This window comes from Mycobacterium sp. smrl_JER01 (genome assembly GCF_048513595.2).
Lineage (GTDB): Bacteria > Actinomycetota > Actinomycetes > Mycobacteriales > Mycobacteriaceae > Mycobacterium.
In genome coordinates this window covers 2,225,119-2,683,533 of record NZ_JBLXXK020000001.1, presented here as the reverse complement: position 1 = coordinate 2,683,533, position 458,415 = coordinate 2,225,119, and the positions used below count along the sequence as shown (strand labels likewise).

Annotated in this window: 445 protein-coding genes, 4 tRNA genes and 3 pseudogenes (2 of these 452 cut by a window edge); 179 read left to right on the top strand and 273 right to left on the bottom strand. The window is 67.6% G+C overall.

Going from position 1 to position 458,415, the window contains the following annotated elements; all coding sequences use genetic code 11:
* A protein-coding gene (locus ACNUDN_RS12725; RefSeq protein ID WP_419122279.1) for a lysoplasmalogenase crosses the window boundary here: on the bottom strand, positions 1-550 show its 5' portion. The gene continues 179 nt to the left of window position 1, outside the view; only the first 550 of its 729 coding nucleotides appear in the window; the start codon lies at positions 548-550; the stop codon falls past the left edge of the window.
* A 25-nt stretch (positions 551-575) separates the two neighbouring features.
* On the opposite strand from ACNUDN_RS12725, the gene ACNUDN_RS12720 reads away from it, so the two are divergent.
* A complete protein-coding gene (locus ACNUDN_RS12720) occupies positions 576-1,823 on the top strand; it encodes a hypothetical protein (RefSeq protein WP_419122278.1) in 1,248 nt (415 codons plus the stop codon).
* A gap of 3 nt (positions 1,824-1,826) precedes the next feature.
* Here the strand turns inward: ACNUDN_RS12720 and ACNUDN_RS12715 are convergent, their stop codons facing one another.
* Genes ACNUDN_RS12715 through ACNUDN_RS12690 form a run of 6 tightly spaced genes read right to left on the bottom strand, consistent with a single transcriptional unit; the run spans position 1,827 to position 8,703 of the window.
* On the bottom strand, positions 1,827-4,073 hold the full coding sequence (locus ACNUDN_RS12715) for a hypothetical protein (RefSeq protein ID WP_419122277.1): 2,247 nt from the start codon (positions 4,071-4,073) through the stop codon (positions 1,827-1,829).
* Positions 4,070-5,347, bottom strand: coding sequence for a glycosyltransferase family 2 protein (locus ACNUDN_RS12710; RefSeq protein WP_419122276.1), 1,278 nt, complete (start codon positions 5,345-5,347; stop codon positions 4,070-4,072). Before ACNUDN_RS12710 ends, ACNUDN_RS12715 begins: the two co-directional genes overlap by 4 nt.
* Positions 5,344-6,144 (bottom strand): glycoside hydrolase family 16 protein, encoded by an 801-nt coding sequence (locus tag ACNUDN_RS12705; protein WP_419125136.1) that lies wholly within the window; start codon positions 6,142-6,144, stop codon positions 5,344-5,346. The genes ACNUDN_RS12710 and ACNUDN_RS12705 overlap by 4 nt, the downstream gene beginning before the upstream one ends.
* Positions 6,144-6,809 carry a hypothetical protein gene (locus tag ACNUDN_RS12700; RefSeq protein WP_431959965.1) on the bottom strand — a complete coding sequence of 222 codons (666 nt, stop codon included), beginning with the start codon at positions 6,807-6,809 and terminating at the stop codon, positions 6,144-6,146. Before ACNUDN_RS12700 ends, ACNUDN_RS12705 begins: the two co-directional genes overlap by 1 nt.
* Positions 6,806-7,876, bottom strand: coding sequence for a glycosyltransferase family 2 protein (locus ACNUDN_RS12695; protein ID WP_419122274.1), 1,071 nt, complete (start codon positions 7,874-7,876; stop codon positions 6,806-6,808). The genes ACNUDN_RS12700 and ACNUDN_RS12695 overlap by 4 nt, the downstream gene beginning before the upstream one ends.
* Positions 7,873-8,703, bottom strand: a complete 831-nt coding sequence (locus tag ACNUDN_RS12690) for a glycosyltransferase family 2 protein (protein ID WP_419122273.1) — start codon at positions 8,701-8,703, stop codon at positions 7,873-7,875. Before ACNUDN_RS12690 ends, ACNUDN_RS12695 begins: the two co-directional genes overlap by 4 nt.
* 310 nt (positions 8,704-9,013) lie before the next feature.
* On the opposite strand from ACNUDN_RS12690, the gene ACNUDN_RS12685 reads away from it, so the two are divergent.
* Positions 9,014-12,850, top strand: a complete 3,837-nt coding sequence (locus ACNUDN_RS12685; protein ID WP_419122272.1) for a lipopolysaccharide biosynthesis protein — start codon at positions 9,014-9,016, stop codon at positions 12,848-12,850.
* Here ACNUDN_RS12685 and ACNUDN_RS12680 read toward each other — a convergent pair.
* Positions 12,802-13,797, bottom strand: coding sequence for an endonuclease/exonuclease/phosphatase family protein (locus tag ACNUDN_RS12680; RefSeq protein ID WP_419122271.1), 996 nt, complete (start codon positions 13,795-13,797; stop codon positions 12,802-12,804). The two genes, ACNUDN_RS12685 and ACNUDN_RS12680, sit on opposite strands and share 49 nt — an antisense overlap.
* A complete protein-coding gene (locus ACNUDN_RS12675; RefSeq protein WP_419122270.1) occupies positions 13,794-14,660 on the bottom strand; it encodes a sugar phosphate isomerase/epimerase family protein in 867 nt (288 codons plus the stop codon). Before ACNUDN_RS12675 ends, ACNUDN_RS12680 begins: the two co-directional genes overlap by 4 nt.
* 135 nt (positions 14,661-14,795) lie before the next feature.
* Here ACNUDN_RS12675 and ACNUDN_RS12670 point away from each other — a divergent pair, with 135 nt between their 5' ends.
* A complete protein-coding gene (locus ACNUDN_RS12670) occupies positions 14,796-15,713 on the top strand; it encodes an alpha/beta hydrolase (RefSeq protein ID WP_419122269.1) in 918 nt (305 codons plus the stop codon).
* 60 nt (positions 15,714-15,773) lie between these two features.
* Positions 15,774-17,270, top strand: a complete 1,497-nt coding sequence (locus tag ACNUDN_RS12665) for a flavin-containing monooxygenase (RefSeq protein ID WP_419122268.1) — start codon at positions 15,774-15,776, stop codon at positions 17,268-17,270.
* Between the two features lie 26 nt (positions 17,271-17,296).
* Here ACNUDN_RS12665 and metK read toward each other — a convergent pair whose 3' ends face one another.
* The 12 genes from metK to pyrR all read right to left on the bottom strand — a co-directional run bounded on the left by metK (position 17,297) and on the right by pyrR (position 30,369).
* Positions 17,297-18,505: a methionine adenosyltransferase gene (gene metK / locus ACNUDN_RS12660; RefSeq protein ID WP_419122267.1), complete on the bottom strand. Its 1,209-nt coding sequence runs from the start codon at positions 18,503-18,505 to the stop codon at positions 17,297-17,299.
* A 148-nt stretch (positions 18,506-18,653) separates the two neighbouring features.
* Positions 18,654-19,904, bottom strand: a complete 1,251-nt coding sequence (gene coaBC, locus ACNUDN_RS12655) for a bifunctional phosphopantothenoylcysteine decarboxylase/phosphopantothenate--cysteine ligase CoaBC (protein ID WP_419122266.1) — start codon at positions 19,902-19,904, stop codon at positions 18,654-18,656.
* Between the two features lie 12 nt (positions 19,905-19,916).
* Positions 19,917-20,222, bottom strand: coding sequence for a DNA-directed RNA polymerase subunit omega (gene rpoZ / locus ACNUDN_RS12650; protein WP_419122265.1), 306 nt, complete (start codon positions 20,220-20,222; stop codon positions 19,917-19,919).
* Between the two features lie 55 nt (positions 20,223-20,277).
* The gene (gmk, locus tag ACNUDN_RS12645; RefSeq protein WP_419122264.1) at positions 20,278-20,889 is read right to left on the bottom strand and encodes a guanylate kinase; all 612 of its coding nucleotides are present in this window, start codon (positions 20,887-20,889) and stop codon (positions 20,278-20,280) included.
* Positions 20,890-20,899: 10 nt separating this feature from the next.
* Complete coding sequence (gene mihF, locus ACNUDN_RS12640; RefSeq protein WP_003932123.1) at positions 20,900-21,217, bottom strand: integration host factor, actinobacterial type; 318 nt, start codon at positions 21,215-21,217, stop codon at positions 20,900-20,902.
* A gap of 423 nt (positions 21,218-21,640) precedes the next feature.
* The gene (gene pyrF / locus ACNUDN_RS12635; RefSeq protein ID WP_419125135.1) at positions 21,641-22,456 is read right to left on the bottom strand and encodes an orotidine-5'-phosphate decarboxylase; all 816 of its coding nucleotides are present in this window, start codon (positions 22,454-22,456) and stop codon (positions 21,641-21,643) included.
* A gap of 2 nt (positions 22,457-22,458) precedes the next feature.
* Positions 22,459-25,809, bottom strand: a complete 3,351-nt coding sequence (carB, locus tag ACNUDN_RS12630) for a carbamoyl-phosphate synthase large subunit (protein ID WP_419122262.1) — start codon at positions 25,807-25,809, stop codon at positions 22,459-22,461.
* Positions 25,810-25,912: 103 nt separating this feature from the next.
* The gene (gene carA / locus ACNUDN_RS12625) at positions 25,913-27,043 is read right to left on the bottom strand and encodes a glutamine-hydrolyzing carbamoyl-phosphate synthase small subunit (RefSeq protein ID WP_419122261.1); all 1,131 of its coding nucleotides are present in this window, start codon (positions 27,041-27,043) and stop codon (positions 25,913-25,915) included.
* The gene (locus ACNUDN_RS12620) at positions 27,040-27,543 is read right to left on the bottom strand and encodes a PH-like domain-containing protein (protein WP_419122260.1); all 504 of its coding nucleotides are present in this window, start codon (positions 27,541-27,543) and stop codon (positions 27,040-27,042) included. The genes carA and ACNUDN_RS12620 overlap by 4 nt, the downstream gene beginning before the upstream one ends.
* Positions 27,540-28,823 carry a dihydroorotase gene (locus ACNUDN_RS12615; protein WP_419122259.1) on the bottom strand — a complete coding sequence of 428 codons (1,284 nt, stop codon included), beginning with the start codon at positions 28,821-28,823 and terminating at the stop codon, positions 27,540-27,542. Before ACNUDN_RS12615 ends, ACNUDN_RS12620 begins: the two co-directional genes overlap by 4 nt.
* Positions 28,820-29,791 carry an aspartate carbamoyltransferase catalytic subunit gene (locus ACNUDN_RS12610; RefSeq protein WP_419122258.1) on the bottom strand — a complete coding sequence of 324 codons (972 nt, stop codon included), beginning with the start codon at positions 29,789-29,791 and terminating at the stop codon, positions 28,820-28,822. The genes ACNUDN_RS12615 and ACNUDN_RS12610 overlap by 4 nt, the downstream gene beginning before the upstream one ends.
* Positions 29,788-30,369, bottom strand: a complete 582-nt coding sequence (pyrR, locus tag ACNUDN_RS12605; RefSeq protein WP_419122257.1) for a bifunctional pyr operon transcriptional regulator/uracil phosphoribosyltransferase PyrR — start codon at positions 30,367-30,369, stop codon at positions 29,788-29,790. The genes ACNUDN_RS12610 and pyrR overlap by 4 nt, the downstream gene beginning before the upstream one ends.
* Positions 30,370-30,472: 103 nt before the next feature.
* Here pyrR and ACNUDN_RS12600 point away from each other — a divergent pair, with 103 nt between their 5' ends.
* Positions 30,473-31,678 carry a serine hydrolase domain-containing protein gene (locus tag ACNUDN_RS12600; RefSeq protein WP_419122256.1) on the top strand — a complete coding sequence of 402 codons (1,206 nt, stop codon included), beginning with the start codon at positions 30,473-30,475 and terminating at the stop codon, positions 31,676-31,678.
* Positions 31,679-31,741: 63 nt separating this feature from the next.
* Here ACNUDN_RS12600 and ACNUDN_RS12595 read toward each other — a convergent pair whose 3' ends face one another.
* The 4 genes from ACNUDN_RS12595 to ACNUDN_RS12580 form a co-directional block, all read right to left on the bottom strand.
* The gene (locus ACNUDN_RS12595) at positions 31,742-32,572 is read right to left on the bottom strand and encodes an HpcH/HpaI aldolase/citrate lyase family protein (RefSeq protein WP_419122255.1); all 831 of its coding nucleotides are present in this window, start codon (positions 32,570-32,572) and stop codon (positions 31,742-31,744) included.
* Between the two features lie 130 nt (positions 32,573-32,702).
* Positions 32,703-33,188 carry a transcription antitermination factor NusB gene (gene nusB / locus ACNUDN_RS12590; RefSeq protein WP_419122254.1) on the bottom strand — a complete coding sequence of 162 codons (486 nt, stop codon included), beginning with the start codon at positions 33,186-33,188 and terminating at the stop codon, positions 32,703-32,705.
* A gap of 116 nt (positions 33,189-33,304) precedes the next feature.
* Positions 33,305-33,868: an elongation factor P gene (gene efp, locus ACNUDN_RS12585; protein WP_419122253.1), complete on the bottom strand. Its 564-nt coding sequence runs from the start codon at positions 33,866-33,868 to the stop codon at positions 33,305-33,307.
* A gap of 20 nt (positions 33,869-33,888) precedes the next feature.
* The gene (locus tag ACNUDN_RS12580) at positions 33,889-34,971 is read right to left on the bottom strand and encodes an aminopeptidase P family protein (RefSeq protein WP_419122252.1); all 1,083 of its coding nucleotides are present in this window, start codon (positions 34,969-34,971) and stop codon (positions 33,889-33,891) included.
* Between the two features lie 33 nt (positions 34,972-35,004).
* Between ACNUDN_RS12580 and ACNUDN_RS12575 the strand changes: the two genes are divergently transcribed.
* Positions 35,005-35,601: a B-4DMT family transporter gene (locus tag ACNUDN_RS12575; protein WP_419122251.1), complete on the top strand. Its 597-nt coding sequence runs from the start codon at positions 35,005-35,007 to the stop codon at positions 35,599-35,601.
* Here the strand turns inward: ACNUDN_RS12575 and aroB are convergent.
* The 9 genes and pseudogenes from aroB to ACNUDN_RS12530 form a co-directional block, all read right to left on the bottom strand.
* Complete coding sequence (gene aroB, locus ACNUDN_RS12570; protein WP_419122250.1) at positions 35,598-36,689, bottom strand: 3-dehydroquinate synthase; 1,092 nt, start codon at positions 36,687-36,689, stop codon at positions 35,598-35,600. The two genes, ACNUDN_RS12575 and aroB, sit on opposite strands and share 4 nt — an antisense overlap.
* A 149-nt stretch (positions 36,690-36,838) precedes the next feature.
* Positions 36,839-37,348: pseudogene (locus ACNUDN_RS12565) on the bottom strand (shikimate kinase); the annotation flags it as partial.
* A complete protein-coding gene (gene aroC / locus ACNUDN_RS12560; protein ID WP_419122249.1) occupies positions 37,348-38,562 on the bottom strand; it encodes a chorismate synthase in 1,215 nt (404 codons plus the stop codon). The pseudogene ACNUDN_RS12565 and the gene aroC, both read right to left, overlap by 1 nt.
* 49 nt (positions 38,563-38,611) lie before the next feature.
* Entirely contained in the window at positions 38,612-39,052 is a 441-nt protein-coding gene (locus ACNUDN_RS12555) for a prepilin peptidase (protein WP_419122248.1), read from the bottom strand.
* 9 nt (positions 39,053-39,061) lie between these two features.
* Positions 39,062-39,874 carry a shikimate dehydrogenase gene (locus tag ACNUDN_RS12550; protein ID WP_419122247.1) on the bottom strand — a complete coding sequence of 271 codons (813 nt, stop codon included), beginning with the start codon at positions 39,872-39,874 and terminating at the stop codon, positions 39,062-39,064.
* 7 nt (positions 39,875-39,881) lie between these two features.
* Complete coding sequence (locus ACNUDN_RS12545; protein ID WP_419122246.1) at positions 39,882-41,129, bottom strand: endolytic transglycosylase MltG; 1,248 nt, start codon at positions 41,127-41,129, stop codon at positions 39,882-39,884.
* Complete coding sequence (gene ruvX, locus ACNUDN_RS12540; RefSeq protein WP_419122245.1) at positions 41,122-41,649, bottom strand: Holliday junction resolvase RuvX; 528 nt, start codon at positions 41,647-41,649, stop codon at positions 41,122-41,124. Before ruvX ends, ACNUDN_RS12545 begins: the two co-directional genes overlap by 8 nt.
* 4 nt (positions 41,650-41,653) lie before the next feature.
* Positions 41,654-44,356 (bottom strand): alanine--tRNA ligase, encoded by a 2,703-nt coding sequence (gene alaS / locus ACNUDN_RS12535; RefSeq protein ID WP_419122244.1) that lies wholly within the window; start codon positions 44,354-44,356, stop codon positions 41,654-41,656.
* A gap of 74 nt (positions 44,357-44,430) precedes the next feature.
* Positions 44,431-44,820, bottom strand: coding sequence for a secondary thiamine-phosphate synthase enzyme YjbQ (locus tag ACNUDN_RS12530; RefSeq protein WP_419125134.1), 390 nt, complete (start codon positions 44,818-44,820; stop codon positions 44,431-44,433).
* A gap of 58 nt (positions 44,821-44,878) precedes the next feature.
* On the opposite strand from ACNUDN_RS12530, the gene ACNUDN_RS12525 reads away from it, so the two are divergent.
* Together ACNUDN_RS12525 and ACNUDN_RS12520 are read left to right on the top strand one after the other, a co-directional pair.
* On the top strand, positions 44,879-45,664 hold the full coding sequence (locus ACNUDN_RS12525; protein WP_419122243.1) for a potassium channel family protein: 786 nt from the start codon (positions 44,879-44,881) through the stop codon (positions 45,662-45,664).
* 67 nt (positions 45,665-45,731) lie between these two features.
* Positions 45,732-46,040, top strand: a complete 309-nt coding sequence (locus ACNUDN_RS12520; protein WP_419122242.1) for a GlsB/YeaQ/YmgE family stress response membrane protein — start codon at positions 45,732-45,734, stop codon at positions 46,038-46,040.
* Between the two features lie 77 nt (positions 46,041-46,117).
* Here ACNUDN_RS12520 and ACNUDN_RS12515 read toward each other — a convergent pair whose 3' ends face one another.
* The 4 genes from ACNUDN_RS12515 to ACNUDN_RS12500 form a co-directional block, all read right to left on the bottom strand.
* Positions 46,118-46,597, bottom strand: a complete 480-nt coding sequence (locus ACNUDN_RS12515; protein WP_419122241.1) for an SRPBCC domain-containing protein — start codon at positions 46,595-46,597, stop codon at positions 46,118-46,120.
* On the bottom strand, positions 46,594-46,914 hold the full coding sequence (locus ACNUDN_RS12510; protein ID WP_419125133.1) for an ArsR/SmtB family transcription factor: 321 nt from the start codon (positions 46,912-46,914) through the stop codon (positions 46,594-46,596). The genes ACNUDN_RS12515 and ACNUDN_RS12510 overlap by 4 nt, the downstream gene beginning before the upstream one ends.
* A 173-nt stretch (positions 46,915-47,087) precedes the next feature.
* Positions 47,088-48,428, bottom strand: a complete 1,341-nt coding sequence (locus ACNUDN_RS12505; RefSeq protein ID WP_419122240.1) for a replication-associated recombination protein A — start codon at positions 48,426-48,428, stop codon at positions 47,088-47,090.
* Positions 48,429-48,437: 9 nt separating this feature from the next.
* Positions 48,438-49,277 (bottom strand): DUF3097 domain-containing protein, encoded by an 840-nt coding sequence (locus tag ACNUDN_RS12500; RefSeq protein WP_419122239.1) that lies wholly within the window; start codon positions 49,275-49,277, stop codon positions 48,438-48,440.
* Positions 49,278-49,534: 257 nt separating this feature from the next.
* Between ACNUDN_RS12500 and ACNUDN_RS12495 the strand changes: the two genes are divergently transcribed.
* Positions 49,535-52,087, top strand: coding sequence for a PEP/pyruvate-binding domain-containing protein (locus tag ACNUDN_RS12495; RefSeq protein WP_419122238.1), 2,553 nt, complete (start codon positions 49,535-49,537; stop codon positions 52,085-52,087).
* Here the strand turns inward: ACNUDN_RS12495 and ACNUDN_RS12490 are convergent.
* Genes ACNUDN_RS12490 through ACNUDN_RS12475 form a run of 4 tightly spaced genes read right to left on the bottom strand, consistent with a single transcriptional unit; the run spans position 52,084 to position 60,179 of the window.
* Positions 52,084-53,169 (bottom strand): zinc-binding metallopeptidase family protein, encoded by a 1,086-nt coding sequence (locus ACNUDN_RS12490; protein WP_419122237.1) that lies wholly within the window; start codon positions 53,167-53,169, stop codon positions 52,084-52,086. The genes ACNUDN_RS12495 and ACNUDN_RS12490 overlap by 4 nt on opposite strands.
* Entirely contained in the window at positions 53,162-54,094 is a 933-nt protein-coding gene (locus ACNUDN_RS12485) for a transglutaminase family protein (protein WP_419122236.1), read from the bottom strand. Before ACNUDN_RS12485 ends, ACNUDN_RS12490 begins: the two co-directional genes overlap by 8 nt.
* A complete protein-coding gene (locus ACNUDN_RS12480; RefSeq protein WP_419122235.1) occupies positions 54,091-56,754 on the bottom strand; it encodes a circularly permuted type 2 ATP-grasp protein in 2,664 nt (887 codons plus the stop codon). The genes ACNUDN_RS12485 and ACNUDN_RS12480 overlap by 4 nt, the downstream gene beginning before the upstream one ends.
* Positions 56,754-60,179: a transglutaminase family protein gene (locus ACNUDN_RS12475; protein ID WP_419122234.1), complete on the bottom strand. Its 3,426-nt coding sequence runs from the start codon at positions 60,177-60,179 to the stop codon at positions 56,754-56,756. Before ACNUDN_RS12475 ends, ACNUDN_RS12480 begins: the two co-directional genes overlap by 1 nt.
* 235 nt (positions 60,180-60,414) lie before the next feature.
* Here ACNUDN_RS12475 and ACNUDN_RS12470 point away from each other — a divergent pair, with 235 nt between their 5' ends.
* From ACNUDN_RS12470 to ACNUDN_RS12435, 8 genes are all read left to right on the top strand, one after another.
* Positions 60,415-61,233, top strand: coding sequence for a DeoR/GlpR family DNA-binding transcription regulator (locus ACNUDN_RS12470; protein ID WP_419125132.1), 819 nt, complete (start codon positions 60,415-60,417; stop codon positions 61,231-61,233).
* On the top strand, positions 61,230-62,720 hold the full coding sequence (locus tag ACNUDN_RS12465; RefSeq protein WP_419122233.1) for an FGGY-family carbohydrate kinase: 1,491 nt from the start codon (positions 61,230-61,232) through the stop codon (positions 62,718-62,720). The genes ACNUDN_RS12470 and ACNUDN_RS12465 overlap by 4 nt, the downstream gene beginning before the upstream one ends.
* A gap of 25 nt (positions 62,721-62,745) precedes the next feature.
* The gene (locus ACNUDN_RS12460; protein ID WP_419122232.1) at positions 62,746-64,092 is read left to right on the top strand and encodes an ABC transporter substrate-binding protein; all 1,347 of its coding nucleotides are present in this window, start codon (positions 62,746-62,748) and stop codon (positions 64,090-64,092) included.
* 65 nt (positions 64,093-64,157) lie between these two features.
* Positions 64,158-65,021, top strand: coding sequence for a carbohydrate ABC transporter permease (locus tag ACNUDN_RS12455; protein ID WP_419125131.1), 864 nt, complete (start codon positions 64,158-64,160; stop codon positions 65,019-65,021).
* Positions 65,018-65,833 carry a carbohydrate ABC transporter permease gene (locus ACNUDN_RS12450; RefSeq protein ID WP_419122231.1) on the top strand — a complete coding sequence of 272 codons (816 nt, stop codon included), beginning with the start codon at positions 65,018-65,020 and terminating at the stop codon, positions 65,831-65,833. Before ACNUDN_RS12455 ends, ACNUDN_RS12450 begins: the two co-directional genes overlap by 4 nt.
* Before the next feature lie 22 nt (positions 65,834-65,855).
* Positions 65,856-66,941, top strand: coding sequence for an ABC transporter ATP-binding protein (locus tag ACNUDN_RS12445; RefSeq protein ID WP_419122230.1), 1,086 nt, complete (start codon positions 65,856-65,858; stop codon positions 66,939-66,941).
* A gap of 5 nt (positions 66,942-66,946) precedes the next feature.
* Positions 66,947-67,717, top strand: a complete 771-nt coding sequence (locus ACNUDN_RS12440; protein WP_419122229.1) for an SDR family NAD(P)-dependent oxidoreductase — start codon at positions 66,947-66,949, stop codon at positions 67,715-67,717.
* 45 nt (positions 67,718-67,762) lie between these two features.
* Positions 67,763-68,584, top strand: coding sequence for a BtpA/SgcQ family protein (locus ACNUDN_RS12435; protein WP_419122228.1), 822 nt, complete (start codon positions 67,763-67,765; stop codon positions 68,582-68,584).
* Here ACNUDN_RS12435 and ACNUDN_RS12430 read toward each other — a convergent pair whose 3' ends face one another.
* Positions 68,585-69,073 carry a winged helix-turn-helix transcriptional regulator gene (locus tag ACNUDN_RS12430; protein ID WP_419122227.1) on the bottom strand — a complete coding sequence of 163 codons (489 nt, stop codon included), beginning with the start codon at positions 69,071-69,073 and terminating at the stop codon, positions 68,585-68,587. It lies immediately after the preceding gene.
* A gap of 96 nt (positions 69,074-69,169) precedes the next feature.
* Between ACNUDN_RS12430 and ACNUDN_RS12425 the strand changes: the two genes are divergently transcribed.
* Positions 69,170-70,354 carry a thiolase family protein gene (locus ACNUDN_RS12425; protein WP_419122226.1) on the top strand — a complete coding sequence of 395 codons (1,185 nt, stop codon included), beginning with the start codon at positions 69,170-69,172 and terminating at the stop codon, positions 70,352-70,354.
* Between the two features lie 22 nt (positions 70,355-70,376).
* On the opposite strand, the gene ACNUDN_RS12420 is transcribed toward ACNUDN_RS12425, so the two are convergent.
* Positions 70,377-70,844 (bottom strand): nitroreductase family deazaflavin-dependent oxidoreductase, encoded by a 468-nt coding sequence (locus ACNUDN_RS12420; protein WP_419122225.1) that lies wholly within the window; start codon positions 70,842-70,844, stop codon positions 70,377-70,379.
* A complete protein-coding gene (aspS, locus tag ACNUDN_RS12415) occupies positions 70,841-72,646 on the bottom strand; it encodes an aspartate--tRNA ligase (RefSeq protein WP_419122224.1) in 1,806 nt (601 codons plus the stop codon). Before aspS ends, ACNUDN_RS12420 begins: the two co-directional genes overlap by 4 nt.
* A gap of 174 nt (positions 72,647-72,820) precedes the next feature.
* On the opposite strand from aspS, the gene ACNUDN_RS12410 reads away from it, so the two are divergent.
* Positions 72,821-73,324, top strand: coding sequence for an SRPBCC family protein (locus ACNUDN_RS12410; RefSeq protein ID WP_419125130.1), 504 nt, complete (start codon positions 72,821-72,823; stop codon positions 73,322-73,324).
* A gap of 23 nt (positions 73,325-73,347) precedes the next feature.
* On the opposite strand, the gene ACNUDN_RS12405 is transcribed toward ACNUDN_RS12410, so the two are convergent.
* Entirely contained in the window at positions 73,348-74,835 is a 1,488-nt protein-coding gene (locus ACNUDN_RS12405; RefSeq protein WP_419122223.1) for a carboxylesterase/lipase family protein, read from the bottom strand.
* Between the two features lie 75 nt (positions 74,836-74,910).
* On the opposite strand from ACNUDN_RS12405, the gene ypfJ reads away from it, so the two are divergent.
* Together ypfJ and ACNUDN_RS12395 are read left to right on the top strand one after the other, a co-directional pair.
* Entirely contained in the window at positions 74,911-75,807 is an 897-nt protein-coding gene (gene ypfJ / locus ACNUDN_RS12400) for a KPN_02809 family neutral zinc metallopeptidase (RefSeq protein ID WP_419122222.1), read from the top strand.
* Positions 75,800-77,497: a DUF885 domain-containing protein gene (locus tag ACNUDN_RS12395; RefSeq protein ID WP_419122221.1), complete on the top strand. Its 1,698-nt coding sequence runs from the start codon at positions 75,800-75,802 to the stop codon at positions 77,495-77,497. Before ypfJ ends, ACNUDN_RS12395 begins: the two co-directional genes overlap by 8 nt.
* Before the next feature lie 6 nt (positions 77,498-77,503).
* Here the strand turns inward: ACNUDN_RS12395 and ACNUDN_RS12390 are convergent, their stop codons facing one another.
* Positions 77,504-78,520 (bottom strand): Rv2578c family radical SAM protein, encoded by a 1,017-nt coding sequence (locus tag ACNUDN_RS12390; RefSeq protein WP_419122220.1) that lies wholly within the window; start codon positions 78,518-78,520, stop codon positions 77,504-77,506.
* A gap of 139 nt (positions 78,521-78,659) precedes the next feature.
* On the opposite strand from ACNUDN_RS12390, the gene helR reads away from it, so the two are divergent.
* Entirely contained in the window at positions 78,660-80,852 is a 2,193-nt protein-coding gene (gene helR / locus ACNUDN_RS12385) for an RNA polymerase recycling motor ATPase HelR (RefSeq protein WP_419122219.1), read from the top strand.
* Positions 80,853-80,901: 49 nt separating this feature from the next.
* Here the strand turns inward: helR and ACNUDN_RS12380 are convergent, their stop codons facing one another.
* Positions 80,902-81,327: an Rv2576c family protein gene (locus tag ACNUDN_RS12380; protein ID WP_419122218.1), complete on the bottom strand. Its 426-nt coding sequence runs from the start codon at positions 81,325-81,327 to the stop codon at positions 80,902-80,904.
* Between the two features lie 268 nt (positions 81,328-81,595).
* On the opposite strand from ACNUDN_RS12380, the gene urtA reads away from it, so the two are divergent.
* The 5 genes from urtA to urtE are packed head-to-tail and all read left to right on the top strand — an operon-like array spanning position 81,596 to position 86,414.
* Positions 81,596-82,861 carry an urea ABC transporter substrate-binding protein gene (urtA, locus tag ACNUDN_RS12375; protein ID WP_419122217.1) on the top strand — a complete coding sequence of 422 codons (1,266 nt, stop codon included), beginning with the start codon at positions 81,596-81,598 and terminating at the stop codon, positions 82,859-82,861.
* Positions 82,862-82,898: 37 nt separating this feature from the next.
* Positions 82,899-83,783 carry an urea ABC transporter permease subunit UrtB gene (gene urtB, locus ACNUDN_RS12370; protein ID WP_419122216.1) on the top strand — a complete coding sequence of 295 codons (885 nt, stop codon included), beginning with the start codon at positions 82,899-82,901 and terminating at the stop codon, positions 83,781-83,783.
* Positions 83,780-84,892 carry an urea ABC transporter permease subunit UrtC gene (urtC, locus tag ACNUDN_RS12365; RefSeq protein WP_419122215.1) on the top strand — a complete coding sequence of 371 codons (1,113 nt, stop codon included), beginning with the start codon at positions 83,780-83,782 and terminating at the stop codon, positions 84,890-84,892. Before urtB ends, urtC begins: the two co-directional genes overlap by 4 nt.
* Positions 84,889-85,722, top strand: coding sequence for an urea ABC transporter ATP-binding protein UrtD (urtD, locus tag ACNUDN_RS12360; RefSeq protein WP_419122214.1), 834 nt, complete (start codon positions 84,889-84,891; stop codon positions 85,720-85,722). The genes urtC and urtD overlap by 4 nt, the downstream gene beginning before the upstream one ends.
* Positions 85,722-86,414 (top strand): urea ABC transporter ATP-binding subunit UrtE, encoded by a 693-nt coding sequence (gene urtE / locus ACNUDN_RS12355; protein ID WP_419122213.1) that lies wholly within the window; start codon positions 85,722-85,724, stop codon positions 86,412-86,414. The genes urtD and urtE overlap by 1 nt, the downstream gene beginning before the upstream one ends.
* A 450-nt stretch (positions 86,415-86,864) precedes the next feature.
* On the opposite strand, the gene hisS is transcribed toward urtE, so the two are convergent.
* Positions 86,865-88,127, bottom strand: a complete 1,263-nt coding sequence (hisS, locus tag ACNUDN_RS12350; protein WP_419125129.1) for a histidine--tRNA ligase — start codon at positions 88,125-88,127, stop codon at positions 86,865-86,867.
* Between the two features lie 14 nt (positions 88,128-88,141).
* On the bottom strand, positions 88,142-88,819 hold the full coding sequence (locus tag ACNUDN_RS12345) for an MBL fold metallo-hydrolase (RefSeq protein ID WP_419122212.1): 678 nt from the start codon (positions 88,817-88,819) through the stop codon (positions 88,142-88,144).
* A gap of 118 nt (positions 88,820-88,937) precedes the next feature.
* Here ACNUDN_RS12345 and ACNUDN_RS12340 point away from each other — a divergent pair, with 118 nt between their 5' ends.
* Positions 88,938-89,828: a peptidylprolyl isomerase gene (locus tag ACNUDN_RS12340; protein WP_419122211.1), complete on the top strand. Its 891-nt coding sequence runs from the start codon at positions 88,938-88,940 to the stop codon at positions 89,826-89,828.
* An 11-nt stretch (positions 89,829-89,839) separates the two neighbouring features.
* Here ACNUDN_RS12340 and ACNUDN_RS12335 read toward each other — a convergent pair whose 3' ends face one another.
* Positions 89,840-90,196 carry a hypothetical protein gene (locus ACNUDN_RS12335; RefSeq protein ID WP_419122210.1) on the bottom strand — a complete coding sequence of 119 codons (357 nt, stop codon included), beginning with the start codon at positions 90,194-90,196 and terminating at the stop codon, positions 89,840-89,842.
* A 34-nt stretch (positions 90,197-90,230) separates the two neighbouring features.
* Here ACNUDN_RS12335 and ACNUDN_RS12330 point away from each other — a divergent pair, with 34 nt between their 5' ends.
* On the top strand, positions 90,231-90,755 hold the full coding sequence (locus ACNUDN_RS12330) for a helix-turn-helix domain-containing protein (protein WP_419122209.1): 525 nt from the start codon (positions 90,231-90,233) through the stop codon (positions 90,753-90,755).
* Between the two features lie 9 nt (positions 90,756-90,764).
* Here ACNUDN_RS12330 and ACNUDN_RS12325 read toward each other — a convergent pair whose 3' ends face one another.
* From ACNUDN_RS12325 to yajC, 6 genes are all read right to left on the bottom strand, one after another.
* Positions 90,765-93,059, bottom strand: a complete 2,295-nt coding sequence (locus ACNUDN_RS12325) for a RelA/SpoT family protein (protein WP_419125128.1) — start codon at positions 93,057-93,059, stop codon at positions 90,765-90,767.
* A 129-nt stretch (positions 93,060-93,188) separates the two neighbouring features.
* Positions 93,189-93,785, bottom strand: coding sequence for an adenine phosphoribosyltransferase (locus ACNUDN_RS12320; protein WP_419122208.1), 597 nt, complete (start codon positions 93,783-93,785; stop codon positions 93,189-93,191).
* Positions 93,740-95,419: an ABC transporter substrate-binding protein gene (locus ACNUDN_RS12315; RefSeq protein ID WP_419122207.1), complete on the bottom strand. Its 1,680-nt coding sequence runs from the start codon at positions 95,417-95,419 to the stop codon at positions 93,740-93,742. Before ACNUDN_RS12315 ends, ACNUDN_RS12320 begins: the two co-directional genes overlap by 46 nt.
* 6 nt (positions 95,420-95,425) lie before the next feature.
* Positions 95,426-96,706 (bottom strand): protein translocase subunit SecF, encoded by a 1,281-nt coding sequence (gene secF, locus ACNUDN_RS12310; RefSeq protein ID WP_419122206.1) that lies wholly within the window; start codon positions 96,704-96,706, stop codon positions 95,426-95,428.
* A 3-nt stretch (positions 96,707-96,709) separates the two neighbouring features.
* Positions 96,710-98,554: a protein translocase subunit SecD gene (secD, locus tag ACNUDN_RS12305; protein WP_419122205.1), complete on the bottom strand. Its 1,845-nt coding sequence runs from the start codon at positions 98,552-98,554 to the stop codon at positions 96,710-96,712.
* A 101-nt stretch (positions 98,555-98,655) separates the two neighbouring features.
* Positions 98,656-99,039 (bottom strand): preprotein translocase subunit YajC, encoded by a 384-nt coding sequence (gene yajC, locus ACNUDN_RS12300; protein ID WP_419122204.1) that lies wholly within the window; start codon positions 99,037-99,039, stop codon positions 98,656-98,658.
* Between the two features lie 340 nt (positions 99,040-99,379).
* Between yajC and gabT the strand changes: the two genes are divergently transcribed.
* Complete coding sequence (gene gabT, locus ACNUDN_RS12295; RefSeq protein WP_419122203.1) at positions 99,380-100,732, top strand: 4-aminobutyrate--2-oxoglutarate transaminase; 1,353 nt, start codon at positions 99,380-99,382, stop codon at positions 100,730-100,732.
* A gap of 35 nt (positions 100,733-100,767) precedes the next feature.
* Entirely contained in the window at positions 100,768-102,201 is a 1,434-nt protein-coding gene (locus tag ACNUDN_RS12290) for a gamma-aminobutyraldehyde dehydrogenase (RefSeq protein ID WP_419122202.1), read from the top strand.
* Between the two features lie 124 nt (positions 102,202-102,325).
* On the opposite strand, the gene ACNUDN_RS12285 is transcribed toward ACNUDN_RS12290, so the two are convergent.
* Positions 102,326-102,646 carry an EthD family reductase gene (locus ACNUDN_RS12285; RefSeq protein WP_419122201.1) on the bottom strand — a complete coding sequence of 107 codons (321 nt, stop codon included), beginning with the start codon at positions 102,644-102,646 and terminating at the stop codon, positions 102,326-102,328.
* A gap of 354 nt (positions 102,647-103,000) precedes the next feature.
* On the opposite strand from ACNUDN_RS12285, the gene ACNUDN_RS12280 reads away from it, so the two are divergent.
* Entirely contained in the window at positions 103,001-104,005 is a 1,005-nt protein-coding gene (locus tag ACNUDN_RS12280; RefSeq protein ID WP_419122200.1) for a 1-aminocyclopropane-1-carboxylate deaminase, read from the top strand.
* Between the two features lie 295 nt (positions 104,006-104,300).
* Positions 104,301-107,801, top strand: coding sequence for a carboxylic acid reductase (car, locus tag ACNUDN_RS12275; protein ID WP_419122199.1), 3,501 nt, complete (start codon positions 104,301-104,303; stop codon positions 107,799-107,801).
* 7 nt (positions 107,802-107,808) lie between these two features.
* On the opposite strand, the gene ACNUDN_RS12270 is transcribed toward car, so the two are convergent.
* The 9 genes from ACNUDN_RS12270 to ACNUDN_RS12230 all read right to left on the bottom strand — a co-directional run bounded on the left by ACNUDN_RS12270 (position 107,809) and on the right by ACNUDN_RS12230 (position 114,118).
* Positions 107,809-108,519 (bottom strand): hypothetical protein, encoded by a 711-nt coding sequence (locus tag ACNUDN_RS12270; protein ID WP_419122198.1) that lies wholly within the window; start codon positions 108,517-108,519, stop codon positions 107,809-107,811.
* A 111-nt stretch (positions 108,520-108,630) separates the two neighbouring features.
* Positions 108,631-109,017 carry a DUF1304 domain-containing protein gene (locus ACNUDN_RS12265; protein WP_419122197.1) on the bottom strand — a complete coding sequence of 129 codons (387 nt, stop codon included), beginning with the start codon at positions 109,015-109,017 and terminating at the stop codon, positions 108,631-108,633.
* Positions 109,018-109,031: 14 nt separating this feature from the next.
* Positions 109,032-110,099 (bottom strand): Holliday junction branch migration DNA helicase RuvB, encoded by a 1,068-nt coding sequence (gene ruvB / locus ACNUDN_RS12260; protein ID WP_419122196.1) that lies wholly within the window; start codon positions 110,097-110,099, stop codon positions 109,032-109,034.
* Between the two features lie 4 nt (positions 110,100-110,103).
* Entirely contained in the window at positions 110,104-110,691 is a 588-nt protein-coding gene (gene ruvA, locus ACNUDN_RS12255; protein ID WP_419122195.1) for a Holliday junction branch migration protein RuvA, read from the bottom strand.
* Positions 110,688-111,266 carry a crossover junction endodeoxyribonuclease RuvC gene (gene ruvC, locus ACNUDN_RS12250; RefSeq protein ID WP_419122194.1) on the bottom strand — a complete coding sequence of 193 codons (579 nt, stop codon included), beginning with the start codon at positions 111,264-111,266 and terminating at the stop codon, positions 110,688-110,690. The genes ruvA and ruvC overlap by 4 nt, the downstream gene beginning before the upstream one ends.
* Before the next feature lie 137 nt (positions 111,267-111,403).
* Positions 111,404-111,859: a flavodoxin domain-containing protein gene (locus tag ACNUDN_RS12245; RefSeq protein ID WP_419122193.1), complete on the bottom strand. Its 456-nt coding sequence runs from the start codon at positions 111,857-111,859 to the stop codon at positions 111,404-111,406.
* Positions 111,856-112,476, bottom strand: a complete 621-nt coding sequence (locus tag ACNUDN_RS12240) for a hypothetical protein (protein WP_419122192.1) — start codon at positions 112,474-112,476, stop codon at positions 111,856-111,858. Before ACNUDN_RS12240 ends, ACNUDN_RS12245 begins: the two co-directional genes overlap by 4 nt.
* Before the next feature lie 177 nt (positions 112,477-112,653).
* Complete coding sequence (locus tag ACNUDN_RS12235; RefSeq protein ID WP_419122191.1) at positions 112,654-113,409, bottom strand: YebC/PmpR family DNA-binding transcriptional regulator; 756 nt, start codon at positions 113,407-113,409, stop codon at positions 112,654-112,656.
* A gap of 94 nt (positions 113,410-113,503) precedes the next feature.
* The gene (locus tag ACNUDN_RS12230) at positions 113,504-114,118 is read right to left on the bottom strand and encodes a TetR/AcrR family transcriptional regulator (protein WP_419122190.1); all 615 of its coding nucleotides are present in this window, start codon (positions 114,116-114,118) and stop codon (positions 113,504-113,506) included.
* 53 nt (positions 114,119-114,171) lie between these two features.
* Here ACNUDN_RS12230 and ACNUDN_RS12225 point away from each other — a divergent pair, with 53 nt between their 5' ends.
* Entirely contained in the window at positions 114,172-115,914 is a 1,743-nt protein-coding gene (locus ACNUDN_RS12225) for a CocE/NonD family hydrolase (protein ID WP_419122189.1), read from the top strand.
* 38 nt (positions 115,915-115,952) lie between these two features.
* On the top strand, positions 115,953-117,164 hold the full coding sequence (locus ACNUDN_RS12220) for an acyl-CoA dehydrogenase family protein (RefSeq protein ID WP_419122188.1): 1,212 nt from the start codon (positions 115,953-115,955) through the stop codon (positions 117,162-117,164).
* A 51-nt stretch (positions 117,165-117,215) separates the two neighbouring features.
* Here ACNUDN_RS12220 and pdxT read toward each other — a convergent pair whose 3' ends face one another.
* The 11 genes from pdxT to ACNUDN_RS12165 form a co-directional block, all read right to left on the bottom strand.
* Positions 117,216-117,797, bottom strand: coding sequence for a pyridoxal 5'-phosphate synthase glutaminase subunit PdxT (pdxT, locus tag ACNUDN_RS12215; protein ID WP_419122187.1), 582 nt, complete (start codon positions 117,795-117,797; stop codon positions 117,216-117,218).
* Positions 117,794-118,642 carry an acyl-CoA thioesterase II gene (tesB, locus tag ACNUDN_RS12210; RefSeq protein ID WP_419122186.1) on the bottom strand — a complete coding sequence of 283 codons (849 nt, stop codon included), beginning with the start codon at positions 118,640-118,642 and terminating at the stop codon, positions 117,794-117,796. The genes pdxT and tesB overlap by 4 nt, the downstream gene beginning before the upstream one ends.
* Positions 118,643-119,548 carry a pyridoxal 5'-phosphate synthase lyase subunit PdxS gene (gene pdxS, locus ACNUDN_RS12205; RefSeq protein ID WP_419125127.1) on the bottom strand — a complete coding sequence of 302 codons (906 nt, stop codon included), beginning with the start codon at positions 119,546-119,548 and terminating at the stop codon, positions 118,643-118,645. It abuts the gene before it with no gap.
* A gap of 77 nt (positions 119,549-119,625) precedes the next feature.
* Entirely contained in the window at positions 119,626-120,669 is a 1,044-nt protein-coding gene (locus ACNUDN_RS12200; protein WP_419122185.1) for an NUDIX hydrolase, read from the bottom strand.
* Positions 120,666-121,808, bottom strand: coding sequence for a glycosyltransferase family 4 protein (locus ACNUDN_RS12195; RefSeq protein WP_419122184.1), 1,143 nt, complete (start codon positions 121,806-121,808; stop codon positions 120,666-120,668). Before ACNUDN_RS12195 ends, ACNUDN_RS12200 begins: the two co-directional genes overlap by 4 nt.
* On the bottom strand, positions 121,805-122,728 hold the full coding sequence (locus tag ACNUDN_RS12190) for a phosphatidylinositol mannoside acyltransferase (protein WP_419125126.1): 924 nt from the start codon (positions 122,726-122,728) through the stop codon (positions 121,805-121,807). Before ACNUDN_RS12190 ends, ACNUDN_RS12195 begins: the two co-directional genes overlap by 4 nt.
* Before the next feature lie 29 nt (positions 122,729-122,757).
* Positions 122,758-123,420, bottom strand: a complete 663-nt coding sequence (gene pgsA, locus ACNUDN_RS12185; RefSeq protein WP_419122183.1) for a phosphatidylinositol phosphate synthase — start codon at positions 123,418-123,420, stop codon at positions 122,758-122,760.
* Complete coding sequence (locus ACNUDN_RS12180) at positions 123,417-124,007, bottom strand: ATP adenylyltransferase (RefSeq protein WP_419122182.1); 591 nt, start codon at positions 124,005-124,007, stop codon at positions 123,417-123,419. Before ACNUDN_RS12180 ends, pgsA (ACNUDN_RS12185) begins: the two co-directional genes overlap by 4 nt.
* Entirely contained in the window at positions 123,967-126,039 is a 2,073-nt protein-coding gene (gene thrS, locus ACNUDN_RS12175; protein WP_419122181.1) for a threonine--tRNA ligase, read from the bottom strand. Before thrS ends, ACNUDN_RS12180 begins: the two co-directional genes overlap by 41 nt.
* 73 nt (positions 126,040-126,112) lie before the next feature.
* The gene (locus tag ACNUDN_RS12170; RefSeq protein WP_419122180.1) at positions 126,113-126,544 is read right to left on the bottom strand and encodes a TIGR02611 family protein; all 432 of its coding nucleotides are present in this window, start codon (positions 126,542-126,544) and stop codon (positions 126,113-126,115) included.
* Positions 126,541-127,170 (bottom strand): PaaI family thioesterase, encoded by a 630-nt coding sequence (locus tag ACNUDN_RS12165; protein ID WP_419122179.1) that lies wholly within the window; start codon positions 127,168-127,170, stop codon positions 126,541-126,543. The genes ACNUDN_RS12170 and ACNUDN_RS12165 overlap by 4 nt, the downstream gene beginning before the upstream one ends.
* Positions 127,171-127,360: 190 nt before the next feature.
* Between ACNUDN_RS12165 and ACNUDN_RS12160 the strand changes: the two genes are divergently transcribed.
* On the top strand, positions 127,361-127,858 hold the full coding sequence (locus ACNUDN_RS12160) for a DUF1990 domain-containing protein (RefSeq protein WP_419122178.1): 498 nt from the start codon (positions 127,361-127,363) through the stop codon (positions 127,856-127,858).
* Positions 127,859-128,004: 146 nt separating this feature from the next.
* Entirely contained in the window at positions 128,005-128,712 is a 708-nt protein-coding gene (locus tag ACNUDN_RS12155) for a GAF and ANTAR domain-containing protein (protein WP_419122177.1), read from the top strand.
* A 156-nt stretch (positions 128,713-128,868) separates the two neighbouring features.
* Here the strand turns inward: ACNUDN_RS12155 and ACNUDN_RS12150 are convergent, their stop codons facing one another.
* Entirely contained in the window at positions 128,869-131,790 is a 2,922-nt protein-coding gene (locus ACNUDN_RS12150; RefSeq protein ID WP_431959928.1) for a hypothetical protein, read from the bottom strand.
* 46 nt (positions 131,791-131,836) lie between these two features.
* Between ACNUDN_RS12150 and ACNUDN_RS12145 the strand changes: the two genes are divergently transcribed.
* Positions 131,837-132,403, top strand: coding sequence for a hypothetical protein (locus ACNUDN_RS12145; RefSeq protein ID WP_419122175.1), 567 nt, complete (start codon positions 131,837-131,839; stop codon positions 132,401-132,403).
* A gap of 184 nt (positions 132,404-132,587) precedes the next feature.
* On the opposite strand, the gene ACNUDN_RS12140 is transcribed toward ACNUDN_RS12145, so the two are convergent.
* The gene (locus ACNUDN_RS12140; RefSeq protein ID WP_419125125.1) at positions 132,588-134,255 is read right to left on the bottom strand and encodes a GAF domain-containing sensor histidine kinase; all 1,668 of its coding nucleotides are present in this window, start codon (positions 134,253-134,255) and stop codon (positions 132,588-132,590) included.
* Positions 134,256-134,410: 155 nt separating this feature from the next.
* Between ACNUDN_RS12140 and ACNUDN_RS12135 the strand changes: the two genes are divergently transcribed.
* From ACNUDN_RS12135 to dosR, 3 genes are all read left to right on the top strand, one after another.
* Complete coding sequence (locus ACNUDN_RS12135; RefSeq protein WP_419122174.1) at positions 134,411-135,406, top strand: Acg family FMN-binding oxidoreductase; 996 nt, start codon at positions 134,411-134,413, stop codon at positions 135,404-135,406.
* On the top strand, positions 135,400-136,224 hold the full coding sequence (locus tag ACNUDN_RS12130; RefSeq protein ID WP_419122173.1) for a universal stress protein: 825 nt from the start codon (positions 135,400-135,402) through the stop codon (positions 136,222-136,224). Before ACNUDN_RS12135 ends, ACNUDN_RS12130 begins: the two co-directional genes overlap by 7 nt.
* Positions 136,225-136,293: 69 nt before the next feature.
* The gene (dosR, locus tag ACNUDN_RS12125; protein WP_419122172.1) at positions 136,294-136,941 is read left to right on the top strand and encodes a hypoxia response regulator transcription factor DosR/DevR; all 648 of its coding nucleotides are present in this window, start codon (positions 136,294-136,296) and stop codon (positions 136,939-136,941) included.
* Between the two features lie 8 nt (positions 136,942-136,949).
* Here the strand turns inward: dosR and ACNUDN_RS12120 are convergent, their stop codons facing one another.
* Positions 136,950-137,942, bottom strand: coding sequence for an Acg family FMN-binding oxidoreductase (locus ACNUDN_RS12120; RefSeq protein WP_419122171.1), 993 nt, complete (start codon positions 137,940-137,942; stop codon positions 136,950-136,952).
* Positions 137,943-138,081: 139 nt separating this feature from the next.
* Entirely contained in the window at positions 138,082-139,728 is a 1,647-nt protein-coding gene (locus ACNUDN_RS12115) for a glycoside hydrolase family 13 protein (RefSeq protein ID WP_419122170.1), read from the bottom strand.
* Between the two features lie 126 nt (positions 139,729-139,854).
* Between ACNUDN_RS12115 and ACNUDN_RS12110 the strand changes: the two genes are divergently transcribed.
* The 6 genes from ACNUDN_RS12110 (at position 139,855) to ACNUDN_RS12085 (ending at position 146,580) form a co-directional block, all read left to right on the top strand.
* Positions 139,855-140,877 carry a LacI family DNA-binding transcriptional regulator gene (locus ACNUDN_RS12110; RefSeq protein ID WP_419122169.1) on the top strand — a complete coding sequence of 341 codons (1,023 nt, stop codon included), beginning with the start codon at positions 139,855-139,857 and terminating at the stop codon, positions 140,875-140,877.
* Between the two features lie 124 nt (positions 140,878-141,001).
* Entirely contained in the window at positions 141,002-142,312 is a 1,311-nt protein-coding gene (locus ACNUDN_RS12105) for an extracellular solute-binding protein (RefSeq protein WP_419122168.1), read from the top strand.
* A complete protein-coding gene (locus ACNUDN_RS12100; protein WP_419122167.1) occupies positions 142,309-143,241 on the top strand; it encodes a carbohydrate ABC transporter permease in 933 nt (310 codons plus the stop codon). Before ACNUDN_RS12105 ends, ACNUDN_RS12100 begins: the two co-directional genes overlap by 4 nt.
* Positions 143,238-144,065 (top strand): carbohydrate ABC transporter permease, encoded by an 828-nt coding sequence (locus tag ACNUDN_RS12095; protein ID WP_419122166.1) that lies wholly within the window; start codon positions 143,238-143,240, stop codon positions 144,063-144,065. The genes ACNUDN_RS12100 and ACNUDN_RS12095 overlap by 4 nt, the downstream gene beginning before the upstream one ends.
* Positions 144,066-144,069: 4 nt before the next feature.
* Positions 144,070-145,299 (top strand): ABC transporter ATP-binding protein, encoded by a 1,230-nt coding sequence (locus tag ACNUDN_RS12090; RefSeq protein ID WP_419122165.1) that lies wholly within the window; start codon positions 144,070-144,072, stop codon positions 145,297-145,299.
* Between the two features lie 21 nt (positions 145,300-145,320).
* On the top strand, positions 145,321-146,580 hold the full coding sequence (locus ACNUDN_RS12085; protein WP_419122164.1) for a DUF4032 domain-containing protein: 1,260 nt from the start codon (positions 145,321-145,323) through the stop codon (positions 146,578-146,580).
* Positions 146,581-146,623: 43 nt separating this feature from the next.
* Here ACNUDN_RS12085 and ACNUDN_RS12080 read toward each other — a convergent pair whose 3' ends face one another.
* Positions 146,624-147,004 carry an STAS domain-containing protein gene (locus tag ACNUDN_RS12080; protein WP_419122163.1) on the bottom strand — a complete coding sequence of 127 codons (381 nt, stop codon included), beginning with the start codon at positions 147,002-147,004 and terminating at the stop codon, positions 146,624-146,626.
* Between the two features lie 85 nt (positions 147,005-147,089).
* Between ACNUDN_RS12080 and ACNUDN_RS12075 the strand changes: the two genes are divergently transcribed.
* The 7 genes from ACNUDN_RS12075 to ACNUDN_RS12045 all read left to right on the top strand — a co-directional run bounded on the left by ACNUDN_RS12075 (position 147,090) and on the right by ACNUDN_RS12045 (position 154,672).
* The gene (locus tag ACNUDN_RS12075; protein ID WP_419122162.1) at positions 147,090-147,890 is read left to right on the top strand and encodes an alpha/beta fold hydrolase; all 801 of its coding nucleotides are present in this window, start codon (positions 147,090-147,092) and stop codon (positions 147,888-147,890) included.
* Positions 147,887-149,074, top strand: coding sequence for a SpoIIE family protein phosphatase (locus ACNUDN_RS12070; protein ID WP_419122161.1), 1,188 nt, complete (start codon positions 147,887-147,889; stop codon positions 149,072-149,074). The genes ACNUDN_RS12075 and ACNUDN_RS12070 overlap by 4 nt, the downstream gene beginning before the upstream one ends.
* Before the next feature lie 98 nt (positions 149,075-149,172).
* The gene (locus ACNUDN_RS12065) at positions 149,173-149,577 is read left to right on the top strand and encodes a TOBE domain-containing protein (RefSeq protein WP_419122160.1); all 405 of its coding nucleotides are present in this window, start codon (positions 149,173-149,175) and stop codon (positions 149,575-149,577) included.
* Positions 149,578-149,636: 59 nt separating this feature from the next.
* Positions 149,637-150,371, top strand: a complete 735-nt coding sequence (modA, locus tag ACNUDN_RS12060) for a molybdate ABC transporter substrate-binding protein (protein ID WP_419125124.1) — start codon at positions 149,637-149,639, stop codon at positions 150,369-150,371.
* Complete coding sequence (locus tag ACNUDN_RS12055) at positions 150,368-151,180, top strand: ABC transporter permease (protein ID WP_419122159.1); 813 nt, start codon at positions 150,368-150,370, stop codon at positions 151,178-151,180. The genes modA and ACNUDN_RS12055 overlap by 4 nt, the downstream gene beginning before the upstream one ends.
* Positions 151,177-152,265: a sulfate/molybdate ABC transporter ATP-binding protein gene (locus tag ACNUDN_RS12050; protein WP_419122158.1), complete on the top strand. Its 1,089-nt coding sequence runs from the start codon at positions 151,177-151,179 to the stop codon at positions 152,263-152,265. Before ACNUDN_RS12055 ends, ACNUDN_RS12050 begins: the two co-directional genes overlap by 4 nt.
* Before the next feature lie 325 nt (positions 152,266-152,590).
* On the top strand, positions 152,591-154,672 hold the full coding sequence (locus tag ACNUDN_RS12045) for an acyltransferase family protein (protein WP_419122157.1): 2,082 nt from the start codon (positions 152,591-152,593) through the stop codon (positions 154,670-154,672).
* 15 nt (positions 154,673-154,687) lie between these two features.
* Here ACNUDN_RS12045 and ACNUDN_RS12040 read toward each other — a convergent pair whose 3' ends face one another.
* Both ACNUDN_RS12040 and ACNUDN_RS12035 read right to left on the bottom strand, forming a co-directional pair.
* Positions 154,688-156,178, bottom strand: a complete 1,491-nt coding sequence (locus ACNUDN_RS12040) for a PE-PPE domain-containing protein (protein WP_419122156.1) — start codon at positions 156,176-156,178, stop codon at positions 154,688-154,690.
* Between the two features lie 779 nt (positions 156,179-156,957).
* Positions 156,958-158,241 carry a YihY/virulence factor BrkB family protein gene (locus ACNUDN_RS12035; RefSeq protein ID WP_419122155.1) on the bottom strand — a complete coding sequence of 428 codons (1,284 nt, stop codon included), beginning with the start codon at positions 158,239-158,241 and terminating at the stop codon, positions 156,958-156,960.
* A 290-nt stretch (positions 158,242-158,531) separates the two neighbouring features.
* Between ACNUDN_RS12035 and ACNUDN_RS12030 the strand changes: the two genes are divergently transcribed.
* The 3 genes from ACNUDN_RS12030 (at position 158,532) to ACNUDN_RS12020 (ending at position 161,045) form a co-directional block, all read left to right on the top strand.
* A complete protein-coding gene (locus ACNUDN_RS12030; protein WP_419122154.1) occupies positions 158,532-158,687 on the top strand; it encodes a hypothetical protein in 156 nt (51 codons plus the stop codon).
* A 736-nt stretch (positions 158,688-159,423) separates the two neighbouring features.
* On the top strand, positions 159,424-160,152 hold the full coding sequence (locus ACNUDN_RS12025) for a SigB/SigF/SigG family RNA polymerase sigma factor (protein ID WP_419125123.1): 729 nt from the start codon (positions 159,424-159,426) through the stop codon (positions 160,150-160,152).
* Positions 160,153-160,577: 425 nt separating this feature from the next.
* The gene (locus ACNUDN_RS12020) at positions 160,578-161,045 is read left to right on the top strand and encodes an STAS domain-containing protein (RefSeq protein WP_419122153.1); all 468 of its coding nucleotides are present in this window, start codon (positions 160,578-160,580) and stop codon (positions 161,043-161,045) included.
* A 130-nt stretch (positions 161,046-161,175) separates the two neighbouring features.
* Here ACNUDN_RS12020 and ACNUDN_RS12015 read toward each other — a convergent pair whose 3' ends face one another.
* Complete coding sequence (locus ACNUDN_RS12015) at positions 161,176-162,027, bottom strand: hypothetical protein (RefSeq protein WP_419122152.1); 852 nt, start codon at positions 162,025-162,027, stop codon at positions 161,176-161,178.
* Between the two features lie 200 nt (positions 162,028-162,227).
* Between ACNUDN_RS12015 and ACNUDN_RS12010 the strand changes: the two genes are divergently transcribed.
* Together ACNUDN_RS12010 and ACNUDN_RS12005 are read left to right on the top strand one after the other, a co-directional pair.
* Positions 162,228-163,472, top strand: a complete 1,245-nt coding sequence (locus tag ACNUDN_RS12010) for a cytochrome P450 (RefSeq protein ID WP_419122151.1) — start codon at positions 162,228-162,230, stop codon at positions 163,470-163,472.
* Positions 163,469-164,128, top strand: a complete 660-nt coding sequence (locus ACNUDN_RS12005; RefSeq protein ID WP_419122150.1) for a TetR/AcrR family transcriptional regulator — start codon at positions 163,469-163,471, stop codon at positions 164,126-164,128. The genes ACNUDN_RS12010 and ACNUDN_RS12005 overlap by 4 nt, the downstream gene beginning before the upstream one ends.
* Before the next feature lie 558 nt (positions 164,129-164,686).
* Here ACNUDN_RS12005 and ACNUDN_RS12000 read toward each other — a convergent pair.
* The 12 genes from ACNUDN_RS12000 to ACNUDN_RS11945 form a co-directional block, all read right to left on the bottom strand.
* Entirely contained in the window at positions 164,687-166,375 is a 1,689-nt protein-coding gene (locus ACNUDN_RS12000) for an FAD-dependent oxidoreductase (RefSeq protein WP_419122149.1), read from the bottom strand.
* Entirely contained in the window at positions 166,368-166,631 is a 264-nt protein-coding gene (locus ACNUDN_RS11995; RefSeq protein WP_419122148.1) for a UBP-type zinc finger domain-containing protein, read from the bottom strand. The genes ACNUDN_RS12000 and ACNUDN_RS11995 overlap by 8 nt, the downstream gene beginning before the upstream one ends.
* Positions 166,632-166,633: 2 nt before the next feature.
* Positions 166,634-167,080 carry a thioredoxin gene (gene trxA / locus ACNUDN_RS11990; RefSeq protein WP_419122147.1) on the bottom strand — a complete coding sequence of 149 codons (447 nt, stop codon included), beginning with the start codon at positions 167,078-167,080 and terminating at the stop codon, positions 166,634-166,636.
* Positions 167,081-167,668: 588 nt separating this feature from the next.
* Positions 167,669-168,745: a S1C family serine protease gene (locus ACNUDN_RS11985; RefSeq protein WP_419125122.1), complete on the bottom strand. Its 1,077-nt coding sequence runs from the start codon at positions 168,743-168,745 to the stop codon at positions 167,669-167,671.
* A gap of 69 nt (positions 168,746-168,814) precedes the next feature.
* A complete protein-coding gene (gene clpB / locus ACNUDN_RS11980; RefSeq protein WP_419122146.1) occupies positions 168,815-171,439 on the bottom strand; it encodes an ATP-dependent chaperone ClpB in 2,625 nt (874 codons plus the stop codon).
* A complete protein-coding gene (locus ACNUDN_RS11975) occupies positions 171,421-171,738 on the bottom strand; it encodes a chaperone modulator CbpM (protein ID WP_419122145.1) in 318 nt (105 codons plus the stop codon). Before ACNUDN_RS11975 ends, clpB begins: the two co-directional genes overlap by 19 nt.
* Positions 171,735-172,649, bottom strand: a complete 915-nt coding sequence (locus tag ACNUDN_RS11970) for a DnaJ C-terminal domain-containing protein (protein ID WP_419122144.1) — start codon at positions 172,647-172,649, stop codon at positions 171,735-171,737. Before ACNUDN_RS11970 ends, ACNUDN_RS11975 begins: the two co-directional genes overlap by 4 nt.
* A gap of 6 nt (positions 172,650-172,655) precedes the next feature.
* The gene (locus ACNUDN_RS11965) at positions 172,656-173,171 is read right to left on the bottom strand and encodes a nucleotide exchange factor GrpE (protein WP_419122143.1); all 516 of its coding nucleotides are present in this window, start codon (positions 173,169-173,171) and stop codon (positions 172,656-172,658) included.
* A gap of 6 nt (positions 173,172-173,177) precedes the next feature.
* A complete protein-coding gene (gene dnaK, locus ACNUDN_RS11960) occupies positions 173,178-175,073 on the bottom strand; it encodes a molecular chaperone DnaK (RefSeq protein ID WP_419122142.1) in 1,896 nt (631 codons plus the stop codon).
* Positions 175,074-175,076: 3 nt separating this feature from the next.
* The gene (locus ACNUDN_RS11955) at positions 175,077-175,580 is read right to left on the bottom strand and encodes a YflT domain-containing protein (RefSeq protein ID WP_419122141.1); all 504 of its coding nucleotides are present in this window, start codon (positions 175,578-175,580) and stop codon (positions 175,077-175,079) included.
* Positions 175,581-175,588: 8 nt separating this feature from the next.
* On the bottom strand, positions 175,589-176,035 hold the full coding sequence (locus ACNUDN_RS11950; RefSeq protein ID WP_419122140.1) for an Hsp20/alpha crystallin family protein: 447 nt from the start codon (positions 176,033-176,035) through the stop codon (positions 175,589-175,591).
* A 266-nt stretch (positions 176,036-176,301) separates the two neighbouring features.
* Complete coding sequence (locus ACNUDN_RS11945) at positions 176,302-177,042, bottom strand: ferritin family protein (protein ID WP_419122139.1); 741 nt, start codon at positions 177,040-177,042, stop codon at positions 176,302-176,304.
* Between the two features lie 38 nt (positions 177,043-177,080).
* Here ACNUDN_RS11945 and ACNUDN_RS11940 point away from each other — a divergent pair, with 38 nt between their 5' ends.
* Positions 177,081-178,973, top strand: a complete 1,893-nt coding sequence (locus ACNUDN_RS11940) for a helix-turn-helix domain-containing protein (RefSeq protein ID WP_419122138.1) — start codon at positions 177,081-177,083, stop codon at positions 178,971-178,973.
* A gap of 144 nt (positions 178,974-179,117) precedes the next feature.
* On the opposite strand, the gene ACNUDN_RS11935 is transcribed toward ACNUDN_RS11940, so the two are convergent.
* Entirely contained in the window at positions 179,118-179,957 is an 840-nt protein-coding gene (locus ACNUDN_RS11935; protein WP_431959914.1) for an aldo/keto reductase, read from the bottom strand.
* A 249-nt stretch (positions 179,958-180,206) separates the two neighbouring features.
* Positions 180,207-180,779 (bottom strand): DsbA family protein, encoded by a 573-nt coding sequence (locus tag ACNUDN_RS11930; protein ID WP_419122136.1) that lies wholly within the window; start codon positions 180,777-180,779, stop codon positions 180,207-180,209.
* Between the two features lie 272 nt (positions 180,780-181,051).
* Here ACNUDN_RS11930 and ACNUDN_RS11925 point away from each other — a divergent pair, with 272 nt between their 5' ends.
* Positions 181,052-181,951 carry a sigma-70 family RNA polymerase sigma factor gene (locus ACNUDN_RS11925; protein ID WP_419122135.1) on the top strand — a complete coding sequence of 300 codons (900 nt, stop codon included), beginning with the start codon at positions 181,052-181,054 and terminating at the stop codon, positions 181,949-181,951.
* A gap of 29 nt (positions 181,952-181,980) precedes the next feature.
* Here ACNUDN_RS11925 and ACNUDN_RS11920 read toward each other — a convergent pair whose 3' ends face one another.
* Entirely contained in the window at positions 181,981-182,274 is a 294-nt protein-coding gene (locus ACNUDN_RS11920; RefSeq protein WP_419122134.1) for a putative quinol monooxygenase, read from the bottom strand.
* 159 nt (positions 182,275-182,433) lie between these two features.
* Here ACNUDN_RS11920 and ACNUDN_RS11915 point away from each other — a divergent pair, with 159 nt between their 5' ends.
* From ACNUDN_RS11915 to ACNUDN_RS11905, 3 genes are all read left to right on the top strand, one after another.
* Positions 182,434-183,000: a copper chaperone PCu(A)C domain-containing protein gene (locus ACNUDN_RS11915; protein ID WP_419122133.1), complete on the top strand. Its 567-nt coding sequence runs from the start codon at positions 182,434-182,436 to the stop codon at positions 182,998-183,000.
* Positions 183,001-183,352: 352 nt separating this feature from the next.
* Entirely contained in the window at positions 183,353-183,793 is a 441-nt protein-coding gene (locus ACNUDN_RS11910) for a hypothetical protein (RefSeq protein ID WP_419122132.1), read from the top strand.
* The gene (locus ACNUDN_RS11905) at positions 183,790-183,978 is read left to right on the top strand and encodes a hypothetical protein (RefSeq protein ID WP_419122131.1); all 189 of its coding nucleotides are present in this window, start codon (positions 183,790-183,792) and stop codon (positions 183,976-183,978) included. Before ACNUDN_RS11910 ends, ACNUDN_RS11905 begins: the two co-directional genes overlap by 4 nt.
* A gap of 750 nt (positions 183,979-184,728) precedes the next feature.
* Here the strand turns inward: ACNUDN_RS11905 and ACNUDN_RS11900 are convergent.
* The 4 genes from ACNUDN_RS11900 to ACNUDN_RS11885 all read right to left on the bottom strand — a co-directional run bounded on the left by ACNUDN_RS11900 (position 184,729) and on the right by ACNUDN_RS11885 (position 189,047).
* Entirely contained in the window at positions 184,729-185,733 is a 1,005-nt protein-coding gene (locus tag ACNUDN_RS11900) for an AraC family transcriptional regulator (protein WP_419122130.1), read from the bottom strand.
* Between the two features lie 519 nt (positions 185,734-186,252).
* Entirely contained in the window at positions 186,253-186,720 is a 468-nt protein-coding gene (locus tag ACNUDN_RS11895) for an Hsp20/alpha crystallin family protein (RefSeq protein WP_419122129.1), read from the bottom strand.
* Positions 186,721-186,865: 145 nt separating this feature from the next.
* Positions 186,866-187,318 (bottom strand): DUF1931 family protein, encoded by a 453-nt coding sequence (locus ACNUDN_RS11890; protein ID WP_419122128.1) that lies wholly within the window; start codon positions 187,316-187,318, stop codon positions 186,866-186,868.
* A gap of 160 nt (positions 187,319-187,478) precedes the next feature.
* Positions 187,479-189,047, bottom strand: coding sequence for a helix-turn-helix domain-containing protein (locus ACNUDN_RS11885; RefSeq protein WP_498450153.1), 1,569 nt, complete (start codon positions 189,045-189,047; stop codon positions 187,479-187,481).
* A 680-nt stretch (positions 189,048-189,727) separates the two neighbouring features.
* Here ACNUDN_RS11885 and ACNUDN_RS11880 point away from each other — a divergent pair.
* Positions 189,728-190,102, top strand: coding sequence for an STAS domain-containing protein (locus tag ACNUDN_RS11880; RefSeq protein ID WP_419122126.1), 375 nt, complete (start codon positions 189,728-189,730; stop codon positions 190,100-190,102).
* A 279-nt stretch (positions 190,103-190,381) separates the two neighbouring features.
* Positions 190,382-191,104: a GAF and ANTAR domain-containing protein gene (locus tag ACNUDN_RS11875; RefSeq protein WP_419122125.1), complete on the top strand. Its 723-nt coding sequence runs from the start codon at positions 190,382-190,384 to the stop codon at positions 191,102-191,104.
* Here the strand turns inward: ACNUDN_RS11875 and ACNUDN_RS11870 are convergent.
* The 3 genes from ACNUDN_RS11870 to ACNUDN_RS11860 form a co-directional block, all read right to left on the bottom strand.
* The gene (locus tag ACNUDN_RS11870; RefSeq protein WP_419122124.1) at positions 191,098-193,290 is read right to left on the bottom strand and encodes an amylo-alpha-1,6-glucosidase; all 2,193 of its coding nucleotides are present in this window, start codon (positions 193,288-193,290) and stop codon (positions 191,098-191,100) included. The genes ACNUDN_RS11875 and ACNUDN_RS11870 overlap by 7 nt on opposite strands.
* Positions 193,287-194,318, bottom strand: a complete 1,032-nt coding sequence (locus ACNUDN_RS11865; RefSeq protein WP_419122123.1) for a glycosyltransferase family 4 protein — start codon at positions 194,316-194,318, stop codon at positions 193,287-193,289. The genes ACNUDN_RS11870 and ACNUDN_RS11865 overlap by 4 nt, the downstream gene beginning before the upstream one ends.
* Before the next feature lie 114 nt (positions 194,319-194,432).
* Positions 194,433-194,729 (bottom strand): putative quinol monooxygenase, encoded by a 297-nt coding sequence (locus ACNUDN_RS11860; RefSeq protein ID WP_419122122.1) that lies wholly within the window; start codon positions 194,727-194,729, stop codon positions 194,433-194,435.
* A 339-nt stretch (positions 194,730-195,068) separates the two neighbouring features.
* Between ACNUDN_RS11860 and ACNUDN_RS11855 the strand changes: the two genes are divergently transcribed.
* From ACNUDN_RS11855 to ACNUDN_RS11775, 17 genes are all read left to right on the top strand, one after another.
* Positions 195,069-196,232 carry an MFS transporter gene (locus tag ACNUDN_RS11855; protein ID WP_419122121.1) on the top strand — a complete coding sequence of 388 codons (1,164 nt, stop codon included), beginning with the start codon at positions 195,069-195,071 and terminating at the stop codon, positions 196,230-196,232.
* Positions 196,210-197,271 (top strand): ion channel, encoded by a 1,062-nt coding sequence (locus ACNUDN_RS11850; RefSeq protein ID WP_419122120.1) that lies wholly within the window; start codon positions 196,210-196,212, stop codon positions 197,269-197,271. The genes ACNUDN_RS11855 and ACNUDN_RS11850 overlap by 23 nt, the downstream gene beginning before the upstream one ends.
* On the top strand, positions 197,268-197,693 hold the full coding sequence (locus ACNUDN_RS11845; RefSeq protein WP_419122119.1) for a hypothetical protein: 426 nt from the start codon (positions 197,268-197,270) through the stop codon (positions 197,691-197,693). The genes ACNUDN_RS11850 and ACNUDN_RS11845 overlap by 4 nt, the downstream gene beginning before the upstream one ends.
* 346 nt (positions 197,694-198,039) lie before the next feature.
* Complete coding sequence (locus tag ACNUDN_RS11840) at positions 198,040-199,203, top strand: tyrosine-type recombinase/integrase (protein WP_419122118.1); 1,164 nt, start codon at positions 198,040-198,042, stop codon at positions 199,201-199,203.
* A gap of 640 nt (positions 199,204-199,843) precedes the next feature.
* On the top strand, positions 199,844-202,345 hold the full coding sequence (locus ACNUDN_RS11835) for an AAA family ATPase (RefSeq protein WP_419122117.1): 2,502 nt from the start codon (positions 199,844-199,846) through the stop codon (positions 202,343-202,345).
* Between the two features lie 393 nt (positions 202,346-202,738).
* Positions 202,739-203,218: a hypothetical protein gene (locus ACNUDN_RS11830; protein ID WP_419122116.1), complete on the top strand. Its 480-nt coding sequence runs from the start codon at positions 202,739-202,741 to the stop codon at positions 203,216-203,218.
* Positions 203,215-203,763 (top strand): flagellar hook-length control protein, encoded by a 549-nt coding sequence (locus ACNUDN_RS11825; protein ID WP_419122115.1) that lies wholly within the window; start codon positions 203,215-203,217, stop codon positions 203,761-203,763. The genes ACNUDN_RS11830 and ACNUDN_RS11825 overlap by 4 nt, the downstream gene beginning before the upstream one ends.
* Complete coding sequence (locus tag ACNUDN_RS11820) at positions 203,760-203,906, top strand: hypothetical protein (protein ID WP_419122114.1); 147 nt, start codon at positions 203,760-203,762, stop codon at positions 203,904-203,906. The genes ACNUDN_RS11825 and ACNUDN_RS11820 overlap by 4 nt, the downstream gene beginning before the upstream one ends.
* A 55-nt stretch (positions 203,907-203,961) precedes the next feature.
* Positions 203,962-204,684 carry a recombinase family protein gene (locus ACNUDN_RS11815; RefSeq protein WP_419122113.1) on the top strand — a complete coding sequence of 241 codons (723 nt, stop codon included), beginning with the start codon at positions 203,962-203,964 and terminating at the stop codon, positions 204,682-204,684.
* Between the two features lie 14 nt (positions 204,685-204,698).
* Positions 204,699-204,893 (top strand): hypothetical protein, encoded by a 195-nt coding sequence (locus tag ACNUDN_RS11810; protein WP_419122112.1) that lies wholly within the window; start codon positions 204,699-204,701, stop codon positions 204,891-204,893.
* A gap of 207 nt (positions 204,894-205,100) precedes the next feature.
* A complete protein-coding gene (locus ACNUDN_RS11805) occupies positions 205,101-205,337 on the top strand; it encodes a hypothetical protein (protein WP_419122111.1) in 237 nt (78 codons plus the stop codon).
* A 112-nt stretch (positions 205,338-205,449) separates the two neighbouring features.
* Complete coding sequence (locus ACNUDN_RS11800; protein ID WP_419122110.1) at positions 205,450-206,184, top strand: hypothetical protein; 735 nt, start codon at positions 205,450-205,452, stop codon at positions 206,182-206,184.
* Positions 206,185-206,205: 21 nt separating this feature from the next.
* The gene (locus ACNUDN_RS11795; RefSeq protein ID WP_419122109.1) at positions 206,206-207,021 is read left to right on the top strand and encodes a hypothetical protein; all 816 of its coding nucleotides are present in this window, start codon (positions 206,206-206,208) and stop codon (positions 207,019-207,021) included.
* 89 nt (positions 207,022-207,110) lie between these two features.
* Positions 207,111-207,749: a hypothetical protein gene (locus ACNUDN_RS11790; RefSeq protein WP_419122108.1), complete on the top strand. Its 639-nt coding sequence runs from the start codon at positions 207,111-207,113 to the stop codon at positions 207,747-207,749.
* 89 nt (positions 207,750-207,838) lie between these two features.
* Positions 207,839-208,108: a hypothetical protein gene (locus ACNUDN_RS11785; protein WP_419122107.1), complete on the top strand. Its 270-nt coding sequence runs from the start codon at positions 207,839-207,841 to the stop codon at positions 208,106-208,108.
* Entirely contained in the window at positions 208,108-209,676 is a 1,569-nt protein-coding gene (locus ACNUDN_RS11780) for a hypothetical protein (protein WP_419122106.1), read from the top strand. The genes ACNUDN_RS11785 and ACNUDN_RS11780 overlap by 1 nt, the downstream gene beginning before the upstream one ends.
* 24 nt (positions 209,677-209,700) lie before the next feature.
* Complete coding sequence (locus ACNUDN_RS11775; protein WP_419122105.1) at positions 209,701-210,039, top strand: hypothetical protein; 339 nt, start codon at positions 209,701-209,703, stop codon at positions 210,037-210,039.
* Positions 210,040-210,074: 35 nt separating this feature from the next.
* On the opposite strand, the gene ACNUDN_RS11770 is transcribed toward ACNUDN_RS11775, so the two are convergent.
* From ACNUDN_RS11770 to ACNUDN_RS11750, 5 genes are all read right to left on the bottom strand, one after another.
* The gene (locus ACNUDN_RS11770; RefSeq protein ID WP_419122104.1) at positions 210,075-210,338 is read right to left on the bottom strand and encodes a hypothetical protein; all 264 of its coding nucleotides are present in this window, start codon (positions 210,336-210,338) and stop codon (positions 210,075-210,077) included.
* The gene (locus tag ACNUDN_RS11765) at positions 210,335-211,054 is read right to left on the bottom strand and encodes a RelA/SpoT domain-containing protein (RefSeq protein ID WP_419122103.1); all 720 of its coding nucleotides are present in this window, start codon (positions 211,052-211,054) and stop codon (positions 210,335-210,337) included. The genes ACNUDN_RS11770 and ACNUDN_RS11765 overlap by 4 nt, the downstream gene beginning before the upstream one ends.
* A gap of 107 nt (positions 211,055-211,161) precedes the next feature.
* Positions 211,162-212,004 carry a hypothetical protein gene (locus tag ACNUDN_RS11760; RefSeq protein WP_419122102.1) on the bottom strand — a complete coding sequence of 281 codons (843 nt, stop codon included), beginning with the start codon at positions 212,002-212,004 and terminating at the stop codon, positions 211,162-211,164.
* A gap of 48 nt (positions 212,005-212,052) precedes the next feature.
* Positions 212,053-212,676, bottom strand: a complete 624-nt coding sequence (locus ACNUDN_RS11755) for a hypothetical protein (RefSeq protein ID WP_419122101.1) — start codon at positions 212,674-212,676, stop codon at positions 212,053-212,055.
* Positions 212,677-212,963: 287 nt separating this feature from the next.
* Positions 212,964-213,038 (bottom strand) — tRNA-Val (locus ACNUDN_RS11750).
* 164 nt (positions 213,039-213,202) lie between these two features.
* On the opposite strand from ACNUDN_RS11750, the gene ACNUDN_RS11745 reads away from it, so the two are divergent.
* The 7 genes from ACNUDN_RS11745 (at position 213,203) to ACNUDN_RS11715 (ending at position 215,697) form a co-directional block, all read left to right on the top strand.
* Positions 213,203-213,598 carry a DUF6636 domain-containing protein gene (locus ACNUDN_RS11745; RefSeq protein WP_419122100.1) on the top strand — a complete coding sequence of 132 codons (396 nt, stop codon included), beginning with the start codon at positions 213,203-213,205 and terminating at the stop codon, positions 213,596-213,598.
* 95 nt (positions 213,599-213,693) lie between these two features.
* Positions 213,694-213,766, top strand: a tRNA-Gly gene (locus ACNUDN_RS11740).
* A 24-nt stretch (positions 213,767-213,790) separates the two neighbouring features.
* Positions 213,791-213,864 (top strand) — tRNA-Cys (locus tag ACNUDN_RS11735).
* 12 nt (positions 213,865-213,876) lie between these two features.
* A tRNA-Val gene (locus ACNUDN_RS11730) sits at positions 213,877-213,951 on the top strand.
* A 105-nt stretch (positions 213,952-214,056) separates the two neighbouring features.
* Positions 214,057-214,233 carry a zinc finger domain-containing protein gene (locus ACNUDN_RS11725; RefSeq protein WP_419122099.1) on the top strand — a complete coding sequence of 59 codons (177 nt, stop codon included), beginning with the start codon at positions 214,057-214,059 and terminating at the stop codon, positions 214,231-214,233.
* On the top strand, positions 214,230-215,120 hold the full coding sequence (locus ACNUDN_RS11720) for a zinc finger domain-containing protein (RefSeq protein WP_419122098.1): 891 nt from the start codon (positions 214,230-214,232) through the stop codon (positions 215,118-215,120). The genes ACNUDN_RS11725 and ACNUDN_RS11720 overlap by 4 nt, the downstream gene beginning before the upstream one ends.
* A 4-nt stretch (positions 215,121-215,124) precedes the next feature.
* Positions 215,125-215,697 (top strand): hypothetical protein, encoded by a 573-nt coding sequence (locus ACNUDN_RS11715; RefSeq protein WP_419122097.1) that lies wholly within the window; start codon positions 215,125-215,127, stop codon positions 215,695-215,697.
* On the opposite strand, the gene ACNUDN_RS11710 is transcribed toward ACNUDN_RS11715, so the two are convergent.
* From ACNUDN_RS11710 to ACNUDN_RS11655, 12 genes are all read right to left on the bottom strand, one after another.
* A complete protein-coding gene (locus ACNUDN_RS11710; RefSeq protein WP_419122096.1) occupies positions 215,694-216,431 on the bottom strand; it encodes a hypothetical protein in 738 nt (245 codons plus the stop codon). The two genes, ACNUDN_RS11715 and ACNUDN_RS11710, sit on opposite strands and share 4 nt — an antisense overlap.
* A gap of 73 nt (positions 216,432-216,504) precedes the next feature.
* On the bottom strand, positions 216,505-216,870 hold the full coding sequence (locus tag ACNUDN_RS11705) for a hypothetical protein (protein WP_419122095.1): 366 nt from the start codon (positions 216,868-216,870) through the stop codon (positions 216,505-216,507).
* A gap of 14 nt (positions 216,871-216,884) precedes the next feature.
* Positions 216,885-221,054: a phage tail tape measure protein gene (locus ACNUDN_RS11700; protein WP_419122094.1), complete on the bottom strand. Its 4,170-nt coding sequence runs from the start codon at positions 221,052-221,054 to the stop codon at positions 216,885-216,887.
* Entirely contained in the window at positions 221,032-221,271 is a 240-nt protein-coding gene (locus tag ACNUDN_RS11695) for a hypothetical protein (protein ID WP_419122093.1), read from the bottom strand. The genes ACNUDN_RS11700 and ACNUDN_RS11695 overlap by 23 nt, the downstream gene beginning before the upstream one ends.
* Positions 221,272-221,584: 313 nt before the next feature.
* Complete coding sequence (locus ACNUDN_RS11690) at positions 221,585-222,502, bottom strand: hypothetical protein (protein ID WP_419122092.1); 918 nt, start codon at positions 222,500-222,502, stop codon at positions 221,585-221,587.
* 1 nt (position 222,503) lies between these two features.
* The gene (locus ACNUDN_RS11685) at positions 222,504-222,779 is read right to left on the bottom strand and encodes a hypothetical protein (protein WP_419122091.1); all 276 of its coding nucleotides are present in this window, start codon (positions 222,777-222,779) and stop codon (positions 222,504-222,506) included.
* A gap of 342 nt (positions 222,780-223,121) precedes the next feature.
* A complete protein-coding gene (locus tag ACNUDN_RS11680) occupies positions 223,122-223,445 on the bottom strand; it encodes a hypothetical protein (RefSeq protein WP_419122090.1) in 324 nt (107 codons plus the stop codon).
* On the bottom strand, positions 223,442-223,867 hold the full coding sequence (locus ACNUDN_RS11675) for a hypothetical protein (protein ID WP_419122089.1): 426 nt from the start codon (positions 223,865-223,867) through the stop codon (positions 223,442-223,444). The genes ACNUDN_RS11680 and ACNUDN_RS11675 overlap by 4 nt, the downstream gene beginning before the upstream one ends.
* Before the next feature lie 166 nt (positions 223,868-224,033).
* On the bottom strand, positions 224,034-225,416 hold the full coding sequence (locus tag ACNUDN_RS11670; RefSeq protein ID WP_419122088.1) for a DUF3631 domain-containing protein: 1,383 nt from the start codon (positions 225,414-225,416) through the stop codon (positions 224,034-224,036).
* The gene (locus ACNUDN_RS11665) at positions 225,413-225,748 is read right to left on the bottom strand and encodes a DUF2742 domain-containing protein (RefSeq protein ID WP_419122087.1); all 336 of its coding nucleotides are present in this window, start codon (positions 225,746-225,748) and stop codon (positions 225,413-225,415) included. The genes ACNUDN_RS11670 and ACNUDN_RS11665 overlap by 4 nt, the downstream gene beginning before the upstream one ends.
* A 280-nt stretch (positions 225,749-226,028) precedes the next feature.
* Positions 226,029-226,274: an excisionase family DNA-binding protein gene (locus tag ACNUDN_RS11660; protein ID WP_419122086.1), complete on the bottom strand. Its 246-nt coding sequence runs from the start codon at positions 226,272-226,274 to the stop codon at positions 226,029-226,031.
* 574 nt (positions 226,275-226,848) lie between these two features.
* Complete coding sequence (locus ACNUDN_RS11655) at positions 226,849-227,982, bottom strand: tyrosine-type recombinase/integrase (protein WP_419122085.1); 1,134 nt, start codon at positions 227,980-227,982, stop codon at positions 226,849-226,851.
* Between the two features lie 1,043 nt (positions 227,983-229,025).
* On the opposite strand from ACNUDN_RS11655, the gene ACNUDN_RS11650 reads away from it, so the two are divergent.
* The 5 genes from ACNUDN_RS11650 to ACNUDN_RS11630 all read left to right on the top strand — a co-directional run bounded on the left by ACNUDN_RS11650 (position 229,026) and on the right by ACNUDN_RS11630 (position 232,162).
* Positions 229,026-230,168, top strand: coding sequence for an amidohydrolase family protein (locus ACNUDN_RS11650; protein WP_419122084.1), 1,143 nt, complete (start codon positions 229,026-229,028; stop codon positions 230,166-230,168).
* A 173-nt stretch (positions 230,169-230,341) separates the two neighbouring features.
* On the top strand, positions 230,342-230,734 hold the full coding sequence (locus ACNUDN_RS11645) for a hypothetical protein (protein ID WP_419122083.1): 393 nt from the start codon (positions 230,342-230,344) through the stop codon (positions 230,732-230,734).
* A 109-nt stretch (positions 230,735-230,843) separates the two neighbouring features.
* On the top strand, positions 230,844-231,137 hold the full coding sequence (locus ACNUDN_RS11640) for a hypothetical protein (protein WP_419125121.1): 294 nt from the start codon (positions 230,844-230,846) through the stop codon (positions 231,135-231,137).
* Positions 231,138-231,231: 94 nt separating this feature from the next.
* Positions 231,232-231,432, top strand: a complete 201-nt coding sequence (locus ACNUDN_RS11635; protein ID WP_419122082.1) for a three-helix bundle dimerization domain-containing protein — start codon at positions 231,232-231,234, stop codon at positions 231,430-231,432.
* Between the two features lie 307 nt (positions 231,433-231,739).
* The gene (locus tag ACNUDN_RS11630; RefSeq protein WP_419122081.1) at positions 231,740-232,162 is read left to right on the top strand and encodes a hypothetical protein; all 423 of its coding nucleotides are present in this window, start codon (positions 231,740-231,742) and stop codon (positions 232,160-232,162) included.
* A gap of 67 nt (positions 232,163-232,229) precedes the next feature.
* Here ACNUDN_RS11630 and ACNUDN_RS11625 read toward each other — a convergent pair whose 3' ends face one another.
* Positions 232,230-232,583: a helix-turn-helix transcriptional regulator gene (locus ACNUDN_RS11625; protein ID WP_419125120.1), complete on the bottom strand. Its 354-nt coding sequence runs from the start codon at positions 232,581-232,583 to the stop codon at positions 232,230-232,232.
* Between the two features lie 77 nt (positions 232,584-232,660).
* Here ACNUDN_RS11625 and ACNUDN_RS11620 point away from each other — a divergent pair, with 77 nt between their 5' ends.
* From ACNUDN_RS11620 to ACNUDN_RS11590, 7 genes are all read left to right on the top strand, one after another.
* The gene (locus tag ACNUDN_RS11620) at positions 232,661-233,140 is read left to right on the top strand and encodes an SRPBCC family protein (RefSeq protein WP_431959891.1); all 480 of its coding nucleotides are present in this window, start codon (positions 232,661-232,663) and stop codon (positions 233,138-233,140) included.
* Positions 233,141-233,189: 49 nt separating this feature from the next.
* On the top strand, positions 233,190-233,912 hold the full coding sequence (locus ACNUDN_RS11615; RefSeq protein WP_419122079.1) for a Clp protease N-terminal domain-containing protein: 723 nt from the start codon (positions 233,190-233,192) through the stop codon (positions 233,910-233,912).
* A gap of 48 nt (positions 233,913-233,960) precedes the next feature.
* The gene (locus ACNUDN_RS11610) at positions 233,961-234,443 is read left to right on the top strand and encodes an RNA polymerase sigma factor (protein ID WP_419122078.1); all 483 of its coding nucleotides are present in this window, start codon (positions 233,961-233,963) and stop codon (positions 234,441-234,443) included.
* Between the two features lie 5 nt (positions 234,444-234,448).
* A complete protein-coding gene (locus ACNUDN_RS11605) occupies positions 234,449-235,048 on the top strand; it encodes a methylated-DNA--[protein]-cysteine S-methyltransferase (RefSeq protein WP_419122077.1) in 600 nt (199 codons plus the stop codon).
* Between the two features lie 28 nt (positions 235,049-235,076).
* Positions 235,077-235,502 carry a PPOX class F420-dependent oxidoreductase gene (locus ACNUDN_RS11600; protein WP_431959888.1) on the top strand — a complete coding sequence of 142 codons (426 nt, stop codon included), beginning with the start codon at positions 235,077-235,079 and terminating at the stop codon, positions 235,500-235,502.
* A gap of 92 nt (positions 235,503-235,594) precedes the next feature.
* Positions 235,595-236,089 (top strand): hypothetical protein, encoded by a 495-nt coding sequence (locus ACNUDN_RS11595; RefSeq protein ID WP_419122075.1) that lies wholly within the window; start codon positions 235,595-235,597, stop codon positions 236,087-236,089.
* Positions 236,074-236,610, top strand: coding sequence for a GNAT family N-acetyltransferase (locus ACNUDN_RS11590; RefSeq protein ID WP_419122074.1), 537 nt, complete (start codon positions 236,074-236,076; stop codon positions 236,608-236,610). The genes ACNUDN_RS11595 and ACNUDN_RS11590 overlap by 16 nt, the downstream gene beginning before the upstream one ends.
* Here ACNUDN_RS11590 and zapE read toward each other — a convergent pair.
* Entirely contained in the window at positions 236,586-237,623 is a 1,038-nt protein-coding gene (zapE, locus tag ACNUDN_RS11585; RefSeq protein ID WP_419122073.1) for a cell division protein ZapE, read from the bottom strand. The genes ACNUDN_RS11590 and zapE overlap by 25 nt on opposite strands.
* Positions 237,624-237,657: 34 nt before the next feature.
* Between zapE and ACNUDN_RS11580 the strand changes: the two genes are divergently transcribed.
* Genes ACNUDN_RS11580 through msrB form a run of 4 tightly spaced genes read left to right on the top strand, consistent with a single transcriptional unit; the run spans position 237,658 to position 241,790 of the window.
* The gene (locus tag ACNUDN_RS11580) at positions 237,658-238,446 is read left to right on the top strand and encodes a pyrimidine reductase family protein (protein WP_419122072.1); all 789 of its coding nucleotides are present in this window, start codon (positions 237,658-237,660) and stop codon (positions 238,444-238,446) included.
* 53 nt (positions 238,447-238,499) lie between these two features.
* The gene (locus ACNUDN_RS11575; protein ID WP_419122071.1) at positions 238,500-240,059 is read left to right on the top strand and encodes an alpha/beta fold hydrolase; all 1,560 of its coding nucleotides are present in this window, start codon (positions 238,500-238,502) and stop codon (positions 240,057-240,059) included.
* Positions 240,060-240,094: 35 nt separating this feature from the next.
* Positions 240,095-241,369 (top strand): arabinofuranan 3-O-arabinosyltransferase, encoded by a 1,275-nt coding sequence (aftC, locus tag ACNUDN_RS11570; protein ID WP_419122070.1) that lies wholly within the window; start codon positions 240,095-240,097, stop codon positions 241,367-241,369.
* A gap of 10 nt (positions 241,370-241,379) precedes the next feature.
* Positions 241,380-241,790, top strand: a complete 411-nt coding sequence (msrB, locus tag ACNUDN_RS11565; RefSeq protein ID WP_419122069.1) for a peptide-methionine (R)-S-oxide reductase MsrB — start codon at positions 241,380-241,382, stop codon at positions 241,788-241,790.
* 12 nt (positions 241,791-241,802) lie between these two features.
* Here the strand turns inward: msrB and hemQ are convergent, their stop codons facing one another.
* The 3 genes from hemQ to hemE are packed head-to-tail and all read right to left on the bottom strand — an operon-like array spanning position 241,803 to position 244,984.
* Complete coding sequence (hemQ, locus tag ACNUDN_RS11560; protein ID WP_419122068.1) at positions 241,803-242,507, bottom strand: hydrogen peroxide-dependent heme synthase; 705 nt, start codon at positions 242,505-242,507, stop codon at positions 241,803-241,805.
* Positions 242,508-242,546: 39 nt separating this feature from the next.
* On the bottom strand, positions 242,547-243,923 hold the full coding sequence (locus tag ACNUDN_RS11555) for a protoporphyrinogen oxidase (RefSeq protein WP_419122067.1): 1,377 nt from the start codon (positions 243,921-243,923) through the stop codon (positions 242,547-242,549).
* A complete protein-coding gene (hemE, locus tag ACNUDN_RS11550; RefSeq protein ID WP_419122066.1) occupies positions 243,920-244,984 on the bottom strand; it encodes a uroporphyrinogen decarboxylase in 1,065 nt (354 codons plus the stop codon). The genes ACNUDN_RS11555 and hemE overlap by 4 nt, the downstream gene beginning before the upstream one ends.
* A gap of 85 nt (positions 244,985-245,069) precedes the next feature.
* On the opposite strand from hemE, the gene ACNUDN_RS11545 reads away from it, so the two are divergent.
* Both ACNUDN_RS11545 and ACNUDN_RS11540 read left to right on the top strand, forming a co-directional pair.
* A complete protein-coding gene (locus ACNUDN_RS11545) occupies positions 245,070-245,651 on the top strand; it encodes a DUF3000 domain-containing protein (protein WP_419122065.1) in 582 nt (193 codons plus the stop codon).
* Between the two features lie 4 nt (positions 245,652-245,655).
* Positions 245,656-246,942: a ribonuclease D gene (locus tag ACNUDN_RS11540; RefSeq protein WP_419122064.1), complete on the top strand. Its 1,287-nt coding sequence runs from the start codon at positions 245,656-245,658 to the stop codon at positions 246,940-246,942.
* Here ACNUDN_RS11540 and ACNUDN_RS11535 read toward each other — a convergent pair.
* The 13 genes from ACNUDN_RS11535 to ACNUDN_RS11475 form a co-directional block, all read right to left on the bottom strand.
* Entirely contained in the window at positions 246,928-249,087 is a 2,160-nt protein-coding gene (locus ACNUDN_RS11535; protein WP_419122063.1) for a thiamine pyrophosphate-dependent enzyme, read from the bottom strand. The two genes, ACNUDN_RS11540 and ACNUDN_RS11535, sit on opposite strands and share 15 nt — an antisense overlap.
* A gap of 16 nt (positions 249,088-249,103) precedes the next feature.
* The gene (locus ACNUDN_RS11530; RefSeq protein ID WP_419122062.1) at positions 249,104-250,297 is read right to left on the bottom strand and encodes an acyl-CoA dehydrogenase family protein; all 1,194 of its coding nucleotides are present in this window, start codon (positions 250,295-250,297) and stop codon (positions 249,104-249,106) included.
* Between the two features lie 28 nt (positions 250,298-250,325).
* Complete coding sequence (locus tag ACNUDN_RS11525) at positions 250,326-251,558, bottom strand: amidohydrolase family protein (RefSeq protein ID WP_419122061.1); 1,233 nt, start codon at positions 251,556-251,558, stop codon at positions 250,326-250,328.
* Positions 251,559-252,752: an FUSC family protein gene (locus ACNUDN_RS11520; RefSeq protein WP_419122060.1), complete on the bottom strand. Its 1,194-nt coding sequence runs from the start codon at positions 252,750-252,752 to the stop codon at positions 251,559-251,561.
* Positions 252,739-253,263 carry a (2Fe-2S)-binding protein gene (locus tag ACNUDN_RS11515; protein WP_419122059.1) on the bottom strand — a complete coding sequence of 175 codons (525 nt, stop codon included), beginning with the start codon at positions 253,261-253,263 and terminating at the stop codon, positions 252,739-252,741. Before ACNUDN_RS11515 ends, ACNUDN_RS11520 begins: the two co-directional genes overlap by 14 nt.
* Positions 253,253-254,131 carry an FAD binding domain-containing protein gene (locus tag ACNUDN_RS11510; protein ID WP_419122058.1) on the bottom strand — a complete coding sequence of 293 codons (879 nt, stop codon included), beginning with the start codon at positions 254,129-254,131 and terminating at the stop codon, positions 253,253-253,255. The genes ACNUDN_RS11515 and ACNUDN_RS11510 overlap by 11 nt, the downstream gene beginning before the upstream one ends.
* Positions 254,128-256,461: a xanthine dehydrogenase family protein molybdopterin-binding subunit gene (locus tag ACNUDN_RS11505; protein WP_431959880.1), complete on the bottom strand. Its 2,334-nt coding sequence runs from the start codon at positions 256,459-256,461 to the stop codon at positions 254,128-254,130. Before ACNUDN_RS11505 ends, ACNUDN_RS11510 begins: the two co-directional genes overlap by 4 nt.
* Positions 256,458-257,261, bottom strand: coding sequence for an ABC transporter permease (locus tag ACNUDN_RS11500; RefSeq protein WP_419122056.1), 804 nt, complete (start codon positions 257,259-257,261; stop codon positions 256,458-256,460). Before ACNUDN_RS11500 ends, ACNUDN_RS11505 begins: the two co-directional genes overlap by 4 nt.
* Complete coding sequence (locus ACNUDN_RS11495; protein ID WP_419122055.1) at positions 257,258-258,109, bottom strand: ABC transporter permease; 852 nt, start codon at positions 258,107-258,109, stop codon at positions 257,258-257,260. Before ACNUDN_RS11495 ends, ACNUDN_RS11500 begins: the two co-directional genes overlap by 4 nt.
* A complete protein-coding gene (locus ACNUDN_RS11490; protein ID WP_419122054.1) occupies positions 258,106-258,876 on the bottom strand; it encodes an ABC transporter ATP-binding protein in 771 nt (256 codons plus the stop codon). Before ACNUDN_RS11490 ends, ACNUDN_RS11495 begins: the two co-directional genes overlap by 4 nt.
* Positions 258,877-258,945: 69 nt before the next feature.
* A complete protein-coding gene (locus ACNUDN_RS11485; RefSeq protein WP_419122053.1) occupies positions 258,946-259,947 on the bottom strand; it encodes an ABC transporter substrate-binding protein in 1,002 nt (333 codons plus the stop codon).
* A 57-nt stretch (positions 259,948-260,004) separates the two neighbouring features.
* Complete coding sequence (locus ACNUDN_RS11480) at positions 260,005-260,295, bottom strand: hypothetical protein (protein ID WP_419122052.1); 291 nt, start codon at positions 260,293-260,295, stop codon at positions 260,005-260,007.
* Complete coding sequence (locus ACNUDN_RS11475) at positions 260,292-261,281, bottom strand: LLM class flavin-dependent oxidoreductase (RefSeq protein ID WP_419122051.1); 990 nt, start codon at positions 261,279-261,281, stop codon at positions 260,292-260,294. The genes ACNUDN_RS11480 and ACNUDN_RS11475 overlap by 4 nt, the downstream gene beginning before the upstream one ends.
* 100 nt (positions 261,282-261,381) lie before the next feature.
* On the opposite strand from ACNUDN_RS11475, the gene ACNUDN_RS11470 reads away from it, so the two are divergent.
* Complete coding sequence (locus ACNUDN_RS11470) at positions 261,382-261,990, top strand: SRPBCC family protein (protein WP_419122050.1); 609 nt, start codon at positions 261,382-261,384, stop codon at positions 261,988-261,990.
* Here the strand turns inward: ACNUDN_RS11470 and ACNUDN_RS11465 are convergent.
* The 4 genes from ACNUDN_RS11465 to dxs form a co-directional block, all read right to left on the bottom strand.
* Positions 261,968-262,435 (bottom strand): RidA family protein, encoded by a 468-nt coding sequence (locus tag ACNUDN_RS11465; RefSeq protein WP_419122049.1) that lies wholly within the window; start codon positions 262,433-262,435, stop codon positions 261,968-261,970. The two genes, ACNUDN_RS11470 and ACNUDN_RS11465, sit on opposite strands and share 23 nt — an antisense overlap.
* On the bottom strand, positions 262,432-263,193 hold the full coding sequence (locus tag ACNUDN_RS11460; RefSeq protein WP_419122048.1) for a GntR family transcriptional regulator: 762 nt from the start codon (positions 263,191-263,193) through the stop codon (positions 262,432-262,434). The genes ACNUDN_RS11465 and ACNUDN_RS11460 overlap by 4 nt, the downstream gene beginning before the upstream one ends.
* A 265-nt stretch (positions 263,194-263,458) precedes the next feature.
* The gene (locus ACNUDN_RS11455; RefSeq protein WP_419125119.1) at positions 263,459-264,607 is read right to left on the bottom strand and encodes an alpha/beta hydrolase family protein; all 1,149 of its coding nucleotides are present in this window, start codon (positions 264,605-264,607) and stop codon (positions 263,459-263,461) included.
* A 47-nt stretch (positions 264,608-264,654) separates the two neighbouring features.
* Positions 264,655-266,568, bottom strand: coding sequence for a 1-deoxy-D-xylulose-5-phosphate synthase (gene dxs, locus ACNUDN_RS11450; protein ID WP_419122047.1), 1,914 nt, complete (start codon positions 266,566-266,568; stop codon positions 264,655-264,657).
* Positions 266,569-266,589: 21 nt separating this feature from the next.
* Between dxs and ACNUDN_RS11445 the strand changes: the two genes are divergently transcribed.
* Entirely contained in the window at positions 266,590-266,850 is a 261-nt protein-coding gene (locus tag ACNUDN_RS11445) for a hypothetical protein (protein WP_419122046.1), read from the top strand.
* A gap of 138 nt (positions 266,851-266,988) precedes the next feature.
* On the top strand, positions 266,989-269,931 hold the full coding sequence (locus ACNUDN_RS11440) for a UPF0182 family protein (RefSeq protein WP_419122045.1): 2,943 nt from the start codon (positions 266,989-266,991) through the stop codon (positions 269,929-269,931).
* A gap of 33 nt (positions 269,932-269,964) precedes the next feature.
* On the opposite strand, the gene ACNUDN_RS11435 is transcribed toward ACNUDN_RS11440, so the two are convergent.
* Positions 269,965-271,152 (bottom strand): class I SAM-dependent RNA methyltransferase, encoded by a 1,188-nt coding sequence (locus tag ACNUDN_RS11435; protein ID WP_419122044.1) that lies wholly within the window; start codon positions 271,150-271,152, stop codon positions 269,965-269,967.
* On the bottom strand, positions 271,149-273,143 hold the full coding sequence (locus ACNUDN_RS11430; RefSeq protein WP_419122043.1) for an APC family permease: 1,995 nt from the start codon (positions 273,141-273,143) through the stop codon (positions 271,149-271,151). The genes ACNUDN_RS11435 and ACNUDN_RS11430 overlap by 4 nt, the downstream gene beginning before the upstream one ends.
* Positions 273,144-273,243: 100 nt before the next feature.
* Here ACNUDN_RS11430 and ACNUDN_RS11425 point away from each other — a divergent pair, with 100 nt between their 5' ends.
* Together ACNUDN_RS11425 and ACNUDN_RS11420 are read left to right on the top strand one after the other, a co-directional pair.
* Positions 273,244-273,918, top strand: coding sequence for a potassium channel family protein (locus ACNUDN_RS11425; protein WP_419122042.1), 675 nt, complete (start codon positions 273,244-273,246; stop codon positions 273,916-273,918).
* A 16-nt stretch (positions 273,919-273,934) separates the two neighbouring features.
* Positions 273,935-274,600 (top strand): potassium channel family protein, encoded by a 666-nt coding sequence (locus ACNUDN_RS11420; protein WP_419122041.1) that lies wholly within the window; start codon positions 273,935-273,937, stop codon positions 274,598-274,600.
* A 7-nt stretch (positions 274,601-274,607) separates the two neighbouring features.
* Here the strand turns inward: ACNUDN_RS11420 and ACNUDN_RS11415 are convergent, their stop codons facing one another.
* Positions 274,608-275,309, bottom strand: coding sequence for a DUF3159 domain-containing protein (locus ACNUDN_RS11415; RefSeq protein WP_419122040.1), 702 nt, complete (start codon positions 275,307-275,309; stop codon positions 274,608-274,610).
* On the bottom strand, positions 275,306-275,677 hold the full coding sequence (locus tag ACNUDN_RS11410) for an OB-fold nucleic acid binding domain-containing protein (RefSeq protein WP_419122039.1): 372 nt from the start codon (positions 275,675-275,677) through the stop codon (positions 275,306-275,308). The genes ACNUDN_RS11415 and ACNUDN_RS11410 overlap by 4 nt, the downstream gene beginning before the upstream one ends.
* Positions 275,678-275,820: 143 nt before the next feature.
* On the opposite strand from ACNUDN_RS11410, the gene ACNUDN_RS11405 reads away from it, so the two are divergent.
* Entirely contained in the window at positions 275,821-276,546 is a 726-nt protein-coding gene (locus tag ACNUDN_RS11405) for an alpha/beta fold hydrolase (protein WP_419122038.1), read from the top strand.
* A gap of 36 nt (positions 276,547-276,582) precedes the next feature.
* Here the strand turns inward: ACNUDN_RS11405 and ACNUDN_RS11400 are convergent, their stop codons facing one another.
* The gene (locus ACNUDN_RS11400) at positions 276,583-277,317 is read right to left on the bottom strand and encodes a DUF3710 domain-containing protein (protein ID WP_419122037.1); all 735 of its coding nucleotides are present in this window, start codon (positions 277,315-277,317) and stop codon (positions 276,583-276,585) included.
* Between the two features lie 90 nt (positions 277,318-277,407).
* Positions 277,408-277,872 (bottom strand): dUTP diphosphatase, encoded by a 465-nt coding sequence (gene dut / locus ACNUDN_RS11395; protein WP_419122036.1) that lies wholly within the window; start codon positions 277,870-277,872, stop codon positions 277,408-277,410.
* 25 nt (positions 277,873-277,897) lie between these two features.
* Here dut and ACNUDN_RS11390 point away from each other — a divergent pair, with 25 nt between their 5' ends.
* Positions 277,898-278,374: a DUF3093 domain-containing protein gene (locus ACNUDN_RS11390; RefSeq protein WP_419122035.1), complete on the top strand. Its 477-nt coding sequence runs from the start codon at positions 277,898-277,900 to the stop codon at positions 278,372-278,374.
* A gap of 43 nt (positions 278,375-278,417) precedes the next feature.
* On the opposite strand, the gene ACNUDN_RS11385 is transcribed toward ACNUDN_RS11390, so the two are convergent.
* Positions 278,418-278,720, bottom strand: coding sequence for a DUF4193 domain-containing protein (locus ACNUDN_RS11385; RefSeq protein ID WP_011894786.1), 303 nt, complete (start codon positions 278,718-278,720; stop codon positions 278,418-278,420).
* 179 nt (positions 278,721-278,899) lie between these two features.
* Between ACNUDN_RS11385 and cei the strand changes: the two genes are divergently transcribed.
* Positions 278,900-279,556 (top strand): envelope integrity protein Cei, encoded by a 657-nt coding sequence (gene cei, locus ACNUDN_RS11380; RefSeq protein WP_419122034.1) that lies wholly within the window; start codon positions 278,900-278,902, stop codon positions 279,554-279,556.
* A 1-nt stretch (position 279,557) separates the two neighbouring features.
* Here the strand turns inward: cei and ACNUDN_RS11375 are convergent, their stop codons facing one another.
* Complete coding sequence (locus tag ACNUDN_RS11375) at positions 279,558-280,424, bottom strand: inositol monophosphatase family protein (RefSeq protein WP_419122033.1); 867 nt, start codon at positions 280,422-280,424, stop codon at positions 279,558-279,560.
* Positions 280,425-280,566: 142 nt separating this feature from the next.
* On the opposite strand from ACNUDN_RS11375, the gene ppgK reads away from it, so the two are divergent.
* From ppgK to ACNUDN_RS11360, 3 genes are all read left to right on the top strand, one after another.
* On the top strand, positions 280,567-281,376 hold the full coding sequence (ppgK, locus tag ACNUDN_RS11370) for a polyphosphate--glucose phosphotransferase (RefSeq protein WP_419122032.1): 810 nt from the start codon (positions 280,567-280,569) through the stop codon (positions 281,374-281,376).
* Positions 281,377-281,593: 217 nt separating this feature from the next.
* Positions 281,594-283,045, top strand: coding sequence for an RNA polymerase sigma factor (locus ACNUDN_RS11365; RefSeq protein WP_419122031.1), 1,452 nt, complete (start codon positions 281,594-281,596; stop codon positions 283,043-283,045).
* 101 nt (positions 283,046-283,146) lie between these two features.
* Entirely contained in the window at positions 283,147-284,289 is a 1,143-nt protein-coding gene (locus ACNUDN_RS11360) for a methyltransferase (protein ID WP_419122030.1), read from the top strand.
* 83 nt (positions 284,290-284,372) lie between these two features.
* Here the strand turns inward: ACNUDN_RS11360 and ACNUDN_RS11355 are convergent, their stop codons facing one another.
* Positions 284,373-285,875 carry a hypothetical protein gene (locus ACNUDN_RS11355; protein ID WP_419122029.1) on the bottom strand — a complete coding sequence of 501 codons (1,503 nt, stop codon included), beginning with the start codon at positions 285,873-285,875 and terminating at the stop codon, positions 284,373-284,375.
* A gap of 467 nt (positions 285,876-286,342) precedes the next feature.
* Between ACNUDN_RS11355 and ACNUDN_RS11350 the strand changes: the two genes are divergently transcribed.
* Positions 286,343-286,711 carry a Rid family hydrolase gene (locus tag ACNUDN_RS11350; RefSeq protein WP_419122028.1) on the top strand — a complete coding sequence of 123 codons (369 nt, stop codon included), beginning with the start codon at positions 286,343-286,345 and terminating at the stop codon, positions 286,709-286,711.
* A 19-nt stretch (positions 286,712-286,730) separates the two neighbouring features.
* Here ACNUDN_RS11350 and ACNUDN_RS11345 read toward each other — a convergent pair whose 3' ends face one another.
* Entirely contained in the window at positions 286,731-287,096 is a 366-nt protein-coding gene (locus ACNUDN_RS11345; RefSeq protein WP_419122027.1) for a DUF952 domain-containing protein, read from the bottom strand.
* Between the two features lie 133 nt (positions 287,097-287,229).
* Here ACNUDN_RS11345 and ACNUDN_RS11340 point away from each other — a divergent pair, with 133 nt between their 5' ends.
* Together ACNUDN_RS11340 and ACNUDN_RS11335 are read left to right on the top strand one after the other, a co-directional pair.
* Positions 287,230-287,421 (top strand): DUF7455 domain-containing protein, encoded by a 192-nt coding sequence (locus ACNUDN_RS11340; protein WP_003933669.1) that lies wholly within the window; start codon positions 287,230-287,232, stop codon positions 287,419-287,421.
* Positions 287,422-287,448: 27 nt separating this feature from the next.
* Positions 287,449-288,594 carry a YihY/virulence factor BrkB family protein gene (locus ACNUDN_RS11335; protein ID WP_419122026.1) on the top strand — a complete coding sequence of 382 codons (1,146 nt, stop codon included), beginning with the start codon at positions 287,449-287,451 and terminating at the stop codon, positions 288,592-288,594.
* On the opposite strand, the gene ACNUDN_RS11330 is transcribed toward ACNUDN_RS11335, so the two are convergent.
* Positions 288,584-288,820: a DUF3039 domain-containing protein gene (locus ACNUDN_RS11330; RefSeq protein WP_419122025.1), complete on the bottom strand. Its 237-nt coding sequence runs from the start codon at positions 288,818-288,820 to the stop codon at positions 288,584-288,586. The two genes, ACNUDN_RS11335 and ACNUDN_RS11330, sit on opposite strands and share 11 nt — an antisense overlap.
* 60 nt (positions 288,821-288,880) lie before the next feature.
* Between ACNUDN_RS11330 and ACNUDN_RS11325 the strand changes: the two genes are divergently transcribed.
* From ACNUDN_RS11325 to ACNUDN_RS11315, 3 genes are all read left to right on the top strand, one after another.
* Positions 288,881-289,300, top strand: a complete 420-nt coding sequence (locus ACNUDN_RS11325; protein ID WP_419122024.1) for a DUF3099 domain-containing protein — start codon at positions 288,881-288,883, stop codon at positions 289,298-289,300.
* 147 nt (positions 289,301-289,447) lie between these two features.
* Entirely contained in the window at positions 289,448-290,410 is a 963-nt protein-coding gene (locus ACNUDN_RS11320) for a sigma-70 family RNA polymerase sigma factor (protein ID WP_419122023.1), read from the top strand.
* A gap of 250 nt (positions 290,411-290,660) precedes the next feature.
* The gene (locus tag ACNUDN_RS11315) at positions 290,661-291,350 is read left to right on the top strand and encodes an iron-dependent transcriptional repressor DtxR (RefSeq protein ID WP_419122022.1); all 690 of its coding nucleotides are present in this window, start codon (positions 290,661-290,663) and stop codon (positions 291,348-291,350) included.
* On the opposite strand, the gene ACNUDN_RS11310 is transcribed toward ACNUDN_RS11315, so the two are convergent.
* Positions 291,351-292,400: a DUF4192 domain-containing protein gene (locus ACNUDN_RS11310; RefSeq protein ID WP_419122021.1), complete on the bottom strand. Its 1,050-nt coding sequence runs from the start codon at positions 292,398-292,400 to the stop codon at positions 291,351-291,353. It lies immediately after the preceding gene.
* A gap of 183 nt (positions 292,401-292,583) precedes the next feature.
* Between ACNUDN_RS11310 and sthA the strand changes: the two genes are divergently transcribed.
* Complete coding sequence (gene sthA, locus ACNUDN_RS11305; protein ID WP_419125118.1) at positions 292,584-293,990, top strand: Si-specific NAD(P)(+) transhydrogenase; 1,407 nt, start codon at positions 292,584-292,586, stop codon at positions 293,988-293,990.
* 1 nt (position 293,991) lies between these two features.
* Here sthA and ACNUDN_RS11300 read toward each other — a convergent pair whose 3' ends face one another.
* Positions 293,992-294,765, bottom strand: coding sequence for a trypsin-like serine peptidase (locus ACNUDN_RS11300; RefSeq protein WP_419125117.1), 774 nt, complete (start codon positions 294,763-294,765; stop codon positions 293,992-293,994).
* Between the two features lie 232 nt (positions 294,766-294,997).
* Between ACNUDN_RS11300 and ACNUDN_RS11295 the strand changes: the two genes are divergently transcribed.
* Genes ACNUDN_RS11295 through ACNUDN_RS11285 form a run of 3 tightly spaced genes read left to right on the top strand, consistent with a single transcriptional unit; the run spans position 294,998 to position 297,767 of the window.
* Entirely contained in the window at positions 294,998-295,981 is a 984-nt protein-coding gene (locus tag ACNUDN_RS11295) for a proteasome assembly chaperone family protein (protein WP_419122020.1), read from the top strand.
* Between the two features lie 41 nt (positions 295,982-296,022).
* Entirely contained in the window at positions 296,023-297,045 is a 1,023-nt protein-coding gene (locus ACNUDN_RS11290; protein WP_419122019.1) for an alpha/beta fold hydrolase, read from the top strand.
* A 35-nt stretch (positions 297,046-297,080) separates the two neighbouring features.
* Positions 297,081-297,767 carry a PhzF family phenazine biosynthesis protein gene (locus tag ACNUDN_RS11285; protein WP_419122018.1) on the top strand — a complete coding sequence of 229 codons (687 nt, stop codon included), beginning with the start codon at positions 297,081-297,083 and terminating at the stop codon, positions 297,765-297,767.
* A 46-nt stretch (positions 297,768-297,813) separates the two neighbouring features.
* On the opposite strand, the gene nrdR is transcribed toward ACNUDN_RS11285, so the two are convergent.
* Together nrdR and ACNUDN_RS11275 are read right to left on the bottom strand one after the other, a co-directional pair.
* A complete protein-coding gene (gene nrdR / locus ACNUDN_RS11280; protein WP_419122017.1) occupies positions 297,814-298,278 on the bottom strand; it encodes a transcriptional regulator NrdR in 465 nt (154 codons plus the stop codon).
* A 161-nt stretch (positions 298,279-298,439) separates the two neighbouring features.
* Positions 298,440-298,913, bottom strand: a complete 474-nt coding sequence (locus tag ACNUDN_RS11275) for a LysM peptidoglycan-binding domain-containing protein (protein WP_419122016.1) — start codon at positions 298,911-298,913, stop codon at positions 298,440-298,442.
* A gap of 232 nt (positions 298,914-299,145) precedes the next feature.
* Here ACNUDN_RS11275 and lexA point away from each other — a divergent pair, with 232 nt between their 5' ends.
* Positions 299,146-299,856 carry a transcriptional repressor LexA gene (gene lexA, locus ACNUDN_RS11270; RefSeq protein ID WP_419122015.1) on the top strand — a complete coding sequence of 237 codons (711 nt, stop codon included), beginning with the start codon at positions 299,146-299,148 and terminating at the stop codon, positions 299,854-299,856.
* 39 nt (positions 299,857-299,895) lie between these two features.
* Here the strand turns inward: lexA and ACNUDN_RS11265 are convergent, their stop codons facing one another.
* Together ACNUDN_RS11265 and ACNUDN_RS11260 are read right to left on the bottom strand one after the other, a co-directional pair.
* Positions 299,896-302,133, bottom strand: a complete 2,238-nt coding sequence (locus ACNUDN_RS11265; RefSeq protein WP_431959864.1) for an LGFP repeat-containing protein — start codon at positions 302,131-302,133, stop codon at positions 299,896-299,898.
* Positions 302,134-302,303: 170 nt separating this feature from the next.
* On the bottom strand, positions 302,304-303,488 hold the full coding sequence (locus ACNUDN_RS11260; RefSeq protein WP_431961119.1) for an acyl-CoA dehydrogenase family protein: 1,185 nt from the start codon (positions 303,486-303,488) through the stop codon (positions 302,304-302,306).
* A gap of 145 nt (positions 303,489-303,633) precedes the next feature.
* Here ACNUDN_RS11260 and ACNUDN_RS11255 point away from each other — a divergent pair, with 145 nt between their 5' ends.
* Positions 303,634-305,922, top strand: coding sequence for a molybdopterin-dependent oxidoreductase (locus tag ACNUDN_RS11255; protein WP_419122014.1), 2,289 nt, complete (start codon positions 303,634-303,636; stop codon positions 305,920-305,922).
* Here the strand turns inward: ACNUDN_RS11255 and ACNUDN_RS11250 are convergent.
* The 6 genes from ACNUDN_RS11250 to ACNUDN_RS11225 form a co-directional block, all read right to left on the bottom strand.
* Complete coding sequence (locus tag ACNUDN_RS11250) at positions 305,895-307,223, bottom strand: DEAD/DEAH box helicase (protein WP_419122013.1); 1,329 nt, start codon at positions 307,221-307,223, stop codon at positions 305,895-305,897. The two genes, ACNUDN_RS11255 and ACNUDN_RS11250, sit on opposite strands and share 28 nt — an antisense overlap.
* Positions 307,224-307,532: 309 nt before the next feature.
* Positions 307,533-308,945 (bottom strand): GTPase HflX, encoded by a 1,413-nt coding sequence (hflX, locus tag ACNUDN_RS11245; RefSeq protein ID WP_419122012.1) that lies wholly within the window; start codon positions 308,943-308,945, stop codon positions 307,533-307,535.
* Between the two features lie 228 nt (positions 308,946-309,173).
* Positions 309,174-310,046 carry a diaminopimelate epimerase gene (dapF, locus tag ACNUDN_RS11240; RefSeq protein WP_419122011.1) on the bottom strand — a complete coding sequence of 291 codons (873 nt, stop codon included), beginning with the start codon at positions 310,044-310,046 and terminating at the stop codon, positions 309,174-309,176.
* 4 nt (positions 310,047-310,050) lie between these two features.
* The gene (gene miaA, locus ACNUDN_RS11235) at positions 310,051-310,977 is read right to left on the bottom strand and encodes a tRNA (adenosine(37)-N6)-dimethylallyltransferase MiaA (protein WP_419122010.1); all 927 of its coding nucleotides are present in this window, start codon (positions 310,975-310,977) and stop codon (positions 310,051-310,053) included.
* The gene (locus ACNUDN_RS11230) at positions 310,974-311,663 is read right to left on the bottom strand and encodes a class III extradiol ring-cleavage dioxygenase family protein (protein WP_419122009.1); all 690 of its coding nucleotides are present in this window, start codon (positions 311,661-311,663) and stop codon (positions 310,974-310,976) included. Before ACNUDN_RS11230 ends, miaA begins: the two co-directional genes overlap by 4 nt.
* Positions 311,664-311,678: 15 nt before the next feature.
* Positions 311,679-312,560: a DMT family transporter gene (locus ACNUDN_RS11225; RefSeq protein ID WP_419122008.1), complete on the bottom strand. Its 882-nt coding sequence runs from the start codon at positions 312,558-312,560 to the stop codon at positions 311,679-311,681.
* A gap of 193 nt (positions 312,561-312,753) precedes the next feature.
* Here ACNUDN_RS11225 and ACNUDN_RS11220 point away from each other — a divergent pair, with 193 nt between their 5' ends.
* A complete protein-coding gene (locus tag ACNUDN_RS11220) occupies positions 312,754-314,145 on the top strand; it encodes a DUF349 domain-containing protein (protein ID WP_419122007.1) in 1,392 nt (463 codons plus the stop codon).
* Positions 314,146-314,157: 12 nt separating this feature from the next.
* Here ACNUDN_RS11220 and ACNUDN_RS11215 read toward each other — a convergent pair whose 3' ends face one another.
* Positions 314,158-314,769 carry an Rv2732c family membrane protein gene (locus tag ACNUDN_RS11215; RefSeq protein WP_419122006.1) on the bottom strand — a complete coding sequence of 204 codons (612 nt, stop codon included), beginning with the start codon at positions 314,767-314,769 and terminating at the stop codon, positions 314,158-314,160.
* The gene (gene miaB / locus ACNUDN_RS11210; protein WP_419125115.1) at positions 314,757-316,325 is read right to left on the bottom strand and encodes a tRNA (N6-isopentenyl adenosine(37)-C2)-methylthiotransferase MiaB; all 1,569 of its coding nucleotides are present in this window, start codon (positions 316,323-316,325) and stop codon (positions 314,757-314,759) included. The genes ACNUDN_RS11215 and miaB overlap by 13 nt, the downstream gene beginning before the upstream one ends.
* A 137-nt stretch (positions 316,326-316,462) precedes the next feature.
* Here miaB and ACNUDN_RS11205 point away from each other — a divergent pair, with 137 nt between their 5' ends.
* The 6 genes from ACNUDN_RS11205 to ACNUDN_RS11180 are packed head-to-tail and all read left to right on the top strand — an operon-like array spanning position 316,463 to position 320,386.
* Positions 316,463-317,191, top strand: coding sequence for an amino acid ABC transporter ATP-binding protein (locus ACNUDN_RS11205; protein WP_419125114.1), 729 nt, complete (start codon positions 316,463-316,465; stop codon positions 317,189-317,191).
* A 30-nt stretch (positions 317,192-317,221) separates the two neighbouring features.
* Positions 317,222-318,055: a glutamate ABC transporter substrate-binding protein gene (locus tag ACNUDN_RS11200; RefSeq protein WP_419122005.1), complete on the top strand. Its 834-nt coding sequence runs from the start codon at positions 317,222-317,224 to the stop codon at positions 318,053-318,055.
* Between the two features lie 27 nt (positions 318,056-318,082).
* Positions 318,083-318,763, top strand: a complete 681-nt coding sequence (locus ACNUDN_RS11195; RefSeq protein WP_419122004.1) for an amino acid ABC transporter permease — start codon at positions 318,083-318,085, stop codon at positions 318,761-318,763.
* Between the two features lie 49 nt (positions 318,764-318,812).
* Entirely contained in the window at positions 318,813-319,694 is an 882-nt protein-coding gene (locus ACNUDN_RS11190) for an amino acid ABC transporter permease (RefSeq protein WP_419122003.1), read from the top strand.
* 12 nt (positions 319,695-319,706) lie between these two features.
* Entirely contained in the window at positions 319,707-320,120 is a 414-nt protein-coding gene (locus ACNUDN_RS11185) for a DUF1622 domain-containing protein (RefSeq protein WP_419122002.1), read from the top strand.
* Positions 320,117-320,386: a hypothetical protein gene (locus tag ACNUDN_RS11180; RefSeq protein ID WP_419122001.1), complete on the top strand. Its 270-nt coding sequence runs from the start codon at positions 320,117-320,119 to the stop codon at positions 320,384-320,386. The genes ACNUDN_RS11185 and ACNUDN_RS11180 overlap by 4 nt, the downstream gene beginning before the upstream one ends.
* Positions 320,387-320,417: 31 nt before the next feature.
* Here the strand turns inward: ACNUDN_RS11180 and recX are convergent, their stop codons facing one another.
* Positions 320,418-321,005: a recombination regulator RecX gene (gene recX, locus ACNUDN_RS11175; RefSeq protein ID WP_419122000.1), complete on the bottom strand. Its 588-nt coding sequence runs from the start codon at positions 321,003-321,005 to the stop codon at positions 320,418-320,420.
* Complete coding sequence (recA, locus tag ACNUDN_RS11170) at positions 320,974-322,026, bottom strand: recombinase RecA (protein WP_419121999.1); 1,053 nt, start codon at positions 322,024-322,026, stop codon at positions 320,974-320,976. The genes recX and recA overlap by 32 nt, the downstream gene beginning before the upstream one ends.
* Positions 322,027-322,194: 168 nt before the next feature.
* Here recA and ACNUDN_RS11165 point away from each other — a divergent pair, with 168 nt between their 5' ends.
* Positions 322,195-323,073, top strand: a complete 879-nt coding sequence (locus tag ACNUDN_RS11165) for an alpha/beta hydrolase (protein WP_419121998.1) — start codon at positions 322,195-322,197, stop codon at positions 323,071-323,073.
* Here ACNUDN_RS11165 and ACNUDN_RS11160 read toward each other — a convergent pair whose 3' ends face one another.
* Positions 323,074-323,268 (bottom strand): DUF3046 domain-containing protein, encoded by a 195-nt coding sequence (locus ACNUDN_RS11160; RefSeq protein ID WP_431959858.1) that lies wholly within the window; start codon positions 323,266-323,268, stop codon positions 323,074-323,076.
* Positions 323,269-323,278: 10 nt separating this feature from the next.
* Entirely contained in the window at positions 323,279-324,451 is a 1,173-nt protein-coding gene (locus tag ACNUDN_RS11155; protein WP_431959856.1) for a glycosyltransferase, read from the bottom strand.
* A gap of 43 nt (positions 324,452-324,494) precedes the next feature.
* On the opposite strand from ACNUDN_RS11155, the gene ACNUDN_RS11150 reads away from it, so the two are divergent.
* A complete protein-coding gene (locus tag ACNUDN_RS11150; RefSeq protein WP_419121997.1) occupies positions 324,495-324,962 on the top strand; it encodes a limonene-1,2-epoxide hydrolase family protein in 468 nt (155 codons plus the stop codon).
* Positions 324,963-324,988: 26 nt separating this feature from the next.
* Here the strand turns inward: ACNUDN_RS11150 and pspM are convergent, their stop codons facing one another.
* The 5 genes from pspM to pgsA (ACNUDN_RS11125) all read right to left on the bottom strand — a co-directional run bounded on the left by pspM (position 324,989) and on the right by pgsA (ACNUDN_RS11125) (position 328,342).
* Complete coding sequence (pspM, locus tag ACNUDN_RS11145; RefSeq protein ID WP_419121996.1) at positions 324,989-325,831, bottom strand: phage shock envelope stress response protein PspM; 843 nt, start codon at positions 325,829-325,831, stop codon at positions 324,989-324,991.
* Between the two features lie 18 nt (positions 325,832-325,849).
* On the bottom strand, positions 325,850-326,668 hold the full coding sequence (gene pspA, locus ACNUDN_RS11140; RefSeq protein WP_419121995.1) for a phage shock protein PspA: 819 nt from the start codon (positions 326,666-326,668) through the stop codon (positions 325,850-325,852).
* 110 nt (positions 326,669-326,778) lie between these two features.
* Positions 326,779-327,105: a transcriptional regulator ClgR gene (gene clgR, locus ACNUDN_RS11135; protein WP_419121994.1), complete on the bottom strand. Its 327-nt coding sequence runs from the start codon at positions 327,103-327,105 to the stop codon at positions 326,779-326,781.
* 150 nt (positions 327,106-327,255) lie between these two features.
* Complete coding sequence (locus tag ACNUDN_RS11130) at positions 327,256-327,744, bottom strand: CinA family protein (RefSeq protein WP_419121993.1); 489 nt, start codon at positions 327,742-327,744, stop codon at positions 327,256-327,258.
* Positions 327,722-328,342, bottom strand: coding sequence for a CDP-diacylglycerol--glycerol-3-phosphate 3-phosphatidyltransferase (gene pgsA, locus ACNUDN_RS11125; protein WP_419121992.1), 621 nt, complete (start codon positions 328,340-328,342; stop codon positions 327,722-327,724). The genes ACNUDN_RS11130 and pgsA (ACNUDN_RS11125) overlap by 23 nt, the downstream gene beginning before the upstream one ends.
* 18 nt (positions 328,343-328,360) lie before the next feature.
* Between pgsA (ACNUDN_RS11125) and ACNUDN_RS11120 the strand changes: the two genes are divergently transcribed.
* Entirely contained in the window at positions 328,361-328,882 is a 522-nt protein-coding gene (locus ACNUDN_RS11120; RefSeq protein ID WP_419121991.1) for an amino-acid N-acetyltransferase, read from the top strand.
* 11 nt (positions 328,883-328,893) lie between these two features.
* Here the strand turns inward: ACNUDN_RS11120 and ACNUDN_RS11115 are convergent, their stop codons facing one another.
* A complete protein-coding gene (locus ACNUDN_RS11115) occupies positions 328,894-331,539 on the bottom strand; it encodes an FtsK/SpoIIIE family DNA translocase (protein WP_419121990.1) in 2,646 nt (881 codons plus the stop codon).
* On the opposite strand from ACNUDN_RS11115, the gene ACNUDN_RS11110 reads away from it, so the two are divergent.
* The 4 genes from ACNUDN_RS11110 (at position 331,538) to ACNUDN_RS11095 (ending at position 334,432) form a co-directional block, all read left to right on the top strand.
* Positions 331,538-331,921 (top strand): putative quinol monooxygenase, encoded by a 384-nt coding sequence (locus ACNUDN_RS11110; protein WP_505336168.1) that lies wholly within the window; start codon positions 331,538-331,540, stop codon positions 331,919-331,921. The two genes, ACNUDN_RS11115 and ACNUDN_RS11110, sit on opposite strands and share 2 nt — an antisense overlap.
* Before the next feature lie 9 nt (positions 331,922-331,930).
* Positions 331,931-332,749, top strand: a complete 819-nt coding sequence (locus ACNUDN_RS11105; RefSeq protein WP_419121988.1) for a mycofactocin-coupled SDR family oxidoreductase — start codon at positions 331,931-331,933, stop codon at positions 332,747-332,749.
* Complete coding sequence (locus ACNUDN_RS11100; protein WP_419121987.1) at positions 332,746-333,618, top strand: SAM-dependent methyltransferase; 873 nt, start codon at positions 332,746-332,748, stop codon at positions 333,616-333,618. Before ACNUDN_RS11105 ends, ACNUDN_RS11100 begins: the two co-directional genes overlap by 4 nt.
* A gap of 151 nt (positions 333,619-333,769) precedes the next feature.
* A complete protein-coding gene (locus ACNUDN_RS11095; protein ID WP_419121986.1) occupies positions 333,770-334,432 on the top strand; it encodes a response regulator transcription factor in 663 nt (220 codons plus the stop codon).
* 395 nt (positions 334,433-334,827) lie between these two features.
* Here the strand turns inward: ACNUDN_RS11095 and ACNUDN_RS11090 are convergent, their stop codons facing one another.
* From ACNUDN_RS11090 to ACNUDN_RS11055, 8 genes are all read right to left on the bottom strand, one after another.
* On the bottom strand, positions 334,828-336,504 hold the full coding sequence (locus tag ACNUDN_RS11090; protein WP_419121985.1) for a ribonuclease J: 1,677 nt from the start codon (positions 336,502-336,504) through the stop codon (positions 334,828-334,830).
* A complete protein-coding gene (gene dapA / locus ACNUDN_RS11085) occupies positions 336,504-337,406 on the bottom strand; it encodes a 4-hydroxy-tetrahydrodipicolinate synthase (RefSeq protein ID WP_419121984.1) in 903 nt (300 codons plus the stop codon). Before dapA ends, ACNUDN_RS11090 begins: the two co-directional genes overlap by 1 nt.
* A 50-nt stretch (positions 337,407-337,456) precedes the next feature.
* Positions 337,457-338,209: an FAD-dependent thymidylate synthase gene (gene thyX / locus ACNUDN_RS11080; protein WP_419121983.1), complete on the bottom strand. Its 753-nt coding sequence runs from the start codon at positions 338,207-338,209 to the stop codon at positions 337,457-337,459.
* 99 nt (positions 338,210-338,308) lie between these two features.
* Positions 338,309-339,403, bottom strand: coding sequence for a GGDEF domain-containing protein (locus ACNUDN_RS11075; RefSeq protein WP_419121982.1), 1,095 nt, complete (start codon positions 339,401-339,403; stop codon positions 338,309-338,311).
* Between the two features lie 87 nt (positions 339,404-339,490).
* Entirely contained in the window at positions 339,491-340,387 is an 897-nt protein-coding gene (locus ACNUDN_RS11070) for a haloalkane dehalogenase (RefSeq protein WP_419121981.1), read from the bottom strand.
* Positions 340,388-340,391: 4 nt separating this feature from the next.
* Complete coding sequence (locus tag ACNUDN_RS11065; RefSeq protein WP_419121980.1) at positions 340,392-341,627, bottom strand: winged helix-turn-helix domain-containing protein; 1,236 nt, start codon at positions 341,625-341,627, stop codon at positions 340,392-340,394.
* 75 nt (positions 341,628-341,702) lie between these two features.
* Positions 341,703-342,170, bottom strand: coding sequence for a dihydrofolate reductase (locus ACNUDN_RS11060; protein WP_419125113.1), 468 nt, complete (start codon positions 342,168-342,170; stop codon positions 341,703-341,705).
* A 208-nt stretch (positions 342,171-342,378) separates the two neighbouring features.
* Positions 342,379-343,179: a thymidylate synthase gene (locus ACNUDN_RS11055; RefSeq protein WP_419121979.1), complete on the bottom strand. Its 801-nt coding sequence runs from the start codon at positions 343,177-343,179 to the stop codon at positions 342,379-342,381.
* Between the two features lie 41 nt (positions 343,180-343,220).
* On the opposite strand from ACNUDN_RS11055, the gene ACNUDN_RS11050 reads away from it, so the two are divergent.
* Both ACNUDN_RS11050 and ACNUDN_RS11045 read left to right on the top strand, forming a co-directional pair.
* Entirely contained in the window at positions 343,221-343,958 is a 738-nt protein-coding gene (locus ACNUDN_RS11050; RefSeq protein ID WP_419121978.1) for a dienelactone hydrolase family protein, read from the top strand.
* A 5-nt stretch (positions 343,959-343,963) separates the two neighbouring features.
* A complete protein-coding gene (locus tag ACNUDN_RS11045; RefSeq protein ID WP_498450152.1) occupies positions 343,964-344,884 on the top strand; it encodes an HpcH/HpaI aldolase/citrate lyase family protein in 921 nt (306 codons plus the stop codon).
* A gap of 116 nt (positions 344,885-345,000) precedes the next feature.
* On the opposite strand, the gene ACNUDN_RS11040 is transcribed toward ACNUDN_RS11045, so the two are convergent.
* The 5 genes from ACNUDN_RS11040 to ACNUDN_RS11020 form a co-directional block, all read right to left on the bottom strand.
* A complete protein-coding gene (locus tag ACNUDN_RS11040) occupies positions 345,001-345,471 on the bottom strand; it encodes a hypothetical protein (protein WP_419121976.1) in 471 nt (156 codons plus the stop codon).
* Positions 345,472-345,483: 12 nt separating this feature from the next.
* A complete protein-coding gene (locus ACNUDN_RS11035) occupies positions 345,484-345,939 on the bottom strand; it encodes a flavodoxin family protein (RefSeq protein WP_419121975.1) in 456 nt (151 codons plus the stop codon).
* A complete protein-coding gene (locus ACNUDN_RS11030) occupies positions 345,936-346,403 on the bottom strand; it encodes a hypothetical protein (RefSeq protein ID WP_419121974.1) in 468 nt (155 codons plus the stop codon). The genes ACNUDN_RS11035 and ACNUDN_RS11030 overlap by 4 nt, the downstream gene beginning before the upstream one ends.
* Entirely contained in the window at positions 346,400-347,137 is a 738-nt protein-coding gene (gene dapB, locus ACNUDN_RS11025; RefSeq protein ID WP_419121973.1) for a 4-hydroxy-tetrahydrodipicolinate reductase, read from the bottom strand. Before dapB ends, ACNUDN_RS11030 begins: the two co-directional genes overlap by 4 nt.
* A gap of 97 nt (positions 347,138-347,234) precedes the next feature.
* Entirely contained in the window at positions 347,235-348,569 is a 1,335-nt protein-coding gene (locus ACNUDN_RS11020) for an HNH endonuclease signature motif containing protein (protein ID WP_419121972.1), read from the bottom strand.
* Positions 348,570-348,671: 102 nt separating this feature from the next.
* Here ACNUDN_RS11020 and ACNUDN_RS11015 point away from each other — a divergent pair, with 102 nt between their 5' ends.
* Positions 348,672-349,055, top strand: a complete 384-nt coding sequence (locus ACNUDN_RS11015; protein WP_419121971.1) for a hypothetical protein — start codon at positions 348,672-348,674, stop codon at positions 349,053-349,055.
* Between the two features lie 40 nt (positions 349,056-349,095).
* On the opposite strand, the gene ACNUDN_RS11010 is transcribed toward ACNUDN_RS11015, so the two are convergent.
* From ACNUDN_RS11010 to ACNUDN_RS10970, 9 genes are all read right to left on the bottom strand, one after another.
* Positions 349,096-349,920: a hypothetical protein gene (locus ACNUDN_RS11010; RefSeq protein ID WP_419121970.1), complete on the bottom strand. Its 825-nt coding sequence runs from the start codon at positions 349,918-349,920 to the stop codon at positions 349,096-349,098.
* Positions 349,917-351,107, bottom strand: coding sequence for an NHL repeat-containing protein (locus ACNUDN_RS11005; RefSeq protein WP_419121969.1), 1,191 nt, complete (start codon positions 351,105-351,107; stop codon positions 349,917-349,919). Before ACNUDN_RS11005 ends, ACNUDN_RS11010 begins: the two co-directional genes overlap by 4 nt.
* The gene (locus tag ACNUDN_RS11000) at positions 351,104-351,961 is read right to left on the bottom strand and encodes a NifU family protein (RefSeq protein ID WP_419121968.1); all 858 of its coding nucleotides are present in this window, start codon (positions 351,959-351,961) and stop codon (positions 351,104-351,106) included. The genes ACNUDN_RS11005 and ACNUDN_RS11000 overlap by 4 nt, the downstream gene beginning before the upstream one ends.
* Entirely contained in the window at positions 351,958-353,208 is a 1,251-nt protein-coding gene (locus ACNUDN_RS10995; RefSeq protein ID WP_419121967.1) for a hypothetical protein, read from the bottom strand. Before ACNUDN_RS10995 ends, ACNUDN_RS11000 begins: the two co-directional genes overlap by 4 nt.
* Positions 353,209-353,224: 16 nt before the next feature.
* Positions 353,225-353,488: a hypothetical protein gene (locus ACNUDN_RS10990; RefSeq protein WP_419121966.1), complete on the bottom strand. Its 264-nt coding sequence runs from the start codon at positions 353,486-353,488 to the stop codon at positions 353,225-353,227.
* A 5-nt stretch (positions 353,489-353,493) separates the two neighbouring features.
* Positions 353,494-354,267, bottom strand: a complete 774-nt coding sequence (locus ACNUDN_RS10985; RefSeq protein ID WP_419125112.1) for a hydrogenase maturation protease — start codon at positions 354,265-354,267, stop codon at positions 353,494-353,496.
* Positions 354,268-354,343: 76 nt separating this feature from the next.
* Positions 354,344-355,954 (bottom strand): nickel-dependent hydrogenase large subunit, encoded by a 1,611-nt coding sequence (locus ACNUDN_RS10980; RefSeq protein ID WP_419121965.1) that lies wholly within the window; start codon positions 355,952-355,954, stop codon positions 354,344-354,346.
* A 20-nt stretch (positions 355,955-355,974) separates the two neighbouring features.
* Complete coding sequence (locus tag ACNUDN_RS10975) at positions 355,975-356,940, bottom strand: NADH-quinone oxidoreductase subunit B family protein (protein WP_419121964.1); 966 nt, start codon at positions 356,938-356,940, stop codon at positions 355,975-355,977.
* Between the two features lie 85 nt (positions 356,941-357,025).
* Positions 357,026-357,544, bottom strand: a complete 519-nt coding sequence (locus tag ACNUDN_RS10970) for a DUF1641 domain-containing protein (protein WP_419121963.1) — start codon at positions 357,542-357,544, stop codon at positions 357,026-357,028.
* Between the two features lie 231 nt (positions 357,545-357,775).
* Between ACNUDN_RS10970 and ACNUDN_RS10965 the strand changes: the two genes are divergently transcribed.
* Entirely contained in the window at positions 357,776-358,837 is a 1,062-nt protein-coding gene (locus ACNUDN_RS10965; protein ID WP_419121962.1) for an AraC family transcriptional regulator, read from the top strand.
* Positions 358,838-358,877: 40 nt separating this feature from the next.
* Here ACNUDN_RS10965 and hypE read toward each other — a convergent pair whose 3' ends face one another.
* The 4 genes from hypE to hypF are packed head-to-tail and all read right to left on the bottom strand — an operon-like array spanning position 358,878 to position 363,712.
* On the bottom strand, positions 358,878-359,948 hold the full coding sequence (gene hypE, locus ACNUDN_RS10960) for a hydrogenase expression/formation protein HypE (RefSeq protein WP_419121961.1): 1,071 nt from the start codon (positions 359,946-359,948) through the stop codon (positions 358,878-358,880).
* Complete coding sequence (hypD, locus tag ACNUDN_RS10955) at positions 359,941-361,134, bottom strand: hydrogenase formation protein HypD (RefSeq protein WP_419121960.1); 1,194 nt, start codon at positions 361,132-361,134, stop codon at positions 359,941-359,943. Before hypD ends, hypE begins: the two co-directional genes overlap by 8 nt.
* Complete coding sequence (locus ACNUDN_RS10950; protein WP_419121959.1) at positions 361,131-361,406, bottom strand: HypC/HybG/HupF family hydrogenase formation chaperone; 276 nt, start codon at positions 361,404-361,406, stop codon at positions 361,131-361,133. Before ACNUDN_RS10950 ends, hypD begins: the two co-directional genes overlap by 4 nt.
* Positions 361,379-363,712 carry a carbamoyltransferase HypF gene (gene hypF / locus ACNUDN_RS10945; protein ID WP_419121958.1) on the bottom strand — a complete coding sequence of 778 codons (2,334 nt, stop codon included), beginning with the start codon at positions 363,710-363,712 and terminating at the stop codon, positions 361,379-361,381. The genes ACNUDN_RS10950 and hypF overlap by 28 nt, the downstream gene beginning before the upstream one ends.
* A gap of 189 nt (positions 363,713-363,901) precedes the next feature.
* Here hypF and ACNUDN_RS10940 point away from each other — a divergent pair, with 189 nt between their 5' ends.
* Together ACNUDN_RS10940 and hypB are read left to right on the top strand one after the other, a co-directional pair.
* Entirely contained in the window at positions 363,902-364,255 is a 354-nt protein-coding gene (locus ACNUDN_RS10940; RefSeq protein ID WP_419121957.1) for a hydrogenase maturation nickel metallochaperone HypA, read from the top strand.
* A complete protein-coding gene (gene hypB / locus ACNUDN_RS10935; protein ID WP_419121956.1) occupies positions 364,248-365,057 on the top strand; it encodes a hydrogenase nickel incorporation protein HypB in 810 nt (269 codons plus the stop codon). The genes ACNUDN_RS10940 and hypB overlap by 8 nt, the downstream gene beginning before the upstream one ends.
* 3 nt (positions 365,058-365,060) lie before the next feature.
* On the opposite strand, the gene aldR is transcribed toward hypB, so the two are convergent.
* Positions 365,061-365,573 (bottom strand): HTH-type transcriptional regulator AldR, encoded by a 513-nt coding sequence (aldR, locus tag ACNUDN_RS10930; protein WP_419121955.1) that lies wholly within the window; start codon positions 365,571-365,573, stop codon positions 365,061-365,063.
* 94 nt (positions 365,574-365,667) lie between these two features.
* Between aldR and ald the strand changes: the two genes are divergently transcribed.
* Entirely contained in the window at positions 365,668-366,783 is a 1,116-nt protein-coding gene (gene ald / locus ACNUDN_RS10925; RefSeq protein WP_419121954.1) for an alanine dehydrogenase, read from the top strand.
* An 8-nt stretch (positions 366,784-366,791) separates the two neighbouring features.
* Here ald and ACNUDN_RS10920 read toward each other — a convergent pair whose 3' ends face one another.
* The gene (locus tag ACNUDN_RS10920) at positions 366,792-367,169 is read right to left on the bottom strand and encodes a YchJ family protein (RefSeq protein ID WP_419121953.1); all 378 of its coding nucleotides are present in this window, start codon (positions 367,167-367,169) and stop codon (positions 366,792-366,794) included.
* Positions 367,170-367,214: 45 nt separating this feature from the next.
* Here ACNUDN_RS10920 and ACNUDN_RS10915 point away from each other — a divergent pair, with 45 nt between their 5' ends.
* On the top strand, positions 367,215-367,772 hold the full coding sequence (locus ACNUDN_RS10915; protein WP_419121952.1) for a DUF4334 domain-containing protein: 558 nt from the start codon (positions 367,215-367,217) through the stop codon (positions 367,770-367,772).
* Here the strand turns inward: ACNUDN_RS10915 and bla are convergent.
* The 5 genes from bla to ACNUDN_RS10890 all read right to left on the bottom strand — a co-directional run bounded on the left by bla (position 367,764) and on the right by ACNUDN_RS10890 (position 374,214).
* A complete protein-coding gene (gene bla, locus ACNUDN_RS10910; protein WP_419121951.1) occupies positions 367,764-368,657 on the bottom strand; it encodes a class A beta-lactamase in 894 nt (297 codons plus the stop codon). The two genes, ACNUDN_RS10915 and bla, sit on opposite strands and share 9 nt — an antisense overlap.
* Positions 368,658-368,675: 18 nt before the next feature.
* Positions 368,676-370,031, bottom strand: coding sequence for a M16 family metallopeptidase (locus ACNUDN_RS10905; protein WP_419121950.1), 1,356 nt, complete (start codon positions 370,029-370,031; stop codon positions 368,676-368,678).
* Positions 370,009-372,279 (bottom strand): polyribonucleotide nucleotidyltransferase, encoded by a 2,271-nt coding sequence (locus ACNUDN_RS10900; protein WP_419121949.1) that lies wholly within the window; start codon positions 372,277-372,279, stop codon positions 370,009-370,011. Before ACNUDN_RS10900 ends, ACNUDN_RS10905 begins: the two co-directional genes overlap by 23 nt.
* Before the next feature lie 361 nt (positions 372,280-372,640).
* Positions 372,641-372,910, bottom strand: a complete 270-nt coding sequence (gene rpsO, locus ACNUDN_RS10895; RefSeq protein WP_419121948.1) for a 30S ribosomal protein S15 — start codon at positions 372,908-372,910, stop codon at positions 372,641-372,643.
* Between the two features lie 245 nt (positions 372,911-373,155).
* Positions 373,156-374,214: a bifunctional riboflavin kinase/FAD synthetase gene (locus tag ACNUDN_RS10890; protein ID WP_419121947.1), complete on the bottom strand. Its 1,059-nt coding sequence runs from the start codon at positions 374,212-374,214 to the stop codon at positions 373,156-373,158.
* A 91-nt stretch (positions 374,215-374,305) separates the two neighbouring features.
* Between ACNUDN_RS10890 and mntR the strand changes: the two genes are divergently transcribed.
* Together mntR and ACNUDN_RS10880 are read left to right on the top strand one after the other, a co-directional pair.
* Positions 374,306-375,025: a manganese-binding transcriptional regulator MntR gene (gene mntR, locus ACNUDN_RS10885; RefSeq protein WP_419121946.1), complete on the top strand. Its 720-nt coding sequence runs from the start codon at positions 374,306-374,308 to the stop codon at positions 375,023-375,025.
* A 12-nt stretch (positions 375,026-375,037) separates the two neighbouring features.
* On the top strand, positions 375,038-375,469 hold the full coding sequence (locus ACNUDN_RS10880; protein WP_419121945.1) for a type II toxin-antitoxin system Rv0910 family toxin: 432 nt from the start codon (positions 375,038-375,040) through the stop codon (positions 375,467-375,469).
* Positions 375,470-375,552: 83 nt separating this feature from the next.
* Here the strand turns inward: ACNUDN_RS10880 and ACNUDN_RS10875 are convergent, their stop codons facing one another.
* From ACNUDN_RS10875 to pptH, 4 genes are all read right to left on the bottom strand, one after another.
* Positions 375,553-375,972 carry a CBS domain-containing protein gene (locus ACNUDN_RS10875; RefSeq protein ID WP_419121944.1) on the bottom strand — a complete coding sequence of 140 codons (420 nt, stop codon included), beginning with the start codon at positions 375,970-375,972 and terminating at the stop codon, positions 375,553-375,555.
* Positions 375,973-376,036: 64 nt separating this feature from the next.
* The gene (truB, locus tag ACNUDN_RS10870; RefSeq protein WP_419121943.1) at positions 376,037-376,918 is read right to left on the bottom strand and encodes a tRNA pseudouridine(55) synthase TruB; all 882 of its coding nucleotides are present in this window, start codon (positions 376,916-376,918) and stop codon (positions 376,037-376,039) included.
* 13 nt (positions 376,919-376,931) lie between these two features.
* Complete coding sequence (gene pptT / locus ACNUDN_RS10865; RefSeq protein WP_419121942.1) at positions 376,932-377,609, bottom strand: 4'-phosphopantetheinyl transferase PptT; 678 nt, start codon at positions 377,607-377,609, stop codon at positions 376,932-376,934.
* Positions 377,606-378,553 (bottom strand): ACP phosphodiesterase PptH, encoded by a 948-nt coding sequence (gene pptH, locus ACNUDN_RS10860; protein WP_419121941.1) that lies wholly within the window; start codon positions 378,551-378,553, stop codon positions 377,606-377,608. Before pptH ends, pptT begins: the two co-directional genes overlap by 4 nt.
* 198 nt (positions 378,554-378,751) lie before the next feature.
* Here pptH and ACNUDN_RS10855 point away from each other — a divergent pair, with 198 nt between their 5' ends.
* Together ACNUDN_RS10855 and ACNUDN_RS10850 are read left to right on the top strand one after the other, a co-directional pair.
* Positions 378,752-379,336 carry a DUF3558 domain-containing protein gene (locus ACNUDN_RS10855; protein ID WP_419121940.1) on the top strand — a complete coding sequence of 195 codons (585 nt, stop codon included), beginning with the start codon at positions 378,752-378,754 and terminating at the stop codon, positions 379,334-379,336.
* Between the two features lie 131 nt (positions 379,337-379,467).
* Positions 379,468-381,108: a CocE/NonD family hydrolase gene (locus ACNUDN_RS10850; RefSeq protein ID WP_419121939.1), complete on the top strand. Its 1,641-nt coding sequence runs from the start codon at positions 379,468-379,470 to the stop codon at positions 381,106-381,108.
* Here ACNUDN_RS10850 and ACNUDN_RS10845 read toward each other — a convergent pair.
* Entirely contained in the window at positions 381,097-381,669 is a 573-nt protein-coding gene (locus ACNUDN_RS10845) for a DUF1802 family protein (protein ID WP_419121938.1), read from the bottom strand. The genes ACNUDN_RS10850 and ACNUDN_RS10845 overlap by 12 nt on opposite strands.
* On the bottom strand, positions 381,666-381,932 hold the full coding sequence (locus ACNUDN_RS10840; RefSeq protein WP_419121937.1) for a DUF2277 domain-containing protein: 267 nt from the start codon (positions 381,930-381,932) through the stop codon (positions 381,666-381,668). The genes ACNUDN_RS10845 and ACNUDN_RS10840 overlap by 4 nt, the downstream gene beginning before the upstream one ends.
* A gap of 45 nt (positions 381,933-381,977) precedes the next feature.
* On the opposite strand from ACNUDN_RS10840, the gene ACNUDN_RS10835 reads away from it, so the two are divergent.
* Positions 381,978-382,754, top strand: coding sequence for an enoyl-CoA hydratase (locus ACNUDN_RS10835; protein WP_419121936.1), 777 nt, complete (start codon positions 381,978-381,980; stop codon positions 382,752-382,754).
* Here ACNUDN_RS10835 and ACNUDN_RS10830 read toward each other — a convergent pair.
* The 3 genes from ACNUDN_RS10830 to ACNUDN_RS10820 are packed head-to-tail and all read right to left on the bottom strand — an operon-like array spanning position 382,751 to position 385,937.
* On the bottom strand, positions 382,751-383,581 hold the full coding sequence (locus tag ACNUDN_RS10830) for a sugar phosphate isomerase/epimerase family protein (protein WP_419121935.1): 831 nt from the start codon (positions 383,579-383,581) through the stop codon (positions 382,751-382,753). The two genes, ACNUDN_RS10835 and ACNUDN_RS10830, sit on opposite strands and share 4 nt — an antisense overlap.
* The gene (locus ACNUDN_RS10825; protein ID WP_419121934.1) at positions 383,581-384,777 is read right to left on the bottom strand and encodes a dihydrodipicolinate synthase family protein; all 1,197 of its coding nucleotides are present in this window, start codon (positions 384,775-384,777) and stop codon (positions 383,581-383,583) included. The genes ACNUDN_RS10830 and ACNUDN_RS10825 overlap by 1 nt, the downstream gene beginning before the upstream one ends.
* Complete coding sequence (locus tag ACNUDN_RS10820; RefSeq protein ID WP_419121933.1) at positions 384,774-385,937, bottom strand: Gfo/Idh/MocA family protein; 1,164 nt, start codon at positions 385,935-385,937, stop codon at positions 384,774-384,776. Before ACNUDN_RS10820 ends, ACNUDN_RS10825 begins: the two co-directional genes overlap by 4 nt.
* Positions 385,938-386,161: 224 nt before the next feature.
* Here ACNUDN_RS10820 and ACNUDN_RS10815 point away from each other — a divergent pair, with 224 nt between their 5' ends.
* The 5 genes from ACNUDN_RS10815 (at position 386,162) to ACNUDN_RS10795 (ending at position 390,782) form a co-directional block, all read left to right on the top strand.
* Positions 386,162-387,187, top strand: coding sequence for a LacI family DNA-binding transcriptional regulator (locus ACNUDN_RS10815; RefSeq protein WP_419121932.1), 1,026 nt, complete (start codon positions 386,162-386,164; stop codon positions 387,185-387,187).
* A 136-nt stretch (positions 387,188-387,323) separates the two neighbouring features.
* Positions 387,324-388,205, top strand: a complete 882-nt coding sequence (locus ACNUDN_RS10810) for an ABC transporter permease (protein WP_419121931.1) — start codon at positions 387,324-387,326, stop codon at positions 388,203-388,205.
* 27 nt (positions 388,206-388,232) lie between these two features.
* Positions 388,233-389,267: an ABC transporter substrate-binding protein gene (locus ACNUDN_RS10805; protein WP_419121930.1), complete on the top strand. Its 1,035-nt coding sequence runs from the start codon at positions 388,233-388,235 to the stop codon at positions 389,265-389,267.
* Between the two features lie 12 nt (positions 389,268-389,279).
* Complete coding sequence (locus tag ACNUDN_RS10800) at positions 389,280-390,101, top strand: ABC transporter ATP-binding protein (RefSeq protein WP_419121929.1); 822 nt, start codon at positions 389,280-389,282, stop codon at positions 390,099-390,101.
* Between the two features lie 57 nt (positions 390,102-390,158).
* A complete protein-coding gene (locus ACNUDN_RS10795) occupies positions 390,159-390,782 on the top strand; it encodes a class I SAM-dependent methyltransferase (RefSeq protein ID WP_419121928.1) in 624 nt (207 codons plus the stop codon).
* A gap of 15 nt (positions 390,783-390,797) precedes the next feature.
* Here the strand turns inward: ACNUDN_RS10795 and ACNUDN_RS10790 are convergent, their stop codons facing one another.
* From ACNUDN_RS10790 to rimP, 7 genes and pseudogenes are all read right to left on the bottom strand, one after another.
* Positions 390,798-392,117 (bottom strand): MATE family efflux transporter, encoded by a 1,320-nt coding sequence (locus ACNUDN_RS10790; protein WP_419121927.1) that lies wholly within the window; start codon positions 392,115-392,117, stop codon positions 390,798-390,800.
* Positions 392,110-393,102 (bottom strand): DHH family phosphoesterase, encoded by a 993-nt coding sequence (locus ACNUDN_RS10785; RefSeq protein ID WP_419121926.1) that lies wholly within the window; start codon positions 393,100-393,102, stop codon positions 392,110-392,112. The genes ACNUDN_RS10790 and ACNUDN_RS10785 overlap by 8 nt, the downstream gene beginning before the upstream one ends.
* Positions 393,095-393,589, bottom strand: a complete 495-nt coding sequence (gene rbfA, locus ACNUDN_RS10780) for a 30S ribosome-binding factor RbfA (RefSeq protein ID WP_419121925.1) — start codon at positions 393,587-393,589, stop codon at positions 393,095-393,097. The genes ACNUDN_RS10785 and rbfA overlap by 8 nt, the downstream gene beginning before the upstream one ends.
* Positions 393,590-393,655: 66 nt before the next feature.
* Positions 393,656-396,433, bottom strand: a complete 2,778-nt coding sequence (gene infB, locus ACNUDN_RS10775) for a translation initiation factor IF-2 (protein ID WP_419121924.1) — start codon at positions 396,431-396,433, stop codon at positions 393,656-393,658.
* A gap of 102 nt (positions 396,434-396,535) precedes the next feature.
* Positions 396,536-396,778 (bottom strand): DUF448 domain-containing protein, encoded by a 243-nt coding sequence (locus ACNUDN_RS10770; RefSeq protein ID WP_419125111.1) that lies wholly within the window; start codon positions 396,776-396,778, stop codon positions 396,536-396,538.
* Between the two features lie 219 nt (positions 396,779-396,997).
* Positions 396,998-398,015 (bottom strand): annotated as a pseudogene (gene nusA, locus ACNUDN_RS10765) (transcription termination factor NusA); the annotation flags it as partial.
* 2 nt (positions 398,016-398,017) lie between these two features.
* Entirely contained in the window at positions 398,018-398,542 is a 525-nt protein-coding gene (gene rimP, locus ACNUDN_RS10760) for a ribosome maturation factor RimP (RefSeq protein WP_419121923.1), read from the bottom strand.
* A gap of 164 nt (positions 398,543-398,706) precedes the next feature.
* Here rimP and ACNUDN_RS10755 point away from each other — a divergent pair, with 164 nt between their 5' ends.
* Both ACNUDN_RS10755 and ACNUDN_RS10750 read left to right on the top strand, forming a co-directional pair.
* Positions 398,707-399,243, top strand: coding sequence for a hypothetical protein (locus ACNUDN_RS10755; RefSeq protein ID WP_419121922.1), 537 nt, complete (start codon positions 398,707-398,709; stop codon positions 399,241-399,243).
* Positions 399,240-399,710 (top strand): ferritin-like domain-containing protein, encoded by a 471-nt coding sequence (locus ACNUDN_RS10750; protein WP_419121921.1) that lies wholly within the window; start codon positions 399,240-399,242, stop codon positions 399,708-399,710. The genes ACNUDN_RS10755 and ACNUDN_RS10750 overlap by 4 nt, the downstream gene beginning before the upstream one ends.
* Positions 399,711-399,717: 7 nt before the next feature.
* Here ACNUDN_RS10750 and ACNUDN_RS10745 read toward each other — a convergent pair whose 3' ends face one another.
* The 8 genes from ACNUDN_RS10745 to mqo all read right to left on the bottom strand — a co-directional run bounded on the left by ACNUDN_RS10745 (position 399,718) and on the right by mqo (position 410,531).
* The gene (locus ACNUDN_RS10745; RefSeq protein ID WP_419121920.1) at positions 399,718-401,493 is read right to left on the bottom strand and encodes a proline--tRNA ligase; all 1,776 of its coding nucleotides are present in this window, start codon (positions 401,491-401,493) and stop codon (positions 399,718-399,720) included.
* A 102-nt stretch (positions 401,494-401,595) separates the two neighbouring features.
* Complete coding sequence (locus ACNUDN_RS10740) at positions 401,596-403,227, bottom strand: MFS transporter (RefSeq protein WP_419121919.1); 1,632 nt, start codon at positions 403,225-403,227, stop codon at positions 401,596-401,598.
* A 33-nt stretch (positions 403,228-403,260) separates the two neighbouring features.
* Positions 403,261-404,469 carry a uroporphyrinogen-III C-methyltransferase gene (cobA, locus tag ACNUDN_RS10735; RefSeq protein WP_419121918.1) on the bottom strand — a complete coding sequence of 403 codons (1,209 nt, stop codon included), beginning with the start codon at positions 404,467-404,469 and terminating at the stop codon, positions 403,261-403,263.
* Positions 404,470-404,488: 19 nt separating this feature from the next.
* Entirely contained in the window at positions 404,489-405,862 is a 1,374-nt protein-coding gene (locus ACNUDN_RS10730) for a cobyrinic acid a,c-diamide synthase CobB (protein WP_419121917.1), read from the bottom strand.
* A gap of 91 nt (positions 405,863-405,953) precedes the next feature.
* Positions 405,954-406,568: a cob(I)yrinic acid a,c-diamide adenosyltransferase gene (cobO, locus tag ACNUDN_RS10725; RefSeq protein WP_419121916.1), complete on the bottom strand. Its 615-nt coding sequence runs from the start codon at positions 406,566-406,568 to the stop codon at positions 405,954-405,956.
* Positions 406,569-406,580: 12 nt separating this feature from the next.
* Positions 406,581-408,446, bottom strand: coding sequence for a magnesium chelatase subunit D family protein (locus ACNUDN_RS10720; protein WP_419125110.1), 1,866 nt, complete (start codon positions 408,444-408,446; stop codon positions 406,581-406,583).
* 68 nt (positions 408,447-408,514) lie between these two features.
* Positions 408,515-408,961, bottom strand: coding sequence for a GNAT family N-acetyltransferase (locus tag ACNUDN_RS10715; RefSeq protein ID WP_419121915.1), 447 nt, complete (start codon positions 408,959-408,961; stop codon positions 408,515-408,517).
* A 13-nt stretch (positions 408,962-408,974) separates the two neighbouring features.
* Positions 408,975-410,531 carry a malate dehydrogenase (quinone) gene (mqo, locus tag ACNUDN_RS10710; protein ID WP_419121914.1) on the bottom strand — a complete coding sequence of 519 codons (1,557 nt, stop codon included), beginning with the start codon at positions 410,529-410,531 and terminating at the stop codon, positions 408,975-408,977.
* 139 nt (positions 410,532-410,670) lie between these two features.
* Between mqo and ACNUDN_RS10705 the strand changes: the two genes are divergently transcribed.
* Both ACNUDN_RS10705 and mtr read left to right on the top strand, forming a co-directional pair.
* Complete coding sequence (locus tag ACNUDN_RS10705) at positions 410,671-411,693, top strand: alpha/beta hydrolase (RefSeq protein WP_419121913.1); 1,023 nt, start codon at positions 410,671-410,673, stop codon at positions 411,691-411,693.
* A complete protein-coding gene (gene mtr / locus ACNUDN_RS10700) occupies positions 411,686-413,098 on the top strand; it encodes a mycothione reductase (RefSeq protein ID WP_419121912.1) in 1,413 nt (470 codons plus the stop codon). Before ACNUDN_RS10705 ends, mtr begins: the two co-directional genes overlap by 8 nt.
* A gap of 41 nt (positions 413,099-413,139) precedes the next feature.
* Here the strand turns inward: mtr and ACNUDN_RS10695 are convergent, their stop codons facing one another.
* Complete coding sequence (locus tag ACNUDN_RS10695; RefSeq protein WP_419121911.1) at positions 413,140-413,727, bottom strand: sigma-70 family RNA polymerase sigma factor; 588 nt, start codon at positions 413,725-413,727, stop codon at positions 413,140-413,142.
* Between the two features lie 245 nt (positions 413,728-413,972).
* Here ACNUDN_RS10695 and ACNUDN_RS10690 point away from each other — a divergent pair, with 245 nt between their 5' ends.
* Positions 413,973-414,677, top strand: coding sequence for a response regulator transcription factor (locus tag ACNUDN_RS10690; RefSeq protein WP_419125109.1), 705 nt, complete (start codon positions 413,973-413,975; stop codon positions 414,675-414,677).
* Positions 414,677-416,287: a sensor histidine kinase gene (locus ACNUDN_RS10685; RefSeq protein ID WP_419121910.1), complete on the top strand. Its 1,611-nt coding sequence runs from the start codon at positions 414,677-414,679 to the stop codon at positions 416,285-416,287. The genes ACNUDN_RS10690 and ACNUDN_RS10685 overlap by 1 nt, the downstream gene beginning before the upstream one ends.
* Here the strand turns inward: ACNUDN_RS10685 and ACNUDN_RS10680 are convergent.
* The 10 genes from ACNUDN_RS10680 to ACNUDN_RS10635 form a co-directional block, all read right to left on the bottom strand.
* Positions 416,176-416,928 (bottom strand): energy-coupling factor ABC transporter ATP-binding protein, encoded by a 753-nt coding sequence (locus ACNUDN_RS10680; protein WP_419121909.1) that lies wholly within the window; start codon positions 416,926-416,928, stop codon positions 416,176-416,178. The genes ACNUDN_RS10685 and ACNUDN_RS10680 overlap by 112 nt on opposite strands.
* The gene (cbiQ, locus tag ACNUDN_RS10675; RefSeq protein ID WP_419121908.1) at positions 416,913-417,692 is read right to left on the bottom strand and encodes a cobalt ECF transporter T component CbiQ; all 780 of its coding nucleotides are present in this window, start codon (positions 417,690-417,692) and stop codon (positions 416,913-416,915) included. Before cbiQ ends, ACNUDN_RS10680 begins: the two co-directional genes overlap by 16 nt.
* Before the next feature lies 1 nt (position 417,693).
* Positions 417,694-418,062: a PDGLE domain-containing protein gene (locus ACNUDN_RS10670; RefSeq protein WP_419121907.1), complete on the bottom strand. Its 369-nt coding sequence runs from the start codon at positions 418,060-418,062 to the stop codon at positions 417,694-417,696.
* A complete protein-coding gene (locus ACNUDN_RS10665; protein ID WP_419121906.1) occupies positions 418,059-418,766 on the bottom strand; it encodes an energy-coupling factor ABC transporter permease in 708 nt (235 codons plus the stop codon). Before ACNUDN_RS10665 ends, ACNUDN_RS10670 begins: the two co-directional genes overlap by 4 nt.
* 83 nt (positions 418,767-418,849) lie before the next feature.
* Positions 418,850-419,170 (bottom strand): ArsR/SmtB family transcription factor, encoded by a 321-nt coding sequence (locus tag ACNUDN_RS10660; RefSeq protein WP_419121905.1) that lies wholly within the window; start codon positions 419,168-419,170, stop codon positions 418,850-418,852.
* Positions 419,171-419,275: 105 nt separating this feature from the next.
* Positions 419,276-419,974 (bottom strand): FadR/GntR family transcriptional regulator, encoded by a 699-nt coding sequence (locus ACNUDN_RS10655; RefSeq protein ID WP_419125108.1) that lies wholly within the window; start codon positions 419,972-419,974, stop codon positions 419,276-419,278.
* A 133-nt stretch (positions 419,975-420,107) separates the two neighbouring features.
* A complete protein-coding gene (locus ACNUDN_RS10650) occupies positions 420,108-420,884 on the bottom strand; it encodes a 3-oxoacyl-ACP reductase (RefSeq protein ID WP_419125107.1) in 777 nt (258 codons plus the stop codon).
* A complete protein-coding gene (locus tag ACNUDN_RS10645; protein ID WP_419121904.1) occupies positions 420,881-422,266 on the bottom strand; it encodes an aldehyde dehydrogenase family protein in 1,386 nt (461 codons plus the stop codon). Before ACNUDN_RS10645 ends, ACNUDN_RS10650 begins: the two co-directional genes overlap by 4 nt.
* The gene (locus ACNUDN_RS10640; RefSeq protein WP_419121903.1) at positions 422,266-423,093 is read right to left on the bottom strand and encodes a gamma-glutamyl-gamma-aminobutyrate hydrolase family protein; all 828 of its coding nucleotides are present in this window, start codon (positions 423,091-423,093) and stop codon (positions 422,266-422,268) included. Before ACNUDN_RS10640 ends, ACNUDN_RS10645 begins: the two co-directional genes overlap by 1 nt.
* The gene (locus tag ACNUDN_RS10635; protein ID WP_419121902.1) at positions 423,080-424,444 is read right to left on the bottom strand and encodes a glutamine synthetase family protein; all 1,365 of its coding nucleotides are present in this window, start codon (positions 424,442-424,444) and stop codon (positions 423,080-423,082) included. The genes ACNUDN_RS10640 and ACNUDN_RS10635 overlap by 14 nt, the downstream gene beginning before the upstream one ends.
* A 372-nt stretch (positions 424,445-424,816) precedes the next feature.
* On the opposite strand from ACNUDN_RS10635, the gene ACNUDN_RS10630 reads away from it, so the two are divergent.
* Both ACNUDN_RS10630 and ngg read left to right on the top strand, forming a co-directional pair.
* The gene (locus ACNUDN_RS10630; RefSeq protein WP_419121901.1) at positions 424,817-426,622 is read left to right on the top strand and encodes an N-acetylglutaminylglutamine amidotransferase; all 1,806 of its coding nucleotides are present in this window, start codon (positions 424,817-424,819) and stop codon (positions 426,620-426,622) included.
* Positions 426,619-428,395: pseudogene (ngg, locus tag ACNUDN_RS10625) on the top strand (N-acetylglutaminylglutamine synthetase). The gene ACNUDN_RS10630 and the pseudogene ngg overlap by 4 nt, the downstream one beginning before the upstream one ends.
* A 6-nt stretch (positions 428,396-428,401) precedes the next feature.
* Here the strand turns inward: ngg and ACNUDN_RS10620 are convergent.
* The 10 genes from ACNUDN_RS10620 to dxr form a co-directional block, all read right to left on the bottom strand.
* Positions 428,402-428,965 carry an alpha/beta fold hydrolase gene (locus ACNUDN_RS10620; protein ID WP_419121899.1) on the bottom strand — a complete coding sequence of 188 codons (564 nt, stop codon included), beginning with the start codon at positions 428,963-428,965 and terminating at the stop codon, positions 428,402-428,404.
* A gap of 74 nt (positions 428,966-429,039) precedes the next feature.
* The gene (locus ACNUDN_RS10615; RefSeq protein WP_419121898.1) at positions 429,040-429,696 is read right to left on the bottom strand and encodes a hypothetical protein; all 657 of its coding nucleotides are present in this window, start codon (positions 429,694-429,696) and stop codon (positions 429,040-429,042) included.
* Between the two features lie 21 nt (positions 429,697-429,717).
* Positions 429,718-430,575 (bottom strand): type I methionyl aminopeptidase, encoded by an 858-nt coding sequence (gene map / locus ACNUDN_RS10610; protein ID WP_419121897.1) that lies wholly within the window; start codon positions 430,573-430,575, stop codon positions 429,718-429,720.
* Between the two features lie 30 nt (positions 430,576-430,605).
* Complete coding sequence (locus ACNUDN_RS10605) at positions 430,606-431,238, bottom strand: DUF1707 SHOCT-like domain-containing protein (RefSeq protein WP_419121896.1); 633 nt, start codon at positions 431,236-431,238, stop codon at positions 430,606-430,608.
* Between the two features lie 27 nt (positions 431,239-431,265).
* Positions 431,266-433,080 carry a penicillin-binding transpeptidase domain-containing protein gene (locus tag ACNUDN_RS10600; protein ID WP_419121895.1) on the bottom strand — a complete coding sequence of 605 codons (1,815 nt, stop codon included), beginning with the start codon at positions 433,078-433,080 and terminating at the stop codon, positions 431,266-431,268.
* A 67-nt stretch (positions 433,081-433,147) separates the two neighbouring features.
* Positions 433,148-433,813: a GNAT family N-acetyltransferase gene (locus ACNUDN_RS10595; protein ID WP_419121894.1), complete on the bottom strand. Its 666-nt coding sequence runs from the start codon at positions 433,811-433,813 to the stop codon at positions 433,148-433,150.
* A 26-nt stretch (positions 433,814-433,839) separates the two neighbouring features.
* Complete coding sequence (locus ACNUDN_RS10590; RefSeq protein WP_419121893.1) at positions 433,840-434,703, bottom strand: GNAT family N-acetyltransferase; 864 nt, start codon at positions 434,701-434,703, stop codon at positions 433,840-433,842.
* A 51-nt stretch (positions 434,704-434,754) separates the two neighbouring features.
* Positions 434,755-435,942: a flavodoxin-dependent (E)-4-hydroxy-3-methylbut-2-enyl-diphosphate synthase gene (gene ispG, locus ACNUDN_RS10585; RefSeq protein WP_419121892.1), complete on the bottom strand. Its 1,188-nt coding sequence runs from the start codon at positions 435,940-435,942 to the stop codon at positions 434,755-434,757.
* A 12-nt stretch (positions 435,943-435,954) separates the two neighbouring features.
* Complete coding sequence (locus ACNUDN_RS10580) at positions 435,955-437,193, bottom strand: M50 family metallopeptidase (RefSeq protein ID WP_419121891.1); 1,239 nt, start codon at positions 437,191-437,193, stop codon at positions 435,955-435,957.
* Between the two features lie 39 nt (positions 437,194-437,232).
* Positions 437,233-438,405, bottom strand: a complete 1,173-nt coding sequence (dxr, locus tag ACNUDN_RS10575) for a 1-deoxy-D-xylulose-5-phosphate reductoisomerase (protein WP_419121890.1) — start codon at positions 438,403-438,405, stop codon at positions 437,233-437,235.
* 162 nt (positions 438,406-438,567) lie between these two features.
* On the opposite strand from dxr, the gene ACNUDN_RS10570 reads away from it, so the two are divergent.
* On the top strand, positions 438,568-439,251 hold the full coding sequence (locus tag ACNUDN_RS10570; protein ID WP_419121889.1) for a fasciclin domain-containing protein: 684 nt from the start codon (positions 438,568-438,570) through the stop codon (positions 439,249-439,251).
* Positions 439,252-439,279: 28 nt separating this feature from the next.
* The gene (locus tag ACNUDN_RS10565; protein ID WP_419121888.1) at positions 439,280-439,864 is read left to right on the top strand and encodes a fasciclin domain-containing protein; all 585 of its coding nucleotides are present in this window, start codon (positions 439,280-439,282) and stop codon (positions 439,862-439,864) included.
* Between the two features lie 70 nt (positions 439,865-439,934).
* Here ACNUDN_RS10565 and puuE read toward each other — a convergent pair whose 3' ends face one another.
* Positions 439,935-440,855 (bottom strand): allantoinase PuuE, encoded by a 921-nt coding sequence (gene puuE / locus ACNUDN_RS10560; RefSeq protein ID WP_419121887.1) that lies wholly within the window; start codon positions 440,853-440,855, stop codon positions 439,935-439,937.
* Positions 440,856-441,009: 154 nt separating this feature from the next.
* Here puuE and ACNUDN_RS10555 point away from each other — a divergent pair, with 154 nt between their 5' ends.
* Positions 441,010-442,353, top strand: coding sequence for a cryptochrome/photolyase family protein (locus ACNUDN_RS10555; RefSeq protein ID WP_419121886.1), 1,344 nt, complete (start codon positions 441,010-441,012; stop codon positions 442,351-442,353).
* A 66-nt stretch (positions 442,354-442,419) separates the two neighbouring features.
* Here ACNUDN_RS10555 and ACNUDN_RS10550 read toward each other — a convergent pair whose 3' ends face one another.
* Entirely contained in the window at positions 442,420-443,256 is an 837-nt protein-coding gene (locus tag ACNUDN_RS10550) for a mycofactocin-coupled SDR family oxidoreductase (protein WP_419121885.1), read from the bottom strand.
* Between the two features lie 129 nt (positions 443,257-443,385).
* On the opposite strand from ACNUDN_RS10550, the gene ACNUDN_RS10545 reads away from it, so the two are divergent.
* Positions 443,386-443,640 (top strand): DUF2631 domain-containing protein, encoded by a 255-nt coding sequence (locus tag ACNUDN_RS10545; RefSeq protein WP_419121884.1) that lies wholly within the window; start codon positions 443,386-443,388, stop codon positions 443,638-443,640.
* A 59-nt stretch (positions 443,641-443,699) separates the two neighbouring features.
* On the opposite strand, the gene ACNUDN_RS10540 is transcribed toward ACNUDN_RS10545, so the two are convergent.
* A complete protein-coding gene (locus ACNUDN_RS10540) occupies positions 443,700-445,130 on the bottom strand; it encodes a WS/DGAT/MGAT family O-acyltransferase (protein WP_419121883.1) in 1,431 nt (476 codons plus the stop codon).
* Between the two features lie 243 nt (positions 445,131-445,373).
* Here ACNUDN_RS10540 and ACNUDN_RS10535 point away from each other — a divergent pair, with 243 nt between their 5' ends.
* The 3 genes from ACNUDN_RS10535 (at position 445,374) to ACNUDN_RS10525 (ending at position 447,517) form a co-directional block, all read left to right on the top strand.
* Positions 445,374-446,402, top strand: a complete 1,029-nt coding sequence (locus ACNUDN_RS10535) for an NADP-dependent oxidoreductase (RefSeq protein WP_419121882.1) — start codon at positions 445,374-445,376, stop codon at positions 446,400-446,402.
* A gap of 46 nt (positions 446,403-446,448) precedes the next feature.
* Positions 446,449-446,886: a VOC family protein gene (locus ACNUDN_RS10530; RefSeq protein ID WP_419121881.1), complete on the top strand. Its 438-nt coding sequence runs from the start codon at positions 446,449-446,451 to the stop codon at positions 446,884-446,886.
* Between the two features lie 85 nt (positions 446,887-446,971).
* On the top strand, positions 446,972-447,517 hold the full coding sequence (locus ACNUDN_RS10525) for a TetR/AcrR family transcriptional regulator (RefSeq protein WP_419121880.1): 546 nt from the start codon (positions 446,972-446,974) through the stop codon (positions 447,515-447,517).
* A gap of 46 nt (positions 447,518-447,563) precedes the next feature.
* On the opposite strand, the gene rlmN is transcribed toward ACNUDN_RS10525, so the two are convergent.
* Genes rlmN through pyrH form a run of 4 tightly spaced genes read right to left on the bottom strand, consistent with a single transcriptional unit; the run spans position 447,564 to position 450,945 of the window.
* The gene (gene rlmN, locus ACNUDN_RS10520) at positions 447,564-448,661 is read right to left on the bottom strand and encodes a dual-specificity RNA methyltransferase RlmN (RefSeq protein ID WP_419121879.1); all 1,098 of its coding nucleotides are present in this window, start codon (positions 448,659-448,661) and stop codon (positions 447,564-447,566) included.
* Between the two features lie 50 nt (positions 448,662-448,711).
* Positions 448,712-449,590, bottom strand: a complete 879-nt coding sequence (locus ACNUDN_RS10515) for a phosphatidate cytidylyltransferase (protein ID WP_419121878.1) — start codon at positions 449,588-449,590, stop codon at positions 448,712-448,714.
* 2 nt (positions 449,591-449,592) lie between these two features.
* Positions 449,593-450,150, bottom strand: coding sequence for a ribosome recycling factor (frr, locus tag ACNUDN_RS10510; RefSeq protein WP_419121877.1), 558 nt, complete (start codon positions 450,148-450,150; stop codon positions 449,593-449,595).
* Between the two features lie 39 nt (positions 450,151-450,189).
* Complete coding sequence (pyrH, locus tag ACNUDN_RS10505) at positions 450,190-450,945, bottom strand: UMP kinase (RefSeq protein WP_419121876.1); 756 nt, start codon at positions 450,943-450,945, stop codon at positions 450,190-450,192.
* 435 nt (positions 450,946-451,380) lie between these two features.
* Between pyrH and ACNUDN_RS10500 the strand changes: the two genes are divergently transcribed.
* Complete coding sequence (locus tag ACNUDN_RS10500; protein ID WP_419121875.1) at positions 451,381-451,839, top strand: carboxymuconolactone decarboxylase family protein; 459 nt, start codon at positions 451,381-451,383, stop codon at positions 451,837-451,839.
* Positions 451,840-451,921: 82 nt separating this feature from the next.
* Here ACNUDN_RS10500 and ACNUDN_RS10495 read toward each other — a convergent pair whose 3' ends face one another.
* From ACNUDN_RS10495 to ACNUDN_RS10470, 6 genes are all read right to left on the bottom strand, one after another.
* Entirely contained in the window at positions 451,922-453,922 is a 2,001-nt protein-coding gene (locus ACNUDN_RS10495; RefSeq protein WP_419121874.1) for a primary-amine oxidase, read from the bottom strand.
* The gene (locus tag ACNUDN_RS10490; RefSeq protein ID WP_419121873.1) at positions 453,919-455,430 is read right to left on the bottom strand and encodes an APC family permease; all 1,512 of its coding nucleotides are present in this window, start codon (positions 455,428-455,430) and stop codon (positions 453,919-453,921) included. Before ACNUDN_RS10490 ends, ACNUDN_RS10495 begins: the two co-directional genes overlap by 4 nt.
* Positions 455,431-455,455: 25 nt before the next feature.
* Entirely contained in the window at positions 455,456-456,148 is a 693-nt protein-coding gene (locus ACNUDN_RS10485) for an ABC transporter ATP-binding protein (protein ID WP_419121872.1), read from the bottom strand.
* Position 456,149: 1 nt separating this feature from the next.
* On the bottom strand, positions 456,150-456,719 hold the full coding sequence (locus ACNUDN_RS10480) for an ABC transporter permease (RefSeq protein ID WP_419121871.1): 570 nt from the start codon (positions 456,717-456,719) through the stop codon (positions 456,150-456,152).
* Positions 456,719-457,894 carry an FtsX-like permease family protein gene (locus ACNUDN_RS10475; protein ID WP_419121870.1) on the bottom strand — a complete coding sequence of 392 codons (1,176 nt, stop codon included), beginning with the start codon at positions 457,892-457,894 and terminating at the stop codon, positions 456,719-456,721. The genes ACNUDN_RS10480 and ACNUDN_RS10475 overlap by 1 nt, the downstream gene beginning before the upstream one ends.
* Positions 457,895-458,010: 116 nt before the next feature.
* A protein-coding gene (locus tag ACNUDN_RS10470) for an amidase (RefSeq protein WP_419121869.1) crosses the window boundary here: on the bottom strand, positions 458,011-458,415 show its end. 1,014 nt of this gene lie beyond the right edge of the window; only the last 405 of its 1,419 coding nucleotides appear in the window; its start codon lies off the right edge, out of view; it ends in the stop codon at positions 458,011-458,013.

Genomic DNA, 458,415 nt, shown 5'->3' with positions numbered 1-458,415 from the left:
CGGTCCACGGGGTCGGCAGGTCGGCCAGCAGCGCGGCGCACACCATCGCACCGAGGACTGCGATGTAAAGCGTGACCGGCACCGCCATGCCCTGTTCGAGCAGCCGCGGCCAGAACCAGATCAGCAGCCCGACACAGGCCACCAGCACGGCCGCCGCCGCGGCCGACCGGCCCGGGGTTCTGACCGCCAGCGGCAACAACGCGGCCAGAAAACACAGGTGGGCGAGCAGAAACGCGGCCAGCCCGAGTACGAACGACGGTTCCCACCACGGCATCGCCAGCAGGAAGTCCCCGGTGGCCGAGAACAGCAGAGCCGCCACCAGCCAGCGCCGCTCCCGGTCGATGCGGTGGGTCAGCGCCGCGCCGGCGAGCAGCACCGCGGCCAGCGCCTTCACCGCCGGCTGAAGCCCGAACTGACCGGTGAGCTCGGCGCCCGCGGGTAAGCGAACGGCGGTGCCGATCAGGAACAGGCCGTAGCCGGCCGCCACGACGGCGGCGGCCGTCCACCACGCCTGTCCTGGGGACCACGCCGGTCCTCGCGTCCACGCCATGTCCGAGAACCTACTATTGCGGGCGATGGGCAGAACCCGCCGCCGCGAGCGGACCGACAGCGTCCGCGTCGCGGCACTCGATGTGCAGCACAGCCATCGACGGTCGGCAGTGGTCCTCGGTCCGGTGGCTCTCCCGACGCCCGACGCACTCGTCGCGCGCCTGCTCGCCATGGCCGAAGCGGGCCCTCAGGCCCGGATCGGCCTGGTCCCGTCCACCGCCGCCACCCGATGGCGCTACTCGCCCGCGTCGCTGCGACACGCGGTGTCCACGACCACCCGCAGCCCGGTCTCAGATCCTGTCGACCTGCTCGCCACGCTGCGGGAATGCCCGGGAGAGGGCATCCGCATCCTGGCCGCCGGCGACTACCTCGCCATCGATTTCAGCCACGGACTCGGCGAGGTGCCGCTGCTCGACATGGTGGTCGCCGTGCTGTGCGGTGGCGTGGATCCCAGCGACGACGCGGTGTGGGTCCCGTACCGACAGAGGGTGTCGCCGCTGGCCACCGCGGCGCTCCACGCGATCGGTCTGCGCCCGCAACGCCTCATCCCGCTGTGGCGGCAGCACCGGCGCAACGCGGCCGCACCCGACTCACCCCGACCTGCAGGCCGCCCCGCATTCGTCCCGGCGCCGGCAACCAGGGTCGCCCACATCTCCGCGGCGACGGCAGAAACGCTGCGGCGACAGCGGGATTGCGCACTGCCGGGGGTCAACATGTTCGCGATCTACACCTGCGCCCTGGCTGCCGCCTTCTCCGCGGCCGGGTTCGACGTCGACCCGAAAGTCACCGCACCTTTCGACGTCCGCCGCTTTCTGCCGACCGGGAGCGGAACCCTCGCGTCGTTCTCCGCCGGCCTGGATTTCACCCTCGATCCCGACACCGGCCCGCGCGGGCTGCAGGCCGAGATGACCGCCGCCGCCCGGATGGCACGACCGGTCGCCAATCTGGTGGTCGGTTCGGCCAAGACCCGCGCCGGTCTGCGTTCGGGTCGGCACGCGGAATCGAGGATGCCCGGTGAGCCGCGGTTGCGCCTGCTGCATTCGCACATCGGCTCGGTGCCACGTCAGCCGTGGTCGTTCAGCGACCCCACCGAGGCCCGGATCCTGGTCGCCAGTGATCCGGCCGGTCCGTGCGGAGTCACGGTCACCTCGGCCACGGTCGAAGGCGGGTTGTGGCTGACCGCCGAGTTCCACAGCACCGTGTTCGACGCGGGGAAGATCGCCGCCGCCCTGACCTCGGTACCGGACCAGGTGCACCGACTGCTCAGCGCCTGACCGCTACCCCACGTTGTCGTTACCCGGGGCGTAGTACGGGTTGACACTGCGGAACACCACCGTCTCGCCCTGTTCGTAGACGGCCGTCCACTTCGGCGAGGCCCGCAACGCGTCCTGCACGATGCCGACCGCCTCTGGACGGAAGTCGCCGTAGTAGCGGATCGCCTTGTTGGACTGCTCGCTGAAGATCACATAGGCCATGTACACGCCGTTGGTCACGTCGTCGCTGAGCGTCTTGAGGTCATCCTCGGTGGGGAACGACGCCTTCAGTTCGGCCAACCTGGGATCTCGACCGTCCCACAGGTCATAGCTCACCGGTTCGTCGAAATACGGGTTGAAAAGCGTCAACTCGGCGTAGTCGGCGTTCAGGCGAGACGGCATCCCACCCAACCTCATCATCACGAACCGGGTGCGGACGTCGGCATCGGAGGTCAGCGACTGCATCACCTCGACCTGATCTCGGGTCTCGAAGATGAACGGCCACAACGCGACATAGCCGTGCAGCCCCGCCACCGCCGCCGAGGTCATCGCCCCGACCGCCACCAACGTGGACAGCCGGCGCCGCACCTGCCCACCGACACCGTCGAGCGCACCCACCACTGCGGGAGCGATCAGGATCGCGCAGCCGAGCACCGAGTACAGATACACCCGGAAGATGGCCTCGCCGCCGTAGCTCTGCCCCAGGAGCAGACCGAACGAGCTGAAGGCCACGACACTGAGCGCGAGAACCGGACGCCGCCGCCTGCGCAACCAGATCGCGGCGGCGACGGCGCTCAGCACCACCACGATCGACAAACCGCGGACCACCGCCGAGGTGAAGTCCTTGGCGGGCAATCCAGAACTCACGATGTTGCTGTTGGCGTTGTCCAGCGGGCTTCCGCCCGACAGCAGCCCGTACGGAAGTACCGCTTCCAGATTGAGCAGCAGGTAGGCGACGGCGATCGAGACCATCGCCACCGCGACCCACCATGGACGGGCTCTGCGGAAAACGCAGAGCAGGCAGGCCGCACCGACCGCCCAGAACGGTGTGAGCTGATGGGTGGGCACCGAGGCGGCGAACACCACGATCGCGAGGACACCGCAGGGCCGGCTGCGTGCCGATGCCAGCAGCAGAACCAACATGCCGAACGCCAGCACCACCGACCATGCCTGCGGTGAGAAGTAGTCCTGGCCCACCCAGTTCACGATCTCGGCGATGAACACGGCGGTCAGCGCGGTGCGCCGGGACCGGCCCAGGACGCGGGCCGCGCAGTAGACGGTCAGCGCCACCAGGATGTGCATCGCCGGGGCGAACACGTGCGCGACGGTCATCGGGGCGATCCCGGTGACCTCACAGAACCACGCCCAGGTGGTGAAGAATGCGGTCCACTGCGCGTAGATGTCGGTACCGTCCGGGGCGATCCGCCCGTTGACGATGATGTAGTCGACAACGGCGAGATGCTTGTAGGTCCAGTCATAGAGCGGAACTTCAGTCGCCACCACAGTGGTGACCCTGGACACCACGATCGCCGCGGCCACTGCCACCACGGCCGGCACCAACTGCCGGTCTGAGACGGCGATCAGCATCGCCCAGGTGCACAACACGATGCAGACCGCCAGCAGGGGCCCGGTGCCCGAGAACAACAATCCGTAGTAGCCGGCATCGACACCGGGTAGGCCCGGTACCGCGGAAATCCAGACGGCCAGCGCCAGCCCGCTCAACATCAGCGAGAGATGTCGCCGCACAAAGTTTCTGGCTGCGCTGCGGTTTGTGGCTACGCTGCGGTTTCTGGCTGCGCTGCGGTTTCTGGCTATGCTGCGGTCGGGCGCTACCGCGCGCAGACGCCATCGGCGGACCGCGTCCAGCACACAGGTACGGTGCCGGTGGTACCAATAGGCGCTGCTACCCGCGACCAACAGCACCTGCACCCACAGAATGCCCGGCGGATCCCAGCGATAGGACCACATCGCCGAGATCGCCACCAGCGTGGTGATCGCCATCCCGAGCACTGGAACTGTGGAAAGCTTTGCGCGCCCCGGAATCTGCACCCAGGTCAGCACCGCTGCGCCCGGTCCGAGGGCGATGAACACCACCAGCGCGACCGCACGCAGGGCACTGGGCACGCCCGTCAACGCGAGTGCGCCCGCCGCGGCACCGACAGCCGCCAGATCCGCCATCCGCACCGGCATCACCGGAATGCGCCTCGGCGCAAACCGTACGTCGGGCGGTTGCGGTCTCGGATCGATGCGGGGCTCGAGAGTGGCCGTCATCGGCGGCCGACCGTCGCGGAATCGCGTACCTGTCGGCGCCGTCCCTGCCAGAGCGCCCGCGGCCCGCCCAGCACGGCCAGGACTTCGGTGCGCCCCACCGAAGATGGCACCTGATCACCGATTCCTGCGGGCATCCGGCCGGGTGAGGTCATGATGGCGCCGTAGTCGGCGCCCGCCCGCAGGGACGATCTGAAGCGGCGCCGGATCACCTGTGCGGCCAGTCGGCGGTGACCCGCGTCGAGGCCCACCTTCGTCAGCCACGCTCCCAGTCCTAGTCCGTAGCCGCGCGCCTGCTTGAGCAACGCCTCGTTGTCGCTGCGGTGCCGGTGCCACACGATCGCCGCCGGCTCGGTGGCGAGCGCATCACCGGCGGTGAGCACCCGGAAGAACAGGTCGAGGTCCTCTCCCCCCTGCGCCGCTGTGCCCGCCCCGAGCGCTTCGTCGAAACCGCCCAGTTCCAGCAGACGGTCCCGGCGCACCGCGAAGTTCGCGCCGGTGCCGAACCGTCCGACCTGGAATGGAAACAACGGCTGGTCCGCGGGAGGCCGATCCATGCTGAAAAGCCGGGGCTGCACAGACGCAGCCCATGCGACCCGCTGGTCGAAGTACGCCTGCGCGGCGGTGCGCAGTTCGCCGCTGGGCACCAGACCGGATACGCAGGAGACCCGCGGTGCGCGCTCGAATCCCCGCGCCAAACCCCGTAACCACCGAGCATCGACGACGACGTCGTCGTCGGTGTAGGCGACCAGCTGATGGCGGGCCGCGCGCAGACCGGTGTTCCGGGCGGCCGACAGCCCGGGCACCGGTTCGCGCACGTATCGCAACCGCTGCTCGCCCGCGCCCCGCACCAACTCGGCGGTCTCCTCGGTGCGCGGCGCATTGTCGACCACCACGACCTCGAAGTCCGGATAGTCGAGGGCCAGAACCGATTGCAGGGCATCGGCGAGTTGCTCCGGTCGGTCCCTGGTGCAGAGCACCACCGACACCACCGGCAGTGCGGTGCCGGTCGCTGGCTGATCGTCACCCGAGCCCGGCGGGACTTTCAGGCGCACCCGGTCACCGTGGATCGGCACCTCGACGAAACCGACCGGCTCATACCGATTCCGCACAAGGACGCGGGCCGTGCGGTAACCGGCGGCGCCGCCGGCGACGAACTCGATCATGCCGTCACCGTCGGGACGCCAGTCCTCGACGTCGATCATGCCGACCCAGCGCGCACGCGGCCAGGTGGGCGGACCCAGCGTCGGCATCGCCGGATCGACCACCGGGGTCATGGCGCGATCACCCGTACCCAGTCGACCAGCATTGTCGAGGGGTTCGGTGTCGAGGCGTCCGGGGGGCCCGGCCAATCTCCACCTACCGCGAGATTGAGCAACAGGAAGAACGGGGCGTCGAACACCCAACGACTTTCCGGTGCCAGGTCCGCGGGAGTGACGACGAACAGTGTGGTCTGCTCCACACCGGTGACGATGCGTCCCGGGCTGCGCTCCACCCAGTACGTGCGGAACTGGCCGGCCAGTGGGAACGGGACCGGTCCCGACGCCGAGATCTGCTGGCCGCGCGGACTGCCGGCGCGCGGGAGGTGCACGCCGGTGTGGAATTCAGCTGCCGTATTGAGGGTTTCGATGACGTCGATCTCACCGGCAGCCGGCCATCCCACGGTGTCGATGTCGGCGCCGAGCAACCAGAAGGCCGGATGCAGCCCCGCGCCCGCGGGCAGCATGATCCGCGCCTCCGCGCGACCCGTGGTGAACTCCACGCTTGCCTGGGTGGTGATGCGGGCCGAGGTGATCCGGTCCAGCGAGTCTCCGCGGGCGGTGATCGCGAGATGGCCCGCACCGTCCAGGCCGACGTTGGCCGGGCTGTCGGTGTACGTTTGCATCTCGTTGTTTCCCCAGCCACCGCCGCCGGTCTGCAGCCGCCACTGCGACGACGGCCGGGCGCCGGCCGGCCCGTCGAACTCGTCGGCGAACACGATGCGGGGGCCGCTCGGATCGGCGTGCCCGAGGGTCGCCGGCATCGAACATCCCGCCAGCGCGATCACGCAGGCCAGTGCGACGACACGCAGCATCACCGCATCTCCCCGACCGGAACGGGTATTCCGGTGTCCGGATCGGTGCGCGAACGGAATCCGTCGGTGCCGAGGGCGATGACGCCGATGAGAATTCCGTAGATCGCCATCCGCTGGGAACCGCCGGAACCGAACACGGTATGCCCGCCCATGTAGGTGACGTAGCCGACCAGGCTGACGGCACCTGAGAGGCCTGCGAGACCGCGCCGCTCGAGCGTCATCTTCGCCGGCGTCTCCAACGCGATGAACACGACGCTGACCGATCCGAGGGTCATGAAGATGACGATGGCGGTGAGGTTCCACGAGTAGTCGACCCGGTGGGTGACCACCCCGGAAGTTGCCAGCCCCAGCCCCGCGACCAGCAGCAGGGTCGCCGGGCCTCGGCCCGCCACCCGTTGCGCGAGCAGGCTCGCCGCGACGAACGCAACCGCGAGTCCGGCTGCGACCAGACCGACGTTGACGGCGCGGTAGAGCTCACTGCACGGCCAGTCCCCCGCCGGACCGCAGAACGCGATGCCCAGGGGTCCCAGTTGATCGTCGCGATACCCGTAGTGACCTCGCCATGTGGCGGCCACCACCCACTCGGTGGCGAAAAACACCAACGGGAGCAACGACATCCACGCCGTGACCCGCGCATCGGTCAACCATCCGGAGATCCTGGTCATGGTGTGCCCGACCTCGACCGGAAATGTTCCATCGCACCAGCGAAATACGTTAACGCACCAGCGAGATGCGGCGTCGCACCAGCGAAATACGTAAACGCACCCGCGAGATATCCGGCCGCGGTGACCATCAGGCCGACGATCAGGGCCAGCACGCGGGTCGGGTGCCTGCGGGCTCGCCACGCCCCGGTTGGCAGTGTCCGGGTGGCGTAGGTGCGCTCACTTTCCAGCGCGGCTGCCCGACCACAGAGCCGGCTCAGCACCGCCTTGCTGCGGCCCTCGTGAAAGCAGCGCCGCACAAAGTAGGACACCGTGATCCGGTCTACGGACACTGTGTGCGCCACTGCGAATCGAGTGCGGCGGACGATGCGCGCCCGCGGATCTCGGCGGGCGAGCTGGATCCCCATCATCGTCTCCTCACACCCCGCGGGCAGCGAGCCGACCCGACCGAGCCGATCGCTGAACCCGTCGACGGCGGCAAGTTCGGCCCGCCGTACCGCCATGGCCGCACCGATCGGGTTGCGGATAGTTGCACCGTCAGGGGGCAGTCCCCGGTAGTCACAGCCGACGACCCAACCGAATTCCGGGGGAAACCACACCGGCGGACGGCCCGACGGCCACGACGGATGAACCGCACCGCCGAGCGCGGTCAGCGTCGGGTCGGTGAATGCTGCGCGCACATCATCGAGGGCGCCAAGTGCCAGCTCGGCATCGTCGTCGAGGAAGACCATGATCTCCCGCGTGGCCAGCTGCAGACCGGTGTTCCTGGCACCGGAGAGGCCAGGGCGGAAGCGGTTTCTCACCAACTGCATCCGGTCGGTGTATGCCGCGGCCAGAGCACGGTACATGGCGTCCCCCTCGGCGCGCCCCTCGACACAGCCCTCGGCATCACTGTCGACATGCCCGTCGACGACCACGATGAGCTCATCTGCGGACCCGAGTTGGGCCAGCACGGCGGCCACGGCGCTGTCCAGTAGCGCACGGCGGGCGGCGGAATAGCAACAGATCACCACGCTGAGCGAAATCGCCGACGAACTGCGAAGTTCCGACGCCAGGGGCTGGGCACTCACCGCGACCAGCCGGCGACCGCCGTGCCCCGCGCCGCGCGAAGTTCGCGGCGCTCCCGGTTGATGGTGCGCAGGACCCGAAGTCCGTCGGTCACCGCGTTGAGATTGCTGCGTCCGTAGAGGCGCCTGCCCTCGAAGCTGCCCACTTCGTGGATCAGCCAGCCACTGCGTGCCGCCCGGACGTTGATCACGGTTTCGATCTCGAAGCCGTCACCCCACTGCGGCTCGGGCATGTCGGTGGGCGGAAGTTCCAGGCAGTTGAGGTTGCGACGCCAGAACGCGTTGTAGCCGTAGCACAGGTCGCTGAACTCGGTGCCGAACACTCGGTTGACCAACCAGTTGAGGGCTTTGTTGCCGACCCTGCGGATATGGGTGATGTCGTCACTTCCCCCTCCACGGGAGAACCGGCTCCCCTTGGCGAGGTCGGCTCCACCGACGAGCGCCTCGACGAACAGCGGGATCTCGGCAGGGTCGGTCGAACCGTCTCCGTCGATCATGACGATGATGTCTCCGGTAGCAGCCAGGAACCCGCATGCCAGGGCGTTTCCCTTGCCGGCGCGGGTCTGCTCGATGATCGTGGCGTCCGGCCACAACCGGCGAGCCACGTCGGTTGTCCCGTCCGACGATCCGCCGTCGACGACCACGATCTCGTCGACCGCAGGCATGCGTCTCGCGACGTAGGGGAGGTTGCGCGCCTCGTTGCGAGTCGGCAGGACGACGGTGACGGTGGGTTGGACCGCCCCAGACGAGGGTGGAGTCTCGATCGGGCACAAGAATTTGCTGACAGGTGCCGAGATGCGCACGCCGGACTCAGGAACGATCTCGGTCAATTCTTGAAACTCCTTGTGTTGCTTTCGCAAATCAATTCTCGCGGCTGAACTACGGGTCCGGTAGCCGACAGCGGGCGAGGTGAATGTCCGTAACTGAGAATTACCTTAGTGAATGAAAACGAGCGTTGGGGCGCTCCCCCGCCCACTATGACCAGCATCACAACTTTGGGTAGCCTAAGCAAACTTACCGGTCTTTAGTATCGTCATCCGGGCGCGCCGTCAACGCGGCGCGCACCACCGCCACCGGATCTTCCTCGGCCTCTGTCTCCCGGCGGGCCGGACACGTCGAACCTCTCGCGCTAGGAACATTGTGAAGCCGACCACTGGCCGTACCGAATCCCCTGGTCTCGGCATCGACATCGCTGCGGTGATGACGTCGAGTGCGGCCACCGGCGTACTTGGTTTCGTGTTCTGGACAGTGGCCGCCCGCGGCTACGACGCCGCCGAGGTCGGGCGGGCCTCGGCGATCATCTCCTCGGCGACGCTGATCGCCATCCTTGCCAACTTCAGCCTGGGCAGCCTCTACGAACGCTTTCTCCCGCTGGCCGGTGGACACACCCAGCGGGTGGTAAGGCGGGGAATCACCTTTGTCGCCTGCACGGCACTGCTCTTCGGAACGGTGTTCGTCGTGGTGGGTCCGCGAGCGGTGCTCTTCCCGAATTGGCCTGAGGCCGTGCTGTTCCCGGCGTTCGTGGCGGTGCTGGCCATCTACGCGCTGCAGGACCAGATACTGATCGGCCTGAGCCGCGCCCGGATGATCGCGACCAAGAACATCGGGCAGTCGACGGCGAAACTGATCGTGGTCGCGGCGCTGATCCCGGTGGCCACCGGTGCGGCGATCGTGTGGTCGTGGGTGCTGCCCGCGGCGGTGATCACGGCGATCATCGCGTTCGTGGTGATCCGCCGCGAAACCGCCCGGCGCGGCGGTGCCGCGGAGTTGCCACCCCGCCGGGAGCTGTTCGGGTTCTTCGCCAGTTCGTACGCCATCAACGCCGTCGGGGTGACCGTGCCACTACTGGTTCCCCTGATCGTCGTCGCGCAGCTCGGCACCGAGATGAACGCCTACTTCTCGATGTGCTGGCTGGTGGTCAACACGCTGGGTGTGCTCGTCGGCGCGACCGCGGCCCCGTTCATCGCCACCGCATCCACTCCGGGCGCTGACCTTCGTTCCTGCACAATACGTTTCGTGCTGCTGTGCGGTGCGGCGGCCGCGACGGGGTGCGTGGCGTTACTGGTCAGCGCGCCGTGGATACTCGGTATCCTGGGCCCCCACTACGCCGAGCACGGCACCGGCCTGATCCGGATCATGGCGCTGACCCTGCCCTCGGTGGCGCTGATGACCGTGTACACCGCGCTGGCCCGTCTGCAACGCCGGCTGCGTCTGGCCGTCGCCGCGCAGATGCTGCTGGGTGTCCTGGTGGTCGTCGGGGTCACGCTGACCACCGGCCGCTGGGGCATCGAGGCGGTCGGGTACACCTATCTGGCCGCCGAATTGATCAACTCCCTCATCGTGGTGGTACCCACCGTCCTGCTGCTACGCAAGGTCGCCGCCACCCCGCGGGGCCACGCCCTTGATTCGGGCCGACCGAAGATCCCGCGGCCCGATCTCTCGGTGTCGGCCCCTGTCGAATACCGTTCGGTCAGCCAACGATTCGCCGAAGTTGCCGCCGCCAGGCCGAGTCGGGTCGCGCTGCGCACCGAACGCGGATCGATCAGCTACGGCGAGTTGCAGAATGCGTCCGCGCGCTGGACCGCGCGATTGCGCGTTCGCCCCGACCCGCAGGCCGCGGTGGCGCTGGTGGGAGATCTCTGTCCCCGCACCGCGCCGGTGATCCTGGGCAGCTTCGCCTCCGGAGCTCCCCTGGTGCCGCTGGACACCGGCCTGCCCATGGACCGGATGGCACACATCTGCACTGCGCTCGAACAGCGGGGCCGCCGTCTGGACGCGGTCATCACAGACGCCGGACCGGTGCTGAGCGGGCAAGCGCGCCTGCGGGTTCCGGTCTGGGACGTCGATGATGTCCCGGCACCGCCGGCGCCGGCCGGTGCACTGCCGCAGCTGGATCTGCAGACGGTGACCAGCATCCAGTTCACCTCGGGCTCCTCGGGTGAACCCAAGGCCGTGCTGCACGTCAACGGGACCTGGTTGAGCGACTGGATCCTGCATCGGGACCGGTTCGGAATCGTGGAGGACACCCGGGTCGCGCTGTGCATGCCGGTCAGTTTCGCCGCCGGACTCAATGTCCTCATCGGAGCGCTGCTTTCGGGCGCCGAAGTACTTGTGATCGACCCGCGCACCTGTTCGCCCGAGCAGGCAATCGACCGGCTCGGCGATGCGGACATCGTGATGTGCACACCGTCGTTCCTGCAGTCGCTCACCGACGCCGCGGGTGGACGCACCCTGGACCGGGTGGAGCGCATCGTCACCACCGGTGAACCGTTGTACAGCAATGTGATCCGGCGTGCACGCGCACTGGCGCCGCAGGCCGTGCTGACCAACTGGGCCGGCTCCTCGGAGACCCTTGGCATCGCTCACTTCGACATCTGGCCGACCGACCCCATTCCCGTGGGCGTGATTCCCGCGGGGGTGGCCGTGCCGCATAAGGACCTCACCGTCGACTCCGACGGACGGCTGAGCGTGACCTCGCACTATCTGGCCGCCGGGTACCTCGATCCCGACGGAGCCTCCACCACGTTCACCGAGAATCCGGACGGCAGCGCAACGTTTCACACCAACGACCGCGCTCGGGTCGACGACTCCGAGATACTGGTCATCCTCGGACGCATGGACGCTGCGGTCAAGATCCGTGGATACCTCGTCGAACCCGCGGAGGTCGAGGCCGCACTCCTGGAGTGCTCGGGGATCCGGGAAGCCCTGGTCCTGGCCGACACCTCGGCCGAGGCACCGGTCCTGACCGCCTACGTCGCGCCGGCTCCCGGCGTCCGCAGCCCCGCAGTGGCCGACGTCCGTGCGCAGCTGCACACCCGACTGCCCGCCTGGATGGTCCCCACCCACGTGGTGATGCTGGAGACACTGCCCCGCAACGAACGAGGGAAAGTCGACCGGCGGGCCCTGCCGACCCCCGTGCGCGGACCCATCCACGCACCCGCACCCGGTCTGGAGACCGACATCGCCTCAGCCTGGGCCGGTGCGCTCCGGGTCGAAGAGGTGGGCCGGGACGAGAATTTCTATGCCCTCGGCGGCGACTCACTCAACGTCCAGCAGGTGATCGCCGCTGTCGGGCAACGATTCGGGGTGGCGCTGGCCCCGTCTGACTTTGCCGGCGCTCCGACCGTCGCCCAGCTCGCGGCGCTGGTCGCCACCCGCCGAGCCGGTCTGACGGTCAGCGGCGAGGCACGATTGGCGCCGACGACGGTGCTGCTGCGTCCGCCCGCCGGTGACACCCGCGAGATCCTGTTCTGCTTCGCCGGCGCCGGGGCCTCGGCTCTGACCTTCGCGCCGCTGGCCGACCGGGTGGACCGAGGCACAGCGGTGGTGGCTTTCCAGGCGCAGGGGCTGGAAAACCGCGCCTTCCCGGACTGGACGGTGGGACGCGCCGCCCGCCGCCACCTCGACGACCTGCTCACGCTTGCGCCATCGGGTCCGTACACGCTCGTCGGCCACTCTCTGGGTGCCTTCATCGCCGTCGACGTCGCCGCACGGTTGCAGGCCCTGGGCCACCACGTCGAACTGGTCACCATGCTCGACCCGTTCCTGCCGCCGCGGACGGTACGCGCGGCCCGGCGCCGGCTGCCCGGCGTGCGCTCCACCCTGCTCGACCAATCCCCGGCGAACCGGTCCGTGCTCTGGCGGCACCGGCTCTGGCTGCCGCTGGCCGGAATCGTCGACGGCACCATCGAGCAGAAGGTGAACGCGCTGCGGGAGGTGGGCGTCCGGGTGGGTCGCCTGCACCGGCCGCAGCCCTATTCGGGCCGAACCCTGTTGGTGCTGAGCACCTTCAATCTCGATGACGATCGGGTATGGGTCCGGCTGCTCACCGGTGAGCTCACAGTGCAGCGGGTGCACTGCGACCATGATTCGGTGGTGCGTGAGCCGCACATCACCCGGATCGCGGCCATGATCGCCGCGGCCCGCGGTCAGCGCCGACCGGCCGAGCTCAACTCCAGCTCGGCGAGCACGCCATAGTGGTCGGAGCCGGGCAGGTCCACCCGGCTCAGCGACAACGGAACCGGGCCGCGACTGAGAATCTTGTCGATGGCCAGAACTGCCGGGAACCATCGATCGGCGGGATACGTTGCGACGATGCCCTTTCCCAGCTGAACCGCCGCATCGATGAGAGCCGCGCCGTCCCTGCCGCCTTCGCGCAGCAGGTTCCGGTACCGCTCGTGGTCGTAGGTCGAATTGAAGTCGGCGCCGACCAGCAGCGGTCGCTGCTCGGCCGCCAGGTATGCCCCGATGCGATCGAGCTCCAACGCCCACCGCCACGCAGGTTCGGGGTAGGGCGGTAGCGGGTGCAGCGCATAGACCGCGATCGGCCCGGCGCCGGGTACCGCGACCACGGCACGCAGGTTGGCGTGCCGCAGTCCGGGCAGTTCCGCGGTGTCGCCGAGGGGGTATCGAGAATAGATGCCTTCGCCCCCACCGCCCTCGCGCGGGCGCAGGTAGGCAAAAGGCAGCGATTGCGTCATCCCCGCTGCGGCAAGCCGATCGACGGCGTCCGGGGTGAGTTCGGCCACGGTGAGCAGGTCCACCTTGTCGGCGCGCACCGTATCCACCAGGGACTGCGGATCGGCCTGTCCGAGACGGATGTTGGCCTGTAGCAGCCTGATCGTCAGGGCTCCCGCCGATGCCGCCGTGGGCGCCCCGACAAAGATCGGCATCTGAGCGGCAGCACCGACCGCCACGATCAGCAGCGCGACTGCGGCGGCGAGCCGAAACCGCACCGCCACCAGGACGATCGCCGAGACCGCGGCCAACAGTACGAAAAGCGGTGTGAACGACGCGAACAGTGTGACCGTGGTGCTCACCGGACCGAGGAAGTGCGCCGTCACACCGGCCGCTGCGCACAGCGCAGACCCGATCGCCGCGAGCGCGATGAACCTGCGCAGTACGGGAATCGGAGCGCCCGTCACGCCGACAGAGCCGGGCCACCCGCATCGGCGAGTGCCACGACCGAGCGTGCTGTCCGCAACGCGGCACGGGCCCGGACCCCCGCAGGCGCGTTCCACTGAACCGGCGCCTCGACGCTGACCGGGACGGCAGGCAGCGTCTGCAGCAGCGACACCACGTCGATGCACCCCTCGCCGGGGAACAGTCGAGCGTGCCGACCCTGATACCGCAGTTCGTCGATCGAATGCGGCCGCGGCAGCGCCGCGCCGCAGATCTGCACATAACGGATCCAGTCACCGGGTATCGCCCGCAGGTCCTCCGGGGTGGCCTGCCCGCGGTCGTAGTGGATCGCATCGACGAGCAGGCCCGCACCGCCGCCGTCACACCGCTTAATGATCCGCACCGCCTCAGCGAGGTCGCGGACATCCGTCCACGGCATCGGCTCCAGATTCGGCGTCATTCCGAATTCGTCTGCCAAGATGCATAATTCGGCCAGATTGTCGGCAGCTCGGCCGTGGTCGGGATCGTTTCCGGTGACCAGGATCTGCGTGGCCCCGAGATAGGCTCCGGTCTCCAGAAACGCGCCGAAGTGTTCGCGCACCCGGGTGTCGGGACGCAACCGGAGCACCTCGATGTCGAGGACGAACAGCCCGGCATCGTCGAGGCGCTGTCGGGTTTCGCGGATCAGCGGAGTCACCCCAATGGTCGCTCGTAGCGGTTCCTGCTCGGTAGCCCGGATCAGCCGCAGTCCGACTCCGTCGAAACCCGCCTCGGCGGCGCATGTCACGAGCTCGGCGGGGCCCAGCTCCAGCACGGTCAGCGGGGCCAGACAGATGGGCCGTGAAAGCCCGGCCTGCCGCCTCCGGCGGCCCGGCGTCCACCTCACGAGCAGCTCACCGACGTCACGAACCTCACGTGTATTGCCTTTCTTCCCCGGGGGTCTGCTTCATTCTCGGCGAAAACCCGGTCCCACGGTTGGCTACCTCCGTCCACACCCGTACGGGTGCGTACGGTGTGAGCCATGGCCGACGTGGATCCCGTGCTGCGCAAGGTGCTCGAAGCCGTTCCCTTTCAACTCTCGACCGACGGTGGTCCACAGCCGGCCCGCCGCAGATTCGCGGCGCTTCCACGCAGCCCGCTACATCCTGAGGTGTCCGCGCAGGACCGCACCATCGACGGTCCGGGCGGCTCGATCCCGGTGCGCATCTACCATCCCCCGTCCGATGCGACCACCCTGCCGGTGGTCGTCTTCATCCACGGCGGCGGCTGGACGGTGGGCGACCTGGACAGCTACGACGGCCAGGCACGTCTGCACGCCGCCGGTGCGGGCGCCGTCGTCGTGTCGGTCGACTACCGGCTCGCCCCCGAACACCCCTACCCGGCAGCGGTCGACGACGTCTGGGCCGCCACCCGATGGGTCGCCGAGAACGCCGCCGGATTCGGCGCTGATGCGGACCGGATCGCGGTGGCCGGCGACTCTGCGGGCGGGAACCTCGCCGCGGTGGTGGCCCAGTGCGCCCGCGACGCAGGCATCGGGTTGCGGTTCCAGCTGCTGTGGTACCCGTCGACGACCTTCGACACCTCACTGCCGTCCTTCACCGAGAACGCCGACGCCCCGATCCTCGACCTCGCGGCATGTAAGGGGTTCACCCGGTGGTATGTCGGCGACACCGACCTGTCGGTGCCGCCGGTCACGCTGGTCCCCGCGCGCGGCGAGCTCACCGGCCTCCCTGCGACCTACATCGCCGTCGCCGGCCACGACCCGCTGCGCGACGACGGCGTCCGGTACGCCGCGCTGCTCGACGCAGCCGGGGTGGCAGTCCAGCTGCACCACGCGGAGACGCTGGTCCACGGGTATCTCGGGTACGCCGGCATCGTGCCCGCGGCGACCGACGCCGCCGCCCGCGGGTTGGCCGCGCTGCGGTCGGCGCTGTCCTGAACCGCCCGAAGCGGGTCTGCGGCCGCCGCTGCGGCGTTATCGTCGTCCGGGGAGGTACTCATGCCTGACTTCGAAACCGTGATCGTCGGAGCGGGATTCTCCGGGATCGGCGCGGCGGTTGCGCTGGACCGCCACGCCATGCCGGACTACCTCATCGTCGAGGCAGGCGAGGAACCGGGCGGAACGTGGTACTGGAACACCTATCCGGGTATCGCGGTGGACATCCCGTCTTTCTCCTACCAGTTCTCGTTCGAACAGAGCACCGCGTGGTCGCGGTCCTACGCACCGGGACACGAACTGAAGGCCTATGCCGCACACTGCGTCGACAAGTACGGTCTGCGCTCCCGGATACGGTTCGCCACCACCGTCCTGGGCGCTGATTTCGATGAAACACAAGATGTTTGGCGGGTGACCCTGCACACCGCGGACGGGCCGGCGTCGGTGACCGCCCGGTTTCTCGTCAACGCCAGCGGAGTGCTGACGGTCCCGAACCGGCCCGACATCCCGGGGGTCGACTCGTTCGCCGGGGTCACCATCCACACCGCGCGATGGGACCACGGCCAGGATCTGCGCGGTAAGCGCGTGGCGGTCATCGGCACCGGCGCGTCGGCGGTCCAGGTCATCCCCGAGATCGCGCCGATGGTGCAGCGGCTGAGCGTCTTTCAGCGCACGCCGATCTGGTGCTTCCCGAAGTTCGACGTACCGCTGTCACGCACGGCGAGGACGCTGATGCGCCTGCCGTTCGGTAAGACGCTGCAGCGGGCGATCAGTCAGGCGTACGTGGAGCTGACGTTCCCGCTGGCCGCCCAGTACTTCACCGTGAATCCGATGGCCAAACGGATGGACGCCATCGGCCGGTCGTATCTTCGCAAACAGGTCGCCGACCCGGTGACCCGCGACAAACTCACCCCGCGCTACGCGGTCGGCTGTAAACGTCCCGGCTTTCACAACACCTATCTGTCGACCTTCAACCGCGACAACGTCGACCTGGTGACCGAACCCATCGCCACGATCACCGGATCGGGGGTGGCGACTGCCGACGGCGTCCTGCACGAGGTTGACGTGCTGATCCTGGCGACCGGTTTCAAGGTGTTCGCGACCGATGCCGACAGCGATTCGGCGCCGACGTTCCCGGTCACCGGCCCGGGCGGCCGCTCGCTGGCCCGATTCTGGGACGAGCATCGGCTGCAGGCCTACGAGGGTGTCAGCGTGCCCGGCTTCCCCAACTTCTTCACCGTGTTCGGCCCGTACGGTTACGTCGGGTCGTCCTATTTCGCTCTCATCGAGGCACAGACCCGGCACATCGTGCGCTGCCTGGATGCGGCCCGGCGACGCGGCGCCCGCCGGATCGAAGTGCGCCAAGAGGCCAACGACCGCTACTTCGCCGAGATGATGCGCAAGCGGCATCGCCAGATCTTCTGGCAGCACAGCTGCCGGCTGGCCAACAGCTACTACTTCGATCAGCACGGCGATGTGCCGCTGCGGCCGGCCAGCACGCTGGAGGCGTACTGGCGCAGCCGCCGGTTCCCGATCGAGGACTACCAGTTCGTCGCCTAGCGGTCCTCACCCGACCAGCCGCTGCTTCAGACCGCCGACTTGAGATCGTCGACCTTGTTCAACTGCTCCCACGGCAGATCGACGTCGGTACGGCCGAAGTGGCCGTATGCCGCCGTCGGCGCGTAGATCGGACGCAGCAGATCGAGGTCACGGATGATGGCGCCGGGGCGCAGGTCGAACACCTCGCCGATCGCCTTCTCGATCTTCACCGGGTCGACGGTCTCGGACCCGAACGTCTCGACAAACAGGCCCACCGGCGCGGCTTTGCCGATCGCGTACGCCACCTGGACCTCGACCCGCTCGGCCAGGCCCGCGGCGACCACGTTCTTGGCCACCCAGCGCATCGCGTACGCGGCCGAGCGGTCGACCTTGGACGGATCCTTGCCGGAGAATGCACCGCCGCCGTGCCGGGCCCATCCGCCGTAGGTGTCGACGATGATCTTGCGGCCGGTCAGCCCGGCGTCGCCCATCGGTCCGCCGAGCACGAACTTGCCGGTCGGGTTGACCAGGATGCGCGGCGCGGAGGTGTCGAGGGTCTCGTGGCCGAGTTCGGCGAGCACGGTCTCGATGACGTGCGTGGTGATGTCGGGGGTCAGCCGGTCGTCGAGGTCGATCCCGTCGGCGTGCTGGGTGGACAGCACCACGGTGTCCAGGCGCACCGGAGTGGTCCCGTCGTACTGCACGGTGACCTGGGTCTTGCCGTCGGGACGCAGGTAATCGAGGGTGCCGTTCTTGCGCACTTCGGTGAGCTTGCGGGAGAGCCGGTGGGCCAGTGCGATCGGGAGCGGCATCAGCTCAGGGGTGTCGGCGATGGCGTAGCCGAACATCAGGCCCTGATCGCCGGCGCCCTGGGCGTCCAGTGGGTCGCCGGCACCCTCGACGCGCGTCTCGTGCGCGGTGTCGACGCCCTGGGCGATATCGGGCGACTGAGCGCCGATGCCGATGTTGACGCCACAGGTCAACCCGTCGAAGCCCTTGTCGGAGTGGTCGTAGCCGATCTCCAGGATGCGCTCCCGGACGGTGTTGGTGATATCGGCGAAGGCGGACTTGGCGGTCGTGGTGACCTCACCGACGACATGCACCTGGCCGGTCGTCACCAGTGTCTCGACTGCGACGCGGGACTTGGGATCGTCGGCGAGCAACGCGTCGAGCACCGAGTCGCTGATGGCGTCGCAGATCTTGTCGGGGTGCCCTTCGGTCACCGACTCACTGGTAAACAGCCGAGCTTCACTCACGTCCGATTCCTTCCACTCAAGCGAACCTGAGGTAGTTAGTCAGTCAACTTATCCTGCGCGGTCACACCGCTGCGGGCGCCCCTAGCACCCAAGCGTGTCCCCCCGCTGTGCGCAACCCTTATGCGCACAAGGCGGTCGTCAGTCGGGCCTACCCGCCGCCGGAGCGCAGGAAGGACGCGATCGCGTCCACAATACGGCTCGCGATCACCGTCTTCGACCCGTGCTCCAGTGCCGACTCGGCTCCGTCGGCCGACAACAGCCATCCGTCGTTGTGGTCGACCTCGAACGCCCGGTTCTCGCCCACCGCGTTCACGACCAGCAAATCGCAGCCCTTGCGCTTGAGCTTGGCCCGCGCGTGAAACAGCACATCACCGTTCGCGTCGCCGGTCTCGGCGGCGAAACCGACGATGGCCTGCATGTTCGGCAGCTGGCCCTCGCGGCGGGCGCGGACCGCCCCGGCGAGGACGTCGTCATTGCGGATCAACTCGATGGTCGGCTCACCCTCGCCGGCGGGCCCCTTCTTGATCTTGTTGACCGCCGGGTGCGCCGGTCGGAAATCGGCCACCGCCGCGGCCATCACCAATACGTTCGCCTCGGGCGCGTGTTTGGACACCGCGTCCCGCAACTGGGCGGCCGACCCCACATGGGCCATGTGCACGCCGGCCGGATCGATGAGCCCGGCGGTGTTACCCGCAATCAGGGTCACCTCCGCGCCGCGCTGGGCCAGCACCCGAGCCATCGCATAACCCTGCTTGCCGGAACTGCGGTTGCCGATGAAGCGCACCGGGTCGATCGGTTCGCGGGTGCCACCGGCGGTGACGACGACCTTGACGCCGGCCAAGTCATAGGGCAGCGCATCACCGCGCACCAACAGCAGCTGAGCCAGCGTGCTGATCTCTTCGGCCTCGGGCAGCCGGCCGGGGCCGGTGTCGGCCCCGGTGAGCCGTCCGGACGCGGGTTCCATCACCACCGCGCCGCGGCGGCGCAGGGTGGCCACGTTCTCGACGGTGGCGGGGTGCAACCACATCTCGGTGTGCATTGCCGGGGCGTACAGCACGGGACATCGCGCGGTCAGCAGGGTCGCGGTCAGCAGATCGTCGGCACGTCCGACGGTGGCCCGGGCGAGCAGATCGGCGGTCGCGGGGGCGACGACGACCAGGTCGGCGGCTTGGCCGATGCGGACGTGCGGCACTTCGTGGACATCGTCGAACACCCCGGTGTGTACCGGGTTACCCGACAGCGCCTCGAATGTCGCGGCTCCGACGAACCGCAGCGCCGACTCGGTGGGGACGACACGGACGGAGTGCCCGGCTTCGGTCAGCTGACGGACCACCGTGGCCGCCTTGTAGGCGGCGATGCCGCCCGCGACACCGACGATGATCCGCTTGCGGCCCGTCACCGCGGCGCCTGGCTACTCGCCCTCGGTGTGTTCGAGAAGATCGCCGTGGATCTCGCGCATCGCGATCGACAGCGGCTTCTCCTGGAGGCCGGGTTCCACGAGCGGCCCGACGTATTCGAGGATGCCGTCGCCGAGCTGGTTGTAGTAGTCGTTGATCTGGCGCGCACGCTTGGCGGCGTAGATCACCAGCGCGTACTTGCTCGACGCCCGGTCCAGCAACTCGTCGATGGGGGGATTGGTGATGCCCAGCGGCGTGTCATAGGCACTGGCGGCGGACGGATCGGTGTCCAGCCGCGTGTCGGCGTGCGGGGTGCTCACGTAGAGATTCTCCTGCGGTTTCGAAGATGAAGCGTCTGATGGACCCAGGCGGCGATCAGGCCTGGTCGTGCCGTACCGGCGGGTGGGCCACCAGCAAGGATACCAATTCCGAGCAGGCGGATTCCAATTGACCGTTGACGACGACCTCGTCGAAGTCGCCCTGCGCCGCCAGCTCGGTTCTGGCGGTCTGCAACCGGCGGGCCCGCACGTCCGGTGTCTCGGTGCCGCGGCCGACCAGACGGCTCTCCAAAGCCTCCCAGCTGGGCGGCGCCAGGAACACGGTGGTGGCTTCGGGCATCGCCTGCTTGACCGCCCGCGCACCGGCCAGATCGACCTCGATGAGGACCGGGTGGCCGGCCGCCGCGGCCGCCCGCACCGGTGCCGCCGGGGTCCCCGACCGGTGTAGGCCGCCGTGGATCTCCGCCCACTCCAGCAGTGCACCGGCATCGATGAGCTGCTGAAACCGCTCCGCCGTCACGAACGTGTAGTCCACTCCGTCAACCTCGCCCGGACGCGGGGCCCGGGTGGTCACCGAGACGCTGAAGTACAGGTCCGGGATGCGCTCGCGCAGGCACCGCACGACGGTGGACTTCCCGACGGCAGACGGGCCGGACAACACCAGGATCGCTCCCCTGGACGTGTTGTCCGGCCCTCCGCCTTCGCTCACTGACCTCCCTTTACGAGAAGTCGAACTTTTCCAGCAGGGCCTTGCGCTGACGATCCCCCAGGCCGCGCAACCGGCGCGTCGGGGCGATCTCGAGTTCGGTCATGATTTCCTGCGCCTTGACCTTGCCCACCTTCGGCAACGCTTCCAGCAGCGCAGAGACCTTCATCTTGCCCAAGACCTCGTCGGTCTCGGCGTCCTTGAGCACCTGCTTGAGGTTGGTGCCGCCGCGCTTGAGCCGATCTTTGAGCTCGGCTCGCGCTCGACGAGCGGCAGCAGCCTTCTCCAACGCTGCCGCGCGCTGTTCGTCGGTCAACTGGGGAAGGGCCACGGGATCCTCCGTCTCTCACCATCAACTGATTTGTCTCGGCCGGTCGTGGCGGAACCACAACCAACCAGCGTGGACGACCGTACCCACGCAGGCTGACGAAAGCTAACCCCACCCCCCGGGGTGTCGCGTCAAAAGCCCAGCGTGTAGCGGGCTGGGGGGCGCCGGTGTGCGGGTCCGCGCCGGTCGCTCCATCACTCCGGGCGCGCGCGCTGAGCGGCAAACCGCCTGCATATCGGGGGTATCGACGATGGATGTGCGTTTGCCAGCGGAATGTCGGTCCCGCGGACGCAGAGCGCGGTGCACGTCACGGTGCGACGACCTGAGAATTTTCCCTGGTCATCGCGTGCCGGGCGTGTCGCGACGCGGTCCGATCCGGGAAACGAACGATCGGGTGACCCACTCCGCGAGCCGGCGCCGGCCGCGCTATCGACCGAGGTGGGCGACCGCATCGCGCAGTCGCGCGGCCGCCGCCCGCAGCGCCGGCACCTCCGGCCCGGCGCGCAGCACTTCCCGCGACACCGCGGGCAGCAGCTGCCCCGGAACGGCGCCCCCCAGGCCCGCCAGCGCCTCCGGACGACCACCCTGGGCGCCCACCCCCGGCACCAGCACCGGACCGTCGAGGGCGCTGACATCGGGTGGTTGGGTCAGCGTCGCACCCACCACGACACCGACCGAGCCGGATCCCCCGGCGCGGTTGGCCTCGGCGGCCGCGTCGACGATCGACTGGGCGACGGTGCGCCCACCCGCGTCGGCACGCTGCACCCCCGCGCCCTCGGGATTGGACGTGGCCGCCAGCACGAAGACACCGCGATCGTGCCGGCGTGCGACCTCCAGTAGCGGCTGCAGCGAGCCGAACCCCAGGTATGGAGACGCCGTCACCGCATCAGCCGCCAACGGCGACTCGCCGGCCCATGCGGCCGCGTAGGCCGCCATGGTCGAACCGATGTCGCCCCGTTTGGCGTCGGCAAGCACGAGCACCCCCTCGGCGCGCAGCGCGGCGATGGTGTTCTCCAGCACCGCGAAGCCCGCCGATCCGTACGCCTCGAAGAACGCCACCTGCGGCTTGACCACCGCGAAACCCTCGAACGCCGTGACGCAGATGTCGCTGAAGCCGGCGAGGCCGGCCGCGTCGTTGCTCAGACCCCACGCGCGCAGCAGCTCCGGATGTGGATCGATGCCCAGGCACAGCGGGCCGCGCCGCGCCATGGCGTCAGCCAGGCGGTCCCCGAACCCGCCCACGCTCACGACCCCAGCATGCTGTGCAGTTCCTGCAGCGACATCACACCGATGTCCCCACGAAGACCGGCCTCGATGCCCTGCACGGCCGCCGAGGCCCCTTGCACCGTCGTCACACACGGAATGTTCATCGACACCGCCGCCGAACGGATCTCATAGCCGTCGATGCGCGGCCCGGAGTTGCCGTAGGGGGTGTTGATCACCATGTCGACCTGCCCGGCTCTGATCGCGTCGACCGCGGACATCGGCGGCAGCCCTTCGCTGGCCTCCTGAAAGTGCTTGCGGACCTCATCGCACGGGATACCGTTGCGGCGCAACATCTCCGCAGTACCCTCGGTGGCCAGAATATGGAAACCGAGATCGGCGAGGCGCTTGACCGGGAACACCAGCGAACGCTTGTCACGGTTGGCGACCGACACGAACACGGTGCCCTGGGCGGGCAGCGAGCCGTAGGCGGCGGTCTGGCTCTTGGCGAATGCGCTGCCGAAATCGTGGGCGATGCCCATCACCTCGCCGGTGGACTTCATCTCCGGGCCCAGCAGCGAATCGATCTGGGAGCCGTCGGCTTTGCGGAATCGGTGGAACGGCAGCACGGCCTCCTTGACCGCGACCGGGGCGTTGCGCGGGGTGGTGGCGCCGTCACCGGTGCGCGCGAGCACACCTTCATCCCGGAGTGCGGCGATGGTGGCGCCCAGCATGATCCGGGCGCACGCCTTGGCCAGCGGTACCGCAGTCGCCTTGGACACGAACGGGACGGTGCGGCTGGCACGCGGGTTGGCCTCCAGCACGTAGAGGACGTCGTCCTTGAGCGCGTACTGCACATTGAGCAGGCCCACCACGCCGATCCCGAAGGCGATCGCCTCGGTGGCCCGGCGGACCGCTTCGATGTCGCTGCGTCCCAGCGTCACCGGGGGCAGTGCACACGCCGAGTCGCCGGAGTGGATGCCGGCTTCTTCGATGTGCTCCATGACCCCGCCGATGTACACCTCGGTTCCGTCGCAGAGCGCGTCCACGTCGATCTCGATCGCGTCTTCGAGGAAGCGGTCGACGAGCACGGGATGTTCCGGGGAGAGCTGGGTGGCTCGGGTGATGTAACCCTCCAGGGTCTCCTCGTCGTAGACGATCTCCATGCCGCGGCCGCCCAGGACGTAGGACGGCCGCACCAACACCGGGTATCCGATGTCGGCGGCGATGCGGCGGGCCTGGTCGAAGCTGGTGGCCATCCCGAAGCGCGGCGCGGGCAGACCGGCCCGGCGCAGCACCTCGCCGAATTCGCCGCGGTCCTCGGCGAGATCGATGGCCTCCGGCGGCGTGCCCACGATCGGGACGCCGGCCTGTTCCAGGCGCTCGGCGAGTCCGAGCGGGGTCTGGCCGCCGAGTTGCACGATCACTCCGACCACGCCCGGACCCTGCCCATCGGCACCCACACCGGATCTCTGCTCGGCGTAGTAGATCTCCAGCACGTCCTCGAACGTCAGCGGTTCGAAATACAGTCGGTCGGCGGTGTCGTAGTCGGTGGACACCGTCTCGGGGTTGCAGTTGATCATCACCGTCTCGAACCCGGCCTGGCTCAACGTGGTCGCGGCATGCACACAGCTGTAGTCGAACTCGATGCCCTGCCCGATCCGGTTGGGGCCCGACCCGAGGATGAGCACCTTGGCCCGTTCGGTCTGGGGCGCGACCTCGGTTTCGGCGGCCGGGTCCAGCTCGTAGCTGCTGTAGTGGTAGGGCGTCCTGGCCTCGAATTCGGCCGCGCAGGTGTCGACGGTCTTGAAGACGGGATGGATTCCGAGGCGTTGCCGCAGCGCTCGCACTCCCATCTCACCGGCCAGTTCCGGACGCAGCGCGGCGATCTGGCGGTCGGAGAGTCCGTGGTGCTTGCTGCGGCGCAGCAGCTCGGCTTCCAGGACGGGGGCATCGATGAGTTCGGCGCGCAGCTGCACCAGCCCGCCGATCTGGTCGACGAACCAGGGATCGACACCGGAGGCCTCGGCGACCTGCTCGACGGTGGCTCCGAGCCGCAGCGCGTACTCGATGTCGTAGAGCCGGCCGTCGGTCGGGGTGCGCAGCCGCGACAGCACGGCGTCGACATCGCCGTCGGGGTCGGCGGCGGTCCAGAACCCGGTGCGGGTGGTCTCCAGTGACCGCATCACCTTGCCGAGCGCCTCGATGAAGTTGCGGCCCAACGACATCGCCTCGCCCACCGACTTCATGGTGGTGGTCAACGTGCCGTCGGCGCCCGGGAACTTCTCGAACGCGAACCGCGGCGCCTTGACCACCACGTAGTCCAACGTCGGCTCGAAGCAGGCGGGCGTCTCCTTGGTGATGTCGTTGACGATCTCGTCGAGGGTGTAGCCGATCGCGAGCTTGGCCGCGATCTTGGCGATCGGGAATCCGGTGGCCTTCGACGCCAGCGCCGACGACCGCGACACCCGGGGATTCATCTCGATGACGATCAGACGTCCGTCTTTCGGGTTCACCGCGAACTGGATGTTGCAGCCACCGGTGTCGACGCCGACCTCGCGCAGGATCTCGATACCCAGGGTGCGCATCGTCTGGTACTCACGATCGGTGAGCGTCATCGCCGGCGCGACGGTGACCGAATCGCCAGTGTGCACACCCATCGGGTCGAAGTTCTCGATCGAGCACACCACGACCACGTTGTCGTGTCCGTCGCGCATCAGCTCGAGTTCGTATTCCTTCCATCCGTAGATGGACTCCTCGATCAGCACGTTCGCAGAAGGAGACGCGGCCAGGCCCTCCCCTGCCATCCGGTCCACATCCTCGGCCGAGTACGCCATCCCCGAGCCCAGTCCGCCCATGGTGAAGCTGGGCCGCACCACCACCGGCAGACCCAGCTCGGCGACCGTGTCGCGCACCTCGTCCATCGTGAAACACACCCGGCTGCGGGCGGATTCACCGCCGACCTTGGTGACGATGTCCTTGAACTTCTGCCGGTCCTCGCCCCGCTGGATCGCCTCGAAGTTGGCGCCGATGAGCTCGACGTCGTAGCGCTCCAGCGCTCCGTTCTCGTAGAGCTTGACCGCGGTGTTGAGTGCGGTCTGGCCACCGAGGGTGGGGAGCAGCGCGTCGATCTTGTTGCCGCGCTCGGCCTGCTGGGCGATGACCTTCTCGACGAAGTCGGCGGTGATCGGCTCCACGTAGGTGTGGTCGGCGTACTCCGGGTCGGTCATGATCGTCGCCGGGTTGGAGTTGATCAGGGTGACCTGCAGACCTTCGGCGCGCAGCACGCGGCAGGCCTGGGTGCCGGAGTAGTCGAACTCGGCAGCCTGGCCGATCAGGATCGGGCCGGACCCGATCACCAGGACGTGGTTGAGGTCTGGACGACGTGGCATCGCTACTTCTCTCCCTCTGCGCGAGCGTGCGTGTCTGCACACGACACGCCGCGAGAATTCCTACAAACGCGCACGCTCGCGCGCGACGACAGAGCGTTCCCTGTCATTTGTCCTGCCCTGCCATCGACTCGATGAACTGGTCGAACAGATAACCCGCATCACGCGGACCGGCCGCCGCCTCTGGGTGGTACTGCACCGAGAACGCGCGCCCGTTTCTCAGCCGAACCCCTTCGACGGTGCCGTCGTTGGCGCAGGTATGACTGATCACGGCGGCGCCGAAAGGTGTGTCGAACGTCTGCCCGGCCTCGCCTTCGAGCGCAAACCCGTGGTTCTGGGCGGTGATCGCGACGCGGCCCGTGGCGTGATCGATGACCGGGATGTTGATACCCCGGTGACCGAACACCATCTTGTAGGTGGACAGGCCCAGGGCCCGCCCCAGGATCTGGTTGCCGAAGCAGATCCCGAAAAGCGGGATCCCGGCGTCGAGAACCTCACGGGTGACAGCCACGATGTGGTCGGCGGTCGCCGGGTCACCCGGCCCGTTGGACAGGAAGACTCCGTCCGGTTTGAGGTCGGCGATCTGCTCGAAGGTGGCCGAGGACGGCAGCACCACGCTGCGCACGCCTCGTGCGGCAAAGTTGCGCGGGGTGTTGGTCTTGATCCCCAGGTCCATCGCGGCAACGGTGAAGCGTTGTGGGCCTTCGGATTCCACGATGTAAGCACCGTCGGTGCTCACCTCGCCGGCCAGGTCCGCGCCGAGCATGGCGTCCTGTCCACCTACCCGCGACACCAACTCTTCGGCGGAGGCGTCGGCTGCCGAACCACTGAACACACCGGCCTTCATCGACCCGCGGCTGCGCAGGTGGCGCACCACGGCGCGGGTGTCGATACCGGCGATGCCGACGACTCCCTGACGCCGCAGCTCGTCGTCGAGGGTTCCGGTGGCGCGCCAGTTCGAGGCGCGCGGCGACGGATCGCGGACCGCGTATCCGGCGACCCAGATCTTGTCACCGCGGCTCTCACTGTCCTCGTGATTCCAGCCCGTGTTCCCGATCTGGGGCGCGGTCGCGACGACGATCTGGCGGTGGTAGCTCGGATCGGTGAGGGTCTCCTGATAGCCCGACATTCCGGTGGAGAAGACCGCCTCGCCGAGTGTCTCACCGACGGCTCCGAAGGCGGTACCGGTGAAGATGCGGCCGTCCTCGAGGACCAGTAGGGCCTTGGTGGTGGTCATGCGGCCTCCTCGGGGAACCATTGTGCGTAGTCATGCCGGTTGTCGGCGCGGAACCCGGTGTCAATCTCGGTTCCGGACGGCAGTCGCCAGCGGATCGCCAGGATGCCCTCGTGGGTGAGGGCCTTGCCGGCCAGGTTCTTCTCTGCCCGGATCTCGGTGATGGTGTCGTCGGGAATCCAGATCGGCCCGGCGCCGGTGCGCTGCAACATGATTCCTTCGGGGTAGCGGGTGAGGACGGCTTTGGCCCGGAACCCGAGGTCGCCGGCGGCGACCCGGTCGTTCCAATGCGGCGCCAGTGTGCTGCCGACATAGAGCCCTTTGGTTGCCGGGACCAGCGCGGGGCCCACGGTGTCCGGAAGCGGGGGCAGGGTGCCGATGATCTGCGCCTGGCGTTCCACTCGGCGGCGCCAGCCCCGCATCATGGCCCCGATCAGCACCGCGATCAGCAGGGCCAGCACCGCCGCCATCACCAGGGAGGCCACCAGTGTCGGGGTGTTCACGCTCGGGCCTTCCCGTCGCGGGCGGTGATCGTTCCGCGCAGCAGGGTCGTGGTGACCACCGCGGGCAACTCCATGTCCTGGAAGGGTGTGTTGTCCGACCTGCTGGCCAGTTCCGGACCTTTGACCGTCCAGCGCGACGCCGGATCGACGACGGTGAGGTTGGCCGGTTCGCCGACCTCCAGCGGCCTGCCCTGATCGGGCAACCCCACGATGCGGGCGGGGGCCTCACTCATCACCCGCGCCACGTCACGCCAGGTGAGCAGGCCCGGATCGACCATCGTCTCCACCACCACCGACAGCGCGGTCTGCAGGCCGAGCATGCCGGGACGCGCGTTGGCGAACTCACAGCACTTCTCATGAGCCCCGTGCGGTGCATGATCGGTGGCGACGCAGTCGATCACACCGTCGGCCAGGGCACGGCGCAGCGCCAGCGCGTCGTCGGCCTCACGCAGCGGCGGGTTGACCCGGTTGACACCGTCGTAGCTGTCCAGCCGTGAGTCATCCAACAGCAGGTGGTGCGGGGTGACTTCGGCGGTGATCGAGATGCCCTGCTGCTTGGCCCATTTGAGCAGCTCGACGGTTCCGGCTGTTGATGCGTGGCAGATGTGCACCCGGGCGCCGGCGTCGCGGGCCAGCAGCGCGTCACGGGCGACGATCGACTCCTCGGCCGCCCTCGGCCACCCGGCCAGTCCCAACCGCGCGGCGTTGGGGCCCTCGTGGGCAACCGCACCTACGGTCAGTCGGGGCTCCTCGGCGTGCTGGGCGATGAGCACCCCCAGTCCGGAGGCGTACTCCAGTGCCCGCCGCATCACCAGCGGATCGTCCACACAGACGCCGTCGTCGGAGAACATCCGCACCTGCCCGGCGCCGGCGGCCATCAAACCCATCTCGGTGAGCTGCTTGCCCTCAAGTCCGACGGTGACCGCGCCGACCGGATGCACGTCGACCAGGCCGACCTGTTGACCGCGGTGCCACACGTGGTCGGTGACCACCACCGAATCGGCGACCGGGTCGGTGTTGGCCATCGCGAACACCGCGGTGTATCCGCCCAGAGCTGCTGCAGCCGAGCCGGTTTCGATGTCCTCGGCGTATTCCCGGCCGGGCTCGCGAAGGTGGGTGTGCAGGTCCACGAAACCGGGCAGCAGGATCCGGTCGGTGCAGTCGAGGACCTCGTCGGCCTGCAGTCCGGTGCTGATCTCGGCGATCTGCCCGTCGCGAATCAGCACGTCCACCGGGTCACCCTCGCCGTAGAGACGGACCCCTTTGAGCACCAGTGTCATGCGCTGACCGCCTCTCCCCCGTGAACGGGCGGCGCCCCCAGCTCGGACCCGACGAGCAGGTGGAACAGCACCGCCATCCGGACGTGAACACCGTTGGAAACCTGTTGCAGTACTGCCGATTGCGGCGAGTCGGCGACCGAGTACGCGATTTCCATACCGCGCAGCATCGGACCGGGGTGCAACACCACGGCGTGTTCGGCGAGGCGTGACTGCCTCGTCTCGGACAGTCCGTACCGCACCGAGTACTCCCGTGAAGACGGGAAGAAACCACCGTTCATCCGTTCGGCCTGCACCCGCAGCATGAGCACCGCGTCGGCCAGCGGCAGCTCGGCGTCGAGATCATGGGAGATGGTGACCGGCCATTGCGAGACGCCTACCGGCAACAGAGTGGGCGGGGCCACCAGCACGACTTCCGCACCGAGGGTATGCAGCAGGGCCACATTGGACCGCGCGACGCGGCTGTGCAGCACGTCGCCGACGATGACGACTCGCCGGCCCTCGACCGCACCCAACCGTTGCCGGATGGTCAGCGCGTCCAGCAGCGCCTGGGTCGGGTGCTCGTGGGTGCCGTCGCCGGCATTGATGACCGACGGGCCCCCATGTTCGTCGCGCGTCCACGCGGCGAGCTGCTGGGCGGCACCGGAAGCGGGGTGGCGGATGATCAGCGCGTCGGCTCCGGCGGCGCGCAGCGTCAGCGCGGTGTCGCGGAGCGACTCCCCTTTGACCACCGAGGATCCCGACGAGCTGACGTTGATCACATCGGCGCTCATCCACTTCCCGGCGACTTCGAACGACACCCGGGTCCGGGTCGAGTTCTCGTAGAACATCGTGATGATCGTGCGGCCCCGCAGCGTCGGGAGTTTCTTGACCTCGCGACCCACCAGCGCCTCGGCGAACCGGTCGGCGTTGTCGAGGATCGCGGTGGCGTCGTCACGGCTGAGGTCGGCGGCGGTCAATAGATGCTTCACCTGGGGGGCCCTCCGTACGGTGCGATGGAGATCACGTCCGCCCCGTCGTTCTCGGTCAATCTGACCTTGACGTTCTCGCTGCGCGACGTCGGTACGTTCTTGCCGACGTAATCGGCTCGGATCGGCAGTTCCCGGTGGCCACGGTCGACGAGCACGGCGAGCTGAACGACCTTCGGACGACCGATGTCCCGCAGCGCATCGAGTGCCGACCGCACGGAGCGTCCGGTGTAGAGGACGTCGTCGACGAGGACGACGAGCGCACCGTCGATGCCGCCCTCGGGGATCGAGGTTTCCGCCAGGGCCCGGGGCGGTTTGCTCATCAGATCGTCGCGGTAGAGCGTGGTGTCGAGCGCGCCGGTGGCGACCTCGGTACCGCTGAACTCGGCGATGTTGCGGGCCAGGCGGGCGGCGAGAGTCACGCCCCGGGTCGGGATGCCCAGGAGGATGACGCGCGGCGCGTCCGGACCGTCGAGTGCGGTCTTCTCGATGATCTGATGCGCGATACGGGCGATGGTGCGGCTGACGTCCGCTGAGGACATCAGCTCCCGGTCGGGACCGGTCTGGTCGGGCGCGCCCACGAGTGAGCCGGACCTCCTTCTCCGCCTCACGGGACGGGTCGTTAAAGGATGTCGGAAACTTCCGCGGAGCTTAGCAGGTCGGCCGCCGGGTAGCCTCAGCCCGGTGAACCTGGACCGCAACAAGACTTCCATCGTCGATGCGATCGAGGCCGGGCTGCTGGCCGGTGCCGTCACGCTGGTCTGGCACGCCGGCGAGGTGCGGCAGGTCAACGAACTGGGGTACCGCGACGTCGAGGCTCGGCTACCCATGCAGCGCGACACCATCTTCCGCATCGCGTCGATGACCAAGCCGGTGACGGTGGCGGCGGCGATGTCGCTGATCGAAGAGGGCAAGCTGCGACTCACCGACCGGGTGGCGACCTGGTTGCCCGAGCTCGCCGACATGAAGGTGCTCGTCGAACCCCGCGGACGGCTCGACCGCACCGTGCCGGCCCAACGCCACATCACGGTGGAAGATCTGATGACCCACCGCAGCGGGCTGGCGTACATGTTCTCGGTGCTGGGCCCACTTTCGGACGCGTACCGCAAGTTGCCGACCCGGCAGGACCAGGACAGGTGGCTCGCCGAACTGTCGGCGCTACCGCTGGCGCATCAGCCCGGCGAGCGCCTGACCTACAGCCACGCCACCGACGTGCTGGGCATCGCGTTGTCCCGCATCGAGGGTAAACCGCTGAGCGAGGTGCTCAGCGAGCGGATCTTCGAGCCGTTGGGCATGTCGGACACCGGCTTTCACGTCGGTCCGACCGGCAGGCGCCGTGCGGCGACGATGTACCAGCTCGACAAGGACAGCACCCTGCGGCACGACGTGATGGGGCCCGCACCCATTGCCGATCCGCCGTTCTGCACCGGCGGCGCCGGATTGTTCTCCACCGTCGACGACTACTTGCGCTTCGCCCGGATGCTGTTGGCCGGCGGCGAGCTCGACGGGGTTCGAGTATTGGCGCCGAAGTCGGTGGACCTGATGCGCACCGACAGGCTGACCGACGACCAGAAGCGGCACGACTTCCTCGGTGCGCCGTTCTGGATCGGCCGCGGATTCGGGCTCAATCTCTCGGTGGTCACCGACACGAGTAGGTCGCGCCAGTTGTTCGGCCCCGGCGGGCTCGGCACGTTCTCCTGGCCAGGCGCTTACGGCACGTGGTGGCAGGCCGACCCATCCGCCGAGGTGATCCTCATCTATCTCATCCAGAACATGCCGAACCTGACCGCCGATGCGGCAGCGGCGGTGGCCGGAAACACCTCGTTGGCCAAACTGCAGAGTGCACAGCCGAAATTCGTGCGCAGCACGTATCAGGCATTGGATATCTGACGGGTTCTCAGAAGCGAGGCGTTGTCGCCGCCGCGGCACACCTGCCGAGGCACGTGAACAGCACTAAGCCACACCGAGCTTGACCGCGAGATCAAGGACAGCCTGTGCGCGGGCCCGCTTGGGTCCGACGCTGCCGTCGTACGCGCCGGTCGGCGCGTCCAGGCTTGCCAGCGTGCGTCGCGCCGCGTCGATCTCCAGAGCAGACGGGCTCAGCAGCGTGTTGATCTCTTCCGCGTGGCCGGCGTCCAGACACAGCCGAGCAGTCATGCCGGCCGCCTTGGCGACCTCGGTGTCGCGAGCGAGGTGGTGCACGTCGTCGCGCAGGGTCGGGCCGTCGATCGGGGCGGGCAGCCCGGCAGCCCGACTGGCGATCACCAGGCGTGCTCGCGGATACGCCAGCACCATCGGATCACCCGACATCCCGGTGTCGCGACGGAAGTCCCCGAGCCCGAACGCGATTCGCGAGCACGCGCGTGCGATCTCGAGCGCGGCCTCGACTCCGAGCGCCGATTCCACCAACGCCACGATCGGTGTTCCGGCGGGAAGTCGCGAGGAGGTCGCGGCGATGTCGGTCCCGGACTCGGTCTTGGCCAGCATCACCCCGGCCAACCCGGGAGCCGGACCCACCACCTCCAGATCGGCATCCCAGTCCGACGTGCCCGCAGCGTTGATCCGCGCCCAGGCGTTCCCGCCGTCACGCAGCCACTGCCCCACGGCCCGCCGTCCCGCCGGCTTCTCCGCGTCGGGCAGACCGTCCTCGACATCGAGGACCACGACATCTGCGGCGTCGGACAGCGTCGTGTCAAAGCCGGGCCGGCCCGGCTGCAGCAGCCACGTCCTGGCCAGGGACCAGTGCGGGCGGCACGTGCGCTGCGTTTGAGGGAAGACCGTCACCCGTCCATCGTGGCTGCCGTGGACGACGGCCAACAGGTTGCGCACATTTTGTTCACCCCGGTTTCTGACGTCGGCCAGGTGGTTCGCACTGCCCGGGCACGGTCGCATCCGGTCACCGTCGCGGCCACGGCTACGTGCCGCCGTCGCCACCGCTCTGCACCGCGGCTGCCGCGGCCCGGATCTGTGGCGTCACCAGCATCACCTGACCCAGCACGCCGTTGACGAATCCCGGCGAGTCGTCGGTCGAGAGCTGTTTGGCCAGCTCCACCGCCTCGTCGACGGCCACCGGCTCCGGCACGTCCTCGGCGTGCAGCAGCTCCCACACCGCGACCCGCAGAATGGCCCGGTCGACCGCGGGGAGGCGGTCCAGCGTCCAGCCCTGCAGATGCGCCGAGATCAGATCGTCGATGTGCGCCGCATGCGCCGTTACCCCCTGCGCCACTGTCACCGTGTAGGGATTGAGCGGAGTCATGTCGTCGGCCTTCTTGTCCGCCAACGCGTTTCGACCTTCCGCGACTTCCGCAGCGGATATGCCGCGCGCCTCGGCCTCGAAGAGCAGGTCTACGGCACGCTTACGCGCCTGGTGTCGACCCCGGTCGCCCTTGCGGTCACTCACCCCGTCGCTCCGCTCGCCGGACTTCAATCCCCCGTCGCTCCGCTCGCCGGACTTCAATCCCCGGTCGCTCCGCTCGCCGAGAACGCCAATCCCCCGTCACTCCGCTCGCCGGGGTGTCAGGCATTGACCCTTCCCAGGTAGCTGCCGTCGCGAGAGTCCACCTTGAGCTTGTCGCCGGTGTTGATGAACAGCGGAACCTGGATCTCGGCGCCGGTCTCCATCGTGGCGGGCTTGGTTCCCGCGCTGGACCGATCGCCCTGCAGACCGGGCTCGGTGTGGGCGACCTCAAGCTCGACGGTGACCGGCAACTCCAGATACAGCGGTGTGCCGTCGTGGAAGGCGATCTGCACGGGCATGCTCTCCAGGAGGAACCCGGCGGCCCGCCCGACCAGCGCTTCGGGCAGGGGGTGCTGCTCGTAATCCTCGGAATCCATGAACACGAAGTCCGAGCCGTCGCGGTAGAGATAGGTGGCATCGCGACGGTCCACCGTCGCGGTCTCCACCTTCACCCCGGCGTTGTAGGTCTTGTCGACGACCTTTCCGGACACCACATTCTTCAGCTTGGTGCGCACAAAAGCCGGACCCTTGCCGGGCTTGACGTGCTGGAACTCGACGATCTGCCACAGCTGGCCGTCGATCTGAAGGACGAGCCCGTTCTTGAAGTCGGCGGTCGATGCCACGCGGTTGTACTCCTAGCTTTCTAGATGATCACCAGCTCTTTGGAAAACCTGGTGAGTAGTTCGGGGCGCTTGTCGACCACGAGCGTGTCCTCGATGCGGACACCGCCGCGGTCGGGCAGGTAGACACCGGGCTCCACGGTCACGGCCGAGCCAGCAAGCAGTGTACCGGCGGCGGTGGCGTTGATTCCCGGCGCTTCGTGGATCTGCAATCCCACCCCGTGGCCGAGGCCGTGCCCGAAGTTCTCAGCGTACCCGGCGTCGGCGATGACCTGCCGCGCGGCTGCGTCCACCTCCTTAAGCGCCACACCTGGCGCCAGCGCCTCCCGGCCGGCCCGCTGTGCATCGGCGACCAGCGCGTAGATGTCGCGCTGCCACTGCGCGACCGGCGCCAGGGCGAAGGTACGGGTCATGTCGGAGTGGTAGCCGGCGACCAGCGCACCGAAGTCGATCTTGACGAAATCACCGGCAGCAAGCACCGCGTCGGTGGGCCGGTGATGCGGGATGGCCGAGTTGGGCCCGGCCGCGACGATCGTCTCGAACGACGCGGCATCGGCGCCGTGGGCCAGCATCAACGCCTCCAGTTCGTTACGGACATCCTTCTCGGTGCGGCCCGCGCGCACGCCGCCACGGTCGAGCAGGTCCTGCAGCGCCGCATCGGCGGCTTCACAGGCCAGACGGAGCAGCGCGATCTCTCCGGCGTCCTTGACCTCCCGCAGACCCTCCACGGTTCCCGGCGCGCGCACGAACTCGCACCGGTCGCCGACCGCCCCGCTCAGCGCCGCGAAGGCGTCGACGGTGACGATGTGGCTTTCGAATCCCAGCGTGCGCACGCCCGCTTCAGCCGCCCGCGCGGCCAGCCGGGCGCCACACGCCCGTTCGATGATCACCTCGGCGTCGGCCGCCTGCCGGGCCGCCTGGGTGCGGTAGCGGCCGTCGGTGGCCAGCACCGGCGTTTCGTGGTCGGCGAGCACCAGCAGGGCGGCGTTGGAACCGGTGAATCCGGACAGGTAACGGACGTTGACCAGGTCGGACACCAGCATGGCGTCCAGTTCGGCTGCTGCCAGGCGTCGGCGCAGCCGGTCGCGGCGCTGAGAAATCGTCACAGCCGGTGACGCTACTCGCTAAGGTGTGGCCTCATGAGTAAGTGGTTGCTGCGCGGACTGGTGTTCGCGGCCCTGATGGTCATCGTCCGACTTCTGCAGGGCGCGATGATCAACGCCTGGGAGACCAGGGCGGGTCTGATCAGCGCCATCCTGGTCTCGGCCTTCGCGGTCGTGGTGTTGGCGTGGGGCTACGTCGACGGCCGTAACGACGCCCGCAACAACCCCGATCCCGACCGGCGCCAGGACCTGGCGATGACCTGGCTGCTGGCGGGTCTGTTCGCCGGCGTGGTCAGCGGCGCGGTGGCCTGGTTCATCGGGGTGTTCTACCGGAACCTCTACGTCGAGGGACTGATCAACGAACTCACCACCTTCGCCGCATTCACCGCGCTGCTGGTGTTCATCGCCGCGATCATCGGCGTCGCGGCCGGGCACTGGCTCGTCGACCGCAAGACCCCCGACCAGCCCAGGCGGCGGGAAGGCGACGACGACCGCGCCGACACCGACGTGTTCGCCGCGGTGCGCGAGGATCGGGATTCCGAGACCTATCCCACCGGCGCCGAGGTCGAGCAGCAGACCTCTCCGGTGGCGCTCGCCGAGGAGGACCGCCCCGCCGAGCGGCGCGACAACTAGCTGCGCGCCACCTCGGCGTACGCCGCGGCCAGCAGTGACGGGTCCGGGCCTTCCAGCCGGCCCGGTTTGCCGAGACCGTCGAGGACCACGAACCGCAGCACACCGGCGCGGGTCTTCTTGTCGCCGAGCATCGCCTCCATCAGCTGGGGCAGCGCGTCGGCGTCGTAGGTGACCGGAAGCCCCAGTGCGGTCAGGATGGCTCGGTGCCGATCGGCGGTGGCGTCGTCGAGGCGGCCGGCCAGCCGACCCAACTCCGCGGCAAAGACCAGCCCCACCGAAACCGCGGCGCCGTGGCGCCACTGGTAGCGCTCGCGACGCTCGATCGCATGCGCCAGGGTGTGACCGTAGTTCAGGATCTCGCGCAGCTGCGATTCCTTCTCATCCGCGGCGACCACCTCGGCCTTGACCGCCACCGCGCGCCGGATCAATTCCGGCAGCACCGGACCGGTCGGGTCGAGCGCGGCCTGGGGATCTGCCTCGATCATGTCGAGGATGACGGGGTCGGCAATGAAGCCGGCCTTCACGACCTCGGCCATCCCGGCCACGATCTCGTTGCGTGGCAACGATTCCAGCGTCGCGAGGTCGATCAGCACCGCAGCGGGCTGATGAAACGCTCCGACCAGGTTCTTGCCGGCGTCGGTGTTGATTCCGGTTTTTCCGCCCACCGCCGCGTCGACCATGCCCAGCAGCGTGGTCGGCACATGCACGATGTCGACCCCGCGCAGCCAGGTCGCCGCCGCGAAGCCCGCGACGTCGGTGGCCGCCCCGCCGCCGAGACTCACGATGGCGTCCTTGCGCCCGACCCCGATTCGGCCGAGCACCTCCCAGATGAATCCGACGACCGGAAGCTCCTTGCCACCCTCGGCGTCCGGCAGCTCGATACGGTGCGCGTCGATTCCCTGCTCTGCCAAGTGGTTTCGGATCGCCTCCGCAGTCTGCGTGAGCGTGGGCTGGTGCAGGATCGCAACCTTGTGCCTGCCGTCGAGCACGCGCGTCAGATCGCCGAGCAGTCCTGTGCCGATGATCACCGGGTAGGGCGGATCGGTGTGCACTTCGACGGTCACCGGATCTGTCGCCGGCTGTGTCACTGCGTGTCCTTTCTCCGGCACGGCGTTCCCGTGCTCTTTTTGGCCGCGACTGCAGCGGGACTCGGCGGCGCCTCGGTCGACGGCGATGCGGTCAGCGACAACGGTGCGCGGCGCCACACCGGTCGCCTGCGACGGCGCTCCGGCTTGGCCGAGGGGTTCTCCAGCCGGGTGACGATGTGCCGCACCACCGCACCCGGGTTGCGGTGATTGGTGTTGACGCGCATCGTGGCAACCTGGCGGTACAGCGGAACCCGTTGCGCCATCAGCTTTTTGTACTTTTCGTTGCGGTCAGGGCCGGCCAGTAACGGCCGCACGGTCGAGCCGCCGGTGCGCCGCACGCCTTCTGCGGCGCTGATCTCCAGATAGATCACGGTGTGACCGCACAACGCCTCCCGCACGCCTGCGGTCGTGACCGCCCCGCCCCCGAGCGAGAGCACGCCGTCGTGACCGGCCAGCGCGTCACGGATGACCTTCTCCTCGATGCGACGGAACTCGGTCTCGCCATCGGTGGCGAAGATATCAGCGATGGTGCGGCCGGTGGCCTGCTCGATGGCGACATCGGTGTCCAGCAGCGGCACCTGCAGGCTCTTGGCCAGCCGACGCCCGATGGTGGACTTCCCCGAACCGGGTAGGCCGACCAGAACCGCCTTGGGCGCCATCAACCCGATGCCCTTGCCCCGCTGGTGGACGGTTCGCGCGCCGCCACAGCCCGCAGATAGTTGTCGATGTTGGCCTGCGTCTCCTCAAGCGAGTCGCCCCCGAACTTCTCCAGCGCCGCACGGGCCAGCACCAGCGCCACCATCGTCTCGACGACCACACCGGCTGCGGGTACCGCGCACACGTCGGAGCGCTGGTGGATCGCGACGGCCTCCTCACCGGTGGACATGTCCACCGTGGCCAGTGCCCGCGGCACGGTGGAGATCGGTTTCATCGCCGCGCGCACGCGAACCGGCAGCCCGTTGGTCATGCCGCCTTCCAGACCGCCGGCCCGGTTGGTGGAGCGCATCAGCCCGTCCGGGCCGGGATAGATCTCGTCGTGTGCGACGCTGCCCCGCCGACGCGCCGTCTCGAACCCGTCGCCGATCTCGACGCCCTTGATCGCCTGGATGCCCATCACCGCGCCGGCCAGTTGACTGTCGAGCCGGTTGTCGCCGCTGGTGAACGATCCCAGTCCGACAGGCAGACCATGTGCGACCACCTCGACCACCCCGCCAAGGGTGTCACCGTCTCGTTTGGCGGCCTCGATCTCGGCGATCATCAGCGCCTCGCTGTCGGCGTCGAACGCCCGAACCGGGCTGGCGTCGACTGCCGCCAGATCCTGAGCCTGCGGTGGCGGACCGGCATAGGGCGTCGACGCGCCGATCGAGATGACGTGCGACACGATCTCAACCCCGAGCGCCTGCTTGAGGAACGCGCGGGCCAGGGTTCCGGCGGCGACCCGGGCGGCGGTCTCGCGCGCGCTGGCGCGCTCCAGCACCGGGCGGGCGTCGTCGAACCCGTACTTGAGCATGCCCGCGTAGTCGGCGTGTCCCGGACGCGGCCGCGTCAACGGCGCGTTACGGGCGGCGCTGTCGGCCAGCGTCGCGGGATCGACCGGATCGGGAGCCATCACCGCCTCCCATTTCGGCCACTCCGTGTTGCCGATCTCGATGGCGATCGGGCCGCCGAGAGTGACCCCGTGCCGCACCCCGGTCAGCATGGTGACCTGGTCCTGCTCGAACTTCATCCGGGCGCCGCGCCCGTAACCCAGGCGACGGCGGGCCAGCTGGGCAGCGATGTCCTGGGTGGTCACCTGGACGCCGGCGACCATCCCCTCGACCATGGCCACCAACGCCCGACCGTGGGATTCACCTGCAGTAGTCCATCGCAACACGCGACCCATTTTCGCACGGCGAACCCGCAGTCCGGAAAACCCGCCGGTGCTAGAGCAGAACCAGCGCGATCACCGCACCGGACGACAAGCACATCGACGGCCCGTGCGGCACGCTCGGCGCCGCACCCGTCGAACGCATACACAGGGCCAGCCCCGCGGTCAACAGCGCCGCCCCGAGAGCGGCCACCACCCAGACATCGGCACCGAACGACCCGGTCAGCGCGCCGAGGCCGACCGCGAGTTTGACATCTCCGGCACCCATGGCCGACGGCGCGATCAGGTGCACCGTGGCGTAGATCGTGAACAGCGCGGCCGCGCCGAGTGCGGCGGCGCGACCGTGCCCGGCCAGCACCGCGTAGGTCAAGATCGCCGCCGCTCCGGGCACTGTGAGCAGGTTGGGCAACCGCCGCAGCCGGATGTCGAACGCACTCAACACGATCAACCACACCGACACACCGATCACGGCCACCGCCTGCCCCGCCTGCCCCATCCGATCAGGCTATGACCGCGCGAGCGCCTGTCTCATCGCCTCTTTCGGTGCGGGCCGCCCGGTGAACTGCTCGACCTGCGTGACGGCCTGATTCAGCAGCATCTCGAGCCCGCCGATCACCCGACCACCGGCCGCGTCCACCGCAGCCGCCAGCGGGGTGGGCCACGGATCGTAGATGGCGTCGAGCAGCACCGGGGTGGCTGCCAACGCGGGCGCGTGCGGGGCGACGGCGTCGGCGGGCACCGTGTTGACCACCACGTCGACACCGGACACCGCGGCGGCCAGCCGGTCGTCCTCGAGGCCGATCCAGTCGGCCGCGGCGCCGCACCGCCGGGCAAGGTCGATCAGGGCGGCGGCTTTGGTGGCGTTGCGGGCGGCCACCGTCACCGCGCGGGCGCCCAATGTCACCAGCCCGACGACCACCGCCGGCGCGGTGCCACCCGAGCCGATCACCATCGCGCGGTCGGACACCGCCGTTGTGGACAGGGCTCCGACGACGCCGTCCACATCGGTGTTGTCGGCGCGCCAACCCTTCGCAGTGCGCACCAACGTGTTGGCCGAGCCGAGCAGCCGAGCGCGATCGGTGGCCTCGTCGGCGACCCGCAGCGCGGCGAACTTACCCGGCATCGTCACCGAAACCCCGACCCACTCGGGCCCGAACCCGGCCACCACGCCGGGCAGTTGCTCGCCGGTGCACTCGATGCGGTCGTAGGTCCACTCCGTCAACCCCAGAGCCCGGTAGGCCGCCAGATGCAGCTGCGGTGAGCGCGAGTGGCGAATCGGCGAGCCCAGGACGGCTGCCCGTCGAGGTCCACCGGTCATCGCGGCATTACCGGGCCGAGTCCAGCACGCCGTTGCGCCGTGCGATCTCGATGTTCGCAAGGTGCTGCTCGTATTCCCGGGTGAACAAGGTGGTGCCCTGCATGTCCACGGTCACGAAGTACAGCCAGTCTCCTGGCTCGGGTTGTTCGGCAGCCAGCAGTGCCGGCAGGCTCGGCGAACAGATCGGGGTGGCAGGAAGCCCGGGACGGACGTAGGTGTTCCACTCCGTCGCTTGGGCGCGATCGGCGTCGGTGGTGGCGACCTCGATCAGGTCCAGCGGATAGTTCACTGTCGAGTCGAACTCCAAGGTGCGGTTCTCGGCGAGCCGGTTGTAGATCACCCGCGCGACCTTGGAGAAATCCTCCGGGGTGGCTTCCCGCTGCACCAGGGAGCCAACCGTGAGGATCTGATAGGGCGTCATGTTCAGCGTGGCGGCGGTGTCGAGCAGTCCGCCCGCCTCGTACTGGGCCGCGCTGGTGCTGATCAGCTCGGCCAGGATCTGCTGCGGTTGCGCCGACGGGTCGATGTTCCAGGTGCCGGGCGCGATGAGACCTTCGAGCCGGCGATGGTCTGACCCCATCGCCTCGACCGCGGCGGTCGCCCATCCCGGCACCTCCAACTGGGCCGGGTCGGCGTTGCCGGCGATGCTCTTGAGATCGTCGGCCGACACGCAGCGGCGGTCCCCGTCGAGCTCTACGCACGATGCGTTGGAGATCAGCGTGAGGATCCCTTCGGTGACGGCGTTGGTCTTGACGTCGCGCACATCGTCGAGCTGTCGTCCTTCGGGGATGACCAGCCTGCCCACCCGGCTGTCCGGATCGGCGAGCCGCTGTACCGCGTCGGCGGCCGGAATCTCGGTGCGGACCTTGTAGAACCCGGGCTGGATCGCCGAGATCGCCGCGTTGCCGTCGGCGGCGTCGACGAACACCTTCACGTTGGCGACGACATTGTTGTCCTGCAGCGTCTGACCGATCGCGGTGGTGGAGTCCCCGTCGTGAACCTCGATGACGACATCGTTGACACCGGCGCCGGCGAAATCGCCGCTAGAGCCGCCGAACAGTGAGTTCCACATCTTCGAGCCGAGGAACACCGCAACGACCACGATCACGGTGAGCAGCGACAACGCCACTACGGCGGCGACGCGCCGCCTCCGGCGCAGGCGCGCCTCGCGGGCCCGCTCACGCCGCGTCATCCGCCGCCGCGGTGGCCCCACCGCGAGCGGTTCGGCACGGTCACTGCGCCAATCCTCAGTCATCCAAGACCTCTCCGTGTGCGGGCAGCGCTGCCCGCCGCTGGTCCAACCAGCTCTGAAGGATCCCCACCGCCGCGGCCTGATCGATCACCGATCGTTGACCGCGGGCACGAACACCTGCCTCCCGCAGGGCACGCTGCGCCGTCACCGTGGTGAAGCGCTCGTCACTCAAACGTACTGGTACCGGCGCGATCCGTTCGGCCAGCGCCTGCGCGACCGCCACGGCGTCCCGGGCCGACGCCCCGGCACGGTCGGCCAGTGTCCGCGGCAGACCGATCACCACTTCGACCGCTCGGTACTCCTCTACCAGCGCGGCCAGCCGGCGCACGTGTTTGGTTCCGCGACTGTCGCGGATCACCGTCTCGACCGGGGTGGCCAGGATCGCATCCGGATCGCTGACGGCGACGCCGATCCGTACCGTGCCGACGTCGACACCGAGGCGACGTCCGCGTCCCGGGTCCGGAGCCGTGTTCGGATCTCCAGGCCGATCGGGTACGCGGCTGGTCCAGTCGGTGTCGGGCACGGGGTCAACTCCGGCCTATCTCCGCGCGTATCGCTGCCAGCGCGGCGTCGGTACCCGCCGCGCCCTTGCCGGAACCCTGCGCCAGATCTGCCTTGCCTCCGCCGCGGCCGTCGACCGCGGCCGCTACCAGCTTGACCAATTCGTCGGCGCGCAGTCCGTGGTCCTGAGCGGCCTGGTTGACCGACACCACGAACGGGACCGAGTCGTTGTCGCCTGCCGGACCGGCGATCAGCGCGATCACCGCGGGATCGCTGCCCAGCTTGCCCCGAATGTCGCCGACCAGCGACCGCAGGTCGCCCGCGGACACCCCGCCGGCCATCCGCTGCGCCACCAGTCGGACGGCGCCGATCTGCTCGGCGCCGGCAGCGGCGTTCACCGCGGCCGAGCGCGCGCCGGCCAGACGCATCCGGTCGAGTTCCTTCTCGGCGGCGCGCAGTCGCTCCACCAGCGTCGCGACCCGCGCAGGCACCTCCTCCGACGGCACCTTCAGCGATGAGGCCAGGCCCGCCATCAGCGCGCGCTCCTTGGCCAGGTGACGGAACGAGTCCAGTCCTACGTAGGCTTCCACCCGGCGCACGCCGGAACCCACCGAGGACTCCCCGAGGATCGTCACCGGCCCGATCTGAGCCGAGCTGCGCACATGGGTTCCGCCGCAGAGCTCAAGGGAGAACGGACCACCGATCTCTACCACCCGCACCTCGTCGGGGTAGTTCTCGCCGAAGAGCGCCATCGCGCCCATGGCCTTGGCCTGCTCCAGGCCGGTGGTGAAGCTGTGCACCTCGAAGTCGGCTTCGACGGCCTGGTTGGTGACTTCCTCGATCTGAGCGCGCTGGTCGTCGCTGAGCCCGCCCTGCCAGTTGAAGTCGAAGCGCAGATAACCCGGCCGGTTCAACGATCCGGCCTGAACAGCATTGGGGCCCAACACCTGTCGCAGGGCCGCGTGCACCATGTGGGTACCCGAGTGCCCCTGGGTGGCGCCGTGGCGCCACCGCGGGTCGACAGCGGCGACGACGGTGTCACCTTCGACGAACTCTCCGGACTCCACGTTGACCCGGTGTGCCCACAGCGTTTTGGCGATCTTCTGGACATCGGTGACAGCGGCTCTGGTCGTCTCCGAAGATCCGGTGCCGGAGATGGAGCCCTCGTCGGCGATCTGGCCGCCCGATTCGGCGTAGAACGGGCTGCGGTCCAGGATCAGCTCCACACGCTCGTGGGCACCGTCGCGGCCGGTGTGCGCCACCACCGGAACTCGCTTGCCGTCCACAAATATGCCGAGAACCCTTGCCTCGGTGGTCAACTCGTCGAAGCCGGTGAATTCGGTAGGTCCGGCGTCGACGAGTTCACGGTAGGCCGACAGATCGGTGTGGGCCTGCTTGCGCGCTGCCGCATCGGCTTTGGCGCGGGCCCGCTGTTCGGCCATCAGGCCACGGAAGCCCTCCTCGTCGACGCTCAGGTCGGCCTCGGCGGCCATTTCCAGGGTCAGCTCGATCGGAAAGCCGTAGGTGTCGTGCAGTGTGAACGCGTCACGGCCGGAGAGCTTCCCCGCACCTGAGGCCTTGGTGGCGCGGGCGGCCTCGTCGAACAGCCGGGAGCCGGAGGCCAGCGTGCGGTTGAACGCGGTCTCCTCGGCGACGGCGATGCGCTGGATGCGATCGAAGTCCTTCGCCAGTTCGGGATAGGACGGGCTCATGGCGTCGCGGACCGTGACCATCAGCTCCGACATGACCGGCCGGTCCACCCCGAGCAGTTTGGCGGCCCGGATGATGCGCCGCAGCAGACGCCGCAACACATACCCGCGACCCTCGTTGCCGGGACTGACCCCGTCACCGATGATGATCGCGGCGGTTCGGGTGTGGTCGGCGATGATCCGGTAACGGACGTCATCGGCGTGTGAGCCCTGGGCATACCCGCGCGGCGCCAGACCGGCGACGAGGTCGATCACCGGACGCAGCAGATCGGTCTCGTAGACGTTGTCCACGCCCTGCAACAGACAGGCCACCCGCTCGATGCCCATGCCGGTGTCGATGTTCTTGCGCGGCAACGGGCCCAGGATCTCGAAGTCCTCTTTGGAGGTTCCTTCGCCGCGCTCATTCTGCATGAACACGAGATTCCAGATCTCGATGTAGCGGTCTTCGTTGGCTTCGGGTCCGCCTTCGACACCGTAGTCGGGCCCTCGGTCGTAGTAGATCTCCGAAGAGGGTCCGCACGGTCCGGGGATGCCCATCGACCAGTAGTTGTCGGCCATACCGCGGCGCTGGATGCGCTCCAGCGGCAGGCCGGCCACCTCCTGCCAGTAACCGATGGCCTCGTCGTCGTCGAGATAGACGGTGGCCCAGAGCCGTTCGGGATCAAAGCCGTACCCGCCCTGTTCGACCGGGTTGGTCAGCAGGGTCCAGGCGAACTCGATCGCGCCCTTCTTGAAGTAGTCGCCGAAGCTGAAGTTGCCGGCCATCTGGAAGAACGTGTTGTGCCGGGTGGTGATCCCCACCTCGTCGATGTCCGGGGTGCGGATGCACTTCTGGACGCTGACGGCACGATCCCACGGGGGGGTGCGCTGGCCGAGGAAGTACGGCACGAACTGCACCATGCCGGCGTTGACGAAGAGCAAGTTGGGGTCGTCGAGGATCACCGAGGCGCTGGGCACCTCGGTATGACCCGCCTTCACGAAGTGATCAAGGAAGCGCTTCCTGATCTCGTGTGTCTCCACGTCCTGGTGTCCTTCGGTCCAACCTGCGAATACTCGACCGCACCACAGTACCGGTCGCCGACTCGCCGAGACCGTCAGCCCGACACGAAGCTCAGGCGCACCGAACGCCGAGGATTGTCCCTGTTCAAGTCCACCAGGACGATGCTCTGCCACGTCCCCAACAGCGGCTCCCCGCCCGCCACCGGTACCGTCACCGACGGCGACACCAACCCGGGGAGGACGTGGTCGGCGCCGTGACCGGGTGATCCGTGGGCGTGTCGGTAGCGGTCGTCTCGGGGCAGAAGTCGCTCCAGCGTCTCGATAAGGTCGTCATCGGAGCCTGCGCCGGTCTCGATGACGGCCAACCCGGCGGTCGCGTGGGGCACGAATACGTTGCACAGACCGTCCCGGTGCGCCGCGCAGAAGTCCCGCACCGCCGAGGTCAGATCGACGATGCGGCGGTCGGAGGTGTCCAGATCGAGCACTTCGGTGTTCATCTGTCCGAGCGTAGAAGGCCTGCCACGGCCCGAAAGGAAGTGACCGGTGCGCCAACGCCCCAAGCTCACGTTGCAGCAGTGGGAGAAACGGTCGGAGTGGCCGCTCGCCGGCGTCGCCCTGGTCTTCTTGGTGACGTACTCGATACAGGTGCTCGCCCAGCCCCCGGCTCCGGTGGGCGGCGCGCTGCAACTGCTCAACACCGTGCTCTATATCGCGTTCGTCGCCGATTACCTCATCCGCCTGGCGCTGGCCGACCGGCGGTGGCGGTGGTTCGTGCGCCATCTGCTGGATCTGGCGATCGTCGCGCTGCCGTTCCTGCGCCCGCTGCGGTTGTTGCGTCTGGTGGTGCTCATCTCTGCCATGCATCGCGCGGCCGGTGACGCCATCCGCGGCAGGGTGGCGATGTACACCGTCGGCGGATCGATTCTGCTCATCTACGTCGCGTCGCTGGCGGTCCTCGACGCCGAGCGGCATGCGCCCGGGGCCGAGATCACCTCGTTCGGTGACGCGCTGTGGTGGGCGATGACCACTGTCACCACCGTCGGCTACGGCGACCTCGCGCCGGTGACGACCACCGGTCGGGTGGTGGCGGCGTTGCTGATGGTCGGCGGCATCAGCCTGTTGGGTGTGGTCACCGCCACGCTGGCGTCCTGGATCGTGCAGCGGGTCGCCGAGGAAGACACCGCGAATCAGGCAGCGACCGCCGCGCAGATCGATGCGTTGCGTGCCGAAGTGCGCCGACTCTACGAGGCGCAGCAGCGCCGCGACCAACACCTCGGACACCCGATGCGGCACACCGAGCCGGTTTCCCGGTCCACCGGAACCGATTGACGCCGGCGTTTATTCGATTGGGCGCCAGGGTACTTCTGCGGCAGCCGCCCATCCCTGGAGGAGAGAAATGACCATCACCGGCATCATCACCGCAATCCTCGTCGGCACCGTCATCGGCGTACTCGGCCGGCTGGTGCTGCCCGGCAAGCAACCGATCGGGATGCTACTGACCATCTTGGTCGGCATCGTGTCGGCGTTCGTGGGCACCGCGCTCGCCCGTGCGATCGGAATCCCCACGGCCACAGCAGGAGTGGACTGGCTCGAGCTGGTCGTGCAGGTCGTCGTCGCCGCCGCGGGCGTGGCGCTGGTGGCCGCACTGATGGGCCGACGCCGGACGGGTGTCCTGGGTCGTCGACGCTCGGGTCTGCTGCGCTGATTGTGCAGCGACGGCACCCTTGGTGATCCCGGCCGGGCCCCCGACCGGCCGGGATCACCTTTTGCGGTTTGGCGTCCTCACGGGCGTACGTCCTTGAGCAGCGTGTCGAGCTTCTGGTAACCCTCGCTCATCCCTGTCTCCATTCCCGAGGACAGCAGCGCGTCGCGGGCGTCGGTGGTGGGACAGATCGAGCGTCCGCGCAGCCGCGAACGGCCCCCACCGAGATCCTCGAACCACAGGAATTCGAGGTTCACCATTCCCGGGGCGCCCTCGAATTCGAAGGTCTGGATGATCAGTTCATCGGTTCGCACAGTGTGGAAGGTGCCGTTGAACCCGAAGCTGCCGTGCTCGTTTCGGTGCGTATAGCGGTAGCCGCCGTGGTCGGCACAGTTCCACTCGGTGATGTCCATCTCCAATCCGTGCGGTCCGAGCCACTGCTTGACGAGTTCGGGATCAGTGTGGGCCCGGAACAGCGCGCCCACGGGCGCGTCGAATTCGCGGGTGAACTCCATGGCGAGGGTGTCGACGGGAGCGGTCAACGTCAGTCCGGTGGTCATGTCGGTTTTCCTTCCTGGGTTTGGTCGACCGGATGCGCCCCCAGCAGGGCGTCCAGCCGACGGTAGTTTCGTTCGGCGTCCAACCGGTATCGGTCGATCCAGCCGGTCAGCGCTTCCAGTGCGGCGGCATCCAGATGCACGGGTCGACGCTGCGCGTCGCGGGTCCTGGTGACCAAGCCCGCCTGCTCAAGCACCTGAATGTGTTTGGACACCGCCTGTTTCGTGATGGCGAACGGCGCGGCCAACTCATTGACCGTCGCCGGCCCCCGGGACAGCCGTGCCACCAGGGCGCGGCGCACCGGGTCCGCCAGCGCCATGAAGGCCCGGTCCAGTTCAGCAGCCTCGTCGAGTTCAGCACCCTCGTCGAATTCAGCACCGTCGTTCGCATCACCGGCCAATAATCAACCTTTTCTTTGATCAATCATATGGTTGATTAATAAGGTAAGCATGGCGCGATGGCCTGTCAAGACGCGGGCCGGCAGTGTGCGCGTCAGCGTCGGCGGCGGATGATCGCTCGTAACTTCTCCACCCGGGTCGAGATCTCCCGCTCTGCTCCGTGACTCGTCGGCTGGTAGTAGCCGACACCGACGAGTTCATCGGGCGGATACTGTTGCGAGGCAACACCGCCCGGATGATCGTGGGCGTACTGATAACCGACCGCGTGGCCCAGCTGCTGGGCCCCGGAGTAGTGCCCGTCGCGTAGATGCGCAGGAACCAGACCTGCCTTACCGGCGCGGATGTCGGCCATCGCCGCGCCCAGCGCGGTGGTGACGGCGTTCGATTTGGGCGCAGTCGCCAGGTGCACCGTGGCGTGCGCCAAAGTCAGCTGCGCCTCCGGCATCCCGATCAGCGCCACGGTCTGCGCCGCGGCCACCGCGGTCGGCAGCGCGGTCGGATCCGCCATCCCGATGTCCTCACTGGCCAGGATCATCAGCCGGCGGGCCACAAAGCGTGGGTCCTCCCCCGCCACCAGCATCCGGGCCAGGTAGTGCAGCGCGGCATCGACGTCGGAACCGCGGATGGACTTGATGAACGCGCTGACGACGTCATAGTGCTGGTCGCCGTCACGGTCATAACGCACCGCCGCTTTGTCCAGCGACTGCTCGACGACCTCGACGGTCACCTCGTTGCCGCTTTCGCTGGCCACTTCGAGCGCGGTCAGCGCCCGGCGCGCATCGCCGGCCGAGAGTGCGACGAGCTGTTCCACGGCTTCGTCGGTGACCGGCACCTTCCCGCCCAGTCCTCGCGGGTCCTCGATGGCACGCTTGATGACCGTGGCGATGTCGTCGGGGGCCAGGGGTTGCAGTTGCAGGATCAGCGAGCGGCTCAGCAGTGGTGCCACCACCGAGAACGACGGATTCTCGGTGGTCGCCGCGACGAGCAGCACCACGCGGTTCTCCACCGCAGCCAGAAGCGCATCCTGTTGCGTTTTGGAAAACCGGTGCACCTCGTCGATGAACAGCACGGTCTGCTCGCCACGCATGGCCGCGACCCGGGCGCTCTCTATGACGGCCCGCACCTCCTTGACTCCCGCGGCCAACGCGGACAACGCCTCGAAGCGCCTGCCGGTGGCTTGCGAGATCATCGATGCCAGCGTGGTCTTACCGGTTCCAGGCGGTCCGTAGAGGATCACCGATGCAGCACCGGACCCCTCGACGAGGCGGCGAAGCGGCGAGTTCGGCTTGAGCAGGTGTCCCTGGCCGACGACCTCGTCGAGGGACACCGGCCGCATCCGCACCGCCAGCGGCGACGCCGTCCCCGCGGGGGCGCCGGGCGGCCCTGTGGCGCGCGCCGAGGACTCCCCGGGCACATCGAACAGACTGTCGGACACGTTCCCTGCTTACACGGGTGCGGTGACGAAGTCGATGAGCTCCTCCACCCGCCCGATCAATTCCGGTTCCAGATCGGTCCAGTCCCGTACCCGGCCGCGGATCTTCTGCCAGACCGCGGCGATGTCAGCCTGATTGCGATGGCGCCAACCCAGCGCCGCGCACACGCCGTGCTTCCAGTCCTGACCCTTCGGGACGACGGGCCACTCGCGGATCCCGAGTCGTGCCGGTTTCACGGCCTCCCAGATATCGATGTACGGGTGCCCGACTACCAAGGTGTGCTCCCCCCCGGGCCCGCGACGCACCGCTTCGGCGATCCGCGCCTCCTTGGAGCCGGCGACCAGGTGGTCCACCAGCACACCCAACCGGCGGCCCGGACCGGGTCGGAAGTCGGCGACGATCGCAGCGAGGTCGTCGACGCCACCCAGGTACTCCACCACGACACCTTCGATGCGCAGATCCTCACCCCACACCTGCTCGACGAGTTCGGCGTCGTGGCGGCCCTCCACGTATATGCGGCTGGCGAGCGCGACCCGGGCGCGCGCATTCCCGACCGCGACGGACCCGGACGCCGTGCGCGACGGCGCCTTGGGCGCCGCCTTCTTCGGTGGCGTCAGGATGACGGGCTTGCCGTCGATCAGATAGCCGGGACCGACCGGGAACGGTTTGGTACGGCCGTTGCGGTCTTCGAGTTCCATCCGGCCGTACTCGACCCGCACGACCGCACCGACGAATCCGGTCTGGGCGTCCTCGACGACCATCCCGATCTCGATCTGCTGCTCGGTGGAGCGCGGTTTGCGCGCCCGGTGGGGGTTGTCGGCCAGTATGTCGGCGCCATAGCGATCAGCCACCGGGTGATCGTAGGGAGCGGGGAGCCGCTCCGGGGCGACCCCAGCCCGTGTGTTGCCTATCCGGCGTCGACGATCACATCCGGCCGATCTCCGACGACGGAAAACGGCCGGTTGAGCTCAGCTACCGGCGGCGGGATCGGGGCATGACCGGTCTTTGGGCGGGTGCGCACCGCTTCAGGTCGAAGTGTGGTGGGCGAACCGACGAAGAGCCTTATGGCCCTGCCGCGCTCGCCTGCGCGTCGGTACCGTCGCATGCCATGGCAGGGCCCGTCATCTACTGGCTGACCGAGGCCGCGGCGAGGGAGCGCAACCGAACCGGAGGCAAGGGAGCGAACCTCGCGGCGTTGGTGCAGGCCGGCATTCCGGTACCGGCGGGCTTCGTGGTGGCGACTCAGGCGTACCGCGACTTCGTCACCGCGCACGGCCTCGACACGGTGATCCGGCGCGAGTTGGACAACCTGGGCGAGGACCCCGACGCTGTCCATGCCGCGTCTGCCCGCATCCGCGCGGCATGCGAATCGGCACCGCTGTCCGCTGCGTTGCACGCACAGGTGACAGCTGCACACCACGAGCTGGGCGCCTCAGCGATGGCTGTCAGGTCTTCGGCAACCGCCGAGGATCTACCGGACGCCAGCTTCGCCGGACAGCAGGACACTGTGCTGAATGTGGTTGGCGTAGAGGCCCTCTGCGAGGCAATCCGACGATGCTGGTCCTCGCTGTGGTCTGCCCGCGCGATTGCGTATCGGCGGGACACCACGACCGGTGTGGCGCCGCAGGACATCGCCATCGCCGTCGTCGTGCAGTCGATGGTTCCGGCCGCCACGGCTGGGGTGCTGTTCACCGCCGACCCGCTCTCTGGCCGGCGCGATCGCTGGGTCATCGAGGCCGCGGCCGAGCTCGGCGAGGCGGTGGTCGGCGGCCAGGTCACGCCCGAGCGCTGGGTTCTCGATGCTGCCACCGGCCGCGCGGTCTGCACTCCCGCGCGCGCCTTGCTGTCCTCCGAGCAGCTCGAGCAGCTGGTCTCGCTCGGCGCAAAGGCCAGTGCCGTGTTCGGATGCCCGCAGGACGTCGAATGGGCGGTGGCCGACGACGGACGTTGTTGGTTGCTGCAGTCCCGGCCGATCACCTCGTTGTTCCCGGTGCCACCCGCCGACGGACCCGGGCTGCGGGTGTACATACCCGTGATGCTGGTCGCCCAGGGGCTGGCCGAGCCGATGACCCCGAGCGGCAACGCCTTCTTCCGCACCATGACCGTCGGATGGTTCCGGTACTGGCTTTCGGGGCAGCGGCCCGACCCAAACGACGACCTCTCCGGGTCGATGCCGATCGTGGCGGACCGCCTCTTCCTGGACGTGACCGCGGTGCTTGCGCGGCCACGGTTGGCCGCGCGGGTGATTTCGAGCTTCGGCATGAAGGACCCCACGGGTAGCGCGGCATTGCGAATGTGGTTGTCTCAGAACGGCGATCGCCTCCAGCCCGCACGTCGTGGGATAACGCTTCCGCGGCGTCTTATCCGCCTGGTGCCGTCCCTGCTGACGGGGACGGCCGCGGCGGTTGCGGCGCCCAACCGGGCACGCCGCCGACTCGTCGAGCGCACAGAAGCCGACCTGGAACGCCTGAACCGGCACGCCGCGTCCCTCACCTCGCCCGTGGGCCAACTGGACTTCGTGGAACACCTGCTGCCCGCGGCGACGTGTGACATGGTGCTGCACCAGCTGTCCGCTGCGTACGGCGAATGGCTGCTGAGGGTTGTCATCGAACGCCTGGTGCACCGTTGGCTCGGTTCGTCGGCTGGATTCGCGCCGGTGCTCAGGTGGTTACCGCACGACCCGACCATCGCGATGGGGGCCGAGCTTGCCCGGCTGGCCCGCGAGCACGCCGCCGCGGGTCGTGAACCGACGGCCGACAGCCCCGGTGTGGCGGAGTTCCTCACCGCGTTCGGACATCGCGCGCCGGATCGCGAGGTCGACCTAGGGCTGCCCCGGCTGGCCGAGGATCCGACCTACGTGGTGGAGGTCATCAACGGATATCTGCGCTCGGGCGCGTGGGACTCCTTCGCCGCCGGCGCCGCGGAGGCGCGGGCGGCCTCCGACGAACTGATCGCCGACGTGCGTCGCCGACGCGGACCGCTGCGGGCCGCCGTGCTGCGAAACCTGTTGGCGCGCCACCTCGCCCTCGGCGGCCTGCGCGAGCGGCCCAAATTCGACATGGTGCGGGCAATGGCTCTGGGACGACGCACGCTGAGACGCTGCGGTGACACCTTGGTCTCGCGGGGTCTGCTCGGCGAGGCCGACGACATCTTCTTCCTCGCGGGGGCCGATGTGCGCGCGGCGCTGGCCGACCGGTCCCGCAACCTGCGGGCATGTGCCGCGGACAACCGGCGTTCGTTTCGGCGCGAGTTGCGCCGCCGGCAGATCCCGCGCGTGCTGACCAGTGAGGGCGAGGTGGTCTACGGATCGGCCACCACGTCCGCCATCGAGCCGGCCGGCGCCTTGCACGGCACCCCGTTGTCCCCCGGGGTCTGCGAGGGGACGGTACGGGTGTTGCACTCCCCGGTGGGCGCCCGACTGCAGCCCGGCGAGGTGCTCGTCGCCGCCAGCACCGACCCCGGCTGGACGCCCTTGTTCCTGCTTGCCGGGGCGCTGGTGATGGAGGTCGGCGGCGTGATGTCACATGGTGCGCTGGTGGCACGCGAATACGGGATACCGGCAGTGGCCGGGATCGAGAACGCCATCACCCATCTGCGCACCGGCCGGCGGGTACGCGTCGACGGCACCACCGGGTCGGTCACACTGCTCGGCCCGGGCTAAGCGAGTTGTTTGCCCTGATCCTCGACCGGCGCCCCGGCTTCGGCGAGCTTGGCCGGGTTGGACGTGACCTCGTCGATCACGGTGTGGATGAAGCGCATCTTCTCCAGCACCGGCGGCGGGAGCACGAACGGGTAGAGGTCGTCCTTGCCCATCGACCGGTTGACCATGTTGAGCGCCCACGCCAACGGCAGCCACAGGTCGATGAGGGTGTCGAAGCCACTGGGCCCCAACATTCTTCGATCGTAGGTGGCAGTAGCCGGAGCGAACCCGAACGCCGCCGCGGTATCCAGGGTGTCGCGGATGTGCAGATAGTGCGCGAAGGTCTCGGCCCAGTCCTCGGCAGGGTGCATGGTGGCGTAGGAGGACACGTAGTCGTCTTCCCAATTCACCGGTGCGCCCTCGCTGTAGTGGCGGTCCAGCGCGGCCTGATAGTCGGCCTCCGGATCGCCGAACAACTCGTGGTATCGCTGGAGGTAGGCCTGCGACGTCCCGATCAGCCGGTACTGGTAGTAATGGCCGATCTCGTGCCGGAAGTGTCCGAGCAGGGTCCGGTAGGGTTCGTCCATCGAGATCCGCAGTTGCTCGCGGTGGACATCGTCACCCTCGGCGAGATCCAGGGTGATCACCCCGTTTTCGTGGCCGGTGAACACCTTCTCGAACTGACTGGACAACAGATCGAAGGCCAGGCCGAACTGCGGGTCGACGTCGCGTCCGACGATCGGGAGATTCAGCTCGTGCAGTTCGGCGATCAGGCGGCGCTTTGCCCTCTCGGCGGAGGCGAACGCGGCGAGCGCCACCGTGTCGGCGTCATTGGGTCGGGTGCGGGTCAGCGCACACGACACGCACAACTTGGCGATCGGCCCCTTCTCGACCAGCCAGTTGCATTCGGCCAGGTGCAGATTGGCACAGAGCTGGAACTGGCTTTCGTCGACTGCACCGGCGTGTTCGCTCTCCTCGGGGGGAGCGATCACCAGCAACGCCATATCGGCGAGCGAGAATCCCAGGGCGCTATGGCAGTTGAGACAGACGGAGTTCTCGAACGCCAACCGCTGTCCGCAGTTCGGGCAGGTGAAGTCACGCATGCAGCAGCCCCCCTTCGTACGGCGCGACGTCGACGGAGACGTCGATCACGCTGCTTTCCGAATCGGTGTAGATGATGCCCCGCAGCGGAGGGACGTCGGCGTAGTCACGGCCGAAACCCACGGTCACGTATCGCTCGTCGACCATCTGATTGTTGGTCGGATCGAGCCCGAGCCACAGATTCTGCGGTGTCCACACCGATGCCCACGCGTGTGTCGCATCGACTCCCACCATGCGTTCCTTCCCCGGCGGAGGGTCGGTGGCCAGATATCCAGAGACATAGCTGGCGGCCAGACCGTTGGCGCGCAGGCAGGCGATCGCGAGCCGCGCGAAGTCCTGACATACCCCTTCCCGGGCTGCCAAAACCTCACCGACCTGGGTGGATACCGTCGTCGAGCCGGACCGGTAGGTGAAGTCGCGGTAGATGCGCTCGGTCAGCTCCCGCAACACGTCGATCAGCGGACGCCCCGCGGCGAAACTCGGCGCCGCATATGCCCGGATCTCGTCGGTGATCTCCGGCGGCCGCAGATCCAGGGTGAACTCGCAGGCCAATGCCCCGTCGGCGCCTACCGGCCGGGCGATCTCCCACGGCGCCCGAGCCGAGGGTCCGTCATACAGATCCGGCGGGGGCGGATCCACTTCGACGACCGATCGGCTGGTGATGGTCAGCGTGCGATGGGGGCGGGTGACGTGGAAGTAGGAGCTGATGTTGCCCCAGCCGTCCCGGCTGGTCGAACTGTCGGCGGCCTCCGGGTCCAGGACGAGCTCGTGGGACAGGCAGCGTTGACGGGCCGAGTCGCGCGGGGTGAGAAACCCGCGGCCATAGGAGCTGGTGACCACGTCGGAGTACCGATACTCGGTGCGGTGGGTGATCTGATAACACCGCCCGGCACCGGTGGGGGTCGGCCCGTCGCCGAAGGCCGTCACGGGAGCACCCGGCGCTCGTCGGGCCCCCACAGCGGCTGGATGTCGCCGGGCAGCGCCAGGTGGATCGCGGTGATCACACTGGACAGTTCACGTAGGTCATGGTGGATTCCGGACAGCAGGGCGGCGAAGTCGGCACGCCTGCCCTCGGCGCTGACCTGCTCCAACTCGTCGGGCTCGATCCGGCGCAGCCGAGCCGCGATCTCGTCGACCATCCGCTCAGGTCGCGACGAACCCGAGGCCCCGGGCAGCGATCGCAGATGGCCGCGCAAGCGCTCGAGCTGATAGACCAGCGAGCGGGGGTTGCCCATGTCGAAGAGCACCAGCTCCGCGACACCGGCCACACTGATCGCGCCCGGGTTGCGGCGGCGGTAGATGACCAGGGACTCACAGACGACCAAAGTCGACTCGGTGATCGTCTGCTCGGCTCCCGGCGTCCGGACCGTGGTCATGGTGGCGCGCAGCAGCGCGGTCAGCGCGAGCGCCCGCTCGATGCGTTTGCCGATGTCCATCATCGTCCAGCCGACGTCGTGCACCATGGACTCGGCGACGACGCCGGACAGCGCCAGCATCCCTGCCAACGTCAGGGTGCTGGTCGAGGACAGGAACGCGTCCCCCTCGGCCTTGGAATCCGGCGGTGTGTCGGGAGCGTTGAGGAGCGCACGTTCGAGGGCGGACAGCACCATCCAGGTGTCGTTGGACATCTGATCACGAACTGCCCGCGCCGCAAGGCCCAGCCGCTCCACCGATTGCGCCAGCGATCCGGGACGGTGCCGATCGGCGGTCAACGCCCACAAGGTGGTGGGCGCGGTGGCCACCATCTCGGCGTAGTCACCGCCGGCGCCGGTGTCGGTGCCGGTGATGGCACCCAGTGCGGTGAGCAGCACCGGGACGCACTCGCTGCCGTCCATCGTCCGGCGGTACCGGTACTCGTGATAGCGCTCGCGGGTGACGGTGAGCAGCCGGGCCATGTGTTCGGAACGCTCGGCGTAGCGGCCGATCCAGAACAGATCGGACAGCACGCGTGGGGAGCTGACTTCCTGCGTCGGACTCGAAGTGGCCAGTGCGGGTAGGCTCGGAACCGCCTCAACCGTGACCCGGCTGGGTGTGCGCACCCAGATATCTTTTGCTGCAACTGATTTGAGTCGGTAGGCGTTGGCATCGGGGGGGACCAGATAACCCAGGCCACCGATCATCGGCGCGTAGCCACCGCTTTGGGCGACGGTGAACAACCGCATGCCGACGCTCGACGAGGACAGCCCGGCGGGAAGGAAATCCGCGGGCGCCGAGGAGAACTGGGGAAGCTCCTGACCGATCCATTGCCACGGAGTGGCGCTGATCCTGGCCGCCAACGAATCACGCTGCGCGGCTGATAATTCCGGTCCGACGATGGTTTCCCCGCCATCGACAGGCTTAAGCAGCAGCGAGGACAGGTTGGCGAGCACATGCGACCGTTCGACGTCGATACCGGCCCAGTACAACGGAGCGGTCGCCAGCAGCGGTGTCTCGCCGAGCAACTTCTCTGCCAGCTCGGGCAGGAACCGCAGCAGGCCGGGACTTTCCAGCACCCCGCTGCCCAGGGTGTTGACCACGGTTACCGCACCACGGCGCAGCACCTCCACCAACCCGACCACACCGAGCCGGGAATCCGGCCGCAGATCGAGCGGGTCGGCGTAATCGGCGTCGACTCGGCGCAGCACCACGTCGACGCGCTGCAGCGTGCCCATCGAACGCATCCACAGCTTCCCGTCGCGCACCACCAAATCGACGCTCTCGACCAGCGGAAGGCCGAGCACGCTCGCCAGATAAGCCTGGTCGAAGGCCGTCTCGGAGTGAATACCCGGGCTCAGCACCACCACGACCGGCTCCTCGGCGGATTCCGGTGCGGCGTCGACCAGCGCCAGCCGAAGCGCCTGCGCCCAGGGCGAGGCGGGTCGCGGGGCGATCTGCTCGTAGAGCTCCGGGACGGCGTGGGTGATGACTCGCCGGTCGGCCAACGCGTATCCGGCACCGGACGGTGCCTGAGTCCAGTCGGCGTTGACGACGAATTCGCCGGACGGGTTCCGGCTGACATCGCAGCCGTGCAGGAACAACTGGTGGCGGCCGGGCACGTCGATTCCGCGGGCGGCGCGCACATATCCGGGGTGGGCGAACAGCAGCTCGGGCGGCAGCACACCGCTGGTGATCGAGCGCCGCTCCCCGTAGACGTCGGTCAGTATGGCGTCGAGCAGCCGCGATCGCTGCACCAGACCCGCCTCCAGCCGGTCCCAGTCGGATGCGGAGATCACCAGGGGCAGCGCGTCCAGACGCCACGGCCCGGGCACTGCGCCCCCGTCGCCTGCGGTGACCCCGTCGGCGGGGTGTTCGAGGTGGACGTAGGTGATGCCGTCGTTGTCGACCAGATCGCGGACTACATCTCTCAGCCGATCGAGACCCGCGCGGCCACGGTCCTGGACGCAGTCGGCGAGCTCGCGCCACGCCGGCCGCACTTCGCCCGCCTCGTCGACGAACTCGTCGTAGCCTGGCGCCGGTCCGCTGAACCGCGGGCGCACGTCGAACAACGCCTGCTGCGCCCGCATGGTGGCGTAGGGAGCCAGCGGGTTGTCGACGTCGATCGGTCCGGCACCCGGGTGGGGTGTCGGTGACGGTGCGGGATAGGCCATTACTGCAGAACGGTACGCACTCGCCGCAGATCGAGGATGCCCGGCGCGCCCACATCGGTCGACTGGCGCGCCTGCTTCTCCCTCAGCGCGGCGAGGTCGACCTTGCCGGGGGTGAACCCGCTGGCCTCGAAGCGCCGGCCGCGACGCGACTCGGCCTCCACCGCGTTGACCGGAGGACTGTCGTAGGCGCGCCCCCCGGGGTGCGACACGTGGTAGGTGCACCCACCGCGGGAAACCCCACTGGCTGCGTCGATGAGCTCGAAGCGCAGCGGTCCGTCCACGGTGATGGTCGGATGTAGCGCGCTGGGTGGTTGCCATGCTCGGTACCGCACGCCGCCGACCTGGACGTCGGGGTTGTCGGTGGCCAGCAGCGGTATCGGGTGCCCGTTGACCGTGACGATATGACGCTGCCGGTCCGCCCCGATCAATCGCACCTGCAGACGTTCGACGGAGGAGTCGACGTACCGCGCGGTTCCGGTTGCGGTCGCCTCCTCCCCCAGCACGTTCCATGGTTCGATGGCTTCGCGCAGCTCGATCTCCACACCACCGAGCACAGCGGTGCCGATGCGGGGAAACCGAAACTCGGTGAACGGGTCCAGCCAACTGGTGTCGAACTCGATCCCGTGGGCTCGCAGGTCGGCGGCCACCTCGGCGATGTCGTGAATGATGAAGTGCGGCAACAGGTAACGGCCGTGCAGATTGGCGCCGTGGCGGATCAGCGGCGCCCGCAGCGGCTCGTCCCAGAACCAGGCCACCAGCGAGCGCACCAGCAGTGACTGCACCATCGCCATCTGGGGGTGCGGGGGCATTTCGAAACCGCGCAGTTCGAGCAGACCGAGCCGACCCCGCGCGCTGTCCGGGCTGTAGAGCTTGTCGATGCAGAACTCCGCGCGGTGGGTGTTGCCGGTGATGTCGGTGAGCAGATGCCGCAGAGCTCGGTCCGGGAGCCACGGAGCGGAGCTTGCGGAGCGACCATGATCGGCAGCGGAGCTTGCGGAGCGACCATGATCGGCAGCGGAGCTTGCGGAGCGACCATCATCGGCAGCGGAGCTTGCTTCTGCCGTGAGCCGCGCGATCTCGGCGAACGCGATCTCAAGTTCGTAGAGCGCTTCGGGGCGTCCTTCGTCGACTCGCGGGGCCTGTGAGGTGGTGCCGATGAACCGGCCGGCGAACAAATAGGACAGCGACGGGTGCCGCTGCCAGTACGTGAGCAGGGAGACCAGCAGGTCGGGACGCCGCAGCAGCGGTGAATCGGCAGGCGTGATGCCCCCGAGGGTGATGTGGTTGCCACCACCGGTGCCACCGTGTGAGCCGTCCACGTCGAACTGTTCGGTAGCCAGCCGGGCCAGCCGCGCTTCGGCGTAGAGCGTCTCCAGTTGGCGGCGCTGCTCGGCGAAGCTGGCGGTCGGGGCCACGTTGACCTCGATGACGCCGGGGTCGGGGGTGATCGTCGTCGATGTGAGCCGTGGGTCCGCCGGTGGGCCGTAGCCCTCGATCACCACCGGGGTGTCGATCGCGGCGGCCGCGGTCTCGATCCGTTGGATCAGGTCGACGAAATGCTCCAATTCTTCGATGGGCGGCAGGAACACATAGAGCAGGCCGTCTCGGATCTCGCCCACGAGCGCGGTGGTGGGCACCCCGTCGGCGTGTTCGACGGTCGCGGTCCCCACCGGCGGTGCGTCCGCGACCCCGCCCAGTCTCCCCCTGGGTCGGGTCGGGTCGGATTCCATGACCGGTGGTGGCGGGTTCCAGCTGATGGAGTCCAGGGGCAGCCGTAATCCGGCCGGTGAGTCACCGTCGAGCAGCACGATCCGGCCGCGCCGCAGCTTCCAGTCCGCGCTCGCCCACCCCGTCTCGTCGGCGTGGCGATGCAGCGGCAGCACGTACGCCGCCGGTTCGGCGACGGACGCGTCGAGCCGGGTCAGCAGCTGCGCCCGGGCCTGCGGTGTGTCGTGGGCCAGGTCTTCCTCGGCCGCGACCGGGAGCCCGTCGGGTTGCCGCACCGCACCGGCCAGCCGCGCCAGTGCGTCCTCGTAGGCCGGACGGACCTGTCCGGCGGGCAGTCCGAGACTTTGGGCGATCGCCGCGAGCAGTCGACGCGCTGCGTCGGGCGTCGGTGTGCGATCGCGGGGTTCCTGTTGCCAGGGGTCGGCCAGCAGCGTGGCGTCCGTCCACAGCGGTTCCCCGTCGGTGCGCCAGAACAGCCCGATCTGCCAGCGGGGCAACGGCTCTCCCGGGTACCACTTACCTTGGCTGCGCTGCACCAGACCCTGTGGTGCCCACACCTTCTTCAATCGCGCCGCCAGCACCGAGGCCCGCTCGCGTTTGTGGGGGCCGTCGGCGTCAGTGGTCCACTCAGGGTCGACCTGGTTGTCGATCGACACGAAGGTCGGTTCACCGCCCATCGTCAGCCGCACATCCCCGGCCGCCAAGCGGTCATCCACCCGGCCGCCCAGCGCGTTGATCGCCGCCCACGACTGTTCGGTGTAGGGCAGCGTCACCCGCGGATCTTCGTGCACGCGGGTGACGACGTTGCTGAATTCCAGTGTGGTCTCGCAGGGTTCGGTGGCGCCGGTGATCGGCGCCGCCGACTCGGGGTGCGGAGTGGCCGAGAGCGGAATGTGGCCTTCCCCGGCGAACAGCCCCGACGTCGGGTCCATCCCGATCCAGCCGGCACCGGGAATGTAGACCTCGGTCCAGGCGTGCAGGTCGGTGAAGTCGGCGGCGGGCCCGGACGGCCCGTCGAGCGCTTCGACGTCGGAGGTCAGCTGCACCAGGTAGCCCGACACGAACCGCGCGGCCAGACCGAGCTGACGCAATATCGACACCAGCAACCAGGCCGAGTCCCGGCAGGAGCCGATCCCGGTGCGCAGTGTGACATCCGGGGTCTGCACGCCCGGTTCCATCCGCACCGAATAACCCACGTCGGCGTTGACCGCGCGGTTCAGCGCGACGAGGAAGTCGATGGTGCGGGTACCGGCGGCGACGGCGAAGTTCTTCACCCAGGCCTCGGCGAGGTCGCCGGGGCCGGATCCCTGTCCGGACTCGTCGACGGGGCGCAGGTAGGGCTTGAGGTCCTCGGCCAGCGAGCGCGGGTAGACGAACCCCGCCGGACCGGGCCAACGCTCGGCGTAGTCCTCGATGAAGAAGTCGAACGGGTTGACGACCTTGAGGTCGGCGATCAGTCCCACGGTGATGGTCAAGCTGCGGGTCCGAGAGGGGAACACCAACCGCGCCAGGAAGTTGCCGAAGGCGTCCTGCTGCCAGTTCACAAAGTGGTCCGCGGGTTCGACCCGGAGCGAATAGGCATCGATCGGGGTACGGGAGTGCGGCGCGGGGCGCAGCCGAACCACGTGCGGATGCACCTCGACAAGCCGGTCGAACGTGTAGCTGGTGCGATGCTCCAGCGCCACCTTGATCCCCATAGCGCTAGATCCCACCACACCGGAGTGCGCGACGCAGGCTGCGTCGGCGCCGCACGCCGCTGGGGCCGGCAGGGACCGCTGGGATTGACCGCGGATGGACCCGGATTGAATAAATGGCGGCTAAATGTGGTCACTCCACACCTCGGTGTTATAGATTCACAGAACGCCGGGGTGATGCCCCGTCGAATCAGGCAATAGTTGCGATACCTCTGTGAAATTTCAACAGACGGAAGCGTTGGTGACCGTGGATGTGAAGGCCCGCCGGGAGCGGATCGAGCAACGCGTGCGCTCGGCCCGGGAGATCAACTACGCCGAGCTGGCGGCGGAGTTCGACGTCTCCGAGATGACAATCCGGCGCGACGTCGAGGCGCTGGAGATCCTCGGGGTGGTGCGTCGGGTGGTCGGCGGTGCCATCGCGGTCCAGGGCAAGGACACCGAGCCCTCGTTCGCCACCCGAATGGCCGACGCGGCGCAGGAGAAGATCCACATCGCCGATGTGGTGGCCGACCTGATCGGGGTCAACGAGACCTTGATCCTGGACTCCGGCAGCACCGCGCTGGCGGTGGCCAACTCGCTCAAAGGCCGCGGGTTGGGCCTGACCGTCGTGACGCCGAGTGTGCTCGCCGCGCTGGCGCTGGTCGACGAACCGGATACCACCGTCGTGCTCACCGGTGGACAGCTGCGGGCCGGGGAATTGAGCCTGATCGGCCCCAATGCCGAGGACACGTTGGCCAACTACAACTGCGACACCTACGTGATGGGTGTCGCGGGTATCGACAGCGACCGCGGCATCTCCGATTATCACCAGGCCGAAAGCCGGGTGAAGCGGGCCGCGAGCCGGCGCGCCGACCGGGTGATCGTTGCCGCCGACCGAAGCAAGCTCGGCCGGGTGACCTTCGTCAGCATCGCCGCGCTGTCCCAGATCCAGATCCTGGTCAGCGACGGTCCACCCGAGCACCCGGCGCTGGTCGCGGCGCGCGGCGCCGGGGTCGAGGTCATCTGCGTTGCCGGACAGGCTGATCCGTCCACCGAAGCTGCTGCGGGTGCGCGATGAGCCGGTACACCGTGGGGGTGGACATCGGGACCACCGGCACCAAGACGGTCCTGCTCGACACCGCGGGCGGGCTGGTTGCGACGGCAACACGGGAGACCGCACTGCACTCACCGGCGCCGGGTTACGCCGAGGCCGAAACGGGACAGTGGTACCGCAACGTGGTCGAGTCCGTCCGTGAGGTGCTGACCACCTCCGGCGTGGCTCCCGAACTCGTCGGCGCGCTTGCGACGTCGGGCATGGTGCCTGCCGTCATCCCCGTCGACGCATCGGGAAAACCGTTGCGGCGCGCGATACTCCAGAACGACGCCCGGGCCCATCGCGAGGTCGCCGACCTGGCAGGCGCGTTGTCGGCGATCGACCTGGTGGCGCTGACCGGATCGGCACTGACCCAGCAGTCGGTGGCACCCACCATCGCATGGCTGCGCGAGCACGAACCCGACGTCTACCGCCGCACCGCACACTGGATCGGCTCCTACGACTGGATGCTGACGGCGCTGGGCGCCCCGATCCACGTCGAACAGAACTGGGCACTGGAATCGGGGTTGTTCACCATCGACGGCGACGTCGCCGATGTGGTGGTGCGCGGCGCGGGACTCGACCCCGCCACCCTCGCCCCGGTGGTGCGTCCCGGCAGCAGGGTCGGCGAACTCAGTCCCCGCGCCGCCGAGGAGACCGGGCTGCGGCCCGGCACCGCGCTGGTGGCCGGCGGCGCCGACCATGTCCTGTCGGCGTATGCCGCCGGTGTCAACAATGCCGGCGACGCACTGGTCAAACTCGGTGGCGCAGGGGACATCCTGGTCGCCAGCGACACACAGATCGTCGACGAGCGACTGTATCTGGACGCCCACCCGGTTCCCGGCCGCTGGTTGCCCAACGGCTGCATGGCCACCAGCGGCAGCCTGATCCGGTGGTTCCAGACCCTGGTCGGCGGTGGGCAGCGGGTCGAACTCACCGCGCTCGACGACGAGGCCGCCCCCCGATCCCCTGCCGAGGTGCTGTGCTTGCCGTACTTCCTCGGTGAGAAGAGCCCGATCCACGACCCGGACCTGCGCGGGGTCTTCGCCGGAATGCACCTCGGGCACACCAGGGCGGACCTGTACCGGTCGGTGCTGGAGGCGATCGCGTTCGGGTTCCGACACCATGTCGACGTGTTCGCCGATATCGGCATCCCGTTGCGTCGGGTCATGATCACCAACGGGGGCTCCAAATCCACGCTGTGGAAACAGATTCACGCCGACGTACTGGGTCATGAGATGCATCCCGTCAGTGGCCACCCCGGTGCCTCGCTCGGCGCGGCGGTGATCGCCGCGATCGGAATCGGCGCCCTGGACGACTGGTCCGATGCGCAGCGCTACATCACCCTGGACGCACCCTTCGTTCCCGACCAGGACCGTCGCGCCGTCTACGACGCCGCCTACGCCACCTGGCGCGAACTCGGCACCTCGATGACACCGATCTCCCACCAGATAGCCCGAGCCACCCGTTGAACGACACGAAAGGATCACTCTGCCGATGAGAATCACGCAATGGCCCCATCCGGGGCGGAGGCGCAGCCTGCTCACCCGGGCCGCTCACTCCGCCGTACTCGCCCTGCTGGCCGTCTGCGCGCTGGTGCTGTCGGCCTGCGCGGGCAGCGGCGGACCCGAGCAGAGTGCCCCCGACCAGGGCACCGCCACCGGAGAGGTGCCGACCGACATCTCCGGCACCGTGCGGATCCTGATGGAGAACGTGCCCGACACCGACATCGTGCAGTCGATGGTGTCCGAGTTCAACGCCGAATATCCCGGCGTCGACATCAACATCGAGTCGCTGACCTACGACCAGATGCGCGACAAGTTGGTGTCTTCGTTCCAGTCCTCGTCACCGGCCTACGACCTCATCGTGGTCGACAACCCGTGGATGGTCGACTTCGCCAACGCGAACTTCCTGCAGCCGCTCGACAGCCGCATCGACAGCACACCCGATTACGACGCCGCGGACTTCTTCACACCGCTGACCGATATCACCACCGTCGACGGGGTCCGTTACGCCGTCCCGTTCTACAACTACGCGCTCGGATACCTTTACAACGCAGACGATCTCGCCGCTGCCAACCAGCAGGTGCCGACCACCCTGGAGGATCTGGTCAACACCAGCAAGGCGCTCAGGACCGACGACCGGGCCGGTATCGCGATGCAGCCCCAGCGCGGCTACAAGATCTTCGAGGAGTGGGGCAACTGGCTCTTTGCCGCTGGGGGCTCGATATACGACGCCGACGGCAACGTCACACTGAACACCCCGGAGGCCAAACGCGCGCTGGAGGCCTATATCGACACCTACCGCAATGCCGCGCCAGCCAACAGCCTGAACTGGAGCATGGACGAGGCCCAGCGTTCGGTGTCGGCCAATCAGTCGGCATCGATGATCAACTACAACTGGCAATTGCCCGCGCTCAACGAGCCGGGCTCGGGCCCCGCGGCGGGCAAGATCAAGCTGGCGACCATCCCGGGCGGCAAGCAGGTACTCGGGTCGTGGAGTTGGGCCATCCCGACCAATTCCGCCACCCCCGACGCAGCCTGGGCGTTCGTGTCGTGGCTGACCTCCAAGCCGCACGATGTGACCCGCACCGAGAAGGGCGGCGCCGCAATCCGGCAGAGCACCCTGCAGGACCCCGCCGTGTTGCAGGGCCAGTTCGGTGAGGAGTACTACCGGACAGTCGAGCAATTGCTGGCCGACTCCGCACCGCTGAGTCAGGGCCCCAGCGGCGAGGAGATGATCCAAGCCGTCGGCACCGAACTCAACGAGGCGGTGGCCGGGACCAAGAGCGTCGACGATGCGCTCGCAGCCGCGCAGGCCGCCGCCGAGAGGATCCAGGGCTGACGCCCCTCCCCAATCCGGAAACCGACCACCCCACGAAAGGAGCGAGACCAGCCGTGAAGTCCCGTATGAGATTTCAGCACGGTATGGTCGCCCCCCTCGCCGCCCTCTTCGTCGGGGTGGTCGGTTTCCCTCTCGGCTACGCCGCATATCTGAGCATCACCGACTACAAGCTCACCGACCGCGGCGCACCTGCGCTCGTCGGCGCGGACAACTACGTCGCGACGTTCTCCGACGGCGCGTTCTGGGGTGCTTTCGGTACCACCGCGCTCTATGTGGTGGTGGCCGTCGGACTGGAACTGGTGATCGGCCTGGCGATCGCGCTCGCTCTGCAGAAACAACGCTGGGCCCGCGATCTCACTCGCTCGATGCTGCTCGCACCGATGTTCATCACCCCGATCGCGGTCGGCCTCACCTTCCGGTTCCTGCTCAACGACCAACTCGGTGCGATCCCGGCGATGCTGCAGACGGTGGGAATCGACTACGACTTCTTCGGGCCGGGCCGGGCCCTGTTCACCCTGGCGTTCATCGACGTATGGCAGTGGACGCCCTTCATGGTGTTGCTGTTGCTGGCCGGGCTGGAGTCGATCCCGAAGGAACCCCTCGACGCCGCGCGGGTCGACGGCGCGGGCGGCTGGTACGTATTGCGCCGGGTCACCCTTCCGCTGCTGGCTCCGGTGCTGGTGGTGGCCATCCTGTTACGCAGCCTGGACGCCATGAAGGTGTTCGAGTACGTGTTCGCCACCACTCGGGGTGGGCCCGGCACCGAGACCGAAACACTGCAGTACTTCATCTATCAGACCGGAATACAGTTCTTCCGGCTCGGCTCGGCGTCGTCGATGGCTTTCGTCGTCCTGGTCGTCGTGCTCACCGTGATCGTCGTCGCATTCCGCCGGATGGAAGCCGCCCGCACCAGAGGACAGGTCCGATGACCCGTTCGAGCGTGGTCACCGTATTGCGGGTGACGCTGCTGTGGGCGGCGGGTATCACGGTGCTCTTCCCGATCGTCTGGATCGCGCTGGCCAGCGTGAAAACCCCTGAGCAACTCAATGATCCGTTCCTGATCGCGTTCACGCCGAGCTTTGGAAGCTGGCAGAACGTGCTGACTTCGGGAATCCTCGGCGCCGCGGGGCGCAGCGCGCTGGTCGCGCTGGTCACCGTCTGCATCAGCGTCGTGGTCGGCAGCATGGGCGCCTATGCCATCGCGCGCTACCGCGCCGGCGGCACGCTGACACGCTTCGGCATGCTGGCCGCCCAGGTGCTGCCACCGGCGGTGCTGGTGTTCCCTTTCCTGACGATGGCCTACGCCTTGCGGCTCACCGACACCCTGATCCCGGTGATCTTCGCGCACCTGAGTTTCGTTCTGCCCGTGGTGACCTGGTTTCTCATCGGCTTCTTCGAGGCGGTCCCCCGGTCGCTGGAAGAGCAGGCGCAGGTCGACGGTTTCAGCCGGTTCGCGGCGTTCCGGCTGGTCGTCCTTCCACAGGTCTACCCGGGAATCGGGGCGGCGGCGATCTTCGGGTTCACTTTGTCCTGGAACGACCTGTTCTACGGGCTGATCCTGGCCCCGGGCCAGGCGGCGATCCTGCCGGTCGCCATCGCAGGTTTCAACACATTCCGTGGTGTGCAGATCGGCTCGATGAGCGCGGCGATCCTCATCGCGGTGGTCCCGGTCGTCATCGCGAGCTTCTTCATCCAGCGCAAGCTGGTGCAAGGCATCAGCGGTGGCGCGGTGAAGTTCTAGGCACAGATAGGTATCTCGCACAATGGCAACGGTCCGCTTCTCCGGCGTCCACAAGGCGTACGGAACCACCTCTGTCGTCACCGACCTCGACCTGGAGTTGCCCGACGGCAGCTTCACGGTCCTGGTCGGTCCGTCGGGCTGCGGCAAGTCGACCTCGCTACGAATGCTCGCCGGGCTGGAAACAGTCACCTCGGGCACCATCACCATCGGCGACCGGGACGTCACCCACCTGCAACCGCGAGACCGCGATATCGCGATGGTGTTCCAGAACTACGCGCTCTATCCACATCTGTCCGTCGCGGAGAACATCGCTTTTCCATTGCGCGCCAACAAAACTCCCCGGCGTCAGGCGCTGGCCCGGACCGCCGAGATCGCCGAATCCCTCGGCCTGGGCCAACTGTTGGAGCGCAAACCCAAGGATCTCAGCGGCGGGCAGCAGCAGCGGGTGGCGATCGGCCGGGCGATAATCCGGGAGCCGGCGGTGTTCCTGTTCGATGAACCGTTGAGCAACCTGGACGCCAAACTGCGGGTCGAGACGAGAACCGAGCTGCTGCAGATCCAGCGCAGGCTGGGGATCACCTCGGTGTACGTCACACACGACCAGGAAGAGGCCATGACCCTGTCGGATCGCATGATCGTCATGCGCGATGGCCGGATCGCCCAGCAAGGCACACCCCAGCAGGTGTATGCCTGCCCCGCAGACACCTTCGTCGCCGCATTCGTCGGCAGCCCCAAGATGAACCTTGTCGACGGACACATCGCCGGCTCGGTGTTCACCGGCCCGGACGGGTTCAGCCTGTCGGTCGGTGCAGCCGATGTCGGCGGGCCGGTCACTCTCGGCGTGCGTCCCGACGATCTGCTCCCCACCGTCGGTGGCGACGCCGCCGACGCCCGGGTGGTCCTGATCGAACATCTCGGCCCCCGCGCCATCGTCACCATCGATTCGCACGGTACGGAACTGACCAGCGTGGTGGAGACCTCGCGCCTTTCCGGCATCCGCGAGGGCACGCCGGTGGACCTGGCCGTGCGACCGGACGCCGTACACCTCTTCGACACCGCCACCGGCCGACGCCTCGTCGGTCGAGCAGAACAGATAGGAAACGAGTAGCACAGATGACGAGAACTGTCGTGGTGACCGGCGCAGGTTCGGGCATTGGACGCGCCATCGCCAACACTTTGGCACAACGGAACTGGCAGGTGGTGGTCACCGACGTCGACGCCTCTGCCGCGGCCGAAGTCGCTGCCGGCCTGCCGAATCCGTCCGCAGGCCATGAGTCCGCCCAGCTCGACGTCACCGCACCGGAGTCTGCGGCGGGTGTCGCCGCCGACATCGCCGGCCGGTTCGGGCTCGATGCCTGGGTGAGCAACGCCGGGATCTCGTTCATGCACCGCTTCCTCGACGCACCCATCGAACGCTACGAGAAGACCCTCGACGTCAATCTCAAGGGGGTGTTCATCTGCGGCCAGGCCGCGGCGCGGGAGATGGTCCGCTCGGGCGTGCCCGGGATGATCGTCAACACCGCCTCGATGGCGGGCAAGCAGGGCCGGGTGCCCTTCCTGTCGGACTATGTGGCGTCGAAGTTCGGCGTCGTCGGCCTGACCCAGGCGATGGCCTACGAACTCGGCGAGCACGGCATCACCGTCAACTGCGTATGCCCCGGTTTCGTCGAAACACCCATGCAGTCCCGCGAACTGGAATGGGAAGCCGAACTGCGCGGCACCACCACCGACGGCGTGCGGGCCATGATGATCGCCGACACCCCGTTGGGTCGGCTGGAGCAGGCTGACGACGTCGCCCGGGCGGTGGCGTTCCTGCTCTCCGACGACGCCCGTTTCATCACCGGTGAGGCGCTGGCCGTCAACGGTGGCGCCTACATGGACTGAGCCGCCGGCCGGCTCCCCGAACATCCCGAGAGAAAGGCATTTTCAGTGACCAACACCTGGCTCGACGAGGTCTTCCACGTTGCGAAACCCGTCATCGCCATGCTGCACCTGTCCGCGCTGCCCGGCGATCCGGGCTACGACTCGGCCGGCGGTATCGCGGCCGTCGTCGAGCGGGCCCGGACCGAATTGGAGGCGTTGCAGAGCGGCGGGGTGGACGGTGTCATGATCAGCAACGAGTTCAGCCTGCCGTACCTGACCAAGACCGAACCCATCACCGCGATCGCGATGGCGCGGATCATCGGCGAACTACTGCCCGACATCGCGGTGCCCTACGGGGTGAACGTGCTGTGGGACGGTCGCGCGTCGATCGACCTCGCGGTGGCCACCGGCGCCAAGTTCGTCCGTGAGATCTTCACCGGGGTGTACGCGAGCGATTTCGGGCTGTGGGACACCAACGTCGGCGAAGTCGCCCGCCACCGCACGCGGGTCGGCGGCTCGCAGGTGAAGTTGTTGTTCAACATCGTCCCGGAATCAGCCCGCTATCTGGCCGACCGCGACCTGGAGTCCATCACCCGCACCACCGTCTTTGCGACGCTGCCGGACGCGATCTGCGTGTCCGGCGCCACCGCCGGTTCCCCCACCGACCTGGACGCGTTGAAGGTGGTCAAGAACGCGGCGGGCGAGGTGCCGGTGTTCGTCAACACCGGGGTGCGGGCAGAGAACGTGGCCCTGCAGCTCGGAATCGCCGACGGCGCCGTCGTCGGCACGTACTTCAAGAAGGACGGGCTGTTCACCAACGCCGTCGAGAAGTCCAGGGTCGAGGAGCTCATGGGTGCGGCCAAACAGTTCCGCGCCACCCTGGGCTGATCACCCGTCGCCGGCGGGACCGGCGCCCCGGACGAGCTGCACCCCCAGCTCGTCCGGGGGAACGGGATGCCCTTGGCCGCAGGTGATCTCAACTCTGGCGGGAGCACCGCACCCCAGGTGGGTCAGCTCCAGCGGAGTGCCGTCGAAGTGCTTTCGCCCCCATTCGAACATCGCCAACACCACGGGCATGAACTCCGTGCCCGCCTCGGTCAGCACGTATTCGTCTCGGGCGCGCTGACCGGGTTCCCGGTATCTGCGCTTGGTCAGCAGGCCGGCGTCGACGAGTTCGGAGAGCCGTGTCGATGTGGCCGCCTTGGTGATGCCGACGCGGCGGGCGAAGTCGTCGAACCGGGTGGTTCCGTAGTACGCCTCCCGCATGATGAGCATCGCGGACTTGGTGCCGACCACGGCCATCGTCTTCTCGATCGGGCACCGGCCCACCGCCGACCATGCGGTGCGGTCGGCCAGCACGCCCTGCAGGACTGTCATGTACATCACTCCACAGGCTGGGTAGCTATCTCTGAACCTAGGTGTTACACCTAAGTACATCGAACCATACTCAGTAACGAGACTCTGGAGGATCACATGGCCGACTACTCCGATCGCGACGCCGTCATCGTCGGTGCCGTCCGCACCCCCATCGGCAAGGGCAAGGCCCGCGGCGCCCTGCATGAGATCCTCCCGGCAGATCTGCTGGCGCACAGCTTGCGCGAGCTGATCGAGCGCACCAACATCGATCCGACCCAGGTCGATGACGTCATTGCCGGTGCGGTGACCCAGGTCGGCGACCAAGCGGTCAACATCGCGCGCAACGCGTTGCTGGGCGCGGATTTTCCCGAAAGCGTTCCGGGAACGACGGTAGACCGGCAGTGCGGGAGCAGCCAGCAGGCGATCAGCTTTGCCGCGCACGGGGTACTGGCCGGCGCGTACGACGTCGTCATCGCCGCCGGGGTGGAATCGATGAGCCGGGTGCCGATGGGCTCCTCGGTTCTTGCCGGAAGCAACCCGTTCGGCGCGGCGATGACTGCGCGCTACCCGGAAGGTCTGGTGGCCCAGGGGATCAGCGCGGAGTTGATCGCCGCCCGATGGAACCTGTCGAGGGCCGCGCTCGACGAATTCTCCGCCGGCAGCCACCACAAGGCGGCCCGCGCGGCCAAAGAGGGACTGTTCGATCATGAACTGGCGCCGATCGCCGGCCTGACGGCCGACGAGACCATTCGCCCCGACACCACGGTCGAGACGCTTGCCGGCCTACCGCCGGCGTTCTACAACGCAGAGCTCGGCACCCGTTTTCCGCAGATCGACTGGAGCATCACCGCGGGGAACTCCTCGCCGCTGTCGGATGGCAGCGCCGCGGTGCTGATCACCAGCGGCGCGGCGGCACGGCGCCTGGGACTGCGACCGCTGGCCCGCATCCACACCACCGTGGCCGTCGGATCCGATCCGCTCTACATGCTCACCGGGGTCATCCCGGCCACCGAGAAGGTGCTGGCCCGTTCCGGGCTGTCCCTGGCAGACATCGACCTGTTCGAGGTCAACGAAGCCTTCGCGCCGGTGGTGCTGGCCTGGGCACGCGACACCGGGGCGGACCTGTCCCGCACCAACGTCAACGGCGGCGCGATCGCCATCGGCCATCCTCTCGGCGCCAGCGGCGCCCGCATCATGACCACACTCGTCAATGCGCTCGAACAGCGGGGCGGGCGCTACGGGCTGCAGACCATGTGCGAAGCCGGTGGAATGGCCAACGCCACCATCATCGAACGACTCTGAACACCTGCTTGCGCAGGTGTTATCAGGCGCGGGTCAGTTCGAAGAGCGGGATGGCGCGGTCGGTGTTGGCTTGGTACTCACCGAATACCGGCGCCATCTGCACGATGCGCCGATAGACCATCTCCCGCTCGTCCCCAGGCAGCTCGCGGACGACGACTTCGTAGGCGTCGGTGCCGATCTCGATGTAGGCCCTCGGGTGTGCCCGCAGATTGTGCACCCACGCGGGGTGTTTGGGGGCTCCCGCATACGACCCGACGATCACCATCTTGTCGTCGATCATCAGATAGGCCAGCGGGGACAGCCGCGAGGTTCCCGACTTCGCGCCCGTAGTGTGCAGCAGCAGCAGGGTGGAGCCTTCGAAGGGTCCGCCGACCTTGCCGCCATTGGCACGGAACTCCTCGACAACGTTGCGGTTGAAGGCGTCGAGCGCCGCGGCGTCGGCGATCAGCGTGTCCTTGTCCGGCGTGCTGCTGCCGTCGGGCGCGCTCACGGCTTGTCCAGTTTCTCGGGCCTGACGTCAATCCCGGACTCCTTGCGCTGCGCGGCGGTGATCGGGGCCGGCGCGTCGGTCAGCGGGTCGACACCACCCCCGGATTTCGGGAAGGCGATCACTTCCCGGATCGAATCCAGTCCGGCCAGCAGCGCCACGATCCGGTCCCAGCCGAACGCGATACCGCCATGCGGCGGAGCGCCGAAAGTGAAGGCATCCAACAGGAATCCGAACTTGTCGCGTGCTTCGTCGTGGTCGATGCCCATCATCGCGAAGACCCGTTCCTGGACGTCACTGCGATGGATACGGATCGAGCCGCCACCGATCTCGTTGCCGTTGCAGACGATGTCGTAGGCGTCGGCCATCGCCGATCCCGGGTCGGTGTCGAACGTCGTCACGGACTCCGGCTTCGGTGCGGTGAACGCATGGTGTGCCGCCGTCCAGGCCCCGGAGCCGACTGCGACGTCCCCGGACGCGGTGGCCTCGTCGGCGGGCTCGAAGAGCGGCCAGTCCACCACCCAGGTGAACGCCCATGCCGTCGGGTCGATCATGTCGAGACGCTTGGCGACCTCGATGCGGGTGGCGCCCAGCAACGCTCGCGCCGCCTTGGTCGGCCCGGCGGAGAAGAACACACAGTCGCCCGGGCTCGCGCCGACGTGTGCGGCCAACCCCGCACGCTCGGCGTCGGACAGGTTTTTGGCGACCGGCCCGGCGAGCTCCCCGTCCTCGCCGACCAGCACGTAGGCCAGCCCCTTGTGTCCGCGCTGTTTGGCGAACTCCTGCCAACCGTCGAGCGTGCGGCGCGGCTGTGACGCGCCGCCCGGCATGACGACCGCGCCCACATAGGGGGCCTGGAACACCCGGAACGGCGTATCGGAGAAGTACTCGGTGCACTCCACCAGCTCCAGACCGAACCGCATATCGGGCTTGTCGGAGCCGAACCGGCGCATCGCGTCGGCGTAGCTGATCCGCGGCAACGGCAACGGCAGGTCGTAACCGATCAGCGCCCAGATGGCCTGGAGTATCTGCTCGGAGACCGCGATGACATCGTCGGCCTCGACGAAGCTCATCTCCATGTCGAGCTGGGTGAACTCGGGCTGGCGGTCGGCGCGGAAGTCCTCGTCGCGGTAACACCGCGCGATCTGGTAATAGCGTTCCATCCCGGCGACCATCAGCAGCTGTTTGAACAGCTGAGGGCTCTGCGGCAGCGCATAGAACGAGCCGGGCTGCAGCCGTGCGGGCACCAGGAAATCACGGGCGCCCTCAGGTGTGGAGCGCGTCAGCGTGGGCGTCTCGATCTCGACGAAGTCGTGTTCGGCCAGCACAGCGCGCGCTGCCGCGTTCACCTTCGACCGGAGCCGGATCGCGTTGCCGGGGACTTCCCGGCGCAGGTCGAGGTAGCGGTACTTCAGCCGGGCCTCCTCGCCCGCGGTCTCGTCGAGCTGGAACGGCAATGCTGCGCTCTCCCCGAGCACAGTCAGCTCGGTGGCGTTCACCTCCACCTCACCGGTGGCGATCTCCGGGTTGGCGTTGCCCTCCGGGCGGATCTCGACGACCCCGGTGACGGAGACGCAGAACTCCGAGCGCAACCGATGCGCCTGGGCGAGCACCTCCCCCTCCCGGAACACCACCTGCGCCACACCAGGACCGGTTCCCCGATCGTCGGCTGCGGAGAAACCGTCACGCAGATCGATGAAGATGACGCCACCGTGGTCGCGACGGCGCGCCACCCAACCGGCCAGCGTCACCGTCTGACCGGCGTCGGCAGGCCGCAATGAACCGGCGGTGCGGGTGCGCAGCACGAAGTACTCCTAGTCTCGCGGTGGGTTGCGAAGTAGACAGACGACAGCTCAGTCTAGAGGTCGAGGTCGCGGCACCGGACAGACCTGCGGGGCGGGGTCGAGGGTGTCGAGATCGACCTTGGCCACCAGCACACCGACGTGGCCAGGCTGACCAGTCACCATGGCCTAATGTGTATGGTCATGCATTCTTGTCAGCGGGTGGGCCTGGATTTCCTCGACACCGCCCCGTACCGCTTCGTCAGCACCGTGGACCTGGCCATCACCGCACAGCAGCTGTTCGACGTCCTCGCCGATGAGACCTCCTGGCCGCGCTGGGCCAGCGTGATCACCCGCGTCACGTGGACGACTCCGGAACCCCGCGGCGTCGGAACGACCCGCACCGTCGACATGCGCGGCGGCATCACCGGAGCCGAGGAGTTCCTGGCCTGGGAGCCGTTCACGCGCATGGCGTTCCGCTTCAACGAAGTGAACACGTCGAGCATCTCGGCGTTCGCCGAGGATTACCGGATCGTGCCCACCGCCGACGGGTGCCACCTCACCTGGATCATGGCGCTCCAACCTCACGGTCCGGCCGGGCGCGCGGGGCTGACCCTCGGGAAACCCGTGATGGCATGGCTGTTCCAGCGCTTCCTGCGCAACCTGAGGCGCTACACCGACGAGCGGTTCGGGCTGCGATGACCGCTCGGCCTACCGGTCTGCGGTCAGTACACCGCCGCCCACGCTGACCGTCGCTCCCGATCCGGGTCCGGCGCCAGTACGTCACGAGTCGAGGTGATCAGACGGGTCAGTCGTTCCTCGATCTCGTAGAGCGGCCAGTGTTCGTCGTCGACATCGACGGACTCGCGGGCGAAATCCAGCCACGCCCGCTGCATCCGGCGCCCGACACCCGGTTGCACACGCCGCCCCAGCGGATGCAGTTTGCGCCCGATGAAGGACTCGTAGCTGTGGTGGATGTGCACGATCTCGCTGCCGTGCGTGGCGCCCAGCCCCAGCAGGCGCAGACTGAGTCCGAAGTGATCGAAACGGTACATCCGGGTCGGCGCGATACGGCTGTAGGCATCGGCGAACGCCCAGGTCGGCCCGCCGAACATGGCGTCGGAGCCCAACGCGACCAACGCGCTTCGCCGTGGGTATGCCGGGTAGGCGCGCAGCACATCCTGACGAGCGTGCGGCGCCACCCGATCGAAGTACGCGTCGATCGAGGTCTTGGTGGTGGGCAACATCGGCGGTTTCGTCCAGGCGAACATCGACGCCTCATGGCTGTTGGTGCCGATGATCAGCGGCACCCCGGATGTCCGACCGGCACGCGCGGCGTCGACGGGGTGCCGCGGCAACAGGTCGGTGCCATAGGTGAGCCCGTAGGCCAATGTCGGGGTGTTCGATGCGCTCTTGAGCTGAAGGATGCCCGCCGCCCGGCGCAGCTGACGCTGCGGCAGCGTTTTCACCTCGGTGGCGTCGACGTCGAGCCGACGCAGGAACTCGTGGGCGTTGGCGGCGCGGAACTCGCGGTCGGCGATCAGCGGTAGCGCCGGGCTTTGCGCGATGGCCCGGTGGAACAACGTCGCCGCCGGCGGTGCCGCCATCAAGGCCAGCACCGAGGTCGCGCCTGCGGACTCCCCGAACACCGTGACCCGGTCGGGATCTCCACCGAACGCGGCGATGTTCTCCCGCACCCACTGCAACGCCGCGATCTGGTCGCGCAATGCCAGATTGTCGTCGAAGCCGGTCCCGAGATCGCTCAACTCGAATCCGCCGAACACCCCGATCCGGTAAGTGAGGTTGACGACCACGACGTTGCCGTTGGCCGCCAGCCGGGAACCGTTGTACAGCTGGAACTGCCCGGCGCCATAGACGAAGGCGCCGCCAGGAATCCACACCATCACCGGCAGCGACGCGGTGGTGTCCGGGGACCACACCGTCAGCGTCAAGCAGGCCTCGTCGCGCACCTTCGGATCGTCGCGCCCACCACCGACGAACGACTTGCTCTGCGGCGGCAAAGGGCCGTGGCTACGCGCATCGCGCACCCCGGTCCACGGCTTGAGCGGCTCGGGGGCCTGAAAGCGCCGCTCCCCGACGGGCTGCTCGGCGTAGGGCACACCACGCCACACACCGATGCCCGCCTCGATTTCGCCGCGCAGGGCGCCCGACGGGGTGGTCAGGACAGTGGGATCTCCGGCGACGACGGCCACGAGACAAATCGTAGTGTGCGAAGCTGGACCGGCACCGGCGTCAGGTGACCGGCCGAAGCACACGGAGGTGGCGCGATGACCTTCAACGAAGGCATGCGAATCGACACCAGCACCACATCGACCAGCAGCGGTGGGGGCCGCGGTCCCGGTCGGGGCATCGCCGTCGGAGGTGGCCTCGGTGGCCTGCTGATCGTGGTGGTGGCCCTGTTCCTGGGCGTCGATCCGGGCACTGTCCTCCAGCAGCAGCCACCGATGGACACCCAGGCGGTGGAGGCGCCGGGCTTCGATCTGAGCCAGTGCAGAACCGGTGCCGACGCCAACAACATCGTGCAGTGCCGCGTGGTGGCCACCGGGAACTCCCTCGACGGTGTGTGGACGCAGCTGATGCCCGGCTACACCCGCCCCAAGATGGAGTTGTTCACCAACGGCGTCCAGACCTCCGGATGCGGCTTCGCCAGCAGCGAGGTCGGTCCGTTCTACTGCCCCGTCGACCAGACCGCCTACTTCGACACCGGCTTCTTCGACGTCCTGCGCGACCAGTTCGGTTCCAGCGGTGGACCGTTCGCCGAAGAGTACGTCGTCGCCCACGAGTTCGGCCACCATGTGCAGAACCTGCAGGGAGTACTGGGCCGCGCCCAGCAGGATCCGACGGGCCCCACCGGCGGTGGGGTGCGCACCGAACTCCAGGCCGACTGCTACGCCGGAGTGTGGGCGCACTACGCGGCCGTCACCAAGCAGGAGGGTACCGATGTGCCGTTCCTGGAACCCCTGAGCGACAAGGACATCGCTGACGCGCTGTCGGCGGCGTCCGCGGTCGGCGACGACCGCATCCAGGAAGCGGCGACGGGACGGGTCAGCCCGGAGTCGTGGACCCACGGTTCCTCGGCGCAACGGCAGAAGTGGTTCACCACCGGCTACCAGAGCGGTGACCCGAACCAATGCGACACCTTCACGACGAATAACCTTGGCTAGGGCCACCACCGCCGTCGACGCGGTCGCCGAGCGCTACCTGGAGAACTCCGCTGCGCTGGACCCGTGCGCAGCCACCGAATCCGGTATCTCCGGATACGACGACGAGATCACCGACTACTCCCCCGATGGAGTGCGGGCACGGGCCGACGCCGCCCGCGCCGCAATGCGCGAACTCGAGAGCGCCGAGCCCGCCGACAGTGTCGACGAGGTCACCGTCGCCGCGATGCGCGAACGTCTGGGCGTACTCGTCGAATTGCACGACAGCGGACTCGATCTCGGTGAACTCAACGTCATCGCCTCGCCGCTGCAGACCATGCGCGACGTGTTCGATCTGATGCCGAGCGCCACCGCGGACGACTGGGCGATCATCGACCGCAGGTTGAGCCGGATTCCCGAGCGGGTCGCCGGATACGCCGATGCGTTGCGCGCCTCGGCGGCACACGGTCGGGCGCCGGCCGCACGTCAGGTGCGCCGGGGCGTCCAGCAAGCGGCTCAGAACGCCGAGTTGTTCATCGGCATGGTCGCCGAGGCCCCCGACCATCCGGCCCTACGGGACCAACTGCGCACCCACGCCGAAGACGCCGCGAATGCCTACGCGTCTCTGGGCACCGTGCTCAGGGACGAGATCGGCCCGCACGCCAAGGCCTCCGACGGGTGTGGACGTGACGACTATCACCTGCTGTCACGGTCCTTCCTCGGTGCTGCAGTCGATTTCGACGAAGCCTATGCCTGGGGACTGGACCAGCTCGAGGGCATCGTCGCCGAACAGGACGCGATCGCCGACCGGCTCTACCCGGGTACGTCGGCGGCCGAGGCGTTACGCCGACTCGACGGCGAGGAACGCTACCTCGTCCACGGCACCGATGCGCTGCAGCGCTGGATGCAGGAGCTCTCCGACCGCGCCGTCGACGCGCTGGCCGACCGGCACTTCGACATCGCCGCACCACTGCGGCGGCTGGAGTGCCGGATCGCGCCGACCCACACCGGCGGGATCTACTACACCGGCCCGTCGGAGGATCTGTCCCGCCCTGGCCGGATGTGGTGGTCGGTGCCGCGGGGGGTCACCACCTTTCACACCTGGCAGGAGACCACCACGGTGTTCCACGAAGGGGTACCGGGCCATCACCTGCAGATCGGTCGGGCGGTGGTGCTGGCCGATCAACTCAACCGTTGGCGCCGGCTGGGATGCTGGGTGTCCGGCCACGGTGAGGGCTGGGCGTTGTATGCCGAGCGGCTGATGGCCGAGCTGGGCTGGTTGGAGGACGCCGGCAACCGGATGGGAATGCTCGACGCCCAGCGGTTCCGGGCCGCACGCGTGGTCATCGACATCGGCGTGCACTGCGGGATGACCTCCCCCGACGGCGGTATCTGGGACGCCCACCGGGCCTGGACCTTCCTGCAGGCCCACAGCGCGATGGCCGAGGAGAACCTGCGGTTCGAATTGGACCGCTACCTCGGCTGGCCCGGCCAGGCGCCGTCGTATGCGATCGGACAGCGGATCTGGCAACAACTGCGCGACGAGATGATCACCCGCGGTGTGCCGCTCAAGGAGTTCCACAGTCGCGCACTGGATCTGGGCGGCCTACCGCTGGACGTGCTCAGATCGGCGCTACTGGGCGACCAGCCCCCGCCGGCCTATGCCGTCGACACGGCCGCGCCGTCGCGGTCGGCCGGACGCGGTCAGACCTGATCGGGATCAGAACAGCGTCGGCTGCAACGGCGCGGGGATCGCGGCGCGGACCGGCCGGGCAGGGCTCATCCGCGACCCGCCCGTCAAACCGTGCCGGGCCAACAAGGGCGCCGCCCGGCGGGCCAACTCGGCGCGGTACTCGGCGGGCAGATAAGCCCCCTGCCGATACAGCCGCCGGTAGTCCCCGACCAGGTGCGGATAGGTGCGCGCCAACCAGTCCATGAACCAACCGCGGGTGCTCCCCCGCAGATGCAGACCGAACACCGTCGCGCTGGTCGCGCCGGCCGCGGCTATCCGCCCGAACAGGTCGTCGAGGTGATCCTGGGAGTCGGTCAGCCCTGGCAGCACCGGGGCCACCATCACGTGGCAGTCCAGTCCGGCCGAACGGATCGCCGAGATCAGGGTGAGCCGCGCCTCGGGGGTCGGCGTTCCGGGCTCCACCAGACTGTGCACCTCGGGATCGCCGACGGCCAGCGACACCGCAACACTGACCTCGACCACCCGGGCCGCCTCCACCAGCAGCGGTAGATCGCGGCGCAGCAACGTGCCCTTGGTGAGGATCGAGAAACCCGTCCCGAAGTCGGTGAGTGCACCGATGATGCCCGGCATCAGCGCATACCGCCCCTCAGCACGCTGATACGGATCCGTATTCGTGCCCAGCGCAACGGTTTCCCGCGTCCACGAGGGCCGACGGAGTTCACGGCGCAGCACGTCGGCGACGTTGGTCTTCACCACCACCTGGGTGTCGAAATCCCGCCCGCAGTCGAATTCCAGATACTCGTGGGTGGGCCTGGCAAAACAGTAACGGCAGGCGTGTGAGCACCCGCGGTAACCGTTGACGGTGTAGCGGAAGGGAAGAACGGAGGACCGCTCCGGGATCTTGTTCAACGCCGACTTACAGAGCACCTCGTGGAACGTGATTCCGTCGAATTGCGGGGTACGTACGCTGCGGATCAAACCGATACGCTGCAGGCCGGGCAGCGCACCGTCGTCGACGTCGACACCTTGACCCGCCCAGCGCATACCCTATGCGAACATACGTTCGATGGCGAGTCAAGCACCGCTGACCGCTGCATCCACCATACCCTCGGGGTGGGGGCTTGCGGCAAGGCCGGGGTGAGGGCGCAGAATCGCACCCTCGGCGCAGAACATGAAGGGGCACATGTCAACTCAGTACGAGGATGAACTTCGGTCCGAACGTGGATACGTCGACGGGCTGTACCGCCGGCTGGACGCCGAGCGCGCCCGGGTGAAAGCCAGGTACGCCGCAGCGCTGCGCAGCCCGGTCGACAAACAGAGCGGAGCGACGCTGGTCGCCCGCGACGCCGAGGTGCGGGCGACGGCGGCGCAGATGGACCGACTCAACGTGGCCGACCACGGGCTGTGCTTCGGCAGGCTCGACAGCCTCTCCGGCGACCACCACTACATCGGTCGCATCGGACTCCTCGACGACCAGCACGAACCGTTGCTGCTGGACTGGCGCGCACCCGCGGCCCGACCGTTCTACACCGCGACCGGCGCCAACCCGGAGAGCATGCGTCGGCGCCGGCAGTTCCACAGTCTCGGACGCCGCCTTCTCGACTTCACCGATGAGGTGTTCGGCCGGCCGGCCGCCGAGGACGCCGGAGAACAGCCCGGCGCCTCCAGCGACGTGGCCCTGCTGGCCGCGGTCAACGCACCGCGGGGCGACGGCATGCGCGACATCGTCGCCACCATTCAGGCCGAGCAGGACGCGATCATCCGGCTGGACCATCCCGGGGTACTGGTCATCGAGGGCGGCCCGGGTACCGGCAAGACGGTGGTTGCGTTGCACCGCGTTGCGTATCTGCTCTACACCCAGCGCAAACGCATGGAGAGCCACGGTGTTCTGGTCGTCGGCCCGAACGCGGCGTTTCTCCGGCACATCGGCCGGGTGCTGCCGTCGCTCGGGGAGACCAATGTGGTGTTCACGACCACCGGGGATCTGGTGCCGGGACTGCACGTCACCGCCGAAGACACCCCGGCCGCGGCCCGGGTCAAGGGCTCGCTGGGGATGCTCGACATCCTGCGGGCGGCGGTCGCCGACCGGCAGCGCGCTCCGGAGGATCCGGTGCCGATCGACCTGTCCGATGTATCCGTGAGCATTGGAGCCGACATCGCGCAGTGGGCGATCCAGGAGGCACGCGCAAGCGAGCAGCCGCACAACGATGCTCGCGCGGTCTTCGTCGATGTCGTCACCTGGGCACTCACCGAACGGGCGATCGCCAAGATCGGCCGGGGTTGGCTGACCCGCGACGACCGGGCCGCCTGGGAACATCTGCGTGCCGATCTGCTCGACGAACTCGAAGACCATGCCGGCTTCAAGGCCGCGCTCGATCGACTCTGGCCGGTGCTGACCCCCGAACAGCTTCTGGCCGAGCTCTATTCATCGCGCGAACGGCTGCGCGCCGCAGGCGCCGATCCGGTGCTGCACCGTGCCGACGGCCCGGCGTGGACGGTGTCGGATGTCCCACTGCTCGACGAACTGGTCGATCTGCTGGGCCGTGACAGATCCGGTGAGGAGGCCGCCGAACGGGAACGCCGCGAGGAGGCCGCCTACGCCGCCGGCGTGCTCGACCTCATGGTCGACCGTGAAGACCTCATGGAGGACGAGGATCTGCTGCTGGCGCGCGACGTGATCGGTGCGGACGAACTCGCCGAACGATTCCTCGAACGAGACACCCGCGACCTCGCCGAACGCGCGGCCGCCGACCGTGACTGGACCTACGGGCACGTCGTCGTCGACGAGGCCCAGGAACTCTCCCCGATGGACTGGCGGGTGTTGATGCGCCGGTGCCCGAGCCGATCGTTCACCATGGTCGGAGATCTCGCCCAGCGCCGGTCTGCGGCCGGCGCAACGTCCTGGGACGCGGTTCTCCAGCCGTACGTGCCGGACCGCTGGGCGTACCGGACACTGACGGTGAACTACCGCACGCCGGCAGAGATCATGGCCGTGGCCGCGGCGGTGTTGGCCGAGTTCAATCCCGGCGTCCGGCCGCCGGAGTCGGTGCGGTCCACCGGGGTGGCGCCCTGGTCCCGGTCGGTTGCCGACGACGAATTGGCCACCGCCGTCCAGGAATTCCTCCGCGAGGAGGCCGATCGGGACGGCACCAGCGTCGTCATCGGGCCCGCCGATGTCCCCGGTGCGTTGGCACCGACGCAGACCAAAGGCCTGGAGTTCGACGCCGTACTGGTCGTGCACCCGGACCGCATCCTCGCCGAGGGGCCGCACGGGGCGGCCGACCTGTACGTTGCGCTGACCCGCGCGACGCAACGCCTCGGGGTACTGCACCGCGAGTCACTGGCCACGCCGCTGACCGGCCTGGTCGCGCGCTGACCCCGCCGGCGATTGCGGTCACCGCCGGCGAGGAGTCAGCCGCGAGGGCTCACCACCGGCCGAGCTGGCAGCGCACGTTGTAGGGGTCGTCGTGCTGGGTGAGGACCTGGCCGTCGACCGCGATGTCGCAATGCGCGTTCGGTGCGGCCTGCCCACCGCGGGTAGTGCTGCTCACCTGGAGAATCGCCCAGTTGGGATCTTCCAGGGTGGTTTCGAACACCCACGGCACACCCGGTGCCAGGTTCACCTTTTCGCGCTTGGCGAAGGCGTAGGCATCGGCGTTGAACGCCTCCATGCTCGGCGGCTGGCTGGTCAGATAGAAGAGATCGAACTCGTAGGCCCCTGCCGAGACGAGCGTGTAGCGGACCTGCTGGCCCTCCTGGGCGCTCGCGGTCGCCGGGCTGACCATTCCCGCGGCGGCCATCAACGCCGCCGCTCCGAGTGCCGCTCCCACCTTGGTTGTCGCTGTTCGCATGTTGGTCACATCGCCGGACCGTACCCGATCGTTACCTCTCGGTCCGGAGCACCATCGCCGCCAGGGTTAACGGCAAACCAACCCGAGGTTGCTGCAACAGGTTAACGTGCCCGTCACACCCAGACATTTCGCAGAAACACGGGCGCTCTAACGTCCGCATTCGACACCGGGACGGTGTTGAAACCTGCCTTTGTAGAGCGTTCTGAAGTACTCCCAACCCGGCAGCTCATCAGCGGATGAAGACCGCCGGCCGTCAGAGAGGCCGTCCATGCAACAACCCCGCCGACAGCGAGTGAAACGATCCGCGCAGACCGCAGGCATCGTGGTGGCAGCGGCGAGCCTGCTTCTAGCCGGCTGCGGCAACCGAGCGACCGAGACAGACGCAGCAAATGCCGAGTCCTGTGTGGACACTTCCGGCGACACCATCAAGGTGGGCGCGCTGAACTCGCTGTCGGGCACCATGGCGATCTCCGAGGTCACCGTTCGCAACGCCATCGACCTGGCCGTCGAGCAGATCAACGCCGACGGCGGCGTGTTGGGCAAGCAGATCCAGCTCGTCGGCGAAGACGGCGCGTCCGAACCCACAGTGTTCGCCGAAAAGGCCGAGAAGCTGATCAGCAGCGACTGCGTTGCCGCGGTGTTCGGTGGCTGGACCTCGTCGAGCCGCAAGGCCATGCTGCCGGTGTTCGAAAGCGCGAACTCGCTGCTGTACTACCCGGTGCAGTACGAAGGCCTGGAGGCCTCCCCCAACATCTTCTACACCGGCGCGACCACCAATCAGCAGATCGTCCCCGCGCTGGACTACCTCAAAGAACAGGGCGTGACGTCGCTCTATCTGGTCGGCAGCGACTATGTCTTCCCACAGACCGCCAACCGCATCATCAAGGCCTACGCCGAAGCCAACGGCATCGAGATCAAGGGTGAGGACTACACACCACTGGGTTCCACGGACTTCTCGACAATCGTGAACAAGGTGCGCACCGCCGACGCCGACGCGGTGTTCAACACCCTCAACGGTGATTCGAACGTGGCGTTCTTCCGCGAGTACCGCAACGTCGGCCTGACGCCACAGGACATGCCGGTGGTCTCGGTGTCGATCGCCGAGGAAGAGGTCGGCGGCATCGGCGTGCAGAACATCACCGGACAACTCACCGCGTGGGATTACTACCAGACCATCGACACGCCGGTGAACAAGGAGTTCGTCGAGGCCTACAAGGCCAAGTACGGGGCCGACAAGCCGACCTCGGACCCGATGGAGGCGGCCTACGTGTCGGTCTACCTGTGGAAGAACACCGTCGAGAAGGCACAGTCCTTCGACGTCGCGGCAATTCAGGACAACGCCGACGGGGTCACGTTCGAGGCACCGGAAGGTCTGGTGACCATCGACGGGGAGAACCACCACATCACCAAGACCGCCCGCATCGGTGAGATCCGCCCCGACGGCCTGATCTACACGATCTGGGAATCGCCCGGCCCGATCGAGCCGGACCCGTTCCTGAAGTCCTACCCGTGGGCAGCCGGATTGTCCGGCTAGCTGCGCGGCGAGCCAAGCGACAGGAACCTCTCTGTTCATGGATGCTGTAATCGGGCAGCTGGCAACGGGATTGAGCCTCGGCTCGATCCTGTTGCTGGCGGCGCTGGGGTTGTCTTTGACGTTCGGCCAGATGGGCGTGATCAACATGGCCCACGGCGAGTTCATCATGGCCGGTTGCTACACCGCCTACGTGGTGCAGCAGATCGTCTCGAGTGCCGGTGTGTCACTGATCATCTCGCTGGTTCTCGGGTTCTTCATCGGCGGCGCCATGGGCGCGCTGCTGGAGGTGACGCTGATTCAACGGATGTATGCGCGGCCATTGGACACGTTGTTGGTGACGTTCGGTGTCGGGCTGATCCTGCAGCAGGTCGCCCGTGACATCTTCGGCGCGCCGGCGGTGAACGTGGTTGCCCCGGAGTGGTTGTCCGGCGGTATGGAGATCTTCGGCGCTGTGGTGCCCAAGACCCGCATCTTCATCCTGGTCCTGGCCGTGGTGTGCGTCGCGGTGCTGGCTGCCGTCCTCAAGGTCAGTCCGATGGGACGGCGCATCAGAGCGGTGGTGCAGAACCGTGATCTCGCTGAGACCAGCGGCATCTCGTCCCGAAAGACCGACATCACCACGTTCTTCATCGGCTCGGGTCTGGCCGCGGTGGCCGGTGTGGCACTGACCCTGATCGGGTCCACCAGCCCCACCATCGGTCAGAGTTACCTGATCGACGCCTTCCTGGTGGTGGTCGTCGGGGGGCTCGGTCAGATCAAGGGCACCGTCATCGCGGCGTTCACACTCGGCTTCCTGAACTCGTTCATCGAGTACAACACCACCGCGTCACTGGCCAAGGTGATCGTCTTCGTGATCATCGTGATCTTTCTGCAGGCACGTCCGCAAGGGCTGTTCACGGTTCGGACAAGGAGTCTCGTATGAGGGCCCTGTTAGGCCGCTGGCAGACCTGGGCCGGGTTCGGCGTCGCCGCACTGGTGCTCTTCGTGATCGCACCGGCGGTGCTGTCGGACTTCCGGCTCAGCCTGCTCGGCAAGTTCCTGTGCTTTGCGATCGTCGCGGTCGGCATCGGTTTGGCCTGGGGCCGCGGCGGAATGCTGGTGCTGGGCCAGGGTGTGTTCTTCGGACTCGGCGGTTACATGATGGCGATGCACCTCAAGGTCGCCGACGCCGCGCTGGCCGGCGATGCGGTGCCGGACTTCATGCAGATCCAGGGCATCCGCGAATTGCCCGCTTACTGGACGCCTTTCGCGTCGCCGGCGCTGACCCTGGTCGCGATCGTGGTGGTACCGACGGGTATAGCCGCCGCGCTGGGGTTCGGCGTGTTCAAGCGCAAGGTCAAGGGCGCCTACTTCGCCATCCTGTCCCAGGCGCTGGCCGCGGCGCTGGCCATCCTGTTGGTCGGCCAGACCAGCCTGGGCGGCTCCAACGGGCTCAACAGGTTCCGCACCTTCTTCGGGTTCACCCTCAGCGACCCGGTGAATCGGCGGATGCTGTACTTCATCGCCGCGGCGGTGCTGCTGATCGTCGTCGCGGTGGTGCGTCAGCTGATGCAGAGCCGTTACGGCGAGCTGCTGGTGGCGGTGCGAGACGGTGAGGAACGCGTCCGCTTCCTGGGCTACGACCCCGCCAACATCAAGGTGGTGGCCTACAGTGTGGCCGCGCTGTTCGCCAGTATCGCCGGGGCGCTGTTCGCTCCGATCGTCGGGTTCATCGCACCGTCGCAGGTCGGAATCCTGCCGTCCATCGCGTTCCTGATCGGCGTCGCGATCGGCGGGCGCACCACCCTGCTGGGCCCGGTGCTCGGCGCCATCGGTGTGGCGTGGGCACAAACGCTGTTCTCGGAACGCTTTCCTTCCGAATGGACCTACGCCCAGGGCCTGCTGTTCATCATCGTCGTCGGGTTCTTCCCCGCCGGGCTGGCCGGACTCGGGGTGCTGCTCAAGCGTCGCCGCAGGGCCCGATCCGAACCAGCACCGGAGAAGGCCGCCGATCCCGATCCCGATTCCGAGAAGGTGGGTACCGCGTCATGACCGACGCCGATGCGAGGACAGCGGGTAGGGAGCCCGCAGAGGGCGGCAACGCCGGAATGGGCGCCCAGTACCTCGAAGTCCGCGGTCTGACTGTGGATTTCGACGGCTTCAAGGCGGTCAGCGACGTCGACCTGACGCTGTTCCAGGGCGACCTGCGTTTCCTGATCGGTCCCAACGGCGCGGGCAAGACGACGGTGATCGACGCCATCACCGGGTTGGTGGGCGCGACCGGTTCGGTGAACAAATCCGGCGTGGAACTACTCGGCAAGAAGGTGCACCAGATCGCCCGGCGCGGAGTCGGCCGGACCTTCCAGACCGCGAGCGTGTTCGAACAGCTGACCGTCCTGCAGAACCTCGACATCGCCGCGGGCGCGGGTCGTTCGGCGTGGACACTACTGCGGCGCAGACGCGGTGTGCTCCCGGCGATCGAACAGGCGCTGCACACCATCGGGCTGACCCATCTCGCCGACAAGCCCGCCGGGGTACTCGCCCACGGGCAGAAACAGTGGCTGGAGATCGGCATGCTGCTGGTCCAGAACGCCGACGTGCTGCTGCTCGACGAGCCGGTGGCGGGCATGAGCACCGAGGAGCGCGAGGAGACCGGAAACCTGTTGCGGCGCATCGGTGCCGAGCGCACCGTGGTGGTGGTCGAACACGACATGGACTTCATGCGCGCGTTCGCGACCTCGGTGACGGTCTTGGCTCGCGGGCAGGTCATCGCGGAGGGCTCGGTCGCCGAGGTGCAGGCCAACCCCAAGGTGCAGGAGGTCTACCTGGGCACCGCAGCGGCCGGCGCCGATGGAATCGAACTGGTCGAGGAGAAGTCCTGATGCTGCAACTGGTCGACGTCCGCACCGGTTACGGACGCAGCGAGGTCATCCACGGGGCCGGCATCGAGGTGCCCTCCGACGGTGTCGCGGCGGTGATGGGCCACAACGGCGCCGGTAAGACCACGCTGCTGCGCGCTGCGGTCGGGCTGCTGAAATGCACGGCGGGCACGGTACTTTTCGACGGCGAGGACATCACCAGGTTGCGACCCAGCGCCCGGGTGGCGCGCGGCCTGGCCTATGTGCCGCAGGGCCAGCAGTCTTTCGGACAGTTGACCACCGCAGAGAACCTGCAGGTGGTCGCCGATGGCCGCAAGAACGGCAAGGCGCTGATCGATGAGCAGCTCGACCTGTTTCCGGCACTCAAGGAGCTGCTCAGCCGGCGGGCGGGTCTGCTCTCCGGTGGCCAACGTCAGCAACTGGCGATCGCCCGTGCACTGATCACCACGCCCAAATGTCTGATTCTCGACGAGCCGACCGAGGGAATCCAACCGTCGGTGGTGCACGAGATCGAAGGGGCGATCACCGCGTTGACCGGCCGCGGCGATCTCGGAGTGCTGCTCGTCGAACAGCACATCGGTTTCGCGCTGGAGTCGGCTCAGCGCTACTACATCCTGGAGGCGGGGCGGATCACTTCCAGCGGCACCGGGGGTTCGGCGTCCGAGGCAGACGTCCGCGCCGCGATGGCCATCTAGCCACAGCGCGCGCACGCCGATATGGCGCGAGCGTGCGTGTCTGCAGCCGCCACGCCGCGGAAATCCCTGCATTTGCGCACGCTCAGCGCGCCGACGGAGGTCTATCGGCGTGGACGGGGCGAGTTCGTCAAGCCCGCCAACGCAGACCAATCGCCGACTTTGTCCCCGGCGATAACGCTCAGCGACCCGTCGGACTCTAGAACCACTGCCGCGATCTGGGAAAGATCACCGCGACCTGACGACCGGACCGCCTGCCGGATCTCATCGATCCGGCACGCGCATCATGATGAGAATGCGCGTCATTGCCGACGGGCAACGGCATTGTGGGCACGCCGCTGTCAATCCCGCGCGCACCCGACGAGCGTCAACCTGGCTCGCGAGCGTGCGCAAAGTCAGAGTTTTCGGCGGCGTGGCGGCTGCAGACACGCACGCTCGCGCCAGACGGAGGGGTCAGGACAGCCGGGAGAGGACCTGTGCGACAACGTCGTTCACCGCGACATCGACCTGCTCACCGGTGTCGAGGCTCTTGACCCCGACGGTGCCCGCCTCCAGGTCACGGTCGCCGGCCACCAAGGCGATCGACGCACCGGAGCGGTCGGCACCCTTCATCGCGGCCTTGAGACTGCGGTCCCCGTAGGCCACGTCGACCCGCACCCCCGCCGCCCGCAGCTGTGCCCCGAGCACCGCCAGGCGCAGCTTGGCGTCAGCACCCAACGGCACCGCATAGACGTCGACCCGGGCCGCCGCTGCTGTTGATCTGCCTTCGGCGCGCAGCGCCAGCAGCGTGCGGTCCACCCCGAGCCCGAATCCGATGCCGGACAGATCTCGTCCGCCAAGTTGTCGCATCAGGCCGTCATACCGGCCGCCTCCACCGATACCCGACTGAGCGCCCAGCCCGTCGTGAACGAACTCGAAGGTGGTCTTTGTGTAGTAGTCGAGTCCGCGCACCATCCGCGGGTTGATCACGTACGGCACGCCGAGCGCATCCAGATGTGCCAGCACCGTGTCGAAATGCTCTTTGGCTTCATCGGAGAGGTGGTCGAGCATCACCGGTGCGTCGGCGGTCAGCTCCCTGACATGTGGGCGTTTGTCGTCGAGCACGCGCAGCGGGTTCAACTCGGCTCGCTGACGTGTCTCGTCGTCGAGGTCGAGTTTGAACAAGAACTTCTGCAACAGTTCCCGGTACTGGGGCCGGCAGGAGTCGTCCCCGAGCGAGGTGAGCTCCAACCGGAACCCGTCCAGGCCCAACGAGCGGAAGCCGGCGTCGGCCACCGCGATCACCTCGGCGTCCAGTGCGGGGTCGTCGACGCCGATCGCCTCCACCCCGACCTGCTGCAGCTGCCGGTACCGGCCGGCCTGCGGGCGTTCGTAGCGGAAGAACGGACCCGAATAGCACAGCTTGACCGGTAGCTGTCCGCGGTCCAGACCGTGTTCGATGACCGCCCGCATGACCCCGGCGGTGCCCTCCGGCCGGAGGGTGACCGACCGGTCACCGCGATCGGCGAAGGTGTACATCTCCTTGGACACCACGTCGGTGGACTCCCCCACCCCGCGGGCGAACAGGGCGGTGTCCTCGAAGATCGGCAGCTCGATATCGCCGTAGCCGGCCCGGCGCGCGGCGGCAAGGAGTCCGCCGCGCACGGCGACGAACTCGGCCGACTCCGGCGGAAAGTAGTCGGGGACGCCCTTGGGGGCGCGAAAAGACGAGGACAGGGACGGGGTGTCGGTCACGGAGTCAAACCTTCGAGGAATGGGTTGGTGTGGCGTTCGAGGCCGATGGTGCTGCGCTCGCCGTGCCCCGGTAGTACCAGGGTGTCGTCGTCGAGCACCAGCAGTTTCGTCACGAGTGACTCCATCAGATCGCGGCCGCTGCCGCCGGGCAGATCGGTGCGCCCGACCGATGACCGAAACAGGGTGTCACCGGTGAAGACCAGCTGCTCAGTTCCCTGCTCGACGCGGAACACCACCGAACCCTTGGTGTGGCCCGGCGTGTGATCGACGGCGACGGTGATACCGCCGAGGTCCACCTTGTCGCCGTCGCGGTCGAGTTCGAGGACCTGTCTGGGCTCGCGGAACAGCGCGCCGACGGTCAGCCGGCCCAGACCGACGATGAATCCCTGCCCGAGCGCACCGATGGGGTCGCTGAGCATGTGCCGGTCCGCGGGATGGATATAGGTCGGGCAGCCGTAGGTGTCGGCGACCTTCTGCGCCGACCACATGTGATCGATATGGCCGTGGGTGAGCAGTACGGCCGCCGGGGTGAGCCGATTCTCGTCGAGGATCCTGCGCAACGGACCCAGCGCGCGCTGACCGGGGTCGACGACGATGGCGTCAGCACCCTGGCGCGGCGCCAGCACATAGCAGTTGCATGCCAGCACCCCCGCGGCGAATCCGGTGATCAACACGCCGTCCAGCTTCCCATGTCCAGGTCGGGGCCCTGTTCAGGAGGGTCGCGCAGGGCGGCCTCAGCCTGAGCTGGCACACTCGGTGCCGACCGGAACGACTGCGAGGAGGACACCGGCCGTGCCGACGAACGAACAACGGCGTGAGACAGCCAAGCGCAAGCTCGAGCGCCAGCTCGAGAATCGGGCCGAGCGGGAGCGCAAGCGCCGCCTCTACACGATCATCGGGTCCGCCGCGGCCGCCGTCGTGGTCATCGGCGCGGTGGTGGCCACCATCGTGATCACCAACCGGGGATCGGACACCCAGACCGCGTCGGCCTCGCCATCCCCGACGGAGACCACATCGCCCTTCGATGTGCCACCGCCGGCGCAGACCGGGTCTCTGCCCGAGTTCGTCGCCCCCGAGGGCCTCGGCAGCAACTGCCAGTACCCCGAGTCGGCCGAGGCGGCCAGCAAGTCCAACAACCCGCCCCGGTCCGGGCGGGTACCGACAGAGCCGGCGATGGTCAGTGCCAGCATGGAGACCGATCAGGGCAACATCGGACTGCAACTCGACAACGGCAAGTCGCCGTGCACGGTCAACAGCTTCGCCAGCCTGGCCCAGCAGGGCTACTTCAATGACACCCCGTGTCACCGGCTGACCACCAGCGAATCGCTCGGAGTGCTGCAGTGCGGCGATCCGACCGGTGAGGGCACCGGGGGTCCCGGCTACCAGTTCGCCAACGAGTACCCGACCGACCAGTACCAGCCCGACGACCCGGCGCTCGGAGCGCCCGTGGTCTACCCGCGCGGCACGCTGGCGATGGCCAACGCCGGTCCGGGCACCAACGGCAGCCAGTTCTTCCTGGTCTACCAGGATTCGCAGCTGCCTCCGCAGTACACGGTGTTCGGCACCATCGACGAAACCGGTCTGGCCACCCTCGACAAGATCGCGGCCGAGGGCGTCGCCGGCGGCGGACCCGATGGCGCACCGCAACTCGCCACCACCGTGGAGTCCATCCAGCTGGACTGACCCAGGGGTGGTCAGCGCAGGGCGGCCGCCGAGGCCTGCGCGTCGGCGACGCTGACCACCAAGCGGTCGTAGTTCTCACCGTCGAGCTCTATCTGCACCGCGGGCGAGCCGACGCGGGCGACGGCGAACGTTTTACGCCCCTTGCGGCGCCATGTACCGATTTTCGTACGTCCGGGCCAGTGCAGGCCAGGGGCGCGCACGCCCGCCACCGCAGGTAACGGCTCGTCGACGACCTCGATCGCTGTCACCGCCGACAACGGCACGCGGATATCGCCGTGCAGGCCCGCAATCTTCTCGCCGAGCGTCAGACGCAGCTCAAGATCAGGCCCGTTCCGTTCTAGTTCCGCCACAAACCTTTCCTTTCTCATTTTTGAGAATGATATCACCAACGATAATAGGGCGATGGCCGCACTTGATCTCCTGCTGCACCCGGTCCGCATGCGCATCATCCAGGCGATGCTCGACGGCAGCGAACACACCGCCGGTGACTTGCGCGCCGAGCTCCCCGACATCCCGTCGGCGTCGCTGTACCGCCACATCGCGACGCTCGCCGACGCCGGCGTGCTCGAAGTGGTGCACGAGAGACCGGTCCGGGGCGCGCTCGAACGGACCTTCCGCCTCCACCTTCCCGCAGCCGTGGTGTCCCCTGAGTCGGCGCGCGGCTTAACCCGCGAGGACCATCGTCGCGCGTTCGCCGCATTCGCCGGGATGCTCATGGCGGACTTCGACCGCTATCTCGCCGTCCCCGAAGCCGACATCGTCGACGACGGCGTGGCCTTCACCCAGGCCGCGTTGTGGCTGTCAGACGACGAGATGAGGGCGCTGCGTGACGAGTTGGCCGCGGCGATCACGGCACGGATGGATCATCGCCGCGGCGCGGGACGCCGCAAACGGTTGATCAGCACGGTGACGATGCCCGCCCACTGAGAACCTGTCTCAGGCCGCGGAGGTGACGCGGTAGACGTCGTAGACCCCTTCGACATTGCGCACCACGTTGAGCACGTGCCCGAGGTGTTTGGGGTCGCCCATCTCGAAGGTGAAGCGGCTGATCGCCACCCGGTCGTTGGACGTCGTCACCGATGCCGAGAGGATGTTGACCTTCTCGTCGGCGAGCACGCGCGTCACGTCGGAGAGCAGACGATGCCGGTCGAGTGCTTCGACCTGGATCGCGACCAGGAACACCGACGACGGCGACGGCGCCCATTGGACATCAATGATGCGTTCCGACTGTTGTTGCAATGACGTGGCATTCGTGCAATCCGTTCGGTGCACGCTGACCCCGCCTCCGCGCGTGACGAACCCCAGAATGTTGTCACCAGGCACCGGTGTGCAGCACTTCGCGAGCTTGGTCAGCACTCCGGGCGCACCGGGGACGGCGACCCCCACGTCATCACTGGTGCGCTGCCGCACCGGCATGGTCGCCGGGGTGGATCGCTCGGCGATCTCGTCGGCGGCCTCGTCGTCACCGCCGAGTTGGGCGACCAGCCGCTGCACGACGTGACGCGCCGAGACATGTCCCTCGCCGACCGCGGTGTAGAGGGCCGAGACGTCGACGTACCGCAGCTCCCTGGCCAACGCGGTCATCGTCTCGGCATTCATCAAGCGCTGCAGGGGAAGTCCGCCGCGACGCACCTCGCGCGCGATGGCCTCTTTGCCCGAGTCCAGCGCCTCTTCCCGGCGCTCTTTGGCGAACCACTGCCGGATCTTCGCTTTCGCGCGCGGGGACACCACGAACGTCTGCCAGTCCCGCGACGGGCCGGCGTTGGGCGCCTTGGACGTGAAAACCTCGACTACTTCCCCGTTTTCGAGCTTGCGCTCCAGCGCGACCAGGCGACCGTTGACACGTGCGCCGATGCAGCGGTGGCCCACCTCGGTGTGCACCGCGTAGGCGAAGTCCACCGGCGTCGAGCCGGTGGGCAAGGTGATCACATCACCCTTGGGGGTGAACACGAAGATCTCCTGCACCGCAAGGTCGTAGCGCAGTGATTCCAGGAACTCACCCGGGTCTGCGGCTTCCCGCTGCCAGTCGAGCAGCTGCCGCATCCAGGCCATGTCGTCGATCTCGGTGGCGGTGTTGTTCGGCGGTACTCCGTTGCGCCCCTTGGCTTCTTTGTAGCGCCAGTGCGCGGCGATGCCGTACTCGGCGGTCTTGTGCATGTCGATGGTGCGGATCTGCACCTCCAGCGGCTTACCCTCTGGGCCGACGACGGTGGTGTGCAACGACTGATACACGCCGAACCGCGGCTGCGCGATGTAGTCCTTGAACCGCCCGGCGATCGGCTGCCACAGCGAATGCACCACGCCGACCGCGGCATAACAGTCACGGACCTCGTCGCACAGGATGCGCACCCCGACCAGATCGTGGATGTCGTCGAAGTCGCGGCCCTTGACGATCATCTTCTGGTAGATCGACCAGTAGTGTTTCGGCCTGCCCTCGACGGTCGCGTTGATCTTCGATGCGTTCAGGGTGGCGGCGATCTCGGCCCGCACCTTGGCCAGGTAGGTGTCCCGCGACGGCGCCCGGTCGGCGACCAGGCGCACGATCTCCTCGTACTTCTTGGGATGGAGAATCGCGAACGAGAGGTCTTCGAGCTCCCACTTGACGGTCGCCATCCCCAGCCGATGCGCAAGCGGGGCAATGACTTCCAGCGTCTCACGAGCCTTGCGCGCCTGCTTTTCCGGCGGCAGGAACCGCATCGTGCGCATGTTGTGCAGCCGGTCGGCAACCTTGATGACCAGCACCCGGGGGTCCCGCGCCATCGCGATGATCATCTTGCGGATGGTCTCGCCCTCGGCAGCGGTACCCAACGCCACCTTGTCGAGCTTGGTGACCCCGTCGACGAGGTGGCCTACCTCGGTGCCGAACTCCTGGGTCAGCGCCTCCAGGGTGTATCCGGTGTCCTCGACGGTGTCGTGGAGCAGGGCGGCGATCAACGTCGTGGTGTCCATGCCCAGCTCGGCCAGGATGTTGGCGACGGCCAGCGGGTGGGTGATGTAGGGGTCACCCGACTTGCGCATCTGGTCGGCGTGCCGCTGTTCGGCGACCTCATAGGCCTTCTGCAGCAGAGTCAGGTCGGCCTTCGGATAGATCTCCCGGTGCACCGCCACCAGCGGTTCGAGCACCGGGTTCACGGTGCTGCGCTGCGCGGTCATCCGGCGCGCCAGCCGGGCCCGTACCCGCCGGGACGCGCTGGTGGTCGGCTTGGCGCCCTCGACCCGCGGGATCTCCATCGGCTGGGTCGGCGGGCCGGGCGCGGCGGGCCGGGGCGGTGCCTGCACGACCTGGTCGGCCACGGGTTCCGTCCGAACCTTGTCGGCCATGTTCACCTCCAGGATCTGTGCTCTTCGCAGGATATCCGCTCAGACGGTGTAGAGGCTGGTGACCTCCAGCGGATCCAAGACAGCGCGGCCACCCAGAGCGGTGAGCTCCATCATCACCACCGCGCCGGTCACCTTGGCTCCCGCCCTGGTGAGCAGCTGGTGGGTGGCGGCCAACGTACCACCGGTGGCCAGCACGTCGTCGATCACCACCACGGAGCGGCCGGCGAGGTCGATACCGTCGGCGGGCACCTCAAGCGTCGCCGAGCCGTACTCCAAGGTGTAGGTCTCACCGAGCACCGGGGGCGGCAGCTTGCCGCCTTTGCGCACCGCGAGCACCCCGATGCCGAGGGTGACTGCCACGGCGCCACCGAGCAGGAACCCGCGGGCGTCCACCCCGGCGACCAGGTCGGCGCCCCGAGCGGCGTCGGCGATCGCCCTGCTGACTTCCGCCAACCCGGTCGCATCGGCGAGCACCGGGGTCAGGTCCTTGAACTGGATGCCCGGTTCCGGGAAGTCGGGAACCTCGCGGATCAGGGACGCGATCACCTCGGCGACGTCGCCCGATGTCGCCGGCCTCCCGGCTCCGGCGGTCACCGGCTCAGCTTCCAACGGTCCATGTTCCACCCCGCACCCCATCGCGTCGGATTCCCGCTCACCGCGTACATCTTGGTCGAGGTGAGCAGGGTTCGCTGCTGACGGTACAGCGGCAGCGTCGGCATATCGCCCCACAGGATCGGGCCGGCCTCGCCGAGCAGGCGCGACATCTCCTTGGGATCGGCGGTGACGGCAATCGTCGCGATGATGGCATCGATGCGCTCGTTGCGGTAGCGGGGCAGATTGTTGCCGTTGGCGCTGTGCAACGCGTACGCGTCGACGGCCGACGAGCCCGACGACCCGCTGCCGGCCGCGCCTCCGGTGGTGGCGATGAGCACATCGATCTGGTTCTCGCGCAACGACAACGGACCGATATCTGCCCCGCCGGCGTCTTCGACGGTGATATTGGCGGGCGCACAGGACCGCGCGATCGCACCGACCGTCGCCGCGAGTCTGGCGTTGGGGGTTTGGTAACCGATGCGCACCCTCAGCGGCGCGTTGTCGAGCGCGGCGCGGGCGGCCTCGGGATTGGCCACCGCGAACTCGTTGACCTGCGGGGTGGTCTCCGCGGCCCCGTAGGAGTCCTCGGTCGCGGTGTTGAGGCGGGCGTTGGCCACCGGCACCTCGGCGTTGCGCGCGATCACATCCCGCGGGGTGCACAACGCCAGCGCCCGGCGCGCCGGAACGTCGGCCAGCGGCCCCTCGGGGGCGTAGATCAACTGCTCGATGCCCGCAGACGGCGAGTCCGTGCGCACGTAATCGTCGGGCAGGTTGAGCGTGCCCGAGGAACCGGTGGCGATGTCGACGACGTCGTAGGCGCCTTCGTTGACCCGGTCCTGCATCTCGGGGCTACGTGGCCACACGGTGATCTGCCCGCTGACCGGCGGGGTTCCCCACCACTTGTCGTTGGCGACCAGCACCACGGCACCGTCACCGGTCACCGAGTCCAACTTGTAGGGACCTGACGACGGGAACTTCTTGAGGTCCAGCTCTGGGGTCAGATCCCAGGTGGTGTTCCAGACCTGCGCGATGCGCTCGACCACCGGTGCGTCGTTCTCCAGGATCGCGGTGGTGACCCCGCCCTCCCCGAGACCGAGCACATCGGCGATGACGTGTGCGGGCATCAGCGACGTCGCGGCGAACAGCTGCCCGTAGTCAGTGAAGGCGCGCTCCGGCGCGAACGAGACCCGGGCCTTCTTCTGCCCCGGGGCGCAGTCGATCGTGGCGATGTCGGCGTAGCCCGCGCGGCTGGCCGCGTCGAAGACGGGGAATCTCCCCGACTGCGACGCCCACGCCAGCACCATGTCGTCACAGGTGATGGGTTTGCCGTCGGAGTAGACGGCCTCGGGCTTGATCTCGTAGTCCAGGATCAGCGGTGCGCGTCCGACGACGGCGATGGACCCGAAATCGTGGTCGCCGACGATCTGACCATCCGGGCCGTGGTAGTTGAACCCGGTCAGGACGCGTGCGAACGCCTGCGGTCCAGCAGAGGCCGCACCCGCGACCGTGTTGGTGTTGTAGCTGACCAGCGTGCCGTCGACGGCGTAGTCGACCTCGTCGACGGTCGCATCCGCACAGGAGGTCAGCGCAAGTCCACCGATCAGGGCGAGCACCGCCGTGCACGCGGCAGCGCGGCGGCGTTTCCCGGGAGTACGCAGGCGCCAACGGCCGACCATCGGCGGCTACCGATTCCGCGGCGTGCGCTTACCCGACGGTCGTCCGGTACGGCTACTGGTCGGCCGCACCGGACGTGCGCCCGGTGCGGGCTTGTCCGGTGCCGTGGTCCCGGCAGAGGCAGTAGCCGCGACCGGCTCGGCGGCATGGGAGGAGGACTCGGCGCTCGCGGCGTCGTCGGTCACTTCGGCGCCGCCGGCACGCGCAGCCGCGGTCTTGCGGCGGTTGAGCACCCGGCGGGTGTGCTTGCTGACCAGATCGGTGCGCTCGCGCATGCTCACCAGGAGCGGAGTCGCGAAGTAGATCGACGAGTAGGTACCGACGATCACACCGACCAACTGCACCAGCGCCAGGTCCATCAACGTGCCCACACCGAGCAACCAGACCGCCACCACCATCAGCGCGATAATCGGCAGCACCGAGATCAGGCTGGTGTTGATCGACCGCATGAACGTCTGGTTGACCGCGAGGTTGGCCTGTTCGGCGAAGGTGCGGCGGGTGGTGTGTTCGAAGCCTTCGGTGTTCTCCTCGACTTTGTCGAACACGATCACCGTGTCGTACAGCGAGAAGCCCAGGATCGTCAGCAGGCCGATCACCATCGCCGGGGTCACTTCGAAGCCGACCAGCGCGTATACGCCGGCGGTCACCACCAGGTCGAAGCCGAGGGTGACGAGCGCGGCGATCGCCATGTAGCGCTCGTAGCGCACGGTGATGTAGATGGCGGCGAGCACCAGGAACACCACCAGCGCGATCAGCGCCTTTTGGGTGATCTGGTCACCCCAGGTTTCCGACACCGCCGAATCGCTGACCGCCTGAGGGCTCGGCTGGCCGTCCGGGCCGACGGGCTGGAACGCATCGAACAGCGCGGTGCGCAACGCCACGATCTGGTCGTTGTCCAGCGTCTCGGACCGGATCTGGAATGTCGCCGACCCGCCGCTGCCCACGGTCACGACCGAATCCGGGGCGGTGCCGATGGTGTCGGTGAACACCGTCTCCACCTGTTGGGCGGTGGCCTGGGGATCACTGCGCGGGAAAGACACCTTGGTGCCGCCCTCGAAGTCGATTCCGAGGGTGAACCCGCGTATTGCGATCGCGCCGATGGCGATCGCGACGATGATCGCGCTCACCGTGTACCAGAACTTGCGCCTGCCGATGACCTCGAACGCCCCGGTGCCGGTGTACAGCCGGACGAAGAAGCCGTGTTTGGGTGTGCCCGCGGAGCTGGCTTCCAGATCCGCGGCCTCGACCGCGCCGTTGTCCTCGGTGTCTGTGCGGTTTTCCGTCGCCATGGTCTATCCCCGTCCCGCCGCGCTCGCGGCCGCTCGACGTTCGCGTGCGATCTGCTGGACCGCGCCCAACCCGTTGAGCGACGGCTTGGCCCACAGCGGCGATTTGGACGCCAGGTAGACCAGCGGCCAGGTCACCAGGAACACGACGACGACGTCGAGAATGGTGGTCAGTCCGAGGGTGAACGCGAAGCCCTTCACCTGTCCGACGGCGAGGAAGTAGAGCACCGCGGCGGCCAGGAAGGTCACGGCGTTACCGGACACGATCGTCTTGCGGGCCCTGGCCCAACCTCGTGGCACGGCGGACCGGAAGGAGCGTCCCTCGCGGATCTCGTCCTTGATGCGTTCGAAGAACACCACGAACGAATCCGCGGTCATACCGATACCGATGATCAGACCCGCGACCCCGGCCAGGTCCAGCGTGTAGTTGATGTATCTGCCGAGCAGAACCAGGATCGCGAACACCATGGCGCCCGACGCCGTCAGTGACAGCGCGACCAGCAGGCCGAGCGCCCGGTAGTAGAGCAACGAGTACAGCAGCACCGCCGCGAGCCCGATGGCACCGGCGATCAACCCGGCCCGCAACGAGGACAGACCCAGGGTGGCGGACACCGTCTCGGCCTCCGACGATTCGAAGGACAGCGGCAGCGAGCCGTATTTGAGGACGTTGGCCAGCTCGCGCGCGGTGTCCTGGCGGAAATCGCCGGTGATCTGGGTGCGGCCACCGGGGATGGCCTCCTGGATGACGGGGGCGCTGACCACCTGGGAGTCGAGGACGAAGGCAGTCTGGGTGCCGACGTTGGCGGCGGTGAATTCCGCCCACACCCGGGCGGCGTCGCTCTTGAATTCCAGATCGACGACCCATTCTCCGGCTTGCTGATTCAGCCCGGACGTCGCGTTGGCGATCTGCTCACCGCTGATGAGGGATTTGTCCAGCAGATAGACCTCGTTACCGTCCTGCGAGCAGGTCACCAGGGGCAGGTTGGGGTCGTCGTTGCCGGCCAGCACGTCGTCCTCACCACAGCGGGTGGCCTGGAACTGCAGCGCCAGGATCTGGATGGCTTGCTCGGTGCTCTGGCGCAACCGCTTCTCATCCTGGATGCGGGTCGCGAGCGGAACGTCCTGATCTGCGGGCGCAGGCTCCGCACCGGGCTGGGGCGCAGGCTCCGCACCGGGCTCGGGCGACGGTGCGGGCGCAGGCTCTGGTGACGGTGTGGGCGCAGGCTGCTCGGGGAACGGGCGGGGTTGGGGCGCCGGCGGGGCCTCCGGGGCGCCTGCACCCGGGGGCAGACCCGGCACCGCACCCGGCGGGACACCAGGATCCACGCCCGGCACCGCACCCGGCGGCAGACCCGGCACCGCACCCGGCGGCAGACCCGGCACCGCACCGGGTGGCAGACCCGGCACCGCGCCCGGCGGCAGACCCGGCACCGCGCCCTCGGGTCCGGCCTGTTCTGGCGGCATCGCACCGGCTGCGGGGATCACGTGGACCACGGGCCGGATGTAGAGCCGCGCAGTCTGGCCGAGGCTGCGCGCCTCGCTGGTGTCATCGCCGGGGACTGTGATCACCAGGTTCTGACCGTCGATGACGACCTCCGAGCCCGAAACGCCGAGGCCGTCGACGCGGGAGCTGATGATCTGCTGAGCCTGCTGCAGCGACTCCCGCGACGGTGGTGAACCGTCCGGCGTCCGTGCCGTCAGCGTGACACGGGTGCCGCCCTGCAGATCGATGCCCAGCTTGGGCTCGGCCTCCCTGTCACCGGTGAGGAACACCAGCAGGTACGAGCCGATGAGCAGTGCGAGAAACAACGCCAGGTAGCGCGCAGGGTGAACCGTCGAAGACGATGCCACGGGTCAGAGTCTCCTCGAGATCAGTTCGTCAAGTACCGCACCAAGGCGCGAAGGCACGAAGGCACGAAGGCACGAAAAGACTACGTGCCGCTGCTGAGAGTTCAGCCGTCAGTCTTGGTGTTGGGGCGATCGGTGACCTCGCTGCCGGTCGCGCGTGGCTCAAGACCGTCGGCGGGTCCGTCGACCCTGGTGTCTTCGTCGACGGTGGTGTCCTCGTCATCCTCGACGTCCTCGGTGATGCGATCGCGCACCGCGAGCTTCATCCAGGTGGTGACCACGCCGGGCGCGATCTCCAGGTCGACATAGTCGTCGGTGATACCGGTGATGGTGGCGCGCAGACCGGAAGTGGTGTGGACCTCGTCGCCGATCTGTAGCGAGTTGTGCAGGTCGATGGTCGCCTGCATGGCCTTCTTCTGGCGCCTGGAGGCGAAGTACATGAAGGCACCCATGACGATGAGCAGCGGGAGGAAAATGACCAGATCCATGGCGGAAGTTCTCTCTGAAAGTCTGTGTTCGTCGGTCGTGTGGGCAGGCCGAATGCCTGCAGCAGGGATAGTCCGTCGTACGGACTCAGTTGACCAGTGTGCCATTGCGGACGCCGGTGGCCGTGACCCCGGCCCCGCAGGACCCGTGCAGGTGCCACCAACTTCGGACGGTCGACCACCGATCAGCAACGAATTTCGTCGTCTGAAAGCTGATGCCCTGACGTTTTCGCCACAGGGTGGCACGGTTCTCGACGGATCAGCGTCTGTAGCGACTAGGCTCGAACGACAACGCGGCAGTCGTCGAACCCTCAGTATCTCTACCGTTTCTAGGAGGTCTTCTGTGAGCGCTCTGGAACAGAGTCGCCACCTCGCCACCGCCATCCCCGGCCCTCGGTCAGCCGAACTGATCGCTCGCAAGAGTGCGGCGGTGGCCCGTGGAATCGGCAACACCATGCCGGTCTACGCTGCACGGGCGTTCGGCGGGATCGTCGAGGACGTCGACGGCAACCGGCTGATCGATCTGGGTTCGGGGATCGCGGTCACCACGATCGGCAACTCCTCCCCCCGCGTCGTCGACGCGGTCGCCGAACAGGCCGCCAGCTTCACCCACACCTGTTTCATGGTCACGCCCTATGAGGGCTATGTGGCCGTCGCCGAGGCGCTGAATCGCCTGACCCCAGGCGATGGCGACAAGCGGACGGCGCTGTTCAACTCCGGCTCGGAGGCGGTGGAGAACGCGGTCAAGATCGCCAGGACCTTCACCGGTAAGCAGGCGGTCGTGTCCTTCGATCACGCCTATCACGGCCGCACCAATCTGACGATGGCGTTGACGGCGAAGTCGATGCCCTACAAGCACGGTTTCGGCCCGTTCGCGCCCGAGGTCTACCGCGCACCGCTGTCCTATCCGTTCCGCGACGCCGAATTCGGCGGCAAGGAGCTGGCCACCGACGGCGAACTGGCCGCGCGGCGGGCGATCACCGTGATCGACAAGCAGGTCGGCGCCGACAACCTGGCGGCGGTGATCATCGAGCCGATCCAGGGCGAGGGCGGCTTCATCGTGCCCGCCGAGGGCTTCTTGCCCACGTTGCTCCAGTGGTGCCGGGCCAACGACGTGGTGTTCATCGCCGATGAGGTGCAGACCGGGTTCGCCCGAACCGGCGCGATGTTCGCCTGCGAGCACGAAGGACCAGACGGGCTGGTTCCCGACCTGATCGTGACCGCGAAGGGCATCGCCGACGGCATGCCGCTGTCGGCGGTCACCGGGCGCGCCGACATCATGGACGCACCGCACGTCGGTGGGCTGGGCGGCACCTACGGCGGCAACCCGGTGGCGTGCGCCGCCGCGTTGGCCACCATCGAGACCATCGAATCCGACGGCCTGGTGGCGCGTGCCGCGCACATCGAGACACTGATGAAGGACAAGCTGGGCCGCATGCAGGCCGAAGACGACCGTATCGGTGACGTCCGGGGCCGCGGCGCGATGATCGCCGTCGAGTTGGTGAAGCCCGGCACCACCGAACCTGACGCCGAACTGACCAAGAAGTTGAGCACCGCCGCTCATCAAGCCGGAGTGATCGTGCTGACGTGCGGCACCTTCGGCAACGTGCTGCGCTTCCTTCCGCCGCTGGCCATCAGCGACGAGTTGCTGCTCGAAGGCCTCGACGTCCTCGAACTGTTGCTGCGCGACCTCTGATCCCACCCCCCGACCGACTCAAGGAGCCGCCTGACATGACCACCGTTCAGAACTTCATCGACGGCCAACTGGTCGATTCGAGCAGCGGAGCCACCATGCCGCTCATCGATCCGAGCACCGGCGAGCAGTACGGCACCGCTCCGGTGTCCAACGAGCAGGACATCGACACCGCGTACGGGGCGGCGGCCCGAGCGTTCAAGGAATGGAAGAGAACCACCCCGTCCCAGCGGCAGAAGGCGTTGCTCGACTTCGCCGACGAGGTCGAGAAAGCTGCCGACGACCTGGTTGCCGCCGAGGGCCGCAACACCGGTAAGCCCAACCATGTCACCGCGGTCGAGGAGATCCCGCCGATGGTCGACCAGATCCGCTTCTTCGCCGGGGCGGCGCGGGTGCTGGAGGGCAAGTCGGCGGGCGAGTACATGGCCGACCACACCTCGTGGATCCGCCGCGAGCCGGTCGGGGTGATCGGTCAGGTGGCGCCGTGGAATTACCCCATGATGATGGCGATCTGGAAGATCTGTCCCGCCATCGCGGCGGGCAACACCGTGGTGATCAAGCCGAGCGACACCACGCCGGTGACGACGGTGATGCTCGCCGAGCTGGCCGCCAGGCATCTGCCCGCCGGCGTGCTCAACGTGGTGACCGGTGACCGGGTCACCGGGGCCAACCTGGTGTCGCACCCGACACCGGAGATGGTTGCCATCACCGGTTCGGTGGCGGCGGGCAAGGCCGTGGCGGTCAGCGCCGGCGGCAATCTCAAGCGCACCCACCTCGAGCTGGGCGGCAAGGCGCCGGTGGTGGTGTTCGACGACGCCGATTTGAGCGCGGCCGCCGAGGGCATCGCGACCGCGGCGTACTTCAACGCCGGGCAGGACTGCACGGCGGCGACGCGGGTCCTGGCGTCGGCATCGATCGCCGCCGACCTCACCGCGGCCCTGGCCGAGCAGGCCAAGGGCGCGACGACGACGTTCGGTCGCGCCGCCGATGACGAGGACGCCTGGGTCCCACCGGTCAACAATGTGAATCAGATGGAGCGGGTGCTGTCCTTCTTCTCCGACGTCCCGTCGCACGCCAATGTCGCCGTCGGCGGTAATCGTCAGGGCGACAAGGGTTTCTATGTCGAGCCTACGGTGATCGGCGGACTGCGCCAGGACGACCGGCTGATTCAGCAGGAGATCTTCGGCCCGGTGATCACCGTGCAGTCGTTCTCCGACGAGGACGAGGCGATCGGCTGGGCCAACGGTGTCGAGTACGGACTGGCTTCCTCGGTATGGACCAAAGACGTGTCCCGGGCGCTGCGGGTGTCCAATGCGCTGGACTTCGGCTGCGTGTGGATCAACACCCACATCCCGCTCGTCGCCGAGATGCCGCACGGCGGGTTCAAGAGCTCCGGCCACGGCAAGGATCTGTCGATGTACGGCCTGGAGGACTACACCCGCATCAAGCACGTGATGGCCTACACCGGCTAGTTGGTCGCGACACCCGGGGCGACGTCCCGGGTCCCTCCGCCGTGCGGGGAGACGGGCCGCGCCGGGGCGTCCGACCAACAGCCACGAACGCGGCGAAGGCGGGCAGCGTCCGCCGCGGGCGACCTCAGCGTTGCGGTATCTCGATGTCGGAGAACAGGACTCGCACTCCCCCGGTGGAGAGTCGGGCCATCGCTTCGAAAAACGCCGCGGCTTCGACGGTGGTGACGGCGGAGCTGGCGGCGTCGTAGTCCGGGTAATACAGGTCGATCATCCGATGGGCAGGGGTCGGGCTGCCATCCTCTTTGGGCCATACCTTCGACGCCTCGAACCGGATGTACCCCGGGATCTTGCGGGCAGCTTGCAGTTGTTCGACTTCGTAGGCCGCTTCGAACGACTCCGGATCTGCCGGATTGTCGTAGATGGCCGTGATCTTGGTTTCCGACATTGCGTTGCTCCGTTCCACGATGGCCGTCAATGGCCGGGTGACTGGCCCGGTGGGCGGTGTGTCCCCGGTGCTCGATCAGCACCGGCGCTGTTCCGGCGATGTTGTTGTATCGCATCGGCAGCACATCCGCATCAGCTCGCCGGGGTGCCGACCGTGATCCTGGCGGGGCGTCGTAGACCGGCGTCGGACGCGGCGGGAGCCACAGCAACTCGGCACGAACGGAATTGACAGTCGACGACCCACTCGGCAATATATTGCATGTCGCCCAGCGGCATCTGGAATCCGTCCGGGCGTGCTCGGGCTGTCACCCACAGCCCGCGATGAGCCGCCGTCATCAGTTGGGAGAGCTGCCACATGCCGATCCGGGACTTCGCGCGCTATCCCCTCACCTTCGGTCCCAGTCCGATCCACCCGTTGCAGCGACTGACCCGACATCTCGGTGGCGCCGAAATCTGGGCCAAGCGTGAAGACGTCAACTGCGGTCTGGCGTACGGCGGCAACAAAACCCGCAAGCTCGAGTACCTGATCCCCGATGCACTTCAACAGGGTGCCGACACCCTGGTCACCATCGGCGGTGTGCAATCGAACCACACCCGGCAGGTCGCCGCCGTCGCCGCAAAACTCGGCCTCAGGGCCGTCCTGGTCCAGGAGAGGTGGGTGGACTGGCCGGACTCGGTCAACGACAAGGTCGGCAATATCCTGCTGTCACGGATCATGGGCGCCGATGTCCGGCTCGACCCTTCGGGCTTCGGCATCGAGTTCAAAAACAGCTGGCACAACGCCATCGAGGATGTCAAACGTGCCGGCGGAACACCGTACGCCATCCCGGCCGGAGCCTCGGATCACCGGCTCGGCGGACTGGGTTTCGCGAACTGGGCCGACGAAGTGCAACAGCAGGAAGAAGAACTCGGCATCTTCTTCGACACCGTCGTCGTATGTAGTGTCACCGGCTCGACCCATGCCGGCATGATCGCCGGTTTCGCCGGCCAGCGGCGGCCGCGGCGGGTGATCGGCATCGACGCGTCGGCCAAACCAGCCGCAACCCGAGAGCAGGTCGAACGCATCGCACGCAACACCGCCGAGCTCATCGACCTGGGCCGCGACCTGCGCACCGATGAGATCACCGTGCTTGAGGGGTGGGCCGGGGAACGCTACGGAGTTCCGGTGGCGTCGACCGTCGACGCCATCACGCTGACCGGCCGACTCGAGGGCGTCATCCTCGACCCGGTCTACGAAGGAAAGTCCATGGCCGGCCTGATCGCACTCGTGAGGTCCGGGGAGATCGACGCGCGGTCCAGAGTCCTGTTCGCCCACCTCGGCGGGCAACCGGCGCTCAACGCCTACAGCGGCATCTTCTGACGCTGACCCCCACAGCACCGTTTCCGCGGCACCGTCTCAGTCGTACCCGTGGGCACTTTTCGAGGCTGAGGCATCGCTTGGACACCGCGAGCGGCCTGGACGGGGGCCGCGACCGATCCCGGCACCGCACGGCCCAGCTGACCATGGGAGCAATGGCTCGGCGGTTCACAGCACATTGGCAGTCGGAGCGGGCGACTTTCGGGATTAAAATTAGTTTTACTAACGTAGTTTTCTGCAGCGGACGTTGCGCCCGCACCCGATGCCACATCAGATTTCCCTGTGAGGAGACGCCCCCATGTCTGCCGACACCCGCGAGGACCGACTTGCCCGCCGCATCGCCGAGCTGGAAGCCGATGACCCGCAATTCGCTGCCGCCGCACCCGACGCACGCATCGCCCGCACCATCGACGACCCCGAAGTCCGCCTACCCGACATCCTGCGGATCGTCCTCGACGGGTACGCCGCGCGGCCGGCACTGGGTCAGCGGGCCCTGCGTTTCGTCGAGGACGGTGCCGGCCGCACCGTCGCCGAGCTGCTCCCCCGCTTCGACACCCTCACCTACGCCGAACTGTCCCGCCGCGTGCACGCCGTCGCCACCGCGCTGGGCGACGTGCACCCGGGTGACCGCGTCGCACTGCTGGGATTCACCAGCGTCGACTACACCACTATCGACATGGCCTTGGCGATGCTGGGAGCGGTGTCGGTGCCGCTGCAGACCAGTGCCACGGTCGACACCCTGCGTCCGATCGTCGCCGAGACCGAGCCGGTGCTGATCGCTTCGTCCGTCGACGCACTCGCCGATGCGGTCACCCTGACACTGGGCGCCCCGACCGTGACCCGCCTTCTGGTCTTCGACCATCACGCGCAGATCGACGACCACCGCGAGGCCGTCGAATCCGCGGCAGGTCGGCTGCGTGACGTCGGCTCGACGGTCAGAATTGAGACGATCGCCGAAATACTGGCTCCCAGATCGTCCTGGCCTGTCACGGAACTGACTGCGCGCGAGGCGATTCCGTCGGACCCGAGTGCCCTGGCGTTACTGATCTACACCTCAGGCAGCACCGGTGCGCCCAAAGGCGCGATGTATCCCGAACATCTGGTCGCCAATTCGTGGCGGCACTCATTCCGGGCCAGCTGGGGCGATCAAACCCTCCTTCCCTCGATCACCCTGAACTTCATGCCGATGAGCCATGTCATGGGGCGCGGGCTCCTGTACGGCACGTTGGGCGCCGGCGGCACCGCCTATTTCGCTGCGCGCAGCGACCTTTCGACATTCCTGGACGATCTCGCCCTGGTCCGCCCAACCCAGTTGAGTTTCGTCCCACGGATCTGGGACACCATCTTCAACGAGGTGCACAAAGAACTGGAGACCAGTTCCGACGACGAAGACGACGTGCTCGCCCGCATCCGCCGCACGCTGCTCGGCGGGCGGTATGTGACGGCGATGACCGGCTCGGCGCCCTTGTCGCCGGAGATGAGAGCATTCGTCGAACGGCTGCTCGACATGCACCTCACCGACGGGTACGGGTCGACCGAAGCCGGCGCGGTGTTCGTCGACGGACGGGTCCAACGACCGCCGGTGATCGACTACAAGATCGTCGACGTCCCCGACCTTGGCTACTTCTCCACCGACCGCCCGCACCCGCGCGGTGAACTCCTGGTCAAATCCGAGACCCTGTTTCCCGGCTACTACAAGCGTCCCGACATCACCGCCGAGATGTTCGATGGGGACGGCTACTACCGGACCGGAGACATCGTCGCCGAGACCGGCGCCGACGAGCTGGTCTACCTGGACCGTCGCAACAACGTCCTGAAGTTGTCACAAGGCGAGTTTGTCACCGTGTCCAAGCTGGAGGCGATCTTCGCAGACAGCCCGCTGGTGCGCCAGATCTACCTCTACGGCAACAGTGCCCGACCCTACCTGGTCGCGGTGATCGTGCCGACCGACACCGCACTGGCCGCGGAAAACGTCAAAAGTGCACTGGCCGAGTCACTTCAGGAGGTGGCCAGGGTCGCCGAGCTGCAAGCCTACGAGATCCCGCGCGACTTCCTCATCGAGACATCACCGTTCACCCTGGAGAACGGACTGCTGACCGGTATTCGCAAGCTTGCCCGCCCCAAACTCAAGGAGTATTACGGCAAGCGGCTCGAAGCCCTCTACACCGAGCTTGCCGACGGACAGGCCGACGAGTTGCGCGAACTGCGCCGTTGCGGCGCCGAGCGCCCGACGCTGGAAACCGTGCGCCGAGCGGCCGCGGCGCTGCTGGGCACCGCGGCCGGCGATGTCGCCGCCGACACCCATTTCACCGACTTGGGTGGGGACTCGTTGTCGGCATTGACATTTGCCAACCTTCTGCACGACATCTTCGACATCGAAGTTCCCGTCGGGATGATCGTCAGCCCGGCCAATGACCTACGTGCGGTGGCCGAGCACGTGGAGGCCGAGCGCCGGCACGGGTCGGCTCGACCGACGTTCGCATCTGTGCACGGCCACAGCGCAGCGGGTGTCAACGAGGTACACGCCCGCGACCTGACGTTGGACAAGTTCATCGATGCGGACACGCTGGGTGCGGCCGCGGGGCTGCCCGGACCGAGCGCCGAGATTCGCACCGTCCTGCTGACCGGGGCGACCGGGTTCCTGGGCCGCTACCTGGCACTGGACTGGCTGGAACGGATGTCGCTGGTCGGTGGCAGGCTGATCTGCCTGGTCCGCGCGAAAGACGATGCGGCGGCGCGTCGCCGGCTCGACCGCACCTTCGACAGCGGTGACCCCCAGTTGGCGGAGCGCTATCGGCTGATGGCGGCCGACCACCTTGAGGTGCTCGCCGGCGACAAAGGGGACGCCGACCTCGGACTCGGCATCCAGACTTGGCGCCGGCTGACCGACGAGGTCGACGTGATCGTCGATCCTGCGGCGTTGGTCAACCATGTGCTGCCTTACCGCCAGCTGTTCGGTCCGAACGTGATCGGCACCGCCGAACTGTTGCGGGTCGCGCTGACGTCCCGGTTGAAGCCGTTCGTCTACGTCTCCACGATCGGGGTGGGGGCGGGCATCGCACCGGGCCGATTCACCGAGGATGGCGACATCAGACAGATCAGCGCGACCCGCACCATCGACGAAAGCTATGCCAACGGCTACGGCAACAGCAAATGGGCCGGCGAGGTGTTACTGCGCGAGGCTCACGATCTGTGCGGTCTTCCAGTGTCGGTGTTCCGCTGCGACATGATCCTGGCCGACACCAGCTATACGGGCCAGCTGAACCTGCCCGACATGTTCACCCGACTCATCTTCTCGCTGGTCGCCACCGGCGTCGCGCCCGCGTCGTTCTATCAGCTCGACGCAGCGGGCCGTCGCCAGCGAGCGCATTACGACGGGTTGCCGGTGGAGTTCGTTGCCGAGGCGATCTCGACCCTCGGAGCCCAAGTGACCGCTGGGTTCGAGACCTACCACGTGATGAACCCCTACGATGACGGGATCGGCCTCGACGAGTACGTCGACTGGCTCATCGACGCCGGGTATCCGGTGCATCGGGTAGGCGACTACGCGACCTGGCTGAGCCGTTTCACCACGGCACTGCAGGCGCTGCCCGAGCGCCGGCGGCAGTATTCCCTGGTGCCCCTGCTGCACAACTATCAGCATCCGGAGACGCCGTTGTGTGGTTCGCTGGCACCGACCGACCGGTTCCGCGCCGCGGTTCAGGACGCGAAAATCGGCCCGGACAAGGACATTCCGCACATCACGCCACAGATCATCGTCAAGTACGTCACGGATCTGCAGCGGCTCGGCGTGCTCTGAACTTGCCCTACACCGCGGCGTCGTCTGGCCGCTTGGCGCGCCGACCGAACAGTCCAGTCCGCCGGCGCGGCACCGGTTCGGTGACCGCGTCCGGCTGCGCCCAGCCCGCGGCCGTGTCGGCGGCGGGCTGCGGCGCCGCGGAGTAGACGCTCGCCTCAGGCTCACCGTGCACACGAGCATCGTCGCGGCGTTGCACCCCCGCGTCGCGATAGGCCACACCCGCGTCGCGATAGGCGATGTCGCGGGCGGTGCGCACGGACAGCCGGCCGACCGCCAGCGCGGCGAGGAAGATGATCAATGCGCCGAGCCCGGAGAAGTAGGTGAGCTCCAACCACACCTGCTTGGTCTCGTTGGTGGCCGCAGGCTGTCCTACGTCGCCAAGACCCAGCGGACCGGCCACGGCACGACCGACGACGAACCAGGCGCCGGCCGCGACAGCCAGCCACCCTCCGAGCATCGCGGTGGCACGGTTTCGCGACGCGAACAACATCAGGCCGCCCAGGACCGCCACCAGTCCGGGCAGCACCTCCAGCCAGCCGCGTCCCGCGGTCCAGGCCCACGGTCGGTCGGGGGTGAACGCGAAATCGAACAACGGGCCGATGAATGGTGCCAACGCGCCCCACACTCCTAGAGCCACGATCAGCAGCCCGCTGACCGCCCCGCGACTGCGCGGTATCTCCATCGCGCCGCGCCGAGTGCGGCTGGGTTTGTCGACCATGAGATTCCTCCTCGGGTGGTCGAGCAGGGATACCCGCGCCTGCAGGGCGGTAACCGGGCCGGCGCCGCATGCGGCACCGCAGCGACGATCGCGCCGGTGAACGCTCGGCTATCAGCGGACCAGCCCGAGTACCACCAGCGCCACCGACACGGCCGGGAAAAGGCCCTGGATGACGGCGGCGCGCGCCTTGTCCGGCGCCGACACCAGCAACACCACCGCCGCAGCCAGCATCGACCCCACACCGGCGAACACCAGGGCTGCCCCCACCGCCGTCGCGCCGGTGAACACCGTGACCACGCCGACGAGGGTCACGACGGCCAGGAACAAATTATAGAACCCCTGGTTGAAGGCGAGCTGGCGAGTGGCGTGCGCCTCCTGCTCGGTGGTGCCGAACACCGCCCGCGTCCGTGGTGCCGTCCAGGTCAGAGACTCCATCACGAAGATGTACGCGTGCAGTGCGGCCGCGAACACCGCCACGATCAACCCGGCAGTGAGCATGGGTGCGCCTTTCGTCAGTCGAACAGACCTGCCTGCCCGAGGCCGGCGGCTCCCGCGGGCGGTTTGAGTCCCAGGTGCGTCCATGCCTGGGCGGTGGCGACGCGACCACGAGGCGTGCGCGCGATCATCCCGGCCCGCACCAGGAACGGTTCGCACACCTCCTCGACAGTGGTGGCTTCCTCGCCGACCGCAACGGCCAGGGTCGACACCCCGACCGGGCCCCCGCCGAAGCTGCGCGTCAATGCCGAGAGCACCGCGCGGTCCAGCCGGTCGAGTCCGAGTTCGTCGACGTCGTACACCTCCAGTGCGTACTTCGCGATGTCGCGGGTGATGACGCCGTCGGCACGCACCTCGGCGTAGTCCCGCACCCGCCGCAGCAACCGGTTCGCGATTCGGGGTGTACCGCGCGAACGGCGGGCGATCTCCGCGCCGGCGTCGGCCCCCAGCTCGATGCCCAAAATGCCGGCCGAGCGGGCCAGCACCCGTTCCAGTTCGGACGGTTCGTAGAAGTCCATGTGCGCGGTGAACCCGAATCGGTCCCGCAGCGGTCCGGTCAGCGCACCGGACCGGGTGGTCGCTCCGACCAGGGTGAACGGTGCCACTTCCAGCGGAATCGAGGTTGCGCCGGGGCCTTTCCCGACCACGACGTCGACGCGGAAATCCTCCATCGCCAGATAGAGCATCTCCTCGGCGGGACGGGCGATACGGTGGATCTCGTCGATGAATAGGACGTCGTGCTCGACCAGGTTCGACAGCATGGCCGCCAGGTCGCCGGCGCGTTCCAACGCCGGACCCGAGGTCACCCGCAGCGACGATCCCAACTCGGCGGCGATGATCATCGCCAACGACGTTTTGCCCAGGCCGGGCGGACCGGAAAGCAGGATGTGATCCGGGGTGCCGCCACGGTTCTTGGCACCCTCGATGACGAGCTGGAGTTGCTCGCGCACCCGCGGCTGGCCGATGAACTCACCCAGCGACCGCGGCCGCAGGCTGGCGTCGATATCGCCCTCCCCGACCGTCAGCGCCGGTGACATCTCCCGCTCGTCGGGTTCGTCCGCTGAGTCTTCGGAAAACCGACCCATGCTGCTACTTCTTTCCGAGCATCGACAACGCCGCGCGCAGCGCACTGGACGTGGTGGCCTCCGGCTCGTTGGCCAGCACCTTGTCGGTGGCCTCCTCGGCCTGCTTCTGCGCGAAGCCGAGGCCGACGAGTGCCTCCACGACCGGGCCCCGGATGCCGTGCCCGCCGGTCGACGTGACACCCGCCGACGTCGACGTGCCCACCTTGTCGCGCAGCGTCAACACCAGCAGTTCGGCGGTCTTCTTGCCCACCTTGGGGATTCGGGTCAGCGCGGTGACGTCGCCGTCGCCGATCGCCTGCCTCAGGGTCGGCCCGTCGTACATGGCCAGCGCGCCGAGCGCGATGCTCGGTCCGATCCCGGACACCCCGAGCAGGGTCAGGAAGAGGTTGCGGGCATCGGAGTCGGCGAAGCCGTACAGCGTCATCGAGTCTTCCCGGACGATCATCGCGGTGATCAGCCGTGCCTCGTCGCCCCGGCGCAGGGTCGCCAGGGTGGCCGGCGTCGCCATCACCTTGTACCCCACGCCGGCAGCCTCGATGACGACGTGATCGAGAGCGATGTCGATGACCTCGCCACGCACCGCGGCGATCACTTGGCGCTCCGCGACATCTGCCCGGCTTTGGCCTTGAGTGTGGCCCGATACTTGCGGCGCTGCTCGGCCGCCATCTCCTCCGCGGCGGCCATCCGCGCGATCATCGGAGCCCGCCAACAGTGGCAGATCGCCAGCGCGAGCGCGTCCGCCGCATCCGCTGGGGTTGGTTTCTGTTGCAGCGCAAGGATTCTGGTGACCATCTCGGTGACTTGCGCCTTGTCGGCCCTGCCGTTGCCGGTCACGGCGGCCTTGACCTCGCTGGGCGTGTGAAAGTGCACGTCGATATCGCGGCGCGCCGCGGCCAGCGCGATCACGCCACCGGCCTGCGCGGTTCCCATCGCGGTGTTGGCGTTCTGGTTGGAGAACACCCGCTCGATGGCGAGTACGTCCGGCCGGTGGGTGTCCAGCCAGTGCTCGACGGCAGTGCTGATGGCGAGCAGGCGATGCGCGAGTGGATGATCGGCCGGGGTCCGCACCACGTCCACGTCCAGCGCGATGACCTGACGCCCTTTCCCACTTTCGATGACCGACAGCCCGCACCTGGTCAGGCCGGGGTCGACACCCATCACCCGCACGCCCAGACCCCTTCTCGCAACAGAACACGTGTTCGAGAGCTTAGCGGCTTCCGGGGACGGGGCCGGACAGGACACGCGGTCACAAAGCGCTATCTCACCCGGCCTGCAGCATCGAGTTGATCGAGGATCGAGCGAACTCAACGACTGACGTGCGCCCGGTCGCGCCAGTCCCCCGCTCTGGTCTTGGCCATCTGACGTGCCGGGAAACCCGTCGCGTCGGGGCTGAGGGTACCGCCGAACGTGACGTGTCCCCGGGCGCCCACCCGGGCCAGGAGCTTCTGGACCTGCGAAGTCGCCGGGATATCGCCCTGTGTGGCCGAATCGTCCAGTGGGCCACTGCTGACCAGCCATACCGGCACGCGACTGAGAGCGTCGCGGTGTCGTCGCACACATCGCCGCGCGTCCCGATGCCACCGGCTCGCATACAACGCCCCGGCGACGGTGACGGCGTCGAATCCGTCAACAGTGGTGACATCGCGCGCGGCAGACATGTCGACGTCATGCCCGGCGTCAGTGAGCGCGTCGGCGATCATCGCGGCCAGGCCGGCGGTGCCGCCACGCTTGGAGCCGAACGCAACGAGAATTCGGGTCATTGCGCCGACTCGTTCGCCGACCTGCCGGGGATCGAAGCCGCTGTGGCGTTGGCCTGGATCTGTCGCAGCGTAGCCCTGAGCACGTGACCGACGAACGGTCGGACCAGGCGCCAGTAGCGCAGGAACCGCCGCCGGGATTCGGGATCGGTTGTCACAGTTCGGCATTCGTAGGTCAGCAGGGTGGAGGCGGCGCCGTACGGCCGGACCGAGAAGTTGGCCGCGATCTTTCCCCATCCCGGTTCGTCGAAACTTGTGAAGTCCGCGGCGGCGACATCGCGCCATTCGATGGTGGGCTTCCAGAACTTGCCGATGGCACCGAAGGCGATCTCGCGTTCGGCCCGCCTACCCAGGAACGTCCATCCGGGCAGCCCCATGTCGGCCCCGATGACCAGATGCGGTGGTGGCGGCCCGGTCTTACCGGACAGCCGGGCGGGCAGGGCCCGTAGCCACATCGCCAGGTCGAACAGCGGTGAGTGCACGGTCAGCAGGTCGATCGCGCATGCGGCCGCGAAGGTCGTCGCCGGGTCCGCTGCCACCACGAGATGTTCGGCGATCACAGCGTCGTAGCGGGGCATCGCCGAGTCGATGAGAAGTGCCTCGGTGTCCGGGCTGGTCATTGTCACACTGTGCGACGGGCGGGCCATTCGGCCCTAGGGCCCATGGTCCTCTCTGGGCATCACCAGCGTCACGCCGCAGCGATGGATGAACCCGGGTGTCCGCGCCCGGCACCGGCCGTCGTCGGCGGTGGGCACCATCGTCACCCCATTCGCTGACCGGCCGGTCCGGGCGTCCGCTCAGTCCTCGTCGAGGGCGGCGGCGACGTCGTCGGGGATGTCGATATTGGTGTAGACGTCCTGGACGTCATCGCTGTCTTCGAGTGCGTCGACGAGCTTGAGCACCTTGCGGGCGGCCTCGACGTCGACCGGGACGCTGACCGACGGCTGGAAGGTGGCCTCGGCCGATTCGTAGTCGATGCCCGCATCCTGCAGCGCTGTCCGCACCGCCACCAAATCTGTTGGCTCCGAGATGATCTCGAAGCTGTCACCGAGGTCGTTGACGTCCTCTGCGCCGGCGTCGAGCACCGCGGCCAGGACGTCATCCTCGGTCAGTGAGTTCTTCTCCAACGTCACCACGCCCTTGCGGGTGAACAGGTAGGACACCGATCCCGGGTCGGCCATGCTGCCGCCGTTGCGGGTCATCGCCACCCGCACCTCACCGGCGGCGCGGTTGCGGTTGTCGGTGAGGCATTCCACCAGGACCGCGACACCGTTGGGGCCGTATCCCTCGTAGGTGATGGTCTGCCAGTCGGCCCCGCCGGCCTCTTCACCCGCGCCGCGCTTGCGGGCACGCTCGATGTTGTCGTTGGGCACCGAGTTCTTCTTGGCCTTCTGGATCGCGTCGTAGAGCGTCGGGTTGCCGGCCGGGTCACCGCCGCCGGTGCGGGCGGCAACCTCGATGTTCTTGATCAGCTTGGCGAAGTTCTTGCCGCGACGCGCGTCGATCACGGCCTTCTTGTGCTTGGTGGTGGCCCACTTGGAATGGCCGCTCATACAGGTACTACTTCCTTCGAGTCTGCTCGGTCAACGTCACATCGTCAGTCCGATCGACCAGTCTACGTGGGAGTTCGAGGGAATCGAACCCACCTCACCCGAGGTCGCCACGGAGGTCGCCGTGGATATAGCGCTGCAGATTCGGGGCCACCGCAGCGACGAGCGCGTCCCCGTCCATCGACGCGATCGGCTCGACCCGCCAGACGTAGCGCATCATCGCCAGCCCCATGATCTGGGACGAGATCAGCCCGCTGCGCACCAGCCGGTCGGCGTCGTCGGAGCCCAGCTGCGAGACACCCATCAGGCTGCGTTCCACCACCAGGCGCAGCTTCTCCCGGGTGGCTGCCTCGTGCGCGGCGGTCTGCAGGATCGCGCGCAGCACCGGGCCGATCTCGTCGTCGGCCCACGCGTCCAGCATCAGCCGCACCAGGGCCGCGCCCAGCTGTGGGACCGGCGTGCTCCAGGTCGCAGCAACGTTCTCTAACCACCGACGGGGCGGGTCGGTAGCGGCATCGAGGAGCGCTTCTTTGGACCCGAAGTAGTGATACACCAGCGCCGGATCGACATCGGCGGTGCGGGCCACGGCACGCACCGTCGTGCCCGCATATCCGGTGTCGGCAAACGCCGTACGCGCCGCGACGAGGATTCGTCGCGACAGCACACCGCGTTCGTCCCGGGGCCCGGGCGTGATCTTGGGCACGAGTTTCATCGTAGCGTGAATTTCACGTTGCGACGAAACTAGTTTCAACGTAGCGTGAAACTATGCCCGGCATCGATCGCCCCCTCAACGGCCCGCAGGACACCGGCCGCACCTACCGCAACCTGAGCCGCCCGACGTTCGGAATATCCCGACGCCACAACCAACGCGTCCGCATGCGCGACGGCGTCGACCTGATGGCCGACGTACACCACCCCGACTCACCCGGGCGATTCCCTGCGCTGATCGCCGCGTCGCCCTATCCGCGGCAGATCCAGAACCTCGGCGCCCCGGCCGGGTTCATCGAGGCCGGGGCGACGGACTTCTGGGTCTCCCGCGGCTATGTCCACGTCATCGCCAACCTGCGCGGCACCGGCGGGTCCGGCGGCACGTTCGGCTTCATGGACGCTCAGGAGCGCCGCGATCTCCACGACCTCGTCGAGTGGGCCGCGGCCCAACCGTGGTGCGACGGCAACGTCGGCATGATCGGGATCAGCTACTTCGCGATGGCCCAATTGGAGGCCGCCGTGGAGCGGCCGCCGCATCTCAAGGCGATCTTCCCGGTCGCGGCCACCGCAGACCTCTACGACGCCGCCTCGCACCACGGGCTGACCAGCTCGTCGTTCATCACACCGTTCCTGTCGATGATGGGATTGACCGCCGCGCGCAGCGACGCGTTCTGGCGGCGCAATCCGGCCATCGCCATCGCCCGGCGCATCCTGAACACCCCGCGGCTGCACCGCAGGTTCGCGACGATGAACGGGGAAGCGGCGGTCACCATGATGCGCCGGCTGCTCCAACTCCCCCACGACCCGCACCCGTGGGACGACCTCTGGCTCGACGCCATGGTGCGCCATCCGCTGCGCGACGGTTGGTGGCAGGAGCGCAACCTGCTGCCGCTGCTCAACCGCGTCGAGATCCCGGTTTACCTCGGGTGCGACTGGGAGAACGTCCCGCTGCATCTGCCGTCCACCTTCACCGCATGGAAAGCGTTGTCGCACAATCCGAACGTGCGGATGGCGATGCTCGGACAGTTCGGGCTCACCTGGCCGTGGGAGAGCCTGCACCGAGAGGCACTGGCCTGGTACGACCACTGGCTCAAGGGTGCCGACACCGGGATCATGGACGGTCCGGCGGTGCGCTACATCCTGCCCGGGTCAGATTCCTGGCAGACCAGCCCGAGCTGGCCACCGCCTGCCACTGCACTGCAGTGGGCGCTGCGCGCCGACGGCACGCTCGGCGCCGACGAGGGTGAGCCTGCAGGACGCGAGTACCTCGCCCTCGGCGCCGGGCTCAACCGCGCCAAGGCCAGCCCGATCGACCCGCCGGCGATGCTGAGCTGGACTTCCGCGCCGATGGAGGGTGACCTCGACGTCGTCGGCGATATCGAACTGCGTTTGGAGGCCTCGGCCACCGCGGTGGACACCGCCTGGATCGCGACGCTGCAGGACGTCGGGCCCGACGGTCAGATCACCGATGTGACCGCGGGTTGGCTGCGGGCCAGCCTGCGCACTGTCGACGAGGCCGCCAGCACCCTCGGCGCTCCGGTCCTGGCCTGCGACACCGCGGTGGCGGTACCCGTCGGGGAGGTCGTGACCTACCGGATTCCGCTGGTGCCCAACGCCCGCCGGTTCACGCGCGGACACCGGCTGCGCCTCACGCTGACCAGCGACGACCAGGACCCCGCCAGCCCCGCGATCATGAACTTCCGCCACGCATCCGTGGGAACCAGCAGCGTCAACACCATATGGTCGGCCTCGCGACTGATCCTGCCGACCCGCCTACCGCTGTTAGCTGAGCCACACTGACTGGCCGAGTAACTTACTCCAAAGTAAGGTCAACGTCTATGACGTTCTCCCTGGAACTGCCCCCGGACCTGGTCGACGTGCAGAAGTGGGTCCACGAATTTGCTGCCGACGTAGTCCGGCCCGCAGCCGCCGAGTGGGACGAACGCGAAGAGACACCGTGGCCGATCATCGCCGAGGCGGCCAAAGTCGGCCTGTACTCGATGGAGTTCTTCGCCGAGCAGGCCGCCGAGGAAAGCGGCCTCGGCATGATCGTGGCCTTCGAGGAGATGTTCTGGGGAGACGCCGGCATCGCCCTGTCGATCCTGGGCACTGGGCTGGCAGCGGCATCGCTGGCCGCCAACGGAACCCCCGAGCAGGTCGGCGAGTGGGTGCCGCAGATGTTCGGCAGCGTCGACGATCCGAAGGTCGCCGCGTTCTGTTCCTCGGAGCCCGGGGCAGGGTCCGATGTGGGCGCGATCCTGACCAGGGCCCGCTACGACGAGGCCGCCGATGAGTGGGTGCTCAACGGAACCAAGACCTGGGCCACCAACGGCGGTATCGCCAACGTCCACGTGGTCGTCGCGTCGGTGCACCCCGAGCTGGGCACGCGCGGGCAGGCGTCGTTCATCATCCCGCCCGGAACCCGGGGACTGAGCCAGGGACAGAAGTTCCTCAAGCACGGCATCCGCGCCTCCCACACCGCCGAAGTGGTCCTCGATGAGGTCCGCATCCCGGGCCGCCTGATCATCGGCGGCAAGGACAAGTTCGACGCCCGGATCGCCAAAGTGCGCGAAGGCAAGAAGGCCGCCGGGCAGGCGGCGCTGGCGACCTTCGAGCGCACCCGCCCCACGGTCGGCGCGATGGCCGTCGGGGTCGCCCGTGCCGCCTACGAGTACGCCCGCGACTACGCGTGCGAGCGTGAGCAGTTCGGCCGCAAGATCGGCGAGTTCCAGGCGGTGGCGTTCAAGCTCGCCGACATGAAGGCGCGCATCGACGCCGCCCGGCTACTGGTGTACCGCGCCGGTTGGATGGCACGCAACGGCAAGAGCTTCGAGGCGGCCGAAGGGTCGATGGCCAAGCTGGTCGCCAGCGAGGCGGCGGTCTATGTCACCGACGAGGCGATCCAGATCCTCGGCGGCAACGGTTACACCCGCGAGTATCCCGTCGAGCGCATGCACCGCGACGCCAAGATCTTCACGATCTTCGAGGGCACCAGCGAAATCCAGCGACTGGTGATGGCGCGCGCTATCACCGGCCTGCCCATCCGGTAGCGACACCACGACGCGCCCGGGCACCTCGGTGCGCATGCAGGCCGGTTTGGCTCAGAGGGCGTCGACGAACAACTTGTGCACCCGGCGATCGCCCGTCATCTCCGGATGGAACGATGTCGCCAGCATCCGGCCCTGTCGCACCGCCACCGGGTGCCCCGCCGCGGTGGCCAGCACTTCGACCTCTGGTCCGACCCGCTCCACCCAGGGCGCCCGGATGAAGACCGCATGCACCGATCCGTCGATTCCGGTGAATGCCAGGTCGGCCTCGAACGAGTCCACCTGGCGACCGAACGCATTGCGGCGCACGGTCATATCGATGCCGCCCAGTGGGAGCGCCTGGCGCCCCGGCACTCCGGCATCGGCGATGTCGGTAGCGAGCAGAATCATCCCCGCGCACGACCCGTAAGCCGGCATGCCGTCGGCCAGCCTGGCCCGCAACGGCTCCAGTAGCTCGAACTCGCGCAGCAAGTGGCTGATCGCGGTGGACTCACCGCCGGGGATCACCAGCGCGTCAACAGATTTCAGCTCGGTGGGACGACGCACGGTGACCCCGTCGGCGCCCGCCTCCCGCAACGCCGCCAGATGTTCGCGGGTGTCACCCTGCAGCGCCAGCACCCCGACCCGCGGGGTCACCGTCGACCAGGTGTGAAGTCGCGAGGGTAGCGCGTCAGGCCTTCCTGCATCACCGCGGCGACCATCTCCCCGTAACGGTTGTAGATCTTGCCCTGCGTCAGGGAACGGCCACCGCACGCCGACGGTGAGGACTGGTCGTAGAGCAGCCATTCGTCGGCGCGGAACGCACGCATGAACCACATCGCGTGATCGAGCGACGCGACCTGCAAGTGCTTGCGATCCTCGGGGTAGTTCACCTGCGCCGAGCCGAGCAGCGTCAGGTCACTCATATAGGCCAGCGCACAGATGTGCAGCACATGATCGTCGGGCATCGGGTCGCGATGCCGGAACCAGACCTGTTGTTGGGACGCCTTGCCGTCCCGCACCCCGAGCCGATCGCGCGGCACGATCCGCACGTCCCACTCGTCGAACTGCCGGAAACTGGCGTCGTCGAACACTCTGCTGACGGACTTGAAGTCAGGAATGTCGTCGGGCGGCGGCGCGAGTGGCATCGCATCCTGATGCTCGATGCCGCTCTGGTCGGTCTGGAACGACGCCGACATCGAGAAGATGGTCTCGCCGTGCTGGATCGCGTTGACCCGGCGGGTCACGAACGAGCCGCCGTCACGCAGCCGCTCGACGATGTACACCGAGGGCGCCCGCGCATCCCCGGGACGCAGGAAGTAACCGTGCAACGAGTGCACCTGAAACCTCGGGTCGACGGTGCGTACCGCCGACACCAGCGACTGGCCGGCCACATGGCCGCCGAAGGTGCGCTGCAGGAACCCTGACTCCGGGCTGAACACACCGCCCCGATAGATGTTGACCTCGAGCTGTTCCAGATCGAGGATCTCTTCGATCGCCACTTACCAGCCGCGTTCGGCCAGCCGGTGCGGGACGGGGATGTCGTCGACGTTGATGCCGACCATCGCCTCACCCAGCCCGCGTGACACCTTGGCCAGCACGTCGGGATCGTCATAGAAGGTGGTCGCCTTGACGATCGCGGCCGCCCGCTCGGCCGGGTTGCCGGACTTGAAGATGCCCGACCCGACGAACACACCCTCGGCACCGAGCTGCATCATCATCGCGGCATCGGCCGGAGTGGCGATACCGCCGGCGGTGAACAGCGTGACCGGCAGCTTGCCGGCGCGGGCCACCTCCACCACCAGATCGTAGGGGGCCTGCAATTCCTTTGCCGCGACGTAGAGTTCGTCCTCCGACAGCGACGTCAGACGGCGGATCTCGCCGCCGATCTTGCGCATGTGGGTGGTGGCATTGGACACGTCGCCGGTGCCGGCCTCCCCCTTGGAACGGATCATCGCCGCGCCTTCGGTGATCCGCCGCAGCGCTTCGCCGAGGTTGGTCGCACCGCACACGAACGGCACGGTGAAGCGCCACTTGTCGATGTGGTTGGTGTAGTCGGCCGGGGTGAGCACCTCGGACTCGTCGACATAGTCGACACCGAGGCTCTGCAGGATCTGGGCCTCCACGAAATGGCCGATGCGGGCCTTGGCCATCACCGGGATGGTGACGGCGTCGATGATGCCCTCGATCATGTCGGGGTCACTCATCCGCGACACCCCGCCCTGGGCCCGGATGTCGGCCGGGACGCGCTCGAGCGCCATCACCGCGACCGCGCCGGCGCCCTCGGCGATACGGGCCTGCTCCGGGGTGACGACGTCCATGATGACGCCGCCCTTGAGCATCTCGGCCATCCCGCGCTTGACCCGCGCGGTACCGCGAGCCGGAGACTCCGGCCCTGCCCCCGACATTTCGGATTCCACTGCCTTCTCCTTCAATCGCTACTGATCCAGTTTAGAGACGCCGGCAAATCAATTGGATCCGCACGTCACCGGATGGATCTGAGCGGCCCGTCCGGTAGCGCACCCGGCGCGTCGGCCAGCTCGTTCGCCTCGGCCAGAAGCTCGCCCAACTGCAGCGGGTACACCGTCTCGCCATTGGCGACCAGTTCGCCGATCATTGTCGCATCGCACCACCGATGACCGTGAATGTAGGTGCGCTCCAGCCCGGAGCGGCCCACGTCCGACGGCTCGAAACGGGCGGTGCGATGCACGAAGTACATCTCCTCGCTGCGCAGCACCGATCCGTTGAACTCGATGACGGCGTCGCGGCGCCACAAAGGTCCGACCATCACCGCGGGCGGCACCTGCAGCCCGGTCTCCTCCAAGAGCTCGCGCGCGGCGGTCTGGGCCAACGACTCCCCGTCCTGGGCCGCGCCGCCGATGGTGAACCACCACCGGCGGGCAATCCCTCCCCCGGCGGCCGCCGCCGGATCCGACCCGCACAGCAACAGCACGGCACCGCCCTCGTCGAGCAGCACGATCCGGGCCGAGGTGCGTCTAACGGCCGGCGCGGGTTCCCGGGCCGAGAGTTCTCCGCCCTCGGCGATCTCGAAGTACGTGGGCAATGCAGCCGTTCCGCCGAGTCGCAACACGCGCACCAGCGGGCGCTCGCGCAACGCCAGGGTGTCGCGAACCGCATCGTTGTGGAAGCGACGCCCGAGCACGACCCGTGCTTCGGCGTCGGCCAACTCGGCCACCAGCGCCAGCGGTAGCGACGCCGGGTTCACCCGCGCGAGCGCGGCGGACAGCTCGTTCTCGGCCACCTCCCGACCCGCGCGCGGCGCTCGCTCGGCGGCATCGGCCAATGCGGCGAGCCGCCTGCCGTCCGGTCCCACGCCGTACGCTTCGACGGCCACCGCACGGGCCACCACCGCGCGCCGGGCAAGCGCCCCGTCGAGGGCCTGCCAGGACAGGTCATAGCGGACGTGCAATCGGTCCAGCCGGTTGGCTGTCTGATAGGCCCACACCGCGATCAGCAGGATCACCGAGACCAGCAGCGCGATCCCGACCGCGGCGATCCACGGGATCACAGCGGCCCGCCCCCGGCGACCTGGACTCTGACTCCGGAACCGGCGACCGTTTCGTACACCCGCAGGATCTGCTGAGCCACCACCGACCAGTCGTAGCGCTGCACCGCGCGCGCGGCGCACTCCACGTAGCGGTTCCGCACGACGTCGTCGGAAAGCACCTCGATGAGGCCGTCGGCCAGGGCGGTCGGGTCGTCGACAGCGACCAGTCGGCCGGCCTCCCCGTCGCCGAGCACCCGCCGGAAAGCGTCGAGGTCGCTGGCCACCACCGCGGTTCCCGCCGCCATCGCCTCAACCAGCACGATGCCGAAACTCTCCCCGCCGGTGTGCGGGGCGCAGTACACGTCCGCGCTGCGCATCGCCGATGCTTTCTCGGCGTCGCTCACCTGACCCAGAAAGCGCAGATGCCGGGCCAAAGGCCCGGCTTCGGTCCGCAGCTCGTCTTCATCGCCGCGGCCGACCACCAGGATCTCCACATCACCGAACCGCTGCACCAGTCGGGGCAGCGCTGCGAGCAGCACGGCCATCCCCTTGCGGGGTTCGTCGAACCGACCGAGGAACAGCACACTCTTCCCAGGCCGCGGATACCCGGGCAGCAGCGGCGCACCGCCGAAGCTCGCCACGTCCACACCGTTGGGAATCTCGACGGCATCGCTGCCGAGCGCCTCCATCTGCCAACGACGGGCCAGGTCGGACACCGCGATACGACCGACGATCTTCTCGTGCATGGGACGCAGAAAAGGTTCGAACACCGACAGCGTCAGCGATTTCGTCGTCGAGGTGTGAAAGGTCGCCACGATCGGACCCTCGGCGATGTTCAGTGCCAGCATCGACAGACTGGGCGCGTTGGGTTCGTGCAGGTGCAGCACGTCGAACTGGCCCTGGGCCAGCCACTTCTTCACCTTGCGGTGGGTGGCGGGCCCGAACCGCAGCCGGGCCACCGAGCCGTTGTACGGGATCGGCACCGCCCGGCCGCCCGAGACCACGAAATCGGGTAGCGATTCCTGCGCCTCGGGCGACGCCGGCGCGAGCACGCTGACCTCATGGCCCTTGCCGCGCAACACCTCCGACAACTGCAGCACGTGCGCCTGCACTCCTCCGGGTACATCGAACGAGTACGGGCACACCATCCCGATCCTCACGAAGCCTCCAGGCGAGCACTGCGCTCCTCGGACAGGTCGGCCAGCCACTGTGGTTGCATCATGTGCCAGTCCTGCGGATGGGCAGCAATGTTGGCCGCGAACCGGTCGGCCAGTGCCTGGGTGATGGCCGCGACGTCACCGGAGGTGGTGCCCAGTTCGGGGTAGACCTGCATTCCCCAGTCGTCGGGCTCGAACCAGCAGTGCACCGGCAGCAGCGCGGCTCCGGTGGCCAAGGCGAGTTTCGCCGGGCCGGCCGGCAACCTGCTCGGTTCGCCGAAAAAGTCGACCGGCACACCGCTGCGTGTCATGTCCCGGTCGGCCATCAGGCACACGAGGCCGTTGTCCAGCAACCGGTCCCGCAGCACATCGAACGGTGACCGATCCCCACCGGACAGCGGAACCACCTCGAAGCCGAGACTCTCGCGGTAGGCCAGGAAGCGGTTGTACAGCGACTCGGGCTTGAGACGTTCGGCCACGGTGGCGAAGGTGCCGTGGTTTTGCACCAGCCACACCCCGGCCATGTCCCAGTTGCCGCTGTGCGGTAGCGCCAGCACGGCTCCGCGGCCGGCTTCCAGCGCCGACCACACATGATCGATGTCGCGTACGCGCAGCCTTTTGCCGAGCTCCTCGTGGTCCATCGTCGGGAGCCGGAACGCTTCGCGCCAGTATCGCGCGTAGGACGCCAGCGACTCCCGCATCAAGGTGGCCGGGACACGCTCGGGGGTGGTGCCGATCACCCGCGCCAGGTTCCTGCGCAGCTGATCGGGCCCTCCGTTACGCGACGCCCACCGCGCTCCCGCGTCGAATGTGCTGCGCGCCAGGAACTCCGGCGCCGCCCGGACCACCCGCCAGCCCGCTGCATACCCCCAGTCGGTCAGCTGACCGCCCAGCGTCGACGGAAGCGACCACAGACCTGCCATGGCTTCGCCCGCTCCGACCGGCTGACGCGTCATTGCTCGGGGTTCTCAGGTTTTTCGGCCGGTGTCAACGGCTCCATCGCCGCTGCCGAGGTCCGCACACTGTGCAGCCGTTGCCCGACGGTCACCACGCTCGTCACCGCGAGCACCCACATCGCAACCTCGAGCAGCCACGGCATCGGGAAGAACGGCAGATCCGAGAAACACGTCCCGATGAGGGTGATCACCAGGCGCTCGGGCCGCTCGATGAGCCCACCGTCTCCGGTCAGGCCGCTGGCCTCCGCACGGGCCTTGATGTAGGAGATGACCTGGGACGACACCAGGCAGATCATGGTGGCGACGACCAACCCGGTGCTGTGCAGCCCGAACGCGGCCCACCACAGCAGGCCTCCGAGGACCGCGCCGTCACTGATTCGGTCACACGTCGCGTCGAGTACCGCCCCGAACCGGGTGCCGCCGCCGCTCTGCCGGGCCATCGCCCCGTCGAGCATGTCGGCCAGGACGAAGAACGCCACCACGAACGCACCCGCGAACAGGTACCCCATCGGGAAGAGGGTCAGCGCAGCGAGCACCGACCCCGCGGTGCCCAGGATCGTGACACTGTCCGGCGTCAGCCCCAGCCTGAGCGCCCCCTTGGCGATCGGCCGCGACAGCTTCGCGTACGCCGCGCGGGTCATCAGGTAGAAATCGCTCACCGCTGCCGGTCCCACTCGGTGGCCAGCAACTGCCGAGTGTCGCGCAGCAGCTGCGGGATGACCTTGGAGTCGCCGATCACGGTGATGAAGTTGGCATCGCCGCCCCATCGCGGCACCACGTGCATGTGCAGGTGCTCGGACAGCGAACCCCCCGCCGACGTCCCGAGGTTCAGTCCGACGTTGAAGCCGTGCGGCCGAGACACCGCCTTCATCACCCGGATCGCCTTCTGCGTGAAGGCCATCAGCTCTGCGCTCTCGGCTCCGGTGAGGTTCTCCAACTCGGCGACCCGCCGGTAGGGCACCACCATCAGGTGGCCCGGGTTGTATGGATACAGGTTGAGCACCGCATAGACCAGCTCGCCGCGCGCCACCACCAGCCCGTCCTCGTCGGACATGTTGGGGATGTCGGTGAAGGGCTCCGACGAGGACGCCGACCCCGCCTTGACGGCATCGGCGATGTAGGTCATCCGGTGCGGCGTCCACAGCCGCTGCAGATGGTCGGGGTCGCCGACGCCGCGATCCACGATGGTGTCCTCGGGGTCCACGTCAGCCCTTGCCCCCGCCGGGGACCGCGGAGCTGACGTCAACGAGTTCGGCTGTCGGCGTGGCGTTCTCACGTCGCCTGACCCAGTCGGCGATGGTCTCGACCGCCTGCTGCAGCGGGACGCCGTTGATCTGCGTGCGGTCACCGAACCGGAAAGACACCGCACCGGCTTCGACGTCGCGGTCGCCCGCGAGCAGCATGAACGGCACCTTCTGGTTGGTGTGGTTGACGATCTTCTTGGCCATGCGGTCGTCGCTGGTGTCGACGTCGGCACGGATACCGAGCCCGCGCAGTCGGTCCGCCACCTCACGCAGGTACGGGACGTGGTCGTCGGCGACCGGAATGCCCACCACCTGCACCGGCGCCAGCCAGGCCGGGAAGGCCCCGGCATAGTGCTCGGTGAGCACACCGAAGAACCGCTCGATGGAGCCGAACAGGGCGCGGTGGATCAGCACCGGCCGCTTGCGGGTCCCGTCGGCTGCGGTGTACTCCAACTCGAAACGGTCCGGCATGTTGAAGTCGAGTTGGATGGTCGACATCTGCCAGCTGCGCCCGAGCGCGTCGCGCACCTGAACGGAGATCTTGGGACCGTAGAACGCCGCACCACCCGGGTCGGGCACCAGCTGCAGACCCGAGGCCTCGGCCACTTCGCGCAGGGTCTCGGTGGCCTCTTCCCAGATCTCGTCGGAGCCGACGGATTTCTCGGGGTCCTTGGTCGACAGTTCCAGGTAGAAGTCGTCCAGTCCGTAGTCGGCGAGCAGCTCAAGCACGAACTGCAGCAACCGGGCCAGTTCGTCGCGCATCTCTTCACGGGTGCAGTAGATGTGCGCATCGTCCTGGGTCATCCCCCGGACGCGGGTGAGCCCGTGGATCACGCCGGACTTCTCGTAGCGGTACACGCTGCCGAACTCGAAAAGCCGCAACGGAAGTTCCCGATAGGAGCGCCCGCGTGAGCGGTAGATCAGATGGTGCATCGGGCAGTTCATCGGTTTGAGGTAGTAGTCCTGCCCGGGCTTGCGGACCGTGCCGTCGGGGTTGTATTCGGCATCGATCTGCATCGGCGGGAACATCCCGTCGGCGTACCACTCAAGGTGACCGGAGGTGATGTAGAGCTGCTCTTTGGTGATGTGCGGTGTGTTGACGAACTCGTAGCCGGCCTCGATGTGCTTGCGCCGTGAGTACTCCTCCAGCTCCCGGCGCACCACTCCGCCCTTGGGATGGAAAACCGGTAGGCCCGAACCTAATTCGTCGGGGAAACTGAAGAGGTCAAGCTCGACACCCAGTTTGCGGTGGTCGCGTCGCTGCGCCTCCTCGATCAGCTCGAGATGGCGGTCCAGCGCCTCCTGGGACTCCCACGCGGTGCCGTAGATCCGCTGCAGGCTGGCGTTGTTCTGGTCACCACGCCAGTAGGCGGCCGAGCTGCGGGTCAGCTTGAACGCCGGGATGTAGCGGGTGGTCGGGATGTGCGGACCGCGACACAGATCGCCCCAAACCCGGTCGCGGGTGCGCGGATTGAGATTGTCGTAGGCGGTGAGCTCGTCGCCCCCGACCTCCATGACGTCGGGATCGCCGGATTTGTCGTCGATGAGTTCGAGTTTGTACGGTTCGCCGGCGAGTTCGACGCGGGCCTGGTCCTTGGACTCGAACACCCGCCGGGAGAACAGCTGCCCTTCCTTGACGATCTGTCGCATCCGCTTCTCCAGCGCTTCCAGGTCGTCCGGAGTGAACGGTTCGGCGACCTCGAAGTCGTAATAGAAGCCGTCGGTGATGGGCGGTCCGATGCCGAGCTTGGCGTCGGGGAACAGCCCCTGCACCGCCTGGGCCAACACGTGGGCCGCAGAGTGCCGGATCACGCTGCGGCCGTCGTCGGTGTCGGCAGCCACCGGAATCACCTCGACGTCGGCGTCGGGAACCCAGGACAGGTCACGGAGTCGGCCGTCGGGGTCCCGCACGACGACGACCGCGTCGGCGGCGCCGCGCGACGGCAATCCGGCGTCACGGACCGCCTGCCCGGCGGTCGTCCCGGCAGCGACCCGGATAGGGGCTGCTGGGGCGGGGCGGGCGGGGGCGCTCATCGCGGTGGTTCTCCAAACTCTCAACGGGGTGCAGGCCGGGGATCGACCGCGACCATGCTATCGGGGTCTGGCCTCACGTCCCGATACCAACGGGGCTATCCAGCCAGCCGTAGTCGAGACCGAGCAGTCCGCCCATGAAACCGAGCACCCCGAAGAGCCACAGCGTGACCACCACCACCGCGAAAGTGAACAGCGCGCCCAGCACCTGGACCCACAGGCCCTGCCGTTTGAACCACCCCATGGCGGCGTCGTACCGGATGCGCACGTAGGCGAGCAGGCGGCGTGCCCAGTCGAACTCGGTCGCCAGGATCGCCAGCCCGACGAAGACGATGGCCCAGCCCGGGCCCGGGTACGGGATGGCCACGATCCCGACGACCAGCACCAGCAGGCCGACGACACCGACCGTCATGCGGTATGTGAGGTTGACCAGTCGGCGTTCTCGCAACCGGTCGCGCCACCTCGACCAGCGGCGGGCGAACCCGAGCCGTTCGGTCTCCTCGCTCACGGCTGGCCGGGCTTCAATTTCAGGAACAGGGAGTGCGCCTCAGCCAGCAGCTGGTCGCCGTCGAGCAGCCGACCGGACACGAAGATCTTGCGGTCGACGATGTCGTCGATACCGGCCTCGATCTGGAACTCGGTGCCGACGACTGCAATCTTGCGATAGTCGACGTGCAGGAAGGCGGTGCGCTGCGCCCTGCTGTCGCTGAGTTTGAAGGCGGTGAACCCGAGCACCGAATCGAACAGGTGAGCCACCGCGCCGCCGTGGGCGGCCCCGTTGCGGCCCAGGTGATAGCGGCGGAACCGGGCGGTGCCACGGACCCGGCCGTCCTCGGTGACGCGCAGGTCGGTGGGCACGTTGAGAATGTTGCCGCGGTTGGGTAGATCCATCCGGCGGCCCGACGGAGAGGACCACTCGTCGGCGTCGTACGGTGCCAGCAGCGCGCACGCCCGCTCGATCAGGCCGGCGACCTCGGTGACCACCGCGTCGGGGGCGTCCGCGGCGCGGGTGTGATCCTGAAGAGTGCGAACCGCCTCGACGAAGCGGCCGTAGTCCGGTCCGCCGCGGGTGGTGGGCGCCGGCGCGTTGAATCCCCCACCGACGTGTGCATCGGTGGCCTCGTTGGTGCTCACCCGCCCACCGTATTGGTTGCCTCGGCGCTGGGCAGCGCCGGCTTTGCTCAGTCTGCGAATTCGGTGCCCGGAATTCGGTGCTGGCATTCGGTGTGCGGAGTCGGCGTCGATTGCGAAGCCGGCGTCGATACCGCGGGCGGGTCCCGGAGGTCGTGCACCGCTGCGACGTGCGCGGTGACAAGCTGAGAGCGTGAAGTTGAGCGACCTGGCCGCCAAACCACTGACCTACCCCGAGGTCGGCGCGACCGCGACGACAATGCCCGGCGGGTACCACCATCTGCGGAAATCCGCCAGAATCGGCCGCGGACGGGATCGCTTCGAGCAGGCCGCCGCCGATGGGATGCGCTGGGGCATGCTGCGCGGAGCCGGTTTGCGCGTCGACGCCACAGCGCCGGTGGCTGCGGTGGGAGTCGAGGTGCTGGTCCATCTCGGACCGGTCACCGCGCCATGCCGGGTGGTGTATGTCGTCGACGAACCCCACCGACGTGGGTTCGCCTACGGGACCCTGCCCGGGCACGCCGAATCCGGCGAGGAGCTGTTCGTCGTGCGATACGACCCGGCCACCACGGAGGTGTTCGCCGAGGTCGCCGCGTTTTCGCGGCACGCGACGTGGTGGAGCAGGCTGGGAGCTCCGGTGACGTCGCTGGCGCAGCGGGTGGTGACCGACCGGTACCTGAGGGCGCTCTAGATCGTCGGGCCTGGGTCATTCAGCCGCCGACGGGCCGCAGGTCCCTGCACGGTCACAGAACCGACATGACCCATGCCCGCACCGTCGGCAACGGTCAGCGGTAGCCTGGAGTGCCATATTGACGCGTGAGTATCGGACGGTGAGGGATGAGCGATCCAGCCGGCGTGGAGACTGCACACCTGCGGGTGGCAGAGCTGGTGCAGGGCCTGCATAGCAGGCCGGACACCGACTCCGACACCGTCATCGCCGAGCTGGCCGAGCTTGCGGCGGCCGAGATTCCCGGTGCGCAGTACGCCGGGATCACCCTGACCCGAAACGCCAAGCACATCGAGACCCCGGCGGCGACCCACCACTGGCCGGTGCTGCTGGACAAGATCCAGCAGCGTTACCTGGAAGGTCCGTGTTTGACCGCCGCGTGGGACGAGAAGACGGTTCACGTCCGCGATCTGGAGACCGAGGATCGGTTCCCGAACTACCAGCGCGACGCGCTGGCCGAGACACCCATCCGCTCGATCATGGCGTTCCAGCTCTTCATCGCGGGCGAGACTCTCGGAGCGCTCAACGTCTATTCCGAGACCGCGGACACCTTCGACGGTGAGGCCCGCACCCTCGGGTTGATCTTCGCGGCGCACTCGTCGGTCGCGTTCAATTCGGCACGCCGCGAGGATCAGTTCCGTAAAGCGCTGTCCAGCCGCGATGTGATCGGTCAGGCCAAGGGCATGATCATGGAGCGCTACGGCGTGGACGCGGTCCAGGCGTTCGAGCTGTTGCGCAAACTGTCCCAGGACTCCAACGTGCCGCTGATCAAGGTGGCCACCGATCTGGTCAGCGACGCGCAGGCGTCGAGCCGCTGAGACGCACCGAGAGCTGTCGCACTGCCTGACCCCTGGGTGCGGCGCCCCGGCGGGGTTGGGCGCACCGGCCGCCCGTAGCCTCCGCGCGAGGAGGCTACGGCCGGGCGGGCCGCGTCCGGCCGTCGAATCGCACCATGCGGTGGGGCGACACGTCCGCTACGGGGTCTCCCAACGGTCCCGGCGGTCACCGACCGGTACCGTCCCGGTGACCAGCGCCCGCGGAATCTCGGCGTTGACCGGGGCGGCCACCGAATCACCCTGTGTCGCAGACCAATCCGTCCCCACGCAGAGCAGGTCCGAGGGCACCGGCACCTCATTGGGCAGCGGAACCGGGAGCCCGGGGATGGACGGGATCGTCAACGACGGCGGTGACACCAGGTTCGACAGACCCGTTGCGGCGAGCGGGGTCAGCGGGCTCGGCGGAGCCGGCACACCCACATTGACCGATGCGGAAGAACCGGGCACCGGAGGTGTGGCAGGAGGCGCGATGCCCATGACCGACGACGCGGTGTTCTGCACTGTTCTGGCCAGGCCGGGCGGCGTGAGCAGATCTGACACGGTCAGCGTGCTGCCTGGAGTGCCCGGAATAGGCGTCCCGGGCGCTGCGGTGTCGATCCCCGCCGAGTTCGGCGGTGTCGGGGGCACCGGAGGCGCCGGGTAGTTGACGAACCCGCCCGACGACGTGCCCGGAGTCGGAGGAACCGGAGGTGTGCCCGCCTCGACGGGAACCGTTCCGGCACCGCCCGGAACTCCCGGCGCCGGAGGCGTCACCACACCGGCGGGAACCACATCCGCACCACCGGGCACCGGCGGAAGCGGAGGCGACACCACACCCGCCTCACCGAAAACCGGAGCACCCGGAATCGGCGGCGCCGGAGGCGTCACCACACCGGCGGGAACCACGTCCGCACCACCGGGCACCGGCGGAACCGGAGGCGACACCACACCCGCCTCACCGAAAACCGGAGCACCCGGAACCGGCGGCGCCGGAGGCGTCACCACACCGGTGGGAACCACATCCGCACCACCGGGCACCGGCGGAACCGGAGGCGACACCACACCCGCCTCACCGATGACCGGCGCGCCGCCGGCCGGAGGAACTGGGGGCGCTGCCGCACCGGCAGCGGCGTCGATCGGCGCGCCGGCTGCCCCAAGCGCACCGGCTCCACCGGAGGCGCTGTCGCCGACCAGGCCGGCGGCACCGCCCACGCTCTCGCCACCACCGACACCGCCACCCGGGCCCCCGACACCTTCGCCGGGACCACCGCCACCGGGAAGGCCGGGGGGTGCGACGACGCCCGCGTCGCCGAACACCGGTGCGGCCGGTGGACCTGACGGAGTAGCCGCGCCGGCTGCAGCATCGACCGGCGCACCCAGAGCAGTGGCAGGCGGGGCGGGCGGCGTCAGCAGACCAGCCTCATCCACCACCGGCACACCCGGACCACCCGGACCCGGCGGCGTCACCACACCAGCCTCATCCACCACCGGCACACCCGGACCACCCGGACCCGGCGGCGTCACCACACCAGCCTCATCCACCACCGGCACACCCGGACCACCCGGACCCGGCGGCGTCACCACACCAGCCTCATCCACCACCGGCACACCCGGACCACCCGGACCCGGCGGCGTCACCACACCAGCCTCATCCACCACCGGCACACCCGGACCACCCGGACCCGGCGGCGTCACCACACCAGCCTCATCCACCACCGGCACACCCGGACCACCCGGACCCGGCGGCGTCACCACACCAGCCTCATCCACCACCGGCACACCCGGGGCGCCTGGGGACGGTGGGGTCACCACGTCGACCGTGGAGCCGACCGGGGCGCCCGGAGCGCCTGGGGTCGGTGGGGTCGTGAGGGTGGTCGACCGCTCGATGGGCACCGCGGGGATATCCACGTCACCGGGCACGGCCAGGTCGACCGCCGAATTCACCGGCGCACCAGGCACTCCCGGCACGGGCGGGGTCGACACGTTCGCTGAGGCCTCGATCGGTGCGCCGGGAACCCCCGCCCCGGGTGGCGTGGCGATGTCGATGCCCGAGTTCGCCGGATTGAACGTGATCTCTGGGGTCGGCGGTGTCGTGTAGGTCGTCGAACCCTCCGACGGGATGCCCGGCACCCCGGGGGGCGGAGGGGTCACGAACTCGACCGACGAACTCGCCGGACCCCCGGGCACCGGCGGTGCCGGCGGGGAGAACGTCTCGATTGCGCCCGACGACGGTGTTCCCGGCACGGGCGGAGCCGGCGGCGAGAACGTCTCGATCGTGCTCACCGTCGGTGTACCCGGGGCGCCGGGTCCCGGCGGCGTCACGAGGTCGGTGGATCCTTCGACGGGGACCCCCGGACCACCCGGGCCGGGAGGCGTCACCACACCAGCCTCATCCACCACCGGCACACCCGGACCACCCGGACCCGGAGGCGTCACCACACCAGCCTCATCCACCACCGGCACACCCGGACCACCCGGACCCGGAGGCGTCACCACACCAGCCTCATCCACCACCGGCACACCCGGACCACCCGGACCCGGCGGCGTCACCACACCAGCGTCACCCACCACCGGCACCCCCGGCGCAGGTGGAGCGGGAGGCGGCACCACACCGGCCTCACCCTCGAACGGAGCGCCCGGCACCGGCGGACCCGGAGGCGGCACCACACCGGCCTCACCCACTACCGGAGCACCCGGTGCCGGCGGCGCCGGCAGTCCGGCGGTGCCCGCTTCTGCCGCGATCGGGGCGCCCCCTCCCGGAGGGAGCGCGCCCGCAGCACCTTCCAGTGGCGCACCGCCGCCGACCCCGGATCCCGGACCGCCGATCCCGGCTGCCGAAGGGGCTCCGGGTACGGCCGCTGCGGACGGTGCCAGCGCCCCGGCCTCACCGACGACGGGAGCGCCCGGGGCCGGTGGAGCCGGCGGCAGTGCCAACCCTGCTGGCACCGCAGCGGGCCCGCCGGGGACCGGCGGAGCCGGGGGCAGTCCCGCGCCGCCTTCGCCGACGACGGGAAGGCCCGGAACCGGCGGGGCGGGCGGCAGTGCAGCGCCGCCCTCGCCGACCACAGGAAGACCGGGCACCGGCGGAGCGGGAGGAGTTCCGCCGCCCGCCGGTACGCCGACGGGAGTGCCGGGCACCGGTGGCAGCGGCGGTGTAGCCGCACCGACCGGCGTCACCGCCGGGGCTCCCGGGACAGGCGGGACCGGTGGAGTCGCACCCGATGACGGCGAGATGACCGACCCCGGCGGCGTCGGCGGAACCGGCGGAGTCCCACCCCCGCCCCGGACCGAAGCGGGTGTCCCCGGGTTCGGCGGGACGGGCGGCGTCGCACCCGATGACGGCGTGATCACCGATCCCGGCGGTGTCGGCGGAACCGGCGGGGTACCGATCGACGTGGAGCTGCTGGCCGGCGGCACAACGACCGGCGGAGCGGGCTGGCCCGGGTTGGTGAACGATCGTGCCGTATCGGTCAGCGCCTGCGGAATGTCGCCCGGGCGCGAGACGATCTGCTGCAGAATGCCGACGCAGGGCACACCCCCCCGGGTCGGGTTCGCGTTTGCCGATGGGCCCAGCACCGGGGCGCTCAAGAACAACCCCGCGCTGCCCATCATGACAACGACGATGCCCTTTTTCGTCCGAGACATGTGCTCCCAGTCCTTCTGCGTACGTGCCGTGCGAATTACATCCGCGTAGTTACTGGGCTTACTGAACCGACAATTTGAGGAATCACCGACGCGACAGATCCGGCGTTACCCAACCGTTGTGAAGGAGAGGCGATCCCGTCACCGGCCGCCACGCCCAAGTCGGACACCGAGCGCCGCTCTACGCTGGGGAAACACTGTCGGCGCGGAGCCGACGGGCCGATGGTCGATGCAGGTCAGCGCAGCGGGGCGCGCCATTTCAGAACCGTGCCCCCATCCGGGTGGGACTGGACGGCAAACGACCCGTCCGCAGCGAGGGCGCGCCGGGCCAGACCGGTCAGACCACTCCCGGCGGCCTCGGCGGCGATCCCCCGACCGTTGTCGGTGACTTCGATCGACAGGTTGTCGTCGACGGTGACGGCCACCGTGACCGCGGTGGCAGCCGAATGGCGAACGGCGTTGCTGACTGCTTCCCGCACGACCGCCTCCGCATGGTCGGCCAGGGCGGCGTCGACGACCGACAACGGACCCTGGCAGCGGACCGACGTCCGAATCCCCGAGTTCGGGAACGCCCCCACGGCCTCTTCGAGCCGCTGCCGCAACCGGGTGATTCCCGCCGATCCGCCATGCAGATCGAAAATGGTGGTCCGGATCTCGTGGATGACTTCCTGCAGATCGTCAACGGATCCCGAAAGTCGTTGCTGCACTTCACCAGGATGAGTACGGGCGGAGACGGCCTGTAACGAGAGCCCGATCGCGAACAACCGTTGGATCACGTGGTCGTGCAAATCCCGAGCGATGCGGTCCCGGTCCGCGACGATGCCGAGTTCGCGCATTCGATGCTGCGCGCCGGCCAACTGCCACGCCAGCGCCGCCTGATCGGCGAAGGCCGCCATCATGTCCAATTCGTCTACTCGAAAGTGCTGTGCACCAACGTCTCGCACCGCGACCAGCACTCCGGGAACCGTCTCGGTGGCACGCAGCGGCAGGATGAGCGCAGGGCCCACCATCCCTCCGATCCCGATGTCACCGCCACTGATTCTGGCCGGACCCCGCTCGGCGAAGGCCTCTCCGATCGAGGTCCCCGCTACCGGAATGGATGCCGGAACCGCGCCGGTGGCGATCCCGCACGAGGCGACCACACGCAGTTCGGCCACCTCACGACGGGGCTGGGCCGGATCCGCGGCGATCGCGACCATCGTCATGGCCGCACCGCTGAGCTTGTGCGCAGAATCGGCGACCAGCCGAAAGACGCTCCCAGGGTCGGCGCCCGAGAGTAACTCGGTGCCGATGTCGCGGGTGGCGGCGATCCAGGCCTGTCGCGTACGCGAACGCTGGTAGAGCCTGGCGTTGTCGATCGCGATGCCCGCCGCGGCAGCCAGCGCCTGCACCAGAACCTCGTCATCCTCGCTGAACGGTTGGCCGCCCACCTTCTCGGTCAGGTACAGGTTGCCGTACACCTCGTCGCGGATGCGCACCGGCACACCGAGGAAGGTTCGCATCGGCGGATGACCGGGTGGAAACCCGACCGATGCGGGATGAAACGAGATATCTTCCAGGCGAATCGGTTTGGGATCGTCGATCAGCACGCCGAGCACACCGCGACCCTCCGGCAGATGCCCGATCCGAGCCCCGGTGGCCTCGTCGATGCCCTCGTAGATGAACTCGACGAGTTCGTCGTCGGCACCCCGTACCCCCAGCGCTCCGTACCCCGCGTCGACGAGTTCGATCGCGGTGTGCACGATCGTGCGTAGCGTGTCATCGAGCTCAAGCCCCGAGGTGACCACCAGCATGGCCTCCACCAGTCCGTCCAACCTGTCGCGGCCCCTGATGATCTGCTCCACCCGGTCCTGCACCTCGGTGAGCAGTTCACGCAGTCGCAGCTGCGACAGAGTGGTCCGCATCGCGCGCACGCCGCCGTCGATCTCGGGACCGTCGATGTCGCTCACATGACAATGGTGCACCACAGCCGTCGAGCGGCCATCCGGTTGAGGACCATTGACCCTGTACCCGGACGGCACCGCAGAGCACAGTGGTAGGTGAGCCGAACGGAGCGCAGATGCCGACAGCACGGGTGCAGATCGAAGCGGTCGTCGATGCCCTGCGGTTGGCCTGCCGGGCGCCATCTCTGCACAACAGCCAACCGTGGCGCTGGGTCGCCGCCGAGCACGCCGTCGATCTGTTCGCCGACCCGGCGCGCCTGATCCGCGCCACCGACAACACCGGACGCGAGGCGCTACTCAGCTGCGGAGCGGCACTCGACCACTTCCGGGTGGCGATGGCCGCCGCCGGCTGGTCGACTCACGTGCAACGGTTCCCGAATGCCGAGGACCCGCACCACATCGCCAGGATCGAATTCGCCGCCCGCGTCGATGTCTCCGGCCAACAGCGGCGGCGCGCCGATGCGATCCTGGTGCGGCGCAGCGACCGTCTTCCGTTGGGAGCGCCACCCGATTGGGACCTGCTGACCGGCATGCTCGACGAGGCGTCGCGGCGCGGCCCGGCGCGCCTGGACGCCGTTGCCGACGACCTGCGCAGCCCCTTGGCCGAGGCATCCCACCTGGCCGAGGTGATACGTATGTACGATGCCCGATATCACAGTGAACTCGATTGGTGGACAAGAGATTTCACCGCGGATGACGGGATACCCAAGGCTGCGCTGGTATCTGCGACCGAAAGTGACCGGGTGCGCGTGGGCCGGTCGTTCCCGGTGACCACCGTCGGGGAGCGCCGCGGTCAACTCGACGAAGACCGCGCCGGAATCTTCGTGCTGTCCACCGAGGACGACTCACCGGAGAGCGTGCTGCGGTGCGGCGAGGCGCTGTCGGCCGTCCTGTTGGAGGCCACCATGGCGGGGTTGTCGACCTGCACCGTCACCCACGTCACCGAGATTCCCGAGGGACGCGACGTCATCGCCGCGCTGATCAGCAGCAGCGCGCGCCCACAGGCACTCGTGCGGGTCGGCGTCGCCCCGGCACTCGATGCCGCACCTGCCCCGACACCGCGTCGCGCCATCGACGAGGTCCTGGAGATACGCCGGAGTGAGAAATGCTAGAGGCACCGCCGCCGCCGTGTGTCGTGGTCGGCATCGACGGTTCGCCGGCCGCGGTCGACGCCGCACTGTGGGCGGTCGACCGGGCGGTGGACCAGGATCTCCCGCTGCGACTGGTTTACGTCATCGACACCGACGACGACGCCGTCGTCGACCCGCACGATCAGGCCCGTCGCCTTGCGACCGCCGAGGTGGCCCTGCGCTACGCCCTGACCGCGGTGGAATCCCTGGAACGTCCGGTCAAGATCGAGATGGAGATTCTGCAGGGCAGACCGGTCCAGACGCTGCTGGAGGCGGCGCGGTCGGCGTCGATGTTGTGCGTCGGTGCACGTGGCCTCCGGCACTCGACCCGGGGCCAGATCGGGTCCACCGCGGCAGCCGTGGCGACGTCGGCGCACTGTCCGGTCACGATCGTGCGTGCGCACCGGCCACACCACCGCAAGGACCGGGCCGTCGTGATCGAGCTTGCCGACAGCGCCTCCTACGGTGTGGTGATGCAGCGCGGTCTCGACGAGGCCCGGCGCCGATCGGCACCGGTGCGCGTCCTCGCCCCAGCGAGGATGCCCGTCGACGCGGCGGCGCACTGGGCCCGTCGGCTGGCCGAATGGCAGCGCAGCTATTCCGACATCGAGATCACCCCGGTCAGCCCGCACGGCGACACGCTGGACTACCTGGCCGCATACGGCGACGTCATCCAACTGGTGGTGACCAGCCGGAGTCGGCCCGGCGGGGTCTCTGCGCTCGTCGGCGCACCCGGCAACGCCGCCCTTCGAGACACGGATTGTTCAATACTGGTGTGTGAACCGCACAACGCACTGTGAACCGCGGCGCACCGTGAACCGCGGCGCGCTGTGCACATCGCCGACCAGTTGGGGGGATTACGTCGCACCATGGTGAAGGTTTTCCTGGTAGATGACCATGAAGTGGTCCGTCGCGGACTGATCGACCTGCTCGAGAGCGATCCCGAACTCGACGTGGTGGGTGAAGCGGGTTCCGTTGCCGAGGCGATGACGCGGATCCCGGCCCTGCAGCCCGACGTCGCAGTGCTCGATGTGCGGCTGCCCGACGGCAACGGCATCGAGTTGTGTCGCGATCTGCTGTCGCGGCTGCCCGATCTACGCTGCCTGATGCTGACCTCGTTCACCTCCGACGAAGCCATGCTCGACGCCATCCTGGCCGGTGCCAGCGGCTACGTCGTCAAGGACATCAAGGGCATGGAACTGGCCCGTGCCATCAAGGAGGTCGGGTCGGGTCGTTCGCTGCTGGACAATCGTGCCGCCGCTGCGCTGATGGCGCGCCTGCGCGGCGAGGGTGGGCACACCGATCCGCTGTCCGCCCTGACCGAGCAGGAACGGATCCTGCTCGACCTGCTCGGCGAAGGCCTGACGAACAAGCAGATCGCGGCGCGGATGTTCCTGGCCGAGAAGACGGTCAAGAACTACGTCTCCAGGCTGCTCGCCAAACTGGGCATGGAGCGGCGCACCCAGGCGGCGGTATTCGTCTCCAAGCTCGACCGGCGTCGGATCGACGGCGAGTAGCCGCAACGTCACAGCAAGGGTGAACCGTCGAGGCGAGTGACGACGTCGGCAAGGTCACGGCGCGGGGTGGCCGGTAGCGGGTCGGCGTTCACCGGCGCCCAACCCACCCGCAACAGCATCTGCGGATAGCCTTCGGCCCCGAACACGTCGTGCCGTAGCGCTTCACGGGTGCCGGCGACTTCCAGCGGTTCGGTGATCGGGCAGCTCGCCAGTCCGAGCGCGGTCGCGGTCAGTAAGACGATGCTGGTCGCCTCCCCTGCCCGCAGCCGAGACAGCAGGTCGTCCTCCACGGTGCCGAGTGCCAGAACGGCCACCGTCTCATCGGCCGGCTCGATGTCGGGCGCCTGGGAGAGCACCCCACCGGCGAAGGCGCGCAACGGAATCGGACCCGTGCCATCCGGTCCGGGGACGTTGCGGGCCGGGACGCCGGCGTTGGAGGCATATCGACCGCTCCAGGTGGTCAACTCGGCGAGATAACCCTGATCGCTGCGATGCGCGAAAGCGGCGTCATTCACCAACCGCTTCAGTCCCACCAGGTCGTCGACGCGGCGCAACATCACTCCGGCGCGGGCAGCCCGCGCACCCATCAGCGCGATGTCTCCGCGCGGCACCGGCCAGGAACTGTAGTGCCGACGATCGGTTCGGCGCCGCGGGATGGCCGCCGCCAGCGTCACGTCGAGCTCGGCCGCGGGGTAGCGGTACACTTCCAGAGCCGCCAGGTGGTTGGGCTCGGCAGGATTCGGGAACCGGTGCACCTTGGACTGCCATCCGAGCGCGGCCAGCGCCACCGCGCAATGGTTCAGTGCCGCGCCGCAGCTGAGCATGAGATCGCGTGCGTCAGGGTCGGTGTGCGGCAGCAGCAGCTGCGGGTTGGCGTGCAGATGCAGACTCCGGTCGCCGACCCGCCACTGCCACGGCTGTGAGTTGTGCACCGAGGGTGCACGATTCGCCAGCGCCAGTGCGGACCGCAGGGTCTCGCTGTCCGGAAAATGCGCCGTCATCGCTTGGTCTGCCCTTCAGGAGTAGTCGATTCCCTAAGGGTGCGCTGCCCCCGACGTCCTGTTGAGGGCACAAAGACCTCTCCTGTGAGGACTCACGGGCCTCTCCTGCGAGGCCTCCGGAGACGTTGGCGCACAGCACTCAGCGCAGCCACACCGCGGTGTCCGGTGGTAGTTCACCGTCCACACCGCCCTCGGACGCCAACACCACTGTTGCGCCGGCGGGCAATGGCACGGCCGTCTGCCCGGTGTTGACCCAACACTGCGCTGCGCCGCGGGCGAAGGCCGCGACGTCGGGGGTGACCTGAACCCAGGCGACCTCTCCGGCTGCCCGCCACAGCGACGGGCGGATCTGCAGCGCGGCGCGGTACAGGTTCAGCGTCGAGTCCGGGTCACGGTCCTGAGCCTCGACGCTGTGCTCGGCCCAGTGCTCGGGCTGCGGCAGCCAGGCCACCGCGTCCGGGTGTGAGGCGAAGCCGTACGGGGCAGAGGATTCGGTCCAGGGCAACGGGATTCGGCACCCGTCACGTCCGACGTCGGTGAAACCGGACTGCGCCCAGGTCGGGTCCTGACGCGCCTCGGCGGGTAGGTCCTCGATTTCTTCGAGGGCGAGTTCCTCGCCCTGGTACACATAGGCGGTGCCCGGCAGCGCCAGCTGGATGAGTGCGGCGGCGCGGGCGCGACGGCGACCGAGTGCGTGATCGGGGTCTTCGCCACCCCAGCGTCCGCGTTCCCAGTCGGTCTCGATCAGGTGAGCCGGTTGCGATCGGGAGAACCGGGTCACCGTGCGGGTGACGTCGTGGTTGGACAGCACCCAGGTCGGCGGCGCACCGACCGACGCCGCGGAGCTGATCGCATCGTCGACGACCTCGCGCAGCACCTCCGCACGCCACGGGGTACGCAGAAAGTCGAACTGGAATGCGGTGTGCAACTCGTCGGCCCGCAGATAACGGGCGAGCCGCTCGTTACTGGACACCCAGGCCTCGGCGATGAAGATGCGCTCGGGGGTGTAGCGGTCGGCCACCGATCGCCAACCACGGTAAATGTCGTGCACACCGTCCTGGTCCCATGCCGGGTGCCGCGGCTGAGAGTTCAGCATCGTGTACTGCTCGGCATCGGCGCTCGCCGCGTCGGGCAGTCCTGATTCCTTGACCAGTCCGTGGGCCACGTCGATGCGGAAGCCGTCGACCCCCCGGTCGAACCAGAACGCCAGGATGTCCTCGAACTCGGCACGCACCTGGGCGTTGTCCCAGTTGAGGTCCGGCTGACCGGGAGCGAACAGATGCAGATACCACTGGCCTTTCAGCGGGCCATGGTCGACACGGGTCCAGGCGGGGCCACCGAAGATGCTCTGCCAATTGTTGGGCGGTAGGTCACCGTTCTCCCCCCGGCCGGGCCTGAAGTGATACCGCTGTGGTGCGCCGGGCTCGTCGGCCAGCGCGGCCTTGAACCACGCGTGCTCATCGGACGTGTGGTTGGGCACGATGTCCAGAATGACCCGGATACCCGCCTCGTGTGCTTCGGCGATCAGCGCCTGCGCTTCCTCGAGAGTGCCGTACGCCGGCTCGATGTCGCGATAGTCCGCGACGTCGTATCCTGCGTCGGCCATCGGCGAGGGATACCACGGGTTGATCCAGATGGCGTCGATCCCGAGCCCGGCCAGGTAGGGCAGCCGCCCGCGGATCCCTTCGACGTCACCGATGCCGTCGCCGTTGCCGTCGGCAAAGCTGCGGATGTAGACCTGGTAGACCACAGCGGTCTTCCACCACGACGGATCTTGGGGGGCCACGGACGGTTCCTCCTGGGCTTCGCGACGACGTAAACGTTTTCTCGCCCAGATTCCCGTGCTGCGCGGTCATTGTCAACGTCGATCCGCCTGCCGTAAATACTTACGTTCGGATACGGTGGGCGTCTGATGATTCCGAAGCAGACCGTCAACATGACCGACGTCGCCCGGCGTTCTGGGGTGTCCATCGCCTCGGTGTCCCGAGCGCTGCGCGGCGAGGCCGGCGTGTCCCCGGCGACCCGGGATCGCATCCTGGCGGTGGCGCGGGAGTTGTCTTACGTGGTGTCGCCCGAGGCGTCCCGACTGTCGGGCGGCCCGACCGGCCGCGTCGCGGTGATCGTGCCGCGAGTGGACGCGTGGTTCTATTCGACGATCCTGGCCGGCATTGCCGACGAGTTCGACGCCATCGGATTGGATCTGGTGTTGTGCACGCTGACCGGCTCCAGTGCACGCCACCGGTTCTTCGAGGCACTCCCGTTGCGCCGCAAGGTGGATGCGGTGGTCGTGGTGTCTCTGCCGCTCTCGGCGCGGGAGCGCACCCGCCTGGAGCAACTCGCGGTGCCCACGGTGTTCGTCGGGGGTCACCGCGTCGAAAACCACCCCTGGGTGGGAATAGACGACGAGCGCGCCGCGCGCCAAGCGGTCGGCCACCTGCTGCACATCGGCCACCGGGACATCGCGATGATCCAGGCCGCGGACGACACCGACATCCCGTGGGCCACCGATCAGGCCCGTATCCGTGGGTTCCACCGGCAACTGCAGGAGGCCGGTCTGACCGACCCGACCGTGGTGAACGTGAAATGGAGCATCGTGGGAGGGTCTCGCGGTATGGAGATGCTGCTGAGCCGTTCCCGGCTGCCCACGGCGGTGTTCTGCCATTCCGACGAGATCGCACTCGGAGCCCTGCGCACGCTGAGAAGGTCGGGAATTGCGGTGCCCCAGCAGATCTCGATCATCGGCGTCGACGACCACCCGTCCGCGGACATCAGCGATCTGACCACCGTCGCCCAGCCGGTGCGCCGCCAGGGCCGGCTGGCGGCGCGGGCGGTGCTCGACCGACTGAGCGGCGGCGACGCCGCCGAACCGGTGGTGTCGGTGGACATCCTGGCGACCCGGCTGGTGATCCGCGGCACCACCGCCCCGCCGCGCTGACACCGCTACCCCACCTGCGTTGTGAGGTGTGACACACTCACACACGTACCGAATGGGCTGCCCGTGGCCCTCATCGGAGACCACAACTTCATAGACGAGGACTAACTTCATAGACGAGGACGTGATGAAACGAAATCAGTTCGCCCGCGGGCGACGGCGTCGTGCGATCGCGCTGGCCAGTGCGCCTCTGATCGCAGCGACGTTGTTGTCCGGGTGTGGCAGTCAGGGAGGCCCCCCGACGCTGACGTGGTACATCCTCCCCGACAACGGGGGTTCAGTCGCACGCGCTCAGCAGTGCGCAGACGCCTCCGACGGGGCCTACCAGGTGCGTATCGAGTCCCTGCCGAGCACGGCCACCGCGCAACGCGAGCAGATGGTGCGTCGCCTCGCCGCCGGTGATTCCTCGATCGATCTGGTGAGTATGGATGTGGTGTTCACCGCCGAGTTCGCCAATGCCGGCTTCCTGCGCCCCTACACCGACGAAGAGGCCGCGAGGCTCACCGCGGGAATGCTGCCTGCGCCGATCGAAACAGGTATGTGGGAGGACACCCTCTACGGGGCGCCCTACAAGTCGAACACCCAATTGCTGTGGTACCGCAAGTCGGCGGCGGCCGCCGCCGGAGTCGACCCCGCGTCCCCGTCGTTCACCTGGGACGAAATGCTGCGCGCCGCGGTGGACCAGCAGAAGAAGATCGCCGTGCAGGCCCAGCGCTACGAGGGCTACACGGTGTGGATCAACGCGCTGGTGCTCTCCGGTGGCGGCGCGCTGCTGGAGGACGTGGAAGCGGGCCGTAACGCGATACCTTCGCTGGCGACCCCGCCGGGCGAGAAGGCCGCCGAAATCGTCGGCAACCTCGGCCGCTCCTCGGCGGCGCCGGTCGATCTGTCCAACGCCTCGGAGGAGCAGGCCCGCGCCAACTTCCAGTCCGATCAGGGCATGTTCATGGTCAACTGGCCCTACGTGCTGGCCGCCGCGCGCAGCGCGGCCGAAGAAGGCACCCTGGCCCAGGCGGTGGTCGACGACATCGGCTGGGCCCGCTACCCGCGGGTGTCGCCTGATCGTCCCAGCGCACCGCCGCTGGGTGGAGCCAACCTCGGCATCGGTGCCTACACCGAATATCCGGAGCAGGCCGTCGCGCTGGTGGAGTGCATCAACGCCGAACCCAAGGCCACCCGGTACATGCTCGACGAGAGCGAGCCCTCGCCCTACGCGGCGTCGTATGACGATCCCGCGATACGGGAAACCTACGAGAACGCCGACCTGATCCGGGAATCCATCGGCGACGGCGGCCCCCGCCCCCCGACCCCGTTCTACACCGACATCTCGGGTGCGATCCAGCAGACGTGGCACCCGCCCGCATCGGTCAACGCCGAGACCCCGGAGAGGACAGACCAATTCATGGCTGACGTGCTGGCGGGCAGGAGGCTGCTGTGACCGCCCTTGCGGATGCGCCGATCCAGAAGGACCCCGGTAAACCGTCGGTCAGCGAGCGCGCCAAGGGCGAACGCAGGCTCGGGCTCTATCTGACCCTGCCCTCGTATGTGGTGATGCTGCTGGTCACGGCGTACCCGCTGGGCTATGCGCTGGTGTTGTCGCTGTACAACTTCCGGCTCACCGATCCGGAGGGCCGCAGCTTCGTCGGTCTGAGCAACTACCTGGTGATCCTGACCGATCCGGTGTGGTGGAACGATTTCGTCACCACCCTGGCGATCACCGTCGTCACCGTGGCGATCGAACTCGTGCTGGGCTTCTGGTTCGCGTTTGTGATGTTGCGCATCGTGCGGGGACGCGGACCGCTGCGCACCGCCATCCTGATCCCGTACGGGATCGTCACCGTGGTGTCGGCGTTCATCTGGCGCTACGCATTCGCCATCGATTCCGGCTTCGTGAACCAGTGGCTGAACCTGACCGAGTTCGACTGGTTCGGCGACCGCTGGTCGGCCATCTTCGTGATCTGCCTGTCCGAGATCTGGAAGACCACCCCGTTCATCTCACTGCTGCTGCTCGCCGGCCTGGTGCAGGTGCCCGAGGACATGCAGGAGGCGGCCAAGGTCGACGGCGCCACTGCGTGGCAGCGGCTGTGGAAGATCACATTGCCGAACATGAAGGCCGCCATCATGGTGGCGCTGCTGTTCCGGACCCTGGACGCCTGGCGGATTTTCGACAACCCGTACGTGATGACCGCCGGCGCCAACAACACCGAGACCATCTCGTTCCTGGCGTACCGGCAGAATGTGACGTTGGTGAACCTGGGGATGGGGTCGGCGGTTTCGGTGCTGTTGTTCCTGTCCGTCGTGGCCATCGCCTGGATATTCATCAAGGTCTTCCGAACCGACCTCTCGCAAGTCAGGGGTGACCAGTGACCAAGAGCACCAAGTGGTGGACGATCGCCGGCATCGTCATCGTCATCTACAGCTTCGTACCGCTGTTGTGGATGATCAGTCTGGCGTTCAAACCGCCGTCGGACATCGTGTCGGGCAATCCGTCGTTCCTGCCCAGTTCGGTCACCGTCGACAACTTCGCCCAGATCTTCAGTGAGCCGCTGTTCACCCGGGCGCTGATCAACTCGATCGGCATCGCGATCATCGCCACGGTCATCTCGGTGATCATCGCGATGTTCGCCGCGTACGCCATCGCACGCCTGGAGTTCCCGGGCAAGAAGTTGTTGTTGTCGCTGGCGCTGGGCATCGCGATGTTCCCGCAGGCGGCCCTGGTGGGACCCCTGTTCGACATGTGGCGCGGTCTGGGCATCTATGACACCTGGCTCGGGCTGATCATCCCGTATCTGACCTTCGCGCTTCCGTTGTCCATTTGGACCATGTCGGCGTTCTTCCGCCAGATCCCCTGGGAGATGGAGCATGCCGCCCAAGTGGACGGGGCCACGCAGTGGCAGGCGTTCCGCAAGGTGATCGTCCCGCTGGCAGCACCGGGGGTGTTCACCACCGCGATCCTGACGTTCTTCTTCTGCTGGAACGACTTTCTGTTCGCGATCTCGCTGACGTCCACCGACAGTGCCCGCACCGTGCCGGCGGCGCTGGCGTTCTTCCAGGGCGCGTCGTATTTCGAATCCCCGGTCCCCTACATCATGGCCGCGTCGGTGATCGTCACGATCCCCGTCGTCATCTTGGTTCTCATCTTCCAGCGGCGCATCGTCGCCGGCCTTACTTCCGGAGCAGTGAAGGGATAGCCCCATGGCAGCAATCACGATGCGCAATATCGTCAAGAAGTACGGTGACGGCTATCCGGCGGTCAACGACATCAGCCTCGACATCGCCGACGGTGAGTTCGTGATCCTGGTCGGCCCGTCCGGCTGTGGCAAGTCGACCCTGTTGCGGATGATCGTCGGCCTGGAGGACATCACCTCCGGCGACATGCTGATCGGCGACACCCGGGTCAACGACAAGGCTCCCCGGGATCGCAACCTGGCTATGGTTTTCCAGAACTACGCGCTCTACCCGCACCTCACGGTGTTCGAGAACATCGCCTTCCCACTCCGGCTGGCCGGCAAGCTCTCCGACGAGGAGATCCGCAAGCGGGTCAACGACGCCGCCGCGACACTGGAGCTCGATGAGCACCTCGATCGCAAGCCGGCCAACCTGTCCGGCGGGCAGCGCCAGCGCGTGGCCATGGGTCGTGCGATCGTGCGTGAAGCCGATGCGTTCCTGTTCGACGAACCGCTGAGCAACCTCGACGCCAAGTTGCGTGGCCAGATGCGCACCGAGATCCTGCGGCTACAGCGCAAGCTGGGGGTCACCACCGTCTACGTCACCCACGATCAGACCGAGGCCATGACGCTCGGGGACCGGGTGGCCGTGCTGAAAAAGGGTGTGCTGCAACAGGTCGCCAGCCCCCGCGAGCTCTACGACCAGCCGGTGAACCTGTTCGTCGCCGGGTTCATCGGATCGCCGCCGATGAACTTCGTCCCGGCCCGGGTCAACGGTGACGAGATCGAGCTGCCGTTCGTGACGGTCCCGCTGCGCGACGAATGGCGCGGCGCGGTGACCGACGGCAAGCTCTACATCGCCGGGATCCGGCCGGGTGCGTTCGAGGACGCCGAGTTCGTCGACAGCGACAAGCGTTCGCGGGGTGTGACATTCGATGTGAACATCGATGTCACCGAATGGCTGGGCAACGAGCAGTACGCGTTCGTGCCGTTCGAGTCGTCCGCCGAGATCTCCGGTCAGCTCACCGAACTCGCCAAGGACCTGGATTTGGAGCAGTTGCGCACCCAGATCTGCGTGGAGCTGGATCCGCTGAGCCGGGTACGGTCCGGCGACAAGGCGACGTTGTGGCTGGACGCCGAGCGTCTGCACCTGTTCGATCCGCAGTCCGGAGACAACCTCACCCGGTCCGCGGGCGGGCAGTCGCATCCGCAGCGTGGCCCGGAATCGCACGGCCGGCACGCCGCGGCGACCAGCTGAGCCGCCGGTTCGCGCACGCCGATGGCGGCTCCTGAGCTGCGGCTGCGGGCACCCTGCCCGGGACTGATCGCGCTGCCCTGGGAGCGACCGCTGGCCGAGTGGACGGCGCCCGATGTCGCGCTGCGGGACCTCGCGGTGGGACCGAGCCGACACCTGGTGCGGTTCGTCGACTCCGACGGCGAGTTGTGGGCACTCAAGGAACTGCCGCCGCGCATCGCCGCGCGGGAGTACGCCGTTCTGAGCCGACTCGAGGAGATGGGACTCAACGCAGTCCGGCCGGCAGGCCTGGTCTTTCAGCCCGATTTCGACACCGCGGTCCTGCTGACCCGGTACCTGGTCGGTTCCTGGCAGTACCGACGCCTGTTCATGCGGTTGCCGCCGGACGCCCCCAAGCACCGGTCCCGGCTGTTCGACGCGATGGCCACCCTGCTGGTGGAGCTGCACCGGCACGGGGTGTTCTGGGGTGACTGCTCACTGGCCAACACCCTGTTCTCCCGCGACGGACAGGTGCTGCAGGCCTTCCTCGTCGACGCCGAAACCAGCGAGGTCCACCCGACGCTGTCCGACGGACAGCGCACCCACGACATCGACATCACCGTCGAGAACGTCGCCGCCGGGCTGCTCGACCTCGCGGCCAAACTCGAAAGGCCGGACCTGGAGCCGGGATTCCTGCAGGAGGCCATCGGCATCCGGTCACGCTATGAGCAGCTGTGGGAGCTGCTGCACGCCGAGCCCACGTTCGGTTTCGCCGATCGCTACCGGGTCGAAGGCACCATCCGCAAACTCAACGAGCTGGGGTTCGCGGTGGACGAGGTGTCGCTGCAGCCCGTCGAGGCAGGCACCGACGAGCTTCGACTGCACGTCGCGGTAGGTGACCGCCGCTACCACGCCAGCCAGTTGCGGCGGCTGACCGGTCTCGACGTGGGGGAAGGTCAGGCCCGGATTCTGCTCGGCGATCTGCACGCCTATCAGGGCGCCCTGTGCCGCGAGGCCGGCCATGACGTCGACGACCGCACCGCTGCGCAGCTGTGGGTGATGGAAGTCGCCACCCCCACCATGCATCGGGCGCACGCGGCACTCGGCGGTACCGGTACCCCGATCCAGGCCTACTGCGATCTGTTGGAGGTGCGTTGGCTGCTCTCCGAGAACGCCGGGTACGACGTCGGCACGGAGCGGGCGCTGCAGGCGCTGTCACACAAGGTGGTGCCGTCGGAGTCGGCGGCGCAACTGTCGGTGGTGGAGGATCCCACCGAACCGTTCTCCGTTCTCGACGACGAGTAGTTCCCGACGACAACGAGTAGTTCCCGACGACGACGAGTAGAGGTCAGGACAGGCGACCCAGCGCCTCGTCGACCGACGAGCACAGCGACAGTTCGGAGTCCAGGCCCAGCAGCGTGAGGGGCCTTCGGGTGGGCGCAGTGGCGGCGACCACGGCGAATCCGATGTCGGTTCCGGCCCGCTCCCTGGCCTGCACCAGCACCGTCATGCCGGCCGAGGCCAGAAACGTCACCGCGTTCAGGTCGACGACCACTGCCGGCGGTGCGCCGTCGAAGACCGCGTCGAGCGCCGAACCGACCTCGGGCGCGGTCGCGGCGTCCACCACGTCGGAAACCGACACCACCACCGCGCCGCGGACGGTCTCGGTGGTTACGGTGACCTCGCTGCGGCCGGGTGGGAAGGCGGGGTTGCTGATCTCGTCGGTCATACTGCGCTTTCGATGCTGAACTCACCGGGACGGATGTTCCTGGGAACATCTCAGCACACCGGCACGGGAATGGGATCATCGCAGCATGGACGTCCGCTCGAAGAACAACGTGCGCGTCATCGGGCGGCCCGACGGCCGTCCGATCATGTTGGCGCACGGTTTCGGCTGCGACCAGAACTTGTGGCGACTCGTGGTGCCGTTGCTCGCCGACCGGTACCGCCTGGTCCTGTTCGACCATGTCGGCGCGGGCTCTTCAGATCCGTCGGCCTGGGATGACCGTCGCTACGCCGATCTGCAGCAGTATGCCGACGACATCCTGGCCATCATCGGTGAGCTCGACCTGCGCGACGTGGTGTTCGTCGGCCACTCGGTGGCCTCGATGATGGGTGTGCTGGCCGCGGCCACCGCGCCCGCGGCCGTCGCCGGGCTGGTGCTGTTGACGCCGTCACCGCGCTATCTCGACGACGACGACTATCGTGGCGGGTTCTCCCGCGCGGACATCGACGAGCTGCTGGACTCCCTCGAAAGCAACTACCTGGGCTGGTCACGCGCCATGGCGCCGGTGATCATGGGCACGCCGGATCGTCCGGAACTGGAAGATGAGCTCGGCGACGCGTTCTGCCGGACCGATCCCGCCCGGGCACTGGCCTTCGCGCGCACCACGTTTCTGTCCGACAACCGGTCCGATCTGGCCCGCGTCAGCGTCCCCACACTGATCGTCGAGTGCGCCTTCGACACGTTGGCGCCACGGGAGGTGGGCGCCTACTGTCACGCCCATATCCGGGGAAGCACCCTGGTCACCCTCGACGCCACCGGTCACTGCCCGCATCTGAGCGCGCCGAATGCCACCGCAGCCACCATTGCGGACTTCGTCGATCAACTGTGAATGATCCACGGGGACAACAGCGCACCGACGGGCTCGACGACTACTTCGACAATGCGCCGTGCGGACTGCTGCTGACCCAACCGGACGGACGGATCACGCTGGCCAACACCACGTTCGCAGCCTGGGTCGGCCACTCTCCGGGTGACTTGGTCGGCCGCAGGTTCTCCGACCTGCTCAGTGTCGGCGGGCGCATCCACTTCGAGACACACTTCGCTCCCCTGCTCCAGATCACCGGCTCGGTGGGCGGTATCACCGTCGACCTGCTCGGCCCCGGGCACACGAAGATCCCGGTGTTCGTCACCGCCAACGTCAAAACCGCCGATGACGGCACTCCGGCCGCGTTGCGGGTCACCGTGCAGGATGCCACCGAAAGGCGTTCCTATGAACGGGAACTCCTCGAGGCGCGACGTGCCGCCGACCGCGAGCGGGAACGGGTGCAGGTGCTCGCCACCACACTGCAGCGCTCGCTGGTTCCGCCGACTTTGACCCCGCCGGCCGGTCTGACCGCCGCAGCCCACTACCACACTGCGTCCGCCGATGACGTCGGCGGCGATTTCTACGACCTGTTCCCCTTGAGCCGGCACAAGTGGGGTGTGTTCCTGGGCGACGTCTCCGGCAAAGGGGCCGGCGCCGCGGCGGTGACGTCACTGACCCGGTACACGCTGCGCGCCGCGGCGGTGTACAACGAGGATCCGGTGGCCGTTCTGCACAACCTGGACGCGGTGCTCAGGCACGAGTTCCACGGCGACGACCCCCGCTTCTGCACCGTCGTGTTCGGGGTGATCACCCCGATGCCGGACGGCTTCGACGTCGAGCTGGCCACCGGTGGTCATCCCCCGGCGCTGCTGCTATCCGCCGACGGTGCGGCCCGTTACCTGCACACCACCGGCGGCCAGGCCGTGGGGATCATCCGGCAACCCCGGTTCGTGGCCACCAGCGTCCTGCTGCGCCCGGGCGACACCCTGGCGATGTACACCGACGGTCTCACCGAGGCCAGAATCGGGCCGACGCGGCGCTTCGACGACCATGACGATCTCCTGCAGTTCGGCCGCCGGCACAGTCCGACCGACGCCGTGGAGTTCGTCGCGGCGCTCCGTGGGCTGCTCGAGAGCTTCGGCACGGGTCTCGAGGACGACACCGCGGTGCTCGCCCTCAGCGCTCCGCTGCGACAGCCGGAGTCTTGAACTACGCGATCACGGTTCAGAGATGCGATCGAATCCGTAGACATGGTTGAATCGTGGGATCTGTTCCGCAAACGCGGAGATCTCTGCGGGGAGGCGACGTGTCCGACATCCGGATCAAAGATGCCGCCGTGATCCTGGGCGTCAGTGACGACACGGTCCGCCGCTGGGTCGACAGCGGGGCTTTGCCCGCGCACAAGGACGATTCGGGACGCAAGGTCATCGCGGGCAGGACGCTGGCCGACTTCGCGCGCCAACAAGCCTCGCCGCCACCGGATCCGCTCGGCGTCGGGAGTTCGGCACGCAACCGGTTCGTCGGCTTGGTGACGAAGGTGACCGCGGACCAGGTGATGTGTGAGGTTCAGATGCAGTGCGGACCTTTCACCGTGGTGTCGCTGATGAGCACCGAGTCGGCCAACCAGCTCGGTCTTGAGCCCGGGGTCCTCGCCGTCGCCGTCATCAAGGCGACCAACGTCATCGTCGAGACCCCGGCAGGCAGCTCGTGAGATCAGGCATCTGCGTGACCGCGCTCAGCGTCGCCGCCCTGGTGGCGGGATGCTCGGCCATGCAGAGCGATTCGACCGCGACGGCCGGGGGCGCGACTGCGGGATCCTCGGACACGGTCGCTGCCGACCTCACCGTCTTCGCCGCAGCATCGCTGACGTCCACGTTCACCGAACTCGGGGAGCTGTTCGAAAACGCCTATCCCGGAACCACTGTCACCTTCAACTTCGCGGGCTCCTCGGATCTGGTCGCCCAGCTCTCCCAGGGCGCGCCGGCCGATGTGTTCGCCTCGGCCGACACCGCCAACATGATCAAGGCTGTCGACGCCGACCTGGTGGCCGGCGACCCGGTCGACTTCGCCGCGAACACCCTGACCATCGTCACGCCGCCGGAAAATCCCAGAGGGATAGCGACTTTCGCTGACCTGGCAGTCCCGGGCACCCAGTTGGTCGTGTGCGCCCCCCAGGTGCCGTGCGGCTCGGCCACCGAGAGGATCGAGGAAGCGACCGGGGTGACACTGTCCCCGGTGAGCGAGGAGTCCGCCGTCACCGACGTGCTGGGCAAGATCACCTCGGGTCAGGCCGACGCCGGACTGGTCTATGTGACCGACGCCGCCGCCGCCGGCGCGAAGGTCAGGTCCATCCCATTCCCGGAATCGGCCGAAGCCGTCAACACCTACCCGATCGCCACGCTCGACGGATCGACGAACCCTACGGCCGCGCAACAGTTCGTAGCACTCGTCACCGGACCGCAGGGGCACGAGGTGCTCTCGGCAGCGGGATTCGCCATTCCATGACGGGCCGTCGGCACGACGGCGGTCTGGTCTCGGTCGGGCTGCCGGTCTGGGTGTATTTGCCGGCGACGGCCGGAGCGCTGTTCGTGCTCACCCCGCTGGTCGCGATCCTGCTGCGCATCGACTGGTCGAACTTTCTGCCGCTAGTCACCTCCGAATCTTCGCGCGCAGCACTGATTCTCAGCCTCAAGACCGCAAGCGCCAGTACCGCGGTGTGTGTCATCGTCGGCGTCCCGATGGCGCTGGTGCTGGCCCGCGCCCGGTTCCCGGGCCTGTCGGTGTTACGGGCCATGGTCCTGTTGCCTCTGGTATTGCCCCCGGTGGTCGGGGGGCTGGCGCTGCTGTACACATTCGGCAGGCAGGGCCTGCTCGGATCGCACCTGGAGGTGCTCGGGGTCAGGGTTGCGTTCTCCACCACCGCGGTGGTGCTGGCCCAGTCGTTCGTGTCCCTGCCGTTCCTGGTGGTCAGCCTCGAGGGTGCGCTGCGCTCGGCGGGCTCGGGCTATGAGCACATCGCGGCCACCCTCGGCGCCAAACCCACGACCGTGCTGCGCACGGTGACGCTGCCGCTGGTGCTGCCCGGCCTGGTGTCGGGCGCCGTACTGGCTTTCGCGCGCTCGCTCGGTGAGTTCGGTGCCACGCTGACGTTCGCCGGATCGCTGCAGGGCGTCACCCGAACGCTGCCGCTGGAGATCTACCTACAACGCGAAACCGACGCCGACGCCGCAGTCGCCCTCTCGCTGCTGCTGATCGTCGTCGCAGCGGCCATCGTCGTGGCATCGGGCCGACGCAGGTTGGCGGGGCCGCTGTGAGCGGCGTGCGGGTGCAGGCCCGGCTGAACGTACGCGACGTCGACGTCGACCTCGCCCTCGAAGACGGCCAGGTGCTCGCCGTGCTCGGCCCCAACGGCGCGGGCAAGTCCACCCTGTTGTCGATGATCGCCGGCCTGCTGCGTCCGGACAGCGGGCGCATCGAACTGGGCGCAACCGTGGTCACCGACACCCGTGCCGGCACATTCGTGCCCGCTCACGCCCGACGGGTAGCCATGCTCAGCCAGCAGGCGATGCTCTTTCCGCACATGAGCGTCGCGGCGAACGTCGCCTACGCTCCCCGATGCAGCGGGCTGTCCCGAACGAAGGCGCGCTCCGTCGCACGCCGCTGGCTGGCGGCGGTCGACGCCGAAGACCTGGCCGACCGGCGGCCCGCGCAACTGTCGGGCGGGCAAGCCCAACGGGTGGCCGTGGCGCGCGCGCTGGCCGCCGCACCTCGGCTGCTGCTGCTCGACGAACCCATGGCGGCCCTCGATGTCACCACCGCCCCGACCCTGCGCCGGCTGCTGCGCGAGGTGCTTCGAGACGCCGGTCGCACCGCGATCATCGTGACCCACGACCTGCTCGATGCGCTCGCCATCGCCGACCAGGTGATGGTCATCGAGAACGGCCGGGCCGTCGAGACCGGACCGGTACGCGACGTTCTGACCTCCCCACGCAGCGACTTCGCCGCCCGCATCGCAGGGGTCAACCTGATCGCCGGCACCGCCGCCGGACCCGGGACACTACGGACCCCGTGGGACAGCGTCGTGGCGGGAACGGGCGATCTCGTCGCGGGAACGCCGGCGATCGCGTTGTTCCGACCCGCCGCGGTGGCGGTGCATCCGGACCCACCGCACGGCAGCCCGCGCAACGTGATCGAGGTGACCGTCACCGAGATCGACGTGCACGGCACCGGGGTACGGGTGCGGGGCGCCACGCTGCCCGATGGCGGCACCGGACCGGCCGCCGACATCACGGCCGCGGCCGCTGCCGACCTCAATCTCGCCCCGGGGCAGACGGTGTACTTCGTGGTCAAGGCCCAGGAAGTCCAGCTGCACCCGGCGCTGGAGAACGCGGCGAGATAACCGACGGCCCAGGTGGGTATCAGCGCGGGGAGTTTCCACAAATCCCCAAGGAGCTGACATGGACCAATGCCCAGGATCCGGTCGCGAACTGCCCGGCGATCCCCCACCGAACAGGGCCGCCACCTGCCCGGAGTGCGGTCGTGAGACCCCAGTCGACCCTGAGGAGACCGAGCACGGCCTGACATTCACCGTCACGCCGCACGCGCGAGTGGGCGGCGCGATTAGGTAAATTACAGGCCACGCTGGCCGGTGAACGCACCCCGGCGAGTCCGAGTACGCGTTCGTGATCTAGGTGGTGAGCTTGTCCGGCAGGAGGCGCAGGTCTGTGCAGGCGCCCGGAGGCAGCCGTCGCGCCGATCTTGATGGCCTTCGCGGTCTGGCGATCGCGCTGGTCGCGGTCTTCCACATCTGGTTCGGACGGGTTTCCGGCGGCGTCGACGTCTTCCTGGTGCTGTCCGGCTATTTCTTCGGTGCCATGGTGCTGCGCCGCGCGCTCGACCCGGAGTCGTCGCTCAACCCGCTCCCCGTGCTGGCCCGGCTGGCACGGCGGTTGCTACCCGCTCTGGTGGTCGTGCTCGGAGCCGCGGCACTGCTCACGGTGACACTGCAGCCCGAGACCCGATGGGAGTCCTTCGCCGACCAGAGCCTGGCCAGCCTCGGGTACTACCAGAACTGGTATCTGGCCGGCGCCGCCGCCGACTACTCACGCGCGGGCGAGGCGGTCAGCCCACTGCAGCACCTGTGGTCGATGTCGGTTCAGGGACAGTTCTACCTGGCGCTGCTGGCCGTGGTGACTGTTCTCACCCTGGTGGCACGACCGATCGCCGGTGCGCGACTGAAAATTGTCCTCGTCGTCACACTGGCCGCGCTGACCACGGCGTCCTTCGTCTATGCGGTCCTCTCGCAGGCCGAGAATCCGGCGGCGGCGTACTACAACAGCTTCGCCCGCGCCTGGGAGCTTCTCGTCGGCGTCCTGGCCGCGCTACTGCTCTCCCGCCTGCGCATGCCCGGCTGGCTGCGGACCGTGGCGGCCGCCGCCGGGATTGTGCTCATCGTGTCCTGTGGGGCCTGGATCGACGGCGCCCAGCTGTTCCCCGGGCCGTGGGCTCTGGTGCCCGTCGGCGCCACCCTGCTGGTGATCGCGGCGGGCGCCGGCAGAACTGCGGCCGTCGCGGCACCGTTGCGGCTGTTGTCGACCCGTGTGCTGATCACCCTCGGCGCGATCGCGTACTCGCTGTACCTGTGGCACTGGCCGTTGCTGATTTTCTGGCTGGTGCACACCGGCCGGCCGCATGCCGACCTGCTCGACGGCCTCGGCGTGCTGGCGGTGTCCCTGCTGCTGGCCTACCTCACCCACCGGTTCGTCGAGAACCCGCTGCGTTACCCGGACCCGCGCCCCGCCGATCCGCACCGGGCGGTACGCGTGTGGGGTTGGCTGCGCCGGCCCACGGTCGCTCTCGGCTCCGCGGTGGCGCTGCTGGCGGTGGCGCTGACCGTGACCTCGTTCAGCTGGCGCGAGCACGTCGTCGTCCAGCGCGCCAACGGACATGAGCTCGCGCAACTGCCCGAACGGGACTACCCGGGCGCGCGCGCCCTGACAAACCAGCTCAGGGTTCCGGAGCTGCCGATGCGGCCCACCGTGCTGGAAGCCAAGGAAGACCTGCCCGTGACCACCCGGGACGGTTGCATCAGCGACTTCCTCACCGCCGACATCATCAACTGCATCTACGGCGACCCGGATTCGACCCGCACCATCGCCCTGGCGGGCGGCTCGCACGCCGAGCACTGGATCACCGCGCTCGACATGCTGGGGATGCGCCACGGGTTCCGCGTCGTCACCTATCTGAAGATGGGTTGCCCGCTGACCACCGAGCTCGTCCCGACGATCGCCATCTCGGACAATCCCTACCCCCAATGCCACCTGTGGAACACCGAGGTGATGAACAAGTTGATCACCGATCGTCCGGATTACGTGTTCACCACCACCACTCGGCCCCGGCTGGACGGTCCCGGGGATCTGGTCCCCGAAAGCTACCTGGGCATCTGGGAGACGTTGAACGCCAACGGAATCAGCATTCTCGGTATGCGCGATACGCCGTGGCTGATCCGTGATGGGATGCTCACCGACCCCGCCGACTGCCTGTCTCGCGGCGGTGACGCCATCAGCTGCGGAGTGGAACGGTCCTGGGCGCTGTCCGAGGTCAACCCCACGCTGCGTTACACCACCCAGTTCCCGCTGCTACAGCCTCTCGATCTGAGCGACGCCGTCTGCGACGTCACCGACTGCCGCGCCGCCGAGGGAAACGTGTTGGTCTATCACGACTCTCACCACGTGTCCACGACCTACATGCGCACCATGGCCGACGATCTGGGCCGACAGATCTCCGCAGCCACCGGCTGGTGGTGACCCGGGGCCGCGACCTCACCTGTTCGACGTGCCGGAGTCCCGCGATGACGATGACGTGCCGGAGTCCCGGTCCGACGTGCCGGAGTCCCGGTCCGACGTGCCGGAGTCCCGGCCCGACGTGCGGCCGTCGGAGTCGGCGTCGCCTCGGCCGCCCGTTGCGTTCGCATCGGTAGTCGCTCTGGTGTGAGCGGCCTCACTTCGGTCCGCTTCGGCCGCACCGTCGACCCCGGCTGCGGACGGAGTCGCGCTGCCGGGGTCGGCGGCGTTACTTTCGTCGGCCTTCTCTGTGTGGTCGATCTCGGTATGGTCGACCTCCGCGCCTGCACCGACCACCGCGTTATCGCCGTCGCCCTTCTCTTGTTCGGCGCGCTTCCCGGTTTCGGCGCCCATCCCGGTTTCGGCGCCCTTCTCTTGTTCGGCGCCCATCCCGGTCGCGTCGGTGCGCACCGCGGTGTCACGTGCCGCCGCTTCTGCCCGCGCCGACTCGTCGACCCGCGCGCTACCCGTGGCCGCACCGTCGCCGTCTGCCACGGTAATGGGATCATCGCCACCTGTGTCGGCGGTGACCGTGTCCTCGACCTCGGCGGACACACCGTCGGTCAGAGTGCGCAGCGCCGACCGAATCGGATCGTTGCGGCTGTAGCCTCTGTCGACGGTGGCCTTGAGCTCGGCCTCCCGTGACGCCAGTGCGGGATTGAGTACCACCAACGGTAACCGGTCGGCCGGAACGAGATAGCGAGTTGTTGTTCCTCCCAGTGCATTTCGCGTGACAGTGATGTTCTCCTGGGGCACCGTTGACAGATCGGTGAACATCGCCGGGATGTGCACGACCGCCGCCCCGGCCATGGCGTTGGCCACCGCTGTCAGGTTCCACCAGCGGTCCGGGAAATCGGCGAAGCCGTCGTATTCAGCGGTGACTTCGACAGTGTCGTAAGGGGTTTGGGGAGGGGGACGGTAGGTGTAGTCGTATTCCGGGTTGTATCTCTCGGTGTCGTTGATGATCTCCTGACGACTGGAGTCCGCCACCACCACGAAGTCGATCTCGTCGGTGGCCGGATCCGGTTGATCGTCATTCTGCCATTCCCGTAGGACCTCGGTCACGACCAGCGAACCCGCCGACAAACCGACGACGGTGACGCGTTCGCCCTCGAGCAGGTTACCGTCCTGGTCGCGCTCCAGGCGGTCAAGCGCGGCGTCGATCTCGGCGTTCAGGTTGGCGATCCCGATGTCGATCGAGTCACCGAGCGTCATATCATCGTCACCGGTGTAGGGCCGCGCCTCGGCGGGCCAGTAGACATCCCTGCGCTCGTCGTAGTCCTGCAGAGCGCCGCCGAGCAGTTGAGACATCACAGCGTCATGCAGCGTTGGCGTACCGATGCCGCCGATGACCAGCGCCGTGCTGACGCCCCACCCCGGCGTCGCGGTGGACATCGCCAACAACGTCGCGGCCGCCGTCGCCCCGCATACTGTGCCGACGGTGCGGGCCTTTCTCATCGATATACGCATTCGCCACTCCCTCTATCTCGCCACAAGTCCGTTATCAAACCGTTATCAGTATGTGGGAATGCAAAATAGACGAGGAAAACAATTCTCATCTGAGCTTTTTCTGCAATGGCTGTCCGCGTTGCCATAATAATGTTGTGCCGCTGATAAACTCTTGGCGGCGCCATCGGAACATCATGGCCTGACAGCTGATACAGCTCGTGCATTCACATCATTTGATGTCAAATGCGGGCCCTGTGAAAGTTGCCGAAGTGACGTGAAGTGAATTTCAGAAATTCACGGCGGCTGCCGGGAGGTGTCCACAGACTGCCCTCGGCCGACAGCGTCGACGACGATTTCATGTCGCCGCGGCATTAGGTACGGAACGCGCTGACGCCGAATCAGGCGCAAAGCCACAAGGCACAGCGCAACATCAAGAATTGCGGCGCAATGTCATGGCCGTCGTCTATACCCGCGCGACCGCGGGCGCAGGACGACGGTCAGAGACGGATCCCGCCGGCGGACACTTCGGTGTCGCGATCATTCGGCGACGAACTCGGGTGCGCTCGATGCACGGCGACGGGCCCTGCTCGACGCCGCCTGGCCGCTACCCCGGCCGCCGCTATCGCCAATCCACTTCCGATCAACACCGGCCAAAAAAGCAGCTGCGCCAGGGCGATCCGACGCTGCACCTTCACGCCCCGGCTCAGCAGAGATCGGGAACGTTCGATCGCACTCACGACGACTCCTTTCGGCGGTGACCGGACGATCGATACCCGCTCGGCGCCGGCGACAAACGACCACTACGCCCGTCGCCCCCGGGTCCGGCGAAGAGTGAGTCCACGGCGCCGGTTTCCCCGTTCCTTGGCGCGGTTCTTGTCGATGACACTGGTGTCGCGCAGCGGGAGCCTGAGAGTCGCCTCGGCGGGGATGCCGGCCTGCAGCTGCCGCCCTCGCTCCAGCTCGGCGTCAATCTCGGCGCCGAACAGGAGTGCCAGGTTGGTCAACCACACCCACAGCAGGAACACGATCACCCCGGCGAGCGTGCCGAAGGTTCGGTTGTAGTTGCCGAAATTGGCGACGTAGAAGCCGAACGCCAACGATGCGAACACCCAGGTCAGAATCGCGATGGCGGCACCCACGCTGATCCAGCGGAACTTGGGCTGGCGCACGTTGGGGCTGATGTAGTACAGCATCGCCACGCCGATCACGACGAGGGCAAGCAGAGCCGGCCAGCGGGCGATGTTCCATACCGCCAAACCGGTGGCTCCGACACCCAGGTAGCCGCCGACCGCCTCGGCGATCGGTCCACTCACTGCCAGCAACAGGGCGACGGTCGCGGCGACAAGCAGACCGACCAGGGTCAGCAGGAGCTGCTGCGACCGCAGTTTCCACATCGGCCGCCCCTCCTCCACTTCGTAGATTCGGTTCATCGCACGCCCGAAGGCTCCTACGAATCCGGATGCCGACCACAGCGCACCGAGAATGCCCACCACGAGTGTCACACCGGCCGACGGCGCGTCGACCAGCTGTTCAATCGGTTGCCGCAGTACGTCGACGGCCGCCCCGGGGCTCACATCGTCGACGATCTGCAGTATCGCGTCCGCGGTCCGCTGGCCCTGCCCGAACACCCCGAGCAGCGACATCATCACCACCAGCGCGGGGAACAGCGAGAGCACCGCATAGTAGGTCAGTGCAGCGGCCAGATCGGTGCACTGATCCCGGCTGAACTGGCTCGCCGTCTGGCGCAGCACAAACAACATCGAAGGTCGGGTGAGATCAGTGGGCGAATCCGGCTTTGCCGGGTCGTCCGCGTCTGGAGCTTCATCGCGCCGCACCGGCTCGGCTCGCACGCGTCCCAGCTCGGTGGAGACGTCTGCAGTCCCGGGGGGTTCGCTGTCACCGTCGCCTCTGACCTGCAGATCGCTCGTGCGGGCAGAGGTTCTGCGCCGGCGCGACCGGGCGAACACTCCCGCGGCGAGTCCGGCCAGGAACGCACCCGCCACGGCGGCGCGTCCCTTCCGGTTGACGACCGTGCTGGGAGGCGGCGTCTGCCGCTGCCATTGACCCTCGACCTGTTGCGGCATGGCCGGGTGATGCCCGCCGGGCCACGCAGTCAAACGCGACGGGCCATGCGTGCCGGCGACCTCCGCGTCCAGCCCGACCGCGCGCCAAAGGCAGCGAAAAGCCGACCGGCATAGGGCAATTCGTTCGATGCAGCCAGAAGATGGCGCTCCGGCCGTCGCGAGAACGTGGGCGATCGACATCGGCAGGCCACTGCCGCCCACAAACGGGCTCAGGACTCGATGTTTAGTTTTGACATGTCCGGTAATTCCACCAGCGCAGTCTTGACCCAACGCCACGGATCGGAGCACCAATGATCGTTCTCGGAATCATCCTCTTGCTGATCGGTTACTTCACGAGCCTCTCGATCCTGTACACCATCGGCGGAATCCTCGTGGTGATCGGGATCGTGTTGTGGATACTCGGCGCCGTCGGCCGCCCCGTCGGCGGACGAAAAGTCTGGTTCTAGCAGTACCCGCGAACGCGCAGCCCCTCGATCGCAGAATGCGATCGAGGGGCTGCGGGTCGTTGTTCCAGGTGCATGGCACCTCTCCCTCGACCATCCCTCGACACCGGCATCGGCCCTGGTGACGGCTCCAGAGGTTGCGTTCGCCGACCAGACCCGTATTGTCAGTAGCAGGTGATAGACGTGAGTCACCGTCGTCGAGACACAAATGGCTTGAGTTTCCAGGTGATTTGTCCGCTCATCGGTGGCCTACCTACCGCAGCAAGCGCATGTCGAGAATCCGGCGTGATTCGTTGGTCCGAATGCCAATCGCTCGCGAGCGGTCCCCAACGTGACGAGAGCGCTCATCCCGTCAGATGACTCGCCTGCAAAGGACAGACGCGCGAGCAATGTCGCCGATCCGACCGGGCATCAGCCTCACCGCCTCGGTCCACCTACCGGATCCACGACCCGGCAGAGCCTCACCCGCCTGCCGGCACCGAGCGCTCCCCCTGCCACGTTCACGACCGGAAAGCCGTGACCAGTGCACACAATCGAACACACCAAGACCATCCACCACCCCGAGTCGGCCCACGACACGATTTCCATCGAGAACCGTGCGCCCATTGCCGACCGGGCGGCTGTCAAGAATGGGCCGCCGCGCACAGCGACGTCGACCCTCGACCGCAAGCCCGCCACCACGAAACCCGCCACCAAGGCCCGCTCGCGCAACAGCGGAGCCTACGACGACATCCCCGACATGTTCCGCGAGCTGGCGCTGCTGAGCACCGAATCGCCGGCCTACCGGCGCCAGCGTGAAGCGATCATCGAGCGCTGCCTGCCGCTGGCCGACCATATCGCCCGCCGCTTCCGCGGCCGCGGCGAAGCCCATGAGGATCTCGTCCAGGTCGCCCGTGTCGGGCTGCTCAACGCCGTGAATCGGTTCGACGTCGATTCGGCGAACGACTTCCTGGCGTTTGCGGTCCCGACCATGATGGGTGAGGTGCGCCGCTACTTCCGCGACCACGGCTGGTCGCTGAAGGTTCCGCGTCGCCTCAAAGAGCTCAACGTCCGGCTCAACAGCGCCAAGTCCGAGCTCACCCACGAACTGAACCGCGCGCCGACCCCGAGCGAACTCGCCGAGTACCTCGGGATGGACCGGGAGGAGATCGTCGAAGGACTCGTCGCGGCGAACGCGTACTCGACGCGGTCCACCGAGCAGGAGACGATGCGCAGCAGCGACGGCGACGGTTTGACGTTGCTGGACACGATCGGCGGCCCGGATGAGAACATCCAGCGGGTCATCGACATCGAGACGGTTCAGCCGCTACTGGCCAAACTGCCCGCCCGCGACCGCCTCGTGTTGCAGTTGCGCTTCTTCGACAACCGCACGCAGAGTCAGATCGCCGAGCAGATCGGCGTCTCACAGATGCATGTCTCACGATTGCTTGCCCGTGCGTTGGCGACCCTGCGAGATCAGGTCGGCTGACGACGACCACAGCCTGAGCCCTCGGCCGCGGGCGCATCAGTCGCCCGCGGCCGAGAGTTCTGCGATGCAAGGCCGAGTTCGGCGTGGATGAGACCGCACCACCGAATTGCGCACGAGGTCGACGAATCCAGCATCTGCTCCACGAGGGGCCGTGAGTGGCGACCACGGATTCCGTGGCACACCCCCAGTTTTGACGGCACCGTCAATGCACTTATCACCTGTCGACGTTCAAACACCTTTTGGCGAACCGCAACTGGCGGCAGGACGAAGTCGACCGCCATCGACGAAATCCGTACTATGGTGGGCATAGGTTGAGTTCCCAGCCCGCGGACGCGCCGCAACGGTGCAGCCCTGATCGCGGTAGCTGGCCACTCGATGTCGGTGTACCCCCAAGGCTTCTCTGCAATGACGCTTGTGGAAGTGAGATGGTCGCCGTCAATATCGAAACAACCCGCCCCCCGGCCCCGACGCAGCCCGACGAACAACAGCGCTGTGGCAACGCGGTGTTCTCCGCCCGGACTTGTTCTCCGCACCGGGTGGCGGTGGCAGTGGTCGGCGAGGTCGACGCCGTCAACGGACGGGCGCTGGGTCGCTACGTCGCACGCCATACCCGGGTGTCGCGGCAGCTGGTACTGGACCTGCGCGCGGTAGACTTCTTTGGCAGCCAGGGCTTCACGGCCCTCTACTACATCAGCGTGCACTGCTCCCGCAGCGATGTGGACTGGGTGATCGTCGCCAGTGCGGCGGTGCAGCGGCTCCTGGCCATCTGCGACCCCGACGGGGAGCTGCCGTCGGCCACCGACCTGAGCTCGGCGCTGGCGCGCCTCGACCGCCTGGCCCACCACGGCCACCAGATCGTCTGGAACAGCAGATCCGGCTGGCATACGCGCTGAGGCCGATGCTGCGCCACCGACGCTGAGCCGAGCCCACCTCCGCGACTTTGCGACAAGGACCCCACATCGGTCCGCGCACCGGCAGTCTCGGGACAGCCGGTCGAACCGGGGCCGAGTATGGCTCCGGTGCTCAGGACTGCTTCACGTCCAACCACGCCCGGCGCGTGGGCTCGAGGACCCGGTCGTTGGCGTGGTTGACGACGTTGTCGGCCCACAGCCCGATGCCGGCCACCCCCAGTTGCGGCCACCAGTTCGCGGCCACGTTCGACACCTGGCGGACCGGGATCGCGGTGGCTACCGCGGCGAAGTGCAGCCAGATGTCGTCCGCGTGGGGACACACCGCGACGAAAGCGTCGCCACGACGCCGCAGCACCGTCAACAGCTCCGGCGGATAGGCCACCCCCGAAACACCTGTCGCGAACACTCGATCCGAGGGTTCGTCGGTCGTGCACATGGGCCACTCCGAGTACGGCGCATCGGAGCGAATCCGCGCGCGGTAGGCGGTAACCTCGCCGTCGCGGTGCGCGGTCACCAGCTGCGACAGCCAGTTCGGCGGGTAATAGACGTCGTCGTCGGCAGTGACGAGCGTGCGCGTCGGCGGGTCGGCCATGACGTAGGGGAAGTACTTGTTGTGGGGGCCGTAATCCCCGCAGTGGCGAATCTCCAGGCCACGCCGCGCCAGCCGCCGCAGCGTTCGGGGCGGGTTTGTGGCCGCGGCTTCGTCGGCCAACCACAGGATGACGCGGCGAGGTCGCTGCGCACCGCGGCCGATCGTCTCGATGGTCTTCCACGCCGTGCGTACCCGCACGCCGTGGCTGGTCAGCGACACATCGACGTCGCAGGTGCCGACGACGGGTCGTCGGGATCGCAGGTTGACGACGCGCAGCCACCAGCTGTACCCGATGAGCTGAAACGGTAGGAGCAGCCACCGCAGCGGTCCGCCCGGGAACGCCCCGTCGTTGCCCACGCTCAGCCTCCCCATGCCCACCTCCCGGCGCTCACTGTGCCAGAACCGCCGACACGGCGCCGGGCGGCGAACGAGACATTGACGGCGCCGCACGCGGTATCACGCGAGCGGGCGGAACGGCGCAGGCAGTAACGACCAGACGACCGCCGCGGGTGACATCCTGCTACGTACGACATATTGCGTCGTGTGTTGCACAAAGCCTAGGTTAAGACGGTATGCAGACCCTGGGATCCCTCGACGTCGAGGGAATCGACTTCGCGTTCGACGATCAGCCCGATCTCCATGCCGTACTCGCCCGGCTCCGCGAGCGCCGGCCGTACGCCATCGTCCCGTTTGCGGGAGTCAGAGCGGTCTTGCTGTTGACCGACGAGCTGGTCAGAGCAGCCTTCCGCGACGAAGCGACATTCCCTGCCGCACCGGTGTACGCGATGACCACAGAACCGGTGTTCGGCAGGACCGTGTTGAGCATGTCGGGCGGCGAGCATCGCGCCAGCCGCAACGTGGTCTCAGCGCCGTTGCGGCGCACCCGTGTTCAGGACTACCTGGAGCCGGTGATCGAACCGGTCATCGACGAGCTGATCGATCAGTTCGCAGCGCGTGGCACCGCCGATCTGGTCACCGAGTTCACGCACCGCTACTCACTGCTGATCATCAGCCGCCTGTTGGGCTTCCCGGTCGACGACGAAGCCATGATTCATCGCTGGGCGCAGGCGATGATCCGGTACCCCTTCGACCCGTCGACGGCGGTGACGTGTGCCGCCGAATACACCGCCTATGTCGCACCGCTGGTGACCGCGCGCCGCGAGGAACCCGGTGACGACATGATCTCCCTGCTGGTCACCGAAACCACCGAGAACGGTGAGCATCTCTCAGACGAGGAGGTCCTCACGTTCCTGCGGATGCTGTTCCCATTGGGCGCCGACACGACCACGCTGGCTTTGGGCAACATCCTGTCGGCCCTGCTCAATCATCCCGACCAGTTGGACCTGTTGCGGTCCGATCCGGACCGCTACCTGCAATCCGCGGTGTGGGAAGGCCTGCGATGGGAGCCGGCGGTCGGGATGCTGCCGCGCGCGTGCCCTGAGGCCGCGACCTGGCGTGGGATCGACATCCCCGCTTTGACCCCGATGATCTTCGCCATCAACGCCGCCAACCGTGATCCGGCGGCGTACCCGCGGCCCGACGACTTCGACATCACCCGCAATGTCATGCCGACGGTGTCGTTCGGGCAGGGCCGCCACAGCTGCATCGGAAACTGGCTGGCCAACACCGAACTCGTCGCCGCGCTTCGGGCCCTGATCGAGCGGTTACCCGACCTCGCGCTCGATTCCCGGTATGCCGAAACGGCCGCTATCACAAGCCAAGTCGGCACCACGCTGAGAGGACCTCGTGCGCTGCGGGTGACATTCACCCCCCAGGAAGGTCCGCAGGATGTCCCGACCGGGACGGAGGAACCGTGACACCGCGCCGACTTCGCGTCACCGAGCAGGTCTCTCGCCCTGCCCCCTGGGGTGACCGGCCACCGGTCGACGACGACGAAGCACGCCGTCGCCTGCTGGACGCGGCCGAGGTCTGCTACGAGCGCCGTGGCGTCAGTCGCACCACTGTCGATGACATCGCCAAAGAGGCTTCGGTGCACCGCACCACGGTGTATCGCTACTTCGGAACGCGCGACGACGTCCTGGGTTTCGTCCTTCTTCGTGAGACAGCCGGAGTGATCGACAGCGCCGAACAGGCGCTGCGACGCGCCGGACCATTCGGTGAACGCCTGCTCGACGCGCTGGACGGCGCGATCGGAACCGTCGAGGAGTCCCGTTGGCTCAGCGTGCTGTTCTCCCCCGAAAGCCTGACGATGACGGTCTCTGTCGCGGCGTCGGGTGCGTTTCGCGACCGGATCCGCGATGTACTCCGACCGCACGTGGAGGTGGCCAAGGCCAGTGGCGAACTGCGCGAACAACTCGACCCCGACGCCGCCGCCGACTGGCTGGTGCGGGTCGCCCAGATGCTGCTGATGGAACACCTCACCACACGGCCCGACGAGACCAGGCCCGACCGCCGCACATTGCTTCGCGACTTCGTCATCCCCGGCCTGCTGAACCCGGCCCACGGACCCTGACACCGAGCGACGCAGGTGCCGGAAACACGGACAACGACGCTGGATTACCCGTGGTGGTCCCGGCCGGGTTCGAACCAGCGACCTTCCGCGTGTGAGATGGCTTGGAGCACAATGGATTTACGTTCACGCTGGTCAGAGCGGTGCATAATGACCGAATTGGACCCCTCGGAGCACCTGTTCTGACAGTTTGGCCCCACCAGGAGGGGTGCAGAGTTTCGGACCCCGCACCGAGAGGGCGCGAAATTGGCGACATCCCGCATAGCGGGAAAACAATAAGCGAGATCCCTCTAATTAGCATCACTTAAAGGCCTAAGTGACGCTATCCCACGAGAGTGGCGTCGGTTAGCGGCAGCACTACGCTACCTACGACCGCTGACCTACGACCGCTGACGAACTGATCGCCCGGGAGAAGGCTTACAGCCCCTTGGCTGCACACCCGTCAGACGTCTGAAGCACCGTTCCGACCGACGGCGGGGGCTGATAAGTGGCGCGGTCACGTCAACAGCCCCGCCACGCCCGCACCAAGGCGCGTTGCCGACCGAGCCGTGATGCCGGCGGTCAGGCCCCGAAGTACTCGTGGATCTGCCGGATCGCCATGGATCCTTCGCCGACGGCGGAAGCCACTCGCTTGACCGAGCCACTGCGCACGTCCCCCGCTGCGAACACACCGGGGCGGCTGGTCTCCAGCATCAACGGCTGACGGTGCGTAGGTTTCCGGCTGGCGTTGGGGTCCGAGTAGAGCGCCGCGGCCCCGGTCGATATGTAGCCGCAGTCGTCGAGCTCGATCGCGCCCGCGAGCCACGAGGTGTTGGGCTCGGCGCCGATGAAGACGAACAGGGCGCGGGTTTCGACGGAATATCGCTCGCCTGTCCGAGTGTCCTCGGCTACCACCGCGGAGATTCCGCCGTCTCCGCGCACCTCCCGAAGCTCGGTACGCGTCCGTACGGTCACCCGGGGATGCTGCTGGATCTGGTCGACGAGATAGCGGGACATGTCCGCGTTCGGGTCGTCGCCGCGGATCAAGACGTACACCCGCATAACCCGCGAGGCAAGGAAGACTGCAGCCTGGCCTGCGGAGTTACCGCCCCCGACGATGACCACGGGCCCCGCGCCGCACTTCAATGCCTCGTGAAAGGTGGCGGCGTAGTACACGCCGTTGCCCTCGAACGAGTCGATTCCCGGGACGTCGAGCCTGCGATACCGCGCCCCCGTGGCAAGCACGACGGCACGGGTGACCACCGAGGTTTGATCGGCGAGTCGGAGCAGATGGTGCCCGCTGTCGAACTCCAGCCCGGTGACCTCTGCGGAGAGCATGATCCGCGCGCCGAACTTGGCGGCCTGCAGAGAAGCCCGCTCGGCCAGGTCGGCACCCGAGAGCCCGCCCGGGAATCCCAGGTAGTTCTCGATTCTCGACGACGTCCCAGCCTGCCCACCGGTTGCGATTCGCTCCATGGCCGAGGTGATCAAACCGTCCGAGGCGCCATACACCGCCGCGGCCAGCCCAGCTGGGCCAGCGCCCACCACAACCACGTCGTACTCGGTGGGAACCGCGTCCGGCACCGGCAGTCCGACCCTCCGGGCCAACTCGGTGGTGGTCGGGTTGCGCAGCACATCGCCGCCCCAGATCACCACCGGGGTGTCTTCGGAGGACACTCCGAAGCGCCGCAGCAGCCGCTCGGCGAACTTGTCACGTTCCAGATCGATCCATCTGTGCGGCAATCGGTTTCGCGCAGCGAATTCGCACAGCCGCACGGTACTGGGATCGAAGCAGGAACCGATGATGCGAAAACCGAGTCCTTCCTGGATGAGCAGCGAGCGGCGTACCAGGTACGCGCGGAGAATGACGTCACTGAGCACCGGATCGTGGGCGACCAGATCGCGCACCCGCTCCGTCGGTACTACCAGAACCTCGCCGGGTTCCACCACCTCGGCGGTGTAGAACGCGGCCTGGCCCTCGAGATCGCCGAGCTCGCCGAGGAACCGCCCGGGGCCGTGCACTCGGATCACCTGCTGGCCGCCCGAGTCGTCTGTCGTGGTCACAGAGACCTTGCCGGACAGGATCACAAAGAAGTAGTCGGAGCGCTCACCCTCACGAACCAGGGTTTCGCCCGTGTCGACGGTGCGCCGCGCGCCGCCCATCTCGAGGGTCGCGATTTCATGGTCGGACAGTCGCGGGAACGCACCGTACATGTCGGGGGTTTCCGCCAGCGCACTCGATGCGCGCTGGTCGATGGTGGCTTCAGACATAGTTCTCGTGGACGTAGCACCAACGCCACGCCTCCCCCGGTTCCATCGACTGCACGATCGGGTGACCGACCGTGTGTGCGTGCGCCCGGGCATGGCGCATCGGTGACGAGTCGCAGCATCCGACGTGCCCGCACGTCAGACACACGCGCAGATGCACCCACGGTGTGCCGAGCCGCAGACATTCCTCACAGCCACTGGTGCGCGGGCGCACCTGCCGAATCACCGCCACGTGTGGATCTATGCCCACAGAGGTCATGATCAGGCCTCCTTCGCATTGTCGGCCGACAGTGCATGGTCCAGCCACTTCCGAAGGGTCACAACGGGACCGGCGCCCGATTGCCGCCCAAGCACATGTCCGTGGTCAAGGACCAGCAATGTCGGCACCGCCTGCACCTCGAATCGTTGCGAGATCGCCGGCGCCTTGTCCACGTCGACTTTGACCAGTTTGAGTTCACCGGCACGCTCGGTGGCAAGTTGTTCCAGGGCCGGACTGACCATGCGGCATGGTCCACACCACGTCGCCCACAGGTCGACAAGTACCGGCACCGAGGACGTGTCGACGATCTCGTCGAAGTCCGTCTCGCCAGCCGTGGCGATCCACGGCAGCCATTGGTGACACTTGGCGCACCGGGGCTTACCCACGGCGGCGGGCGGTACCCGGTTGCGTTTTCCGCAGTGCGGGCATGTCAGGATGTCTGTTTCCACGGCACCTCCTCCGTCGGACCTCAAGGCCCAGTTCCGAACAGTGCACGGCGAGTGGACATTCCCACACTGACGCCGATTCTGCGAACTCCCGCCCCGTTGCCGCGTGGCAACGCCCCCGCCGGAATGTACCTACGCCTCCGTCATCACCCGGCCGTACGCGTCAGTGCGAAGGCCACACTCCGCCGCTTCATTTCACCGATCCATTAACGCTGAGCACAGTCTGCCAACCGAATCGAAACGGTGCATCGACCCGTCAGGGCGAAAGAAGGGCAGTGGGGCAGCCCCTCTGGGACGTACATGTTGCACGCCGAAGTAGTCGCTGGGGTCGGCACCGCGCTGATCACGCGCCGAATGTTCGATATGGCCCTTCTAGCCATCGTCATGGCGACGAAACAGCCCGAACTTCGGTGACGGAAGACTTCGTGACGCCCACTTGTGGCTCGTAGGCATCCAGCGCCCTCTCGAGTATCTCGACGAGGGCCGGCTCCGGCCCACTCATCGACGCGGGCAGCGCCTTCCCGCTGCGCGTTCATGCGTGCTTACGGGTCGCGTAAGGACATCAGTCAATGCGGCGACCCGAAGATCGGCTCAACCAGGGGTCCCGCGCTCGGCAACCACGACCGCGACCTGTTGGGTATCCGCACCGCGGCGCGCTGTCAACTGCACGCGGTCACCCGGTTTGGTCTTGCGAAGTGCCGCTATGAGTTCCTCTGCCGTCTCGGTCTTTTGACCGTTGACGCTGGTGATGATGTCGCCCGGCTGGATGCCTGCCTCCGCCGCCGGGCTTCGTGCCGCCACCTGCATGGCAACCACACCACTGATGCCGTTGAGTCCAAGCTGGCGTGCGATCTCCGGGGTCAGGGTGACGGGTTGAATACCGATATACGCGTGGTGGGCGGTGCCGGTGTCCAACAGTTGGTCAGCGACGTCAACGACGGTCGCGGTGGGGATGGCAAACCCCAGGGCTACCGCACCCGCCGCCGGAGGGATGTAGGCCACGCTCATTCCGACAACGTCTCCCTGCGCGTCGAGTACCGCGCCCCCGGAGTTACCCGGCGAGATGGCGGCGTCGGTCTGGATCAGGTCGACCAGCGGTGCGCCGGCGGCCGCCGACCCCGGGATCTGGCGGTGTAGCCCCGAGATTATGCCGGATGTGACTGTTGCCTCGAATCCCAGCGGGCTACCCAGAACTATGGCGACTGCGCCGACCTTCGGCAGCGTTTCCTGAAATTTTGCTGCGGGCAGGCCATTACGGTTGGTTTGGATGATGGCGACATCGGCAACCTCGTCGGCGGCGCGAACTTTTGCCGGCACCTGCTGCCCGTCGGCAAGGGCGATCTTGACGTCCTGCGCGTCGGCGACCACGTGGGCATTGGTGACGACTGTTCCGTCGGCTCGGTAGACGATGCCGCTGCCCTGGCCGCGCTCGGTGAGCACGGTGACGACCGAGGGTTCGACCCGCCGGACCAGTGCGGGTATATCCACGCCGCCTGCCGGGGGGAAGGCCGGCGAGCTGGTAGGGGCGGCCGGCGAGCTGGTAGGGGCGGCCGACCGGCCGGCCGAACCGGGGTCGGTCGGGCTACTGCACGCGGCGACGAAGATGATCACGACGGCGAGCAACCGCCGCAAGGAGACGCTCAGCCGTCCGGCCGACGATGACCACATCACCTCGAAGCCTCCATCTCGCGTCATGGGCACACGTACACGATTCGGTCCGCGTTCGTCGCACTTCCGTCAGGCCGCCAGTGCGGACGCCGAATAGGCAACGGCGAGTTCGCCGTTCTCCACGCTGACGCGGATCGTGCCCCCGCCTGCCATGTCGCCGCGCAGCAAAGCCCGGCCGATCTTGGTCTCCACCTCGTGGGCGATGTAACGGCGCAGCGGCCGCGCCCCGTACACCGGATCGTAGCCGCGCTCGGCGATCATCCGGCGAGCGTCGTCGGTGATGTCGAGCTCGATCTGCCTTTCCGCCAGCCGATCCCGCAGCTCCGCCAGTTGCAGCTCGACGATCCGTTCGAGCTGGGCCATCGACAGCGGGGTGAACAACACGATGTCGTCGACGCGGTTCAGGAACTCGGGGCGAAAATGTCCGCGCAACTCGGCCATCACCCGATCGCGCGCATCGGGCTTGATCTCGCCGTCCGCGGTGACGCCGTCGAGCAGGTAGTGCGATCCTATGTTGGAGGTCATGATCACCACCGTGTTGCGGAAGTCGACCTGACGTCCCTGTGCATCGGTGAGCCGGCCGTCGTCGAGCACCTGCAAAAGCGTGTTGAACACATCAGCGTGCGCCTTTTCGATCTCGTCGAGCAGCACGACCGAATAGGGTTTGCGGCGCACCGCCTCGGTGAGCTGGCCACCCTCCTCGTAGCCGACGTATCCCGGTGGCGCGCCGACCAGCCGACTCACCGTGTGCCGCTCCTGGTACTCGCTCATGTCAAGGCGGACCATGTTGTCCTCGCTGTCGAACAGCGCGGCGGCCAGAGTCTTCGCGAGCTCGGTCTTGCCGACCCCAGTGGGTCCGAGAAAGATGAACGAGCCGATCGGGCGGCGCGGGTCCCGGATTCCGGAGCGGGCCCGAATGACCGCGTCGGCCACCAGCTGGACCGCCTCGTCCTGTCCGATCACCCGCTCGTGCAGAATTTCGTCGAGCCGCAACAGCTTTTCCCGTTCTCCCTCCTGTAACCGCGCGACCGGTATGCCGGTCCACGCGGCCACGATTTCGGCGATCTCGTCCTCGGTGACAACCTCGCGCAGCAACGGCTTCTGGCCCTGCTTGGACTGCAACTGCTCCCCTGCGGCAGCCAATTTCCGTTCGAGCTCGGTGATCTGGCCGTATCGCAGCTCGGCGGCCCGGTTGAGATCGTAATTGCGTTCGGCTTCTTCAGCCTCGTGCCGGAGTTGCTCGAGTTGGCCGCGCAGTTCCTGGACCCGCCGGATGGACTGCCGTTCGGCATCCCATTGCGCATGTCGGGCGTCGGCGTCGGCTCGCAGGTCGGCCAGCTCCTTGCGCAGCTCTTCCAACCGGGCCCTGCTCGCCGCGTCGGTCTCCTTCGCCAGCGCGGCCTCTTCGATTTCGAGCCGAGTAACCCGCCGGGTTATCTCATCCAATTCTGCTGGCATGGAGTCGATCTCGGTGCGCAGCCGGGCACACGCCTCATCGACCAGGTCGATCGCCTTGTCAGGCAGGAAGCGGTCGGTGATGTAGCGGTGCGACAGCGTTGCCGCCGCCACCAACGCCCCATCCTGAATCCGCACGCCGTGGAAAACCTCGAGGCGTTCGCGCAGGCCGCGCAGAATCGAAATGGTGTCCTCGACGGTTGGTTCGTCGACCAGTACGGTCTGGAACCGGCGCTCCAACGCGGCATCCTTTTCAATGTGCTTGCGGTACTCGTCCAGGGTCGTGGCACCGATCATGTGCAGCTCACCCCTGGCAAGCATCGGTTTGAGCATGTTGCCGGCGTCCAGGGACCCCTCCGTCGCCCCGGCTCCGACCACGGTGTGCAACTCATCGACGAACAGGAGGATCCGCCCCTCGCCCGCCTTCACTTCGGACAGGACCGCCTGCAGCCGTTCCTCGAACTCACCTCGGTACTTCGCACCTGCCACGAGCGAGCCCATGTCGAGGGAGAAAATCGTCTTGTCCCGCAGGCCCTCCGGCACATCGCCGCGCACGATGCGCTGAGCCAGGCCCTCCACGACCGCCGTCTTGCCGACACCGGGTTCGCCGATGAGCACCGGATTGTTCTTCGTCTTGCGGCTGAGGATCTGAACCACCCTGCGGATCTCGGCGTCTCGGCCGATCACCGGGTCCAGCTTGCCGGCGCGGCCTTCAGCCACCAGGTCGCGGCCGTACTTCTCCAAGGCCTCGTAGGCTCCCTCCGGTGAGGCTGAGGTGACCCTCTGGTTGCCCCGAATCTTGGTCAGGGCGCCGAGGAACGATTCCCGGGTGACGCCATGGGAGGCCAGGATCCGTCCCGCGGCAGTCGCCGAACCCTCTTCGGCGAGGGCAATGACGAGGTGCTCCACCGAGACGTATTCGTCCTTGAGTCGCTTGGCTTCCCGTTCGGCCGCGTTTAGCAGGTTCGCCAGGCGCCTGGTGACGGAGACCTGGCCCGGTGCGGCGCCTGGTCCGCTCATCTTCGGGCGCCGGTTCAGCTCGCCCTCCAGGTCGGCGCGCAATGCCGCGGTGTCGGCGCCCGCCTGGTCAAGCAGCCGCGGTACGAGACCTTCGGGCTGGTCGATCAGCGCCATCAACAGATGTTCGCCGTCGACCTCGTTGTGCCCCATCCGGGTGGCGATGCTCTGCGCTTCGGTCAACGCCTCTTGTGACTTCTGTGTCAGCTTGTTGATGTCCATCGCAATGCCCTCCTTCGGCGAGAATCGGATTCCAGCTCTTCGATGTGGTCCAGCAGGTCGAGTACCAACCCGATCGCCGCGTAGTTCAGTCCCAGACCGGTTCTCAACCGCTGGATGCGCGCGACAGTCATCAACGCGGCCGGTTCGAACCAGAGTTCGCCGCGGGCATCCTGCCGGCAGGCGACGAGGCCGAGCGCGACCAGCCGTCGCACCATGTCGGGATGCAACCCGCAACGTGTCGCGAAGGCGTCGAGCTGCATTCCGGGCCGGCGTACCAGGACATGGCGTGCGGTGGTCATTGTCCTCTCCTTGGGTCGAACGTCGACTCTGTCGCCAGTTGCTGGAACAGCTCTCGTTCCCGCGCAGTGGTTTCGGGTGGCACCATCACCTTGATTTGCGCGAACAGGTCGCCTGCAGGTCCGTGCGGATTGGGCATCCCTTCGCCGCGTAACCGCAACCGGCGACCGGTCGACGATCCCTGTGGCACCTTGACTTTGGCTTCACCGCCAGGGGTTCGGATAGCTACGGTGGTCCCCAGCGCCGCCTCCCACGGCGACACCGGCAGGTCAACGGTGACGTTGCGCCCGTCCAGACGAAATCGGGAATGGGGCTTGATACGTACCCGCAGGTACAGATCACCAGCGGGGCCGTCGCCGCTCCCCCGGCCGCCCTCGCCCGCCAGCCGTATCCGCTGTCCGTCCATGACACCGGCGGGAATGTTGACCGTGTAGTTGCGTCCGTCCAGGGAGAGCTGCCGTTTGCCGCCCCGGTATGCCTCCTCGACAGTCAGCTCCAGCTCAGCTTCCTGGTCGGCGCCCGGGATCGGCCCGAATCCTCCGCTGCCGCTGAATATATCGCCGAAGAGGTCTTCGATGTTGATGCCGCCGGCGCCACCGAAGCCCCGGCCGTGGCGACCTCGCGCACCAGCGCGCGGTGCCCCCCGGAAGCCACCCGCACCGGCGCCCACCCTCTCTTCCCAGTCCCCGGGCACCTGACGAAAGTCTTCACCGAACCGGTCGTAGCGCTTGCGTGTTTCGGGGTCCGACAGGACATGGTAGGCCTCGTTGATCTCCTTGAACCGGTCTTCAGCCGCCGGATCTTTGTTGACGTCGGGGTGAAACTTGCGTGCCAGTGTCCGGAAAGCGCGCTGTATCTGATCCGCGGTCGCGTCCCGCGACAGCCCGAGCACTTCGTAGTAGTCGTCGGCCACGGAGAGTCACTCCCCGCCGCGGCTCACCACCACGGCCGCCGGCCGCAGTTGCCTTGAACCCTCGCCGTAACCGGGTCGAAGCACTTCGACAACCGTTCCAGACGCGCTGTCCGGCTGGTCCACCACCCCGACCACCTCGTGACGTTCGGGGTCGAAGGGCACCCCTGCTTCGTCATCGCGTGGATAGCCGAGCTGTTCGAGAACCTGCAGCGCCTGTTCCAGAATGCTGCGCACGCCCTCGACCACGGCGTCGGACTTGTTGCCGGCGTGAGTGATCGCCCGCTCCAGATTGTCGACGACGGGTAGCCATGCGCGAGCCACGCTGGATCGTTCGCTAACTCGTTCGTGGGCGAGTTCGCGGGTGTACCGCTTGCGCAAATTGTCCAGATCGGCGACGGCGCGCCGCCAGCGATCCTCGAGCTTGGCCAGCTCCGCATCCGAATCGAATTGAGCAGTAGTCGATTCTGACGGTCTCTGGTCGACCCGATCCTCGGTCTTCGAATGCTCCGCGGGGCTGACCATGGCGGCTCAGCCTCGGTCGAACTCGGCGTCGACCACGTCGTCATCACCGACGGGAGAACCCTGGCCATTGCCGGTCGGCTGCCCAGCCCCGTTGCTGTTGCCGCCGCCGGACGGTTCGGGCTGCAACCCATAGAGCACCTGCTGCAACTCGGACGTCATCGACTGCACCCTGTCCATCGGCGCGTCCTCCTTGATGGCTTGTCGCGCGTCGGAGATCAGCATCTCGGCCCGTGCGCGATCGTGCGACGCCGCCGAGTCGCCGAGTTCTGCAAGCCGGCGCTCCACCTGATAGGCCGCCGAGTCGAGTGCGTTGCGCGCCTCGACAGTCCTGCGGAGTTCCTCGTCCTGGCGGCGGTTGGCCTCGGCCTCGGCGAGCATCCGCTCCACCTCGCTCGTGTCGAGGTTGGACTGCTCGCTGATGGTGATTCCCTGCTCGGCGCCGGTGTCCTTGTCGCGCGCGGTGACGTGCAGGATGCCGTTGGCATCGATGTCGAAGACGACCTCGATCTGCGGTTCACCCCTCGGCGCCGGGCGGATGTTGTCCAACTTGAACCGACCCAGCACCCGGTTGTCCCTCGCCAGCTCCCGCTCCCCTTGCAGCACAACGATGTCCACAGCGGGCTGGTTGTCTGCCGCGGTAGTGAACACCTCGCTTCGGCGTGCCGGGATGGTGGTGTTGCGCTCGATGATCTTGGTCATCAGCCCGCCTGCGGTTTCCACGCCCAGCGACAACGGGGTGACGTCGAGCAGGAGAACGTCGGATACCTCACCCTTGAGCACACCGGCCTGGATTGCGGCGCCGAGTGCGACGACTTCGTCGGGGTTCACGCTCATATTGGGGTCTTTGCCGCCGGTGAGCCGACGGACCAGGGCCTGGACAGCGGGGATCCGAGTGGAGCCGCCGACCAGGATCACCTCATCGATGTCGTTGGCGCTGACCTTGGCGTCACTCATCGCCTGCTTGACCGGGCCCATCGTGCGCTCGACCAGGTCCGCGGTGAGGTCCTCGAACTTCGATCGCATGATCGTGGTGGTCAGATGCTTCGGTCCGCCGGCGTCGGCGGTGATGAACGGCAGATTGACCTGTGTCTGCGCCACCGACGACAATTCGACCTTGGCCTTTTCGGCAGCCTCGAATAGCCGCTGCAGCGCCTGGGGATCCTTGCGCAGGTCGATGTTCTCTGCATGCTGGAACTCGTCGGCGAGGTAATCTACGAGCCGGCGATCGAAGTCGTCACCACCTAAGTGCGAATCACCGGACGTGGCACGCACCTCGACCACCCCGTCACCCACGTCGAGCAGGCTCACATCGAAAGTGCCGCCGCCGAGGTCGAAGACGAGCACCGTCTCGTGCCCCTTCTTGTCCATCCCGTAGGCCAGAGCTGCAGCAGTGGGCTCGTTGATGATGCGCAACACCTCCAGCCCTGCGATTCGGCCGGCATCCTTCGTGGCGTTGCGTTGGGCGTCGTTGAAATACGCCGGAACGGTGATCACCGCTTCCTTCACCCGCTCACCCACGAACTTGCTGGCGTCGTCGACGAGTTTGCGCAGCACCTGCGCGCTGATCTCCTCAGGCGAGTACTTCTTTCCGCGCACTTCGAACCGGGCGGCGCCCCCCTCGCCCTCGACAACATCGAAGCTGACCGCCTTGGCCTCTTCCGAAATCTCGTCGAAGCGGCGGCCGATGAATCGCTTCGCCGAAGAAATGGTGCCCTTCGGATTCATGATCGACTGGCGTCTCGCCAACTGCCCGACCAAGCGCTCGCCGCTCTCCGTGAACGCCACCACCGACGGTGTCGTGCGCGCACCTTCGGCGTTGGGGATCACGACAGGTTCCCCGCCCTGCCAGGCAGCGATTACCGAATTGGTTGTCCCCAGGTCAATGCCTACCGCTGTGGCCATGTTCTAGTCCTTTCGGTTGTTGCTGGTGAGCAATTGCAGGGCGCGGTCAGCCACCTCCACGTCGGCGACGAGGTCGTAGTACCTGGGCACCTGCGCCCTCACGGAGCGGAAGTCGCGCCGACCGCCTTGCATCAGGTGGAGCAGCAGGCCCATCAGGGCGCCCAACACAGCGCCGAAAACAAGGCCGTACCCGGCGAGCATCAGGGCCGAGATGATCGGCTCGATCCAGCTGAACAGCCCGAAGATCCAGCCGATCAGCGCGCCGACCAGGGCACCGGAGCCGGCACCGCGCAGAGCAGCCCCGCCGTAATTCAGCCGGCCAAGGATCTGCTCGACGTACTCCAGATCGCGGCCCACGATCGCCAACCGGTTCACTTCGAACCGTTGATCCGAAAGGTAATCCACCGCGCGCTCGGCGTCGGCGTAGTTGTCGAAGGTGGCGATCACCTGGCGAGCGGGTTCGTTGGGCCGCACTGCCGAAGTTGCCACTGTCGAATGCTCAGCCATTGCTGCTCCTACACATCGACGGTTTGTGGTGCTGATTGGGCCTTTATGGGTTGCTGATCCTGGTTGGCGGTACCAATCTGCACCTTGCGGGGCTTGCTTTCTTCTGAGACCGGGACGGTCAGCGTCAGTACGCCGCCATCGCATGCCGCACTCAGCTTGTTCGGATCGAGGTTGTCGCCCAGGAACAGTTGGCGACGGAACTCGCCCTGGGGTCGCTCGTCGACGATCAGTTCATCGCCGTCCTGGCGCAGCGGTCGGCGCCGCGCGCTGATCTCGATGACGTTGCGCTCCACGGTGACATCGATGTCTTCGCCCTTTATGCCCGGCACATCGAGAGCGACGATGAATTGGTCGCCGCGCCGAAACGCCTCCATAGGCAGTGTGTGTGCAGTGCGTGCGCCGGCCAACGCCTGCTCAGCCAACCGGTCTAGTTCGCGGAACGGATCGAATCGCATCAAAGCCATGGTCACTCCTTTGTGCCGAGGGTTGCTGGGTCGAAGGCCCGGGCCGCCTGTGGGTGTGAGCACTGGCTGCCGGTGACCTCCGAACAACAAGACTGGCAAGCAAATTCGGCGAGCGCGTGCTCCCGACGAGCCGGAAATGTCGATCGGTATTGGTCCTGTCAGCGCAAAGGATGCCGTCCAACACCCACGGTCGCCTCACCGTCGCCGAAGCTGCGGTGATCGACGCCAGGCTGAGGTGGGCGCTGGCAGGCCCGTCACTACTCGTGCGCCGCACTCAACTCGACCGACACCTCTTCGGTGATGCGCGCGGCGACCGCGCGGGGGTCAGAAGGTACCGGCGCCTCCGCGGTGACGCCGGCGAGGGACTCGAGCGCCTCGGAGGCCAGCGGAGTCCACTTCTCGATCCAGCCAGACACCACGTCGGCGTTGGCGGTGTTGCCATCGACGACGTGCCGCATCAGCGCCGCGGTCCACTCCCGGTGCCAGCGCGCATCCTCGTCGAGCGAGAAGCGGATGCTCGTCAGGATCGGGTCACCGTTCGCCGTCGCGAGCGTGCCGGCGATGTCCTGGTTGACGAGGCGGTCGAACCGGGGCTTGATGACCGCGTTCGTCACGACAAAGGACTCGCCCCAGTCACAGCAGACCAACGCACGTTCGATCAGTTCACGCAGCGGCTGGAACGCGGCAGCTTCCTCCCACACCGCCTGCTGCCGCGCAGCGGCGTCGTCGTCGATCGGCGGACCGGCCAATTGCACAGTGCGGTAAGCGATCCGCTGGACGCGACGCATTTCATCGCCTGTCTGAAAGGAGGCGCAGTTGGTGATTCTGGACGAAGGCGCCATCTGCGCGACGTAGGCGGCCAGCATCTGCAGCCCGTGCACCGGGAAGCGCAGGGGGACGTACCACAGGTCGAGGAACCTCTTCCACTCGCGGTCCAGGCCAGCGTCGTACGCCGCGACTATGGGGCAGTTTGATCGGCTTGACAGACGGATGGACACGACCCGTCACGCGTCGGCAGCCTGACGGAGCCGGCCGCATGGTCCGGCACTTCAAGCTGTGGTGTCACAATTCTTGCCTAGAACTGTCCCGACAGGCCGAAGAAGGCCGGTTCTGTTGTGTGCAATATTTGCCTCGACAATCACGGTTCGACCACGGGCTGGGGGCGGGGCATTTGACGTTGGCACACGATGCCCCTGAATACCCCTCCAGGCGGATCGCGCATAGCTCATCGGGGGACGCCCGCGCCCAGCTGTCGAACCTCTACGGTGTCCTCATCCTGTCGGCGTTGATGTTCGACGGCCGTGGCGCCGATTCGATACTCGAGATGGCCGCCAACGCGGTCTCATCCCTTGGCGCGTTTCACACCGAGGCGACGTATCGGGTTGTGAGTGGGGCGCTGGTCGACGGCCGTGATCCCGACCGCAAGCTTGACCGGCGCTTGGATTCTCTCGTCACCGCAAACCTGGGCGAAGATCTGCCCATCGACCTGCCAGATGGTCGGCTGCGATATGCGATCGGCCTGCAAACGGTGGAAGGCAGCAAGGGTGCGCTGGTCATCCAGGCTGTGGCCCCTCCCTCCCACGATGAACTGTTTCTACTTCGGGCACTGGCCCAACAAACCGCCGCGGCTATGACCAACGCCGACCTTCTCGACAAGGAGCGCGCACTCATCGAGGAACGTGAGCGTGCCATACAACGCCTGTCCGACAACATTTCCGAGCTCACGCGGCAGGATACGATACACGCAACCCTGACGGCGGTGTCCGGCTCGGGCTCGGGCGTGCAGGGAATCGCCGATGCGCTTCGGGAGCTCACGTCTTTGAACGTCATCGTCGAGGACGTGTTCGGCAATCCGCGGGCGTGGTCCGGTGGAGTGAATCCAGATCCGCACCGGCCGGTCGGCGGCGACAACCGCGAAGAGGCACTCCGCCGTGCCGCGGCGCAGGGCACAACCCAGCGCGATGGGAATCAGATCTTCTGGCTCATCCGGCAGAAGGCGAACATTCTTGGCGTTGTGCTCCTACATGATCCAAAAGGAGACGCCGATCGTCTCGACATCGTCGCGTTGGAACATGCTGCGACCGTGATGGCGCTCGAGTTCGCCCACCAGCGCGTCTTGGCCGAAACCGAGCTGCGGCTACGGCGGGACTTGGTTGAGGATTTGTTGGCCGGCACCGACAACGCGAGCGCATACCTACGCGCCGAAGCACTCGGGCACAATCTCCGCGTGCCACACACCGTCACGGTCCTGCTCTGGCAGCCCCAGGTTCCCGGCGATGCAATCGCCGCTGCCGCGCGGCGATGGGCCGCCAACGCCCGAATGCACTGCCTCGCTGTGCGAAGACCGACGATGACGGTCTTGCTCACAGACGGTGTGCCCGAACCGTCCTCTCTCTACCGTGCCATAGCGGCCGATGTCACTTCCGAATGCGGTTCGGTCGGTATCGGCTCGGCGGCCGCCACGCCATCGGAGTTGCCGCGGTCATTCGCTGAAGCGCAACGCGCGCTTCAGGTCCAGACGGAATCGATATCACCTTACGGTGGCCGACGCTTCGAGGACCTCGGCCTGTACCGAATCCTTGACCGCGCCAGCGACAGGCCGGAGGTCCACGACTTCGTGATGGAGTGGTTGGGAGCGCTGCTCAGCTACGACCGGAGGAAGAACGCCGATCTGGTCGTGACGCTCACCCACTATCTGGATTGCGGGGGAAACTACGACGCTGCGGCGGAGTCGCTCACCATTCACAGAAGCACTCTGCGCTATCGGCTTGGCCGCATTCGCGACATCTCGGGGCGCGACCTGCAGGACGTCGAGGACAGACTGAACTTGCACCTGGCGACCCGGATCGTCCGCATCACCGGGGTACCGCGTGCACGGGAAGACGTGGAGTTACTCGCCTCAGCGGAATTGAGCGCCGGGACCCCGTAGATCACGACAGTGTTTGCAGCACAGAACGTTTGAAGTCGCCCAAACACCCGCGAGGGCTTCGGGTACCAAACTCGCGGAAGTGCGAGCAACGGCGGCGCCACGGACGGGATGGGACGGCTGAGGGGTATTAGAGGCGCGTATCGCTCACAGAACCTCGAGCGGGCGCGGCGCAGTAGGCGGCGGGAACGCTCGGTCGAGGTCAAGGAGGTCCTGGTGGGTCAGCTCGATATCTCGAGCGGCGGCGTTCTGCCGAACGTGGGAGGGTGTTCGGGCGCGTGGGATCGCGATGACCCTGCCGCGTCGAAGCACCCACGCCAGCGCGACCTGTGCAGCAGTAACGTCGTGTCGTCGCGCAACCAGCTGCAGCGCCCGGTGCTCGAGCAGTCGGCCCTGCTCGATCGGTGAGTAAGCCATGGTCGGTATCTCATGTCGAGCCAGCCACGATAGCAGCGCGTACTCCGGGCCGCGGCGGGTCAGGTTGTAGAGGATCTGATTCGTTTGAACTCCATCACCGCCGGCGGTGCCCGGCAGCTCGATCATGTCGTCGATGTCGAAATTGCTCACGCCCCAGTGGCGGATCATACGCGCCTCCAAGTCGGCGAAACCCTGGATCGTTTCGGCCAGCGGGATACCGCCCCGCCAGTGCAGAAGGCAGAGATCAAGGTAGTCAACGCCGAGCCGGTCCAGGCTTGCCCGGCAAGCACGACGGGTGCCTTCGCGGGTCGCGTGGTGCGGGAGTACTTTGTCGACAAGGAATACTGTGCTGCGCCGTCCGGCGATCGCCTCGCCGACCAAGGCTTCCGCCGCGCCGTTGCCGTACATCTCGGCGGTGTCGATCACCGTCATTCCCAGGTCGATACCGAGCCGGATCGAGGCGACCCCCTCGGCTCGCAGCCCGGGGCTCTCGGCAAAATGCCAGGCTCCCTGGCCGAGGATTGCGATCTTCTCGCCGGATGGCAACGGCAGAGAGCGAGTGGGGTTCATGTTCGACCGTCCTTTCGAACGTCTCGATTGTGCACGCGACATCACATACCGCGCATGACCCCGCGAGCGCGAAAGCGGGCGGCGCGTCTGAATCTTCAGGGCCGAACGCCAGCCCGAAAGACTGGCAGGATTCTCGGCAACGAGAACCTCGGTGAAGTCGTCGACGTCGGGGCCGCGGTGGTTTCAGTAAAGGTGGCATCATCAATCCGACCCAAAAGCGCTGACACCGAGTGCCGCGGGGCCGTGACTTCAACCCACCAACAGTTCGACGGCCGCCACGATCAGATCCGGCCGGGCCGGTATCGGTTTCCCCTGCACGAAGACGCTGGGTGTGCCGCCGATGCCGCGAGCGAATGCACGCTCCGTCACGAAGCTGGGCCAGGAAAGGTATCTGCCCTCCTTGACCTCAAGGGCGAACAAGGGATCCGTGATGCCGATGGCCTGTCCGAGAGCGATGAGCTGGTCATCTGAGAGGCCCGGACCGCCCTCGGGCGGCTGGTTTTCGAACAGGGTGTGCGCGTACGCGTGGAATCGTCTCGCGTCCGACGCTGCTGCGGCCGCCGCGGCCGCACGGGAGGAATAGCGGGTCGTCGATGCGGTGTCCAGAAAATTCATCGGATGACGCACCAACCGGATCATCTGCCGCTCCAGCAGCAGGTCGATGGCGTCGCCGGAAGCCAGCTCGAATTGTCTGCAGAAGGGACATTGAAAGTCGATATAGACGTCTACGTCGACGAGACCGGTACCGACGGCAATGCCGGTCTTGTCCTGGGTGGCACCGCGCGGGACTGGCACTTCAAGGGTCTGGTTCATGGCCGCCATGCTGCCCCCCGCCGACCGGCGTGGCGTCGGCCCAGCGGCGCGAACGGTCCGTCGTCAGTTGGGCATCGCGGGGCAGCGCCCGCCGGCTCAGATACCTGCCTTCGGTACCGAGGGCCGTGGCCGGACGGCGAATCCGTGGTCCTTGACCTCAGCGGGCCACTTCGAAAACCTCGTTTGGGCCTAGCGGGACGTCGCAGTATCCGGGTCTGATCGGCAATCTAATCCCCCGAGCACATGCGTTGCGACAACCACTACTGGAAGGGAATGCCGCGATGGGTATCGAACGAGCCTGTACGGTAACAAATCTGGCGCCTCGCGCGAAAGGACGCGTCGAGGCCCGCGGCATGGCATCCGTCCCGCCGAAGCGACCAGTCCGCCGCGGGGCCCACCGACGAAATCCAGCGATCGAGGCGTCGCGCGGCGGCGACGTCGTCGACCAGCGTGCATGCGGCTTTCCACCGTTCGGCAGCGCTGTCAACTGGTCATCTGAGACCGATGCCCAGCTATCGGCCCGGTTCGAGCGTGACGCGATGCCGCTGCTCGACGCCCTCTATGCCGGCGCGCTGAGAATGACCCGCAACCGCGTAGACGCCGAGGATCTGCTCCAGGAAACGATGTTGAAAGGCTATGCGGGTTTCCACTCCTTCCAGAGAGGAACCAACCTCAAGGCGTGGCTGTTTCGGATGATGACCAACACATGGATCAGTTCGTACCGCAGGGCGCAGCGGCAGGCGGCGGAGTGTCTCTGCGATCGACTGACCGATTCGCAAATCGCCGGCGTATACCGGCACTCACGATCAGAGTTGCGCTCGGCGGAGGCCGAAGTTCTGGCAGCATTGCCGGACAACGAAGTGGTGGAAGCCCTGATGGCGCTGCCGGAGAGCTTTCGGATGGCCGTCCACTACGCCTACGTGGAGGGTCTCCGCTACAAGGAGATTGCCGAGATCATGCAAACACCTGTCGGCACCGTGAGGTCCCGGCTGAGTCGCGCACGCGTCCAGCTTCGAACGCTGCTCGTCGGTGCTGCAATCGAGCGCGGATCTGCACGGGCCGATAGGGCGCCCTCTGCGAGGGGCCATGTCGCCGTGATGGAACACAGCGTCTCCAAGACCGAGCGGAGTGAGGACCGGAATAAACAACCCAAAACGAAGCCAGGCGGCACGGAAATGTGATCATCGAGCCAAGGGAAGCTGAGCGTCGATCAACACTTCTCGGTGAGAACATCGAGTTTGACAATTTGGGGCGGGGAGGCGAACAGTACAGCCTTCTCAGTGAGTTCTTTGCCGATTGGTCCCGCCAAATGGGCTTCCAGCGCTGCGTCGTCGGCGAAAGCCCCGAGAATTCCGAATCGTGACGCGTCGAGCCGCACAGCCAACCATGTTCTGGTGCCGGACTCCTTCTCGACAAGCAACCGCACCCACACCAAGAAGTCCTCGACCCTGTCTCCATCGCCGGGCTTGGCCTCGATCCACACGAACAATGCCTTGGTTGCCATGACGACTCCAAGCCGATGTAAATGGACACATGTGTAACCGCCGCTTCATACTGCCCGGATCTAGCGCCGTACTCTTCGGCCTCGGGGATCGAGAAGCGGCCCTCGTTATGGGCCCGCTGGGCGATTCCCGGATCGCTCCGGGCGAGAAAGTGTAACCGTGTGGAGTTGAACTCGCGAAGCGCACGCGCCCGAGTCTTCGTAGCCGTCAACGCGCTGATCACAGCCGCCACGCTGAACGGGTGCGGCGCCGGACAACAGTCCCAAACGGCTGTCATGCAACCGGCGGTCAACGGGTCCACGGCAGATCTCAACGACATCGCGCTGCGAAACATCCGAATCCGCGCGGAGCTGTCCGGCTACGCGGCGCCGCCGGGCAGAAGTGCCGACCTGGCGCTCGTGGTCACAAACCAGTCATGGGTAACCGCCGACACGCTCGTCGCCGTCACCTCCGCCATCGGTGAAGTCGTACTTGTCGGATACACCGCGATACCAGAAGGCGGCGTACTGATCATCGACAGCCCGGACCGTACCCAGGCGGACGCGCTCGCGACGGTCAAACCCGTCAATGCCGCCGCTGCAACCGTGGTACTGAACGAACCGATCAGCTACGCGATGAGTTACACGTTCACATTCGAGTTCGCCTACGCCGGAGGCATCTCGGTTGACGTGCCCGTCGTCTCACCTGATACCGACAGGCCCCCGACCACATCGCCCGTGCGACGGTAGCGACTACTGGGGTGCCGGCGCGATTGGCCGAGCGCACAGCCGATTGGCTGCTGGCCGAACTCGCGGACCGTCGGATTTCACCAGTGCGGTGGGGAACTTCCGTTCAGATCGAGCCGCATCTGCGTGACGAACAAGTGTCGTTCACTGAGGTCATCGAATTCGTTGCGCCCCTTTAGAAAAACGCTGACGTCGTCATTCTGCCACAGAGTGCTTCAACGACTTCCGTCTACAGAGACGCGCTAAAGAGTCCGGCACTTCGGCCCGAAAGGCCTTCGGCGCCTTCGCCTGCTGCCGGCATGGTGCGTGCGATCGGCCATGGTGGTTGGTGGTTGGACTCTCGAAGGTGCCCGTGGTGGCCTTGGGCTCTGGCGCGCTGGGGCTCGCGACCGACACCATTTGGCAATATGCCGACACGATGGGACCTTGGCAAATGAGCGCCACCACGGTGCTGTCGATCGGGGCAATGGTCACCTGGTTGATCCTTGATCACGAACTCTGGGAACGCCCGAAGTCATCCGCCGAACGTACCCGATCAAGTGTCGACAACATCGCGACCCTCATGACGCCGATCATCGGCGTGGTTGTCCTTCACGTGGCGTTGTTCTTGTCAATGTTGTTCACGGCCGGCATTCTTCTGGCGGCACGAAGCCATTTTCAACTGACTGCCAGGGACAATTCCAACGCTACTTCCTGGCACCACGGGCCGACGACTGTGGCCCCGACATTGAGGCAGGGTTTCAGCGGGGCGGGCTCACCGCCTCGACGACCACCGCGGGAAGGAATCTCATCATGACGACACAGGCTGGACTCGAGAAGAAGGAACGTGACTTTCTCGCGCGATGCGTCGGCGATGCGTACACGATGCTCGACCTGCTCCCCGGCGTAGACCCGAACGGTCCGGCGTTGGTGTGGCTGGCGGATCAATTCCTGATACTGCGTCGGGGTGAGTGCCCACCAGCGCATGCGATGACGCTGTGACCGCTTGGTACGGCCTCGGTGGCCACCTCGCATTGCCCGGGCTCGCGCCCAGCGCGGTTAGGTCAACTTCCCTACCGCCGGCTCGAAATCAGCGGGGAGGCTGAGGTTTCGCCTTGCCAGGACGAATGGTGCTCACGGTTCTGACTCTGGGGGCGCTGGTGACGTGGGCTCCAGATCGCCAGAATGTGGTCAGAACCACCTTCGGTGTTTGAACAAGCTGCAGCAGCGCTATCGGCAGGGACCGAGTTTAGATGGAGCGTGGCAAAGTCAAACGCGCCGAGTTGACGACCTGATGCGCGAGACGCGTTGGCCCGCCTTCAGTGAGACGGCCGTCGTCATCACACCCATCCGCTCAATGCTGTGTGTGCCGTTGTTCACCCACCACCACGGCAGGACGGCACTGAGCATGTGCGCAGATCAGCCATCCGCGTTCGGCCCCAGGACGGCATTCGGGGGGTGTCGAGCACACCGATTCTCTCATCGTGAAAGGTCTGGTCACAGTAGGTGACCAGATCGACGTCTGGGTAGACGACAAGGGCGCGCCTGTTAGACCGCCGTCGGCCCTCCAAATCCGTGATTGAGGCCGTCCGCGTCGCGGTGCCGCTGTGGGTGGTCGTGATTGCCTGTCGACGGCGCTGGTCGCTATGGTTCGGCGGTTGCTCGACCGGCACCGTGACATTGATTGAGAACGCGAGATCGGGGACGTGGTCGGAAAGCGATCGGCAGACTGACACTGAATCGGCTCGCGGGTCAGGAAGACGGTACGGAGCGGGCCGGCTGGCCGCCGGACCGAAGCGTCTCCGAGGGGTTTTCCCCGAAAAGCTGACGATACTGACTGGCGAACCGGCCCAGATGCAGGAATCCCCATCGGCCTGCGACCATCGTCACCGTGATCGAGCTCGGAGAGTGAGCGGCCAGTTCTGCACGGACATGGTGCAATCGAAGTTGCCGCAGGTACACCATCGGGGAGGGATGACCGGACCTCTCGAACGCCCGCTGCAGGGCTCGCGCACTGACCCCGGTCGCTCGCGCCAGTTCTGCTGTGCTCCAGAGCTTTTGTGGATGAGCATGCATCAGGTCGATCGCCCGCTTCGCCTCTGCTGCACTGGCCAGGACTTCGCGTCCTGCCAGCGCATCGGAGAAGCTGTGGGGCTGCATCTGCAAGAGACCCTGTATCAGAAGAAGTTGTAGGTTTCCCACGGCGAGCGGGTGGTTCAGAAGCCCCCCGGGCTGCCAAGTATGCCGCGCCAAGAGCCGCACCAGGTAATACCAATCGATTGCGGCGCCGGAATGCAGATCGAGCTGCCGATCGAACGTAATTCGTTTGCGTACTTGCTGATTGAGCATTGCCTCCAGCTGCCATCGCATCTGTGGTTCGGATACCTTGACACAGACCTGCTCGCAGTCGGCGGACCAGTCGAGCAGGCACGGCGTGCCCGGTGTGAATATGGCGACGGCCCCCATCGTCGTGAGGACACACTCGCCGTCACGCCAGCGATTCACCGCCGAGCCGGTCAGCGGTGCATCGATGTAGTAGGCGGTGACGTCGTCAGCCCGAATCTCGATATCCACGCCGAAGCCAACATGGCCGACGGTCACCATAGGAAGCTGCAGCGCCTTCATCTGCATGTCCATCGCGGTGGTATCGGCCGGAGCCAACTCGGCGGCCACATAGAAACGACCCAGAGCATCGGTTGCCTCGTCGACATCAGTTGTCCGAATCTCAGCTTCCTGGTCGGACGCTAACTCGGTCATCCTTGCTCCCAGCGTGCTAGGCGCGACCGGTACTTCGCGCTCGTCAACAAATGCCCACCGCCTTCCCTACCAACGTGATCCCGGCTTCGAAAACGCCGGGACAGAACCCCGATTGCACAAACTGATCTGCGCGGTCCTTCGAGCGGACGACCCGGCCCTCGTGCAAGCGCGTCCATCGGGCTGGCGGGATGCGGATGAGTTCAGTGCGGTGACCGGATATCACACGGTTGGATCGATCTGCTTTCTACTGCGTGGCCATGCACATGTGCGACCTGTCTACGGTCATGACGACGACGTAAAGGAAGTCACTGCTGTGGAATAGCCGGGTGTGTTGCCGAGCAAAGACAAGCGGGGCTTTCCGAGGGGCGGGATAGTGGAGTGACAAGTTCACAAGAGGCGGCATCGAGAACGGCAGTGGTGTACCGAACGCATGCCGACGCGTTGAAGTCGGGGCGCTGCGAGCGGAACTACGGCGACGGAGTGGTCGAGGAATTGTAGTCCAGGACCCGGAACCAGCGCTCAGCGTGATCCGTTGTCGGACTCGTTCACTGTGATCTTGTTCGACGTCGTGCTCTCCGCCTTGGGCACGTAAACCTTCAATACGCCATATGCCAACGACGCCTCGATCTCGCCGGTCCGCAGAATGCCGGGCAACGTGACGCGGAACTCGAACTCACCGACCCGCCGGGTGCGCCGACGGAACAGGCCCTCACGCTTGCGTTCCTTCACCTCCCCGGTAACCACGAGCTCGTTGCCTTTCAGCGAGACATCGACGTCTTCGCGGCGCACGCCTGGGAGCTCGATCTCAAGGATGTACGCGCTATCGGTCTCGATGATGTCGGCGGCTGGCGACCAGACGCCGTCACCTTCCCGTCCACCGAACATCGACTGCGCCAGCCTGTCCATCTCGATGTACAGATTCTCGAATTCGCGGAATGGATGCCATATCTGTGTCCGGCCATCTGATCGATGCATCGACAACGTCATGTTGTTTCCCCTTTCCGTCCTTCACCGGTTGCATTGAAAGAATGCCTCGCCGGTGCGGTCGAACGCCTCGCACTGTCGGGACCATTTCCGGCCCCCCGATTCCATGCGCTGGGGTAAGTCGCCACAGACGCGCGGGCCGTCGGCATCAGAACACCAGTCGGAATATGGTGAACACCCGGTTCCAATGCTCACTCGACGGGTTCGACACCGTCGCGTCCACCACGCGCAACGAACGCGCGAGCGCGACACCCAACCCGCCGAACAGTTCCGGCAGCAGCTGCTCGGCATCCTCAGAGAACGCGATGTCACCGGGTGGTTGACGCACCACCCGGCGTAGCAGCTCACGGATCTCCTCGGCTTCCTCCAGCTTGTCGAATTCTCGCATCCGTTCTTGGAGCCCTTTCGTTATCGGAAGATCCTGCGCTACAACGATGTCGCGGCCGTTCCACCTCGCCGAGTTGCGCCCGGTGAGCGCAATGTCATCGATCAACTCATCGACGAACGCATGGAAGCGACGGACATCGTTCTTGTCGATGTCGATGCGCGCGACCGTCCGAAAGAAGCGCTGGAACAACGGAATACCCGACGGATGGGTCATTCGTTACCTCCGTTCCACGGATCGTGGCCCGCGTACGCAGGCTGGAGGTCAACGTTGGCACCGTCGCCGGCGCGAGCGAAACGGACCGGCAGGCGCAATCTGGTCCCTCTCCTTAGGCCTTCCAGGTCGAAGAACACCACGGAATGCAGGTCGGCCCCGGTCAGTCCGCGTGCTGATCCTCAAGGCGGTCCGGGGTGAGGAAGCGCCACACTCGCGTCGCGGCATGCAGATTGAAACGGGTATCGACATCGCGGAGGTCCAAACCCGTAAGGTCCGCGATCCGGCCGAGCCGATACCGCAACGTGCTTCGGTGAATATGCAGCGCGGCCGCAGATTCATCGTAGTTGCCGCCGCATTCGAGGTAGTAGATCAAGGTGTGAACCAGGTCGGAGCTTCTGTGGGCGTCGTAGTCGATCAGCGGACCCAGCCATTGGCGCACGTACTCGTCCGCGACACGGGCGGAATGCGCCGCATCCACCAGGTGATAGAAGCCGAGATCATCGTAATCCGACGCGCCGTGAGGATTTGCCGAGTTCAGCCGAACGTTCGCGGCGCGACGAGCTCTGAGGAACGACTGCGGAAAGTCTTCGGGCACCTCGCAGAGCGACCCGATGCCGATGGCACTCGCCGGGTGGCCGAGTTGGCGGCTGACCTCCTTGTGCAGGGCGCTGACACCCGGATGGCCGACGACGAGTACGACAACGAGACCCTCCTGTTGGCCCACCAGATGGTCGATGTGCAGGTTCGCTGCGGCACGGCTCACGGCGCGGATATCGCTCTTGGCGGCGCCGCGCCCGGAATGGATGACCACGACGTAATGCGGACGGCGTAGGTCGTAGCCCATCGCCTCTGCGCGCGCGTAGGCCCCGTTCGCGTCGGTGCCCGCGAGCAGGTCGTCGACCAGCTCCCGCCGCAGATTCAACTGCATCTCAGCGAGGCTCCGCCTGTGCGAAAGCTCTAGCCCCAGCGCGATAGTGCCATATCGGAGGGCGAACAGCTGGTCCTCGTCGACTGCGTCGCCGGTGTCGACAAGCGCCACGACACCGAGAATCTCGGCGTGCGGTCGTATCAGGACACTTATGCGGTTCCCCGCGTACAGGGGCCCCGGCTGTGCGGACAACATGCGCAGAAGCTGGTCTCGCTCACTGGCCCGAGGTTTCGGGTAGCGCAGCGGTCGCCCGGGTCCGGACCACGCGAGAAGGTTGCCGAATTTGTCTTCGACGCTGACCGAACACCCCGTCAACCGGTGGAGCGCCTCAGCGACCCCTTCTGCGCCTGTACCCGCGGCGAGGGCCGCCTCCAGCAACTCATGCGCGCGCGTGCGGGCGTTCAACCGGCGCACCGCGTCGGCCAGCTCCTCATTGGCGTCCTCGAGTTCGCGAGCCCGGCGTACGTCGCGCAGGTGCAGTTCAGCGCAGGCCAGGGCAGCACCTGCCCGTTGGGCGAGGACGTCCAGCAACAACAAGTGATTGGTTGTGGGCTCGGCGGCAGCGCCAAGCACGAGGCATCCATGAACCACATCCCGGTGAACCAGCGGAAACGCCTGTCCCCAGTCACGATGTGCGAACTCGATCCGCCCTTTCCAGCCCAACTGCAGGAGTGTCTCTGTCAACTCCGGGCGCTCGGATTGTGTAGGTGGGCACAGCGTCATCGAGCCGTCGCCAGCGCGATAGCTTGCCTCCAACCGGCACGGGCACAGGGTTTCGGCGCCGTCCGCCGCCGTCTTCAAGATCTCCGCTGGATCCAGCGAAGAGAAATTGAGCCGAGCCAGCGCGGCCAGGCCTGCTGCTTCGGAATCGTCAGCTACCGCCGAATGGGCATTCATGTCGATATGGGCGGCCGCTCATCCCTACCGCTCGAACACACGCCGCGGAACGGCGACGGCCGGCGCCGCCCACCTCCCTCCGTGCCGGGCACCTGATTATACTCCACCACTCTGGGCAGCGGCGTATTGCTGCGTACCCTCACATTGAGGCGCCAAACGCCAGAGGCGATTATCGGCGAATCTCGAAAGTGTTGTTAAACAACATTTTTCGATGGAATGGGCTGAACGCAGAACTCCTCGGGACCGCCGGCATTTGCGGAGCCCGCGGATGACAGTGTCCAAGGGCCGCGCTTCCGCGCAATTGCCGTCTGGACCCGTGGCCGTTCGGCACGCTGATCACTGGCGGCATCCCTGACGTCTCCGCGGCGAGTCCACAGGCGGCGGCGAATCCACAGGCGACGGACGCGCACTCTCAGCGGTGACGAGTCGATGACGACGCAACAGACTCCCTAGCCCTGAGCCCAGAGCGCCGCGATCCTGAACTCTAGCCAGCGCAAATCGGTCAGCGCCGGGGCGGTCTGCGGATATCGGATAGCCACGCGGCCTGATTGGATCGTCGATGGAGGCATATGGGAGGCGACGGAGTGAGCGAGAACGAACCCGACGGCCAGCAGGACGGGCGCTCCTTCAGCGTGCGACGGTTTCCCGACGGCATGAGCATTGTCTCTGCGTCCGGGAACGTCGACGGTGACAAACCCTCGTTGCTGGGCCGCCTGGTCGCCGACGAACTGGCACGAGAACCAGCACAGTTGGTGCTCGAATTGTCACGCGCCACGTCGGTCGACAGCGCGTTCGTCGAAGCCCTCGCCGGCGCTTCGGCGTTGGCCGGAGAGTCCGACACGTCGTTCTGCCTTGTCGTGTCGCCGACCGGCCCGGTCGCAAAGGCGCTCGCTGCTGCGGGTCTGATCGAGCGATTCGAGATCTTCTCGACCGTCGGAGAGGCCAGGCTTCTGCGCTGATAGTCCGTGAGCCGCGGCGTCTGCCAGGTCGGCACGATCCTGCACAGCTGTGCGTGAAACCTGTATGCCGTGTGCGTTTGCCCATAGGTGGCTCCATAGGTCCATGGCGTGTCCGATTTGTTGATCTGCCGGGTCGGTGCCTGCCGTCTATTCGGCAGGCATTGTCGTGAAACGCAGCGACGGACAGCGCAACCCCGGGGGCTTGATGATCAGATCGCAGTTTGGTGTTTCCCATGTCTTTTCGACGATTCGCGATACCGACCACGCAACGGCCTCGCCGTGGTCGCGGTAGTCGGTATCGCTGATCTCTGGCCAGTTCGGCGCACACGCCGCGATGGGCCGGTCCAGTCGAGCGGACCGGGACTGGCGGCCGCGCTGGCCGCCGGTGCCGACATCGAGGAGGCGCTCGGCCGACTGGTCGTTTCGTCGTTGGAGCTGGTATCCGGAGCGGACTTCGCCAAGATCTCGGTGATCGACCGGGGAAGGCTGCGTACGGTCGTGGCGAGCTCACAGTTGGCCGCTTCACTGGACAGTGTTCAGCACGTGGCAGGGCATGGCCCGTGCCTGGACGCGATCAGCACCCGATCGCCCGTGTGCTGCAACGATCTGCGCACCGCTGCGCGCTGGCCGCGGTTCGCACCGCATGTGACGACCGCCGGCGTGCGCAGCGTTCTGTGCTCGCCTATTGACGTGTCCGGTGATACCCGCGGCACCGTGAGTCTGTTCGGATTTCGACTTGGTGCCTTCGATGCCGATTCGGAGGCCGTCGGTGCGCTGCTCGCCGAGCACGCCGCACTCGCCTTCTTCTGCGAACAACGAGCGAGCCAGTTCCGGACCGCGTTGGCCTCTCGCGATGTCATCGGACAGGCGAAGGGCATGATCATGGAACGCTTCGGCGTCGATGCCTCCCGCGCGTTCGCGATGCTGAGGAGAATCTCGCAAGAGACCAACACGCCGGTGCGCGACCTCGCAGCGAGACTCGCCGGGTCACCGGGTCAGTGACCGCGTGGCATCTCACCATCGACACGCTGCGGCGGGGCTGTGACGAGTCGGACCCCCGCGGGAAGGCCTCCTACGTCGACGCGCCCGTCCGACTCGACAGTGATGCTCACCCGTGTTCCGGCGATCGGCACGTTCTCCAGATGCACGGGCAGCAACCGCGGGGGAACGATGGGGCAGAGGTGAACCTGACCGTGTGGGATGTCGGGGTGGAAGCGCAGCAGGCTGCGCAGCACCAGGCGTGGGGACGCTGCGGCCCAGGCCTGCGGCGAACACGATGTCGGATAGGGCACGGGGCGCGCGAAGTCACTTCGTGAGAAACCGCAGAACAATTCCGGCAGCCGGCCCCCGAAGAATTCGGAGGCATCGACAAGGCCGAGCGCAACCTGCTGAGCCTCGCCGACGAAGCCGTACCTCGCCAGCCCTGCGATCGCGATCGCGGTGTCGTGCGGCCATACGGAGCCGTTGTGATAGCTCATCGGGTTGTACGCCGTCATATCGGTGGCCAACGTCCGGACCCCGAAGCCTGAGTTCATCTCTGGTCCTACCAGGTGCGCAGCCACGGCAGCGGCCTTGTCGTCGTCGACGATGCCGGTCCACAGGCAATGCCCCATGTTTGACGTGATGGAGTCGACGTGATGCTTGGCGCCGTCCAGTGCTATCGCGAATGCTTGCTGCTCGGGCATCCAGAAGGCGCGATTGAAGGCCGCTTTCAGCCGCGCCGCTCTGCTGCGCCACTCACGGGCATTGATGTCATCACCGTCGCCTTCGGCGAGGAAGGCCCTGGCCTCGAACGCCGCATACACATAACCCTGGACCTCGCACAGCGCGATCGGGGGCGAGGCCAGGTGCCCGTCGGCGTGGTTGACGCCGTCGAAAGAGTCTTTCCAGCCCTGGTTGACCAGGCCACGGTCGGTGTGTCGGCGGTATTCGACGAAACCGTCCCCGTCGGCGTCACCGTACTCGACGATCCACGCCATGGCACGGTCGGCGGCCGCGAGTAGCGACGGCCGATCCGCGTCGGGAAGCGCTCCCCAGCTATCGAGCTCTGCGAGCAGCATCACGAAAAGCGGTGTCGCATCAGCGGTTCCGTAATAGGTGGTGCCTCCACCCAATGCCATCGCGGCCTCCGCGCCGAGCCGGACCTCGTGCAAGATGCGACCCGGCTCCTCCTCCGTCAAAGGGTCGGAACGAGACCCCTGCAGCCGGGCGAGGGTGCGCAGCGTGTTCACCGCCAAACGTGGGTCCAGACCCAAGGCCATCCACCCGGTCAGCAGGGAATCTCGGCCGAACAGTGCCATGAACCACGGCGCCCCGGCGGCGATGATCGGGGAGCCTGGCTGTGTCGGATCATCGATCTGAAGTGAACCAAGGTCGCGGGCCCCTACCTCGAGGGAATGGTTGAACGCCGAATCGCCGGTCGCTGTCCGAGAATTCGACAGGCGCCAGGCATGGAGCCGCTGCGCGGGGGCGCTGGCATCGACCGGCTCGCCGCAGCGGTGCCGCAGCGGAACTCGGCCGCCCCCGATGGAGGCCTCCACGGCAAAGCAGGTCGACCACTCCGACCGTTGCGGCACCACGACACGGAACGTGAATCTGCCGGGTGTGACGATCGGGTCTCCGCCGGCGGCGGTGATCTGAACGCTCCGGGTGTAGTCCGAGCCGCCGATCGTGAAAGCCATCGACGTGGTGCCGATGTCGACCGCGATGCCGTTGGGCGGCTGGACCCTGCCCTCTTTCACGACGAAGAGATCTGCGAAGTCGGTATCGACGGCCAGAGTCAGGGTGACCCCGATCGGTTCGGCCCCGAGGTTTCGAAGGGTCACATCCTCGCGCATACCGTCGCCGATCAACCGGTCGCGCAGAACCAGCATCGTGCTGTCCGCCAGCCATTGGCGCGGCGGCGTGCGACCGACGAACGTCGCTCGGAAGGGTTCGGCGGGCTCCTCGACCGTGGACAGGTTCTGCACTGATGCCCCGTCGACTTCGAGCCGCCAGCAGGACAACATTCGGGTGTCAGCGACGAACAGACCATGTGGCCGGTGGCGGTGGACGTCGCCTGACCCGGCCGAGATACAGAACGTCGAACCCTCCAGCAACGTGACCTCACCGTTGTCGCCGGTCACCGGCGGGCCGGTTCCCGAGGCCCAGGCCCCCACTGCACACTCTTCACCGTCGACGAAGGTCACCGCGCGACCATCTCCCGATATAGGGCGAGGTGATCGGCGACCATCCGATCGGTCGAGAAGCGCTGCAAGATCGCGGCTCGGCACGCGTCTCGGTTCAGATGCTCGACGCGATGTATCGCGGCCACCAGTTCATCGTTTCCGCTGCAGAGGTATCCGGTGCTGCCGATGTCCACGATCTCGGGCGCGGCACCGCGGGGGCACGCGATCACCGGCGTGCCGCAGGCCATCGCCTCGATCATGACCAACCCGAACGGCTCGGCCCATTGGATGGGGTTCAGCAGCGCCTTGGCCGCACCGATGAGCGCGAGCTTCGCGTCGCCCCCGACCTCCCCGGCGAAATGAACATCGTCGGTGAGCAGCGGCACGATCACATTGTCGAAGTAGGCTCGCTCGGCAGGTTCGCGGGTCTTGGCTGCGATGATCAACCGCTGGCCGGCAGCCCGCGCGGCCAGCACGGCCTCGCGCACACCCTTGTCCGGTGTCATCCGCCCCAGAAACAACAGATAGTCGCCGTTGCCTGCCCCCTGCGGGTACTCGTCGGGGTCGAGTCCGTGATGGATGATCCTGTCGACGGTGATCTCGGGTGCTTGGGCCGCTTGGTCACGAGAGATGGCCACGACAGGTAACCGCTTGCCGTAGCGGCGGTAGATCGCCCGCAGTTCACCGCTGAAGGGACCGTGGCAGGTGGTGACGACCCGATCGTAGCCGGACGCCAGGGCCCACGCGGGGCCCAGCAGAGTGTGGTCATGGATGATGTCGCAGCCGGCCAATGACTCATAGCCACCCATGACATGCGGCAGTTCCACCTCGCCGCGACCGACGCGGTCCCATTCGGCAGTTGCCATACCGTAAGCAATGGGGACCGGCGCTGTGCTGTCGCCAGTGGCGTACAGCAGCACCTCATGTCCCGCGGCGATCAAGCCCTGCGCCAGCTGGCACACCACCGACTCGGTGCCCCCGTAGTTCGGCGGCGGTACCGCCGCCCACGGCGGAGCCAACAGACCGACTTTCAATGATTCCTGCGTCATTCGTCCATACTGAAAAGCAGCCGCGGTAACCGCACCAGCCCGCTGGGATGGAAATCGGAGGAGTCGCTCACCCCGGCAGATCGACCCATATCGACTGTAGCCATTGCGATTTCGTCAGAGCTTGTTGGCCAGCACATCGAGCCTGCTGATGTCTGGTGGTGAGGCAAACAGCTCATCGGCTCTCTCCGCGAGCGCCTTTCCCACGGCCCCTCCAAGATGCGCGTCGCGTGCCGCCTCGTCGGGGAACGCGTCGAAGATACCGAACGTCGATGGGCCGAACCGGACCGCAAGCCACGGCTCCGTGCCGGGTTCCTGCTCGACGAGCGGGAGGGCCGAGGTCAAGAATTCCTCGACAGCACTTTCCTTGCCCGGCTTGGCCTCCAGCTTCACCAGCAACGCTCTGGCGGTCATGGCATTTCCTTTCAGTTTCAGAATCTCGGGTCAATTCTTATGTTCTGCAACGTGTCCAGGCTCGCCGCTGAAGCGGCCGATGTCCTGCTCCCCGCGGGACGAAGGCGCGGGTTTCCATTCGCCCCGCGGTGCCAAGGTGTTAATCGACGCATGACGTGGGGAGTTTCGCGGCCGGTCAAAGGAATGTCGTGCCTCAGCTTCGGTGCGCGCTCCGCAATCGGGCGTTGACGACACAGTCCGCACGTATCACGGTGCGCCGTCCCAGAGGCCAAGTTGACGGCCGCCGAGTTGTGCCGCTGGGCCGGTGCAACGCGAAAAGGCGAGCGTAACCATGGTGCTGTGAGCCAGATTAATGCACGCGATGTATCAACTGTTCGAACGATCGCACTAATCTGCGATCCCGAGGCTGCGCCTGCGGAGATCGCCGGTCACCTCTTTCGGGTGCTGCCGGCGCTGTTGGCGGAGGCAACGAAGGGGGCGGTAACGGTCGATGTACGTCTGCATCGCGAACGGCTTCCGATCGGCCCAGAGGGAGACCATCAGACGTTGATCGAACATGCGGAGCGGATAACGCGACAGCGGGGCTGGGACGCCTCTGTTTGTGTGACGGACTTGCCCCTACGCGGCGAAGGCAACGAGCCATTGGTGGCCGACCTGAGCATTGAGAGCAGCGTCGCGGTCCTGTCACTGCCGGCCTTCGGCGCGACGAGATTGCGTCGGCGAGTCACCGAGGTGGTGGTGGAAATCCTGCAGGAGCTCGTGCCGGTAGTCAGTAGACGCGCTCCGACCAACCAGCCCAGCCTTTCCCTGACCGACCGTGATCTTCCGGGTCCGTTCCGGCTCGTCGTACCGGAGACCAGCGGTATCGATGCACAGGTGGTGGCCACGCGGGGCCTCTGGCGCCAGCTTGTCGGGATGGTGCGTGCCAATCGGCCATGGCGGCTATGGCTCGGATTGCGAGGAGGCGTCGTTGCAGCACTGGCCTTCAGCATCTTTTGGCTCATCAATCCGATGGTGTGGCAACTCGGAATAAACCACAGCGTGTACCGCTTGATCATCATCTCGCTGTGGGTAGTCGCTGCAATGGTGACGTGGCTGATCTTCTACCACCATCTGTGGGTGTTCCGCGACGACGACATTGCAGACCGTCAGCATGTCGTGCTGTTCAACGCGTCCACCGTCATCACTCTCGTCCTGGGCGTGAGCATCGCGTTCGTAGGGTTGTTGATGCTGAACTTCCTCGCTGCGCACCTGGTGCTCTCCGACAAGGTGATGGCAGATAACTTGGGGTCTTCGCCTGGCCTCACCGAGTACATCAAGCTGTGTTGGATGGCTACCGCGGGCGCGTCCGTGGTCGGCGCGCTGGGCACTGGGTTCGAATCCGAGGACGACGTCCGGGAGGCGGCATACAGCCAGCGTGAGGCAGAGCGCCGTAAACAGTGGCGTGGTGGGAGAAACACTGAGTCCGAGGCAACTTCCGGTGGCAGGCACACTGGGAGTTGATGTGGAAACGGTCCGCGCGATCGCGCTGTCGGCCGCAGGAACCCTGGTGTTGTTCACGACGGTGTCAGACGCTCTACTCACCACTGTCCGGGCAGGGCGTGCCAGCGGGCCGATGACCCAGCGCCTGGCTGACCTGCTGTGGCAATTCGCTCTCAAGCTCGGATCGCGGCGCGGGCCGCCGCCGGGAACCGGCCCGGCGATCACCTTTGCTGCTGTCACGCTCTGGGTTGTACTGCTCGTGAGCGGCTGGTTCTTGGTTTTTTCGGCGTCGCCGGGGGCTATCGTGGATAGCCAAGACAGGCCAGCCGACTCGTGGGCGCGGCTGTACTTCACCGCGTTTACCGTTTCGACTCTGGGAATTGGCGACTATCGGCCTTCGGGCGCCGTATTCCAAGTGCTCACAGGCGTTGCGGCGATCATGGCGTTCGGATTGGCGACATTGGTCATCACTTATGTCGCCTCACTGAACTCGGCAGTGGCCTCTCAACGACGATTCGCTCGCCAGGTATTGGGACTGGGCAGCAGTCCGGTGGACATCCTGCATGCCAACTGGACTGGCCGAGACTTCGGGCCGTTGGCGAACGAACTGCAATCGCTGACTGGGAGCGTCCATGGATTGGTCGAGGAACAACTGACCTACCCTCTGCTGCATTACTTCTCGACCCGTCAGCGCAACGCGGCGTTCTGGCCGGCGATAGCCACCCTCAACGAGGTAATTCTGCTGCTCGACAATTACGTTCGCCACGAGTACCGGCCAGCCCCGCTTGCGCTTCATCCGCTGCAAAGAGCGATCGACGGATATCTTGACGTGCTACCGCGCGCTCGTGTGGATCATCCCAGCAGCCACCCGCCACAGCCCGACATCCACGAATTACGGCAGGTTGGCATCCCGGTGGTTCTTCCCATTGCGATGCCGTCGCGAGCACACCTGCAGCGCCGGAACACAATTCACGCTGCACTCGAAAGCCAGGGTTGGAAGTGGGAAGCGGCAGTTTACGCCGCACACCCTGCTGCGAAGGATGAACGTACAACGGCTTGAGCACCATGCACCAGGTTCGCCAGGCCGGGGCCAGGTTGTTACTGACGAGACATTCGTCTGCGCAGAGGTGGCGCGAGCACGGCGGCAAGCCACACCGGTCAGGGCTGCCCGCCGAGGGCTTCGGTGACGAGCACAGCCGAACGGGAGCCTCCTGGTGTGGAGAAACTGGAAGCGGTCGACGAAGTGCGGCGATCGTCGAGATCGGCCGGCCGTCGCTGCGTGTGCACGACTGGAGGTACACCTACGCGTCGCTTGCTCGGCGCGCTGGCGCGGATCTGCGGATGCTGCAGAAGACGATGCGTCACGCCTCGATCACCGTGACCGCCCACATCTATGCCGACCTCTGTGACGACGAGCGCGATGTGGTCGCGTCGGCGCTCGATGCGCTCGATGCGCTCGACGACACTCCATCCGGCGCCTGACTCAGCGGCCGCGCAACGGCTCGCGTTCGGCCGCAGTTCCAGTCACCCTGACCGTCCATTCGGCGACTTCACAGTTTTGCCCCCCCTTTTGCCCCATCGAGGAGTGCGACCGCCGTCAAAGCGTGGGCCGAGAAGCGGAAATGTAGGCTCTGACCAGCGATTATTGGTGGTGGTCCCGGCTGGGTTCGAACCAGCCGTTGACGTACTTCGCTGATACTCTGGGACCTGGCGATACCGTCTACTACGCCGATTACGCAGCTCAAACACCACTATCGCCTGTGAGGGTCTGTATGGTTCTGTGGGGTTGACTATTGCACGTAAGTTGCACGGAACGGGGAGGCACGGCATGGTCCAGCGGACGACCGCCAAGGGAGACCGAACACGTCGGGCGTTCGGTCGGCTGCGGCAGCTGCCGTCGGGGCGCTGGCAGGCGTCTTACCTCCACCGCGGCGAAGTGCACAAAGCGCTGGCGACGTTTCCGACTAAGTCGTCGGCGTCGCACTGGCTGCAGGGCGAAGAAGACTTGATCGACCTTGATCGTCGCAGGCCCGGTGCTTGGACACCGCCCGTCGAACGGGAGACCAAGGCCACCGCAGCCAAGCTGACCCTGCGTGACTACGCCAAGCCCTGGCTGGAGCACCGCAACGTGTCGCGCCGGACGCGGGAGAACTACACCTACCACCTGGAGGCGAACATCTTGCCGGGGCTGGGCGACAAGGCCCTGACCGAGATCACTGCCGAAGACGTGCGAGCGTGGTTCTCGGCGCTGGGCACCGAGTACGAGACGCGCAATGCCCGCGCTTACGGGGTGCTCACCGCGGTACTGAACACGGCAGTGGACGACGGGCTGCTGGACCGCTCCCCGGCGCGGATCAAAGGTGCCGCCGCGGTGAAACGCACCAAACGGCCAGTGGTCCTGCTAGAACCCGACGAACTGGCCAAACTGGCCGACGCCATGCCCGACAGCCTAGGCCTGGCCGTGCTACTGACGGGCTGGTGTGGGCTACGCCGCGGTGAACTGTTCGCCCTGACGCGGGCCGACGTCGCCACGGACGGGTCCACGGTGCGGATCAACAAGGCTGTCACATACCGCGAACGCAGATACGTCTGCGGCCCGCCCAAGACACGCGAGTCCAACCGCACGGTGACGGTGCCGACCCATCTGCGCCAGGCGCTGGTCGACCATCTGGCGGAGGCCGTCGGTCCGGCCAAGACGGCACTGCTATTCCCAGACCCCGAGACCGGCAGCTTCCACACCGAGGGTCGGTTCAGGGTGCCGTTCTTCGCCGCGCGCAAGGCCATCGGCAAAGACGATCTGCACTTTCACGATCTGCGGCACTTCGGCGGTGTGATGGCCGCCGTCGCCGGTGGCACCACCCGCGAGGTTATGGACCGCCTGGGCCATACGACCAGCTCGGCAGCCATGCGATACCAGCACGTGGCGGCCGGGCGCGCCGACTCTTTGGCCGAACGAATGTCCGCGCTGGCCACGGCGGCACCGACGCCGTAATGCCACTCAAACTTGCTGCAGCACAATAGGTCTAGCAGAACGCTGCACAAAGTCGCACAAACCCACGCTGCCGTCCTGTACTGTTGGCGTCGGCCAGGTCCCCCAGGCCCGTCTAACGTCTTCCGCAACGCGCCGCCTGAATCTGTTCGGGCACTCCGTCTTACGTCTTCCGCAACGCCTTAACGCGCCGGGGGTAGCACCAACGACGGAGACACACCAATGGCCTCACCTGTGATCAAGACCGGCCCGCGCTCGCACGTAGTAACCCCCGAATACGAATCTCTCCGGAACGCCGCGGCCCGTACCGGGTTCTCGGTGTACAAGTTCCGCGACCTGGTCACCAGCGGCGCGCTAACTGCCTACCGGCTGTCTGACAAACCCGGCAGCGCTATCCGCGTCCGTGTCCGCGATGTTGACGCGCTAATGAAGCCCGTCATCCCCGCTGAGATCACGGCGAGCCGGTGATCTCGATATACCTGCGCAAGGACTCTCTCCATGAAATGGGTTCTGTGCGAGCCAAACTGCCCCCCGTAATGCGTATAGCGGGCCACCAGGCGCGCGCGATGGCCTCGACGCGTTGTTCCCGGTGGCCCGCCACCAACGACACCCGATCCTTCCCGACCAGGAGAGAACCGAATACATGAAAAAGAATACCAAGGTCGATGGCCCGCGCGCCGCACAGCTGACGGAGCTACTCGCCGGGACGCCAGCGCCCGATGATCACGACGGAGTGCGTGAATACCTGCACCGGGCCGCCGGTTTGGGCTGCGCACCGTTGCTCGTCATGCCCGGCACCAAACAGCCCGCCGACATGCGCACCGTGCGCACCCGCAACGCCGACGACAAGGCCGCCCAGCAGGCCGCCAAGGACGCCGGGCGCAGCAACTGGGCCAAGGTCAAGAGCCCCGCCGGGGTGCACCTAGCCACAGCCGACACTGCGGTGCTGGACGGCTACCTGGACGAGTACATCCGGCATTACTCGACGTGGGTCCATGTGCTGCCTGACGGTTCGCACGGCACCGACGCCGGGGTGCCGACGGCAAAACAGATCAAAGAGGGCCTGGTCGCCATCAACGAGCCCGCCGCGGTCAACATCGCCATCGAGGTCGGGGCGTCGCGCATGGTGGTTGTCGACTGCGACACCGCTGAGCAGCTGGCGGCGTTCGTGGGACGGGCGGGCGCACCGCGGGGGACCGAACCCACGGTGCGGTCTCCTGGCCAGCGCGATCTCCGCACCGGCGAGATGGTCCACAAGGACGGTGGTCACTTCTACTTCACGGTGCCCGACGGGGTCGAGCTGCCGTCCAACCTGGGCACGTTCAAGGCACCTGATAACCAGGGCGGGTACGCGGTGCTTTGGGGTCGCAGCCGCTATGTCCTGGCCCCACCCAGCGTGCGCCCAGAAGGGCCGTACCAGGCGACCGGCGGGGTGCATGTGGCACCGGCGTGGCTGTTGGACGACATCGCCGCCGGGGCGCAAGTTCATGCCGACCGTGCTGCCCAGCGGCGGGGACACGCTCACGCCAGCGGCGACAAGATTACGGCCTGGGGCGCGGCGATGACATGGGCGGAGATTCTGGCCCCGACCGACTGGGTCAACACCGGAAAGGCCGACAGCTGTGGTTGTGACATCTGGACCGCGCCGGGTCCGCACGCCTCGCCAAAGTCAGCCACCGCACACGAACCCGGCTGTGGCGTCATCCAATCTGACGACCCGGTCCTGGTGGTGTGGACCGACGGGGACATCACCCCATTCGACGCCGTGGCGGTGCCCACCGGCGACGGTCAACGCGCCGTTACCCGGCTGCGGGCTTGGGCCGCGATCCACCACAACGATGACGACGGAGCCGCCATGACCGCGCTGAACCTGCATCCCGACACGTCGGCGTTGGGCTTCGGCGACCCCGTCGCCGAGGGTGAGCCCGGCCGCACCGACAGCGCCACCCAGCCGGGCCAGGCGGCCGGTCAGCGTGCCCTGCGGGTAACGTGGGCCTGCGAGATCGAACCGGAGCCCGTGGTGTGGCTGTGGGTGGACATCTCTATGCGTAACACTGCCGGTCTCGCGCCTGAGGGCACCACAGCCCCTGACCCGTTCTCCGTCGTGGATATCGCCTGCGTGGTACCTGGTCACACCTGGACACCGCCCGAAGTCGAAACCAACGGCCGGATCGCCTGCGGCATGGTTTCTATTGCCGCGGGTCGGGAGGGGTCGGGCAAGTCTAGCTTCGGTATCTGGTTGGCGTCCAAGGTCACTCGCGGCACTTTGCCGGGTGCCCATTATGGCGTGCCGAAGCACGTCTACTACCTGGCGACCGAGGACAGCTGGAAGCACACGCTGGTGCCACGTCTGATGGCCGCCGGGGCCGACCTGACCAAGATCGCCCGTGTCGAAGTCAAGGTGAACGAGGGCGCGACCGTGACCATCAGCCTGCCTGACGACGTGGACCTGCTGACCCGGTCGATCATCGACCACGACGTGGCTCTGGTCGTCGTAGATCCGCTGATGAGCACCCTGGGGTCGGGTCTGGACGCCAACGCCAGCCGCGACGTGCGCACGGCACTGGAGCCTTTGGCGGCCATGGCCGACCACACCGGGGCGTCGGTAGTGGCCATCGCGCACTTCAACAAGGCGACGGGGCTGGACTCCCTGAGCCGTATTACCGGCAGCGGCGCGTTCAAAGACGTGGCGCGCGCAGTGATGGTCTTTGCCGACGGCGGCGACGAGCGGGTGTTCACCCAGCCGAAGAACTCCGTCGGCCGCAACGACCTGCCGTCGCTGGCCTACAAGATCAGCGGCGAGGTGGTCGACACTCCGAAAGGCAAGACGTCAACGGGCAAGTTCACCTTCACTGGCCTGGCCGACCGCACCGTCGATGACATGCTCCACGACGAGCGCAAGCGCGGACGCGGCAAGTCCGACGTGACCGCGTTCCTGGTGGACTATCTCACTGAGCACGCCGACGAACAGACCGGTGAGGTCGCCGCCGCGGACGTGATCACAGCCGCAGAGGGCAAGGGGTTCACTGAGAACCAGATTAAGCATGCACGCCGCCGGTGCGCTGATCCGAAGATCAGCACCCGCCGTGAGGGTTTCGGCGACGGGGGCAAGACCTTCTGGAAGATCGAACGACAGACGCGTTGACCGTCTCGCGCGCGTGCGCGCGCGTAGACACCCGGCACTTATGGCACCTATGGCATCTATGGAGGTCAGAGGGTGTTTTGCCGTTGGCACCTATGGGGCACCCACGTCAACACCCATGGCACCTATGGGGTTTCATAGGTGCCACATCCAGCCCATAGGTGCCGTCATAGGTGCCACATAGGTGCCAATTGTCTACCTGGCCTGACCTGGTGGTTTGTCATAGGTGCCATAGAAGCCAACATGTGGGGTCGCGCGCGCACGCGAGCACGGCACCGTCGACCGGAACCAGGAGCTGGGTGGCGTCAAACCGTATGCCGCGCAACCACAATGCCGCCGTCTGGTCGTATTCTCGATTGCACTGTCATGCGGTACGAATGCGGTATGGCCCCGAAGATGTCCGCGTTTGCGTCGCAGCAGCGCGCCGCCGAAGCGTTCAACCTGCGCGCCAGTCGGTACTCGTGGCGGGAGGTAGCAGAGCGGCTGGGCTACAGGTCCATTGGCGCGGCACAGTCCGCGGTCAGCCGTCATGTTGCGCGCGTCCGGCGCGAGTCCACAGAGACCACGGTCGAGAGCCACAAGGCCGCCATCGAGACGCGCACCCGCGCGTTGTCGCAGCGATTCGTGATGGCGTTCAAGGCGGGCGACGACGACACCATGGTCACCCTCAACCGCGAGATCGCCCGCAATGAGGGCGAGCTGGCCAAGCTGGGCGGCATGTACATGCCCGAGCGCAGCGAGATGACCGTCACCGTGGACCAGACCCCGGCCGCCATCATCGACCGGATGGAAGCCGAGCTGCTGGCCCTGGCTGCGCAGCGTCAACCCCAACAGGCCCTGCAGGGCAACATCATCGACGCGGAGGTACTGCCATGACCACAACGACCGACGACATCATCCGTGCGGCGACGTCCGTTGCCCGCGACGCCGCCGAGGGACGGCTGACCCCTGCCGACATCGAACGGCAGGCTGTAGAGGAACTTTCGGCGCTGATGCTGATACCCGCGGACCCTGGCACAGCCTTGGCCGACCTGCGCATCGAAGTCGCGCGTCGCGTACTTGCCGAAGGCGGCCTACCCGCCGACGAGGTCGCTGAATGGTTAGCGGTACAGCGCCGCCGCGAGAACCCAAACCTCGACGCTGTAGCAGCCCCTGACGCCCTGCAGCTGCCCGACGGTCCCGACGTGCTGCCTGCCGACGTTGCGGCCGTCCTAGACGACCTGGACCCCGAAAGCGACCATGCGCCAGACTATCTCGCTGGCGTCGACCATGCCAACGAAGACCCGGTGCCTATTGAGCCGTTCGATGCCGATTCGAACGACGGGTACGTGCCACCGCAGCGTGGCGCGAAGTTCGGCGGGCACATTGCCGCCCGCGGGTTCGGCACCCCCACCGACAATGGACCGCATGAAGCGTCGTGATCGGGATCGGTTGGCCAAGCTCGACGGTGCCCGCCGACATACTCGCCCGGCTGCTCGACGCCGTAGAGCGAGGCGAGATCGAAGCGACTGCACCGGAGCGGGCACGGCTGGCGGCCCTGGTGGCCACCCTGCACGAGCTGTAGGCAACGATGTCCGTAACACTGTCGCCCGTCACCGTTACAAACTAGGCTGATCTGCATGGCCACCAAGCGCGTCACACGCACCCGTCCGACCGCTCCGACGGGAATCGCAGTCGGGTACCTGCGGGTGTCGACTGACGAGCAGGCAGACAGCGGCCTCGGCCTCGATGCGCAGCGCCGCACCATCGAAGTCCATGCGGCAGCGCGCGACATCACCATCGTGGAGTGGTTCACCGACGCCGGGGTGAGCGGGACGGTCCCGCCGCACAAGCGCCCGGCGATGAGCGGGGCGCTGGCTGCGCTCGCCGACCGTCGGGCGTCGATCTTATTGGCTGCCAAATTGGATCGGGTCAGCCGGTCGATCAAGGACGCGCTGAACCTGGACCATCTAGCTACCACGCAGGGCTGGGCGGTCACGACGGCCGACATGATGATGGACACCGCTACCCCCGCCGGGAGGGCGGCGATGAACATGCTCTTGGTCTTCGCCCAATTCGAACGCGACATGATCGCCCAGCGCACCCGGGACGCGCTCGCTATAAAGAAGGCTCAGGGCAAGCAGCTCGGCAAGCCGTCGCAACTCCCTGCCGAGGTTGTCGAGCGGATCTGCCGAGAGGCATACGACGGTGCTCCGCTGCGCACCATCGCCGCCGACCTCATGACTGACGGCATCCCGACCGGCAGCGGCTCACCCAGGTGGTACGCCGCCCAGGTGCGCCGCGTCCTTGACAGCCGGGCCGGGCTGGCAGTCACCGAGCGAATCGACCTCGCCACCACCTGATGCAGGAGCCAACAATGAAGCGACGCATGAAGATCGTCCGGCGCATACCGACACCGGCGGCCGTCGAACTCCGTGACGACACGGACGAGTACGGCGACGCCGAACTCCTCGCCGCGGAAGCGTGGGACGACATGGTGTGGTCGCTGCGACGACGGGTCAGTGACGCACCCGAGGTGGACCTGGGCGGGTTCAGCGACACGCTTCGCTAGGCGCGACACGCCGAAGCCCCCAGACCAGATTCCGGCCTGGTGCCGTTGCACTCGGGACAATGCCGCCGTGCTGACGACGGTGCTGCTAAACCCGGCGTCACACCCGCCGGAGCGCCCTCGCTTAATGGGTTAACTTGGTTACCTGCAAGGGATTTGGGTTCAACGAGCTGTGCCGCGTATGCTCCCCCGCGGCGTAGCGTCGGTGACATGAGCGCACCAACCACCGCGGTGGACCCGGCCTCCCAGCCGCGCCAGGTATGGGCCGCGCGGCTGGGCTATCTGAAATCGCGCGGGCACGCCGATGACCACCCCGACGTCGTCACCTGCCGCGAAGCCTTGGCGTACTACCGCATTTCGAAGTCGGTGGCTGCCGAGACGGGCCACCTGTCTGGTCCCGGCGCTGACCGTCTGGTCGCCCAGCTGCGCCAGGCGGTGGCCCGGTGACGCGTAAAGGCAGGGCCACGACGCCGACGATCAGGCCGACGACACCCAGCACGCCGTCCATTGGAATCCGCAGACCCTCCACCCCGTCGACCACCAAGAGAGGCCGCTAAGCATGAGCAGGGTCATCGACCGTAAGCGCCCGTTCAAGCGGCGTTACGTTGCGGCACCCACGCCACCGACGCCGCTGCCGCCCATGCTGCGGTCGGCTCTGCCCACTGACGCTGACCAGTCCCTGTTGCGCGAGCGGCGGCGCAGCTATCAGCCGTTCGTGCTGGGGAGCACCTACGTCAATCACCACGAGGTGCGCGACGTCTGCACCGCGGTGGCTGTGGGTACCTCACAGCTGCCCCGTCCGCTGGTCATGTGCGGCGACGTCGCAGACATCGCCGACGCCGTCCACGAGCTACAAGTCGTCACCGTCGGTCTTATCGCCACCGACCGGCACCTGGCCGTCGATCAGCGCGCCCGCACGGTGCAGGCTGCCGCCGACCTCGCTGTCCGGCCTGCGCTGCCTGACATCACCGACCAGATGATCGTGTCCGGCTCCTGGCTTGACGTGCTGGTGGCCTATGTCGAGCCCTACAGCGCTGACCTTGCCGACCTGCTGGGCCGGGCGCTGCCGCCGGACGCCCCAGAGCTGCGCGGAGGCCCTAGCGTCAGCGAGCGTGTCGTCAAGGCGCTGCGCGAACTCGACCACGGCGTCCTGGTCGCACAGCGTCGGCTAGCCAGAGTGGCCGACCGGCAGCGACTTCCGTCGGTCGCGGACTACAACCAGGCGCAGCGGGACCGGCTCGACGCCGAACGACGCGACCGCGCCATGGCCAAGCTCACCCGCGCCACCCGCTGACCCAAGGAACAGGACACCACCATGGCTGCGCCGACGCTCGGCACCCTGACCACCGAAATCAATTCGAGTCTGCGGCCCATCATTGTCGACGCGCCGCCGGTCAACCCGTCGCCGAACGGGTTGTGGGCTGCGACCACCTGGACCGACATCCCTGCGGATCAGCCCAGCCGGTTCCTGACCGGTGTGCTGCTGCGGCAGCGCAACTTTGACGGCCTCAACGCCGCGGGCATCTGGGGTGCGCACTGGTGCGCCAACCCTGACGACCTCACCGACGACGACATCAAGGACGGGTTCCGCACACCCGACCTTTTGCCGTTCGACGCCTACACCATGTGGGGGTACGACGAGTGCGATCTGACCGCACCTTCCCGAACCGAAGTACGCGAACGCGCCGCCCAGGCTCTAAAGCTGAACGAGCAGCAGATGTTGGAACGCGAATTCGCCGCGCGTCTGCTGGCCGACGCGGGCACCCCAGCCACCGCGCCCAGCATCACCAAGGCGGTCGGCCGACTGGAAGGCCACCTGGCCAACGCAGGTTTGGTCGGCGTCATCCATGCCGGTGCCCACTGGGCCGCCCCACTGGCCGAAGCAAACCTGCTGCGCCCCAATGGCAGCGGCTACCGCAGTCCCATGGGGCATCTGTGGGTACTCGGCGGCGGCTACGTCGACGGGCTCACGGAAACCCTGGTGGCCACTGCGCCCGTCTACGGCTGGCGCGACCAGCCCACGGTGCGCACCACCGTCAAGGCCGACCACAACCTGTTCGTCGCTGTCGCCGAACGCTCCATCGCGCTCGCCTACGAACACTCCCACGGCGCAGTGGCTATCACGGGATGACACCGTCGCCGGTGCCGGTCACGGGCTGGCCGTGGGCCGCGTGGCCGGTACCGGCGACCTAACACCACCAACCAAGGAAGGCACCCACCATGACCGCCGCCGCCACAACGTTCCGGCCACCGGCCACCACCCCTGAAGCGCGCCGCAAGCGACGGTTGGAGCTAAAGCTGTCACCAGCCGCGTCTCCCAGCTTCCGCGCCTTCGCCAAGACGGTGAACATCGCCGAACTGGACGAGGCACTGGTCGCCGTGCACGAAGCGGGCCACGCCGTAGCCGGGGAGGTCCTAGGGGGCCGCGGAACGGTGCACAGCGCCGTCACCACACCGTCCTTCTCGATGACCGGTGTACAGGGCAAGACGTTCTACACCGACGCGCTCGACGCCCAGATCAAGGGCTCGGTGGCATTCGCCGGGTCCTATGCCGAAGCCCGCTGGGCAGCTGGACCCCGGCCATCGACACGTGCCGTCGCTGCCGCCCGCGCCCGCCATGGCTGCAGCGACGACGCCGTGGTCGCCGCACTGGTTGCTTCTGGTGACTACCACCATCGCGCCTGCGACCGGGTGCTGGAAGGCTGCTGGCCCGCGGTGATGACCCTGGCAGGCAAGTTGTTCACCGACGGTGAGGTCACCGGCACCGATGTCCTCGCCGCGCTGGGCTGCGACGAGCAAGACCACGCAGGCACGGCATTTCGGCTCGCCAACCTGCGGTCCGGCCTGCTGACCCTTTAGGGCCACCCCGCCCACCCGTGCCTCGGCGGGTAGGCGCTGCCAAATCACCGACACCTTGCTCTACACCATCGACCGAAACGAGGACCCCCATGACCACCACCTTGACCCCCAACGCCACGGCCCTCGAAGACATCAAGGCCGCCATCCTGCACGCGCTGCCCGCCAGCGACCTCATGCCTGTGCCTAAGCTGCGCAAGCTGATCCCCGGCACCTGGTGGCAACAGACCCACGCCCTGGGCGAACTGGAACAGCACGGCCACGTCTACGTCCTCAAGGTGCGCGGCACACCGCTGGTGACCCGGCCACTGTTCCCGCCCTCACCGGACGTGTGCACCCGCCCGACGATGGTGCTGCCCTGATGGCCCGGCGCAACGCAGCGGCCACGCGGGACCGGCCCGCGGCGGTGTCGACGCTGACGGCCGCGCGCACGCTGGCCGCGGTCGCAGGCCGCCGACGTCCAGCATCGCCGGCCGACCTGGCCGCCCGCCTGATCCCCGGTTACCGGGTCACGCCGACCATCCAGCTGCTTTCCGACGAGCTGGTCCGCGCCGCCACACAACCCGACGCGCGGGTGATCCTGACGTGCCCGCCGCGCACCGGCAAGTCGGTGCTGGTCAGTCAGGTGTTCCCGGTGTGGCTGCTGGCCCGCGACCCCGACACCGAGATCATCGTCAAGTCCTACGGCGACGACCTGGCCGAAGAACACAGCGCAGCAGCGCGGCGCATGGTGGCCGACAACGCCGACCTGGTCGGCATCACTTTGGCCCAGGACAAGAAAGCCGTTGGCCGCTGGCGGGTGCAGGACCACCGCGGCGGCATGCTTGCCGGTGGAATCCTGAGCAGCACAACCGGCTTCGGCGGTGACGTGCTGATCGTGGACGACCCCGTCAAAGGTGCCCAGGAAGCCGACAGCGCCGCCTACCGTCGCCGCCTGGCTGCCGAGTTGCGCGCGTCCCTGCTGACCCGCCTGATGCCCGGCGGAGCGGCCATCGTCGTGTTGACCCGTTGGCACGAACACGACATCGCTGGTGAGCTACTAGGCGAACCCGGCAGCCGCTGGCGGCACGTCAACATCCCCGCGATCAGCACCGCCGGGGTCCCCGACAGCCTGCACCGCAACCGCACCGGCGTGGCCATGGTCAGCGCCATCGGCCGGACAGCTGACGACTTCGCCGAGATCCGGCGCGGCGTCGGGGAACGTGTCTGGGCGGCCATGTACCTGGGCGTGCCCAGCACTCCCGAAGGCGGCTTGATCAAGGCGGCCTGGCTGGACGACTGGCGCATGCCAGTAGCACCGGCGACCCCGATCAAGACCGTCGTCGCGGTGGACCCCGCCGACAGCGGCGAAGGTGACGAAACGGGCATCGTCGCCGCTGCCCTGACCGCCGACGGCACCACCGTGCTGCTCGCTGACCAGTCCGGCCACATGACCAGCGACGCCTGGGCCACCAAAGCCGTACAGCTGGCACTCGATGTCGGCGCATCGGAGATCAGTGTGGAAGCTTTCGCCGCCGGAACCACCTATACCCGCGTCGTCAAAGAGGCCCTGGCCCGCGCCCGGCCCGACCGGCACATCATCGTGTCGCCGTGGCCGCCAAGGGGTTCAGGCCGCGGGAAGGGTGACGCCGTCGCCCGCGCCGCCGCCCTGCTGCAAGCCGCCGAAGTCGGCACCTTCCGCCTGGCCGGGCACCACCCCGACTGGGAAGCCCAGGCCGTCGGCTGGCAATCCGGCCAGCACCAGCCAGACAGAGTCGCCGCCGCAGTGATCGCCCATGACGTCCTGGTCCACGCCGCCGCGGGCCGGATGACCCTGGCGGCGCCCATTGGGCGCATAGGCGAGCACCGCAGCGGCCGACAGCACCTGCCCGGCACGCACAACGGACCGATGAACCGCTTCGACCCATGGGCGCGCCGCCTCGGAGGCTGAGCCCGATGAGGCCACACTCGTTGCATGCCTGACGATGACAAACCGCTCTACGATCCCGACCGCACCGTCCTAGAAGACCTTGACTTCAGTGACCCCGAAGTCGCCATGGCCTATCTCGACCATCCACATACTCAGCAGCTACACAACGACCTCGGTCGACTGTTTCGCAATCTGCCTGCGTCTGATCAGCAGCTACAGATACGTAGATACCTGTTCGACCTAGGTGGGCAGCGAGCACAAGTAGAAGAGCACCTAGCCGACGTTGATCACGACGCACCTGAGCGTCCGGCGCTAGAACAACTTCTGGCGGCGATCAACAAGAACATCGAGGCTGCGCAGTCACGAATGCACGAACTCGGCTAACGACGTCCGGTTCGGCAAAATGGAATTGCGTCTGATTAGATCCCGGCGAAGTATTTCGACACTGCGACGGTGCCGTCGAAATAGTTGGCGTGGGTCACCATGACAGTTTCGATCGAGTCTGACCCAATCAGCACGATCTCGATCGAGTCGGAGGCCCCAGACTTGTCGAGGTGCTCTCGTTCCAGCTTGGCATACTCAGCCATCGCTGCGCGTGTGTCAGATCCGAACTCGCGCATCTCCACGAGTTCTGCCCGATCGTGGTCAAAGACCAGCAGAAAGTGCTTCAACGATGCACTCATGAGCGATCTCCTCGCAGATAGGGTTGGGCGGCCTGTCTCAGTGTATATACCCGTTGCAACAGGTCCACATCGACCGTTTGGCCGTGTTCTTCCTGGGCCATCGCGGCTGAGACGGCCTGAAACCATTCTCGGACAGGTGCTGGCCCACCGCCAGACTTAATCGCGAGTCCGAATCGCGACGTCACGCTCTCTACGGTGAACGCCCATTCGTGCTGGACGCGAGTGCGAAGCTGCACCTCGATCAGCCTTCCGTGGTAGCGAACGATCACGTGCACCGCTCTGTACCCATCTGGCTTCGGCGTCTCGATGTAGTCGCGCACCTTGACCAGGGTCGGGCCGCTGGCTCGGTAGCGCCCCAAGACGCTGTAGACCTCTGGGATATCAACGAGTACTGCGCGGCAGCCGCCGATATCAGCCATCCGCCCGAGGTTCATGCCCGGCTCGCGGTGCAGCTTGCTAATGATGGTGGGAATGCGCTTGAGTCGCTGCGAAATACGTTTGACATCAACACACTTCGCCGTCGCCACACGAGATCTGAGGCCCATAGTTGCAGCGGCTAAAGGCGTTGCATGCGCTGAGCGCCATGCGACCAGGACGTCCAGCGCCTCGACTGCGCGTTGTATATCGTCGCTGGTCAACAGCTGCTCCTTCATCACCACGGCGCGAAGATGGTCGCCCGCCTTATTGACGGCACTGACGCTGGGTACAGCTGCCATGGTGTGAAGTTCGCCCTTCGTGCGCGACCCGTTGGTTGGGGTGCTGAGTTTATCGACTGCAGCCGACGGTCCCCGCCATGACGCGCTGCATACACGCTGCGACTCGGCTATGTGTCGCCGCTGATGAACGGCTCTATGATCTCCTCGGCGAGGATCGTCTCGCAGATATACATCCGATCACCCAAGTCAGTGGTCGTCATCGGTGGCGAAGCGTTCGCTACCCACTCGGTGACGTCCAGAGCGCTTTCCGTTGCATCGCTGATATCCATGTGCTCTTTGACGTCCAGCTGATCGAACCCGACGGGTGCCTCTATGTCGAGAAGCCGCATCGGGGACGTTTCGTCTATCGGAACTCGGCCCTTTCCAAGCTCTGCGAGGTGATTCGTGACCAGCGCTAGCGGTGGTTCCAAGCCGACGCGCATCTTCACGATGTGCACCGCCAGGGCATGCCCCCGGCGGTGGCGGTCGATGCGCGCAAGTTCCTCGATCCACCACAATACGTTCGCTTTATGGTCGGGCTCTGCGTTGAACGGCTGGCAGACTCGCAGGTCCGCGAAGGTCGCGTCCGAGAACGCCTTCAGTGCTTCACGGTGTCCCTGGCTGTCGTATTTTGCCGGGTCCGTCTTGATCGGGAAGTAGATGCGGCGTTCGTTCGGCGGGGGGTTTTGACCACTGTCTCGTACGGCGACGTAATAAGCAGCGCCATCGAGCGACGCTCGCAATAGGTACAGCCACTCTCCGAACAGCGTGCTGATACGGACCGGCAACGGCTCGACAGTGTTGATCACCAACGACCAGCGCCCGGCGTGCTCAGCGTCTGGGATCAGGTCGCACCGACGGGGCAGTCGGTATAAGTACTCCTTCCAAAGCGCGCCGATCGACTTGCGAACGTCGCCCGCCCTTCGCAGCCGGTCGCGTATGACTTCAATGTCCGGTTCGATTGGCGGCATGCCCGGCAGGATAGCCAGCCGCACCGCCAGGGAGGTCGCACGCGCACCCTACTTTGTCGGGCCGATGTTCCGGCAAACAATTGCGGCCCCGCAGATCAGCGCAGTTCCCACTCTGAACACCTCGGCGCACTGTGCGGCGACGGCATCGGGATTCCGGTGCACCCGTGCAGTGGAGTCCGTGTCCGGGGCCTTCAGGTCCATCTCGTGCGAGATCTTATTCCTTGCGAGAAAGAAGTCATCGAGCGCTGTGAGGTCGTCGTTCGGGACGTCAGTTTTCCGGATGCCGAGCGTTTCGCGCACCCGCGTCCGAAGGTCGGAGCTGCCCTGGAAGCTCGCCTTCGTCTTCTCTCCCAGATATGTACTGAGCATCTGCTCCGAGACGTCGATCGACAAGACTGCGGCGCGGAACGATTCGGTTACTTGCGGTCGCGCCAACTGCTCTCTGATGTACTGCTCGAATTGCCCCCGCGCCCCAGTCCCCGGCTGTTGTGCGAGGAAGCGGCCTACGTCGTTGACGAGCCGCTTCATCGCAGCATCCAACCCAGCTGAGGTGAAGACGATGGCAGATCGCAGTACATCGACCTCAACCTTTGACATACGTCCTTTGGTCGATGAGTTAGCCGATCGCCGCGCATCATCGAGTACCGCGACAGCAGAGAACAAGCCGGTCACGGAAGCGTGAGCGCGACCTAGGATTCGGTAGGCAGGGCGAACGTGCGGTGCGTGGCCAGATGGTCCAGTCGGCATCTTCCCAATACCGCTTATGGTCACCGCCGTCGCGTTGCTCGTCATGCCGGGATCGTAGTCAGCCACAACGAACTCGGCGCGAAGCTGTGCGCGTCCGTATCTGCCACGGGTGAACTGACCCGCGTCAAGCGACCTGCGCGAACGGTGACAAGAAGCAATCCGCACCAAATTTGCACGTATGTTGCACGCGGTAGGAAAAAAGGGGCTTGACCTGGTGGTCCCGGCTGGGTTCGAACCAGCGACCTTCCGCGTGTGAGGCGGACGCTCTCCCACTGAGCTACGAGACCGGGCAATTCGCACAAGCGAACGAGGCAGAAGACTAGCACGGAGCGGCGGTCGGACATGAATCCCCTGCTCGGGCAGTTCGCCGCTTCACCGCGCCGAACGGCACCGCCGCCGGTAACCTGCCGGGCATGAGCGCTCGGCGTCCGCTCCGCCCATGAAAATTCTGATGACTGCAGCCCTGGCGGCGGCTGCGGTATTGGGCGCCCCGGCCGCGGCGGCCGACATCATCGGCTTCACCTCACCGAGCGGAAACATCGGCTGCATCCTCGACGAGGACATGGTGCGGTGCGATATCGCCGCGCGGGACTGGTCGCCTCCCCCACGCCCGGACGACTGTCCCGACTTCACCGATTACGGACAGGGCATCTACGTCAATGTGACCGGCCCCGCCGCCTTCGTGTGTGCCGGCGACACCGCACTGGGCAGCGGCCCCGCCCTCGAGTACGGCCAGTACCGGGCCGGCGCGGGCATCAGCTGCACCAGCGAGCCGTCGGGCATCCGCTGCTCCAATACCGACGGCCATGGCTTCGTGTTGTCACGGCAGGCATACCAACTGTTCTGAGCGACGGCACGCCGCGCACGCAAGGGATTTGTGCATGCCCAACTGCGTGGACTATCGTTCTGCATCGCGACGGGCGACGATCTCGCCCGTGGCGCGCGGATGTAGCGCAGTTGGTAGCGCATCACCTTGCCAAGGTGAGGGTCGCGGGTTCGAATCCCGTCATCCGCTCGAGGTGCAGGCATCAACCCCAGCGGTGGAGTGGCCGAGTGGTGAGGCAACGGCCTGCAAAGCCGTGCACACGGGTTCGATTCCCGTCTCCACCTCCAATGGTGTTCCCGGCGCGATTAGCTCAGCGGGAGAGCGCTTCCCTGACACGGAAGAGGTCACTGGTTCAATCCCAGTATCGCGCACCAGCGTCAGCGCACGTGAGGCCCGGTTTCGACCGGGCCTTCGTCGTTTCCGCGCAATAAACGCGCAATAGGGGCCGGGTGGACTGCTTCGCACCGGGAGGAAACGAAATGACGCAATCGCCGTCCATCGCCCTGGCTGCTCTTTGCCCCCTCTGCGGGGCTCAGCCGGGCAAGCCGTGCCAGGATGCGGTCAAGGGGTGGGTCCGCACTGTCGGCCCCCACCTGAGCCGTATCGCCGCCGCTGTCGACCCCGAAGGCGCGACCCGACGGGAGTCGAGCCGATGACCACCACCAAGCCCCACGCCGCACTTGCCCACACCTGCCCGTTCTGCGGTGCCGAACCCGGCCGGCCGTGCCGCACACATCGCGGTCGCGGCGCGGCAACCTACCCGCACATCCGGCGGGTCGCCATCGTGGACGACTGGATACGGCGAAACCACGAACGCCGGCGAGAGATCAACCAAGCCCTCTGTTGCGAGTGCGGCAACCTTCGGACGTTCAGCGCGAACCACCACTTCGCGCTCGCCGACGAGAACGCTCCGCACAGTGCGGGCCATTTCAGCGACCCCCGTGGCTGGCGTCGCACCGGCACCCTGAAGTGCTCGGAGTGCGGCCGGCGGACTCGCCACGCCGTGCTCCGCGAAGCTGACGCGCGTTTCCGCGATTACGACGAACAGATCCAGGCGTACGTGCTGGGCGCCGATTGGCCCGACGAGTACACACCCGACCGTGAACGGCTCCGCGGGGAGTACTTCGCCCAGTTCCCCCGCAACCCGTACGCGCACCATTGGTACGTCATCTCCGAGGCGCAAGCCGCCTGGGACGCCGGCGAGCGCACCGTGACCGCCCTGTGTGGCGAAACGATGACGCTGAGCCGCGACCCCAAGACGGCACGAAGTAGGGACGTGCCGATGAGCCAACTCGTCGAACCCGACGAGCCCCGGGAAGTCGACTACGAGGACCCGGAGACAGGACTGTGGTGGGAAGACATGACGTGTGTCAACTGCCTGCGTGTCACCAACGAACGCCGCCTCCGGTACCGCCGAGAAACCCTGGAAGCCCTGCTGGCTTGGTTCGCCCGCCACCCCGAAACGATCCCCAACGCCGACGTTGATGCGCTCCTGGCGGTGCTTGAACCGCTAGCCGAGACGCAACGCCAACAGCAGAGTTGAAGGCATGATGGCGCACGTGCGTATGTCCTGGTGGCTACCCGGCCTCTACCGCGATGAGGCCGGCTACTACCGCTACGACGGGACGATGGACGCCGAGACGTTCTCACAGGCGAGGGCGTCGCTTGGCCGCAACGAGGGGCCAGCCCTCCTGTACGACCTGTACCCGCAGTCCATTGATGTGGCCGACCACCCCGAGGTGGTTACCGAGGTGTGGTGCATGGCAGAGTTTCCGGCCAGCCTGTTAGACCCCGACGATTGGGTGTCGCTGTTCGAAGAAGTTGGCTACACCGAGGACGGCAAACCTGCCCCCCGCCCTCGCAATCCAGTGACGGTGTATCGCGGATGCTCGCCTGAGAGGCGGTTCGGGATGTCGTGGACCACCGATATCGAGCGTGCGCGGTGGTTCGCGCAGCGTGACCTCGGCCAGGGCGCCGGGCAGCTCTATGAGGCGACAATCCCGCCGGGATGCCTACTCGCCTACATCCACGAGTCCCATCGTCTTGAGGCTGAGTTCGTGGTGGACCCCATCGCTCTCAACGACGACACCGTGAGGTTGGTGTGGGGACGGGAGAGCTAGTTTCGCTCTGGCGGATTACGCTGCTCGATCTCCGCCTTCGGGATCATCTTTTCGCAGATCCACAACAAGCCGGTCTTATCAACTCCTTCAGCGATACCGCGGATGCAATCCGCCGGCGCCACACCCTTCGACGGGTCACCGAAGGGATCTGGCTCCTTATTCGCGCTGATCTGGGAAACCACCGCGGTCAGATACCTTCCCGCCCCGTTGACCAGCGGTCCGATTCCTGCATCCTGCTGTCTTAGCTCACGTTCCCTGTTCTGCCAGAACGGCCGGACCTTACTGAGGTAGAGATCCACATGTGTCACTCTCCCTAGCGCCGGAGCATCCACATAGGCATTCAGAGTGGCCTTCGCCTTGGGCTCCGGGTTAGGGCCTCGCTGCATCCCTCGCCGGAACATGTTCCACTCGGCGGAAAAGCGCGCGAGGTGCACAGTCCGCTTATTGACTGGTCGGCCATCAAAAACCAATGGCAGTGGCTGACCGAAGCCGCCCCAGCCTCCGCCGGCCCGGATCGCTTTCGCCGATTCCTTCGGCTTGGTGAAACCCAGACGGTAGTAATCGTTCGGATGGGTCGCATCAGGGCCGTGGATGCTGACCTTCACCATCTGCAAGGGCTTGAACGTTGACTTGATGTAGAACGAAACGTCGTGGGCCTCGATGAACCACGTAAAGCCGCAGACGCCCGTCTCCTTGTCCACGATGCAGAACACGATGGCAGCCTGCCCGTCCATGCTCGCGGCCCCCACCGTGCCACTCAATCACACTGGCGATTCGGCGTGTCCCCTAGCGCTAGGCCGCGGTTTTCTAAGTGAGTCCTTTTTCGAGATCGGCGGCGTCGAGCACGATTTGCTCCGTCGCCTGGATGGCCCGTTGTTTGATTGCATCCCACTTTTGTTCTTCGGCTAGCTGAATCTGACTCTCGTGTTCCTCGGCCGCAACGAAGAATGCGGCGATCGTCTGCATCTGGCCGGCGCACATCCCGGCTCCGGCGCCGGCGAGGCGCGCTATGCAGTCGCGGCAGTCGCCGACCTCGTCAGCGATCACGGCCAAAGCGTCTTCGGCACCGTTGAGGAGGGCTAGGACGACGCGCGCGAATCGGAGGTTATCGGCGGCTCCGACGCTGTCGGTCTCGCCGCCGGCGTGTTTTTCACACTGCGGACAGGTGCTCATCACCCCATGGTCGGTCACTGCCTGCCCGCCGGGGAGTAGATCGCCGCCGCATGCCGGGCGATATCCCGCCCAGTGCCGTCCTCGGTGGCGCGGTTATTCGTCACGTTGATGTTCTGCGTCAAAGCACCGGCGCGGCTGGCGAGGTCCTCACTGCCGCCCGCGGCGGGGTTGGCGGGGGCCTGCTGACCCGCCTTGTTCGGCAGAGCGGGGCTGGCACCGGCTAAACCGCCGGCGAGTTTCCCGATCCACGAAGCGCCGATCGACCCCATCGGGTTATCACCCAACGACATGGTTTCCATCAACCCCGACACCCCGATACCGGCGACCTGCCCGGCGTATTTGATGGTGCGGTTGATCAACTGGATACCGACCTTCGCCAGTGCGCCCGCACCAGGAGCCAAAGCGTCCAAGGCGGTGGTGGACGCCATCAGGCCGTCCATCGCCATACCGCCCAAAGCGACACCCCCACCGCCGGGCTGCGCCGGATAAGCGGTACCCGTACCGATAGGAGCCCCCTGCGGGAAACCCGTGCCCGGCAGACCGCCAGCAGCACCACCAGGAATGGATGTCGGCACCGGACCAGGACCTACTGGGCCGGGTGCGGGACCCAACCCTTGCCCCGATGCCGGTGTTCCGATGGGGGCCATAGGCGCCCCGATCGGGGGGACGAACCCACCCCCTACGGCTCCGCCAACGATGATCACCGGCAACGGCACAGGGATGCCACCGAACCCGCCCACCGCCGCCGGGGTAGTCGCCGGGGTGGTAGGAGTGGACGTCGTTACGGTGGGAACCCCGCCGCCAACAGGCAGGTAGTACCGCTTCTCGAACTGCGGGTCGAGAGCCCCCGCCGCTGAACCGCCGTACTGCGCGCCGCCGCCGGTGCCGCCGCCGCCCTCAAAGTTCACCCCATTCGGCAGGGTGGCAGCCATGTGCCCGCTCATCCCCGGATACGGGTTCACGCCGACGTTCAACGCGCCCGGCATATACCCGGGTCGGAACCCCAGCTTCGCGGCCTCCGCATCAGAAGCAAAGTTGGTGGTGGTGAACATCCGCGCCGGGGAAGACTTCCCCGTCGTGAGAACCTCGTACAGGTCCGAGATCGACCCCGAGCAGTCCGCCAACCCGCCGATCAGATCCGACGCGGGACCGTACTCCACCCTGCCGCTGGACTGAGCCGCCAACGCCAGCATCGCGTTGACGTTCGCATCACCGGATGTGTACGCGGAACCAGTGGACGTAGAACCGGGCGCAGAACCACTGGCTCTATCCGGCAGGAACCTGTCCCCGAGAGCACCAGTGGAGGCGAGCATCCCCACCAGTCCGGAACCCTCATCGCCGGCGGCCTGGGACACCGCAGACAACTTCCCCAACAGCGGCGCCGCAGCCAGGGAAGCGAAGAACCGCACCAGGTTATCGGCGATCCCCGCCAACCCCTTAGAGATACCGAAGTCCGAATCCAGGGCGGCCCCGATCTCACCCATGTCCTTCGTGACACCCTTGAGGCTTTTGGTTTGCTTCTCCGCGATCCGCTGCTGCGCCTCAGTGAACCGCGACTGCGCTTCATTGGCGTCCTGCTGCGCCTTCGCAACATCGTTGCGGGCCTTCTGAATGTCGTCCTCGCCGGCCACCCCGGACTCCAACAACTGATTCAAGCGGGCCTGCTTCTCCGCCAACTTGTGGCGGGTTTCATCAACACGGTTCTGCGCCGACGCCAACGTGGCATCCATCCCCGCAGTGGAGGTGTAGTCGATCGGCAACACCGGGGCGTCCGGGAGGCTCGTCCTGCCCCCCGACCCTGAGACGGCCGGCCACCCCCCCGGGGGTGGAGTCGGACCCGTAACAGGGGGGTCGATGCCCCAGTCGTGTTGGCGGCTCGTCCGGTCGTCCTGCTGCCGCTGCGACACCCCCAACTGGGAAGGGTCCACCAAATTCCCACTGGGGTCGCGGTACTCCACATTGATGACCAGACGGCCGTCAGGGAGCTGGTTGACGGCGAACCCCAACTCGATGAGCTTCTGCTTCGTCTCCGGGGTGTTGTCCTTAATGACGATCTGCTTCGTGTCCGGCACCAACTCCACCGCGGACTGAACCTCTTTGAACGACTGCGCGTAAAGCCGGTTCCTCTGCTCGGCGAGGGCCATCTCCCCCATCGAGGCGACAAAGTCGTCCCGCATCCCCCGAATGCCCTCGCGGAGGGAGTCGATACCCCCGGAGGCGGTGCGCATCTGCCCGGGAAGGGCCTGCAGTTTGTCGGCCGCGTCGTCGAACTTGCGGCCCATGTCCTCGATGCCCTCACCGACAGAGCTGAACCCGGGAATGTGCTTGATGATCCCGCCGAACAGCTGCGCGGTCTTCGAGCCGCCCTCGATCATCGACGTGAACATCATGTTCACGAAATCGATGAGAGTGGCGCCCGTGTCGAGGATGCGGGCCACGAACATCAGGAAGCTGTCGGCGATGTCGGCGCCCATAGACCCGACCGTGGCGACGAAGCCGATGATCTCCGGCTTGTGGGTGTTCACCCAATCCACCAGGCCGTCAAGGGATTCGACGATCTTGTTGCCGAAGTCCTGCCCGGCCGGGGTATTGAAGGTGTCCTCAAACAGGGACAGCTTCAGCTCCCCCATCGTGTTCTCTATCCCTTCCATAATCCCGGGCCAGCCCTGCATCCGCGCTTTCGACATGTCCGCGGCGGTGCCCACACGGTTGATGACGGCTTCCATCTTGTCGAAATCCGCGGCGGTACCCAGCATCGCTGAACGCATCGCGTCCGTGCCGAACAGTTTGTTCGACTCGATCTGGAAGTTCTGCGGCGACATCCGGGCCTTCGCCTCATCCAACTGACGAAACAACTCCCGGAACCCGACGAACTGGCCGGTAGTGAGGTCATACAGCGACAACCCCAACGCCTGCATCGCTTCCTGCGCCGGGGTGCCCTGCTTAGTGATCGACTGAAGAGTCGTCTTCAACAAGGTGCCCGCATCAGAACCCTTGATGCCGGCGTTGGCGAGCATCCCCAAAGCCGAGACGGTGCCCTCAATGTCCTCACCGAAACCCTGAGCGATACCACCGACCTGCTGCAGAGCCTGCGCCAAATCAGGAATGTCGGCGGCCGACCCGACAGCGGCGTTCGCCAACACGTCAGCAACCCGCGCAGCATCCTTAAGGGGGTCAAGGTTGAACGCGTTCAACGCGCTGGCCTGAATCTCAGCAGCCTGCGCGGCATCGATCTGCCCAGCCGTCGCCAACTGCAAAGTCCCCCGCGACGCGGTGATCGCCTCATCGACGGTGAACCCGGCCTTGGCGAGTTCCGTCATCGCCTTCGCCGCATCCGACGCGGAAACACCCGCCATCGTCGTATCGGCGCCCAGAGCGCGGGCAGCGGAGGCCATGCGCTCCGTCTGCGCGGGGCTAGCCTCCGTGACGCCCTGAAAGTTGTTGATCGTCTTCGAGAAATCAATCCCGGTGTCCATGACGGACTTGAAGCCGTCCAACACCATCCCGGCGGCTTTCGCGCCAGCCTGAATCAACCCGCCCGCGACGATCGCGGCGACCGCACCACCGACGAACGCCTTCCCCGCACTACCCCCCAGATGGGTGAACTGCCCCACCACGCCCGACGACTGCGACGTGATACCGGAGAAAATCCCCCCCGCCATGCGGGTCGACCCGCCACCGGAGTTGGCGCGCACCTGCGCGTTCTGCAGCTCCCGATACGCCGACACCGCCTGACGGATCTCCCGCTGCTCAGTCCTACGGGCGCGGCTCGCCGCCTCCGCAGACCTCACCACAGCAGTGGTGGTGCGGGCCTGCTGGTCGCGGACCCGCTCCAACTCCTTCTCCGCCGACGCAACAGCTTTCGTGTCGCCGGCGTCGCGGGCCTGGTTCAACTTCTTCTCGGCGTCGGCAGCCTTCTTTGTCAGAGACTCCGACTTCTTCACCGCGTCCTGGCGCTGCTTCTCCGCAACCGTCGCCTTACCGGTCGCGTCGGCGACAGCGTCATACGCCTTCGCGGCCTCCGAAGCCGCCTTCTGGACATCCTTGGAACCCTGCCCGAACGCTTTCGCGAACGACCCCGACGCCTCCTTGCCAGCCGCAGTGAAAACCGCGGTGGCCTGGTCAGCGGCCTGCTTGAACGAACGGTTATCGGCCTGCGCCTCAACCTTCAACGTAATCGGCACGATCAACCTCCTCAGTAGGTTCGGGATCTGCCATCGGCGAGAGCATCAACCGCTGATCGGCCAACAGGCTCATCACCGCAGCGAGAACCGTCGACGGCCGCAACGGAGGCCCGTCCTGCTCGACGACAGCCGCGGCCATCACATTTCCGCGCATGAAATGGAACACCCACTCCTCGGCACGCAACGCCTCCACGTCTCGATCCTCAGAGAGCGTCATAGCCACCCCGCGCCTGGGCGGAGTTTCTCTGGGATCGCCGAAAAACAGGCACCCAAAACGGCCATCAAAGTGCAAAATCCCAGGTAGAACGATTTCAGGCCCGGTACACACGGATGCCCAGACCCGTACAGAGTCCGAGCCAGTTGGGCCGGGGTCTTGATTTGGGGGGCGGGGAGAGGGGTGGACCCCCCGTGGTGACGGGACGTGCCCCGCTCAAGCGGTCGAGGATGCTTGAGCGAGGCGTCCCTGCTCCTGCGCGCAGTGTTGTCCCTCACCGGCAGCAGGAGAAGTGTGTGTTTCATTCGTGATCGGTTCAGCGCAACATCTCGACCGGGGTGTTCCAGAGATCGGGCTTGGCGCCTTCCTTGGTAGCGTGGCCCCGTTCCGCGAGGCGCGGGACCTGCGCTCCTCGGTTCTTCGGGTCCGGGCCGGCGCCGCCTTCGGCGAGCAGGGTTTTGATCTCCCCGCGTGTGGGGCACCAGATGCCGCTGTCGTTGCGGATGAACCACACCAGACGTTCGACCGCGTCATCGGGCCAAGGGACTTCCCCGACGTGTTCGCGCCGGTCGGTGTCGATCCCGCCGCGCCAGCGAGGCGCAACCGTGGTGAGGTTGCGGTGGAAGTAGAGGCGGGCTTCCGGGTCGTTGATGAGGTGCTGGTTGTCGCCGCACCGTAGTTGGTCGAACATTCCCTCGCCTGTGTAGAGGTACACGGTCTTCTGTGCGGATCGAATTGCATCGTATTCGCCGCGTAAGCCGACGAGGGTTTTCCAGTGCTCGGCGACGTCGGCGTTGATGGCGGACACGGGATCGTTTACGCCGGCGCCGAGCTGGTCGACAGCCTTGGCTGCGGCTACTCGCACCTTCTCGAGTTGTTGGGCTAGGCCGCGGATCAGGTCGGTGGCGTGGCGTTCGACGAGCTCTGCGGCTTGTTGGCGTGCAGTGACGGCGATCTCCTGCAGCACCTTCAAGCTTTCCTCGGTGGCTCGCCCGTATCGCCGTTGTTCGACTTCCTTGGCCAGCCATTCAGTAGTGAGTTCCTCGGGTGTTGCTGGCTGAGGATTCGTGTCCCGGGCGGGTTCAGCGGCGAGTTCGGTTGCCAGCTCATCTGCGCGGTCAGCGACAGCTAGTGCGGAGTTGAATCCGTCTATCTTGCTGACGAGTTCGTTGAGCCGTCCGGTTTCAGCCGCCCGCAGGAGTGGGCTTCCGCCGGGTCGGAATGCTGATGTCATGTCATGCGCCCTTCGTGGGGTTGCCGTCGATGTCGATGTAGCCCTTCAGGTATGCGCCGAGCAGGCCGTCGTACTTTTTGCTGCCCTGCCTGACGCCAGCAATCTGCGCGGGTCGTCGGCTGCTGCTCGCTTCGTTCTTGACCTCGATGCGCTGACCGCTGTCGAATTCCGGCCCGCGGCCATTCTGGGTGGATCGCACTTCCGAGGCGAGGGCGTCCCATTCGGAATCGGACAGGCTACGCAGATGCTGCTTGAACGCTTCGGCAATGTCTGCCACGGGCTCTTCCTTCCGCATAGTCGATGACTGTTGCTTGCTTGAATATCCATGTCCCGTTTGGCTGTTCGCCATCGAGGTCTGCGGCGAGGCGGCGCACTTGGCGGGGGTGCAGACCCAGGATCTGGGCGGCCGCTTGGGTCCCTATGAGTTTATGTTCGCTTTCCAATTCTCCTCCCTCGCTACCACTTTCATGTCCGCTCTGGGACATGACGCTGGCGAGGTTCAACTTTCGGCTCAGGGTGACCATCCATCCGGGCACGGGGACACCGGCGCGATGCCGGCGGTCGACCAGCTCGGTGACGCAGTACAGAGCTGCTTCGGTTTCCTCAGCGGAGAGACGCATCACTGATAGATCACCTCCAGTTCGGCGCCGTGATCTTTGTCTGCCCAGTAACCGAGGACGCTGAGCCAGTCGGTGGCGCCGGTGCGCGCCTGGGCTTCGCGGGCCCGCTGGCGGCCACGCTTCACCCATTCGCGCGGAATGGGTAGCGCGCCACCGACCAAGGGCAGGCGCTCGACTTCGGCCGAGTCGACCACCTTTTTCGAGGGGGGTCGAAAATGGTGCTCGACCTCGGCCTTGTCGACGCCGAACATCAACGCCATCCCCGCCGCGTCGAGCATTGTCTCGCCATCGACTTCAGTCAGGGTCACTGTCAGTGTGTTCATGCGGTGCGCACCACCCGCACGAAGATCTCCTGAACCATCGGATCGGTGGACACCTCGTAGACGCCCGGCGCGGCCTCACCCGGATCGTGGGGCAGTACACCGCGCCATGAATGCGACGGTTCGGCAGTCGGGTCGGGATGCCAGACATGCTGAGCCACGATGCTGCTGTCATCGATCTGTCGGCTCGACACGACGCGGCGGCCGTCAGAGTAGCGGCGCGGGTCGCCGAACTGTGCGGCCATCGCCAGGATCTCCGTCGTGGTGGCGTTGATGGCGTCACACTCGGCTTCGTGTCCGTCGGCGCCCTCGCAGCATGACCCGCAGATGGAGTCGGTGGCCCAGTCGGTGGTCTGACTCAATCGGGCGGCCGCGTACTTCAGATAGTCGCTTGCGGTGGGGCTGGAGTTAGTCGCGGTGCTCATCGGGTCGTGGTCCTTTCGGCGATGGTGAAGAAGCCTGTACGGCGTGGGCATTGGTGGGTTTCAAGATCAGCAGGCATCCAGTGACGGTGTTCGCAGTGTGGGCAGACGACACAGACGAACTTCCGGCCGTCGGCAAGGGTCCGGCGCTGCCGGATGACGGCGCGCTTCACGCTGCACCCGCTTGACATTCGGGCTTGTGGCCTTGCGTTTCGATGTGACACCCGCACTCGGCGCACCGGCCCGGCCCGGTGACGAGAGGAATTGGAGTTTTCCTGCGATCGGGAAATAACTCCAGGGTGGGACCCGACGCATCTGCTACATCTGCTACATCTGCTACATCAGGTGCACCGCCGGTAGCGGCTGTAGCGGATGTAGCAGGTTCAGGAGGGAGGTACCGCGACCATGCGTCTTCGAACTGGGTGCGCGTGTAGCCGCGGATGCCACGTTCGCTCACGTGGAGTTTGGAACTGATGCCGTACTTGCCAAGTCGCTGGGACAGTCCACGGCTGTCGAGTGGGTCCCCGCGGCGGATGCTTGACCAGGGCGACTCCTCCATCTGATTGAGGTTCAGCAACAGCTGCTCGGTGGTTAAAGAATCAAGATCAGCAGCAGCAAAGGCGGCCCGGATGTCGCGTAGCAGGAGGACTCCGACGCTGGGAGCCCTCTGCTTAGAAGCTGCTACAAGTGCTACAGCCGCTTCACGCGCGCGGCGCGGCCAGTCTCCGCCGGCAAGGTTGGCGACGGCGAGCAGGGCCTCCCACACGTCGGCGTCCCGGTCGACAACCTCGGGCGGCATATCGGGCCAGAAGTCACCGGTGAGTTCGTCAGCCACGCTGAGGGACCACTCGGCCAACCGGTTGCTGAGTTTCTCAGCTTCAGCACCGTTGACCCGTAGCCGCCACGGCTCGATCTGTTCGTTGGGTGCCCGTCGGCGCATACGAACCACCACAGCCCTCGTCATGATCGTGTCCGGCAGATCGTCGAGGCCGGCGAGCGCGACCGCGCAATAGGCGGGCAATTCCTCCGTTTCGACGACCTTGCCGCGCATCACACAACGTCCCGCTGTGGCGCCCTTGCGATGCCCGGCGTTCAACATGCCGCGGATGTCCTCGTTGTCCTTGGCTTTCGGACCGAACACCGTGTCGATCTCGTCGTACAAGATCGTGGGGCGGCCGGCCTCGTCGGACACCTTGCGGAACAGGTACGCCGGTGTCGTGTTGACCGCGTGCACCGGCCGCGGCACAAGAGGCTCACTCACCTCCAGGGCGCGGGACTTACCACTACCCGGCTCCGGAGAGAGGAAGGCGATGCGTGGGGTCGATTCCCACGCATCTATGAACCAGCAGTGCACAATCCACAGCACATGAGCAACAAGCGCGTGCGTGCTGGGGTAGGCGACGAATCGCGCGAGGAAGGTTTCGACTGCGTTGAGGACCTCGGACCCGGTGCCGGTCCCGGTTCTGTCGTGGTTCCCGGAACCGGGAACTGTGCCGCTTGAGAGGTTCTCGGAGGACTGCTCAAACTCTGACCGGATGGTGTCAGCGCTCATCGGGCGATCCTCCGAGCCAACCAGGGACGGGCCGCGAAATAGTCTGCCCTCGTCTTGATGAAGCTGGCATGCTTCGCCCAGTCCACTGCCGCCGAGATCTCATGCGAGGCTTCGCACTCCACCTGCTGCAGATACTCAACCCGGAGTGCCCAATGCTGGCCGGCGTCGAGGACACTGGCCCACTTGACGCGGTCACGGTCGTCAAGTTCGCACCACGCAGGTGATCCCACCATGGGCCAGTCGCCCACCTGAGTCAGCTTCGGGAGCACGAACGCATGGACGTCAGACCACGAGACCTGTTGGGATGCAAGAGCAAAAGACCGTTCACTCATTTCGCCACCGCCTGACGCGCGGCGCAGCGCGCTCCCATGAACGCTTTGACTGACCGTGGATTAGACAGCCAATGCCCACAGACCTGGCACCTGACGGCAATTCGAAACCCTCGTTCGACCGCCGCCACGATCACGTCGATGTCTGCGCGGTCTTCCCGAGTTAACGGCTCGTGCGGGGCGTGCCCGAAAATCTTGTGCAAGACGGTAGACTTGGCGTCATCGGTGGTGATCGATGAGGGCCTGTTTCCTTGGCGGGGGGCAGGCCTTTTTCGTTGCGTCATCAGGCGGCACCACCGAACGGCCGCATGGCGTCGTCGATCTCATTGAGGTCAACGCGCACAAGGCGATTGCCACTGCGGTAGCCCGTCAACCGCCCGTCGGCGATCATCGCGCGAATGGTACGGGTGGTTACTCCGAGGTATTCGGCAGCTTCGTTGATCTTGCAGTAGCGCCGAAGCGGGCGTTCAGCTCGGTTGGATGTGTCACGAGAGCGGCGAGCCCTCGAAGGTGGCGTTGCGTTGGCCATTCCCGGTATGTCCTTTGGCATCGAGAACTGATGCCATCCAACCCGGGTTGCCGGAGACGAGCAGGAACCACGGTACACCAAAGTGCGTCATATTCACGCCCGACGCGCCAAGCGGAAAGTTATCGCCGACCGCGATCTCTCAGCGCCCCGACAAAGTTGCACCACTCCGATAGCCGGATGACGTGGCGCCGTTCGTTTCCCACCACAACACCTGGACCCGGCTCTAGCCCACTTGAAAACAACTCTTCAATCTGGTCCGGGGTGGGCGGTTGGTAAATCGGCACATCCTCGACCGGAAACAGATTCCGATGCGGCCCAATTTTGTCCAACAGCTCGGGGAGACTCGTCTCCTGCAGGGATGCGTTCAAAGCGCAACTAGAACTCCCGCATTCGAAGGGAATCCTTATGCGCGAACCCAACTTATTCGTTGGGCGAAGTGACGTAGAGAAGCCGCCGCGGTAGAGGTCCCAACGAATTCGGCCGTCTATCAATCGGCCATCGTCGATATCGGCGATGAAGTACCGCCGCTTCTCCTCGGGGTGAAGACACACAACCATGTATCGGATCGGATCGCTCACAAGGCGCCTCCCCCATTCTCGGCGATCTTCGATAGCAGCGCTGCGATCTCACGGTCGCGACCGCCCGCGATGTGCTGGTACTTCAGTGCGGCTTGTGGGGTCGAGTGTCCAAGTCTGCCCATGAGTTCCGCGAGTGTCGCTCCAGTCGCCGCCGCGAGGACAGCGCCGGAGTGACGCAGGTCGTGCACCCTGAGATCCTCGCGGCCAGCCTTCGCGCGGGCGGTGTAGAACATGCGGTAGAGGGCGCTCGGCGCCAGGTGGCGTTCGGGGTCGCCGACCGAGGGAAACAGCAGCGCGTTCTTCCCTGGTTGTACGCGGCGGTCGAGGTGATCCTCGATTACCGGGATGAGGTGCGGCGGGATGCTGATGTCTCGCACGCCTGCATCGCTTTTCGGTGTCGTCACCTTAAAGTCATCGCCTGCTCGGACGACGGCCCGCCGCACTCGCACCACCTCATCGTCGAGGTCGACATCCTTGCGACGCAACTCAGTCAGTTCCCCGAACCTCATCGCCAGCCAGGACGCCATGAGGATAAACGTCTTGTACGTGTCGGGCATGGCGTTGGTGATCGTCTCCAGTTCGCCGAGAGTGGCAGGTCTGATCTTGTGGACGCGCCGAGCGGTTGACGCTCCCGCGATGCGGCATGGGTTGCTATCGACCAGGTCGTCGGCTAGGGCAGTGTGCATGATGGCCCGCAGAAGTGAGTAGGCGTGGGCGCGCATAGTTGGGGTTCCGACCGCGGTGGTGGCGTACCAGCGGCGCACGGCATCGGCGGCGATGTCTCGCAGTTCAGCGTCGGCGAATGTCGGCAGGATGTGGTTGTCGAGCAGTTTGCGGTAGTGCTCGCGGGTGCGGTCCTTGATGCCGCGCTGCTTCAGCCATCCCTCGGCGTAGTCGCCGAACGTGGCCGAGGGTCGTTCCTCTTGTCCGCTGGCTGGGGACCAGAGTTCGCGGTCGATCTCGCGGCGCCGGTCGGTCAGCCAGGCTTCGGCGTCGACTTTCGCATCGAACGTCTTTGGTGCGATGTAGACGTTGGCGTCGGGTCCGGTGTACGACGCTTGCCAGCGGCCTGACTTGAACTGCCTGATCCGTCCGAACTTGCGGCGCTGCCGCGACTTGGCTTGCGTCACTGTCGTCTCCCATCCGCGCAATAAACGCGCAATAAGAAACTACCTCAGGTGGTACTTGCTTCCGCTTAGCTCCAGCGTTACTGTCATGCGTGTCGCCAGTTCAGAGGCTTTCTGCACAGGTCAGACAACTCCACACCGGCCCACCAATGAAACTGGTTCAATCCCAGTATCGCGCACCAGAGTTCTTGCAGTTCAACCGGCATTTCTGCGATTACCGTCGCGGCCACCGAATGGAGGAGGCCGCGCCCCACGCTCCCATCGAGGGCTCGGCGCGTCCCCAGAATCTGAAATCGAGTTTTGGCCGCAACCCGCTCTGAATCCCACCTTCTCCGGGATCGCGACTAAACCAACTGCCCCTGTGACGGTCACCAACCAGCTACACGATGGATGCAACGCCGGAGCTCTCCGGTGATGCACACGTGTCGGTGCCGAGGCCTTCATTCCGTGGGGTTCCGCCGCGAGGGGCTGGTGCGGCGGCTGAGGCCGCCCCCAAAATCTGGATCGCTACCGGTCCGACGATCTACGGCAGGCACAATCAGGAACTGATCGATGCCGGACAGCTACCGGGTCTCAACCGCGCCGAGCGGGCCGAGCTGACGGCGGCAACAATCGCATCCGCGAGTCCCTCGTGTGCGTCGACAAACGCGCCGCAGCCGCCGAGGGCGGGCCGTTTTCGGGTGGCTACTCACACCGCACCATTCTCAACGCGGCAGGTGAACGAGCATGGTATGCGCAGCTTTTCGCTCGACCAACGCGCCGATCGCAGCGCCTCTGAGCCCCATGAGTGAGTCATCACGTCCGCCGATGGCGGTTTTTCATGCCCGCCGACAGTCCCCTACCCGATAGCGGGCCGCAACATTCGCGAATGCATGGAGGTTATCCGCCATGACACGGGAGGTTATCCCCCGTGACACTGGCATTTTTAATCAGCATGATGTGGCCATGACCCTCGTTTAGCAGAGACTTTTTAGCATCACATGGGAGCCTCGCCGCCGAGATAGCTGCACCAGACTCGAACACGTGATATCGGAGCAGAAACTGATATGAAGATGAGCCCAAAACCCGTAGAGAGATTTTTGATGGGACGCCGCAACTTTCTCGGCGGCGCGGCTGCGCTGGGTGTGGGTGCCGGATTGTCCGCGTGTGCCACCACATCCAATGATCCCGCGACAGAGAATGCGGACATCTCGTCGCGAGACCAAGACCTGCCATTTATCGGCACCGAAGAGACCTATACCACCGATGAGCTGATTGCACTGAACGCATTTAACGATGACCACGCGGAGTACCTCCAGGAAACAGGTCTTGCCGACCTCGGTCCTAGGCGCATCGGCGCAATGGACGAGGCGGGCATCAATGTTCAAGTCCTCTCCGCACATACGCCGGGCGTGCAGGATCTCGCCGGTCAGGAGGGCAACGATTTTGCGTATCGTCTCAACAAGATGATCGCCAATGGTCCGATGACCACCTATCCAGGGCGCTACCAGGCCTATGCGACCCTGCCCCTGCAGGATCCCGAGGCATCTGCGGACGAATTGGAGCGCGCCGTGCGCGAAGACGGCTTCGTGGGTGCCATGACCAACGGGTTCGTCGGCACCAAGTTCCTCGACCACCAGGATTTCGAGCCCGTTCTGGCGCGCGCCGAGGCACTTGAGGTTCCGATATACCTGCATCCGGGTTTCCCACCCAAAGAGGTCTTTGATATTTACTACAGTATTGAGCGCCCAGGATATAATGACGAGCATCAGGATTACATTCTCAGTGGTTCAGGATATGGTTGGCACCAAGAAGTGCTTACCCAGTCACTTCGACTAATCATGACCGGGGTGTTCGATAGATTCCCTCGACTGCAGATGATTATCGGCCACATGGGCGAGGGCCTTCCGTTCTATTACGAGCGTATCGTGAATGATTTGGGAGAGTCGACCGAAGGTTCGCTCAACAAACCTCTCGCGCAATACTTCGATGACAATTTCTGGTACACAACCAGCGCATTCTTCCAGGATGAACTACTTCATCTCTTGCTGAAGTACATCAGTGTGGATCGAGTGATGTTTGCGACCGACTACCCATTTGCAAACATGAAGGAAGGGACCGACTGGTTTCGGGCAGTGGACCTGCCACGCGAGACCAAGGACAAAATCGCGTTCCGAAATGCAGAGAAACTGCTCGGCATAACGGTGTGACGCATCCGTCCGACGCTGCAAACAGGCGAACGGTCCCCTGCGGCGTCGCGGTCGATCGCAGCACGCAGCATGAAGTCCAGGACCGCGCCGACGATCGTCGGCAACGCGCTCCACACCGAGATAAAATGCGCTCCTTCGAGTTCACCAGTGTGGGCACGTAGGAGGTACCGCGGATGGAAGCCTCTGCTCCGAGCCCGGCCGAGCGTGCCGCCAGAGCCGCGGAGCGGGCCCGCCAATTGCAGCAACGACGCCTGGACCTGGCCGCCGGCAGCAGACCCACACCAGAGTCGCTACAAGAAGCCCGGCGTCACGCCGACGAGGCCGAGGCGCGTGCCCGCGAGGCGCACCGGGCCGCAACGCTCAGACACGGCGAGGTGGCGCACGTGCACGAGCGCGCCGCCAACGCACTGCAGCGCGTCGTCATGGAAGGCGGCGCCGACCCCGCTGGACTGCAGGAACGCGCCGACGCGCACTGGCAGGCCGCACAGGAGCACTACGAGCTGCGCAGCCGAGACACCTCCGTCGCCGAGGACCAGGCCGGCGCGCCCCCGTCCCCGCCGGGGTGAGACCGAAGCGCCGCGACAGCGCATCCGATCCCGCCGTGCCCCCCTTCGACGGCGATTCGCGGGAGCCGCATCCGCCACCACCTATCGAACATATGATCGATAGGTGGCAATGCAGCGGATCGGGCACGGCGGCCAGCCGCTGCGCCCCGTCTTCCGCCGCGTCCACCCTCCACGTGCCGTCCTTGTCGATCTGATCGCGCTGTTTCCCCGAGAGCCGCACTGCGAAGGCAGATATCACCCGCTGGGTTTGCAGATGGACTCCGTGGTCGACGGCACCCTGGCCTGTTGGGGGCTGAGCGAACAGGGCCGGTGGTGGGGGCTGGTGACCTACCGGATCAGACACGGCAGCGCGAAGGACCCGGTGACCCATTGGGTGCCGGCGTCGGTCCTCAAGATGCGCTAGCGGGTTGCATCACGGCGGTGGCCGCGCTTGACGTTGGCCACACGCCCCCCGCAGAAATTGACGTTTCGCCTGGACAACCGGCACGCTGCACGCCGTGATCGCGTTGAGTGAACAGCAGATCATCGATCAGCTTGCACTGCGGCTGGCCGATGCCCATGCTCGGCTGGAACCGGCCCGGGTAGCCGAGATCGTGCAGGAACAGTACGCGCGCTTCGAGGGTCGTCCCATCCGCGATTTCGTCCCGCTGTTCGTGGAGCGAAACGCGACCGCCGAGTTGATCCAACTCGGCGGCTGACCTCGTTTTCGAAGCAGAGACCTAACTGTCTATCAGGTCGTTCTCAGGTTCGGTGCATACCGTCAACGGTGTTCGCTTGAGAACCGAACGAGGACGAACCCGATTCGCTCGGCCCGCCACCAACCCCCCGGGTGGCGGGCCGAGATCGTTTGTCGCCTCGATTCGCATCGGCGCCCGACCGTCCAGGTCCCGGTCAGGGAATCACCCGCGCGGGATGACCATCGGCTCGAAAGCTCACGACGCCACCACCCCACCCGCTACTGTTCTCGGTACGCCGGTACGGTTTGCGACGACGTAGGGGTGGAACATGATCCGCGAAGTACTGGCAGCAGCCGCGTTCGCTGCTGCCGCCGTGTGCGCAGCACCCGCCGCCTCCGCCGAACCCGGACCCATGTATCCGGACACCCCGGGCCGCTACGCCACCGACGTGCCGGGGATGAACTACGAGGCCCGCCTGACCGCGCCCTGCACCAACATGGATCAGTTCACCTTCGGACGCGGACCCGGCGGCCAGGCGATGCAGTGCCGATGGGTTCCGAACCAGTGGCCACCGGTCTACACGGGGTTCTGGCAGATCAGCTACGAACTGTTCGGCGTGCGGGAGATCGGCACACCGTGCCCGAAACCGCAGTCGTCGGCCCAAGCACCGGACGGACGTCCACTGGTGTGCATGGGCGCCGAGGGCTGGCAGCCCGGCAAGTTCAACGGAGCCGGCTTCACGCCGATGTGAGCCCTGGTGGCGACGCCTCCAAATCGACGGCCACCGCGGTCGATGGCCTCACACCAGCGCAAGCGCTTCACGAACTGCGCAACGTTCGGCTCGGTTCGGTACCGAAGACCTCTTTGTAGGCGCTGCTGAACCGACCGGGATGACTGAACCCGCACCGCCCCGCGATCGAGGTGACCGTGTCGTGCGCCGGATCGGCCGACTTCAGCTCCCGGTGCGCGCGTTCCAGCCGAACCCTGCGCAGATACTCCAGCGGGGTGGCGTCCAGGTGATCGCGGAACGCGTACTGGATGGCCCGCGGCGTCACGTCGGCGGCAGCGGCAATGTCCCGGATGGTGATGTCGTACTGGGAATTGCCATGAATGAAGTCCAACGCGCGCCGCAACATCCGCGGCTGCATCTTGGTGTGATCGTCGCCCTTCATCGCCGGCCGGATTCCCGGATTTCGCGCAGAACGAAACACCGGAGTGATCCATCCCACTCGCATGACACCATCGAACGATGACCGAACGAATCGAGATCTCCCGGTCCATCGCCGCTCCCGCCGCCGACATCTTCGCCGTTCTCTGTGACCCACAGGGGCACGTGGCCATCGACGCCACCGGCATGCTGCAGGACGCCGACGGCGAACCGGCGCAGGCCGTGGGAGACACCTTCGTCGTCCACATGGATCGCGAAGCGCTCAACGACTATCCCGAGCTGGGTCGCTACGACGTGACCGTGCGGATCACCCAGTTCGAGGCGGACCGCCTGATCGCGTGGACCATCCTGGGCCAGATCAAGCCGCCGATCGGGCACGTCTACGGCTACCGGTTGGAGCCCGCCGAGCAGGGAACGCTGGTCACGTCGTTTTACGACTGGTCCGACATCGACGAGCACTGGCGCGCCGCCGACATCTTCCCGGTGGTCTCCGAACTCGCGCTGCGGGCCACCCTGGGCATCCTCGACCGCACGGTACGTCGGGGCTACCCACACCCCTGATCGTCAACCGACAGTTGACGATGCGCTGACGTCAACCTATGGTTGACGCATGAGCGACACCGCCAAGATCAGCCATCCCGTCCGACTCGATGACCTCATCGAGGTGATCACGCGCGTCCACGACGAACCCCTCGACCAGTTGACCGACGCAGTGTTGGCCGCCGAAGCCCTCGGCGAGGTTGCTGACCACCTGATCGGGCACTTCGTCGATCAGGCGCGCCGCTCCGGCGCATCCTGGACCGACATCGGCAGATGCATGGGCGTGACCAAACAGGCCGCCCAGAAACGGTTCGTCCCCAAAAGCCCCACCGACACCGCCGCCCTCGATCCCGAAGCCGGATTCAGCCGCTTCACCGACCGCGCCCGCACGGCGATCGTCGAGGCCCAGAACAAGGCACACGACGCCGGCAATGCCGAGATCCTGCCCGTCCACCTGCTTCTCGGTCTGTTCGCCGACCCGACCGGCCTGGCCGCACGCCTGGTCGCCGGCCAGGGCATCGACATCGCGGGCATCGCCGGACGCATCACGCTACCCCCCAGGGTCGACAGCGTGCCCGCGTTGGTCCCGTTCGACACCCGCGCCAGAAAGGCGCTGGAGCTGACATTCCGACAAGCACTTCGCCTGGGCCACAACTACGTTGGCACCGAACATCTGCTGTTGGCCCTCTACGAAGAAGAGGACGACGACGGGGTGCTGCACGGGCTCGGCATCGACTGGGACCGCTTCGAGCGCGAACTGCGCGAAGCACTGGCGGCACTCGCCGGAAAGTGACCCGACACCGCGACCTCACATCCGGGCCCGGTCGGGCGTCTTCATGATGTGAAGGTGCGACCGTTCGAAGAGGTGGTGGCGCGCCACGGCGCCACGGTGCTGCGGGTCTGCCGCGCCGTTGTCGGCCCCGCCGACGCTGAGGACGCCTGGTCCGAGACGTTCCTGTCGGCTCTTCGGGCCTACCCCGCACTGTCCGAAGACGCCAACGTGGAGGCGTGGCTGGTCACCATCGCGCACCGGCGCGCGCTGGACGCCGGACGGGCCCGAACCCGTCGCGCCATCCCCGTCGACTCGGTTCCCGACCGCGCCGACCCGGGGGCCGATCCGGCCACCCGCGACCCGGATCTGTGGACGGCACTACAGCGGCTGCCCGCCAAGCAGCGTCAGGCCGTGGCCTACCACCACATTGCCGGCCTGCCCTTCACCGAGATCGCCACCATCCTCGGCACCACCCCCGCAGCCGCACGCAGAGCGTCCTCGGACGGTGTGAAGGCTCTCCGGACGCACTATCGGAAGGACGAAACACAGTGAGCGACATGATGTTCGATACACCCATCGACGACGGGGCCGCACTGAGTCGGCTGCACGACCGACTCGCCGACGCCGCCGACACCGCCGGACTGCTCGACGTCGGGTACCGCACGCTCGACTCCCCGGTCGGCCGCCTGCTGCTGGCCGCCACGCCGGTAGGTCTGGTGCGGGTGGCCTTCGACATCGAAGTCCACGATGCCGTGCTGGCCCAACTCGCGACCGCGGTCAGCCCCCGCATCCTGCACGCGCCGGCCCGCTTGGACACCGCCGCGCGCCAACTCGACGAATACTTCGGCAAGCGCCGCACCGACTTTGACGTTGCCATCGACCTCCGACTCACCGCCGGCTTCCGGCGCAGCGTGGTCGAGCACCTGCGGGCCATCGGATACGGCCAGCGGCAGAGCTACTCGCAGGTGGCCGCCGCCATCGGAAGCCCCCGCGCCGTGCGGGCGGTGGGCACCGCCTGCGGGCACAATCCGCTGCCCGTGGTCATCCCCTGCCATCGGGTGGTGCGCTCGGACGGCACCACCGGGCACTACGTCGGCGGCAGCCACGCCAAATCCGCTCTGCTGGCCCTGGAATCCGGCCGCGCAGCGCGGGAATGAATTCGCCCACCCCGCGGTAGAACGTGGCATGAAACTCAACGACGCCGCCCGCACGCTGATCGGAAACGGGGCCGACGCCACGCTCGTGACCGTCAACCCCGACGGCAGCCCGCACGTGTCCCTGGTCTGGATGGCCCTGCAGTCCACGCCCGACGGCGACGAGTTGGTCTCTGCACACCTGGCGGACTACAAGAAGCTGCGCAATGTGCGGCGCGACCCGCGGGTGGCGATCACCATCGTCCCGCCGGGCGCCGTCACCGGCGCGATGCGGCCCTATCTGACCGTCTACGGCACCGCGCGCGTCGTCGAAGGCGGCGCGCCCGAACTGCTCGCCGAACTGGTCACCACCCTGGCCGCCCCCGGCACGCAGTTCCCGCCCCCGGACGCCCCACCCGGCTACCTGACCCGGGTCCGCGTCGACAATGTCGGTGGACTCGGACCCTGGGCCTCCTGACGGCCGAGACCATCCAGCCTGACGGCCAAGACCATCCAGCCTGACGGCCAAGACCATCCAGCGCCCCCCACGGGTGTGCGATCATGCCTTGCATGCGTCGCTGGCTCGTGCTCCTGACCGCCACCCTGGCAACACTCGGCGGTGTCGTCGCACCGACGGCTTCGGCGGCCGGCATCCCGATCGGACGGCTCGGTGACACGCTGCGCGTCGAGTACAAGGGCTTGATCGCCGATGTCTCGGTGAACAACATCGTGCCGTCGGCTCCCCCGCCGGGCTTCGGCTATCCGCCGCGTGCTCCGCGTAACCAGGTGTTCCGCGCCGATGTCACGATCACTCCGGTTCAGCTTCCGACGCCGTACGCGATGGCGATCACGTTCTCGTTCCGAGGAGTCACCCCGACCGGCGACGCCTACGAGTCTCGTAACAGCGACGCCCCCGACGCCCTGCAACACATGATGCAGCGCGCCGCCGTCGGCCAGACCTTCACCGGCGGTGTGTGGTGGGACTGCTACCGGGATCTGGTGTCCAACGTCGTCCTCCTGGACAAGATCAGCGGACTGCGCCTCGCGCAATGGAACGTGGCCTGACAATCGGCCCGGCCGAGGCGACGCGGCTCGACGAACTCGCCGACGTCGCGGCGCGCACGTTCCCGCTGGCCTGCCCGCCGACCGCCGAGCCGGCCGATGTCGCCGCGTTCATCACCGAGAACCTGTCCGGCGAGCGGTTCGGCCGTTATCTCGCCGACCCCGATCGCACCGTCCTGACCGCAGTCGAGGATGGCCGAATCGTGGGCTACGCCATGATGGTCCGCGGGGTGCCCGATGACCCTGATGTCACAGCGGCGGTCACCGTGCGTCCGACCGTGGAGCTGTCGAAGATGTACGTGCTGCCCCAGGTGCACGGGGCGGGCGCCTCGGCGGCGCTGATGACCGCGGCGCTGCAGCATGCCTGGGAGCACGGCGCGGCGTCGGTCTGGCTGGGCGTGAACCAACTCAATCGGCGCGCGCAGCGCTTCTACGCCAAACACGGCTTCGCCGTCACCGGCACCAAGACCTTCCGCCTCGGTGCCCACGTCGAGCAGGACTACGTGATGGTGCGGCCCGCCTGACCGGCGGCGGTCAACGCCAACAGTCGCGACGTCGCCCTCAGGTACTTCTTGCGGAACCCGCCCTCGAGCATCTCCGCACTGAAGATGGTGTCGAGCTTGGTGCCCGACGCGACCACGGGAATCCCTGCGTCGTAGAGCCGGTCGGTCAGCGACACCAGGCGCAACGCGACATTCTGGTCGTCGATCGGATGCACCCCGGTGATGAACACCTGCGTCACCCCCTCGATCAGCGTCAGGTAGCGCGACGGGTGCATCGTCGCCAGGTGCGCGCACAGCGCATCGAAGTCATCGAGCGTCGCATCCTGCACGTCTTGCGCCCACGCCGCCACATCGGCGTCGCTCGGCGGCTCCGGCGCCGGCGGCAGGTCTCGATGCCGGTAATCGGGACCTTCGATGCGCACCGTGGTGAACATCGCTGCCAGCGTGTTGATTTCGCGCAGGAAGTCCTGCGCGGCGAAACGCCCCTCACCGAGTTGCTCGGGCAGCGTGTTCGACGTGGCCGCCACCGACACCCCACGCTCGACCAGGGCCGACAGCAGCCGCGAGATCAACGTCGTGTTGCCCGGATCGTCGAGTTCGAACTCGTCGATGCACACCAGTACGTACTCGGACAGCAGCTCGATGCACTCCAGGAATCCGAACACACCGGCCAACTGAGTCAGCTCACCGAACGTCGCGAACGCCTTCCTGCCCTCGACCGCGTAGTACGACGAGGCCAGCAGGTGCGTCTTGCCGACACCGAATCCGCCGTCGAGGTACACCCCCACCCCGGGCAGCACTTCACGCTTACCGAACAGCTTCTTCTTACCCGCCCGGCGCTGGCCGGCCTGTTCGCAGAACTGCCGACAGGTCTGCACCGCCGCGGCCTGCGACGGCTCGGCCGGATCGGGACGGTAACTGTCGAAACTGACGTCGGCGAACGTCGGTGGCGGGATCAGCTGAGCGATCAATCGTTCCGGGGTGACGCTGGGCTGTCGGTCCACCAGATGCGCGACATGATCGGACCCGTGCATGCAGGCACCTTAACGGCGTGCTGTGATTCTGCGTATGTCCGGCGACGGTGACGGGACGCAGTTCACAATGTTGGGCCGCATCGGAGAACTCGACCCCGCGGCTGTGGCGGCGCACTACGGCTACCTCACCGGACTGCGATCGTGCTGGGTGCGCGGCAACATGATCGCCTCGGCCGACGGCGGCGCCACCAGCGGCGGCAAATCCGGCCTGCTGGGCGGCGACGGAGACCGCGCGTTGTTCACCATGCTGCGCGAACTCGCCGACGTGATCGTGGTCGGTGCCGCCACGGTTCGGGTGGAGAACTACTCCGGTGTGCGGCTCGGCGCCGCCGAGAGACTGGAACGGCAGAGCCGGGGGCAAGCCGAGGTACCGCCGATCGCGGTGCTCACCCGGACGGGGTTGCTCGATCCCGACGCCGCACTGTTCCACCACACCGAGGTGGCCCCGCTGATCCTGACCTGCACCGACGTGGCCGGCCAGACCAGGCGCCGGTTGGGAACGCTGGCCGAGGTGCTCGACGCGTCCGGCCCGCAGACGGACACGGTGGATCTGCGCACCGCGCTCGACCGGCTCGCCGAGCGTGGGCTGGTGCGCGTCCTCACCGAGGGCGGTCCCGGTGTTCTCGGCATGCTCACCGAGCAGGACCTGCTCGACGAGCTGTGCCTGACCCTGTCCCCGACGCTGGTGGGAGGCGCATCCGGGCGCGTGGTCACCGGACCGGGGGAAGTGCGACACCGCATGGCGCTGCTGCACGCACTCACCGACGACCACGGCTACCTGTATCTGCGCTACGTCCGAGACCGGCTCGGACGTAGGCCCTGAGCCCGCCGGTCCGCCGCGGAATCCGACCCGTACCGGTCAGTACTGTGGTCACCATGCGTCGACTGGTGCCGGCTGTCGTGTTGTCGATGGCCGTCGTGCTCCCGCTGACGGCCTGCTCGCCCGGCCTGGCCGCCAACCCGCGCTTCGCCACCGACTCGGGCGCAGGCCCACAGGGTGCACCGGAGACCACCGATCAAGCCGCCGGACCGCCGGCCGTCGAAGCCCCCAAGAACGACCTCGCGTGGCGCGACTGCACCGCCCGCGTGTTCTCGTCGGCAGCCGTGCCCGCGCTGCCCGGGGTGAAACTCGACTGCGCCAGCTACGACGCCGACCTCGACCCGATCAACGGCGCCACCGGAACCGTCAGCATCGGCGTCGTCCGCGCCACCTCGGTGGAAACCCCCGCCGACGCCGGGCCGCTGGTGCTGACCACCGGATCGGACCTGCCGTCGTCGGTTCAGCTGCCGACCTGGCTCTCACGTGCGGGCGCCGACGTGCTCAAGAGCCACCCCATCGTGGCGGTGGACCGCCGCGGCATCGGGATGTCGGGTGCTCTGGACTGCCGGGACCTGTTCGACCGGCAGGAGATGTTCGAGCAGGCGCAGTTCCAGCCCGGCGACGATCCGGTGGCCAACCTCGGTGCGGTCACGATGACCGCGACGACCAGCTGCACCGACACCATCGCCCCCGGTGACTCGGCCTACGACAACGTGCACGCCGCCGAGGACATCGAACGCCTACGGACCACCTGGGACGTCCCCGCGCTGGCGCTCCTCGGTATCGGCAACGGCGCCCAAGTGGCGCTCGCCTACGCCGGATCGCACCCCAGCAAGGTGGCCCGCCTGTTGCTGGACTCGCCTCTGCCACTCGGCATCTCCGCCGAAGCCGCCACCGAACAACGGGTCAAGGGTGAGCAGGCCGCCCTCGACGCCTGGGCCACGCAGTGCCTGGCCACCAACTGCCCGCTCGGCCCCGACCCGAAAGCCGCGGTCGACGAGCTGCTGACCGCCGCGCGCGAAGGCCGAGGACCCGGCGGTGCGTCGGTGGCCGCCGTCGCCGACGCCATTTCGACCGCGCTCGGGTACCCGCGCGGTGGACGCATCGACACCGCCAACGAGCTCGCGCTCGCCATCTCCGATGCCCGCACCGGCAACACCAACCGGCTGAACAACCTCATCAACCAGGCCGAGACCCTGCGCCAGACCGACGGCCAGTTCGTCAACACCTGCAGCGACGCACTCAATCGCCCCACCCCCGACCGGGTACGGGAACTCGTGGTCGCCTGGGACAGGATGTACCCGCAGTTCGGCACCGTCGGCGCGCTCGACATGGTGAAGTGCCTCAACTGGCCCAGTGGCACCGTGCCCAAGGAGCCCAGCGATCTCACCGTCCCGACCCTGCTGCTGGGCGTGGCCGACAACCCGATCGTCGGCAACGAAGGCGTCGCCGCGGTCGCGGCCACCGCGATCAACGCCGGCTCAGCGAACCGGCGGGTGATGTGGCAGGGCATCGGACACGGCGCGACGATCTACTCCCCGTGTGCGTTGCCCCCGGCGATCGAATACCTCAAGACCGGCGAACTGCCCCCGACCGACACGTACTGCCCGGCCTGACGGTTTCGGCTGACCCCTGAGGTACGGTGCGGGGCGTGCGTGATCTTGTCCTGACCGCTTTCCGGCCCCGCACCACTGCTCCCACCACGGCGTCGGTACTCCGCGCGATTCTGTGGCCGCTGGCGATCATGGCGGTGATCCACCGCAGCTACATCCTGGTGTTCAACCGCTACATCACCGACGACTTCGCCCCGATCTACCGCGCGGTCATCAACTTCAAATTCGGCTGGGACATCTACAACGAGGACTTCAGCCACGTCGATCCGCACTACCTGTATCCACCCGGCGGAACGTTGATCATCGCCCCGTTCGGCTACCTTCCCGAGGTCGCGTCCCGCAACTGGTTCATCTTCTTCAACACCGTCGCGATCATCCTCGCCGGGTACTTCCTGTTGCGCCTGTTCAAGTTCACGCTCAGCTCGGTCGCGGCACCGGCGCTGCTGCTGGCCATGTTCTGTACCGAAAGCGTCACCAACACATTGGTTTTCGCCAACATCAACGGTGTCATCCTGCTGTTGGAGGTGCTGTTCTTGCGCTGGCTGCTCAGTGCCGATCAGCCTGGCAAGCGACACCATGAATGGTGGGCGGGGGTCAGCATCGGGCTGACGCTGGTCGTCAAACCGTTGTTGGCGCCGTTGCTGCTGCTGCCGCTGCTCAACCGGCAGTGGCGCGCGCTGCTGGCGGCCTTCCTGGTTCCGCTGGCGTTCAACCTCGCGGCGTGGCCGCTGATCAGCGACCCGATGAACTTCATCACCCGCACCGTGCCGTACATCATGTCGACGCGCGACTACTTCAACAGCTCGATCCTGGGCAACGGCGTCTATTACGGCCTGCCGATGTGGCTCATCATGTCGTTGCGCGTGCTGTTCGTGGTGCTGGGCGCGGTCGCGTTGTGGCTGCTCTACCGCTACTACCGGACCCGGGATCCGCTCTTCTGGATGCTGACCTCGTCGGGGGTGCTGCTGACCACGTCGTGGCTGGTGCTGTCGCTGGGACAGGGCTACTACTCGATCGCACTGTTCCCGTTCCTGATGACGGTGGTGCTGCCGAACTCGGTGATCCGCAACTGGGTGGCCTGGCTGGCCGCCTACGGATTCCTGACCATGGACCGCTGGTTGCTCTGGCAGTTGCCCAGCACCGGCCGCGCCTTCGAGTATCTGAAGATCACCTACGGCTGGTCGCTCATGGTGGTGGTGGTGTTCTCGGTCCTGCTGTTCCGCTACCTGGACGCCAAGGAGGACGGCCGCCTCGACGAGGGCATCGATCCGCCGTGGCTCACACAGCCTCGCGCGGCAACATCAGCCGAGTAGCCTGAAAGCCATGACAGCTCCCAAACTGGTGCTCAGCGACGACCAGTGGCGCGAACGGCTCACTCCGCAGGAGTTCGCGGTGCTGCGACAGGCCGGCACCGAACGCCCGTTCACCGGCGAGTACACCGACACCAAGACCGAAGGGGTGTACCAGTGCCGCGCCTGCGGGACCGAATTGTTCCGCAGCAGTGAGAAATTCGAATCGCACTGCGGATGGCCGTCCTTCTTCGACCCGGCCGATTCCGATGCGGTGATCCTGCGCCCCGACGATTCGCTGGGTATGCGCCGCGTCGAGGTGCTGTGCGCCAACTGTCACAGCCACCTGGGCCACGTCTTCGAAGGTGAGGGGTACCCGACCCCGACCGACCAGCGCTACTGCATCAACTCGATCTCGCTGCGACTGGTTCCGTCGGAGTCCTGACCCGAGCCGGCGTCACGGCAATGCGGTGACCAACTGCTCGACCGACACCCGGGGCCCGGTGAAGAACGGCGTCTCCTCCCGCACGTGGCGGCGCGCATCGGTCGCCCTCAGATCGCGCATCAGGTCGACGATGCGGTGCAACTCGGGCGCTTCGAAGGCCAGCAGCCACTCGTAGTCGCCCAGCGCGAAGGACGGCACCGTGTTGGCCCGCACGTCCTTGTATCCGCGCGCCGCCATACCGTGTTCGGCCAACATCCGGCGGCGCTCGTCATCGGGTAGCAGATACCACTCCAGCGAGCGGACGAACGGATACACGCAGATGTAGGCGCCGGGCTCCTCGCCGGCCAGGAACGCCGGGATATGGCTCTTGTTGAACTCGGCCGGGCGGTGCAACGCCACATTGCTCCACACCGGGCTCGACGCCCGGCCCAAGGTGGTGGTGCGCCGGAAATCCGCGTACGTCTTCTGCAGGGCCTCGACGGTGGCCGCATGGGTCCACATCATGAAATCGGCGTCGGCGCGCATCCCGGCGATGTCGTAAAGCCCCCGCACGACCACCCCGTCGTCCTCCTGTCGCTTGAGGAACGTCGCGGTCTCCTCGACGATCTGCGCACGCCCGTCACCGTCGGCGTCCAGCGCGCCCGGTTTCACCGCGAACACCGAGAACATCAGGTAGCGGATCGTCGCGTTCAATTCGTCGTAATCGAGCTTGGCCATGCGCCCATGGTGCCATGCAGCCGGTTGTGCCCCAGCACGTCACCGCCGGTCCGGGGTTCCCCCGACCACCAACGCCGCGACGGCCCGCGCGGCGGACGCCACACACGCAGGCACACCGATACCGTCGAGGTATCCGCCGGCGGCGGCGAGTCCGTCCGGCAGACCGGCGCGCAGTTCGGCGATCAGCCCGGCATGCCCGGGCCCGTACTGCGGCATCGCGTCGATCCAGCGGACGACTCGGGAGTCGACCGGCTCGACCGTGACACCGAACAGCGTCGACAGGTCCCGGCCCGCCCAGGTGAGCAGTTCTTCGTCGCCGGTGTTGCGCGCCAGGTCGTCGCCGAAACGGCCGTAGGAGAGCCGGACCATCTCCACGTTGGCGCGCCGCCCCCACTTACGCGAGGACAACGTCACCGCCTTGGTGTGCAGCGGCCCCGCCGGTCCCGCGACCAGCACCCCGGACTGCTCGGGCAGCGGGGTGCCGCCCGGCAGAGCCAGCGCGACCACCGCGGCCGAGGCGACCGCGATCTTGCGCGCCGCGGCGGCACTGCGCGGTGCCACCTCGCCGACCAGACCCGGCAGCCGCGGGGCGGGCACCGCGAGCACCACCGCGTCGGCGGGCCAGCGCGCGCCTTCGTCGTCGACCAGCTCCCACCCGGCACCGGCCCGGTTCACACCGCGCACCGCGACCTGCGCCCATCTCAGTGCGGACCGGCGCACGAGTTCGTCGACGAGCACCTGGTAACCACCGTCGATCGCGCCGAACACCGAACCGGGCTGCGGCGGAGGCAGCGCCGCGGTCACCGCCTCGGTCAGGCTGCGCGCGCCGCCGTCGAGCGCCGCGGCCACCGTCGGGACCGCCGACCGCACCCCGATCGTCGCGGCCGAACCGGCGTACACGCCGGCCAGCAGCGGGTCGACCGACCGGGTCACCACCTGCTCACCGAAACGCTCACCGACGAGATCGGCGATCGACGGATCGGCCCCCGAGCGCCAGGAGAACGGCCGGCGCGGTTCGTCGAGCATCCAGCCGATCGTGGCGTCGTCGACCAGACCCCTCAGCGCCGCTGGGCGGGCAGGGATGCCCTGGACGGTGTGCGTGGGCAGCGGGTGCAGCCGGCCTTCGCTGTAGATCAGCGGCCGGGCACCGGAGGTGGTGATCTGTCTGCCGGCCAGACCGAGTTCGTTGAGCAACGCGGGCACTTCGGGCCGGCGGGCGACGAACGCCTCGGCGCCCACGTCGAGCAGTTGACCGCCGATGCGTTCGGTGCGCAGCACCCCACCCAGCCGGTCCGCGGGATCCAGCACCGTGATCGACGCGTCCGGGCCCACTGCCACCCGTAACCGGTATGCCGCCGCCAGCCCTGAGATACCGCCGCCGACAACGCAATAGCGGCGAGAAGTCCCACCGCTCACAATTCGTGCACCAGTGCCACCGCATCGGTGATCACGGCGGGGTCGGTGGCGGGCAGCACGCCGTGGCCGAGGTTGAACACGTGCCCGACCGCGCCGGCGTCCACCGCCCGCCTACCGTCCTCGACGACCGCCCGCACCGCGCGCTGCACCACGGGCCAACCGGCCAGCAGCACCACCGGGTCCAGGTTGCCCTGCAGGGCACAACCCGGCCGTACCCGCCTGGCAGCGTCGATCAACGAGGTGCGCCAGTCCACACCCACCACGGCGGGCACACCGTGATCGGTGACCGCCTCCGACATCGCACCCAGCAGCTCCGACGTGCCCACCCCGAAATGGGTCATCGGCACCCCGTAGCCGGCCAGCGCGGTGAACACCCGCGCACTGTGCGGCAACACGTAGGAGCGGTAGTCGGCCAGAGACAGCGTTCCCGCCCACGAGTCGAACACCTGGATGGCATCCACCCCCGCCTCCACCTGCGTGCGCAGAAATTCGATCGTGACGTCGGTCAGCGCCGACATCAACGCGTGCCAGGTCTCGGTGTCGCCCAGCATCATCGCCTTGGTGCGCTCATGGTTGCGGCTCGGGCCACCCTCGACCAAATAGGACGCCAGAGTGAACGGGGCCCCGGCGAACCCGATCAGCGGCACCTGCCCCAACTCCGCGACGAGTCGGCTCACCGCGACGGCCACCGGGGCCACCTGCTCGGGTTCCAGCGGACGGACCGCGGCCACGTCGCCGGCGGTGCGGATCGGGTGCGCGATGACCGGCCCGACGTCGGGAACGATGTCGACGTCGATACCCGCCGCGCGCAGCGGCACCACGATGTCGGAGAACAGGATCGCGGCGTCCACGCCGTGTCTGCGCACCGGCTGCAAGGTGATCTCGGTGATCAGGTCGGCGTCGAAGCAGGCCTGCATCATGGTGTTCTCGGCCCGCAACGCCCGGTACTCGGGCAGCGACCGACCCGCCTGCCGCATCATCCACACCGGCACCCGGAATGGCTTGCGACCGGCGACTGCGGCCAGGTACGGGGATTCGGGCAGCTCGCGGCGCGTGTTCATCGCCCACCATGCTGCCATGCCGGGTCCGGTCCGAATCGGCGCGCCATGAGCACAGACCTGCTCGAATGGGCTAGCGTCAAACGCCGTGACCACCGCCGAACCGGCTCAATTCCGTGAAGCGGTGGCGGCGATGAATGCCACCACCGTGCGTCCGGAGATCGAGCTCGGCCCGATCCGACCGCCGCAACGCCTCGCTCCCTTCAGCTATGCGCTGGGTGCGGAGGTCAAGCACGCCGAGACCGCGATCATCCCCGAACGCTCCGAAGGCGACGCGTTCGGTCGGCTCATCCTGCTGCACGATCCCGAGGGCGCCGAAGCCTGGGACGGCACCATGCGTCTGGTCGCCTACATCCAAGCCGACCTGGACTCCACCGAAGCCGTCGACCCGCTGTTACCCGAGGTCGCGTGGAGTTGGCTCGTCGACGCCCTCAACGAGCGCAACGAGCACGTCACCGCGCTGGGCGGCACCGTCACGGCCACCACCTCGGTGCGCTACGGAGACATCTCGGGTCCGCCCCGTGCCCATCAGCTCGAGCTGCGGGCGTCCTGGACCGCCACCGATCTCGACCTGGGTCCCCACGTGCAGGCATTCTGCGAGGTGCTCGAGCACGCCGCGGGTCTACCCCCGACCGGGGTGACCGACCTGAGTTCCCGCAGCCGCGCCTGACCCGATGGCAGAACCCGAGACCATCGGCCCGTCCGCGGACGCCGACCACGCCGACACCGAACCCGACGCCCCGCCCCCGGACGCCGAACCGCTGCTGACGCCGCGCGACGGGGTGCCCGGCGTGTCCATCAGTCGCTATGAGATCGAGGCGGCCGCCGACCGGTTGGCCGCCGGGACCGGCCCGTTCGCCGTGGACGCCGAGCGGGCGTCGGGATTCCGGTACTCCAACCGCGCCTACCTGGTGCAGATCCGGCGCGCCGGGGCCGGCACCGTGCTGATCGACCCGGTCAGCCACGGTGGCGATCCGCTCGAGGTGCTCGCCCCGGTGGCCGCAGTGCTGTCCGACGCGGAATGGGTACTGCACGCCGCCGACCAGGACCTACCGTGTCTGGCCGAGATCGGCATGCGGCCCCCGTCGCTGTACGACACCGAGCTGGCGGGCCGGCTGGCCAACTACGACCGGGTCAATCTCGCCGCGATGGTGCAGCGGCTGCTGGGGTTGCAGCTGACCAAGGGCCACGGCGCGGCCGACTGGTCCAAACGCCCCCTGCCCGATGACTGGCTCAACTACGCCGCGCTGGATGTCGAAGTGCTCGTCGAGCTGCGCGACGCTGTCGCCGGCGTGCTCGACGAGCAGGGCAAGGCGGACTGGGCGGCGCAGGAGTTCGAGTATCTGCGCACCCTGGAGGCGACCCCGACCCGGCGGGATCGCTGGCGGCGCACGTCGGGCATCCACAAGATCCGTGACCCTCGGGCGCTGGCCGCCGTGCGCGAACTGTGGACCACACGTGACCAGATCGCACGACGCCGCGATATCGCACCCGGCCGCATCCTGCCGGACTCCGCGATCGTCAGTGCCGCGACGGCCAACCCGGACACGATCGAAAAGCTCACGGCGCTACCAGTTTTCGGCGGCTCCAAGCAGAGACGCAGCGCTCAGGTGTGGCTGGACGCGCTGGCCCGTGCCCGCACCACCGAACCGCCGGAGGCGCAAGAGCCGTCCAACGGACCCCCACCGGCGTCCCGATGGGCACGCCGCAAGCCTGAGGCCGCGGTGCGGTTGGAGGCCGCACGCGCCGAACTGACCGCGCTGGCACAGCAGGTGTCGATTCCCGTCGAGAACCTGCTGTCGCCGGAGATCGTGCGCAGATTGTGCTGGGACTGGCAGCCCGTCGACGGCGCCGAGGCGACCGCGGCGGCCGTGGATGCATTCCTGCGCGATTCCGCTGCACGCCGGTGGCAGCGCGAGTTGACCGTCCCCGCTCTGACCACAGCGCTAGTCGCGTCCTGAGACGAGTTCGACCGCGGCCGCCTCGACGGTCTCCTCGGACAACAGCACCTCCAGCGCGGCGTCGCCGAGGGGGATGAAGCTGTCCTCACCGGCCACCCGCGCCATCGCGCCGGTGTAGCCGGAGTCGATCAACGCGCTCAGCACGCCCTCGCTCACGCCACCGCTGCGCCGCGTCTCGTCCACGACCAGCACCCGGCCCGTCACGTGCGCCTCGGTGAGGATGTCCGCCAACGGAAGTGGCGCCAACCAGCGCAGGTCCACCACGCGGACGGCGATGCCGCGGGCGGTCAATCGGCGTGCGACCCGCAGACTCATCCGCACACCGTTGCCGAAGGTCACTATCGTCAGATCACGACCGTCGCCGTAGGTGCGGGCTCGCCCGATCGGCACCGTGTTCCCCTCGTCGCGGGCCAGCCAGCCGTCGTCGCCGTCGTCGTAGAGGTCACGCGTGTGGTACAGGGCGATCGGCTCGCAGAACAGGCACACCACCCCGGCCTGCCGGGCGGCCACCACACAGGCACGCATCATCGCGGCGGCGTCGTCGGGGCGCGACGGCGAGGCCAGCACCACCCCAGGCAGATCCCGGATCGCGGTGATCGAGTTGTCGTTGTGGAAGTGGCCGCCGAAGCCCTTCTGATAGCCGTAGCCGGCGATGCGCACCACCATCGGATTACGGTACTGGCGGTTGGAGAAGAACTGCAGGGTGGCGCCCTCGCCGCGGATCTGGTCGGCCGCGTTGTGCAGATAGGCCAGGTACTGGATCTCCGGGATCGGTAGCAGACCCGAAACGCCGGCGCCGAGCGCCAATCCGAGAATGGACTGCTCATCGAGGAGGGTGTCGAAGACGCGGGCGGTTCCCGCCCTGGCCTGCAGCCCGCGGGTCACTCCGTACACCCCGCCTTTTCGGCCGACGTCCTCGCCGAACACCATCGCCTCGGGATACTCCTCCAGGACGTCCGCGAGCGCACCGTTGATCGCCTGGGCCACCGTCACGGCAGCCCCGGGCCGCGACTCACCGGGTGCGGCCACGCTGCTGACTCGGACCGCCTCGTCGAGGGCGTCACACAACGGCGCCATCACCGTACCCGGATCGTCGAGTTGCGCCAGGTCGGCGACGTGGCTTGCCAGCGAGAGCACTTCGGCCCGCTTGGCCTCGTAACAGTCGAGGACCTGGGCCGGTGTGAGCACGCCCGCCGCGACCAGCGTCCGCGCGCTGCCCAATACAGGATCGCGGTCATACTCGCCGGTGATCTCGTCGGGCCTGCGGTAGCCCGGCTCGTAGTCCGAACCGGCATGTCCCATCAGTCGCACGGTGCGCAGATGCAGGAAGGCCGGCCGGCGCTGGGTGCGAACGTAATCGGCGGCCCGGGAAGCCACCGTCAGCACCTCGGGCAGGTTCGATCCGTCTGCGCTGAAATAGCGCAGGCCCTCGCGGGCACCGTAGGTGCGGGCGATCCAGCCGCTCGGAGTCTTGACGCTGATCCCGATGCCGTTGTCCTCGCAGACCAACAGCAGCGGCATCGGCATGCCCTGATAGGCGGTATGCATGGCGGTGTTGACGGCGCCGACGGCAGTTGAGTGGTTGGCCGAGGCGTCGCCGAAGCTGCATACCGCCAAAGCATCTGCAGGCCAGGCACATTCCACGCCCAGCTTGCGGGCACGGGCGATGGAGAACGCGACGCCGACGGCCCGCGGCAGATGCGACGCGATGGTGGAGGTCTGCGGGATCACGGCGAGGTCGTGGCGACCGAAGACCTTGTGCCGTCCGCCCGAGATCGGTTCCTCAGTGGCCGCCACCACCCCGAGCAGCACGTCACGCAGCGGGTCGCTGCCCTCGACCTGACCGGCGCGAGCCACATAGAAACCACCGGACCGGTAGTGCAGCAGCGCCGGATCGGTGGGCCGCACCGCCGCCGCGACCGCGGCGTTGCTCTCGTGACCGGACGATCCGATGGTGTAGAAGCCCTTGCCCTGCGCGCGCAATCGGCGCGCGGCCAGATCCAGATGTCTGCTTCCCAGCTGCGCGTCGAACACGTCGAGACACAGCTTGGCCGAGACGCCCTGCAGGACAACAGGATCGGGGACATCCGGCGCGGCCAGCGACGAAACGGTGGCACTGAAGTAGTTGTCGATAGGTTCGGCCACTGCGACTCCCCGGTGGTCAGCGGAACGCGGCGGTACCCGTGAGGGCCTGCCCGATCATCAGAGTATGCATCTCACCGGTGCCCTCATAGGTGAGCACCGATTCCAGATTGTTGGCGTGGCGCATCACCGGATACTCCAGGGTGATTCCGCTGGCGCCCAGGATGGTGCGCGCCGTCCGCGCGATGGCCAGCGCCTCCCGAACGTTGTTCAGCTTCCCCAGGCTGACCTCCTCGGGGCGCAAACCGGTGGCGTCCTTGGCCCGCCCGAGGTGCAGGGCCAGCAGATGGGCCTTGCCGTACTCCAGCGTCATGTCGGCGAGCTTCTGCTGGGTCAACTGAAATCCGCCGATCGGCCGGTCGAACTGCCGACGCGACTGCGCATAGCTCAGGGCGCTCTCCAGGCAGTCTCTGGCCGCACCGACAGCGCCGAACACGATGCCGAATCTGGCTTCGTTGAGACAGCTCAACGGCGCACGCAGGCTGGTCGCCGCGGGCAGCCGCGCGCTGTCGGGAAGACGGACCCCGTCGAGCACCAGCTCGCTGGTCACCGAGGCGCGTAACGACATCTTCGCCTTGATCGTGTTGGCCGTGAAGCCGGCAGTGTCGGTGGGAACGGCGAACCCCCGCACCCCGTCCTCGGTGCGCGCCCACACGATCGCGATATCTGCCACCGAACCGTTGGTGATCCACATCTTGGTGCCGTCGAGGATCCAATCCCCGCCGGAGCGTACGGCCCGGGTGCGCATCCCGGCCGGGTTTGAACCGAAATCGGGTTCGGTCAGCCCGAAACAACCGATCGCGCGTCCCGCCGCCATCTCCGGCAGCCACTGCTGCTTCTGTTCCTCGCTGCCGAAGGCATGCAGCGCGAACATCGCCAACGAGCCCTGCACGCTGACCAGCGAGCGGATACCGGAGTCACCGGCCTCCAGCTCCAGGCAGGCCAGACCGTAGGCGACGGCCGAGGTGCCCGCACATCCATATCCGTGCAGATGCATACCCAGCAGTCCGAGTTCGCCCAGTTCTTTCGCCAGATGGCGCACGGGCAGGTCGCCGTCGTCGTACCAGGTGGCGATGTCCGGGGCGATCCGGGTCTTCACCAACGCCCGTACGCTGTCGCGGATCTGACGTTCTTCGTCGTCGAGCAGATCGTCGATGCGCAGCAGCACATCAGGGGTGATGGGGCCGGTGTGCGGTGCAGGCTGGCCGGACATGGTCTCTCCTCGCGTCGTGATTTCGGTGTCAGCAGCAACCGGAGGCGTGTGCGCCCACCGGTGCCGGGTGTGCCGGTTCGCGGCTGTCGGTACCTCGCCAACGCACCGCCCGGCTGGGCGGCGGTGTCTGCTCGCTGCGGTGAGTGACCAACGGGACTCCGTCCACCAGTACCGAAGCAATACCGGGCAGGTCGCCGAGCGCGAAGGACTCCAACGCGTCGGTGGCCATCGATCCGGTGATCGGACCCAGCACAAGCAGATCGGCGGGCATCCCCTCGGCGATCACCCCGGTGTTCAGGCCGTGGGCACGCGCGGTCTGTCCGGTGGCCGCCGCGATCGCCACCACCGGATCCACGCCGCACACCGCGGCGAGATAACAGATGTTGCGCAGCATGCCGCGCGGGATGACCCCGGTGCCACCCGGTGTGTCGGTCCCCAGCGTGAGGCGATCCAGACGGCGGTGACGGACGAGTTCGTCGACGACGACCGCCGTGGCGCGGTAGTTGTTCGAGCTGCACACCTCGACGCTGGTGTCGGGCAACCCGTCGATGATCGCGATGATGTCAGCGTCCGGGGGCGGTATCGGACCGCCGGAGATGTGGCCGACCACGTCGGGCCGCACGGCCGTCACCACATCCGCTCCCGCGACCCGGCTCGACCCCGAGCGCGAGACGCCGCCGGAGTGCAGTTTGACGGTCATGCCACGCTCATGTGCCCAGTGGACGTAGCGTTGCGCCTCACCGTCGCCCAATCGATTCCAGTCGTAGAAGATGAACTTGAGCTGGTCGATCCCCTCGCGGTACGCCCGGTCGAAATGCTCTTCGGTCATGCCCGGGACCAGCAACACGGTGCCGGCGTTGACCTTCACCCCGGACGGCCGCATCCGGCCGGTGGTGTGTTTGGACGTGATCGCGATGCTCAGCACCAGTTCGGGGGTCAGCGCGTCGAATGCCAGTCCGGGAATGTGAAGTTCGCCCGCGGACACCATCGTGGTGGTGCCCCCGTGCAGGTAGTTGTGAATCCAGCCGACCGCGTCCTGGGCCGGTGTCCACTCCCCGAAGGTCGGGTGGACGTGGCCGTCGACCAGGCCTGGCATCACGGTCAACCCACCCGCGGACAGCACGTGATCGGGTGCGGGGGCGCTGAGGCCGATCCCGGCGATGACGCCGTCCTCGATGAGCAATGTGGTGTCGCGCACCGGGGCGATGGCGGAATCACCGTGCACCAGAAGTCCGACGTCCTCCACGAGCAGGGTCGCCACCTACAACCTCCTTGATTGGATTTTGTATACACTATCCGACGTTCCGGTGCGGGCGGTATCCGGGGCCGGCTCACGAGACGTCCTTCTCGACCGCGATGTATTTGTGGACAGCGATGTACTTGTGGACAGCGCCGTACTTCCGAACAGCGAGTTACTTCCGAACAACGAGGTACTTCTGAACAGCGGAACCCCGAACACCACCACGACGACGATCGCGGCGCCCGCCAGGTTCATCGCCAGGCGCACCCCACCCTCGTACCACGGGAACAGGTCCGGGTACTCACTGATCACCAGGAGCACCGGCGGCCCGGTCACGGCCCACCAGGTGTAGTTCACCGGCCGCAGCGCCATGGCCAGGGTGAACAGCACCACGGTGAGGACGGCCACCACGGGCACCGAAGGGTGGGCCCCGAGCAGCACGGCGGCGATCACCGCCCCCACTGTGTTACCGGAAAGCCGTTGCGCCAGTCGCATTCCGGTGTCGCCGACGGTGGGTTGCACAGTCAGGATCACACTGGTGACCAACCAGTGGCCGCCCACCAAATCGTCGGGCAGCAACCCGGCGAGCAGCACCGCGGCGGTGACGGAGATCCCGACCCGCAGCGCGTGTGGCCAGATGTCGCGCCGCTGCCCGGCTTCCGGCGCCGGCGACGGTCGCGGGCGCTCACCGCGCAGCAGCCGGACCGCCGCCGCACCCCCGAACCAGCCGCCCCACGCCACCGCTACGACGAGCGCACCGACCACATAGGGCAGCAGCGCCGACAGTCCGCGGTCGGCAGGCACATCGACGGCGATCAGTACCACCGCCAGACCGGCGGTCGGGCCGACCCGGGCCAACAGCGCACCAGTCACGGCAGCCGCCACGCTCGCCGCCGCCAGCGCGCCCTGATGCTGCGCCGTCAGCAGCGCGAGCACCGCGCCGACAAGCACGGTCAACGCTCGGATCGCGATCAGCGACAACGCCGGACGCCACTGCGTCGGCAGCGAGGGCACCGCGGTCAGCACGAAACCCAGTCCTACCGCCGATCCCAGTTCCGCGTGCCCGAGCACCGTCGCTCCCCCGAGGATGGTGCCCAGACCGGCAGCCAACCACATCGCCATCGGCCACCGGCTCCGGCCGACCGGCCGCAACAGCTCGCGGATACGCAGACCCGGTGACGGCGTGACCGCGGACGCCCGGTCAGGAGTCCGCACTGTCCGCACCGGCCGAGGGGTCCGGCGGCGCGGCAGCGTCCAACACTGCAGCGACGATGCCCTGATAGCCGGTACACCGGCAGATGTTGCCCGACAACGCGTCACGCACCGCATCGGCGGTCAGGGGCTTCTCGGCGTCGGGGTCGCGAAGTAATTCCACGGCTGTGACCAGGAAACCCGGGGTGCAGAACCCGCACTGTAGCCCGCCGCGCTCGCAGAAAGCCCGCTTGAGCCGTGCGGCCTCCTCGAACTGGTCGAGCCCCTCGACGGTATCCACCCGTAGTCCGTCGGCCTGTACCGCGAGCATCAGACAGGCACGTGCCGAGCGGCCGTCGACGAACACCGTGCACGCCCCGCACACACCGTGCTCACAGCCCAGATGTGTTCCGGTCAAATCGAGTTCGTCGCGCAGGAAGTCGGCGAGCGTCAGTCGCGGCGACACCGTCCGGAGGATCTGCCTGCCGTTGACGACCAGCGACACCGGCAACGGCGCGAAGGCCTCACCCGCCATGGTGCTCACCAGCCTGCGCCAGCACACGTCGATGCGCGGCAACCAACGCCTCGGCCAGTGCGGCCGCGCAGAGGCGGCGGGTGTAATCGGGATCCTCGGTGACCGGATCGGTGTCGCGCGCCCACCGCTCGGCCAGATCTCGCCACAGCTCCTCGGACCCGAACTCACCGACCGCATCGCCGCCGGCGAACAACAGCGGGCGGTCAGCCACGCTGAGCACACCGCAGCGCAGATCGGCGATCCGCCCATCCGCGCCCAGGGTGAGCAGACAACCGGCGCCGGCCAGACCGTAGTCCCCGTGCTGATGGGCATATTCGACGAATCCCCAACCCTGGCCGGGCTGCAGCGCCGGCACCGAGATCCAGGTGATCATCTCACCGGGGTCCAACCCGTTGGTGTAGAAGGATACGAACATCTGGTCCGCCGAGACTTCGCGCCTCCCCGACGCAGCGGACTCCACGTGAAATGTCGCATCGAGAACAAGTGTGGCCAAGGGCATCTCGGCGGCCGGATCGGCGTGTGCGACCGAACCGCCGATGGTGCCGCGATTTCGGATCCCGACATGGCCGATGTAGCGGGCCGCATCGGCCAGCAGCGGCGCCCGCGCCGCGACCAGCGGGTCCACCTCCACGGTGCGGTGGGTTACCAACGCCCCCAGAATCAGATCGTCGGTGTCGTCGAAGATCCGGCCCAGTTCGGTCAGCCTGCCGATGTCGATGACCGCCGAGGGCCGGGCCAGGCGCAGATTCATCAGCGTCATCAGCGACTGCCCGCCGGCCAGCAGCTTGGCATCGGTGTCCTGCGCCAGCAGGCTCAACGCCTCGGCGACCGAATCCGGCCGGTGGTAGATGAACGGGGCCGGTTTCACGCTGCCCCCGCCAGCATCCGGCACAGGTCGCCGGTCGCGATCGGCGTGGTGGTCACATGACAACCGCCACCGACCGCGTCGTCGACGGCGCCGGCGATTGCCGAATACACCGCGATGGTTCCGCTCTCCCCCGCGCCGCGCACTCCGATCGGATTGACCGGGGTGTCGACGTGCAGGTGGCGGACCACGACGCCGGGCACATCGGTGGTCAGCGGCAGGTGATAGGCCGCGAAGGTCGTGGACGAGGGTTCCCCGGTCGGCGAGTAGCGCCACGCCTCGAACAACGCTCCGCCGATACCCTGAGCCACACCGCCGACGATCTGCCCCTCGACGATGCGGGGGTTGATCTCGCGCCCGCCTTCATGGGAGACCGCGTAGCGCAACACTTTCACGATGCCGGTCCGGCGGTGCACACCGACGATCACCGCGTGTACCCCCATCGTCCAGGTCACCGTGTCGACTCGGTAGACGCTCGTCACGTCCAAGGCGGCGCCACCTTCGTCGGCGCCCCCGACCCGTCCGGCCGCGGCCAGTTCGTCCCAGCCGATGGCCGCCCCGTCCGCGGTGAACCGTCCGACTGCGTAGTCGACGCGGTGCGCACCCAGCAGATCTGCGGCACGGACCGCAGCCAGTTCGATCAGATCCCGACAGGCCTGATGCACCGCCGACCCGGCGAGGACGGCCGACCGGCTGGCAAAGGTCCCGATACCTTCGGGCAACCGCTCGGTGTCAGACGGGACGTAACACACCTGCGCCAGCGGCACTTCCAGCGCATCGGCGGCCACCTGGGCGAACACCGTCTCGTGACCCTGTCCTGCCGAGGCCGCGCCCGCAGTCACCTCGAACCGGCCGTCGGGCAGGACTCGTACCCGCGCGGTCTCGTGCGGCCCACGACCGGTCGCCTCCAGATAGGACGACAGTCCGTACCCGATACGGTGTTCGGGGTGCTGCTCGGCGCATGCGGCCACCTCCGACGGCGGCAGCGCAGTCAACGCCGACTCCAGGCAGGCGAGATAGTCGCCGCCGTCGTAGGCGATCGGCACACCGTCGCGATACGGGATGGGACGCCGGTAGGGCATGTCTGCGGCGGTCAGCAGGTTACGCCTGCGGATCTCGGCGCTCGAGATGCCGACCACCGCCGCGGCGGCGTCGAGGCTTCGCTCCAGCGAGAATGTCGCCTCGGGTCTGCCCGCCCCCCGATACTGCGCGACGAGGGTCTTGTTGGTCAGCGCGGCGCGGCCGCGCACGTGGACCGCCGGAATCCGGTACGGACCCATCAGGTGCACCGCGGTGTTGGCGACGATGCCGGCTACCCACAGGCTTCCGGCGCCGATGTCGACCACGAAGTCGACGTCCCAGGCCAGGATTCGGCCTTCGGCGTCGACCGCCAGCCGGGCCCGGTGGGTCTGGTCTCTGGCCTGCGCGCTGGAGACGAGGTGTTCCTGGCGGTCCTCGACCCAGATCACCCGGCGCCGCAGGTGCCGGGCCAACACTGCCAGCACGATCTCCTCGGCGTAGACGTTGGCCTTGGTGCCGAACCCGCCGCCGACATCGGGCACACTGACTTTCACCTGCGCCCGCGACCATCCGGTCACCGAGCAGATCGCGTTGCGCACCATGTGCGGAATCTGGGTGGAGGTATGCAGCTCGACCCGATCGAGGGGGGCGCAGAACTCGGCGAGCACCCCGCGGCACTCCAGTGGCACCGCACCGTGCCGCTCCATCCGGTAAACGTCTTCGACGACATGTGCGGCTCCGGCGAAAGCGGCTTGCGCAGAACCGAACTCGTATTCCAGCCGCGCCGCCTCGTTGTGATCCAGATGGTCGAACAACACGGGCGCCGAGGCGTCCAGTGCGGCATCAGCATCGACCACCGCAGGCAACGATCGGTAGGACACCACGACGGTCTCCGCGGCGTCTTCGGCGAGATAGCGGTCGTCGGCGACCACCAGGGCGATCGGCTGGCCCACGAAATACGTGCGATCGGAGGCGAGGATCGGCAGGCGTTGATCGGCCAGCACCAGAGCGGTGGCCGCGGTGAAATCCGGATCCGGCGTCGTCAACGACGGGATCGGGGTGTCGGCCAGACCCAGATCCGCGGCGGTGAAGACCCCCGACACTCCCGGCATCTGCGCAGCCGTCGAGGTGTCGATACCGGTGATCCTGGCGTGCGCCTGCGTGGACCGGATGAACACCACGTGTTTGGCGCCGGCCGCATGGTCGGCGAGGAAACGCCCGTTGCCGCCGAGCATCCGGTCGTCCTCGCGGCGCCGCACCGAGCTGCCGACCCACCTGCCGTCAGCACCCGCAGGCCTCGCATCGAAACTCAATGTAGCCGCTTCTCCCATTGCCACAGAGCAATCGAGATGCCGAACGAGATGGTGATCAGCAACATGATGGTCGCCACCATGGACGAATAGTCGCCGTGGCTGTAGGCCTGCAGCACCACCCGCCCCAGACCGCGGCGGGTGGCGAAAAACTCCGAGAGCACGACGCCGACGACGGCCAGACTGACGGCCAGCCGGATGCCGGTCAGCAGCGGCCGCCGGATGGCCGGAAAGATGATGTGCGTCAACGTTTGCCATGCGTTGGCGCGCACCGAGCGGGCCAGCTTCCAGTACACCTTCGGGATCTCCTGGACCCCGGTCGACACGTTGATCAGCACCGGGAAGAGCGCGAACAGCACTCCCATGACGACCTTGGAGCCGGACAGGCTGAAGATCGGCAGCAGTACCGGGTACAGCACGATTTTCGGGATACCGTTGAGCGCGATGATCAGCGGCTCGAACAACGTGCGCAGCGTCTGGAAGAGGCCGAGCAGCAGGCCGATGCTGCCCCCGACTGCCGTGCCGATGACGAACGCCATCAGCACCGATTGCGCCGTGACCCGAAGGTCGAAAAGGTAGGCAGGGTCCGAAAGATTCGCGAACAGCACAGTGAGGGTCTGTGCGGGCGACGGGATCACGAATGTCAGTCCGGACACCACTTCCCAGGCGACGACCACCACGACGGCCAGCAGGCTCGCGCCCACCAATTGGCTGGCGAGCACGGATCGCCAGGAGAACCGCCGAGGGGTCACGGGTTCGGTTCCGGCGGCGGTCCCTTGAGGCGTGGACACGGTTGTGGTCACAGGTTCCTCCCCCGCAGCAGAACTCGCTCGACGGCCGCCAGCGCCGCGGTGAGCAGGCACGACAGCACAAGCACGACCACGATGTAGGCAAACATCGCGATGTTGTCGAAGATTTCGTAGAGGTAGCGAATGCGGTAGCCGAGACCGGCCTGGGCGGTGGTGAACTCCATGGCGATGGTGCCGATCAGCGCGTACACCACGGCCAACCGCAGGCCGGCGACAATGAACGGTCCGGCCGCCGGGATGGCGATGGCGAACAGTGTCTGCCGCGGCGACGCTTTCAGTGACCGGGCCAGTTTCAGATAGACCGGGGGCATCTGGTTGAGGCCGACAGCGGTGTTGAGCGCCATCGGGATGGCCGCCATGACGGTGGCGAGGATGATCACCGACATCGCGTTGATGCCCACCAGCACGATCATCACCGGATAGAACAGCACCAGCGGCACGGCGTAGAACGACACCAGATACGGCTCGAACACCCGGCCCAGCAGCGGGACTTTCCAGAACAGCAGCCCGGCGGCGAACCCCAGCAGACAGCCGAACAGGATCGACACCGTGACCTCGATGCCGGTGCGCTGGGCATCGAGCCAGAACTGCGGTTCGGTGAGCAGCTGACTCAGTTCGGCCAGGACCACCGACGGCGCGGGTAGCACGTGGTCGTTCCACCAGCCTGCCCGGGAGCCGAGTTCGGCGAAGCCGGTGAACAGCACCAGCAACGCAACAGTGGACCCGGCACTGTAGGCGAGCGAGCCGAACCGGCGTCGACGGCGAGGGCTCTCACCCGCACCTCCGTGCGGCGGGGCGGTCTCGGCCGGCAGGTCATCGGTGGCGGCAAACGAGGTGCTCACGTTGCCGCTGTCTCCTGCTGGCGGAAGCCGCGCATCGACTCGGCCTGCAGCGATCCCCAGATCCGGTTGTGCAACTCGTTGAAACGCGGAGTGGACACCACGCCGGCATCCCGCTCCCCCGGAAGATCGATGTCGACGACGTCGATGATGGTTCCGGGCCGGTAGGACATCACCCAGACCTGCTGGGAGAGCAGGATCGCCTCAGAGATGTCGTGGGTGACGAACATGATCGTCTGTTTGGTGCGGGCCCAGATCTGGCGCACTTCGGCACCCAGGAACAGCCGGGTCTGCTGATCGAGAGCGGCGAAGGGCTCATCCATCAACACCACCTCCGGTTGCACCGCCAGCGTGCGCGCCAGCGCGACGCGCTGCCGCATACCCCCGGAAAGCTGTGACGGATACGACTTCTCGAAGCCGGTCAGACCGACGAGGTCGATGGCTTCCCTGGCTCGCTTACGGCGAGAATCCTTGGCGGTGCCGATCATCTCCATGGCGAAGCTGACGTTCTCCTCCACGGTGCGCCACGGCAGCGTGGAGTCCTCCTGGAAGACCACGCCGATCTTGGGATCCGGTCCGGTCACCGGACGTCCCGCGACGCTGACCGTGCCGGTGGTGGCCTTCTGCAACCCCGCAACCACCGCGAGCAGGGTCGACTTACCGCACCCGCTGGGCCCGACGATCGAGACGAAGCTCGAATGCGGAACGTTCTGGTCAATGTCGGTGACCGCTGTGACGCGACGGGCGGCAGTGTCGAAAATTACTGACACACCTGCTATTTCGATCCCTGAAGAACTCACGCTGCCCTTTCGTTCGGTCGGTTGCGGGGCGACCGCAGGTCAGAAGGTGGCCCGGTCGTCCTCGGGCAGATACTGCTGATCGAGCACGGTGGCCCAGTCGACCGGTTCGTCGATCTGCCCGGCGGCGACCATCAGCTCGGACAGGTTCTCCAAACCCTCCGGGTCGACCTTGAGCGAGTAGGCCTTGGCCAGATCGGGATTGTTGCGCAACGCGGCCTGCATGACCTCGGGCGCCACGCCGACCAGCGGCCCGATCTCGGCTCCGGCCTCGTCGGGGTTGGACACGACCCACTCGTTGAGGCGGTCGGCCACCTTGAAGAACGTCCGGACGTTTTCCGGATTGGCTTCGGCGTACTCGGTGTTGACCGCTACCAGGTCGGCCGGCAGATCGCCGAGGACATCACGCGAGTCCACCAGGATCTCGGCGTTCTCGGTGGCCTGCTTCTCGGCGATGAACGGTTGCATCGCCCATCCCGCGGTGATCTGGTTGGCCTTGGCGGCGGTCCAGTTGTCACCCATCTGGCCGACCGCTTGGGTTCGCACCCCCTGCCCCAACTCGCGTTCGAGACCCTTGACCAGCAGCTCGGTGGACGAGCCGGCCGAACTGAATCCGAGGACGGCGTTCTCGATGCTGCGTCCCGGCGGGCCGATCCAGGAGAAGTCGTTGACCTGGAACCACGGGGCGACCACGGTGAGGTTCGAATTCGGTTGCTGTGCGGCGAGAAGCACCGAGGTGTTACCGGCGATCGCCATGTCGGCGTCTCCACTGGTGACGATTCGCAAGGTGTTGCCGCCACCACCACCGGAGAACAGGTCGACCTTGAGACCCTCCTCCTCGAACCAGCCCTTGTCGATACCCGCCTGCAGGATCGCCATGAAGGGCAGGCTGTCCACGCCGGTCGCCGAGATGCTCAGCGTGTCGGTTCCTGTCCCTCCTTCGGCGGCGGAGGGCCCGGCCGATTCGTCGGCGCAGGCGGTGAGGCCGACGAGAAGGGCGGACGCGGCGGCGAGAGCGCCGATGACCTTGGGGAACCGTGACATCCGAGAAGCCTCCGGAGGGTCGATGAATATTGGATACACTATACGAACGGCTGTGATCTACGTCAACATTTGTCGACGCCGCGGTCGCCGACGCAGCGCGGCGAGTTCGAGCCCGAGCGCCATCCCCAGCATCGCGGCAGCCGCGGCCAACCGGGGCCCGTCGCCGACCCTGTAATCGGCAGTAACACATTGCACCGCAGTATCTTTCACTGAATTCGCCGACGAAGGCGGAGCTTCGACGACCCCGTCCGACGGGGTCAGTGCCCGCTTGAGCGGCGGTGGCGCCCCCGGCACGGCGCTGCCCGGCGCCGGGTAGGCGCGCACCTCGCCGGCACCCGAACCGGTCATGCCAGGCGACCGCTGACGATGTCGGCGAAGGCCCGGATGGTGCCCTCGCGACTCTGCCCGGGCCGAACGAACGGCACGATCGACACCTGGTCGACGCCGAGCGACTCGATCTCCTTGAGCCGCTGTGCGCATTCGGTCTTGGTGCCGGCGAGCGCAAACAGGTCGACGAGTTCGTCGGGCACCAAATCGGCATGTGCCGCCTCGGGGTTCATGTGCTCGTAGTAGTTGTACTGCTCCCGTATCCGATCGATCGCCTTCTCCAGCGACGGGTCGACCTTGGCAGGCAGCGGGCGGATCGCAACCCTGGACACGTGCGCACGCACCAGATCGCGCGCCTCGGTGCTGTCGGCTCCGATGGCAGTCGGCGTCCACAGCACGATGTGCAGATCGTCGAGTGAACGACCGCTCTGTATGGCGCCACGCTCGATGGTCCGCAGCGCCCCTTCGATGAACTCCGGTGCGGTACCGACCAATACGATGACGCCGTCGGCGATACGGCCGGACATCTCCAGAATCTTGGGCGCCGAGGCAGCGATGTAGATCGGAATGTCCACCGGTGCGCTGAGGTAGTTGAGGTGATACTCGGCACCGCTGGTGGTCTCGGCGACCTTCTCGCCGCGGAACAACGCCCGCAGATCAGATATCGACCTCTCCAGTTCGGCGAGCTTGAGCGGTTTGAGACCCATGGTGCGCAGCGACGAGTCACCGGTTCCGATGCCCAGCGCTACCCGGCCGCCGGTGAACTCGGCCAGCGTCGCCCAGGTCGAGGCCAGCAGCGACGGGTGCCTGGTGACCGCATTGGTCACGCCGGTGCCGAACACGATCCGCTCGGTGCCGACGGCGGCGGCGCCCATCACCGTTGACGACTCGCGCCAGATGTTCTGCGAATCACCGAACCACACATGGTCGTACCCGAGGTCTTCGCAGAGTCGGACATAGGAACACATCGCCGCAGTCGGTTCGGTCGGAAACAGTCCTACACCCATGCTCAGCATCCGGTACGCCTCCTCGGGGCCTGTCAGGGATTGATGTATATCGTATCCAATCCTAAGGTGGTGTGGTCCGAACTACAACCGGAGGCAGCGAATGCAACTCGTCAACGAGTTCACCGTCGACGCGTCGCTGGACGCCACCTGGGCAGTCCTGACCGACATTCCCACCGTCGTCGAATGTGTTCCCGGCGCCGAGCTGATTCGGCACGAGGGCGCCGACTACCACGCGCACGTCGTCGTGAAGGTAGGACCGATCGCGATGACGTTGGCGGGCAAGGCAACTCTGGTGTCCAAGGATGACACCGCCAGGGAGATGGTGGTGCACGGTGCGGCCAGCGACCGCAAGGGCAACGGGTCCACAGCCGCCACCGTGCGGCTGACAGCCCACGACGACTTCGGACGCTCCACCGTCGTCGTGCGCACCGACCTCGAACTCAGCGGGCGCATCGCTCAATTCGGCAAAGGTGCGATCGTCCCGGTGAGCAACCGCATCATCGGGCAGTTCGTGGACCGGCTGGACGCGGTCATCGCCGGCGAGGTACCTCAGGCAACCTCGCCATCACCCCAGATCACTGCTCCGGCGCAGCCGACGGCCTCAGCCCCGGAGTGGATGACATTGGTTGCCAACGGATTCGCCGGCCTAGCACTCGGATTGGCCATGGGCCACTGGCTGCGACGGCTCACCGCCTTGCCGCGACGCTGACCAGGAGATCGAGTTCCACGCAGGCGCCACCGGGCAGCGAAGCCACCCCGATGGCGGTCCGCGCGTGAGCACCGACCTCAGCGCCGAACGCGGTCAGCAGCACCCGCGAAGCCGCGTCGATCACCGTGGGATGTGCATCGAACTCCGGGATGGCACGCACGAAGCCGCGCAGCTGTATCACCGCGGTCACCGCCTCGAGGCCGGCCGCGGCGTCCACGGCTGCCAGCAGATTCAGCGCCGCCAGCTCGGCCTGACCGCAGGCAGCGTCGAGACTCACGCTGTCTCCGACGATCCCGCGCTGCGCCGGCACCCCATCTCTGCGGGCCGTCGCCCCCGACACCCAAAGCTGATCACCGCTGCGACGGGTCGGGAAGTAGGCACCTTTGGGCGGGGGTGGGTCGGGAACCGCCATCCCGACCTCGCGGAGCCGCTCGGCGGCCGTCATTCCGCGGCTGCCGTCTCCGCGGCGAAGATCTGGTGAATGGGTTCGATCGCGTGCGAGCGGTGCTCGTGGTTGAGCGCCACCAGCTGCTCGACATCGCGGGCGGCCATCGCCTCGATCATCGCGACATGCTCGTGGCACACCTTTCCCATGTCGAGCAGTGGCGAATACATCGGCCGATACGCGTCGGCAGTGTTCCACAGCTGTGTCACGATGCGCTTGGTGCGCGCCATACCACTGGCATGGAACGTCAGAAAATGGAACTGGCGGTTGAACACACCGACGGCGATCAGGTCGCCCTCGGCCAGCGCGGCATCCATTTGCGCATTGCACGAGCGCATTTCGTCGACGATGGCATCGGTGACGCGCGGCATCGCATCCCGGATGAGCGCCTCTTCGAGGATGGCGCGCAGGGTGAACACCTCGAGCAGGTCGTCCAGGCTGAGCTTGGTCACGCGGTAGCCGCTGTGCGGCACGTAGGTGATGTACTCCTCGGCCTCCAGGGTCTTCAACGCTTCCCGGATCGGAATCCTCGACATCCCGAACTGTTCGGCGACGGCCTCCTGGACGATCCAGCTACCAGGCGCCAGCTTCCCGGTGGTGATGTCGTGCCGCAAGGCCTCGGCGACGGCCTGCTGAGCGGTTTTGGGGCGGACGAAGTCCGACCGGCGGCCTCGGGCCGCATCCCCTGCCGCGGTGTCGGTGACCGTGCGTTCGCCGTTGACCGGACCCGAACGTTTTGTGGCAGCGCGTGGTGGCATCGGCTCTCGCTTTCCGCTGATATTGGATACACTATGCGATCACCGCGGCGACGAGTCAAACTTCGTCCGCCGTGTCCGGCTCGTCGAACCCCCGCGGCCTCGAACACGAACACGTCCAGCAGGACGGTAAGGCAGACACAACAGGCCCAGACAACAAGCACGGACAAACACGGCACGGCACGGCACGGACAACACGAAGCATGTCCATCCAGCGGAGCCGCGTCCAGCCGACGGGACTACTGCCGCGATGGCCGATCGGTCGGCGTCATCCGAAGACCTCGGCCAAGAACTGCGTGGAATCCGGCATCGATTCCAGCACCGTTCCGCTGTGGTCGGCGTCGGGGTAGACCTTGAGGGTCACGTCCTGGCCGTTGGCGGCGAGCCGATCGGCGAACTGCAGGGTGAGGTTCGGCGGGACATCGCGATCCTGAAGTCCGACGCCCAGGAACAGCGGCCGGTCATACCCGGATGCGGGCACGCCCATGAACGAGTCGATCGCCTCCTCCGCCCCCGGGATGGAGGTGATCGGTGCGGCGAAGAACCCGGGCACCGTCATGTCCTCGAGCGCACCGGCGAGATCCCCCGCACACAACGTCTCGGCCTGGTCGGCGGCTGCCCGTCCCTGCGGGGTCAGCACCTGGTCGAGATCGAGATCCGGTCGCGCGTCGCGCAGCGCCGCCACGATGTAGGCGGCGTAGGCATTGGCCATCGGCCCGAGTTCGTCCGGCACCACCATGTCGGGCCCGGCCTGCTTGACGATGGTCTCGACGTTGGCCGGCGTGCCGGTCGCGACGACACCGCGATAGTCCAGCCCGGCTCCGGCGCTGAACTCGGTGGCCCACCGCGCAGTCGCGACGGCGGCTCCGCCACCCTGCGACTGTCCGACCACCGCCCACCTCGGCGACAGGTCCAGATCCATCTGATGCGCCGCGATCACCGAGTCCACCACGCCGCGCGCCGTGGTCTGACTGTTGAGATAGCTCATCAGCCCCGGGGTACCGAGGCCGGCGTAGTCGCTACCGACCACCACGTAGCCCTGGTCGAGCCAGTGCGACAGATATTCACCGTCGCGCCCGCTGCGTGGCAGCGCCGACGGAGTGCAATCGTTGCCCAGGCCGACGGTGCCGTGCGCCCACGCGACGACCGGCCAACCACCCTGCGGCGCAGGGGTTCGCGGAGTGAACACCACCGCAGTGCTGACAGCAGGACGGTCGTGCTGATTCACCGTGGAGTAAAGAATGCGGTAGGCCTCGGCGGCACCGGCGACCGAGAGCTCAGGATCGAGCGGGACGGTCTCCAGCAGAGCTCCCGGCGACGGCTCGGCGGCATCGTGGCTGCGCGCATCCATGCCCGACCACGTCGGTGCGTCGACCTCGGTGGTTGTGGCCGCACAACCCATCAGCGCAACGCTCATCACCAGCGCCGCAACGCAGATGCGGACGATAGGGGCTCGGCTCATGATCAGTCGAGTTGCTCGCTGACCTCGCGTGCGCCGATGGCTGCGCCCAGCGCAGCGACCCAGCCGGTGATCTGGCGGGCGATGTTGCGCTCGGTCAGTCCGACCTGTGCGAGCACCTCACCCCGTGAGGCATGGGCGAAGAACTCCTGAGGTAGCGCCGCATCGCGGCACGGCACGTCAATGTCCCGGTGCCGCAGCATGCACGACACCGCCGACCCGATGCCGCCGTGCCCGCCGTTGTCCTCGATCGTGACGACGAGTTTGTGTCCCGACGCCAGCACGGCGATCTCCTCGGGGACAGGAAGCACCCACCGCGGGTCCACGACCGTCACGCCGATGCCCTGGTTACGCAGCCGTTCGGCGACAGCGAGCGCCATCGCGGCGAACGGGCCGACAGCGACCACCAGGACGTCCTCGGACATCCCCTCGGCCGGGACCGCGAGGATGTCGACGCCGTTGCGCCGTTCGACCGCAGCGATGTCCTCGCCGACGTCGCCCTTCGGGAACCGGATTGCGGTGGGACCATCGTCGACCTCGACGGCCTCGCCGAGTTCCTCGCGCAATCGAGCCCCGTCGCGCGGTGCGGCGACGCGCATACCCGGCACGATCCCCAGGATCGACAGGTCCCACATGCCGTTGTGGCTGGCCCCGTCCGGCCCGGTCACCCCGGAACGATCCAGGACGATCGTCACCGGCAGCCGGTGCAGCGCCACGTCCATGAGCATCTGGTCGAAGGCGCGGTTGAGGAACGTCGAATAGATCGCCACCACGGGATGCATCCCGCCCATGGCCAGTCCCGCGGCCGACGTCATCGCGTGCTGTTCGGCGATGCCGACGTCGAAGAAACGGTCGGGGAACCGGTCGCGGAACGCGCTCAGGCCGGTGGGCCCGGGCATCGCGGCGGTGATCGCGACGATGTCGCGCCGCTTACCGGCCAGTCGGATCAAAGCCTCGGAGAACGTCGATGTCCAGCCGGGCCCGGGCACCGTCGTCGCCAGGCCCGTCTCGGGGTCGATGACCCCGCACGCGTGCATCTGGTCGTCCGCATCGTTCTCGGCAGGCGCGTATCCCATGCCTTTGCGGGTGACCACATGGACCACCACCGGCGCGTTGAAAGCCCGCGCGTGGCGCAACGCGCTCTCCACGGCATGCTCGTCGTGTCCGTCGATCGGCCCGACATACTTCAGGCCCAGGTCGGTGAACATCACCTGGGGCGACAGCGCGTCCTTGATCCCGGCCTTGATGCTGTGCATGCACTGGTAGCAGAACTCGCCGATCATCGGAACGCCGCGGACCGCCTTGCGGCTCTCCTCGAGAAAACGCTCGTAGCCCGGCTGCAGACGGAGCCCGGCAAGGTGTTCGGCGAACCCCCCGATCGTGGGCGCATAGCTGCGGCCGTTGTCGTTGACGACGATGACCACCGGTCGGCGCGACGCGGCGATGTTGTTCATCGCCTCCCAGCACATACCGCCGGTGAGCGCACCGTCCCCGACGACGGCCACCACGTGACGGTTGCGATGGCCGGACAGCTCGAAAGCCTTCGCGAGGCCGTCCGCGTAGGACAGCGCCGAGCTGGCGTGGCTGGACTCCACCCAGTCGTGCTCGCTCTCCTCGCGCGACGGGTAGCCCGACAGGCCGTCCTTCTTGCGCAGCGAATCGAAGTCCCGGCATCTGCCGGTCAGCATCTTGTGCACGTAGGCCTGGTGTCCGGTGTCGAACAGGATCGGGTCATGGGGCGAATCGAAGACGCGGTGCAGCGCCAACGTCAGTTCCACGACGCCGAGGTTGGGTCCCAGATGCCCACCCGTCGCCGCGACCTTGTGGATCAGGAACTCACGGATTTCGCGGGCCAGATCCTCCAGCTGCGCCTGCGACAGGTGCTGTAGATCTGCGGGACCGCGGATCTGTTCAAGCATCCCGATAGTCTACGCACGGCGGTGCTGGTCAGTCCTGCCGAGTCCAACCCCCGGGAGGGGCCGCAGTGGCCCGACCCCGTCCACAGTTCGGCGGCGAATGCGCCGGTCGGCGCGGTATCCGGCGGTGACGACACGGCGGACCGGTGGCCGCGGCGCGGTGCGCTGCACGACACACCGATCTTCACAAATTCGTCACGTTCTGAGCTGCTGCAGCCGGGCGGAGAACCCTGCTCCGAGGACGCCGGAATGCGGTCCGACCGGGCCGCTCCGGACACCAACTAGGATCGTGGCAGGCCACCCGGTACCCGCGTACCCGCCGACCGAGGTTCGACCGACGTCGCGATCCCCCCGGGCGGCCTACCGCACCGATGCCTCGGTTCGCCCGGACCGATGGCACGCAACCGCGATCGGAGCGCCCTGATGAAGACAGCGTCGTCGAACAGGTTCGCGCAGCTCCCCCGGCGGAGTCGCGTGGCGTTGATCGGCGCCGCGGTGTTCATCGCGCTGCTGGTGTTCGGTCCCCGCGTGATCGACCTCTACGTCGACTGGCTGTGGTTCGGCGAGGTCGGGTACCGGTCGGTCTGGACGACAGTGCTGCTGACCCGGCTGGCCGCCTTCCTGACCGTCGCGCTGCTCGTCGGCGGCGCGGTGCTCGCCGCGATCGTCATCGCCTACCGCACCCGACCGGTGTTCATGCCGACCGAGTCGAAGAAGGCCGATCCGCTGGACCCCTACCGGGCCGCGGCGATGGCACGCCCCCGATTGCTCGCCGCCGGGGCCGCCGTCACCGCGGGCCTGTTGTGCGGACTGATCGCACAGCTGAGTTGGTCCACCGTGCAGCTGTTCCTGCACGGTTCGGCCTTCGGCATCGTCGATCCCGAATTCGGGCACGACATCGGCTTCTTCGTTTTCGACCTGCCGTTCTACCGAATGCTGCTGAACTGGTTGCTGGTCGCGTTCGTGCTGGCGCTGCTGGCCAGTCTGGTGGCGAACTACCTTTTCGGGGGGCTGCGCATCGGCGAGGGCAAAGGCGCGCTGACCAACCCGGCCCGGGTCCAGATCGCGATCCTGGCCGGCATGGTGATCCTGCTCAAGGCGGTCGCGTACTGGTTCGACCGGTACGAACTGCTCTCCGGCGGCCGCAAAGAGCCGACCTTCACCGGCGCGGGCTACACCGACATCCACGCGGCGCTGCCCGCGAAGCTGGTTCTGCTCGCGATCGCGGTCCTGTGTGCGGTGTCCTTCTTCGCGGCGGTGTTTCTGCGCGACATGCGGATCCCGGCGATGGCGACCGCGCTGCTGGTGCTGTCGTCGCTGCTGGTAGGCGGCGGATGGCCGCTGCTGATGGAGCAATTCTCGGTGCGCCCCAACGCCGCTGATGTGGAAGGGCCCTACATCGAGCGCAACATCGAGGCCACCCGCCAGGCATTCCGACTCGACGGAGACCACGTCGAGTACCGCGACTATCCGGGCATCGGCACCACCTCGCCGTTGGATGTGCCGGCGGACCGGACCACCATCGCGCAGGTGCGTCTGCTCGACCCGAACATCTTGTCGCGCACCTTCACCCAGCAACAGCAGCTGAAGAACTTCTACAGCTTTCCCGATGCCCTCGACATCGATCGGTACCGCATCGACGGGGAACTGCAGGACTACATCGTCGGCGTGCGCGAACTGTCCCCGGACTCGCTGACCGGCAACCAGACCGACTGGATCAACCGGCACACCGTCTACACCCACGGCAACGGATTCGTCGCCGCGCCGGCCAACCGGGTCAACGCCGCCGTCCGTGACGCCGCGGAGGCGTCCGAGAGCAACAGCGGCTACCCGATCTACGCCGTCAGTGACATCGCGACCCAGGCGGCCGGGCGGCAGGTCATCCCGGTGGACCAACCGCGCGTCTACTTCGGCGAGGTGATCGCCCAAGCCGATCCCGACTATGCGATCGTCGGCGGCGCGCCCGGGGCCCCACCCCGCGAGTACGACACCGACACCTCGACCTACAGCTACACCGGTGCCGGCGGCATCCCGATCGGGAACTGGTTCACCCGCAGTGTGTTCGCGGCCAAATTCGCCGAGCGCAACATCCTGTTCTCGCGGGCGATCGGCTCGGAGTCGAAGCTGATCCTGCACCGCGATCCCCAACAGCGCGTGCAGCGGGTCGCGCCGTGGTTGACCACCGATTCCAACACCTACCCGTCCGTGGTCGACGGACGCATCGTGTGGATCGTGGACGCCTACACCACGCTGGACAACTATCCGTACGCCGCGCGTGCGTCGCTGGAACAGCCGGTGGTCACCCCGAACGGTGCCGTCAGGCACGGTCAGGCCGTGTCCTACGCCCGCAACTCGGTCAAGGCGACCGTCGACGCCTACGACGGAACGGTCACCCTCTACCAGTTCGACACCGAGGACCCGGTGCTGGCGGCCTGGATGCGTGCACTGCCCGGCACGGTCAGAAGTGCCGACGACATCTCCGACGAACTGCGCGCGCACTTCCGCTATCCGGAGGACATATTCCGCGTCCAACGCGAATTGTTGTCCAAGTACCACGTTGACGAGCCGCGGGAGTTCTTCACCACCAACGCCTTCTGGTCTGTGCCCAGCGATCCCACCGATGACGCGACGTCACCGCAGCCACCGTTCTACGTGCTCGTCGGCGACGAGCAGACAGCGGAACCGCGGTTCCAGCTGGCCACCGCGATGGTCGGATACAACCGCGAGTTCCTGTCGGCCTACATCTCGGCGGGCTCGGACCCGGACAACTACGGCAGGCTCACAGTGCTACAGCTGCCCACCGACACCTTGACCCAGGGCCCGCAGCAGATCCAGAACTCGATGATCTCCGATACCCGGGTGGCCTCCGAGCGCACCCTGCTGGAACGGTCGAACCAGATCCACTACGGCAACCTGCTGACCCTTCCGATCGCCGACGGCGGCGTACTGTACGTCGAACCCCTTTACACCGAACGGATCTCGACCAACCCCAACAGTTCGACGTTCCCGCAGCTGTCCCGGGTACTGGCGAGTTTCCGGGAACGCGACGGCGGCGGGGTCCGGGTGGGGTACGCACCCACGCTGTCCGAGGCGCTCGACCAGATCTTCGGCACGGGGACGGGCCGCGTCGCCACCGCACCCGGCGGCGACGCCGCGTCCGCGCCACCTCCGGCGGCCGTGGTCCCGCCCGACCCCGCACCTGAAGCGGCGGCACCGTCCCCGGGTGAACAGCAGGCGGTCCCGACACCCCCCGGTCCCGGTGCCCCCGCCTCGACGACCGAGCTGCGCGACGCGATCGCCCAGATGCGCGAAGCGATCGAACGGATGGAGCAGGCGGTCGACGGCCTGGAGCCGGCCGGCCCGTGAGCGTCCCTCATCTGCCCGGCCCGTGAACGGCCCTCATCTGTGCAGCACGGCAACGCATTCCACATGATGGGTCAGCGGGAACGAGTCGAACACCCGCAGCTCCTCGACCGAGTAACCGTGCCCGAGGTAAAGCCCCACATCCCGGGCGAATGATGCTGCTTCACAACCGATGTGGATGATCCGCGGCACCTTGGCGGCGGCCAGCAGGTCGATCACCTCGCGGCCGGCGCCGGTGCGCGGGGGATCGAGCACCGCGACGTCGGCGCGGCTGCGCTGTCCGCCGAGCGCCCGCCGCACCGAATCGGTCACCACAGTCACGTTGCCGAGATCTGCCAGCGCGGCGCGCGCCGACCGCGACGCGCCCCGAGAGGTGTCCACGGTGATCACCGCGCCGGTGTCCCCGACACCGTGCGCCAACGCGGCGGCGAAAACCCCTGCGCCGCCGTACAGGTCCCATGCGGTCATCCCGGCCGACAGTTGCGCCCCCTCGGCGACCAGCGAGCTGTAGAGCGCGGGTGCGTCGCGGTGGGCCTGCCAGAACGCGGTGACCGGAACCCGCCACGTGCGCCCGCCCACCCGTTGCACCGCTTCGTAGCCACCCTCGATCACGGTGGTACGCCGGCCCCGCCCGGCGTGTGCGATGTGTCGGAGCCCGTCGTCGTCCACGACGACGTGCACCGCGGCCTCGGCCGGCCACCGGGTGTCGGCCACACCCTCGAGCATTCCCACCGGCAATTGGGCACAGTCCAGCCGGTGCACCAGTTCGGCACTGTGATAGCGGTGAAAACCCGCACGTCCGTCGGCCGAGGTGTCCAGCCGCACCCGGGTGCGCCAGCCGGTGGGCAGGCCGGCGCCCACCGGCTCGGCGGCGGCCTCGGATTCGTCACGCCAGTGGTAATTGCCAAGGCGGGCAAGCTGGTTGGCGACCACGGCGCCCTTGATCCGACGGACCGCGGCCGGCTCGGCGAAGGCCAGGTCACAACAACCCGACCCGTCCACCCCGGCGATCGGACACAACGAGTCGATCCGCTCGGCCGCCGGTTGGAGGATCTCGACGGCCTCGGCGTTCCAATAGGATCCGCGATCGCCGATCAGCCGGGCGCGTACCGTCTCCCCCGGCAGCGCATAGCGGACGAACACCACCCGGCCGTCGTGGCGCGCGACGCAACTACCGCCGTTGGCCGCCGACCCGGTGGTCAGCACCAGCTCCGCAGCGCTCAATCCAGGAACCCCTTGCGAGCATCGCCCGGCGCGGACTGCGGCGCCAACCGCTTGAGCCGCTCCGACGAGGACAACTGCCAGGGAACCGAGGTCACCATCACGTTCGGCTCGAACAGCAGGCGGCCCTTGAGCCGCAGCGCGCTCTGGTTGTGCAGCACCTGCTCCCACCAGTGCCCGACGACATATTCGGGGATGAACACGGTGACCACGGTGCGCGGTGAATCCTTGCCGACCCGCTTGACGTAGTCCAGAACCGGCCGGGTGATCTCCCGGTACGGCGAGGCGATCACCTTCAGCGGCACACTGATGTCGCTCTGCTCCCACTTGTGCACCAGCTGACGGGTTTCGGCGTCGTCGACGCTGACGGTGAGCGCCTCCAACACGTCCGGCCTGGTGGCACGCGCGTAGGCCAGCGCCCGCAGCGTGGGCAGATGCACGTTGGACACCAACACGATGGCGTGGTTGCGGCTGGGCAGCACGATGTCCTCGGTCTCGGCCGCCTGGGCGTCCAACTCACGACTGACCGATGCGTAGTGCCGGTGGATGAGCTTCATGATGCCGAACAGGGCACTCATCACCAGGATCGTGATCCAGGCTCCAGCAACGAATTTCGTCACGACGACAATGACCAGCACGGTTCCGGTGCACAGGAAACCGATGGTGTTGATCACCCGGGAACGGGTCATCCGAGCGCGCACGGTGTCGTCGGTCTCGGTGCGCAGCAGCCGGGTCCAGTGTCGGACCATCCCGATCTGGCTGAGCGTGAACGACACGAACACCCCGACGATGTAGAGCTGGATCAGCGCCGTGACCTGGGCCTGGAACGCCACGACGAACGCGACCGCACCCAAAGCCAGGAACAAGATGCCGTTGGAGAACGCCAGCCGGTCCCCACGGGTGTGCAGCTGGCGCGGCAGGTATCGATCCTGCGCCAGGATGGATCCCAGCACCGGGAAGCCGTTGAACGCGGTGTTGGCAGCCAGGACCAGAATCAGTGCCGTCACTCCGGCGATCAGGTAGAGCCCCAGCGGGAAACCGTGGAACACGGTGTCGGCGAGCTGGGCGATGAGGGTCTTCTGGTGATAGTCGGCGGGCGCCCCGCCGAGCTGTTCGGCCGGCCGCTCGGCGATCTGCACACCGGTGGCCTTGGCCAGCATGATGATGCCGATGAACAGCGTGATCGCGACGACACCGAGCAGCAGCAAGGTGGTCGCGGCGTTACGCGACTTCGGCTTCTGGAAGGCCGGTACACCGTTGCTGATGGCCTCGACACCGGTCAGCGCGGCGCTGCCCGACGAAAACGCCCGCGCGACGAGGAACACCAGCGCAAAGCCGAGGATGTCGCCGTGCTCGGAGTGCATCTCGAAGTCCGCAGACTCGGCCCGCAACGGCGTTCCGAGTACATAGATCTGGAAGAATCCCCACGCCAGCATCGCGTACATGCCGATCATGAACGCGTAGGTCGGTATCGCGAAGGCCGTTCCCGATTCCCGTATTCCGCGCAGGTTCAGCGACGCCAGCACCAGGATCGCCACCACCGCGAACCACACCTTGTGCTCGTTGATGAACGGCACCGCCGACCCGATGTTCGACATGGCCGAGGACATCGACACCGCGACGGTCAGCACGTAGTCGATGAGCAACGCACTGGCCACGGTCAGCCCCGCGGTAGGCCCGAGGTTCGTGCTCACTACCTCGTAGTCGCCGCCGCCGGACGGGTAGGCGTGCACGTTCTGCCGATAGCTGGCGATCACGATCAACATCACCGCCGCGACCGCCAGACCGATCCACGGCGCCATCGAATAGGCCGCCAATCCGGCGACCGAGAGCACCAGGAAGATCTCTTCGGGCGCATAGGCCACCGAGGACAGCGCATCGGAGGCAAAGACCGGCAGCGCTATCCGTTTGGGGAGCAGGGTGTGCGACAACCTGTCGCTGCGGAACGGCCGGCCCAGCATCAGACGCCGTGCGACCGTCGAAAGCTTGGACACGACTGCCAAGAGTAAGCCCGAAGGCCACCGGCTGTCGCAAAGCGGTAGCGTTCGGGGTGCACGGGTTTTGCGGTGACCTCGGCTGGGAAAGGACCGTCAGGTGCGTGTTGTGGTGATGGGATGCGGCCGGGTGGGCGCGTCGTTGGCGGACAGCCTGGCCAGGATCGGCCACGACGTCGCGGTGATCGACCGCGACGGCACCGCATTCCACCGGCTCTCTCCCGACTTCTCGGGCGAGCGGGTGCTCGGTATGGGGTTCGACCGCGACGTGTTGATCCGGTCCGGCATCGAGGACGCCGGGGCGTTCGCAGCGGTGTCCTCCGGCGACAACTCGAACATCATCTCCGCGCGGGTGGCCCGCGAGACCTTCGGCGTGCAGCGTGTGGTGGCCCGCATCTACGACGCCAAACGTGCCGCGGTGTACGAGCGGCTCGGCATCCCCACCGTGGCCACGGTGCCGTGGACCACCGACCGCCTGCTCAACGTGCTGACCCGGGAGACCGAGACCACCAAGTGGCGTGATCCGACCGGCAACGTCGGGGTCACCGAACTGGCGCTGCATGAGGACTGGATGGGTCGCCGCATCACCGAACTGGAGGCAGCCACCTCGGGGCGGGTGTCATTCCTGATCCGCTTCGGCGCCGGCCTCCTGCCCGACGCCAAGACGGTCATCCAGGCCGGTGACCAGGTGTATCTGGCGGCGATTTCCGGCCATATCGCCGAGGCGCTGGCGATCGCCGCGTTGCCTCCCAACGAGGAACCGGAGGGCAGATGACTCGAGGAGCACGACGGTGAAGGTCGCGATCGCGGGTGCCGGCGCGGTGGGTCGGTCCATTGCCCGCGAGTTGGTCGAGTCCCACGACGTCACCCTGTTGGAGCGCAACCCCGACCACATCGACGTCGACGCGATCCCCGCCGCGCATTGGCGCCTCGGCGACGCGTGCGAGCTGAGCCTGCTCGAGTCGGTCAGGCTCGAGGATTTCGACGTCATGATCGCCGCCACCGGTGACGACAAGGCCAACGTAGTGGTCAGTCTGCTGTCCAAGACCGAGTTCGCGGTCCCGCGCGTGGTGGCTCGGGTCAACGATCCCCGCAACGAATGGCTTTTCGACGAGGCCTGGGGTGTGGACGTCGCGGTCTCCACCCCGCGCATGCTCGCCTCCCTGGTGGAGGAAGCGGTGTCGGTCGGCGATCTGGTGCGGCTGATGGAATTCCGCAAGGGGCAGGCCAATCTGGTCGAGATCACGCTGCCCGACGACACCCCGTGGGGCGGAAAACCACTCAAACGCCTGGAACTACCCCGGGACGTGACCCTGGTGACGATCCTGCGGGGGGCCCGGGTCATCGTCCCGGAACGCGACGAACCGCTCGAAGGTGGCGACGAGCTGTTGTTCGTCGCAGTCACCGAGGCCGAGGACGAGTTGCGCGAGCTGGTGCTCAACCCGCAGAAGCGCTGAGCAGCGCTCAGTTCGGCTCGCGCGCCGCGTCGTCCTTCTCGTCGGTGTCGGCAGACCCGTGCAGACCGCGCTCGCGCAGTTCACGCTGGGCCGCGCGGATCGCCATATAGGTGACCAATGCAGCCACCGCGGTCAGCGGCCAGCCCATCGCGATGCGGGCCACGCCGAGCCATCCCGTCTGGTCGGCGTCGTACAGGTGATGCTGGACCAGGAATCGGGACGTGAACACCGCGACCCAGACCAGGGTGGCGATGTCGAAGGCCAGTACTGCCCGCCGCACCTCCCGCCAACGTCGGTCGCTGGTGTGCACCCAGCCCCAGATGTAGCCGACCACCGGGCGGCGGATGACCACCGACACCGTGAACACCACAGCCCAGAACAGCGACATCCAGATGCCGAGCAGGAAGTAGCCTTTGGAGGCGCCGACCAGGTAGGCGATGAGCGCGCTGATGCCGACCGCGAAGAACCCGGAGATCGCGGGTTGGGCCGTCTCCCGGCGGGCCAGCCGCCAGATCAGGATCACGGTGGCCACGGCGAGCGCCGCGCCGATGGCGGGCATCAAACCGAACGCCGAGGAGACCGGCACGAACACCACGACGGGCAGCGAGGAGTAGATCAGACCACTGATGCCGCCCATCTGTTCCAGGACGGCCGCACCGCGCAACGGAGAGGTCTGCTGCTTGCCCGGATCGGAGCCGGGGTCACTCACTTCTGGATCTCGTAATGGGGGTTGTAGATCGCCTTGGATCCGTTGTCCAGCTTGCCGACCCGACCGTGCACCTTGAGCGTGCGCCCGGATTCGATGCCGGGGATACGACGCTGCCCCAACCACACCAGCATCACCGAGTCGGTGCCGTCGAACAGCTCGGCCTTGACGCCGCCGGCGCAACTCTTGCCGTTGCACTCGACGCTGCGCAGGGTTCCGATCATCGTCACTTCTTGACCGCGTTGACAGTCGATCGCCTTCTGGGCGCCCGTACTGGCAACTTCCTCACTGAGCTCTTCGACATCGAGCTGCTCAGGATCTTCGGTCAACCGGCGGGTGAGCCGGCGAAGATATCCCTCGGCCGTGGCCATGGCCTCTCCTGACCTTCTGCCAATCCACTGTGGACTCTGTTGACAACGCCACGGTAGACCTGTTGGTTCCCAGAAGCTAACCGCGACGCACGGCACCGTGGGGTCGTGTCGAATCGGGTTCCACCACCAGGCACGATCGAAACATGACGGTCAATCTGCGCGGCGTCACCACCGTTTTGTTGCCGGGCACCGGCTCCGACGACGACTTCGTCTACCGGGCCTTCTCCACAGCGCTGCACCAGGTGGGAGCGGTAGTGGTGACCCCACCGCCGCAGCCGCACCGCCTCGTCGACGGGTACCGGGACGACCTGAGCGATGCCGCGGAGTCCGGGCCGATCGCGGTGGGCGGCGTGTCGATCGGGGCGGCAGTGGCGGTGGAATGGGCGATCGCGCATCCGAGCCGGGCGGTCGCCGTGCTCGCGGCGCTGCCCGCGTGGACCGGCGCCCCGGACGCGGCTCCGGCGGCCCTGGCGGCACGTTATTCCGCGGACCTGCTGCGCCGCGACGGTCTGGTCGCTGCGACGACCCAGATGCAGTCGACGAGCCCGAAGTGGCTGGCTGAGGAGTTGACGCGCTCGTGGCTCGGGCAGTGGCCCGCGCTGCCGGACGCGATGGATGCCGCCGCGCGTTACGTCGCCCCCACGAGTACCGATTTGGAAGGATTGCGTGTCCCGCTCGGGGTGGTCTCGGCCACCGATGACCCCGTGCATCCCCTTGAGGTCGGGCTGGAATGGGTCTCGGCGGCCCCGCGGGCCGCCCTGCGGACCGTCACGCTCGACGCGGTCGGTGCCGATCCATCGATTCTGGGCGCGGGCTGCCTGGCCGCGCTGCGCGACGCCGACGATCCGGCGCGGCCACCGACGCGGTGATCGTGGCCACCGCGGCCGGGGTGCACCGGGTGACGGTCACCCGCCGGTGATGGTGCGCAGCTGCTGCATCGCCGATCCCGTCGTCGAGCGTCGGGCGTTGGGCTGCGGTGGCTCCTGCTGCGACGGCTCCTGCTGCGGCGCCGGCGGCTGGGGTTGAGGCTGGGAACCGGCGGCCTGTTGCTGTTGCGCGACGGCCTGCTGTTGGGCCGCGGCCAGCTGCGCGGCCATCGGCTCGGGCAACTGCACCGGCAGCGGCGTACGCACCGGCAACGGAGTGTCGCCGCGGCGAACCACGGTGTCGGCCAACGCGTTTCGCGCCTGCTCGACCAGCTGGGTCATGGTCTCGTAAGGCCCGTTGACCACACAGCGGATCATCCAGCGGTAACCGTCGACCCCGATGAACCGCACCACCGCAGCACCCTCTCCCGCGGTGCCGACCACCTCGCGACCCCAGGGACCGTCTTCGATGCTCACCCGGGGCGCGTCCTTACGCAGGGAATCCGCCAGCTCGGCGGCAACTTCTCGCCACAGCCCGGCAGATTTCGGCGCGGCGTAGGCCGCGATGGTGAAGCGGCCGTTCGGCGTGACCACCCAGATCGCGCTGGGGGCGCCCTGCTCGTTCAGTTCGACCTGCACCTGCCCGGCCTCGGGCATCGGGATCAACACCGATCCCAGGTCCAGGCGGGCCACCGCGGCGATTGCCGGGTCGTCGAAGTCGTCGATGTCGAACGGGCCTTCCAGCTCCTCGTCGTCGATGTCCACCGACGTCACCTCCTCAGGCGTCTCAGTGCTGCTGTGGTGTGCTGCTGTGGTGTCTGTCAGTGCTGCCGTGGTGTCTGCCTAATGCCATGTCATCTCCATCTACAGACTGGCATGCCCACCCGAGGAACCGTGCCCGCCGTCGCCGCGGGTCGTGTCGGCCAGCCCGGCCTCGTCGAAGGAGGTCACCTCGACCAGTTCGGGCAACTCCACACGCTGCACCACCAGCTGGGCGATCCGCTCTCCCCGCCGCACCACGATCGGCGACTCGGGATCGTGATTGATCAACGAGACCTTGATCTCGCCCCGATATCCCGCATCGATGGTGCCGGGACTGTTCACGATTGAAAGCCCCACGCGCGCAGCAAGTCCCGATCGCGGGTGGATCAACCCGACCATGCCGTGCGGAATGGCCACCGCGATACCGGTGCCGACCAGCGCCCGGTGACCGGGTGCCAGCTCCACGTCCTGGGCGCTGTAGAGGTCGACGCCCGCGTCGCCCTCGTGCGCCCTGGTCGGCAGGGGAAGGTCCCGGTCGAGGCGCACTACCGCCAAAGAGGTGGACACGACCTCAGAGATTACTCTGGGCCCCGTGTCTGACACGCGCGCCACCGCTCAAACGGTCCGCTATCGCGAGCGTCTGCTGGTCCCGCTGTGGTGGTGGCTGCCCGGCCTGGGTCTGGCCGCCCTCATCGGCCTGCAGTTCAACCAGGGCATCCGCACGCTCCCGGACTGGCTGCCCTACGCCGTGCTGCTACCCGTCGCCGCCGTGGTGCTGCTGATGCTCGGCAGAACCGAGCTGCGGGTGGTCGGATCCGGCGATCAGACCGAGCTCTGGGTCGGCAACGCGCACCTGCCCGTCGGGGTCATCTCACGAACGGCAGAAGTGCCCCGCTCGGCCAAGTCGGCGGCGCTGGGCCGTCAACTGGACCCTGCGGCGTTCGTGGTGCACCGGGGCTGGGTCGGCCCCATGGTCCTGCTGGTACTCGAAGATCCGGACGACCCCACCCCGTACTGGCTGATCAGCACCAAGCATCCGGACAAGGTCCTGGCCGCGCTGCGCGCCTGAGGGCAGGCGCACAGCGCACGCTCTCAGACGTCCCGCGGCGTTCTCAGGCGGCGCAGTCGGTGCAGATCATCATGCCGTTCTTCTCGCTTGCCAGCCGGCTACGGTGATGGACCAGGAAGCAGCTGGAGCAGGTGAACTCATCGGCCTGCTTCGGAATCACCCGCACCGAGAGCTCCTCACCGGACAGGTCGGCGCCCGGAAGCTCGAACGATTCGGCGGATTCGGACTCGTCGACGTCGACGACAGCCGACTGAGCTTCGTTGCGCCTCGCCTTCAGTTCCTCGAGTGAATCCTCGGAAACGTCATCGGTCTCGGTGCGCCTTGGGGCGTCGTAGTCGGTGGCCATAAACCTGTCCCCTCCGTGAAGCTCGTTGCAGCGTTGCTTTGTACCAGCGTCGAACGCATCCGCCAAACGATTCGTGCCCGGATTGACACCGGTTCTAATGTGATTTGCGTCACATCCGGGCCTGGTCGTTTATTGCTGCCGGTCGGAGCACCGTACGCCATGGCTCTAGAGTGCTGACCGTGGTCGCGCAAATCACCGAAGGCACGGCGTTCGACAAGCACGGCCGTCCGTTCCGCCGCCGAAACCTCGTGCCCGGGATCGCGATGTTCGTGTGCCTGGCCGTCGCCGCCGGTCTGGTGTGGGTGATCGCGCTGTCCCGTCCCCCCGAGGTACAGGAGGCCGCGGTGTGCAACCCGCCACCGGCGCCCGCCGAACCGGGCGCACCCGTGCCGAACCTCGGCGAGCAGGTCACCCGCGCCACCATGCTCGACGTCACGCCCGCCAAACTGGTCGACACCCGGATCCGGGTGCTCAACGCCAGCGGTCAGGGTGGTCAGGCCTCCGAAGTGGCCGGTGCGCTGCGCGATCTCGGATTCACCGATCCGGAAGCCGCCAACGACCCGGTCTATGCGACCGCGCGGCTGCAGTGCCAGGGTCAGATCCGGTTCGGTCCGTCCGGGCGGGCCGCCGCCGCGGCGGTCTGGCTGGTGGCTCCGTGCACCGAACTGTTCCAGGACGGGCGCCCCGACGACACCGTCGACCTGGCCCTGGGCACCGATTTCACCGAGGTGACCCGCAGCGACGACATCGACGCCGTGCTGGCCAGCCTGCTTCCCGACGCCACCGCGCCGGCCGACGCAGAACTGCTGACCAAGGCCCACACCGGAACCTGCTGAATCAGCCTCCGAACGCCCCGCACCGCTGCAATGCCTCGTCGAACGCACTGCTGATCCCCGGCGCCGCAGCCACCATCAATCCCGACCCGTCCGCCGAGGCGGGCGCCCGGACCGCCCCTCCGGCCTCCGCGGCGATCAGCGCCGCGGCAGCCCAGTCCCACAGATGCACACCGTCCTCGTAGTAGGCGTCCAGGCGACCCTCGGCCACCGCGCACAGATCCAGCGCGCAGGACCCGATCCGTCGCACGTCACGCACCTCGGGCAGCAGCCGGGCCACCACCTCGCCCTGCCACTGTCTGCGCTCGCGTTCGTAGGAAAACCCCGTGCCGACCAGCGCCATCGACAGCTCGGTGACCGCGTTGCACCGCAGCCGCGTGTAATCACCGCCGCGGCGTACACCGGCCCCGTGGCCGAGGGCCGCGGAGTACACCGCACCGCCGGCGACGTCGGCGACCGCGCCGGCCACCGATGCGCCGTCCCGTCGCACCCCCACCGACACCGCGTAGGCCGGCAACCCGTACAGAAAGTTGACGGTGCCGTCGATCGGGTCCAGCACCCAGCTCACCTGCCCGTCGGCGACCTCTGCCGGCCCGCCCTCCTCTTCGCCGAGAATCGCCTCACCCGGCCGCAGTTCGGCGAGCCGGTCCCGCAGTAGCCGCTCGGTCTCGGTGTCGACCACGGTGACGGGGTCGGTGGGGCTGCTCTTGGCGCGCACCGCGGACTGCTCTCCTCCGGGGGCGGTGCCCGCACCGAACACCTCGGTACGGCGCCTGCGGACGTACTCGGCGGCCTCGGTGGCCAACTGCTCAGCCACCACGCGGAGCCGCTCGGAATCGGTGTCGATGTTCACCTGTCCATCGCAGCACATCAGTTCACCGCGGGCCCCATGGGATGGACGACTGGCACACATCACAATTGGGGAGCCGATAGGGTGTCATCGCGCCCTGACCGTCCGACGGCGCAGCACAGTCGACGAGCACCGGTGCCACCACCTGCGCAGAGGAGCCTGCATGACCGCCGACGACAAGTCCTTCCCGTCAACAGCCCCCGAGCCCGGTAGCGCCGGCCGCGGCTTCGGTATCGACGTCGGAGGCAGTGGCGTCAAGGGCGGGATCGTCGATCTCGCCACCGGTCAGCTGATCGGTGAGCGGTTCAAACTGCCCACCCCGCAACCCGCCACCCCGGACGCAGTCGCCCAGACCATCGCCGAGGTGGTGGCGCACTTCGGCTGGGAGGGGCCGCTCGGGGTCACCTACCCGGGAGTCGTCGCCGACGGGATCGTATGCACCGCGGCCAACGTCGACAAAGGGTGGATCGGCCTCAATGCCAGGGACGTCATCGGCGCCGCCCTCGGCAACCGGCCGGTGACAGTGCTCAACGACGCCGACGCGGCCGGACTCGCCGAAGAGCGATTCGGTGCGGGTCGCGACAACAGCGGCGTCATCGTGCTGTTGACCTTCGGCACCGGGATCGGCTCGGCGGTGATCCACAACGGGGTCCTGCTGCCCAACACCGAGTTCGGACATCTGGAGGTCGGCGGCAAGGAAGCCGAGCACCGGGCCGCCAGCTCGGTCAAGGAGCGCAAGGACTGGAGCTATGAGCGCTGGACCCAGGAGGTCACCAAAGTGCTGGTAGCGATCGAGAACGCGATCTGGCCCGACCTGTTCATCGCGGGTGGCGGAATCAGCCGCAAGGCCGACAAGTGGCTCCCGCTGCTCAAGAACCGCACCCCGGTGGTGGCCGCGGCGCTGCAGAACACCGCGGGCATCGTCGGTGCCGCCATGGCGGCCGAATACGACGTGACGGCTACCGGCAGGTAACCCACTGTGGTCGGCGCGCGGGAGCGTCAAATTTGCCGCTGCGCACAGCGTCAACGCACACTGTCGTTACAATGGTCGACGGCGGCCGCCTACCGGATGACGGCGGAAGAATCCCACCCCGAACCACGCTGTGAGATCGACGCCAATATCCGACATAGCCGACACTTTCGGTAGCGCACCTGTGCGCCCGAGAAGCCGCACGACCGAAAGGGTGTACGTGGCAGCGACCAAGGCAAGCCCGGCAACCGACGAGCCGGTGAAGCGCACCGCCGCCAAAGCCCCCGCCAAGAAGGCGCCCGCGAAAAAGGCCGCCAAGAGCACCGCCACCAAGGCGACCAAAGCCCGCGCCGCGAAATCCGCCGACGCCCCGGCGACCCGTGGCCGCGCCAAGAAGGCCACCTCGGCCGAGACGGGGGCCGTCGACGACGACCTCGCCGGCGGCGACGTCGAGAGCACCGACGAGATCGAGCCCGGCGACCTCGAGGTCGAGGACACCGACATCGAACTCGACGACATCGACGTCGACGACGCCGCGGGTGACGACGAATCCGAGGACGACGCCGAGGACGACGCCGCCGACGCCGAGACCGAGGAGGACGCTCCCAAGGCGGCGGGCAAGCCGGCCAAGGACGGCGAGGACGACGCCATCGCCGAGCCCTCCGAGAAGGACAAGGCTTCCGGCGACTTCGTCTGGGATGAAGAGGAATCCGAGGCGTTGCGACAGGCGCGCAAGGACGCCGAGCTCACCGCCTCGGCGGACTCGGTGCGCGCCTACCTCAAGCAGATCGGCAAGGTCGCGCTGCTCAACGCCGAGGAGGAGGTCGAGCTCGCCAAGCGCATCGAGGCCGGCCTGTACGCCACCCAGCTGATGGCCGAGCTGACCGACAAGGGCGAGAAGCTGCCCGCGGCTCAGCGCCGCGACATGATGTGGATCTGCCGCGACGGCGACCGCGCCAAGAACCACCTCCTCGAGGCGAACCTGCGTCTGGTGGTGTCGCTGGCCAAGCGTTACACCGGTCGCGGCATGGCGTTCCTGGACCTCATCCAGGAGGGCAACCTGGGTCTGATCCGCGCCGTCGAGAAGTTCGACTACACCAAGGGTTACAAGTTCTCGACCTACGCCACCTGGTGGATCAGACAGGCCATCACCCGCGCCATGGCCGATCAGGCCCGCACCATCCGCATTCCGGTGCACATGGTCGAGGTCATCAACAAGCTGGGCCGGATCCAGCGCGAGCTGCTGCAGGACCTGGGCCGCGAGCCCACGCCCGAAGAGCTCGCCAAGGAGATGGACATCACGCCGGAAAAGGTGCTGGAAATCCAGCAGTATGCGCGCGAGCCCATCTCGCTGGATCAGACCATCGGTGACGAGGGCGATTCTCAGCTCGGCGATTTCATCGAGGACTCCGAGGCCGTGGTGGCCGTGGACGCTGTGTCGTTCACACTCCTGCAGGATCAACTGCAGTCGGTGCTGGAGACGTTGTCCGAGCGCGAGGCCGGCGTGGTACGGCTGCGGTTCGGGCTGACCGACGGCCAGCCCCGCACCCTCGACGAGATCGGTCAGGTCTACGGCGTGACACGTGAACGCATCCGGCAGATCGAATCCAAGACGATGTCGAAGTTGCGCCATCCCAGCCGTTCTCAGGTGTTGCGCGACTACCTGGACTAGATCCCACTGCCCAAGCTCGGCACAAGAATTACTTAAGCTCCCTGACCTAGCGTCACCGGTGACAAGACCGACGCCGACGACGCACTGCAAAGGGTTCCACAATGAAGACCACAGGGGCTGGGACGACCACAGGGGCTGGGACGACCCCATCGCGAGACAAGTCCAAGGCGGCGAAACTTCCGCCGGCCGTGGTGCTCGCCGCGATCAACCGAATCCGCGAAGCGCTGGACCGGCTGCACAAGCGGGCCGCACCCGGTCATATCGCCCTGCTCGAAATCGCCCTGGGTGCGTGGTTCACCTCGGCGCTGTACGCCGCCGTGCGCCTCGGCATCCCCGACCGACTGGCCGACGGCCCACGCCGCGCCGACGACATCGCCCGAGACGTCGGCGCCGATCCGCAAGCCACCTATCGTCTGCTGCGCGCGCTGGCGAGTCGATCGGTGCTCAAGCTCCGCAGGGACGGCACATTCGCGCTGACCCGGTTGGGTCGCAGCATGATCACGGATCACCCCGAGTCGATGGCGCCGATGATCGCGTTCGTCGGTAGCCGCGTCCACCGGGAGCACTGGGGTGAATTGGAGCACTCAGTGCGTACCGGTGGTACCGCGGTCGCGAAGCTACGTGGGATGGAGATCTTCGACTACCTCGACACCGATCCCGAGTTCGCCGACCTGTTCAACGATGCGATGACCGGAGGTTCCCACGCTGTCGTCGAGAATGCGATCCCCGCATACGATTTCGGCGGGCGGCGGTTGATCGTCGATGTCGGCGGCGGTCAGGGCGGATTCCTGGCGGCGATCCTGGACCGCGCGCCCGGGGCCAAGGGCGTGTTGTTCGATCGGCCCTCCGTGGTCGCCGACGCCCCCGCGGTCCTCGGGCGAGCGGCCGCCCGATGCCGGGTCGAGGCCGGCTCGTTCTTCGACACGGTCCCGTCCGGCGGGGACACCTACGTCCTGAAAGCGATCCTCCACGACTGGAACGACGATGCATCGCTGGCGATCCTGCGCAACGTGCGCACCGCGATCGCCGACGACGGCCGGGTGTTGCTGTTCGAGATGGTGCTGCCCGAGCGCGCGCCGGCACACCTGGGCTTCCTCGTCGATCTCGAGATGTTGGTCAGCGCCGGCGGCCGCGAGCGCACCGCCGCGGAGTACTCGAACCTGTTGACTCAGGCGGGTTTTCGGATGACACGCGTCATCGCAACGGCAAGCCCGCTGTCGATCGTGGAAGCCGTCCCGGTCTGACGGTCACCATTGCCGGCCGGATCGGCCTCAGCTGCGAGTTTCTGCGGCATCGAGGTCCGGTGCAGTTCGGCCTCGGGGATCCGTCAGCTCGCCGACTCGCCTCCGCCGGAACCGCCGCGACCACCGGCACCGCCCTCGCCGCCCTTTGCGCCGGCCGGGCCGGATCCGCCGCTGCCCTGGGCGCCGCCGTCGCCGGCGGCGCCATCGCCGGCCGCTCCCCCGGCCCCGCCGCGACCACCGGTTCCACCGGCGCCGCCGGCACCGGTGGAGCCGTCGGCGCCGTCGGCGCCTGCTGTTCCCGCGGCACTTCCGGCACCGCCGCGACCCCCGACGCCGCCCGCACCGCCGTCTCCGCCCGAACCGCCATCGCCACCTCGCCCGCCGCGTCCGCCCTCACCCGTCCGGACCGGTCCACTGCCCGGGTCGGACATATCGGCGCCGCCCGCACCGCCGGATCCGCCATCGCCACCGTCGGCACCCCTGCCACCGGTTCCGCCGTTGCCTGCCGCACCCCCGGCACCGCCGTCGCCGCTCAATGATCCGCTGCGGCCGCCGGCGCCGCCGTTGCCGCCCACAGTCCCGGTCGCACCGGCCGCGCCGGCACCGCCGTTGCCACCGGTTCCGCCCGGTCCGGCGAAACCGATGTTCTGCCCGATGTCGACGGAGCCGCCTGCGCCGCCGTCCCCACCTCTGGCACCGACGCCGCCCAGGCCGCCATTGCCACCACGACCACCGAACACCGCGGCATTGGGCGCAGACCCCCGTGCCAGTCCGGCGTCACCGCCGTCACCGCCCACGCCGCCGCCCGCGCCGTTGCCGCCGTCCCCACCGGAGCCGCTGACACTGAACTGGTGGGGTGCAGCCAGGAAGCCCGTGACGCCCTGCCCCGTTCCGCCGTGGCCGCCGGACTGGTCGGTACCCGCGGCACCGTCCTCGCCACGACCGCCCGAATCGCCGGTGATGGTGTTGTCGACGACGTCCTTCGTGTAGGGCAGGCCGGTCGAGCCGAGAAAGTTCGGGGTACCCGTGGCCGCTCTACCGCTCGGCGGCGGTGCGACCCCGTCCAGCCCGCTGCCACCCTCGCCGCCGCGACCGCCGGCACCGCCGTTGCCGTGTAATCGGCCTGCGTTGCCGCCCGCGCCACCATCGCCGCCGCGGATGCCCGCGGAGCCGTCCGCACCGTCACCGCCGTCCCCGCCGTTGCCGGTCGTGGCGAAGACCCCGGCGTTGCCGCCCGCACCACCGTTCTGTCCGGCGAAGTACCCGTCACCCCCGCGACCACCATTTCCGCCAAACAACCCGGCGTTGCCACCTTTGCCGCCGCGTGCGCCGTCGCCGCCGCTACCCCAAAGCAGTCCGCCGTTTGCGCCGTTGCAGGCCGATGCACGACAGTCCTCGGAGGCGTCGACGCCGTCACCGATCAGCCAACCGCCGGGGCCGACATCGGCCGCACTGCGCCGCCCACCCGGACCGCCGGCACCGAGGTCGCCGACCGATCGTGCTGGCGCGATCCCGCCCCGTGGACAAGCCAGAGTTCCTCTGGCAGAAGCAGATTGGACCTTGAAGAGCCATCCCACCAAGACCATGCCGGGGCGGGCTGCGCAGAGGCGGTCGGGGCGGAAGAGATTGCGGCCAGCACGCCGACCCCCACCACGGCGGCGCTGCCCCCACCCGCTGCGAGCCAGATCCGGGCCGCAGCGCCGACACCGCTCACATCGGCATTGCTCGCATGTTTGCCACGGCTTCGAGCCACCCCGGGGTCTCCTCTATTTGACCAGTGAATTAGCTGAAATTTAACACGGCAAATCGACTGAGTCGTCAATTCAGGTCCCCGCCGGTCCGGAGTGTCCCCGCATCGGCCGATGGTGGCATGCACATGCGGTAGGCAGGTGCCGGAACTCTGCCCGAGCAGGCCCAGTGCGGGGCCCGCGCCGCCTCCGGGCCAGCCCAAGCCAGCCCAGAGCAGGATTGTCGACGGACCTCGCCGGGGGGGGCTGCAGCGAGAGCCGTCTGGCCACCACCAGTACCCGCGGCCAGGGCTAGATTCGTCACGATGAGCGAACGGGTCAACGTGTCATCGGGATCTGCGTTCGAGTCCGTGGTCGGCTACTCCAGGGCGGTGCGAACCGGTCCGCACGTCTTTGTCGCCGGCACCACTGCCGCGGGAGACGGACCGGCGGCTCAAGCCCGCGCGGCGTTGCGCCGGATCGAGGACGCGCTCGGCGAGGTGGGCGCAGCGTTGACCGATGTGGTGCGCACCCGCATCTTCGTCACCGACATCGCGGCGTGGGAGGAAGTGGGCGCCGTCCACGCAGCGGTGTTCGGCGACATCCGGCCCGTGACGACCATGGTTGAGGTGGCGGCGCTGATCGCCCCGGAGCTGGTGGTGGAAATCGAAGCCGACGCGGTGGTGTGGCGATGAACCCCGTTCCGACGGTGCGTCACGGTCTCGGCGCGTGGAAGCGCCCGTCGCGGTCGGGCCGGTAGTTGGTGACGCTAATCACAGCGTCCAGCGGCAGTGGACCGAACAAATGCGGGAACACCATGCCATCAGGATCATCCGGAACCCCCGGCTCCCAACGGACAGGAGAGGTCAGGCGTGCGGCATCGATGCGCAACAGCATCAGATCGGCTCGGCCGGCGTAAAGCCGGTTTGCGGGCAGATGCACTTGCTGCGGTGTCGAGAGGTGGACAAACCCCACCGTGTCCAGTGACTCCGGAATATGCACACCGGCAGTACGCGCGCGCTCCCATTCCGCAGCGCTGCACAGGTGCACCAATACCTGAGTCTCGGTGCCAGAGCTCATCCCGCCGCCTCCCGGTCGCAGTAACGCAGGAGCTCGTGAGACACGACACACCTGTAAACCCCCGGGGAACAAGGCCGGAACCCCAAGCGTCTGACAGAGTAGAACTACGTCGCTACCACCCCATGGAGGTGCCATGACCGCAACGCTCACCAGTCCTGGATTGACCAAGGCTGACCGCTGCGACCGTTGTGGGGCCGCCGCCCGTGTGCGGGCGAAGCTTCCATCGGGTGCGGAGTTGTTGTTCTGCCAGCACCACGCCAATGAGCATGAGGCCAAGCTGGTCGAGCTCGCCGCGGTTCTGGAAGTGAGCCCGCTCGAGCCTTAGCGGCGAATCGGTAATGCTGGTCTGGTCATGAATGACCAGTCAGAGCCGTCCGATTCGCAGGCCGCACAATCAGCGACACCGTCAGCGGCCAAGCCTCACCCCCCAAAACACCAACGGGCCAGACCTCAACGTCACCATCTGCGTCGCATCACGTTGCGAACCCTGAGCAAGAGTTGGGACGACTCGATCTTCTCGGAGTCCGCGCAGGCTGCGTTCTGGTGCGCGCTGTCGTTGCCGCCGTTGCTGCTCGGGATGCTGGGCAGCCTGGCATACGTCGCTCCACTGTTCGGGCCCGACACCTTGCCCGCTATCGAAGGTCAACTGATCAGCGTCGCGGAGAGATTCTTCTCGCCGAACGTGGTCAGCGAGATCATCGAACCCACGGTCAACGACATCGTGGGCGGTGCCCGCGGCGAGGTGGTGTCACTGGGGTTCGTGATCTCCCTGTGGGCCGGTTCGTCGGCAGTCTCGGCGTTCGTGGACTCGATCACCGAGGCCCACGATCAGACGCCGCTACGCCATCCCGTGCGGCAGCGGTTCTACGCCCTCGGGCTTTACGTGGTGATGCTGGTCGGAGCAATCGTGGCCGCGCCGTTCCTGGCGCTGGGGCCACGCAAGATCATCGAGTTCATTCCCGACAGTTGGCACAGCGCACTGCAACTGGCGTATTTCCCGGTACTGGCGGTGGCTCTCATCGTGGGTGTCAACCTGCTCTATCGGGTGGCGCTGCCCAAGCCACTTCCGTCACACCGCCTGTTGCTGGGCTCAGTGCTGGCCGCGGTGGTGTTCCTGATCGCCACCTGGGGACTACGCGTGTATCTCACCTGGATCACCAGCACCGGATACACCTACGGCGCACTGGCCACCCCGATCGCATTCCTGTTGTTCGCTTTCTTCCTCGGGTTCGCGATCATGATCGGCGCCGAACTCAACGCCGCCATCGAAGAGGAGTTCCCGGCCCCCCAGACCCACGCCAATCGTCTCCGCGGTTGGCTGGAAGCCAAGTCCGATGCGCGACCGGCCGCCCGCAACGGCCGCCGCAACGGCCGCCCCAACGGCCGCCCCAACGGCCGCCCCAACGGCCGTAGCGCCGGGCCGGCCGGCTCCCGCACCCGCACTGGAAACACGGCCGGCACCGAAAACGCGGCCGGCACCGATGCGGCTACTTCTTGAGCTGTTCGTAAATCCGCTTGCAGTCAGGACACACCGGTGAACCCGGCTTCGCCGACTTCGTCACCGGGAAAACCTCACCGCACAATGCGACGACGTGGGTGCCCATCACCGCGCTCTCGGCGATCTTGTCCTTCTTGACATAGTGGAAGAACTTGGGCCGGTCGCCGTCTGTGCCGTCATCGACGCGTTCGTCGGCGTCGGTGCGCTCGATCGTCTGGGTGTCCATGGCGTCCATTCTGCCCGGCAAGGGTTTGGTAATAAACGCAACGGGCACACCGACGTCCTGATGTGGAACAGTGGAGGGATGAAACAAGGCTCCGAGCTGAGTTTCGACGACGAGGGTCGTCCGGTTCTGATCACCCGGGCCGCCCCCGCCTACGAGGAGCAACACCGCCAGCGAGTGCGCAAGTACCTGACGTTGATGTCGGTGCGCATCCCGGCGCTCATTCTGGCCGCCGTCGCATACAGCATCTGGCACAACGGACTGATCTCGTTGGCGATCATCCTGGTCTCGATTCCGTTGCCGTGGATGGCGGTGCTGATCGCCAACGACCGGCCGCCCCGCAAGGCTGAGGAGCCTCGCCGCTACGACGTGCCGCGGCGTATTCCGTTGTTTCCCACGGCCGAGCGGCCGGCAATCGGCGGTGTCGCCCCTCGCGCGCCGCAACCTGAGACCGACGACCGGCGCGGCGACGTTCCCGACTGAGCGCTTTCTCGCGCCTTTCTCAGCACATTCTCAGGTCACCGGCCGATAACCGCAGATCAGAAGGTGTGAAGCGGGGAAAACCCGGGAACTCATTGCGGGCTTGGGGCGTTGTAGCTCATGAAAGTTCCACCCGATCAGGAGGCCGCCATGGCAAATGCCACCACCAGCCGTATCGACCAGGATCTGGATGCCCAGAGCCCAGCCGCCGACCTGGTGCGGGTCTACCTGAACGGCATCGGCAAGACCGCGTTGCTCAATGCCGCCGATGAGGTGGAGCTGGCCAAGCGCATCGAGGCGGGCCTGTATGCCCAGCATCTGCTCGCCACGCGCAAGCGCTTGGGCGAGAACCGCAAGCGTGATCTGGCCGCGGTCGTACGCGACGGGGAAGCCGCCCGCCGCCATCTGCTGGAGGCCAACCTTCGACTGGTGGTATCGCTGGCCAAGCGCTACACCGGACGCGGTATGCCGTTGCTCGACCTCATCCAGGAGGGCAACCTCGGACTCATCCGGGCGATGGAGAAATTCGACTACGCCAAGGGGTTCAAGTTCTCGACCTACGCCACGTGGTGGATCCGTCAGGCGATCACCCGCGGCATGGCCGACCAGAGCCGCACGATCCGGTTGCCCGTGCACCTCGTCGAGCAGGTCAACAAGCTCGCCCGGATCAAGCGCGAGATGCATCAGAATCTCGGACGCGAAGCCACCGACGAGGAACTGGCCGAGGAGTCGGGCATCCCGGTCGAGAAGATCACCGATCTGCTCGAGCACAGCCGCGACCCGGTGAGCCTCGACATGCCGGTCGGTAGCGACGAAGAGGCACCGCTGGGCGACTTCATCGAAGACGCCGAGGCGATGTCGGCCGAGAACGCCGTCATCTCCGAACTGCTGCACACCGACATCCGGTACGTACTGGCCACCCTCGACGAGCGTGAGCAGCAGGTCATTCGGCTCCGTTTCGGCCTCGATGACGGTCAGCCGCGCACCCTGGATCAGATCGGCAAGCTCTTCGGCCTGTCCCGCGAACGGGTGCGGCAGATCGAGCGTGAGGTCATGGCCAAGTTGCGCAACGGTGAGCGCGCCGACCGTCTGCGCTCCTACGCCGCCAGCTGACACGCCGCGGCTGCCCACTTCCCCTCATCGACGACTGTCCCGTCCACGAATCACCGTCCCGTACCGAAGGCCCGCCGGAATTCCGGCGGGCCTTCGGCGTGCCGGCGGCCCTTCGACAACCTGCCGGCCGTGGTCGCCCTGCCGGCGGTGGCGCCGTGTCGCCCTGCCGGCGGTGGTGCCGTGTCGCCCTGGGAAGCTCCGCTGGTGGCCGGGCAGGCCGGTAGACTCGTCTGCGACGGAGGGTTGTGCGATGAACGATCTGGTTGATACCACCGAGATGTACCTGCGGACGATCTACGACCTCGAGGAAGAGGGCGTGATCCCGTTGCGCGCCCGCATCGCCGAGCGTCTCGATCAGAGTGGCCCCACCGTCAGTCAGACCGTCTCCCGGATGGAGCGCGACGGCCTGCTGCACGTCGCAGGTGACCGGCATCTGGAGCTGACCGACAAGGGCCGGGCGCTGGCGGTGGCGGTGATGCGCAAGCACCGGCTCGCCGAGCGCCTGCTCGTCGACGTCATCGGGCTGCCGTGGGAGGAAGTACACGCCGAGGCCTGCCGCTGGGAGCACGTGATGAGCGTGGACGTCGAACGTCGGCTCGTGCAGGTGCTCGACAATCCGACCACCTCGCCGTTCGGAAACCCGATCCCGGGGCTGTCGGAACTGGGTGTCGGTGACGAGATGAGCGACACGCTCAGCCTGGTGCGGCTCACCGAGCTTCCGGCGGGCATGCCGGTGGCCGTGGTGGTGCGCCAGTTGACCGAACACGTCCAGGGTGACGCCGACCTGATCGCCCGCCTCAAAGACGCCGGCGTCGTCCCCAACGCCCGGGTGACGGTGGAGGTCAACGGAACCGGCGGTGTGACGATCGTCATCCCAGGACACGAGCAGGTGGAGTTACCGCACGAGATGGCCCACGCCGTCAAGGTCGAGAAGGTCTGATCAGCCGGCTCGACGGCCGTACAGTCGCCGCGGCGGCAGGCGCACGCCGAGCTGACGCGCCAGCCGGTACCCGGTCTTGGCGAGTTCCCGGATCTGTTCGGGCCGCATCCCCGACTGCAGCGCCTGGTCGAGCATCCCGGCCATCCGGTGCATCGGGTCGCCCCGCAGCGCCTGATCCAGTGAGATTCCCGCCAGCGGCCCGTCGCCCCGTGCGTATGCCGAGAACGCAAGCAGCACAAGCGCTTCCACCCGCCAGGGATCGGGAAGGCTGCGCGCCAGCTCCCCCCACAGGACCTCGGCCGCCCCGGCGCCGTCCCCGACGGCCAGCGCATAGAGGGTGTCTCGAACCCGCGTGTCGGTCAGCGCCCACGCCAGCCGCACCAGATCGTCGTCGCTGAGCCCACCCTCGCACCGAACGTGCTCGATACAGGCCAGCGCGTGCTCGACATCGTCTCGGGCGTGTGCATCGGGGCGGGGCGTCTCACTTGGGCCGGCCAGTTCGATCAGTCCGCCCAGCTCCGCCGACCGGGTCGGGTCAGCGGTGGCCACGACGGCGACGAGTTCGTCTCGCCGCCCGTAGAGCCGCCGCCCGTCGAGCACCGCAGCGACTGCGGTCGGCGACGCGGCCGGGTCCTCCACAACCCCGGACCGGCCGCAGCCGTCGGCGCAGTACCAGCGCTCACCCGCGGCGATCGCAGCGACGACGTGGGCGGCGATCAGCTCGACACCCTGCGCGTCGAGTTCCACGGTCAGCTCCCCCGCGATGCGACCGTGCTCGTCGGCGCACATCGGACAGCCCGCACCGATGTCGTCGACGATCACCGCCATCGCCGACTCAGCACCCGACGCGGCGGCCAGCTCAGCCAGTTGGCACAGCTGGTCGGGCGGAGGGTCATCCAGATCGGCCCGCAGGACCGCGCCCATGTGACCGTCCTCGACGGTGACCAGAACGAGTGACTTCTCCGGGACGAAGCCGAGTACCGCGGGCAGCGCGGCGATCAAAGCACCGGGACGATCGAGTGCGGACTCAGGGCGAGGTGTTGTGGCCATGAGGCCAACTTGGCAACCTCCACCGACGCCGATCGGCCCAAGCCGCCCGGCCGGCACGCAACTGTGGATGAAATCGGGTTTGGGGAGCAGCGCCCGCTGCGATGGGGAAGCTGTTCACGCGATGTTGACGTCGGCCGGCATGCGGACCGACGGCAACCGGCGTACACCTTGTGCATGGATTCGATGCTGGAGTACGACCTGGTGGTCATCGGTTCCGGCCCCGGCGGTCAGAAAGCCGCCATCGCGGCCGCCAAGCTCGGCAAGTCGGTCGCTGTGGTGGAACGCGGCCGCATGCTCGGCGGCGTCTGCGTCAACACCGGCACCATCCCGTCGAAAACCCTGCGCGAAGCCGTCGTCTACCTCACTGGGATGAGCCAGCGCGAACTCTACGGCGCCAGCTACCGGGTCAAGGAGAAGATCACCCCCGCCGACCTGCTCGCGCGCACCACCCACGTCATCACCAAGGAGCAGGACGTGGTGCGGTCCCAACTGATGCGCAACCGGATCGACCTGGTCCAGGGGCACGGCCGATTCCTCGACCCCCACACGGTGCTCGTCGAAGAGCCGCATCGCGGTGAACGCACCACCGTCACCGGCGAATACGTCGTCATCGCCACCGGAACCAAGCCCGCGCGGCCCGACGGGGTGGAGTTCGACGACGAGCGGGTGCTCGACTCCGACGGCATCCTGGATCTGAAGACACTGCCGTCGTCGATGGTGGTCGTCGGGGCGGGAGTGATCGGCATCGAGTACGCCTCGATGTTCGCCGCGCTCGGGACCAAGGTCACCGTCGTCGAGAAGCGCGACACCATGCTCGAGTTCTGCGATCCCGAGATCATCGAATCGCTGAAGTTCCACCTGCGCGACCTCGCCGTGACGTTCCGGTTCGGCGAAGAGGTCACCGCGGTCGACGTGGGCTCCACCGGTACCGTCACCACCCTCGCCAGCGGCAAGCAGATTCCGGCCGAGACCGTCATGTACTCGGCCGGCCGTCAGGGGCAGACCCGTGACCTCGATCTGGCCAGCGCCGGACTGGAATCCGACAACCGCGGCCGGATCTTCGTCGACGACAACTACCAGACCAAGGTCGATCACATCTACGCAGTCGGGGATGTCATCGGTTTCCCGGCGTTGGCCGCGACATCGATGGACCAGGGCCGGCTCGCCGCCTATCACGCCTTCGGCGAACCGAGCAAGGGCATGACCGAGCTGCAGCCGATCGGCATCTACTCCATCCCGGAGGTGTCCTACGTGGGGGCCACCGAGGTGGAACTGACCAAAAACGCGGTGCCCTACGAAGTCGGGGTGTCCCGCTACCGCGAACTGGCCCGCGGGCAGATCGCCGGAGACTCGTACGGGATGCTCAAACTGCTCGTCTCCACCGAGGATCTGCGGCTGCTCGGTGTGCACATCTTCGGCACCAGTGCCACCGAGATGGTGCACATCGGTCAAGCCGTGATGGGCTGCGGGGGCACCATCGAGTACCTCGTCGACGCCGTGTTCAACTATCCGACCTTCTCGGAGGCCTACAAGGTCGCCGCACTGGACGTGATGAACAAGCTGCGCGCGTTGAGCCAGTTCCGCGCCTGAATCATCCGCACCCGTCGTCGAACGACGCGGGCGCGTCATCCCCGGGTCCACCTGCCTCGGCGCGTGCCACCAACGCCGACACCGCCGCACCGAACGGCGGCGAGTAGGACACTTCCTCGGCGCATCCGCCGCCGTCGAGCCCACCGATGACGCCGGTGACCGTCGAACCCGAGATCCAGGGAGCGCCGGAGAAGCCAGCGACCACCCCGTCGCAGCGCAGACTCGGGAACCCGTGCCGCTGCGGCGCTGCCGGCGCCCGGCACGCGGTCGGACCGCCCCCGATGCCGGCCGGGTACCCGAGGACGGTGACCTCCTCGCCCACCTCCGGCGCGGAGCCCAACCGCAGACCCGCACCGGCGGCCGATTGCAGCCGGGCGCCGTCTGCCCTGCTCACCCGCGCGACAGCGAAGTCCGCCGCGGGATCGTAGCCGTCGATCCAGCGCGGGTCGAAAAACACCGCGTCGACCTGCCAACCATCGGCAGCCGAGTCTCCCGCGCCGAACCCGGGCACGAACTCGGCGTCGGTGTCTGCGGTCAGACAGTGGGCAGCAGTCAGAATCAGATCGCCGGCCGGTGAGTCCAGCACCGCGGCCGAACAGATGTGCACGTCCCCGACGAAGACCGCCCCGACGCGGGGATCGGGCGCCGCCGGGCGCACCGACGGCAGTGCCGGGTCCGCAGGCGCCCGGGTCGCCGACAGTTGCGGTCCGCATGCCGTCAGCAGCGTCGCCAGCACGGCTGACCACAGACACCGCGCCGACAGTCGGACAGCCACCCGGGCAGAGGACACCCCACGATCCTCCCCGCCCGGCGTTTCCTCGGCGACCAGGCCGGGTAGATCGCGACCCACCGGCGCGGAATGTCACATCGGCGTGTGCACGTTCGAACAACTGGGTGACGCCCGGTGGCCCGCCGTCGCACCGCCGTGCCTGTGCGGGACACTGGACGTTCACGGTTCCAACCGGCATCAGGTGTGTTGCGGGTACCGAGGCGAGGAGGCGAGACGGATGGCTGACGACGAGCACGGCCGGCAGTATCAGCCGGAGCAGACCGGAATGTACGAACTTGAGTTCCCGGGCCCACAGTTGTCGTCGCCAGACGGCCGCGGCCCGGTGCTGGTGCACGCGCTGGAAGGCTTCTCCGACGCCGGACATGCGATCCGGCTCTCGGCCGCGCATCTGAAGAACACGCTCGACACCGAGCTGGTGGCGTCCTTCGCGATCGACGAGCTGCTCGACTACCGGTCCCGGCGCCCGCTGATGACCTTCAAGACCGATCACTTCACCCACTACGACGAGCCGGAACTCAATCTGTACGCGCTGCACGACACCGCGGGCACGCCCTTTCTGCTGCTCGCCGGACTGGAGCCGGATCTGCGTTGGGAGCGATTCGTGACGGCGGTGCGCCTACTGTCCGAGCGGCTCGGCGTGCGCCGGGTGATCGGCCTGGGCTCCATCCCGATGGCGGTTCCGCACACCCGGCCGATGACGCTCACCGCGCACTCCAACGACAAGGAGCTCATCGCCGACCACCAGCCGTGGGTGGGTGAGGTTCAGGTTCCCGGCAGCGTCTCCAATCTCCTGGAGTTCCGGATGGCCCAGCACGGGTACGAGGTCGTCGGTTTCACCGCGCACGTCCCGCACTATCTGGCGCAGACCGACTACCCGTCGGCGGCCGAGACACTGATCTCCGAAGTTGCCAGGAATGGTTCGCTGGAGATCCCCACCGCGGGACTCACCCAGGCCGCTGCCGAGGTGTTCGACAAGATCAATGAGCAGGTGGCGGCCAGTGCAGAGGTCGCTCAGGTGGTGGAGGCTCTCGAGCGCCAGTACGATGCGTTCGTTGCCGCTCAGGAGAACCGGTCGCTGCTGGCGCGGGACGAGGATCTGCCGAGCGGAGAGGAACTCGGCGCCGAATTCGAGCGATTCCTCGCTCAACAGGCCGGTGAGAAGAAGCCGAAGGACGGGGACGACCCCAGGGAAGGCCTGTAGTTCCGCCGGCTGGAACCCGTCCCGACGACGAAGTGGGCGACATGACCGAACGCAAGCCGAACCTGCGGCCCGTGCGCGAACTCACGCCGACGTTGAAGTACTGCACGATCCACGGTTATCGGCGAGCCTTCCGGGTCGCGGGATCCGGTCCGGCGATCCTGCTCATCCACGGCATCGGGGACAACTCGACCACCTGGAGCACCGTGCAGACCCAGTTGGCGCAGCGATTCACCGTCATCGCACCGGATCTGCTGGGCCACGGAAAGTCCGACAAGCCGCGCGCCGACTACTCGGTCGCCGCGTATGCCAACGGTATGCGGGATCTGCTGAGCGTTCTCGACATCGACAGTGTCACGGTGGTCGGGCACTCTCTCGGCGGCGGCGTGGCCATGCAGTTCGCCTATCAGTTCCCCCAGCTGGTCAACCGGTTGATTCTGGTCGGCGCCGGCGGAGTCACCAAGGACGTCAACATCGCTTTGCGCATCGCGTCGCTGCCGATGGGCAGCGAGGCGCTGGCTCTGTTGCGCCTGCCGTTGGTACTGCCGGCCCTTCAGGTCCTGGGGCGGCTCAGCGGAACAGTGCTCGGGTCGACCGGGGTCGGCCGCGACATTCCCGACATGCTGCGCATCCTGGCTGACCTGCCCGAGCCGACCGCGTCATCGGCGTTCGCCCGAACGCTACGCGCCGTTGTCGACTGGCGCGGGCAGGTGGTCACCATGCTCGACCGCTGCTACCTGACCCAGTCGGTTCCGGTGCAGCTCATCTGGGGCAGCCTCGACGCCGTGATTCCGGTCAGCCACGCCGAGATGGCCCACGCAGCCATGCCCGGTTCGGAGCTGGAGATCTTCCAGGGTTCGGGCCACTTCCCGTTCCACGACGATCCGGATCGCTTCGTCGAGGTGGTCGAGAAGTTCATCAGCTCGACCGAGCCGGCGGTGTACGACCAGGAGTATCTGCGCGGGTTGCTCCGTACCGGTATCAGCGAGGGCACCATCTCCGGTCCGCTCGACACACGCGTCGCGGTGCTCGACGCCATGGGCGCCGACGAACGTTCGGCAACCTGACCGGGGTTCCGCGGGCGACGACGTAGCATCGGCGCATGGCCATCGACGTGACAGTGCTGCGCGTATTCACTGACCAGGACGGCAGATTCGGCAACCCGCTCGGTGTCGTGGACGCGGCGACAGTGGACGCGGGCGACCGGCAACGCATCGCCACCGAACTGGGCTACAGCGAGACGGTGTTCGTCACCCTTCCGCACGCGGGCACGCACAGCGCCCACGCCCGCATCCACACGCCCACCACGGAGATGCCCTTCGCCGGTCATCCCACCGTGGGCGCGTCCTGGTGGCTCAAGGACCGCGGCATGCCGATCAAGACGCTGCAGGTACCGGCGGGCATCGTGCAGGTCGGCTACAGCGGGGATCTGACCTCGGTCAGCGCCCGGGCGGACTGGGCGCCGGCGTTCGCGATTCACGACGTGGAGTCGCCGGACGAGCTGGCCGCGGCCGATCCCGACGACTACGCCGACGGTTCCGAGCACTATCTGTGGACCTGGCTGGACGAGGCCGCTGGAACCATTCGTTCCCGGATGTTCGCCCCGCATCTGGGGATTCGGGAGGACGAGGCCACCGGCGCCGCGGCGGTCCGAATCACCGAGCATCTCAGTCGTGATCTGACGATCGTGCAGGGTCAGGGATCGGTCATCGAAACCACGTGGAGCCCGGAGGGATGGGTTCAGGTCGCCGGACGTGTGGTAGACGACGGGCAACGTCAGATCGACTGACGGCGCGTCCGGCCGGCGTGCGGGACACAGGGCAGGGGCGGGCGCGTCAGGTTTGCGCCGCCGCCTCACGGTGGGCGCGCAGCGCCTGGATCTCACGCTCGAAGTCCTCGGCCGATGAGAATGAGCGGTACACCGATGCGAACCGCAGATAGGCGACCTCGTCGAGCTCACGCAGCGGACCGAGAATGGCCAGACCCACTTCGTGGCTGGGAACCTCGGCCGATCCGGTGGCCCTGACTGCATCTTCGACCTGCTGCGCGAGCAGATTGAGCGCATCGTCGTCGACCTGACGGCCCTGGCAGGAGCGCCGCACACCGCGGATGACCTTCTCCCGGCTGAAAGGTTCGGTCACGCCGCTGCGCTTCACGACCGCCAGTACCGCGGTCTCGACCGTGGTGAACCTGCGCCCGCATTCAGGACAGGACCGGCGCCGACGAATGGCCTGACCTTCGTCGGTCTCCCGGGAATCCACGACACGCGAATCCGGATGCCGGCAGAACGGACAGTGCATCACCGCTCCTTCGCCGCATCGACAGTCAACCGCTTCGAACGCCCTTGAGCGTACCTGCGTCAGCCGCGGGTGGCGCAATGCCGGACTCAGCGGCGCGTACCTCATTGGACCGGTCCTCAGAAGGGTTGGGCCGCAGCGGTTTTGGAATCTCTGCGGGCGCCTCAGGCGACCGGCGCGATCAGTGTCTGGCCAGCGTCCAGCGCCACCGACTGCAGCTGATTCAACTCACGGATTCGGTCGATGACGTCGGCGATCGGGGCATCGGGGGCGACGCGCTGTGCCACCTGCTGCAACGACTCGCCACTGTGCACCTGGACCACTGTGAGACGCCCCGGCACGGCGGACTCACCGCCGGCCAGACCGCCGAACTGGCCGACGAGCCCGAGCCAGAGCGTGATCGCCGCGGCCACCAACGCCAGCAACACCGTGGTAACCGGCGTGATCGGGCGGCGCCGGTGCGATGCCCGCGACACCAGTACCCCGGTGCCCCGATAGCGAACGGCGGCGCCGCCGCCCGGCCGGCGGGTCGCCGGCCTACGGGCCGGGACCGCCGGCCGCACCCGGCCGTCACCGATCCGCAGCCGGGGCGCGCGCTCGAACTCGTTCCAGGTTGCGCGATCGTCGAGAATGGTCATCTGCTCGCCTTCCGTATCAGGACCGTTCGCTCTTGTGTTCGAACTCTAGTCGATCAGGTGTTCGATTGATAGAACACGTGATCGAACTGTTGCGAACGCTAACGCACGCCACCGACACGTCCCGGCGACGCGAAAAACGGCCGCGGTCCGTCCACAGCGGTTCGTCTGCACAGGGCGACACACCTCGAACACATGTTTGATTATCGGCGGCGGTCGCGTTACATTCAGGCCCATGAGTGACGACAGCAGAGACAGCACCAACGGCTCCGGCGCAGGCCGAGGCCGGGACTCTGGCCTGACCGAACGTCAGCGCACCATCCTCGACGTCATCCGCGCGTCGGTGACCAGCCGCGGCTATCCGCCGAGCATCAGGGAGATCGGCGACGCCGTCGGGTTGACCTCCACCTCATCGGTCGCCCATCAGCTCCGCACCCTCGAACGCAAGGGATACCTGCGCCGCGACCCCAACCGTCCGCGCGCAGTCGATGTCCGTGGCGCCGACGACGGCATCGCGGCCCCCGCCGCTCCCATCGTCACGACCGATGTCGCCGGCTCCGACTCGCTTCCCGAACCCACATTCGTGCCCGTGCTGGGACGCATCGCCGCGGGCGGGCCCATCCTGGCCGAAGAGGCTGTCGAGGACGTCTTCCCGCTGCCCCGCGAACTCGTCGGCGAAGGCTCGCTGTTCTTGCTCAAGGTGGTCGGCGAATCCATGGTCGACGCCGCCATCTGCGATGGCGATTGGGTGGTGGTCCGGCAGCAGAGCGTCGCCGACAACGGAGACATCGTGGCCGCGATGATCGACGGTGAGGCGACCGTCAAGACGTTCAAGCGCACCCGGGGTCAGGTCTGGCTGATGCCGCACAACCCGGCCTTCGACCCGATCCCCGGCAACGACGCGGCCATCCTGGGCAAGGTCGTGACCGTCATCCGCAAGATCTGACCGGCCCGCGCGTCGACCGGAACCCCGCAGACCGCGGTCTTACTCTCCCCGGACGAAACCGTTGGTGCGTGCGATTTCCTCGCTGGCAAACCAGATCTCGACCGGCGCCTCGTCGTAATCGCTGCTGTCCGGAGTCCAGAACAGGCCGGACTTGGTGTCGGCCTTAATCGGATACCCGTCGGGGATCTCGGCGGGATCGTCGAACGGCATGTGCAGCGCCGTCCCGAGCGGGGTGGGCTCGTCGATGTCGATCCGGGCGTGCCGGCCGGTGTCGGTGATCGCGTCATGCACCGGCGGGGCGGGCGGCGGCAGCACCGGGGCGGCCGGAGGCCTCCGATCGAACTCCGCCTCGTCACGGTCAGCGGCCGCGAAGTCACCCAGACCTGCCCGGTCGGCATCGTCGAGGTCCCGGTGCGCCCAGTCGGCCCAGTCGGCCCGGTCGGCCCGGTCGTCCCTGTCGGTCCTGTCGTCGCTGTCGTGCCGGTCGTCCCAGTCGTGGCTGTCGTCCCAGCCGTCCCGGTCGTCCCAGCTGTCGCTGTCGTCCCGGACCTCGCTGTCGTCGAGATCCGCCTCGTCGGGCCCCTCGACCACATCGTGGGACAGGTCCTCGGCGCTGGTGGCCTCGGGCGCCGGGTCGACCGTCACCACCCGCGTCGGAGCCGTGTCCACCGCGTCCGGGTCGTCCTGCTCACCGAGTGCGACGTTCGGCGCCTCGTCATCGCGCGCAGCGCTGTCGCCGACGGCCGGCGAACCCCAGAAACTGGGCGGCTCCGCACCGAAGTCCCTGCCCGTCGACGACGCGGCACCCAACGATCCGAGTCCTTCGCGGGCATACCGGTCGCCGAACACTTCGTCTTCGCGGCCGTCGTCGTCCTGGTCGTGCTGCGGCCCGCTCTCCGATTCGCCGAAGAACTGTTCGTCGCGGCGTCGACGCTTACGCAGCACGGCCAGCCCGACCAACCCACCCAGCAGCAGCAGCGGGACCAGCGCCAGCAACCACCACCAGGTCCACCTCAGCCCCGAGCTCTCGGTGTTCTCAGCCGCCTGGGGGGTCGGAGAGGACGCCTGTGGGGGTCCGGCCCCCGGCACTTCCAGCTCCGCCAGCTGTGCCGCCAGTCCGGCCGGTTCGGTGCTGAACTTCTGCGTCACCGTGTCCCAGGAGATGGCACCACCGCTGAATCGCTGGGTGATCACATCCCCGTTTTGTGTCTGATCCGACACCGGGGCGCCCAGCTCGCCGGTCGCCCCGCCGAGTTCGTCCCATGCGGCGTTCATCGCCCCGCGCACGATCACCGCACCGTGGTCGGGAGTCCAGAAGATGACCGGCTTGTCCTCTGCGGCGAAGGCACTGATGCGGCTCGCCGGTGCCAGGCCGCCGTCCTGTTCACTGGTGATCGGGAACCCGAGGTCCCCTTCCGGACCACCCACGCTCTGGTACTTGGCCAACACCTGTCCAGTCACCACGTTGGCGCCGGTGTCCGGGCTGTAGAAGATGGTGCCGTTGACGAAGTCCTGGCCCATTCCGTCGGACCCGATCTCGTATGGCTCGCCTTCGGCGGCACCCAACGGCCCGAGCGCGCCACCAGCGGCGCGGCGGGCCGCGTTGATCGACGCCACCGGATCGTCGGGGATCGTGAGATCACCGAGTTGGCCGGCCAGCTCGGGAGGCACTGTGGTGAACGTCTTGGCCCGTGAGTCATAGGACAGTTCACCGCCGGTGAACCTCTGGGTGACGACCGCGCCGTCGTAGGTCTCGTCCTCGGCAGGCACTCCGAGGACGCCCGAAGATCCACCCAACCTGTCCCAGGCCGCGTTGATCGGTCCGCGGACCACTCTGGCGCCCGTCGCCGGCGTCCAGAAGATGACCGGGTTGTCAGAGGCGCTGAACGTGCTGTTGCGGCTCCCCGGGGCGCGGCCAGGGCCCTCGTCGATCGTCGGGAACCCCAGGTCACTGTCGGCGGGTCCACCGAGCGACTCGTACTTCTGCAGGATTGCGCCCTGCATGAAGCGGGCGCCGGTGGCGGGGGTGAAGAACATGGTGCCGGAGGCGAAATTCTGCGCGAATCCGTCGCCGGCGGGATACACATCGCCCGTCTTGGGTCCGAGCGGTCCGGTGTCGCCACCACCGGCCTGCCACGCGGCGGTGATCGCGTCGTTGGCTTCGACTTCGGGCTGTGCAGCTGCGGCCGGGGCGAACAGGAGCGCAGTAGCCACCCCCAGCAGCCCGATCGCCAAGCGACCGGCCAATCGTCGGCGCAGCATCGGCTGCCGGCTCATTCTTCCTCCCCGCGGTCGGCGACTGGTCCTTCTGCAGGCTTGCAAAATTCTGAGAAAGTTACCGCGTGCGTTCACTGTGCGTCAGCAGACGTCGATAACCAAGTCACCTCGCCGAATCCCGCCCAAGAATATGCGCAGGCGATGCGGCACCACCCCCCCACACCCGACGCTCACACTCCCAGGCTGCGCCCGATGATCTCCTTCATGATCTCGGTGGTGCCGCCGTAGATGGTCTGCACGCGCGCATCGAGGTACGCCCGGGCGACGTCGTACTCACGCATGTAGCCGTAGCCGCCGTGCAGCTGGAGACAGCGGTCGATGAGGTGGACCTGCTTTTCGGTGGAGTACCACTTGGCCATCGCCGCCTGCTCGACGGTGAGCTTGTCCTGCAGGTGCAGCTTGATGAACTCGTCGACCATCATGCGCACCACGGTGGCCTCGGTGGACAGTTCGGCGAGCAGGAACCGGCTGTTCTGCTGGCTGCCGATAGGCCTACCGAACGCCTTGCGCTCCTTGGCGTACTGCAACGTCACGTCCAGCACCGCCTCCATCGCCGCCGCAGCCATCACCGCGATACTGATGCGCTCCTGCGGCAGGTTCTGCATCAGGTAGATGAATCCCTGCCCCTCCTCGCCCAGCAGATTCTCGGCCGGCACCGTGACGTCGGTGAACGAAAGCTCTGCGGTGTCTTGTGCGTCAAGACCGATCTTGTCGAGTTTGCGACCGCGCTCGAACCCGTCCATCCCGCGTTCCACGACCAGCAGCGAGAACCCCAGGGCACCCTTGTCGGGGTCGGTCTGGGCGACCACGATCACCAGGTCGGAGTGGATTCCATTGGTGATGAACGTCTTGGCGCCGTTGAGGATGTAGTTGTCCCCGTCCTTGACCGCGCGGGTTTTGATGCCCTGCAGATCGCTGCCGGTGCCGGGTTCGGTCATTGCGATGGCCGTGATGAGCTCGCCGCTGCAGAACTTCGGCAGCCACCGCTGCTTCTGCTCCTCGGTGGCCAACCGGATCAGATACGGGGCGATGATGTCGTTGTGCAGGCTGAAACCCAGGCCGCTGTACCGGCCGGCGGTGACCTCTTCGGTGATGACCGTGTTGTAGCGGAAGTCCTCGACGCCCCCGCCGCCGTACTGCTCGGGCACCGCCATCCCGAGGAAGCCCTGCTTGCCCGCTTCCAGCCAGACGTCCCGGTCGACCAGCTTGTTCTTCTCCCACTCCTGGTGGTGGGGCGCGACGTGGCGGTCCAGAAAAGTGCGGAAGGAGTCCCGGAACATCTCGTGCTCGGGCTCGAACAACGTTCGTTGGTAGGCGATGACTGATGTGGTTTCCGAAGCGGCTTGGGCGCCCATGGCAATGTCTCCGAGATGGTCGGTACGGACAGTTGCGGCCAACGTACCCCACCCCAACCAGCTGGTTGGTCGGGGCATGGGAGGACGCGGCAGGGGACGTGGTCGGGACGCGGCCGGCGGGCATGCCCTCACTAGACTCAGGGTCGTGGCCGCTGCTCGCACCAGCCTGACGCACTGGGGAGCGTTTCGCGCCACGGTGCAATCCGGAGACATCGTGTCGGTGTCGGCGATCCCCGGCGACGACGACCCGTCCCCGGCCCTGGGCAATCTGCCCGGCTCGGTCCGGCACGTCTCGCGCGTGACCACCCCGGCGATCCGCCGCGGTTGGCTCGAGGGCGGCCCTGGACCCGGCACCGGCCGGGGCGCCGACGAGTTCGTCGCCGTGACCTGGCCCGAGCTCATCGAACGGCTCGCCGAGGAACTGCGCCGCGTTGTCGACACGTACGGCAACGAGGCGATCTACGGCGGCTCCTACGGGTGGTCCAGCGCCGGACGTTTCCACCACGCTCAGAGCCAGGTGCACCGTTTTCTGAATTGTCTTGGTGGCTATACGTTTTCGCGTCACTCGTACAGTCTCGGAGCGACCGGGGTGATCATGCCCCGAGTGGTCGGCACCCACGACGACCTGTTCAAGCGCTCCACCCAGTGGGAAGTCATCGTCGAACACACCGACCTGCTGGTGTGCTTCGGCGGCATGGCGCTCAAGAACACCGGCGTCAACCACGGTGGTACCACCGCCCATCCGGCGCGCGACGCACTGAACCGGTTCCGGGCGCGCGGCGGCCGGATCGTGTCCTTCTCCCCGCTGCGAGACGACATCGACGGTGAATGCCAATGGTATGCACCGCTACCCGGCACGGACGTCGCCATCATGTTGGCGTTGGCGCACGTGCTGGCGACCGAAAACCTGGCAGATCGCGACTTCCTGGCAACCCACTGCACCGGATATGAACGTTTCGAGCGCTACCTGCTCGGCACCGACGACGGTGTGCCGAAGTCGCCGAGCTGGGCCGAGAGCATCTGCGGCCTTCACCGCGATGAACTCGTCACGCTGGCCCGGAGGATGGCCGCCGGCCGCACACTCGTCACGGTGAGCTGGTCGCTGCAGCGCACCCGCCACGGTGAACAGGCGCCCTGGATGGGCCTGACGCTGGCCGCCATGCTGGGCCAGATCGGCGTTGCGGGAGCAGGATTCGGTCACGGCTACGGCTCGATGAACGAACCCGGATTGGCACCGCTACGCTGCGGCCTGCCCCGGCTGCCGCAGGGAGTCAACCCGGTACGGACCTTCATCCCGGTCGCAGCCGTCAGTGACATGCTGCTACGTCCTGGCGAACGGTTCGACTACAACGGTTTGTCGCTGCGCTACCCGGAGATCAAACTGGTCTACTGGGCGGGCGGCAATCCGTTCCACCACCACCAGAACATTCCGCGGTTACGTCGCGCACTGCGCCGGCCCGACACCGTCGTCGTGCACGAGCCGTACTGGACGCCGATGGCCAGGCACGCCGATATCGTGGTCCCCTCAACCACATTCGCCGAACGCGACGACTTTTCCGGCTCACGCAACGACCCCGTGCTGATGGCCATGCCGAAGCTCACCGAACCCTACGCACAGGCGCGTGACGACTACGACACCTTCGGCGAGCTGGCCCGCCTGCTCGGTTTCTCCGAGGCGTTCACCGAGGGTCGCACGTCCTCGCAGTGGCTGGTTCATCTCTATGAGCAGTGGTCGGCGACGCTGGATTTCGAGGTCCCGTCATTCGAGGAGTTCTGGCGGGCGGGCCGGCTGCGGCTGCCCACCGAGACAGGGATGACCCTGCTCTCGGAGTTTCGCGCCGATCCGCGCGCGCACCGCCTCGCCACACCCAGCGGCAAGATCGAGATCTTCTCCGCTGAGATCGCCGGTTTCGGTTACCGGGACTGCATCGGCCACCCGGCATGGTTCGAGCCCGGCGAATGGCTGGGCGGAGCACGAGCCCGCAGCTATCCGCTGCATCTGCTGGCCAATCAGCCCGCCGGCCGGCTTCACAGTCAACTCGACGGCGGCGCGGTCAGTCAGGCATCGAAAGTCGCCGGCCGCGAACCGATTCGGATGCACCCGCAGGATGCCGCCGAACGAGGTGTGACTGCCGGGGATGTGGTGCGGGTGTTCAATGACCGAGGTGCGTGCCTGGCCGGCACGGTCATCGACGCCCGGGTGCGACCGCGCGTCGTGCAGTTGTCCACCGGCGCCTGGTTCGACCCCGCCGACCCGACGGACCCCGATTCGATGTGTGTACACGGCAACCCGAACATGCTCACCGACGATGTCGGCACGTCGTCGCTGGCACACGGTTGCACCGGAGCGCATGCGCTGGTGCAGGTCGAGAAGTACACCGGCGCACCGCCGCCGGTGCGCGCGCATCAGCCCCCGGTGTTGGCCGATCGCTGAGGCGCCCGACGGGGCCTGCGGCCGCGTGAGCCACGGCTGCCGCGAGACGGGCCGCCCCGCTGCTGTTCGGCACCGCGATTCTGCCTGGGCTTACCGGCTTGGGGCGCAGGGTGGGCCGTGGGAGCGGTGTGCCGCAACGGTGCGACCTCGCCGACGAGCGCATGCACCTCGGAGGAATTCGCGTCCACGTCGCGCGGGCGCACCGTGATACCGGCACGGCGCAACAGCTGCTGGGTGTCCCTGCGCTGCTCGGGCAGCACGACGGTCACGACGTCACCGTCGCTGCCGGCCCGGGCGGTCCGACCCGACCGGTGCAGATAGGCCTTGTGTTCCATGGGCGGATCGACGTGTACGACCAGTTCGACATCGTCGACGTGGACACCACGAGCTGCGATGTCGGTCGCGACCAGCACCCGGGCGGCACCGCTGCTGAACGCGGCCAGGTTGCGTTCACGAGCAGGCTGGGACAGATTGCCGTGCAGATCGACCGACGGCACACCGGAATCGGTGAGCTGCTTGGCCAATTTGCGGGCCTGATGCTTGGTGCGCATGAACAGGATCCGGCGGCCGGTCCCGGAGGCCAGTCGGTGCACCAGTTCCTTCTTCTCGGCAACTCCCCCGACGTGGAACACATGGTGGGTCATCTGCGCCGGGGCATCGGCGACCTCGTCGACCGAGTGCAACACCGGATCGTGGAGGAACCGCCGGACCAGCTTGTCGACGCCGTTGTCCAGCGTCGCCGAGAACAACAGCCGCTGCCCGTCGGCCGGGGTGGCCGCCATGATCCGGGTGACACCGGGAAGGAAGCCGAGATCGGCCATGTGGTCGGCTTCGTCGAGGACGGTGATGGCCACGTCAGCGAGGCTGATCACCTTCTGCCCCATCAGATCTTCCAGACGTCCGGGGCAGGCCACCACGATGTCGACACCCGAGCGCAGCGCACTGACCTGCTTGCCCTGCGACACGCCACCGAAGATGGTGGTGATACGCAGGCCGCTCGCGGTGGCCAGCGGCTCCAGGGTTGCGGTGATCTGGGTCGCCAACTCGCGGGTCGGCGCCAGCACCAGTCCGGACGGGCGCGAGGGTTGACTGCGGCGTCCGGTCAGCGCGGCCACCAGCGGGATCGAGAACGCCAGCGTTTTCCCGCTGCCGGTCTTTCCGCGGCCGAGGACATCGCGTCCTGCCAGCGCGTCCGGAAGAGTGGCGGCCTGGATGGGGAACGGCTCGGCGATACCACGCTGGGCCAGGGACTGCACCAGGGGTGCGGGCACGCCGAGATGTGCGAAGGAAGGGGTGTTCATGTGCGCCTTTCAGGCTGTCGGGCGTGTGCCCGACGACCGCGACGAAGTTCGTCCAGCGGAAGTGCGCACACAGCGGCGGTGTCGCCGTCATCAATGGTTGGTCGTGAGTGGTTGGTCGTGACCGGGTGGTCGTGGTCCTTCGGGGTAATCGGTCGTCGGCGGCTTCACGTGGCGTCATGCGCTCGGGGGCACATGCGCTTCGGGGCACATGGGCTTCCAGTGCCGAGATGGGCACCGCACACAGCGGTCGCAGCCGATGTTCGACGCTTACGCTACCGCACATTCGTGCGAGTAGCTCATTCGTGAAGGTCAATAGGTCGCGTAGGCGTTCAGCGCGGCCGCCAGCGATATCGGTACCCGCGCCTTGATCCGGGTGCCGGATTCGTTGTGCTCCACCGCATCCACCCGCCCCTCGGCGTGCACCCGGTTGACGAGATCTCCTCTGCTGTAAGGGATTGTGACGTCGACCACAGTGTCGCGGGGTGCGATCATCTCGGCCATGCGCGCCTGCAGGCGATCGAGTCCCTCACCCGAGCGGGCGGAGACGAACACCGCACCGGGCAGCGCCTGCCGCAAATGCGCCAGGGTCAGGCCTTGCGCGGCGTCAATCTTGTTGACCACCAACAACTCCGGCGGTGCCTGTGCGTCCGTTTCGGCGATCACGTCGTTGATCACCTGGCGCACCGCATTGATCTGCGCCAGCGGGTTCACGTCGGAACCATCCACCACGTGCAGCAACAACTCGGCGTCGACAACTTCCTCCAACGTCGAACGAAATGCTTCGACGAGCTGGGTGGGCAAGTGCCGCACGAACCCGACGGTGTCGGTCAGGACGAACTCGCGTCCGTCGGCGAGTTCACCGCGACGCGTGGTCGGTTCCAGTGTGGCGAACAGCGCGTTCTCGACCAGCACGCCGGCCCCGGTGAGTGCGTTGAGCAAGCTGGACTTACCGGCGTTGGTGTAGCCGACGATGGCCACCGACGGCACGTCGTTGGCCAGTCGGCGTCCGCGCTGGGTGTCACGGACCTGCTTCATATCGCGGATCTCGCGGCGCAGCTTGGCCATCCGCTCACGGATCCGCCGCCGGTCGGTCTCGATCTTGGTCTCACCGGGTCCACGGGTACCGACGCCACCGCCGGCACCGCCGGCCCGGCCACCGGCCTGGCGGGACATCGACTCACCCCACCCGCGTAGTCGCGGCAGCATGTACTCCATCTGTGCCAACGACACCTGCGCCTTACCCTCGCGACTGGTGGCGTGCTGGGCGAAGATGTCGAGGATCAGAGCAGTGCGGTCGATGACCTTGACCTTGACCACCTTCTCCAGCGCGTTGAGCTGCGCGGGGCTCAACTCACCGTCGCAGATCACCGTGTCGGCGCCGGTGGCCAGCACGATCTCGCGGAGTTCGGCGGCTTTGCCCGAGCCGATGTAGGTGGACGGATCGGGCTTGTCACGCCGCTGGATGAGACCTTCCAGCACCTCTGAGCCCGCCGTCTCGGCCAGCGCGCCGAGCTCGGCGAGACTGGCGTCGGCGTCGGCGGCGCTGCCGTCGGTCCACACGCCGACGAGCACGACCCGCTCCAGTCGCAGCTTGCGGTACTCGACCTCGGAGACGTCGGCCAGTTCGGTGGACAGTCCGGCGACGCGACGCAGCGCGGTCCGGTCCTGAAGGGCCAGTTCACCGACGCTGGGGGTGTGGTCGGGAAATTCGGGATAAGTCATAGGCGAATCAAGATTCGCACGAATGTCGCTTCTCATGCACCCCTATTAACGCGCCGGCCACCGCAACAGTTCCACCCGACCGCCGAAAACGCGGTTCCCGCCGTGGACTCGCGGGGCGGGAACCGCCCGGAGTTGCGCAACGGGGCCGTCAGCCACGCTGACTCAACAGCGCCGTCAGCCACGCTGACTCAACAGCGCCGTCAGCCACGCTGACTCAACGCGACGCCGTCAGCCACGCTGCGCCGCCCACCAATCGTCGGCGAGCTCCCCACGGGCGACCAGGACCGACGGTCCGCGCAGGTAGCTGGTCGTCCCGGTCACGGTCACCACCACCTCCCCACCGGGGATACGCACCGTCAACGCGCCGGTCTGCGCACCCTGATGCGCCAGTGCCGCGACGGTCGCCGCGACGGTTCCGGTACCGCACGAGCGCGTCTCCCCCACCCCGCGCTCATGTACCCGCATCGCCACCGCACCATCGGTAGGTGCGGTGAGCACCTCGATGTTGACACCGTCGGGGAATTGGGTGGAATCGAACCGCACCGGCGCACCGACGTCGAGGGAAGCCAGCTGGGACGGACTCATCGTGGGATCGACGCAGGCCAGGTGCGGGTTCCCGACGTCGATCGCCAGCCCGGTGAACCGGCGGTCCCCCACCGTCGCGGAGCCGGGGCCCAGCAGGTTCACCTTGCCCATCTCGACGGTGACATCGGCGGTGGTGCCGGTCGCCCCGTTGAGCACCACGGGTCTGGCCCCGGCCAGTGAGCCGACCACGAACTCGTCGCGGTCTTCGAGCCCGCTGCAGCGCAGGTAGTGCGCGAACACGCGCACACCGTTGCCGCACATCTGCGCGACGGAACCGTCGGCGTTGCGGTAGTCCATGTACCAGTCGTCTGCCGCCACGCCCTCCGGGAGACGGTCGAACACACCCGCAGCCTGAGCGGCACGAGCGGTGGTCACGCGGAGCACACCGTCGGCGCCCAGGCCCTGCCTGCGATCGCAGAGCGCCGTGACCGCGGCGGGGCTCAGCGCCAGCTCGGCGTCGAGGTCCGGGAGCAGCACGAAGTCGTTCTGCGTGCCGTGGCCCTTGGCGAACTTCACCAGGTCAGGATACGTCGCGCCAGATGCGCAACACCGCGTCGACGAGGCCGGGTCCCGCCCCGTCGACCCAGCTGATGCGGGGGTCACGACGGAACCACGAGCGTTGCCGGCGCACGTACCGGCGGGTGCCGACGAACGTGGGCTCGCGCGCCGCGCTGCCGTCGCCCCCGGCCGACAGGTCGGCGAGCACCTGCGCGTAGCCGAGTGCGCGGGCGGCGGTCACACCGTCACGCAGGCCACGGTCGTGCAGCGCGAGCACCTCGGCGACCAATCCGCGCTCGAACATCAGATCGGTCCGGCGGGCCAGCCGCTCGTCGAGAGCGGAGGTCTCCCAGTCCAATCCGACAATCGCCGCATTCCAGCGCGGTATGCCGATGCTCGGCGCCGACGCCGCGAACGGTTGTCCGGTCAGCTCGACCACCTCCAGCGCACGCACGATGCGGCGCCCGTCGCTGGGCAGGATCGCCGCGGCCGCGGCGGCGTCGACGTCGGCGAGCGTGCGGTGCAACGCCGCGACCCCGATCTCGGCGAGCCGCTGTTCCCACCGGGCCCGCACCTGCGGGTCGGTGGCCGGGAAGGACCATTGGTCGAGCAACGACTGGATGTAGAGCATCGATCCGCCGACGATGATCGGCAGCGCCCCCCGAGCCGCGATCGCCTCGACGTCGGCCGCCGCAGCCTGTTGGTACCGGGCGACGGTGGCCGTCTCGGTGACGTCGAGAACGTCGAGCTGATGGTGGGGCACGCCGCGCCGCTCGGCGACCGTGAGTTTGGCCGTGCCGATGTCCATGCCACGGTAGAGCTGCATCGCGTCGGCGTTGACCACCTCGGCGGCGATATCGGCGGACAGCGCCTCGGCTACGGCCAGCGCCAGCTCCGATTTGCCCGTGCCGGTCGGCCCGATGATCGCCAACGGTCGCGCCGCTGTCACGGGGTCCAGATTCCGACGAAGTAGCCGACGCCGTAGGGAGCGCCCCGGTAGAGCTCGCGTGCGCTGCCGGGCCCCGGCTCGGCGAGACCGGCCAGCACCTGATAGGCCACCCGCCCGAGGATCGACGCAGGCAGATGGCGCAGCGCTGCGGTGTCGCCGGCGGCCAGCGCGTCGTCGAGTGCGGCCTGCGCCGACGCCGAGGCCGGGTCGTGGCCGCCGGGCGCCGCCGGGGTCAGGGTGTTGGCGCCGTCGGCGACGATGAGCACGCCGAGCTGCTCGACCGCGGAATCGACCTGGGTGCGCAGCTGCCTACCCCGTTCGACGGCGGCCTCACCGGCCAGATCGCTGCGACAGGTCCGCACCTCGACCTGCCCCTGCGGTGCGGCCTGTCCGCGCAGCCACGCCGCGATCAGCGCGCACAACGGCAGAGCGGTGGGTTCGTCGGCACCGGGCTCGGCAGACAGGCTCACCCGCACGTCGACGCCGTAGCCGGCGAACGTCCCCGGCGACGGCGGTCCGTACACGCCGTCCCGGGCGTCGACACCGACGGCGATCCAGCGTGACGGAAGGCCGGCCGCCGCCGAGACCGCCGCACCGCGCAGGTCCTCGGTTTCGCCGGTCGCCGACGAGGCGAGTTGCGGGACCATCAGCGGTGACGACGGGACGATCGCGATGGCGTTCAGCACGACTGCCCACACTAATCAGGTGGGTGCGGGAGCCCGGGCCGCCGCTTCGCCACGGGCCAGCGCCGCGGTGGCCGCCACCATCACCGCCACCGCGACGAGCAGCGTGGCCCAACCCGCTTCACCGGGTCGCAGCGTCTCCCCGAGGACCACGACGCCGAGTCCGCACGCCACCATCGGCTCGGCCACCGTCATCGTCGGCAATGACGCCGTCAGCGCACCCGCGCGGAACGCCGCCTGCTGGGTCGAGGTGCCCAGGACCGCCACCACAACCCACGCATACAGCTCGGGAGTTCGCAGCAGCTCCAGCACTCCGGCCACGCTGGTGACGTCGAGGCGGTGCACCACCGCCTTGGTCAACACCGCGAACAGTCCCCACAGCGCGCCGGACACCACCGCCATCAGCACCGCGCTGATCGGTCCCGACCACACGGTGGCCCCCACCATGCACAGCACCAGTGCCGGTCCGAGCACCAGCGCCACCGTCAACCAGGTCTGCGGCGACGCCCGCGACGCACCTTCGGTGGGATTGCCGACGGTGACGATCACGGCGACGGCCCCGGCCAGCAGCGCCGCCCACAGCCATTCCCACCGCGTCACCCGCCGGTGGGAAAGCCTGGCGCTGATCGGCAGCGCGAACAGCAGCGACGTGACCAGCAGCGCCTGCACCAGCAGCACCGAGCCCAGACCGAGCGCCGCGGCCTGCAGCGCGAATCCGACGGCGGCCACCGCGCTGCCCGCCCACCACCTGCCGTCGCGGAGCAGCTTGCCGAAAAGCTGCAGGTGACCCACCTGGTCGTCGGTCACGTCGTGGGCCGAACGCTGGTGGATGACGTCACCGACCGCCACGAAAAAGGCGGCGGCCAACGCGAACAGGGCGGCAAGATCCGCCTTGGCCATCGGCGATCTCCTCGGGATTTCGGACCGGTTCGGGGAAGGTTTCGGACCGAGCCTAGAGAGCGGCAGCGCCCAAGGCGTGGGCGCAGCACGAGCCAACCTGTTTGAATAGCCTCTGAGAGCGTTGTCACGCTGACAGGCGCCGCGCTGCGCGGCAGTGCGCGGGGAAACCGCGCGGAGACACGAGGTAACCGACATGACGACCACCGAATCGGGCGGATCCCAGGAAGACGGCCGCCAGGCCGCTGATCCCGTACAGCAGGCCGCGGCTCCGTCGAGGCCGACGCCGTCCGCTGTCGCCAGACCCAGACCCGGCCCGGCACGGCCCGGACCCCGTCCGGCGGTTCCCGCCTCGGCGCCGGTGGTGGGCACCGCGCCGACCTGCGATCCGCACCGTTTCGGTCGCGTCGACCCGGACGGCACCGTCTGGTTGATCACCGCGTCCGGCGAACGCATGATCGGGTCCTGGCAGGCCGGTGATGCCGAGGCCGCGTTCGCCCACTTCGGGCGCCGATTCGACGACCTGCACACCGAGGTGGTGCTGCTGGAAACCCGGCTGGCGTCGGGCACCGGCGATGCCCGCAAGATCCGGTCGGCGGCGATGACGTTGGCCGAGGGCCTTCCCGACGCCCACGTCCTCGGCGATGTGGACTCGCTGGCCGGGCGTCTCGCGACGATCATCGAGCAGGCCGACACCGCCACCCAGGAAGAAAAGGCCAAACGGGAGGAACTGCGCGCCACCCAGACGGCCCGCAAGGAGGCCCTCGCCGCCGAGGCCGAGGAGCTGGCGGCCAATTCGACCCAGTGGAAGGCTGCCGGGGATCGTCTGCGCGCCATCCTGGACGAGTGGAAGACGATCACCGGACTCGACCGCAAGGTCGATGACGCGCTGTGGAAGCGCTATTCGGCAGCCCGCGAGACGTTCAACCGCCGGCGTGGGTCGCACTTCGCCGAACTCGATCGGGAACGGGCGGGCGCCCGGCAGGCCAAGGAGTCGCTGTGCGAACGCGCCGAGCAGCTGTGCGACTCCACCGACTGGGGTCCCACCGCCGCGACGTTCCGCGATCTACTCACCGAATGGAAGGCCGCGGGGCGGGCCGCCAAGGATGTCGACGATTCGCTGTGGCAGCGCTTCAAGGCCGCCCAGGACAAGTTCTTCTCGGCACGCAACGCCGCCACCGCCGAACGTGATGCGGAGTTCCGCGCCAACGCCGAGGCCAAGGAGGCGCTGCTGGCCGAGGCTGAGCGGATCGACACCGCCGACCTCGATGCCGCCCGGGCGGCGCTGCGCGCCATCGGTGACAAGTGGGACGCCATCGGCAAGGTGCCGCGCGAACGCGCACCTGAACTGGAACGCCGACTGCGCGCGGTGGAGAAGAAGATCCGCGACACCCCGACCGGAGGTGTCGACCCCGAGGCCCAGGCTCGGGCCGACCAGTTCCGGGCGCGCGCCGAGCAGTTCGAACGCCAGGCCGAGAAAGCGGCTGCCGCCGGTCGTACCAAGGATGCCGAGCAGGCCAGGGCCAGCGCCGAGCAGTGGCGCCAGTGGGCCGATGCGGCCGCGGACGCGCTGAGCCGCAAACGCTGAAAAGGCGGGCAGTCAGTCCTTGGGCGGGGCGGTGTCGTCGCCCTCCTCGCCGAAGGTCTCCAGCAGACCTTTCTGCTGCCCTTCCGCGATCACTCTGCGCCGCTGTTCCTCGGCCGCCAACTGCAGGGCGGTGCGGGTGGCGACCACCCGGGCCCAGTGGTAGCTCAACAGGATCACCGACAGCCATGCCGCGATCAGTCCCACCCCCGGGCCGGGATACTCGCCGAGGGCGGTCTGGCGCGACCACACCGCGAGCAACCCGAGGAACGCCGACACCGTCGACCCGGCCAGGGCGATCCAGGCCAGTGCCCAGCGACGGGTCAGCAGCGCCAGCATCGAGAAGCCGACACCGAACACCAGCGACAGCCAGACGAAGACCCGCGAGGGCAGCGCCACGCCGTTGTCGATCGCGGCGTCGGAGCCCAGCAGGACGTCCAGCCCGCGGGCACCTCCGGTGTGCGGCAGCACCAGCGTCGCCAACAACACGAAGACCACGATGGCGAGGAACAGTGCGCGCGCCCCGGGATCGATCTCCCGCGCGACGCGCCGCTCAGCGGCCTCGAGGTCGCCCTTGAACTGGTCGAAACCGTTCGCACCGGGGGTCTGCGCGCTCATCGGGCACATCCGGCTGTGGTCGGCACCAGCGCGGGCGCGCCGACGGCGGGCATTCCCAGACCCACGCCGGTGCGCGGTTTCCTGCCCTCGGCATGCGCGTCGCCGGCCCGGGTGCGACGGTGCTCGATCAGCGCGGCGTCGGCGATCAGGTGGTGCGGGGCGGCGCCGGTGACGGTGGTGACGACGATGTCCCCCGGTCTGATCTGGTCAGCGGCCGGTCCGGGGGCGAAATGTACCAGCCTGCCGTCGCGGGCCCGTCCCGACATCCGGGCGGTGGCGGCGTCCTTGCGACCCTCACCGGTGGCCACCAGCACCTCGACCGTGCGCCCCCGCTGGGCGGTGTTCTCTTCCAGTGAGATCCGCTCCTGAAGCTCGATCAGCCGCTGATACCGTTCGGACACAACGGCTTTGGGAACCTGCCCGGGCAGATCGGCGGCGGGGGTGCCGGGCCGCTTGGAGTATTGGAAGGTGAATGCGCTGCAGAACCGGGCCGCCGCGACGACGTCGAGGGTGGCTTGAAAATCCTCCTCGGTTTCGCCGGGGAAGCCGACGATGAGGTCGGTGGTGATCGCGGCGTGCGGGATCGCCGCGCGCACCCGCTCGATGATGCCCAGATAGCGCTCGGCGCGGTAGGACCGGCGCATCGCACGCAGGATGCGATCCGAGCCGGACTGCAACGGCATGTGCAGGGTCGGGCATACGTTGGGCGTCTCGGCCATGGCCTCGATCACATCGTCGGTGAACTCCGCGGGGTGCGGGGAGGTGAACCGCACCCGCTCCAGCCCTTCGATACGCCCGCAGGCCCGCAGCAACTTCGCAAACGCACCCCGGTCCCGGGGCTCGTCCGGTGGTGCCGCCGGATCCTCGCGCAAGCGGGCGTCGGCGAACGACACACCGTAGGCGTTGACATTCTGTCCGAGCAGGGTGATCTCCAGGACACCCTGGTCGACCAGGGACCGGACCTCGGCGAGCACGTCACCGGGCCGACGGTCGACCTCTTTGCCCCGCAGCGACGGCACGATGCAGAAGGTGCAGGTGTTGTTACACCCCACGGAGATGGAAACCCATGCTGCATAAGATGATTCGCGACTGGCAGGGAGCGCCGACGGGAATTCCTGTAGCGCCTCGACGATCTCGACCTGGGCGGCGCGGTTGTGGCGGGCCCGCTCGAGCAACGCCGGCAGCGATCCGATGTTGTGGGTCCCGAACACCACGTCGACCCAGGGAGCCTTTCGCAGCACCGAGTCGCGGTCCTTCTGGGCCAGGCATCCACCCACGGCGATCTGCATGGTCGGGTCAGCCTGTTTGCGGGGCGCGAGGTGGCTCAGGTTGCCATACAGCTTGTTGTCGGCGTTCTCGCGCACCGCGCAGGTGTTGAACACCACGATGTCGGCGTCCTCGCCGGCACCGGCGCGCCGGTATCCGGCGGTCTCCAACAGTCCGGTCAGACGCTCGGAGTCGTGCACATTCATCTGGCACCCGTATGTCCGTACCTCGAAGGTGCGCCGCGCGGCGGCGTCGCGGTCCGGGTAAGCGGACGCAACCCCGCTCGCCGAGCGCGTCACCGTGGAAGTCACGCGCCCATCCTACGGAGCGCCCCGGGTCGCCCCGAAATCGCGCATCGTCGACTTCCAGCACTCTGGACGTTCCCTGGGTAAGGTCTTCACGCATGGAGAGCCCCAGGGAGTCCCCTGACGTGCCGATGATCTCTATGAAAGCGGTCAACAAGCATTTCGGCGCGCTCCATGTCCTCAAGGACATCGACCTCGATGTGGGGCGGGGCCAGGTCGTCGTCGTCCTGGGCCCGTCGGGGTCGGGTAAGTCGACGTTGTGCCGCACCATCAACCGGCTGGAGACGATCGACTCGGGCACCATTGCGATCGACGGCGTGGTGTTGCCGGAGGAGGGACGCAAACTCGCGCAATTGCGTTCCGACGTCGGCATGGTGTTCCAGTCGTTCAACCTGTTCGCGCACAAGACAATCTTGGAGAATGTGACACTCGCGCCGACGAAGGTGCGTAAGGCGTCCAAGGAACAGGCGCGGGAGAAGGCGATGAGCCTGCTCGAGCGGGTCGGGGTGGCCAACCAGGCCGACAAGTATCCCGCCCAGCTTTCCGGCGGACAGCAGCAGCGGGTCGCCATCGCCCGCTCGCTGGCGATGAACCCGAAGGTGATGCTGTTCGACGAGCCGACCAGCGCGCTGGATCCCGAGATGATCAACGAGGTGCTGGCGGTGATGTCGGGTCTGGCCACCGAGGGCATGACGATGCTGGTGGTCACCCACGAGATGGGATTCGCTCGACGGGCGGCCAACCGGGTGGTCTTCATGTCCGATGGCGCCATCGTCGAGGATGCCGAACCCGTCCAGTTCTTCGACCATCCCCAGAGCGACCGCGCCAAGGACTTTCTGGGCAAGATCCTGCACCACTGAATTGACCGAGCACCACGAAAGGACACCACCATGTTCCCCAAGTCACTGTCCGTGCGGGCGGTAGGTGCGCTCGCACTGGCCGCCGCCCTTCCGTTCGCAGCGACCGCCTGCGGCGGTGGTGACGGAGGGGGCGGCGGCACCGGCGGCGACAACATCGTCATCGGAACCAAGTTCGACCAGCCCGGGCTGGGCCAGAAGAACCCCGACGGCACCATGAGCGGTTTCGATGTCGACGTCGCCACCTACGTCGCCGGCGAGCTCGGCTACTCCCCCGAGCAGATCGAGTGGAAGGAAGCGCCGTCGGCGCAGCGCGAGAACCTGATCCAGAACGGTCAGGTCACCTTCATCGCGGCTACCTATTCGATCACCGATGCACGCAAGGAGAAGGTGTCTTTCGCGGGGCCCTATCTGATCACCGGCCAGAGCCTGCTGGTGCGCTCGGACGACAACGAAATCACCGGGGCGGCGTCGCTGGAGAACAACAAGATTCTGTGCTCGGTGTCGGGTTCGACGCCGGCGCAGCGGATCAAGGATGAGTACCAGGGCGTGCAGTTGCAGCAGTACGACACCTATTCGGCGTGTATCGACGCGCTGAAGAACGGTGCTGTCGACGCCGTCACCACCGACGAGGTCATCCTGGCCGGGTACGCCGCGCAGAGCCCGGGCGCTTTCAAGATCGTCGGTGAACCGTTCTCGGAGGAGCGCTATGGCATCGGCCTGAAGAAGGACGACGCCGAGCTGCGCACCAAGATCAACGATGCGCTCACCAAGATGGAGGAAAGCGGCGCCTGGAAGGAAGCGTTCGACAAGAACCTCGGCCCGGCCGGTATCACCGCGCCGACCCCGCCGCCGCTCGACAACTGAACGCACAGGTAGCCACCGGAGCCGCACGTGGAGGTTTTCACCGAGTACCGCGCGGAAATTTTCGCCGCGTTCTGGACCACCGTCCAGCTCACGGTTCTGTCCGCGGTCGGTGCCCTGGTGCTCGGCACGGTGCTGGCCGCGATGCGGCTGGCACCGGTGCCGATGCTCAACTGGATCGGGACGGCCTACGTCAATCTCGTCCGCAACACGCCGCTGACGCTGATCATCTTGTTCTGCTCGTTCGGGCTGTCGCAAACGCTCGGCCTGACGCTGGCCGACCGACAGTCGGCCACGTTCATCGCCGACAGCGGTTTCCGGCTGGCGGTGCTCGGGCTGACCGTCTACACGGCGTCGTTCGTGTGCGAGACGGTTCGCTCAGGGGTGAACACGATTCCGCTGGGCCAGGCCGAAGCGGCCCGTTCACTCGGCCTGACCTTCGGTCAGAATCTTCGGATCGTGTTGTTGCCGCAAGCGTTTCGGGCTGTCATCATCCCGCTGGGGTCGGTGTTGATCGCGCTGACCAAGAACACCACGATCGCCTCGGCGATCGGCGTGGCCGAGGCGGCGCTGCTGATGAAGGAGATGATCGAGAACACCGCGGCGGTGCTGGTCGTCGGCGGCATCTTCGCGTTCGGATTCGTGCTGTTGACCCTGCCGTTGGGCTTGCTGTTCGGATGGCTGGGCAAGCGGATGGCGGTGGCGCGGTGATGAGGATTGGTGCACCGGTCAGCGCCTGCGCGAGAAACGGACGAAGCCGATGAGCGCCGGATCCTCAGTCCTGTTCGATGCACCAGGGCCGCGCGCACGGGTGCGCAACCGGATCATCTCGGCGGTCACCGTGGTGGTGTTGGTGCTGGTGGCGTGGGTGGTGTACGCGCGCCTGGACTCCCGGGGCCAGCTCACCGGCGAGAAATGGGAACCGTTCCTGACCGCCGATCTGTGGCGTACCTACGTCCTGCCCGGTATCGAGGGCACGCTGACCGCGGCGGCGGTGTCGATCGTGCTCGCGTTGGTGCTCGGGTTCCTCCTCGGCGTCGGCCGCTTGTCATCGCACACCGGAATCCGTTGGTTCTGCTCGGTGTTCGTCGAGTTCTTCCGCGCCGTACCGGTGCTGATCATGATGATCTTCGCCTACTTCCTGTACGCGTTCTATGACGTCTTCCCCTCTCGCCACCTCGCGCTGGCGGGTGTCATCACCGGCTTGACGCTCTACAACGGCGCCGTCATCGCCGAGATCGTCCGGGCCGGGGTGCATGCGCTGCCGCGGGGGCAGGGCGAGGCCGCGTCGTCGCTCGGGCTGACGTGGGGCCAGACGATGCGATCCATCCTGTTGCCGCAGGCAATCACCTCGATGTTGCCGGTATTGATCTCGCAGCTGGTGGTGGTGCTCAAGGACACTGCGCTGGGCTACCAGATCACGTTCGTGGAGATGGTGCGCCAGGGCACCGTGATCGGTTCGGCGTACGGCAACTACATTCCCGCCCTCATCGTGATCGCCGCGCTGATGATCGCGCTGAACTTCACCCTGTCCTGGTTCGCCACGTGGTTGGAGCGCCGGATGCGCAGATCGCGGCGGGGGCCGGCGCCGATGGAGCCCGAACCGCTGGAACTGCAGGGCGACCGTGCCCGCGGCGTCTGAGCTGCCGGTCCGATGAGTCCGACCCTGCACGCGATCGAAATCCTGCCCGAGGCCACGCTTCGGGAGATGGTGGACGTGATGGTCCGTCTGATCGAGGCATGCGGTGCGGTGGTGATCATGATCGGCGCCGTCGTCGCAGTCGCGAAATTCGTTCTCGCGCTGGGACGACGCGATATCAACCAGTTCTCGGCAGTGCGCCTCACGCTGGCCCGGTTCCTCGTGCTGGGGCTCGAATTCCAGCTCGCCGCGGATGTGTTGCGCACCGCGATCTCGCCGTCGTTCGAAGAGATCGGCAAGCTCGCGGCGATCGCCGCCATCCGCACGGCCCTCAATTACTTCCTGAACCGGGAGATCGCCCAGGAACAACGGGAGATCGAACTGTTGAACGGCCGACCGACCGTCCCACAGCCGCCGCAGGCACCATGAGCGTGGTCCTCGGCGCTGCGTGGTGTCTGGCCATCGCCGCCATCGTGCTGGGTGTCACCGCACTGCTCGTCTTCCGCGCACCGCTGCCCGCACTGCGGGTGACGCTGGAGCTGCTCACCGCGGCCGGGCTGCTACGGCTCAGTGTGGATTCGTCCTGGGCGGCGATCGCCGTGGCGGCCGTGCTGATCGTCATACGCCGCGTACTCATCCGCAGCCTGGTCGACGACCTCTCGTTATCGCCATGGCGGGCGCATCCCAGCACCTGACCACAGGGTCAACACCGACCACAGGATCGGGTCACACCTGCCGGCGGCGCCGCTCGTTGGCCAGTTCCACGGTCACCACATCGAGCGCCATCGACTGGTTGTAGCCGCGCCGAGCCAGCATCCCCACCAGACGTCGTGTCACCTTGTTCTCGGCGTCCCGGTCGTCGGGGTCGCCGAGCTTTTCGCGACGCAGCTTGTCGCGGACGAGCTGTTCGGCCCGGGTGCGCTCGGCGCCGGCGTCGATATCGGCCAGCGCATCGTCGATCACCTCGTCGGCGACACCCTTTCTGCGCAACTCTGCGGCCAGCGCACGCTTACCTTTCCCGGCGTTGACACGGCGCGAGCGCACCCACTGTTCGGCGAAATCCTCGTCGTCGACCAGACCGACCTCGGTCAGCCGGTCCAGGACTGCGGCCGAAACTTCCTGCGAATAGCCGCGTTTGTCGAGCGCCGCTTCCAGCTCGGCACGGGTACGTGCCCTGGCGGTGAGCAGGCGCAGGCACAACGCCCGCGCCTGCTCCCCACGCTTGGTGGACTCGTCGGCGCCCTTGTCCGGACCAGAAGTCGACGGACTAGAAGTCGACGGACTAGAAGTCGACGGGAGCGGGAAGAGCGTCATCGGCCACGCCATCGGTCAACTGGGCTCCGATACCGAGCTTCTCTTTGATCTTCTTCTCGATCTCGTTGGCCACATCGCCGTTCTCCAGCAGGAACTTGCGGGCGTTCTCCTTGCCCTGACCCAGCTGCTCGCCGTCGTAGGTGAACCACGATCCGGACTTGCGGATGAAACCGTGCTCGACCCCCATGTCGATGAGCGAACCCTCACGACTGATGCCATGGCCGTACAGGATGTCGAACTCGGCTTGCTTGAACGGCGGCGACACCTTGTTCTTGACCACCTTGACGCGGGTGCGGTTACCGACCGCATCGGTGCCGTCCTTGAGGGTCTCGATGCGGCGCACATCCATGCGGACGGAGGCGTAGAACTTCAGTGCCTTACCGCCGGTGGTGGTCTCGGGAGACCCGAACATCACGCCGATCTTCTCGCGGAGCTGGTTGATGAAGATCGCGGTGGTCCCGGAGTTGTTCAGCGCGCCGGTCATCTTTCGCAGCGCCTGGCTCATCAGGCGGGCCTGCAGACCCACATGGCTGTCACCCATCTCGCCCTCGATCTCGGCGCGCGGCACCAATGCGGCCACCGAGTCGATGACCAGAATGTCCAGCGCACCGGACCGGATCAGCATGTCGGCGATCTCGAGTGCCTGCTCACCGGTATCGGGCTGGGAAACCAGCAGCGCGTCGGTGTCGACGCCGAGCTTCTTGGCGTAGTCCGGATCCAGCGCGTGCTCAGCGTCGATGAAAGCGGCGATGCCCCCGGCGGCCTGGGCGTTGGCCACCGCGTGCAGGGCGACGGTGGTCTTACCCGAGGACTCCGGACCGTAGATCTCGACGACACGGCCGCGGGGCAACCCACCGATTCCGAGGGCGACGTCGAGGGCGATCGACCCGGTGGGAATGACCGAGATCGGCGGGCGCACGTCCTCGCCGAGCCGCATCACCGAGCCCTTGCCGAAGTTCTTGTCGATCTGCGCCAGTGCCAGCTCTAGGGCCTTCTCGCGATCAGGGGCTTGCTGCGCCATGGTGATACCTCTCCGGTAGTCGTTGTTGACCGGTTCTCGGTCGGTTGGCCGTGACGCTATGCGAGGCCACCGACAAGTCCTGTTTCGATGACTGCGGTCGAACTCCACCCACAGTAGACGAACAGGTGTTCGATACAAGTGGACACGCCGACGGACTAGTTTTTCGGCATGACTCGGCAAGACATCCGGATCCCCGTCGACGGCGAACAGATCGCCGCCTACTTGTATCGCCCACAGTCCGGCGGGCGCGCAGTGCCCTGTGTGGTGATGGCCCACGGTTTCACCGCCACCCGTGACGACGGGCTCGCCGACTACGCCGAGGCGTTCTGCGAGGCCGGCTACGCGGTCGTGCTGTTCGACTACCGCCACTTCGGCGCATCGTCGGGTGAGCCCCGGCAGCTGCTCGACATCGCCGAGCAGCGCCGGGACTACCAGACCGTGATCAGGTGGGCCCGCGGTCTCGACGGCATCGACGCCGACCGGATCGCGGTCTGGGGTTCGTCGTTCAGCGGTGGACATGTGCTCGCCGTCGCCGCCGCGGATCCGCGGATCTGCGCGGTCATCGCGCAGGCGCCGTTCACCGACGCCATCGCCAGCCTGCGCCAGGTACCGCTGCGCACCATCCCCCGCATCCTTCTCGCCGCCGCTCGTGATCAGGTCGGCGCTTGGCTCGGGCGGCCGGCGCACATGGTGGCCGCGGTCGGCGAACCCGGGACCCTCGCTGCGATGACCTCACCGGACGCCAAGAGCGGATTCGAGGCGATTCTCGGTCCGGATTCTCTGTGGCGCAACGAATTCGCCGCTCGCCTGATGTTCCCCTTCGCCTTCAACCGCCCTGGACGCAAGACCGCGCGACTACGGATGCCGGTACTGCTGTGCGTATGCGACGCGGATGTGGTCACCCCGCCGGGCCCGACGGTCGAGGCGGCACACCGTGCCGCACAGGGCGAGCTGCGCCGCTACCCCTACGGGCATTTCGACATCTACCACGATCCACAGGTCAAGACGGACCAACTGGAGTTCCTCCGGCGCGTCATGGCGCCGTGATCACCACTGGTCCCGGGGTACGTCGAAGTCCGCGCAGAGCGCTCGCCACACCTCGCGGGGATCGACACCGTCTTCGATGGCCTGCGCGGCGGTGCGGCCACCGATGCTGGTGAGCACATGGTCCATCAGCATCGACGAAGCGCGCACCGCGCCGAACTGACCCTCGACGAGTTCCTGGAATTCCGTCAGCCGCACCTGCAACAACTTACGCCCGGGCCCGGACCGCGTCATGGCACACCCGTACCGGATCGGCGACCTCCGCCACCCCTGCACCTGCGCGGCGGGCAGCCTCGCGGTAGCGTGCCCCCCCGAGCACTTCTCCCGCCGCCTCGACCAGCGCCGCTGCGGTCAGCGGCCGGACCAGCCGCGCACTGCCTTGGCGCACAACACGATTCGCAATCTCCCACTGGTCTCCCCCGCCGGGCACGATCACCATCGGGACACCGGCCAACAACGACTTGGCGACCGTACCGTGTCCCCCGCCACAGATCAGCAGGTCGGCGTGGGCCAGCAGCTCGTCCTGCCGGCCCAGTCCGACCACCGCCCACGGCGGTACCTCGGCATCGGGACCGTCCAGACGGGACACCACCACCCGGGACCCGGCGGGCAGCGCCACACCCGGCGCCAGCGCACCGAGCGCCAGCTCGGCCAGCCCGACTGCGCCGGTTGTCGCGGTGGACGGGGCCACCACGACGATGGGGCCGTCGCCCGGTGGCAGCCGCAGGATCTCGGTTGTGGGCTCGAAGTGCAACGGTCCGACGACGACGGCTTCGGCGGGCCAGTCCGGCCGCGGTACCTCCAGCGCAGGCAGGGTTGCGATCAGCCGGCGCACCGGGCCCGGATCGTGGGCGGGCAGCCCGATCCCGGTCCGGGCCTCGGTCCGCTGACGCAGCCCGGCGCGCCAGGACCGGGCGCTCAGCGCCCGCAGCGCCGCGTCGCGCAGCCGGCCGCGCAGGCCCGTTCCGGGCGCCAGTCCGCTGCCGATCGGTGGCAACCCCTTGGAGGGGCGGTAGAGCGGATGGGTGTTGAGTTCGACCCAGGGCAGGGCGAGCAGGTCGGCGGCCAGCCCGCCGCAGGTGGTGATCGAATCCGAGATCACCAGGTCCGGTCCCAGCGCGGCGATCGGTTCGCGGTTGAGAACGGCCATCCGGGCGGCGCGCTGATGGATCTTGGCACCGGCGTCGCCGTCGTCATCAGCGGCGGTGGGGTCCAGCCCGAGCAACTCGACGGCGTCGATGCCGTGGCGGCGTGCGGTATCGAGCCATCTCGTGCCGGTCACCAGGGTCGGCTGGTCTCCGGCCGCGAGGAACTTCAGACACAGCGCGATGGCCGGGAACGCGTGCCCGGGATCCGGTCCGGCGACCACGGCGACCCGCATGCGGGCTACCCTGCCACAGCAGGCATGGTTAGGCTCGGGCGATATGACCGACGAGGTACGTCCCACTGTGACCAGCACCGCCGCCAGCGCCACCCCCGCCGACGCCAAAGAGATCGTCGAGCGGTTTCTGCTGTCCCTGGAGGCCGAGGACATCGACACCGTGGAATCGCTGTCCGCACCCGACCTGGTGTGGCAGAACGTGGGTCTGCCGAGCATCCGCGGACGCCGCCGGGTGGTCTCCATGCTGCGCAGGGGCCAGGGCCGGTACGGGTTCGCGGTGAAGTTCCATCGGGTGGCGGCCGAGGGCAACACGGTGCTGACCGAACGCGTCGATGCCATCATCGTCGGTCCGCTGCGCCTGCAATTCTGGGTGTGCGGCCGGTTCGATCTCGACGATGCCGGCCAGATCACGCTGTGGCGGGATTACTTCGACATGTTCGACGTCATGGTCAAGGCGCCGCTGCGCGCGATCGCCGCCTTGGCGGTGCCGTCCCTGCGCCCGCGGTTCTGACCCCCTGGCCGCGGTTCTGACCCGGGTCAGGCGCCGCGCAGCCTGCCCAACTCGTCGAACGCCTGCGCCCAGCCCATCAGCCGGTCGGTGGCCATCCCCAGCTCGTCGCGATAGCGCCGCTGCGTCATCGGCGAGCTCGACATCGAACCCGAGTTCGCCGCGGAGACCAGTTGCGCGGCCGCGGCGACCATCTCGTTGTATTGCCGCGCACCGCTGTCGAGTTGGGCAGCGAACGCTGTGATCGTCGGCGTCAGATAGGCCCGCGATTGCGGCGCCGATGTGACGGCCTTTTCCATCGAGACCACCTCGGTGGCGGTGGCCGCCATGGTTGCCGAGGTGCGCTGGGCCGCGACCCGCAGTTCGCGGAGCTCGTCGGCAGGCAGCATCCGGCCCCGCTCCATGACGCCGAGCAGCGAGAACAACCCCCGTTCGGAGGCGTGCAGCGCGGCCATCGGCTGGCGGGCCGCCGAGCCGAACGGCGGCAGACGCCGGGTCACCCGCTGCGGTGGAAGCGGTTCGCCCCGTAGCCAGCGGTAGCGCAGAAACGCCAGCGTCGCCAGGAACGCGGCGCCGACGGCGATCGGGGACGGGATGAACAGCGCCCACACCGGGGTGTCCCATGCCGCGACCAGCGCCGTCATCGCCACCCAGAACACGGCGGACACGGTCAAAAACACCGCGAGCCGCAACGCCCAGCGTCGCTTACGCAGCAGCTTGGCGCGCGGATCGGCGACGGCGTTGAGCTTCTCGGCGACCAGGTCCGACCATTCCGCGGCGGTGTCGATGCCGCGTTGGGCCAGGGAACGCCAGGCCCCTGGCCGGTTGGTCGCCCCTCGGTTGGTCGCCCCTCGGTTGGTCGCAGTACCCACCGCTTGCTCCCGTCAATGTTATTGCGACAGCGGGTTTTCCGGTGTCGGATTGGTGGCCGGGGTGGCCGGGGACTGCGCCGGTGCGGGTTGGGCGGCTCCACCGGTCGGAAGTTGCTCACCGCGCATCGAGGCCCGGATCTGCTCCAGCCGGGAATGCCCGGCCATCTGGACGCTGGCCTGCTGGACTTCGAGCATCCGGCCCTGCACCGAGTTCTGCGCCAACTCGGCAGAGCCCATGGCGTTGGCGTAGCGCCGCTCGATCTTGTCGCGGACCTCGTCGAGGCTGGGCGTGCTGCCCGGGGCGGCGATCTCGGTCATCGAGCGTAGCGAGGCGCTGACCTGTTCCTGCATCTTGGCCTGCTCGAGCTGTGAGAGCAGCTTGGTGCGTTCGGCGATCTTCTGCTGCAACACCATGGCGTTCTGCTCGACGGCCTTCTTGGCCTGACCGGCGGCCTGCAACGCCTGATCGTGGAGACCCTTGAGGTCCTCGACGCTCTGCTCGGCGGTGACCAGCTGAGCCGCGAACGCCTCGGCGGCGTTGTTGTACTCGGTGGCCTTCGCGGCGTCACCGGCAGCGACGGCCTGATCGGCGAGGGTGAGCGCCTGACGCACGTTGACCTGCAGCTTCTCGATGTCGGCGAGCTGGCGATTGAGCCGCATCTCCAGCTGACGCTGGTTGCCGATCACCTGTGCGGCCTGCTGGGTCAACGCCTGATGCTGGCGCTGGGCCTCCTCGATGGCCTGCTGGATCTGCACTTTCGGGTCGGCGTACTCGTCGACCTTCGAGCTGAACAGCGCCATGAGGTATTTCCACGCCTTGGTGAACGGATTGGCCATGAGTTCATTCCGCCTTCGTGTCTGTCGAACTGTGTCCGCTGTACCGCGAGCTACTCGGCACCCAACTTATCGGTTCCGCGCACATCGCCACACCCCGCACGGGTAACCGGTCAGGCCACCGCCATCGACACAACCTGCGGAATGACGACCTTGGTGCTCACGTCGATGCGGCCCGCGCCGGCGGTTTGGGCGGCACGCGATTCTTCGACGGCGAGGTCGTCGCCGGCCTCCGACAGCACCCGCGACAGCGGGATGTCCAGCGCACCGCAGATCGCGCTGAGCAGTTCACTGGAGGCTTCCTTGCGGCCGCGTTCCACCTCGGACAGGTAACCCAGGCTCACCCGCGCCGAATCCGAGACCTCACGCAGGGTGCGGCCCTGCTCGACCCGGGCGCGACGCAGCACGTCGCCGATGACCTCGCGCAGCAATGTCGTCATCGCGCGCCCCTTCCGAATTGACGTCGGTGTGCTCACCAGACCAACGCCGGATACCGCCCGGATGGTTCCCGAAGTTCGCACCCGGTCCGTCGGGCTCCGTCCCGGGGGGGAACGGTCGTCAACCCCACACCGGCTTCGGTCGGGCCGCGGTCACTGTCGTTCGACCACGCGGCGCAGGTGGTGCACCGCCGCGCGGACGGCGGCCAACCTGACGTCCCAGCGGCCGCCGGGGAGGTGCAGAGGCACCACCTCGGTGTCCACCGGACCGGCCAGGCCGAGGAACACCGTCCCGACCGGATGGCCGCCGTGCGGTTCGGGCCCGGCCACGCCGGTGAGGCCGACACCCCAGGTGGCGCCGCAGCGCTGGGCGGCGCCGACGGCCAGGGCGCGGGCGGTCGGTTCGGATACCGGACCGGCATCGGCGAGCAGTTCGGGCGCCACACCGGCCAGTTCGGTCTTGGTCTGCACCGTGTAGGTGACCAGGCCGCCCCGCAACACCGCGCTGGCGCCCGGTACCCCGGCCAGGGTCGCGGCCAGCAGACCGGCCGTCAGCGATTCGGCGGTGGCCACCGTCTGCCTGCGCACCGTCAGGTCAGCGACCACGGCGCGGGCGTCGTCATCGATCAGCGGGTCGTCCACGCCAGTCCCTCACCGCCGACACGAAGTAGTCCACACCGGTGGCCACGGTCAGCACCACCGCGGCGAGCATGAGCACCCATGCCGCGGTCAACCAGCCACCGGCGAGTGGTAGCACGAACAGGCCGATCGCCACCGCCTGCACAAGGGTCTTGAGCTTGCCGCCGCGGCTGGCCGGGATCACCCCGCGGCGCAGCACCACCAGGCGCAGGACGGTCACCCCCAGCTCACGGATCAGGATCACCACGGTCACCCACCACGGCAGATCCCCGAGGAGGGAAAGTCCGACCAGGGCCGCGCCGATGAGAGCCTTGTCGGCGATCGGATCCGCCAGGGTGCCGAACTCGGTGACCATGCCGTAGCTGCGGGCCAGCGCCCCGTCGAGGTGGTCGGTGATCACCGCCACCGCAAAAATGGCGAATGCGGTTATCCGCCATGTGGTTTCGTGACCGTCGCCGACGAAGAGCGCGACCAGGAAAACCGGCACGAGCGCCATCCGGACGCCGGTGAGGATGTTGGCGAGGTTCGCCACCCGGGCACGCGGGACCACAGGATCGGTATGTGGTTGGCCCGGCACCGCCACAGAATACTGGTTGCGCATGCGGATACTCTTCGGAGCATGAGCGCAGATCCGGACGCATCGGCCGGTCAGCTGCTGGTGCGCCGCGCACGGACCTCCGATGTGCCGGGGATCAAGGCACTCGTCGACATCTACGCCGGCAGGATCCTGCTGGAGAAGAACCTGGTGACTCTCTACGAGTCGGTGCAGGAGTTCTGGGTCGCCGAGCTCGACGGTGAGTTGATCGGTTGCGGTGCCCTGCACGTGCTCTGGTCGGACCTCGGCGAGGTGCGCACGGTCGCGGTGCACCCGAAGGTGCGCGGCCGCGGCGTCGGCCACGCGATCGTCGAACGGCTGCTCGCCGTGGCCGCCGAACTGCATCTGCAACGTATCTTCGTGCTCACCTTCGAGGTGGAGTTCTTCGGGCGGCACGGTTTCACCGAGATCGACGGCACACCGGTCACCGCGGAGGTGTACGAGGAGATGTGCCGCTCCTATGACACCGGTGTCGCCGAGTTCCTCGACCTGTCCTACGTCAAGCCCAACATCCTGGGCAACACCCGGATGCTGCTCACCCTCTGATCGGGGTTCGGTCAGAAACCGGGCTCGTCCTCGGCGTCGGTGGCGCCGTTCGCGTCTGAGCCGCCACGGATCAGCGCCAGCGTGCCCGCCAGTTCATCGGGCTTGACCAGCACCTCGCGCGCCTTCGACCCCTCCGACGGCCCGACGATCCCGCGGGTCTCCATCAGGTCCATCAGCCGGCCGGCCTTGGCGAACCCGACCCGAAGCTTGCGCTGCAACATCGAGGTCGAGCCGAACTGCGATGACACCACCAGCTCGACCGCCTGCAGCAGCACGTCCATATCGTCGCCGATGTCGGGGTCGACGTCTTTGCGTTCGCCGGCCTTGACCGCGGTGACTCCCTCGACGAACTCCGGCTCGGCCTGGTCCTTGGTGGCCGAGACGACCGCGTGGATCTCCTCGTCGGTGATGAACGCCCCCTGCAGGCGCAGCGGCTTGTTGGCGCCCATCGGCAGGAACAGACCGTCGCCCATACCGATCAGCTTCTCGGCACCCGGCTGATCGAGGATGACGCGACTGTCGGTCAGCGATGAGGTGGCGAACGCCAGTCGGGACGGCACATTGGTCTTGATCAGGCCGGTGACCACGTCGACGGACGGCCGCTGCGTCGCCAAGACCAGATGAATGCCCGCCGCGCGCGCCTTCTGCGTGATCCGCACGATCGCCTCTTCGACGTCGCGGGGCGCGGTCATCATCAGGTCGGCCAGCTCGTCGACGATCGCCAGGATGTACGGATAGGGCTTGTACTCACGGTTGCTGCCCAGCGGCGCTGAAATATCCCCTGAACGCACCTTCTCGTTGAACACGTCGATATGGCGCACCCGGGACGCCTGCATGTCCTGGTACCGCTGTTCCATCTCCTCGACCAACCAGGCCAGCGCGGCGGCGGCTTTCTTCGGCTCGGTGATGATCGGCGTGATCAGATGCGGGATGCCCTCGTAGGGAGTCAGTTCCACCATCTTCGGGTCGATCAGGATCATCCTGACCTCGTCGGGTGTCGCACGGGCGAGCAGCGACACCAGCATCGAGTTCACGAAGCTCGACTTGCCCGACCCGGTGGAGCCGGCGACGAGCAGGTGAGGCATCTTGGCCAGGTTGGCCGAGATCATCTCGCCCTCGATGTCCTTGCCGAGGCCGATGACGAGCGGGTGGTGGTCCGAACGGGTCACCGGGTCGGTGAGCACGTCGGCCAGACGCACCGTCTCACGATCGGTGTTGGGCACCTCGATACCCACGGCCGACTTGCCCGGGATCGGTGCGAGCATGCGCACGCTTTCGGTGGCCACCGCGTAGGCGATGTTGCGGTGCAGCGCGGTGATCTTCTCGACCTTCACCCCGGGCCCGAGTTCGACCTCGTAGCGCGTGACGGTCGGCCCGCGGGTGCATCCGGTGACCGCGGCGTCGACCTTGAACTGCTGTAGCACCGAGGTGATGGCGTCGGTCATCTGCTGGTTGGCCGCCGTCAACCGCTTGGGCGGATCGCCGGCGATGAGCAGGTCCAGCGACGGCAAGGCGTAGGGGCCCTCGACGACCCGGTCCATGACGAGCTTGGCCGCCTTGGATTGCTTCTTGCGGGCGCGCGGGGCCGGCTCGGCAGAGGTGGGAGCGTCGTCGTCGAGCGGATAGTTGTCCATCGGCGAACCGGCAGGCGTCGGCGGGCTGTCGGGGGCTTTGTCGAGCTCCACGGTCGGCTGATCGGCCGTCGGCCACGATTGCCCCTGATCGGCGGCCAGGTCGACGTCGTCGTAGTAGCCGTCGGAGACGTCGTCCCGATCGCCGCCTTCGTCGCCGTACTCGCCGTACTCGTCGTCGTACTCGTCTTCGTCGTACTCGTCGCGCTGCCAGCGTGTGGTGAACATGTCGCGAACCACCTCGGGCACTTCCCGGATCGTGGTTCCGGTCACCAGCAGCAGACCGAACAGCACCCCGATGAACAGCAGCGGTGCGGCGATCCACGCCGTCAACCCGTCCGCGAGGGGGCCGCCGATCGCAAACCCGAGGAAGCCGCCGGCGTGCTGGCGGGCGACCGGATCCTGCGGCGAACCCGACCACAGGTGCCACAGGCCCAGGAGCGGCAGCGCGATCATCGTGAACCCGAGGATCAGCCGAGGTCGGGATTCCGGATCGGGTTCCGACCGCATCAGGATCACCCCGAGTGTCGCGAGCACGATCGGCATCAGTACCACGGCCGCCCCGATGACCACCCGCACCGTGGTGTCGATCCAGGCACCCACCGGGCGGGCCGCGTCGAACCAGGAGCCGGCGGCCACCACGACCGCCAGCCCCAGCAGCGCGAGCGCGACACCATCGCGCCGGTGTCCGGGTTCCAGCTCGCGTGCGCGGCCGACCGACCGCGCGGTGCTGCCCGCCCCCTTCGCCAGCATCAACCAGCTCGCGCGCACCCCACGACCGACCGCCGTTCCGGCCGCAGCGACCGGGGACGGACCCCGTCGTGCCGGTTTGCGGCGCGGTGCCGACGGGCGCGCAGGCCGCGCCCCACCGCGCGATGCGGCCTTTGACCTGGTCTGACGTCCAGAAGATCGGGCCGCGGTCTTACTCGCCATGGCAACCAGCCTAGTCGCTACCGCCCCAGAAGCACCATCTGCCACACTGGTCACAGATTGGTGACACTCCCCCGCGCAGTGCCGCGACGCCATGGGCCTCCGAGGACATCGGCTGAGTAGGGTGGACAACTGTCCAGAATCACTCGACCGAGGAGCACGAATGCCCGTCGTCGTCATCGCCACCATGAAGGCCAAGCCCGAGTCCGTGGACGCGGTGCGCACCGCATGCCAGACGGCCATCGAAGCGGTCCACGGTGAACCGGGGTGCGAACTGTACGCCCTGCACGAAGCCGACGGCACGTTCGTTTTCGTGGAGCAGTGGACCGACGCCGACGCGTTGCAGAAGCACAGCGCGGCCCCTTCGGTGGCCACACTGTTCGGCACGGTCGGCGAGCTGCTCGACGGCGCACCCGACATCACGATGCTCCAGCCCGTGGTCGCCGGCGACCCGGCCAAGGGCCAGCTGCGGCCGTAGCGGATCGACATGGGTGAACTCACTGGCAAGGTCGCCTTCATCACCGGTGCCGCACGCGGGCAAGGTCGCGCACACGCGGTCAAGCTGGCCGCCGAAGGGGCCGACATCATCGCACTCGATCTGTGCGCACCGATCGAATCGGTCCCCTACCCGCTGGCCACCCCCGACGATCTGGCCGCAACAGTCGCACTCGTCGAGGACACCGGCGCCCGCATCCTCGCCTACGAGGCCGACGTGCGGGACCGCGACGCGGTGAAGGCCGCGGTGCGCGACGGGACAGAGAAGTTGGGCGACCGACTCGACATCGTGGTCGCCAACGCCGGTATCGCGCCGATGGCGGCCCCCGATGCGTGGCAGGACGTCATCGACGTCAACCTCACCGGCGTCTACAACACGATCGACGTCACGATGAAGCCGATGGTCAAGTTCGGCAACGGCGGTTCGATCGTGCTCACCAGTTCGGTCGCCGGCCTGGTCGGGCTCGGCGCGCCACTGGCCGGGTCGGTGGGCTATGCCGCGGCCAAGCACGGCATTGTCGGCATCATGCGCGTCTACGCGAATTTCCTTGCCCAATACCGGATCCGGGTGAATTCGATCCATCCGTCGGCGGTGCACACCCCGATGATCGACAACGAGTTCACCCGCTCATGGCTCGACGGCATGGCGCAGCAGAGTCAGGGCGGGCCCGACATGGGCAACGCACTGCCGGTGTCGGCGCTGGAACCGGAGGACATCGCCAACGCAGTCTTCTGGCTGGTGTCCGATGCCGCCCGCTATGTCACGGGAATCACGCTTCCGGTCGACGCGGGGTACGTCAACAAACGATGAGTGCTCGAAACGCCGCAGCGCAGACCGCTTTCGGGCCGATGGTGCTGGCGGCGATCGAGCACAACGAGCCGGCGCACCGCCGCCTGGTCGACGACGATCTGGCGGCGTCGTTCCTGCCGCGACGGCTGCGCACGCTGGTCTGGATGACTCGCCACGGGGCACTGCGCCGGTCGGCGATGGCAGCCGCCGAACGATCCGGCCCCGGACTCTGGGCCAGCGTGGTCTGCCGCAAACGGTACATCGACGAACGGCTGTCGGATCCACTGAACGAGACCGATGCCGTGGTGGTGCTGGGCGCCGGACTCGACACGCGGGCCTGCCGGATCGCCCGACACGGCGACTTACCGGTTTTCGAAGTCGATCAGCAGGTCAACATCGACCGCAAAGCGGCCGCGCTTTCGCGGGTCTTCGGCGCCATTCCCCCGTCAGTGCATCTGGTGCCCGTCGACTTCGAGAAGGATACGTTGCTCCCGACGCTGGAGTCGTACGGGTACCGCCGGGACCGACGCACGTTCTTCATCTGGGAAGGGGTAACGCAGTACCTTAGCCCGGACGCGGTGCGCGCGACACTGGCCCAGACCGGCGGCGCCGCCCCCGGCAGCAGGCTGATCTTCACCTACATCCGGCAAGATTTCATCGACGGCACCGAACTACACGGCGCCGAACGCGTGTACCGGCGATTCCGCACCCGCGACGCCGTGTGGCGGTCGGGTCTGGTGCCCGAGGATGTCGCAGACCTGCTCGCCGAGAACGGCTGGCGCCTCGTCGAGCAGGCCGGTCCGAGCTACTTTCGGGACACCTACATCCGCCCGACCGGCCGCGCGGTGACCGCCTCCCCCATCGAGTGGACGGTGCTGGCCGAGCGCTGATCCACTGCGGCACCGGACCGGACCTTGTCGGATCGGCGTAACATCGAGAACAGTCGGGTGGCTGGCGAAAGCCGAGGTTTTCGACGGGTCTGCTCGCGGCAGTTGTCGGCCAGGAGAGGGACGTGATGCTCGCCGGGGAAGCGACGGGTTCGTGGCCGCCGTGCTGATCGCCGAGCATGAGCCTCGGATCTCCGCGTTTGTCCGAAAGGGCTTGTTGGCCAACGGCTTCGCCGGGACCGTGGTGATGGATGGACCATCGGCCTACCGCCATGCCCGCAGTGGTGATTTCGATCTGATGTTGCTCGACGCGGCGCTGCCGCGGGTGGACGGATTCACCGTGCTGCGCCGGTTGCGCGCCGAGGGCAGTGCACTTCCGGTGCTCATGCTGACGTCGCGCGCCGGCGCGGCAGAGACTTCCGCGGTCGTCCAGGCCGGCGCGGACGACCACATCGTCAAACCTTTCCGACTCGAGGAGCTGTTGACGCGGGTCCGGCTACGGCTCGGGACGCAACGGCCGGCGGGACCGACGACGCTGACCTATGGCGACCTGCTGCTGGATCTGCGGACCCGACGGGCTCACGTCGGCGACTACGCCGTGGACCTCTCGGCGCGGGAGTGCAAGCTGGCCGAGACGTTCCTGCGGCACCCGGGTCAGGTGCTCTCGCGCGAGCAGCTGCTCCGCCAGGTCTGGGGTGAGCATTACGAGGCCGGCTCCAACGTCGTCGATGTCTACGTCCGCTATCTGCGTCGCAAGCTCGGCGCAAACCGGCTCGTCACGCTGCGCGGACTCGGATACCGACTCGAAGCCATCTGATCGGGTACGGACTCCCAGCAAAGGGCGCTCCGCGCGGATCGATCCGTATTCGCGCACCGCCGCCACCGAGCTTGCACACCGCCGCCCCGGATCACGGCGTCGTCCGAGCTACGCAGCGGGCCGCCGACCAGATGAACCAGACGCCATGCGGCCGCACGGGCACAATCTCATTGATCAGTCAAAAATCACCGCGTCCTGCCCGGGCAAGACCGGCCACGACTCTGATGTGAAATTGACGGCAAACACTATTTCGAAGCCGGAAGATCACCACCGCAGAGTCTTGCGGGCCCCATTCTGCCGTGCATAATACGAGGTACCACATTTCCAGCAAAGCTCAGCGGCCGGCGCGGCACGCGTGGCGTCGGCCGCGCCAGCGGGAACACGCCGCCCCGGACTCAGATCTCGATGACCGTCGGCACGATCATCGGCTGCCGGCGGTAGGTCTCTCCGACCCACTTGCCCACGGTGCGTCGCACCGCCTGAGCGATGCGGGTGGGGTCGGTGACGTTTTGCGAAGCCAGGTGCTCCAGCTCTGCCTCGACCCGCCTGGCCACCGGCTCGAGAGCCTTGGGGTCCTCGGAGAATCCGCGGGACTGCAGATGCGCCGGCGCGGCCACCTTCCCGCTGCCGCGGCGCACGATCACCGTGACGGCGACAAAGCCCGACGACAGGATGAGACGCTCCCCCAGGGTGGCGTCACCGACGTCGCCGGTGATCAGTCCGTCGACGAACATCTTGCCGACCGGTACGGCGCCGGCGATGCCGGCCCGGCCCGCCACCAGGTCGACGCTCACCCCGTTCTCGGCGAGCACGACGTTCTCCTGCGGCACACCGGTGCTGGCCGCCAGCGCTGCGTTGGCGCGCAACATCCGCCAGGTCCCGTGCACGGGCATGACATTGCGCGGACGCACCCCGTTGTACAGAAAGAGCAGTTCCCCGGCGTAGGCATGACCCGAAACATGCACGCGCGCTTGAGCATTGGTGACCACGCGAGCGCCGATCTTGGCCAGCGCATCCATCACACCGTAAACCGCTTCCTCGTTCCCGGGGATCAGCGAGGACGACAGAATGATCAGGTCACCTGCCGTCAGGGTGATGCTGCGGTGCTCGCCACGCGACATCCGAGACAATGCCGCCATCGGTTCGCCCTGCGTCCCGGTGGTGATGAGCACCACCCGGTCGGCGGGCATCATCTCGGCCGCCGCGATGTCGAGGACGTCCTCGTCGGCGACCTTCAGATAGCCCAGGTCGCGGGCGATGCCCATGTTGCGCACCATCGAGCGCCCCACGAAGGAGACCCGCCGCCCCAATGCCACGGCGGCGTCGATGATCGACTGCACGCGATCGACGTTGGAGGCGAAGCACGCCACGATCACCCGGCCGTCGGCTCCGCGCATCAGCCGGTGCAGCGCCGGCCCGACCTCGCTCTCGGAGGGGCCGACACCCGGAATCTCCGAATTCGTCGAATCGCAGAGAAACAGGTCGACACCGGCGTCACCGAGACGGGACATGCCGGGCAGATCCGTGGGCCTGCCGTCCGGGGGCAATTGGTCGAGTTTGATGTCACCGGTGTGCAGCACGGTGCCGGCACCGGTGTGGATGCCGATCGCCAGGCACCCGGGGATGGAATGGTTGACCGCGAAGTACTGGCACTCGAACACGCCGTGGGTGCTCTTCTGCCCCTCGGCGACCTCGACGAACTTCGGGGAGAGACGATGCTCCCGGCACTTCGCGGCCACCAGAGCGAGAGTGAACTTCGAGCCGACGATCGGGATGTCCGGCCGCTGCTTGAGCAGGAACGGGATCGCACCGATGTGGTCCTCGTGAGCGTGGGTGACCACCAGCGCTTCGATATCGTCGAGGCGGCCCTCGACGTGGCGTAGATCCGGCAGGATCAGATCGACGCCGGGTTCGTCATGGGTCGGGAACAACACCCCGCAGTCCACGACCAGCAGCCGGCCCAAATGCTCGAAAACGGTCATGTTGCGGCCGATCTCGCCAATACCACCCAGGGCGGTCACCCGCAGACCGCCGGGAGCCAGCGGCCCCGGCGCAGTCAACTCGGAGATCACTAGCGCAACACCCCGGCCGCGCGCATGTCGGCGGCCAGCGCCTCGCGCTCCTCCGCCGTGACGGGAATCTGCGGCAGCCGTGGTTCACCCGCGTCGAAGCCCTGCAGGCGTAAGCCGGCCTTCGACAACGTCACCCCGCCGAGGCGCGACTGCGCCTGTGCCAGCGGTCCGAGCGTCACGCAGATCTTGCGGGCGGTCGCCACGTCGCCAGAGGCGAATGCGGTCACCATGTCTCGCAACTGACCGGCGGCCAGGTGACCCCACACGCTGATCAGACCGACGGCGCCCATCGTCAGCCACGGCAGGTTCAGCGCATCGTCTCCCGAGTAGTACGCCAGCCCGGTCTCGGCGATGATCTGCCCGCCACCGTGCAGGTCACCTTTGGCGTCCTTGATGGCGACGATGTTGGGGTGGGCGGCCAGCTCGCGGATCGTCTGCCACTCGATCGGCACCACCGAGCGCGGCGGGATGTCGTAGAGGATCAGCGGCAGATCGGTGGCGTCCGCCACCGTGGTGAAGTGCGCCAGCAGGCCCGCTTGCGGAGGGCGCGAGTAATACGGGGTGACGATCAGCAGCCCGTGCGCCCCCTCGGCCGCACTGGCCTGCGCCAGTCGCACCGTGTGCGCCGTGTCGTAGGTACCGGCGCCGGCGATGATCCGCGCCCGGTCGCCGACCGCCTCCAGGACCGTCCGCAGCAGCAGCAGCTTCTCATCGTCGGTGGTGGTCGGCGATTCGCCCGTGGTGCCCGACACCACGAGCCCGTCACAACCGGCGTCGACCAGGCGGTGGGCCAGCTGCGCGGCAGCGTCGGTGTCCAACGAACCGTCCGGCTTGAACGGAGTAACCATAGCGGTCAACAGAGTGCCCAACCGGGCCGGGGCATCGAATCCGCTGGTACTCACGGGCACCTAGATTACCTGGTCACCAGCGCGGGTCACGAATGCCTGACGGGTCAGACTTCGGTTGCCAACGGACTGGTCGCCACCTCGGTTCCATCGGCCAGCACCGCGATCTCGAAGTCGGAGAACACCTGTGGTGCGACGTCGGCGAGTTGGCGCAGGCATTCGATGGCAAGTCGACGGATCTCCAGGTCTGCGTGTTCGCTGGCGCGCATCGCGATGAAGTGCCGCCACGCCCGATAGTTGCCGGTGACCACGATCCGGGTCTCGGTCGCGTTCGGCAGTACCGCGCGGGCCGCCTGGCGAGCCTGTTTACGCCGCAGCGTGGCGTTCGGCTGAGTTGCCAACCTGGATTCCAGCCGGGTCAGCAGTTCGGTGTAGGCGGCACGGCCGGCGTCGACGGCGTCGCGAAAGATGTCCAGCAGTTCGGGGTCGTCCTCGATCCCGGGCGGCGGCACCACCTGCGAATCGTGCTCCGGCACATAGCGCTGTGACAGCTGCGAGTAGGAGAAGTGCCGGTGCCGGATCAGCTCATGGGTGCACGATCGCGAGATTCCGGTGATGTATAACGACACCGAGGCATGCTCGAGCACGGAGAAATGGCCCACGTCGATGATGTGGCGCAGATATGCGGCGTTGCTCGCGGTGCGCGGGTTGGGCTTCGACCAACTCTGATAGCAGGCGCGGCCGGCGAACTCGACCAGCGCGGCGCCGCCGTCGGCATCGGTGCTCCACGGCACGTCCGGCGGCGCGGTGAACTCGGTCTTGGCGATGAGCTGCACTCGCAGCGACGCGATCTCGGCCATCGGCTGAGCCTAACGCGCACACCCGAGCGGCCCCTGCGTCGCGAGGTCGGGGTTTCCCGGTGTCGGCGCAAAAGGCCGGGATCGTTGCCGGCCCGCGCCCTAGCGCCGTCCGGACCCGCCCTGATCCAGATAGCGATGCAGAACGCGGTCCCCGCCCGCGCGCTTGGCGGCATACATCGCCGCGTCTGCCTCACGGATCAACCGCTCGATGAACTGCGGATGTTCCACCTCGACGCCGGCCGCGACGGTGGCGGTGCAGATACCGAGACTGGCCGTGATCTCGAACGGCGTCGCGGCGATGCCCTGGCGGATGCGCTCGGCGGTCAGTGCATGCCCCGATGCGGTGTCGGCGTCGGCGACCACAAACTCCTCGCCGCCGAGCCGGGCGAGCACCGAGCCTGCGCCACTGCGTTGCAGTACCGCCGCGACGTCGACCAGGGCCGCGTCGCCGGCGGCGTGGCCACGACTGTCGTTGAGACCCTTGAAGTCGTCCAGATCGACCATCGTCACGTTGATGTTGGTGTTGATCTGCCGCCGCGCCGACAGCAGGTCATACACCGAGTTGTAGAACGACCTCCGGTTCAGCAGACCGGTGAGCGGATCACGGTCGGAGTTGCGCAGATCGGTGTGCAGCGTATGTACCAGGGAATGCACGCCGAACGGCACACCGAGGTTCAGGCCGAGGACGATCAGTGCCGAAGCCGTGACGATGGCGAGATCCCCCGTCTCGCCGAACATCCGGGCCGCTGACACTGCCGCACAGGCCGCCGCGAAAGCGAAGTTCAGCAGAACGTGCGCGAACGCGTGGAAGTAGGCGAGGAAACCGCCGATCGCGGCGAACACCGTGCACCCCATCAGTCCGCCGTACGGGTTGGGCATCACCAGGCAGCCCACCGCGATGCACGCGGTACAGATCCCGGCATATACGAGCGATTGAGAGCGGGTGGGCCAGCGGAACAACCACAACGTCGATGCCATGAACCCGGCCACGGAGGCCGCGACGGCCACCCCGGTCCCCGCTCCGCTGGGACCTTCCGGGCTCGCCAGCGTCATGACCGGTACCGCGCCGACGAACACGGTGAAGGCGAAGGTTCCCCACCGCCACGGGGTCTGCAGCCCCCGGTCCCGCAGGTACGCGCTGAACCAGTCGAAATGGTCTGACCGTCCCCACCGCCGCCACCACCACTCAGACACACTGACTCCCACGATCCGGCGTGCAGCCGTCACCTCAAGAGGGGGCGCCCGTACGTCGTGGGGTCCGGCATCGCCTGCACAGAGCGTCTATGCCGGATTGGCGGCGACGAAATCCACCACGACGGCCGCAAGCTCGCGACCCTTGTCCTCCTGCAGAAAGTGTCCCCCACCGGCGATGGTCACGCCCGGTTGCCCCTGCGCACCCGGGATGAGCCGGCGCAGCGGCACGTCGCCGCCCTCGGTGATCGGATCGGAATCGGAGAACGCGCACAGGAACGGCTTGTCGAATCCGCGCAGTCCCTCCCAGGCCGCGCGGTTCGCCGGAGCGGCCGGATCATCCGGGCTGATCGGCACCAGCGTGGGAAACTGACGCGCGCCGGCCTTGAAGGTGTCGTCGGGGAACGGCGCGTCGTAGGCGGCGATCACCTCCGCAGACAGCGTCGAGACGCACCCCCCGTTGATGATCTTGCCGACCGGAAAGTCCGGACTTTCCTGACTGAACCGCTGCCAGGCCAGAAACGCCTCACCCGGCTGTTGGTCACCGGTCGGCAGGGTGGTGTTGGCCGCCACCACCCGGGTGAATCGCTCCGGATGCTCGCCGACCAATCGCAACCCGATCAGCCCGCCCCAGTCCTGGCATACCAACGTCATCGCCTCCAGACCGATCGCCTCGACCGCGGCCCAGGTCCAGTCCACATGCGCCTGGTAGGTGTAATCCTCCCGCCGGGTCGGCTTGTCGCTGCGGCCGAACCCCACCAGGTCGATGGCAACAGCCCGTAGTCCCGCCCCGACCAGGACCGGGATCATCCGGCGGTACAGGTAGCTCCACGACGGCTCGCCGTGCAGAAGCAGCACCACCTCCCCGTCGGGCGGGCCCTCGTCGAGGTAATGCACACGCAGTCCGTCGACGTCTACATAGTGCGGTGCGAACGGGAAATCGGGCAGGTCGGCGAAGCGCTCGTCAGGGGTGCGCAGAAAATCCATGCGCTCAGCTAACCAAGGCCGAGCCCAGCTCCGCCACCAGATCACCGCGCGGTCCTAGGGCCACCTCCGTCAGACCCAACCAACCGGCCATCGATCGCAACTCGGCGGCGAGCGCCGACGCGACACGGACCCGGTCCCGCCCGTCCTCGGCGAACGCGCCGAGCACCTGCAGGACGCCCGAGGACCGGTCGGCTTTGAGATCGACGCGGCCGACCAGATCGCCGTCGAGCAGGAAAGGCCACACGTAGTAGCCGAATCGTCGCTTGGCCGCCGGGGTGTAGATCTCGATGCGATAGTGGAAACCGCCGAACAGCCGCTCGACGCGGGGCCGGAAGAAAACCAGCGGATCGAACGGGCACAGCAGAGCGGTTCCACGGTCCCGCCGCGGCACGACCTGCCCGGCGCGCAGGTATGCCTGCGCCGGCCATCCGTCGACCTGCACCGGTTCCAGCTCGCCGGCGGCGACGAGATCGGCGATGGCGGGTTTGATCTGGCGGGCACCGAGGCGGAAGTAATCCCTGAGATCGGCCTCGGTGGCCACCCCCAACGCGCCGGCCGCCCGCAACGTCAGTTCCCGGACGGCGTCTGCCTCCTCGACCTCACGGTCCACGACATCGGCCGGCAGCACCCGCTCGGTGAGGTCGTAATGGCGCGCGAACCCGACCCGGGTCGCCGTCGTGAGCACCCCGGCCGACCACAGCGCCTCGGCCACCCATTTGGTGTCGCTGCGATCCCACCACGGACCCTTGCGACCCCGCGGCTCCGACTCCAGATAGGCCTCGATCTGACCCGCCGTCGCCGGCCCCAGCACGGAGACGGCGTCCACCACGGACTCGGCGAGACTGCGGTTGCGTTTGACGATCTCCACACCCCACCGGCCGTGCTGATACTCGCGCATCCGCCAGCGCAGCAGCGGCCAGTCGTCGACCGACATCAGCGCCGCCTCGTGCGCCCAGTACTCGACAAGCAGCCGCGGCGACCGCGCCGAATGGCTCCACGCGGCGCGGTCGAGCAGACCGCGGTCATAGGGTCCCAGCCGGCTGAACACCGGCGCGTAGTGGGCGCGAACGGACACCGACACCGAATCCAGCTGCAGCACCTGTAGCCGCGCGATCAACCGCTTCAGGTGGGCGCGGGTCACCGGGCCGGCAGGTCTGGGCTCGTGGAAGCCCTGAGCGGCGACGGCGGTCCGGCGGGCCTGTGCAGCGGTCAGCACCGCGCCACGGAGAGAGGAGGCCATCACGACATCGTCGCCCATCGCACCGACAGGGCGTTCGCACCGCGTCGTCGCTGCCGCTGGCCGGCGGTGCCGCGCCTACTTACGGACGAAGCTGTAGAACCGGTAGCGCAGACCCGACGAACTGTCCCGCCACTCCCCTTCGGTGCCGACCCAAGCCTCGTCGAGAACCGGCGCGAGCGCGTCGTCATCCTCTCTGCGCAGGTCGACGTCGACTTCGGTGATTTCGCAGCGCGTCGCCAGCGGCATGGCCAGCCCATAGATCTGGGAGCCCCCGATCACCCAGGCGTCGTCCAGCGGCGCGTCCTCCAGTGCGGTCACCACCTCGGCTCCCTCGGCCCGGTAGCCGGGCTGACGGGTCACCACCACGCTTCTGCGGCCGGGCAGCGGACGGAACTTCGCGGGCAGCGACTCCCAGGTCAGCCGCCCCATGATGACGGTGTGCCCCATGGTGAGCTCTTTGAAGCGCGCCATGTCCTCGGGCACCCGCCACGGGATCGCGTTGCCCCGGCCGATAACCCCGGAACTGGACTGCGCCCAGATCATGGTGAGTTCGGCGACGGTCACGATTCGGACCTGCAAGCAGTCCTCTGGACCGTCGATTCGGACCTGCAAGCAGTCCTCTGGACCGTCGATTCGGACCTGCAAGCAGTCCTCTGGACCGTCAATTCGGACCTGCAAGCAGTCCTCTGGACCGTCAATTCGGACCTGCAAGCAGTCCTCTGGACCGTCAATTCGGACCTGCAAGCAGTCCTCATACCGCCACCGGCGCCTTGATCGCCGGGTGCGGGTCATAGTTGTTGATCACAACATCCTCGTAGGTGTAATCGAAGATCGAATCCCGCGGCGCGAGAACGAGTTCCGGATAGGGTCGCGGATCGCGGGAAAGCTGCTCGGTGACCTGGTCGACGTGGTTGTCGTAGATATGACAATCCCCGCCGGTCCAGACGAACTCGCCGACACCCAGACCAGCCTGGGCCGCCATCATGTGGGTGAGCAGCGCGTAGCTGGCGATGTTGAACGGCACCCCGAGGAACAGATCGGCGCTGCGCTGGTACAGCTGGCAGGACAACCGGCCGTCGGCGACGTAGAACTGGAAGAAGGCGTGGCACGGCGGCAACGCCATCTGCGGAATGTCACCGACGTTCCAGGCCGAGACGATGTTGCGGCGCGAGTCGGGATCGCGCCGCAGCAACTCCAGCGCCGCGCTGATCTGATCGATGTGCGCACCCGACGGCGTCGGCCACGACCGCCACTGCACCCCGTAGATCGGGCCGAGATCGCCTGTCGGAGAAGCCCACTCGTCCCAGATCGTGACGCCGTGCTGCTGCAGCCATGTGACATTGGACTCGCCGCGCAGGAACCAGAGCAGCTCGTAGACGATCGACTTGGTGTGCACCTTCTTGGTGGTGATCAGCGGGAAACCGGCGGTGAGGTCATAGCGCATCTGATGACCGAACAGACTGCGGGTGCCGGTGCCGGTGCGGTCGGATTTCGCGGTTCCGGTCGCGAGCACCAGACGCAACAGATCTTCGTACGGGGTGGCGATCGGCACGCGCTCAGCTTACGTGCACACGGTGGGAGTAGAACGGACCCATGCCGAGGATCACCGACACCGTGACAACCGCTGACGGCGCCTGCCCGGTCAGCCTGCACACCCCGGACTCCGGCGGACCGTGGCCCGCCGTGGTGATGTATCCCGACGCCGGGGGTGTTCGCCCCACGTTCCGCGCCATGGCCGACAGGCTCGCCGGCTACGGCTACGCGGTCCTGGTGCCCGACGTGTACTACCGCGACGGCGACTGGGCTCCGTTCGACATGACCACCGTCTTCGAGGATGAGCGCGAGCGCGCCCGGCTGTTCGCCATGATCTCGATGATCACCCCCGACGTCATGGCCTCCGACGCCACCGCGTTCTTCGACTATCTGACAGCACGCCCCGAAGTGCGCGGCACGTCGTTCGGCACCACCGGGTACTGCATGGGCGGGCGGACCTCGCTGGTGGTGGCAGGCCGCGTTCCCGATCGGGTCGCGGCGGCGATGTCCTTCCACGGTGGTGGTCTGGCCACCGAGGACGCCACCAGTCCCCACCTGCTCGCCGAGAACATGCGGGCAGCAGTGTACGTCGGAGCGGCGCACAACGATCGGTCGTTCACCACCGAGGACGGCGAACGGCTGGAGAAGGCGCTGTCGGCTGCGGGCGTCGAGCACACCATCGAGTGGTACTCGGCGTTCCACGGGTTCGCGGTACCCGACAACGGCCCCTACGACGAGCCCGCGGCGCGGCGCCACTGGGACGCGATGCGCTCCTTCTTCGCCGCTCACCTAGGGTGAGCAGCGTGTATGACCATACGTTCAGCGAATCGGCTTTCGGCGAGCACGGCAGACGGATCGATCCCGTCCTGGCCCGCAGCTGGCTGCTCGTCAACGGTGCGCAATTCGAACGCTTCGGACCGGCCTCGGAGTCCAGAGCCGACATCGTGGTCCTCGACATCGAGGACGCGGTGGCGCCGAAGGACAAGGTGAAGGCCCGCGAGAATGTCACGCGTTGGCTCTCCGACGGGCACGACGACTGGGTGCGCGTCAACGGTTTCGGCACCGACTGGTGGGCCGGTGATCTGGAGATGCTGGCCGGCAGCTCGGTGGGCGGCGTGATGCTGGCAATGGTGGAATCGGTGGACCACGTCACCGAGACCGCCAAGCGGCTGCCGAACGTGCCGATCGTCGCCCTGGTGGAGACCGCGCGCGGATTGGAGCGCATCACCGAGATCGCCTCGGCGAAGGGCACATTCCGGTTGGCCTTCGGCATCGGAGATTTTCGTCGCGACACCGGTTTCGGGGACAATCCGACCACCCTGGCCTACGCCCGCTCACGTTTCACGATCGCGGCGAAGGCGGCGCATCTACCGAGCGCCATCGACGGCCCCACTGTCGGATCCAGCGCGCTGCGACTCAGCGAGGCGACCGCGGTCTCGGCCGAGTTCGGCATGACCGGCAAGATCTGCTTGACGCCCGATCAGTGCCCGACCGTCAACGAAGGCCTTTCCCCCTCGGTCGAGGAGATCAGCTGGGCCAAGGAGTTTCTGGTCGAGTTCGAACGCGACGGCGGTGAGATCCGCAACGGTTCGGACCTGCCCCGGATCGCCCGGGCGAACAAAATTCTCGACCTGGCACGTGCGTACGATCTGGAGTCCTCCGAGTTCGACGACGTCGACGATCCCGTGCACATCCCGGCGCCCTCGGACACCTACCACTACTGACACCCCGGGCCACTCCTGACACCCCGGGCCACTACTGAGACCCCGGGAGCCACTGCTGACACCCCGGGCCACTCCTGAGACCCCGGGAGCCACTCCTGAGACCTGCGGAGCAACCGCTACTTGCGGTGCCGCTCCCGGCGCCGACGTGACCGCAGGTAGGTCTGCAGTCCACGCAGAATGCCGCGCGCGGCGTACACACCGGCGAGGATCGACAACACGATCAGCACGATGAACATCACCAGCCAGTTGGTGCGCTGGTGATCGATGTTCCACCACACGATGGTGAACAGCACTGCGCAGATGAACACCACCACGTCGCGCCAGTTGCCCTGATACGACGACGCCAGCTCACGCAACTCGCGGTTCTTGTGCACTGCGGCGATCAGATCGTCGATGCGCAGGTCGATGACGCGCTGCAACTCGGCGCGCCGCTGCACCTGGTCCTCGGGGATGCGCTCGAGCAGGTCCATGTCCTTGGTGATCATCGAGTGGATGTCGGGTGGTTTGATGTTGCCGGCAGCCAACCCCAGCAACGCACCACCGGCGATCGGGGCGCCGGCGAGCGCGATCTCTGCGATACCGGGCATTCCACTCCTTCGTCAGACCATCAGCGTCGCAGCAAGTGTGCCGCCCAGTTCGTGGGCGCGCGAGCGAACCGCGGCATCGATACCACCGGTGACGGTCAGCGGATCGGCGACGCGCACAAGTCCCAGACCGGAGGCCAGCCTGTCGACGGAGTTGACCGCGCCGACGGTGTCGTCGTTGCCGTGCACCCACAGTCCGTACGGCCGGCCGGCAACATGGTCGAGACTCGGGTAATAGATGGTGTCGAAGAAGTGCTTCAGCGCACCGGACATGTATCCGAAGTTCGCCGTGGTGCCGAAGAGATAACCATCGGCGGCGAGCATGTCCGGCAGGGTGGCGGCCAGCGCCGGAACAATCGAGACGTTCACGCCCTCGATGTCAGGATCCCGGGCCCCGGCCACGACCGCTTCGAGCAGATCCCGCGTCCCCGGCGACGGGGTGTGGTGAACGACGAGCAGCGTCGCGCTCACCGCGCCGCCTCGTGCATCTGCACGGCCTTCTTCATGGTCTCCCGGGCCCGGCTGCGGTCGCCGGCATAATCGTAGGCCCGGGCCAGGCGGTACCAACGTACCCAGTTGTCCGGGTCGGCCTGGAGTTCGTTCCGCACCGTGGCGAACAGCGCGTCGGCGGCATCGCGCTCGATACGTCCCGACCGCCGTCTCGGCAACTGCCCGACATCGAGCTCCATGCCCTGCTCGCGTGCCAGCCGGCCCAGACGCTGATGCGCCAGACCGGCTTTCAGCGTCGCGACCATCACCCAGATACCGATGATCGGCATGATCACGATGGCCGCACCCAGCCCGATGGCGGCCGGCTCCCCGGATTCGACGAGCAGCAGCGCGGTGCGGCCCAGCAGCGCGAAGTAGACGAGGAGCGCCGCGCACATGAAGCCGATCATCAGTTGGATGCGCAGTGCACGCGCTCCCTCGCTCATGCCAGGTCGAGCAGGGGCTCGATGCCGATCGTCAGTCCGGGACGTTCGCCGACCCTGCGGACCGCCAACAGCACCCCGGGCACAAACGAGGTGCGGTCCATGCTGTCGTGCCGGATCGTCAGCGTCTCCCCCTGCGTGCCGAACAGCACCTCCTGATGGGCCACCAGCCCGGCGAGCCGCACCGAGTGCACCGGGACACCATCCACATCGGCGCCGCGGGCTCCAGGAAGGCCGGTGCTGGTCGCATCGGGGTTGGCCGGCATCCCTTTTCGGGCCTCGGCGATCAGACGTGCGGTGCGCTCGGCGGTACCCGAGGGCGCATCGGCCTTGTGCGGGTGATGGAGCTCGATCACCTCCACCGACTCGAAGTGCTTGGCGGCCTGCTGCGCGAAGTGCATCAACAACACGGCGCCGATCGCGAAGTTCGGGGCGATCAGCACCGACACCTCGGGCTTGGCCACCAGCCAGCCCCGCACCTGCTCGAGTCGCTCCTCGGTGAAGCCGGTGGTCCCGACGACCGCATGAATTCCGTTGTCGATCAGGAACTTCAGATTCTCCATGACGACGCTGGGGTGGGTGAAATCGATGACGACCTCGGTGTCGCTGTCCACGAGTGTGGACAGCGAGTCGCCGGCGTCGACACCGGTCGTGAAAGTCAGGTCCTCGGCGGCCTCGACGGCCGCCACCATCGTCGCGCCCACCTTGCCCCTGGCGCCCAGCACTCCCACTCGCATGAGCTCACCCTAGCGTCACGTCCAACGGCTCAGGAAGTTCGCTCGTCGCACCGATGACTGCGCAGACTCTAGGCGTCCACCCAGAGGTCGCGGAGATCTAGTTGGTGGTCGGCGGCGGGGGCCGGAAGGGTGTGTACCACTTCCATTGGGCGCGTTCCCCGGACGGTCCGCGATATGGCGGGACCGCGAGCGGGGCCTTGGATGGGGGACGCGCCAATGACCCCGCCTTCAGTTCAGCACCGACGCTGTCGGTCACCCGAAGCCGGTCCGCGGGCCCGGTGATGGTGATGACGCCCCGGTGATGCAGCCGGTGGTGATGGGGACAGAGCAGGACCAGGTTGTCCAACTCGGTCAATCCACCGTCTTCCCAATGGTGGATGTGATGAGCATGCAACCCACGTGTCGCCCCACATCCGGGCACCACACACGTGCGGTCTCGGCGCTCCAGCACCCGGCGCAACCGGCGGCTGATCGTGCGGGTCGTGCGGCCGGATCCGATGACCTGCCCGTGGCGTTCGAACCACACCTCGCACGTCGCGTCACACGACAGATACCGGCGCTCACCAGCGGACAGCGCCGGCCCCAGATGCAGGGCAGCGATCTTGTCCCTGACATCGACATGCATCACCACCGTGGTGTGCTGCCCATGCGGACGCCGGACAGCCTCGGCATCCCAGCCGGCGTTCACCAGTGCCCAGAACGCCGCCACCGTGTCGGGTAGCGGCGCCGGCCCGACACCCGCTCCGTGACAGGCGGGCTCGATGTCGTCGACGTCCAGGTCGGCGATGTTGTGGTCGCGTTTCCACTGCCCAACCAGCGCCTCGTGATGAGACCGCAGCGCCGCCTCGAACGTCGCTGCCTCATCATGGGGCAGCGCGATCCGCCAGTAGGTGTACTGCTCATCGCTGCTCTTACTGATCGACGCCCGCGGTGCAGGCCCAGCCGCGGGCTCGCATTCGGCATCAGACCCGGACCCGGATTCCGAATCACCCGGTTCGGGGCGGGGTTCCTGCTTGACCGCGGTGCGCAGCTGGGCCACCGTCGCATGTGCAGCCAACTCCGCGTAATGCTCATCAGAGCCCGCCCCCGCGCGCTCGGCGATCACGCCGACCTGATCCAACGACAGCCGTCCCTCCCGCAAATCCCTCACACAGCGCGGGAACTCCTCCGACCGACGCGCCACCGCCACGATGGTCTCGGCGTTACGAAACGAGGTGCCCAGCTTCCACGCGATCAGCCCCTCCATCGACCGCACACTGGTGATCGCCCACAAACCTGCATCGTCAATCTCGGCGGCGATCTGCGCGATACGTCCGTCGATAGCGTTGCGTTGACCCGCCAATTCCGCCAACTCGTCGAAAAACACCTCGAGTCGATCAGACTCACGGACCACACCACCAGTGCCGGAACCGGACGGGACCCTCGCGGACATAGCTCCATCCAAGCAGCACCCACCGACAACTACTGACGACGGAAGTCGACGCGTTGCGGCTCTTGTGCGCCGTCACCGTTGCGCACCGGCTAGCCTCGGGTCATGACTCGTGCCAACCGCCGACCGACGGCTCTCGCGGCAGCCGCGACATGCGCTCTGCTGGGCAGCGCGCTGCCCGCGGCACCCGCGGTTGCGGCCCCCTATGGGAGCAACGGCGTCTTCGGCATCACCACCCAACCGCGTGACGGATGGGCGACCACCTTCATCCCGCCCGGCCGCTACCGGGTCGACCAGTCCCCCAGCATGCAGCCCTACCAGAGCCCGCCCGGACGTTGGTTCCGGTGCAGCAACTTTCCCTGTGCGCCAACGTATCCGGCGAACATTCTCGGAACGGGTGCGGCACTGCGGGACGCTCCGACGTTCGTCGACATCCTCCCCACCGATGTCGCCGTCGCGCTGCACAACGTCACCCTGACGCCGGCCTGAGGCGCAGCTCCGGGGACCGATCCCACCAGCGCCGGGCGGCTCAGCACGCCAGGGCCGGGTCGAAGCTCGCCCGAGCGGTGACCGACGCCGCGGCAGCTGCCACCACCACCGCGGCATCACCCTCCCGGCCTTTGGGGAAGACGATCTCGGCACTGTCGGGACCGTCGCGATGGGCCATCAGCCAGTCGTAGAGCAACCAGTCCAATGCGCACGCAACGTCATAGGGGTCCGATCCCGCCTGTCCCGCAGCCGCGATCACCCGCCGCATGGCCTCGCAGTGCTCACCGCGCGCGGCGTCCTTGTTGGTGCCCGAGCTGTCGTAGAGCAGCATCGACAACGTCAACGGCAATCGGGCGCCCGATTCGGTGCGGACCACCCAGCGTCCGCCCTTCCACGGCCGCGCCGGATCGACCTGGACCATCTCGCCGTAGCCACCGACGACACCGAGCGTCGGATCGTCGAGGACACCGTCCAACGGCGCGGGTCCCAGCATGTCCAGTGCGTGACGCGCCAGAATCGACATCAACACCGCCGTGCCGATGATCTTGCCGGCCCGCGCATCCGGTGACAGTCCCCGATGATCGACCGCCCGCGCATAGTCCAGGCACGCACGGTCGAGGTTGCGATACAGCTCGGCCAGATCCGCACGGTCCTGCGCCTCCGGGCGACGACCGCCACCCAGCAACTCGCCGAACCGCCGCGCCGCGTCGATCAGAGCGTCGTCGAGCGCGGACAGATGCGTCGCCGCCAATCGGTCCGGCTCGTCGTCCGCGGCCACCAGTGCGCTCAACGTGGTAGGCGCACCGTCGGCCGTCGTCCAGTGGAACCCGACCTGACCGTCGTCCTGAACGATGCGCGGTCTCACGATCGCCGCCACACCATGACGCGGTTGTTTCCCGAATCGGCGACCGCAAGCAGGTTGCCGTGCAGGCTCACCCCATAGGGCCAGCAGAGCGTGTCATGACCGACCAGCGCCCATCGGTTCTCCCCATTGGATCCGAAGTCCGGCTGGGCCAGCACGTGGTCGGCCGGCCGACCACCGAGTGCCTCGTCCGGCACGCCGTCCCACACCAGGATCCGATTGTTGGCGGTATCGGCGACGACGAGGCGACCATCGTCGAGGTCGACGGCGTACGGGAATCGGAACCGGTCGCCGGTGTGCGGGCCGTACGGCCACTCCTCGGCGGTCAGGAAATCATGCTGTCCCAGAACGGAATCGGCGGGGATATCGCCCATCGGGTGCGGTGACCAGCCGAGCACTCGATGATCTCCGGCATCGGCGATCAGCAGCCGTTCCGACGTCCCGGCGATCGCGTGCGGCCACCGGAAGCTCGCCGGACCCACCGGTCCGCCGCGGTTCTCCTCGCGGGCACACGCCGACGGCTGACCGAGCACGATATCGGCGGGCAACCCCGGCTCCGGGATGCCGCCCGTCCATCCGAGCACTCGGCGGTTGCCGGTGTCAGCGACCCAGAACCGACCTCCGAGCATCGCGAACCCGAACGGCCAGTAGAAGCTTCGCGCCGAACACGGTGCCCCGGCGTTGGGCTCGACCGAGCGGGCGTCGCGTTGGCCGAGCACCACATCCGGCGCCACATCGTCGGACTGCGGCACCTCGTCCCAGATCAGAAGTCGATGGTGCCACGCGTCGGCCACGATCAGCCGGCCGCCGACGATCGCGACCCCGGTCGGCAGGTTCATCCCACGCTCGGGGCCGCGGCCCCCCGCCGCGCGGCCCTCCGTAAACCCGTCCGGTTGCCCCAGCACCACATCGGCGCTCTGCTCGTCGGTGTCCGGAAAACCGTGCCAGATCAGCACGCGATGGTTGCCGGAGTCGGCGACGACGACATGCCGGTCGTCGACGAAAACCCCGCGCGGTGAGTACATCCACGCCATGCTTGGCGACGCCTGCGGCAACGCCAGGCCACCCGGGGCCGGAGCGCCGAGCCAGCGTAGCGGCCGCCAGCCACCGCTGTGATCGTCGGCAAGAGTGGTGGCGCTCTTGCCGGCCGGGCGGCCGGCGATGGTATGCCGCACCGTGTAACGGCTCATCGACCGGTCCGAACCCAGACATCCCCGTCATCGATCCGCAACGGCAGCTGCTCCAGTTGCACGCCCGGTGCCGACAGGCACTCGCCGGAGGCCGCGTCGTAACAGAAGCCGTGCCATGGACAGGTCAACGTACCGGCGGTGGTGTCGATGATCGCCTCATCGAGCGGCAGCGCCTCATGCGCACATTCGTTACGGTAGGCGGACAGTCGCTGGCCCAGGCTGACCACGATGACGCCATGGTCACACGCTGTGAGGGCGTCGACGGCGAGTTCGTCGACGCGACCCACATCGACCCAGCCGTCGGCGTGTGGTCTCGGTGGCATCCGCAGCGCCTCGACCGGTATCAGGGTCGGGCTGGGCCTGTCGGCCACCACCTCGACCGCCGACAGCGACGAAACACCCTGCAAAAGAGCAGATTCGACGAGTTCACGAAGCGTGACCGCCGCCATCGAACAGCCGTTGCACGCACCGTGGAGCTCGACGAACGCCACGCGGTCGACGATCCGCACCAGCGTCACATCGCCGCCATGGCTGTGCAACTGCGGGCGGACGCCACTGAGCGCCCGCTCGGCCAACGTGACCGGATCGGGCCGGATGATGCCGTGCAGCGACAGCAGCATCCGCACCACGGGGTCGTCCACCAGATGGAACAGCAGCGGCCGTGCCGCGTCGTCGGCGCGCATCCGGGCCACGATTGTCGTCAGTCCGGCGCGGTGGATGTCCTCCAGGGCGGACTTGAGTTCCTCGGCGGCGGCTTGCGCGGCCGGATCGAGGTCGGCCAATGCCGCGACTGCGGCGTCGACCCGGCCGGCCAGGACATCGAGATCCGTCGCACCGGAGCCCACGACCGTCATCGGGCCACCTCGCGCGAGATCTCGTCGAGCACTGCGCGCACCGTGCGCACCGATTCGGTGTCACCGTGCTCCTCGAACAGGAAGCGCGCCTCGTAGAGCCTGGCCTTCGCCTGGTCGAACACACCGAGGTGCGCCAGCACGTTGCCCTGATTGGCCAGCACGCGCGCCCGGCCGTGCGGGTCGACGTCGCGGTCACGGGTCGCCAGCACCGACTCGTAGATCTCGACCGCCTCGACCAGGTTCTCCTGGCGGTGGCGAGAAGGGCTGTAGACCAACGAGTTCGCCAGGTTCAGCTGGACGCTGGCCCAGCGTTGCGGGTGTTCGTCGCGGGTGAACACCGTCAGCGCCTGGCGCAACGACTGTGCCGCGATGCCGAGCCGCAGCTGACTCGAAGCCTCCACCATCGGCATCGTCAGATACGCGGTGGCCAGGTCGGCGTGCCCGGAGGCCCACAACAGCGGAGCGTCCTCGCGGCGGATCAACTGCAGCGCGGAATGGTAGTGCGGGATGGCCGCCGGCATCAGTTCGGGTTGCTGCGCCGCCTGCTCGTGCAGGATGCCCGCCGCGTTCAGGTGCAGTTCGGCGCGGGTGACCTTGAGCCCGTCGGCGCCGTCGAGAAGGCGCAGCGCGCGCTCCAGCCGCGCCGACGCCGTCCGGTCGTCCTCGGCGTTGTCGCCGGTGCGGCACAGCCCGGCGGCCGCACCGAGTAGGACACCGGCCAGCGCTCTGCTCACCGGCTGGGCGGAGTCCGCGGCCGCGTCGAGCAGACGCACGGCGTCGGTCGGGGCGTCCGCGGCGACCGCCGCGGAGGCGGCGGTGGCGAGCACCGCGGCGGCAAGCTCACCGTCGAGCCCGGCCGCGTCGGGGACCGCATCGCTGCGTCCGAGCGCGAACAACACCACGTCGACGAGCACACCGAACTCGCCGAGGCCGGCACGGACCGCCTCGGGGTCCGCGGAGTCGGGGTCGAGAACGAAACGGTTGTAGCGCGTCACCGCGTCGTCGCCGGCCAGCGCAGCCAGCGCCGCGTCCCGGTCACCGGTCACGGCGTACCGGTGCGCGGTGAGCCGGTCCGGCCAGGCGTCGGGAAGGCGTCCGGCCAGCAGCGTCGCGCGAGCCGCGTCGGTGTCGTCGCCGGCGGGGATGAGCAGGAAACCCAGCGGAAGACCGAACACGCCGAGCGGCTGCGGGCGTGCCACCGGTGCGGCAGCACCCTGCTCGGTCGGTTCGACAACTGTGTCGGTCATGGCCCTCCCAGCAGACTCACCTCAGGTCGCGCTCCGCGGCCCGCTTGATCAGGTCGGCCGCCAGATCCGCCCGCCGGCGGGTGCGGTGGGTGCTGATCCGCTTACGGACCACCCCGTCGTCGAACACCACGACGATGTCCACGGCCCAATGGCCGCGTTCATGCACCACGACGGTGTCGACCGTGCGGGCCTCATCGGCGGAACTGTCGGCGCGGACCACGGTGGGCCGTCGGCCCTCCGGAAAGGAACCCGCCGGGGAGGATTGGGGACGCTCACACATGGCGATCACCGTTCCCGCTCCTCGGATGCCGAAACCGGGACGCGCAATGCCGACTGTTCATCGTCCCAGAATGCGCGAAACACGCCCCGAAGTGGGGTCTCCCTGAGTAGCTCGCCGACCAGGACCGAGCGGTCACCCGCCGGATTCCGCTGCTTGAGCAGCAATCCCCCGCTGCGAGGGCCTCGCAGTGGAATCAGCCAGAACGTGCTGTCGCGCAGGACCGCAGCCACCGCGTCGGACGGAAACCGCGCGGCGGCGAGCTCGGCATCGATGCGCAGATAGCCGTCCGCGGTGAACTCCACCGAAACCTCGCGCCGGCCCGCCGGCCGCAGCGGTGCCAGGTAGTCACGCTCGACGATGGCGAGGACGTCCTCCATGGCCGCGGTCACCGGCTCCGACAGGTCAGCACCCAGGTCGACACCGGCGACCTCGATCAGGAACACCGTGATGTCGGTGGGGCACGCATCGCCCAGCGCCCAGCGCGCGAATGCGATCGCATGGTCCCAGCGGAACGAATGGGTGTGCAGGCCCTGCAGCGGCGGCAGTTCGGCCAGCTCCTCTCCCGGCACCCGAAACGTCGTTCCCGGCGCCGAACCGGTGGCCGCCGCATCGATGATGACCACCCGGTGGGCACCCCGCATCTGGAACGCCACGTCCATCCCGGCGGTACCGCCGTCGACCAGTTTCGCGCCGTCGGGGACGCCGCGTTCCCACAGGTGACGGATCAGAACCGGACCCACACCGTCGTCGCCGCGCAGCAGGTTGCCGCAGCCGATCACCAGCACCTGGCAACCCGGCGGCTCGAGCGGTGCCGCCGGGTTGCCAGGTCCTGCGTTCGTCTCTGCGGCGGGCAGCTCACACCATCCCGTTGATCACGAACTTGTTCAGCTCCCGGCCGGTCTTGCCGTCGTAGGCGTGCACGGTGCAGACCAGGCAGGAGTCGAAGCTACGGGCCACATGTCCCAGTTCGACCGGATCCTCGGCGTCGACGATCGGAGATCCGACCAGCGCCCGCTCGATCGGGCCCAACACCTCCGATCCGTCGCGCGGACCGATGTTCCAGGCCGTCGGCGTCACCACCTGATAGTTCTTGATCTTGTTGTCCTCGATGACAATCCAGTCCGACAGCGACCCGCGCGCCGCCTCGGTGGAGCCGAACCCCTTGCCCTCGGCGTATTCGGTCGGCTTGGTGTAGAAGCTCTCCTTGAGCTCCAGTGCATCGAGCCACTGCCGCGCCCACTTGTAGTACTTGGGCGCCTCGTGCATGCGAGCCAGCTGGCGCACCATCACCGACGGGCCGATGGTGTTGTAGATGTCGCCGAACAGCGGATCGTCGTCCTGGTGGGCGGCGGCGTTGGGTCCGGCCGCGGCCATCCGGCGCGCCAGCGGCCCCGCCTCCAGCGGAATGTTGCCCAGGTCGCCGACGGCGTAGCGCGGAGACTTGGCCCAGCTGTACTTGCCCTGTTTACGGCCCTGTTCCGGGTCGATCGGGATGGTCTCGCCGTCGAACGGGTGCAGCGGGCGGTCCCCCTGATAGAAGGAATGGGCGACGTCCTCGCGGACATTGGCCTGGTCGAACTCGAAATACCGGCCGTCGGCGAAGACCCCGGAACGGCCGATCAGCGCCGCGTTGCGACCGTCGATGGTGGGGTTCTGGTACAGTGACGGCTCGAAATACGTGCCGGTGGCCAGGTAATTGCCGACGCCCTGACCGTATTTGTCGAGACCGACGTCGAGACAGTAGCGGATGAAGAAGCCGCAGTCGCTGTTGTACTGCGCCTCGTTCTCGTCCACCCAGGCCAGTACGTCGTTCCAGGTCTTGTTCTCCATCCAACGGTCCACCGAACAGCCCAGCCACTGACCCTCCAGCCAGGCGTCGTTCCAGTGTTCGAGGATCGCGATCGAACGGGTGACATCCGAGAGTGTCGGCGCGCACATCACCCCGCCGGGCACCATGAAACTCGAATGCGGCCACTGCCCACCGTAGATCGCGTACACCTCAACGGGTTTGGCGCTCAGAACGACACCGGGCTGGTAGCTGGTCCCGACGTAAGGGGCAAAGCGGCGAACCGCCTCGTCGTAAAGCGCCGACTTCGCGTAGTTCTTGTTGGTCAGATCGATGGCGAAGAGTGCGTAGAAATAGCGCGGGATCGACTGCAAGGTCTCGCAGGCCTGGCAGATGTTGCGGACCAGCGTCGCGTTCGGCGGCATATGGGTGCGCCACGCCGTGTCGAGCGCGTACGCGGACTTGTAGAGGTGGCTGCCACCGCAGATGCCGCAGATACGGGGGCACACCACCAGGCCGGACTGAGGATCCTTGCCGCGCAGGATGATTTCGAAACCCCGGAACATCGCCGCCTCGGTCCATGCCGAGGTCACGACGCCGTCCTCGATGGTCACCCGGACGTCGAGATCACCCTCGACCCGGCCGAGCGGGCTGACGAACAGATCCAATTGTGACGACATGTGAAAGTCCTTCCTGGTCCCTAGACGACGAACATGTCTTCTTTGGACCACTGCGGCGCCGCGATGCGCGCGGCCGCCGCCAAGCCCATATAGGTGAGATGGTCGGTCCCCTCGGGGACCTCCTTGGGGATCATCCCGCTGACCTTCTGCGTCTTGAACAGTGTTCCCGGCGCGAGGTCGAAGTGCGGGAACTCGGGCTCGGTGCAGCCCAGGCACGGCATGCCGGCTCGGGTCTTCGAGGACTGCCGGTTCCACAGGATGCGGTTGCACGGGGAATGCGTCATCGGGCCTCGGCAACCGAATTCGTAGAACAGGCAACCGGTTCGGGTGCCCTCGCCGAACGACAGTGTCGACTGCTTGTACTCGAAGAACTGCACGCGGGTGCAGCCGGTCTGGGTGAATGTCTTGAAGAACGTCTCCGGGCGATGCAGGTCGTCGAGGGTGATGTCGCCGGCGCGGCCGGTGGCCAGCGCCACCAGGATCTGGGTGATCCAGTCCGGATGCGCCGGGCACCCGGGCACATTGATGACGGGCAGCCCCATCTTGGACCGGAAGTCCGGACCGAGGAATCCGCCCTTCTCGCGTTTGTGGAACTGCAGCCCGGTCGACCCGGACGGGTTCGGCTCCATCGCCGGGATGCCGCCCCAGCAGGCGCAGTCACCGATCGCGACGACGATCTGGGCGGCGCCGGCCAGATCGGTGACCCAGTCCTTCATCGGGCGGTCGGCGAACATGTCGGCGCGGCCGTCGTAGGCCTCCATGACGGTGCCCTCGAACACGAAGATGTCCAGTGGCCGTTCGCCGCTGGCGCAGTCCCGGAACACTTTCTGGGCGTTGTGTCCGAGTTCGAGACCCAGGGACGGGTGCCACAGCAGATCCAGTCCGAAATCGACGATCAGGTCGACGACGTTGGGCTCCTCCGCGTTGAGGAACGACATGGTGTTACCACTGCACGCTCCTCCTTGGAACCACAGCACCGATGCCATGAGAACTCCTCTCGATCCCCGGAGGCGGGACCTCCGTAGCAGACAGTTCGCCAGTTCTGTTGTGCGTGACCGTGTCCTCGACAGCTCACAGCCGTCGACCGAAGACCCTTGCCACCTCGATCAGGTACACCAGGCCGCGGGCGACATCGGGGTCTTTGGCGGCGCCGCGCAGTGTCTTCCACAGTCCGCGCAGACCTCGGGGTGCCGGCGGGACGGACTGTCGCGCCGTCACCATCGCGTCGCCCAGCGCGGCGAGGACCTCCGCGCCCCGCGGGTCGGTCAGCGGGGAGTTCAGCAACGTGGTGATCGCCGGCGCCGCGTTGACCAGGCCGCCGGAAAGCAACGCCAGACTCGACGACAGTTCGCCCAGATCCCCGGTCTGGCCCCGGAGCTCGCCGATCGCCGAGGTCAGATTGGCGGTGATGTCGTCGCCGCGCCGGACGAAACCGTCAAGCCCGGTGACGAGCACCGCGAGCAGATCCGCGTGCTCCAACAGGGTGCTCAGCGCCTCGGCGATCCGCGGATCATCGAGGCGGTCGCGCACCGCCGTCGACGGCCCGGCCGGGTCGAGCACGGGAGTCGCCGTGTCACCGTTGCTGCCCATACCCGACCTCCCTGCCGGACTCCCCGCATCGGGAAGTGCGTGGCTGTCTGCCTCAACGTACTCAGCCGCTTCGGCCCTGCCTATCGCTTTCGCGCAACCGGTATCAGGATTGCGCAGATCTGGCTACGCTGAAGCGAGCCTGATGTTTAGGAGTCTTGCCTTGCCGATGCGAATTCCGTTACCCCGCTGCAAAGTTAGCCTTCCCTATCCTGCGCGGAGGTAGCCGCCCAGATGTCGCGGTTGACCCGCCTGGGCTTCATCGACATCCGCCGCACCAGCGATCCGGTCCGGCGCAAGGTGCGTTCGCGCGGGGTGCCCCCGGCGCTCACCGCCCACGAGATCTTCTACACCGAGGACATCGCGAAGGCGACGCGGTTGATCGGACGCGCGCTGTCGCCGCTGGCGCTGACGGTGGACCCCGTCCATGCCGACGGGTTCGCCGCCACCATGCACGGCATCCGGCTGCGCAACGTCAGCATGCTCTACCTCGATCTGCATGTGCCTGCCTCGATCGAGATCCCGGAATGCGGCCGCTATTACGCGGTGCACATGCCGATGAACGGGGTGGCGACGGTTCACCACCCGTCGGCGACCTTCCAGGCGAACACCATGCGTTCCCTGGTCTCCAGCCCGGGGGTACCGTTGCGCATCGATCTCGGCGTCGACACCCCGCAACTGCTGATCCGCATCGAGGCGCACGCGATGATCGCGCATGTGACACGGCTGATCGGCCGTAATTTGGTTCGACCGTTGGTGTTCGAGCCCCAGTTCGACCTCGCCAGCGAAGCGGCCATGCGCTGGCACGCCGCGGTGCAGCTGGTGCACACGGAGGTCTACCACGCCGGTTCGCTGATCCAGAAGGGTCGCGCGATCGGGCCGGTGGAGGAACTGGTGATGAGCAGTCTGCTCCACCTGCAGCCGTCGAACTACCACGCCGACGTCACCCAGCCCTCGCCTCCGGACCCGCGCCGCACGGTCATCCAGCAGGCGATGGACTACATCGACGATCATCTGGCCGAACGCATCACGATGGACTCACTGTCGGCCGCCGTGCACATGAGCGTGCGGTCGATCCAGCAGGGCTTCCGCTCCGAGCTCGGCATGTCGCCGATGGCGTTCGTCCGGGAACGCCGTCTGGAACGCGTGCACGAGGAACTCACCGACGCGATCCCCTCCGACGGGGTCACCGTGACCGCGGTGGCCGAACGCTGGGGGTTCCACCACCTGGGCAGCTTCGCAGTGGAGTACCGGAAGCGCTGGGGCGAGGCGCCGTCGGAGACGCTGCGACGCTGACCACGGCACGCCTCAACCGGGCCTCAACCTCAACAGATCGTCAGCAGATACGCGGAAGCTGCTCCCCCAGTTCGCGCTCGACCACCCTGGTGGTGCCGAACGGGGTGCGCGCCACCGCCATTCCCGGGTGCTCGGCGACAACGCGTCCGATCACCGCCGCGCCCGCACCCTCGGGGCAGCTGCGCATCGCGTGCAACACCGCGTCGGCATGCTCAGGGGCGACAAACGCGACCATCTTGCCCTCGTTGGCGACCTGCAGCGGGTCCAGGCCGAGAAATGAGCAGGCCGAGGACACCGTGTCCGGGATCGGGATCGCCCCTTCGTCGAGTTCGACACCCACCGATGCGGCACGGGCGATCTCGACCACCGACGCCACCAGGCCGCCACGGGTCGGATCGCGCAGTGTGTGCACCGCACCGGGTCCGGCCGCGGCGAGCATGGCCGCCACCAGGCGGTGCAGCGGCGCGCTGTCGGTCCGCACCTCGGTACCGAAGTCGATGCCCTCGCGCACACTCATGATCGCGACGCCGTGTTCCCCGATGTCACCCGAGACAAGCACCACATCGCCCGGGCGAGCGCGCTCGGGCCCGATCTCCACACCTGCGGGCACCACGCCGACACCGGCGGTGTTGACGAAAAGCTGGTCAGCACCGCCCTTCCCGACCACCTTGGTGTCCCCGGTGACGATCGGCACCCCGGCCGAGGCTGCCGCCCTGCCCATCGTCGCGGCGACCGCGCCGAGCACGTCGAGCTCCAGTCCCTCCTCCAGGATGAAGCCGGCAGTGATCCCCACCGGCTGAGCCCCGCTGCAGGCGAGGTCGTTGATCGTGCCGTTGACGGCCAGGTCCCCGATGTTGCCTCCCGGGAAGAACAACGGCTGCACGACATAGGAATCGGTGGTCACCGCGATGCGTCCGGCGCCGGTCTCCAGGACCGCCGAGTCCCGGCTCGGCGCGCCCTGCGAGCCGAAAGCGGGCAGGAAGAGGTTCTCGATGAGTTCCTCGGACAGCACCCCGCCGCCGCCGTGCCCCAGCACCACCCGCCCGGTCTCGCGTAGCGGCAGCGGGCACACCCAGTCCGCCGGATCGATCGACACCGAGGCGTCAGACATGCGCCGGCTTCGATGTCGGCGCCTGCGCGCCTGCCGGCTTCGACGTCGGCGCCTGCGCGCCTGCCGCCTTCGACGTCGGCGCCTGCGCGCCTCCGGTCGCCTCCAGTCGGCGGAACTGGTAATACGCGGCGCAGGCTCCTTCGCTGGACACCATCGTCGCGCCGAGCGGTGTGCGCGGTGTACAGCTGCGCCCGAAGGCGGGGCACTCGTTGGGTTTGAGCAGCCCCTGCAACACCTCGCCGCTGCGGCACTCCGCCGATTCGGCGACCTGCACATGGCCGACGCCGAACCGGCGCTCGGCGTCGAAGTCGGCATAGCGCGGCGAGAGCGTCCAGCCAGACCTCGCAATCATGCCGATGCCGCGCCATTGCCGGTCGGTCACCGCGAAAACCTCGGCGAGCGTCTGACGCGCGACCGGGTTGCCCGCGGCGCTGACCGCGCGCGGGTAGGCGTTACGCAACGCCGGTCTGCCGTCCTCCAGTAGCTGCACCGCCTGACGGACGCCTTCCAGCAGGTCCAGCGGCTCGAACCCGGTGACCACGATCGGCACCCCGAATTCTTCGACCAGCGGCTCATATTCGGCGGTACCCATCACCGAGCACACGTGACCCGCCGCCAGGAAGCCCTGTACCCGGTTGGCCGGCGACGACAGGATCGCGGTCATTGCGGGCGGGACCAACACATGGGACACCAGCATCGAGAAGTTGGTCAACCCGAGCCGCTGGGCGTGCAGCACCGCCATCGCATTGGCCGGCGCGGTGGTCTCGAAGCCGACACCGAAGAACACCACCTGTCTGTCCGGGTTGTCCGCGGCGATCCGCACCGCGTCCAGCGGGGAGTACACGATGCGCACGTCGCCGCCGCGGGCGCGCACGGCGAACAGGTCCTGCCGGCTGCCCGGCACCCGCAGCATGTCCCCGAACGAGCAGAAGATCACCTCCTCGCGCGCAGCGATCTCCAGCGCCCGGTCGATCATCTCCAGCGGGGTGACGCACACCGGACATCCGGGGCCGTGGATGAACTCGACCACACCCGCGAGCAACTGGTCGATTCCGTTTCGGATGATCGAATGTGTCTGCCCGCCACAAACTTCCATGATGGTCCAGCTCCTGGTGGCGCTCCGGCGGATCGCATCCACCAACGTCCTGGCCGCCGCAGGGTCGCGGAACTCGTCGAGGTACTTCATGCCGGATCCCGCCTTCCGACCGGCTGTTCGCCGGCCAGTTCCTCGTCGAGGACCCCGAGATCGGCGAACATGCGCAGCGTTTCGTGCGCCGATGCCTCGTCCAATCGGGTGATCGCGAATCCGGCGTGCACGATGGTGTACTCACCGATCGTCATGTCGGGCAGATAGGCCAGGCAGACGGTCTTGGTGGTGCCGCCGAACTCGACCGTGGACATCCGTGTTCCGGCTTCCTCCCAGATCTCGATCACCTTGCCGGGGATCCCGAGGCACATGGCCCGCTCCTTTCCCGAAACACACTCCGCGACAGCGTCGCCCTCGCGACCGCCGCCTGTCCCAAAGCCAGTCCGCCGTCATTGCACGGCACCACCCGGTGGGTCAGCACTTCCAGCCCGTGCGCCCGGAGGCCTTCGGCGACCCCGGCCAACAACCTGCGGTTGGCGAACACACCGCCGGTCAACCCGACCGTCGCGATTCCGGCGGCCGCGGCAGCGGTTGCGGCGGCCGACACGGTCGCGCGCGCCACCGCATCGTGAAATGCGGCAGCCAGATCGGCGGTCGCCGCGCCGCCGCGCAGACCCTCGACCAACCCGGTGATCACCGGGGACGGATCGAGCACACCGGCGCTGACCTCGAAGTCGGCAACCGGCCACGGCCGCGCTGCCCGAGCCCGGTGCTCCAGTTCGATCGCGGCCTGGCCCTCGTAGCTGACCTGCTGGCACACCCCGAGCAGGCTCGACACTGCGTCGAACAGCCGCCCCATGCTGGTGGTGGGCACACATCCCACGCCGCGCCGCAGCTGCTGGGTGAGGATGTGCATGCCACGGGCACCGAGCGCGGCCACCGGCGGGAGATCGTCGGCGGGCTCGATTCCCGCCCGGACGAGCAGGTCCAGCGCGATGCGGGCGGGCTGGCGCACCGCACCGTCGCCGCCGGGTAGCGCGAACGGCGCCAGATGCCCGACCCGGGTGAAGCACACCGGATCGGACACCGCGAGTATCTCTCCGCCCCAGACCGTGCCGTCGGTGCCGAAACCGGTGCCGTCGTAGGTGACCGCGATGATCGGTGTGCCGAGCCTTCGGTGCTCGGTGAGCAGCGAGGCCACGTGGGCGTGATGGTGTTGCACGGCGATCAGCCGACCACCCCGGCGACCAGCCCACCGGGTGGTTGCGTACCGGGGATGCAGGTCGTGGGCGACGACGGCGGGTGTGCTGCCGGTGAGGAAGCTGAGGTGGTCCACCGCCGCGGCGAAGCAGTCCTGGGTGCGCGGGTCGGCCATGTCGCCCAGATGTGACGACAGGTGGGCGCGGCCGCCCGTGCCGGTCAGCGCGAAGGTGGTCTTGATGTCGCCGCCGGTGGCCAGGATCGCGTCACCGTCACCGCCACCGGTACCGTCACCGAGGGTGACCGGCAGTGGTGCGTAGCCACGGGAACGTCTCAGCGGCAGCTCGTTTCCGTCGCCGTCGATGCTCACCACCGAGTCTTCGCAGGGCACGTGAATGGGCCGGTCGTGGCGCAGCACGGCGTCGGCGAGCCCGTCGATCCAGTGCAGGTCGCCGTCGCGGAAAACGATCGGAGACCCGCCCTGGTTGGCCGAGGTCATCACCAGAGCGGGCATGTCGGGCTCGGCGAACAACAGATGGTGGATCGGCGAGTACGCCACCATCACCCCGAGGTCGCCCAGGTTCGGTGCGACCTGGGCGCTGACCGCTCCGTCGCGTGCCGGCAGCACCACGATCGGCGCGGCGGCCGAGGTCAGCGCCCGGGCGGCGGGCTCGTCGACGTCGCAGATTCCGCGCGCCGCATCGAGGTCGGCGGCCATCACCGCAAAAGGCTTGGCGGGCCGATTCTTCCGTTGCCGCAGGCGCGCGACCGCGCCGTCGTCGTCAGCACGGCAGGCCAGGTGATAGCCGCCCACCCCCTTGACGGCGACGATCAGACCCGATCTCAGCGCTGCGGCCGCGGACTGCACCGGGTCGCGCTGCGGCCCCGGTCCGTGCCACGACAGCGTCGGCCCGCAGGCCGGGCAGGCGATGGTCTGCGCGTGATAGCGGCGATCGGTGGGGTCACCGTATTCGGCGGCGCAGGACGCGCACATCGGGAACCGCGACATCGTGGTCGTGGGGCGGTCGTAGGGCACATCGGTGATCACGGTGTACCGCGGTCCGCAATTCGTGCAGGTGATGAACGGATGGCGGTGCCGACGGTCGGCAGGGTCGAACAGCTCACGCAGACAGTCGGCACAGGTGGCGATGTCGGGCGCCACCAGGGTGCGCTCGCCGCCGGCGCCGACCGCGCTGCTCTCGAGTATCCGGAAGGCGGTGTCCCCGAGAGCCGGGCGCGTCTCGACGATGAAGGTGTCGACGCACGCCAGCGGCGGCGGCGCGCCGCGCAGTACGCCGACGGCGGCATCGACCTGCGGCGCTGGACCCTCCAGTTCGCAGCGGACGGCACGAGCGTCGTTGCGGACATACCCGGTCAGCCGGTGCTCGGCCGCGATCCGTGCCACGGCGGGACGGAACCCGACGCCCTGGACGACCCCGGTGACGGTCAACCGCACCCGCACGGTGTCACCCGGCACGGGACCCACCGTCGATCTCCGAACTTGCGCTCATGGCGCGGTCTCCTCCGAGCTTTCCGGCTGCTGCGCCACTGGGCTGGGGACACAGACCGGTGTGGACAGGCTAGCGCCGGCGCCCGACCTCAACAATCGCAATCTCGCAGGAAATTCTGCGCTTTTCCGATGCCCGGACCGGCATATCCTTCGACTGTGCACGAGTTGTCGCTGTGCCACGCCATCGCCGGTGTGGTGAAGACACACGCCGCCGGCCGTCGCGTCGATGTGGTGCGGATTCGGGTCGGCGCGCTGCGTCAGGTGGTACCCGACTCGCTGCTTTTCTGCTGGACGATCGTGCGCGAACACGAGCACCTCGGCGACGCCGAACTGCAGCTCGAGCAGGTGTCCGCGGTGGTCGACTGCCGAGGGTGCGGGCAAGGGTCCGAGATCACCTCGCGATGGTCGGTCTGCTGCCCGAACTGTGGCAGCGGGGACGTCTCGGTGGTGCGGGGCGAGGAATTCCTGGTCACCTCGATCGACGTCGCCACGGAGGTGGGGCATGGGTAGATTCCACCGCCACGACGACGGGACCGTGCACACCCACGAGCACTCCGCCGACGGCCATTCCCATCAGTCGCCCGCAGACCACGGCGATTCCCGTGACCCGTCCCACCAGCACGGCGACCACAGCGGCTACCGCACCGCCGCCGAACGCGTCGATGTGCTGGAGGCGATCTTCTCCGAGAACGACGCCCGGGCCGCGGCGAACCGGAAGACCTTCGAGCAGAACGGTATCCGCGCGCTGAACCTGATGAGCTCACCCGGCTCGGGCAAGACCAGCGTGCTTGCGGCGACGCTCGACGAGCTGGCCGGCGAGATCGCGATAGGCATCGTGGAGGGTGACATCGCCACCGATCTCGATGCCGCGCGGTTGACCGGCCGCGGTGCGCAGATCTCACTTCTGAACACCGACAACGGGTTCGGCGGCGAGTGTCATCTCGACGCCCCGATGGTGCAGCGGGCGCTGAGCGGGCTCGATCTCGACGGGCTGGACCTGGTCGTCATCGAGAACGTCGGAAACCTGGTGTGTCCCGCCGAATTCGACGTCGGGGAACACGCCAAGGTGATGGTGTACTCACTGACCGAGGGTGAGGACAAACCCCTGAAGTACCCGGTCATGTTCCGCGCGGTCGATGTGGTGCTGCTCAACAAGATCGACCTGGCACCGCACCTCGACGCCGAGGTAGACACCTACATCGAGCGGGTGCGCACGGTCAATCCGTCGGCGCAGGTACTGCCGGTGAGCGCGAAGACCGGAGCCGGGATGACGCAATGGTTCCGGTGGCTGCGAGACTTCGCGACCGGGTGACCGTCACAGCGGCGACGCGCCACGCAGGTGCTCGAAGATCAATGACGTCTGGGTGCCCGCGACATCTGCGTCGGCGTTGAGGTTCTCCACGACGAACGAGCGAAGATCGTCGGTGTCGCGGGCGGCCACGTGCAGGATGAAATCGTCGGCGCCGGCCAGGAAGTACACATCCATGACCTGCGGTTTGCTGCGGATCTGAGCGATGAAGTCGCGGATCTTGCCGCGGGCGTTGAACTGCAGGTTGACCGAGATCATCGCCTGCAGGGTCAGCCCTATCGCCGCCGGATCGATGTCGGCGTGAAACCCGCGGATCACGCCGAGCTCCTGCAGCCGCCGCACCCTGCCATGGCAGGTCGACGGCGCGATACCGACGAGTTCGGCCAGAGCGCTGTTCGACATCCGGGCGTCGGCATGCAACGCGGTCAGGATGCGCCGGTCGACGTCGTCGACGGCGGCCCGAACATCCTTCGACGGCACCGCTGCCGAGCCGCGCAAATCTGCTGATTCTTCACTCACGCTGCGAACTTATCGAATCTTGAACATAGATATTGCCTAGATTCCGATGTTTCTTCACACTTTTACCCAACAGTCCACATACTGAGGAGCGATCATGCGCGTCGGCATCCCGACCGAGATCAAGAACAACGAATACCGCGTCGCGATCACCCCGTCCGGCGTCGCCGAACTGGTGCAGCGCGGCCATGAGGTCCTGATCCAGTCCGGCGCCGGTGACGGTTCGGCGATCACCGATGCCGACTTCAAACGGGCCGGCGCCCAGATGATCGCCGGTGCCGACGAGGTGTGGGCCGAGGCGGACCTGCTGCTAAAGGTCAAGGAACCCATCGAGCCCGAATACTCGCGACTGCGTGCGGGGCAGACCCTGTTCACCTACCTGCACCTGGCCGCGTCCAAGCCGTGCACCGACGCGCTGATGGCATCGGGAACCACGTCGATCGCCTACGAGACCGTGCAGACAGTCGACGGCGCGCTTCCCCTCCTTGCCCCGATGAGCGAGGTCGCCGGCCGGCTGTCGGCGCAGGTCGGCGCATACCACCTGATGCGCAGTCACGGTGGGCGCGGCGTGCTGATGGGTGGTGTCCCCGGCGTCGCCCCGGCCGAGGTGGTGGTGATCGGCGGCGGCGTCGCCGGCTACAACGCCGCCCGCATCGCCAAGGGCATGGGTGCGCACGTCAACGTCTTCGACGTGAACATCAACACGCTGCGCAAGATCGACAACGAGTTCAACGGCAGCATCGAAACCCGATACTCGTCGATGCTGGATCTCGAAGACGCCGTCAAGGGCGCCGATCTGGTCATCGGCGCGGTGCTGGTCCCCGGCGCCAAAGCCCCCAAGCTCGTCACCAATGCGACCGTCGCTGCGATGAAACCGGGGGCGGTGCTGGTCGACATCGCGATCGACCAGGGCGGCTGTTTCGAGGATTCGCGGCCCACCACGCACGACGATCCGACCTTCATGGTGCACGACACGGTGTTCTACTGCGTGGCCAACATGCCGGGCGCGGTGCCGCGCACCTCCACCTACGCGTTGACCAACGCGACGATGCCCTATGTGCTCAAGCTGGCCGGCAAGGGGTGGCACGCCGCCTGCCAGGCAGACCCCGCGCTCGCCAAGGGTCTGTCGACCCACGCGGGAGCACTGCTTTCCGAGCAGGTCGCCGCCGACCTCGACCTGCCCTACACCGATCCGGCGCAACTGCTGGCCTGACCGCCCCCTCAGTCGAACAGTTCGCCGTCGACGTAGAACCACCGCCCGGCGCGGAGCGCGAACCGCGACCGCTCATGCAGCGCTCCGGTGCGGTGATGGGCACGAAACTCCACCTCGCCGGTGTCATCACCGGCACCGCCGGCGACCCGGTCCAGGATCTCCAGGCGGGTCCACGTCACCGCGGGATGGTCGGCGACATCACCGGGACGCGTGCGGGGGTGCCAGGTCCGCCAGATGTAGTCGACGTCGCCGACCAGATAGGCACTGAACCGCGACCTCATGAGTTCCTCGGCGCTGCGCGCCTGTCGTTCGCTCACGAGCAGGGGCAGACAGCAGCGCCCGAAGCGGTCACCACTGCCACAGGGGCAGTTCTCGTCAGCACGCATGGGGACAGTCTGCCCAGTTGACAGGTGTCAAGTAGGCTTGGGTCCATGTTCGCGCTCACCGACGTCCTCAGCACCGTGCCCGCCAGCACCGCCGAGGCTCTCGAACTCTTCGACTCCCGCCCGGCGGTGGAAACCGGCTCCATACTCGGTACCTGGCGCGGCGCCGAGCTGCCGACCGGGCACCCCCTCGACGGCATGCTGGCCGCCAGCGGCTGGTGGGGCAAGCACTTCGGCGACGACGAGACCGTGCATCCGCTGCTCTTCCCCACCGCCGACGGCACCGCGCTGTGGCCGCTGAACCCACTGCCGGCGTTCGGCGGACTGGGCCTGGCCACCCGGCTGCCCACCCTCAAACACCGCAACTTCGCCGGCGTCATCACCGCGCTCAAACCCGCTCTCCAGGCCCGCGGCCCGAAGGCGCGGCTCCGCACCACCCGCTACCGCGGCGTCGACACCGCCACGATGATCTACGACCAGCTGCCGATCAACGACGTCTTCCGCGCCATCGACGACCGGACCCTACTCGGCGCGATGGACCTGCGCGGCATCAGGACGCCGTACTTCTTTGTCCTGCAACGGGACAACTCGCTGCGATTAACCTAGCTCGGCGAGCACCAGCGCTGCGAGCTCACCGATCAGCGGCCGCAGGCTCGGGGCATCGGGGTCGTCGGTTGCCGACTTCGTCATCAGCGCCAGCAGCAGCTGCCGTCCGTCCGGGCCGTACACCACCCCGACGTCGTTGGTGGTGCCGTAGTCCCCGCTTCCGGTCTTGTCCGCGCTGGTGAATCCGGCGGGCAGACCGGCGCGCATACTCGACGTCTGATTGGCCAGCATCCAGTCCAGAAGCTGCTGACGCACAGTAACCTCCAGCACGTCTCCGGTCAGGATGGTGCGGTAGCCGCCCCCGAGGGCACGCGGTGTGCTGGTGTCCCGCGGATCCCCGGGCACCGCGGAGTTCAGTTCGACCTCCCAGCGGTCCAGCCGGGTGTGCTCGTCACCGATGCTGCGCGCGAACGCGGTGATCGCGGGCGGACCGCCCAGGACGCCCAACAGGCCGTTGGCCGCGGCATTGTCGCTCTGTTGCAACGCCGCCTGGCACAGCTCGGCCAACGACATCGCCGTCCCCACCCGCGGACCGGTAACCGGCGAGTGCGGCCGGATGTCGTCGGGTTCGATCGGTACCACGTCGTCGAGGCTGAGCTGCCCGCGCTGGGCTCGCTGCAGTACCGCCGCGGCCGCGTAGGTCTTGAATGTCGAGCACATCGCGAAAGTCTCGGCGTCACCGGAAGCGACAGTCCGCTCGGTCGCCAGATCGACGGCGTACACGCCGATTACGGCGTTGTGCCGGACCGCGAGGTCGGCGATCCGGTCCTGCAGCGGGGGCAACGGTTCGCCGGGATCGGCGAGGACGATCTGCGGTGCACAGGCGGCCACCGCCGCCAGTGACACCCCACCGAAGAACAACTGGCGTCGGGAGAGATTCGGCATCGCCTGCCAGGCTACCGGTCAGCCCCCGATGGTCTGCAGCGGCCGCGGCAGTGACCGCTTCGACCGCACCGGACCGAGCACCGCACCACCGAAGGGCCGAGTCAGCAGTTGCCGCGCCACGGCGTTGACCTCGTCAAGCGTCACTGCCTCGATGCGGGTCAACGTGTCGGCGATGCTGCGATGCTCACCGTAGTTGAGCTCGCTGCGTCCGATCCGATTCATCCGTGAGGCCGAATCCTCCAGGCCGAGAACAAGTCCACCGCGCAACGACCCCTTGGCGATCCGGCACTCGTCGGCGGTGAGCCCGTCGCGGGCCACATCGGCGAGCACATCGGTGGTCACCCGGACCACCTCGTCGAAGCGCTCCGGAAGGCATCCGGTGTAGATCGACAGCGCGCCGCTCTCGGCGAAGGTGTCCACGGTGGAGTACACCGAATATGCCAGCCCGCGAGTCTCCCGGATCTCCTGGAACAGCCGCGAGCTCAGGCCGCCGCCGAGCGCGGTGTTGAGTACCGACAACGCCCAGCGGTGTTCCCAGTGCCGGCCGGGCGTCCGGACGCCCAGAGACAGGTGGGTCTGCTCGGCGTCGCGCCGGACCACCGCCAGGGTCGGCCGGCCGCCCACCCGCCCGGCGCCCTTACGGGGCGGAACCGGGCCTCGACCGCGCTGCAGTCTGCGGCCGAAGTGCTCACGCACCAACCGGACGACCTCGTCGTGGTCGACGTTGCCGGCCACCGCGACGACCATCCGATCGGGCGTATAGCGCCGCTGGTGAAACGAATGCAGCTGTGCGCGCGTCATTCCCGAGATCGATTCGACACTGCCGATGACCGGCCGTCCGACCGGATGATCACCGAACATTGCCGACAGGAAGACGTCACCGAGGGTGTCCTCGGGATCATCGTCACGCATGGCGATCTCTTCGAGCACCACATCGCGCTCCAACTCGACGTCCGTCGCGGCGCAGCGGCCGTTCAGCACCACATCAGCCACGAGGTCGACGGCCAGCGCCAGATCCGAGTCCAGCACATGCGCGTAGTAGCAGGTGTGCTCACGGCTGGTGAACGCGTTGAGCTCGCCACCGACCGCGTCGACGGACTGCGCGATCTGCACCGCGGTGCGGGTGGGCGTCGCCTTGAACAGCAAATGCTCCAGGAAGTGCGCGGCACCGGCCACGCTGCGTCCCTCATCGCGCGATCCGACGTTGACCCACACCCCGACCGACGCCGAATGCACCGACGGAAGGTGCTCGGTGACCACACGCAGGCCACCGGGCAACTGCGTGCGGCGCACCGCCGTCGACTTACCAGCCGACCCGCCACCGCGACGTCCGCGCAGCAGCGCTCCCGAGCTAGCTGCCGGCGGTCGCGGCATCAGCGGGTGCGGGTGCCTCTGTGCCGGCTGCCTCTGCGACCTCGTCCTCGGCGACGAGGACGAGCGAGATCTTGCCGCGGTTGTCGATGTCGGCGATCTCGACGCGGAGCTTGTCACCGACCTTGGCGACGTCCTCGACCTTGTTGATCCGCTTGCCGCGGCCCAGCTTGGAGATGTGGACCAGACCGTCGCGCCCGGGCAACAAGGAAACGAACGCTCCAAAGTCGGTGATCTTGACCACCGTGCCCAGGAACCGCTCGCCGACCTTGGGTAGCTGCGGGTTGGCGATCGCGTTGATCTTGTCGATCGCGGCCTGGGCCGCCTCACCGTTGGACGCACCCACGAAGACCGTGCCGTCATCCTCGATCGAGATCGACGCGCCGGTCTCCTCGGTGATCGAGTTGATCATCTTGCCCTTGGGCCCGATGACCTCGCCGATCTTGTCGACCGGCACCTTGATGGTGGTGATACGCGGTGCGTACGGGCTCATCTCGTCGGGGGCGTCGATCGCCTCGGCCATCACCTCAAGGATGGTGATCCGGGCGTCCTTGGCCTGGGCCAACGCATTGGCCAGCACCTGCGACGGGATGCCGTCGAGCTTGGTGTCCAACTGCAGAGCGGTGACGAAGTCCTTGGTGCCCGCGCACTTGAAGTCCATGTCGCCGAACGCGTCCTCGGCGCCGAGGATGTCGGTCAGGGTGACGAAGCGTCGTTCGACGCCGCCACCTTCCACCTCGACATCGTCGGACACCAGACCCATCGCGATACCCGCGACCGGCGCCTTCAGCGGGACACCGGCGTTGAGCAGCGACAGCGTGGAGGCACACACCGAACCCATCGAGGTGGAGCCGTTGGAGCCCAACGCCTCCGACACCTGCCGGATGGCGTACGGGAACTCCTCGACGCTGGGCAGCACCGGCATCAGAGCGCGCTCGGCCAGCGCGCCGTGGCCGATCTCGCGGCGCTTCGGCGAGCCGACGCGGCCGGTCTCACCGGTCGAGTACGGCGGGAAGTTGTAGTGGTGCATGTAGCGCTTGGAGGTCTCCGGTCCCAGCGAGTCGATCTGCTGGGCCATCTTGACCATGTCGAGGGTGGTGACGCCCATGATCTGGGTCTCACCGCGCTCGAACAGCGCGCTGCCGTGTGCCCGCGGGATGACCGCGACCTCGGCCGACAGCGCCCGGATATCGGTCACCCCACGCCCGTCGATGCGGAAGTGGTCGGTCAGAATCCGCTGGCGCACAAGCTTTTTGGTCAGCGAGCGGAAGGCCGCGCCGATTTCCTTCTCGCGGCCGGCGTACTGCTCGGCGAGCCGCTCGACGACCTCGGCCTTGATCTCGTTGGTGCGGTCGTCGCGCTCCTGCTTGCCACCGATGGTCAACGCCTCACTCAACGCGTCGGTGGCCACCGACGCGACGGAGTAGTAGACGTCCTCGGCGTAGTCCGGGAACACCGGATAGTCGGCGGTCTCTTTGCCGGCAGCGCCGGCCAGTTCGGCCTGCGCGTCGCACAGCGCCGCAATGAACGGCTTGGCGGCTTCCAGCCCTTCGGCCACGACGGCCTCGGTGGGCGCACCGGCTCCACCGGCGACGAGCTCGATGACATTCTCGGTGGCCTCGGCCTCGACCATCATGATCGCGACATCGTTGGGGTCCTCGCCCACCTTGCGGCCCGCGACGACCATGTCGAACACGGCCTTCTCCAGCTGCTCGACCGTCGGGAACGCGACCCACTGACCTTCCACGAGCGCGACCCGCACACCGCCGACCGGACCGGAGAAGGGCAGACCGGAGATCTGGGTGGACGCCGAGGCGGCATTGATGGCCAGCACGTCGTAGAGATCCTTGGGATCCAGGCTCAGCACGGTGACGACGACCTGGATCTCGTTGCGCAGCCCGCTGACGAACGACGGGCGCAGCGGCCGGTCGATCAGGCGGCAGGTCAGGATCGCGTCGGTGGACGGACGGCCCTCACGGCGGAAGAACGAACCGGGGATGCGGCCCGCGGCGTACATACGCTCTTCGACGTCGATGGTGAGCGGGAAGAAGTCGAAATGCTCCTTGGGAGCCTTGCTGGCCGTGGTGGCGCTGAGCAGCATGGTCTCGTCGTCGAGGTAGGCGACGACGGCACCGGCGGCCTGCTGCGCCAGCCGGCCGGTCTCGAAACGGATGGTGCGGGTGCCGTAGCTCCCGTTGTCGATGGTGGCGGTGGCTTCGAACACGCCGTCTTCGATTTCAACTACAGACATAGACGTCCGTATGGCCTCTCTGATTCACATCAGCGGTTTCGCGTGAGCACGCGCAAAGATGCGGCAGGTTCCGGGCCGGACCCGGCAAGCCGCCGCCCCGGATGCGTCGACGGCCGTCGATCGAAGCTGCCGGAGTGTTGCTCCGGCAGCCACTACCGAAGACCGCGCGATCGGGCGGTTCGTGTCATGTCACGCGGGAACGGTGCACGCGGATCTGCGAGGACCGCACCCAGTTGTTGGTGCCGTAGGCAGCCGAACGCACCCATGGTACATCCCGGCCCGCCCGAAACCCCTAATCCGGGACCGGGGGACCGCCCGTGACGGACGATCCCCCGGTTTCGGAGAACAAGGGCGGGCTGGGTCAGCGGCGCAGACCCAGCCGCTCGATCAGCGAACGGTAGCGCTCGACGTCGACCTGGGCGACGTACTTGAGCAGCCGGCGGCGGCGGCCGACGAGCAGCAGCAGACCGCGCCGCGAGTGATGGTCGTGCTTGTGCATCTTCAGGTGCTCGGTCAGGTCGACGATCCGCTTGGTCAACAGCGCGACCTGCGCTTCCGGGGACCCGGTGTCGGTGTCGTGCAGGCCGTACTGGCCCAGGATGTCCTTTTTCTGTTCGGCAGTGAGCGCCACGAGACAACTCCATCAATTCGGTCCGCGAACATTCGGCGGTAGCGAAATCCCTCGACGTGGTTTCGAACCCCGATAACGGCGCGGCCACCGCGAACTGCAGCACGCGCCAGGTCGGCAGGGAGTCTAGCAGCGCCGGTCGGCGACCGGCGAATCCGGCCAGGCCGGTCGGCGACCGGCGAATCCGGCCAGGCCGGTCGGCGACCGGCCCACAGGGGTGCTCGGCGGGCCGACCCGAAGGGGCCCTCTCAGCGGGCCGACAAGATGGTGCGGGCGCGGTCGGTGTCGGCGCCCATCGCGGTCACCAGATCGGTGACCGAGTCGAATCGCTGCTGTCCGCGCAACCGTGCCACGAAATCCACCGCGACGTGCTGGCCGTACAAGTCGGCAGTGGTGTCCAGCACGAACGCCTCGACGGTACGGGTGCGCCCGGAGAACGTCGGGTTGGTGCCGACCGATACCGCCGCCTGGTACCGCTCCCCCGGTGTCACGGTGCCGACCACCGGGCCGTGCCCGAGCACGGTGAACCACGCGGCGTACACGCCGTCGGCGGGGATTGCCGAGTACATGGGCGGGGCGACGTTGGCGGTCGGGAACCCGAGCCCGCGACCGCGGCCGTCGCCGCGCACCACGACACCCTCCACCCGGTGGGGTCGGCCGAGCGCCTCGGCTGCGGCCACCATGTCCCCGGCATCGACGCAGGACCGGATGTAGGTCGAGGAGAACGTCACGGTCTCTCCCCCGAGGGATTCAGCACCGAGGGATTCAGCACCGAGGGATTCAGCACTGAGAGATTCAGCACCGAGAGATTCGGCCCGCAAGGGTTCGGTCTGCTCGGAGACCAGGGCCAGGGAGTCCACCGCGAAGCCGAACCGCTCACCGGCCTTGCGCAGCAACTCGACGTTGCCCGCCGCCTTCTTGCCGAAGGTGAAGTTGTCCCCGACCACGACATCGACCACGTGGAGTCGTTCGACCAGCAGTTCGTGGATGTAGCGCTCCGGCGTGAGCTTCATGAAGTCCGCGGTGAACGGAATCACCAGGAAGACGTCGACGCCCAGTTCCTCGACGAGCTCGGCACGTCGGGTCAGCGTGGTCAGCTGTGCCGGATGGCTGCCCGGAAAGACCACTTCCATCGGATGCGGATCGAAGGTCATCAACACGACCGGAACCCCGCGCGCCCGCCCGGCCTTGACCGCGCGACTGATCAACTCCTGGTGCCCGCGATGGACACCGTCGAACACACCGATGGTGACGACGCATCGGCCCCAGTCTGTGGGGATCTCGTCCTGCCCCCGCCAGCGCTGCACGCCGCTAGCCTACGACGCGGCGTCAACTCCGGCCCAACGGCGGCCGAGCGAAAGCACCGGATCAGGTGATGATTGCCTAAACTCTCCGGTTGTGAGTCCTGACGGCAGCCACGGCGCCCCCTCCGATCTGTCGACGGTCGCCCAGGATTATCTCAAGGTCATCTGGACCGCCCAGGAGTGGTCACACGAGAAGGTCAGCACCAAACTGCTGGCCGAGCGTATCGGCGTGTCGGCGAGCACCGCATCGGAGTCGATCCGCAAGCTGGCCGACCAGGGCCTGGTCCATCACGAGAAGTACGGGGCGGTCACCCTGACCGACGCCGGCCGCCGGGCCGCGCTGGCCATGGTCCGCCGGCACCGGTTGATGGAGACATTCCTGGTCAACGAGCTCGGCTACGGCTGGGACGAAGTCCATGACGAGGCCGAGGTGCTCGAGCACGCCGTCTCCGACCGGATGCTCGACCGGATCGACGCGAAGCTGGGCTACCCGACCCGCGATCCGCACGGCGACCCCATCCCGGCCGCCGACGGCAGGGTGCCCACGCCACCGGCCCGCCAGCTCTCGGACTGCCGGGACGGTGAGGCGGGCACCGTGGCGCGCATCTCCGACGCCGATCCCGAGATGCTGCGCTACTTCGACACCGTCGGCATCTGTCTGGATGCCCGGGTGCGCGTGGTGGCCCGCCGCGATTTCGCCGGCATGATCTCGGTGGCCGTCCACAACCCCGGTCGACCGGACCCGGACGGACCCACAGAGACCACGGTTGAACTGGGAAACCCTGCTGCGGAAGCGATTTGGGTTGTTGCATAGGAGCGCTCACTGATGGCCAAGCTGGAGTTGTTCCGATCGTTGGCGATGTCGGCCGACGACGCCTGGCAGCATGTGTCGGACCTGTCCTCGCTCGGGGACTGGATGACCATGCACCAGGGGTGGCGCTCGGAGCTGCCCGCCGAACTCGGCGTCGGCACCACCATCGTCGGAGTTGCCGGGGCCAAAGGGATGCGCAACCGGGTGACGTGGACGGTCCGCGAGTTCGACCCGCCGTCGGCGCTGGCGATCAGCGGCGAGGGTGTCGGCGGCACGCGGTACAAGCTCGCGATGAAGGTGGCCGACACCGCGGAGGGCTGCACGTTCACCGTGCGGATGGACCTCGGCGGCGCCCCGCTGTTCGGTCCGATCGGCGCCGCCGCGGTGCGAGCGGTCAAGGGCGACATCGACAGGTCGATCAAGGAGTTCGAGCGGCTCTACGGGTAGCGGCGGACCCCATGCCGCACGCGGTACCCGGTGGGCGCGCATCCACGCCGGCGCGGCGAGCGGCCGCGCATGTGCTCAGCGGTTCAGCCGAGCGCGCTCGGGTCGGCGTCTGCGGCGTACACCCCGAGCAGGTCCCGCGCCGAGACGATGCCGACCAGTGCCCCGTCGCGCTCCACCAGGACGTGCCGGATGTAGCGGTCCATCATCCGCGTCGCCACCCTGGCGACTGTGTCGTCGGCGTCACACCAGATCAGCTTCTTGCTCGCCACCTCGGCGGCCGGCACGCCCGCCGGGTCCTGGCCGGACGCCACCACCCGCACGACGTCGCGCTCGGTCACCAGCGCCTCGGGCCGCGGATCGTCTCCGACCACGATGGCACCGACCCCACCGGTGGTGATCGCCGCCGCCACATCGGCGACGGTGGCGTCTGCGGGCACCCGGACCACCGAATCCCCGGTGATCGTCGAGACCAGGATCGAACCTGCCGCAGGAATCTCAGTCATGGGTCCATCGTCGCACCTCAACCGGAACCGTGGTCGACGCCCCCTGGCCGTTGCGCGCTCCGCACTACAGCGTCGCCGGACGCAACACCACCACCGAGCGCGTCCGGTCACCGTGATCCGACAGCAGCGCGACGACCCGGCCATCGGGTGCGGTGGCGGCGTACACGCCGGCGATGCCGGCCGGCGGCAAAGCACGTCCGTGGCTGGCGAATTCGGCTTCGGCCGCGGTGACGTCACGCCGCGGGAACGCGCGCAGGCACGCCTGATCCAGCGAGTACGACAGCTCCGGTGATTCGGCGAGTTGCTCGAGGGTGCGGGCCTGCTCCAGGCCGAAGTCGCCGACGCGGGTGCGCCGCAGCGAGACCAGGTGACCGCCCACGCCGAGTGCGGCGCCCACGTCGCGGGCCAGCGCGCGGATGTAGGTGCCGCTGGAGCAGTCGATGCTGACGTCGACGTCCACCAACGCGGCCACTCGCCGCACCGCACGCACCTCGAACCGGTCGATGCGCACCGGCCGGGCGGCCAATTCCACGACCTGCCCTTCCCGCACCATCCGGTAGGCCCGCTTGCCGTCGACCTTGATGGCGCTGACCGCCGACGGAATCTGGTCGATCGGACCGCGCAGCGGCGCGATCGCTTTCTCGATATCCGCGTCGGCCACCCGGGAAGCCGAAACCGTCTGCAGCACTTCACCTTCGGCATCTTCGGTGGAGGTGGTCTGACCGAGCCGGATGGTGGCGTCATAGGACTTGTCGGTCGCGGTGAGCAGACCGAGGATCTTGGTGGCGCGTTCGATGCCCACCACCAGCACGCCGGTGGCCATCGGATCAAGGGTTCCCGCGTGCCCCACCTTGCGGGTGCCGAACAACCGGCGGCACCGGCCCACCACGTCGTGGCTGGTCATACCGCCCGGCTTGTCGACGATGACGAGTCCCGCGGCGCTCACGGCAGCCGGGCCGTCACAAGACGATGCCGGTCAGGGCGATCCCGTTGCGGACCGACCACCGTCCCGCCAATGCGGTCAGCGGTGGACCCGATTCGGCTTCCGGGTCGATCAGGATCTTCGATCTGAATGTGCCTGCCTGTCCGGAGGAGTCGACGTCGAAGGTGATGTGGGCGTCCTCGAAACCCAACCACCGGTGCGTCAGCGGAAACCACGCCTTGTAGGTCGCCTCCTTGGCGCAGAACAGCACCCGATCCCAATGCACCCCCTCGGGCATCGCCGCCAGTTCATCGCGTTCGGCAGGCAGGCTGATCGCATCCAGCACCCCGTGCGGGAGCACATCGTGCGGTTCGGCGTCGATGCCCAGCGATCGCACGTGCGCCCGCCGTCCGACCGCAGCGCCACGGAAACCCTCACAATGGGTCAAGCTGCCGACGATGCCGTCGGGCCAGCACGGTTCGCCTTTGTCCCCCTTGAGGATCGGCGCCGGCTCCGCCCCGAGGTCGACGAGCGCCTGGCGCGCGCAGTAGCGAACCGTGATGAACTCGTTACGCCGCTTGGGCACCGACTTGGCGATCAGCGGTTCCTCCTCGGGCAGCGGGGCTAGTTCCCTTGGGTCGGAGTACATCTCAGCCGCTGCCAGAGCGTCGATCTCACCGGGCAGTACGCCGGAGAGCAGGGTTGCCGCGATCACGACCGGTCCTTGATCCGTTGCGCCACCTTGGCAGCGCTGTCGCGCATCTCCTGGGTGATCTGGAAGTGGCCGCCGAACTCGTTGAGGTAGCCGGGCGCGTACTTCGGGTCGGGCAGGATCTGCCGCAGCCAGCGATAGGGCCTGCGCCGGCGCCACTCGCGCGGATATCCGACCGACACCTCCTCGAAGCGCACTCCGTCGTACCACGTGGTGCGCGGGATGTGCAGGTGCCCGTAGACCGAACAGACGGCGTTGTAGCGGGTGTGCCAGTCCGCGGTGGCGGTGGTGCCACACCACAGCGAGAATTCCGGGTAGAACATCGCGTCGCAGGGCTCGCGCACCATCGGGAAGTGATTGACCTGGACCGTGGGCATCATCCAGTCCAGGTCTTCGAGCCGCTTCCGGGTGTCGTTCACCCGATCGTGGCACCAGGCATCGCGCGTCGCATAGGGCTCGGCGGAGAGCAGATACTCGTCGGTGCCGACGATGTTGCGTTCCTTGGCGATCGCCAGACCCTCGGCCTTGGTGCCCGCGCCCTGCGGCAGGAACGAGTAGTCGTACAGCAGGAACATCGGCACGATCGTGGCGGGCCCGCCCTCCTCGGTCCACACCGGGAAGGGGTGTTCGGGTGTCACGATGCCCATCTCGTCACACATGTTGACCAGGTAGTCGTACCGGGCTTTGCCGAAGATTTGCATCGGATCCCGGTTGGTCGTCCACAACTCGTGGTTACCGGGCACCCAGATCACCTTGGCGAACCGTTTACGCAGCAGGTCCAGTGCCCACCGGATCTCGTCGGTGCGTTCGGCGACGTCACCGGCCACGATGAGCCAGTCGTCGGGTGACGCCGGATGCAGCGACTCGGTCACCGGTTTGTTGCCGGTGTGTCCGGTATGAAGGTCACTGACCGCCCACAGCGTCGGGCGTCTTTCGTCAGTGGTCACGACCCCTCAGCCTACTGGTGACCGCCGGGCGGTCACCTCCCGGCAACTAGAACAGGTTCTAAGTTCTCGCCCAGGGCGGGACGCCGGCCCGTTACACTCCGAGGCACGACGGTGTCGGTGACACGACGGGTTGCCTGCACGACGTGCGAGACGAGGCGCGGCCCAGCCGGGGCGGCCACGAGAAATCCAGGGGGTGTGATGGTCGCCAAGCTGCGACTGGTCTCGGCGCTGTGCGCGCTGGTCGCAGCGGTGGTCGTGGTCGGGCAGACCACACCGGCCGGGCCTGCCGATCCGGGCAGCGTCGACCTGCGCTCGACGTTCGCCCCGCTCCCCGGTGCCACCACGACCATCAAGTATCCGGTCCTCGACCTCACTGATCCGGACCCGTTCGATCCGTGCCGGGACATCCCGCTCAATGTCGTCGAGCGCATCGGGCTGGCCTACACACCTCCGGCGCACGAGGACAGCCTGCGCTGCAAGTACGACGCCGGGAACTACCAGATGGCCGTCGAGGCGTTCGTATGGCGCAGCTACGAGGAATCCCTGCCGCCGGACGCGGTGGAACTCGACATCAACGGCCAGCGCGCGGCCCAGTTCTGGATCATGAAGCCGACCGACTGGAACAACCGGTGGTGGATCACCTGCATGGTCGCGTTCAAGACCAGTTACGGGGTGATCCAGCAGTCGCTGTTCTACTCGCCGATCTACTCCGAGCCGGACCCCGACTGCATGCAGACCAACCTGCAACGCGCCCACGAACTCAGCCCGCACTACATCTATTGAGATCGACCGAGATCGACCGAGATCGACCGTGATCGACCGAGATCTCCTGAGCCCGGCAGCTCAGCTCGGAGCCCGTGTCGTCGACCACCGGAGCCCGGGACCACGCCGGGCGAATCAGTAGCCTCGCTGGGGTGACCGTTTCACAGGCCGCACTGTCCGCATTCGACACCGTCCTGGGGACCCTCGGGCTCCCGCCGCGCACCACGGACTTCGTCGTCGAACGCCGGGTGCCGGTGCCGATGCGCGACGGCGTCGACCTGATCGCCGATCACTACGCGCCGGCCACCCCTGACCCGGCAGGCACCCTGCTGGTGCGCTGCCCCTACGGGCGCGGCTTCCCGTTCTCGGCACTGTTCGGAGCGGTCTATGCGGCGCGTGGCTATCACGTGGTGTTCCAGAGTGTGCGCGGCACCTACGGCTCGGGCGGACAGTTCGAGCCGTTCGTCCACGAGGTCGCCGACGGGGCCGACACCGCGGCCTGGCTGCGCGACCAGCCGTGGTTCACCGGCACGTTCGCCACGATCGGGCTGTCCTACCTCGGGTACACCCAGTGGGCGCTGCTCACCGAGCCGCCGCCCGAGCTTAAGGCCGCGGTGATCACCGTCGGCCTCGGCGATGCCAGCGGTCCCCGCTGGGGCACCGGGTCGTTCGGGCTCAACGACTTCCTCGGATGGAGCGATCTGGTCAGCCGTCAGGAGGATCCGAACCGGCTGCGCACCCTGGTTCGGCAGGCCGGTGCCCAACGGCGGGTCACCAAGGCGTCGCTGGAGCTGCCGCTGGGCGCCGCCAGCCGCGCCCTGCTCGGTGAGGGCGCACCGTGGTTCGAATCGTGGCTCGACCATCCCGAGGCCGACGACCCGTTCTGGACCAGGATCGCCGTGCGGGACGCAGTCGAGAACGCCGAAGTCCCGGTGCTGTTGCTGAGCGGGTGGCAGGACCTGTTCGTCGACCAGACGGTCGAGCACTACCGCGAGCTCAACCGCCGCGGTGTGCCCACCGGTCTCACCGTGGGCCCGTGGACGCACAGCCACATGATGACCAAGGCCGCGCCGACGGTGCTGCGCGAAACCCTGGACTGGCTGGCGACCCACCTCGGCGGCGCGCCGCCGCAGCGCCGCTCCCCGGTCCGCATCCACCTCAGCGGGCAGGGTTGGCTGAATCTGCCCGACTGGCCGCCGGCGATGCCGGAGCTGGTCCTGCACCCCCAGCCCGGGGGCGGCCTCGCACCCGAGGCACCGGACGCCGGCCACTCGGCCACCTTCGTCTACAACCCCGCCGACCCGACGCCCACCGTCGGCGGCCGGCTGCTCTCCCCCGCGGGCGGCTACCGCGATGACACCGCGCTGGGCCGGCGCGCCGACGTGCTCACATTCACCGGCGCGCCGCTGACCGCCGAGCTGCACGTGGTCGGGGTGCCGGTGCTCGAGCTGGCACACTCGTGCGCCAACCCCCACAACGACCTGTTCGTGCGGATCAGCCAAGTCGACTCCGGTGGCCGGTCCCGCAACGTCAGCGACGGCTATCTGGCCTCGGCGCCGGACACCGGCACCATTCGCATCGAACTCGACCCGGTCGCGTGGACGTTCCCGGCCGGCAGCAGGATCCGGGTGCTGATCGCCGGCGGTTCGCATCCGCGGTTCCTGCGCAACCTCGGCACCGGCGAACCGGTGCGCGCCGCAACCACTTTCGCGACCGCACGACACACCGTGGCACTCGGCGACGCCACCCGGCTCACGCTGCCCGCAGGCACCCGCCCGCCGTTAGCCGACTGAGGCCCGCACCCGCGCGGCGACGTCGGCGAGGTCGGCGTTGGTGTGCACGGGCTCGCCCCACACCGGGCTGACCGGAAGGGCGACCCAGCTCGAGCACCCGCGGTAGGCCGGGGTGCGCGGCACCGTCAGCGGCTCGACCAGCGATGTCGCCGACACCACAAGTGCGGTCAACCGGTGCCGGGGCCGGAAGTCGAGGCGGTCGGACCGAACGGATGCGCTGGTCCAGATATGCAGGGATGCAATCTCGTCGAGCCGGTCGGGCCTTTCGACCGGCACCGCGGCCACCACCCTGACGCCGGCGCGCAGCACCACCGCCGCGTCGGTGCTGTCGGCGGCTGCGGATTCGAGCAGGTCATGGTGATCGGGACGGACGCGTTCGGCGTGGCTGTGCGCCACCGTCGGGAACAGCAGGAATCGCGACCCGGCCAGTTCGGGAGCCACCTCGAAGCGTTTCTCGTGGATACCGCCCTTGCGCAACAACACGGTCTGCCGTCCGTCGAGCAGCGCGTGAACCGCCGCACTCCACTCCTTGAGGGCGGGGTGACCGACGGTGGCGGTCATCCCAGGTTCAGCCGGGCACGCACCTCGGGACGGCGCAGCGGCGGAACGGTCTTCGGTGGCTGTTTGCGTGGCGGCAGCCCGTCGAGCAGACGCCGGGTCGATGCGGTCACCTCGGCAACCGCGGTCTCGAACGCGGCGATGTTGGACGACGTCGGCCTGGTGATGCCGCTGACCTTACGGACGTACTGGCGCGCCGCGGCCTCGATCTCGTCGGCGGTGGCGGCCGGTTCCAGACCCCGCAGCTCGGTGATGTTTCGGCACATGGCCTCCACGATAGGCGGCTGTCAGCCTGCGGATACCGTGAGCCGATGACCAACTCCGCACAATCGGCAGCCGATGACGTCCTCCTGATCGACACCCGGGACCGGATCCGGACCCTGACGTTGAACCGGCCCGGTTCGCGCAACGCGCTCTCGGCGGCGCTGCGGAGCCGGTTGTTCGAAGCGCTGCGGCAGGCCCAGCGCGACGACGACGTCGACGTGGTCATCCTGACCGGGGCCGACCCGGTGTTCTGCGCCGGCCTGGACCTCAAGGAACTCGGTGACAGCACGGACCTGCCCGACATCTCGCCGAAGTGGCCGCCGATGAGCAAACCGGTGATCGGCGCGATCAACGGCGCCGCGGTGACCGGCGGTCTGGAGATCGCGCTGTACTGCGACATTCTCATCGCATCCGAGCAGGCCCGCTTCGCCGACACTCACGCCCGGGTGGGTCTCCTGCCCACCTGGGGACTGTCGGTGCGGCTGCCGCAGAAGGTCGGGGTCGGGATGGCCCGCAGGATGAGCATGACCGGCGACTACCTCTCGGCGGCGGAGGCGCTGCGCTGCGGGTTGGTCACCCAGGTGGTGCCGCACGCCGAGCTGCTCGACACCGCCCGCCAGATCGCCACGTCGATCGTCGGCAACAACCAGAAGGCCGTGCGGGCGCTGATGGCGTCCTATCACCAGATCGACGAGGCGCAGAACAGCGCGGCGCTGTGGCAGGAGGCCACAGCGGCACGCGAGTGGATGAAGAGCACCAGCGGCGACGACATCGCCGCGAGTCGCAGCGGTGTCATCGAGCGGGGCCGGTCCCAGGTGCGCTAGAGAGCGGGCAGCACGAGTGCGCGGTAGCGCTGCGCCATCGTCTCCACCACCGCGACACCGTCTGTCGCCCAGATGTCTTCGTTGAAGATCTCGACTTCGACGTCACCGCGGTAGCCGGCGTCGCGGACCAGCGCACTGATCGCCGCGAAGTCGATGACACCGTCACCCATCATCCCCCGGGACACCAGCGGGTCGGCGGCCATCGGGACCAACCAGTCGCACACCTGATAGCTGCTGATCCGGTTCTCGGAGCCGGCCCGCGCGATCGATTCCGCCAGCGCCGGATCCCACCACACGTGGTAGGTGTCCACGACGACGCCCACGGCGCGGACCGGGTGCGGCGCCGCCAGGTCCAAGGCCTGGCCGAGGGTACTGATGACCGCGCGCTCGGCGCAGAACACCGGGTGCAACGGCTCCAGCGCCAGCCGGACATCACGCTGCAGGGCGTATGGCACGAGTTCGGCGAGGCGCTCTGCCAGCCGGGCACGCGCCCCGGCGAGATCGCGGTCGGGCATGCCGCCGACGACCATGACCAGCTCGGCGGTGCCCAGAGCGGCGGCTTCGTCGATGGCGCGGCGATTGTCGTCCAGCGCAGCGGCTGCCCCCTGGACACCGGTCAGGAAACCGCCGCGGCACAGCGTGGACACCCGTAATCCGTTGTCGCGCATGATCTTGGCCGCGACGTCCACGCCCGCCTCGGCGACGCGGTCACGCCACAGCCCGACCGCGGGCAGGCCCGCCGCCGCGGCCGCCTCCGCGGCCTGTCGCACCGTCCAACCCTTTGTGGTCATGGTGTTCAACGACAGCCGGTCCAGCCCACCTGACATCAGCGAACTCCGTTGACGCTCAGATAGGCTCGCATCCGGGCGGTGGCGAGCTCCGGGTCGGCGAGCAGGCCAGCGCGGTCGGCCAGGACGAAGACCCGGCACAGGTGCGGCACCGAACGGCCCGCGGCCAGCCCACCCACCAGCGCGAAGTTGGGCTGACGACCGTTGAGCCACGCCAGGAATGCGATACCGGTCTTGTAGTAGTAGGTCGGTGTCGCGAAGATGTGCCGGCCGAGTTCGCGGGTGGATTCCAGGATCCGCCCGGCGGCGGCGGTATCGCCGTCATCGAGTCGCTGCAGCGCCGTGGACGCGGCCGGGTAGATCGCGGCGAAGATGCCCAGCAGCGCATCGGAATGCCCCTGTTCGTCGCCGACGACCAGCTCCGGGTAGTTGAAGTCGTCGCCGGTGTAGAGCCGCACGCCGTCGGGGAGCGCACGGCGCAGCGCGACCTCGTGCGCGGCGTCCAGCAGGGAGACTTTGACACCGCCCACCTGGTCGGCGTGGGCCTGCACCAGGTCTTTGAACGTCGCTGTGGCACTGAAGATATCCGCGCTACCCCAGTAACCGCGCAACGCCGGATCGAACATCTCACCCAACCAGTGCAGGATCACGGGTCGGTCCTGCTCGTCGAGCAGGGTGCCGTAGACCGTCAGATAGTCCTGCGGTGTGCGCGCGACCTGCGCCAAAGCGCGGGAGGCCATCAGTATCACCTCGGCGCCGGCGCTGCGAACCACGTCGATCTGTTCCCGGTATGCGGCGGTGATGGCGTCCAGCCCGCGCCGACCGTCCGGGATGTCAGCCGGATCGAGGTGATCGGTTCCCGCACCGCATGCCAGCAGACCGCCGACTGCGGCGGCTTCACGTCCTGTCCGGGTGATGAGCTCGCGGGTGGCGGACCAGTCGAGACCCATCCCCCGCTGCGCGGTGTCCATGGCATCGGCGACACCGAGGCCGTAGGACCACAGTTCGTGTCGGTAGGCCATCGTCGCGTCCCAGTCCAGATCGGCCGCGGCGCCCGGGGCATTGTCGGCCATGATGTTCGGCACGACGTGCGCTGCGGCGTAGGCGATCCGGGAGGTGATCGGACGCGACGGCCGTTGCCACGGCCCCGGATCGCCGAGACGGTAGGTGCACAGTTGCCCGTCGACCGGCAACAGCAGCGATGTGGCGGTCGGGGCCCCCGTCGTGGTCGTCACAGCACGATCTCCGGAACCTCGAGCCGGCGCCCCTGCGCCGAACTCCGCAGTCCGAGTTCGGCGAGCTGGACACCGCGGGCGGCCGACAGCAGCCCGAAGCGGTGGGCCCGCCCGGCGAGCACGTCGCGCAAGAACTCCTCCCACTGCAGTTTGAAACCGTTGTCCAGGTCGGCGTTGGCGGGTACCTCAAGCCATTGCTCACGGAACCTCTCGGTGACCGGAAGATCGGGGTTCCACACCGGTTTCGGTGTGTGGGCGCGCTGTTGGGCCACGCATTGCCGCAGTCCCGCGACCGCCGAACCGTGGGTACCGTCGATCTGGAACTCGACGAGCTCGTCGCGGTGGACGCGCACCGCCCAGGACGAATTGATCTGTGCGACGACGCCGCCGTCGATCTCGAAGATGCCGTACACGGCATCGTCGGCGGTGGCCCGGTACTCCCGGCCGGATTCGTCCCAGCGAGTCAGTATGTGGGTGACCGCGCGCGCGGTCACCGACCGCACGGGGCCCAGCAGCGCTTCCATCACGTAATTCCAGTGACAGAACATGTCCACGGTGATGCCGCCGCCATCCTCGGTGCGGTAGTTCCAGCTCGGTCGCTGGGCGGGCTGTCCGTCCCCCTCGAACACCCAGTATCCGAATTCGCCGCGCATCGACAGGATGCGCCCGAAGAAGCCCTCGTCCACGAGGCGACGCAGTTTGACCAGTCCGGGCAGGTAGAGCTTGTCGTGCACCACGCCGGCCACCACCCCCGCGTTCTCCGCCATCCGGGCCAGTTCGATCGCCTCGGTGAGGGTTTCGGCAGTGGGCTTTTCGGTGTAGACGTGTTTGCCCGCCTTGATGGCCGAGGTGAGGGCTTCCACCCGCCGCGAGGTGACCTGCGCGTCGAAGTACACATCCACCGTCGGATCGGCGATCACCGCGGCCGCGTCGGTGGTCCACTCCGTCACGCCGTGTTCGGCGGCCAGGTCCGCGAGCTTCTCGGCGTTGCGGCCGACCAGGATCGGTTCGACCGCGACCCGGGTGCCGTCGTCGAGCACCAATCCGTCATCGCGCAGCGGAAGGACGGACCGAACCAGATGCTGGCGGTAGCCCATCCGGCCGGTCACACCGTTCATGGCGATGCGCAGCGTTCTGCGCGACGGGGTCGATGACGTCATCTCGGGGGGTTCCTGTCTGGAGAGGCCGGAGCCGGCACGGGCCTCGGCGAGTGCTGTCGGTTGACCTGCACCGTTCGCCCCTCGACAACGAGGAATGCGCGGTGTCAGCACTTCGGAATGCGCTTTCCACGGTAAGCTGAGCCGACGCCACGGTCAAGCCCGGAACGGATCCCGGCTCCCGACCCGGCGCGACATCGAGTCCGGCGACGGCGGGAGCAGCGGGCATGGCGGCGGTAACCCTGCAGGATGTGGCGGCGCGCGCGGGCGTGTCGCAGGCCACGGCGTCGCGCGTCCTCAACGGCTCGGCCCGCATTCCCGGGGAAGGCGTCGCAGACCGGGTCCGCACGGCCGCGCGGGAACTCGGGTACGTACCCAATGCCCAGGCCCAGGCACTGGCCCGGGCGTCCACCGGGCTGCTCGGGCTGATCGTGCACGACATCGCCGACCCGTACTTCTCCTCGATCGTGCGCGGCGTGCAGGCAGCCGCACGCACCGCACGCAAGCAGGTACTGCTGGCCAGCACCGACCGCGACTTCGACATCGAACGGGAGGCGGTCAGCACGTTCATCGCCCACCGGGCCGATGCCATCGTGCTGGCCGGCTCGCGGCAGAGCGGTCACCTCGACCGCGAGCTGGAAGCCGAGTTCGGCCGCTACCGAGCCAACGGCGGCCGCGTGGTGGTGATCGGCCAGCCGCTGGCCTTCGGCGGCGCCGTCGAGCCCGAAAACCATTTCGCCTCAGCAGAATTGGCGGATGCACTGATGATGTCCGGACACACCAGGTTCGCCGTCATCGGCGGGCCGGCCAACATCCGGACCGCGGTGGACCGACGCAACGGATTCGTCGAGGCGCTGGGCAGGCACGGACTCACCCCGCTGGTCGAGGTGTCCGGCAGCTTCACCCGCGACGGCGGCCATGCCGCGGCACGACGACTCGCCGCGGCGCTGCAGCTGACACCGGGCAGCGGGGCCGAACCTGTCTGCGTCTTCGCGGTCACCGACGTGATGGCGATCGGCGCGATCGCGGCGTGGCGCGAGCATGGCCTCGCGGTACCGCGCGACGTATGCGTGGCCGGTTTCGACGACATCCCCACGCTGCGCGACCACACCCCGAGCCTGTCGACCGTCGCGCTGCCACTGGAGCAGATCGGAAGCCGCGCCGTCGATCTCGCGCTCCGCACCGATGCTGATGACCTGCGGGAACGGGTGCCGGGGCAGGTGGTCCTGCGGGACAGCACCCGGCTGCCCTGACCGCCTCGGAACATCGGCCGGGCAGTCGGTCGTTGACAGTGTGCGCTGGGTCACGTTAGGGTCGGACCTGCTTCGGAAAGCGCATTCCCATCGGGGCCCTCCCGCACCCGAGCCCCGCAACCCTTGAGGACATTCCATGGCGGTAACCGCATCGGCCGACGTGCGCCCCTCGTCACCGGCGCCCCCGCACCCCCCTGCCCGCACAGCACGCTCCTGGCGTCCGCAGATCTCGCCCCGGCGCACCGCGGCCGCGCTGTGGCGCCCGGTCGCGCTGGTGATCGCGCTCGTGGCCGCCTGGTGGGCCGTCACCGAGACCGAACTCGTCGCGCCCTACATCCTGCCGTCGCCGGCCGACACCTGGCAGACGACGCAGAACAACGCCGCCTATCTGGCCCAGCACACCTGGGTGACCACCTGGGAAACCGTGGTTGGCTTCGCCATCGCAGCCGTCTTCGGCATCTTCGTCGCCGTCGTGATGATGTATTCGGCCAATGTCGAGAAGACCGTCTACCCACTGATCCTGTTCGCCCAGGTCATCCCCAAGATCGCCATCGCGCCGCTGTTCGTGGTGTGGCTCGGGTTCGGCCCGTCGCCGAAGATCCTGGTGGCGGTGCTGATGGCCTTCTTCCCGATCGTCATCTCCGGACTGGCCGGGCTGCGGTCGGTCGATCCGGAGATCCTGGAGCTCACCTCGACGATGGGTGCGAGCCGGATCAAGACGTTCATGAAGATCCGTTTCCCCGCAGCACTGCCACAACTGATGTCCGGTTTGAAAGTCGCCGCCACACTCGCCGTCACCGGCGCCGTCGTCGGTGAATTCGTCGGCGCAAACCAGGGTTTGGGCTATGTAATCCTGCAGGCGAACGGAAACGTCGACACCGCAATGCTGTTCGCCGCGCTGATCATCATGTCACTGCTCGGCATCGTGCTCTTCGCGATCATCGAGATCGCCGAGAAGCTGCTCATCCCGTGGCATTCCTCCCGCCGCGCCAACAATTCCGCCAGCACCGCGGTCTGACCGCACCGACGTGTAGGAGAAGAAACGATGATGTTCACCCGACGCCGCGGCACCGCCGCGGCCGCCGCCACCGCCGCCCTGCTCACACTGTCCGCGTGCGGCGGCAGCGGCACCGAGAACACCCCGGCCGCAGAAGGTGCCGCCGCGCCGGCGACCCTCATGCTGAACTGGTACCCCTACGGCGAGCACGCGCCGTTCTACTACGGGGTCCAGGAGGGTATCTTCGCCAAGCACGGTATCGACCTGACCATCGACGCCGGTCAGGGCTCGACCAAGACCGTGCAGGCGGTCGGCGCCCAGCAGGTCGACTTCGGCTGGGCCGACACACCTGCGGTGCTCAGCAACATCGACAAAGGTGTCGAGGTCAAGAGTGCGGGAGTGTTCCTCCAGACCACCCCGTCGGCGGTGCAGGTGTTCGCCGACTCCGGCATCGAGGACCCCCAGGATCTCGCCGGCCGCACCATCGCCGTCTCTGCCGGCGACGCTCCGACCACGACGTTCCCGATCTACCTCGACAAGGTCGGGGTGCCGGAGAACGAGGTGACCCAGCAGAGCCTCGACGCCGCCGGGAAGATGGCCGCGATGCTGTCCGGCCGGGTGGACGGTCTGATCGGGTTCGCCCACGACCAAGGGCCGACCATCGCCGACAAGAGCGGTCGGGAAGTGCGCTACCTGCGCTACTCCGATGCTGGTCTGAACTTCTACAGCAACGGACTGATCGCGAACACCGCCACCATCGCCGACGACCCGGCATTGGTGCAGGCCATGGTGGACGCCACCAGCGAGGCCTACTCGGCCGCGGCCGCCGACCCGGACGCCGCGGTCGACGCCATGGCCGGCAAGGACCCGCAGATGCCGCCACGGGAAGTGCTGCTCCAGCAGTGGCAGCAGACGATTCCGCTGCTCTCGACACCGGCCACCGCCAACCAGCCCCCGGGCAGCAACACCGTCGAGGACTGGACCACCACCATCGCCACCCTTAACGAATCCGGCCTGCTGCAGAACGCCAAAGATCCTGCCGAATACTGGGATTCGTCCTTCGCGCCCGACGGCCAGCAGTAGGAGACCACGGACATGAGCACCGCCACCGCCACCCCGCCGGGGACGAGCGTCACCGCCGTACGCAAAGCGGCCATCACCATCGAGAACGTGACCGTGCGGTTCTCCTCGAAACGCTCGGCGGTCACCGCGCTGGCCGACATCGATCTGCAGGTCCACGACGGGGAGTTCGTCTCCATCGCCGGCCCCTCGGGTTGCGGGAAGTCGACACTGCTCAAGGTCGTCGCCGGATTGACCGACGCGACCACCGGTGAGGTCCTGGTGCGCGGCAACCGGGTTCGCGGCCCACAGCGCGAGATCGGCTATGTGTTCCAGCGCGCCGCGCTACTGGAATGGCGCTCGGTCCGCAAGAACATCCTGTTGCAGGCCGAGATGCGGGGCATGCCCCGACAGGCCGCGCGGCAACGGTGTGACCACCTGATCGAGATGACCGGCCTCACCGGCTTCGAGGATGCGCTCCCCCACGAACTGTCCGGCGGTATGCAGCAACGAGTTTCGCTGTGCCGGGCACTGCTGCACCAGCCCGGCGTGCTGCTGATGGACGAACCGTTCGGCGCGCTCGACGCGCTCACCCGGGAGAAGATGAACGTCGAGCTGCACCGCATTTGGCGCGAGACCGGCACCACCGTGGTTCTGGTCACCCACTCTGTCGCCGAAGCGGTGTACCTGGCCAACCGGGTGGTCGTGATGAGCCCACGGCCCGGCCGCATCGTCGAGACGCTCGACGTCGCACTGCCCGATGAACGCAACTACGCCGAAACGATGGAACGTCCGGAGTTCATCCGGGTGGCCAACCGGGTGCGGGACCTGCTCGGCAGCACCTCGGCCGCGGACTGAGGTTGCGGGCGACGGCACCGCCCGCCCGTTCCCGCCAGAATCGGGCATGGTCGAGGTATGAGCGATGCCGCAGACCCGCAGCCCGTCAATCATCACGCCGCCCACCCCGGCTTCTCCGGTGTCCTGGGATCGTTGCTCGCGCTGGTGTTCCTGTTCACCGGGCGCGCCGGTGCCAGACTCGCCGCGGACCTCACCCACCCCGGTCCCCACGACCACGTCCTCGACGTCGGATGCGGATCCGGCGCAGCAGCCTGGTGGGCGTCGCGCAGCGGGGCACAGGTCACCGGGATCGACCCGTCAGCGTCCATGCTGCGGATGGCGCGCGCTGCCGGCCGCCGGCGCGGCACCGTCGAGTGGATCGAGGGCAGCGCCGAGGCGCTGCCGGTCGCCGACGGCTCGGCCACCATCGTCTGGGCGCTGGCTACCGTGCACCACTGGCGTGATGTCGACGCCGCCCTGGCCGAACTGTGTCGGGTGCTCGCGCCCGGCGGACGGATGCTGGCCCTCGAACGCCAGGTGCAACCTGGCGCCACCGGCTTGGCAAGCCACGGCTGGACCCGGGCACAGGCGGACTCCTTCGCGACGCTGTGCCACGCGGCCGGACTGGTCGACGTCGGGGTGACCGACACCCGCGCCGCAGGCAGGGCGGTGTGGGTGGTGCAGGCACAACGGTCCGCGTGAGACCGCAACGCGACGTCAGCGCAGACCGGGCACCAGCCACCGCCCCGACAACACCCGCCAGCCGACGAACAACAGCCGCAGCACCATGAACGTGCTCAGCCCCGCCCAGATGCCCAGCAGACCCCATCCGAAGGCCAGCGACAGCCAGATCAGGGGCAGGAAGCCCAGCAGCGCGCTGGCCAACGTCGCATTCCGCATGAAGGCGGCGTCACCGGCGCCGAGCAGTACCCCGTCGATAGCGAAAACGACCCCGGCCACCGGCAGTTGGGCGACCAGGAACCACCACGGCACGCCGATCTGCTCCAGCACCGAATCATCGGCGGTGAACACCTTCGGGAACACCGAGGAGCCGAGCGCGAACACCGCGGCCAATACCACGCCCGCCACCGACGAGAAGATCGTCACCCGCGCCGCGACCGACTTGGCATGGGTGAGTTGACCCGCACCGAGTGCGGCCCCCACCAGCGACTGTGCCGCGATCGCCAGCGAATCGAGCACCAGCGCAAGGAAACTCCACAACTGCAACACCACCTGGTGGGCAGCGACGGCAGCCGCCCCGAACCGGGCCGCGACGGCACCGGCCGAGATGAAGCACGCCTGGAACGCCATCGTCCGCAGCACCAGGTCACGGCCCATCACCAGCTGAGCGCGGAGCACCGAAGGCCGCAATCGCAGCGGCACCTTCTCGACGACCAACGCCCGGCAGAACAGCACGGCCGCCAGGTACTGGCCCACCACATTGGCCACCGCCGAGCCCGCCAGTCCCAGGTGCGGGGCACCCAGCCAGCCATACACCAGCAACGGGCACAACACCGCCGAGACCGCGAAGCCGAACACCACGTATCGCAGTGGACGCACGGTGTCCTGCACCCCGCGCATCCACCCGTTGCCCGCGGCCGCGATCAGAATGGCGGGCACGGCCAGACTCGCGACACGCACCCACGGCAGCGCGGCCGTGGCGATCTCGCCGCCGGCAGCCAACACCGTCACCAGCGGCACCGCGAACAGTTGCACCGCGACCACGATGCCGGCACCGATTCCGAGGGCCAGCCAGGTGGCCTGCACCCCCTCTTCGACGGCTGCCGGCCGGTCCCCGGCACCGTAGAAACGTGCGGCCCGAGCCGTCGTGCCGTAGGACAGGAAGGTCAGCTGGGAGCTCAGCACGCCCATGACCAGCGCGCCGATCGCCAGACCCGCCAGGCTCAGCGCGCCGAGCCGACCGATGACCGCGAGGTCGAACAGCAGGTAGAGAGGTTCGGCGGCGAGGACACCGAGCGCCGGGAAGGCGAGCGCGGCGATCCGCCGGCCGCTGACCGGCTTGACCGCGTCAGTCAAGGGCGCTGCGCAGCGCCGCGACCAGTTCGGCAGCGGTACCGGTTGCCGAATAGCCGGCCGCCAGGCGGTGTCCGCCGCCACCGAAGGTGCCCGCCACCATCGACACGTCGACCGACTTGGACCGCATGGACACCGACCAGCGCCCGGGACCGATCTCCTTGAACACCGCCGCGACCTCCGCCTGCTCAGTGGTGCGCACGATGTCGACGATGCTTTCGATCTCCTCCGACCGTGCCGCGGCCAACTCCTCGTGGTCGACGACTGCGTACACCAGCCCCCGACCACCCGCGGCCTGCCTCTCCAGGCGTGCCGACCCGAGCACCCGCGACAGCATCGGCAGCCACGCGAACGGGTGGGTGTCGAGCAGGGCGCGGCTGACCGCGGCATTGTCGACGCCGATCTCGACCAGTCGCGCCGCCAACCGGTGCGCGCGCGGGCTGGCCCACCGGAACGAACCGGTGTCGGTGGCCAGTCCGGCGTAGAGGCAGTGCGCGACGTCGAGGTCGAGCGACTTCTCCCAGGCGTCGAGCAGGTCGACGACCAGCATGGTGGTCGAATCGGCGGCAGGGTCGACGAAGTTCGCGGTGCCGAACAGCTGGTTCGAGGCGTGGTGGTCGATGACCAGGACGTTGTGCCCGGGCCCGGCCAGATCGCCCAACGCGCCCAACCGGTTGAGGCTGGGAATGTCAACGGTGACCACCAGGTCGCAGTCCCGGCGCAGGTCCTGCGGGGCCACCAGCAGATGCCCGCCGGGCAGCGTGTGCAGTGACTCGGGCAGCCGGTCCGGCTCGGCGAAACTGACATGGACGTCGACGCCGTGCCGTTCCAGCACCAGCGCCAATGCCAATCCGGCACCGATCGTGTCGGCATCGGGGAACACGTGACACACCACGCTGACCGATTTCGCCGAGCCGAGCAGGGCCGCTGCTTCGCGGGCATCGACGCGTGCGCCCGCGTCGGGCGCCTGCATGGTCGACTCAGTCATCGAGCGCGTGTGGGTCACCGGTGTCCTCAGTGCCCCCGAGTGCCTCGTTCTCCTCCGCCCCAGCTACACGGTACGGGTCGGTGTCGCCGGCGTGCTTGGCACCCTGGCGGACCCTCGCCAAATCCTCATCAGCCGCCCGGGCCCGGGCCAGCAGCTCCTCCATGCGATGAGCCGCGTCGGGCACGGTGTCGCGGGCGAACGCCAGCGTCGGTGTGAACCGCACACCGAGGCTGGCGCCCACCCTCGTGCGCAACACACCTTTGGCGCTCTCCAACGCCGCAGCGGCACCGGTGTAATCCGGCTCCTCGTCGAGTGAGCGGCCCAACACCGTGTAGTACAGCGTCGCGTCGTGCAGATCGTTGGTCACCTTGGCGTCGGTGATCGTCACCCCGGCCAGCCGGGGGTCCTTGATCTCGTACTCGATCGCCGAGGCGACCAACGTGGAGATCCGCTTGGCCAACCGCTTCGCCCGTGCCGGATCAGCCACGCTGTCCTCTGCTCTTCGCGCAGGCGCTCATCGCTCGCCCTCTGCTCTTCGCGCAGGCGCTCATCGCTAGGCCCGCTCTTTCTCGACCAACTCGTAGGTCTCGATGACATCGCCTTCTTTGATGTCGGAGTAGGTCAGCGTGAGACCGCACTCATAGCCTTCGCGGACCTCGGTGACATCGTCCTTCTCCCGGCGCAGCGACGAGACCGTGAGGTTCTCGGAGACCACCACGTTGTCCCGAAGCAGCCTCGCCTTGGCGTTGCGGCGCATGACGCCCGACTGCACGAGGCAACCGGCGATGTTGCCGACCTTCGACGACCGGAAGATCGCCCGGATCTCGGCGCGGCCGAGCTCCTTCTCTTCGTAGACCGGCTTGAGCATGCCCTTGAGCGCGCTCTCGATCTCGTCGATGGCCTGGTAGATCACCGAGTAGTACCGGATCTCGACACCCTCGCGGTTGGCCAGCTCCGTCGCCTTGCCCTCGGCACGGACGTTGAAGCCGATGATGATCGCGTCCGACGCCGACGCCAGGTTGACGTTGGTCTCGGTCACACCGCCGACACCGCGGTCGATGACACGCAACTCCACCTCGTCGTCGACCTGGATACCCAGCAGTGCCTCTTCCAGCGCCTCGACCGTACCGGCGTTGTCGCCCTTGAGGATCAGGTTGAGCTGGCTGGTCTCGCGCAACGCCGAATCCAGGTCCTCCAGGCTGATCCGCTTGCGACTGCGGGCGGCCAGCGCGTTGCGTTTGCGTGCGCTGCGGCGGTCGGCGATCTGACGCGCGATGCGGTCCTCGTCGACGACCAGGAAGTTGTCACCGGCGCCGGGTACCGAGGTGAACCCGATGACCTGGACCGGGCGGGACGGCAACGCCTCGCCGACGTCCTCGCCGTGCTCGTCGACCATGCGGCGCACGCGGCCGTAGGCGTCACCGGCGACCACCGAGTCGCCGACCCGCAGCGTGCCGCGCTGGATGAGCACGGTGGCCACCGGGCCACGGCCACGATCGAGGTGCGCCTCGATCGCGACACCCTGGGCCTCCATGTCCGGGTTGGCGCGCAGATCCAGCGACGCGTCCGCGGTCAGCACCACCGCCTCGAGCAGCTGCTGGATGTTGGTGCCCTGTTTGGCCGAGATGTCGACGAACATGGTGTCGCCGCCGTACTCCTCGGGGATCAGCCCGTATTCGGAGAGCTGCCCGCGGATCTTCTGCGGGTCGGCACCCTCGACGTCGATCTTGTTGACCGCCACCACGATCGGCACGTCCGCGGCCTGGGCGTGGTTGACCGCCTCGACCGTCTGGGGCATCACACCGTCGTCGGCGGCGACCACCAGGATCGCGATGTCGGTGGCCTTCGCGCCGCGGGCACGCATGGCGGTGAACGCCTCGTGACCCGGGGTGTCGATGAAGGTGATCGGGCGTTCGTTGCCGTCGACGTCGACGGTCACCTGGTAGGCGCCGATGTGCTGGGTGATGCCGCCGGCCTCACCCTCACGGACGGTGGCGTTGCGGATCGTATCCAGCAATCGGGTCTTGCCGTGGTCGACGTGGCCCATGACGGTGACCACCGGCGGACGGAACTCCAGATCGTCCTCGCCGCCCTCGTCCTCGCCGTAGGTCAGATCGAAGGACTGCAGCAGCTCGCGGTCCTCGTCCTCCGGCGAGACAACCTGCACGACGTAGTTCATCTCGCTGCCGAGCAGCTCAAGGGTCTCGTCACCCACCGATTGGGTGGCAGTGACCATCTCCCCGAGGTTGAACAGCGCCTGCACCAGCGATGCGGGGTTGGCGTTGATCTTCTCGGCGAAGTCGCTCAGCGACGCACCGCGGGCCAGCCGGATGGTCTCGCCGTTGCCGTGCGGCAACCGCACGCCGCCGACGACCGGCGCCTGCATGTTCTCGTATTCGGCCCTCTTGGCGCGCTTCGACTTACGCCCACGCTTGGGGGCACCGCCGGGACGGCCGAAGGCGCCCGCAGCACCACCGCGCTGACCGGGACGGCCACCGCCGCCACCGGGGCGACCGCGGAAACCACCGCCGGCTGCTCCGGCGCCGCCACCGCCGCCGCCGCCACCGCGGTAGTTACCTCCGCCGCCACCGCCGCCGGGACGCCCGGCGCCACCGGGCGCGGGGCGCGGTCCGCCGCCGGGACGCGGGCCGCCGCCGGGACGAGGTCCGCCGCCGGGACGTGCGCCCTGCGGGCGGGGCGGCATGTTGCCGGGGCTGGCGCCGGGACGGGGCCCGCCGCCGGGGCGGGGGCCACCTGCGCCGGGACCCGGTCGGGGGCCACCCGGACCCTGAGGCCTCGGTGCCGGGCGCTCCACCGGTTGCTGTGACGAGAAGGGATTGTTGCCCACGCGCGGCGTGCGCGCGGCGGGCTTGGGGGTACCGGGCCGCGGGCCACCCGGGCCGGGACGCGGTCCGGGGGTGGGGCGAGCCGACGGCGCCGCAGGAGTCGGGGGTGCGGCCGCAGCAGGACTCGGAGGCGCAGCTGCGGGTGCCGGGGGCGGCGCAGCCGCAGCGGGCGGCGCCACGGGCGGAGGCGGTGCGGACGGCTGCTGCGGCGCCGGAGGTCCCGGCTTGGGCGCCGGCCGGCTCTGCGGCGCGGACGGCTTGGCCGGCGCCGGAGCTGCTGCAGATCCGTTGCCGTTGGCGGCACCCCTGCCCTTGTCGGGCTTGGAACCACCGAATGACTCACGAAGTCGGCGGGCGACGGGGGCTTCCACCGTCGAGGACGCCGACTTGACGAATTCGCCTTGCTCACTGAGCCGGGCGAGTACTTCCTTACTTGTGACACCGAGTTCTTTGGCCAACTCGTGCACGCGGGCCTTACCTGCCACTACATCTCCTGTCTGGGAGGCGACAGCGGTGGTAGGCGCCGCGCCTCGGGTTAGCTATGACGCATGGTCATCGAGACTTCACGGTGTGCTCATGTTCTTCGCTTACCTGTTCTCTAGCCCGCGTGTGCCGTGTCCGTCCCCGCTGAGGAGACGTTGCGACACCGCGGTGATGTCCGGTGAACCGGTGATCCGTAGCGCTCGGGCGAACGCTCGCCGTCGAACTGCGGCCTGCAGACAGCCGGGGTCGGGGTGCAGCCATGCGCCCCGCCCGGAAAGCCGTCTCGCTGCGTCGACGGTCACGACGTATTCGCCGTTCCCGGCCTCGACAGCGACAACCCGGAGCATTTCGACAGCCAGCTCTCGTCTCCGGCATCCGATACAGGTCCGCACCGGTCCACCCGAGGGGTCGATGGTGCTTTTCGGTATCCGAGCCGATGTCTCGCGCTGGATCACAGCTGAGTCTACCGTCACCGCAGTCCGGAAAAGAAAACCGGTGCCCGATGCCGACCGGTGGCGCCGGTCAGCGCGGGTCCGGTGCGCTTGACGAGGCGTCCGGACGGGGTGCGTGACCGGCGGGGCCTGCCTGCCGGTCGGAGGCCGCGTCGTCGCTGCGGATGTCGATACGCCAGCCGGTCAGCCGGGCCGCCAGTCGCGCGTTCTGCCCCTCCTTGCCGATGGCGAGTGAGAGCTGGAAGTCGGGCACGATGACCCGCGCCGCCCGCGCGGCCTCGTCGATGACCGTCACCGACACCACCTTCGCCGGCGACAGGGCGTTGGCCACGAATCGGGCCGGATCCTCGTCGTAGTCGATGATGTCGATCTTCTCGCCGGACAACTCGCTCATCACGTTTCGCACCCGCTGTCCCATCGGGCCGATGCAGGCGCCCTTGGCGTTGAGCCCGGGCGCCCTGGACACCACGGCGATCTTGGAGCGGTGGCCGGCCTCGCGGGCCACCGCGACGATCTCCACCGACCCGTCGGCGATCTCGGGCACCTCCAACGAGAACAGCTTGCGCACCAGATTCGGATGCGTCCGCGACAGCGTGATCAGCGGTTCCCGGGCGCCGCGGGTCACCCCGACGACGTAGCACCGGAGCCGGTCACCGTGTTCGTAGCGCTCACCGGGCACCTGTTCGGCGGCGGGGATCACCCCTTCGGAACCTTTGGTCTCGCTGCCCATCCGCACCACCACGAGTCCACGGGCATTGGCCCGCGCATCGCGCTGGATGACCCCGGCGACGATGTCGCCCTCGCGGGCCGCGAACTCACCGTAGTTCTTCTCGTTCTCGGCGTCGCGGAGACGTTGCAGGATGACCTGACGCGCCGTGGTCGCCGCGATCCGGCCGAACCCTTCAGGGGTGTCGTCCCATTCGTGCAGTACATTGCCGTCTTCGTCGGTCTGTCGGGCGATCACCTTGACCACGCCGGTCTTGCGGTCGACGTCGATGCGTGCATCGGGCTCGTGGCCCTCGGTGTGCCGGTAGGCCGTCAGCAGCGCCGACTTGATGGTGTCGACCACCACATCGACGGTGATCCCCTTGTCGGCCTCGATCGCATGCAGCGCCGCCATGTCGATGTTCACGTTCAGGCTTCCTCTCCGGAGACGCCGGCCAATTCCAATTCACGCGGATTGGGCGGTGAAAACTCCACCTGGACAACAGCTTTGGTGATCGTGTCGAGCGCGATGTCACGAACCGAGAGGTGATTGCGCGCTTCGCGCAGCACCACGCCCACCGTCGCATCACCGACCCGGCCGATGCGGCCGGTGAGCGTCGAGCCGTCTGCCAGCGTCAGCTCGGCCAGGCGTCCCCGGGCCCTGCGGTAGTGCTTCTCGGTCGTCAACGGCCGGTCCACCCCCGGGGAGGTCACTTCCAGGACGTACGGCGCGGAGTCGAGACCGTCGAGCAGCTCGGATGCCGTCCGGGACAGTTCGGCGATCGCGTCGAGATCCAGGCCGTGGTCGCTGTCGGTCACCACGGTGATGCGCGGCGGCCGGGACGCGGTGTCGATCACCACATCCTCGACGTCGTATCCGGCGCGGGTGAACTCGCCATCGAGCAGCTCGACCACCTGTCGTTGCGACGGTAATCCCGTTGACCGCTCCGCCACGGCGAGCTCCTCGTCTTGAGTTGTCCGGACCCGGTGCGCAGGAGATCTCCTGCGATTCCGACACACCACGATACGCCAGCGTCGGGGGGCCCAACGACCAAAAGCACGCACGGCCCGGCGGGCGGCAACGTCGCGCGCCGGGGTGCGGATGGCAGGATGTGGGCGTGCCGAGCAGCCCGCCGACCGTCAGCCGTCGACACGTGCTGGTCGGCGCGGCCACGCTCACCGTGCTGGGCCTCGGTGTCTCGGCCTGTGGCGCCCCACCCCCTCCCCCGGAGCTGGCCGACCTCACCACGGCGCTGGACCGGGCCCGTTCCGACAGCCGGCTGGCCGCCGATGTCGCCGACGGATCTCGAGGCCAGCTTGCCGACGCGCTGACCGACGTGGCGGCGCAGCGTGCCGCTCACGCCGAGGCACTGGCAGAAGAGATCGTGCGGATGACCGGGCACCCCGCACCGACAACCGACCCGGCCGCCACCACCACCGTCACGTCCGGCACTGCATCGGCGGCCCCCGGCTCGGACCCGGTGCCGCCGCCGACCGTCGACGACGTGATCGGTGCGCTGCGCACGTCCGCCGACAGTGCGACCCGGGCCGCGGCGACGCTGACCGGATACCGGGCCGGCCTGCTGGCCTCGATCGCCGCGGCGTGCACCACCGCTTTCACGGTCGCGCTGGCCGGCGCCGGAGGCTCACGATGACCACGCCGCAACCGGCGCTGCCGGCTCGTCCCGACGATGCGGCCGACGGGGCGCTGTTCGACGCGATCGCCACCGAACACGCCACCATCTACGGCTACGGCCTGGTATCGGCGCACTCCACACCCGATGTGAACTACCTGGTGTCGGATGCCATGGCCCAGCACCGGGCGCGCCGCGAGGCGGCCATCGCCCTGCTGGCCGAGCGGGGCGTCGACGCGCCGCTGCCCGCCGCGGGATACCAGCTGCCGGCCGAGGTGGACTCGCCCACCGAGGCGGTCAACATGGCGATCCGGATGGAGGAGGACGCCGCGGTGGCGTGGCGCGCCGTCGTCGAACAGGCCACCGACACCGCGGTGCGGGCCTACGGTGTCGGCGCGCTGACCGAGTGCGCGATCACCGCGGCGCGGTGGCGCGTCATCCGCGGCGACACCACCGCAACCGTGCCGTTCCCCGGCGGCGCCGAGTAGACCGACGCTACGGCGCGGCGCCGGTGAGCGCGGCGCTGATCTGGGCGGCCGCGCCGTCCACCGGGATCTCGCGGGACTCACCGCCGAACCGGTCCCGCAGTTCCACGATCCCGTCGGCCCAGCCGCGGCCTACCACCACGATCCGGGGAACGCCGAGCAGTTCGGCGTCTTTGAACTTCACACCGGGTGAGGCGGTCCGGTCGTCGAGCAGCACGTCGGCGCCGAGCCGGTCCAGCTCGGCGGCCAGTTCGGTGGCTCCGGTGCGCGCGTCGGGATCCTTGTTCGCGATCACCACGTGCACGTCGAAGGGTGAAACGCTGGCCGGCCAGCGCAACCCAAGGTCGTCGTGGTGCTGTTCGGCGATCACCGCGACCAGCCGGGACACCCCGATGCCGTAGGAGCCCATGGTCAGCCGCACCGGTTTGCCGTTCTCGCCGAGCACATCGGCCCCGAACGCATCGGCGTACTTGCGGCCCAGCTGGAACACGTGACCGATCTCGATGCCGCGCGCGGCGACCAGCGGACCCGCGCCGTCCGGGGAGGGATCGCCCTCGCGCACCTCGGCGGCCTCGATGGTGCCGTCCGGGGTGAAGTCCCGCCCGGCGACCAGGCCCACGTAATGCTTGCCCAGCTCGTCGGCACCGGTGATCCAGGCACTGCCGTCCACCACCCTTGGGTCGACGAGATAGCGAACCCCGTTGGCCGCCAATCCTTTCGGGCCGATGTAACCCTTGACCAGGAACGGGTGCCTGGCGAAGTCACCGTCGTCGAGCAGGGCGTACTCGGCGGGTTCCAGCGCGGCCCCGAGTCGCTTGTCGTCGACTTCACGGTCTCCGGGCAGGCCGACGCCGAGCAACTCCCAGTCACCACCGGGCTCGCGCACCTTCAACAGCACGTTCTTGAGGGTGTCGGCAGCGGTGACGGTGCGGCCGGCGAAGGAGGGCAGATCCGCGCCGTCCGCCCACTGCACCAGTGTGGCGATGGTCGGGGTGTCCCCGGTGTCATGGACGACGGCGTCCGGCAGCCCGGCGATCTGCTCGGCCGGGACGGGATCGGGTGCGGTGGTGATGACGGCCTCGACGTTGGCCGCGAACCCGGACTGCAGGCAGCGCACGTAGGTGTCCTCCCCGACCTCGCTCTCGGCGAGGAACTCCTCAGAGGCGCTGCCGCCCATCGCCCCGGAGACCGCCGACACGATCACGTAGCGGATTGCGAGCTGATCGAAGATCCGCTGGTAGGCCTCACGGTGGGCGACATAGGCCTTCTTGAGCCCGTCGTCGTCGATGTCGAACGAGTAGGAGTCCTTCATCAGAAACTCACGGCCGCGCAGAATGCCCGCTCGCGGCCTGGCCTCGTCGCGGTACTTGTTCTGGATCTGATAGAGCCGCAACGGGAAATCCTTGTACGACGAGTACTCACCTTTGACGGTGAGGGTGAACATCTCCTCGTGTGTGGGCCCCAGCAGATAGTCGTTGCCGCGCCGGTCCTGCAGCCGGAACAGGGTGTCGCCGTACTCGGTCCAGCGGTTGGTGGTCTCGTAGGGGCCGCGCGGCAGCAGCGCCGGAAACAGGATCTCCTGTCCGCCGATGGCGTTCATCTCGGCGCGCACGATGCGTTCGATCTTGCGCAGCACCTTCAGGCCCAGCGGCAGCCAGCTGTAGAGCCCGGGGCCGACGGGGCGCACGTAGCCGGCCCGGATCAGCAACTTGTGGCTCGGCACTTCGGCGTCGGCCGGGTCGTCGCGCAGGGTGCGCAGGAACAGCTCGGACATGCGGGTGATCACAGGCGAACACCTTACTGATGGCATCGCGCCGGCCCGCCTGCACCGCCACTGGAGGCGCGCAGGTCCCGGGCGGACGGAGAGCGGAGCCGTCGAGCGCCGGCGTTACAGCTCGCCGGCGTCGAGCGCGTCCTTGACTTCCTGGGCGTGTGCGACCTGCTCGGCGGTGTACTTGATGAACAGCGCAACCGCGCCGACGACCACGGCGACGGCTGCCACCCAGAGCAGCCCGTAGGTGTAGCCCTGGTCCAGCGCGTGCAGCTGCGCGGCGTCCATGTCCTTGACCGGACCGTTGGTGCCACCCAGGTACAGCGTGCGTGAGGTGATCACCGCCTGGATGATGGCCAACACGACCGGGCCGCCGAGATTCTGCAGCATCAGTGCGATCGCCGAGACCGGACCGATCTGGTCGAAGCCGACACCGGCGATCGCCGAGATCATCAGCGGCACCACGATCATGCCGATGCCCAGACCGCCGATCGTGATGGGCAGCACGAGGTTCGGGAAGTACGGGATGTCGGCGTCGAGCGTGGAGCCGTAGAGCATCGCCGCCAGCACCAACACGCCACCGCCGATGACCAGCACCCGGGGCGGGAACTTCGACACCAGCGCCGAGGACAGACCCAACCCGATACCGAGGGCGACCACGAACGGGATGAACCCGACACCGGCCTTGAGGGCGCTGTAGCCCATGATGTCCTGGACGTACAGCCCGATCAGCACGGTCAGCGTGAACATCACACCGCCGGCCAGGAAGATCGCGGCGAAGGTGGCCACCCGGTTGCGGTCGCGGAAGAGCACGAACGGGACCACCGGATTCTCGGCGGTTCTCTCCACCCACAGGAATGCCAGCAGACAGCCGATCGCCGCGACACCGGACCCGAGAGTGGCCGGCGACACCCACCCGGCCTCGGGCCCCATCGAAAATGCGAACACCGCGGCTGTACAGCCCATTGTTGCCAGCAGCGCACCGGCGGCGTCGAGCTTCAGCCGCTCGCGATGGGTCTCGCGCAACGTCTTACGGGCCAGATAGATCATCAGCAGACCGATCGGCACATTCACCAGGAACGCCAGCCGCCAGGACACCTCGGTCAGCGCGCCGCCGACCACCAGGCCCATCACCGATCCGACGCCGGTCATCGCGGCGAACACCGCGGTGGCCGCGTTGCGTGCGGGACCCTTCGGGAACGTCGTGGCGATCAACGCCAGCGCGGTCGGGGATGCGATGGCCGCGCCGACGCCCTGCAGTAGGCGGGCGGTCACCAGGGTGGTCTCGTCCCAGGCGATGCCGCACAGCACCGAGGCGATGGTGAACAAAGTGACGCCGACGATGAAGGTCCGCTTGCGGCCGATGGTGTCGCCGAGGCGGCCCCCCAGCAGCATCAGCCCGCCGAAGGTCAGCACATAGGCGGTGATGACCCAGCTGCGGCCGGCGTCGGACAGGCTGAGTTCGTCCTGGATCCTGGGCAGCGCGACGATGGCGATGGTGCTGTCCATCGTCGCCAGTAGCTGCATGCCGCCGATGGCGATGACCGCGGCGATGAAGCGCCGGGACGGCAACCACGCCGGGGACCTGCCGATTCGTGCTCCATCTCCTCCGCGGCCGCCTGCCGTCTCACCGACGCCCGGGACCCGGGCGGGCAGCGCCTTGCCCGAAGCCTTGCCCTGGCTTCGCTTCTCACTACCTTCAGCATCACGGTGGATGGCGGCACGCTCCGCATCGTTGAGAGCCGTCATAACGGGTTACCTTACAGTAATCTTAAGAATGCTCTAAGCGTCGAAGCCGGCCACCGCCCCGATCACGATGATTGCGGGGGGACGGACACCGTCCTCCCGGATGCGTTCCGGGGCTTCCGCGAGGGTCGCCCGCAAAGTCCGCTGCGCAGCTGTGGTTCCGTGCTGAACCACCAGCACCGGCGTATCTGCAGGTCTGCCGCCTTTGAGTAAGGTGTCGACGAACAGCTCGATACGCTCCACGGCCATCAGCAAAACAATCGTCCCGCTCATCGCGGCCAACGCATCCCAATTGACTAACGATTCGGGGTGGTCCGGCGCAACATGGCCGCTGACCACCACGAACTCGTGGTTGAGACCGCGGTGGGTGACCGGAACACCGGCCAGCGCGGGCACCGCTATGGCACTTGTCACACCGGGCACCACGGTGACCGGGATACCGGCCTCCGCACAGGCGATGACCTCTTCGTATCCGCGCGCGAACACGAACGGGTCACCACCTTTGAGCCGGACCACGAACTTGCCCTCCCGGGCCCGTGCGACCAACACGTCGTTGATCGCGTTCTGCGCCATCGCCCGCCCGTAGGGGATCTTCGCGGCGTCGATGACCTCGATGTCGGGCGAGAGCTCGGCGAGCAGATCCTGCGGTGCCAGCCGGTCGGCGACGACCACGTCGGCATGCGCCAGCAGCCGGCGGCCCCGCACGGTGATCAGTTCCGCATCTCCCGGACCGCCACCGACCAGAGCGACGGTCCCTTTGGCCGCACCGGGTTGTTCAGCACTGTCGACGCCGATGAGTCCCTGCTGCAGAGCCTCCCGGATCGCGGTACGGATGCCGGCGGAGCGCCGGTGCTCACCGCCGGCCAGCACCCCGACCGAGAGTCCCTCGTAGTCGAAGGTCGCCGGCGTGACCGCGGTGCCCTCGATCGCAATGTCGGCACGCACGCAGAACACCCGCCTGCTGTCGGCCTCTGCGACGATCTCGGCGTTGACCTCGGGATCGTCGGTGGCGGCGATCACATACCAGGCGCCGTCGAGGTCGCCATGGCGAAACTCACGCAGCGTCAGGGTGATTCCCTCGATGGCCTCGACCGCCGGAGTGGCCGCCTTGGTGATGACGTGGACGTCGGCACCGCTGGCGACCAACAGCGGCAGTCGCCGCTGGGCGACCGTTCCGCCGCCGACCATGACCACCTTCTTGCCGGCGAGGCGCAGACCCACCAGATAGGCGTTCTCGGAACTCACCGTTCTCCTCGCGTGCGCATCACCCGGCGAGCTTAGAGGCTGCCGCGGCCGCCACGAAGCGGGCGACCGCGCGAGGGCCGGCAGCGGGGTGGGTGTGCAGGTATCCGGCGTGCACACCGTCACACACCGCGCCGTCGTCGACGAGTTGCCCGCCCCGACCGGAGTACCGCCAGGCCGGGTTCCGGCTCGCAGCGAACGCCACCGTGGTGCGGTGGAACTCGTGTCCGGTCACCCGATCACCGATGTCGTGCAGCGCGGAGCCGGTCACCGCGACTGCGTCGCGGTAGCCGAGCGTCAGCGATTCGGTGAACATCGCCGAACCGGGCAGCACCGCGCACATCGGGTGTCCGTCGAGGTCGTCGACCAGGTAGGTGAGCCCGGCGCATTCGGCGTGTACCGGTGCCCCGCCGGCGGCCAGTGCCCGGATCTGCGCGCGCACCGTGTCGTTGGCCGACAGCTCGGGTCCGAACTCCTCGGGGAAGCCCCCGGGCAGTACCAGCGCGGCCGCGCCTGCAGGCAGCGGCTCCGACAGCGGGTCGAAATCCACCACCTCGGCTCCCGACGCCGAGAGCAGTTCGCGGTGTTCGGCGTAGCCGAACGAGAAGGCCCGTCCCGCCGCGAGTGCGACGGTGACCGGCCGGTCCGGGACCGGGAACTGCGCCGGAGTCCAGGGTGGGTCGACCACGTGACTTGCGGCGACGGAGACCACGGCGTCCAGGTCGACGTGCCGGGCCACCAGCTCGGTCATCGCCCGGACGGCGGCGGTGGCATGTCGCCCGTGTTCGACGGCGGTGACCAGGCCCAGATGACGCGACGGGACGGCGAGTTCGTCGGCCCGCGGGATCGATCCCAGCACTGCGACCCCGGCCTGGTCACACGCTTGACGTAAGACCTCGTCGTGGCGGGCCGAGCCCACCCGGTTGAGGATCACCCCGGCGAGCCGCACCGTGCGGTCGAAGGTCGCGAAGCCGTGCAGCAGCGCGGCCACACTGTGGCTCTGACCGCGTGCGTCCACGACGAGAACCACGGGTGCACCGAGCAGCGCCGCGACATGGGCGGTGGACCCCTGCGCGGCGCCGACCGCCGGCGCGGCACCGTTGATGCGCCCGTCGAAAAGACCCATCACCCCCTCGACCACGGCGAGGTCGGCGTCGTCACTGCCATGCCGGAACAGCGGCCCGATCAGCGACTCCCCGACGAGCACCGGGTCGAGGTTGCGTCCCGGACGGCCTGCGGCGAGACCGTGGTAGCCGGGGTCGATAAAGTCGGGCCCGACCTTGAACGGCGCCACCCGCCGGCCTGCCGCGCGCAGAGCGCCCATCAGCCCGGTGGCCACCGTGGTCTTCCCGTTTCCGGATGCCGGCGCGGCGATCACCACCGCCGGCGTACTCACGCTCCCCCCACCCGCGAACGTGCGTGTCTGCAGGCGACACGCCGCACAAATCGCGAACTTTGCGCACGCTCGGTCGCTCTTTGGCCGGCCGTCACCACTCAATCCCCTTCTGGCCCTTGCGCCCCGAATCCATCGGATGCTTCACCTTCGTCATCTCGGTGACCAGATCGGCGGCATCGAGCAGTGCCTGCGGGGCGTCGCGCCCGGTGATCACCACATGCTGAAAGCCCGGCCGCCCGGCGAGCGTGGCGACAACCTCCTCGACGTCCACCCACCCCCACTTGAGCGGGTAGGTGAACTCGTCGAGCACGTAGAAGTCGTGCCGTTGCTCGTCGAGGCGGCGCGCGATCTCGGCCCACCCGTCGGCCGCCGCCGCGGCATGGTCGATCTCGGAGCCCGCCTTACGCGTCCACGACCAGCCAGAACCCATTTTGTGCCACTGCACCGCACCACCGACCCCACGCTCGTCATGCGCCCGGCCGAGTTCGCGCAACGCGGTCTCCTCGCCGACCTTCCACTTCGCGCTCTTGACGAACTGGAACACCGCGATGTCGAAACCCTGGTTCCAGGCGCGCAACGCCATCCCGAACGCGGCGGTCGACTTGCCCTTCCCCGGACCGGTGTGCACCGCCAACAGCGGGGCGTTGCGCCGGGCCCTGGTGGTCAGACCGTCGTCAGGGACCGTCAGCGGTTGCCCTTGCGGCATCGCCTCACCCTCCTATGCAGCGCCCCGGCCGGCTTGCGCCTTCACCAGGGCGGTCAGATTGTCGGCCCGCAACTCGTCGAGGCGGATCGCCGGAGCGCCGAGCTGTCGGGCCAGATCCTGCGCCAGATCGAGCCGGATGTAGGACGTCTCACAGTCGACGACCACGGCCGCGGCACCCTCGGCGACCAGTCGCGCCGCAGCGCTTCGGGTCCGGCCGAGCGGGTCGGGCCCACCGGTGGCCCGCCCGTCGGTGAGAACCACGACCAGGCTGCGACGGGCGCGGTCCCTGGCCCTTTCCCGGACCACCATGTCGCGTGCCGCCAACAGGCCCTGCGCCAGCGGGGTCCGGCCACCGGTGTCGAATCGCGCCAGCCTGCGGCTGGCGATGTACACCGACGTGGTGGGCGGCAGCAGCACCCGGGCGTCCTGCTGCCGGAAGGTGATCACCGCGACCTTGTCCCGGCGCTGGTAGGCGTCCCGCAGCAGGGACAGCGTCGCGCCGCCGACCGCCGACATCCGGTCCCGGGCCGCCATCGATCCCGACGCGTCGACGACGAAGATCACCAGGTTGGCCTCGCGCCCCTCCCGGACCGCACGGCGGACGTCGTCGGCGGACGGACGCAGCGCGCCGGGCCGCCGCTGCCGGCCCGCTGCTGCGAGAAGCGTTGCGAACACGTGCATCCCGTGACCGGTGTGTGGGTCCGAAGCCGCCGAGATGACGGTGCCGGTGCGGTTCCGCGCCCGCGAGCGCCGGCCGGGAGCACCCTCACCCACCCCCGGCACCACGAGCGCCCTGGCGGTGAAGGGCAGCGACGGCGGAGCGCTTTGGCGGGTCTGCGGGGCCGAATTGCCCTGCTGCGCCGACGTTTCAGGCGGGACTTGGGCTTCGGCCGCCCCGTTGCCCGAAGTTTCGGGACCATCGCTGTCCGGCGTTTCGGGCATTCCGCCGCCGGGTGGGTCGGGTTCCGGCTCGGGGTCGGGGCCCGCCGCACCGTCGGCCGAGTCGCCGGCCTGCTGCATCGCCTCGTCGAGGCGTCCCGGGTCGAGTCCGGGGTCGTCGAAAGGGTCGCGCCGGCGCCGATGGGGCAGCGCGAGTTCGGCTGCCACCCTGATGTCGTCTTCGTCGACGCTGGTGGCGCCCCGCCACGCCGCGTGCGCCACCGCGGTTCGCGCCACCACCAGGTCGGCACGCATGCCGTCGACGTCGAACGCTGCGCACAGCGCTGCGATACGCCGCAACTCCTTGTCCGGCAACACCACATCGGCAACCAGCGCACGGGCCCGGGCGATGCGGTCCGCCAACTCGGCGTCCTGATCGGCGTAGCGGTCGGCGAATCCGGCGGGGTCGGCCTCGTAGGCCAGCCGGGCCCGGATCACCTCGGCACGGACGTCGACGTCGCGGGAGGCCTGTACGTCCACCGTGAGACCGAAGCGGTCGAGCAATTGCGGGCGCAGTTCGCCCTCTTCGGGATTCATCGTGCCGATCAACACGAACCGCGCGTCGTGACTGTGCGACACACCGTCGCGCTCGATGTGCACCCGGCCCATGGCGGCGGCGTCGAGGAGCACGTCGACCAGATGGTCGTGCAGCAGGTTGACCTCGTCGACATAGAGCACTCCGCGGTGGGCCCGGGCCAACAGTCCCGGCGAGAACGCTTGCTCACCGTCGCGGAGCACCTTCTGCAGATCCAACGATCCGACGACCCGGTCCTCGGTCGCGCCGATCGGCAACTCCACCAGCTGCCCACCCTGGTCACCGGCCGCCCGGAACGCGGCGGACAGCACCTGGGCGAGTCCGCGCACCGCAGTGGATTTGGCGGTGCCCTTCTCGCCGCGGATCAGCACTCCCCCGATGTCGGGACGAACCGCGCACAGCATCAACGCAAGCCGCAACCGGTCGTGCCCGATGACAGCGCTGAACGGATAGATCGGCGCCTCGACCGATGTCACGGCTTGACCATCGGGACGTGTGGGATCCCGTCGTCGAGGAACTCCGCACCGTCCCGCACGAAACCGTGGCCACCGTACATCTCGGCGAGATAGGTCTGGGCGTTGATGTGGCACGGATAGTCGCCCACCTCGGCCAGCGCGGCCTGTAACAGTCGGGCGGCATGGCCGTGGCCGCGTTCACCGCGCTTCGTGCACACCCGCCCGATGCGGAAAGCCTTCTGCCCGGCAGGGTGTTCCTCCATCAGCCGCAACGTCGAAATGACTACTCCCTCCGGGTTCTCCAGCCAGAAATGGCGCGTCTCGGCCAGCAGGTCCCGACCGTCGAGCTCGGGGTAGGGCGTGGCCTGTTCGACGACGAACACCTCGACACGCAGTGTGAGCAGCGCGTAAAGCGTCGCCGCGTCCAGATCCTTGGCCCAACTGCGACGCAACGCCACCGTCATCGGGCTGCCCTGGTCAAACGGTCGCCACGGTCGGCGTGTGCTCGGTGCCCGCGACCGGGGTGTCACCGGTGGTGGCAGGCACGCCGCTGGCGGGCTTGTCGAGCTTGAGCACCTTGGTCCCGTGCGCCCACACCTCGTCGAAGAGCGCGGGCTCCTCCGACAGCTGGGTTCCCAACGACGGAACCATCTGCTTGAGTGTGGGCTCCCAGCCGGGGTAGCGGTCGGGAAAGCAGCGCTTCATCACGTCGAACATCGCCGGTACTGCGGTCGAGGCCCCCGGCGAGGCGCCGAGCAGGCCCGCGACGCTGCCGTCGGCGGCGGCCAGCACCGTGGTGCCGAACTCCAGCACCCCGCCTTTGCCTTTGGCTTTTCGGATCACCTGGACGCGTTGGCCCGCGATGTCGAGTTCCCAGTCGGAGTCCTTGGCGCTGGGCGCGAAGTCGCGCAGGTTGTCCACCCGCGCCGCCTCGCTGAGCAGGAGCTGACCGATCAGGTACTTCAGCAGTCCCATCTCGGTCAGACCGACACCCAGCATGGACACCAGGTTGTCGGGCTTCACCGAGAACGGCAGGTCGGTGACCTTGCCCTGCTTGAGGAACTTCGGCGACCAGCCGGCGAACGGGCCGAACAGCAGCCACGACTTCCCGTTGATCACACGAGTGTCCAAGTGCGGCACCGACATCGGGGGCGCGCCGAGCGGTGGCAGACCGTAGACCTTGGCCTGGTGGCCGGCGGTCAGCTCAGGGTTGCCGGTCCGCAACCACTGACCACCCACCGGGAAGCCCCCGAACCCTTTGGCCTCCTTGATCCCGGATTTCTGCAGCAGGGGAAGGGCGCCGCCGCCGGCACCGACGAAGACGAATTTCGCGGTGATCTTGCGGGTACGACCGGTTCGGCGGTTGACGACCTTGACCGTCCACGAGGTGTCGGAGTTCTGGCTCAGGTCGCGAACCTCGTGTCCGAACAGCGTGTCCATGCCCCGGTGTGCCCCGAAGCCGATCAGCTGGCGCGACAGCGATCCGAAGTCGACATCGGTGCCGTCCTGCGTCCAGTTCAGCCCGACCGGCTCGCGGAAGTCGCGCTTCTCGGCCATCAGCGGCAGCCGGCGGGCGAACTCGTCGCTGTCGTCGATGAACTCCATGGTGCGAAACAGCGGGTTGGTGACCAGCGCGTTGTAGCGCTTGCGCAGGTACTGCACGTTATCCGCGCCGGACACGAAGCTCACGTGCGGAATCGGGTTGAGGAAACTGCGTACGTCGGGGAGCACACCGTTCTCGACCGCATAGGTCCAGAACTGGCGGGACACCTGGAACTGTTCGTTGACGTTGACGGCCTTGGCGATGTCGATCGAGCCGTCGGGCCGCTGCGGGGTGTAGTTCAATTCACACAATGCCGAGTGCCCGGTACCGGCGTTGTTCCACGCATCGCTGCTCTCGGCGGCTGCACCGTCGAGACGCTCGACCAGTGTCATCGACCAGTTCGGCTCCACCAACCGCAGCAGCGTGCCGAGAGTGGCGCTCATGATGCCGGCCCCGACCAGCAGGACGTCGGTCTTCTCTGCTTCTGACACCTTTTCGTGGGTCCTTCGTGGTTGTTGCCCGCTGCACACGGCTTACCGGTGTTCAGGTTATCCCGCCGGGGTCGGAGATAACCCGCCGACCACTGCCCAGACCCCTCGGCGGCGGCCCGGCGCCATTAGGGTGGCTTTCGTGCCTGGATGGGAGCCCGACGTGCTGCCCGGTTACTGGCAGCGCACCTTTGCCCTGGGACCCGATCCCGACGGCGAGGGTGAGCTGGTCGCGACGCTGGTACGCCGGGGCGAACCGGACCCCCGCGCGGGGCACGCGGTGCTGATGGTGCACGGCTTCACCGATTACTTCTTCAACACCGAACTCGCCGACCACTTCGCCGCCCGTGGTTTCAACTTCTATGCGCTGGACCTGCACAAATGTGGCCGCTCGCACCGCGAGGGGCAGACACCGCACTTCACCACGGACCTGGCCCGCTACGACCGCGAGCTGGAGCGTTCGCTCGACGTGATCGGCGCGGCGGCGCCGTCTCGCATCCTGGTGTACGGCCACTCGGCGGGCGGCCTGGTGGTGTCGCTGTGGCTGGACCGGTTGCGGGCCCGCCGGGCCACCGCCAATAAGGGCGTGTCGGGGCTGGTGCTCAACAGTCCGTGGCTGGACCTGCAGGGCCCCGCGATCCTGCGGACGCCGCCGACGACAGCGGCCCTGCTGGCACTGCGCCGACTGCGCAAGCACTCAGTGGTGCGCCGGCCGGCTCAGGGTGGTTACGGCGCGACCCTGCACCGTGATTACTTCGGGGAGTTCGACTACAACCTGCAGTGGAAGCCTGTGGGCGGCTTCCCGGTGACCGTCGGCTGGATCCACGCCATCAGACGCGCGCAGGCCCGACTGCATCGCGGCCTCGACGTGGGCGTGCCGAACCTGATTCTGCGTTCGGACCGCAGCGTGCGCGAGGTCGCCGACCCTGCCTTGATCCAGCGCGGGGACGCCGTGCTCGACGTGGCCCAGATCGCCCGCTGGGCAGGCTGCATCGGCAATCAGACGACGATCGTCCCGATCACCGACGCCAAGCACGACGTCTTCCTGTCGCTGCCCGAACCCCGCCAGGCGTCCTATACCGCCCTGGACCAGTGGCTGGATCGCTACCGGGCCGAGACCTCGACGCCGCCAACGCAACCGGACAGGAGCTCACGCCATGGCTGACTTCGACATCGCGATCATCGGCACCGGTTCGGGCAATTCGATCCTCGACGAGCGCTATGCCGCCAAGAGGGTGGCCATCTGCGAGGAGGGTGTCTTCGGAGGCACCTGTCTCAACGTGGGCTGCATCCCGACCAAGATGTTCGTCTACGCCGCCGGGGTCGCTCAGCAGATCCGCGAGTCGACCCGCTACGGGGTCGACGCTCACCTCGACGGCGTGCGATGGACGGACATCGTGTCGCGGGTCTTCGGTCGCATCGACCCGCTCGCCAGTGGCGGCGAGCAGTATCGGCGTTCATCGCCCAACGTGGAGGTCTTCGCCAGCCATACCCGCTTCACCGCACCGGATTCCGGGGACGGTTACCGCCTGCGCACCGCAGGGGGTGAGGAGTTCACCGCCGATCAGGTGGTCATCGCCGCCGGCGCGCGGGCGACGGTGCCGCCGGCGATCGCCGACTGCGGGGTGGCCTACCACACCAGCGACACCATCATGCGGATCTCCGAACTGCCCGAGCACATCGTCATCGTCGGCGGTGGTTTTGTCGCCGCGGAGTTCGCGCATGTGTTCTCGTCGTTGGGATCTCGCGTGACGATCGTGTTGCGCGGCACGACGATGCTCACACACTGCGACGACACCATCTGCGAGCGGTTCACCGACATCGCGGGCAAGAAGTGGGAGATCCGCAGCCGGCGCAACGTCGTCGGCGGCCAGTCCGACGAGTCCGGCGTGGTCCTCCGGCTCGACGACGGGTCCACGGTGCACGCCGACACGCTGCTGGTGGCAACGGGTCGCATCCCCAACGGTGATCGGCTCGATGCGCAGCGCGCGGGTGTGGAGATCGAGGGTGGACTCGTCGTCGTCGACGAATTCCAGCGCACCACAGCGCGAAACGTCTTCGCCCTCGGCGATGTCAGCTCCCCGTATCAGCTCAAGCATGTGGCCAATCACGAGGCGCGCGTCGTGAAGCACAACCTGCTTCAGGAGTGGGACGACACCGCGAACCTGATGCCCGCCAATCATCGCCACGTTCCGTCGGCGGTGTTCACCGAGCCGCAGATCGCCTGCGTCGGCCTGACCGAGAACGAGGCGCGCGCCGCTGGTTACCGCATCCGCTCGAAAGTGCAGGACTACGGCGACGTCGCCTACGGATGGGCGATGGAGGACTCCACCGGTTTCGCCAAGCTCATCGTCGACGACGACACCGGGCTATTGCTGGGCGGGCACATCATGGGTCACCAGGCCTCGTCGATCATCCAGCCGATCGTCCAGGCCATGGCGTTCGACCTGCCGGCCCAGGACGTGGCACGCGGCCAGTACTGGATCCACCCGGCGTTGCCCGAGGTCGTGGAGAACGCGCTGCTGGCACTGTGCGGCGAGCCGCCCTGGCCGCGGCCCCGGCGGCATTAGAACCCAGCCGCGACCCCGGCGGCATCACAACCCGGCCGGCCTTACGCCGCTTGCGCATTCCGCAGATAACCACGGTCTGTCGCGACGTCGACCAACAGCGTGCGCAGTGCGCGACGGCCGCGGTGCAGACGGGACATCACGGTCCCGACCGGGATGTCGAGTACCAGCGCGATCTCCCGGTACCGCAGACCTTCCACGTCGGCGAAGTAGACGACCATGCGTTGCTCTTCGCGGAGTTGCGCGAGGGCGTCGCCGACCTGCTCGTCGCCGAGGGCTTCGAGCGCGGCGAGTTCTGCCGACGGCAGCCCGGTGGACGAATGGCGCGCCTGACCGGCCAACTGAGCATCGGTGATGTCGTCGGTGAGCACTTCGGCGGGCCGGCCCTGGGCTTTGCGGTAGGAGGTGATCCACGTGTTGGTCATGATGCGCAGCAGCCACGCGCGCACGTTGGTCCCGTCCTCGAAGCGATCAAAGGCGCGATAGGCCTTGAGCATCGTCTCCTGCACCAGGTCCTCGGCATCGACACTGTTGCCGGTGTAACGGCGGGCGGTGCGGTAGAGCTGGTCGAGCAGCGGCAGCGCGTCGCGCTCGAACCGTTCCAGTACCGTGATCTCCGACGTGGTCCTCATGGTCCAACCTCCAAATCGATTCTCTGCCTGTTGGTTCCACCCTGATGGACGGACGCGGCGGGTGAAAGGTATCCATAGGAACCGCAAACATTTGCAGGTCATGTGAAGACTGCTGCTGGGCTCACATATGAGATCTCTATGAGGGCGCTGACTAACGCGCCCCCGGGGGCCACAATGGTCGGGTGACGTCTGCACCTGTCGAGGACCAGGGCCCCCGGCGCGCGATCCTGGGCAAATTGCCCCGCATGTTGCGCGCGGACGGGTCGCCGATTCGGGTGTTGCTCGTCGATGACGAACGCGCGCTGACCAACCTGGTGCGGATGGCCTTGAAGTACGAGGGTTGGGAGATCGAGGTCGCCCACGACGCCGCCGAGGCGGTCGCCAAGTATCGGGCGGAGACGTTCGACCTGCTGGTCCTCGACATCATGTTGCCGGACATGGACGGTCTCGGTGTGCTGGCCCGGCTGCGCGAGTCCGGCACCTACACCCCCACGTTGTTCCTGACCGCACGCGACTCGGTCGCCGACCGCGTCACCGGTCTGACCGCCGGCGGCGACGACTACATGACCAAACCGTTCTCGCTGGAGGAGTTGGTCGCCAGGTTGCGCGGTCTGCTGCGCCGGTCGGCCTACCTGACCCCCAGCGACGATGAATCCCTGACGGCGGGTGATCTGACCCTCGATGTCGCCAGTCGCGAGGTGAGCCGCGCGGGCGAGCCGGTCTCGCTGACCTCGACAGAGTTCGAACTGTTACGACTGCTGATGCGCCACCAACGAAAGGCGTTGAGCCGTAACGATATTCTGCGACAGGTCTGGGATTACGATTTCGGCGGACGAACCAGCATCGTCGACCTCTACGTCTCGTATCTGCGCAAGAAGATCGACGCCGGCCGGGAACCGATGATCCACACCGTACGCGGCGTCGGCTACATGCTTCGGCCCGTCCAGTGATGCACACCTGGCGGCGCTGGACGCTGTTGCGGCAGTTGGTGGTCGGCGTATGCGTGGTCGTCATGTTCGCCCTCGTCTCGGTGGGGGTCACCACGGTGCTGACGCTGCGCTCGTCAGTGCAGGGCATCATCGATTCTCAGCTCTCGGGGGCGGCCGACGGCAGCATCAACTCGGTGGCCAAGTACCGCGGCACACCGCTGCCCGGGGGCGGGATGCCCGCTCCGGGGACGATGAAGCCGCTGACCCAACTCATCGGGCAGGCGCCCGGCAACGTCGTCGCGCTGATCCAGAACGGGGAAGTCGTCGATTCGGCGTACTTCGGCGACGGTGATGCCCAGCAGGCGCCGGCACCGGCCGTCGAGGCGATCGCCGGTATGTCGTGGACGGACCCGCGGCCGCGCACCGTGGAGCTACCCGGCCTGGGCTGGTACCGGATGGTGAGCCGGCCCGGCGACGGCGACGAGATCATGGTGACCGGGGTGTCACGCGCTGCGGCCTGGGATGTGATGATCCGCGAGACGGTGATCGTCTCGGGGATCACCGCGCTGGCACTGGTGGTCACCGCGCTCAGCACCGTCGCCATCGTCCGTTTTGCGTTACGCCCGTTACGCCGCGTCGCAGCGACCGCCGCGGAGGTGGCCGGGCTGCCCCTCGACCGTGACAATCACGCGATCACTCCGCGGGTGCCCACCGGTGACACCGATCCCGGTACCGAGGTGGGGCTCGTCGGCGAAACCCTCAACGGCCTGCTCGATCACGTCGAGCAGGCCCTGGCCGACGTCGCCGCGTCCGATCGGAGGATGCGCCAGTTCATCACCGACGCCAGCCACGAGCTGCGCACACCTCTGGCGGCCATCCACGGCTACGCGGAGCTCACCAGGCAGGACAGTTCGGTGCTGCCCGAGACCACCGAGTACTCGCTGGCCCGCATCGAGGCCGAGGCCCGGCGAATGCACGCCCTGGTTGCCGACCTGCTGCTGTTGGCGCGCCTCGACGAGGGTCAGGATCTGCAGGCGGCCGAGGTCGACCTCGTCGATCTGGTCATCGACGCCGTCAACGACGCCACGGTGTATGCGCCCGAGCACCGGTGGCTGACCGACGTGACCGATGAGACGGTGCGCGTGCTCGGCGACCGGGCCCAACTTCACCAGATGCTGGCCAACCTGTTGTCCAACGCGCGGGTACACACCCCGGCGGGTACCACGGTCACCACCGCCATTGCCACGGCTGCGGACGCCGACGGCACCGAGTACGTCGAGGTGACGGTCACCGACGACGGACCCGGTATCGACCGGGAGCTGCTGCCGCACCTGTTCGAACGTTTCGTGCGCGCCGACAAGTCGCGGTCGCGCCAGGCCGGCAGTTTCGGGCTGGGGCTGTCCATCGTGGCCTCGATCGTCGAGACGCACGGCGGCACCATCGGCGCCAGTTCCGGTGCGGGATCGACGTCGTTCATCATCCGGCTGCCCACTGTCGCGGTCGTGCCGCGCAGCCGGCGTCAGCGTGAACCGACCACGAATCCCCAGGGCAGTTCGAGGCGGTACGCGGCGAGCAGTTCCGCGTCGGAGAGCACGTCACCGATGGGACCGTCGGCCACGATGACGCCGTGATCCATGACGACTGCCCGGTCGCACAACTGGGCCGCATAGGGCAGGTCGTGGGTGACGATCAACATCGTGGCATCCAGGGTCGCCAACGTCTGGGCGAGTTCCCTGCGCGCGACGGGGTCGAGGTTCGCCGACGGTTCGTCGAGCACGAGGACTTCGGGTTCGCAGGCCAGGACGGTGGCCAGCGCGGCTCGCCGGCGCTGGCCACCGGACATGTGCGCCGGACTGCGCTCGGCCAGGTCGGTCATCGAGACGACCTCGAGAGCGCGGGCGACTCGGGTCTGCAGCTCGACCCCGCGGACACCGAAGTTCGCCGGGCCGAATGCCACGTCCTGGGCCAGGGTCGGCATGAACAACTGATCGTCCGGGTCCTGGAAGACCAACCCGACCCTGCGCCTGATATCACGAAGCGTGTGGCGGGACAGGCCGATACCACCGATCTCGATGACTCCGTGCAAGGCGGACAGCACCCCGTTGAGATGCAACATCAACGTCGTCTTACCTGCCCCGTTGGGGCCCAGCAGCGCCACGCGTTCACCGCGGGCGATGTCGAGATCGATGCCACCGAGCGCGACATGGCCGTCGGGGTAGGCGTAGCGCAGACCGCTGATCCGCACCGCCGGCGCCGTCACCGGAGCACCCATGCGCTGACTGCCACCGCGGCGGCGGCCACCGCCGGAGACAGCGCCAGCGTCCACTGGCGTGGCGTCGCGGCGGCCGCGCACCCCGTCCCCACGGCCAGCGCCGGGACGTGGCCGTCGAACCCACGCGACAGCATGGCCAGGTACACCCGCTCCCCGCGCTCGTAGGACCGCAGAAACAGCGCCCCGACACTCTTGGCGGTCGCGCCGATCTGATGCAGTGCCCGCGGCGAATCGCCGCGCGAGATCCGCGCCATCCGCATGCGACGAGCCTCGGCGGAGAGCACGTCGACGTAGCGGATCATCAGCGTCAGTACCGACACGATCACCGCAGGCACCCGTAACCGGCTCAACGCCACCGGCAGTTCCCGGGCTGTGGTGGTCGCCGCCACGGTCAGCGATGCGGCGACGCCGAGGGTGCCCTTGATGACGATCCCCCATGCCGCGTACAGACCGGCGACCGAGAGCTGCACCCCTGCGACGTCGACCCGCTCGCCCCCCTCGGCGAACGGCAGCAGCACGGCGAGCACGATGAACGGCGCCTCGATGAGCATGCGCGGCGCGATCCAGCCCAGCGGGATCCGCGCCACCCGCCACACGACCACGATGATCAGTGCGTACACACCGAAGGGCCAGAACATCTCCCGCGGCGTGGCGACCACCGCCAGGACGAACAGGGCCAGGCAGACGATCTTGACTTCGGCGGGTGCGCGGTGCACGGGTGAGTCGCCGTCGCGGTAGAGCGGATGGGAATGCCCGCCGCCCACCTCAGCGCTCCGTGATCGACGTGGGTTTGGGTCGTGACCGCGCGATCACCCAGAAGACGGCGCCGGCGACCGCGACGGTGACGATGACGCCGATCAGGCCCGCCGCGCCGCCCGTGCCGTCCTGGCCCCCGAGGGCATAATCCGCCAGCGGCGAACCGGCCAGCGCATGGTCCTCGGCATGCTGGGCGATGCAATCGCCGTGCAGCTCTTCGCCTTCGGCGGTTTCGACCACCTGGCAGCCCTGCAGCGTCGCCGAATCCAGACCGTCGGGACTGGAACTCGCGAAATAAGAGATCCCGCCGGCGATCAGCAAGGTCACCGCGGCGAACGCCACCCAGAACCCCCACCGGCGCCGCCCTGCGCCGGTCATACCGCCACCGCCGTGCGAGCGCGGTCGGTCCGCAGCAGGTAAACGAGGTCGGGACGGGCCCGCACCACCGCCATCACGGTCAGCGCGGTGATCACGCCCTCGCCGATCCCGATCAGCACGTGCGTTCCGAACATGTAGCCGGCCACCGTGCCCAGCGAGGTGGTCGCCGCTCCACCCAGCGCATACTGAAGAACGAAACCCATTGCCGCGCATACTGTTCCCACCAGTGCTGCGATGAACGAGATCGCCCCGACAACCGGAACCGCGACCTGCGGGCGCCCGCGCCGGATCAACCGGTACAACACCGACGCGGTCCCGTAGCCGGCCGCCACCCCGATCACCGCCATGTTCGTGACGTTGGTCCCCAGCGCCGTCACCCCGCCGTCGGCGAACAGCAGCGCCTGCACGATCAGCACGATGGCCACACACAACGCACCGGTGAACGGCCCGACCAGGATGGCCGCGAGCGCACCACCGAGGAGGTGACCGCTGACTCCGGGGAGGATCGGGAAATTCACCATCTGCACCGCGAAGATGAACGCGGCCACCAGGCCGGCCAGCGGAACGGTCCGCTCGTCGAGTTCGGTGCGGGCCCGCCACCCGCAGACCCCGAGCGCGACGACCGCGACCGCTGCGAACAACAGGGAGACCGGGGCGTTGACGATGCCGTCGCTCATGTGCATGGCGACGTACTGCACGTTCATTCGCCGAGCGTAAGCCGCAGATTGATCACCTGTCCAGCTGATCAGATGAACAGTGCGACCACTACCCGTACGGGTAGGTCAGCTCAGCCGTGCCGGGCGCCGATCCAGTGCAGCAGATCGTGCACGATCTCGTCCTCCAGCCGATAGGTCACCGACCGACCCGACCGCGTATTGGTGACCCAGCCTTGTTGGCGCAGTACCCGCAGTGCCTGCGAGACCGTGTTCTCCGACCGGCCCAGCGCGGCCGCGAGATCGCTGACACAGATACCCGGTGCGCGGTGCAGGCACAGCAGGATCTCCAGCCGGTGCGGGTCCGAGACCAGGTCGAACCGCTGCGCCCAGCCCGGGGTGTCCACCTCGGCCAGCGCCGACGACGCCCGCTCGACGAGCTGCTGATCCTCCACAGGTGCAGGGTAGTCCAGCACCCGCCAGCAGAACGCCGGCACCGGCCAGTCCGGACCCGCGACGATCGCCGCAGAAGGCCGACCGGAGGTTGCCGTGGGATCCGCTCAATCCAGGAAACCATGCAGCAGTGCCGCCGAGCCCCACACGTGTGCGGCCATCGTCTCGGCCGCGGCGTCGGCGTCGCCGGCCAGGATCGCCACCACGATGGCCTCGTGTTGCTCATCGGAGTGGGTGATGTTGCGCCGCAACAACGGGATGCAGTCCAGTAGTTCGTTGAGCCGCATCCGGTTCTGCGCAACCAGCGGTACCAGAGAAGGCACCCCCGCAGCCTCGGCGACAGCCAGGTGCAGCCGTGAGTCCAGCCGGCGGTAGTCCTCGGGTGCTGCACCGCGCACGTCGAGCAGCCGGTTCCACAGCGCTTCCCGTTCGGCCGCGGTCAACGTGCGGCGGGCGGCCATCCGCGCCGCACCGGTCTCCAGGATCTCTCGCAGCCGTAGCGCGTCGTCGATGTCCGCGCGATCGAACGCGACATCACCGGCGCGCGGCGACGGGAGAGCGTCGGCCAGAAACGTGCCGCCGTAGCGTCCGCGCCTGGAGACCAGGTAGCCGGCGTCGGCCAGTGACTTGATGGCCTCGCGCACCGTATCGCGGCTCACCCCCAATCGGGTCGCGAGCTCCCGTTCGGGTGGCAGGGACTCCCCGGGCGCCAGCACGCCGAGCCGAATCGTCTGCAGCAGCCGCTCCACGGTGTCCTCGAACGCATTCAGCGGCCGCACCGGACGCAACAGCGCGTCGGTAGCCATCGGCTCCTCGCGCAAGCGCTCGTCGGGGCCCGTCGGCTCCTCGCGCAAGCGCTCGTCGGGGCCCGTCGGCTCCTCGCGCAAGCGCTCGTCGGGGCCCGTCGGCTCCTCGCGCAAGCGCTCGTCGGGGCCCACCCTACAGCGGCGTCACATAGGCGGAGCTGATACCACCGTCGACGAGGAACGACGAGGCGGTGATGAACGAGGCGTCGTCGCTGGCGAGGAACGCCACCGCGGCCGCGAGCTCTTCCGGTTCGGCGAACCGGCCGACCGGCACATGCACCAACCGCCGGGCCGCGCGCTCAGGGTCCTTGGCGAACAACTCCTTCAACAGCGGGGTGTTCACCGGTCCCGGACACAAAGCGTTGACCCGGATGCCCTGGCGGGCGTACTGCACTCCGAGTTCGCGCGACATCGCCAACACACCGCCTTTGGATGCGGTGTACGAAATCTGCGAGGTCGCCGACCCCATGACCGCGACGAACGAGGCGGTGTTGACGATCGAGCCCTTCTGCGCCGGAACCATGTGGCGCAGGGCGGCCTTACAACAGAAGAACACCGATTTGAGGTTGATGTCCTGCACCCGGTCCCACGCGTCGACCGAGGTGTTTTCGATCAGGTCGTCCTCCGGCGGGCTGATGCCCGCGTTGTTGAACGCGATGTCCACCGCACCGTGCACCTCGAAAGCGGTGTCGAAGAGGTGGTCCACCGCAACCTGATCGGCGACGTCGACCTGAACGAAGGTCACGTTCATGTCGTTCGCGACGCTCTTGCCGGTGGCCGCGTCGAGGTCCCCGATGACGACGATCGCGCCTTCGGCCTGCATCCTCTTGGCGGTTGCCAGGCCGATACCGCTCGCCCCGCCGGTGATGACGGCGACCTTGTCCTTGAGTCGCTGCCCCAGATCCATCAGTGTTCCTCCTGGCCTTCTCGAATCGCGAAAAAGACGTTCTTGGTCTCGGTGAACGACAGCGGCGCATCGGGTCCGAGCTCTCGGCCCAGCCCGGACTGCTTGAACCCGCCGAACGGAGTGTTGTAGCGCACCGAGGAATGCGAGTTCACCGACAGGTTCCCGGATTCCACAGCCCGCGACACCCGCACCGCGCGGGACAGATTCTCGGTCCAGATGGAGCCGGACAGACCGTACACGGTGTCGTTGGCCAGCGCGATCGCATCGGCCTCGTCCTCGAACGGCAGCACCGTGACCACCGGACCGAAGATTTCCTCGACGACGGTGCGATCATCGCGCTGCGGCGTCAGTACCGTGGGCGGGAACCAGAATCCCGGACCCGGCGGCGCCGCACCCCGGAATGCCACCGGCGCATCGTCGGGGACGTAGGAGGCCACCGAGTCCCGATGTGCTCTGGACACCAGCGGACCCATTTCGGTGTCCTCGGCGCGCGGATCCCCGACCACGACACCCCGGACCGCCGGCTCCAGGAGCTCCATGAACTTGTCGAAGATTTTGCGCTGCACCAAGATCCGACTTCGGGCACAGCAGTCCTGCCCCGAGTTGTCGAACACCCCGGATGGGGCGGTCGCCGCGGCCTGCTCAAGATCACAATCGTCGAAGACGATGTTGGCGCTCTTGCCGCCGAGTTCCAGGGTGACGCGCTTGACCTGGTTGGCCGCGCCCGCCATCACCCGGGTGCCCACCTCGGTGGAGCCGGTGAACACGATCTTGCGGACATCGGGATGGGTGACGAAACGCTCCCCCACCACCGAGCCCCGCCCGGGCAGCACCTGGAACAGGTCGGCGGGCAACCCGGCTTCGACGGCGAGCTCGCCGAGGCGCATCGTGGTCAGCGGCGTCCATTCGGCGGGTTTGACCAGAACCGCGTTGCCCGCGGCCAGCGCGGGCGCGAATCCCCACGACGCGATGGTCATCGGGAAGTTCCACGGGGTGATGACTCCCACCACACCCAACGGCTCGTTGAAGGTGACGTTGAGGCCACCGGACACCGGAATCTGCTTGCCGGACAGTCTTTCCGGGGTCGCCGCGTAGAACTGCAGCACGTCACGGACGTGGCCGGCCTCCCAGCGGGCATTACCGATCGGGTGCCCCGAGTTCGCGACCTCCAGCGCGGCGAGCTCCTCGATGTGCGCATCGACGGCAGCGGCGAACGCGCGCAGCGCAGCCGCCCGCTCGGCGGGCGGCTGGGCGGCCCATCGCCGCTGAGCTGCCTTGGCCCGGCCCACCGCATCATCGACACCGGCCTCGTCGGTCTGCTCGACGGTTCGCAGCACCTCCTCGGTCGCCGGATTGATGACGTCACTTACCGTTGTCCGAGCCATCAGCTCACTTTCTCCGTCGATTTCCCCGTGGCACAGGTCCGTTGACTTGCTTGCGGCGCTCGACTGCCCGGCGTCTTCCGATCCGCCCGATCGGCGGCGGCGGCGACCAGCCCGGCGAACAGTCGAAGATCGTCGAGGCGTTCCTCCGGGTGCCACTGCACGGCCAGCACCCAACGGTCCGGATGCCGGACCGGGTCGATCTCCACGGCCTCGATGACGCCGTCGGTCGCCGAGGCGCTGACCACCAGGCCGTCGCCGAGGCGGTCGATGGCCTGGTGGTGGTAGCACTGCGCCTCGGTATCGGGACCGACCAGCGCGGCAACCCGACTTCCGGCGACGGTACTGATCGACGTGGTGGTGAACACCGCGTTGCCCTGTTGGTGGCGGGTGTGGCCGACGACATCGGGGAGGTGCTGGTGCAGCGTGCCGCCGAGCACGACGTTGAGCACCTGTGCGCCGCGGCAGATACCGAGCACCGGCACTCCGCGGCGCAGCGCCGCCCGCAACAGGGCGGATTCGAACGTGTCGCGGGTACGGCTGTCGGCGACGGGTTCATCGGTGGCCGGGTGGCGGGCGCTGCCGTACAGGGCGGGGTCGACGTCTCGCCCGCCGGTGACGATCAACCCGTCGAGGCCGTGCAGCACCCGGTCGGCGATCGCATCGTCGGCGGGCTGGGGTGGAAGCAGCACCGGAATGCCGCCGGCCATGCCGACCCCTTCGAAATAGATCGCGGGCAGGAAACTCGCCCGCACATCCCACACGCCGGTTTGGGCCTGCTGCAGATAGGTGGTCAGGCCGATCACCGGGCGCACCTCAGAGCCGTTCAAAACCGCGTTTCCTCTCCCAGTCCGTCACGGCGGCATTGAATGCGTTCATCTCGACCGCGGCATTGTTGAGGTAGTGGTCGACGACGTCGTCGCCGAACGCCTCGCGCGCAACCGTCGAGTTGTCGAACAACTCCACGGCCTCGGCCAATGTCGTCGGGAGTCGATCCGCACCACTGGTGTAGGCGTTGCCCTCCATCGCATCGGCGAGTTCGAGCTTGTTGTCGATGCCGTACAGGCCCCCGGCGATCAGCGCCGACACCGCCAGGTACTGGTTCACGTCGCCGCCGGGAGCGCGGCACTCCACACGCATGGCATGGCCCCGGCCCACCACCCGCATCGCGCAAGTCCTGTTGTCCAACCCCCAGGCGACGGCCGTCGGGGCGAAACTGCCGTCGACAAACCGCTTGTAGGAGTTGATGTTCGGCGCGTAGAACAAGGTCATCTCGCGCAGCGTCGCCAACTGACCCGCGACGAAGCTGCGGAACATCGGCGACATGCCCAGCGGGTCGGCGTCATCGGAGAACACCGCCGAGCCGTCCTCGCCGCGTAGCGAAATGTGGATGTGACAGCTGTTGCCTTCGCGCGCATCGAATTTGGCCATGAAGGTCAAACTCTTGCCGTGCTGGTCGGCGATCTCCTTGGCGCCGTTGCGATAGATGGTGTGGTTGTCACACGTCACCCGGGCATGGTCGTAGCGGAACGCGATCTCCTGCTGTCCGAGGTTGCACTCGCCCTTGACCCCTTCGCAGTACATCCCCGCCCCGTCCATCCCCCGGCGGATGTCGCGCAGCAGCGGTTCCATCCGGGTCGAGGCGTGCATCGCATAGTCGACGTTGTAGTCCGTGGCCGGGGTCAGACCGCGGTAGTCGGCCTTCCAGGCGTCCCGGAAAGTGTCGTCGAACACCATGAACTCCAGTTCGGTGCCCACATAGGGCACCAGCCCGCGCTCGGCGAGGCGATCGATCTGCTTGTTGAGGATGCTGCGCGGCGCCTGGGTGACCGGGGTGCCGTCGGTCCATGACAGATCGGCCATCACCAGCGCGGTGCCCGGGAGCCAGGGCAGCAACCGCAACGTGCCGAAGTCCGGGGTCATCACCATGTCGCCGTATCCGGTCTCCCAACTGGAGATCGCGTAGCCGTCGACGGTGTTCATGTCCACGTCCACTGCCAGCAGGTAGTTACAGCACTCGGCGCCGTGGTCGGCGACGTCCTCGACGAACAACCGCGCCGATACCCGTTTGCCGGTGAGCCTGCCCTGCATATCGCAGAACGCGACGATGACGGTGTCGATGTCATCGTCGGCAACGAGTTTTTCCAGTTCCGCCTTCGACAGCATGCCGCGTGCGCTCATCAGCTCCAGCCCGACCTTCCTACGGTTTCTGTCTGCCGGCCGACCATTGGCGGGCATCGGTGGCGGGAATACCCACATTCTCACGATCAGATTTCCATGTCCAAAGGTCGGACACCAGACCAATAGCAGAATTCGTCGTCGTGGCGTCGGACGCTCTGATGCCGCGCTGCGACCGTCGCGTCCCCCGCGCCGGCGCTGCGACGATCCCCGGGCCCGGAGCTGTGACGAGCGTCTCGATCTTGATCGGTCGCACGGGTTTGACGCGATTGCGCTGGGGTAATTAACGGTGGCATCGTGAGGTTGCGGGCGCACGTCGGCGCCCGTGATCGGTCAGCAAGTCCAGGACAGCCGTCACGGAGTAGGGTCGAACAGGTGTGTGGAGCCACCGGCGAGGTACGCCTCGACGGAACAACCCCGAATGTCAGCGCCGTCACCGCGATGGCCGAGGTCATGGTCCCCCGGGGACCCGACGCCGCGGGCGTGTGGTCGCAGGGCCGGGTGGCGCTGGGCCACCGGCGCCTGAAGATCATCGATCTGACCGAGGCCGGCGCGCAGCCCATGGTCGACGCCGAGCTGGGTCTGACGGTCGCCTGGAACGGCTGCATCTACAACTACGAACAGCTGCGCGATGAGCTGACCGGTCACGGCTACCGATTCTTCTCCCACAGCGACACCGAGGTGCTGCTGAAGGGCTACCACCACTGGGGCGACCGTTTCGTCGACCATCTCAAGGGCATGTTCGCGTTCGCCATCGTCGAACGCGACAGCGGCCGCGTGCTGCTCGGTCGCGACCGGCTCGGCATCAAACCGCTGTATCTGAGCCGCAGCACCGACCGGATCCGGTTCGCATCGTCGCTGCCGGCGCTGCTGGCCGGCGGTGAGATCGACACCCGCATCGACCCGGTGGCGCTCCACCATTACATGACGTTCCACTCCGTGGTGCCCGCCCCGCGCACCATCCTGCGCGGTATCGAGAAGTTGCCGCCCGCGTCGTTGCTGGCGATCGAACCGGACGGCAGGGTGGTCACCACGACCTACTGGGAGCCGGACTTCACCCGCCGCGACGATCGTGCCGACTGGTCCGAAAAGGACTGGGAAGACGCGGTCCTGGAGTCACTGCGGGTCGCGGTGAAGCGTCGCCTGGTGGCCGACGTGCCGGTCGGCTGCCTTCTGTCCGGCGGTGTGGACTCCAGCCTGATCGTCGGGTTGCTCGCCGAAGCGGGTCAGCACGGCCTCAAGACTTTCTCGATCGGCTTCGAATCGGTGGGCGGCGTCGCCGGCGACGAGTTCACATACTCCGACATCGTCGCCGAGCGGTTCGGCACCGATCACCACCAGATCCGGATCGGCACCGAACGGATGCTGCCCGCCCTGGACGGTGCGATCGCGGCGATGAGTGAACCGATGGTCAGCCACGACTGTGTGGCGTTCTATCTGCTCAGCCAGGAGGTCTCCCGGCACGTCAAGGTGGTGCAGTCGGGGCAGGGCGCCGACGAGGTGTTCGCCGGCTACCACTGGTACCCGCCGATGGGCGAACCCGCGGCGGCATCGGTGGAAGGCTCGGTGGCCAGTTACCGCGCGGCCTTCTTCGATCGCGATCAGGCCGGCTACGCCGAGATCGTCTCCCCCGGCTACCTGACCGACGACGACCCCAGCGAGCTGTTCGTCACCGAACACTTCGCCCGCCCCGGCGCCCAAACCGGCGTGGACCGGGCCCTGCGCCTGGACAGCACCGTGATGCTCGTCGACGATCCGGTCAAGCGTGTCGACAACATGACCATGGCGTGGGGCCTGGAAGGGCGGGTGCCGTTCCTCGACCACGAACTCGTCGAGTTGGCGGCCAGCTGTCCGCCGCAGTACAAGACCGCACACGAAGGCAAGGGCATTCTGAAACAGGCTGCGCGCCAGGTCATCCCGTCGGCGGTCATCGATCGCCCCAAGGGCTACTTTCCGGTACCTGCTTTGACCCACCTGGAGGGCCCGTACCTGGACCTGGTCCGCGACGCGCTGTACGAGCCGGCGGCCAAGGAGCGCGGCCTGTTCCGTCCGGAGGCTGTCGAACGGCTGCTCGCCGATCCCAACGGTCGGCTCACCCCCTTGCGCGGCAACGAGTTGTGGCAGATCGCGCTGCTTGAGCTGTGGCTGCAGCGGCACGGTGTCAACGGGCCGGCCGTATGACCGCTGACCCCGCCGCGGACAACACCGAAGCCATCACGCTGGCCTTGCACGAGGCCGCCACGCCCAGCCAGCTCGACACCATGGCCGACGATGTGGTCCTCGAACTCGGTTGGGGTCGACTGATTTTCGGTCAGACTTTCGCCGACCCCGAACGGCTGGCCGATGTGCTGCGCCAGGAGGGCCAGGGGCGCCGCGACATCTGTATCTACGCCCGGGAGCCCCATGTGCTGGTGGCCAAGGCGCCCGCCGAGCTGTTCATCGATCCCAGCCACACCTACCGGCTGCGGTTTGCCGACACCGAGACCGCGGGCGCGGCGCCGGCCGGATTTCACATCCGATCCCTGCAGAGCCGCGCCGACGCCGACGAGATGAATCGCGTCTACGTGCGGTGCGGCATGGTTCCCGCGCCCACCGACGTGCTCTGGGACAACCACCGCAGTCAGCGCGCGGTCGACTATCTGGTGGCCGTCAACGATGAGGACGGCTCGGTGCTCGGCACCGTCACCGGCGTCGACCACCGGGCGTTGTTCGCCGACCCGGAGAACGGCTCGAGTCTGTGGACACTGGCGGTGGACCCTTCGGCGGCGCTACCCGGGGTGGGAGCCGCGTTGACGCGCAGCCTGGCCGAGCTCTACCGCGGCCGCGGGCGCGCCTACATGGATCTGTCGGTCACCCACGACAACAACGCCGCGATCGCGTTGTACGAGAAATTGGGCTTCACCCGGGTTCCGGTGATGGCGGTCAAACGCAAGAACGCGATCAACGAGCCGCTGTTCACCCACCCTCCCGAAACCGTGGAGGACCTCAACCCGTACGCCCGGATCATCGCCGACGAGGCCGTACGCCGGGGTATCTGGGTGGAGGTTCTCGACGCCGAAGCCGGTGAGATGCGCCTGTCCCACGGTGGACGCAGCGTCGTCACGCGGGAATCGCTGTCCGAATACACCTCCGCGGTCGCGATGGCCAGATGTGACGACAAGCGGCTGACCCGGCGGATCGTGTCGGAGGCGGGTATCGCGGTGCCCAAGGGTCGACTCGCGACCTTCGACGAGGCCGACCACGATTTTCTCGCCGAGGTCGGCGATGTCGTGGTCAAAACCGACTCGCGGCGAACAGGGCAAGGGCATCACGGTGGGGGTCGACGGTCCTGACGAACTCGACGCCGCCCTCGCCAGGGCCCGCGAGCAGCACCCCGAGGTGCTGATCGAGCAGCGGGCAGACGGAGACGACCTGCGCCTGGTCGTGATCGACGGGAAGGTTGTCGCGGCCGCATTGCGCATGCCGGCCGAGATCACCGGTACCGGGCGCCACACCATCGGTGAGCTGATCGAGACCCAGAGCCGCCGCCGCGCCGCGGCCACCGGGGGCGAATCCCGTATCCCGATGGACGTCGTGACGGAGACGACGGTCCGGGAAGCCGGCTACTCGTTCGACGACGTACTACCCGAGGGTGAGCGGCTGCGGGTGCGCCGCACCGCGAACCTGCACCAGGGCGGGACCATTCACGACGTCACCGCCACCGTGCACCCGGAACTGTGTCGGGTGGCGGTGGCCGCCGCGGCGGCCATCGGGATCCCGGTCACCGGCATCGACCTGTTGGTTCCCGACGTCACCGCGCCGGAGTACGTCTTCATCGAGGCCAACGAGCGTCCCGGCCTGGCCAATCACGAGCCCCAACCCACAGCCGCGGCCTTCGTCGACTTCCTGTTCCCCGGCCAGCCGGGTCTGCCTCAGGCGTGGACTCCCGACGAAGTGCCCGGCGCCGGCACCTGAAATTCGCTACCAGGTGCTGGTACGCATGACGATTTCGGCGGCCAGCTGCGCGGTCGAATCGGCGGCGTTGCGCCGGCCCAACAGATCGACGATGCGGTATTCGCCGTACACGAAACGCTGGCTGGCCTTGGCCAACGCGCGGGCGGCGCTCGTGCTGACCAGGGCGGTGGTGTTCAGTTCCACCGGCGGACAGTGCTCGTCGCGGACCGTGCCGGCCAGGTCGGCCACCCGTGGGTGGCCGCGGTCGATCACCACCAGTCCGATGAACCGGTCGAGCCGGGTCGCGGCCAGTTCCCAGGCCAGCTCCCCACCGAGGCGGTCCCCCACCAGCAACGCCCACCGCACGTCGAGGCTGTCGAGGATACTGACGACGGCCTTGGCGGTCAGCCGCGGATCGGGCCCGATCACCACGGTCTTCAACGACGCGGTGTGCAGCCGCTGGCAGACTCCTTCGTAGGCGGCGGGCGCTTGGTGTGCGGCACCGAGCATCACGACAACCGATCCGTTCTCCGGGCCGGCAACCGCGACAGGGACGTCGAAGCCGTCAACAGTCACCGTGGGAGAGGGCATTTCGCCACGCTACAGTGCGCAGCGGAGTCGGCGGGGCCGTTTTCCCGCGGTCACGGCAGCCCGTCGACGGGACCTCACAGCGCCCGCGCCCGTTCGGCCTGTCTGCTGGTGATCTCCAGAAAGGTCTGCGGCAGCGAACCTTTGACCGAGATCGACGAGTCCGGCGTCGGAAACGCGATACCGAAAACAGCCATCGTGCCCACGTTTTCGAACGCGAAATACACGCTGTTGTCCTCGCCGCGAAGGTGCATCGTCTGCTGATACACCAGGGCGTCGGCACGTGGGCTGGGCAGCTGCGTCGTCGTGATCGGGATACCGGGATCGGTCGGCTCGAAGAACGTCACGTACTCGGCGCAGCGTTGCGCGGTCTGGGCGAGCCGCTGCAGGTCCAGCTGCCAGGTCAACAGTGTGATCACCATGCGCGCACCGTCATAGGAGACGGTGTACTCCGCCGCACTGCCCGGACCCCATTCCGCGGTGACGGCGATGTCGCGGGTCAGCGCATCGGCGCAGCCATCGGGACGCGACAACATCGCCGGCGGACGTTCCACATTGCGGTCGCTGTCGTCGTTGACGATGCGTTCGTAGCGAACCCCGGGCGGGAAGTCTGCTTCGGTGAGCAGCACCCGGTCCAGTTTGGCGCCCGGCCACGTCGCCGACCCGCTGATCGCGTGCCCGCAACCGGCGAGCAGCGCAGCGAGCAGTGCCGCGACGAGCACCCGCCTGGTCATGGTGTCAGGCTACCGGCGGCTTCAGAGCAAGGTGAGGATCTCGGCTCCCGATTCGGTGACCACCAGCGTGTGCTCGAACTGGGCGGTCCACTTCTTGTCCTTGGTGGCCACGGTCCAGTCGTCGTCCCAGATCTCGTAGTCCAGGCTGCCGAGGTTGATCATCGGCTCGATCGTGAACGTCATTCCCGGCTCGAGCACCGTCTCGACCGCCGGCTGGTCATAGTGCAGCACCACCAGTCCGTTGTGGAACGTGGTCCCGATACCGTGGCCGGTGAAATCGCGCACCACGTTGTAGCCGAACCGGTTTGCGTAGGACTCGATGACGCGGCCGACGACGGACAGGGCGCGGCCGGGCTTGACGGCCTTGATGGCACGCATGGTCGCTTCGCGGGTGCGCTCGACGAGCAGCCGATGCTCCTCGGTGACATCGCCGGCCAGGAACGTGGCATTGGTGTCACCGTGCACACCATCGATGTAGGCGGTGACGTCGATGTTGACGATGTCGCCGTCTTCGATGACGGTCGAGTCCGGAATGCCGTGGCAGATGACCTCGTTCAGCGATGTGCAACAGGATTTCGGGAAGCCCTTGTAGCCCAGTGTGGACGGATACGCGCCGTGGTCGACCATGTACTCGTGCGCGATCCGGTCGAGTGCGTCGGTGCTCACCCCCGGCGCCACGGCCTTACCCGCCTCGGCGAGAGCACCCGCGGCGATCCGACCGGCGACCCGCATCTTCTCGATCACCTCCGGGGTCTGCACCCAGGGTTCGTTTCCCTCCTGCGCGGTGGGTCTGCCGACGTACTCCGGGCGCGGAATCGATGGGGGCACCTGCAGCATCGGCGAGACCGTGCCGGGCCGGAGAGCGGTCCGTACTGACATGTGGCAATGCTAGCGTTCCGCCCTGATCGCTCAGGTGGTGCGCAGCGGGCCGAGCCGCCACGACTTGCGTGGGCCGCGGATGTCGACCGAGCCGCAGACCACCTTGCCGGTCAGGATCACATGCGGGTTGCCTTCGGCCGGGGCGTCCTTGCGGTGGTCGTGGGCGCTGCCGACATTGACCTCGACGTCGTCGATGGAGGCGCTGGCCCCGTCGGGCAGTCGCAGGTCCAGGCCGCCGAACCGCATATCGAGCTCGATGACGACGATCGGTCCCGCGAACCGCGCCCGGGTGAGGTCCAGGTCCACCGACCCCATGCGGCGGTGCAGCGCCAGCCGCGACGGCACCACCCATTCGCCCTGTCGTTTGAGCGAGCCGAGCACCCCACGCAGTTCGACGCGGTCGGCGGCCGAGGTGACGATGGCGCCGGGGCCGGGCAGGTCACCGACGAGCGCATCCAGCTCCGAACGCAGCCGAGCCGCCGACACCATCGCCGAGCGCTCCTCGAACTCCTGGATGTCGATGAGGCCCAGAGCGACGGCGTTGTGCAGCCGACGCAGCGTACCGTTGCGGTCGGCGTCGGAGATCCGCATCTCGACGGCGTCCGGCGCGGGCGGCTGGGCGGCGGAGAGGCGGCGGGATCGGCCGTGGTTGATGTCCGTCATGACCTCTCCACGGTACCGCCGCCGAGGTCAGGCCAGGTAGTCCGGCGGCAGGGCGTCGAGCATGCCCTTGAGCATGCGCACGGCGTATTCCGAGCTGCCGCCGCCGACGATCAGCGCCGAGAACGCCATATCGCCGCGGTAGCCGGTGAACCACGAGTGCGAGCCGCCGGCGAACTCGGCCTCGCCGGTCTTGCCCCGCACGTCGCCGGCGCCCTGCAGATCCTTGGCGGTGCCGTTGGTGACGACCAGCCGCATCATCGGGCGCAGCCCGTCGACCACTGCCGGCGAGATCGGCTGGCGGTCGCCGCTGACCTCGGTCTCGCGCCCCTCGATCAGGTTCGGCACCGGGGTGCGGCCGGCAGCGACCGTCGCCGCGGCCAGTGCCATGCCGAACGGGCTGGCCAGCACCTTGCCCTGGCCGAAGCCGTCCTCGGTGCGTTCGGTGAGGTTGACCGTCGGCGGCACCGAACCGCTGACGGTGCTCAGCCCCGGGATGTCGTAGTCGGGGCCGATGCCGTACTGCGAGGCGGCCTGGGTCAGGCCGCGCGGCGGCATCCGGCTGGCGAGCTCGGCGAAGGTGGTGTTGCAGGAGCTGGCGAACGCCCGTGACATCGGGACGGTGCCAAGGTCGAAGCCGCCATAGTTGGGCACCGTGCGGTGACCGATGTCCATCCGGCCCGGGCAGCCCAAAAGGGTGTTCGGAGTTGCCATCTGGCGTTCGATTGCGGCGCCGGCGGTGACGATCTTGAAGGTCGAGCCGGGCGGGTAGAGGCCCATCGTGGCCAACGGCCCCTCCCGGTCGGCCGCGACGTTCTGCGCCACCGCGAGGATCTCTCCGGTCGAGGGTTTGATGACCACGATCATCGCCTGTTTGCCGGTGACGTCGACCGCGTTCTGCGCCGCGTTCTGCACTGCGCGGTCCAGGCTGATGGCCACCGACGGTGCCGGCTGACCGGGCACCTCGTTGAGGACGTCGACGTCGACGCCGTTCTGGTTCACCGTCACGACGCGCCACCCGGGGTCCCCGTCGAGATCCTCGGCGACCGTTTTCTTGATCTCGTTGATGACGGCGGGTGCGAACGTCGGGTCGGTGGGCACCATTTCCGGCTGGGGCGTGATCACCACGCCCGGCACCGAGGCGAGGGCGCCGGCCACTGCGTCGTGGTCGGCCTGGTTCAGGGTGATCAGGCTCAGCGCCCCGTTCCTGGAGCTGGCGAGCTCGGCAAGCCGCTGCGGGTCGAGGGTGTTGTCGAAGCGGTGCAATGCCCCGACGACCGCCAGGGAGGTGGTCATCAGGTCTGCGCCGGCGGCTTTGGCGTCCAGCGCGAAGTGGTATCGGTAGCCCGGTACCAGCACGTTGGTGCCGGTCCGTTCATGCACCGACGCCCGGGGCGGGTTCTCGGCGCGCAGCGCAAAGGTCTGGTTCTCGCCGAGCCTGGGATGCAGACCGGTGGCACTCCACCGCACCTCCCAGCGACCTTCGTCGCGGACCATGTTCAGCTGACCGTCATAGGTCCAGGTGCGGTCCCGGGGCAAATGCCAGGTGTAACGGTAGGCGATGCTTCCGGTGTCCTCGGCGTACTTGGAGCTGAGAATCTGGGCATCCAGACCGACGGCCTGCAGGCCTGCCCATGCCTGGTTGAGCGCCACCCGGGCCGCCTCGGGACGGTCGGCGAGCTGAGCCGCCGCCGCGGTGTCTCCGGTGGACAGCGCCGCGAAGAACTGCTCGGCGGTGGGTTCGGGTCCGTTCGGGCGCGGGGTGCAGGCGCCCAGTGTCACGACCAGGGTGACCACGATCGCCAGCCCGGTCATACGTGTTGCGGATGTGAGCAGTGATGCCATTGAGACAGATGTTAAGAAATAACGATCCGATTGCGGCGCAGGCGCGCGGGGCGACCGACCGCAGCGTTCACGAGCCGGCAGCAGGAGCCCGGACCACCAGCGGCACCGCCGGGAAATACGCAGCCATCTCCGACCTCGAGGCCCGCAGCGCCGCGGTGCCGTAACCCTGTTTGCGGTGTGCGGGATGGATCCAGACGCGCACCCTGACCTCACCATCGGCGAGATCACCGAATACCATGCCCACCTTCGCCGACCCGACCTCGGCGACCAGCCAGGCGGCCTCTTCGGCGGCCATCCGGGCCACCGCGGCGCTGATCTCCTCGCCGAGGTCCCGGGCCGGGGCGGCGGTGCCGTCCCCAGCCGACCGCATGTCCGCGGTGCGGGCGGCAAAGATGTCGCGATCGACCTCCGGCGCGAACGGACGCAGCATCAACCGCCGCGCCGATCCGGGCGTCTGCTCGGGTGGACTATAGGTCCGGGCTCTGCTGTTGAGGTTCTCCAACTCCGCGGCGATCCTGCGTCGAGACACTTTGGTGAGCCGGTCGAAGGACAACCGCAGCACAGCTTCGGCGGCCTCCGCCGAGGTGTCGAGCAGATCGGCCAGCGCCTCGATCGCCGCGTCGTAGTCGTCCGAGGCGACAACCGCGTCGAGAACCTCGTGACGGCGTTCCAGCGCATGGACGAGGGCGTCGGCGATCGCCCGACGCGAAACGGTCGCATCCTGCTCGCTCATATCTGGAGCGTAGGCGCCGCGTCCGCTCAGTCGAGCAGTACCGTCGCGAACGACGCGATCTCGGTGAACCCGATGCGGGCGTAGGCCGCCCGCGCCACCGTGTTGAAGCTGTTGACGTACAGGCTCGCGATGCGTCCGCCACCGACGATCGCCGCCGCCACCGCGGCGGTGCCCGCGGTTCCGATACCCCGGCCGCGCTGATCGGGATGCACCCAGACGCCCTGGATCTGCCCCACCGCGGGTGACTGCGATCCGACCTCGGCCTTGAACACCACCTCGCCGCGGTCGAATCGGGCCCAGGCGCGGCCCGCGGCGATCAGTCCCGCCACCCGGCGGCGGTAGCCGCGGCCGCCGTCTCCGGCCCGGGGGTCGACACCGACCTCACCGATGAACATGTCGACCGCGGCGACCAGATATGCGTCGAGTTCCTCGATGCGTACCTGGCGCACCGCCGCATCGATGGGTGACAGCGGCGCCGAGCTCAGCGCCATCAGCGGTTGTTGAGCGCGCACATCACGGGCCGGACCCCAGACCGGCTCGAGGCGCTGCCACATCGGCATCACCAGCTCCGCGCGCCCGACCAGCGACGAGCAGCGACGCGCGCTGCTCATCGCCTTGTCCGCGAACGCATTCAGATCTCCGGCACCGCCACGCAACGGGATCAGGTTGGCACCGGCGAAGCACAGCGACTCGGTGGCCCGTCTGCGGGTCCACAGTTCGCCACCGATCGCCGAGGGATCGATGCCGTGCTCGGCAACCCGAGCCGCGACCATGCAGGACGCCACCGGATCGTCGTCGAGGACCTGCCGGACGGCGACCATATCGCGGATGTCGCGCACGACCGACACCCTTCGCTCATCAACAAGGCGGAAAAGCGGAGGAGCCGACATCTGGACTCTTTCTGAAACTGACCGTGACCAGCAGACCCCCTAGGTCCGGTCTCAGCTTACGGTCACAACAGGCGAACCGGGAGCACCTTGTGCTCCTTGTGCGTCGCCCAGCCCCTCACCCATCTCCTCGGCCAGGCGCAGCGCCTCTTCGATCAGGGTCTCCACGATCTGCGCCTCGGGCACGGTCTTGATGACCTCGCCCTTGACGAAGATCTGCCCTTTGCCGTTTCCGGAAGCGACCCCGAGGTCGGCCTCGCGGGCTTCGCCGGGCCCGTTGACGACGCAACCCATGACCGCGACCCGCAGCGGCACGTCCATGCCCTCCAGCCCGGCGGTCACCTCGTTGGCCAACGTGTACACGTCGACCTGGGCGCGCCCGCAGGACGGACACGACACGATCTCCAGGCCCCGGGGCCGCAGGTTCAGCGATTCCAGAATCTGGTTGCCCACCTTGACCTCTTCGGCGGGCGGGGCCGACAGCGACACCCGGATCGTGTCACCGATGCCCTTGGACAGCAGCGCACCGAACGCGACGGCGGACTTGATGGTGCCCTGAAACGCCGGCCCGGCCTCGGTGACCCCGAGGTGCAGCGGGTAGTCGCACTGCGCGGCGAGTTGTTCGTACGCCGCGACCATCACCACCGGGTCGTTGTGCTTGACGCTGATCTTGATGTCCCCGAAGCCGTGTTCCTCGAACAGCGAGGCCTCCCACAGCGCCGACTCGACGAGCGCCTCCGGGGTGGCCTTGCCGTACTTCTCCAAGAACCGCTTGTCCAGCGATCCGGCGTTCACGCCGATGCGGATCGGGATCCCCGCATCACCGGCCGCCTTGGCGACCTCGGCGACCCGTCCGTCGAACTCCTTGATGTTGCCGGGGTTGACCCGTACCGCGGCACAACCGGCGTCGATCGCGGCGAAGATGTACTTGGGCTGGAAGTGGATGTCGGCGATCACCGGGATCTTCGACTTCTTGGCGATCACCGGCAACGCGTCGGCGTCCTCCTGCCGCGGGCACGCGACCCGGACGATGTCGCACCCGGAGGCGGTCAGCTCGGCGATCTGCTGCAACGTGGCGTTGATGTCGTGGGTCTTGGTGGTGCACATGGACTGCACCGAAATCGGATGGTCGCTTCCGACGCCGACGTTGCGCACCATCAGTTGGCGGGTCTTGCGGCGGGGAGCCAGGACCGGGGGTGGCGGCAACGGAATTCCCAGGCCGACATTTGCGCTGGCAGTCACTACTTGAGTCTCCTACTGGAACAACGTGATCGGATTGACCACGTCGGCGGTCACGGTGAGCAGCGTGAAGCCCAGGAACACGAAGATCACCGCGTAGGTGACGGGCATCAGCTTGAGATAGTTGACCGGAGCGGCGGCCACCTTGCCACGCATCTCCCGGATCTTGTTGCGGACCCGCTCGTAGAGTGCGATCGAGATGTGCCCGCCGTCGAGCGGTAGCAGCGGGATCAGATTGACCGCGCCGAGCACGAAGTTGAGCTGAGCCAGGAAGAACCAGAACGCCACCCAGATGCCGTGCTCGACGGTCTCGCCTCCGATGCGGGAGGCACCGACGACGCTGATGGGCGTCTCCGGGTCGCGCTCGCCACCGGTGATCGAATGCACCAGCGCCCCGATCTTGGTCGGAATCTTCGCGATCGCCTTGCCGAGTTCGACCGCGAGGTCCTTGGTGAACACCAGCGTCCCGGGGACCGCGGTGAGCGGGTTGTATTCGGTCGGCCCGAACTGGGCCGCGGTCACACCGATGCTGCCCACGTCCATGGGGGCCGCGGCGGCGCCGTTCTCGCCGGCGACGTAGCGCTGGCTGGGGGTCACGTTGACGGTGGTGGTGAAGTCGCGCAGCTGACCACCTTCGTCACGCTGCACGGTCAGCGTGGTCGGACCGTTCTGGCGGCGGACCTCCTCGACGAGGGCGTCGAACGTCGGGACTTCGGTGTCACCGACCTTCAGGATGACGTCGCCGGCCTGAATCCCGGCCGCGGCCGCCGGGCTGGGCGCGATACAGTCGCCCAACTCCCCTTGTGCAACTTCGGATTTGATGCACGACGTCTCGCCGACCACGGCAGTCGTCGGCGCCTTGATGTTCGGCAGACCCCAGATGATCGCGATGGCGTAGATCAGCACCAACCCGATCACGAAGTTCATCGCGGGTCCGGCGAACAGCACGGCCACCCGTTTCCAGGTCTTCTGCTTGTACATCGCGTAGGGCCGGTCCTCGGGGTCGAGTTCCTCGACCGCTGTCATCCCTGCGATGTCGCAGAACCCGCCCAGCGGAACCGCCTTGATGCCGTACTCGGTCTCACCCAGCTTGTTGGGCCGCCGGGTCGACCACAGCGTCGGCCCGAAACCGACGAAGTATCTGCGCACCTTCATACCGGTGGCACGGGCCACCCACATGTGGCCGCATTCGTGCAGCGCGACCGAAACCAGGATGGCGATCGCGAACAGCGTCACGCCGAGCACGTACATCATCTGGCGGTCAGTCCTCTACTGTCACTCAACTACTGTCACTCAACGCCTGCTACCTGCAGGTTCCTGCTCGAGTGCACGACGGGCCCGGTCACGGGCCCAGTCCTGCGCTTCGAGTACGTCGTCCACGGTAGCTGGTTCGGCTGCCCACTGGTCGGCAGCGCGCAGTACCTGCTCGACGGCGCGCACTATCGCCGGGAAGCGGATCCGGCCGTCAAGGAACGCTGCGGCCGCTTCCTCGTTGGCGGCGTTGTATACCGCGGTCAGGCAGCCACCACCGCGGCCGGCCTCGCGGGCCAGTGTCACAGCGGGGAACACCCTGTCGTCGAGCGGTTCGAAATCCCACCGTGACGCGGTGCTGAAGTCACAGGCCGCCGCGGCACCGGCGACGCGTGACGGCCAACCCAACGCGAGCGCGATCGGCAACTTCATGTCCGGCGGGCTGGCTTGAGCCAGTGTGGATCCGTCGGTGAACGTGACCATCGAATGCACGATCGACTGCGGGTGCACCACGACCTCGATGCGGTCGTAGTCGATCCCGAACAGCAGGTGGGTTTCGATCAGCTCGAGTCCCTTGTTGACCAGCGAGGCCGAGTTGAGGGTGTTCATCGGGCCCATCGACCAGGTCGGATGCGCCCCGGCCTGCTCGGGGGTGACGTCTTCGAGTTGTTCGGCGGTCCAGCCTCGGAACGGCCCCCCGGACGCGGTGAGGACCAGTTTGGCCACTTCGTCGCCGCTGCCGCCGCGTAGGCACTGGGCCAGCGCGGAGTGTTCGGAGTCGACCGGCACGATCTGGCCGGGCGCAGCCGCCTTCTGCACCAGCGGCCCACCGGCCACCAGTGATTCCTTGTTGGCCAGCGCCAGCCTGGCACCGGTGGCCAACGCTGCCAGCGTCGGCCGCAGCCCCAGCGCCCCGACCAGCGCATTGAGCACCACGTCTGCCTGAGTGTTCTCGACCAGGCGGGTGGCGGCGTCCGGCCCCGAATAGGTCACCGCTCCCAGGGCGCGGGCGGCGGTCTCGTCGGCCACCGCGACGTTCGTCACGCCCGTCGCGGCCCGCTGCCGCTCCAGTAGTTCGGTGTTGGATCCGCCGGCCGCCAGACCGACGACCTGGAACCGGTCCGGGTTGGCGGCGATCACCTCGAGCGCCTGCGTGCCTATCGAGCCGGTGCTGCCCAGGATCAGGACGCGCTGCGGTGCCGCACTTTCGCTCACCGATCCATTGTGCCGCCCAGTTGTCGGGAATCTCCAAGTGTGACGCGAGTGTGACGTAACCCGCTTGGACCCATCCACGCGCGCCGCAGCTGGGAATCACCTGTGTGCACTCCAGCGGGCGACGGTGCCCAGTGCTCGAAGAGATTGAGAAGGGATGAGTAAATGATGACAACTCGTCGGAGGACGGCCGCTGTGGCCGGGATCGCTGCGGTGGCCATCTTTGGCGCCGCCTGTTCGAGCGAAGAGGCCGGTGACACTGCGGCGACGGCAACCACCACGGCCGAAACCGCCATGGAGACCGCGACCAACGACATGACCACGACGTCGGCCGCACCCGACGCCGACCCGGCGGCCAACCTGATCGGCGCGGGCTGCGCGGCATACGCCGAGCAGGTACCGGAGGGACCCGGATCGGTGGCCGGCATGGCAGCCGAGCCGGTGACGGTGGCGGCGTCGAACAACCCGATGCTCACCACCCTGACCCAGGCTCTGTCCGGTCAGCTCAATCCCGATGTGAACCTCGTCGACACGCTCAACGGCGACGAGTTCACCGTCTTCGCGCCGACCGACGAGGCGTTCGCCAAGATCGATGCCGCCACGCTGGAGACCCTCCAGACCGACTCCGACCTGTTGACCAACATCCTCACCTATCACGTGGTCCCCGGTCAGGCCGCGCCCGATCAGGTCGCCGGCGAGCACACCACTGTGCAGGGCGCCCCCGTCACGGTCACCGGAGCGGGCAACGACCTCCTGGTCAACGATGCCGGCCTGGTGTGCGGCGGGGTCAAGACCGCCAACGCCACGGTCTACATGATCGACACCGTCCTGATGCCCCCCGCCAACTGATCACTGCAGACAAGGAGAACTTTCGAACATGACTGTCAACGGAAAAGCTGTCGTAGGGGCCGGCTTCGCGGTGACCGCCGCGATCGGACTGTCCTTCGGCACGGTCGCGACCGCGTCGGCCGCGCCGGTGGGTCCGGGGTGCGCCGCCTACGTGCAACAGAACCCTGAGGGACCGGGCTCGGTCCAGGGCATGGCCATGGAGCCGGTGGCCACCGCTGCGGCCAACAACCCGCTGCTGACCACCCTCACAGCGGCTGTCTCGGGTCAACTCAACCCGCACGTGAACCTCGTCGACACCCTCAACGGCGCTGAGTTCACCGTGTTCGCGCCGACCGACGAGGCCTTCGCCAAGATCGATCCGGCCACCGTGGAGACCCTCAAGACAGACTCCGACCTGCTCACCAACATCCTCACCTATCACGTGGTGCCCGGTCAGGCCGCGCCTGACCAGGTCGTCGGCGAGCACGTCACGGTGCAGGGTGCACCGGTCAACGTCACCGGCGAGGGCGACATGCTGATGGTCAACGACGCATCGGTGGTGTGCGGCGGGGTACAGACCGCCAACGCGACGGTGTATCTGATCGACACGGTGCTGATGCCTCCGGCCGGATAGACCGGCTCGGCCGCCAGAACAGAGGGTCCCCCGCACATCGTCCCCCGGCCGGTGCGGGGGATCCTCGCTGTCAGCCCGGCGGCATGTGCGCGATCCAGTGCCGGGCGATGTCGATCCGGCGGGCGATCCACACACCGTCGTGCGACTGCACGTGGTCGAGGAACCGGTGCAGCGCGGCGGTGCGCGCCGGTCGACCGGCCAGCCTGCAGTGCAACCCCACCGACAGCATCTTGGGCGAACCGGCCGCCCCCTCGGCGTAGAGCACGTCGAACGCGTCGCGCAGATGTGCGAAGAACTGGTCGCCGCTGGCGAATCCGCCGGCCATGGCGAACCGCATGTCGTTGGTGTCCAGCGTGTAGGGCACCACCAGGTGGTCGGTGTCGCCGACGCGGGTCCAGTACGGCAGGTCGTCTGCGTAGGAGTCGGAATCGTAGACGAATCCGCCGTGCTCGACGACCAGCCTGCGGGTCTGCGGTGAGTCCCGGCCGGTGTACCAGCCCAGCGGAGCGGCACCGGTGAGCTCGGTCAGCACCCGCACCGCCTCGGCCAGGTGTGCACGTTCCACCTCGGGGTCGACGAGTTGATAACTGATCCAACGCAATCCGTGGCAGGCGATCTCGTCGCCGCGCTCGGTGAAGGCGGCGACGGCTTCGGGGTTGCGCGCCAGCGCCATGGCCACACCGAAGACGGTCAGCGGCAGACCGCGCTGCTCGAATGCGCGCAGAATCCGCCACAGACCCGCGCGGGAACCGTACTCGTAGAGCGACTCCATGCTCATGTGACGGTTCGGAAAGGCTGCGGCGCCGATGATTTCCGACAGGAACGTCTCCGAGGCCGGGTCGCCGTGCAGCACGCTGTTCTCGGCGCCCTCCTCGTAGTTCAGCACGAACTGCAGGGCGATCCGGGCGCCGCCGGGCCATTGCGGGTCGGGCGGGCGCGGGCCATAGCCGACCATGTCCCGCGGATAGGTGTCGCCGGGCCCGGTGATCATGGAGGCATTCTGGCAGCTGCGGACGGCCGCCGTAGGGCGGCCGGCGGTGATCCCGATGGAACGGTTCGAGGCGGCGGCGCCAACGGGCCTGACCGTTTCGTCACTTTTTTCGTCCACGGTTTCCCCGGTGGTCATTGCGGGCAGCATCACTGGCATGTCCGCCGTGTTGTGGTTCCGCCGCGATCTGCGCCTGGCCGATCTGCCCGCCCTGCTGGCGGCCGCCGACAGCGACGGCGCCGACACGGAGGTCCTGGCCTGTTATGTGCTCGACCCGCGACTCCAGGCTTCGTCGGGACCGCGCCGGTTGCAGTACCTCTACGACGCTCTTCGCGACCTGCGAGACAGCCTCGGCGGTCGGCTGCTCGTCACCGAAGGCGCCCCGGCGGAGCGAATCCCCTTGCTGGCCAAGGCTGTCGGAGCCGACTCGGTGCACATTTCCGAGGATTTCACCCCGTTCGGGCGGCGGCGCGACGACCAGGTGCGCGACGCGCTCGGTGAGGTCGACGTGATCGCGACCGGGTCACCGTATCTGGTGTCGCCGGGTCGGGTCACCAAGGGCGACGGTACGCCGTACAAGGTGTTCACCCCGTTCTACGCCGCGTGGCAGAAGTGTGGCTGGCGTGCACCGGCCGACACCGGGCCCGGATCGGTGCGTTGGATCGACCCGTCCGCGGTGAAGCGTGCCGGAGCTGTCGACATTCCCGACGCCGGGGTCGGCTTGGAGCTGCCGGCCGGGGAGAAGGCGGCGCGTGCGGCGTGGAAACGGTTCGTCGCAGACGGCCTCGCCGGATACGCCGAGGACCGCAACCGCCCGGATCTCGATGCGACCAGTCGGATGTCGGCGCACCTGAAGTTCGGGACCATTCACCCGCGGACGATGGCGGCCGATCTGGGCCGCGGCGAGGGCGCACAGGCCTATCTGCGGGAGCTGGCGTTTCGCGATTTCTACGCCTCGGTGGTGCGCGAATGGCCCGACAGTACGTGGTGGAACTGGAACCGGGACTTCGATGCCATCGAGGTCGACGACGATGGGGACGCCGAGGAGTCGTTCGAGGCCTGGAAGCAGGGCCGCACCGGCTTCCCGATCGTCGATGCCGGTATGCGGCAGCTGGCCGAGACCGGGTTCATGCACAACCGGGTGCGGATGATCGTGGCGTCGTTCCTGGTCAAGGACCTGCATCTGCCGTGGCAGTGGGGGGCACGCTGGTTCCTGGAGCAGTTGGTCGACGGCGATATGGCCAACAACCAGCACGGGTGGCAGTGGGCCGCGGGCTGCGGCACCGATGCCGCGCCGTATTTCCGGGTGTTCAACCCGGTGACCCAGGGGAAGAAGTTCGACCCTGCCGGTGACTACATACGGCGCTGGGTCCCCGAACTCGCCGGTGTCGACGACGTCCACACGCTCGACGGGGACCGTCCCGACGGCTATCCCGGGCCGATCGTCGACCATGGACAGGAGCGGGCCGAGGCGCTGCGCCGGTACGGCGCCATCAGCTGAAGCCGGTACGGCGCCATCAGCTGAAGCCGGTACGGCGCCGTTATCTCAGTGTCTTATTTCAGTGTCTTATTTCAGTGTCTGTCCCGCGTCCAACGGGATCGCGGCCCCGGTCATGTAGCGGCCGGCCGGTCCGCACAGGTACACCATCAGGTCACTGACGTCGCCGGCTTCCATCATGGGCAGCTGCAGCAACGGTTGCTGCGCGGAACTGAACGTCGGATGCTCCCCCGCCCAGTCGGCCATGGCCTGGTTCAGCACCATCGGGGTGGCGACTCCACCGGGGTGCACCGAGTTGACTCGGATGTTCTTCTCGGCCAGCGAGCGGGCGAAGTGCCGCATGACCCCGATGACGCCGTGCTTGGCGGCGGTGTAGCCGGCCGCACCATGGCTCATGGTCGCGAATTCGGTGCTGACCGACGTGAACCCCGCCGCCGAACTGGTGATGACGACGGCGCCGCCATCGGGATTGCGCAGCAGCGCCGGCAGGGCGGCCTCGATCGTGTAGTAGACCCCGTTGAGCATCACGGCGACGGCGTCGGTGAACGCGGCGATATCGCGACCCTGGGAGCCGGTGGCGGGCAGGATACCGGCGTTGGCCAGCACGAAATCGAGTCGCCCGAATTCGGCGACGCCGGTGGCGATCACCTCGGCGAGCCGGTCCCGGTCGCGGACGTCGCCGCGCTCGGCGACGATCCGGCGCCCGGTCTTCTCGACCAGTCGCACGGTCTCCTCGAGGTCCTCGGGTGTGGACATCGGATACGCGACCGTGTCGATCTGATCGCACAGGTCGAACGCGATGACGTCGGCGCCCTCCTCGGCGAATCGGACGGCGTGCGCGCGGCCCTGACCGCGGGCGGCGCCGGTGATGAAGACGACCTTGTCCTGCAGGACCGCAGATGCCATGACCGCGCAGCTTACTGCGCATTCCGAGGTCTACGGCGACGCGTAGTAGGGCTGTGTCAGAATTACCGTACGCACCCGGTTTACCTGGGATCAGCAAGGACCTGTTCAGCCCGACCCTGAGGAGCAGCCGTGGCAAGCACCGAGGTGGAGCGACGTACCGGTGTCGACGTCGAGGACGTCCCGTCCGCGGAATGGGGCTGGTCGGCCGAGAACTACCGGTTCTACCAGATCGGTGGCCTGCTGGTGGGCGGCTTCCTGCTGCTGATGATTCACGGCAACCACACCGGCCGGGTCGAGGACTGGTTCATGGTCGGGTTCGCCGCCGTGGTGTTCGGGTTCGTTGCGCGCAGCTGGTACGTGCAGCGCAACCGCGACACCCGCTGACGTCGGCAGCCCGGGTGGGCGGCCGACGGGCGCCCGGTGGCGGAACGGGGGGCCGACCCTCAGAGCGCGGGAGCCGGCGGTAGCGCCCGCTCGACCGGCGTCAGCCTTTCGGACAGCCCGGCCGCCCGCCGGATCTCGGTGAATGAGGCGATGAGGGCATCGGTGGCTTCGTGCGGGTCTTTGAGCGTTCGGTCGTCGGTGAGCACGGACAGGGACAGCTGGTCGACGTAGCTCCATACGGTGATGTTCATTCCACTGCCGGCCACGATGGGGCCCACCGAATAGATCTCGTCGACGACCGCACCGTCGATGAATCCCCGTTCCTTGGGACCCGGGACATTGGACACCGTCAGGTTCATCACCATCGCCGACTCCAGGCGGCGCGCCTGCATCCGGAATATCCTCGGCGTGGTGGCGGGCGGCAGATAGGTCAGCCAGGTCGGCAGCAGGGTGGGGCCAAGCAGGTTGTGGTTCTCTTTCGCGATCGCCGTCGCGGTCGCGGTGAGCCGCACCCGCGCCATCGGATCGTCGACGTGGACCGGCAAAGACGGTGTCATATAAGTGAATTCGTTTCCGACCAGCCGCCCGGGTGTGGTGTTGACGCTGACCGGGACGCCGGCGATCAATGGCGAGTCGGCCTTGCCGTCGTACCGAAGCTGTAATTGGCGCAGCGCGCCGGCGGCCGTTGCGAGCACGATGTCGTTGAGCGTCACCCCGAGATGCCTGGCCGTCTCCTTGACATCGGTGAGCGCCAGCGGCGCGGTGGCGAAACGCCGTCCGGGCGTCACCACATGGTTGAGAAATGTCGGTGGCGGCGCGAAGTTGCGGGCCAGATCGGGATGTCTGCCCCGTTGTCTGGCCAGTCGGCGCACCCGTGCGACACCGGAGGCGGTCTCGGTGACCAGACGCGGCAGCCGCCCCAGCTGGCGCAGGTGGTCCCGCCCGGCCGCCTTGAGCAGATTCATCGGCGCCGTCGAATCCGCGGGAGCCGCGATGAGCTGCCCGCCGACTTCGGGTTGCCGCTGCTGGATGGCCGTGGCCAGCTGGTTCGCCGATGCGACGCCATCGGCGAGCACATGATGAACCTTGTGGATGACGGCGATCTTGTTGTCGGCCAATCCTTCTGCGATGTACATCTCCCATAAAGGGTGCCCGCGATCCAGCGGTGTGCCGGCGATCTCGCCGATCAGCTGATCGAGTTCGCGTCGTCCGCCCGGGGCGGCCACCCGTGCGCGGCGCAGGTGATAGTCGACGTCGATCTCGGCGTTCTGCACCCACATGGGGTGATGGAATTTCAGTGGGATGTCCACCAGCTGGTAACGCAGCGGGGCCAGCGCATGCAGTCGCGGCAAGGCGGCCCTGCGAAACACATCGAAGTCGTACCCGTCGACCGCGGACACGTCGAGCACCCCGATCTTGAGGGTGTGCATGTGGACCTCCGGGGTCTCGCTGTACAGCATCATGGCGTCCACGCCATTGAGTCGTCGCACCCGGCACCCCGTTCGTCATCCACCCAGCCTGCAAGGTGGTACCCGTTCCGTCGATTTTCGCCACTTCAGGGTGTCTCGCGGCCACGACACGGCGCAATGACCTCCAGCGAGGCACGCGTCCTCCGGGTTGCAGCCACCGTGGGTTGCAGCCACCGGCACGACCACGCCGCAGTCGCGGGTCTGGGGCAAGGGTCTTGGTCAATAGGCATCCCGCCACCTCCCGGCTTGGGTAGGTTTTGCCGGGTGCCGACGCTGACGAACCGCCAGATTGTGTTGCGCCGCCGACCCCGCGGGCTGGTCGCACCCGGAGACACCGAACTCGTGACGGCGCCCGCGCCTGAACCCGGTGACGGCGAGGCCCTGGTCCGAACCACCTATGTGGGTATCGACGCCGCCGCCCGCACCTGGCTCGACGACCAGCCGAGCTACCTGCCGCCGGTCGGGCTGGGCGAGGTGATCCGGGCCGCCGGGATCGGCGAGGTGGTCCAATCCCGTTGCCCGGCATACTCTGTCGGCGACATCGTGACGACGCTGACGGGATTCCAGGAATACACGGTGGTCCGCGACGATCTGTTCACCACTGCGGTGCCCGGTCCCGGCGACCGGGTCGACCAGCTTGCGGTGATGTCCATCTACGGACCGACGGGTGCCACTGCATACTTCGGCATGACCGGAATCGGCCGCCCACAACCGGGTGAGACCGTCGTCGTCTCGGCTGCCGCAGGCGCCACCGGATCGGTCGCCGGGCAGATCGCCAAGATCGCCGGCGCCCGGGTGGTGGGCATCGCCGGCGGTCCGCACAAGTGCCGGGCGGTGGTCGACGACTTCGGTTTCGACGCCTGCATCGACTACCGCAGCGACGACCTGCCCACAGCGTTGCGGGAGCACTGCCCGCAGGGTGTGAACGTCTACTTCGACAACGTGGGCGGTCCGATCCTCGACGCGGTGCTGGGCCGGCTCGCGCACAAGGCGCGCGTGGTGTTGTGCGGGGTGATTTCCAGCTATCTGACCGGCGAGCATCCGGGTCCGGCCAACTACGTCAACCTGCTCGCCAAGACCGCACTGATGCAGGGCTTCAACGCCCTCGACGAGTGGGGTCGTTTCGACGAGGCGTTCGCCGCACTGCGCCGGTGGGAGGAGCAGGGGTTGCTCACCCACCGCGAGCACATCTTCGACGGCATCGAATCCTGTGTCGACGCCCTCAACGGACTGTTCACCGGCGCCAACATCGGCAAGACGCTGGTCCGCGTCGCCGGATCGAGCAAGCCATGACGTCGATGCACCCAGCGCTGGCGGGCCGGCTCGTAACATGAACCCGATGGCCATCACACTCGAAAACGTGGGCATCGCTGTCGCCGACCTCGAAGCCGCGATCGCCTTCTTCACCGATCTCGGCCTCACACTGCTCGGCCGCGACACCGTCCGTGGCGAATGGACCGACACCGCTGTCGGCCTCGACGACAACCACGCCGATATCGCGATGCTCGAGACGCCGGACGGCCACGGCCGCATCGAGCTCTTCGAGTACCGCCATCCCCCCGCGATCCAGTCGGAACCGACTCGTCCCAACGAGATCGGCATGCACCGCGTCGCTTTTTCGGTCGACGACATCGACAAAGCCCTCGAGACGGCTGCCCGGCACGGCTGCCATCCCCTGCGGGGCGTCGCGACTTACCGGGACGTCTACCGGCTCACCTACGTCCGCGGCCCCAGCGGCATCATCGTGATGCTCGCCCAGCGGCTCACCAGCGCCTGACTGCACCGGTTTCCCGCACGCCGTTGCCTGATCGGCGGATGCACACTTTACGATCGACACCGATCCCGCACGTAAGGCCAGACCTGTGAATCACACCGCACGCGATGGCTTCGACGCCGCCGCAGACACCTCGACGCGGCACCGCATCCTGGTCGCGACCGCAGCGGTGCTTCGCCGCAACGGTCAGACGAAGCTGAGTCTGTCCGAGGTCGCCTTGCAGGCCGGGGTTTCGCGTCCCACGCTGTATCGCTGGTTCGCCGACAAACACGCGCTGCTGGCGGCGTTCGGCAGCTATGAGCGGGAACTGTTCGAGACCGGGATCGCCACCGCCACCGCCGGATTGCGCGGCACCGAGCGCATCGACGCTGCGGTGCGTTTCATCGTGCAATTTCAGCAGTCCTACTCGGGCGTGCGGGTCGTCGACATCGAACCCGAGGTGGTGATCGCCCAGTTGTCCCACATCATCCCGCCGATGCGTGCGCAGCTGGAGGCGTTGTTCTCCGGGCCGAACAGTTCGGTCAAGGCTGCCACGGTGATTCGCGTGGCCATCTCGCACTACATCGTCCGCTCCGATGACGGCGATCAATTCCTGGCACAGCTGCGCCACGCCGCCGGGATCAGGTCGAACTGACCGATCGAACTCCGCTGAGGCCGGGTCGTGCGTCAGGTGGGTCAGCTCAGCCCTGGGCGGCCAACTGCCCGCAGGCGGCCGCGATCTCGCGGCCCCGGGTGTCGCGCACCGTGCACGACACCCCACGCTCGCGGACCCGGCGGACGAACTCCCGCTCGACGGGTTTGGGACTCGCGTCCCACTCGCTGCCCGGGGTCGGGTTCAGCGGGATCAGGTTGACGTGCACCAGCGGGCCGAGTTTGGCGTGCAGCAGTTTGCCGAGCAGATCCGCCCGCCAGGGCTGATCGTTGACGTCTCGGATCAGCGCGTACTCGATCGACACGCGGCGGCCGGTCACGTCGGCGTAGTAGCGGGCCGCGTCGAGGACCTCGCCGACCTTCCAGCGGTTGTTCACCGGGACCAGCGTGTCGCGCAGCTCATCGTCGGGGGTGTGCAACGACAGCGCAAGCGTCACGTTGAGCTTCTCGTCGGCGAGCTTGCGGATCGCCGGGGCGAGGCCCACGGTCGACACCGTCACCGAACGGGCCGAGATGCCGAACCCGTTGGGCAATGGCGCGGTGATTCTTCGTACCGCTGCGACCACCCGGTTGTAGTTGGCCAGCGGCTCGCCCATCCCCATGAAGACGATGTTCGACAGCCGGCCCCCCTGCCGGTCGCGCAGCTCGGCGCTGGCCGCGCGTACCTGCTCGAGGATCTCGGCGGTCGACAGGTTGCGCTTGAGCCCGCCCTGCCCGGTGGCGCAGAACGGGCACGCCATCCCGCATCCGGCCTGCGAGGAGATACACACCGTGTTTCGGTCGGGATAGAGCATCAGCACCGACTCGAACGTCGTCCCGTCGACAGCGCGCCACAGGACTTTGCGCGTCTCACCGGCATCACATTCGATCTCCCGCGCGGCGGTGAACAGCGTCGGGAACAGCGCACCAGCCACCCGCTCGCGGACCCCGGCGGGCAGATCGGTCATCAGGGCCGGATCGTCGATCAACCGACCGTAGTACTGGTTGGCCAGCTGTTTACCGCGGAAGGCGGGCAGACCAATCTCGGTCACCGCCGCGGCGCGACCGGATTCATCGAGGTCGGCGAAGTGCCGCGGCGGCATGGCGCGGCGCGGCGCATCGAATACGAGCGGCAGGGGGTTGGGCATGGCGTGGTCCAGTATTCCACTGTTCTCCCGCCGGCCCCCCGACCGAAACCTCAGGCCAGCAGTGACAGCACGATCCAGGTGGCCACGGCCGAGGGCAGCACCGAGTCCAGCCGGTCCATCAGGCCGCCGTGGCCGGGCAGCAGGGTCCCCATGTCCTTGATCCCCAGATCACGCTTGACCTGCGACTCGACCAGGTCGCCGAGGGTCCCGGTGATGACGAGCATCAGGCCGAGCGGCACCCCGACCCACCACGGGTTGTCGGTGAGGAACTGCACAGCCAGCGATGACACCACCACGCCGAGGATCAGTGAGCCGGCCAGGCCTTCCCAGGACTTCTTCGGGCTGATCGCCGGCGCCATCGGGTGCTTACCGAACAGCACACCGGCGGTGTAACCACCGACGTCGGATGCGACCACCCCCAGCATCAGACAGAACACCCGGCCGGCCCCGTCATCGGGGTAGATCAGCAACACTCCGAAGCTGGCGAACAGCGGGACCCAGGTGGCCAGGAACACGGTGGTGGCCATATCGCGCAGATAGTTCTGCGGCGCGGTCGACAACCCGCCGGACACCAACCGCCAGATCATGCAGACGACGACGGTCCCGCCGAAGGCGCCCAGCGCACCGGCCGCGCCGAATGGCCAGGTCAGCCAGATCATCGCCTGCCCGCCGACCAGCAACGGCAACACCGGTATCGAGAAGCCGCCCTCACGCAGTCGGCGCACCACCTCGTGGGTGGCCACCGCGATGGCCACCGACACCACCGCGACCCACACCTTCGGCGCAAACAGCAGGATGACGATGAGCATCGCGCCCAGCGCGACGCCGACGGCGATGGCGGCGGGCAGATTGCGCCCGGCGCGCGACGATTTCTGCGGTGCGTCGTCGACCGGCTGGGAACCCACGGGAGTCGAGTGCTGGTCGGTCATGCTCAGACCTCCAGCAACTCGCCTTCCTTGTGCTTGACCAGATCGTCGATCTGGTGGGTGTACTGCTGGGTGGTCTTGTCGAGGTCTTTCTCGGCGCGGGTCACCTCGTCCTCGCCGGCGTCGCCGTCCTTCTTGATGCGCGACAACTCCTCCATCGCCTTGCGTCGGATGTTGCGCACCGAAACCTTCGCGTCCTCACCCTTGGACTTGGCCTGCTTGACCAGGTCGCGACGCCGCTCCTCGGTGAGCTGAGGGATGGATACGCGGATGATGTTGCCGTCGTTGGTCGGGTTGACGCCGAGATCGGAGTTGCGGATCGCATCCTCGATGCTGCGCAGCTGGTTGGCTTCGTAGGGTTTGATGACGACCATCCGGGCTTCGGGCACGTTGATGCTGGACAGCTGGGTGATCGGGGTGGCGGCACCGTAGTAGTCGACATGGATGCGGTTGAACATGCCCGGATTGGCGCGGCCGGTGCGGATCGACGCGAGGTCGTCCCGTGCCACCGCGACGGCCTTCTCCATCTTCTCCTCGGCATCGAAGAGGGTTTCGTCGATCACTGCTTGTCTCCCGTCGCTGTCGCTCGCCCGGTGCCCACCTCAGGTGGTGACCAGTGTTCCGATCTTCTCACCCGCGACGGCGCGCGCGATATTGCCGTCGACGAGCAGGTTGAACACCAGGATCGGCATTCCGTTGTCCATACACAAACTGAACGCGGTTGCGTCGGCCACCTTGAGCCCCCGGTCGATGACCTCGCGGTGACTGATCGCGGTGAGCAGCTGCGCGTCGGGGTGTTCCCGCGGATCGGCGGTGAACACCCCGTCGACCGCCTTGGCCATCAGCACCACGTCGGCACCGATCTCCAGCGCCCGCTGTGCGGCGGTGGTGTCGGTGGAGAAGTACGGCAGCCCCATGCCGGCACCGAAGATGACCACCCGTCCCTTCTCCAGGTGCCGCACCGCGCGCAGCGGGATGTAGGGCTCGGCGACCTGACCCATGGTGATGGCGGTCTGCACGCGGGTGTCGATGCCCTCCTTCTGCAGGAAGTCCTGCAGCGCAAGGCTGTTCATGACCGTTCCGAGCATGCCCATGTAGTCCGACCGGGTGCGTTCCATGCCGCGCTGCTGCAGCTGCGCGCCGCGGAAGAAATTGCCCCCGCCGATCACCACCGCCACCTGGGCCCCGCTGCGGACGACCTCGGCGATCTGACGTGCCACCTGCGCCACCACGTCGGGGTCGAGCCCGACCTGTCCCCCGCCGAACATCTCACCGCCGAGTTTGAGTAGCACCCGGGTGTAGGCGGGCCTGATCTCGGCGGGCTCGTCGGCGATGGGTTCGGCCGTTGGGTCTGCCATCGGGCTCCTTCCGGTCTGCGCAGGATCGCCGATACGAGGCGACTCGCCCAATCCTGCCAAACCCGGGCGCACCGGACGGCCGAAGGGGTATTTCCCCGCCCGACCCACCCACCCACCCACCCCCTTTCGCGAGCGTGCGTGTCTGCGACCGACACGCCGACGCCGGGCACGAGTTTGCGCACGCTCGTCGCTGTCACAGGCTCGCTGTCGCGCACGCTCGTCGCTGTCACAGGCTCGCTGTCGCGCACGCTCGTCGCTGTCACAGCTCGCTGTCGCGCACGCTCGTCGCTGTCACACAAGCGGTGGCCACCTCGTCTACCCGGAGAGCCCCCCGACGAACACCATGCACTGACGAACACCGTGCACCGACGAACACCGTGCACCGACGAACACCGTGCACCGACGAACACCGTGCACCGACGAAGGAGTACCGCCATGACTACCCCGCTACTGAGCTCAGCGGTCCCGGGCGCCTACCGGGCCACCGTCACACTGTCCGAACTGGCCGAGAAGGCGGCGCTGGAGGCGGGCGTCGAGCCACGGACTGTCGAGTTGATTCGGATCCGAGCGTCCCAACTCAACGGCTGCGGATTCTGCCTGCGCCTGCACGTGCGGGACGCGCTGGCCAAGGACGAGAGCGTCGACCGCCTCGCGGTGCTGCCCGCCTGGCGCGAGACTGATTACTTCTCCCCCGCCGAGCGGGCCGCGCTGGCGATCGCCGAGGAGATCACCCACATCGGGACCCCTTCCGGAGGAGGTCGTACACCCGGGGGAGGCGACGACGACACGGGAGCGGTCTCCGATCAGCAGGCGGCCGCCATGCGATGGGTCGCCATCGCCATCAACGCGTTCAATCGTGTGGCGATCTCCAGCAGATACACCGTCAAACCCTGATCGAGCGTGCGGAAAGTCCGGCGCGAGAGCGGCGTGTCGGCTGCAGACACGCACGCTCGCGGGGTGGGGCTGGCGGGGGTGCCTAGGGGTGTGCTGCGGGCGCCGCGGGACCGTGGCACGCCTTGGGCGGCGACGGGGGCAGGTCCAGCGCCGGATTGCCGTCGAAGAACCCGACCGGCTTGAGTTTGAATCCGGTGTAATGGCACGGCATCACCGGCCAGTCCTCCGGGCAGACCACGTGGTGCGCGCCGACGGTGTACCACAGCACCACATCGGTGTCCTCCAGCGGTGCATCGTCGGCCACGTACTCCGGCAGACCCTGTGCGTCGGCCGACTGATACATGTAGTCGCCGGCGGCGTAGAGCTCTCTGGCGTCGAACTCGGTGACCCACAGGTTGTGCTGTACGAACCGGGCCCGGTCGTAGATGACAGAGCCCTCCTGCACCATCACCGGCACGATGTCCTTGGGCATCAGCTTGTAGCCGACCGGTGCGCCGAACTCGTTGAGCTTGGACGGGTTGACGACCTTCCAGTACCGCCCGGTCGAGTACTCCCAGTCCCGCGCACCGACGGCCTCCGATGCCACCAGGGTCTCCCTGGTGATCCAGGCATTGTGGTGCGGGTTGAGGGCCGGATCCGGCTCGGGGATCGAATCCACCTCATAGACACTGTTTCCCGGACCGTCGATGCTCATGTCCATCCGGAAGTTGAAGAAGTGCTGATGGTTGGGGCCGTACATGCCCGGCGCGACCATCTTGCCCCAGCGCGGGGACTCACCGTCGGCAATCGCACCGGTGGTCAGGACCCCGGTGAGTTTGACCTCCATCTCGATGGAGGCATCGTTGTAGAGGTACCAGAAGAACCCGTACTCGTAGTTGCCGACCGTGCAGATCATCGAGATCACCAGCCGGCGGGAACGTCGCACCTCGACGTCACCGGTCCGGAAGTCGGTGTGTTTCCACGAGATCCCGAAATCCTCCTCGTGCATGCAGATCGCGTTCGGGATGGTGACGGCATTGCCGTCGGAATCGTTGACCGTGCCGTCGAAGTAGAAGATCTCACCCAGACAGTCACAGCCCAGGGTCAGCGGGTTGGCCGAGAAACCCATGCCGACCTCGCCCATGTCGAAGACGTTCTTGTTCCAGTGCGTCGGCGATGAATCACCATAGGGAACCACCATTTCCGACAACGCAGCGCGGTAGATGATCGGGCGGACGACGCCACGGTCGGTGTAGGTCAGTTCATGCAGAACCAGACCCTCACGCGGGTTGAAACCCACTCGCAGCGACCACTTCTGCCACTGCACCTTCCAGCCGTCGACGGTGAAACTCGGTCCGTCCGGCTGGGTGATCTCGATCGGCTTCACGTCGTCGCGGAACCCGCTGAACGCCGGCCGGTTGTCGGGGCCGAACATGAACTGTTCTGAGTAGTTTCCGCTTTTGGACGGCAGCGGCACCACACCGTGATCCTCCACGCCGAGCACCGCCATGGCGTCCAGGTCGAAGGTGACGATCAGGCCCTCCACCGGACGGGCGTAGCCGTTCTCCGACGGCGCGGCCCGCACGAAGGTCAGGGGCCGGCAGATCAGCGCAGAGTGGTCATAGTGGTCCTGGGCACCGTAGTACCCCGCCGGCCAGGGGTCGATCATCGCGAGGCTGAAGTCGGTGACGCCGCGTCTGCGCATTGCCTCCTGCCAGCGCGGGTCCTCCCGGACCTTCTCCTCCACGCCGGTCATGTGCTCGACGAGGTAGGACGGGAACCTCCCGGGGACCGGAGTCCAGGACTCGATGACCCGTGCGCCGAGATCGACGACGGCCTCGTAGATCAGTTTCGCCGCCGCGTCATACATGATCGACATTGCGCGACGGGGCACATCCGGTTCGCCGCTGAACGTCAGCGCCGCGGTCTTCGCCGGCTCGGCGAGCTGGATCATCACGAATTTCAATGTAGGAGTGACATATTCGGATGCTCTCAGCACGGCGGCGGCTAATTCGATCTCGGCTCCGCTCAAGGGGTCGAGCGGATAGGTGACAGCTGCGACACCGTCGTGGGCATCCCGTGTGCGGGTGTCCTCCATCGTCATTTCGCTGATTCCCCTGTTTCTGTGTCGTTGAGGTCAAAGACCGCCAGATGTGCCAGCGAATCTTCCTGACTGACCTTGTGTGCCGAGCGCCGTCCGAAGACGTACACCGTCAGGCCGAGGGCGAACATTCCGAGGCTGATGCCACCGACCCAGGTCATCCAGGTGGCGGTGGGCACGTCGATCCACGGGGTGACGAACGAGTAGTAGATGCCGCCGACAGTGCCCACGGAGCCGACGATGACGGCGATCCACACTCCGGTCATACCGCCCGGAATCCGCCAGAACTGCTCGTTCTCATAGCGGTCGGCGTACCGCCGGCGGGCGACCACGACCGGGATCAGGAAGAAGAAGCCGGACAGCAGCCAGACGGTGGACAGCCCGCCCTGCAGATAGATGGTGACGTTGGCCATGCTGCTCTGCGAGTAGAGGCCGACCAGGATCAACGACGAAATCACCCCCTGGATCAGTACCGCGGTGACCGGGTTGCGCGTCCTGGGGTTCAGGTGGGTGAAGATGCGGGGCAGGTGACGTTCCAGACCGGACACGAAGATCAGCCGGGAGTAGGCGACCTGGTAGGTCATCAGGGCGACGATGATGATGAACGCCAGCACGATTGCGCAGACCTCCATCAGGCCAGGGAAGCCGGCGACGTCGAGCATGCCGATCACCCCGGTCACCGGGTCGATCTCATCCCCGGGCAGGGCCATCATGGTGCCCAGCGTGGTCAGCAGGTAGATCGCCACCAGAGCCACTGAGCCCCAGAGAATCATCTTCGGTCCGCTCTTGCGCACGGAGAGGAACTCGGCGCCCATGTTGTACGGCGTCTCGACTCCGAGCAGGTACAGCAGCACGGTGCCGTACAGGAAGCCGGCCACGGCGAAGTTGGGGATGGTGGCCTCGGCCCAGCTGAACGGGGTGGCCGAACCGTTGTTGACGGCGAAGAGCAGACCGCTGGTGAAGATCGTCAGCGTCAAAACGCCGTAGACGACGAACACGACGCTCATGATCTTCTGGTTGGCCGCGAGTTTGGCCAATGCCAGGCCGATCACCGTCCACAGGATCACCAGCTGCAGGATGATGCTGGTGGTCAACCCGAGTTCGGCGTGGAAGGCCAGCAGAAGGAACTGCAACACCACGGCCGGGGACGATGCCGCGTTGAGTATCACCGGCACCCAGGACAGATAGCCGCCGATGAAGCCCCAGGTCTCGCCCATCGTGCGGGTGGCCCAGATGTACACGCCGCCTTGGCCGGGCCACAGGTTGCCCAGTTCCACCACCGCCATCCCGGCGGGGATCAGAAAGGTCAGGATCCCCAGCACCCACATCGGGATCGCGGTCCAGCCACCGGTGGCCATCACCGACGACCCGGTCATCCAGCAGATGATGAAGACATAGGCAGCGGTCAGACCGAAGGTGGTCATCACTTTGGGCAGGATCTGCTCGGGCACCAACTCCGTGGTCATGAGCTTGTCGCGCTCCGGCGGCGGCACGGGTTCGGTTTGTGTCATCAGGGTTCTCCCACTGGGTGTTCGGTCAGTTGACGATCTGTCCGTCTCTCATCCGGACGACACGGCTCGCTTCGTCGGCCACCGTGGGGTCGTGGGTGCTCGCGACCACGGTGACGCCCATGGTCGAGCACAGTTCGCGCAGCATCCGCACGACCGTCTCCCCCGTACGGTGGTCGAGATTGGCTGTCGGTTCGTCGGCGAGGACCAGGGCGGGACTGCTGATCAGTGAGCGCGCGATCGCCGTGCGCTGCTGCTCCCCGCCCGACATCCTGGTCGGTTGATGATGGATACGGTGGCCGAGCCCGACCAGTTCCAGAAGGTCGATCGCCCTTCGCCGCAGCGCTTTCCGGTCATACGGCTCGAATATCAACGGCAGTTCCACGTTCTCGACCGCGGACAGGAACGGGATCAGGTTGTAACTCTGGAAGATGAACCCGATGGTGTCGTGTCGCAGTGCCGCGTACTGACTTTCGGTCAGCGTGGACGTGTCCTGTCCGGCGATCTTCACGGTGCCCTTGGTGGGCCGGTCCAGTCCGCCGATGATGTTGAGCAGCGTGGACTTGCCGCTACCGCTGGGACCCATCAGGCACACGAACTCCCCGGAGGTCACCGTCAGTTCGGCCGCCATCAGCGCCTTGACGACCTCGTCGCCGAGTTTGTGCAGCTTCCACACATCGGCGATCTCGATGACCGCGGGCGCGGTCACGTCGGCAGTCATGTCAGCCTCCCGAGGTCAGAGATCGGATCGGCGGACGAGACGCCGCTTTCCAGGTGGGGACGATGCTGGTGCCCAGCGCGGCGACGATGCTGACCGCCATGGCGATCACCGCGCCGAGGGTCAGTCCGACGGCGGACACTCCGGTCGCGACGACGCCCGCCGTCCCCAGCACCACTGCGGTGATGACCGCGAGCGCCACACCGGTCAGGGCTCCCATTACGGCGGCGACCACGGGTTCGACCAACAGCGCGGCGACCACCGGGGCGCGCGGGACGCCGTTGGCGGCCAGCACGCCGAGTTCGCGGGTGCGGTGGGCGACTGTTCTGGTGGTGGCGATCGCAACCTCGGCCACTCCGACCAGCAGCACCGTCACCGCGATCAGCACCACCGCCCGGGCGATGTCGTCGCCCTGACTCAACTCGGCCGACTGCGCCCGGATCCCCTGGGACATTCCGAAAACGAGCACCACCAGAAATGCCCCGGTGGCCGTGGTGACGGCGGGCAGCATCATCTCGCGCATCCGCCGTTGCGCTGCCAGCCAGCCGTACGCCAGGCCGGCCCGGGTGCTCATCAGCGGTCCCCGAGTAGGTCCACCGGCCGTTGCTGCAGCAACCGGTGCACCGGGACCAGCGCGCCGACGATCGCCATCGCCGGCAGGAACATCGCGGTCAGCGCGGCGCCCTGAAGCCATGCACCCAACGACGAGATGCCCGGGATCACCAGCGCGACAGCGATTCCGGCGGCCGTGATACCGACCAGGTACGCGGTCAGGAACACGATCGCCGACTCGACGAGGAAGAAGTAGAGCACCTCGTCGGCGAGCCCGATGCTCGACATGATGCCGAACTCGCGCCGCCGTTCGGTCACCGCGGCCAGGAAGGAGGACACCGCGATGACGAAGCCGAGGACCAGTCCCACCGTGGCGATCACGCCCAGCGCCGAGCCGGTCACCTTGCCCGAGAACAGCGCCGAGTACTTCTGTTCGAATGTCAGGGGACCCGAACCGTCCACGGCGTCATAGACCAGACCCCCTCCCTCTGGGTCGGGCCGCACCGACGGGTCTGCCGTCGAGGGCAGTCCGGCGGCGGCACCGAAGATCTGCGCGAGATCGCGACGCTGGCCGATCTCGGCGGGCGCGTGCGCCACCCACCATCCGTTGTCCCCGACCACCGTCCGGGCCAGCGGGGTCGCCACCGTGACCGATCGGCCTGCCCCGTCGACCGTAACCGTCAGCTGCTGCCCTGCGATGAGGATCCGATCTCCCTCTGATGCCGAAAGCCGTTCCGCAGCAGAGCTTCCCAGTATCGCGCTGCCGGCCGGGAGCTGGTCGGCACCGCGCAACGCCACCGTGACACCGCCGACGTCGACGGTACCGGCCAGGGTACGGCTCACGGTCCAGCCGGGCGGCACGGTGATCGAAGGTGCGGGCCCGTCCGCGACAAGCGCCTCCACCGCGGGGTCGTAGTGCACTCCGGCGGCCGGAACTACCCAGAGCTGCCCTCCGGCCAGGACGTCGGCGACCGAGGCCGCGCCGGTGGTGGCGAAACCCGCCGCGATGGTTCGTACGACGGTGACGCACGCGATCGCCAGGGCGATGCCGAGCACTGCCAGCACGAAGCGCTCCGGGCGACGCCGGATGTTGGCGAGCGCGAACCGGACCAGGCACCCGACGGTGTTGCCGGACCCGGCCGGCATCCGCGGCGATCGGACTGCGGGCGGTGCGTCGCCGACCTGACTGGCCTCCACGAGAAGCGATGGTGCGAGCGCAAAGTTTCACCCGACTGCGCCTGCAGTGTCGTCGCTGTTAACAGGTCTGTGCCGTCGTTACGGCACCGTGTCGCGGCGGCAACGGATTTCGTGTTTCAGCCCGGGGGCCAATCGTGAATCCGACACCACGGCCGCGCCTGTTCGAGCTCGAACGCCAGCTCGAGGAGACGAGCCTCCTCACCGACGCCCGCCGCGAACATCATCCCGACCGGCAGCCCGGACTCCGATTGCGCCAGCGGCAGTGAGATCGCGGGCTCGCCGGTGGCGTTCTGCAGCGGGGTGAAGGCCACCCATTCGACGAGCCGGTCGATGATCTGCCGGTACGGCGCGGTCGGATCGAGATGTCCGATGCGGGGCGGGATATCGGCCAATGTGGGGGTGAGCACGACGTCGTGGCTCGACCGCAGTCCCGAGGTGATCCGCCGCACCCGGGCCAATCGCGCCAGTGCGGACGGCACGCGGTGCAGATTGCGGGCGGCGTGCTGTTCGAGGCCGAGCGA

Bases quoted from the DNA above. Each gene is read 5' to 3' on its own strand.
- ACNUDN_RS10720 (WP_419125110.1), bottom strand. From the start codon at position 408,446: ATGCTGTGCGCGGTTCGTCCCGACATCGGGGGAGTGCTGATCCGCGGC.
- ACNUDN_RS11440 (WP_419122045.1), top strand. From the start codon at position 266,989: ATGAAGACAGCGTCGTCGAACAGGTTCGCGCAGCTCCCCCGGCGGAGT.
- dnaK (WP_419122142.1), bottom strand. From the start codon at position 175,073: ATGGCCACAGCGGTAGGCATTGACCTGGGGACAACCAATTCGGTAATC.
- ACNUDN_RS12705 (WP_419125136.1), bottom strand. From the start codon at position 6,144: ATGCTGCGTGTCGTCGCACTGGCCTGCGTGATCGCGCTGGCGGGATGT.
- pyrH (WP_419121876.1), bottom strand. From the start codon at position 450,945: ATGGCAGACCCAACGGCCGAACCCATCGCCGACGAGCCCGCCGAGATC.
- ACNUDN_RS10965 (WP_419121962.1), top strand. From the start codon at position 357,776: ATGTCGCGGTTGACCCGCCTGGGCTTCATCGACATCCGCCGCACCAGC.
- ACNUDN_RS11060 (WP_419125113.1), bottom strand. From the start codon at position 342,170: ATGATCTGGGCGCAGTCCAGTTCCGGGGTTATCGGCCGGGGCAACGCG.
- thyX (WP_419121983.1), bottom strand. From the start codon at position 338,209: ATGGCCGAGATCGCGTCGCTGCGAGTGCAGCTCATCGCCAAGACCGAG.
- ACNUDN_RS11320 (WP_419122023.1), top strand. From the start codon at position 289,448: ATGGCAAATGCCACCACCAGCCGTATCGACCAGGATCTGGATGCCCAG.
- sthA (WP_419125118.1), top strand. From the start codon at position 292,584: ATGCTGGAGTACGACCTGGTGGTCATCGGTTCCGGCCCCGGCGGTCAG.
- ACNUDN_RS11295 (WP_419122020.1), top strand. From the start codon at position 294,998: ATGGCTGACGACGAGCACGGCCGGCAGTATCAGCCGGAGCAGACCGGA.
- ACNUDN_RS12075 (WP_419122162.1), top strand. From the start codon at position 147,090: ATGGACGTCCGCTCGAAGAACAACGTGCGCGTCATCGGGCGGCCCGAC.
- ACNUDN_RS11335 (WP_419122026.1), top strand. From the start codon at position 287,449: ATGAATGACCAGTCAGAGCCGTCCGATTCGCAGGCCGCACAATCAGCG.
- ACNUDN_RS12190 (WP_419125126.1), bottom strand. From the start codon at position 122,728: ATGGCAGGTCTGTGGTCGCTTCCGTCGACGCTGGGCGGTCAGCTGACC.
- ACNUDN_RS11935 (WP_431959914.1), bottom strand. From the start codon at position 179,957: ATGAACCCCACTCGCTCTCTGCCGTTGCCATCCGGCGAGAAGATCGCA.
- ACNUDN_RS10605 (WP_419121896.1), bottom strand. From the start codon at position 431,238: ATGACGGACATCAACCACGGCCGATCCCGCCGCCTCTCCGCCGCCCAG.
- ACNUDN_RS11185 (WP_419122002.1), top strand. From the start codon at position 319,707: ATGAGTCCGACCCTGCACGCGATCGAAATCCTGCCCGAGGCCACGCTT.
- pspA (WP_419121995.1), bottom strand. From the start codon at position 326,668: ATGGCCAATCCGTTCACCAAGGCGTGGAAATACCTCATGGCGCTGTTC.
- clpB (WP_419122146.1), bottom strand. From the start codon at position 171,439: ATGGACATCAACAAGCTGACACAGAAGTCACAAGAGGCGTTGACCGAA.
- ACNUDN_RS10500 (WP_419121875.1), top strand. From the start codon at position 451,381: ATGACTACCCCGCTACTGAGCTCAGCGGTCCCGGGCGCCTACCGGGCC.
- ACNUDN_RS12025 (WP_419125123.1), top strand. From the start codon at position 159,424: ATGTTCCGCGAGCTGGCGCTGCTGAGCACCGAATCGCCGGCCTACCGG.
- ACNUDN_RS11790 (WP_419122108.1), top strand. From the start codon at position 207,111: ATGACCGCCGCCGCCACAACGTTCCGGCCACCGGCCACCACCCCTGAA.
- ACNUDN_RS11615 (WP_419122079.1), top strand. From the start codon at position 233,190: ATGAGCGACACCGCCAAGATCAGCCATCCCGTCCGACTCGATGACCTC.
- ACNUDN_RS11005 (WP_419121969.1), bottom strand. From the start codon at position 351,107: ATGAGCCGTTACACGGTGCGGCATACCATCGCCGGCCGCCCGGCCGGC.
- ACNUDN_RS11630 (WP_419122081.1), top strand. From the start codon at position 231,740: ATGATCCGCGAAGTACTGGCAGCAGCCGCGTTCGCTGCTGCCGCCGTG.
- ACNUDN_RS11225 (WP_419122008.1), bottom strand. From the start codon at position 312,560: ATGGCCAAGGCGGATCTTGCCGCCCTGTTCGCGTTGGCCGCCGCCTTT.
- secF (WP_419122206.1), bottom strand. From the start codon at position 96,706: ATGGCGACGGAAAACCGCACAGACACCGAGGACAACGGCGCGGTCGAG.
- ACNUDN_RS12225 (WP_419122189.1), top strand. From the start codon at position 114,172: ATGCCCGGCATCGATCGCCCCCTCAACGGCCCGCAGGACACCGGCCGC.
- hflX (WP_419122012.1), bottom strand. From the start codon at position 308,945: ATGACTTATCCCGAATTTCCCGACCACACCCCCAGCGTCGGTGAACTG.
- ACNUDN_RS12085 (WP_419122164.1), top strand. From the start codon at position 145,321: ATGGCGGCTCCTGAGCTGCGGCTGCGGGCACCCTGCCCGGGACTGATC.
- car (WP_419122199.1), top strand. From the start codon at position 104,301: ATGTCTGCCGACACCCGCGAGGACCGACTTGCCCGCCGCATCGCCGAG.
- ACNUDN_RS12015 (WP_419122152.1), bottom strand. From the start codon at position 162,027: ATGGGGAGGCTGAGCGTGGGCAACGACGGGGCGTTCCCGGGCGGACCG.
- ACNUDN_RS11000 (WP_419121968.1), bottom strand. From the start codon at position 351,961: ATGACGGTCGTGGGCTCCGGTGCGACGGATCTCGATGTCCTGGCCGGC.
- ACNUDN_RS12575 (WP_419122251.1), top strand. From the start codon at position 35,005: ATGAGTAAGTGGTTGCTGCGCGGACTGGTGTTCGCGGCCCTGATGGTC.
- ruvB (WP_419122196.1), bottom strand. From the start codon at position 110,099: ATGGGTCGGTTTTCCGAAGACTCAGCGGACGAACCCGACGAGCGGGAG.
- ACNUDN_RS11780 (WP_419122106.1), top strand. From the start codon at position 208,108: ATGGCCCGGCGCAACGCAGCGGCCACGCGGGACCGGCCCGCGGCGGTG.
- ACNUDN_RS10815 (WP_419121932.1), top strand. From the start codon at position 386,162: ATGGCGGCGGTAACCCTGCAGGATGTGGCGGCGCGCGCGGGCGTGTCG.
- urtB (WP_419122216.1), top strand. From the start codon at position 82,899: ATGGATGCTGTAATCGGGCAGCTGGCAACGGGATTGAGCCTCGGCTCG.
- ACNUDN_RS12110 (WP_419122169.1), top strand. From the start codon at position 139,855: ATGATTCCGAAGCAGACCGTCAACATGACCGACGTCGCCCGGCGTTCT.
- ACNUDN_RS11865 (WP_419122123.1), bottom strand. From the start codon at position 194,318: ATGACGCAGGAATCATTGAAAGTCGGTCTGTTGGCTCCGCCGTGGGCG.
- ACNUDN_RS10515 (WP_419121878.1), bottom strand. From the start codon at position 449,590: ATGACCGACCAGCACTCGACTCCCGTGGGTTCCCAGCCGGTCGACGAC.
- ACNUDN_RS12445 (WP_419122230.1), top strand. From the start codon at position 65,856: ATGGCAACGGTCCGCTTCTCCGGCGTCCACAAGGCGTACGGAACCACC.
- carB (WP_419122262.1), bottom strand. From the start codon at position 25,809: ATGCCACGTCGTCCAGACCTCAACCACGTCCTGGTGATCGGGTCCGGC.
- ACNUDN_RS11995 (WP_419122148.1), bottom strand. From the start codon at position 166,631: ATGACCTCTGTGGGCATAGATCCACACGTGGCGGTGATTCGGCAGGTG.
- nrdR (WP_419122017.1), bottom strand. From the start codon at position 298,278: ATGCACTGTCCGTTCTGCCGGCATCCGGATTCGCGTGTCGTGGATTCC.
- ACNUDN_RS10680 (WP_419121909.1), bottom strand. From the start codon at position 416,928: ATGGGTGCTCCGGTGACGGCGCCGGCGGTGCGGATCAGCGGTCTGCGC.
- ACNUDN_RS11355 (WP_419122029.1), bottom strand. From the start codon at position 285,875: ATGGTCTTGGTGGGATGGCTCTTCAAGGTCCAATCTGCTTCTGCCAGA.
- ACNUDN_RS11050 (WP_419121978.1), top strand. From the start codon at position 343,221: ATGCCGAGGATCACCGACACCGTGACAACCGCTGACGGCGCCTGCCCG.
- ACNUDN_RS11340 (WP_003933669.1), top strand. From the start codon at position 287,230: ATGACCGCAACGCTCACCAGTCCTGGATTGACCAAGGCTGACCGCTGC.
- ACNUDN_RS11720 (WP_419122098.1), top strand. From the start codon at position 214,230: ATGACCACCACCAAGCCCCACGCCGCACTTGCCCACACCTGCCCGTTC.
- ACNUDN_RS11825 (WP_419122115.1), top strand. From the start codon at position 203,215: ATGACCACAACGACCGACGACATCATCCGTGCGGCGACGTCCGTTGCC.
- ACNUDN_RS12320 (WP_419122208.1), bottom strand. From the start codon at position 93,785: ATGGGGTGCGGGGTGGAACATGGACCGTTGGAAGCTGAGCCGGTGACC.
- ACNUDN_RS11785 (WP_419122107.1), top strand. From the start codon at position 207,839: ATGACCACCACCTTGACCCCCAACGCCACGGCCCTCGAAGACATCAAG.
- clgR (WP_419121994.1), bottom strand. From the start codon at position 327,105: ATGACGACATTGCTGCGCGAGGTCATCGGCGACGTGCTGCGTCGCGCC.
- ACNUDN_RS11715 (WP_419122097.1), top strand. From the start codon at position 215,125: ATGATGGCGCACGTGCGTATGTCCTGGTGGCTACCCGGCCTCTACCGC.
- ACNUDN_RS11645 (WP_419122083.1), top strand. From the start codon at position 230,342: ATGGAAGCCTCTGCTCCGAGCCCGGCCGAGCGTGCCGCCAGAGCCGCG.
- zapE (WP_419122073.1), bottom strand. From the start codon at position 237,623: ATGCACGGGTCCGATCATGTCGCGCATCTGGTGGACCGACAGCCCAGC.
- ACNUDN_RS11580 (WP_419122072.1), top strand. From the start codon at position 237,658: ATGTCCGGCGACGGTGACGGGACGCAGTTCACAATGTTGGGCCGCATC.
- ACNUDN_RS11795 (WP_419122109.1), top strand. From the start codon at position 206,206: ATGGCTGCGCCGACGCTCGGCACCCTGACCACCGAAATCAATTCGAGT.
- ACNUDN_RS12475 (WP_419122234.1), bottom strand. From the start codon at position 60,179: ATGGGGATCAAGGTGGCGCTGGAGCATCGCACCAGCTACACGTTCGAC.
- ACNUDN_RS11360 (WP_419122030.1), top strand. From the start codon at position 283,147: ATGAAGACCACAGGGGCTGGGACGACCACAGGGGCTGGGACGACCCCA.
- ACNUDN_RS12155 (WP_419122177.1), top strand. From the start codon at position 128,005: ATGAGCGATCCAGCCGGCGTGGAGACTGCACACCTGCGGGTGGCAGAG.
- ACNUDN_RS11810 (WP_419122112.1), top strand. From the start codon at position 204,699: ATGAAGCGACGCATGAAGATCGTCCGGCGCATACCGACACCGGCGGCC.
- ACNUDN_RS10915 (WP_419121952.1), top strand. From the start codon at position 367,215: ATGTTCGCGCTCACCGACGTCCTCAGCACCGTGCCCGCCAGCACCGCC.
- ACNUDN_RS10770 (WP_419125111.1), bottom strand. From the start codon at position 396,778: ATGCTCCGGGTTGTCGCTGTCGAGGCCGGGAACGGCGAATACGTCGTG.
- dapB (WP_419121973.1), bottom strand. From the start codon at position 347,137: ATGCGAGTGGGAGTGCTGGGCGCCAGGGGCAAGGTGGGCGCGACGATG.
- urtD (WP_419122214.1), top strand. From the start codon at position 84,889: ATGACCGACGCCGATGCGAGGACAGCGGGTAGGGAGCCCGCAGAGGGC.
- ACNUDN_RS10995 (WP_419121967.1), bottom strand. From the start codon at position 353,208: ATGACCGACACAGTTGTCGAACCGACCGAGCAGGGTGCTGCCGCACCG.
- modA (WP_419125124.1), top strand. From the start codon at position 149,637: ATGCAGAGCGATTCGACCGCGACGGCCGGGGGCGCGACTGCGGGATCC.
- ACNUDN_RS11250 (WP_419122013.1), bottom strand. From the start codon at position 307,223: ATGAACACCCCTTCCTTCGCACATCTCGGCGTGCCCGCACCCCTGGTG.
- ACNUDN_RS11620 (WP_431959891.1), top strand. From the start codon at position 232,661: ATGACCGAACGAATCGAGATCTCCCGGTCCATCGCCGCTCCCGCCGCC.
- ACNUDN_RS10805 (WP_419121930.1), top strand. From the start codon at position 388,233: ATGATGTTCACCCGACGCCGCGGCACCGCCGCGGCCGCCGCCACCGCC.
- ACNUDN_RS11745 (WP_419122100.1), top strand. From the start codon at position 213,203: ATGACTGCAGCCCTGGCGGCGGCTGCGGTATTGGGCGCCCCGGCCGCG.
- ACNUDN_RS12315 (WP_419122207.1), bottom strand. From the start codon at position 95,419: ATGGTCGGCCGTTGGCGCCTGCGTACTCCCGGGAAACGCCGCCGCGCT.
- ACNUDN_RS12670 (WP_419122269.1), top strand. From the start codon at position 14,796: ATGGCCGACGTGGATCCCGTGCTGCGCAAGGTGCTCGAAGCCGTTCCC.
- ACNUDN_RS11410 (WP_419122039.1), bottom strand. From the start codon at position 275,677: ATGGCCACGGCCGAGGGATATCTTCGCCGGCTCACCCGCCGGTTGACC.
- ACNUDN_RS11800 (WP_419122110.1), top strand. From the start codon at position 205,450: ATGAGCAGGGTCATCGACCGTAAGCGCCCGTTCAAGCGGCGTTACGTT.
- ACNUDN_RS11710 (WP_419122096.1), bottom strand. From the start codon at position 216,431: ATGGACGGGCAGGCTGCCATCGTGTTCTGCATCGTGGACAAGGAGACG.
- ACNUDN_RS10565 (WP_419121888.1), top strand. From the start codon at position 439,280: ATGACTGTCAACGGAAAAGCTGTCGTAGGGGCCGGCTTCGCGGTGACC.
- ACNUDN_RS11290 (WP_419122019.1), top strand. From the start codon at position 296,023: ATGACCGAACGCAAGCCGAACCTGCGGCCCGTGCGCGAACTCACGCCG.
- ACNUDN_RS12440 (WP_419122229.1), top strand. From the start codon at position 66,947: ATGACGAGAACTGTCGTGGTGACCGGCGCAGGTTCGGGCATTGGACGC.
- ACNUDN_RS10835 (WP_419121936.1), top strand. From the start codon at position 381,978: ATGACCAACTCCGCACAATCGGCAGCCGATGACGTCCTCCTGATCGAC.
- ACNUDN_RS10495 (WP_419121874.1), bottom strand. From the start codon at position 453,922: ATGACGATGGAGGACACCCGCACACGGGATGCCCACGACGGTGTCGCA.
- ACNUDN_RS10690 (WP_419125109.1), top strand. From the start codon at position 413,973: ATGTTGCGCGCGGACGGGTCGCCGATTCGGGTGTTGCTCGTCGATGAC.
- ACNUDN_RS12285 (WP_419122201.1), bottom strand. From the start codon at position 102,646: ATGTCGGAAACCAAGATCACGGCCATCTACGACAATCCGGCAGATCCG.
- ACNUDN_RS11760 (WP_419122102.1), bottom strand. From the start codon at position 212,004: ATGCCGCCAATCGAACCGGACATTGAAGTCATACGCGACCGGCTGCGA.
- urtC (WP_419122215.1), top strand. From the start codon at position 83,780: ATGAGGGCCCTGTTAGGCCGCTGGCAGACCTGGGCCGGGTTCGGCGTC.
- ACNUDN_RS11985 (WP_419125122.1), bottom strand. From the start codon at position 168,745: ATGTGGTCATCGTCGGCCGGACGGCTGAGCGTCTCCTTGCGGCGGTTG.
- ACNUDN_RS11905 (WP_419122131.1), top strand. From the start codon at position 183,790: ATGACGACACAGGCTGGACTCGAGAAGAAGGAACGTGACTTTCTCGCG.
- ACNUDN_RS11805 (WP_419122111.1), top strand. From the start codon at position 205,101: ATGAGCGCACCAACCACCGCGGTGGACCCGGCCTCCCAGCCGCGCCAG.
- ACNUDN_RS11190 (WP_419122003.1), top strand. From the start codon at position 318,813: ATGAGCGCCGGATCCTCAGTCCTGTTCGATGCACCAGGGCCGCGCGCA.
- ACNUDN_RS12270 (WP_419122198.1), bottom strand. From the start codon at position 108,519: ATGGTCGACAAACCCAGCCGCACTCGGCGCGGCGCGATGGAGATACCG.
- ACNUDN_RS10920 (WP_419121953.1), bottom strand. From the start codon at position 367,169: ATGCGTGCTGACGAGAACTGCCCCTGTGGCAGTGGTGACCGCTTCGGG.
- ACNUDN_RS12090 (WP_419122165.1), top strand. From the start codon at position 144,070: ATGGCAGCAATCACGATGCGCAATATCGTCAAGAAGTACGGTGACGGC.
- ACNUDN_RS11890 (WP_419122128.1), bottom strand. From the start codon at position 187,318: ATGACCCATCCGTCGGGTATTCCGTTGTTCCAGCGCTTCTTTCGGACG.
- ACNUDN_RS10810 (WP_419121931.1), top strand. From the start codon at position 387,324: ATGGCGGTAACCGCATCGGCCGACGTGCGCCCCTCGTCACCGGCGCCC.
- ACNUDN_RS10740 (WP_419121919.1), bottom strand. From the start codon at position 403,227: ATGACGGCTCTCAACGATGCGGAGCGTGCCGCCATCCACCGTGATGCT.
- ACNUDN_RS11105 (WP_419121988.1), top strand. From the start codon at position 331,931: ATGGGTGAACTCACTGGCAAGGTCGCCTTCATCACCGGTGCCGCACGC.
- ACNUDN_RS11665 (WP_419122087.1), bottom strand. From the start codon at position 225,748: ATGAGTGAACGGTCTTTTGCTCTTGCATCCCAACAGGTCTCGTGGTCT.
- ACNUDN_RS10830 (WP_419121935.1), bottom strand. From the start codon at position 383,581: ATGTCAGGTGGGCTGGACCGGCTGTCGTTGAACACCATGACCACAAAG.
- ppgK (WP_419122032.1), top strand. From the start codon at position 280,567: ATGACCGCCGACGACAAGTCCTTCCCGTCAACAGCCCCCGAGCCCGGT.
- ACNUDN_RS11680 (WP_419122090.1), bottom strand. From the start codon at position 223,445: ATGAACACACTGACAGTGACCCTGACTGAAGTCGATGGCGAGACAATG.
- ACNUDN_RS11860 (WP_419122122.1), bottom strand. From the start codon at position 194,729: ATGACCGCCAGAGCGTTGCTGGTGAAGCTGGAGGCCAAGCCGGGCAAG.
- ACNUDN_RS12665 (WP_419122268.1), top strand. From the start codon at position 15,774: ATGCCTGACTTCGAAACCGTGATCGTCGGAGCGGGATTCTCCGGGATC.
- ACNUDN_RS10685 (WP_419121910.1), top strand. From the start codon at position 414,677: ATGCACACCTGGCGGCGCTGGACGCTGTTGCGGCAGTTGGTGGTCGGC.
- ACNUDN_RS11260 (WP_431961119.1), bottom strand. From the start codon at position 303,488: ATGGGCGCCCAAGCCGCTTCGGAAACCACATCAGTCATCGCCTACCAA.
- ACNUDN_RS11695 (WP_419122093.1), bottom strand. From the start codon at position 221,271: ATGACGCTCTCTGAGGATCGAGACGTGGAGGCGTTGCGTGCCGAGGAG.
- ACNUDN_RS12380 (WP_419122218.1), bottom strand. From the start codon at position 81,327: ATGCGAACAGCGACAACCAAGGTGGGAGCGGCACTCGGAGCGGCGGCG.
- ACNUDN_RS12035 (WP_419122155.1), bottom strand. From the start codon at position 158,241: ATGCCGCAACAGGTCGAGGGTCAATGGCAGCGGCAGACGCCGCCTCCC.
- ACNUDN_RS10480 (WP_419121871.1), bottom strand. From the start codon at position 456,719: ATGAGCACCCGGGCCGGCCTGGCGTACGGCTGGCTGGCAGCGCAACGG.
- ACNUDN_RS11830 (WP_419122116.1), top strand. From the start codon at position 202,739: ATGTCCGCGTTTGCGTCGCAGCAGCGCGCCGCCGAAGCGTTCAACCTG.
- ACNUDN_RS12030 (WP_419122154.1), top strand. From the start codon at position 158,532: ATGATCGTTCTCGGAATCATCCTCTTGCTGATCGGTTACTTCACGAGC.
- ACNUDN_RS12715 (WP_419122277.1), bottom strand. From the start codon at position 4,073: ATGACGGCCACTCTCGAGCCCCGCATCGATCCGAGACCGCAACCGCCC.
- ACNUDN_RS11065 (WP_419121980.1), bottom strand. From the start codon at position 341,627: ATGGCCTCCTCTCTCCGTGGCGCGGTGCTGACCGCTGCACAGGCCCGC.
- ACNUDN_RS11625 (WP_419125120.1), bottom strand. From the start codon at position 232,583: ATGAAGGGCGACGATCACACCAAGATGCAGCCGCGGATGTTGCGGCGC.
- ACNUDN_RS11180 (WP_419122001.1), top strand. From the start codon at position 320,117: ATGAGCGTGGTCCTCGGCGCTGCGTGGTGTCTGGCCATCGCCGCCATC.
- ACNUDN_RS10950 (WP_419121959.1), bottom strand. From the start codon at position 361,406: ATGTGCCTCGGGATCCCCGGCAAGGTGATCGAGATCTGGGAGGAAGCC.
- ACNUDN_RS11350 (WP_419122028.1), top strand. From the start codon at position 286,343: ATGAGCGAACGGGTCAACGTGTCATCGGGATCTGCGTTCGAGTCCGTG.
- hypE (WP_419121961.1), bottom strand. From the start codon at position 359,948: ATGTCTGACGCCTCGGTGTCGATCGATCCGGCGGACTGGGTGTGCCCG.
- ACNUDN_RS12245 (WP_419122193.1), bottom strand. From the start codon at position 111,859: ATGACCCGAATTCTCGTTGCGTTCGGCTCCAAGCGTGGCGGCACCGCC.
- ACNUDN_RS12480 (WP_419122235.1), bottom strand. From the start codon at position 56,754: ATGGCCTATCCCGCACCGTCACCGACACCCCACCCGGGTGCCGGACCG.
- map (WP_419121897.1), bottom strand. From the start codon at position 430,575: ATGTCAGTACGGACCGCTCTCCGGCCCGGCACGGTCTCGCCGATGCTG.
- ACNUDN_RS11485 (WP_419122053.1), bottom strand. From the start codon at position 259,947: ATGTCACGGTTCCCCAAGGTCATCGGCGCTCTCGCCGCCGCGTCCGCC.
- ACNUDN_RS11345 (WP_419122027.1), bottom strand. From the start codon at position 287,096: ATGAGCTCTGGCACCGAGACTCAGGTATTGGTGCACCTGTGCAGCGCT.
- ACNUDN_RS11640 (WP_419125121.1), top strand. From the start codon at position 230,844: ATGCAGCGGATCGGGCACGGCGGCCAGCCGCTGCGCCCCGTCTTCCGC.
- ACNUDN_RS12105 (WP_419122168.1), top strand. From the start codon at position 141,002: ATGAAACGAAATCAGTTCGCCCGCGGGCGACGGCGTCGTGCGATCGCG.
- ACNUDN_RS11975 (WP_419122145.1), bottom strand. From the start codon at position 171,738: ATGACCACCGCACGCCATGTCCTGGTACGCCGGCCCGGAATGCAGCTC.
- ACNUDN_RS11470 (WP_419122050.1), top strand. From the start codon at position 261,382: ATGCAACTCGTCAACGAGTTCACCGTCGACGCGTCGCTGGACGCCACC.
- ACNUDN_RS10800 (WP_419121929.1), top strand. From the start codon at position 389,280: ATGAGCACCGCCACCGCCACCCCGCCGGGGACGAGCGTCACCGCCGTA.
- ACNUDN_RS11115 (WP_419121990.1), bottom strand. From the start codon at position 331,539: ATGGCGTCGCGGCACTGCGCGGGGGAGTGTCACCAATCTGTGACCAGT.
- ACNUDN_RS10530 (WP_419121881.1), top strand. From the start codon at position 446,449: ATGGCCATCACACTCGAAAACGTGGGCATCGCTGTCGCCGACCTCGAA.
- ACNUDN_RS12140 (WP_419125125.1), bottom strand. From the start codon at position 134,255: ATGCGGACCACTCTGTCGCAGCTGCGACTGCGTGAACTGCTCACCGAG.
- ACNUDN_RS10600 (WP_419121895.1), bottom strand. From the start codon at position 433,080: ATGGCATCACTGCTCACATCCGCAACACGTATGACCGGGCTGGCGATC.
- ACNUDN_RS12550 (WP_419122247.1), bottom strand. From the start codon at position 39,874: ATGACCGGTGGACCTCGACGGGCAGCCGTCCTGGGCTCGCCGATTCGC.
- ACNUDN_RS11575 (WP_419122071.1), top strand. From the start codon at position 238,500: ATGCGTCGACTGGTGCCGGCTGTCGTGTTGTCGATGGCCGTCGTGCTC.
- ACNUDN_RS11705 (WP_419122095.1), bottom strand. From the start codon at position 216,870: ATGAGCACCTGTCCGCAGTGTGAAAAACACGCCGGCGGCGAGACCGAC.
- ACNUDN_RS10635 (WP_419121902.1), bottom strand. From the start codon at position 424,444: ATGAGCGCACGCGGCATGCTGTCGAAGGCGGAACTGGAAAAACTCGTT.
- ACNUDN_RS10715 (WP_419121915.1), bottom strand. From the start codon at position 408,961: ATGACGGTGGCGTTGCGTCGCAGTTGGGCCAAGGATCTGGACGCGGCG.
- ACNUDN_RS12425 (WP_419122226.1), top strand. From the start codon at position 69,170: ATGGCCGACTACTCCGATCGCGACGCCGTCATCGTCGGTGCCGTCCGC.
- ACNUDN_RS12490 (WP_419122237.1), bottom strand. From the start codon at position 53,169: ATGCGTGACTTCACCTGCCCGAACTGCGGACAGCGGTTGGCGTTCGAG.
- ACNUDN_RS10855 (WP_419121940.1), top strand. From the start codon at position 378,752: ATGGTCGCCAAGCTGCGACTGGTCTCGGCGCTGTGCGCGCTGGTCGCA.
- ACNUDN_RS11100 (WP_419121987.1), top strand. From the start codon at position 332,746: ATGAGTGCTCGAAACGCCGCAGCGCAGACCGCTTTCGGGCCGATGGTG.
- ACNUDN_RS12545 (WP_419122246.1), bottom strand. From the start codon at position 41,129: ATGACTGAGGATTGGCGCAGTGACCGTGCCGAACCGCTCGCGGTGGGG.
- ACNUDN_RS10795 (WP_419121928.1), top strand. From the start codon at position 390,159: ATGAGCGATGCCGCAGACCCGCAGCCCGTCAATCATCACGCCGCCCAC.
- ACNUDN_RS11205 (WP_419125114.1), top strand. From the start codon at position 316,463: ATGATCTCTATGAAAGCGGTCAACAAGCATTTCGGCGCGCTCCATGTC.
- ACNUDN_RS10785 (WP_419121926.1), bottom strand. From the start codon at position 393,102: ATGACTGAGTCGACCATGCAGGCGCCCGACGCGGGCGCACGCGTCGAT.
- ACNUDN_RS10615 (WP_419121898.1), bottom strand. From the start codon at position 429,696: ATGACCAGGCGGGTGCTCGTCGCGGCACTGCTCGCTGCGCTGCTCGCC.
- ACNUDN_RS10485 (WP_419121872.1), bottom strand. From the start codon at position 456,148: ATGACTGCCGACGTGACCGCGCCCGCGGTCATCGAGATCGCCGATGTG.
- ACNUDN_RS11385 (WP_011894786.1), bottom strand. From the start codon at position 278,720: ATGGCCACCGACTACGACGCCCCAAGGCGCACCGAGACCGATGACGTT.
- ACNUDN_RS12000 (WP_419122149.1), bottom strand. From the start codon at position 166,375: ATGTCTGAAGCCACCATCGACCAGCGCGCATCGAGTGCGCTGGCGGAA.
- ACNUDN_RS11315 (WP_419122022.1), top strand. From the start codon at position 290,661: ATGAACGATCTGGTTGATACCACCGAGATGTACCTGCGGACGATCTAC.
- ACNUDN_RS11475 (WP_419122051.1), bottom strand. From the start codon at position 261,281: ATGGGTGTAGGACTGTTTCCGACCGAACCGACTGCGGCGATGTGTTCC.
- ACNUDN_RS11150 (WP_419121997.1), top strand. From the start codon at position 324,495: ATGACCGACGAGGTACGTCCCACTGTGACCAGCACCGCCGCCAGCGCC.
- puuE (WP_419121887.1), bottom strand. From the start codon at position 440,855: ATGATCACCGGGCCCGGCGACACCTATCCGCGGGACATGGTCGGCTAT.
- ACNUDN_RS10840 (WP_419121937.1), bottom strand. From the start codon at position 381,932: ATGTGCCGAAACATCACCGAGCTGCGGGGTCTGGAACCGGCCGCCACC.
- ACNUDN_RS12335 (WP_419122210.1), bottom strand. From the start codon at position 90,196: ATGAGAAAGGAAAGGTTTGTGGCGGAACTAGAACGGAACGGGCCTGAT.
- ACNUDN_RS10900 (WP_419121949.1), bottom strand. From the start codon at position 372,279: ATGTCTGTAGTTGAAATCGAAGACGGCGTGTTCGAAGCCACCGCCACC.
- ACNUDN_RS12280 (WP_419122200.1), top strand. From the start codon at position 103,001: ATGCCGATCCGGGACTTCGCGCGCTATCCCCTCACCTTCGGTCCCAGT.
- carA (WP_419122261.1), bottom strand. From the start codon at position 27,043: ATGACCACCACCAAGGCCCTACTGGTCCTCGAGGACGGCCGCATCTTC.
- ACNUDN_RS12495 (WP_419122238.1), top strand. From the start codon at position 49,535: ATGGCAGGGCCCGTCATCTACTGGCTGACCGAGGCCGCGGCGAGGGAG.
- ACNUDN_RS11165 (WP_419121998.1), top strand. From the start codon at position 322,195: ATGACTCGGCAAGACATCCGGATCCCCGTCGACGGCGAACAGATCGCC.
- ACNUDN_RS11670 (WP_419122088.1), bottom strand. From the start codon at position 225,416: ATGAGCGCTGACACCATCCGGTCAGAGTTTGAGCAGTCCTCCGAGAAC.
- ACNUDN_RS12515 (WP_419122241.1), bottom strand. From the start codon at position 46,597: ATGACCACCGGACTGACGTTGACCGCTCCCGTCGACACCCTCGCCATG.
- ACNUDN_RS10750 (WP_419121921.1), top strand. From the start codon at position 399,240: ATGACCACGCCGCAACCGGCGCTGCCGGCTCGTCCCGACGATGCGGCC.
- ACNUDN_RS10555 (WP_419121886.1), top strand. From the start codon at position 441,010: ATGTCCGCCGTGTTGTGGTTCCGCCGCGATCTGCGCCTGGCCGATCTG.
- ACNUDN_RS11675 (WP_419122089.1), bottom strand. From the start codon at position 223,867: ATGAGCACCGCGACTAACTCCAGCCCCACCGCAAGCGACTATCTGAAG.
- ACNUDN_RS11940 (WP_419122138.1), top strand. From the start codon at position 177,081: ATGGTCCGGCACTTCAAGCTGTGGTGTCACAATTCTTGCCTAGAACTG.
- ACNUDN_RS12450 (WP_419122231.1), top strand. From the start codon at position 65,018: ATGACCCGTTCGAGCGTGGTCACCGTATTGCGGGTGACGCTGCTGTGG.
- ACNUDN_RS11275 (WP_419122016.1), bottom strand. From the start codon at position 298,913: ATGACCATTCTCGACGATCGCGCAACCTGGAACGAGTTCGAGCGCGCG.
- ACNUDN_RS11815 (WP_419122113.1), top strand. From the start codon at position 203,962: ATGGCCACCAAGCGCGTCACACGCACCCGTCCGACCGCTCCGACGGGA.
- mtr (WP_419121912.1), top strand. From the start codon at position 411,686: ATGGCTGACTTCGACATCGCGATCATCGGCACCGGTTCGGGCAATTCG.
- ACNUDN_RS12130 (WP_419122173.1), top strand. From the start codon at position 135,400: ATGCTAGAGGCACCGCCGCCGCCGTGTGTCGTGGTCGGCATCGACGGT.
- ACNUDN_RS12465 (WP_419122233.1), top strand. From the start codon at position 61,230: ATGAGCCGGTACACCGTGGGGGTGGACATCGGGACCACCGGCACCAAG.
- hemQ (WP_419122068.1), bottom strand. From the start codon at position 242,507: ATGGCCAAGCTCGATTACGACGAATTGAACGCGACGATCCGCTACCTG.
- hypB (WP_419121956.1), top strand. From the start codon at position 364,248: ATGGGTAGATTCCACCGCCACGACGACGGGACCGTGCACACCCACGAG.
- ACNUDN_RS11930 (WP_419122136.1), bottom strand. From the start codon at position 180,779: ATGGCGGCCATGAACCAGACCCTTGAAGTGCCAGTCCCGCGCGGTGCC.
- recA (WP_419121999.1), bottom strand. From the start codon at position 322,026: ATGGCGCAGCAAGCCCCTGATCGCGAGAAGGCCCTAGAGCTGGCACTG.
- ACNUDN_RS10970 (WP_419121963.1), bottom strand. From the start codon at position 357,544: ATGGGCAGCAACGGTGACACGGCGACTCCCGTGCTCGACCCGGCCGGG.
- ACNUDN_RS12410 (WP_419125130.1), top strand. From the start codon at position 72,821: ATGGTCATGCATTCTTGTCAGCGGGTGGGCCTGGATTTCCTCGACACC.
- ACNUDN_RS10570 (WP_419121889.1), top strand. From the start codon at position 438,568: ATGATGACAACTCGTCGGAGGACGGCCGCTGTGGCCGGGATCGCTGCG.
- ACNUDN_RS11775 (WP_419122105.1), top strand. From the start codon at position 209,701: ATGCCTGACGATGACAAACCGCTCTACGATCCCGACCGCACCGTCCTA.
- helR (WP_419122219.1), top strand. From the start codon at position 78,660: ATGTCAACTCAGTACGAGGATGAACTTCGGTCCGAACGTGGATACGTC.
- ACNUDN_RS10580 (WP_419121891.1), bottom strand. From the start codon at position 437,193: ATGATGTACGTGCTCGGCGTGACGCTGTTCGCGATCGCCATCCTGGTT.
- yajC (WP_419122204.1), bottom strand. From the start codon at position 99,039: ATGGATCTGGTCATTTTCCTCCCGCTGCTCATCGTCATGGGTGCCTTC.
- ACNUDN_RS11725 (WP_419122099.1), top strand. From the start codon at position 214,057: ATGACGCAATCGCCGTCCATCGCCCTGGCTGCTCTTTGCCCCCTCTGC.
- ACNUDN_RS11015 (WP_419121971.1), top strand. From the start codon at position 348,672: ATGACTCGTGCCAACCGCCGACCGACGGCTCTCGCGGCAGCCGCGACA.
- ACNUDN_RS11770 (WP_419122104.1), bottom strand. From the start codon at position 210,338: ATGAGTGCATCGTTGAAGCACTTTCTGCTGGTCTTTGACCACGATCGG.
- ACNUDN_RS12055 (WP_419122159.1), top strand. From the start codon at position 150,368: ATGACGGGCCGTCGGCACGACGGCGGTCTGGTCTCGGTCGGGCTGCCG.
- ACNUDN_RS11925 (WP_419122135.1), top strand. From the start codon at position 181,052: ATGGGTATCGAACGAGCCTGTACGGTAACAAATCTGGCGCCTCGCGCG.
- hemE (WP_419122066.1), bottom strand. From the start codon at position 244,984: ATGAACACGCGCCGCGAGCTGCCCGAATCCCCGTACCTGGCCGCAGTC.
- ACNUDN_RS11530 (WP_419122062.1), bottom strand. From the start codon at position 250,297: ATGTCCGGCCAGCCTGCACCGCACACCGGCCCCATCACCCCTGATGTG.
- ACNUDN_RS10980 (WP_419121965.1), bottom strand. From the start codon at position 355,954: ATGTCGTCACAATTGGATCTGTTCGTCAGCCCGCTCGGCCGGGTCGAG.
- ACNUDN_RS10645 (WP_419121904.1), bottom strand. From the start codon at position 422,266: ATGGCTCGGACAACGGTAAGTGACGTCATCAATCCGGCGACCGAGGAG.
- ACNUDN_RS10670 (WP_419121907.1), bottom strand. From the start codon at position 418,062: ATGACCGGCGCAGGGCGGCGCCGGTGGGGGTTCTGGGTGGCGTTCGCC.
- ACNUDN_RS11405 (WP_419122038.1), top strand. From the start codon at position 275,821: ATGACGGTCAATCTGCGCGGCGTCACCACCGTTTTGTTGCCGGGCACC.
- ACNUDN_RS11220 (WP_419122007.1), top strand. From the start codon at position 312,754: ATGACGACCACCGAATCGGGCGGATCCCAGGAAGACGGCCGCCAGGCC.
- ACNUDN_RS12615 (WP_419122259.1), bottom strand. From the start codon at position 28,823: ATGACACTGGTGCTCAAAGGGGTCCGTCTCTACGGCGAGGGTGACCCG.
- cobO (WP_419121916.1), bottom strand. From the start codon at position 406,568: ATGCCGCAAGGGCAACCGCTGACGGTCCCTGACGACGGTCTGACCACC.
- ald (WP_419121954.1), top strand. From the start codon at position 365,668: ATGCGCGTCGGCATCCCGACCGAGATCAAGAACAACGAATACCGCGTC.
- ACNUDN_RS12555 (WP_419122248.1), bottom strand. From the start codon at position 39,052: ATGGGGCAGGCGGGGCAGGCGGTGGCCGTGATCGGTGTGTCGGTGTGG.
- ACNUDN_RS10990 (WP_419121966.1), bottom strand. From the start codon at position 353,488: ATGTGTGAGCGTCCCCAATCCTCCCCGGCGGGTTCCTTTCCGGAGGGC.
- ACNUDN_RS11480 (WP_419122052.1), bottom strand. From the start codon at position 260,295: ATGACCGGTTCGGGTGCCGGCGAGGTGCGCGCCTACCCGGCGCCGGGC.
- ACNUDN_RS10695 (WP_419121911.1), bottom strand. From the start codon at position 413,727: ATGAGGACCACGTCGGAGATCACGGTACTGGAACGGTTCGAGCGCGAC.
- recX (WP_419122000.1), bottom strand. From the start codon at position 321,005: ATGACGCTCTTCCCGCTCCCGTCGACTTCTAGTCCGTCGACTTCTAGT.
- ACNUDN_RS12700 (WP_431959965.1), bottom strand. From the start codon at position 6,809: ATGACCAGGATCTCCGGATGGTTGACCGATGCGCGGGTCACGGCGTGG.
- ACNUDN_RS11950 (WP_419122140.1), bottom strand. From the start codon at position 176,035: ATGCGATTCGATCCGTTCCGCGAACTAGACCGGTTGGCTGAGCAGGCG.
- ACNUDN_RS11920 (WP_419122134.1), bottom strand. From the start codon at position 182,274: ATGGCAACCAAGGCATTGTTCGTGTGGATCGAGGCCAAGCCCGGCGAT.
- ACNUDN_RS12135 (WP_419122174.1), top strand. From the start codon at position 134,411: ATGCCGACAGCACGGGTGCAGATCGAAGCGGTCGTCGATGCCCTGCGG.
- ACNUDN_RS11460 (WP_419122048.1), bottom strand. From the start codon at position 263,193: ATGCCACCACGCGCTGCCACAAAACGTTCGGGTCCGGTCAACGGCGAA.
- ACNUDN_RS11590 (WP_419122074.1), top strand. From the start codon at position 236,074: ATGGAACGTGGCCTGACAATCGGCCCGGCCGAGGCGACGCGGCTCGAC.
- msrB (WP_419122069.1), top strand. From the start codon at position 241,380: ATGACAGCTCCCAAACTGGTGCTCAGCGACGACCAGTGGCGCGAACGG.
- urtA (WP_419122217.1), top strand. From the start codon at position 81,596: ATGCAACAACCCCGCCGACAGCGAGTGAAACGATCCGCGCAGACCGCA.
- ACNUDN_RS11965 (WP_419122143.1), bottom strand. From the start codon at position 173,171: ATGGTCAGCCCCGCGGAGCATTCGAAGACCGAGGATCGGGTCGACCAG.
- ACNUDN_RS12390 (WP_419122220.1), bottom strand. From the start codon at position 78,520: ATGCGCTGGGCGGGTCAAGGTGTCGACGTCGACGACGGTGCGCTGCCC.
- ACNUDN_RS11155 (WP_431959856.1), bottom strand. From the start codon at position 324,451: ATGCGGGTCGCCGTGGTCGCCGGACCGGATCCCGGGCACGCGTTCCCG.
- ACNUDN_RS11660 (WP_419122086.1), bottom strand. From the start codon at position 226,274: ATGGCCAACGCAACGCCACCTTCGAGGGCTCGCCGCTCTCGTGACACA.
- ACNUDN_RS12520 (WP_419122242.1), top strand. From the start codon at position 45,732: ATGACCATCACCGGCATCATCACCGCAATCCTCGTCGGCACCGTCATC.
- ACNUDN_RS12120 (WP_419122171.1), bottom strand. From the start codon at position 137,942: ATGACGGCGCATTTTCCGGACAGCGAGACCCTGCGGTCCGCACTGGCG.
- ACNUDN_RS11070 (WP_419121981.1), bottom strand. From the start codon at position 340,387: ATGGATTTTCTGCGCACCCCTGACGAGCGCTTCGCCGACCTGCCCGAT.
- ACNUDN_RS11765 (WP_419122103.1), bottom strand. From the start codon at position 211,054: ATGGCAGCTGTACCCAGCGTCAGTGCCGTCAATAAGGCGGGCGACCAT.
- ACNUDN_RS11595 (WP_419122075.1), top strand. From the start codon at position 235,595: ATGCGTCGCTGGCTCGTGCTCCTGACCGCCACCCTGGCAACACTCGGC.
- ACNUDN_RS10845 (WP_419121938.1), bottom strand. From the start codon at position 381,669: ATGACCGCCACCGTCGGTCACCCCGCCCTCAAGGAGTGGAGTGCGGCG.
- ACNUDN_RS12010 (WP_419122151.1), top strand. From the start codon at position 162,228: ATGCAGACCCTGGGATCCCTCGACGTCGAGGGAATCGACTTCGCGTTC.
- ACNUDN_RS11895 (WP_419122129.1), bottom strand. From the start codon at position 186,720: ATGACGTTGTCGATGCATCGATCAGATGGCCGGACACAGATATGGCAT.
- ACNUDN_RS12430 (WP_419122227.1), bottom strand. From the start codon at position 69,073: ATGACAGTCCTGCAGGGCGTGCTGGCCGACCGCACCGCATGGTCGGCG.
- ACNUDN_RS11040 (WP_419121976.1), bottom strand. From the start codon at position 345,471: ATGCCCGGTATCGCAGAGATCGCGCTCGCCGGCGCCCCGATCGCCGGT.
- ACNUDN_RS11265 (WP_431959864.1), bottom strand. From the start codon at position 302,133: ATGAGCCGGCAGCCGATGCTGCGCCGACGATTGGCCGGTCGCTTGGCG.
- ypfJ (WP_419122222.1), top strand. From the start codon at position 74,911: ATGACCTTCAACGAAGGCATGCGAATCGACACCAGCACCACATCGACC.
- ACNUDN_RS10665 (WP_419121906.1), bottom strand. From the start codon at position 418,766: ATGAACGTGCAGTACGTCGCCATGCACATGAGCGACGGCATCGTCAAC.
- pdxS (WP_419125127.1), bottom strand. From the start codon at position 119,548: ATGTCGGGGGCAGGGCCGGAGTCTCCGGCTCGCGGTACCGCGCGGGTC.
- ACNUDN_RS11215 (WP_419122006.1), bottom strand. From the start codon at position 314,769: ATGTGCCCGATGAGCGCGCAGACCCCCGGTGCGAACGGTTTCGACCAG.
- lexA (WP_419122015.1), top strand. From the start codon at position 299,146: ATGAGTGACGACAGCAGAGACAGCACCAACGGCTCCGGCGCAGGCCGA.
- ACNUDN_RS12235 (WP_419122191.1), bottom strand. From the start codon at position 113,409: ATGAGCGGCCATTCCAAGTGGGCCACCACCAAGCACAAGAAGGCCGTG.
- rlmN (WP_419121879.1), bottom strand. From the start codon at position 448,661: ATGCCCAACCCCCTGCCGCTCGTATTCGATGCGCCGCGCCGCGCCATG.
- ACNUDN_RS12265 (WP_419122197.1), bottom strand. From the start codon at position 109,017: ATGCTCACTGCCGGGTTGATCGTGGCGGTGTTCGCGGCCGCACTGCAC.
- ACNUDN_RS12230 (WP_419122190.1), bottom strand. From the start codon at position 114,118: ATGAAACTCGTGCCCAAGATCACGCCCGGGCCCCGGGACGAACGCGGT.
- ACNUDN_RS12460 (WP_419122232.1), top strand. From the start codon at position 62,746: ATGAGAATCACGCAATGGCCCCATCCGGGGCGGAGGCGCAGCCTGCTC.
- ACNUDN_RS10550 (WP_419121885.1), bottom strand. From the start codon at position 443,256: ATGGCATCTGCGGTCCTGCAGGACAAGGTCGTCTTCATCACCGGCGCC.
- ACNUDN_RS12220 (WP_419122188.1), top strand. From the start codon at position 115,953: ATGACGTTCTCCCTGGAACTGCCCCCGGACCTGGTCGACGTGCAGAAG.
- ACNUDN_RS10880 (WP_419121945.1), top strand. From the start codon at position 375,038: ATGGCCAAGCTGGAGTTGTTCCGATCGTTGGCGATGTCGGCCGACGAC.
- ACNUDN_RS11330 (WP_419122025.1), bottom strand. From the start codon at position 288,820: ATGGACACCCAGACGATCGAGCGCACCGACGCCGACGAACGCGTCGAT.
- ACNUDN_RS11030 (WP_419121974.1), bottom strand. From the start codon at position 346,403: ATGAGCGAGGGAGCGCGTGCACTGCGCATCCAACTGATGATCGGCTTC.
- ACNUDN_RS10875 (WP_419121944.1), bottom strand. From the start codon at position 375,972: ATGACTGAGATTCCTGCGGCAGGTTCGATCCTGGTCTCGACGATCACC.
- ACNUDN_RS11515 (WP_419122059.1), bottom strand. From the start codon at position 253,263: ATGGCGGGTGAGGCCTTCGCGCCGTTGCCGGTGTCGCTGGTCGTCAAC.
- ACNUDN_RS11020 (WP_419121972.1), bottom strand. From the start codon at position 348,569: ATGTCCGCGAGGGTCCCGTCCGGTTCCGGCACTGGTGGTGTGGTCCGT.
- ACNUDN_RS10820 (WP_419121933.1), bottom strand. From the start codon at position 385,937: ATGACGTCATCGACCCCGTCGCGCAGAACGCTGCGCATCGCCATGAAC.
- ACNUDN_RS11310 (WP_419122021.1), bottom strand. From the start codon at position 292,400: ATGGCCACAACACCTCGCCCTGAGTCCGCACTCGATCGTCCCGGTGCT.
- ACNUDN_RS11840 (WP_419122118.1), top strand. From the start codon at position 198,040: ATGGTCCAGCGGACGACCGCCAAGGGAGACCGAACACGTCGGGCGTTC.
- ACNUDN_RS11200 (WP_419122005.1), top strand. From the start codon at position 317,222: ATGTTCCCCAAGTCACTGTCCGTGCGGGCGGTAGGTGCGCTCGCACTG.
- ACNUDN_RS10905 (WP_419121950.1), bottom strand. From the start codon at position 370,031: ATGCCGCGACCGCCGGCAGCTAGCTCGGGAGCGCTGCTGCGCGGACGT.
- ACNUDN_RS11285 (WP_419122018.1), top strand. From the start codon at position 297,081: ATGGCCATCGACGTGACAGTGCTGCGCGTATTCACTGACCAGGACGGC.
- ACNUDN_RS11375 (WP_419122033.1), bottom strand. From the start codon at position 280,424: ATGTGCTGCGATGGACAGGTGAACATCGACACCGATTCCGAGCGGCTC.
- ACNUDN_RS11690 (WP_419122092.1), bottom strand. From the start codon at position 222,502: ATGACATCAGCATTCCGACCCGGCGGAAGCCCACTCCTGCGGGCGGCT.
- bla (WP_419121951.1), bottom strand. From the start codon at position 368,657: ATGCCGAATCTCTCCCGACGCCAGTTGTTCTTCGGTGGGGTGTCACTG.
- ACNUDN_RS11540 (WP_419122064.1), top strand. From the start codon at position 245,656: ATGGCAGAACCCGAGACCATCGGCCCGTCCGCGGACGCCGACCACGCC.
- ACNUDN_RS11110 (WP_505336168.1), top strand. From the start codon at position 331,538: ATGGGCCTCCGAGGACATCGGCTGAGTAGGGTGGACAACTGTCCAGAA.
- ACNUDN_RS11955 (WP_419122141.1), bottom strand. From the start codon at position 175,580: ATGGCTGAGCATTCGACAGTGGCAACTTCGGCAGTGCGGCCCAACGAA.
- ACNUDN_RS12510 (WP_419125133.1), bottom strand. From the start codon at position 46,914: ATGGCGCTGGCGGACCCGGTGCGCCGCGCCCTGGTGGCACGGCTGTCC.
- dosR (WP_419122172.1), top strand. From the start codon at position 136,294: ATGGTGAAGGTTTTCCTGGTAGATGACCATGAAGTGGTCCGTCGCGGA.
- ACNUDN_RS12455 (WP_419125131.1), top strand. From the start codon at position 64,158: ATGAGATTTCAGCACGGTATGGTCGCCCCCCTCGCCGCCCTCTTCGTC.
- ACNUDN_RS12080 (WP_419122163.1), bottom strand. From the start codon at position 147,004: ATGACCGACGAGATCAGCAACCCCGCCTTCCCACCCGGCCGCAGCGAG.
- pgsA (WP_419121992.1), bottom strand. From the start codon at position 328,342: ATGCGCAACCAGTATTCTGTGGCGGTGCCGGGCCAACCACATACCGAT.
- ACNUDN_RS10655 (WP_419125108.1), bottom strand. From the start codon at position 419,974: ATGGCTACCGACGCGCTGTTGCGTCCGGTGCGGCCGCTGAATGCGTTC.
- ACNUDN_RS12040 (WP_419122156.1), bottom strand. From the start codon at position 156,178: ATGCGTATATCGATGAGAAAGGCCCGCACCGTCGGCACAGTATGCGGG.
- urtE (WP_419122213.1), top strand. From the start codon at position 85,722: ATGCTGCAACTGGTCGACGTCCGCACCGGTTACGGACGCAGCGAGGTC.
- ACNUDN_RS11900 (WP_419122130.1), bottom strand. From the start codon at position 185,733: ATGACCGAGTTAGCGTCCGACCAGGAAGCTGAGATTCGGACAACTGAT.
- ACNUDN_RS12290 (WP_419122202.1), top strand. From the start codon at position 100,768: ATGACCACCGTTCAGAACTTCATCGACGGCCAACTGGTCGATTCGAGC.
- ACNUDN_RS10595 (WP_419121894.1), bottom strand. From the start codon at position 433,813: ATGAGCGAGCAGGATGCGACCGTTTCGCGTCGGGCGATCGCCGACGCC.
- ACNUDN_RS12020 (WP_419122153.1), top strand. From the start codon at position 160,578: ATGGTCGCCGTCAATATCGAAACAACCCGCCCCCCGGCCCCGACGCAG.
- thrS (WP_419122181.1), bottom strand. From the start codon at position 126,039: ATGAGCGCCCCCGCCCGCCCCGCCCCAGCAGCCCCTATCCGGGTCGCT.
- ACNUDN_RS11835 (WP_419122117.1), top strand. From the start codon at position 199,844: ATGAAAAAGAATACCAAGGTCGATGGCCCGCGCGCCGCACAGCTGACG.
- ACNUDN_RS12330 (WP_419122209.1), top strand. From the start codon at position 90,231: ATGGCCGCACTTGATCTCCTGCTGCACCCGGTCCGCATGCGCATCATC.
- ACNUDN_RS11120 (WP_419121991.1), top strand. From the start codon at position 328,361: ATGAGCGCAGATCCGGACGCATCGGCCGGTCAGCTGCTGGTGCGCCGC.
- hypD (WP_419121960.1), bottom strand. From the start codon at position 361,134: ATGAAGTACCTCGACGAGTTCCGCGACCCTGCGGCGGCCAGGACGTTG.
- ACNUDN_RS10490 (WP_419121873.1), bottom strand. From the start codon at position 455,430: ATGACACAAACCGAACCCGTGCCGCCGCCGGAGCGCGACAAGCTCATG.
- ACNUDN_RS11605 (WP_419122077.1), top strand. From the start codon at position 234,449: ATGATGTTCGATACACCCATCGACGACGGGGCCGCACTGAGTCGGCTG.
- ACNUDN_RS10620 (WP_419121899.1), bottom strand. From the start codon at position 428,965: ATGCCCTCTCCCACGGTGACTGTTGACGGCTTCGACGTCCCTGTCGCG.
- ACNUDN_RS12325 (WP_419125128.1), bottom strand. From the start codon at position 93,059: ATGGAGATCCCGCGGGTCGAGGGCGCCAAGCCGACCACCAGCGCGTCC.
- ACNUDN_RS11600 (WP_431959888.1), top strand. From the start codon at position 235,077: ATGAAACTCAACGACGCCGCCCGCACGCTGATCGGAAACGGGGCCGAC.
- ACNUDN_RS11325 (WP_419122024.1), top strand. From the start codon at position 288,881: ATGTGGAACAGTGGAGGGATGAAACAAGGCTCCGAGCTGAGTTTCGAC.
- ACNUDN_RS11455 (WP_419125119.1), bottom strand. From the start codon at position 264,607: ATGAGCGTTGCGCTGATGGGTTGTGCGGCCACAACCACCGAGGTCGAC.
- ACNUDN_RS10590 (WP_419121893.1), bottom strand. From the start codon at position 434,703: ATGTCGGCTCCTCCGCTTTTCCGCCTTGTTGATGAGCGAAGGGTGTCG.
- ACNUDN_RS12710 (WP_419122276.1), bottom strand. From the start codon at position 5,347: ATGACCCCGGTGGTCGATCCGGCGATGCCGACGCTGGGTCCGCCCACC.
- ACNUDN_RS11650 (WP_419122084.1), top strand. From the start codon at position 229,026: ATGAAGATGAGCCCAAAACCCGTAGAGAGATTTTTGATGGGACGCCGC.
- ACNUDN_RS11465 (WP_419122049.1), bottom strand. From the start codon at position 262,435: ATGACGGCCGCCGAGCGGCTCCGCGAGGTCGGGATGGCGGTTCCCGAC.
- ACNUDN_RS12720 (WP_419122278.1), top strand. From the start codon at position 576: ATGGGCAGAACCCGCCGCCGCGAGCGGACCGACAGCGTCCGCGTCGCG.
- ACNUDN_RS10975 (WP_419121964.1), bottom strand. From the start codon at position 356,940: ATGGCATCGGTGCTGTGGTTCCAAGGAGGAGCGTGCAGTGGTAACACC.
- ACNUDN_RS12240 (WP_419122192.1), bottom strand. From the start codon at position 112,476: ATGACCAGCCCGGACACCGAGGCACTTCTCATCGACTCGGCGATGCCC.
- dxs (WP_419122047.1), bottom strand. From the start codon at position 266,568: ATGCTTGAACAGATCCGCGGTCCCGCAGATCTACAGCACCTGTCGCAG.